Below are 455,162 nucleotides of genomic sequence, written 5' to 3' on the forward strand. Positions count from 1 at the left end.
GCTTCGCCGAGCACGCGGGCGGCGCCCGGATCTTCCTCAAGCGCGAGGACCTCAACCACACCGGCTCGCACAAGATCAACAACGTGCTGGGCCAGGCGCTGCTCACCAAGCGCATGGGCAAGACCCGCGTCATCGCCGAGACCGGCGCCGGCCAGCACGGCGTGGCCACCGCCACCGCCTGCGCCCTCTTCGGCCTAGACTGCACCATCTACATGGGCGAGATCGACACCCAGCGCCAGGCCCTGAACGTGGCCCGCATGCGCATGCTCGGCGCCGAGGTCATCGCCGTGAAGTCGGGCTCGCGCACCCTCAAGGACGCCATCAACGAGGCCTTCCGCGACTGGGTCGCCAACGTCGAGGAGACCCACTACCTCTTCGGCACCGTCGCCGGACCGCACCCCTTCCCGGCCATGGTCCGCGACTTCCACCGCGTCATCGGCGTCGAGGCCCGCCGCCAGATCCTGGAGCGCGCGGGCCGCCTGCCCGACGCCGTCGCGGCCTGCGTCGGCGGCGGCTCCAACGCCATCGGCCTCTTCCACGCCTTCATCCCGGACGCCGACGTCCGCCTGGTCGGCTTCGAGCCCGCCGGACACGGTGTGGAGACCGGCGAGCACGCGGCCACCCTGACCGCGGGCGAGCCCGGCATCCTGCACGGCTCCCGCTCCTACGTCCTCCAGGACGAGGAGGGCCAGATCACCGAGCCCTACTCGATCTCCGCAGGCCTGGACTACCCGGGCATCGGCCCCGAGCACTCCTACCTCAAGGACACCGGCCGCGGCGAGTACCGCGCGGTCACCGATGACGCCGCCATGCAGGCCCTGCGCCTGCTCTCGCGCACCGAGGGCATCATCCCGGCCATCGAGTCGGCGCACGCCCTCGCCGGAGCCCTCGACCTGGGCAAGGAGCTGGGCAAGGACGGCCTGATCGTGGTCAACCTGTCCGGCCGCGGCGACAAGGACATGGACACGGCGGCCCGCTACTTCGGCCTGTACGACGGCACGGACGAGAACGGGACCGAGGGGGAGAACAAGTGAGCAACCAGGGCAACATCGAACTGCTGAGCGCGACCCTCGCGAAGGCGAAGTCCGAGGACCGCGCGGCCCTCGTGGCCTACCTCCCGGCCGGGTTCCCGACCGTCGACGGCGCCATCGAGGCCGCCAAGGCGATCATCGCGGGCGGCGCGGACGTCGTGGAGATCGGCCTGCCGCACAGCGACCCCGTCCTGGACGGCGCGGTCATCCAGACGGCCGACGACATCGCCCTGCGCGGCGGCGTCAAGATCGCCGACGTGCTGCGGACCGTACGCGAGACCTTCGAGGCCACCGGCGTCCCGATCCTCGTCATGACCTACTGGAACCCCATCGACCGCTACGGCGTCGAGCGGTTCACCGCCGAGCTGGCGGCGGCGGGCGGCGCGGGCTGCATCCTGCCCGACCTGCCGGTCCAGGAGTCCGCGCTGTGGCGCGAGCACGCGGCGGAGCACGGTCTGGCGACCGTGTTCGTCGTGGCCCCCAGCAGCCGTGACGAGCGCCTGGCGACCATCACGGCCGCCGGTTCCGGCTTCGTCTACGCCGCCTCCCTCATGGGGGTCACCGGCACCCGCGAGTCCGTCGGCAACGAGGCCCAGGAGCTGGTGCGCCGCACCCGCACCACCACCGAGCTGCCGGTCTGCGTGGGGCTGGGCGTCTCCAACGCCGTCCAGGCCAAGCAGGTGGCGGGCTTCGCCGACGGCGTGATCGTCGGTTCGGCCTTCGTGAAGCTGCTGCTGGACGCGCCGGACGAGCAGGCCGGGCTGGCCGCCGTACGGGCCCTGGCGGGCGAGCTTGCGGAAGGCGTACGCAGGTCCTGACGCCGGGCGGGCCCCGACGGGGGTTCTGTAGCCCGATCGGGTGGAAACGGGAGCGGGGAGGCACGCGAGTGCCTCCCCGCTTCGTTTGGCCGAACGTGAGCGAGAAGAACGACGGTGCGAACCGCGATGCGACGACGAAACGATCGGCCCGGGAGCGACTCCAGCAGGAGCGCGAGCGGCAGAAGACCCGGGACAAGCGCCGGCGGACCCTCATCGTCTCCGCGGCGGTGGTCGGCGTGCTCGGCCTCGCGGCCGTGGTCGGCCTGATCGCCGCCAACGCCGGGTCCGGGGACAAGTCCGCCAAGGCCGGTCCGGTGGCCGCGCCGTCGGGGGCCACCGGCAAGGACGCGCTCGCCATCCAGACCGGTCCGGCCGGGGCCAAGTCCCGGCTGACCGTCTGGGAGGACTTCCGCTGCCCCGCCTGCAAGGCCTTCGAGACCAACTACCGGGACACCATCCACGACCTCGAATCCAGGGGGCTGCTCAACGTCGAGTACCACCTCGTCACCCTGATCGACGGGAACATGGGCGGCAGCGGCTCCCTCAAGGGCGCCAACGCCGCGGCCTGCGCCCAGGACGCCGGGAAGTTCGCCGCCTACCACGACCTCCTCTTCCAGAACCAGCCCGAGGAGACCGACGACGCCTACGGCAAGAACGCCAAGCTGCTGGAGCTGGCCGGGAAGGTGGACGGGCTGGACACCGCCGCGTTCCGCTCCTGTGTGGAGGACGGCACGCACAACAGCTGGGTCGGCAAGTCGCACGAGGCCTTCGCGGCCGGAAAGTTCCGGGGCACCCCCACCGTCCTGCTCGACGGCAAGGACATCTTCGCCGACCAGGCCGATCCGCTCACCCCGCAGAAGCTGAAGGCGAAGGTGGAGGCCGCCGCCGGGGTCCCGAAGGACAAGCCGTCCGGATCGGCGTCCCCGTCGGGTGCCGCGTCGCCCTCGGCGTCGGCCTCGGGCAAGGCGTCCGGGTCGGGCGGCTCGAAGTCCCTGTCCAAGGGGGCGCCCCAGGGGTGACCGCGCGGCCTTCGCCGTGTGTGGTTTTGGTTTCAGCTTGCCGGGCGGGTTGCGGTCGGTACCGCCCGGCAGGGTAGCGTCATGTCTGCCATGACCCTTGCCTATATCCCCAGTCCGTCGACCGGCGTGATCCATCTCGGACCGATCCCGCTCCGCGGCTACGCGTTCTGCATCATCATCGGCGTCTTCGTCGCCGTCTGGCTCGGCAACAAGCGGTGGATCGCGCGCGGCGGAAAGCCGGGCACGGTCGCGGACATCGCCGTGTGGGCGGTGCCGTTCGGCCTTGTCGGCGGCCGCCTCTACCACGTGATCACCGACTACCAGCTCTACTTCGGCGAGGGCCGCGACTGGGTCGACGCCTTCAAGATCTGGGAAGGCGGCCTGGGCATCTGGGGCGCGATCGCGCTCGGCGCGGTCGGAGCCTGGATCGGCTGCAGGCTGCGCGGCATCCCGCTGCCCGCCTGGGCCGACGCCCTGGCCCCCGGCATCGCCATCGCCCAGGCCTTCGGTCGCTGGGGCAACTGGTTCAACCAGGAGCTGTACGGGCGCGCCACCGACCTGCCGTGGGCGCTGAAGATCAGCGAAGGGCCCAACCGGGTCGCCGGCACCTACCACCCGACCTTCCTCTACGAATCGCTGTGGTGCCTCGGCGTCGCCGCGCTGGTGATCTGGGCCGACCGCCGGTTCAGGCTCGGTCACGGCCGGGCCTTCGCCCTGTACGTGGCCGCGTACTGCCTGGGCCGCGGCTGGATCGAGTACATGCGGGTCGACGAGGCGCACCACATCTTCGGGGTGCGGCTGAACGTCTGGACCGCGATCGTGGTCTTCATCGCCGCGGTGGTCTACTTCGTGCTCTCGGCGAAGCTGCGGCCGGGCCGCGAGGAGGTCGTCGAGCCCGACACCTCCGGTGGTCCGGGCGATGTGGCCGCTGCCGACAAGCCCGAGGCGGGCGAAGCCGACGCGAAGGCCGACGCGAAGCCCGACCTCACCAAGGCCGCCCCGGCGGACGGGAAGGGTGCCGAGGGCGCTGCGAAGGCGGATCTGACCAAGGCCGCGGAGGGCGCGGCCAACGGGGCCGACAAGAGCTGAACGGGTCGTACCGGAGGGGGCGCCGCGCAGGTCGCGGCGCCCCCTCCCGCGTACCCGGGGTCAGTGCGCGTCCGCCCGGCGGGAGAGGGTCAGGGTGCGGTGGGCGGCGGCCACCACGGCCGGGTCCACGAAGCGGCCGTCGGGCAGGGCCAGGGCTCCGGGGGCGGCCCGGGCGGCGGTGACGATCTCCTCGGCGGCGGTGACCTCCTCGGGCCGGGGCAGGTAGGCCCCCTCGATCACCGGGAGCTGGCGGGGGTGGATCGCCGCCCGGCCGAGGAAGCCCAGCGCCCGGCCCCGCGCGCAGGAGGCGGCCAGTGCCTCCAGGTCCCGGATGTCCGGGAACACCGACTGGGCCGGCGGCGCCAGCCCGGCCGCGCGGGCGGCGACCACCACCCGCGAGCGCGGCCAGTCCAGCCCGGCCTCCGCGGTGACGCCCAGGTCGGCCCTGAGGTCGGCCTCGCCGAGGGTCAGCCCGTGCAGGGACGGGTGGGCGCGGGCGATGTCGTAGGCCCGCTCCACGCCCAGCGCGGACTCCAGCAGCGCGTACAGGGCCACCCCGCCGGCCCGGTCGGCGACCCGGCCGATCTGCTCGGCGGAGTCGATCTTCGGCAGCCGCAGTCCGGCGAGCCCGTGCAGCCGGACCAGGGCGGTGAGGTCGGCGCCCGCCCAGGGGGAGCCGAGCGCGTTGACGCGGACGTGGACGGGGACCGGGGGCCGCTCGGTGAGCAGCTCGGCGGTGGCCGCGCGGGCGTATTCCTTGCGGGAGGCCGACACCGAGTCCTCCAGGTCGACGATGACGGCGTCGGCCCCGCACCGCAGGGCCTTGGCCACCACCTCGGGGCGGTCCCCGGGGGCGTAGAGCCAGGTCAGGATCACAGGGCACGCTCCGTTCGGAGGGCGGCGATCTCGGCCCCGGTCAGGCCGAGTTCGGTCAGGACGGCATCGGTGTCGGCGCCGTGCGGGCGGCCCGCCCAGCGGATCCCGCCGGGGGTTCCCGAAAGCCGGAAGAGGACGTTCTGCATGCGGACCGGGCCCAGTTCGGGGTCCTCGACCTCGGTGACCGTGTCCAGTGCGGCGAACTGCGGATCGGCCATCACGTCCCGGATGTCGTACACCGGGGCCACCGCCGCCTCGGCCTCCTCGAAGGCGGCGACCACCTCGTCGGCCTTGTGGCGGCCGATCCAGCCGCCGACCGCCTCGTCGAGGACGTGCGCGTGCGCGGCCCGGCCGGAGCCGGTGGCGAACCAGGGCTCGGCGATCAGCTCCGGCCGGCCGACCAGGCGCAGCACCCGCTCGGCGACGGACTGCGCCGAGGTGGACACCGCCAGCCAGCGGCCGTCCGCGCTGCGGTAGGTGTTGCGGGGCGCGTTGTTGGTGGAACGGTTGCCGGTGCGCGGCTGGACGTAGCCGAGCTGGTCGTACCAGAGCGGGTGGGGGCCCAGCACGGTGAGGATCGGCTCGATGATCGCCAGGTCCACGACCTGCCCGCATCCGGTGCGGTCCCGGCCGGCGAGCGCCGTCATCACGGCGTACGCGGTGGTGAGCGCGGCGATCGAGTCGGCGAGGCCGAAGGGCGGCAGGGTGGGCGGGCCGTCCGGCTCGCCGGTGATCGCGGCGAATCCGCTCATGGCCTCGGCGAGGGTGCCGAAGCCGGGCCGGTGGGCGTAGGGGCCCCGCTGGCCGAACGCCGTGACGCGGGCCAGCACCAGGCGCGGATTGGCGGCTGACAGTTCCGGCCAGCCCAGGCCCCACTTCTCCAGGGTGCCGGGGCGGAAGTTCTCGACGACCACGTCGGCGGTGGCGGCCAGCCGCAACAGGGTGTCCCGGCCGCCGGGGGTGGACAGGTCGAGGGTGATCGTCCGCTTGTTCCGCCCGAGCAGCTTCCACCACAGCCCGACGCCGTCCTTGGCGGGGCCGTGGCCGCGGGAGGGGTCGGGGCGGTCGGGGTGTTCGACCTTGACCACCTCGGCTCCGAAGTCCCCGAGCAGGGTGGCGGCGAGCGGCCCGGCGAAGAGGGTGGCGAGGTCGAGCACCCGCAGCCCCTCCAGCGGTCCCGGGGAGCGGGACCCCGGCCCGGGGTCCGTCACAGCACGCCCCCGGGGTCGACTTCGGCGCGGGTCGGCATCGAGTCCTGGGCGCCGGGGCGCTGGACCGAGACCGAAGCCGCGCGGGCCGCCCAGGCCAGGGCCTGCGGCATCGGACGGCCCTCCCCGAGGGCCACCGCGAGGGCCCCCACGAAGGTGTCCCCGGCGCCGGTGGTGTCCACCGCCCGTACCCGGGGCGCCGGCACGGTCACCGGCTCCCGCCCGCGCGCCGCGTACAGTGCGCCGGCCGCGCCCAGGGTCACCACCACCTCCGGCACCTCGTGGAGCAGCGCCTCCGCCGCTGCCAGGGGATCGGTGGAGCCGGTGAGGGCCGCCGCCTCGTGCTCGTTCGGCACCAGGAGGTCGATCAGCTCCAGCAGTTCCCGCGGCAGCGGGCGCGCGGGGGCCGGGGTGAGGACCGTACGGACCCCGTGCGCGCGGGCGGCCGCGGCGCCCGCGAGCACGGCCTCCAGGGGGAGTTCGAGCTGGAGCAGCAGGCAGTCGGCGGCTCCGATGCGGGAGGCGTCGCCCGCCTCCAGGCCGGTGACGGTGCCGTTCGCGCCGGGGATGACCACGATGCTGTTGGCGCCCTCGTCGTCGACGGTGATGTGCGCGGTGCCGCTGGCCCCCTCGACGGTGCGCAGCGCGGCCGTCTCGACCCCGGCCGCGGTGAGCGCGGAGCGCAGCCGTACGCCGAAGTCGTCCGCTCCGACCGCGCCGATCATCACCACCTCCCCGCCGAGGCGGGCGGCGGCCACCGCCTGGTTGGCGCCCTTGCCGCCGGGGACCGTGCGGAACTCCCGTCCGGTGACGGTCTCCCCGAGGCGGGGTGCCTTGGGCACGTAGGCGACGAGGTCCATGTTCGTACTGCCGAGCACGGCGATGGCCGTCATGATCGGGCTGCCTCCTGGGCGGTGAGGTGGGCGAGGGTGTCGAAGCCGATGCCGTCGAAGCCGGCGACGGTGGTGGCGAGGCGGTTCTTGAGGGGCGCCGTCCAGCGCTCCGGGATGCGGTCGGGGGACCCCGCCAGGATCCCGGCGACCGAGCCGGCCGTGGCGCCGTTGGAGTCGGTGTCCCAGCCGCCGGACACGGCCCGGCACACCGAGTGGGTGAAGTCCCCGTCGGCGTGGGTCAGGGCGGCGGCGATCAGGGCGGTGTTGGGGAGGGCGTGCACCCAGTGGTAGTGCCCGTAGCAGGCGTGCAGCCGGTCCACGACCCGGTCGAAGTCCGCCTCGTCCCGGGCGGTACGGATACCGAAGCGGACGGCGTCGGCGAGGCGCGAGCGGGGCGGTACGACGGCCAGCCCGGCCCGGAGCGCGCCGTGCACGTCGGCCCGGCCCCCGGCGGCCTCGGCGATGGTGGCGGCGGCGAAGAGGGCGGCGTAGACGCCGTTGGCGGTGTGGGTGAGGGTGGCGTCCCGGTAGGCCTGTTCGGCGGCGGCGGCCGGGTCGCCGGGGTTGGTCCAGCCGTGGACGTCGGCGCGGATCAGGGCCCCGATCCACTCGCGGAAGGGGTTGTGGTGGGTGGCGGTGCCGGGGGGCTCCAGGCCGAGGAGGAGGTTGCGGTAGGCGACGCGTTCGGCGGTGAAGACGCGGCCGGCCGGGAGCTCGTCGAGCCAGAGGCGGGCGAGGTCGGCGGTGGCGAAGGCCTTTCCGTGGCGCCGGAGCAGGAGGAGGCCGAGGAGGGGGTGGTCGAGGTCGTCGTCCTCGGGGGCGCCGTCGATGTTCTCGGCGAGGCAGGTGGCGGCGGAGCGGCGGTTCCAGGGGTGGGCGGCGAGGAGCTCCGCGGGGACGCCGCGGGCGGTGAACCAGTCGGCCAGCGGCCAGTTGCCGGTGGCGCGGGCGAGGGCGCGGATCCCGTCGAGGGGCAGCTTCTCGACGGGCTTCCCGAGCGCACACCCCACGGCCCGCCCCACCCATCCGGCCTCCAGCCTGCGGCGCAACGCGGGGTCGACCGGGGGTTCCGGCTGTTGAGGGCCGTCCGTCTGCGGTCGCGCGCCGTCCGGGCCCCGGGTCGGGGGCGGGGCGGGGGGTTCTGAGGGTCGGGTGCCGGGGTGTGGGGGCCAGGTGGCGTGGATGGAGGGCCAGGTGGTGGGTTCCGTAGCGGTCGTCGGGGCCGGGAGGGCGGCGAGTTCGTCCAGGAGGCGGGAGGCCAGGGCGCGGAGTTCCGGCGGGGCCGGGGCGGGGGAGGCGCCGGCCCGGGCGGGGGCCGGCCGGCCGCCCGCCGCCGTCCAGGCGCGCAGCACCGGCCCCGCGTCCCGGCCGTCCTCCGCGGCCTGCCGCAGCTCGTGCCCGATCAGGTCCTCGGGCTGCGCCCAGGTCAGCCGTACGGGGGCCGCCCCGGCCGGGTCCCCCGTCACCGCGGGGACGCGATGGCCGTGAAGGCCGTCTCGTGGGCGCGGCGGCGCTCCCGGTCGCGGGCGAAGACCTCCCGGGCCACCGCCGCCAGCTCCGCGGCCGGTGCGTGCAGGTCGAGGCGGCTGGCCTCGGCGACCTGCTTGGCCCACCCCTCGGGCACGACCCCCGCACCGCCCAGCGCACCCGCGATCGCGCCCGCCATGGTGGCGGTGGAGTCGCAGTCGCGGCCGTAGTTGACGGCGCCGAGCACGGCGTCCTCGTAGCCGCCGTCCGCGACGAGCAGCATGCCGAGGGCGACCGGGAGCTCCTCGATGGAGTGCAGGCGCGACGGCCGCCGGGCGCCGAGGGAGGGCGCGCGGTAGTCCGGCCCGACCGAGTCGTACGGAGCCACCGCCTCCCGCAGCGGCGCCAGCGCCGACTCGAAGTCCCGGTGCCGCGCGGCGACTTCGCGTACGGCGGCGATGGCGGCGCGGGTGCCGTCCTTGGCCAGGGCCAGGGCGGTGTCCACCACCGAGGCGGCGCTCGCCCCCGGTACGCAGGCCGCCGCCACCGCCGCGGCGAAGACGCCCGCCGCCTCCCGCCCGTACGAGGACTGGTGCGCACCGGCGACGTCCACGGCCTCGGCGTACGCGGCGGCCGGGTTGCCCGCGTTGACCAGTCCGACCGGCGCCATGTACATCGCCGCACCGCAGTTGACGATGTTGCCGGTACCGGCCTCGCGGGGGTCGGCGTGCGCGTAGTGCAGCCGGGTCACGATCCACTTCTCGGCGAGGAACACCCGCTGGAGGGGCAGGGCCTCCGCCTCCAGTTCGGGGATCCAGCGGGGGACCGTCATCAGGTCGGGGACCAGGTGGTCGGCGACCGCGTACGCGTCCAGGTGGTCCCGGACGGTCGCGTACACCCGGACCAGGGCGTGGGTCATCAGGGTGTCGTCGGTGACGTGGCCGTCGCCCTTGTAGTACGGCGCGATGGGGCGGGCGGTGCGCCAGTCCTCGTACCAGGGGCCGACGATGCCGTGCACGCGGCCGCCGTGCCGTTCCACGATCCGGTCGGGGGACCAGCCCTCCACGGGGCCGCCGAGCGCGTCGCCGACGGCGGCTCCGACGAGGGCTCCGGCGACCCGGTCCTCCAGTGTGAGCGTCATGTCCGAATCATCCCTTGGGTGAGGTGAGTTCCGTACGGGTGAGCAGGGCGGCCAGTTCGACGAGGTCGGTGCCGGCGAGGCGGGGCAGGGCGCAGCCGGAGAGGGTGCGGCAGGCCTCGCGCCAGGCGGCGGGGAGGGAGTCGCCGCCGCCGAGGGCTCCGGTGAGGGCGCCCGCGAGGGCCGGGGCGGAGTCCGCGACGCGGGAGAGGCAGGCGGCGGCCGGGACCGCCTCGGACACGCGGCCGCGGGCGGCGGTGGCGAGGGCGAGGGCGACGGGGACGGTCTCGGCGGCGGCGATGCCGTAGCTGTAGACGTGGTCCACGATCTGGTGTTCCAGGAGGGGGACGAGGGCGAACGCGCCGGCCCCGCCGTCGGCGCGGGCGAGTTTCACGGCGTGCCGGGCGTTGCGGCCGATCTCGGTGGCGGCGGGCAGCTGTGCGAGGGCGGCGTCGACGGCGGTGTCGGTGCCGGCGCCCGCGAGGGCGGTGGCGAGGGCGGCGGCCATGGCGCGGGCGCCGTGGACGCCGTCGCCGTCCTGGGTGTAGCGGGCGTCGAACTCGGCGAGGTCCGCGGCGGCGCGGGGGTCGCCGGGGTGGACGACGGCGAGCACGCAGGCGCGGACGCAGGCGGCGTCGTCGAAGTAGTGCGGGTTGTCGTGGCCGGTGGCGGGCGGGCGCAGGCCGGCGGCGAGGTTGCCGAGGCCGGCCCGGACGGAGATGCGGGCGCGCATCGGCAGCACGGCGGACTCGACCTCGGGGGCCCGTTCCGCCGCCGCGGCGACCTCGCTGGCCAGGGCGTTCCAGGCGAGGTCGATGGCGGCGCGCATGCGGCGGGACCGGGAGAGGTCGCTGAGCAGGGCGCCGGCGGCGGTGAGGACGGACTCGGCGGCGAAGGCGGCCCATTCGGCGTCGTCGGAGGGGCCGAGGCGGAGCGGTTCGGGGGGCTGGTTGAGGGCGATGGGGACGGGGAGGGTGGTGGTGGCGTTCTGCTCGGCGAAGGTGTCGAGCTCGCGGGTGAGGCGGCGGGTCCACTCGGGCATCCGGCTCGCCCGGTGCCGAGCGGCGGGCCACCCGGCGGCGTCCCCCGCGGCGAGCCCGAGCAACAGCCCCTCGATCCGCCGCGACGCGCCTGCCGACGGCTTCGGGTCCGGGGTACGGGGCTCCGGGCCCGGGAGGCCACCGGGCGCGCACGGGGTACGGGCCGGGCCGGAGACCCCCCGCACCCCACCGGCCCCCGGGGCGGGGGCGTCGCGGGGCGTGGCCGGGGTACGGGCCGGGGCGGTGGTTCCCCGGACTCCGTCGGTCGCCGGGGCGGGGGCTTCGTACGGGCGGACGCGGGCGGAATCCGGGTGTCCGGCCGGCGCGGGCGGCTGCGCCGTGCTCGGGCCGGCGGCTCCCCACGCCCGGACCCGTACGAACCCCGGGGCCGGCCCCCAGACCCCGCCCGGAACGGCCACCCCACCCCTTCCACCACTCCCCACTGCCGGATCCGGAACCGTGCCCGCACCCGGGGTCGGAGCCGAAGCCGGGGTCGTGCCCGCGCCTGGGCTCGTGCCCGCGCCCGGGGTCGGGCCCGAAGTCGGGGTCGGGCCCGGAGTCGGGGTCGCGCCCGCGCCCGGGCCCGGAGCCGGATCCGGGGCCGCGCCCGGAGCCACAGCCGTGGCTGGGCTCGGCTTCGGGGTCGCAGCGCCGCCCACGCCCAGGCCAGAAGCCGGGGCCGGGGCCGGAGCCGTGCCCGTGTCCGGGGTCGGAGCCGGGGTCGGAGCCGGGGTCGGAGCCGGAGCCGGGGGCGTGGCGGAGGTCGCGCCCGTGTTCGGGCGCAGGGGTGGGGTCATCGGGGGGGCTCGGTTTCCGGGGTGAGGAGGTCCGCGATGTCCAGGACGTGGTAGCCCCGCATCGAGGGGAGGCAGCTGCCCCGGACCGGGCCGATGGCCGAGGCCCAGGCGGCGGGGATCGCGGCGGCGCCGGACAGGGCCCCGGCCAGGGAGCCCGCCACGGCCGCGGTGGTGTCGGCGTCCCGGCCCATGTTGACGGCGGTCAGGACGGAGGCGGCGAAGTCGCCCCCGCACGCGGCGAACGCCCCGAACGCCAGGCCCACCGCCTCCGGCGCGAGGTCCGTCCACGGGTAGCCCCCGATGACCACCGCCGACCGCACCGCCCGCTCCCCCCGCGGCGCGGCGGTGACGGCGCGCCGCAGGGAGCGGGCGGTCCAGGAGTCGGACGGGATGACCGACAGGGCCGCCGAGACCACGGAGGCGGGGGAGCCGCCCGCCATCGCCGCCGCGACCCCGGCGGCCACGGCCTGGCCCCCGTAGATGCCCTCGCCGTCGTGGCTCACCGAGCCGTCGATGGCGACGAGCCGGGCGGCCTCCGCCGGCCGGCCCGCCGCGAACACCCCGAACGGGGCCGCCCGCATGGCGAGGCCGTCGCTCCAGGCGTGGCGGTGCTGCGCCGAGATGGGCGCGGCCAGGCCCCGCCGGAGGTTCTCCAGGGTGCCGCGCTCCGAGAAGCCGGCCCCGCGGAAGGGGCCCTCGTCCAGGTCCGCGATCCAGTGGTGCCAGGCCCGTTCGACGTGGGCGACGGTGAGCGCCGAGCCGTGCCGGGCCAGCAGCAGGCCCGAGAAGATGGCGTACTCCGTGTCGTCCGTGCCCGCCGGGTCGTCCGAGACGAAGCCCTCGATCCGGCCCCACTTCGCCCGGATCTCCGACGGCTTCATGTTCTCCGCGGGAGCGCCCAGCGCATCGCCCACCGCGAGGCCGAGAAGAGCGCCCCTGGCCCTTTCGAGGACGACCTGCGGATGGGCCTGCGGAAGGGATGCGATCAGCTCCATGGCGCGCCTCTCCACTTGATGGGACTCATGATGAGCCCTTGGGGGATTTGTGCCACGGCATGAGGTTTGTCGCTCGCCGCGAAACACCCCGGGAACCTCGCCGTCACCCGGTCGCCGACCCGCGAAACCCCAGGTAAGTACGGCCTTCCTTGCTGGCGGGCGGCAGAAATCGTGCGTAGTTTCGAGGTGTTCAGGGGGTGCCCGGATGGTGGGCACGGCTGCGCGTTGCCTTCGCGTACCCACTCGTACGAAAAGGGGAGATTCGTCGCATGTCCATCATCGACATCGAAGCACCGCTGCACACCGCCCACCGCGACAACCACACCCACCGGGACGTCAACGGCGGATGGCTGCGGCCCGCCGTGTTCGGCGCCATGGACGGCCTCGTCTCCAACCTCGCGCTGATGACCGGCGTGGCCGGCGGCGCCGTCGCCACGCAGACCATCGTGATCACCGGTCTGGCGGGCCTCGCGGCCGGCGCCTTCTCGATGGCGGCCGGGGAGTACACCTCCGTCGCCTCGCAGCGCGAGCTGGTCCTCGCCGAGCTGGACGTGGAACGCCAGCAGCTGCGCAAGCACCCCGTCGACGAGATGGAGGAGCTCGCCGAGCTCTACGTCTCGCGCGGCGTCGAGCCCGCCCTCGCCCGCGAGGTCGCCATGCAGCTCTCCCGCGACCCGGAGCAGGCGCTGGAGATCCACGCCCGCGAGGAGCTCGGGATAGACCCGGACGACCTGCCCTCGCCGCTCGTCGCCGCCGTCTCGTCCTTCGGGTCCTTCGCACTGGGCGCGCTGCTGCCCCTGCTGCCGTACCTGCTCGGGGCGACCGCCCTGTGGCCGGCCGTGCTGCTCGCGCTCGCCGGACTCTTCGCCTGCGGCGCGGTCGTCGCCCGGGTCACCGCCCGGTCCTGGTGGTACAGCGGCGCACGTCAGCTGCTCCTGGGTGGTGCGGCCGCCGGTGTGACGTACATCCTGGGAACCTGGATCGGTGGCGTCGTAGGCTAACCGCCGCGAGAGTGAGACACTATGCAGTACGCAACATAAGTAGTCCGTTACCCGGTGGTTTCGATTCTGTGACCGCGGGGCATCAGACCAGGGCGCCCGGGCAACGATGCCCGCATCGCGCCGGGACCTCCGCCCCGTGCTGCGGCCGCAGAAGTCCTTGTGGGAGCCCCCGCAGCCCAGCGAAGGTCCTTCTTTCCCGCCTCGTGCCGAGTCCGCATGCTGGAACGCCATATCCGCTTCTCGGGATTGCCGTCATCATGTAACCTGCACGAAATTTCGCAGAGGGCCAACGTCGTCCCTCGGCTATGCACATATGCCACGACGACGACGGGAGAGCCGATGCGTTCCGCATCCACGCACTCCGCGACCGGCCCCAGCACCACCGCCTGGTCGCCCATGGACGGTCGCCCCGCCCAGCAGGGCATGTACGACCCGCGCAACGAGAAGGACGCCTGTGGCGTCGGATTCGTGGCGAACCTCACCGGCGAGGCGACCCACACCCTCGTCGAGCAGGCGCTGACCGTACTGCGGAACCTGGAGCACCGGGGCGCCACCGGATCCGAACCGGACTCGGGCGACGGCGCCGGGATCCTGTCCCAGGTGCCGGACGCGTTCCTGCGCGAGGTCGCGGGCTTCGAGCTCCCCGAGGCCGGCGCGTACGCCGTCGGCATCGCCTTCCTCCCCGCCGACGGCACCGCACAGGCCGTCGCCGTGGAGCGGATCGAGGCCATCGCCGCCGAGGAGAACCTCACGGTCCTCGGCTGGCGCGAGGTCCCGGTCACCCCCGACCTGCTCGGCAACGGCGCCCGCGCCACCATGCCCGCCTTCTCGCAGCTCTTCGTCAGCAACGGCAGCACCGGCATCGAGCTGGACCGCAAGGCCTTCGTGCTGCGCAAGCGCGCCGAGCGCGAGGCCGGGGTCTACTTCCCGTCGCTCTCCGCCCGGACCATCGTCTACAAGGGCATGCTGACCACCGGCCAGCTGGAGCCCTTCTTCCCGGACCTCTCCGACCGCCGCTTCGCGTCGACGCTCGCCCTGGTCCACTCCCGGTTCTCGACGAACACCTTCCCGTCCTGGCCGCTCGCCCACCCGTACCGCTTCGTCGCGCACAACGGCGAGATCAACACGGTCAAGGGCAACCGGAACTGGATGAAGGCCCGCGAGTCCCAGCTGGCCTCCGGCGCCTTCGGCGACGGCGCCCTGGACCGCATCTTCCCCATCTGCACCCCGGACGCCTCCGACTCGGCCTCCTTCGACGAGGTCCTGGAGCTGCTCCACCTCGGCGGCCGGTCGCTGCCGCACAGCGTGCTGATGATGATCCCGGAGGCGTGGGAGAACCACACCTCCATGGACCCGGCCCGCCGCGCGTTCTACCAGTACCACTCCACGATGATGGAGCCCTGGGACGGCCCGGCCTGCGTCACCTTCACCGACGGCACCCAGGTCGGCGCGGTCCTCGACCGCAACGGTCTGCGCCCCGGCCGCTACTGGGTCACCGACGACGGCCTCGTCGTCCTCGGCTCCGAGGTCGGCGTCCTCGACATCGACCCGGCCAAGGTCGTCCGCAAGGGCCGCCTGCAGCCCGGCAAGATGTTCCTCGTCGACACCGCCCAGAAGCGGATCATCGAGGACGACGAGATCAAGAACGAGCTGGCCGCCGCCGCCCCGTACGCCGAATGGCTGGAGACCGGCGAGATCGAGCTGACGGACCTGCCCGAGCGCGAGCACATCGTCCACACCCACGCCTCGGTCACCCGCCGCCAGCAGACCTTCGGCTACACCGAGGAAGAGCTGCGCGTCATCCTCGCGCCCATGGCCCGCACGGGCGGCGAGCCGCTCGGCTCCATGGGCACGGACTCGCCGATCGCGGCCCTGTCCGAGCGCCCCCGGCTGCTCTTCGACTACTTCGCCCAGCTCTTCGCGCAGGTCACCAACCCGCCGCTGGACGCCATCCGCGAGGAGCTCGTCACCTCGCTGCTGTCCTCGCTGGGCCCCCAGGGCAACCTGCTGGAGCCGACCGCCGCGTCCTGTCGCAGCGTCACCCTGCCCTTCCCGGTGATCGACAACGACGAGCTGGCCAAGCTCATACACGTCAACGCCGACGGCGACATGCCGGGCATGAAGGCGGCCACCCTCTCGGGCCTGTACCGGGTCTCGGGCGGCGGCCAGGCGCTCGCCGCGCGGATCGAGGAGATCCGTGCCGAGGCCGACGCGGCCATCGAGGCCGGCGCCCGCCTGATCGTCCTGTCGGACCGCCACTCGGACGCCGAGCACGCGCCGATCCCGTCGCTGCTCCTCACCTCCGCGGTGCACCACCACCTCATCGCCACCAAGCAGCGCACCCAGGTGGGTCTGCTGGTCGAGGCCGGTGACGTCCGCGAGGTCCACCACGTCGCGCTGCTCATCGGCTACGGCGCGGCCGCGGTCAACCCGTACCTGGCGATGGAGTCCGTCGAGGACCTGCTGCGCGCGGGCACCTTCCTGTCCGGCCTGGAGCCGGAGCAGGCCATCAAGAACCTGATCTACGCCCTCGGCAAGGGCGTCCTGAAGGTCATGTCCAAGATGGGCATCTCCACGGTCGCCTCCTACCGCGGCGCCCAGGTGTTCGAGGCCGTCGGCCTCGACGAGGAGTTCGTCGGCACGTACTTCAGCGGCACCGCCACCAAGATCGGCGGCGCCGGCCTGGACGTCGTCGCCAAGGAGGTCGCCGCCCGGCACGCCAAGGCGTACCCGGTCTCCGGCATCGCCGCCACGCACCGCGCGCTGGAGATCGGCGGCGAGTACCAGTGGCGCCGCGAGGGCGAGCCGCACCTGTTCGACCCGGAGACGGTCTTCCGCCTCCAGCACGCCACCCGCAACCGCCGGTACGACATCTTCCGGCAGTACACCGACCGGGTGAACGAGCAGTCCGAGCGCCTGATGACGCTGCGCGGCCTGTTCGGCTTCGCCTCGGACCGCCCCTCGGTCCCCCTCGACGAGGTCGAGCCGGTCTCCGAGATCGTCAAGCGCTTCTCCACCGGCGCCATGTCGTACGGCTCCATCTCCAAGGAGGCGCACGAGACCCTCGCCATCGCCATGAACCAGCTGGGCGCCAAGTCCAACACCGGTGAGGGCGGCGAGGACCCGGACCGCCTGTACGACCCGGCCCGGCGTTCGTCGATCAAGCAGGTCGCCTCCGGCCGCTTCGGCGTCACCTCCGAGTACCTGGTCAACGCGGACGACATCCAGATCAAGATGGCGCAGGGCGCCAAGCCCGGCGAGGGCGGCCAGCTGCCCGGCCACAAGGTCTACCCGTGGGTCGCCAAGACGCGTCACTCGACGCCGGGCGTGGGACTCATCTCCCCGCCGCCGCACCACGACATCTACTCCATCGAGGACCTGGCCCAGCTGATCCACGACCTCAAGAACGCCAACCCGGCCGCGCGCATCCACGTGAAGCTCGTGTCCGAGGTCGGCGTCGGGACCGTGGCCGCCGGTGTCTCCAAGGCCCACGCGGACGTCGTCCTCATCTCCGGCCACGACGGCGGAACGGGCGCCTCCCCGCTCACCTCGCTCAAGCACGCGGGCGGCCCCTGGGAGCTCGGCCTCGCCGAGACCCAGCAGACCCTGCTGCTCAACGGGCTGCGCGACCGCATCGTGGTCCAGACGGACGGCCAGCTCAAGACCGGCCGCGACGTGGTCATCGCCGCGCTGCTCGGCGCCGAGGAGTTCGGTTTCGCGACCGCGCCGCTCGTCGTCTCCGGCTGCGTCATGATGCGCGTCTGCCACCTGGACACCTGCCCGGTCGGCATCGCCACCCAGAACCCGGTCCTGCGCGAGCGCTTCTCCGGCAAGCCCGAGTTCGTCGTCAACTTCTTCGAGTTCATCGCGGAGGAGGTGCGCGAGATCCTCGCCGAGCTGGGCTTCCGCACGATCGAGGAGGCCGTCGGCCACGCCGAGTTCCTCGACACCAGCAAGGCCGTCACGCACTGGAAGGCGCAGGGGCTCGACCTCGAACCCCTCTTCTACGTGCCGGAGCTGCCCGAGGGCGCGGTCCGCCACGCCCTGATCGAGCAGGACCACGGTCTGGAGAAGGCCCTCGACAACGAGCTGATCAAGCTCGCGGCCGACGCGCTGAACGCCGAGACCGCGGAGGCGGCCCAGCCGGTCCGCGCCCAGGTCGCGATCCGCAACATCAACCGGACCGTCGGCACCATGCTCGGCCACGAGGTCACGAAGAAGTTCGGCGGTGCGGGCCTGCCCGACAACACCATCGACCTCACCTTCACCGGCAGCGCCGGCCAGTCCTTCGGCGCCTTCCTGCCGAAGGGCATCACCCTCCGCCTGGAGGGCGACGCCAACGACTACGTCGGCAAGGGCCTCTCCGGCGGCCGGATCGTGGTCCGCCCGGACCGCGGCGCCGACCACCTCGCCGAGTACTCCACCATCGCCGGCAACACCATCGGCTACGGGGCCACCGGCGGCGAGATGTTCCTGCGCGGCCGCACCGGCGAACGCTTCTGCGTCCGCAACTCCGGCGCCCTGGTCGTCTCGGAGGGCGTGGGCGACCACGGCTGCGAGTACATGACCGGCGGCCGGGCCGTCGTCCTGGGCGAGACCGGCCGCAACTTCGCGGCGGGCATGTCGGGCGGCGTCGCGTACGTCATCGACCTCGACCGGAACAACGTCAACGTCGGCAACACGGAGGCGGTCGAGACCGACCTCTCCGAGGCCGACAAGCAGTGGCTGCACGATGTGGTGCGCCGCCACGAGGAGGAGACCGGCTCGACCGTGGCCGCGAAGCTCCTGGCTGACTGGGACGCCGCGGTGGACCGCTTCAGCAAGATCATCCCCACCACGTACAAGGCAGTGCTCGCCGCCAAGGACGCCGCCGAGCTGGCCGGACTCTCGGAGTCCGAGACCACGGAGAAGATGATGGAGGCGGCGACCCATGGCTGACCCGAAGGGCTTCCTCACCACCCCCCGCGAGACCGCCTGTTCCCGTCCCGTCGCCGACCGGCTGAAGGACTGGAACGAGGTCTACGTCCCGGGCTCGCTGCTCCCGATCATCAGCAAGCAGGCCGGACGCTGCATGGACTGCGGCATCCCGTTCTGCCACAACGGCTGCCCGCTCGGGAACCTGATCCCCGAGTGGAACGACTACGCGTACCGCGAGGACTGGGCGGCGGCGTCGGAGCGGCTGCACGCGACGAACAACTTCCCGGAGTTCACGGGCCGCCTGTGCCCGGCTCCCTGTGAGTCCGCGTGCGTGCTCGGCATCAACCAGCCGGCCGTCACCATCAAGAACGTCGAAGTCTCGATCATCGACAAGGCCTGGGACAACGGCGACGTCACCCCGCAGGCGCCCGAGCGCCTGTCCGGCAAGACGGCCGCCGTCATCGGCTCCGGCCCCGCCGGTCTGGCCGCCGCCCAGCAGCTGACCCGGGCCGGCCACACCGTGGTGGTGTACGAGCGCGCCGACCGCATCGGCGGGCTGCTGCGCTACGGCATCCCCGAGTTCAAGATGGAGAAGGTGCACATCAACCGCCGCATCGAGCAGATGCGCGCGGAGGGCACCAAGTTCCGCACGGGCATCGAGGTCGGCCGCGACATCACCGCCACCGACCTGCGCAAGCGGTTCGACGCGGTCGTGATCGCGGCGGGCGCCACCGTCTCCCGCGACCTGCCGGTCCCGGGCCGGGAACTGAACGGCATCCACCTCGCGATGGAGTACCTCCCCCTCGCGAACAAGGTCCAGGAGGGCGACTTCCTGGCCCCGCCGATCACCGCCGAGGGCAAGCACGTGGTCGTCATCGGCGGCGGCGACACCGGCGCGGACTGCGTCGGCACCGCCCACCGCCAGGGCGCGGCCTCGGTCACCCAGCTGGAGATCATGCCGAAGCCGGGCGAGGACCGTAACGCCAACCAGCCCTGGCCGACGTTCCCCATGCTGTACAAGGTCACCTCGGCGCACGAGGAGGGCGGCGAGCGGGTCTACTCCGTCTCCACCACCCACTTCGAGGGCGACGAGGACGGCAACGTCCAGTCCCTCCACCTGGTCGAGGTCGCCTTCGAGGACGGCAAGCTCGTCCAGAAGCCGGGCACCGAGCGCGTCCTCCCCGCGCAGCTGGTCACCCTGGCGATGGGCTTCACGGGCACCGACCAGGCGAACGGCCTGGTCGAGCAGTTCGGGCTGGAGCTGGACGCGCGCGGCAACATCGACCGCGACGCCGCCTACGCGACCAACGTCGACGGCGTCTTCGTCGCCGGTGACGCGGGCCGCGGCCAGTCGCTGATCGTCTGGGCCATCGCGGAGGGCCGCTCGGCCGCCCGCGGCGTGGACCGCTTCCTGACCGGCAGCAGCGCCCTCCCGTACCCGGTCAAGCCGACGGACCGCTCCCTGACGGTCTGACCCCCCGCCACACCCCCGCCCTTCCGGGACGGGACCCCTCATACGGTCCGTACAACGACGTGCGGAATTCTGACACCGCGCCCGCCATGTCCCCGACCAGGGATGGCGGGCGCGGTGGCGTTCGGGGGCGGCTACTCGGGGGTGAACTCGTACCGGAGCTCGTAGAGGTGTCCGGCCTTCACCATGACGGTGACCTCCACGGGGCGGCCTCCGTCCCCGTACACCGTGCGGAGGGTGCGCAGGACCGGAAGATCACCCGGCAGCCGCAGCGATGTGTACTGCTTCTGCGTCGCGACCGTGGCGGAGACCCGGTCGACGCTTCGGCGGGGAGGGAATCCCAGTCCGGCGAGAAGCGTCGGGGTGCCCCCTCTGATCCTGCGCGGTTCGGCCAGCGGTGTGCCGTCGGCGATGTCCGGCGGGTAGTAGGAGCTCACCAGCTCCGCAGGTTCATCGTTGATGCTGATCAGCTGTCGGCGGCATACCGCCCGACTGCCCTCCGGGCACCCCAGCGCTTCCGCGACATCGCCGGCGACCACCACGGTTTCGACCGCGAGCAGCGTGCTGCGTGCGGCCGCCCCTCGCTCTGCGACTTCGGCGAGCCAGGGGTACGCCCCTCCGTCCTCCGTCCCTGCGAGGGATCTCGCGGGCCGGACGGTTCGCTGCCGGTTCTCCCGTACGGTGACCGCGGCTCCGGCACGGCCGACTGCCAGGCCTTCGTCCTTCAGGAGTTGAACGGCTTTCTGGATCGTGGCGTTGGACGCGTCGAAGCGGGCCTTCAGTTGCGTGGTCGAGGGGAGCTTCGCCCCCGGTGCGAGACTGCCGCTCATGATCTCGTCGCGGAGGTCGGCGGCGATGCGGGCGTGGAGCGGTCGCGGATCGAGCCCCTCGGTCTCGGCGTTGGGCACGGTCATCCGATCCTGATCTCGTAGCGCAGCTGCTGGCGGTTGGCGGGCATGACCATCACGTCTGCCTGGATCGGCCGGTCCTCCGCGTCGTAGGTGGTGCGGGAGAGCTGGAGTACCGGTTCGCCAGGTCCGAGGCGCAGGTGATCGCGTTCCTCGTCGCCCGGCATCCTGGCCGTCACGTTCTCGACGACCCGTACGCCGGTGTGCCCGAGGGCAGCGAGCAGGGTCACGGCGCCGCCGCGGATCTTTCCCGTGGCGGACAGGGGGGTGCCCGACGCGATGGCCGCGGGGTAGTAGGTGTCCGTCAGTTCGGTCGGTTCGCCGTCGAGTTCGATGATTCGGCGGCGTACGACGACGGTGTCCCCGTATCCGATGCCGAGGAGAGCCGCGACGGCAGGTGGCGCCGGGACCTCCCCGGCGTGGACGATGCGCTGGCTTCCCCGCCGGCCTGCGGCCCGGGCCTCTTCGGTCCATGCATCGGTGGCGCCGGACGCGCGTGGGGTCAGGTACGGCATTGACACGCTGGTCCACTCACTGCCGCTCACGCTGCCTCCCGGACGTTCTGCGTGCTCCGTTGACCCCCACGGTATGAGACGCCAAGGAGTGAACCCATCCTGCCAAACCTTACTGCTATTCGCGAATAGCGATAACGTTCGGTGGGTCCAGGAAGCACAGAGTGAAGGCAGTGGGGCCGTGCCCTTGTCCCGGCAGCAGCCCTCGCGGACGAGTTCGAGATTCGCGGCGACCGGGTGGGCAAGTCCGCTTGTGTGGGATTCAAGTTGACGGGGGACTGAGTCGAGCCGCACCGGACCCAAGGGCCCCCTGGGGCGCCCGCCCGTTCCCGTGGGGAGGGGCGGGCGCCGGCCAGGGGGGTGGTCACTCGGGCTGGACCACCACGGCGCCCCAGCGTATGGACGGGGAGGAGGCCGTTACCGTGGCGCCGAAGCCGCCCGAGAGGCCGGGGCCGAGGGGGACGGTGATGGTGGCCGGGGTGCCCGTCGGGCAGGCCAGGGTGAAGGGGGACGGGTCGCGGTCCGGGTGGTTGTCGAGGCGGAACGACACCTCGACGGTGCCGCCGCCCTCGCAGGCGAAGGTGGTGAAGGTGTCCAGGCCGGAGTTGAGGCCGCCCGAGACGAAGCCGCTGGATCCGGTGATCTCGGGGATCCAGATCAGGCCGTCGGGGCCCGGGTGGGGGAGGAGTGCCTCCGTCGCGGACGCCTGGCCCGTGCCTGCCGTCAGGGCCACCGCCGCGGCGGCCGCGGCGAGCGCTACGGCCTTGCGGGTGGGTGTGTCCTTCATGGTTCCCCCCGGAGATGGTGATCGTGAGTCGCTGTGTTCACGGTAGGGGGCGGCACTGACAAACGGCCTTGGGTGGGGCTGGTGATACTGGCGGGATGGATCTTGTGGTGAGGGGTGTGCGGGGCGGGGACGTGGAGTGGGTCGCCGAGTTGAAGGCGGCCGTGATGCGGGGGGATCTGGAGCGGCTCGGGCGGTACGAGCACCACCGGGCGCGGCAGTTGGTGCGGGACTCCTTCGGTGGTGAGCACTCCCGGGTCATAGAGGCCGACGGGGAGGCGGTGGGGAGCTTCACGGCGCGGCCGGGGGAGGGCGGGCTGGTGCTGGAGCACTTCTACCTGGCCGCCGCGCACCAGGGGCGGGGGATCGGGACCCGGGTGCTGGAGGAGGTGCTGGCGCGGGCCGACGCCGAGCGGGTGGCGGTGCGGCTGACCGTGCTGCGGGGGAGCGCCGCACGGCGGCTGTACGAGCGCTACGGGTTCACCGTGGAGGCCGAGGACGAGGTCGACGTGCGTATGGTGCGGGCCGCCGTGCGGTAGCGGGCGTCACGGAGCCGGGGTCGCGCGGGCCGTGAGGGCGGCCAGGGCGGAGCGGGTGGTGACGCCGGTCTTGCGGTAGATGTGGGAGAGGTGGGTGTCCACCGTACGGGGGCTCAGGTGCAGGCGGGCCGCGATGGCCGCCGTCGTGAGGCCCTCGGCGACCAGGGCGGAGATCTCCCGCTCCCGGGGAGTGAGGCCGGGCAGCGGGGGTGGGGGCGGGGACGGGGCGGGTGCCGTCGGGCGGATCAGGTCCGCGAAGCCCGTCAGGAGGTGGGCGCCGCCCGACTCCGCCAGCCCGCGGCCCCGGTGCCACATCGCCTCCGCCGGCCCGTCCGCCGCCAGGGAGGCACCGAGCAGCAGGGACTGGGCCTCCCACAGGGTGGCCCCCGAGCGGGCCGCCTCCCCTGCCGCGCGCGCGTACGCCTCGGCCGCCTCGGCGGTCCGGCCCCGGGCCGCCAGGAGCTGCGCGGTGCTGCGCAGGGCCGAGGCCCGCTGCGTGGGCAGGCCGAGCCGCTGCGCGTCCGCGGTGGCCAGGGCGGCCCAGCCGTCGGCGGAGCCGAGGTCACCGCCCGCGACGGTGGCCGTGACCAGGGCCTCCAGGAACAGCGGGCGCATCGACGGCTGGAGTCCCGACAGGTCGGGGCGGGCCGCCCGGAGCATCGCCGTACGGGCCCGCTCGGGCTTCCCGGCGAACAGGGCCGCGAAGCCGAGTACGCACCAGGCCAGCGAGGCCCACCAGCTGGTGCGCGGGCCCGCTACGGCCGCCGCCTCCTCGGCGACGGCGAGCGACTCCGGGTTCCCCGGCGGCAGCGAGGCGAGCAGCACCTGGGCCTTGTTGGCGAGCGCGAGGGCCAGCAGGTCCGGGCTGCCGATCCCGCGCGCGATGGTCTCGGCCTCCTCGACGAGCTCCAGCGCCGGGTGCAGCCGGCAGGTGCTCATCAGCACGTTGGCCTTGCACTGGAGCAGGTGGGACAGGATGTGCGGGGGGCCCACCCGGCGGGCGAGCGCCAGTCCCCGGTCGGCGTGCCGCTCGGCCTCCCCGTAGCGCTCCAGGTAGAACGAGGCGGCGCTGAGCCGTGCCCGGGACTCGCCCCGCAGCGCCAGGTCGCGGTCGGAGAGGGTCTCCAGCAGGGCGTCGGCCCGGTCGGCGTACCGGGCGGCGGCGTCGAGCCCGCCCTCGTAGGCCTCGCCGAGCGCCATCAGGGCCAGCGCGTCCGCTTCGGCGGCCCCGTCGCCCAGCCGCCGGGCCAGCTCCCGGGTGCGCAGGACGTCGGCGCGGACCGTGGGGTACGGGGTGGAGTGCGGGGCGGAGGAACCGAGTTCGATGCCGAGGGCCAGCAGGTCGGAAGGCGGCGGGGCGGGGCTGCGCGACAGTTCCCGGCGCAGCAGCGCCTCGGCCCGCGCGTACCGGCCGAGGTGGCGCTCCAGCGAGGCGCACAGGGTGACCGCGGCCGGGCGCAGCCCGCTGTCGTCGTGCGGCGGCACCGTGTCGATGACTTCGGCCAGCAGGTCCCGCCCGGCCTGCAGTTCACCGCAGACGCTCAGGGCGCGGGCCCGGTCCAGCATCAGCGCGAGCCGCTGCCCGGCGTACCGGGGCCCCTCCGGCAGCACCCGCAGGACGGCCGCGAGCCAGTGCGCGGAGCTGGCGGGGGCCGTGGCCGAGGCGAGTGCGGCCGCCTCCAGCAGTACGGCGGCACCCGCCGGGTCCCAGCCGGTGAGCGCCTGCTCCACGTGGTGGGCCCGGACGGGCGCCGGGGCCCCGGAGCGGGCGAGCGCCTCGGCGGCGGTGCGGTGCATGAGGATGCGGCTGCGGTGGTCGGCGTTCTCGTGGACGACCGTGCGCAGCACCGGGTGGCGCAGGGTCCAGCTCCCGGCGGGGCCGGGCCGGGTCAGGTCGCGCAGGGCCAGCGCGCGCAGGGTGGCGTCGAGTTCCCCGGCGGGCCCGGGGGCGAGTTCCGCCAGCAGCTCGGGGGTGGCGTGGTCGCCGAGCACGGCCACGGCCTCGACGGTGCGGCGCTGCGCCGGGGTCAGCGGGGTCAGTTCGTCCAGCAGCAGCGAGCCGAGGCCGCCGAGCGGGGAGCGGGCTCCGGTGCCGTCCTGCTGGAGCAGGGTCAGGAAGTACAGCGGGTTGCCCCCGCTGGCCGCGTAGAGCCGGGCGGCCCGCGCCGGCCGCAGCCCGGGGGCGAGCCGTTCCACGCAGTCCCGCTCGGGCAGCGGGCCCAGGCCGAGGCGGAGCACCGCGCCGGTGTCCACCCCGCGGGTCAGGGCGGCGGCGAGCGAGGCCGAGGTCTGACGGTCGCGCCGGGCGACGGCGATGAGGACGGGGGCGTGCGGGGGGTGCCGGACCAGGTGGTCGAGGAGTTCCAGGGAGGCGGGATCCGCCCAGTGGAGGTCGTCCAGGGCGATGAGCAGCCCGGATCCGGTACGGCTGAGGGCGGCGAGCAGGCGGGCGGTGGCCCGGTGCACGGCGAACCGGTCGGTGTACGGGGCGGCGGCCTCACCGCCGGCCCGCCCGGCGCCGCCCTCCCGGGGCCCGGCCCCACCCCCGCCGAACCCGTCACGACGGCCCCCCTGGCCCTGCCCGTGCCCGGAGCCGTGCCCGGTGTCCCCGTCCCCGGCGGCCCCGCCCCCGAGGGCCCCCTCCCCGATGCCCCGGAGTACCGGGGAGGCCGCCGTGGCGAGGGTGGAGGCGGGGCCTGTGCCGGGGCGGAGGAGGTCCGGGTCGAGGTCGGCGAAGGCGTCCGTGAACAGGCCGTAGGGCGTGTGGCGTTCGTACTCGGTGGCCCGGCCGCGCAGGACGCCCATGCCGCGCGACCGGGCCCGTAAGCACAGCTCCGTCAGCAGCCGGCTCTTGCCGATGCCCGCCGCGCCGGTCAGGTCCACCACGCGGGGGCCGTCCGTGCCCCGCCCGGCGAGGACCTCGTCGAGGAGCCGCAGTTCGGCCTCCCGGCCCACCGGCCCGGTCCTGGTCACGATGAGCCCCCCTGTGGCCGCGAGGAGAAGAAGCGTAGCGAGTCGGCGCGCGGCGCGGATACGCACGTGCGTAGGTGGTCCTACGGATGTGCGCGCGGCCCCGCCCTGTCACGCTCGGGAGCGACCCGTTCTCACGCGTCCGGGGGGATGCCCCATGCACCGATCACGAGGGTTCGCCGTGCCTGCCCTGGCCGCCTGCCTGCTCACCGCCGCCGTCGGCTGCTCCGGCCGGTCGGCGGACGCGGCGCCCGGCCCGTCGGGGACCACGCGGACGGGGACGGCGAGCCCGTCCGCGACCCCGTCCCCGAGTCCCACGCCGACCCCGAGCCCCACGCCGACCCCGACCCCGACTCCCACGCCCACCTGCAAGGCGACCGCCGACATGGACGACGCCGCCCGGGCCACCTACCTCAGGGAACTGGAGGGCGATACCTACGGAATGAAGCACGGCCTGGTCGCCGACTCCTACGGCGTGCACTTCAGCCCGGACTACCTGCACCGGCCGTGCGAGGCGCAGAAGGTGTCCCTGGCCCGGTTCTGGGTGGTGATGACGAACGAGGTGAGCAAGGACCCGGTGACCGGCCGGTACTTCGGCCTCTCGTACCACTACGAGCCGATCGAGGAACGGGAGTTCACGGTCGGCCCGGACAACGGCGTCGTCGAGGGGAGCCGGCCCCCGGGCGTGGGCGCGTGCAAGGGGACGATCACCGTCCTGCACCTCGGGGAGCCGGTGGAGGAGAAGGCCCTGCCGGGGCAGCTGAACTTCGAGGACTCGGTCTACGGGTCCACGGGGACGGAGGTGAAGGTCTCGGGGGACCGGGTCGTGTACGCCGTGTTCATCCCGCCGACCTCGACCACCCACTGCCCGGCGGCCTGAGCCCGTCGGCGTGAACCCGCCGGCGTGAACCCGCCGGGGGGTGCCGCGCCCGGGGAGGCGGGAGCGGGGGACCACTCGTTGGGGTGGCCCCCGGCGCGAGGGGGAGCCCCCGGGAAGGGGGCCGCACCGGCTGCGTGGGGGTCAGTCGGTGCGGCCCGTCCGGGGGCGGCGGTGGCCGGGCGGCGGCCGGGCGCGGTAGGCCGGACGGAGCATCCGGCCCGCCCCGAGCCGCAGTTGAGGGGTCCGGGGTCTGGTAACTGTGGGCGCCATGCCCTCCCGAACGCTGCTGCGGTGCCTGCTCGGCGCCGCCCTGCTGCTGCCCGTCGCCCCCCTGTCGCCCGCCGTCGCCGCCGCGGGCGCCGACGGCGGGCGGACCGTCGACTACCAGGGGCTGCACCTCACCCTCCCCGCCGGCTGGCACGTCGTCGACCTCGACCGCCACCCCGACGCCTGCCTGCGCCTGGACCGCCCCGCGCTCTACCTCGGGCACGCCGGAACCCAGGCCGAATGCGCCTCCGGCCGGGCCGTCGCCCACCGCGCCGACACCCTGCACCTGGAGCCCCTCGACGGCGCCCCGCCCCGCGCCGACATCCCCACCTTCCCCGTCGACGCCGGGACCGCGCTGCCGCCCGCCGACGCGGACAGCCGCGAGCTGCGCTACGCCCTGCGCGGGAGCGGGGTGATGGCCACCCTGTCCTACGGGGAGGACCCGGCAGCCGTACGGGGCCTGCTGGCCCGGGCCGCCTCGGCCGGGGGCGCACCGGCTCCCGCCACCGCGCCGGTCATCACCGCCGCGGGCCCGGCGGCGCCGCCCCCCGCCACCCAGCAGGCCTTCACCGGCACCGGTTTCGACGCCTGCACCGCCCCGACCCAGCGGGCGATGGACGCCTGGCGGACCGACTCCCCCTTCGGCGCGGTCGGCATCTACATCGGCGGCCGGGCCCGCGCCTGCGCCCAGCCGCAGCTGACGGCGGGCTGGGTCCGCAAGCAGGCCGCGGCCGGCTGGCACCTGATGCCGATCTGGGTGGGCCCGCAGCCCTGGAACAGTTCCAGCACCGGCCTGTCCACCGACCCGTCCCGGGCCAACGACCAGGGCCGGGAGGCCGCGGACGGGGCCGCCGACGCGGCCCGCTCGCTGGGCCTGGACGCGGGCACGGTGCTCTACAACGACCTGGAGAACTACACCGACCGGGCCACCTGGGACGCCCCGGTCGTGGCCTACCTCACCGCCTGGACGGTGCGCCTGCACGAGCTGGGCTTCCGCGCGGCGGCGTACGTCTCCGCCAGCTCCGGGGCCAAGGCGCTGAGCGACCACTACCAGCAGGCCCCGCAGGCCATGCCGGACGTGCTGTGGGTGGCCCGCTGGAACCTTGCGGCCTCCGTCACCGACGCCGACATGGGCCTGCCCGAGCGCACCGCGCAGTGGGCGGGGCCGCGCCGGGCCCACCAGTTCCGCGGGGACCACGACGCCTCGTACGGCGGGGTGACGATCAACATCGACCGCAGCTGGGTGGACGTGGATCCGGCCGCCCTCGGCCCGGTCGGGGGAGGTCTGCCGGCGGGCGGTCCGGTCCGCGGCCCGCTCGGCGGCCCGCTCGCGGGGCTGCCGTTCAGCTGAGCGGGTCCTCCCGGGCGGGTTCGTCGTCGTTGCCCCGGCGCAGGGTGCGCAGCCCGTGCGCCGGGGTCCACGTCCGCACCACCAGTTCCTCGCCCTGCACCCCGGTCCGCACGACCTCCGTCAGGTCGGCGTGGAAGAGGTGGAAGGGGTGCGGGGACTCCGTCTCCTCGGCGTAGCGGTGCAGTTCCGGCGGGTCCACGATCTCCACCGCCCGCCCGGAGATCCGCACGTCCCCGTCGGGCATGTCCTCGCCCGCGCCCGGGTTGGTGTGCAGGGCGAACCGCGGATCGCGCTGGAGGTCGAGGGCCTTGAGCGAGCCCGGCATCATGCCGAGCCACAGTTCCCCGCCGCGGAAGTCGACGTTCAGCCCGCTCAGGCGGGGCGAGCCGTCCTTGCGCAGGGTGCCCAGGACGTGGTGCGGGTACTGCGCGAAGCGGGCCCGCACGGCCGCCGCGAACTCGGGTTCCGCCTTCTCGAACGCTGCCCAGTTGTTCGTCGTCATAGCCCCATCAAAGCGCGGCCCCCGGCGCCCGCCGCTCAGGCGCGCACGATCCCCGCCGCACGGGCCGCCCGCAGCCACGCCGGGAACTCCCCGAGGAGGCGGTCGTAGAGCACGGCGTCCGGTACGGTCCTCGGGTCGGGGCCCGCATGGAAGTAGCCGGCGTTGTCCACCGCCCGCGCGGCCGGGACGGGCAGTTCGTCCAGCCGGCGCAGGAAGTCGAACTGGCTGCTGCGGGTGTTCCCGAAGCCGACGAACTGCCAGAACAGCGGCAGCCGGGCCGCCTTGCACAGGTAGCGCTCCGCGGCGGGCTTGCTGAGGGGGCCGCCGTCGGTCTGGAAGACGACCAGTGCCGGTTCCCGCGTACCCGAGTCCAGGTAGTGGTCGATGACCGCGTCCATGGCCGCGTCGTACGAGGTCTTCCCCATGTGGCCGAGCCCGGAGGCGATGGCGGTGACCCGCCCCTCGTGGCCGCCGAGGCGGACCTCCTCCACCGCGTGCACCTCGGTGGAGAAGAACACGACCGGGATCCGGCCGTCGGCGTCGAGGTGCGCGGACAGGCCCAGCACCCGGTCGGCGAGGGCCTGCACGGTGCCGTCAGCGTAGTAGGGGCGCATCGACCCGGAGTAGTCCAGCACCAGGTAGACGGCGGCCCGGCCGCCGTCCAGTCCGTGCGCGCGCAGCGACACTCCGGCGCTCTTGTAGAGGCTCACGAGTGCCGGAGCGGCTGCTTCCACCGCGTGGAGGTCCATGGCGCTGCCCGTCATGGGCCCGAGGGTACGTCAGCGGGCCGGGACGTAACCCAGGTGTGCGGCCAGCCGCTCGCGGTGGGCGCCGGGCGGGCCGAAGAGCCGGGCCGAGCCGTGGGCTCGCTTGAAGAAGAGGTGCGCCTCGTGCTCCCAGGTGATGCCGATCCCGCCGTGCAGCTGGATCATCTCGCCCGCGACGTACGCGTACGCCTCGGAGCAAGCCGATTTGGCGGCGGCGGCCAGCTGCGGCGCGGCGTCGGAGGCGGCCGCGGCGCGGGCGAGCGCGCGGGCCGTCTCCACGGCGGTGTACAGGTCGGCGAGCCGGTGCTTGACGGCCTGGAAGGAGCCGATGGGGCGGCCGAACTGGGTACGGTCCTTGGCGTGGCGGACCGTCAGCTCCAGGGCCCGCCCGGCGGCCCCCGCCTGTTCGGCGGCGAGCGCGGTGCAGGCCAGGTCGCGGACCCGGGCGAGGACGGCCTCGCCGTCGGGGGAGAGCAGCCGGGCCGGGGTCCGGTCGAGGGTGAGGGCGGCGAGCGGGCGGGTCGGGTCCATGGTGGACCGTACGGTGAACCCGTCCGGCGGGCCGTCGAGTTCGAACAGGCCGAGGCGGCCGGTGTCCCCGGCCCGGGCGAAGGCCAGCAGCGGTCCGGGCCGCCCGGGGCCGGCCAGGACGTAGCGCTTGGTGCCGGTGAGCAGCCAGCCGGATCCGGCGGGCTCGGCCCGGGTGAGGAGGTGCTCCTCCTCCCAGCCGCCCCGCCCGCTCCCGGACCCGCTCCCGGACCCGCTCCCGGAGTCGTCCGGGCCCTCCGCCCAGGCCAGAGCCCCCACCGCCGATCCGTCCGCCAGCCCCGGCAGGTGCCGGGCGCAGGCCGCCCGGTCCCCGGACGCGAGCAGCGCCTGCACGGTCAGCACCGCCGAGCCCAGGTACGGTACGGGGCTCAGCGCGCGGCCCAGCTCCGCCATCACCACCCCGGTCTCGGCGGGCCCGCAGCCCAGCCCGCCGTACTCCGGCGGGACCGCCAGCGCGGCCACGCCCACCTGCTCCGTCAGCGGGCCCCAGGCCGCGTGGCCGGGGTGGCGGGCGAGGACCGCCCTGACGGCGTCGCGCAGTTCGTCCTGCTCCGGGGTGCCCACCGGGTCCGGGCCGCCGCTCATGCCGACTCCCCCCGGGCCGCGCGCCGCAGCCCTTCCTTCAGCAGCTTGCCGCCCGCGTTGCGCGGGAGTTCCCCGACCACCGTGAACCGCCGGGGCACCTTGAAGTTGGCCAGCCGCTCCCGGGTCCAGGCGGTCAGCTCCTCGGCGGTGACCGGGGCGCTGGTGACCAGGTAGGCGACGCCCACCTCGCCGAGGCGTTCGTCGGGGGCCCCGACCACGGCGGCGTCCGTCACCGCGGGGTGGGTCACCAGCACGTTCTCGACCTCCGCCGGGTAGGCGTTGAAGCCGCCGACCACGTACATGTCCTTGAGCCGGTCGGTGATGGAGAGGTAGCCGCGGCCGTCCAGCACGCCGACGTCGCCGGTGCGCAGCCAGCCGCCGGGCAGGACCGCCTCGGCGGTGGCCGCGGGGTCGTCCAGGTAGCCGGGGGTGACGTGGTAGCCGCGGACCTGCACCTCTCCGGGTTCCCCGGGGGGCAGTACGGCGCCGAGCGGGCCGGTGATCCGCACCTCGGTGCCGGGCAGGGGCGGGCCGACGGTGCGGGCGAGCGTGTCGGCGTCGGCGTCGGTGGGGCAGACGGAGACGACCCCGCCGCACTCGGTCAGCCCGTAGGCGGTGAACACGTCGGGCGCGCCCAGTCCGGCGCGGATCTCCTCGACGAGGGAGGCGGGCACGCGGGCGGCGCCGGTGCCGGCCAGCCGCAGCGCGGAGAGGTCGTGGGCGGCGCGGTCGGGGTGGCGCAGCAGGCCGTGGAAGACGGTCGGCGGGCCCATCAGGCAGGTGACGCGCTCCTCGGCCATGCGCCGCAGGATGCGGTCCGTGTCGTAGCGGGCCTCGGGGAGCATCGTGACCCCGCGCAGCAGGCAGGCCAGTACGCCGGCCTTGTAGCCGAAGGTGTGGAAGAACGGGTTGACCAGCAGGTACCGGTCGCCGGGGCGCAGGGTGACCAGCTCGGACCAGGAGGCGTAGAGCCGCAGGGTCTGGGCGTGGGTGCTGGTGACCCCCTTGGAGCGGCCGGTGGTGCCGGAGGTGTAGAGGACGTCGCAGACGTCGTCGGGGCGGACGCGGGCGGCCCGGTCGGCGCGCTCCGCCTCCGGTACGGACCGTCCGGCGGCGAGGTACGCCTGCCAGGACTCCGGTCCGCGTCCGCCGCGCAGGATCACGGTGGAGGCCAGGGCCCCGAGGTCCTCTCCGGAGGCGTGCAGGTCGCGGGCGTAGTCGGTGCCGAGGAAGCCGCGCTCGGTGAACAGCACGCGGGCTCCGCTGCGGCGGATGACGTCGGCGGCCTCGGCGGGCTTGTAGCGGGTGTTGACCGGGACCAGCACGGCGCCCGCGCCGACCGCGCCGAGGGCGGCCGTGATCCACCGGTGGCCGTTCGGGGCCCAGACGGCCACCCGGTCGCCGGGGCGGATGCCGTGGGCGATGGCGGCGCGGGCGGAGGCGGCGATGTCGGCGGCCAGTTCGGCGAAGGTCCGGCGGACCTCTCCGTCGGCGAGCGCCTCACGGTCGCCGTACGCGGCGGCGGCGTGCGCGGGGAGGAGGGCGAGGGTGGCGGGCGGCGCCGGCGGGGGAGCCGACGGCGACCGGGGCGGGGGCACTTGCGGGGTCTGGCGGGGGCTGGTCACGAACCCTCCCTACTTGACGAGCGAGCGTGGGCGGTATCCAATCACAGCTGTTTCGGTTAGGCATATACCTAGTAGGAATAACGTCCCCGGAGGTTCCCTGTGTCGACCCACACCCCTGCCGCCGCCGACATGAAGTCGGTCCTGTCGGGCTTCTGCACCGGCATCGCCGTCATCACGGCGTGCGGGAGCGACGGCCGTCCCGTCGGGATGGCCGTGCAGTCGTTCTCGTCCGTCTCCCTCGACCCGCCGCTGGTCTGCTTCTGCCCGGCCCGCACCTCCACCACCTGGCCGGGGATCCGGGCCGCGGGCGCCTTCGCCGTCAACGTCCTGGCGGCCGATCAGCTGGAGCTGTGCCGCCGGTTCGCCGTCGCCGGCGGGGACAAGTTCGCCGGGGTCGCCTGGCGGGCGGGCGCCGCCGGGGCGCCGCTGCTCGACGGGGCGCTGGCCACCGTCGAGTGCGTCCTGGAGGACGTGCTGGACGGCGGTGACCACGCCATCGCGCTCGGCCGCGTCACCGCAGCCGAGGTGCACCGCGACGGCGCGCCGCTGCTCTACTTCCGGCGCGCCTACGGGCGGGTGCCGGACTCCGGGGCCGGGGCGAGCGCCTCGATGTCCGCGAGCATGGCGGCGGCCAGGTCCCGCTCGGAGGCGTAGTACCGCTCCGCCCACTTGAGGGTGAGCGTGGGGTACGCCCATGCGGCCTCGTCCTGGGCGCCCTCCGCGTCCGCCTCGGCGCGCAGGCGCATCCGTTCCGAGAACTCCCGGTGCTGGACCAGTACTTCGCGCATCTGCTCCGGCTCCAGCAGGTGGCCCAGCCACAGCCGCAGCATCGGCCCGTGCTTGAGGACCGGGGGGTCCACCGGGGCCTCGCGCGCCCATTCCCGTACGGCGGCCATGCCCTCGTCGGTGATCCGGTACACGCGCTTGTCGCGGGTGCCGGTGTCCTGGGCGACCATCCGCGAGGAGGCGTAGCCGGCCTTCTCCAGCCGCTTGAGCTCGCTGTAGATCTGGCTGAAGGACGGGCTCCAGTAGAAGAAGCGCAGCGACCAGTCCGACCACTTCTTCAGGTCGTAGCCCGACAGCTCCTCACCGAAGGAGAGCAGGCCGAGCACCGCCCAGCTGGTCGCCGGGAGCGTGCGCGTGTTCGTCTCGTCTGCCACGCAGCGCAGTCTACGACCGGTCCCTGTGGTGCCCTTCCCCCCGCACGGCATGACTGCTAGAAGTATTCCTAATCGAAATACCTGCCCCACAGCTGGATGGAGGGACCGCACCGTGAAGTTCTCGATGATCTTCGAGGCGCAGCTCGTCGACCCCACCCCCGAACGCGAACGCCAGGTCATCCACGACTGCGTCGAACAGGCCGTGTTCGCCGAGGAGATGGGCTTCGACCGGATCTGGGCCGTGGAACACCACTCCCTGACCCAGTACGCCCACATGAGCGCCTCCGAGATCTTCCTGACCTGGGTCGCCGCCCGGACGTGGAAGATCCGTATCGGCCACGGCGTGGTCACCATGCCCTTCGCCTACCAGCACCCGGTGCGCGTCGCCGAGCGGGCCGCCATGCTCGACGTGCTCTCCGGCGGCCGCGTCGACATCGGCGCCGGGCGCGGGGCGACCCGCCAGGAGATGTCCATGTACGGGGTGAACCCCGAGGACACCTACCCGCAGATGGAGGAGGCGCTGCGGATCTTCTCCGCCGCCTGGCGGGAGCCGGAGTTCGAGTGGCACGGCTCGCTCGACATCGGACCCGGCGCGATCCTGCCCCGCCCGGTGCAGGACCCGCACCCGCCCCTGTTCATGGCCTGCTCCAAGCACGACACCCTCAAGCTCGCCGCCGAACTGGGCATCGGGGCCCTGGTGATGGGCTTCGCCGGCGCCGACGACGTCCGCGCCATGCGCAAGGTCTACGACGAGGCCATCGCCACCCGCACCGGCGAGCGCCTGGTCTCGGACCGGGTCAACGACCACCTCTCCGCCCTCTGCCCCACGATCGTCCTCGACGACGCCGAGCGCGCGCTGCGCCTGGGCACGCGCGGGCAGCGCTTCTTCGCCGAGTCCATCGCCCACTGGTACGGCAACGCGCCCGCCCCGACGGGCTACGCCGAGGACGAGGACCACGTGGGCGCCCTCGACCGGGGCCGCGAGGAGCTCGTCGCCCGGCTGCACGAGGCGAACATCCCCGCCCGGCCGGTCGACACCGGCACCTACAACGCCGACCACGCCTACGGCAGCGCCGGGACGGCCATCGCCTACGTCGAGCAGCTGCGCGAGATCGGCGTCGACGAGGTGATGTGCCTGATCCAGATGGGCACCGTCCCGCAGGAGGCCTGCATGGAGACCATCCGCCAGTGGGGCGAGAAGGTCATCCCGCACTTCCGCGCCCTGGAACAGGAGGGCTGAGCCGTGATCTCCCTCGACGGGAAGGTCGTCGTGATCACCGGCGCCGGACGCGGCCAGGGCGCCGAGGAGGCCCGACTGTGCGCGGAGGCCGGGGCGCGGGTCGTCGTCACCGACGTCCGCGAGGAGGAGGGCCGGGCCGTCGCCGCCGCGCTCGGGGACAGCGCGCGCTTCGTACGCCACGACGTGGCCGACGCGGACGGCTGGGCGGAGGTGGTGCGGGAGGCCGTGGCCGCCTTCGGGACCGTCTCGGCGCTCGTCAACAACGCCGCCCTGTGGCGCACCGCGCACGTGGAGGAGCAGAGCCGGGAGGGCTTCGAGGAGCTGCTGCGGGTCAACCTGTTGGGCCCCTTCCTCGGCATCCGGGCCGTCGCGCCCGTGCTGCGGGCGGCCGGCGGTGGCTCGGTCGTCAACATCTCCTCCACGGCGGGCCTGGTCGGCATACCCGGTCACGCGGCCTACGGGTCCACCAAGTTCGCCCTGCGCGGCCTGACCCGCTCCGCCGCCCTCGACCTGGCCGGGGACGGGATCCGGGTCAACTCCGTGCACCCGGGGGCCGTCGACACCCCGATGGTGGCCGACGCGGTCGCCGGACGGGACTGGTCGCACGTGCCGCTGGGCCGGATGGGACGGCCCCGGGAGGTCGGGGAACTGGTGCTGTTCCTCTGCTCGGACGCCTCCTCGTACGTGACGGGCGCCGAGTTCGCGGTCGACGGGGGGATGACGGCCGGATGAGCGGACGACTCTCCCCCGCCGCGCGGGGCCTGTGCGACGCGATGGCGGCGGTCTTCCCCGGACCCGGGGACGTGGCCGCCCTGCGGGCGGCGGCCGTGCCCGGCCCGCCCGGACCCGAGGTGGCCTCGGTGCGCGACGCCGACGCGGGCGGGGTCCCGGTACGGATCTACGACCCCGCGCCGGGAGCCGCCGGCCGCCCGCTCGCCGTGTACTTCCACGGCGGCGGCTGGGTGATGTGCGGGCTGGACACACACGACGCCCTGTGCCGGAAGCTGGCCGCCGCCTCCGGGGCGGTGGTCGTCTCCGCCGACTACCGGCTGGCCCCCGAACACCCCTGGCCTGTCGCCACCGACGACGCCCTCACCGTCCTGCTGTGGGCGCGGGCCGAGGCGGGGACCCTGGGCTGCGACCCGGGGCGGGTGGTGCTCGCGGGGGACTCCAGCGGCGGCAACCTGGCCGCCGTCGCCGCGCTGCGCGCACCCGGACTGGCCGCCGGGCAACTGCTGGCGTACCCGCCGCTGGACGCCTCGATGGGCTCCGGGTCGGTGACCACGTACGGCCGCGACCACTTCCACACCGCCGCGCACATGGCCTGGTACTGGGACCAGTACGGCGGCGACCCCGCCCACCCGCACGTCTCGCCGCTGCGGGCCGGCCGGGAGGCGCTGGCCGCACTGCCGCGCACGCTGCTCGTCCTCGCCGACTGCGACCTGCTGCGGGACGAGGGGATGGCGTACGCGCGCCGGCTGGGGGAGGCGGGGGTCGACTGCGAGGTCCGGCTCCACCCGGGGGTCTTCCACGGCTTCCTGGGCCTGCCGCTGCCGGCCGGCCGGGCGGCGCTCGCGGGGGCGGCGGCCTGGCTGGCGGCGACACCGTGAAGAGGTGACGGCGACACCGTGGAGAAGGGGGGCGGGGCGGCCGGATTCGAACCGGCGTCTTCCCCCTTGCAGGGGGGCGCAACGACCTCTGTACTACGACCCCGCCCTTGCGGTGGATCCTATGCGGGCCGGGGGCGGGTGCGCACACCTGATTCCCCGGCATGATGTGTCCATGCCTGGCTTCCTCCTGCGCGCCTGCCTGCTCCTCGCCGTGGAGGCGGGCGCCGCCTTCCTGCTGCGCGACCCCGGAGCACCCTGGATCCCGGTCCTGCTCGGGGTGTTCGTCCTCGGCTCCGCCGTCCCCCAGGGCACGTCGGCGGAGTTCGCGGGCCGCTTCCTCGTCGCCGCCGTCGCGGTGGGCGCGGCCCTCGCGGGCGCGGCGGCCTGGGCGGCGTACGACCGGCCGGAGGCCGGGCCCGACGGGTGGGCCGCCCAGTCCGCCACCGCCGTCCTCCTCCTCTTCCAGACCGCCACCCTCATGCGTCTGTCCCGCAGAACCCGGCGCTGAGGCGCCCGAAAACCGGTGGATCGGCGCCATCGTGCGCCGTTACCGTGCTGCCGAGCCACGTCGCCCAGGCAAGGACATGCCGTTGTACACCCTGTGAGACCCCCCGATTGCTGATCTGTCGCGCGTCGCGCCTGTGCGCCGCGCTGCTTTTTGCTGCGGACTTCTCACTGAAACCGGTGTACTCCTGTGCTCAACGACTGGGTGGTCATGCCCACCTGTCTGCCGACCGTTCTCCGCCGTTGCCCCGCGTGTGCGGGCGACCGTTTCCGGGCGAACGGCAAATTCCGCGTCAACGCGAACCACAAGCTCCTCGACGCCTGGCTCCTCGTGCTCTGCACCGCTTGCGGGGACACGGCGAAGCTCACGGTCCTGGAGCGGACGCACGTGCGCTCCATACGACCCGAACTGCTGGACCGGATGCACGACAACGACCCCGGCCTGGCGGCCGAGCTGCTCCGGGATCCGGCCCTGCGGCGCCGCAATCGCATCGCCCTCGACTGGGACGGCGCCTGGCGCCTCGACACGGGCGGATCGGGCCACCTGGACCGCGAGGTGATCGACGTCTCGGTCCGCTTCGCGGCGCGGATCCCCGTCCGGCCGGTGCGACTGATCGCCGAAGGGTGCGGTCTTTCGCGGGCCGAGGCCGAGAGACTGATCACGGAGGGCCGGCTCGCCTCGGCGGTCCGGCTGAGCGGAAAGCTCTCCGGCGACTTCACCTTCACGCTCAAGCGCTGAGCCCTCCCCGGGACCGGGGCCCGTCCGGCGGGATCCGCCGGACGGGCCCCGGCCCACCCCCGTCACACCGTGCGTCTCACCTCGGTGAGGACGGGCCGGTGGTCGCTGCCCAGGTCCGGCAGGACGCGGGTGCTGGTGGCCTCCAGGCCGCGCAGCAGTACGTGGTCGATCCGGACCACGGGGAAGGGGGCGGGCCAGGTGAACCCGAAGCCCCGGCCCGCGTGTTCCTGCGCGGGCTCCAGCTGCCGGGCGAGGGGGGCCAGCCCCCGGTCGTCCAGGCTGCCGTTGAGGTCGCCGAGCAGCATCATGCGGGGGGCCGGATCCCTCGCGACGCGGTCGGCCAGCCGGGCCGCCGCCGCGTCGCGGGGCCCGATGGCGAAGCCCTCGGTCGCCCGGACCCGTACGGAGGGCAGCCGCACCGCGTAGACGGCGGTGTCACCACCGGGGGTCCCGGCGACGGCCCGGATCGCGTGCGGCCAGGGGCCGCCCAGGTCCATCGCCTCGACCTCGCGCAGCGGATGGCGCGACCACAGGCCGAGGGTGTTGCGGGTGGTGTGGTGGGGGTACGCCGCGGCGAGTGCCTTCTCGTACGCGGGGACGGCCCCCACGGGGACCTTCTCCAGGGCGACGAGATCGGCGCCGGTGGCGATCACTTCCCGGGCGACGGCCTCGGGGGTGGTGCGGGCCCCGCCGACGTTGAAGGACAGCGCCTTGAAGTCACCGAGCCCCGCACGGGCCGGCGCCGCCAGGGCGGGCACGAACAGGGCGCACCAGGCCACGAGGGGCACCAGGGCCGCGGCCATCGCCGGCCGCGTGCCGCGTGCCGCCGCCCACAGGAGGAGCACCGCTATCGCGACGGCGGACCACGGGAGGGCGGTCTCGGCCAGACTGCCGAGGTTGCCCGGTCTGTTGGGCAGGAGCCGCGGGAAGAGCAGGGCCGCGGCGAGGAGGAGCGAGGGGACGGCGATGCGTGCGGTGCGGCGGGGGCGGCCCCCCGGACCGCCCCGCCGGGTGCTGCGGGTCATGGATCCTCGATTTCGCTAGATGCAGCCCCTGCGCCGCAGGTGCGCGAACATGGCGACCCCCGAACCGGCCACCAGGACGAGGAAGGCGGGCCAGGCCCAGACCAGCGCGGTCTCGGGCTGGTGGAAGTTCGCCGAGTAGATACCGCCCAGCAGCGTGGGGACCATGAACACCACGAGCCACGCGGTCACCCGCCGGGCGACCCGGCTCCCCTCGTAGAGCTCCACCGACTTCCGGTGGAGCAGCACCATTTCCCTCCGGTACCGGCGGACTCCCTGGAGGAATGCGCGCAGTTCGTCGTTCGAGTACGCGTCGAGGTCTTTCGGGGTGAGCCCGGCCGGGCCGGAGCGCATGGAATTGTCCGACATTCGATTGCCCTTCCTCTGGTCGGCGGCGGGCCGCCTACAGCCAGCCCTTGCGCTTGACCGCGAAGTAGGTGACCAACGCGGTGGACGCCAGGGCGGCGAGGAACACCGGCCAGCCGTACTTGAACTGCAGCTCGGGCATGTGCTCGAAATTGGAGCCGTAGAGCGACGCCAGGGCGCCGGGTACGACGGCTATCGCCGTCCAGGCGCTCACCTTCCGGGTTTCCACGGTGACCTTCAGCTGGTCCTCGGTGATTTCCCGGATGTCTTCCATTTCCTGGTTCAGCCCGCGGATCTCCCGGTTGATCTCACGGAGCAGCTCCACCTTCTGGGCGTGCTCCTCCACCGTTTCGGCCGGCATGAGGGTGTTGTCGTGCGTCGTCGGGGTCATGTTGGTCATGGCATTCCTTCCGCGGATCTCGGACATGATGCGGCGGTAGACGTGTGGCGAATGAATTCGCCGGGAAAGGGGAGGGTGCGCACCCCGGACACCGGCGGACATGCCGGGGCATGCCGATGCGGTGTCGGATCCTGATACGTCGCATCCGGGTAAGTCGGACCCGGATAAGTCGGATCCGGATAAGTCGGATGGAGATAAAGAGGCGCGACTAGCGGAGCGCGTCGAGCGGGATCGGTGGCGTATACGCCCTGGGACTACTGCCAATAGGCACGCTGATCACCTCCCGCGAATCCGGACGCGGTTCGTCCCGCGCCTCCGACACCGTAAACGACGGGCAATGTGATTACAAAGTCGGGAAAATCGCGCATCACCCGACGCATCGGGCAAAGACCGGGCCCGGCGGCGTGCGGGCGCAAGGAAAGGGCTGGTCAGGGTGCGGGCGATCGAAAACAATGGGCACATGACGACACGCGCCCGTTCCTTCGACGCGGCGGCCGCCCTCTACGCGGCCCACCGCCCCGGCTATCCCGAAGCGCTGTACGACGCCGTCGAGGAGCTGGCCGGCCGGCCGCTCGCCGGCGCCCGGGTGGCCGACGTGGGGGCCGGGACCGGCCTCGGGACCGGACCGCTGCGCCGGCGCGGGGCCGAGGTGGTCGCCGTCGAGCCCGGGGACGGGATGGCCGCCGAGTTCCGGCGGGCGCACCCGGACATCCCGGTCGTCCGAGGCGACGGGGACCGACTGCCGCTGGCCACCGGCGCCTTCGACCTCGTCACGTACGCCCAGGCCTGGCACTGGACCGACCCCGCCCGCTCCGTCCCGGAGGCCCGCCGGGTCCTGCGCCCCGGCGGCGCGCTCGCGATCTGGTGGAACGACATAGACGAGTCCGTCCCGTGGGTCGCCGAACAGGGCGCGCGGATCCGCGCGTTCTTCGAGGTGGGCGAGGGGACCGGGTTCCGCACCCTCCCGCAGGGCATCGACTCCGGCTTCGCCTCCCGCACCGTCGCCTGGTCGCGCCGGATCCCCCTCGACGCCCACCTGGCCAACCTCTCCAGCCACTCGGCCTTCCTGCTCCTCGGCGAGGAGGGCACCCGCGCGTTCATGGACGCCGAACGCGCCCGGCTGGAGGGGCTCTTCCCGGACGGGACGGTCGAGGAGCCCTACACCGTCGCCCTGCACGTCGCCCGGAACCCCTGATGGCGCCGGCCTCCGCCCCCCACCGCGCGTTCCGGCTGGCCAACGACCTCCTCGCGTTCCTCCTGGAGGTCGCCGCCCTCCTCGCGCTCGCCGTCTGGGGCTACGAGTGGGGCGGCCACCTCGTCGTCGGCGCGGTGCTCGGGGCGGTGGTGGCGGGCGCCGCGGCCGTCCTGTGGGGGGCCTTCGCCGCGCCGCGCGCCCGCTACCCGGTCCCGCTGCCGGCCGTACTCGCGGTGAAGGCCCTCGTGTTCGGGTCCGCGGCCCTGGCCCTCGCCGGGCTGGGGATGCGGACCCAGGCCCTGTGGTTCGCCGGCCTGGTCCTGGTGAACACCGTGCTGGTGACCTACTACCGCTCCCGGGACTGAAGCACCTGCGCCCGGCACTGCGCGGGCGTGCCCCACGCGTCCCGCAGCGGCCGGGCCTTGCGCAGCCACAGCGACAGGTCCAGCTCCTCGGTGTAGCCGACGGCCCCGTGCAGCTGCAGCGCGGTCAGCGCGGCCGCGTACGCCGCCCCGCCCGCGCCGAGCTTCGCCGCCGCGATCTCGCCCGGCTCCAGGGACAGTGCCGCCGCCCACAGCAGCGGCCGGGCGAACTCCAGGCCCAGCAGGGTGTCCGCCAGCCGGTGCTTGACCGCCTGGAAGCCGCCGATCGGCGTCCCGAACTGGGTGCGCTGCTTCACGTACTCGACGGTCCGCCCGAGCAGCGCCTCGCCGACCCCCAGGCACTGGGCCGCCGTCAGCAGCCGGGCCCACCACAGGGCCTCCTCCGCGGCGGCGGTGACGGCCGGGCCCGCGGCGAGGAGTTCCCCGCCGTCCGCCGGGGCGCCGAGCCTGCGGGCCGGGTCGAGGGAGGCCAGCGGGGCGACGGCGGTCCCGGCCGGGGCGAGGCGCAGTTCCCCCGCCGCCGAGACGGTGAAGTGCCAGGTGGCCGCGTCCGCGTCCAGGGCGTACGGGGAGCCGCCCGGCAGGGTCAGCGTGGCCGTGGCCGTACCCGCCGCCAGCCCCGGGAGGAAGCGTTTCGCCGGCGCCTCCTCGCCCAGCCGGGCCAGCAGCACCGCCGCCGCCGCGCTCTCCACGGCCGGCCCGGGGACGCCGGCCCGGCCCAGCTCCACGAAGCCGAGGGCCAGTTCCACCGGGAGCGGGCCCATCCCCTCGTACGCCTCCGGCACGGCCAGCGCGAACAGCCCCGTGTCCGCGAGCCGCGACCACACGGCGAGCCCCGGCCCGTGGTCCCCGGCGGCCCAGGCCCGTACGGCCGCGGGCACCTCGGCGGCGCCGAGCAGGGAGCGCAGCGTACGGGTGAAGTCGAGCTGTTCCTCGGTCGGCAGGAAGCGCATCAGCGGCGGCCCTTCGGGAGGCCGAGCAGCCGCTCGGCGATGATGTCGCGCTGGATCTCGTTGGTGCCGGCGTAGATCGGCCCGGCCAGGGAGAAGACCCACGGCTCGGCCCACTCGCCCGCCGCCAGCTCGGCGTCCGGGCCCAGCAGGTCCAGGGCCGTCTCGTGCAGGGCGATGTCGTACTCGGACCAGAACACCTTGTTCAGGCTGGACTCGGCGCCGACCGGGGTGCCCGCCGCGAGGCGGGAGGCGCCGGCCCGGGTGAACAGCTCGTAGGCGCGCGCCCCGACCAGCGCGTCCGCGACCCGGTCGCGCAGGGCGGTGTCCGCCGGGTCGCCCCGCTCCCGCCACAGGGCCAGGAGCCGGTCGGCGGCGGCCAGGAACCGGCCGGGGGAGCGCAGGGTCAGCCCGCGCTCGTTGCCCGTCGTCGCCATCGCGATCCGCCAGCCCTGGCCCGGCTCCCCGATCACGTCGTCGTCGGGCACGAAGACCCGGTCGAGGAAGAGTTCGGCGAAGGCGGGCTTGCCGTCGAGCCGGCCGATGGGCCGCACCGTCACCCCCGGCTCCCGCAGGCCGAACATCAGGTAGGTGAGCCCCCGGTGGGGCCGGTCCGCCCCGGGGTCCGTGCGGAAGATGCCGAAGGCCCGGTCCGCGAACGCGGCCCGCGAGGACCAGGTCTTCTGCCCCGACAGCAGCCAGCCCCCCTCCGTGCGCTCGGCCCGGGACTTCAGCGAGGCCAGGTCGGAACCCGACTCCGGCTCGGACCACGCCTGCGCCCAGATCACCTCCCCGCTCGCCATGGAGGGCAGCACCCGGGCCCGCTGGGCGGGGCTCGCGTGGTCGAAGAGGGTCGGGGCGAGGAGGTTGATGCCGTTCTGCGAGACCCGGCCGGGCGCGCCCGCCGCCCAGTACTCCTCCTCGAAGACCAGCCACCGTTCGAGGTCCACGCCCCGGCCGCCGTACTCCTCGGGCCAGGACACCACCGACCAGCGGTCGGCGGCCAGCAGCGCTTCCCACTCCCGGTGGGCCTCGAAGCCCTCCGCGGTCTCCAGCGAGGGCAGGGGCCGCCGCGGCACGTGCGCGGCCAGCCAGGCCCGCGCCTCGGCCCGGAAGGACGCCACCTGCGCGCTCTCGGTGAGCTCCATCAGCCGTTCGCCTCCTTCATGGCGGCCACGTCCATGCCGCCGAGCGAGTCCGCCGCCGTCTCGGCGTTGTGGGCGTGCGCCAGGTGGTGCAGTCCGAAGACCGAGTCCATGCCGCCGTGCATCCCCTGGAGGTCCTCGGCCTGGTTGACGGCCCGTTTGGTCAGGGCCAGCCCGAAGGAGGGCATCCCGGCGATCCGCAGGGCCAGCCGCTCGGTCTCGGCGGCCAGTTCCTCCGTGGCCACGACCCGGTTGACCATGCCGACCTCGTACGCCCGCCGGGCGGGCATCCGGTCGCCGGTGTAGAGGAACTCCTTCGCGATCCGCGGGGGCATCACCCACGGGTGCGCGAAGTACTCGACCCCGGGGATGCCCATCCGCACCACAGGGTCCGCGAAGAAGGCGTCCTCGCCCGCCACGATCAGGTCGCACACCCAGGCCAGCATCAGCCCGCCCGCCACGCAGGCCCCCCGGACGGAGGCGATCACCGGCTTGGGCAGTTCCCGCCAGCGCCGGCACATCCCCAGGTAGACCTCCGACTCCCGGGCGAAGCGGGACTCGGCGCCCGGCCGGGCGGAGTGGTCCCACCACAGTCCGGCCCGCCGTGCGAAGGGCAGGTGCGCGTCGCGCTGCGGGGTGCCGATGTCATGGCCCGCGGAGAAGTGCCCGCCGGCCCCGGCCAGCACGACCACCTTCACCTCCGGGTCGTCGGAGGCCCGGTAGAAGGCGTCGTCCAGGGCGTAGGTCATCGCGCTGTTCTGCGCGTTGCGGTAGCGGGGGCGGTTCATCGTCACGTACGCGACGGGGCCGCGCCGTTCGTACAGCACCGGTGGGGCGTCGGTGGGGTCGGGCATGCGGACATCCTTCCCTAACAAGTGTTTGGTAGGTTAACGTACGGCCATGAGCAGCGTCGAGGAGTTCCGCACCGAGGTCCGGAGCTGGCTACGGACCCACCTCACCGGTGAGTTCGCCGCCCTCAAGGGCCGCGGCGGACCGGGCCGGGAGCACGAGGAGTTCGAGGGACGCCTCGCCTGGGAACGCCACATGGCCGCCCACGGCTGGACCTGCATCGGCTGGCCCGAGCGCCACGGCGGCCGCGGCGCGAGCACCGCGGAGCAGATCGCCTTCCACGAGGAGTACGCCCTCGCCGACGCCCCCGCCCGCGTCGGCCACATCGGCGAGCAGCTCCTCGGCCCCACCCTCATCGACCACGGCACCGAGGAGCAGAAGGCCCGCTTCCTCCCGCCCATCCGGGCCGTGCGCGAGCTGTGGTGCCAGGGCTACAGCGAGCCCGACGCCGGCTCCGACCTCGCCGGCGTCCGCACCCGCGCCCGGCTGGACGAGGGGGAGTGGGTGGTGGACGGCCAGAAGATCTGGACCTCCCTCGCCCACGAATCCCAGTGGTGCTTCGTCCTCGCCCGCACCACCCCCGGATCCCGGCGCCACGCGGGCCTGTCCTACCTCCTGGTCCCCCTGGACCAGCCCGGGGTCGAGGTCCGGCCCATCGTCCAGCTCACCGGCACCTCCGAGTTCAACGAGGTCTTCTTCGACGGCGCCCGCACCGACGCCGCCCACGTCGTCGGCGCCCCCGGCGACGGCTGGGCCGTCGCCATGGCCACCCTCGGCTACGAGCGCGGCGTCTCCACCCTCGGCCAGCAGGTCGGCTTCCGCCGCGAACTGGAAGCCCTCGCCGCCCTGGCCGCCCGCAACGGCGCACTCGCCGACCCGCTGCTGCGCGACCGCCTCGTCCGGGCCTGGATCGGCCTGGAGACCATGCGCGCCACCGCCCTCGACCCGGCCACCGCACCCTCCCTCGCCAAGCTGTACTGGGCCCGCTGGCACCGCGACCTCGGCGAACTCGCCATGGACGTCCGCGGCGCCGCCTCCCTCCTCGCGGCCGGCGAGCACGGGGACCCGTACGACCTCGACGACTGGCAGAGGCTCTTCCTCTTCTCCCGCGCCGACACGATCTACGCGGGCTCCGACGAGATCCAGCGCACCATCGTCGCCGAGCGGATCCTCGGCCTTCCCAAGGAGGTGCGGGCATGACCGCGCCCGCGTACGTCCCCGCCCACGACCTGCTCGCGGGCCGGACCGCCGTCATCACCGCCGCCGCCGGGGCCGGCATCGGCGGCGCCACCGCCCGCCGCTTCCTGGAGGAGGGCGCCCGCATCCTCATCGGCGACGCCCACGCCCGCCGGCTGAAGGAGACCGAGCAGGCCCTCGCCGCCGAGTTCGGCGCGGACCGCGTCGCCTCCCTGCCCTGCGACGTCACCGACGAGGACCAGGTCCAGGCCCTCTTCGACCGCGCCGAGGAGCTCCACGGCGGCCTCGACGTCGTCGTCAACAACGCCGGGCTCGGCGGCACCGCCGACCTCGTCGACATGACCGACGCACAGTGGTCCCGGGTCCTCGACGTCACCCTGAACGGCACCTTCCGCTGCACCCGCGCCGCCCTGCGCTCCTTCGAGGCCGCCGGCCGCGGCGGGGTCGTCGTCAACAACGCCTCCGTCATCGGCTGGCGCGCCCAGAGGGGCCAGGCCCACTACGCCGCCGCCAAGGCCGGGGTGATGGCCCTGACCCGCTGCGCCGCGCTGGAGGCCGCGGACTTCGGCGTACGGGTCAACGCGGTCGCCCCCAGCCTGGCCATGCACCCGCACCTGGTGAAGGTCACCAGCGAGGAGCTGCTCACCGAACTCACCGCCCGCGAGGCCTTCGGCCGGTACGCCGAGCCCTGGGAGATCGCCAACGTCATCGTCTTCCTGGCCTGCGGATACTCGTCCTACATGACGGGCGAGACGGTCTCGGTCAGCAGCCAGCACGCGTAGCCGCAGAATGGGCCCGTGCCAACGAACAAGAAGAAGCCGCAGGTGACGGCCTCACCCGAGCGCCGACGCGAACTCCTCGACACCGCAGCCGAGGTCTTCGCGGCCCAGGGCTACAACGCCACCACCGTCCGCAAGATCGCCGACGCCGCCGGGATGCTCGCCGGCAGCCTCTACTACCACTTCGATTCCAAGGAATCGATGCTCGACGAGATCCTCTCGGCCTTCCTGAACGAGCTGTGGGCGGGCTACGACACCGTCCTGGCCGCCGGCCTCGGCCCCAGGGAGACCATCGAGGCCCTCGTCACCGAGTCCTTCCGCGAGATCGACCGGCACCGCGCCGCCGTCGCCATCTACCAGAAGGAAGCGCGGACCCTGTCCGCCCAGCCCCGCTTCCACTACCTCTCCGACTCGCAGGTCAAGTTCGAGAAGGCGTGGCTCGGCACGCTGGAGCGCGGGGTCGCCGCCCGGGTCTTCCGGGCCGACCTCGACATCCGCCTCACCTACCGCTTCGTCCGCGACACGGTGTGGGTCGCCGCCTCCTGGTACCGGCCCGGCGGACAGCACAGCCCCGAGGAGATCGCCCGCCAGTACCTGTCGATGGTGCTGGACGGGATCGCCGTACGCACGTAACCACCGACAGGAGTCCCGATGCCCGAGGCCTACATAGTCGACGCCGTACGCACCCCCGTGGGCCGGCGGGGCGGCGGCCTGTCCGCCGTGCACCCCGCCGACCTCGGCGCCCACGTACTGAAGGCACTGGTCGAGCGGACCGGGATCGACCCGGCCGCCGTCGAGGACGTGGTCTTCGGCTGCCTCGACACCGTCGGCCCGCAGGCCGGGGACATCGCGCGCACGGCCTGGCTGGCGGCCGGACTGCCCGAGGAGGTACCCGGAGTCACCGTCGACCGCCAGTGCGGCTCCTCCCAGCAGGCGGTCCACTTCGCGGCGCAGGGAGTCCTGTCCGGCACCCAGGACCTGGTGGTCGCGGGCGGCACCCAGAACATGTCGATGATCCCCATCGCCTTCGCCTCCCGGCAGGCCGCCGAGCCCCTGGGCCTCACCGAGGGCCCCTACGCGGGATCGGCGGGCTGGCGCGCCCGCTACGGGGACGCCCCGGTCAACCAGTTCCACGGCGCGCAGCTGATCGCCGAGAAGTGGGGGATCTCCCGGCGCGACATGGAGGAGTTCGCCCTGCGCTCCCACCGGCGGGCCCTGCGGGCCGTCGACGAGGGCCGTTTCGAGCGCGAGACCGTCGCCTACGGGGACGTGCGCGTGGACGAGGGGCCGCGCCGGGACACCAGCCTGGAGAAGATGGCCGGCCTCAAGCCGGTGGTGGAGGGCGGCACCATCACCGCGGCCGTCTCCTCCCAGGTCTCGGACGGGGCGGCGGCGATGCTGATCGCCTCCGGGCGGGCGGTCGCCGAACACGGCCTCACCCCCCGGGCCCGCGTCCACCACCTGTCCGTCCGCGGCGAGGACCCGATCCGGATGCTGTCGGCCCCGATCCCCGCGACCGCGCACGCCCTGAAGAAGACCGGCCTGACCCTCTCCGACATCGACCTGGTGGAGATCAACGAGGCCTTCGCCCCGGTGGTCCTGGCCTGGCTGAAGGAGACGGGCGCCGACCCCGACCGGGTGAACGTCAACGGCGGCGCCATCGCCCTGGGCCACCCGCTGGGCGCGACGGGCGTCAAGCTGATGACCACCCTCCTGCACGAACTGGAGCGCACGGGCGGCCGCTACGGCCTCCAGACCATGTGCGAGGGCGGCGGCCAGGCCAACGTCACCATCATCGAACGCCTCTGACCCCCTGGGGGGTCCGGGTCCGGGTCCGGGTCCGGGTCCGGGGTCGGGGTCGTGGCCGTACGGCCCCGGCCCGTCCGCCCTACGGCAGCAGCGCGAAGCCGAGCAGGACGGCCGCCTCGACCCGGACCGATCCCGGGGTCAGGGCCCCGTCGTGCTCCGGGTCCCCGCCCGAGCGCCGGCCGTGGCCGTGGCCGGTCATCGACTCCGGGTCCACGTCCTGGATGTGGATCACGGCCCCCAGCCGGACCCCGCAGGCCTCGGCGTAGACCCCGGCCTTGCGCCGGGCGGCCGCGACGGCCAGCCGCCGCGCCTCGTCGCGCATCGCGGGCTTGTCGTCCACCTCGAAGCGCACGTCGTCGACCCGGTTCACGCCCGCCGTGACCAGGTCGTCGACCAGCTCTTCGAGCCGGTCGAGCGCGGGCGTGCGCACCGTGTACCGCGCCTCGCAGCCGTACCCCTTGAAGGTCTTGTCCGCGCCGTAGCCCGCGTACTGCGACGCCAGGCTCAGCCGGGAACCGGAGACGTCGGCGTCCGGCACGCCGTGCTCGCGCAGGACGGCGCGCAGCCCCGTCACCACCCGGCCCGCCTCGGCGTAGGACTCCTTCGGCGTCGCCGCGAGGACGTCCACGGCCAGGTCGATCTCGGCGAAACGGGGCTCCGCGGCCACACTGCCCGCGCCCAGCACACTCAGCCCCCAGGGCTCTCTGATCGCTGTCATGCGCGCAGTGAACCAAGATCCGTCCGCCGTGGCCAGAGGGTTACGTACGGGCGGAGGCGCCCCCCGGGTGAGGTGTGCTAGCTTTGGAGCTGTTGCAGTTGTGGTACCCATGAACTTTATGTGCGCCTGACGGGAATGCTCCGCAGGCGCTTTTATTGTTTTTCCCGGAATCTCCGGATGGGGCCCTTGCCGCCTATTCAGGAGATTCAAAATGGCTAACGGTACCGTGAAGTGGTTCAACTCGGAAAAGGGCTTCGGCTTCATCGAGCAGGACGGTGGCGGCCCGGACGTCTTCGCCCACTACTCGAACATCGCCACCCAGGGCTTCCGTGAGCTGACCGAGGGTCAGCGCGTGACCTTCGACGTCACGCAGGGCCAGAAGGGCCCCCAGGCGGAGAACATCCTCCCCGCCTAATTTTCTCAGCATGCCGGGGTCCGCGCCGCGAGGTGCGGGCCCCGGCTTGTCTGCTGTCTCGACCCGCACTGCCGGTTTCAGGAGGGCTTTTTCCGCATGACCAGCTCCAGCTCCGCACGACCCAGCCGCCGCCCCACCCGGGGCCGAGGTGCGGCCCAGGGACGTCCGAAGGCTGGCGCGGGACGGCAGAAGTCCGCCCCCGTTGCCCGGCCGCAAGAATTCACCATGCCCGAACCGCTGACCCCGGCCCTCCCGCCGGTGGCCGCGTTCGAGGACATGGACATGCCCGAGGCGCTGCTGAAGACCCTCGCCGCCCAGGGCGTGACCGAGCCGTTCCCCATCCAGGCCGCCACGCTGCCGAACTCCCTCGTCGGCCGTGACCTGCTCGGCCGCGGCCGCACCGGCTCCGGCAAGACGCTGGCCTTCGGCCTGGCCCTGCTCGCCCGCACCTCCGGCCGCCGCGCGCAGCCGAAGGCGCCGCTCGCGCTGGTCCTCGTACCGACCCGTGAGCTGGCGCAGCAGGTCACCGACGCCCTGGCCCCCTACGCCACGGCCGTCAACCTGCGCATCGCCACCGTCGTCGGCGGCATGTCGATCAACCGGCAGTCCGGCGCCCTGCGCCGCGGCGCCGAGGTGCTCGTCGCCACCCCCGGCCGCCTGAAGGACCTCATCGACCGCGGTGACGCCGACCTCTCCCAGGTCGCCGTCACCGTCCTCGACGAGGCCGACCAGATGACCGACATGGGCTTCATGCCGCAGGTCACCGCCCTGCTCAAGCAGGTCCAGCCCGGCGGCCAGACCATGCTGTTCTCGGCGACCCTCGACAAGAACATCGACAAGCTCGTCAAGATGTTCCTCACCGACCCGGTCGCCTTCTCCGTCGACCCGTCCGCCGGTGCGGTCAGCACGATGGAGCACCACGTCCTGTACGTCATGGACGAGACCGACAAGAAGGCCGTGGCCACGCGCATAGCCGCTCGCGACGGCCGGGTGATCATGTTCGTCGACACCAAGCGCGGCGTGGACCGCATGGTCAAGAAGCTGCTGGCCGACGGCGTCCGCGCCTCCGGCCTGCACGGCGGGCGCTCGCAGCCGCAGCGCAACCGCACCCTCGACTGGTTCAAGACCGGCGAGGTCACCGCACTGGTCGCCACCAACGTGGCCGCGCGCGGCATCCACATCGACGACCTCGACCTCGTCGTCAACGTGGACCCGCCCACCGACCACAAGGACTACCTGCACCGCGGCGGCCGCACCGCCCGCGCCGGCGAGTCCGGCAGCGTGGTCACCCTGGTCCTGCCCGACCAGAAGCGCGACATGACCCGCCTGATGTCGGACGCCGGGATCACCCCGCGCACCGCGCAGATCAAGTCCTCCGACGAGGAGCTGTCCCGCCTGACCGGCGCCCGGGAGCCCTCGGGCATCCCGGTGGTGCTGGAGGTGCCGGTCGCGACCCCGCCGAAGCAGCGCTCCGGCTCCGGCTCGGGCTCCGCGCGCCGCCGCTCGGGCGGCCCGCGCACCGGCTCCGCCACGGGCGGCGCCCCGGCGTCCGGCGGCCGCGGCCGCCGCACCGGTTCCGGCGCGTCCGGACAGGCCTCCTCCGCCGCCGGTTCCGACCGGTCCCGCCGCGGCCAGGGCGGTCAGGGCTCCGGCTCGGCCGCCGGTTCCGCCGGCCAGGGCCGCCGTTCCTCCGGCGGCGCCTCCTCCGGCGGCGCTGCCGCGGCCTCCGCGCGCAGCCGCGTCGGCACCGGTGGCCAGGGCCGCCGCCGGGCGGTCTGACCCGAAGCGACACGAGAAGGAGCCGGGCGGTGCGTCGCGCACCGCCCGGCTCCTTCGCGTCGTCCGGGCCGGTCGTCCGGGCCGTACCGGTGACGGGCCGCTAGCGGACCATCTTGGCCTGGAGCTTCGCCAGCGTCCGCAGGTCCAGGCCCAGGCCGTCCGTCAGGTAGCCGTAGAAGTCGCCGTAGTCCGCCCGGAGCTGAGCGGTCGCCGCGTCCAGGTAGTCCTGGCGGACCTCCTGGAGCGGGATCAGCAGGTCCGGGTTCTGCATCCGGCCCGACTGCTTCAGGGCCGCCCGGACCTGGGCGTCGTAGGCTCCCCGGAAGGTGTTCGAGGCCAGGTAGTCACTGCCGGCCGTCGCCTCCGGCACGCCCAGCGCGCGCAGCAGCACGTAGCTCATCCAGCCCGTGCGGTCCTTGCCGGACGTGCAGTGGTACAGGATCGGCCCCTGGCCGGAGTCCGCGATCTCCCGGAGCGTCGCCGCGAACTGCGCCCGGTTCTCGGGGCTGCTCACGAAGGTGCGGTAGATGTCCCGCATGTAGGCCTCGGCCCGGCCGCCGCCCAGCATCTGTTCCTGCTTGACGGGATCGCCGCTGCCGATCGCGCCGACCAGGGTGGCGTACAGGCCCAGGTCGCTGACCGGGCGGGAGGTGGCGGAGAGCCCGGACGGCAGCCGATCGGCGCCGTCGTACTGGACCTCCATGGGGATGCGGAAGTCGACGGCCCTGGTGAGGCCCAGACCCGCGACGGCGGTGATGTCCGCCGGGGTCAGCTTGCTCAGCGCGTCGGAGCGGTAGACCAGCCCTTGGCGGACCTGGCCGCCGGTGTACGTGCGGTAGCCGCCGACGTCACGGACGTTGACGGCGCCCTGGAGGGGTATCCGGCGGATCGCCGTGGTCTCCTGCCGGAGGGGGTGGAGGGCAGCGGCCCCCGCTCCGGGTGCCGCGACGGCGGGCGCGGCGGCGGGAAGGGTGACGACGGCGGTGAGTGCGGCGGCGGCCGCCGTCGACGCCAGACGGATTCGGGCACGGCTCATGGGGACGACTCCTGTGGAGGAGAAGGGGGATCACCCTGCCGGTGGCAGGGCGCGGAGCGTGTGCAGTACCGCGTGTGCCTCGGCCATGACGCGGCCGACGAGCTCCGCACAGGACGGCAGATCCTCGATCACCCCCGCGACCTGGCCGGATGCCATGACACCGAGGTCCGTACGGCCCTCGACCATGGACGCCTTGAGGAGCATGGGGGTGTTGGCGGCGAGCAGGACCTGGCTCCAGGACAGGTCCTTGCCGTGCTTCATGGCCAGCCCGTCGCGCACCATCCGCGACCAAGACAGGCCCGACAGCTTCCGGAAGCCCGCCGCGTGCCGCACGGCCCGCGCCAGCGCCCTCGTGCGCCCGGCCCGTTCCAGCGCGTCGACCAGCTCGGTGCGCAGCATCCGGTGCGGGAGCCCGTCCACGGCGGTGGTGACGGTGACGTCCTTGACGGTCGCCTTCAGGTACTCCGCCTTGACGGCGTCCGGGACGGTCGAGTCGGAGGTCAGCAGGAACCGGGTGCCCATGGCGACGCCCGCCGCCCCGTACGCGAGGGCCGCCACCAGGCCGCGGCCGTCGTGGAAGCCGCCCGCCGCGACCACCGGGACGTCCACGGCGTCGACCACCTGCGGCAGCAGCACCGTCGTGGCCACGTCCCCGGTGTGCCCGCCGCCCTCCCCGCCCTGCACGATCACCGCGTCCGCGCCCCACGCCACGACCTTCTCGGCGTGCCGGCGCGCCCCGATGGAGGGGATCACCACCACGCCCGCGTCCTTGAGGCGGGCGATCAGCTCCTTCGACGGGGCCAGCGCGAAGGAGGCCACCCGCACGCCCTCGTCGATGATCAGCTGCGCGCGCTCGGCCGCGTCCCCGGCGTCCGCGCGCAGGTTGACCCCGAAGGGGGCGTCCGTACGGGACTTGACCTCGTGGACGGCCGCCCGCAGCTGCTCCAGGGTCATCGTCGCCGACGCCAGGATGCCGAGGGCCCCCGCGTTCGCCGCACCCGACACCAGCCGCGGGCCGGCCACCCAGCCCATGCCGGTCTGGACGAGCGGGTGGCGGACGCCGACCAGCTTGGTGAACGCCGTCTCCAGGGCGGGCACGTCGGCCCCGCCGGTGCCTTCGCCCATGTCAGACCCGCACTTCCCGGTCGCGCAGCCCCTTGGGGTCGATGACCTCGCGGATCAGCCGCAGCTCCCGCTCCGTCGGTTCCCGGGTGTACGGGACCTCGTCGGCCACCGCCAGCTCGAAGCCGGTCGCCTCCCTGACCCGGTCGAGGGTGACCCCCGGGTGGAGGGAGGCCAGGCGCATCGTGTGGCCGGGGCCGGAGAAGTCGAAGACGCCGAGGTCGCTGACCACCCGGGGCAGCCGGTGGAAACGAGTGACCCCGGCGGCCTCGGCACGGTCGTAGCCGACGCCGCTGACCATGTCGACGCGCTCGACGAAGACCCGCGGGGAGTGCCGGGGGACCCAGTAGCTCACCGGGTTGTTCAGGGTGTTCACCGGAGCCCCGCGCACCCCCAGCAGCTGGCGGGAGGGCCGCTCCCAGCCGCCGATGCAGGAGATGTTCTGGTTCCCGTACCGGTCGATCTGGCTGGCGCCCATCATCACGTGCCGCCGCCCGCCGGTGACCATCGTCAGGTGCCTGCGGTACGGGAGCCAGCCCTCGGGCGTGCCGTCCAGACCGACCAGCATCGCCTCGCCGTCGGTGAGCAGCAGGTCGGGGGAGAAGGTGCGCTTGGCGAGCCGGGCCCCGAAGGAGGGGACCAGGCCCATGGGGCTGGCGAGCACCTCCCCGTTGTCGCGCCAGGCCTCGGCGCAGGCGACCACGCAGTATTCCGAACGGCTGATCGGGCTGGTCACTGCTGCTCCTCGTGCCAGGTGCGGACGGCGGTCTGGTAGTCGTGCTCGCCCGCCCCGGACAGGAAGCGGGCGGCGAACTCGGGCCAGGGGGTGGTGGCGTAGAGCTTCTGGAAGGCCTCGTCGCGGTCGTAGTCGGGGACGCAGGAGGTGAAGTGCGCGCCGTTCGGGCTCTCCACGACCCCGGTGACGGAGTGCCGGCTGACCAGGAGGGACTGCGGGGGGCCGGACTTGGTGAGCTCGGCGCTCTCCACGATCTGTTCGCAGGACAGGTACGCGGTGTCGGCGGCCTCGCAGAACAGGTCGTCGAAGTAGGGGTCCGGGCCGAGGTACTGGCCGTTGCCCAGGCGGTCGGCGCGGTTGAGGTGGACCAGCGCCGCGTCCATCCGCAGGGCGGGGACGGCGACGAACTCCTCGCCGTCGGCGTAGGGGGAGGTGACGGTGCGCAGCTCCGGGTTGACCCGCATCACGTCGGAGCCCAGGCCGGCCCGGACGGGCAGGAAGGGGAGCCGGTTCGCGGCGGCGTGCAGGCCCCACATGAACATGGCCTCGTCGTACTCGGTGAGGGCGAACGCGCCGCTCTCGCGGGCGGCCCGGAAGTGCGGCTCCAGCGGGATCGAGTCCAGGGTGGCGAAGGGGGCGACGAGCCTGCGGATACGGCCCGCGGCGGCGAGGAGGCCGACGTCGGGGCCGCCGTACGAGATCACGGTCAGATCGGTGATCTCGGACCGGAGCAGCGCTCTGACCAGGGCCATCGGCTTGCGCCGCGAGCCCCAGCCGCCGATGCCCAGGGTCATGCCGCTGCGCAGCCGGCCGACCACCTCGTCGGGGGTCATGGTCTTGTCGGTCACGGGGTGCTCCCGTCCTTTCCGGAGGCGTCTTTCCCGAAGGTGTCGCGGACCCGGTCGGCGACCCCGCTGAGGTTGGCCTCGAAGGTGAAGCCCTGCTCGAAGCGGTAGCTGCGCCGGACGTCGACGGGGTCGATGCCGTTGATGGCGGCCTTGGCCAGCCGGATCAGGTAGCCGTCCTTCCGGGCGATCTCGGCGGCCAGTTCCAGGGCGGCGGCCCGCAGCTCCGCGGGCGGGACCACCTTCCAGACCGAGCCGTGCGCGTGCAGTTCGGCGGCGGTGGCGGTGCGCGAGGTGTAGTAGAGGGCGCGCATCAGGTGCTGCGGGACGAGCCGGGCGAGGTGGGTGGCCGCGCCGAGGGCGCCGCGGTCGAGCTCCGGCAGGCCGAAGACGGCGTCCTCGGAGGCGACGATCGCGTCGGCGTTGCCGACCAGGCCGATCCCGCCGCCCAGGCAGAACCCGTTCACGGCCGCGACGACCGGCACCTCGCACTCGTAGACGGCGGCAAAGGCCTCGTAGCAGCCGCGGTTGGCGCCGATGAGGGCGCCGTGCCCGGTGTCGCGCTGCACCTCCTTGATGTCGACGCCCGCGTTGAAGCCGCGGCCCTCGGCGGCCAGCACCACGCAGCGGACCTCGGGGTCGCGGCCGGCGGCGCGCAGCGCGTCGGCGAGGTCGTACCAGCCCTTCACGGGAAGGGCGTTGACGGGCGGGAAGTTGACCGTGACGAGCGATATGCCCTTGCCGGGGCCGGAGGTGGAGACACCCATGAGCGGATCAGCTACCTTTCCACCAAACATTTGTTAGGTGAGGAAGGTAGCAGCCGATGGAGCTCAAGGGGAGGGTCGTCGTCGTCACCGGCGGAACCAGGGGCGTCGGCGCGGGCATCGCGCGGGCATTCCTCGCGGCGGGCGCGCAGGTGGTGGTCTGCGCCCGCAGACCACCGGCGGAACCGGTCGCGGCGGGCGGGCGGGAGGCCGTCTTCACCGCCGTCGACCTGCGCGATCCCGGCGCCGTGGCGGAGTTCTTCGCCGGGGTCGCCGACCGCCACGGGCGGCTCGACTGCCTGGTGAACAACGCCGGCGGCACCCCGTACCGGCTCCTCGGCGAGGGCGGCGCCGAGCGGCACGCCCGCGTCCTGGAGCTGAACCTGATCGCCCCGATGACCGCCTCGCTCGCCGCCCACCCGTGGCTGCGGGCCTCGCGGGGCTCGGTCCTGATGATCGGCAGCGTCAGCGGCACCCGCCCCTCGCCCGGCACCGCCGCCTACGGGGCCGCCAAGGCGGGGCTGGAGAACCTGGCCCGCTCCATGGCCGTCGAGTGGGCGCCCGAGGTGCGGGTCAACTCCCTGGTCCTGGGCATGGTGCGGACCGAGCTCGCCCACCTGCACTACGGCGACGAGGCGGGCGTCGCGGCGGTCGGCGCGACCGTCCCCCTGGGGCGGCTCGCCGAGCCCTCGGACGTGGGGGAGGCCGCGGTGTTCCTCGCCTCCGACCGGGCGGGATACGTCAGCGGGGCGAGCCTGCTGGTGCACGGCGGCGGGGAGCGCCCGGCGTTCTTGGATGCGGCAACTGTCAACAAGGAGAACTGAGATGACGCGTACGACGGGCACGGCGGGGATGGCGGGCAGGGCGGATGCGGCGGGTCCCGCGGGCATGGCGGACGGACGGGTGGTCGTCGTGACGGGCGCGGGCCGCGGCCTGGGCCGGGCGCACGCCCTGGCCTTCGCGGCCGAGGGTGCCCGGGTCGTCGTCAACGACCTCGGCGTCGGGCTCGACGGGCAGCCCGGCCCCGACAGCCCGGCCGCCCTGGTGGCCGAGGAGATCAGGACGGCGGGCGGCGAGGCCGTGGCCCACGGCGGGGACATCGCCACCGGCGCGGGCGCGGCCTCCCTGGTGGAGTGCGCGGTCTCCGCCTTCGGCCGCCTGGACACCCTGGTCAACAACGCCGGGTTCCTGCGCGACCGGATGCTCGTCAACCTCGACGAGGACGACTGGGACGCCGTGATGCGGGTCCACCTCAAGGGCCACTTCCTGCCGCTGAAGCACGCCGCCGCCTGGTGGCGCGCCGAGGCGAAGGCGGGCCGCCGGGTCTCCGCCCGGGTGGTCAACACCTCCTCGGGCGCGGGCCTGCTCGGCTCGGTCGGCCAGGGCAACTACAGCGCCGCCAAGGCCGGGATCCTCGGCCTGACCCTGGTCGCCGCCGCCGAGATGGGCCGCTACGGGGTCCAGGTCAACGCCATCGCCCCGGCGGCCCGGACCCGGATGACGGAGCAGACCTTCGCCGGGACCATGGCGGCCCCGGCGGAAGGCGCCTTCGACGCGATGGCCCCGGAGAACGTCTCCCCGCTGGTGGTCTGGCTCGGCTCGGACGCCTCGGCCGGGGTCACGGGCCGCGTCTTCGAGGCGGAGGGCGGCCGCATCACGGTCATGGAGGGCTGGCGCCCCGGCCCCACCGCCGACCGGGCCGCCCGCCGGACCCCGGCCGAGGCGGGCGAGGCCGCCCTGAAGCTCCTCGCGGCGTCGGAACCCCCGGGGGCGGTGTACGGGGCGCGGTAGCCGACGGGACGGCCGGGCCGCGCCGCCGCGCGGCCCGGGTCGGCTCAGCGGGGCCCGGCGTCCGCCTCCGCCTCCGCCCGCCGCAGTGCGGCCTTGAGCGCCACGTCGAGGGCCTGCTCCGCCGGGACCTCGACGTCGGGAACCACCCCGACGCCCTCCCAGTTGGTGCCGGTGACGGTGCTGATCGCGCGGCTCGTCGGCACGGTCACGAGGACGTGCTCGGCCACCGGGTGCCGCTCCGTCGGATGGGCGCCGCCCCGCGTCGTCCCGCCGACGACGGTGGCCCGTCCGTGCGCCTGGAGGGTGTACGCCACGTCCTCGCCCCCGGAGAACGTGGCCGCGCTCGTCAGCACGTACACCGGGCGGCCCGCGTAGCGCGGCGCGGGCAGGTGCGCGGTCGTCCAGAACTGGCGGGTCGCATCGGTGCGCCGGTCGTAGATGTCGTTCAGGTGGACCTGATCGTCGGGGAAGAAGTAGCTGCACCACATCGCCGCCCCCTCGGCCGACCCGCCGCTGCACGCCCGCAGGTCCAGGACGAGCGCGGAGCTGTGCGCGACCAGCTGCATCGCCGCTCCGATCATGGCCGCGCCCTCGGCGGCGGTCGTGATGCGCCGGAGGTCGATGAGCCCGACGTTCCCCTCCAGGTGCTCGACGCGCGCGATCCCGTGGTTCTCCGTCCGGAGCAGCGCGAGGAAGGCGGCCTGCCCGCCGTCGTCGTCCGCCGGTTCCAGCGACTGCGGAACGTCCGTCCACAGCAGCCGCAGGTGCCTGTCCGGACAGGCCTCCTGGAGGTGCGCCGTCACCGTCTCGCACAGCTCCGGGCCGTCCAGCCCCTCGTACGCACCCGCCGCGAGCCGGCTGCGGATCGCGGTCGCGATGAGCGCGGCCTTCTCCGGGAAGACGTAGCCCGCGCTGATCCGGTCCAGAGCCAGCTCGATCATTCGTTCGTTGGTGGACATGGTGCGCCATGCTAGGGGCCGACCGGCCCTGGAGCAGCGGGATTTACGGCACGGGCCGACCGGGTCAGGTACGGAACCAGCGGCGTTTGGAGCCGGCCGGGTCCGGCCCGCGCCCGGTCTCAGAGAACGAGGTTGTGGTCTCGGGCAGGTTGCTGGGGTGGAACGCGCCGGACGAGGCGATCTCGTCCAGATCCGCCGTACGTTGTTTCAGGCCTGCGACCAGGTGCTGTCTGTGGTTGACTCGGCCGGTTTCCGCGAGGAGCCGCGTCAGGAGGATCAGTTCCCCGGCCGGAGCCCACCGGCCCGCCGCGTTGAGGACCTCAGGTGCCCAAGAGGTGAACACCATGACCGGTTCGACACCGGGGTCGACGGATACGGGAACCTTGGGCCTGGTGAGTTCGAGGAGGTCCTTGGCCCTGCGCTGCGTACTGATGGCGTGGCTCAACCGGTTCGGTTCGAGGGGGCGGCCGATCGTCGTGAACGCGTCGTACAGCTCCGGCAGGGCAGCGACCGGCAGGTCCCGCGCCGCGAGGCTGAGCAGGCCGTCCGCCTGTTCGTCCTCCCCCTCGTCGCGGAACGCGGCCACCGCGCGCGCGATCGCCTCGGGGCCGTCCGTCCAGGGGGTCGCGGTACCCCGCCACACATCGATCTCGGCCGAGGTCTCCCGCAGGGCCTGCCCGGCGCGCTCCGCGTCGGACCTCTGGAGCCGGAGCAGGGCCTCGTGCTGGCGCACCAGGTCCTCCAGCTCCTCGATCCGGAGCGTGACGCCCTCCAGTTCCTCCTCCAGGTCCCGCACCTGCTCGGGGGTTCCCGACGGCTGGTCGAAGACGTCGGCGAGGCCCCCTTCGAGCCGTTCCCGGTGCTCCCGCTCCCGGGCGATCTCCTCGCGGAGCCCGGCCAGCTCCTGCGCCGTCCGCACGCGCTCCTCCTCCAGCGCGATCCGCAGGGCCTGCTCCTTGTACTCCCGCGCGAACAGCGGCCCCTTGGTCTGGGCGGCCGCGTACAGACGGTTCCACCCCTCCCGGACCCGCTCGGGATCCGCGGCCCCGCGCTCGGCCAGCAGCCGGTGCAGGGCCGGCAGCAACGGCGGCTGCGGCAGGTTCGCACCGCTCAGGAAGCGGGAGAGCCGGGTCGCGTCCACGGCGGCTTCGGGCTCGTTCTTCTTGAGCCACGTCACGATCTCCGTGGAGGACATTCCCAGGTCCTCGCGCAGATCGCGCAGGTGCTGCGCGAACGCCGCCTCCTCGGGATTGAGCCCCTTCAGGGAACCCAACCTCTGCAACGACTGCGCCCCGTGCGGGCTCGAAGGCTGCTCTGACATGCACTTTCCCCTCTTGCGAGGCGCGCAACTTGCGCGCCGTCGCGCAATACGGGCTTGCGGCGTCGCCAACACGGCGCCAGGAACGTTCTCTTGTCCCAACGGCCCGCCAACGGGCCCGAGGACAAGGAGAACCACCTCATGTCGCGCACCCTAGCCACTGCGAACACCCGGCCGCGCCCGTTCCTGGAGATCCGGATCGGGGGACTCCACCTGACCGTCGACCGCGTCCCGTACCGCCTGCTCACCCTCGTCACCACCCTCGGCGGAGCCTTCGCCGGGGGCGTCTGGTACCCGCGCTAGACGATCAATTCCCAGGGGTGTCTCGTGGCGGAGCGTCACAGCTGTGTGCGCGGTCGCTGTCATGGTGTGCAGGGGGCCGGGTCATCCCGCTGCGATGAGCTCAGCCGACGGCAGGGAGCCGGCGGGCGAAGCGGCGGACGGCATCGGTGAAGGCATCCGGGTCGTCGAAGTTCGCGAGGTGCCGTGCCCGCGGGATCAATTCGACGCGAGCGTGCGGATGCGCGCGGGCGAAGTCCGCCTCCCCGGCGCGGAAGACGGGGTCCCTCTCGCCGTTCAGGATGAGGACCGGAACCTTCACATGACGCATCGCATCCGCGTCGAAGCGTCCGAGTACTTCGGCCCAGGCTGCCGGCAAGGTGTGGAAGGCGTAGCCGGAACGGATGGTCGCCTCCACCACCTCCTGTGGGTAGAGCCGCCGCAGGAACCGGTCGTTCCACCGGGCCAGGCGATCCGCCGGCAGACGAGGGACCAGCCTGGCGACCCACCGATAGGGCGTTGCCCACAACCCGCGGGTGGAAGCACTGGCGCCCGCGAGGACCATCCCGCGCAGTCGTTCCGGACAGCACCGCGCGAACTCCAGGGAGGCATATCCGCCGAGCGAGTGCCCGACGACCAGAGCCGGCCCGCGATCGAGCGAGTCCACCGCGGAAGCGATGATCTCCGTCGCGGCGCTCAGGCTCCAGGGCTGGGTCGAGCGCTTCCCATGGCCGGGCAGGTCAATGGCGACCACCGGGAACTCTTCCCGGAGCGCGGCGAGCTGCATGCTCCACTGTCCCGCGCTGAAGCGCGTCCCGTGAACGAAGACTATGGGCACTGCATCCGCTGCTGTCATCGGTCTCCCCAGGTGGCACCGTCCTCAAGGCGACTCTACCGGCGGGATTGTCGTCACGATCAAGTGCCAGGGGACGAAGTCGACTTGAAGCCGGCCGCTCTCGACGCCCCGCGCACCGGCGGGACGAGGTGAACAGGGGCAGTGGGTTAAGATCACGCATGGCGCGATGGAAGTCAGCGCCTGTGCAGCACCGCGCGGAGGATCCGGGTCTGCCGTGCCTTCGCCGCCGATCCGGCCGCGCGTGCGAGCACTGCTCCGCCGGGTGCGCCCGCTCTGAGGATCTCCAGAGCGCATTCTTCCGACAGCGCGCCACCGGCCGGTGCCGTTCCGCACTGCCCGTACGAGCCCCGCCGATCCGCCGTCGACCGGTGCGCAGGCTCCCTGCTGGAGACAATGTGAAAATCCTCCCCGAGATTTCTCGTACGCTGAGCGAATACCTCCTCATCCCGGGCCTGACCACGGAAGACTGCACACCGGACAACGTGGATCTCGGGGCGCCGCTGGTGCGCCACCGGGTCGGCGAGGAGCCGGGGATCCGGGTCGCCACCCCCATGGTGAGCGCCATCATGCAGGCAGTGTCGTCCCCGACGCTGGCGGTGGCGCTGGCGCAGGTCGGCGGGCTGTCGTTCATCCACCAGAACCAGCGGATCGAGGACCAGGCCGCGGACGTGCTGGCGGTGAAGCGGCACAAGGCCGGCTTCCGGACCAGCGAGATCACCGTGGCGCCGCAGACACCGCTCGGTGAGGTCGCCCGGCAGCTGTCCGAGGCCGAACAGGGCGTCGCGGTGGTCACGCGGCGCGGGGACGCGGACGGCGAGTTCCTGGGGATCATCAGCCTCGACGACTTCCATCTGGAGCGCCACGGGGACTCCGAGACCGCAGGCAACCGGATGCGGGACCGCGCCGGCCTGGTCACCGCGCCGGCCTCGGTCTCCCTGTCCGAGGCGAACGAGCTGATCTGGCAGCACCACCTCGACGTCCTGCCGGTGCTCGACGACGGCCGGGTCGTCTCCCTGGTCCTCAAGAAGGACTACCAGGCCCACAAGACGTACCACCGCGCGACGGTCGACGGCGGAAAGCGGCTGCGCGTGGGCGCCGGCATCAACTCCCGTGACTTCAAGGACCGCATCCCCGCCCTCACGGAGGCAGGCGCGGACGTGCTCTGTCTCGACTCCTCCGACGGCTACTCCGTCTACCAGGCGAGGACCCTCGAATTCGCCCGGGAGACCTACGGGGACGACGTCTTCGTCGGCGCGGGCAACGTCGTCGACGGCAGGGCCTTCCGCTACCTGGCCGATGCGGGCGCGGCGTTCGTGAAGGTCGGCATCGGCGGCGGCGCCATCTGCACCACCCGGGCGCAGAAGGGCATCGGCCGCGGACAGGCCTCCGCGCTGCTCGACGTGGTCCAGGCGCGCGACGCCTACGCCCAGGAGACCGGCGTGTACGTGCCGCTGTGCTGCGACGGCGGCCTGCTCAACGACTCGCACATGGCGATGGCGCTGGCGATGGGGGCGGACTTCATCATGCTCGGCCGCTACTTCGCCCGGCTCGACGAGAGCCCGACGCGGAAGCTGCAGATCGGCAGCCAGTGGTACAAGGAGTACTGGGGCGAGGGCTCGCGGCGCGCGCAGAACGCGGCCCGGTACGGCCAGCGCGGCACCATGGTCTTCGAAGAAGGCGTCGACGGCTACGTCCCCTACGCCGGCAGCCTGTACGACAACGTCGAGCGGACCCGGACGAAGCTCATCTCGACGATGATCAGCTGCGGGTCGACCAGCCTGCCGGACTTCCACCGCGACGCGGTGCTCGTGCCGGTGTCCGCGGAATCGTTCAAGCAGACGGGCGCCGAGGTGCAGCTGCGCCAGCCCGCCATCGATTCCGGAGAGTGATCCGGCCGGCCCGGTCGCGGGTTCTGGACATCTGAGCCGCCCGTCGCCCCGTCCCCGCACCGCGGGGGCGGGGCGACCGCGCTGATGGCCGCCGTCCACGCGCGTTGCGGACTCGCGGCTTCCGGCCAGGGGGCCGCGGCCGGGCCCGGCCCCCGGCCGCTTGTCCGGTACGCGCCCCTACCGAACCCCTCCCGCTGTGATGGCATGTCCACGCTCAATCCCGCTCCTACGGACGGAGAAGCAGACATGCGCCTTCGCAGACTCACCTTCGGGGCCGCCGCCATCGCCCTGGCGGCCGTCGCCGCACCCGCCCCCGCCCAGGCCGACACCCCTGCGGTGCCGCCCGGACACGTCACCGTGGAGGTCGTCGGGGCCAACGGCTCCGGCTGCCCCGCCGGAACCGCCAGCGTCGCCGCCGCCCCCGACAACACCGCCTTCACCGTCACCTACAGCGACTACCTCGCCCAGACCGGAGCCGGCTCCGGCGGCACCGACTTCCGCAAGAACTGCCAGCTCGCCCTGCGGGTCCACGTACCCCAGGGCTACACGTACGCCATCGCCCGCGCCGACTACCGCGGCTTCGCCAGCCTCCAGCGCGGGGCCTTCGGCCAGGAGCGCGCAGGCTACTACTTCCAGGGCGCCTCGCAGACCGCCCGCACCACCCACCAGTTCAACGGCCCCTACGGGGACAACTGGCAGGCCAGCGACCAGACCGGCTACACCGACCTGGTCTGGGCCCCCTGCGGCGAGACCCGCAACCTCAACGTCAACACCGAACTGCGCGTGTACGCGGGCTCGTCCAGCCCCCAGGCCCTGAACTTCATGAGCATGGACTCCACGGACGGGAGCGTGAACACCGTCTACCACTTCGAGTGGAAGGAATGTCCCGCCGCCTGACAGCGCGCTGCGCGTAAGCAGAAGGAGTGACAACGATGTCGCATTCCCTGTCCCGCACCCTGTTCGTCGGCGGCGCGGCCGCCGCCCTGATCGCCACCGGTGCCCCGGCCCAGGCCCAGGCCTCCATCACCGTCCCGCCCGACAAGATCGTGATCGAACTCGCCACCGTCAACGGCTCCGGCTGCCGCGAGGGCACCGCCCAGGTCGCCGTCGCCCCCGACAACACGGCCTTCACCGTCACCTACAGCGAGTACACGGCCCAGATCGGGCCCGGCGCCCCGCCGACCGCCTTCCGCAAGAACTGTCAGCTCAACCTGCGCGTCCACGTGCCGAACGGCTTCACCTACGCCATCGTCCAGGCCGACTACCGCGGCTTCGGCTACCTCCAGCCCGGCGCGACCGGCGTGGAACGGGCCAACTACTACTTCCAGGGCATGCCGCAGACGGCCCAGCGCACCCACACGTTCAGCGGCCCGTTCAACGACAACTGGCAGTCCACCGACAAGACGGAGTACGCGGACCTCGTCTGGGCCCCGTGCGGAGAGAAGCGGAACTTCAACATCAACACCGAGCTCCGGGTCAACCCGGGCACCTCCAGCCCCAACGCCACCAGCTTCATGGCGATGGACTCCACCGACGCCAGCGTGAACACCCTGTACCACCTCGCCTGGGCGACCTGCCCGACGCCGAAGGCGTAGCCCCCGCGGCGGAGGGGACGGGACCGACGTGCGACGGGTCCCGCTCCCTCCGCCGTGCGGATTGCCCGATTCCGGGTACCGGTGCGCGGTCGCTTGGTTACGCTCGGCTACAGACCGACCGAACTTGGGGGTGACCGCCTCGTGGTCAACATCCGCGACCTCGACCCCAGCGCCTCGCCGCTGGACTACTACGGCTCCGAACTGAGGCGCCTGCGCGAGGAGGCGAAGCTGAAGCAGGAGGACCTGGGCGGCATCGTCTTCTGTACGGGGTCCCTGATCGGGCAGATCGAGACGGCGAGGAAGGTCCCGACCAGGGACTTTTCGGAGCGGATTGATGCTGCGCTGGGGACCGGTGGGATGTTCAGCCGGCTGGTGGGGCTGGTCCTGAGAAGTCAGTTGCCCTCGTGGTTCCAGGCGTACGCGGACATGGAAGCCAAGGCGGCGTATCTCTCCACGTACCAGGCCCAGGTGGTCTATGGGTTGCTGCAGACGGAGGCGTACGCACGTGCTGTGCTGGCTGCCGACCGCCCAGCCAACCTGGACGAACTGGTTGCGGCTCGGCTGGAGCGCCAGCGCATTCTGGCGCGGAGCAGCCCTCCGGCTCTCTGGGTCGTTCTGGACGAGGCTGTGTTGCTGCGGCAGGTGGGTGGCCCGGACGTCATGCGGGATCAGCTCCTGCATCTATTGAGCTTCCGCGACCGGCAGTGGGTGGAGGTCCAAGTACTCCCCTTCCTGGCCGGTGAACACAGCGCCACGCGGGGTTCGTTCAATCTCCTGCGCTTCGACAGCGATCCGGATCTTTTCTACGCCGAGAGCTACGACATCGGGCACATGACCGCCAACCCGCAAGTGATCAAGGAGCGTTCGGTCGGCTACGCTCGCTTGCAGGCCGACGCGCTCTCGGTTGAGGACTCGGCGGCACTGATTGCCCGCGTAGTGGAGGAGCGCTATGGATATCAACCAGGCCCTGACGGATGCGCAGTGGCGTAAGGCTTCGTATAGCGGCTCCGGCGGTGGTGACTGCGTCGAGTGCGCCCCCCTCGGCAGCGCCACCTGGGTCAAGGCCAGCCGCAGCGGAGGCACCGGCGGCGACTGCGTCGAAGTCTCCCCCCAGCCCTGCCTCGTCGCCGTGCGGGACTCAAAGAACCCCGGGGGTCCCGTCTTCACCGTCGGCCGGGACGCCTTCGCCGCCTTCGTCGGGGCCCTGTAGTACGTGGGGTGGGCGGGGGCGCCCCGCCCACCCCACGGTTGCTCAACTGCAGTGGCCGGGGCCCCGCGTGACGCTCTCGGTGCCGATCGTGCCGCCGAAGGCGATGCAGGTGTTGCGGCCGTCGATGTACACCGGGCCCGCGTACGAGGTGTAGGAGCCGTTGTCGACGTCGCCGCCCCCGGTGGCCAGGCGGGTCACCCACGCCTCCATCCACACGGCCGGGCCGGCGCTGTTGCGGACCGTCACCACGCAGTTCTTGCCGGTCGAGGCGTTCCACGTGAGGTGGACCGTGCCCACCGAGCCGATGTTGGCGGACTCGACGAGCACGTACCCCGTGCCGCACTTGCCGTTGTACCCGGCCGCGTGGGCCGTTCCCGTGGCGGCGAGGGTCGCGGCGGCGGTCAGTGCGAGCGCGCCCGCCGCCGAGGCGATCCGGCGCCGTCGGACCGCGCTCACCGTACGCCCGCGCTCAGGTTGCCGCAGTGGCCCCAGCCCGAGTTCGCGGACACCGAGCGGACCTGCCCGTTGAACTGTACGCAGGTGCCACGGGCGTCCAGGTAGACGGGTCCGGCGTGGTACTTGTAGTCGCCGACGTCGGAGACGACCGTGTTGTCGCTCGCGCGGGTCAGGCCGACGAACATCAGCTGGGCGGTTCCGCTGCCGCTCTTGGGGACGGTGTAGGCGCAGTTCCGGCCCGTCGCCGCGCTGTAGTAGAGGTAGGTGTAGCCGGTCGCGTAGTCCAGGGTGTCGACCTTGGTCCCCTCACAGACCGGGGCGGCCGCCTGGGCGGGGGCGGCGACGGCCGTACCGGCCAGGGCGAGTCCGGCGGCGGCCAGGGCCACCGCACCTCGCCGCATCACTGCGTGCCGTAACACGCCCATCCGAGAAACCATGTTCGTGCTCCTTGTCCGGGAGTCGATGGAATCGCGGTGATTTCCTCACGTCCGGGCGACGACCGCAAGGCGGGTTCGCCGCCCGCCGGGGGAAATGACCGAGACGGTGCGGCGGCGGGGCGGATTCCGGTGCGTACCCCGGCCCCGCCCCCCACCGCTTTCCCGCTCAGCGGGACAACGGCCTCCCGCCCCCGCCCGGCCCCCGCCTACCGTCTGCGGCACCACACACCACCGCAGCCGGGAGGCCCCCATGCTCGACGACCGGCTCCGGCGCGAGGCCGCCGCACTGCTGCGCGCGGCGGAGCGCGAGCGGGTCCCCGTAAGGCCGCTGACCGAGCTGTTCGCGGGGATCGACGCCGAGGACGCGTACGGGATCCAGCTGATCAACATCGAACGGTCCCTGGCCGACGGCGCCCGCGTCACCGGCCACAAGGTCGGACTGTCGTCCCCGGTCATGCAGGCCATGATGGGCGTCGACGAGCCCGACTACGGGCACCTCCTCGACACCATGGAGCTGTGCCCGGACACCCCCGTCCCGGCCGCCGCCTACTGCGCGCCCCGCATCGAGGTCGAGGTCGGCTTCGTGCTCGGCGCCGACCTGCCGGGGGAGGGCTGTACCGGGGCCGACGTGCTCGCCGCCACCGAACGCGTCGTCCCCGCCCTCGAACTGATCGACAGCCGGATCGCGGACTGGCGGATCACCATCGCGGACACCGTCGCCGACAACGCCTCCTCGGCCGGCTACGTCATCGGCGAGGGCCGCGACCCCCGCGAGCTCGACCTGAGGGCCGTCGAGGCCCGCCTCACCACCGGTTCCGAGGTCCTCGCCACCGGCCGCTCCGACGCCGTCCTGGGCGATCCCGTCCGGGCCGTCGCCTGGCTGGCCCGTACCGTCGCCCGCTTCGGCGTACCGCTGCGCAAGGGGCACCTGATCCTGCCCGGGTCCTGCACCCGCGCCGTGGACGTGACCGCCGGGCGGACCTACACCGCCGACTTCACCGGGCTCGGCCCGGTCTCCCTCTCCTTCTCCTGAGGTGAACCCGCACGTGAAGAAAGCAACCGCGGCCATCGTCGGCTCCGGCAACATCGGCACCGACCTGCTCCACAAGCTGCTGCGCTCCCCGCACATCGAACCCCGCTGGATGGTCGGCGTCGACCCGGACAGCGAGGGCCTCGCCCGGGCCCGCCGGGCCGGACTCGACGTCACCCACGAGGGCGTCGACCGGCTCCTGGAGCGGGCGGAACTCCCCGACCTGGTCTTCGAGGCCACCTCGGCGTACGTGCACCGGGCCAACGCCCCGCGCTACGCCGCACTCGGCATCAAGGCCGTCGACCTGACCCCCGCCGCCGTCGGCCCGGCCGTCGTCCCGCCCGCGAACCTGACGGCCCACCTCGACGCGGACAACGTCAACATGATCACCTGCGGCGGCCAGGCCACCATCCCCGTCGTCCACGCCGTCTCCCGCGTGGTCCCCGTGGCCTACGCGGAGATCGTCGCCTCGGTGGCCTCCGCGTCGGCCGGCCCCGGCACCCGCGCCAACATCGACGAGTTCACCCGTACCACCTCCCGGGGCATCGAGGAGATCGGCGGCGCCGCCCGCGGCAAGGCGATCATCATCCTCAACCCGGCCGAACCGCCCGTCATCATGCGCGACACCGTCTTCTGCGCCATCCCCGAGGACGCCGACCGCGAGGCCGTCAGCGCGTCCGTCAAGCAGGTCGCCGAGGACGTCGCCGCGTACGTGCCCGGCTACCGGCTGCGCGCCGAGCCGCAGTTCGACGACCCCTCGCCCGCGACCGGCGGACACGCGCGGGTGGCGGTCTTCCTGGAGGTGGAGGGCGCGGGCGACTACCTGCCGCCCTACGCCGGGAACCTCGACATCATGACCGCCGCCGCCACCAAGGTCGGCGAGGAGTTCGCGAAGGGCCTCCACCTGTGAAGACGTACTCCGACACCCTGGACATCCGGATCACCGACTCCTCCCTGCGCGACGGCTCGCACGCCAAGGGCCACCGCTTCACCGCCGAGGACGTACGGTCGGTCGTCGCCGCCCTCGACGCCGCGGGAGTCCCCGTCATCGAGGTCACCCACGGCGACGGACTCGGCGGCTCCTCCTTCAACTACGGCTTCTCCGCCACCCCGGAGCAGGAACTCATCAAGGCCGCCGCCGACACGGCCCGCCACGCGAAGATCGCCTTCCTGATGCTGCCGGGCCTGGGCGTCAAGGACGACATCCGCGCCGCCCACGGAAACGGCGGGACGATCTGCCGGATCGCCACGCACTGCACCGAGGCCGACATCTCCGTCCAGCACTTCGGCCTGGCCCGCGAGATGGGCCTGGAGACCGTCGGCTTCCTGATGATGGCCCACTCCACCAGCCCCGAGACCCTCGCCCGCCAGGCCCGGATCATGGCCGACGCCGGCTGCCAGTGCGTCTACGTCGTCGACTCCGCCGGGGCCATGGTGATGGACCAGGTCACCGACCGGGTCGCGGCCCTCGTCGCCGAGCTGGGCGACGACGCGCAGGTCGGCTTCCACGGCCACGAGAACCTCGGCCTCGGCGTCGGCAACTCGGTCGCCGCCGTACGCGCCGGAGCCCTCCAGATCGACGGCTCCACCCGACGGCTCGGCGCCGGAGCGGGCAACACGCCCGTCGAGGCGTTCGCCGCCGTCTGCCAGAAGATGGGCATCCGCACCGGCATCGACGTCCTCGCCGTCATCGACGCCGCCGAGGACGCGGTCCGGCCCGTCATGGACGAGGAGTGCCGCCTGGACCGCATGGCCCTGCTCATGGGCCACGCCGGCGTCTACTCCAGCTTCCTCAGGCACGCCTACCGCCAGGCCGATCGCTACGGGGTCTCCGGAGCCCGGATCCTGCTGCGCGCGGGCGAACGCCGGCTGGTCGGCGGCCAGGAGGACCAGCTCATCGACATCGCGCTCGAACTCGCCGCCGAACACCGCACCGCGTAGGCCCCGTACGCGCTTCCCCGCACCCCGCACCACCCCCAGAGAAGAGGAGGGCCACCCATGACCCCAACGACCTCGGCGCAGGACGGCCCCCGCGTCATCGAGGCGGCCGCCGTCCCGGCCCGCTTCGCCCGCGGCTGGCACTGCCTCGGGCTCGCCCGCGCCTTCAGGGACGGCAAGCCCCACGAGGTGGAGGCCTTCGGCACCCGGCTGGTCGTCTTCCATGGCGCCGACGACCCCGCCCTGCGCGTCCTGAACGCCTACTGCCCCCACATGGGCGGCAACCTCGCCCACGGCACCGTCAAGGGCGACACCGTCGCCTGCCCCTTCCACGACTGGCGCTGGTCCGGCGACGGCCGCTGCGCCTCCGTCCCCTACGCCCGCCGCGTCCCCCTGCGCGCCCGCACCCGCGCCTGGACCACCCTGGAACGCAACGGCCAGCTCTACGTCTGGCACGACCCCGAGGGCAACCCGCCGCCCCCCGGCGTCACCATCCCCGAGATCGAGGGCTCCGGCAGCGCCGAGTGGAGCGACTGGAGCTGGAACGCGCTGCGCGTGGAGAACTCCCACTGCCGCGAGATCGTCGACAACGTCGTGGACATGGCGCACTTCTACTACGTGCACTACGCCTTCCCGCGCTACTTCAAGAACGTCTTCGACGGACACGTCGCCACCCAGTACATGGAGTCCACCCCGCGCCCCGACGTGGACCTCGGCACCCTCTCCACCGGCGGCGGCCTGCGCTCCGACGCCTCCTACTTCGGCCCCTCGTACATGATCGACCGGCTGTGGAGCGATGTCGGCGGCGGCCTGGAGATGGAGTCCGTCCTGATCAACTGCCACTACCCCGTCGACGAGAACTCCTTCGTCCTCATGTACGGGGCGATCGTCAAGAAGCTCCCCGGCATGAGCGACGACCAGGCCGCCGACGCCGCCCGGCTGACCGCCGAGGGCCTCGCCGTCGGCTTCGAGCAGGACGTCGAGATCTGGAAGAACAAGACCCGCATCGACAACCCCCTCCTCACCGAGGAGGACGGCCCCGTCTACCAGCTCCGCCGCTGGTACGAACAGTTCTACGTGGACGCCGCCGACGTCCGCGAGGAGATGGTGCGCCGCTTCGAGTTCGAGATAGACACCACCCGCGCCACCGCCGCCTGGGAGGCCGAGGTCGCCGGGAACCTGGCCCGCCGGGCCGCCGGGGCCGGCGGATGACGCCCGTTGAGTGCGGGGAGTGCGGCAACCGGGTGCTGTGCGAGAAGTTCAGCCCCGCCCACACCCAGGTGCAGTGGACGGCCGAGGCCGCCGCCGTCTGCCCGCGGATCGCCGCCGCCACGGCCGGCGGACGGCCCAGCGCCCGCGTCCGCTCCTGCCCGGCGCTGCGTGCGGGCATCGAGGCGGCCGTCCGCGAGGGCCGCCTGGAGGTGCCCGCCGATGCCTGAACACCGGTCCGCCACGACGCCCCGCCCGGCGGCGCCCGGGGCGGCGGCCCCGGCTGCGGGCCGGGGCGGAGCCCCCGGCAGGCTGCTGGTCCGCGTCCGGGAACGGATCCAGGAGACCGCCGAGGCCGTCTCCCTCGTCCTGGACGCGGAACTTCCCTACGCCCCGGGGCAGTTCCTCACGGTCCGGATCCCCGGCGGCGGGGCCCGCTGCTACTCCCTGGCCAGCTCCCCGCACACCGGCGAGCCGATGCGCATCACCGTCAAGCGGGTCCCCGGCGGGCTCGGCTCCGGCTGGGTCTGCGACGCGGTGGCCCCGGGGGACGTCCTGGAGGTGCTGCCGCCCGCCGGGGCCTTCACGCCCGGCCCCGGCGGGCTCGACCGGGACCTGCTGCTGGTGGCGGGCGGCAGCGGGATCACCCCCGTGCTCTCCCTCGCGAAGTCGGCGCTGGCGGCCGGGCGGGGGCGGGTCGCGCTGTTGTACGCCAACCGCGACCCCGACTCGGTGATCTTCCGGGAGGAACTGCGGGAGCTGGCCGGAGAGCACCCCGGGCGGTTCACCGTCCTGCACTGGCTGGAGTCCCTCCAGGGACTGCCGACCGCCGCCGGACTCGGGGCCCCGCTCGCCCCGTACGCCGGGCGGGAGGCCTGGCTGTGCGGGCCCGGCCCGCTGATGGACGCCGCCGGGACGGCCCTGCGCGCGGCGGGGGCCGAGGCCGGCCGGATCCACCGCGAGCGCTACTTCTCGCTCGGCGCCGACGTCTTCGCGCAGCCGGCCGCCCCGGAGCCGCCGGCGGAGGCCGGGGTGGAGGCCGGGGCGGAGCCGGCGGCCGAGGCCGAGGTGGAGCTGGACGGGCGGACGTACCGGCTGCCCTGGCGGCGGGGGACCCCGCTGCTCGACGTGCTCCTCGCGGCGGGCGCCCCGGCCCCGTACTCCTGCCGCGAGGGCGCCTGCAGCGCCTGCTGCTGCCGGGTGCTGGAGGGCGGGGTCACGATGGCGCGCAACGAGGTCCTGGACGACGCCGACCTGGCCGACGGCTACGTCCTGGCTTGCCAGGCGCTGCCGCTCACCGACCGGGTGCGCATCGGCTACGCGTAGGCCCGCAAGTGAGCGAGGCTCCGGGTCCGGCCCCCTGGCGGGGAGGTCGGGTCCGGAGCCCCTCTCGTGCGCTGGGATATGACTACCCGCTACATCCACTCGCTGAACCGCAGCCAGCCCAACATGTTGTCCATCGCCCGCGCCGGCACCGCCGGTCCGGGGTCCCGCGGGGGCGCGGAGGGCCTGCGGGCGGCCCGTCCGGCCCCGTAGAGCTCCCGCCACACGGCCCGCGCGCAGGCCGCCACCGCGGGGGCCAGCCGGGCCAGTTCCCGTTCGCCGCCCCGGCAGGTGGACACCGAGACGGCGGCGATCGCCCGCCCCGAGCCGCGCAGCGGGGCCGCCGCGCAGGAGACCCCGCGGAAGCTCTCCTCCCGGTCGAAGGCGATCCCGCGCTCGCGGGTGGCGGCCAGCTCCGCGCGCAGGGCGTACGGCCGCACCAGGGTCCGGGCCGTGCGCGGGCGCAGGCCCTGCGCGAGGACGTGCTCGACGCCGTCCGGGCTGCCGAAGGCGAGGATCGCCTTCCCCGCGGCCGTGGAGTACGCGGGCATCCGGCCGCCGACCCGGGAGGGCACGGTGGTGGCCTCCGAGCCGCCGATCCGCTCCAGGCACACCACCTCCGCCCCGTCCAGCACCGACAGGTGCACCAGCTGTCCGGTCTGCTCGTGCAGGGCGTGCAGCAGCGGCAGGGCCGCCCGGCGCAGCCGGTTGTGGTGCGAGGCGAGCGCGCCCAGCTCCAGCATCCGCATGCCCATCCGGTAGTCCCGCCCCTCCCGGTCCAGCCAGCGCAACCGCACCAGCTGGTCCAGGATCCGGTGGGCGGAGGAGCGCGGGATCCCGGAGCGGCGCACCACCTCGGTCAGCGAGAGCCGCGGCTCCGGGCCCTCGAAGGCGCCCAGCACGTGCGCGGCCTTCTCCAGCAGCGACAGCGGTGCGGGCTCGGTGTCCATGACCTGGTCCGACACGGGAAAACCCCCTGCGTGAGGCGTTGGGGCGACCCTGCCACGCGGCTCCGGGCCCAGGGAAGGACCCGGACACATGTATTTCATTCAGTAATACTTCTGATCGTCCTGTGGAGTGTTCCGTGCGGGCTTCCGTGCGGGCTTCCCATTCAGTGGGAACGACGCGTTCCGCCCCCGCACCCCCCGGCGTACGTTCACCGCACCCCGAAGCCGTAGACCCGAGAAGGGACACCATGAGCGACGAAGACGTCCTCGACGCAGTCCGCGCCCTCGCCCCGGCCCTGCGCGCCCGCGCCGCCGAGGCGGAGGCCCAGCGCAAGGTCCCCGACGCCAGCGTCAAGGAACTGGCGGACACCGGCTTCTTCCGCCTCCTCCAGCCCCGCGCCCACGGCGGCCGCGCCGCGCACCCCGGCGTCTTCTACGCCGCCGTCAAGGAGATCGCCAAGGCCTGCGGCTCCACCGGCTGGGTCTCCTCCGTCGTCGGGGTCCACCCCTGGCACGTGGCCCTTTACGACCCCCGCGCCCAGAAGGAGGTCTGGGGCCCCGACCGGGACGCCCGCATCTGCTCCTCCTACGCCCCCACCGGCAAGGTCACCCCCGTCGCGGGCGGCTTCACCCTCAGCGGGCGCTGGCACTTCTCCTCCGGCTGCGACCACGCCGACTGGGCCCTGCTCGGAGGCCTGGTCACCGACGACGACGGCCGGCCCGTCGACATGCGGACCTTCCTGGTCCCCCGTACCCAGTACCGGATCGACGACGTCTGGGACACCGTCGGCCTGCGCGGCTCCGGCTCCAACGACATCACCGTCGAGGAGGTCTTCGTACCCGAGCACCGCGCCCTCGGCTTCGGCCCCGTCACCGCCCTGAGCGTGCCCGGCCACGAGGCCAACCCGGAGCCCGTCTACCGGCTCCCGTACGCGGCCGTCTTCACCACCACCATCTCCACCCCGATCGTCGGCATCGCCGAGGGCGCCTACGAGGACCACGTCGCCCAGACCCGCGAACGCTTCCGCGTCTCCTACGGCCAGCAGGTCGCCGAGGACCCCTTCGCCCAGGTCCGCATCGCCCGCGCCGCGAGCGACATCGACGCCTCCTGGATCCAGCTCCAGCGCAACATCGCCGACCTGTACGCCCTCGCCGAACGCGGCGAGACCCTGCCCACCGCCCTGCGCACCCGGGCCCGCCGCGACCAGGTCCTCGCCACCGAACGCTGCGTCCGCGCCGTCGACCTCCTCATGGAGAACGCCGGCGGCAGCGCCCTGCGCACCGGCCCCAACCCCGTCCAGCGGGCCTGGCGCGACATCCACACCGGCCGCGGCCACGCCGCCAACGACCCCGAACGCGCCCTCGTCCTCTTCGGCCAAGGCGCCCTCGGCCTCGACATCCAGGACACGATGCTGTGAGCCCCGCCCAGGAGAACCCCGCCCAGGAGAACCCCGCCCAGGAGAACCCCGCCCAGGAGAACCCCGCCCAGGAGAACCCCGCCCACGCGAACCTCACCTACGAGAGCACCTCCCGCACCGTCGAGGCCGCCGGGATCGCGCTGCACTTCCACGAGGCCGGGCCCGCCGACGGATCCGTCGTGATCATGCTGCACGGCGGCGGCCCCGGCGCCTCCGGCTGGTCCAACTTCGGCCGGAACCTGCCCCACTTCGCCGCCCGCTTCCGCACCCTCCTCGTCGACCAGCCCTGCTACGGCCGCTCCGACAAGCCCGAACCCGACCGCGACTACTTCAGCTTCAGCGCCCTCGCCGTCGTCGCCCTCATGGACGCACTCGGCATCGAACGCGCCCATTTCATCGGCAACTCGCTCGGCGGCGGCACCGCGACCCGGCTCGCCCTCGACCACCCCGGCCGGGTCGCGAAACTCCTCCTGATGGGCCCCGGCGGGATCTCCCTGAACCTCTTCTCCGCCGACCCCACCGAAGGCATCAAGCGGCTCTTCGAGTTCAGCACCGACCCGGAGCCCACCCGCGAGCGGATGCGCACCTTCCTCACCACCCTCGTCCACGACCCGGCGCTCGTCACCGACGCCCTCGTCGAGGAGCGCTACACCCAGGCCACCGACCCCGCGGCCCGGCTCGGCAACGCCCGCATGGCCGCCTCCTTCGCCCGTCGGCCCGAGGACACCATGCTCTGGCGCGAAGCCCACCGCATCACCTGCCCCGTCCTGCTCACCTGGGGCCGCGAGGACCGCGTCAACCCCGTGGACGGCGCCTTCCTCGCCCTCAAGGCCATCCCCGACGCCCGCCTCCACGTCTTCCCCCACTGCGGCCACTGGGCCCAGACCGAGGCCGCCGACGAGTTCAACCGCCTCGCCACCGACTTCTTCTCCCACTGAAGGGGCCCACCATGGACATTCGCGCACTCGGCTACCTGCGCATCGAGACCACCGACCTGCCCGCCTGGCGCACCTACGTCCTCGACCTCCTCGGCATGACCGAGGCCCCCGGCAGCACCCCCGGGAGCCTCCACGTCCGCATCGACGACCGCGTCCACCGCTTCCAGTTCGTCGCCGGAGAGCAGGACCGCCTCCTCGCCGCCGGGTTCGAGGTCGCCAACGCCCGCGCCCTGGAGGAGGCCGCCGCCGAACTGGAGGGCGCGGGCTTCCCCGTCAAGCAGGCCGACGCCGCCACCCTCGCCGACCGCCGCGTCCAGGGCCTGATCCACTGCGAGGACCCCAGCGGCAACCCCCTGGAGCTCTACTGGGGCCAGGCCCAGGACCACACCCCGCTCGCCTCCCCGTACGGCAACCGCTTCGTCACCGGCGAACTCGGCCTGGGCCACGTCGTCCTCCCCGCCCCCGAGACCGAGACCACCCTCGCCTTCTACGAGGACCTCCTCGGCTTCCAGCTGCGCGACTCCATGCGGCTGCCGCCCGTGGCCGTCCCCACCGGCGCGCCCGGCCGCGACTTCCACTGGATGCACTTCCTCAGCCCGGGCCGCCGCCACCACAGCCTCGGCCTCTACCCCGGCGCCCTGCCGCCCGGCATCGTCCACTTCATGGTCGAGCTGGAGAAGCTCGACGACGTCGGCTTCTGCCTGGACCGGATGAACCGCGCGGGCGTCCCCATCGCCTCCACCCTCGGCCGCCACTCCAACGACCACATGGTCTCCTTCTACGCCCAGGCCCCCGGCGGCTTCCAGGTCGAGTACGGCTGGGACGGCCTCCTCGTCGACCCCGCCACCTGGACCGCGAAGGAGATCACCGCCGACAGCTTCTGGGGCCACCAGTGGAACGGCTGACGGACGCCGCCCCCGCCACCGACCCCGCCCTGCTGCGCCGGGTCCTGGGCACCTTCGCCTCCGGCATCACCGTCGTCGCGGCCCTCGGGGACGACGGCCGCCCGGCCGGGCTGGCCTGCCAGTCCTTCGCCTCCCTCTCCCTGGACCCGCCGCTGGTGCTGCTCTGCGTCGGCAAGGGCTCCTCCAGCTGGCCCGCCGTCCGGGCGGCCGGCCGGTTCGGGGTGAGCATCCTCGCCGAGGAGCAGCGCGCCGTCTGCGAGGCCCTCGGGCGCCGGGGCGGCGACAAGTTCGCCGGAGTGGCCTGGGAGGAGTCCGCGCACGGAGCCGTCCGCGTCACCGGCGCCCTGGCCACCGTCGACTGCGCCCTCGACACCGTGCACGAGGCCGGCGACCACTACCTGGTCACCGCCCGGATCCTCGAACTCACCGCCCGCGAGGGCGGATCGCCCCTGCTGTACTTCCGCAGCGACTACGCCACCGGAGCCTTCGGATGACCGAGCCGACCGACCCGTTCGAGTACGAGTACGACGTGGTGGTGGTCGGCTCCGGCGCGGCCGGACTGGCCGCCGCGATCACCGCCCGGCTGCGCGGCCTGACCGTCCTCGTGGTCGAGAAGACCGACAGGTACGGCGGCTCCACCGCCCTGTCCGGCGGAGCCGTCTGGGTCCCCGGCAACTTCCACCTCGACCGGGCCGGCACCGCCGACACCCGCGAGAAGGCGCGCGCCTACCTCGACGCCACCGTCGGCGACCGGGTCCCGCGCTCCCGCACGGACGCCTACCTCACCCACGGGCCGCGCATGCTGCGGGAGTTCCACGACCGGACCGAGGTCCGCTTCATGTACACCCCGGGCTACCCGGACTACTTCCCCGAGGCGCAGGGCGGCATGGCGCAGGGGCGTTCCGTGGAGCCGTGCATCGTCGACTTCCGGCGGCTGGGCGAGCTGGGCCGCGACATGCGCCGGGCGGGCCTGCCCACGTACGGGCTGACCATGACCTCGTACGACTTCCGCTTCCTGAACATGGCCGGCCGCACCTGGGCGGGCCGCCGCACCTCCGTGAAGGTCGGCCTGCGGGCCCTGGGGGCGCTGGCCACCGGGCGCAGGCTGCTCTCCCTCGGCGAGGCCCTCGTCGCCCGGCTGCGGCTCTCCCTGGACCGGCTCGGCGGGGACCTGTGGCTGTCGGCGCCGCTGACCGGCCTGGTCACGGACGCCTCCGGCCGGGTGGGCGGCGTACGCGTGACCCGGGCGGGCCGCGAGGTCGCGGTGGCGGCCCGGGGCGGTGTGGTGCTGGCCTCGGGCGGCTTCTCGCACGACCGGGAACTGCGCGAGAAGCACCTGCCCGCGCCGACCTCCACCGCCTGGACCCACGCCTCCGAGGGGCAGACCGGCGACGCGCTGCGCCTGGCCGGGGAACTGGGAGCCGCCACCGACCTGATGGACCGGGTGTGGGGCGCGCCCTCGCTGTGCCCGCCGGGCGGCAGGCCCTTCTTCCTCGTCGCCGACCGGGGCATTCCCGGCATGCTCATCGTGAACGGGGCGGGGGAGCGCTACGCCAACGAGGCGCTGCCGTACCACGCGTTCGTCGACCGCATGTACGCCGCCGACCGGCCCGGGGCGCGGACCGTGCCGTCCTGGCTGGTCCTCGACGCCCGCTCCAAGGCCCGCTACCTCTTCGCGGGCCTGCTGCCCGGGCAGCCCTTCCCGAAGGCCTGGCGCGAGAGCGGCTTCCTGAAGCAGGCCGCGACCGTGGAGGAGCTGGCCCGGGAGATCTCCGCGCCGGGCCTGCCCGCCGCGGTCCGCCGCTTCAACGGCTTCGCCGAGCGGGGCACGGACGAGGACTTCGGCCGGGGGGACAGCGTCTACGACCGCTACTACGGCGACCCGACGCTCCCCAACCCCAACCTGGCGCCGCTCGACAAGGGCCCCTTCCACGCGGTCCCCGTGCACCCCGGCGACATCGGCACCAAGGGCGGCCTGGTCACCGACGGGGACGGCCGGGTGCTGCGCGAGGACTCCACCCCGATCGAGGGCCTGTACGCCTCCGGCAACTGCGCGGCGGCGGCGATGGGGGAGACCTACCCCGGCCCGGGCGCCACCATCGGCCCCGCGATGGCCTTCTCCTGGGCGGCGGTCAACGCCATCGCCGCGGACCGCGGTTGACGGAGGTGGGTGTTCCGTTGCCGTGCCGCGGGCACAACCCGTGACCTGACGCGAGGGAAGGGGCGGTGCGGGATGGCGAAGACGCAGTGGTGGGCCGTGTGCGGCACGGCGCTGTGGGCCGGGGTGTGGGGGGCGCTGGCCTGGATCACGCTGGACCCGGGCCTCCAGGGCACCGAGGACCTCCTCGGCGGGTGGATGTTCCCCATCGCCGTCGCGCCCGTCCTGCTCCTCGGCCTGGGCGAGACGCTCTCCGAGCGCGGCGGGTCCGGCGACGGCGGCGCCGCCTTCGCCTCCGGCACCGACTGCGACCGGGCCGGCCCGGGGGCCGGCTGCGGCGGCGCGTGCGGGGGCTGCGGAGGGTGCGGGGGCTGAGGCGGCGGCCCGGGTCAGGACAGCTTGCCGCCGTAGTCGGGCAGCTTGACGGTGCGTTCGGCGTGGCCGCCGACGAGGTCGCTCTCGTTGTTGCCGATGTTGGCGATGATCGTGTAGCCGCGGGCCTCGATCTCGGCGCGCTTGGCCGTCTTGTACGCGCTGACCTGCTCGAACAGGGCCGGCAGGTCCCGTACGTACAGCCCGTCGACCGGGTAGCCGACCGCCTTCAGGTTGCGCTCGGTCAGGGAGTACACGATGCCGGGGCGGGCGGTGACGAAGAAGATCGCCACACCGCGGTCGCTCGCGTACCGGGTGAGCGCGCGGACCTTCTCGATCGCGGGGGTCGGGAACGTCCAGAACCAGTGGAAGTCCGTCTCCAGCGAGGAGTTGTCGATGTCGAGGACGATGGCCGGCTTCTCCCCGGCGGGGGAGGCGGCGATCCGCTGCTCGATGGCCGGGCGGGCGGCGTCGACGACGGCGGCCACGTCGCGCTGCCAGGTCGCGTAGTCGATGCCCAGGATGGCCGCGTTGCCGCCGGGGGCGGACGCGGCGGGCGCGGCGGCCGGGGCGGCGGCCGGGGCGGCCTCGGCGGCGGTGGCCGGCAGCAGGGTCAGGGCGGTGGCGGCGACGACGGCCGCGGCGGCGGCGCGGGCGCGGTGGGCTGCGAGCATGTGGGGGCGCTCCTCGGTCATGCGTTGACATGTACGCGATCAGATTCGGCCAGCGCCGCACCCATGTCTACTGGTCGGTAGGAAACTTTTCGTGGCCACCCGGTGAAACCTCCCCACCGGGACCCGCCCCGGGGCTCCGGTCCGGCCCCGGTCCGGTCGCGCCTACGGGGCGCACTCCAGCACCGTGAGGCACAATCCGCAGCGCGCCCGCAGCGGCCCGCCGCCCGTCGGTACCCGCAGCCACTGCCCGCACACCGGGCACGGGAAGCTCACCCGCATCCGCCCGTCCTCGCCCCGCCCGAACCGGTACGCCGCCCCGCGCGCCGGGGCCGCCCCCGCCCGGCGGGCGCGGGCGTAGCGCAGCCGTTCCGCCCGGCCCGCGCCGGCCAGGGGGGCCCGGCGCCACTCCCGGTCGGCGAGCGCGCGCCCGCGTACGTAGGCCTCGTAGGCCCGGGGACTGGTGAACCAGGGGGAGGGGTCCTCCCCGAAGAGGCGGGCGCGGCGGGCCAGGACGTAGCCGAACTCCTCCGGGGTGAGGTAGCCGAGCTTCTGGTGGGTCAGGGCGTCCTCGCGGTACGCGTCCAGCAGCAGCCAGCCGACACCGAGGAAGGCGGCGGCCGTGTCGGTGAGGACCTCGTCGTCGGCGGTGACGGGGAAGCGCAGGCGGAGGCGGTGCAGCAGCACGTGCGCGGCCTCGTGGGCCAGGGCGGCCGCCAGGTCGCGGCGGTGGACGCGGAACCGGTCGCTGACCTCCACGAAGTACTCGGGGCCCGCCGCGAGCTCCACGGTGGCCGCGTCCCGCATCGGCCGGAAGGCGACCACCATCCGCGCGTCGGGCAGCCGCAGCGCCCCCACCACGGCGGACGCCACCCGGTGCGCCCCCAGGTGCAGGTCCTCGTCGGGGCCGAAGGCCGCCCCGGCGGGATCCAGGCTCGTCGCGTAGGCCCGGACCCCCTCGGCGGTCAGCGCGCGGAAGAGCGCGCCGATCGCCGCGCGGACGGTCTCCACGTGCGGAAATCCGTGCTCTACCGGGCCGGTCCGGCGGCCGTCGTCCGTCATGCGGGCCCCCGGGCCGGAAGTTGTCCGAAAAGGCCTTCTTGAAGCCCGCGGGACCGCAGGAGTGTCATGGACGTGTCATGAACCCGATGGCGCGCACAGCCCAACCCCCCACGAAAGGCAGTGTGTTGACCGTGGCCACTCTCGCAAGAGTCCTCAAGCGCACCCTCGCCGCCAGTGCCGTGGCCCTCGCGGCCGTCAGCCTCCAGCCCACCGGCGCCAGCGCCGCCCCCGCCCCCGTCGTCGGCGGAACCCGCGCCGCCCAGGGCGAGTTCCCCTTCATGGTCCGCCTCTCCATGGGCTGCGGCGGCGCCCTCTACACCCAGCAGATCGTGCTGACCGCCGCCCACTGCGTCGACGGCTCCGGCAACAACACCTCCATCACCGCCACCGGCGGTGTCGTCGACCTCAACAGCTCCAGCGCCGTCAAGGTCAAGTCCACCAAGGTCCTCCAGGCCCCCGGCTACAACGGCAAGGGCCGCGACTGGGCCCTGATCAAGCTCGCCAAGCCCATCAACCAGCCCACCCTCAAGATCGCCGAGACCAAGGCCTACGACAACGGCACCTTCACCGTCGCCGGCTGGGGCGCCGCCCGCGAAGGCGGCGGCCAGCAGCGCTACCTGCTCAAGGCCCAGGTCCCCTTCGTCTCGGACGCCTCCTGCCAGAGCTCCTACGGCTCCGAGCTCACCCCCGGCGAGGAGATCTGCGCCGGCTTCGCCCAGGGCGGCGTCGACACCTGCCAGGGCGACTCCGGCGGCCCGATGTTCCGCCGCGACGACACGAACGCCTGGATCCAGGTCGGCATCGTCAGCTGGGGCGAGGGCTGCGCCCGCGCCGGCTACCCCGGCGTCTACACCGAGGTCTCCACCTTCGCCGCCGACATCAAGGCCGCCGCGGCCGGCCTGTAGCCCCGCTGCCCGCCCGCGCGCCCGCGCCGCCTCGTCCTTCCGGCCACCCCCTGAGGGGCCGGAAGGACGAAGCGCGCTGGCCCGAACGTGCGTAATGTCGCCGGAGCCGTCGCGAGCCCGGCGCACCGCCGCCCCCGCCCCGTGACACGGTGGCGGGCCGACGCCCGCCCCGGTCCGATGGGAAGGACCCACCGGCGACAGCGGGCGACAGCGGGGAAGGCGGCGCATGGCGATCAGCGTGGTCATCGCGGACGACCAGGAGATGGTCAGGACCGGCTTCCGGATGATCCTCGAAAGCCAGCCCGACATCGAGGTCCTCGCCGACGTCGTCGACGGGGAGGCGGCCCTCGCCGCCGTCGCCGAGCACCGGCCCGACGTCCTCCTCCTCGACATCCGCATGCCCCGGCTCGACGGACTCGAAGTCACCCGCCGCCTCTCCGGCCGCGACGGCCCGCGCATCGTCATCGTCACCACCTTCGACCTCGACGAGTACGTCCACGCCGCGCTCCACGGCGGCGCGTCCGGCTTCCTCCTGAAGGACGCGAGCCCGGCCATGCTGGTTGAAGCCGTCCGCGCGGCCGCCGTCGGCGACGCCCTGGTTTCCCCGGCGATCACCGTGCGGCTGCTGCGCGAGATGGCCCCGCGCACCGCCGCCGCCCGGGCCGCCCGCCGCCCCGCCGAACCCCTCACCGAACGCGAGCGCGAGGTCGTACGCTGCCTCGCGCGCGGGCTGACCAACGCCGAGATCGCCGCCGAGCTGTACGTGTCCCTGTCCACCGTCAAGACCCACCTCGCCAACGTCCAGGCCAAGCTCGACGCCCGCAACCGCGTCGAGATCGCCGCCTGGGCCTGGGAAAGCGGCCTGGCCTCCGGTCCCCCATGACCCCACCCCACCCCGCGCCCCCACCCCGGTCACCCCGCCCCCACCCGAGCCGGCACCGCCCGCCCGGCCCCCTCCCGAGCCGGCACCGCCCGCCCGGCCCCCGCCCGGGCCCGCGGCGCTCGCCCGGCGCCCCGCCCCCGGCCCGACCCCCGGTGCCGGCTCCCGCCGCAGGCGGTACCTGCGCGTGCGCGCACCCGGCGCGCCGCCCCTCCCCGGCCCGCGCCGCCCTCCCGGCTACCGCCCGGGCCCGCGCCGGGCGCCCGGTACCCGGCCCCCGGCCTGCCCGCCGGCGCCCGCTCCCGCCGCAGGCGGTATCGGCGCGCACCCGGCGGTCCGTGCCCTCCCCGGTCCGGGTCGGGTGACCGGTACCCGGCCCCCGGCCTGCCCGTCGGCGCCCGCTCCCGCCGCAGGCGGTATCGGCGCGCACCCGGCGGTCCGTGCCCTTCCCGGTCCGGGTCGGGTGACCGGTCCCCGCCCGGGCCCGCGGCCGGCGACCCGTACCGGACCGCGGCGCCCGGACGGAGCGGTCCGGTGAGTCCGCTCGCGGCGTGGTCGCGGCGGCATCCGCGGGCCGCCGATCGGATCCGGGTCCTGTTGCCGCTGCTCCTGCTCGCCCTCGTCACCTTCGAGGGCGTCGTCCTCGCCCGGCAGCCCAGCTTCCCGCACGCCGCCGTCTGGACCTCCGGCGTCCTCGTCTGCCTCAGCGCCGCCCCCTGGCCCGGCGTCCCCCTCCTCGCCCGCGCCTGGTTCGCCGCCGCCACCACCTGGACCGTCACCTTCCTCCTGATCTTCGGCAACCCGCCCACCGTGGTCTGGGGCGCCGGCGAGGCCGTCGCCCTGCTCGTCCTGCTGTCCCAGGTCCTGCTCCGCGCCCCCGCCCGCACCGCCGCCGTCCTCGGCCCCCTCCTCGGCCTCGGCTGCATGGCCGTACCCGTCCGCGATACCGACCCCGGCCGCTTCACCCTGCTCTTCTCCGTCCTGGCCGTCGTCGTCGGCGCCTACTCCCTGCTCCTGCGCCTCCAGTCCGTCCAGCGCGTGCGCGAGCTGCGCGCCGTACGCACCGCCGAACGCCTGGAGCTCGCCCGCGAGCTCCACGACCTCGTCGCCCACCACGTCACCGGCATCGTCGTCGAGGCCCGCGCCGCCCGCTTCACCCAGGTCACCGCCGAACGCGCCGCCGAGATCTTCGGCCGCATCGAAACCGCCGGCGACGAGGCACTCGGCTCCATGCGCCGCCTCGTCACGATCCTGCGCCAGGAAGGCGACGCCGTCCCCGCCGGCACCACCCCCGTCGCCGGCCTCGCCGACCTGCGCCGGCTCGCCGAACGGTTCTCCGCGACCGGCCCGCCCGTCGTCCTCTCCATCGAGGAAGGCCTCGACGGCCGCCTCCCCGACCACGTCGCCGCCACCGCCCACCGCATCGTCCTCGAAGCCCTCACCAACGTCTCCAAGCACGCCGCCACCGCCACCGCCGTCCGCATCGGCCTGCGCACCGTGCCCACCGGCCTCGAAGTACGCGTCGCCGACGACGGGGGCCGCCCCGCCCGGCTCTCCGACAAGGCCCGCGGCGGCGGCTACGGCCTCGCCGGGATGACCGAACGCGCCGAAGCCCTCGGCGGCTCCCTCACCGCCGGACCCGCCCCCGAGGGCGGCTGGCTCGTCACCGCCGTCCTGCCCCTGTGAGTCCCCCGTCTCACGGACCGACTGGACGGCGTACCGGCCGCCCCCGCCACGTATTCTCGGGAACCATGAACAACAGCGACATCGACGAGGTCGACGAGAACGTCACCGCCGAACTGTCCCGCCTGCGCGACAGCATCGACAACATCGACGCGGCCGTGGTCCACATGCTCGCCGAGCGCTTCAAGTGCACCCAGCAGGTCGGCCACCTCAAGGCCAAGCACCAGCTGCCCCCGGCCGACCCGGGCCGCGAGGCCAGCCAGATCGCCCGCCTGCGCCAGCTCGCCGAGAACGCCAAGCTCGACCCGGCCTTCGCCGAGAAGCTCCTCAACTTCATCATCGCCGAGGTCATCCGCCACCACGAGACGATCGCCGCCGGCGAGGACCAGTAGGACGAAGACCAGTAAGACGAGGACCAGCAGGACGAGGACCGGTAAGCGGAGCCCCCGCCCCCGGCGCCCCGGGCGCCAGGGGCACCGCCCGCCCCCTGGGCCGCGCCACGACCGTCAGGCAGCATGGGCCCCATGTCCGCACTGACGCGCAACGAAGCGCAGCTCCGAGCCCAGCTCCTCGACGTCCACCACTACGCCGTCGCCCTCGACCTCACCACCGGCGACGAGACCTTCGACTCCACCACCCTCATCAGGTTCACCGCCCGCACCGCGGGCGACACCTTCGTGGAACTGAAGCCGGACGAACTGCGCTCCGCCACGCTCGACGGCCACCCCCTCGACCCGGCCGCCCTCGACGACGACCGCCTCCCGCTCACCGGCCTCTCCGAAGGCCCCCACGAGCTCCGCGTCGACGCCCGGATGCGCTACTCCCGCACCGGCGAGGGCCTGCACCGCTTCACCGACCCCGCCGACGGCGAGACCTACGTCTACTCCCAGATGTTCATGGACGACGTCCAGCGCGTCTTCGCCGCCTTCGACCAGCCCGACCTCAAGGCCGTCTTCGAGTTCACCGTCACCGCCCCCGCGCACTGGAGCGTCCTCGCCAACGGCATCACCACCCGCACCGGCGACCGCCCCGCCGCCGGTGACCGCCCCGCCGCCGGCACCTGGACCTCCGCCCCCACCCCCGTCATCTCCACCTACCTCGCCGCCGTCGCCGGCGGCCCCTGGCACACCATCACCACCGAACACGCCGGCCTCCCCTTCGCCCTCCACTGCCGGCGCTCCCTCGCGCCCTTCCTCGACGCCGACGCCGAAGAGATCCTCTCCGTCACCACCGCCTGCTTCGACCGCTACCACGAGAAGTTCACCGAGCCCTACCCGTTCGACTCCTACGACCAGGCCTTCGTCCCCGAGTTCAACGCGGGCGCCATGGAGAACCCCGGCCTCGTCACCTTCCGCGACGAATTCGTCTTCCGCTCCGCCGTCACCGACACCGAACGCCAGACCCGCGCCATGGTCATCGCCCACGAGATGGCCCACATGTGGTTCGGCGACCTCGTCACCCTCGCCTGGTTCGACGACATCTGGCTCAACGAGTCCTTCGCCGAATACATGGGCTACCAGACCCTCACCGAAGCCACCCGCTTCACCGACACCTGGACCGAGTTCGGCGTCACCCGCAAGGCCTGGGGCTACGACGCCGACCAGCGCCCCTCCACCCACCCCGTCGCCCCCGGCCCCGACGACGTCCCCGACACCGCCTCCGCCCTCCTCAACTTCGACGGCATCTCCTACGCCAAGGGCGCCTCCGCCCTGCGCCAGCTCGTCGCCTGGCTCGGCGAGAAGGACTTCCTCGCCGGCATCAACACCCACTTCGCCCGCCACAAGTTCGCCAACGCCTCCCTCGCCGACTTCGTGGACTCCCTCGCCGCCCACACCGACCGCGACGTCCACGCCTGGGCCGAGATCTGGCTGCGCACCACCGGCGTCGACACCCTCACCCCCCACATCGAGGACGTCACCACCGGCGAGGGCCCCGGCGGCTGGACTCTCACCGTCGACCGCGACGGCAGCCGCCCCCACCGCATCACCGCCGGCACCTACACCCTCGCCCCCGACGGCCTCCTGGAACGCGCCGAGCTCCTCGACCTCGACGTCCCCTCCGACGAGGTCCTCTCCGTCAGCGGCCCCCGCCCCGCACTGCTCGTCCTCAACGACGGCGACCTCACCTTCGCCAAGCTCCGCCTCGACGACACCTCCCTCGAAACCGCCCTGCGCGGCCTCTCCCGCATCCCCGACCCCCTCACCCGCGCCGTCGTCTGGGGCGCCCTGCGCGACATGGTCCGCGACGGCGAACTCGAACCCGAGGCCTACCTCGCCACCGCCGAGGCCCACCTCCCCGGGGAAACCGACCTCGCCCTCGTCCAGGGCGTCCTCACCTTCGCCCGCACCCACGTCGCCGACCAGTACACCGACCCCGACCGGCGCGCCGCCGCCCTCGCCACCCTCGGCTCCATCGCCCGCGACCTCCTGCGCCGCACCGAGGACGGCAGCGACCCCGGCCTGCGCCTCGCCGCCGTACGCGCCCTCATCTCCTGCTCCACCCAGCCCGACACCATCGCCGCCTGGCTCGCCGACGGCTCCATCGCCGGCGGCCCCGCCCTCGACCCCGAACTGCGCTGGAGCATCCTCGCCCGCCTCGCCGTCCTCGGAGCCGTCGACGAAGCCGCCGTCGACGCCGCCCTCGCCGCCGACCCCAGCGCCACCGGACAGGAAGGCGCCGCCCGCTGCCGCGCCGCCCTGCCCACCCCCGAGGCCAAGGCCGCCGCCTGGCAGCGCCTCTTCCACGACGACACCCTGTCCAACTACCTCTTCACCGCCACCGCCCAGGGCTTCTGGCAGCCCGAACAGGCCGACCTCGTACGGGAGTACGTCCCCCGCTACTACCCCGACGCCGTCGCCCTCGCCGCCCGCCGCGGACCCGCCATCGGCCAGGCCGCCGGCCGCTGGGCCTTCCCCGCCCACGCCGTCGACGAGGCCAACCTCCAGGCCGGCCGCACCTGCCTGGAAGACCCCGCCATCCTGCCCCTGCTGCGCCGCCAGCTCGTCGACCGGCTCGACGACCTCGCCCGCGCCCTGCGCGTACGCGGAGCCTGATCAGCGCAGACAGCCCACCACCCGCACCGACACCCGGGCCGTGGCCGTCAGACCACTGTCCGGATCGGTGGCGGTGAACGTCAGCGGATACGTCCCGTCGGGCAGCAACGGCACCACGAAGCCGCCCGACGGGCCCGCCCCCAGCACCACCGGCCCGTCGGGCCCCGCCAGCCGCCAGTCCGTGTACTGCGGATCGGTCAGCGGCCGGTCCCCCGGCCGCGTCCGCGCCGTCCCCGCGAACACCTCCTCACAGCCGCGCCGCAACTGCCCGCCCGCACCCGGCCGCTGGATCGACACCACCGGCGGCTGCGGCTGCGCCGGGGGAGCGGAGGAGGTACGGCCCGGCGTCCCCGGGACGCCCGTCCCGTTCGGCGCGCCGGACGTACGGGAGTACGGCACGGGGGAGCGGCCCGGGACCGACGGGGTACCCGCACCACTCGCGGACGCCCCAGGAGACGCGCCGGGGGAGGCCCCGGAGGAGTCACCGCGAGACGCGCCGGGGGACACCCCCGGGGCCCGGGGACGCGCCCGGCGAGACCGTGACCGCCGCCGACACGGCCACCGCCCCGGCGGCCACCACCCCCACCGTCTTGGCGCCCACCGCGCCGCCCACCTTCGCGAACACCCCGCAACCCGCCATCGACCGGCTCCAGGCGCGCACTTGTGGGCCGTGGGCAATGCAATCCCGCCACGCGCCGCATCCCAGAGCCGCGCATCCCAAGACTTCCCCCACCCCCGGCCGCCCCCTCGCCCGGGCCCGGCCACCTTCCGCCCGCCCCGCCCGGGCCCCGCCGCGCACGCGGCCCGCCCCCTGCCCCGCCCCCGACCCCGAAGGACCCACGGCGGCCGGAAATCGACCCCCGGCACACCCCGGCGGTTACCCCATTCGGGTCTGATCGTTGTACCGACCGGGTGTCCCGCCCAGCCTCGGCCACGCAGCGCCACGCCCCGCCCAGCCCCCGGAGGCCCCATGACCGTGCCCACGCCCGCGCCGACGCCTCCGCTCGCGGGCGGCCGCCACGGCGCCGACGCGCTGCGACCCCTCCTCGACACCGCCCTCACCGCCCTCGCCACCGGCGCCAAGGAACGCGGCGGCCCCCTCCCCGCCGGCGGCCCCGACGCCACCGCCGCCCGCGTCGCCGCCGCGCTGGGCGACGTACTCCCCGCCCACGGCACCGGCGACGACGAAGCGCTCCGCACCCTCGTGCACACCCTCACCGCCGGCGCCGCCGACCCCGCCGACCCCCTGTGCGCCGCCCACCTGCACTGCCCCCCGCTCGCCGTGGCCGCCGTAGCCGACCTCGCCGCGAGCGTCCTCAACCCCTCCCTCGACTCCTGGGACCAGGCCCCCGCCGCCTCCGCCATCGAAGCCCACCTCACCCGCACCCTCGCCGCCGAGCTCTACGCCACCCCCCGCGCCGACGCCCTCCTCACCACCGGCGGCACCGAAGCCAACCAACTCGCCCTCCTCCTCGCCCGCGAACGCCACGGCCCCCACCTGACCGTCCTGCACGGAGCCAACGCCCACCACTCCGTCCCCCGCGCCGCCTGGCTCCTCGGACTGCCCCCCGCCCGCGCCCTCCCCACCCCCAACGGCACCCTCGACCCCGCCACCCTCGCCGAAGCCCTCGCCCACACCCCCGGCCCCGTCCTCGTCACCGCCACCGCCGGCACCACCGACGCCGGACTCATCGACCCCCTCACCCCCCTCGCCGACCTCTGCGACCGGCACGGCGCCGACCTCCACATCGACGCCGCCTACGGCGGCACCCTCGCCCTCAGCCCCCGCCACCGCCACCTGCTCGACGGGCTCACCCGCGCCCGCTCCCTCACCCTCGACCTGCACAAACTCGGCTGGCAACCCGTCGCCGCCGGCCTCCTCGCCGTCCGCGACACCGCCGACCTGGCCCCCCTCGCCCACCAGGCCGACTACCTCAACGCCACCGACGACACCGACGCCGGCCTCCCCGACCTCCTCGGCCGCTCCCTGCGCACCACCCGCCGCCCCGACGCCTTCAAGATCGCCGTCACCCTGCGCTCACTCGGCCGCGACGGCCTCGCCCGCCTCATCGACCTCACCTGCGCAGCAGCCCACCGGCTCGCCGACCTCCTCGACGCCCACCCCGGCTTCGAACTCCACGCACGCCCCACCCTCACCACGGTCCTCTTCCGACCCACCCCCACGGACGACGACCGGCTCGCCACCCTGCGCCGCACCCTCCTCCAGGACGGCACCGCCGTCCTCGGCCGCGCCACCGCCGACGGCCGCCTCTGGCTCAAGGCCACCCTCCTCAACCCCCACACCACGGCCAGGGACCTGGACACCCTCGTCGCCCTCCTGGAAGGCAGAACCCACCGATGACCGCCCAGCTCGATACACCCCATGACCTCGTCGGAATCGGCATCGGCCCCTTCAACCTCTCCCTCGCCGCCCTCGCCCACGGCCTCCCCCAACAAGGCATCGGCACCCTCGCCACCGCCTTCTACGACCAGCGCCGCGACTTCCGCTGGCACCCCGGCCTCCTCATCGACGGAGCCACCCTCCAAGTCCCCTTCCTCGCCGACCTCGTCACCCTCGCCGACCCCACCAGCCCCTGGACCTTCCTCAACTACCTCAAGCACAAGGAACGGCTCTTCCCCTTCTACTTCGCCGAGCAGTTCCACATCCAGCGCGCCGAATACGACGCCTACTGCCGCTGGGTCGCCGGCCGCCTCCCCGGACTCCACTTCGGCCACCAGGTGGACGCCGTCCGCTGGAACCCCGAACACGACCTCTTCGAAGTCGACTACACCCAGCTCGACACCGACGGAGAGGCCGAAGCCCTCGGCCGCACCCACACCCGCAACCTCGTCCTCGGCATCGGCACCGCCCCCTACGTCCCCGAACCCCTGCGCCCCCTCGCCGACGCCCCCACCGTCCCCGTCATCCACTCCGCCGACTACCTCGACAACCGCCAGCGCATCCTCGCCGCCGACCACGTCACCGTCATCGGCTCGGGCCAGTCCGGCGCCGAAGTCTTCCTCGACCTCCTGCGCGCCCGCCCCCACGGCCGCGAACGCCTCACCTGGCTCGCCCGCACCCCCTCCTTCGCCCCCATGGAGTACTCGAAGCTCGGCCTCGAACACTTCACCCCCGACTACACCCGCTACTTCCACGCCCTCCCCGAACCCGTCCGCGACCGCCTCGTCCCCGCCCAATGGCAACTCCACAAGGGCATCGACGCCGCCACCATCGCCGCCATCCACGAAGAGCTCTACCGCCGCACCCTCCACGGCGGCTGGCCCGACGCCGTCCTCACCCCCGGAGTCAGCGTCCGCACCGCCGGCCGCGTCGCCACCACCAAGGTCGAACTCCACATCGAACACACCCAGCAGGGCACCCGCTCCCGCCTCACCACCGACGCCGTCGTCCTCGCCACCGGCTACCGCGAACGCCCCCTCACCAGCCTCCTCGCCGGACTCGACCCCTACCTCCGCACGGACGCCTCCGGCCGCCCCCGCATCGACGACCGCTACCGGATGGTCCTCGACCCCTCCGTCACCGGCAGCGTCTTCGTCCAGAACGGCGAACGCCACACCCACGGCGTCGGCGCCCCCGACCTCGGCCTCGCCGCCTGGCGCAGCGCCGCCATCCTCAACACCCTCACCGACAAGGAGGCCTACCCCCAGCCCCACCGCACCGCCTTCACCACCTTCGGCCTCGAACAACGCGAACACACCCGCCCCCACCCCGCGGGCGAACTCCTCCCGCTCGTCGAACACCCGTAAAAACGGCCGGGGGCCGGAGTCCGCCACCCCGGACCCCGACCCCCGTCACACACACCGCCTCCCGGAAGCCGGACCCCTAGAAGACCGGCACACCGGCCCGCGTCAGCCGCCAGTCCACCGACGCGAACGCCGACGGATCCACCGTCCCCTTGGCCTTCACCCACTGGATGATCGTGTTACGGATCTCCTCCGAGTTCGCCCACAGCTGCTGGGCCTTCGGCACGTGCGGGAAGTTCCCGCCCCCCGAAGCCCGGTAGTTGTTCACCGCGAACACGAACCGCGCCGCCGGATCCACCGGCTTCCCCTGGAACGACAGCCCCACGATCCGCGACCCCACCGGCTGCGCGATGTCGATGTCGTACGTCAGCCCGTACACCGCGTCGTAGTTGTAGTCCGGAACGCTCTCCGAGTTCGTGATCTTCGCCGGATCCACCACACCACCCGGAGCGGTCTGCACGTAGTACCGCGCCGAATACTCCAGATAGTCCTTCAGCTGCGCACCCGTCAGCAGCCGCGCCTCCAGCGTGTTCTCGAACGGGTACAGCCCCGCCGCATCCTTGATCGTCACCTGCCCGGCCGGAACCGCCGCCGTCCGCGAGAAGCACGACGCCTGCGACAGCACGGGCAACGCCGCCCACTCCGTACCGGCCAGCGCCCCCTTCACCGTCTCCGCCTGCACGTGATTGATCAGATCGATGATCGGCACGTCCTTCACCGGACCCTCGGCCGAGGACATCGCCTGCGTCGACGTACCGATCACCTGGTTCACGTACGCCACGACCTTGCGGTGCTCGTCCGACAGCAGCCGCACGATCTTCGGGTCCTCGGCCACCGTGTTCGAGTTCAGCACCTTCGCCGACACCTTCGCCACCGACCAGCGGCCCTTCTCCCACACCAGCTCGAAGTCGAACAGCGTCAGCCGCTGTCCCCACTTCAACGGCTCCGACAGCACCACGTCCTTGCCGGTCGCCTTGTTCTTCACCCGGTACTCCGGGATCTCCGTGTGCGCGTGACCCACCAGGATCGCGTCGATCCCCGGCACCTGCTCCGCCACCAGACCGGCGGCGTTCTCGATGTACGGCAGCTGGTCCCCGTACGAGGACGTACCGCTCGAACCCGAGTGCGCCGACACGATCACCACGTCCGCACCCATCGAACGCAGCTTCGGCACGTACTTCGCCGCCTGCTCCTCCAGCCCCGGGAACGTCATCTTCCCCGCCACGTTCGCCTTGTCCCAGATCGCGATCCCCGGATTCGTCAGACCCAGCACCGCCACCTTCACGTCCCGCCCGTGCGGCGTCCGCAACCGGTGCATGCTGTACGGCGCGAACGCCGGCCGCAGCGTCTTCGCGTCCAGCGCGTTCGCCCCCAGCAGCGGGAAATCACACTGCTCCTCGAACTTCCGCAGCACCGGGATCCCGTAATTGAACTCGTGGTTCCCCAGCGCCGCCGCGTCGTACCCGATCGCGTTCATCGCCTGCGCCATCGGATGCACCGGGCCACGACGCGCGGTGATCGGATCCACCTTCGCGTAGTAGTACGACAGCTGCGTCCCCTGGATCGTGTCACCCGCGTCGATCATCAGCGTGTTGCACCGGCCCTTCTCGGACCGCACCTGGTTCACCAACGTCGAGATCTTGGCCAGACCGACGTCGTTGTGCGCCTTGTCGTCGAACTCCTTGTCCGTGAAGTAGTCCCAGTTGAAGACGTTCCCGTGCAGGTCCGTCGTCCCCATCACCGTGAACGCGTACGTCCGCGGCCCCTTCGACGCCTGCTGCGCCTCCTGCGCCTCCTGCGCGGAGGCCGGGGAGCTCGTGGCCCCCGCCAACGCGACGGCCGCACCGGTCGCGGCCGATGCCCCCATGAACTTCCTACGGTCGAACGCCATGCCATCTCCCCTTGTGAGGCGTGAACAACGCGCGTAGATCATGACCCACCGGTAACAACCTGCAACACCCCCGCCAGGTTTCGATCCGATGACCACACCCCCACGAATGACAGTGCGACAGTGAATCCATGACCCAGGACGCCACGCACCAGCCCTACGGAACCCCCGACACCCCGCGCGTCGCCGTCCGCGGCGAAGCCAGGCTCGAAGTCGACCCCGAAATCGCCCGCATCGGCATCACCGTCAGCGCCCGAGGCACCGACCGCCGCACCGCCCTCGACGACCTCACCCGCCGCAACAACACCGTCCTCGAACTCCTCAAGAGCTACGGCGAACCCGTCGAGAAGATCGAGACCGGCGCCTTCTCCATCACCCCCGAACTCACCCGCCACGGCCGCGGCGAACGCATCCGCGCCTACCACGGCCGCGTCCACATCACCGCCGAACTCAACGACTTCACCACCCTCGGCGAACTCACCACCCGCCTCGCCGACCAGGAACTCACCCAGGTCGACGGCCCCTGGTGGGCCCTGCGCCCCACCTCACCCGCCCACGGCGAAGCCCGCCGGCAGGCCGTCCTCGAAGCCGTCCAGCGCGCCCGCGAATACGCCCAAGCCCTCGGCGCCGACCTCGCCGCCCTCGTCGAACTCGCCGACCTCGGAGCCGAGAACGCCGCCCCCGTCGCCATGGCCGCCCCCGGCGGCATGATGCGCGCCATGTCCTTCGGCGGCACCGAAGACGGAGGGGCCCCGCCCCTCGACCTCGAACCCCAGCGGCAGACCGTCTACGCCCAGGTGAACGCCCGCTTCACGATGACCCCGCCACAGCTCTGAGACCCGCCCCGGACCCGCCTCCGGACCCGCCCCGAAACCCGTACAAAACGCCGAACCGGTGCCCCGTCGGGGGTGCTCATCGGAGCACCCCCGCGCACATTCAACATTTGTCAACAACCTTTTGCCCAAAGGTTGTTGAGTAGACACCCGGAACCAATTTCCTACTGTCTGGTAGGGGCATACGCTCGACCCATGCGCCGAGCGAAAATCGTATGTACCCTGGGCCCCGCCACCGACTCATACGACCAGATCAAAGCCCTGGTCGAAGCCGGAATGGACATCGCCCGCCTCAACCTCAGCCACGGCACCTACGCCGAACACGAGGAGCGCTACCAGCGCGTACGCAAGGCCTCCGACGAGACCGGCCGCAGCGTCGGCATCCTCGCCGACCTTCAAGGCCCGAAGATCCGACTCGGCCGCTTCCGCGAAGGCCCCGTACTCCTTGAACGCGGTGACGAATTCACCATCACCGTCGAACACCACGAAGGCGACCGCCACACCTGCAGCACCACCTACCCCGGCCTCGCCGGCGACGTCACCCCCGGCGAACGCATCCTCGTCGACGACGGCCGCGTCACCCTCGAAGTCACCGGCGTCGACGGCCCCCGCGTCCACACCCGCGTCATCGAAGGCGGCATGGTCTCCGACCACAAGGGACTCAACCTCCCCGGCGTCGCCGTCTCCGTCCCCGCCCTCTCCGACAAGGACATCGAAGACCTCCGCTGGGCCCTGCGCACCGGCGCCGACGTCATCGCCCTCTCCTTCGTCCGCAGCGGCCACGACATCGAGGACGTCCACCGCATCATGGACGAGGAGGACCGCCGCCTCCCCGTCATCGCGAAGATCGAAAAGCCCCAGGCCGTCGACAACATCGACGACATCGTCGCCGCCTTCGACGGCATCATGGTCGCCCGCGGCGACCTCGGCGTCGAAATGCCGCTCGAACAGGTCCCCATCGTCCAGAAGCGCGCCGTCAAGCTCGCCAAGCGGAACGCCAAGCCGGTCATCGTCGCCACCCAGATGCTCGACTCGATGATCGACAACTCCCGCCCCACCCGCGCCGAGGCCTCCGACGTCGCCAACGCCGTCATCGACGGCACCGACGCCGTGATGCTCTCCGGCGAGACCAGCGTCGGCAAGTACCCCGTCGAAACGGTCCGCACCATGGCCCGCATCGTCGAGGCAGCCGAAGAGGACATCCTCGCCAAGGGCCTCCCGCCCCTCACCGACACCAACAAGCCCCGCACCCAGGGCGGAGCCGTCGCCCGGGCCGCGGCCGAAATGGGCGACTTCCTCGGCGCGAAGTTCCTCGTCGCCTTCACCCAGAGCGGAGACACCGTCCGCCGGCTCTCCCGCTACCGCTCGCCCATCCCCCTCCTCGCCTTCACCCCCGACGCCGCCACCCGCTCCCAGCTCAACCTCACCTGGGGCGTCGAGACCTTCCTCGGCCCCCACGTCGACTCCACCGACGCGATGGTCGCCCAGGTCGAGGAAGAACTCCTGCGCATCGGACGCTGCATCCCCGGCGACGTCGTCGTGATCACCGCCGGCTCCCCGCCCGGCGTCAGCGGCAAGACCAACCTCGTCCGCATCCACCACATCGGCGACGCCGTCCGCTAGCCCGCCGGACCGAGGCGGGATCACCGACGGCCGATCCCGCCACCGCCCCGGGAACCGACCGGCCCTGCTGGGCGCGGCACCCCTCCTCGGAGGCTGCGCCACCCACAGCCGGCAGCAGGTGCTGGACGCCGTGCACCTGGAGATGCCCGACTGCCACGCCGAAATGCACAGTTACGCGGTGGACGAGGCCTGGTGGCCGCCGGGCTGGGTGGAGATGAGCTACACCGTGCCGAAGAACTGCATGGACGCCTACCTGATGTCCCGCGGGGTCGACCTGGCCGCCAAGCCCGTCAACACCTGGCCCAGGAGCGGGACCAGCCTCGTGGGTGGCGAGCCGATCAAGCCGACCGATCCACCCTTGTAGCCGCGCCCGGCGGGTGTCACCAGCCGAACCGCCGGTCCACCACCGCCGCGAACTCCTCGAAGGTCAGCACCGAGTCCCCGTTCGCGTCCGCCGCGTCGAACAACGCCGACGACGCCTCCGCGTCCCCCACCGCCCAGAACGGCAACTCCCCCCGTGCCGCCAACGTCGGCCCCTTGCTCCGCAACGCCGAGATCACCTCCGCGCGGGTCAGCACGCCGTTGTGGTCCAGATCCAGCGCGTCGAACAGTGTCCGGGCCTTCTCGCTCATCACGGGTCCCCTCGTAGTCGTTGCCTCCAGCCTAGGCGGCACCTGGTCAATACTTCGGGCCGATGTGCGCGTCCATGAGCGCGACGGATTCCTTCCGGGCGATGGAGACGTTGAAAGGATCGCTGCCTCTCGCGAGCACCGTCCACTGCACCCCGACCTTGGTGAGGGTGTCGGTGCACAGCCTCCGGATGTCGTCCGACTTGTTGGTGAAGAAGTAGCGTGGATATTCGTAGCGCTTGCCGTTACGGACGGTCCAGTTCGTGATCCGGCATCCGTCGGAGTGGATCAGTCCCCGGATGAATGCCCAGGGATGGGCGTCGACGACCTCCTGTTGCCAGCCCTCCAGGACGATTGGCCGCTCGTGCTTCTTACCTGGCCCGTGCTGCGGGAACATGCACGTCCAGTGGTGTGTGTACGACTTGACCTCGACGCACCCTGCCCTGGTCCGGCGGCTGATACGAGGCATCGGCATGACCAGCCGCATCGTCTCTTCGGCGGCATCGACCAGCCCGGTCCATGATGCGTCGCAGAAGATGGACAGGTGGTGCTGCTTGTGCTTCGAGATGATGTGGCCGTCGCCGAGGTACAGGCCCAGGAGGTAGGCGTACGCGCTCCGGTCGAAGTGCCGGCCCGTGCAGACCGGGCAATCCGTCGGAGGTACGTAGTTCTCGCCCCGGTGTTTTCGGTCCTCGTGCCGCCACCAGCCCACGGTTCCGCGTGGAATGCCCAGATGTTCGGCTACGGCGCGATTGGGCATGCCCCGGCGCAGGAGAATGACCGCTTCTTCGCGAATCGAAGGATTGTGCTCCATGTTCGAGAGCTTCGTCAGCGTTCGTCCGGTTGGGCGCAAATCGCGGTTCCGCTCACCAGGACGAGTGAAGATCGCATAATTGATCTGCGACCTTGGAATTGAAGGAGAAGTGCCCCGGGTCGGATTCGAACCGACGCTGAATGGGTTTTGAATCCATGGCCTCTACCGCTGGGCTACCGGGGCCCCTTCGAAACGAAGGATACCTAAGACCCTCCGTGTCACAAACATACAGGAGCTAGGTAGGCTCGGGGGAGCTGAATCGCCTTGCACAAGGAGCCCCCGTGACCGCCGAGCACGAGTCGACGCCCACGCCCGACGCCGACCAGTCGCACGTTCCGCCGCTGACGACCCGGGTCGTCATCGCCGAGGACGAGGCGCTCATCCGTCTCGATCTGAAAGAGATGCTCGAAGAGGAGGGGTACTCCGTCGTCGGTGAGGCCGGGGACGGTCAGACGGCCGTCGAGCTCGCGCGCGAGCACCGCCCCGACCTGGTGATCCTCGACGTGAAGATGCCCGTCCTCGACGGGATCTCCGCGGCCGAGAAGATCGCGGAGGAGTCCATCGCGCCCGTCCTGATGCTGACCGCGTTCTCGCAGCGCGACCTCGTCGAGCGGGCCCGGGACGCCGGTGCCATGGCGTACCTCGTGAAGCCGTTCAGCAAGAGCGACGTGGTCCCGGCCATCGAGATGGCCGTCTCCCGCTTCGCGGAGCTGAAGGCGCTGGAGAAGGAGGTCGCCGACCTCTCCGCCCGCCTGGAGACCCGCAAGCTCGTCGACCGGGCGAAGAGCATCCTGCAGACCCAGTACGGGCTGACCGAGCCGGCCGCTTTCCGGTGGATCCAGAAGACCTCCATGGACCGCCGCATGTCGATGCAGCAGGTCGCCGAAGCGGTCATCGAGGACGCCGAGGAGAAGAAGCAGAACGCCGCGAAGTAGCGGCGGGTACGCACGCGTGAGGCCCGTCTCCCCTCGGGGGAGACGGGCCTCACGCGTGAGCGGGGTGGCGGGGACTAGTCCTCGCCGAGGTAGGCCTTGCGGACGTCCTCGTTGACGAGGAGCTCGCGGCCGGGGCCCGACAGGACGATCTTGCCGATCTCCATGACGTGGCCCTGGTCGGCCAGGGACAGCGCGGCCTGGGCGTTCTGCTCGACGAGCAGGATCGTGGTGCCGGCCGCCTTGAGTTCGGCGATCGTGGCCATGATCTTCTGCATCATGAGCGGCGAGAGGCCCATGGAGGGCTCGTCGAGCATGAGCAGCTTCGGGCGGCACATGAGCGCGCGGCCCATGGCGAGCATCTGCTGCTCGCCGCCCGAGAGGGTGCCGGCGGCCTGCTTGCGGCGCTCGCCCAGGATCGGGAAGAGCTCGTAGGCCCGGTCGATGTCCTGCTGGATGCCGACCTTGTCGTTCTTCAGGTACGCGCCGAGGAGGAGGTTGTCCTCGATCGTCATGCGCGGGAAGATGTGCCGCCCCTCGGGGGAGTGGGCGAGCCCGAGGGCGACGATGTCGTGCGCCTGGACCTTCTTGAGGGACTTGCCCTCGAACTTGATCTGGCCGCCGCGCGGTTTGATCAGGCCGGAGAGGGTGCGCAGGGTGGTGGTCTTGCCGGCGCCGTTCGTCCCGATGAGGGTGACGATCTCGCCTTGCTGGACGGTGAAGGAGATGCCCTTGACGGCCTCGATCTTGCCGTAGGCGACGCGGAGGTCTTCGACCTCAAGGAGGGCGGTCACTTGGCTTCTCCGTCCGTGCTGGTGGTGCGGTTGTGCTGCGCGGCTTCGGTCGCGGGGGCCGGGGTCTCGGCCTCCGTGGCGTCCGCTTCCGCGGCCTCGGGCTCGGTGGCCTCGGCGGTGGTGGCGTCGGCCTCAGCGGCCTCGGCCTCCGGCTCGGCGGCCTCGGCCTCCGGCTCGGCGGCCTCGGCCTCGGCCACGGCCTCCGCCGCCTCCGCCTCCGCAGCGTCGGCCACGGGCTCCGCAGCGTCGGCCACGGGCTCCGCGGCCTCGGCCTCCGGCTCCTCGGCCGCCGCGGCCACCGGCTCCGCCGCCTCCGCGGCGCCGGCCTCCGCCGCCGCGACCTCCGCGGCCTCCTCGGCGCCGGGGGCGCCTTCGAAGGGCTCGCCGAGGTAGGCGGCGATGACGCGCTCGTCGCTCTGGACCTCGGTGGCGGTGCCCTCGATGAGCTTCTGGCCCTGGACGAGGCAGGCGACGCGGTCGCAGAGGTTGAAGATGAAGCGCATGTCGTGCTCGATGACGAGGACGGCGATGCCCTTGTCCCGGATGGCGAAGATGAGCTCTTCGGCCGCGCGGGTCTCCTGCGGGTTCATGCCGGCGGTGGGCTCGTCCAGGAGGATGAGGCCCGGGTCGCTGGCGAGGGCGCGGGCGATCTCCAGCTTGCGCTGCTCGCCGTAGGGGAGGTTGCGGGCGAGGTGGTCGGCCTTGTGGGCGAGACCGATGAACTCCAGGAGTTCCATGGCCCGCTCGCGGCTGGCCTCTTCGGCGCGGCCGAAGCTGGGCAGGCGCAGGAGGGCGGACCAGAGGCCTTCCTTGGTGCGGGTGTGGCGTCCGACGAGGACGTTTTCCAGGACCGTCATGTTGTTGAAGAGACGGATGTTCTGGAAGGTGCGGGCGATGCCGGCGGCGGTGACCTTGTAGGACTTGGGGGGCAGGACCGTGCCCTTGTACCGGACTTCACCCTCGGTGGGGATGTAGAGGCCGGTGAGGCAGTTGAAGAAGGTGGTCTTGCCGGCGCCGTTGGGGCCGATGAGGCCGACGATCTCGCCGCTGCGGACGGTCAGGTCGACGTTCTTGACGGCGGTGAGGCCGCCGAAGCGCATCGTGACGCCGCGGGCGTCGAGGACCGTCTCGGTCGTCGTCTCGGTCGTGGTGGTGGTCATGGATCAGGCCCCTGTCTTGCCGAGGACTGTGGGCGCTTCGAGGTCCTTGTGGAGTTCGAGCTGGTTGCGCCGGTTGGGGATGAGGCCTTCGGGGCGCAGACGCATCAGGATGACGAGTGCGATGCCGAAGACGAGGAGCTGGTACTCGCCCAGGAACTGGAGCTTGTTGGGGATCATGAAGAGGAGGGCGCCGCCGACGAGGGGGCCGGAGATGGTGCCCATGCCGCCGAGGACGACCGCCGCGAGGAGGAAGGCGGAGTTCGGGGGGACGGCGTTGGCGAAGACGTACTGGTCCGGGGTGACGGTGTAGTTCACGTGGGCCTGTACGGCTCCGGCGAGGCCGGCGAGGGTGGCGCCGAGGGCGAAGGCGATGAGCTTGACGCGGAAGCCGTTGATGCCCATGGCTTCGGCGGCGGTCTCGTCTTCGCGGATGGCGACCCAGGCGCGGCCGATGCGGGATTCGGCGCTGCGGCGGAAGACCATGATCACGATGAGGGTGACCAGGAGCATCAGCAGGAAGTAGTTGGCGAAGCGGCCGACGGTGAATCCGGCGATGCTGTGGCTGGCGCCGAAGTCGAAGCCGAAGAGGTCGACGTTGGGGATGCCGGCGATGCCGTTGGGGCCGTTGGTGAGGTCGGGGCCGGAGACGCCGTCGAGGTTGTTCATCGAGATCCGGAAGATCTCTCCGAAGCCCAGGGTGACGATGGCGAGGTAGTCGCCGCGCAGGCGCAGGGTCGGGGCGCCGATGAGGACGCCGAAGACCATGGAGGCGACCGCACCGAGGAGGATCGCGGCCCAGAAGGGGAAGTGCACTCCGAAGGGGGAGTTGGGGGAGCCGGAGACCAGGGCCGCGGTGTAGGCGCCGACGCCGAGGAAGGCGACGTAGCCGAGGTCGAGGAGGCCGGTGAGGCCGACGACGATGTTCAGGCCGAGGGCGACGGTGGCGAAGATGAGGATGTTGACGCCGAGGGTCGCGTACTGGTCGTCGGTCTGGGTGAGGGGGAAGGCGGCGGCCGCGACGAAGGCGCCGACGAGGGCGACGTTGCGGTGCTTGGTGGTGAGTGCGGTGAAGCGGGCCACCAGGCCGGCCTTGTTGAGGGCGGTGAAGCCGAAGCCGGCGGCGATCAGGAAGCCGATGAAGAGTTCCTGGTACGGGGTGGTGACGCCGTAGGTGAAGACGCCGAGGCCGACGGCGAGGACGGCGGTGATGATGAGGATCTCGGCGTAGGCCGGGAGGGGGCGGGCCGGCTTGGCGGTGCCGCCGGCGTGGGCGGCCTTGGTGACGGCCCACTTGTTGCCGAGGTTGTGCTTGGTCTGCTCCCACCAGGAGTCTTCGGGGTCCGCCGGGTCGGTGGCGGGGCGCTCGAAGGGGAGGGAGCGGGCGCCGAGGTAGGCGGCGAGCGCGGTGAGGAGGGCGACGAAGGCGCCGGGCTCCAGGTTGACGAGGCCGCCGAGGGTGTTGCTGATCGCCCAGGCGGTGTAGGCCATGGTGAGCAGGGTGCCGAGGGCGGAGAGCTTGATCGCGGCGTCGGCTCCGGCGGGGGTGAGCCAGCGCAGGCCCTTGACGCCGTAGGAGGAGAGGCCGAAGAGGGTGGTGAGGGCGCCGCCGACGAGGACGAGCCACTGGAGGCCGCCGGGGTATCCGTAGACGGTGAGGTCACCGGGGAAGGCGGAGGTCCAGGTCCAGGCGAGGAAGCAGGAGATGACGGTGAGGGCGCCGCCGGCGGTGGCGAGGGCGCGGGCCGTCTTCTCGGGGAGGGCGATGCCCGTCCGGCGTGCTTCCGCCGTCTGCTGCGTGGTGTCCGTGGTGGTGGTTGTCATGGTTCTCACGCCCTGTCGGCCACGCGCTCGCCCAGCAGACCCTGGGGTCGGAAGAGCAGCACGAGGATGAGGAGTACGAACGCCCAGGTGTTGCCCCAGGACTGGCCGCCGAGCTGGCTCATGCCGGGGACGTCGGCGATGTAGGCGGTGGTGAGCGTCTCGGCGAGGCCGAGGACGATGCCGCCGATCATGGCGCCGTAGATGTTCCCGATGCCGCCGAGGACGGCGGCGGTGAAGGCCTTGAGGCCGAGGATGAAGCCCATGCGGTAGTTGACTTCGCCGTACTTGAGGCCGTAGGCGACGGCTCCGACGGCGGCGAAGGTGGCGCCGAGGGCGAACGCGACCGTGATGATGCGGTCGGTGTTGATGCCCATGAGCTTCGCGGTGTCGGGGTCCTGGGCGGTTGCCTGCATGCCGCGGCCGGTGCGGGTCTTCTTGACGAAGAAGCCGAGGAAGGCCATGGAGACGGGGGCGGCGAGGAGGAGGAAGACGTCACCGGTCTGGATGGTGATGCTGCCGATGTGGAAGGGGCCGCCGGGGATTTCGGGGAAGACGACGGAGGACTTCGCGTCGGGGTACCAGGCCCACACCGCCTGCTGGAGGACGATGGAGAGGCCGATGGCGGTGATGAGCGGCGCGAGGCGGGGTGCGCTGCGGAGGGGGCGGTAGGCGAAGCGTTCCGCGCCGACGGCTATGAGGGTGGCGACGATGATGGCGCCTATGAGCATGAGGGGCAGGGCCACCCACATGGTGGTGCCGCCGGGGAGCATCAGCCAGACCGTGAGGGCTCCGAACCCACCGGTCATGAAGATCTCGCCGTGGGCGAAGTTGATGAGCTGGACAATGCCATAGACCATCGTGTAGCCGATGGCGACGAGCCCGTACATGGATCCCAGTAGCAGGCCGTTGACCAGCTGTTGCGGCAGTTCGTGCACCGCAGGTCCTCCGAGTCTTTCGACGGATGTGACACCGCGCGGGGCGCAATGGTGCGCGCCCCGCGCGGCAAATGAGGGGTGAGGGGCTAGCGAGCTAGCGGGCTAGCCGTTGGACGTCAGCCGCCGTAGGTACCGGACTCGACGGACTTCCACTCGCCGCCGTCGACCTTGTAGACGGTGAGCTGCTTGTTGGTGGCGTCGCCGAACTCGTCGAAGGAGACCTTGCCGGTCACACCGTCGAAGGAGACGCCCTGGACGGCTTCGAGGACCTTGGCGCGGGCGTCGGAGGGGAGCTTGCCGTTGTTGGCGTCGACGACCTTCTTGACGGCCTCGATGACGGCCCAGGCGGAGTCGTAGGAGTAGCCGCCGTAGGCCGCGAACGGGTCCTTGTAGCCGGCCTTGGTGTAGTTGGCCACGAACTCCTTGGCGGAGGGCAGGCTCTCGACCGGGGCGCCGACGGAGGTGGAGAAGTCGCCGGTGGCGGCGTCGCCCGCGAGCTCGACGAACTTCTTGTCGTAGATGCCGTCACCGCCGACGAGCGGGATGTTGGCGCCGGAGGCCTTGATCTGCTTGCTGAGCGGGCCGGCCGCGGGGTACTCGCCGCCGTAGTAGACGACGTCGGCGCCGGAGCTCTTGACCTGGGTCACGATCGCGGAGAAGTCCTTGGACTCCGGGTCGATGTGGCCCTCGCCGGCGACGGCGCCGCCGAGCTTGGTGAACTCGCCCTTGAAGGTTCCGGCGAGGCCGGCGCCGTAGGTCTTCTTGTCATCGATGATGAAGACCTTCTTCTTGCCCGCCTTGTTGAAGAGGTACTGCGCCGCGAACGGGCCCTGGATGGCGTCCGTGGTGGCGGTGCGGAAGTAGCTCTTGTAGGTGCGGACCTTCTGGCCCTCGGCCCACTTGGGGCCCTGGGTCAGGGACGGGCTGGTGTTGGCCGGGGAGATCTGGGCCAGCTTGGCGTCGTCGAAGACCTTCTGCATGGACTCGGAGACCGAGGAGTTCAGCGGGCCGACGACGCCGAGGACGTCCTTGTCGGCGGTGAGCTTGGTGGCGTTCTGCTGGCCGGAGGAGGCCTGCGCCTGGTCGTCGAGGGCCTGGATCTTGAAGGTGACGCCCTTGACGTACTTCTTCTCGTTGGCCTGCTTGGCGGCGAGGTCGGCGGAGTTCTTGATGCCGAGGCCGAGCGCGGAGAGGTCGCCCGTCAGGGGGGCGTCGACGCCGATGACGACCGTGGTGTTGCCACCGTCGCCGGCGGAGTTGCCGCCGTCGCGGGAGCCGCAGGCGGTGAGGGTGAGGGCGCCCGCGGCGAGGGCGGCGGTTACGGCGATGAGCTGACGATGACGCACGATCAGTCCTTTCCTGGCGCCGCGTCCCCCGTGGGACGCGTCGAGTCGAACGCGGGGAACCGAACTGAATCGAATCCGGCGGTCGCGGTAACTGGCGGTGACTCTAAGCGGCTCATCGGGGGATATGGAGGGCTGAGGCCAATGATGTGACTCTCTTGTTATGCCACGGCGTAATACATAGCGGATCTGTGCGGGTGGAACGGGGGAATTCAGGCCGGTTCGTCGCGTCCGCATGGTGAGATGGGTGAGGAGCGTGGGGCAGTTTCAGTCCTGTCACGCCAGGACTCTGGGGGGTTTTGGTCATGACGGACCGGGCGTGCCGTTGTCTCGATCTTCGGGACAGGCCCTGGTCAGCGCGACGGAAAGATCTCGCGCATATCGGTCACCGGGGATGTAACTGTGATCCTCTTTCTGGAATCCATTACTCAGGGTTACTTCCAGGAATGGCATGCCAGAATTCCGTGCTACATGCACGCAGTCTTTCGCCTGAATCGTCAGGACCAGCTCGCGGACTTCTCCCGCCGCGACCGTGACCGGCAGCGGTGGCCGGATCGTCACGCTCAGCGCCCCGGACGGCTGGCCGATCCGCTCCACCGTGACGGCCGGCCCGGACGAGGTCCGCACACGCACAGTGAACGTGAACGCGGTTCCGGCCGCGGCCGGAACCAGCGGTTCCCCGTAGGTCAGGGACAGCGTCTGGGAGGGGGGAGGCGGCGCCGCGGGCGGGATTGTCTCCGGCCGGGTCGCGTACCAGCGGGCGGCGCCCGCGGCCAGTACGGCGGCGGCCCCCAGGGCCGCCAGGACCCGCCCGTGCCGCGCCGCGGCCGCACGGGTCCGCCCGAGCCACCGGCCCGCGGGCGTACGGGGGCCGGGGCGCGGCCCCTCGCGGCCGCTCGTGCCCTCCCCGGGCTCCACCGGCCCGATGCCGCCGCTCACCGCCGGGGCCGGCCCGTGCGGCCGGGGAGGGGGGCGGCCAGGAGGGCCGTCAGTGTGCGCGTGTGTGCGGTCGTGGCGCGCAGCGGCGCCGGTCCCGATCCCATGCGGGAACGCTAGACCGGCGCCGGTGGCCGCACAACTGCCCGTATCGGCCCTGTTGTTAAGAGTCCGTGTCGCGCAGCAGGCAGGTGAGGCGGGCGGTGCAGACGCGGCGGTCCTGTTCGTCGGAGATGACGATCTCGTAGGTGGCGGTGGAGCGGCCCCGGTGGACGGGGGTGGCCACGCCGGTGACCAGGCCGGAGCGGACGCCGCGGTGGTGGGTGCAGTTCAGGTCCACGCCGACGGCGACCTTCTTGATGCCCCCGTGCATCATCGCGCCGACGGAGCCGAGGGTCTCGGCCAGGACGGCGGAGGCGCCGCCGTGCAGGAGTCCGTAGGGCTGGGTGTTGCCCTCGACGGGCATGGTGGCGACGACCCGGTCGGCGGAGGCCTCCAGGATGCGGATGTCCATCCGGATCCCGAGGGCGCCCGCCGAGAACAGTGCGGGCAGGTCTATGCCCAGGGCGGCGTACTCGTCGAGGACTTCCTGCGGGAACTTCACGGTGTGCTGCTCGCCCATGGGTCTGCTCCGTTCGTCAACGATCGTTAACCGATGTGTGCGGTGCCGTTCTATCAGGCCGGTTCGAAGCGCACGACGACGGACTTGCTGGCGGGTGTGTTGCTGGTGTCGGCGGTGGAGTCGAGGGGGACCAGGACGTTGGTCTCGGGGTAGTAGGCGGCGGCGCAGCCGCGGGCGGTGGGGTAGTGCACGACGCGGAAGCCGGGGGCGCGGCGCTCGACGCCGTCGTTCCATTCGCCGACGAGGTCGGTGTAGGAGCCGTCGGGCAGGTTCAGCTCGGCGGCGTCGTCGGGGTGGACCATGACGACGCGGCGGCCGCCGGTGATGCCGCGGTAGCGGTCGTCGAGGCCGTAGATGGTGGTGTTGTACTGGTCGTGGCTGCGCAGGGTCTGAAGGAGCAGGCGGCCCGCGGGGACGCGCGGGTACTCGACGGGGGCGGCGGTGAAGTTGGCCTTGCCGGTCTTGGTGGGGAAGCGGCGCTCGTCGCGGGGGGCGTGGGGCAGCCGGAAGCCGCCGGGGTGGGCGACGCGGGCGTTGAAGTCCTCGAAGCCGGGGACGACGCGGGCGATGCGGTCGCGGATGGCGGCGTAGTCGCGTTCGAACTCCTCCCAGGGGGTCTTCGAGGCGCTGCCGAGGACGGCGCGGGCCATGCGGGCCACGATGGCGGGCTCGGAGAGCAGGTGGGGGGAGGCGGGGGCGAGGTTGCCGCGGGAGGCGTGGACCATGCCCATGGAGTCCTCGACGGTGACGAACTGCTTGCCGCTCGCCTGGACGTCCTTGTCGGTGCGGCCGAGGGTGGGCAGGATCAGGGCGCGCCGGCCGGTGACCGCGTGGGAGCGGTTGAGCTTGGTGGAGACGTGCACGGTGAGGGAGGCGCGGCGGACCGCGGCCTCGGTGACGTCGGTGTCGGGGGTGGCGCCGACGAAGTTGCCGCCCATGGCGAAGAAGACCTTGGCCTCGCCGTCGCGCAGGGCCTGGATGGAGCGGACGACGTCGAAGCCGTGGGCGCGCGGCGAGGTGATGGCGAATTCGCGGTCGAGGGCGTCGAGGAAGGCGGGCGCGGGGCGCTCGAAGATCCCCATGGTGCGGTCGCCCTGGACGTTGGAGTGGCCGCGGACGGGGCAGACGCCGGCGCCGGGGCGGCCGATGTCGCCGCGGAGCAGGAGGAGGTTGACGACCTCGCGGATGGTGGCGACGGCGTGCTTGTGCTGGGTGAGGCCCATGGCCCAGCAGACGATGGTGCGCCTGGAGGCCAGGATCATGTCCAGGGCGCGTTCGATCTCGGGGCGGGTGAGGCCGGTGGCGGTGAGGGTCTCGTCCCAGTCGGCCTTCCGGGCGACGGTGGCGAGCTCCTCGTAGCCGTGGGTGTGCTCGGCGATGAAGGCCTCGTCGGTGGCGCCCTCGGTCTCGATGACGAGTTTGTTGAGGAGCCGGAAGAGGGCCTGGTCGCCGCCGATGCGGATCTGCAGGAAGAGGTCGGTCAGGGCGGTGCCCTTGAGCATGCCGACGGGGTTCTGGGGGTTCTTGAAGCGTTCCGTGCCGGCCTCGGGCAGCGGGTTCACCGAGATGATCTTCGCGCCGGCGGTCTTGGCCTTCTCCAGGGCGGAGAGCATGCGCGGGTGGTTGGTGCCCGGATTCTGTCCGGCGACGATGATCAGTTCGGCCTGGTGGAGGTCTTCCAGGGAGACGCTGCCCTTGCCGATGCCGATGGTCTCGTTCAGGGCGGAGCCGGAGGACTCGTGGCACATGTTCGAGCAGTCCGGCAGGTTGTTGGTGCCGAACTCGCGGGCGAAGAGCTGGAAGAGGAACGCGGCCTCGTTGCTGGTGCGGCCCGAGGTGTAGAAGACGGCCTCGTCGGGGGAGGACAGGGCGCGCAGTTCCTCGGCGATGACCTCGAAGGCGCGTTCCCAGCTGACGGGCTCGTAGCGGTCGCCGCCCTCGGGGAGGTACATCGGTTCGGTGATGCGGCCCTGCTGGCCCAGCCAGTAGCCGGAGCGCGTCGCGAGGTCGGCGAGGGGGTGCTCGGCGAAGAACGCGGGGGTGACCCGGCGCAGGGTGGCCTCCTCGGCCACGGCCTTGGCGCCGTTCTCGCAGAACTCGGCGGTGTGCCGCTTGTCACCCTCGGGCCAGGCGCAGCCGGGACAGTCGAAGCCGTCCTTCTGGTTGACCTTGAGGAGGGTGCGGGCGGTACGGGCCAGGCCCATCTGCGCGTGCGCGATCTTGAGGGTGTGGCCGATCGCCGGGAGGCCGGCGGCCGCGTGCTGGGGCGGGGTGACCTGTGGTGCGTCCTGAACGGGGTCACCTGTGGGCGGCTTGGTCGCCATCGCGCTCTCCTTCGAGCGTACGTACGGGTGCAGCACGTACTGCCGCATCGCCCGATCCTTGCACGGCCGCGGGGAGAGGGGGAGGGCGGTCCGGCGCTCTCCGTCGACGTGGCGGGTGCGCCGGGGGCGCCCGGTGGGGCGGATGCGCCGGTGGAGACGGCACGGGCGGGAGGAGGGGGGCGACCGGTCGCCCGCGCCGGAATTGTCGGTGGGGAGCCCTAGGATCGGGGGCGTGGCAGATTCAGCATCGAAGAAGACCGACCAGACGACCGCAGCGGACCGCCCCCGCCTGATGCTCATGGACGGGCACTCCCTGGCGTACCGGGCGTTCTTCGCGCTGCCCGCGGAGAACTTCACGACCGCGACGGGCCAGCCGACCAACGCCATCTACGGCTTCGCGTCGATGCTGGCGAACACCCTGCGCGACGAGGCCCCCACGCACTTCGCGGTGGCGTTCGACGTGTCCCGCAAGACGTGGCGCTCGACGGAGTTCCCCGAGTACAAGGCGAACCGTTCCAAGACCCCCGACGAGTTCAAGGGGCAGGTCGAGCTGATCGGCGAGCTGCTCGACGCGATGAAGGTGCCGCGGTTCGCGGTCGACGGCTTCGAGGCCGACGACGTGATCGCGACGCTCGCGACCCAGGCCGAGGCCGCGGGCTTCGACGTGCTGATCGTCACCGGCGACCGGGACTCCTTCCAGCTGGTGTCCGAGCGCACCACCGTGCTCTACCCGACCAAGGGCGTCTCCGAGCTGACCCGCTTCACCCCGGAGAAGGTCGAGGAGAAGTACGGCCTCACCCCGCAGCAGTACCCGGACTTCGCGGCGCTGCGCGGCGACCCGTCCGACAACCTGCCCGGCATCCCGGGCGTCGGCGAGAAGACCGCCGCGAAGTGGATCACCCAGTTCGGGTCGTTCGCGGAGCTGGTGGAGCGCGCCGACGAGGTCAAGGGCAAGGCCGGGCAGAACTTCCGGGACCACCTGGAGGCCGTCAAGCTCAACCGGGTCCTGACCGAGATGGTCAAGGACGTGGAGCTGCCCAAGACCCCCGCCGACCTGGAGCGCGCCCCCTACGACCGGTCCGCGGTCACCGGGGTGCTGGACGTGCTGGAGATCCGCAACGCCTCGCTGCGCGAGCGGCTGCTGGCCGTGGACCCGGGCGCCGCCGAGGAGGAGGCCCCCGCTCCCGCGGCCGGCGTCGAGCTGGACGCGTCCGTGCTGGGCGCCGGCGAGCTCGCGCCGTGGCTCGCGGCCCACGCCGAGGGCCCCCTCGGCGTCTCCACCGTCGACAGCTGGGGCCTGGGCCAGGGCAACGTCTCCGAGGTCGCGCTGGCCGCGGCCGGCGGGGCGGCCGCCTGGTTCGACCCGTCCGCCCTGGACGAGGCCGACGAGAAGGCCTTCGCCGCCTGGGCCGCCGACGCGGACCGCCCCAAGGTCGTGCACAACGCCAAGGGCCTCATGCGGGTCTTCCCCGAGCACGGCTGGACCCTGGCCGGGGTCACCATGGACACCGCGCTCGCCGCGTACCTGGCCAAGCCCGGCCGGCGCTCCTTCGCCCTGGACGTGCTGTCCGTCGAGTACCTGGGCCGCGAGCTCCAGCCCCCGGCCGCCGACGGCCAGCTGGCCTTCGGCGCCGACGAGACCGCCGAGGCCGACGCCCTGATGGCACAGGCCCGCGCCGTCCTCGACCTCGGTGACGCCTTCACCGCGAAGCTGCCCGAGGTCGGCGCCGTCGAGCTGCTCCACGAGATGGAGCTGCCCACCTCGGAGCTGCTGGCCCGGCTGGAGCGGGCGGGCATCGCCGCCGACCGCGACCACCTGGAGGGCATGGAGCAGCAGTTCGCCGCGGCCGTGCAGCAGGCGGTGAAGGAGGCGCACGCGACGGTGGGCCACGAGTTCAACCTCGGCTCGCCCAAGCAGCTCCAGGAGGTGTTCTTCGGCGAGCTGGACCTGCCGAAGACGAAGAAGACGAAGACCGGCTACACGACGGACGCGGACGCGCTCGCCTGGCTGGCCACGCAGACCGACCACGAACTCCCGGTGATCATGCTCCGGCACCGGGAGCAGGCCAAGCTGCGCGTCACCGTGGAGGGCCTGGTCAAGGCGATCGCCGCCGACGGCCGGGTGCACACCAGCTTCAGCCAGACCGTCGCCGCGACCGGACGGCTCTCCTCCACCGACCCCAACCTGCAGAACGTGCCCGTGCGCACCGACGAGGGCCGCGCCATCCGCCGCGGCTTCGTCGTCGGCGAGGGCTACGAGTCCCTGATGACGGCCGACTACAGCCAGATCGAGCTGCGCGTCATGGCCCACCTCTCCGAGGACGAGGGCCTCATCGAGGCGTTCCTGTCCGGCGAGGACCTGCACACCACCGTCGCCTCCCAGGTGTTCGGGGTGGAGCGCTCCGCCGTCGACGCCGAGATGCGCCGCAAGATCAAGGCCATGTCCTACGGTCTGGCGTACGGGCTGTCCGCCTTCGGTCTCGCCCAGCAGCTGAACATCGAGCCCGCCGAGGCGCGCGGTCTGATGGACACCTTCTTCGAGCGGTTCGGCGGGGTGCGCGACTACCTCCAGCGCGTGGTGGACGAGGCACGGGCGACCGGGTACACGGCGACCGTGTTCGGGCGCCGCCGCTACCTGCCCGACCTCAACAGCGACAACCGCCAGCGCCGCGAGGCCGCCGAGCGGATGGCGCTCAACGCCCCCATCCAGGGCACCGCCGCCGACATCGTCAAGGTCGCGATGCTGCGCGTGGACAAGGCCCTCGCCGAGGCCGGACTGACCTCGCGGATGCTGCTCCAGGTCCACGACGAAATCGTGCTGGAGATCGCCCCCGGCGAGCGCGAGCGGGTCGAGGAGCTGGTGCGCCGGGAGATGGCCGCCGCCGTCGAACTGCGCGCCCCGCTCGACGTGTCCGTGGGCGTCGGCACGGACTGGGAGTCCGCCGCGCACTGACCCCGCACCGGTCGCGCCGACGCCCGTCCCCGCCTAGGCGGTGGGGACGGGCGTCCGCGCGTCCCGGCCCGTGCGGCCGCCCCCGCGCCGGTCGCGGTGACGCTCGCGCCGCTGGAGGAGGCGGACGAGGAGCCCGTAGAGCAGCAGACCGACGGCGAGGCCGCCGCCCGCGCCGAAGCAGACGGTCGGGATGATGTCGAGCGGGGTGCGGATCCGGTCGAAGAACGTGAAGAAACGCACCACCCGCAGCGTGATCCCCGCCGCCACGCACGCGGCCACCAGCGCGGCCCCCCACAGCGTCACCGCGCGGCCGAGCACCGGCACCGACGCGGGCACGGGCGCGGCCGGCAGCCGGCGCAGCGCGGTCGCCGTGAACCACAGCAGGACGACGGCGGCGACCGCCGAACTGCCGTACTGGACGAAGGAGTAGAGCGGCAGGCCGAAGGCGAGGGGTTCGCCCAGCCGCGGCAGCGCGTTCGTCCCCCAGCGGTCCGCGTGCGTGAAGCTGTCCCACACCACGTGGGTGAGCGAGCCGGTCACCGCCGACAGGTAGAACCACAGCGCCAGCGCGGGCGCCCGGCGCTCCCGCCAGGACGCGCCGCGTACGAACGCGTACGTCCTGCCCCGCCAGGCCCGCGGCAGCAGGGCGATCAGCGGCTCGCGCAACAGGAGCCAGTACCCGGCGAGGAGGGCCGTCAGGACGGCGTCCACGGTGAGCACGCCCGGCAGCGAGTGCGCGAACGCGCCGTAGCCCATGACCCCCTGGACGACGGCGTCCGCGAAGTAGAAGGTGTCCGGCGCGAAGGACCCCAGCACCAGGGCGGAGGCGACGAGCGGCCCCCGGGCCCGGCCGGTCCGGCGGACGGCCGGAAGTACCGCGGCCGCATGGCTGAGTGTGAAGGGCATGACGCTGCTCCTGGTCCTTGGCGTCGGGACAGTATGCGTGACCTGCGCAGGGACGTGGGGATCCGGTGAATTCCGGGCCGCAGTGCGTGCCGTGTGCAGGGAGTTGACGTAGGGTCACGCGGACGTCTAGGGGAGGGGTCCCGCTCATGTCGGCACGAATAGTCGGACGCGGCCTGCGCAGGGGCGCGGCCGCGGCTCTGGTCTCGGCTCTGGTCGCCGCCGCGATGACGGCCTCGCAGGGCCCGGCCGCCGGACTCGCTGACCGGACGGCCGTGGCCGGAGAGGCCACCGGTCCGCAGGCCGCCGCGGTGGCGGGCGGCCCGGGCGCCTCCGGGGGCGACTCCTCCTACTTCACCGAACTCCCGCCGCTGGTCAGCCCGCAGCCCCCGGCCGTGCTGCTGCCGGAGGACGGGCAGGCGGCCGTCCGGCCGACGCCCGCTCCGACGCCCGACGCCGCGGCCGGGCAGGCGCCCGGGCAGAACGTGGTGCAGGTGGCGTGGGAGGGCGCGCAGGGGATCCCCGCGAGCGTGCTCGCCGCGTACCGGGAGGCCGAGCGGAAGGTGGGGGAGGGCGACCCCGGCTGCGGGCTGCGCTGGCAACTGCTCGCCGCGATCGGCAAGGTCGAGTCGGGCCAGGCGCGCGGCGGGCAGGTCGACGCCGCCGGGACCACGCTGCGGCCCATCCTGGGGCCCGTGCTCGACGGCAACGGCTTCGCGAACATCTCCGACACCGACGGCGGGGCCTACGACGGCGACGCCCGCCACGACCGGGCCGTCGGGCCGATGCAGTTCATCCCCTCCACCTGGGCGGCGTGGGGGGCGGACGCGAACGGCGACGGACGGCGCGACCCGAACAACGTCCACGACGCGGCCCTGGCGGCCGGCCGCTACCTGTGCGCGGGGAGCCGGGACCTGCGGACCGGGGCGGGCCTGGACCGGGCGGTGCTCTCGTACAACCAGTCCGCGGAGTACCTGAGGACGGTGCGGTCCTGGTACGCGTACTACCTCCAGGGCACGCACGAGGTCCCGGACGCGGGCGGTTCCGGCGGCGGTGGCGGTACGGGGGCCGGTGCCGGCACCGGTGCGGGTACGGGTACGGGTACGGGGCAGCCGACGGGCCCGAAGCCGACGCCCACCCCCACCCCGAAGCCGAAGCCGAAGCCGACTCCCGCGCCGACGCCGAGCCCGACTCCCACGCCGACTCCCACGCCGACGCCGAGCCCGACTCCCACGCCGACGCCGAGCCCGACTCCCACGCCGACGCCGAGCCCGACCCCGACTCCCACGCCGACGCCCACTCCCACGCCGACCTCGACCCCCACCCCGACGCCGACCCCCAAGCCCACCCCCTCCGCGTCGGCCTCCCCCTCGGCGACGCCCTCCGCCCCGGCTTCGCCCAAGGCGAGCCCCACCCCGGGCGCGCTCCCCCCGCGAACCCCGTAGGGCCCGGCTCCCCCCACGAACCCCGTAGCGCCCGCCGCCCGCCGTGGGCCGTGGGCCACAGGCCCGTCCCGCCCGCCGCCCGGGCGGGACGGGCCTTCTTCGTGCAGGTCCAGACGGGTTCTCATCTCGCCCCCGCGTTGCTACGGTACGCCTCCCTGACGCCCCATCAGATATCGGAGGCCCCGGCATGCGCGCACTCGTCGCCGCCGCCATCGGGCTGGCCGCCGCGCTGGCCCTCGTCCTCGCCGTCACGGCGTTCGGGGCGCCGGAGGGCAAGACCTCCCCCAAGCCCCTGCTCACCACCGCGCCCGCCGCGCCCGGAAAGTAGAGGAGGCCGGCCGTGCGACGCAGAGCGAGTCTCGTCCTGCTTGCCCTCGCCGTGTTCTGCGCAGCCCTCGCACCGCTGCTGCGCTGGTACGCGTACCCCAGGCTCGCCAAGATCCCGCCGGGCCAGTACCAGGAGATGGTCCTGGAGGCCAAGGACGCGACCCTCCTCGACTACGCGGGCGGCATGCAGCCGAAGAAGGTCGACAAGGTCACCATCGTCCAGACCCTCAAGGGCAACGTCGAGGCGTCCCGGGAGGTCGAGGCCGACGCCGGCAAGGACGTCGTCGTCTGGGACACCCTGACCTACATCATCGGGCCCGACGGCAAGATGGTCTCCCGGATCCCCGAGCGCTACCTCTTCGACGCCCACACCCAGGACCCGGTGCACGCCACCGGCGAGATGGTCGACGGAGACCCGGTCAAGCGCGAGGGCATCGAGTTCAAGTGGCCGTTCTTCACCGAACCCCGCGACTACCTCTACTTCGACGCGCAGACCCGCACCTCCTCCCCGATCCACTACGTCGGACCGCGCACCTACCGGGGCATGGAGGTCTACTGCTTCGAGCAGACCGTCCCCTGGACCAAGGTGCCCATGCCGAAGAAGATGCCCATCGAGGGCATCGACCCGGCCACGATCGAGCAGACCACCGGCACCACCCTCTGGTACACGGTCAAGGCCCGCTTCTGGGTCGACCCCGTCACCGGCGCCCCCGTCAACGCCGAGCAGGACATCCAGCAGGAGATGCGCGGCGGCATCGCGGCGGGCGCCCCCGACGGCAGGCTCACCGCCTTCGCCGGGCACGTCACGATCCGGCCCGACTACGCGAAGTACACCTTCGACCTGGTCGCCTCGAACCGTACGAAGGTCCTCGCGCTCCACACGTACGCCCCGGCCGGCCTCGCCGCGGCCGGCCTGGCGCTGCTGGCGGCCGCCCTCTGGCTGGAGGCCCGCGGCCGCCGGAGGGAGGACGGGGTCAGCGCCTGAGCCGGGCGTTGGTGTGCCGGGTCGGCTCCGCGGTCGCCGGGTCCTCGGGCCACGGGTGCTTGGGGTAGCGGCCGCGCAGCTCGGCGCGGACCGCGCGGTAGCCGCCCTGCCAGAAGGAGGCCAGGTCGGCCGTGACGGCGGCCGGGCGCCCGGCCGGCGACAGCAGGTGGACCAAGACCGGCACCCCGGCCACGCGCGGGGTCTCGGCCAGCCCGAACAGCTCCTGGAGCTTGACCGCGAGGACGGGCTGCTCGGCCGCGTAGTCCACGCGGATCCGCGAACCGCTGGGCACCTCGATCCGTTCCGGGGCCAACTCGTCCAGCCGGGCGGCCTCGCCGCCGGCCCAGGGCAGCAGCCGGTTCAGGGCCTGGCCCGCGTCGATCCGGGCCAGGTCGGCGCGGCGGCGGGCCCGTGACAGCTCCGGCTCCAGCCACTCGTCGGCCCGCTCCAGCAGCGCCGCGTCGTCCGCCACGTCGGGCCAGGCGCCGCCCAGGGTCCGGTGCAGGAAACCGAGGCGGGCCCGCAGCCCCTGCGCGTCCGCGGACCAGCGCAGCAGGCCCAGGCCCTCCGTGCGCAGCCCGTCGAGCAGGGCCGCCCGGACCAGTGCCGGGTCGGGGTCGCGCAGCGGGCGCGAGGCCAGCTCGACCGCGCCGAGCCGGGTGACGCGCCGGGCCACGAGGTCCCCGTCCTCCCAGTGCACCTCCTCGCCCCCGGACCGCAGGTGGGCGGCGGCGGCCAGGGCGGTGTCCTCGTCGATGACGGCGGCCAGGCGGACACGGGCGGAAGCGGAGTGCGGGGCCCGGTCGGCGACCGCGACGGCCAGCCAGGGCGCGCTGCGCAGCCCCGACCCCTCGCCGGTCTCGGCCCCGGTCCCGGAGGCCATGAGGAACCCGCCGCCCCCCTTGGCCCTCGCCACCCGCTCGGGGAACGCGAGCGCGGCCACGAGCCCGGCGGCGGAGTCGTCGGTCGCGGCCCCGCCGCCCGGGCCCCGGCCCGGACCCCGCTCCTCGGACGCCGCGGGAGCCGGATTCCGGCCGCCGCCACCCGTCGCCCCGCCGGAGGACACGGCCCGCTCCAGCCGGCGCACCTCCGCGCGCCAGCGTCCCGCGTAGGCGTCGCCGCCGTGCCGGGCCGCCCGCCAGGCGCCCGCGAGGTCGTCCCCGTACTCCCGCGGCGGTTCCTCGCTCAGCAGCGCCACCAGCTCCGCGGCCCGCCGCGCGCCCAGCGCCTCCGTACCGTCCAGCAGCGCCCGCGCCAGCCGCGGGTGCAGCCCCAGCCGGGCCATCCGCAGCCCGCGCGGGACCGGCCGGCCCGCGGGGCCGACCGCACCGACGACCGACAGCACCTCCCGCGCGGCGGCCATGGCCCCGGCCGGCGGCGGGTCCAGCAGGGCCAGCCCGGTGGCGTCCGGGTCGCCCCAGCAGGCGGCCTGGAGCGCGAACGCCGCCAGGTCCGCGGTCCGGATCTCGGGGGAGGGGAAGGAGGCCAGCCGCGCGTCCTCCGCCTCCGCCCAGCAGCGGTACACCGTTCCCGGCGCCTCCCGCCCGGCCCGCCCGGCCCGCTGACGGCCCGCCGCGCGCGACGCCCGTACGGTGGCCAGCGCGCCCAGGCCCCGCGCGTGGTCCACGCGGGGTTCGCGGGCGAGTCCCGAGTCCACGACCACCCGTACGCCGGGCACGGTCAGGCTCGACTCCGCGACGGCGGTCGCCAGGATCACCCGGCGGTGCGCCGCCGGGGTCAGCGCCGCGTCCTGGACGGCGGCGGGCGCCCGGCCGTGCACCTGGAGCACCTCCGCGTCCACCCCGCCCAGCTGCCCGGCGACCCGGGCCAGCTCGCCCACGCCGGGCAGGAAGCACAGCACGTCGCCGGAACGTTCCGCCAAGGCCCGGCGGACCACCGACGCCACGTGCGCCAGCTGCGCCGGGTCCACCAGCATCCCGTGCGGGGGCCGCACCGGCCGGGCCGGCGGTGCCCACACCGTCTCCACCGGGTACGAGACGCCCGCGGCCTCGACCACCGGCGCCGGGACCCCGTCCGCGCCGCCGAGCAGCCGGGCCCAGCCCGCCGCGTCCGTGGTCGCCGAGGCCGCCACCAGCCGCAGCTCCGGGCGCAGGGCCGCGCGCACGTCGAGGAGGAAGGCGGCGGCGGTGTCGGCGTCCAGGTGCCGCTCGTGGCACTCGTCCAGCACCACCACGTCCACCCCGGCCTGCTCCTGGTCCCGCTGGAGCCGCTGGAGCAGGACACCGGTGGTGACCACCTCCACGCGGGTCGAGGGCCCCACGACCCGCTCCCCGCGCACGGTGAAGCCCACCGAGGCGCCCGGCTGCTCGCCCAGCAGCCACGCCATCCGCCGCGCGGCGGCCCGGGCGGCGATCCGCCGGGGCTCGGCCACCAGCACCCGGCGCTCCGGGCCGCCCCCCACCAGCCCCGCGAGCACCAGGGGCACCAGCGTGGTCTTGCCGGTGCCGGGCGGGGCGCACAGCACCGCCGCGCCCCGGTCCTCCAGGGCCGAGACGAGCGCGGGCAGGCACTCCCGTACGGGCAGGGCGTCGAGGGCGGCGCTGCGGATCATGTCAGTCGCGCTCGCAGACGAAGATCGCGGTTCCCGGGATCAGGTTGCCGCGCAGCGGGGACCAGCCGCCCCACTCCTGGGTGTTCCACGCGGGCCACTCGGGCTCCACCAGGTCCAGCAGCCGGAATCCGCCCGCGACCACGTCCCGGACCCGGTCGCCGAGGGTGCGGTGGTGCTCGACGTAGACGGCGCGCCCCTGCTCGTCCTGCTCGACGTACGGGGTCCGGTCGAAGTAGGAGGCGGCGACGGAGAGGCCCTCCGGGCCCGGCTCGTCGGGGAACGCCCAGCGCAGGGGGTGGGTGACGGAGAAGACCCAGCGGCCGCCGGGGCGCAGGACGCGGTGCACCTCGCGCATCACGTTCACCGGGTCGGCGACGAAGGGGACGGCCCCGTAGGCCGAGCAGGCCAGGTCGAAGGATCCGTCGCGGAAGGGCAGCCGGCCGGCGTCGGCCTCGACGAGCGGGACCTCACCGCCGATGCGCAGGGCGTGCTGGAGCTGGCGGTGGGAGAGGTCCAGGGCCACCGGCCGGGCGCCCCGGGCGGCGAGCCAGCGCGAGCACTGGGCGGCCCCGGCGCCGATCTCCAGGACGTCCTTGTCCTTGAGGGAGGCGGCCGGTCCCAGCAGGGCGGCCTGCTCCTCGTCGAGGCCCTCCGGACCCCAGACGAAGCGGTCGTCGCCGAGGAAGGCGCCGTGTTCGCTCTGGTAGTCGTCGGCGTTGCGGTCCCACCAGCCGCGGCTCGCCCGGCTGCTCTCCGCTTCCCCGGCGTCACGCCGGGTGGCCTCGGCGTCGTCCCCGGTGGCGCTTTCGGCGTCGTACGCGTCTTCGGGGGCGTAGTCCTCTTGGTTCATGGGGCCCGTCGTCGTAGTCTGCGGATGGGTTCTGGATTGCTCATCGGGGCGTCCCCGCCCACGAATTGTGCCGGTTGTGCGGTGATCTGCCCGCGGTGTGCGCCTTCGCGCATTGACCCTGTCCGGCTGCCCCCGTATGCTACAAGTTGCGCTGCGAGCCTGTGCTCCTCAGACCTAGCAGGCTGCGCTTGCATCTGTTGATGTCCCCTCGGTTTTCGAGGCCCTTCCCCTGCGGGGAATCTGGGCTTCTTTGGCTGTCCGGCTTCTTCGGCAGATGCCGATAAGGGCTCCCGGCGTAGCAGTACCTACGACTTTCTGTCCGTAACCGGAGCCCTTTCCCACATGACGAGCAGCACCGAGACCACCGCCACCACCCCTCCGCAGGTAGCGGTCAACGACATCGGTAACGCGGAAGCCTTCCTGGCCGCGATCGACGAGACGATCAAGTACTTCAACGACGGCGACATCGTCGACGGCGTCATCGTGAAGGTCGACCGGGACGAGGTCCTGCTCGACATCGGTTACAAGACCGAAGGCGTGATCCCGAGCCGCGAGCTCTCGATCAAGCACGACGTCGACCCGAACGAGGTCGTCAAGGTCGGCGACGAGATCGAGGCCCTGGTTCTCCAGAAGGAGGACAAGGAAGGCCGCCTGATCCTGTCCAAGAAGCGCGCTCAGTACGAGCGTGCCTGGGGCACGATCGAGAAGATCAAGGAAGAAGACGGCATCGTCACCGGTACCGTCATCGAGGTCGTCAAGGGTGGTCTCATCCTCGACATCGGCCTCCGCGGCTTCCTGCCGGCCTCCCTCGTCGAGATGCGTCGCGTCCGCGACCTCCAGCCCTACGTGGGCAAGGAGCTCGAGGCGAAGATCATCGAGCTGGACAAGAACCGCAACAACGTGGTCCTGTCCCGCCGCGCCTGGCTTGAGCAGACCCAGTCCGAGGTTCGCCAGACGTTCCTCACCACCCTGCAGAAGGGTCAGGTCCGCTCCGGCGTCGTCTCCTCGATCGTCAACTTCGGTGCCTTCGTGGACCTGGGCGGCGTCGACGGTCTCGTGCACGTCTCCGAGCTGTCCTGGAAGCACATCGACCACCCGTCCGAGGTTGTCGAGGTCGGCCAGGAGGTCACCGTCGAGGTTCTCGACGTGGACATGGACCGCGAGCGCGTCTCCCTGTCGCTGAAGGCGACGCAGGAGGACCCGTGGCAGCAGTTCGCCCGGACCCACCAGATCGGTCAGGTCGTCCCGGGTAAGGTCACCAAGCTGGTTCCGTTCGGTGCGTTCGTCCGCGTGGACGAGGGCATCGAGGGTCTGGTCCACATCTCCGAGCTGGCCGAGCGCCACGTGGAGATCCCGGAGCAGGTCGTCCAGGTCAACGACGAGATCTTCGTCAAGGTCATCGACATCGACCTTGAGCGTCGCCGGATCTCGCTGTCGCTGAAGCAGGCCAACGAGTCCTTCGGTGCCGACCCGGCGTCGGTCGAGTTCGACCCGACCCTGTACGGCATGGCCGCGTCCTACGACGACCAGGGCAACTACATCTACCCCGAGGGCTTCGACCCCGAGACCAACGACTGGCTTGAGGGCTACGAGACCCAGCGCGAGACGTGGGAGCGCCAGTACGCCGAGGCGCAGGTCCGCTTCGAGCAGCACCAGGCGCAGGTCATCAAGAGCCGCGAGGCCGATGAGGCCGCTGCCGCCGAGGGCGCTGCCGCCCCGGCCGCCGGTGGCAACGCCGGTGGCGGCGCCAGCCTCTCCGGTGGTTCGTACTCCTCCGAGGGTGCGGACGAGACCTCCGGCGCCCTGGCGTCGGACGAGGCCCTGGCCGCGCTCCGCGAGAAGCTGGCCGGCGGCCAGAGCTGATCGCAGCGCAGCACAGGCATCGCGCCACGGCGTGAGCTGAGCTGAAAGACGAGGCCCGTCCCCTCCGGGGGGCGGGCCTCGTCGCGTCGTTCTTCCTGTGAAAGCCGCCAACTGGGGAATGGCCGGGCCGCCTTGGACGTTGGCACGGGAGAACACGGCGCGAGGGAGGAGTGGTGAGGGTGCTTGATCCACAGGGTCTGTACGAATGGGACGCCAAGGGCCTGGCGGTGGCCGACCTGGCGCTCGCCCAGGACTCGGCCGGGCTGGTCATGCTCTACCACTTCGAGGGGTACATCGACGCGGGCGAGGCCGGCGAGCAGATCGTCGAGCGACTCCTGGAGACCCTGCCGCACCAGGTGGTGGCCCGGTTCGACGCCGACCGGCTGGTGGACTACCGGGCCCGGCGCCCGCTGCTGACCTTCAAGCGCGACCACTGGACGGACTTCGAGGAGCCCCGGCTGGAGGTCCGCCTCGTCCAGGACGCCACCGGCGCGCCCTTCCTGCTGCTCTCCGGCCCCGAGCCGGACGTGGAGTGGGAGCGTTTCGCCGTCGCCGTCCGCCAGATCGTCGAGCGGCTCGGAGTCCGGCTCTCGGTCAACTTCCACGGCATCCCCATGGGCGTCCCGCACACCCGTCCCGTCGGCATCACCCCGCACGGCAACCGGACCGACCTGATGCCCGGCCACCGCAGCCCCTTCGACGAGGCGCAGGTGCCCGGCAGCGCCGAGTCGCTGGTGGAGTTCCGCCTCGGCCAGTGGGGACACGACGTGCTGGGCGTCGCCGCCCACGTTCCGCACTACGTCGCCCGCTCCGCGTACCCGGACGCCGCCCTCACCGCGCTGGAGGCGATCACCGCCGCGACGGGGCTGGTCCTGCCGGCCGTCGCGCACGCCCTGCGCACCGAGGCGCACCGCACGCAGACCGAGATCGACCGGCAGATCCGCGAGGGCGACGAGGAGCTCGTCAGCCTGGTCCAGGGTCTGGAGCACCAGTACGACGCCGCGGCGGGGGCCGAAACCCGGGGGAACATGATCGCCGAGCCCGCCGAGATCCCGTCGGCGGACGAGATCGGCCGCGAGTTCGAGCGCTTCCTCGCCGAGCGCGAGGGCGAGGCGTAGGCGGGAGGGCCGCGTGGCCTGTGGGGGCCTGGCCTTCGCGGGGCGGCGGGGCCTAGGGTTCACAGCATGTTGAAAGTGGGCCTGACAGGCGGAATCGGTGCCGGCAAGAGCGAGGTCTCGCGGCTGCTGGCGGGGTACGGGGCGGTCGTCGTGGACGCCGACCGGATCGCACGGGAGGTCGTGGAGCCGGGCACCCCCGGGCTCGCGGCCGTGGTGCGGGCCTTCGGGGACTCCGTGCTCACCGCCGACGGGTCGCTCGACCGGCCCGCGCTGGGCGCCGTCGTCTTCGCCGACCAGGAGCGGCTGCGGACGCTGAACGCGATCGTCCACCCCCTGGTCGGGGCCCGGTCCGCCGAGCTGGAACGGGCGGCGGGGCCCGACGCGATCGTGGTGCACGACGTACCGCTGCTCGCGGAGAACGGCCTCGCGCCCCTGTACGACCTGGTCGTGGTCGTGGACGCCGCCCCGGCGACCCAGCTGGCCCGGCTCACCGCGTTGCGCGGCATGACCGAGGACGAGGCGCGGGCCAGGATGGCGGCGCAGGCCACGCGGGAGCAGCGGTTGGCGGTGGCCACGCTGGTCATCGACAACGACGGGCCGCTGGAGGCGCTGGAGCCGCAGGTGCGCGCGGTGTGGAAGGAACTCGTGGCGCGGGCGGCGGAACCCGTGGCCCCGCAGGAGACGGTCGGCGACTGAGCCGGCGCGGTCGGTGGAGAGTCCGCCCGGTCGGTGGAACGGGCGCAGCGGCCGGGGGGCGTTGAACGCGCCCCCGGAGGGAAGGAAAGTCTTCGTGTCCGATACCCCGCCCCCGCCGCCCCAGCAGCCGCCCGCCCCGGGCCCGGGCCCGCGGGAGACCAGTCCCGAGACCCACGTCATCGACTACCGGGCCGCCGAGCGGCTGCTCGCCGCCCGCGACCCGCGCGGCGCGCTGCGGCTCCTCGACTCCGTCATAGCCGCCCACCCCGAGAACACGGCGGCCCGGCTGCTGCGCGCACGGGCCTTCTTCGCGTCGGCCCAGCTGCGTGCGGCGGAGCGGGAGTTCGCGCTGGTGCTGGAGCGCGAGCCGGACAACGCCTTCGCCCACTTCGCGCTCGCCCGGACCCACGAGCGGTCCGGGCGGCACGAGCAGGCGCGGCGCCACTTCCGGCTCGCCGCCGCCCTCGACCCGCAGCCCGAGTACCTGGCCGCGGCCCGCTTCGAGAAGTGACTCAGGGACGGCGGCGCGGCGGCTCGTACGGGGGCACGTCAGGGCCCGGCTGGTAGTGCGGGCCCTGGTGGATGTGCCGGACGACGACGGCCATGTCCACCGCCGCCACCGCCACGAGCACCGCGCACGCGGCCGCCCACCCGGGAAGGCCCGCCAGCGAGAACACGGCCGCGCCGGCGGCTCCCCACAGCAGCCCCCACAGACTCAGCCAGAGCCGCAGGCGCAGCGGGCTGCGTGCGGTCACCGGCTCGTTTCCGGTACGCATGGACATCGCCTCACGTCCATGGTCCCACCGGCCGGGGCAAGGCGGCCACGGTCAGGGGTCGAGCCGGTTCACGGCCGTGGTGGTCGTCTTCCTGAAGGCGGGTACCGGGGCGTCGGTCAGGTGGCCCATCCGCCCCCACATCACCGCGGTCACCGTGGAACCGTCCCGTCCGATGCCGTACGGGTGCACGCCCGGCTCGGACTCGGGGACGGAGGTGTCGACCCCGTAGGCGTGCGCGCCCTCCTCGACGGCCAGCTTTCCGTAGTCCTGCAAGGGGCCGTGCCGCCGCTGACGGCCGTCGTACGGTCGCACGTGTGGGCCTCGGGATGCGACCACGCCTACCTCTCCGAGCGGGCCCCGGCCGACGTGCCCGCGCTGCCCGTGGAGGCGGACGCCCCTGCCTGGGCGCGCCCCGGCCGCCGGCCCGGCCCGTCGGGGGCAACGGCGCCGGGGAGCCGGTCCCGGCGCCGGCCTTCCCCTGCGGGTCTCGGCGGCCGATCCCGCGGTGCTGAGGGTGGAGGCCGCCGCCACGGGATGCGACTGCGAGTGGCACCTCGACCTGCGCTGGAGCGGCCCCGGCGGATCCTCGGGCACCCTGCGGCTGGACGACTCCGGTCGGCCGTGGCGGACCAGCGCCACGGCGGGGCGGTCCGTGTACGGGTTCGCGAGCGAGCAGGGCCGCCGGACCCGCTGACCGGTTGCCGTCCGCCCGTCGCCGGAGGGCGTCCGCGCAGGTCAGCGGCGGTTGTCAGCGGGCCCGCCTAGACTCGGCGGCAGTGGATCCGCCATGACCGGGCGGGGCCGGACACCTGGGAGGGGGCGCCGTGGGCACGCCGCAGACCATGCCGCAGCAGTACCGGCAGGGGCCTGCCCCCGCGCCCCCGTCGCCCCTGCTCCGGCGGGCGGCCGTGTTCCTCCCCGCCGCCGTCCCGCGCGAGGGGCGGGTGGCCTTCTGGTGCCCCGAAGGGGATCCGCTGCCCGAGACCGGTACCCCCGGCCCGCTCCAGGTGGTCCGCCCGCACGGCGCGGGGGTGCGGACCCGTACCGTGCCCGCCGTGACCCTGTCCGTGGCCGAGGCCCTGCCCGTGCTCGTCGGGGCGCCCCACAGCCCCGCCGCGCATCCCGCCACCCGCGCCTGGGGCACTGCCGCCCGGCTCGCGCTGTCCCTCACCGCGCGCGGCCGCCTGCTGCCGGGGCTCACCCCCGACGGGGTCGACGCCTGGCGGGCCGGGCCCCTCGACGCCGAGGACGTCGCGTACCTGCGCGCCCTCGCGGCCGCCCTCCCGTACGAGGCGTACGCCACCCCGCTCGAAGGCCGCCGCCCGCTGACGCTGCCCGAACCGGAGGCCCTGGTACGGGCGTTCCTGGACGCCGTGGCCGACACCCTGCCCCGTACCCCGGCCGCGCCGTTCGCCGCCGGGCGGCCGTTCGCCGCGCGGGAGCCCCAGCGGGTGCCGGGGATACGGGAGTGGGCCACGCAGGTCGCGGCCGGCGCCGATGCGGGGGTGGGAGTCTCGCTGCGGCTCGACCTGTCCTCCTTCCGTCTGTTCGACGAGGCCGAGCCGGAGGACGTGCGCCGCGCCGGAGCCGCTGTGGTCCAGGTGCACAGCCTCGCCGATCCGACCCTGGTGACCGATGCCGGGCTGCTGTGGGCCGGGGCGGCGGCCGCCGGGTTCGGCCCCCGTGCCCGGATCGACGCCGTGCTCGCGCTGCGCCGGGCCGCCCGGGTCTGGCCGCCGCTGCTGCGCCTGCTCGACCAGCCCGTGCCCGATGCCCTGGCCCTGTCGGACCCGGAGCTCGAAGACCTGCTGGGCACCGCCGCGCCCCGCCTCGCGGCGGCCGGAGTACAGGTCCACTGGCCGCGCGAGCTGGCCCGTACGCTCTCGGCGACCGCCGTCGTCCGGTCCACCGCGCCCGGTTCCGCCACCGACGGCACCGCGTTCTTCGACGCGGCCGGGCTGTTCGCCTTCTCCTGGGAGCTGGCCCTGGGCGGGGACCGGCTCACCCCGGGGGAGATGGACGCCCTCGCGCAGGCGCACCGGCCGGTGGTCCGGCTGCGCGACCGGTGGGTCCGCGTCGATCCGGAGCTGGTGCGCAAGGCCCGCAAGCGGGAGCTGGGGCTGCTGGACCCGGTGGAGGCGCTGGCCGCCGTGCTGAGCGGGTCCGCCGAGGTCGACGGGGAGAGCGTGCCGGCCGTCCCGGTCGGGGCGCTGGCCGCGCTGCGCGAGCGGCTGACCGGGGAGCCGGCGGAAGTGGTGGCGCCGGTGGGGTTGCGGGCGACGTTGCGGGACTACCAGCTGCGGGGTCTGGCGTGGCTGGACCTGATGACCTCGCTCGGGCTGGGCGGTTGCCTGGCCGATGACATGGGGTTGGGCAAGACGGTCACGCTGATCGCCCTGCACCTGCACCGGGCCCGGCCCGAGCCGACGCTGGTGGTCTGCCCGGCGTCCCTGCTGGGGAACTGGCAGCGGGAGATCGAGAAGTTCGCGCCCGGGACACCGGTGCGCCGCTTCCACGGCGCGGGCCGCAGCCTGGACGGCCCGGCCGGCGGCTTCGTGCTCACCACGTACGCCACCATGCGGGCGGCGGCCGCCCAACTGGCCGAGCAGCGTTGGGGCATGGTCGTCGCCGACGAGGCCCAGCACGTCAAGAACCCGCACTCGGCGACGGCGAAGGCGCTGCGGACCATCCCGGCCCCGGCCCGCGTGGCCCTGACAGGCACCCCGGTCGAGAACAACCTCTCGGAGCTGTGGGCCCTGCTCGACTGGACCACCCCGGGTCTGCTGGGCCCGCTCACCACCTTCCGGGCCCGCCACGCCCGCCCGGTGGAGCACCAGCAGGAGGAGGACGGGGGCAACGAGGCGGCCGTCGCCCGGCTGGCGGCGCTGGTGCGGCCGTTCCTGCTGCGCCGCAAGAAGTCCGATCCGGGGATCGCCCCCGAACTGCCGCCGAAGACCGAGACGGACCACCCGGTGTCCCTGACCCGGGAGCAGGCCTCGCTCTACCAGGCGGCGGTGGAGGAGGCGATGGCGGTGATCGAGTCGAGCGAGGGCATGGAACGGCGCGGCATGATCATGAAGTTGCTGGCCTCGCTCAAGCAGATCTGCAACCACCCCGCCCAGTACCTGAAGGAGGATCCGCCCCGGATTCCGCACCGTTCGGGGAAACTCGCCCTGCTCGACGAGCTCCTGGACACGATCCTGGCCGAGGACGGTTCGGTGCTGGTCTTCACCCAGTACGTGACCATGGCCCGGATCCTGGAGAGGCACCTCGCCGACCGCGGCATCCCCTGCCGGCTCCTGCACGGCGGCACCCCCGTCCCGCGCCGCGAGGAACTCGTCGACCTGTTCCAGTCCGGCGAGGTCCCCGTCTTCCTGCTCTCCCTCAAGGCCGCCGGCACCGGCCTCAACCTCACCCGCGCCGGGCACGTCGTCCACTACGACCGCTGGTGGAACCCCGCCGTCGAGGAACAGGCCACCGACCGCGCCTACCGCATCGGCCAGACCCAGCCCGTCCAGGTCCACCGGATCATCGCCGAAGGCACCGTCGAGGACCGCATCGCCGAGATGCTGGAGGCCAAGCGCGCCCTGGCCGACGCGGTGCTGGGCTCCGGCGAGTCGGCGCTGACCGAGCTGACCGACCGGGAGCTGGCCGATCTCGTCTCCCTGCGGAGGCCGGCGTGATCACCGCGCGGGACGACCGCCGCCGCACCTTCGAGACCGTGCCCGCGGGCGTGGAGGCGGCGACCTGGTGGGGGCGCTCCTGGGTGGCCGCCCTGGAGGAGCGCGCGCACGACGGCGCCCGGCTGGCGCGGGGCCGTTCGTACGCGGCCGAGGGCCACGTCGACGCGGTCACGGTCACCCCGGGCCGGATCGTGGCGTACGTGCGGGGCAGCCGGGCCCGCCCGTACCGGACCGAGCTGTCGCTGGCCGCCTTCACCGACACCGAGTGGGCCGAGGTCCTGGAGGAGGTGGCGGCGGACCCCGCGGCCCTGGGGGCCCTGCTGGAACGGGAGGTCCCGCAGTCGCTCGCGCGGACGGTCCTGCCCGGCGCGGGCGAGCTCGTCGTGCGCTGCTCCTGCCCGGACGTGGGGCGGCCGCCCTGCAAGCACGCCGCGGCACTCTGCTACCGGGCGGCCCGGCTGCTGGACGCCGACCCCTTCGTCCTGCTGCTCGTGCGCGGCCGCGGGGAGCGCGAGCTCCTGGAGGAGCTGGCCCGGCGCAACGCGGCCCACGCCGCGCGCGAACAGCCCGACGCCGCACCGGACTTCCCCGGAGTTCCCGCCCGCGCGGCGGTGGCCCGTACCGTCCTGCCGCCGCTGCCCCTCCCGCTGGCCGCGCCCGCCGCCGTCGGTCTGCCGCCCGCCTACCCGGCGGACCCGGCCGCCCCGGACCCGCTGGCCCTGGACCAGCTCGCCACCGACGCCGCCGCCCGCGCCTTGGTCCTGCTCGGCACCGGAGCCGATCCGACCGGCGGGCTCACGCCGTGGCAGGACGCCGTCCGGCTGGCCTCCGCGCATCCCACGGCCGGCCTCACCGGCGCCGCCCGGACCCTGTACCGGGACCTGGCCCGGGCCACCGGCCGCACCAGCACCGACCTGGCCCGCGCCGCCGCGGCCTGGCGCCAGGGCGGTCTGTCCGCCCTGACCGTCCTCGACGAGCCCTGGGACCCCCCGGCCGGCCCCTTCGACCGGGCCCGGCCCGCCCTCCTCGCGGCGGGCCAGGGCTCCTTCCGGCCCGAGCGCAACCGGCTCACCTCCGGCACCCGCCAGCTCCGCCTGAGCCGCGAGGGCCTCTGGTACGGCTACGAGTCCCGCCCCGGTGGCGACGACTGGTGGCCCACTTCGGCCCCCGCCTCCACGGACCCGCTCACCGCCCTGCCCCGGTGACGGCGGCGGCCCACGCCGACAGGGCCGTGAAGTCGCGCTCGCGCAGGCCGTGGCGGGGGTGGACGCGCAACAGCAGGGCCGGGGAGGGATGATGGGCGGCCACCCACGCCCGGTCCTCCTCAGTGATCATGTCGTCGACCCAGGCGAAGGGGCGGCCGGCCGCCCAGTCCAGGAGGGGCCGGGTCTTCCAGAAGAGCCCGTCGGGGTCGCGGGCGAAGAGCTCCGGCCACTCGATGACCGGAAGGTCGTCGGGAAGGCCTATGCGCGGGGCGACCAAGGTGTTGGCCTGGTGCGTCCAGGCCGTGGCCCAGGCGAGGTCGAAGGGCAGGGCCAGCAGCCGGGCCCCGTGGCCGGGGTGGAGCCGCACCCGCAGGCCGCGCCGGGCCCGGCGGGACTCCGGGTCGCGGTAGGAGAGCCAGACGTCGGGGCGCATGCGGTGGCTCGCGTACCCGCGCAGGGCGGCGAAGGGGTCGCGGAAGGGGTTGAGGGGGCCGTCCACGTCCAGGAGCAGCAGCGGTCGTTCCGTCATGAAGTAGGCACTACCCAGTACACGATGGAGTGAAATGCTTACCGCCTCTATAACCCGAATGGGTTCACGGCGTTGTTCCGGGTGTGGGCGAGATGCCCCGAACCCCTCCGGAAAGCAGGAAAACTGATGCGTCACAGTCGTCGGAATGGCTTGATCGCGGCGATGGTCGCGGGCGGTGGACTGGCGGTCGCGGGGGTGGGTGCCTTCGCCCACGCCGACGCGGACGCGGGCGGGCGTGCGGAACGCTCGCCGGGCCTCCTCTCGGGCAACCTCGTGCAGTTGCCCGTGCACGTCCCGGTGAACGTGTGCGGGAACACGGTGAGCGTCGTCGGGGTGCTCAATTCCGCGAGCGGCAACCGCTGTGCCAACGGGTCCGCGGGCGAGGCGAACCCGAAGCCGCGGCCCGCCGGTCCGGGCTCGTCCACGCGGGGGGCGGCAGCGGCGTCCTCGACGTCCGGCAACGCCGGGGATGCGGTCGCCGACGGACGCGGAAAGGATTCCCCGGGACTGCTCTCCGGCAACGGCCTCCAGCTCCCCGTCGACCTGCCGCTCAACATCAGCGGCAACTCGGTGAGCGTGGTCGGGGTCGGGAACGCCTCCCAGGGGAACACCTCCGTCAACGGGCAGCAGCCCCCGACCGTCGGAAAGCCGGCCCAGCCGCCCGTCGCCGTGCGCCCGGTCACCCCGCCCGCCCCGCCGGTGGCGCCCGCCCCGGCCGTGGCGCGGCCCGGCGCCTCGGCCCTGGCCCACACCGGCTCGGAGGGCCTCGGCTACCTGCTGCCCGGCAGCGGCGTCCTGCTCCTCGGCGGGGCCGTGCTCTACCGGCGGTTCCGCCTCAACCGGGTCGCCCCGTAGCGGCCTTGGGGGTCAGGCGTCCACGGGCCGCCAGGCCGGGCCGTCCCCGTCCCGGTGGACACGCCCGAACACCACGTCGGCGAAGTGGACGCCGAAGCCGATCGTGTCGGGCCGCGCCAGCTCGGCCACGAGGCGGTGGCGGTGGTCCGCGGTCAGGGCGGGCTCGTGGTCGAAGGCCGAGGACCACTCGGGGTGGTCGATCTGGATCGGCGAGTGCACCGCGTCGCCGAAGGCGATCAGGCGGCGCCCGCCCCCGGTGATGACGTACTCGGCGTGCCCGACGGTGTGACCGGGGGTGATCCGGACCCGGACGCCGGGGAAGATCTCCTGCCCGTCCGTGATCGTGCGGACCTGCGGTGCCATGGCCGCGACCTGCTCGCTCGCGCCCTGGGCCTCCAGCAGGTCGCGTCGCTCCCATTCAGGCCCGGAGACCAGCAGGTCGGCGTGGGCGAACAGGAGCCGGTCCTCGCCGGGGGCGGGGAGGGACGCCCAGCCGAGGTGGTCGACGTGCAGGTGAGTGAAGGCCACCGCCTCGATGTCCTGCGGGCGGCGCCCGAGTTCGGCCAGGCCCTGCGGGAGCGCGCCCCCGTGGATCGTGGCGAGGGGGCCTTCCGGGGCCCCGTACGTCCGCGGGCCGAAGCCCGCGTCGATCAGGAGCGCGCGGTCGCCGTGCTCCACGAGCAGGCTGCCGATGCTCCCCACGAGGTGGCCGTCGGCGTCCAGGTACTCCGGGTGCGCGGCCCACACCTCGTCGGTGGTGTCCTGGAGCAGGGGCAGCGGCCGGAGCCGGACATCGCCGTCCGGGACGTACGACACCTTCGTGTCGCCGAGGAGTATCGAGCGGATTCCCGACGGCCGGCTCCGTCGTTCGTCCTGGGCGTCCCGGCTCACCTGGTCAACCGTCACATCGGCCACGGCGCATCTCCTTTGAATGGACGTCAGGTCGCCGCGGACGGTCCCGCGGCGACGGCGCCCACCATAAGCATCAAGCTCGAATGATTCAAGCTGTAAATATTCAGGCTTGACGTGTTTGATAGGGTGGCGGCATGACGACGTCACCCGATCCACAGCCCATCGCCGAGCGACAGCTGTGCGGTCTGGTGAACGGACTGGCCCAGCGGATCACCGAACACGTACGCGTGCGCGCCGCCACCCTGGGCCTCACCGCCGCCCAGGCGACCGCGCTGCGCGAGATGACCGGGCCGATGACCATGCGGGAGCTCGCCGAACGCATGACCTGCGAGCCCTCCAACACCACCTTCGTCATCGACAAGCTGGAGAAGCAGGGCCTCGTCGAGCGCCATCCGCACCCCACCGACCGCCGCGCCAAACACCTCGTCCTCACGGCCGAGGGCGCCGCGCTGCGGACGCGGCTGCTCGAACTCCTCGTCGTGGACTCACCGCTGTCCGGGCTCACCGACCAGGAGAAGCGGGTCCTGCACCAACTGCTGGAGCAGGCCGTCACCTTGCGGTGAACCCGGGTCAGGCGGCCGTGCGCCAGCCGTCCAGCACCGCGTCGATCAGGGGCGCCAGGCGGGCGCGGGCGGTGAACCGGGGCACGCCGGACATCAGCAGCGCGTCGTACTCGGTGTCGGTGTGCCGCACGGCGGCCCGTACCGCCACCGACACCGCCTGCTCGTCCAGGGCCCGGCCCGCCGCGGTGCGGCCGACCCGGCCGCTGCCGCGCACGGAGGCGTGCGCGGCGATCGCCTGCGCCCGCTCCGGAGGGCAGCCGGGGAACAGCCGCAGGATCTCGGCGGCGAACGCGGCGGTGAACCGGACGTCCTCGGCCGCGCGGCGCGCCCGGTCACGCTCCCGGCGGCGGGCCCGGGCCTCGGCGTCCGCGAGACAGGCCCGTTCGGCGTGGGCCAGGGCGGCGTCCTCGACCAGCAGGCCCTGGCGTTCGTAGCGGCGCCGGCGCCGGTGCCGGCGCACGACGACGGCGGAGAGCGAACTGGCCTCCCGGGCACGGCGGGTGAGTGCCGCGTCGCCCCGCGGCAGGTACACCAGGTGCCCCAGATCGGCACAGTCCAGACAGCGGGGCACACCGGCCTCGCGCACCAGACGGCGCAGCGGGCCCCCTCGGCACTCGGCGCAGTGGATCTGCTTCAGCGACTCGAAAACGACGAGACTCATGACGTGGTGATACCGCCGCGCGGTGCGTATATCACCTTGTCCGCAAAGGCAATCGGCCCTTCGCGGCCCCGGCCCGGACCGCGTGGGGTCCTGCCGGCGCGCACACCCGGGGAGCCGTGCCGTGGTGACCCCCGTCCGCCACGGCACGGCCCCCCGGGCGCGCCCCCGCCGTGGTCCTCAGACCAGACGGCGTATCTCGCCGCGCACCCGGTAGAAGCCCCCGGACGCGGGGTGCAGACCGTCCACCACGTACCGGGCACCGGGCTCCCGGATCCCGCGCGGGAACTGGACGTTCCAGGAGGGCTCGAAGCCCTCGGACACCACCTGCACGCGCATCCGGCCGCCCTGCTGCACGCACTCGACGACCACCGTGCCCGTCGGCACGGCCGCCACCGAGACTGTGGCCACCGCCGCGGCCGAAGCCGCCGGGGTGAACACCGGCAGCGCCGCGGCCGACTTGACGTCCACCGGCGCAGGCACGGAGCCCTGCTGGGCCGCCGCGATCGCCGCCTCGCTCGCGTCCACGCACACCAGGGAGCCGTCCGTGGTGACCAGGTAGAGCCGCCCGTCCAGATACTGCATGGACAGGGCCGAACCGCTGCCCGTACCCAGCTTCCAGAGCCTGTTCCCCTCGGCGTCGAAGCAGTACACCGACGACGCGAGGTCACCCGCGAACACGTGCCGCCCGTCCGGGGAGGTCGCGCAGGAGTACACGGCCGCGTCGCACCGGTACGAGGCCTCCACCGCGCCCGTCGCCTTCGACAGCCGCTGCACGGTGTTGCGCCCGGTCCCCGCGTACACGGCGTCCCGCTCCTGCCAGCCGAAGAGCACCGAGCCGTTCGTCGCCGTGTGCCACAGCTCGCCGCCGCCGTCCGGGGCGTACGCCGTCACGCCCTGGCTGTGCCCGTGGTAGACGGCGCGGTCGTCCGCCCGGACCATCCAGGCGTTGGACCCCGAGGACCTGCGCGACCACTGGAACTCGTCCTCGTGGTCGATGACCGTCAGGCCGCCGTTGGCGTCCGCGACGTTCAGCACGCCCTCGCGGATGTCGAGCCAGAAGATGTCCACGTCCGCCGCGATGTCGTACGCCCCGAACGGCACCTTGGACGACAGGTCGTACACCGTGCCGTCGTCGCAGCCCGCGTATATCCAGAACTCGTCCGCGACCAGGCACTTCACCCCGTCCGGCAGCGAGTAGCGGGCCAGCACCTCACCGCCGTGGCTCACCGTGTAGACGTCGCCCGCCTGGTTGCCGACCCAGCAGCGGTCCTCGTCCACGTGGATGCCGAACGCCGCGGAACCGGTGCGGAAGCGCCACAGGACCGGCGCCACGGCGCGCGCCGTCGACGGAGCCGAGGTCACCTGACGGCGGGTCACCGCGCGGGCCGCGCGGGCGCCCCGGACCGCCGGGGCGTACCCCTTGCGGACCTTCTCGCCGATCTTCTTGGCGGCCGCGGCGCGGGCCTTGTCCGGCGTCGGGAACGAGGAGCTCTGCAGCTGGCCGCTCGCGCCGATGCGGCCGTAGCGCACCGAGACCTCGGTGCCGTCGACGGTCACCTCGTAGAACTTGTGCGCCGCGCCGTCCTCCTGGGACAGCTCCAGGTACGTCGTTTCCCGAGCCATGACAGACCCCTCCCCACGAGCCGGGTCAGCGGCTCCTTCTCACCGGTGATCCCTCGTGAAAAAAGCTAAGGGCCACCACTGACAATGGGTCGGTGAAGCTGGAAGCGATCACCTGGCAGCGGATGGCCGAGCGGCTCGCCGGCCATCTCGACGGCTCTTTCGACGGCGGGCCCGGGTCCTGGCAGCGCGTCGGCATCGACGGCGCGCCCGCCGCCGGCACCGGGCTGCTCGCGGGCCGGCTCGCCGACGCGCTGCGGCTGCGCGGCCGTTCGGTGCTCGTGGTCGCGGCCGGGGGGTTCCTGCGGCCGGCCTCGCTCCGCTTCGAGTTCGGCCGCGAGGACGTGGACGCGTACCTCGGCGGCTGGTACGACACGGGGGCGCTGTGGCGGGAGGTCTTCGGCCCGACCGACCCCGGCGGCAGCGGGCGGGTGCTGCCGGACCTCTGGGACCCGGTGACCGACCGCGCCACCCGCAGCCCCTACGTCGAACTGCCCGCCGGCGGGGTGCTGATCGTGCACGGGCCGCTTCTGCTGGGGCACTGGTTCCCCTTCGACCTCAGCGTGCACATCAGCCTGTCGGCGGGGGCGTTGGAGCGGCGTACGGAGGAGGGGGAGCGGTGGACCCTGCCGGCGTTCGCGCGGTACGCCCGCGAGACCGAGCCGGTCGCTGTCGCGGACGTGCTGGTGCGGGCGGACGATGTGCGGCATCCGGCGTGGAGCGGGTGCCCTCGCCGGGCGGGGGCGGGGTGACCGGTGCTCCGGTGGGCCCTTGCCGCGGCGCGGCGGGGCGGGGCGCGGCGGTGCGCGGCGGGGCGGTGCGCGGCGGGGCGGGTTCGGCCGGGCCGGGTGGGGGCCGGGGCCGGGGCGGGGTGTCGTTCGTGCGTGACCCCGGCCGTCCGTGAGCGCAGCTGCCGTTCTGTCCGGGGGCCGTGGGGTCAGGGGCGGCCGCCGATTCGGGTTACGGCTTCGGCTGCTGCTCGGCAGCCTGCGCGGGCTGCTTCCGGTGGGGTGGCGCCCGTCAGGCGGGCCGCCAGGAAGGCGCCGGTGAAGGCGTCGCCCGCGCCCGTGGTGTCCACCGCCTCGGTCGGCTCCGCCGGGACCTCGGCGGTGATCCGGCCCGCCTCGGCGACGAGCGCCCCGCCCGTGCCCCGGGTCACCACCACGAGCGGCACCCGTCGGCTCAGTTCCTCCGCCGCCCGTGCCACCCCGGCCGGCTCCGGCAGCCCCGCCAGCAGCCGGGCCTCGTCCTCGTTCGGCAGGAGCGCGCCGACCCCCGCCACGGCGGCCAGGAACCGCTCGGGGCCGAGTGCGGCCAGGAACCCCGCCGACGCGGGGTCCACGCTGACCGGCACGCCCCGGGTGCGGGCCGCCCGCAGCGCGACCAGTGCCAGTTCCCGGCTGCTGTCCGCGAAGAAGAGGTAGCCCGACAGGTGCAGGTGCGCGGCGCCGTCCAGCAGTGCGGGCGCCCAGTCGGCGGGGGACAGCCGAAGCGAGGCCCCGCTGTCGGTCAGGAAGGTCCGCTCCGCGTCCTTGCCGACCAGGGCCACCACCGTTCCGGTCGGTTCCGCCGGGTCCACCACCAGCCGCGGCCGCACCCCCGCGTCGACCAGGGCCCGCTCGTGCCAGCGGGCCGATTCGGCGCCGACCCGCGCCAGGAGGCGTACCTCGGCGGTGCCCGCGCGGGCCGCCCAGCAGGCCGCGTTGGCGCCCGCGCCGCCCGGCAGGGTCCGGATCCTGGCGGCGGTGTCGGTGGCCGGAGCCAAAGGCTCCGGATGTATCGCCACCACGTCCGTGACCACGTCGCCGACGACCACCAGCGCCCCCGGTGCCGCCGTCATGCGCGGGCCGCCCAGGCCCCGGCGATCCGTGCCCCGAGTCGCACGTTGCCCCGTACGGCGGCCAGGTTGGCCTCCAGGGAGGCCCCGCCGGTGGCCCGGACCAGGAAGTCCAGCAGGAACGGGGTCACCGCCTGTCCCGTGATCCCGCGTTCGCGGCACTCGGCGAGGGCCTCCGCCAGGACCCCGTCGTGGAGCCCCGGATCCAACTGCTCCGCCTCCGCCACCGGGTTGGCCACCAGCAGCGCCGAATCCGGGCCGCCGACGGAGTCCTGGGCGGCCATCACCGCCGCCACCTCCCGCGGCTCCTCCACCGTCCAGTCGACCGGCTCGCCGGAGTCCGCCAGGTAGAACCCGGGGAAGCGGCGCGTGCGGTAGCCGAGGATCCCCACGCCCAGGGTCTCCAGCCGCTGGAGGGTGGCCGGCACGTCCAGGATCGACTTCACCCCCGCGCACACCACCGTGATCCGGGTCCGCGCGAGCAGCGCGAGATCGGCCGACTCGTCCTGGGAGCGGGTCCACTCGCGGTGTACGCCGCCCAGCCCGCCGGTGGCGAACACCCGCAGCCCCGCCCGCGCGGCCAGCAGGGCCGTCGCGGACACCGTCGTCGCTCCGGTCGCCCCCGTCGCGAGGGCCGGGGCGAGATCCCGGTGGCCGAGCTTGCGTACGCCCTCACCGGCGGCGATCCGCTCCAGCCGGGCCTTGTCCAGGCCCGCGTGGGCCACCCCGTCCACGACCGCGACCGTTGCCGGAACCGCGCCCTCCGCCCGGACCAGGGCCTCCAGTTCCAGCCCCACCTCCAGATTGCGGGGGCGCGGCAGCCCGTGCGCGATGATCGTCGATTCCAGGGCGACGACGGGCCTGCCCGCGGCGAGCGCCTCGCGCACCTCTTCCGACAGGACCGGGACCTCGGATGCTCTGTGCAGTGGCATGTCCCCATCCATGGCACGGGATTCGCGCCCCCAAACGCGCCCTCCGGGCTCCGGCGCGAACCCGTCCGCAGGGCGCCCCCGCGGTCGGCGGCGCGGTGGCCGCCCCCGCAACGCCCCCGCGCGCCCGCCGGCCGTGGGAACGCCCGCGCCGCTCTGGCCGAAAAGGGGCGGGTGGCGCCTGCGCTCGACGGAGTGACGCGTCCGCCGCGTCCACGCTGGACGCTCTGGTCACCCCCCGGCCCTGGAGGGCCGGATTAGGCTGACGCGCCATGAGCACCAGTGATCACACCGCCCCCGCCTCCTTCGCCGTGTCCGTCGCGGACGTCCCCGACTCCGAACTGGAGGCCGAGGAGCTCGACCCGGCACAGATCGTCTCCGGCACCCCCGTGGTGACGGGCAAGGTCCTGTGGGAGGCCGAGGACGGCTCGCAGATCCGGGGGATCTGGCAGATCACCCCGGGCGTGGTCACCGACACCGAGGCCAACGAGCTGTTCGTCGTGGTCGGCGGCCGGGCCACGATCGAGGTGGAGGGCGGAGCGACCCTGGAGGTCGGTCCGGGCTCCGCGTGCGTCCTCCGGGAGGGCGACAGGACCACCTGGACCGTCCACGAGACGCTCCGCAAGGCCTACCACATCAGCTACTGACGCCCTTCGCGGGCGCCGGACGCACGGGGTGGCGCCGGGCGGTGAACAGGGCGAGCGCCGCCATCGGCAGCAGCAGGGCGGCGCCGATCGCGTTGAGCCAGCCGTAGCCCGCCTGGGACATGACCAGCCCGGCCGCCGCTCCGCCGACCCCGGCGGACGTGTTCATGGTCAGGTCGCTCAGCCCCTGTACGGCGGCCCGCGCGGGCTGCGGCACCGAGTCGGTCAGCAGCGCCGATCCGGAGACCATCCCGGCGGACCAGCCGAGGCCGAGCAGGAAGAGACCGGCCGCGCTCTGGGCGTGGTCGCCCCCGGCGGTGCCGGCGAGCAGCGCGGCCAGCGAGAGCAGTCCGGCGGCGAGTCCGATCACGGAGAGCCGGCCGAGCCGGTCGGCGAGCCACCCCATGACCGGGGAGAAGGCGAACATGCCGGCGATGTGCCCGCTGATGACCAGACCGACCAGCTTGAGGCCGGCGCCGTGGTGGCCGAGGTCGACCGGGGTCATCACCATGATCGAGACCATGGTGGTGTGGGACACGGCGACGGTGAGCAGCGCCAGCCGGGCGCGCGGGGAGGCGCGGACGGCGCTGAACCCGGCGCGCAGCGAGCGGCCCTGACGGGACTGCTCGTCGGGACCGGCCAGGGCCCGCGCCGTCAGCAGCGGGTCCGGCCGCAGGAACACGGCGATCAGCGTGCCGGTGAGGACGAACACGGCCCCGGCCCAGACGAAGGGACCCGCCGTCTGGGGTATGGAGGTCCCGGCGAAACTGTCGCTGGCGGGGGCGGAGAGGTTGGGGCCCAGCACCGCGCCCACGGTGGAGGCCCAGACGACCACGGAGATCGAGCGGGCCCGCCGGTCGGCCGGTGCGAGGTCGGCGGCGGCGAAGCGGGCCTGGAGGTTGGCGGAGGACGCGGCGCCGAAGGCGGCCATACCGAGCATGAGCAGCGGGAAGCTCTTGACGGAGGCGGCCAGGACGACCAGGGCCGCGCCGAGGGTGCCGATGGCGTAGGCCACCACCAGCCCGGGGCGGCGTCCGCGCGCGGTCATCAGGGCGGCCAGCGGGAGCGAGACCAGGGCGGTGCCGATCACCGCGGCGGTGGAGGCGAGGCCGGACAGGGCCTCGGTGCCGCTGATCTCGGTGGCCAGCACGGGGGCCAGGGCGATGCTGATGGGCACGCCCAGGCCGCCCAGCATCTGGCTGGCGATCAGTACCCCGGAGATCCGGCGCTGCAGCCGGGGCAGGTCGGCGGCGTCGACCGGGCCGCCGTGGCCCGGCCCGGTGGCGCGGGTGGCGGGGGAGGCGCCGGGTGTCGCGGGCGAGGTGTCCGGCGTGCCGGGTCCGGGGGTCGTCCCGGGGGAGGAGGTCACGCCCGACACCCCCGTATCGGGTGCGCGGCGGGCGGCACCGGGGCGGGCACGGACGCGGAGGGGCCGGTTGCGGCGGCAGGAGGGGTCACCGCCGCAGTGTCCCACCCGCCCCCGTCCGGGGGAACCGGATACGCGGGCGCGGGGGCCGCGGAACGCGCAGGTCAGAACGGGCGCGGGCGGGAGGGCCGGAACGGGCGCGGGCGGGAGGGCCGGAACGGGCGCGGGCGCAGGGTCAGAACAGGGGCCGGGGGAGGACCCCCTCCAGGGCGAGCAGGATCCGCTTGGTCTCCACCCCGCCGCCGAAACCCCCGATGCCCCCGTCGTTCTCCACGACCCGGTGGCAGGGCACGACCACCGGCAGCGGGTTCGACCCCATGGCGTTGCCCACGGCCTGGGCCGCCCCCGGCTGCCCGACCCGGGCGGCCAGCTCCCCGTAGCCGACCACCGATCCGTAGGGCACGGAGCGGTCGAGTTCCCGCAGCACCTGGCGGTTGAAGCCGGAGCTGAGCCGCCAGTCCAGCGGCAGCTCGAAGCGCCGCAGGGTCCCGGCGAAGTAGGCGGCGAGCTGGCGCACGGGCTCGGCCAGCAGCTCCTCCTCGCCCGGCGCCGGCCGGCGCGCGTCGGCGCCCAGCCGGGAGACGAGCGGGCCGATCATCCGGTCCACCCGCTCCGGCGAGGCGTGGAACTCGACCCGGACCAGACCCTCGGGGGTCGCGGCCAGGAGGAGGGGACCGATGTCGCTGGGGACGACGGTCCATTCGAGGTGCGGTCCGCGGGGCCGCTCGGTGGTGTCCACGCCCCCACGGTACGGCGCCCCGCCGACGGTCCCGCCGCCTCCCGGTCAGAATCCGCCGACCGCCTCCCGTACGACGTCGGGCGCGTTGGTGATGACCCCGTCCACCCCCATCTCGCGCACCTTGCGGGCGGTGGCCGCGTCGTCGACGATCCAGGTGTCCACCTCCATGGCCTTGCCGTGGGCGCCCAGCAGCCCGTGCACGGCCTTCACCCAGTCGGCCGAGATCGTGGTGTGCCAGGGGTTGATCCGGTCGGTGAACTCGGCGTACTTCGGCAGGTCGGCCACGCTCGGGGTGCCGAGGAAGGCCGTGACCAGGTCGGGCCGCAGCCGGTGCACGATCCGTACGGAGTCGGCGCTGAAGCTCTGCACCACCAGGCGCTTGGCGACGTGCTGCTCGTCGAGCCAGCCCAGCTCGTCGAGCAGCTCCAGCGTCTGCTCCTCGATCCCCGGGTACAGCTCCGGCTTCTTGATCTCCAGGAGCAGCCGCTGCCGGTTGTCCTGGACCCGGTCCATGTACTCCCGCAGGGTCGGCACCCGCTCGCCCGCGTACTGCGGGCCGAACCAGCTGCCCGCGTCCAGCCGGGCGATCTCCGCCGCCGTGAAGTCCTTGACCGCCCACGGCTTGCGGTCGGGGAACACCTGCTCGACATTGGTCGTACGGGCCAGCGTGTCGTCGTGGATCACGACGAGCTCGCCGTCCCGGGTCCGCTGGACGTCGTTCTCGACCCAGGAGAAGCCCATCCACATGGCGCGGTCGATCGAGGCGATGGTGTTCTCCGGGGCGTAGGCCGAAGCCCCCCGGTGGGCGTACACGACGGGCCCCAGGAACCGCTTCTGCGCGGTGGAGGGAGCGGCGGGCGTGCCGGGGGCGCCGGAGGCGGCGGACGCCGCCGTCCCGCCCAGCAGGCTGAGGGCGAGGCCCAGGAAGGCGGCGGCTGCCGCGGCGGGTCGGACGACGTGCATGTGCGATCTCCTCGGGTCGTGAGGCCTGCTCTGCCTCCAACGGGCGCGGCGCCCATGACGTTGCGGCGCGGCGCCCGCCGTGCAGTGCCGGAGAGCCGTTCCACGGCGATCATGGGGTTGATGATCACGGGCGCGCCAACGGACTACGACAAACGGACCAGACCGCGTCGACTGTCGGTGGGGGGCCGTACGGTTGACCCATGCGGCCCGTATCGAAGATCGAACGCACGGTGGCGCCTTTCGAGGTCGTCAGCCCCTACCAGCCCAGCGGCGACCAGCCGGCGGCCATCGCCGAGCTGGAGAAGCGCATCCGTGCAGGTGAGAAGGATGTCGTCCTGCTGGGTGCGACCGGCACGGGCAAGTCGGCCACCACGGCCTGGATGATCGAGAAGCTCCAGCGCCCCACCCTGGTGATGGCCCCGAACAAGACCCTGGCCGCCCAGCTGGCGAACGAGTTCCGCGAGCTCCTGCCGAACAACGCCGTCGAGTACTTCGTCTCGTACTACGACTACTACCAGCCCGAGGCGTACGTACCGCAGTCGGACACCTACATCGAGAAGGACTCCTCGATCAACGAGGAGGTGGAGCGGCTGCGCCACTCCGCGACCAACTCGCTCCTCACCCGGCGCGACGTGATCGTCGTCGCCTCCGTGTCCTGCATCTACGGCCTCGGCACCCCGCAGGAGTACGTCGACCGGATGGTCCCCCTCAAGGTCGGCGAGGAGATGGACCGGGACCAGCTGCTGCGCCGCTTCGTCGACATCCAGTACACGCGCAACGACGTGGCCTTCACCCGCGGCACCTTCCGGGTACGCGGCGACACCATCGAGATCTTCCCGGTCTACGAGGAACTCGCGGTCCGCATCGAGATGTTCGGCGACGAGATCGAGGCCCTGTCCACCCTGCACCCGCTGACCGGCGAGGTCATCAGCGAGGACCGCGAGCTCTACGTCTTCCCCGCCAGCCACTACGTCGCCGGCCCCGAGCGCATGGAGAAGGCGATCGCCGGCATCGAGGCGGAGCTCACCGAGCGCCTCGCCGAGCTGGAGAAGCAGGGCAAGATGCTGGAGGCCCAGCGGCTGCGCATGCGGACCACCTACGACCTGGAGATGATGCGCCAGATCGGGTCCTGCTCCGGCATCGAGAACTACTCGCTGCACATGGACGACCGCGAGCGCGGCTCCGCGCCGAACACCCTCATCGACTACTTCCCCGAGGACTTCCTCCTCGTCATCGACGAGTCGCACGTGACGGTGCCCCAGATCGGCGCCATGTACGAGGGCGACGCCTCGCGCAAGCGGACCCTGGTCGACCACGGCTTCCGGTTGCCGTCCGCCCTGGACAACCGGCCGCTGAAGTGGGAGGAGTTCCAGGAGCGGATCGGCCAGACGGTCTACCTGTCGGCGACCCCCGGCAAGTACGAGCTCTCCCGCGGCGACGGCTTCGTCGAGCAGATCATCCGCCCCACCGGCCTCGTCGACCCGGAGGTCGTGGTCAAGCCCACCGAGGGGCAGATCGACGACCTGGTCCACGAGATCCGGCAGCGGGTGGAGAAGGACGAGCGCGTCCTGGTCACCACGCTCACCAAGAAGATGGCCGAGGACCTCACGGACTACTTCCTGGAGCTGGGCATCCAGGTCCGCTACCTGCACAGCGACGTCGACACGCTGCGCCGGATCGAGCTGCTGCGCGAGCTGCGGGCCGGCGAGTACGACGTCCTGGTCGGCATCAACCTGCTGCGCGAGGGCCTCGACCTGCCCGAGGTGTCGCTGGTGGCGATCCTCGACGCCGACAAGGAGGGCTTCCTGCGCTCGGGGACCTCCCTGATCCAGACCATCGGCCGCGCGGCGCGCAACGTCTCGGGCCAGGTCCACATGTACGCGGACAAGATGACCCCGGCGATGGAGAAGGCCATCGAGGAGACCAACCGGCGCCGGGAGAAGCAGATCGCGTACAACACGGCGAACGGGATCGACCCGCAGCCGCTGCGCAAGAAGATCAACGACATCGTCGCCACCATCGCCCGCGAGGAGCTGGACACCGAGGAACTGCTCGGCAGCGGCTACCGGCAGGCCAAGGACGGCAAGGGCGCCAAGGCGCCGGTGCCGGCGCTCGGCGGCAGGGGCGCCGCGGCCGCCGCCGGGTCCAAGGCGGGCAAGGGCGCCAAGGGCGCCAAGGGGGCGAAGGGCGCCCAGGCGGCCGAGGTGCTCACGGACCGGCCCGCCGCCGAACTGGCCGCGCTGATCGAGCAGATGACCGAGCGGATGCGGGGTGCCGCGGCCGAGCTCCAGTTCGAGGTCGCGGCCCGGATCCGGGACGAGGTGGGCGAGCTGAAGAAGGAGCTCCGGCAGATGAAGGAAGCGGGTCTCGCCTGACCCCGGGGCGGTCAGTAGGGTTGGCACACAGCCGCAGTTACACGCTGCGCGCCCGTCGGTCGGGCGGGCTATGGAGAGGGGACAGCGCGTGACGGTCAACATGACCAAGGGGCAGGCCATCAGTCTGCAGAAGTCGGACGGCGGCACGCTGACCGCGGTCCGGATGGGCCTCGGGTGGCAGGCGGCCAAGCGCCGGGGCCTGTTCGGCTCGCGGACCCGGGAGATCGACCTGGACGCCTCGGCGGTGCTCTTCGCCGACAAGCAGCCGGTGGACGTGGTGTTCTTCCGGCACCTGCAGAGCGACGACGGCTCGGTCCGCCACACCGGCGACAACCTCGTCGGCGGCGTCGGCCAGGGCGGGGACGACGAGGCCATCCTCGTCGACCTCCAGCGCGTGCCCGTGCACATCGACCAGATCGTCTTCACGGTGAACTCCTTCACCGGCCAGACCTTCCAGGAAGTGCAGAACGCCTTCTGCCGCATCGTCGACGAGACCAACGGCCAGGAGCTGGCCCGTTACACCCTCGACGGCGGCGGCCAGTACACCGCGCAGATCATGGCGAAGGTGTCCCGCGCGGGCTCCGGCTGGAAGATGACGGCCCTCGGCAACCCGGCCAACGGCCGGACCTTCCAGGACCTGATGCCGGCGATCCTGCCGCACCTGTAGCGGTACCGGGCAAGAGCACCACGGAACAAGAGAAGAAGGCACGGGGGAGGGCTGCACGATGACGGCCGAACTGGTCCGGGGGCAGAACCACCCCCTGTCCCGCAATCGGGTGGAGATCCGGGTCTCGGCCGGGGCGGCCGTGCTGGCCCTGGCCGTCACCGGCGACGAGACGGGCCGGCCGGCCGGCCCCGGCGCCCTGGCGCACCCCGGGGCCCGGGCCCTGCCGGGCCTGGAGGTGCCGGACCGGGTCGGCGACCGCCACCGGTTCACCGTCGACCTCGACGCCGTCGGGGCGGCCGTCCACCGGGTCCGGGTGCTGCTGGTGCTGCCGCCCGGCGGGCCGGCGCGCTTCGGTGCGGTCGCCGCACCGCACGTCGCCGTGGCCGAGCCGGAGGGCGCCGCGCTCGCCGCGTACACCGTCACCGGCCTCGACTCCGAGAGCGCCCTCGTGGCCCTGGAGCTGTACCGGCGCCAGGGCGCCTGGAAGGTCCGGGCCGTGGGCCAGGGCTACGCCGGGGGCCTCGGTGCGCTCCTGGCCGACGCCGGCCTGGCCGGTCCGGCCGCCGAGGGGCTGACGGCCGCCGCCCTGGGTCTGACGGCCTCCGGGGACATCACCCTGGCCGCCCTGCCGGGCGGGGCCGCGCCGACCCTCCCGCACGGGCCGCGCTCCCCGTACGACGCCGTTCCGGGCGCCCCCGAGGGCCCCGCCGCACCGGCCCCCCAGCCGCCGGACCCGCTCCCGGCCCCCGCCGCCCCCCACGCGGGCACGCCCGGACCGGGCACATCCGGCGGGCCGTCCTCCGCGGACACCCTCGGCGGCCCCGCCGGGGCGACCGCCGGAGCCGCGGCCGCGGGTGCGGCCGGTGCCGCCGGGGGCCCGCCCACCATCGACTACGCCCACCCGCGCCGTCGCCGCACCAGCGCCGAGGCCCCCGAGCCGGCGCCCCGCACCGAACCCGCCGCCGACCCGGGACAGCCCCCGCGCCCCGTCGCCGGGGACGCCAGCGGCTGGTCCATGGACGAGCGCCTCTACAACCAGGTCTGGGGCATGTTCGAGGACCTGGCCCGCACCGTGGCCGCCTACCGCGGAGCCGTCGACTTCGCCGACTCCCGCCTCGACCGGGAGCTCGACGCGGCCCTGTCCGACCCCGCCGCCCGGCTCGGCGGCTCCGCGAACGCCGCCCGCGACACCGCCCGGGCCCGCCGCGACGACCTCGTGGCCCAGGCCCGCGCCGTCCTCGACCGGGACCTGGCGCAGCTCACCGCCGAGGCCGAGGTGGTGGAACCCGCGCTGCCGCCCGCCTACGCCCGCTGGTCCGCTCCCGTCTGGCACGGCCGGAGCACGCCCGCCGAGGCCCCGCTGGCTCTGCGCCTGGGCGACCTGAGCCTGCCCGAGCGGCCCGAGCTGCGGATCCCCATGCTGATGCGCGTCCCGCTGGAACGCGGCCTGTGGATCGACAACGGCCGCACCGGCTCCGAGGCGGCCATGACCATGGACACCGACCGGCTGCGCCGCGCCGCGATGGACATGGCCGTCGCGCACGCGGTGCGGCTGCTCGCGGTCCATCCCGCCGACGCCCTGTCCGTCCACGTCATCGACGCGGCCGGGGCGGGCGCCGCCTCCCTGGCGCCGCTGGTGCGCGCCGGGGTGCTGGCCGCGCCGCCGGCCGCGGGGGCCGAGGGGGTCACCCGGACCCTGGAGGGGCTGACCCGCCGGGTGGACCTCGTACAGATGGCGCTGCGCGCGGGGGCCCCGGAGGACCTGCCGCCGGACGTGGACCCGGCCGAGCAGCTGCTGGTCGTGCACGACTTCCCGCACGGTTTCGACGACCGCTCCGTCACCCGGCTGCGCTACCTGGCCGACGAGGGGCCGGCGGTCGGCGTGCACCTGCTGATGGTCGCGGACCGCGACGAGGGCTCCGCGTACGGGCCGCTGCTGGATCCGCTGTGGCGCTCGCTGATGCGGCTCTCGCCGGTGCCGGACCACCACCTCGCCGACCCCTGGGTGCAGCACGCCTGGACCTTCGAGCCGGACCTGCCCCCGCGGGACAGCCGGGTCCTGGAGCAGGCGCTGGAGCGGATCGCGCAGGACCGGAGGTCCGCCCGGCGGTGAGCCGTCATGACCGGGGGCTGACCGCCTCTTGGTCTTCCCTTTACCTTTGGCCCCTTCCGCGGGTATCCTGGCATCTGCGGAGGGGAGTATTCCTGCTATTTCCTGCGCGGCGTACCCGTCAATACGGACCACTGCGGTCGTGTCTGAACGCAGTCGGTCCCGGGGCGTCGGCCCGCGGCCACACCGGGCCGTTTCGGGTGGAAGAGACCTCCGGCAGCGATGACGCTGACCCTGTGCTGAGCCATCCGCCGGAGGCGTGAATACCGTGGACGTTTCGTTGACCCTATGGGTGCTGACCATCGTCGGTCTGGGCATCCTGATCGGCGCCGATTTCTTCATCGGCCGCAAACCGCACGACGTTTCCGTCAAGGAGGCGGGCATCTGGACGGTCGTCTGGATCGTCCTCGCCGCCCTCTTCGGCCTGGGGCTGCTCTTCTTCGGCAAGGGCCAGGCCTCCCAGGAGTTCTTCGCCGGCTTCATCACCGAGAAGTCCCTGAGCGTGGACAACCTCTTCGTCTTCGTCCTGATCATGGCGAAGTTCTCGGTGCCCTCGCACCTCCAGCAGCGCGTCCTGCTCGTCGGCGTGCTGATCGCCCTGGTCCTGCGCGCGGTGTTCATCGCCGCCGGCGCCGCGATCATCACCAGCTTCTCGTGGGTCTTCTACATCTTCGGCGCGTTCCTGATCTACACCGCCTGGAAGCTGATCCAGGAGGCCCGCAAGGACGAGGAGGAAGAGGAGTTCGAGGAGAACCGTCTCCTCAAGTCGATCGAGCACAAGTTCGGCGTCGCCGACCGCTACCACGGCACCAAGCTGTTCATCCGTGAGAACGGCAAGCGGATCCTGACCCCGCTGATGGTGGTCATGCTCGCCATCGGCACCACCGACGTCCTCTTCGCCCTGGACTCGATCCCCGCGATCTTCGGCCTCACCCAGGACCCGTACATCGTCTTCACCGCCAACGCCTTCGCCCTGATGGGTCTGCGCCAGCTGTACTTCCTGATCGGCGGCCTGCTCAAGAAGCTGGTCCACCTCAGCTACGGCCTGTCCGTCATCCTCGGCTTCATCGGCGTCAAGCTGGTGCTGCACGCCCTGCACGAGTCCGGGGTGCACGTCCCGCAGATCTCCATCCCGGTCTCCCTCGGCGTCATCTGCGGTGTCCTGGTGATCACCACCATCACCAGCCTGATGGCCTCGAAGAAGCAGGCGGCGGCCGAAGCCGCCGCCGAGGAGTCGAAGAGCATCGACGCCTGATGCCCTGAGGGGCTACACGGGGGCGGCCGCTTCGGCCGCCCCCGTTCCCGTTTCCGCCGGGGCCCGGACCAGCGCCGGGTTCGTCTCCGGGAGCAGCGCGAAGCAGACCAGGCTCGCCAGGCAGACCAGCGTCAGGTACACCGCCACGCCCCAGGGCGGACCGGAGCCCTCCGCCAGGGCCGTCGCCACGACGGGCGTCAGCGCCCCGCCCAGCACCCCGCCCAGGTTGTAGCCGACGGCCGCGCCGGTGCAGCGGATCCGCGGGGCGTACAGCTCCGGCAGGTACGCGCCCACCAGCGCGAAGGCCAAGGCCATCCCGAAAAGCGCCACCACGCAGCCCAGCGTGATCAGCAGCGGCTCCCCGGACTGGAGCAGGGCCGTGAACGGGAACATCCACACCGCGCAGACCGCGCTGCCGGCCAGGCACAGCGGCCGCCGCCCCCAGCGGTCGCCCAGCACCGCCAGCAGCGGGGTGGCCAGGCCCTGGACCAGGACGGCGGCCATCACGCAGGCCAGCATCACGGTGCGGTCCACGCGCAGGTGCCCGGTCGCGTACGAGAGGGACCAGGTGGTGACCGCGTAGAAGACGGCGTACCCGAAGGCCAGTGCCCCTCCGGTCAGCAGCAGCAGCCGCCAGTGGCCGCGCACGACCTCGGTCAGCGGGGCCTCGGCCCGTCGGCCGGTCTCGGTGAGCGCGCGGAACTCCGGGGTCTCCTCGACGGACCGCCGCAGCCACAGCCCCGCCAGGGCCAGCAGCCCCGCGCCCCAGAACGGCACCCGCCAGCCCCAGGCGTTGAACTGCGCGTCGGTCAGGGTGACCGACAGTGCCAGCGTCAGGCCGTTGGCCAGCAGGAAGCCGACCGGCGGGCCCATCTGCGGGAAGCTCGACCACAGCCCGCGGCGCCGCTCCGGTGCGTGTTCGGCCGTCAGCAGCACCGCACCGCCCCACTCGCCGCCGAGCCCGAGCCCCTGGAGGAAGCGCAGCAGGAGCAGCAGCACGGGCGCGGCGATGCCGATCGAGGCGTACGTGGGCACGCAGCCGACGGCCACCGTGGCGATGCCGGTGAGCAGCAGCGAGCCGAGCAGCACCGGCCGGCGCCCGTAGCGGTCGCCGACGTGGCCGAAGACGACGGAGCCGAGGGGGCGGGCGAGGAAACCGATGCCGAAGGTGCCGAAGGCGGCCAGGGTGGCGGCCAGCGGGGAGAAGGCGGGGAAGAACAGCGGGCCGAGGACCAGGGCGGCGGCCGTGCCGTAGGCGAAGAAGTCGTAGAACTCGATGGCGGTGCCGGCGAGCGAGGCCGAGGCGATCCGCAGCATCGAGGGGGAGGAGCCGGGGGAGGGGACGGGGTGGTGTTGTTGCATGGTGCAGCAACTACCCCGCCCGGCTCCCCCCGGACAAGCGTTCGGTGATCATCGACCGGAAGGAGTGCACGTCCGCCCGGTGTTGACCGCGGCGGCGAACCGGATCACCAGCCGCGTTCGCGCCACTCGGCCAGGTGCGGGCGCTCGGCGCCGAGCATGGTGTCGTTGCCGTGGCCCGGGTAGACCCAGGTCTCGTCCGGCAGCTCGCCGAAGAGCTTCGTCTCGACGTCGTCGAGCAGGCTGGTGAAGGCCTTCGCGTCGCCGTGGGTGTTGCCGACGCCGCCCGGGAAGAGGCAGTCGCCGGTGAACACGTGCGGGTGGCCGTGCGGGTCGTCGTAGACCAGCGCGATCGAGCCGGGGGTGTGGCCGACCAGGTGGCGCGCGGTCAGCTCGACCCGGCCGACCGTGATCGTGTCCCCGTCCCGGACCGGGACGTCCGTGGCGACGGGGATGCCCTCCGCGTCGAGGGCTCCCGCGTACGTGCGGGCCCCGGTGCTCTCCACGACCTCGGCGAGGGCGCCCCAGTGGTCGCCGTGCCGGTGGGTGGTGACGACGGACTCGATGCCGTCGTCACCGATCAGGCCGATCAGCGTGTCCGCCTCGGCGGCCGCGTCGATCAGCAGCTGTGCGCCGGTGGCCCGGCAGCGCAGCAGGTACGCGTTGTTGTTCATGGGGCCCACGGCGACCTTGGAGATCATCAGGTCCGCGAGTTCGTGGACGTCGGCAGGGCCGCCGACCTTCACCGCTCCGGTGTACGTCATGTCGTTGATCCTAAGGGGGTGCGGTCCTAGAGCGGGGGGAGCTCGGGCAGGCCGTCGCCCGCCTCGACGGCGAGGTGGGCGCCTTGCAGGCCGCGGCCGGCGAGCCAGCCGAGCAGCTCGGCCGTGGGGCCGGAGAGGGTCACCGGGGTGCCCTCCGTGCCGCCGGTGTGCCAGACCTGGCCGGGTCCGCCCTCCAGGGTGACCGGGGGGACGTCCGGGCGGCCGGACCAGCGGTCCGCGAGGAAGGCGATCTCCCGGTCGGTGAACTCCTCGGAGAGGTCGGTGAGCTCGTAGCCGACGTTCAGGTCGACGTGGTGCAGCTCGACCTCCACGAGGCGGCGGAACGGCACGTTGGAGGCGAGGTCGGTGACTCCGTTGCGCAGCTCGACCGTGCGCGACCAGTCCTGGGCGGGCTCGGTCGTGGCCAGGAAGCGGGCGCCGGAATCACGGAGGTCCGTGAGGTGTTCTTCCAGGGACCGGCCGGCGTCGCGCTCGATGTCCGCGTCGCGGGCGGCGCCGCTCTCGTACATGGGGCGGCCCTCGAAGACGTTCACGAGGGCGTCGGCGTTGCGCGCGAGGTGGGCCAGGATGTGGCCACGGGTCCAGCCGGGGAGGTGTGACTCCTCGGCAAGGGCGGCGTTGTCCAGTTTCGCGACCGCGTTCAGCAGCCGGTCCGTGGCTTCACGTACAGATCGCAGGTCGTGCACATGATCAGTCATGGAACCGAGCCTAGTGGCCCGGGGGCCCGTGCCACACGATCGGGTGAAGCCGTCTCGGGAGTGCCGTAAATCGAATGTGCGTGCTATACGCTCGGGAGTCCAGACCCACTCCGTCGCAGAGGCGCCCCCCATACCCTGGATAGCCGGGGCCCGTGCCCCCGCTTCTCTCAAGAAAGGTGCGGACCGGCGTGACCGACCGTCTCATCGTTCGTGGCGCTCGCGAGCACAACCTGAAGAACGTCTCGCTCGACCTGCCCCGCGATTCCCTCATCGTCTTCACCGGACTCTCCGGCTCGGGCAAGTCCTCCCTGGCCTTCGACACGATCTTCGCCGAGGGCCAGCGCCGCTACGTCGAGTCGCTCTCCTCCTACGCCCGCCAGTTCCTCGGGCAGATGGACAAGCCCGACGTCGACTTCATCGAGGGCCTCTCCCCGGCCGTCTCGATCGACCAGAAGTCGACCTCGCGCAACCCCCGCTCCACAGTCGGCACCATCACCGAGGTCTACGACTACCTCCGCCTGCTCTTCGCGCGCATCGGCAAGCCGCACTGCCCCGAGTGCCGCCGTCCGATCTCCCGGCAGTCGCCGCAGGCGATCGTCGACAAGGTCCTCGCCCTCCCCGAGGGCAGCCGTTTCCAGGTGCTGTCGCCGCTGGTGCGCGAGCGCAAGGGCGAGTTCGTCGACCTCTTCGCCGACCTCCAGACCAAGGGCTACAGCCGGGCGCGGGTGGACGGGGAGACGATCCAGCTCTCCGAGCCGCCGACGCTGAAGAAGCAGGAGAAGCACACCATCGAGGTGGTCATCGACCGCCTCACCGTCAAGGACAGCGCCAAGCGCCGGCTCACCGACTCCGTCGAGACCGCGCTGGGCCTCTCCGGCGGCATGGTCATCCTGGACTTCGTCGACCTCGCCGAGGACGACCCCGAGCGCGAGCGGATGTACTCCGAACACCTCTACTGCCCCTACGACGACCTCTCCTTCGAGGAGCTGGAGCCCCGCTCCTTCTCCTTCAACTCCCCCTTCGGCGCCTGCCCCGAGTGCACCGGCATCGGCACGCGCATGGAGGTGGACCCGGAGCTGATCGTCCCGGACGAGGACAAGTCCCTGGACGAGGGTGCCGTCTCGCCCTGGTCGCTCGGCCACACCAAGGACTACTTCCAGCGGCTCATCGGCGCGCTCGCGCAGGAGCTGGGCTTCCGTACGGACATCGCGTGGGCCGGGCTGCCGCTGCGCGCCAGGAAGGCCCTGCTGTACGGGCACAAGACGCAGATCGAGGTCCGCTACCGCAACCGGTACGGGCGCGAGCGCGCGTACACCACCGCCTTCGAGGGGGCCGTCCCCTTCGTCAAGCGTCGGCACGCGGAGTCCGAGAGCGACGCCAGCCGGGAGCGCTTCGAGGGCTACATGCGCGAGGTGCCCTGCCCGACCTGTGAGGGCACCCGGCTCAAGCCGATCGTCCTCGCGGTGACGGTGATGGAGCGGTCCATCGCCGAGGTCGCCGCCATGTCGATCAGCGAATGCGCGGACTTCCTGGGGCGGCTGACCCTCGACGCCCGCGACCGGAAGATCGCCGAGCGGGTCCTCAAGGAGGTCAACGAGCGGCTCCGCTTCCTCGTCGACGTCGGCCTGGACTACCTGTCGCTGAACCGCGCCGCCGGCACCCTCTCGGGCGGTGAGGCCCAGCGCATCCGCCTCGCGACGCAGATCGGATCCGGCCTCGTCGGCGTGCTCTACGTACTCGACGAGCCGTCCATCGGCCTGCACCAGCGCGACAACCACCGGCTGATCGAGACGCTGGTGCGGCTGCGGGACATGGGCAACACCCTGATCGTCGTCGAGCACGACGAGGACACCATCAAGGTGGCCGACTGGGTCGTCGACATCGGTCCCGGCGCCGGAGAACACGGCGGCAAGGTGGTCCACAGCGGTTCCCTCAAGGACCTGCTGAAGAACTCCGAGTCGATGACGGGGCAGTACCTGTCGGGCAAGCGCTCCATCCCGGTGCCGGACGTCCGCCGTCCGGTGAACGGCGAGCGCAGGCTCACCGTGCACGGCGCCAAGGAGAACAACCTCCAGGACATCGACGTGTCCTTCCCGCTGGGCGTGCTCACCGCGGTGACGGGCGTATCGGGCTCCGGCAAGTCGACGCTGGTCAACGACATCCTGTACACGCACCTGGCGCGTGAGCTCAACGGCGCCCGGTCGGTCCCGGGCCGCCACACGCGGGTGGACGGCGACGACCTCGTCGACAAGGTCGTGCACGTGGACCAGTCGCCGATCGGCCGCACCCCGCGGTCCAACCCGGCGACGTACACGGGCGTCTTCGACCACGTGCGCAAGCTCTTCGCGGAGACCATGGAGGCGAAGGTGCGCGGCTACCTGCCGGGCCGCTTCTCCTTCAACGTCAAGGGCGGCCGGTGCGAGAACTGCTCCGGCGACGGCACGATCAAGATCGAGATGAACTTCCTGCCGGACGTCTACGTCCCCTGCGAGGTCTGCCACGGCGACCGCTACAACCGGGAGACGCTGGAGGTCCACTACAAGGGCAAGTCCATCGCCGAGGTCCTGAACATGCCGATCGAGGAGGCGCTGGACTTCTTCGAGGCCGTGCCGACGATCGCCCGGCACCTGCGCACGCTGAACGAGGTCGGTCTGGGCTACGTCCGCCTCGGCCAGTCCGCGCCGACCCTGTCGGGTGGCGAGGCGCAGCGCGTGAAGCTGGCGTCGGAGCTGCAGAAGCGGTCGACGGGCCGGACGGTGTACGTCCTGGACGAGCCGACGACCGGTCTGCACTTCGAGGACATCAGCAAGCTCATCAAGGTGCTGTCGGGGCTGGTGGACAAGGGCAACTCGGTGATCGTCATCGAGCACAACCTGGACGTCATCAAGACCGCCGACTGGGTCGTCGACATGGGCCCGGAGGGCGGCTACGGCGGCGGCCTCGTCGTGGCCGAGGGCACCCCGGAGCAGGTGGCGTCCGTGGGCGCGAGCCACACCGGCAAGTTCCTGCGGGACATCCTGGGAGCGGACCGGGTCTCGGACGCGGCCGTGCCGCCGGTGCGGACGGCGAAGAAGACGGCAGCCACCGCGAAGAAGACGGCGGCCCCGGCGAAGAAGACGGCGGCCGCCGGTACGAAGACGGCGGCCGCGAAGAAGGCGGTCTCCGCGAAGAAGGCGGCCCCGGCGAAGAAGGCGACGCGCGCCCGCAAGGCGTAGTCCCGCCGGGGGGGGCGACCCCGGAGCGCAGCGGCCGGGGCCGGGCCCCCTCCACCGAGGGGGCCCGGCCCCGGCGGCACTTCCGGGGAGCGGGCCGGGCCTGCCTCGGGGTGGTGCCGGGGTGGCCCGCCGGGGTCAGGCGGCGACGCCCAGGGCGTGGTGCTCCGTCGAGGGGTCGGTCAGGGTGCTCAGCAGGGCGTCCGCCACGTCCGCGCGGGCGATGACCTTGCCGCCCGGCACATTGGCGTCGAGGGCGCGGCGGTAGCGGCCCGTGTGCGGCCGGTCCAGCAGGCGCGGCGGCCGGACCACGGTCCACCGCAGGCCGCTCGCGCGCAGGGTGTCCTCCATGACCGCGAGGTCCGCGTACAGGTCGCGCAGGGCCCGCCGCAGCAGCGGGTAGAGCACCGCGCGCAGGAGCAGGCCGTCCCCCGGGGAGTCGGGCCCGAGCGGCGCGGCGCTGACCGCCGACACCCGGGTCACGCCCGCCCGCTCCATCGCCGGGACGAGCGCCCGCAGGGCCGGCCCGGTGACCGGGTGGTCCCGCGCCTGCCGGTTGCCCGCGGCGCCCAGCGCGCAGACCAACGCGTCCCGCCCGGTCACGACCGGGACCAGCGCGTCCTGGTCCGTCAGATCGGCGACCACCGCCACCCGGAGCCGCTCGTGCGGCGGCACGTCCAGCCGGGCCGGGTCGCGGACGACCGCCGTCACCCCGTGGCCCGCCGCGAGGGCCTGGCGGACGACCTCGCGGCCGACGCCGCCCGTGGCTCCGAGCACCGTGAGTTCCATCGTGACCCCCTGGCCGAACCATGGTGGGTGAGCGTTTACTCACCCCCGTCTCCATTAGGGTGAGTGAATGCTCACCCCGAAGTCAAGCCGACCCACCCCCGAGCGGCTCCTGGACGCCGCCGAAACCCTCATGCGCACCATCGGCCTCGCCAACACCACCACCAAGGCGATCGCCCGCGAGGCGGGCTGCTCGGAGGCCGCGCTCTACAAGCACTACGCCAACAAGGAAGAGCTGTTCGTCCGCGTCCTGATGGAGCGCACCCCCAACGCCGGCCCGCTGATGGCCGCGCTCACCGCGGAGCCGGGGGAGCGGCCGGTGGAGGAGTCGCTCACCGACATCGCCCGCCGCGCCGCGCTCTTCTACGCCGACGCCATGCCCCTGGCGGCCTCGCTCTTCGCCGAACCCGTCCTGCTCGGCCGCCACCGCGAGGGCGTCCGGGAGATCGGCGCGGGCCCCCACGTGGTGCTGGACGCCCTGGAGGGGCGGCTGGTCCGGGAACGGGACGCGGGCCGGCTCCGCGACGGCGCCGACCCGCGCGCCGCCGCGTCCCTGCTGCTCGGCGCCTGCTTCCAGCGGGCCTTCTTCCTGCACTTCTCCGGCGCCGAAGTGGTCCAGCCGGTCGAGGAGTTCGCCCCCGCGATCGCCCGCACCCTGTGGGCCGCCATCAGCTGAGGCCCAGCTCCGCCGCGTACGGGGGCTCGGCGCCCGCCCGGGTGCAGGTCAGCGCGGCGGCCCGGGCCGCGAACTCCAGGACGGCCGGCCAGTCCACCGGGCCGGCGGCGCCCGCGAGCCGGTGCAGCAGGGCCGCGTTGACCGTGTCCCCGGCTCCGATGGTGTCGGCGACGGTGACCGGGCGGGCCGCGGCGCCGTACTCCTCGCCCTCCGCCGTCCACACCGTCAGCCCCGCCGCGCCCCGGGTCAGCACCACCGCCGAGGGCCCGGCCGCCAGCCAGTCGCCGACCCGGCCGCCCAGCCAGGCGGCATCCTCCTCCGACAGCTTGAGCACCGAGACGTACGGCAGCCAGCGCAGGAACCGCTCCCGGTAGGCCGCAGGGTCGGCGATCAGCGCCGGGCGGACGTTGGGGTCGAGCAGGGTCAGCAGCCCGCGCCGCGACTCCCGCCGCAGCAGGGTCTCGTACGCGCTCGCGCCCGGCTCCAGCACCAGCGAGCAGGTCCCGAGCGCGAGGGCCCGTACGCCCGGCGGCAGCGACGGCGGCAGGGCGAAGAGCCGGTCGGCGGTCCCCTCGGTGTAGAAGCGGTACGCGGCCGAGCCGTCCGGGGCCAGCGAGGGCACGGCCAGCGTGGTCGGCTCGGGCCCGCGCTGCACGAGCGAGAGGTCCACCCCGGCGGCCCGCAGCCCGGCGAGGATGCCCTCGCCGAAGCCGTCCGCCGACACCCGGGAACAGAAGGCCGCCTCGGCGCCGAGCCGGCCCAGGGCCAGCGCGGTGTTGTACGGCCCGCCGCCGGGCCGGGGCAGCAGCGCACCCGGCGGCTCCGCGACGGGCACCAGGTCGATCAGGGCTTCTCCACCGACGACGATCACGCGGGGGAAGGTATCCCATCGGGCGCCGGTATCGTCGGGTGGGCCCGGCCCCGGGCACCGAACCTCGCGCCAGGAGAACCGCATGTCCGCGTCGCAGTCCGCCGCCCGCCGTACCGTCCTCAAGGGCGCCGCAGCGCTCGCCGGGGCCGTGGGTGCCGGGGCGACGCTCTCGGCCTGCTCCACCGCGACCGACAGCGGGGCGGGCGGCCCGGCCGTGCCCAAGGAGCCGGTCGAGCTGGGTCCCGTGGCCGACGTCCCCGTGGGTGGCTCGAAGCTGTTCCGGGAGCGCAAGGTCGTCGTCAGCTGCCCGGCGGAGGGCCAGTACAAGGCGTTCAGCGCCCAGTGCACGCACGCCGGCTGCGTCCTGGACAAGATCGTCGAGGGCGAGGGCAACTGCCCCTGCCACGGCAGCCGTTTCGACGTGACCACCGGCAAGGTGCTGCGCGGCCCGGCGAGCGACCCGCTCCCCGCCGTCCCGGTCAAGGCGGAGAACGGCAAGCTCATCGCCGGCTGACCCGCCCCCGCCGGGAGCTGCGGGGCGGCTCCGTGTCACCGGGGTGCGCCCGCCGCGCCTAGGCGGAGTTCAGCCGGGAGGCCCACCACGGGGTGCCGGGCGGGGCGGACGGGTCGGGCAGGGTGCGGGCGAGGAAGCGGGCGTCCAGTGGGGCGAGTACGGCGCGCAGCTCGCGGGCGGCGCGGGGCCGGAGCGCCCGGCAGGCGGCCTCCAGGACGGCCCGTACCGGCGCCCCCGGGAAGGGATCGCAGCACGGGCAGATCTCGTCCACGGCGTACATGACCCACGGCCCGGGACCGTGGGCGAGGGCGTGCCAGCGGCGCCAGGCCTCGAAGACGGGGCCGGGCCAGGAGGGCCGGCGTTCGAGCCGGGCGATCTCGGCGGCGGTCCGGCCGGACAGGCCGGGCACCGCCCGCCGCCGGTCCGCCGGACGGGTGTGCGCGGGCGCGTTCCCCGTGACCCGCGCCGGGTTCCTACGCGGCATGTGCCTTTCGGGTGTCGTTCATGCCGCCATGGTGCCCCGGAACCGGCCCCGGGGGCCTCCCGTTTTTCCGGAGACGGCCCGGACGGCCCGGACGGGCTAGTCCCAGTCCCAGGCGATGCCCAGGATCCCGCGCCGGACGGTCTGTTCCACCAGGTGCACGGACCGGTGCCGCCCGCTCGGGGTGAGGTCCGCCAGGCCCGTGCGCGGGGCCTGCGGGCCGGTGCGGGCGAAGCGGCGGCAGCGCACCGGCAGGGCCGCCTCGTCGAAGCGGACCTGGAGCATGTACTGGCCGCCCGCGTAGCTGAAGCCCCGCACGTACTCGGTGCTGCGCGCGCCCGTGCCGTCCTCGATCCCGTAGCCGAAGACGTACGTGTCCCCGCACCGCAGCCGGGTGTCGAACAGCAGCTCGGCGACCACCACCCCGGCTTCCGGGTGGTGGCGCACCCGGCCCGTGCGGCAGTTCTCGTACGCCGTCACCCTCATCCGGGCCGAGTCGCAGCCGGGGTCCCCGTGGTGGACGGCCAGGTAGCGGTCGACGCCGTCGCGGTGGGCCCGGACGATCTGCTGCGACTCCCGGTCGCACAGCTCGCCGGCCGGGCCGATGCGGACCCGCTCGTGGTGGCCGACCGAGTGCAGCCCGCCGTCGGCCGGGAGCTCCATCGCGTCCAGCAGCTGCTCCACCGCCGCGCCGACGCTCACCAGGGCCCGGTACGAGCGGGCCGCCGGGCGCCCGCCGGCCCCGCCGGCGCGGCCGGTACCGGTGAGCAGGCGCAGGAGGGCGCCGTCGGGCAGTTCCAGGATCTGCTCCAGGGCGGCGACGGCCCGCAGCGACTCGGGGTGGCGCGGGCGGCGGGCGCCCTGCTGCCAGTAACTGAGGCTGGTGACACCGACCTTGATGCCGCGCGCCGCGAGCCGGTGCTGCACCCGGTGCAGGGGCAGGCCGCGGACGGCGAGGGCGGTGCGCAGGGCGAGGTGGAAGGGGCCCTCGCGCAGCAGGCGGCGGAGTTCGGCCATGACGGCCGTGTCCGCCGCGCCGGTACCGCCGGCCGTGCCGCCGCCCGTACCGCCCGTACCGCCCGTCGTCCATCTCCGGTCGCCGGTCGGTCGCATGGCGACTCCTTCGTGAACGTTCACACGCGCCGGCGTGGGGACCGGGCGGGGCCGGGCCGGTGGTTCCGGGGGAGCTGGTGGAACGACAGCAACCGTTCACACCACAGCCCCACCGTTCACACTGCGATGTCACCGCGTATTGAAGCCTGTTGACCTGATCGCGACAACTCCCCGATGCTCCTCAGCAGCGTCCGGACGCGCTCCTCCATCCCCCCCACTTCCCACCTCGGGTCCCCACCTCGGGAGGAACGCGATGCGCACCGACAGTACCGGGCGGCTCACCCCGGCCGCCCTGCTCGCCGCCCTGCTCCTCGTCCTGTTGCCCCTCGGCGCCGGTACCGCCACCGCCGCCGGCGCGCGCAGTGCCCCGGCGGCCGCCACCGCCACCGCCACCGCCACCGCCCCGGACACCCCCGGCGCGGCCCTCGCGTACAAGCGCCTGGACATCACGATGCAGGCCCAGCAGAAGACCAACTGGTGCTGGGCCGCGAGCGGCAACACCGTCGCCACCTGGTTCGGCCGCAGCTACAGCCAGAACCAGTTCTGCAACGCCGCCTTCAACCGCCAGCAGGGCACCGAGTGCCCCAACAACCAGGCCACCCTCGGCAACGTCCAGACCGCCCTGCGCTGGGCCGGCATCAACTCCGGCAGCTACGTGACCGGCTGGCTCCAGTACTCCACCGTCCAGACCGAGATCAACAACGACCGCCCGGTCGAGACCCGCATCCAGTGGTCGAACGGCGGCGGCCACATGCACGTCATCTACGGCTACGACACCGCCGGCAGCTGGGTCTACTGGGGCGACCCCTGGCCCTCCAGCGACCGCTACAACTGGGCCTCGCACGCCTGGTACGTGGACAACGGCACCTTCTCCTGGACCCACTCCCTCTACCGGATCGGGGCGTGACCGCCATGACCGTGCGCCCCGCCGCCGCGGCCGCCCTCGCGGCCGCCGCCACCGCCGCCCTCCTCGCCCTGGCCGGGCCGGCGGCGGCGGCCCCCGTACCGCAGCCGCAGACCGCCACCGCCGAGACCCTGGCGGCCGCCCACGAGGCTGCCGTCGCCCCCGACACCCTGGCCACCCTCTCCCGGTTCTTCGCCCGCGAGGGCAGGGTGTCGGTGGCCGCCGCGAAGCCCCGCATCGAGGGCGGGGCGATCCCGGTCAGCTACCTCAACCCGGACTTCGTCGCGGGCCGGGCCGGTGCGCCGGTCGCCCGGCTGGAGTTCCTCGCCAGCCGGGCCGTCTCCTCCGACGGACAGCCGGCCGCCCTGTGGACGGCCAAGACCGGGACGGGCTGGCAGGTGGTGAACATCGCCACCGGCGACGACGAATTCCGCTACGCCCGGCTCGGCGCCGGGAAACTCCCCGGCGGCGCCGTGTTCCGCGAGCCGCAGACCGACGCCTGGTACGTGGCCGGGGGCGAGCGGGTGCTCCCGCTCGACGAGGACGCCGTACGGGCCGTGGGCGAGCGGGGCACGACGCTCGCCGCCTACCGGGCCCGGGTGACGAAGGCGTACGGGGACAAGCTGCCCGGCTCCGCGTACGCGCGGCAGGGCATGGCGGGCGGCTTCGAGGAGGCCGCACCGGACACCGGCGCCACCCCGCCGGCGCTGCTGGCCGGGGCCGCCGGGGTGCTGGCGCCGGTCGCGGCCGCGACGGCCCTCCTGCTGCGCCGACGCCGCCGCACCGCCGGGGCCTGACCCCGCCCCCCGCGGGGCCCGGCCACCGCCAGGGGCCGGGCCCCGCGGGCCCTCCCCGCCCCTCCCCGGGGCGGGGACGGGCAGGGGCGCCGTACGGTTCGTTGTCGGCCCGCGCCAGTAGGGTGGGCGGCATGGCCGACCCTTCCAGCTACCGTCCCGAGCCCGGGCAGATCCCCGACTCCCCGGGGGTCTACAGATTCCGCGACGAGCACCGCCGGGTGATCTACGTCGGGAAGGCCAAGAGCCTGCGCCAGCGCCTGGCCAGCTACTTCCAGGACATCGCGAACCTGCACCCCCGTACCGCCACCATGGTCACCACGGCCGCCTCCGTCGAGTGGACGGTGGTCTCCACCGAGGTCGAGGCGCTCCAGCTCGAATACTCCTGGATCAAGGAGTTCGACCCGCGGTTCAACGTCAAGTACCGGGACGACAAGAGCTACCCCTCCCTCGCCGTCACCATGAACGAGCAGTACCCCCGCGTACAGGTCATGCGCGGCCCCAAGAAGAAGGGCGTGCGCTACTTCGGCCCGTACGGGCACGCCTGGGCGATCCGCGAGACCGTCGACCTGATGCTCCGCGTCTTCCCGGTCCGCACCTGCTCCGCAGGCGTCTTCAAGCGCTCCGCCCAGATCGGCCGGCCCTGCCTGCTGGGCTACATCGGCAAGTGCTCCGCCCCCTGCGTCGGCCGGGTCACCCCCGAGGAACACCGGGAACTGGCCGAGGACTTCTGCGACTTCATGGCCGGCCGCACCGGCACCTACCTCACCCGCCTCGAACAGCAGATGCACGAGGCCGCCGAGGAGATGGAGTACGAGAAGGCCGCCCGGCTGCGCGACGACATCGGGGCCCTGCGCCGGGCCATGGAGAAGAACGCCGTCGTCCTCGCCGACGCCACCGACGCCGACCTGATCGCGGTCGCCGAGGACGAGCTCGAAGCCGCCGTGCAGATCTTCCACGTCCGCGGCGGCCGGGTCCGCGGCCAGCGCGGCTGGGTCACCGACAAGGTCGAGGCCGTGGACACCGCGGGGCTCGTCGAGCACGCCCTGCAGCAGCTGTACGGGGAGGAGAAGGGCGAGGCCGTCCCCAAGGAGGTGCTGGTCCCGGTGCTCCCGGAGGACACCGGGGCCCTCGGCCAGTGGCTGGCCGGGCGGCGCGGCTCGAACGTCAGCCTGCGCGTCCCGCAGCGCGGGGACAAGAAGGCCCTCATGGAGACCGTCCACCGCAACGCGCAGCAGTCCCTCGCCCTGCACAAGACCAAGCGCGCCAGCGACCTCACCACCCGCTCCCGCGCCCTGGAGGAGATCGCCGAGGCCCTGGAGCTGGACGGCGCCCCGCTGCGCATCGAGTGCTTCGACATCTCCCACCTCCAGGGCGACGACGTGGTGGCCTCGATGGTCGTGTTCGAGGACGGTCTCGCCCGCAAGAGCGAGTACCGGCGCTTCCAGATCAAGTCCTTCGAAGGACAGGACGACGTCCGCTCCATGCACGAGGTGGTCTCCCGGCGCTTCCGCCGCTACCTCCAGGAGAAGCTGAAGACGGGGGAGTGGTCCCCCGAGGACGGCGAGGACCCGGTCACCGAGGACGACGGGCGGCCCCGCCGCTTCGCGTACCCGCCCCAGCTGGTCGTCGTCGACGGCGGGCAGCCCCAGGTGGCGGCCGCCAAGCGGGCCCTGGAGGAGCTCGGCATCGACGACGTGGCGGTGTGCGGCCTGGCCAAGCGGCTGGAGGAGGTCTGGCTGCCCGGCGAGGACGACCCCGTCGTGCTGCCCCGCACCAGCGAGGGCCTCTACCTGCTCCAGCGGGTCCGTGACGAAGCCCACCGCTTCGCCATCCAGTACCAGCGCAACAAGCGCGGCAAGCGCCTGAAATCGGGCCCCCTGGACGAGGTGCCGGGCCTCGGCGAGAGCCGCAAGCAGGCCCTGGTCAAGCACTTCGGTTCGGTGAAGAAGCTGAGACAGGCGACAATCGACCAGATCTGCGAGGTCCCGGGCATAGGCCGCAAGACGGCCGAGACCGTGGCCGCGGCCCTCGCCCAGGCTCCCCCGGCCGGTCCTGCCGTCAACACGGCGACAGGAGAGATCATGGAGGACGAGACACCCGCACCCGCGGGAGCAGCGTCCGAACGGGGGACCGAGCTATGACCGAGCACGAGACCACGCACGACCGAGACGGAGCACAGGTGAGTACGGGCACGACAGTGGAGCCCGGCGACAACGCCGAGGCGGCCATCCCCGAACTGGTGATCATCTCCGGGATGTCCGGGGCCGGCCGCAGCACCGCGGCCAAGTGTCTGGAGGACCTCGGCTGGTTCGTCGTCGACAACCTTCCGCCCGCGCTGATCCCCACCATGGTGGAGCTCGGCGCCCGCTCCCAGGGCAACGTGGCGCGGATCGCCGTCGTCGTCGACGTCCGCGGCCGCCAGTTCTTCGACGCCCTGCGCGAGTCCCTCTCCGACCTGGAGGCCCGCGGGGTCACCCGGCGCATCGTCTTCCTGGAGTCCTCCGACGACGCGCTGGTGCGCCGCTTCGAGTCGGTCCGCCGGCCGCACCCCCTCCAGGGCGACGGCCGCATCGTCGACGGCATCGCCGCCGAGCGCGACCTGCTGCGCGAGCTGCGCGGGGACGCCGACCTGGTCATCGACACCTCCAGCCTGAACGTGCACGAGCTGCGCGCGAAGATGGACGCCCAGTTCGCGGGCGACGAGGAGCCCGAGCTGCGGGCCACCGTCATGTCCTTCGGCTACAAGTACGGCCTCCCCGTCGACGCCGACCTCGTCGTCGACTGCCGCTTCATCCCCAACCCGCACTGGGTCCCGGAGCTGCGCCCCTTCACCGGGCTCAACGAGGAGGTCTCGGGCTACGTCTTCAGCCAGCCCGGGGCCAAGGAGTTCCTCGACCGCTACACCGAGCTGCTCCAGCTCATCGCCACCGGCTACCGCCGCGAGGGCAAGCGGTACGTGACCATCGCGGTCGGCTGCACCGGCGGCAAGCACCGCAGCGTGGCCATGTCCGAGAAGCTCGCCGCCCGCCTCGCCTCCGAGGGAGTCGAGACCGTCGTAGTCCACCGGGACATGGGGCGCGAGTGACCGGACGGACCCTGCGCCTGCGCCGCCTGCGCCGCCTCGCCCCGGGACGGGGCGAGGACGGCGCGGCGGCGCGCCCCGGCCGCCGCGGCGCGGCCGCGGCCAAGGTCGCCGCGCCCAAGGTCGTCGCCCTCGGCGGCGGCATGGGCCTGTCGGCCTCCCTCGCGGCCCTGCGCCGGATCACCGGTGACGGCGAGCTCACGGCCGTGGTCACCGTCGCCGACGACGGCGGCTCCAGCGGCCGGCTCCGGGAGGAGCTGGGCGTGCTGCCCCCGGGCGACCTGCGCAAGGCGCTGGCCGCGCTGTGCGGGGACGACGACTGGGGCCAGACCTGGGCGCGCGTGATCCAGCACCGGTTCCAGTCGGCCGGCGACCTGCACGAGCACGCGGTCGGCAACCTGCTGATCGTCGCCCTGTGGGAGCAGCTCGGCGACCCGGTCCAGGCGCTCGACCTGGTCGGGAAGCTGCTGGGCGCGCAGGGCCGGGTGCTGCCGATGTCGGCGGTGCCGCTGGAACTCCAGGCGCTGGTCAAGGGTCACGACCCGGCCCGCCCGGACGACGTGGACACCGTACGGGGACAGGCCACCGTGGCCCTCACCCCCGGCGAGGTGCTGTCCGTCCAGGTGGTGCCCCGCGACCCGCCGGCCGTGCCGGAGGCCGTCGCCGCCGTGCTCGACGCCGACTGGGTGGTGCTCGGGCCGGGGTCCTGGTTCTCCTCGGTCATCCCGCACCTGCTGGTGCCGGAACTGCTCGACGCGCTGATGGCGACGAAGGCCCGGCGGGTCCTCTCGCTGAACCTCGCGCCGCAGCCCGGCGAAACAGAGGGCTTCTCTCCGCAGCGTCATTTGGAGGTTTTGGCCCGACACGCCCCTAAACTCGCCCTGGACGTGGTGCTGGCCGACGAGGCCGCCGTGCCCGACCGCGAGTCCCTCGCCGATGCCGCGAAACGGTTCGGTGCCGCGGTCGAGCTGGCCCCCGTGGCCAGGCAGGACGGCTCTCCGAAGCACGATCCGGAGCTGCTGGCCGCCGCGTACGACCGTATTTTTCGGATGCATGGAAGGATCGGCCCATGGCGATGACGCCCGCGGTGAAGGATGAGATCTCCCGCCTCCCCGTCACCCGGACCTGCTGCAGGAAGGCGGAGGTCTCGGCGATCCTTCGGTTCGCCGGCGGGCTGCACCTGGTGAGCGGCCGCATCGTCATCGAGGCCGAGCTGGACACGGGCATCGCCGCCCGCAGGCTCCGCAAGGACATCCTGGAGATCTTCGGCCACTCCTCCGACCTGGTGGTGATGGCCCCGGGCGGACTGCGCCGGGGCAGCCGCTTCGTCGTCAGGGTCGTCGCGGGCGGGGACCAGCTGGCGCGCCAGACGGGCCTCGTGGACGGCCGCGGCCGCCCGATCCGGGGTCTTCCCCCGCAGGTGGTCTCCGGGGCCACCTGCGACGCGGAGGCGGCCTGGCGCGGTGCCTTCCTGGCCCACGGCTCCCTCACCGAGCCGGGCCGGTCCTCCTCCCTGGAGGTCACCTGCCCCGGCCCCGAGGCAGCCCTGGCCCTGGTGGGTGCCGCCCGCAGGCTCTCCATCGCCGCCAAGGCGCGCGAGGTGCGCGGGGTGGACCGGGTCGTCGTCCGCGACGGCGACGCGATCGGCGCCCTGCTGACCCGGCTCGGCGCCCACGAGTCGGTGCTCGCCTGGGAGGAGCGGCGGATGCGGCGCGAGGTGCGCGCCACCGCCAACCGCCTCGCCAACTTCGACGACGCCAACCTGCGCCGCTCGGCGCGGGCCGCGGTGGCCGCCGGAGCCCGGGTGCAGCGCGCGCTGGAGATCCTCGGCGAGGAGGTCCCCGAGCACCTCGCCGCGGCCGGCCGGCTGCGCATGGAGCACAAGCAGGCCTCCCTGGAGGAGCTGGGCGCGCTCGCCGACCCGCCGCTGACCAAGGACGCCGTCGCCGGCCGGATCCGCCGCCTGCTCGCCATGGCCGACAAGCGGGCGCAGGACCTGGGCATCCCGGGCACCGAGTCCAACCTGGACCTCAGCGAGGAGCTGGCCGACAACATGGCCGGCTGACCCGTACGTCCGCACGTGGTCCGCAGGGGTCCGCACGATCACTCGTGCGGGCCCCTTCTCGGTACGCCCCATTGACATGAGCACGGGCCGGTCGTGAGCCTGGCGTCCGCACGCTTTCGTGGCAGACGACGCCCAGGGGGGCACATGAGGCAACGCGCGAGATCGATCCTCGCCGCAAGCGCACTCGTCTTCGGAACCACACTCGCCGCGCTACCCGTGGCGGCCCAGGCCCAGCCCGCGTCCGCCGCCGCATCCGGCGCCGACGAGGTGCGGGTCTACGACGCCGACATCAGCAAGGAACAGGTCCCGCTCGTCCTGGCCGCGGGCCAGGACGCCCACGAGCTCGCCGAACGCGCCCCGCAGACCGGGACCGCCAAGGTCGAGCTCTTCCTCACGGGGGACCAGGCCAAGGGCCTCGCCGCCCAGGGCGTCAAGCTCGCCGAGCGCAAGGTCTCCGCCCAGGGGCTGGCCCGCACCAAGGCCGCCGGGGACGGCGTCTTCCGTCCGTACAGCGGCAAGGGCGGCCTCCAGGAGGAGATCCTGCGGACCGCGCAGCAGAACCCCGGGCTCACCAAGGTCGTCTCCATCGGCAAGACCGTCCAGGGCAAGGACATCCTCGCGCTCAAGGTCAGCAAGGACGCGAAGAAGGGCAAGGACGGGGACAAGCCGTCCGTGCTCTACATGTCCAACCAGCACGCCCGTGAGTGGATCACCCCCGAGATGACCCGGCGTCTGATGCACCACACCCTGGACAACTACGGCAAGGACCCGCGGATCACCAAGCTCGTGGACTCCACCGAGCTGTGGTTCCTGCTCTCCGCCAACCCCGACGGCTACGACTACACCTTCACCGCCGACAGCGCCCGGCTGTGGCGCAAGAACCTCCACGACAACAACGGCGACGGCAAGATCACCGCCGTGGACGGCGTCGACCTCAACCGGAACTTCGCCTACAAGTGGGGCTACGACAACGAGGGTTCCTCCCCGAGCCTCTCCAGCGAGACCTACCGCGGCCCGAGCGCCTCCTCCGAGCCCGAGACCAGGGCCCTGGACGCCTTCGAGAAGCGCATCGGCTTCCGGTACGCGATCAACTACCACTCGGCCTCCGAGCTGCTGCTCTACGGAGTGGGCTGGCAGGTCGCCACCCCGACCCCCGACGACGTCGCCTACAAGGCGCTCGCCGGCACCCCCGAGAAGCCCGCCGTCCCCGGCTACTACCCGCAGCTCTCCTCCGAGCTGTACACGACCAACGGCGAGGCGGACGGCCACGCGGCCAACGCCAACGGCGTCATGATGTTCACGCCGGAGATGACCACCTGCCAGACGGCCTCGGCGATCGACCCGAACGACCGGTGGAAGCCCGAGGACTGCGCCTCCGGCTTCAACTTCCCGGACGACGAGAAGCTCATCCAGCAGGAGTTCGCCAAGAACGTCCCCTTCGCGCTGTCCGTGGGCGAGAGCGCCGCGCACCCGGACCAGCCCTCCTCCTCCGTGGGCCTGAGCGCCGCCGACTTCACCCCGGACGCCTTCACCACCTCCTACGTGGCGCGCGGCGAGGACCAGACGGTCGCGGTCACCGCCCGCAAGGCACTGAAGGACAAGCAGCTCAAGTTCCGGATCAACGGCGGCCGCACGCACGACGACGGACTCAAGGCCTGGAAGGGCGGTGACGTCTACGGCGGCGAGGACAACAACTGGTTCGACGAGTACCGGGCCAAGGTGGACGGTGCCAAGCCCGGCGACAAGGTCGAGGTGTGGTTCACCGGCCGCGACCGCGCCGACAAGCAGGTCTCCAGCGAGCACTTCACGTACACCGTGGCCGAGCGGCCCCGCGCGGACGTCCTGGTGATCGCGGAGGAGGGCGCCAAGGCCACGCAGGCCCAGACCTACGTGGACGCGCTGCGCGCCAACGGGAAGTCGGCCGCCGTCTGGGACGTGGCCACCCAGGGCGTCCCCCATCACCTCGGGGTGCTCTCGCACTTCTCCACCGCCGTCCACTACACCGGCGCCAAGGCGCCCGGCGGCGAGACGCAGCTGGCCGTGCGCGACTTCCTCAACGAGGGCGGCAAGCTGATCGAGGCCGGTGAACTGGCGGGCGGCCGCGCCCAGGTCGGCCGCGCCCTGACGGACGACTTCAGCCAGTACTACCTCGGCGCCTACGGGCGGGCGGGCGTCAGCGGCCCCACCGGCTTCACCGGCGCGGGCTCCCTCGCCGGAGCCAAGGGTTCCCTCGCCGGCGCGGCGGGCAACCCGCTCGACGCCCCCGGCGCCTACACCGTCACCTCCGACAGCCTCCCGGCGGCGCAGTTCCCGCAGTTCAAGAGCGCGCAGGCGGGCCAGTACGCCGGGGTCGTGAACCCGTACGCCCCCTACGCGGGCACCGGGATGGCCGCGGCCACCCACGAGGACGACGACTGGAAGCGCCTCACGCGGACCGTCGACCTCACCAAGGTCACCGCCGCCGACCGGCCGCAGCTGAAGATGGCCCTCAACTGGAACACCGAGGAGGGCTACGACCACGCCGTCCTGGAGGCCCGTACCGCCGGGGGCGAGGACTGGACCACACTCCCGGACTCGGGCGGGCTGAGCTCCACCACAGTCCCGGCGGAGTGCGAGGCCGGATTCTTCGTCAACGACCACCCCTTCCTGCGCCACTACCTCACGCTGGACGCCGGCGGTTGCTCACCGAGCGGCACCAGCGGGGCGTGGAACAGCTTCACCGGATCCTCGGGCGGCTGGAAGCAGGTCTCCTTCGACCTGAGCGCCTACGCGGGCAAGACCGTGGAGGTCTCGCTCTCCTACGTCACCGACCCCGGTTCGGGCGGCCGCGGCGTCTTCGCGGACGAGGCCCGCGTCTCCGTGGGCGGGGCCGACCAGGCCGTCGAGGGCTTCGAGAGCTCGCTCGGCGCGTGGACCGCACAGGGCGCACCTGCCGGAAGTCCCGATGTTCCGGGCGATTGGTCCAGGTCGGGCGAACTGTTCAAGTCCTACGCAGCGGTCACTACGCGTAACACGATGCTCCTCGGCTTCGGCCTGGAACACCTGCCGGCCGCGGCGGACCGTGCCGTACTCCTGGGCAAGGCACTTCGCTCGCTGAACCACTGACCTGCGGTCCCACCCCCGATCACCCTGCGTGACGGGGTCCGAGGTCCCCGAGGTCCCGTGCCAGGGCGTCTGGTACAGGGCCTCGGGGCGTGTCCGGCTCCCGTCGATGTCACTCCCAAGCTCACGGAGAGGTAGGGTCGTAAGCGGTCGGGGACATCCCATACAGCTCGCCGGCGGACAGGCCGGCGTACCAACGAGGAGATCGGTTCGTGACGATCCGCGTAGGCATCAATGGTTTTGGCCGCATTGGCCGCAACTACTTCCGGGCGCTCCTGGAGCAGGGAGCGGACATCGAGATCGTCGGTGTCAACGACCTGACTGACAACGCCACCCTGGTGCACCTGCTCAAGTACGACACCATCCTGGGCCGCCTCAAGGCCGAGGTCTCCCACACCGCCGACACCATCACGGTGGGCGGCAACACCTTCAAGACCTTCGCCGAGCGCGACCCCGCGAACCTGCCCTGGGGCGAGCTGGGTGCCGACATCGTCATCGAGTCGACCGGCATCTTCACGAAGAAGGCCGACGCCTCCAAGCACCTCGCCGCCGGCGCGAAGAAGGTCCTCATCTCGGCTCCGGCCAAGGACGAGGACATCACCATCGTGATGGGCGTCAACCAGGACAAGTACGACGCGGCCAACCACCACGTCATCTCCAACGCCTCCTGCACCACCAACTGCGTGGCGCCGATGGCCAAGGTCCTCCTGGAGAACTTCGGCATCGTCAAGGGCATGATGACCACGGTCCACGCCTACACGAACGACCAGCGCATCCTGGACTTCCCGCACTCGGACCTGCGCCGCGCCCGTGCCGCCGCCGAGAACATCATCCCGACCACCACCGGTGCCGCCAAGGCCACCGCCCTGGTCATCCCGGAGCTGGCGGGCAAGCTCGACGGCATCGCGATGCGCGTCCCGGTCCCCACCGGTTCCGTGACCGACCTGGTCATCGAGCTGGAGCGCGAGGTGACCAAGGACGAGGTCAACACCGCCTTCCAGAAGGCCGCCGAGGGCCAGCTGAAGGGCATCCTGGACTACACCGAGGACGCGATCGTCTCCTCCGACATCGTGAACTGGCCGGCCTCCTGCACCTTCGACTCCTCCCTGACCATGGTCCAGGGCAAGAGCGTCAAGGTCATCGGCTGGTACGACAACGAGTGGGGCTACTCCAACCGACTCGTCGACCTCACCGTCTTCGTCGGCGGTCAGCTCTAAAACGTAGGGCAAGGCACCACCATGTCAGCACAGGGTCCGCTCGGCGCGATGAAGCGCCGTTCGGGCCCTGTGGCTTGCCTGGCCCTCCCGTCCTCGCCCTCCGGGTGAAGGTCTCCTAAGGAGTAGGAAACACATGAAGACGATCGACGAACTGCTCGCCGAGGGCGTGACCGGCAAGCGGGTCTTCGTCCGCGCCGACCTCAACGTGCCGCTGGCGAACGGTGAGATCACGGACGACGGCCGCATCCGGGCCGTCCAGCCGACGATCGCGAAGCTCGCCGAGGCCGGCGCCCGCGTGATCGTGGCCTCGCACCTGGGCCGCCCCAAGGGCGCCCCGGACCCGGCCTTCTCGCTGGCCCCGGCCGCCAAGCGGCTCGGTGAACTGCTGGGCACGGACGTCGCGTTCGCCACGGACACGGTCGGCGCCTCCGCCAAGGAGACCGTCGCCGCCCTCGCCGACGGCAAGGTCGCGGTCATCGAGAACCTGCGCTTCAACGCCGGCGAGACCGCCAAGGACGACGCCGAGCGCGGCGCCTTCGCGGACCGGCTCGCCGAGCTCGCCGACGTCTACGTCGGCGACGGCTTCGGCGCCGTCCACCGCAAGCACGCCTCGGTCTTCGACCTGCCCGCGCGCCTGCCGCACGCCGCCGGCTACCTGATCGCCACCGAGGTCGGCGTGCTGAAGAAGCTCACCGACGAGGTCAAGCGCCCCTACGTGGTCGTCCTCGGCGGCGCCAAGGTCTCCGACAAGCTGGCCGTCATCGACCAGCTGCTCGGCAAGGCCGACCGCATCCTCATCGGCGGCGGCATGGCGTACACCTTCCTCTACGCCAAGGGCCACGAGGTCGGCATCTCCCTGCTCCAGAAGGACCAGGTGGACGTCGTCAAGGAGTACATGGAGCGCGCCGCGAAGAGCGGTGTCGAGCTGGTCCTGCCGGTCGACGTCCTCGTCTCCGCGGACTTCCCCGACCTGAAGACCAAGGCCCCGGCCGACTTCGAGACCGTCGACGCGGACAAGATCCCCGCCGACAAGGAGGGCCTCGACATCGGCCCCAAGACGCGTGAGCTCTACGCGTCGAAGATCGCCGACGCCGAGACCGTGTTCTGGAACGGTCCCGTGGGCGTCTTCGAGCACCCCGACTACGCCGGAGGCACCCGCGCCGTCGCGCAGGCCCTCGTCGACAGCGACGCGTTCACCGTGGTCGGCGGTGGCGACTCCGCCGCGGCCGTGCGCACGCTCGGCTTCGACGAGAACGCTTTCGGTCACATTTCCACCGGTGGTGGCGCCAGCCTCGAATACCTCGAAGGCAAGACGCTCCCCGGCCTCGCCGCCCTGGAGGGCTGAACCCCTATGACTGCTGCTGCCAACGGCCGCACCCCGCTGATGGCGGGCAACTGGAAGATGAACCTCAACCACCTTGAGGCCATCGCCCACACCCAGAAGATCGCCTTCTCCCTGGCGGACAAGGACTACGACGCCGTCGACGTGGCGGTGCTCCCGCCCTTCGTCGACCTGCGCTCGGTCCAGACGCTGGTCGACGCCGACAAGCTGAAGATCAAGTACGGCGCCCAGGACATCTCGGCGCACGACTCCGGCGCCTACACCGGCGAGATCTCCGGCCCGATGCTCTCCAAGCTCGGCTGCACCTTCGTGGCCGTCGGCCACAGCGAGCGCCGCCAGTACCACGGCGAGAGCGACGAGGTCTGCAACGCCAAGGTCAAGGCCGCCTACAGGCACGGGATCACCCCGATCCTGTGCGTCGGCGAGGGCCTGGACGTCCGCAAGGCCGGCGGCCAGGTCGCGCACACGCTGGCCCAGGTCGACGGCGGCCTCAAGGACGTCCCGGCCGAGCAGGCCGAGTCCATCGTGATCGCGTACGAGCCCGTCTGGGCCATCGGGACCGGCGAGGTCGCCACCCCCGAGGACGCCCAGGAGGTCTGCGGTGCGATCCGCGGCCGCCTCGCCGAGCTGTACTCCCAGGAGCTGGCCGACAAGGTCCGCATCCAGTACGGCGGCTCCGTGAAGTCCGGCAACATCGCCGCGATCATGGCGCAGCCCGACGTCGACGGCGCCCTGATCGGCGGCGCGGCGCTGGACGTGGACGAGTTCGTCAAGATCGTCCGCTTCCGCGACCAGTGAAGCGACCGGTGAGTATGCGGTAGGGCGGATCCGTCGTACCCTTGCGGGGGCCAGGGGGCTGCGATCGGCAGCCGCTGGCCCCCGCGGGCGTCGCAGGCCCGGTAAAACCTGAAAGCCCAGAATGCCCAGAAAGTAGGAATCAGCCGTGATTATGGGGTTCTCGATCGCCCTGGTCGTCTTCAGCGCCCTGCTGATGCTGCTCGTGCTGATGCACAAGGGCAAGGGCGGCGGTCTGTCCGACATGTTCGGCGGCGGCATGCAGTCCTCGGTCGGCGGTTCCTCCGTGGCAGAGCGCAACCTCGACCGCATCACCGTCGTGATCGGGCTCCTGTGGTTCGCCTGCATCGTGGCGCTCGGCCTGCTCACGAAGTCGAGCAGCTGACCGTTCTGGTCATTGTGCCGGTCCCGTCGGCTCCGCCCCGCCTATCATGAGGTCCTGCGTCCACGGCTGGAGCGAGTAACTCCGGTTGCTGGACGCGCGTTGGGCCTTCCGTAGACTGGGGCGCCCGCAGCGGACATCCCCTCTCGCTCCGCGGCACCATCACGCAGGGAGTTACGACCGTGGCAAGTGGCAACGCGATTCGTGGAAGTCGGGTCGGAGCCGGGCCGATGGGCGAGGCCGAGCGCGGTGAATCCGCGCCCCGCCTGCGCATCTCCTTCTGGTGCTCGAACGGGCACGAGACGCAGCCGAGCTTCGCCAGCGACGCGACCGTGCCGGACACCTGGGACTGCCCGCGCTGCGGGTTCCCGGCCGGCCAGGACCGGGACAACCCGCCCGCGCCGCCGCGCACCGAGCCGTACAAGACGCACCTCGCGTACGTACGGGAACGCCGCACCGACGCCGACGGCGAGGCCATCCTCGCCGAGGCCCTCGCCAAGCTCCGCGGCGAGATCTGAGGACCGGCGACACCGGCACCACCCTTGAGAGTGACTCGGGGCCCGGCCCGTGGGAGAGCGAATCCCGCGGGCCGGGCCCCTTTTTGTCCGTTGTCCCCCCTCGGATCCCTTAGGTTTGGAGGCGGCGGGGCACAACAGGACGGAAGAAGTGGGTTGATGTCCGAGATGAACGCAGACAGCCGTACGAGGCTCGACCGGACGCCGCAGTGGAACGCGCTCGGCAAGCACCGTGAAGAGCTGGGGCAGACGCATCTGCGGGAGCTGTTCGAGGCGGACCCGGAGCGCGGCACCAAGTACACCCTGGCGGCCGGGGACCTGCACATCGACTACGCGAAGCACCTCGTCACCGACGAGACCCTCGCGCTGCTGCACGAACTGGCCGCGGCGACCGGCGTCGCCGCACTGCGTGACGCCATGTTCCGCGGCGAGAAGATCAACATCACCGAGGACCGGGCGGTCCTGCACACCGCGCTGCGCGCCCCGGAGAACGTCGTCGTGAAGGTCGACGGCGAGGACGTCGTCCCGGAGGTGCACGCGGTCCTGCGCAAGATGGCCGCCTTCTCCGACCGGGTCCGGTCGGGGGAGTGGACGGGCCACACCGGAAAGCGCATCAGGAACGTCGTCAACATCGGCATCGGCGGCTCCGACCTCGGCCCGGCGATGGCGTACGAGGCCCTGCGGGCCTTCAGCGACCGCGGCCTGACGGTCCGTTTCGTCTCCAACGTCGACGGTGCGGACCTGCACGAGGCCGTGCGCGACCTGGACGCGGCCGAGACGCTCTTCATCATCGCCTCGAAGACCTTCACCACCATCGAGACCATCACCAACGCCACCTCGGCGCGGAACTGGCTGCTCACCCAGCTGGGGGCCGGTGAAGAGGCCGTCGCCCGGCACTTCGTGGCGCTGTCGACCAACGAGGAGAAGGTCGCCGGGTTCGGCATCGACACGGCCAACATGTTCGGCTTCTGGGACTGGGTCGGCGGCCGTTACTCCTTCGACTCGGCCATCGGGCTCTCCCTGATGATCGCCATCGGCCCGGACCGCTTCCGGCAGCTGCTGGACGGCTTCCACCTGATGGACGAGCACTTCCGCACGGCCCCGCCGGAGGAGAACGCGCCCCTGCTGATGGGGCTGTTGGGGATCTGGTACGGCAACTTCCACGATGCGCAGTCCCACGCGGTCCTGCCGTACAGCCACTACCTGTCCCGGTTCACGGCCTACCTCCAGCAGCTCGACATGGAGTCCAACGGCAAGTCGGTCGACCGCAACGGCGATCCGGTCGACTGGCAGACCGGCCCGGTCGTGTGGGGCACCCCCGGCACCAACGGGCAGCACGCGTACTACCAGTTGATCCACCAGGGCACGAAGCTGATCCCGGCCGACTTCATCGGCTTCGCCCGCCCGGTGGACGACCTCCTCCCCGGCCTCGTGGCCCAGCACGACCTGCTGATGGCCAACTTCTTCGCCCAGACGCAGGCCCTGGCCTTCGGCAAGACGCCGCAGGAGGTGCGCGCGGAGGGCGTCGCCGAGGAGCTCGTCCCGCACAAGACCTTCCGGGGCAACCACCCGACGACCACGATCCTCGCCCCTGAGCTGACCCCGTCGGTGCTGGGGCAGCTCATCGCCCTCTACGAGCACAAGGTGTTCGTCCAGGGGGCCGTGTGGAACATCGACTCCTTCGACCAGTGGGGCGTCGAGCTCGGCAAGGTCCTCGCCAAGCGGCTGGAGCCCGCCCTGGTGGAGGGGGCCGACGTGGCGGGTCTCGACCCCTCGACGCGGGCGCTCGTGGCCCGTTACCGGGAACTGCGCGGCCGCTGAGCCCTCCCGGCGTGAACGTGGAAGCGCCCCGCACCGACCGGTGCGGGGCGCTTCCACGTGCTCAGGACGTCGGGGAGTACAGCCCGCTCGGCAGCTTGGCCGCCGCCGCCCGGTCCAGCAGCCACAGGGTGCGGCTGCGGCCGTACGCCTCCGCGGCGGGGGCCTGGACCCCACCCGCACCACCGAGGGCGACCGCCACCGCGCCGGCCTTGTCCTCGCCGGCCGCCAGCAGCCACACCTCGCGGGCCGCGCGGATCGCCGGGAGGGTCAGGGAGACCCGGGTGGGCGGGGGCTTCGGGGCGCCGTGCACACCGACGACGGTGCGCTCGGTCTCACGGGCCGCCGGGTGCTCCGGGAACAGCGAGGCCACGTGCGTGTCCGGGCCGACGCCCAGCATCAGCACGTCGAAGGTGGGGACCGGACCGTGGTCCTCCGGCCCGGAGGCCCGCTCCAGCTCCGCCGCGTAGGCGGCCGCGGCGGCGTCCACGTCCGCCCCGTACGGGCCGTCGGAGGCGGGCATCACGTGCACCCGCGCGGGGTCCACCGGGACGGAGTCCAGGAGGGCCTCACGGGCCTGTACGTGGTTGCGCTCGGGGTCGTCGGCGGGGACGTAGCGCTCGTCGCCCCACCAGAGGTCGATGCGGGACCAGTCGACCGCGTCCCGGGCGGGCGCTACGGCGAGGGCCGCGAGCAGGCCGTTGCCGTTGCGGCCGCCGGTCAGGACCACGGAGGCGCTGCCACGGGCGGCCTGCGCGTCCACGATCTTCGTGATGAGCCGGGCCGCCGTGGCCTGGGCCATCAGCTCCTTGTCCCGGTGGACGACGACCTGGGGAGTCGTCATACCCATGTGCTGCCGCCTTCTTGGTAGTTCGGGTCGTGCGGTGGTCCCCGGTCCGGGGCGGAGCGCCGGGAAAGGACGAAGGGCGGGGCGGGGGACCGCTCCGCCCTTCGTCCGTCCGCTACTTGGCCGGGGTCTTCTTCGCCGCCGGCTTGGCGGCGGGCTTGGCCGGAGCCTTGGCCTCGGCCGTAGCCTCGGGCTCTGCCTCCGCCTTGGCCGGAGACGCGGCGGACGCCTCCAGGCGGGCCACGCCGAACTTCAGCGAGGCCTCGTAGGTGTTGTCCGGGTCCAGCCGGCGCAGCTCCTCCGCCAGCAGTTCGGCCGTGTCCCGGCGCTTGAGCGCCACCGCACGGTCGGGCTGCCCCGGCATGCACAGCGTCGCCAGCCCGCCGTCCGCCCGGTTCAGGACGATCGAGCCGTCCTTGGTCTCCAGCCGTACGGCGGTCAGCCCCGGCCCGCCGGACAGGGCGCGGTGGACCGGCACCCCGAGACGGTCCGCCAGCCACATGGCCAGCAGCTCGCAGCTCGGGTTCTCGTCCTCGCCCTCGACGGTCGCCGAGGTGACCGACAGGCTCTGCTGGTCCAGCGCGGCGGCCAGCATGGAACGCCAGGGGGTGATGCGGGTCCAGGACAGGTCGGTGTCACCCGGCGCGTACGCCGCCGCCCGCTCGCCGAGCGTGGCGACGGGCTTCTCGGAGGAGTACGTGTCCGTGATCCGGCGCTGTCCCAGCGCGCCCAGCGGGTCGCCCGCCAGGTCCGCGGGAGCGCCCTCCGGCCACCAGACGACCACAGGGGCGTCGGGCAGCAGGAGCGGGAGCACCACCGACTGGGCGTGGTCGACCAGTTCGCCGTGCAGGCGGAGCACGACCGTCTCCCCGCTGCCCGCGTCCGCCCCGACGCGGAGCTCCGCGTCGAGGCGGGCGTCACGGCGGCTGCGCGGGGAACGGCTGACCCGCTTGACCACGACGACGATCCGCGAGGGGTGTTCGTGTGACGCGTCGTTCGCCGACTTGAGAGCGTCGTACGCGTTCTCCTCGTCGGTCACGATCACCAGCGTGAGGACCATGCCGATGGCCGGCGTGCCGATGTCCCGGCGCGCCTGCACCAACGCGGCGTTGATCTTGCTGGAGGTGGTCTCCGTGAGGTCGATCTTCATGGCCGGCGCCAGCTCCGTCCGTCTCGTGCGAGCATCTCGTCCGCCTCGACCGGCCCCCAGGTGCCCGCCGGGTACTGCGCGGGCTTGCCGTGCTTGTCCCAGTACTCCTCGATCGGGTCGAGGATGTTCCAGGACAGCTCGACTTCCTGGTGACGCGGGAAGAGGTTCGCGTCGCCGAGGAGGACGTCGAGGATGAGCCGCTCGTACGCCTCGGGGCTGGACTCGGTGAAGGACTCGCCGTAGGCGAAGTCCATCGTGACGTCCCGGACCTCCATGGAGGTGCCCGGCACCTTGGAGCCGAAGCGGACGGTCACGCCCTCGTCCGGCTGGACCCGGATGACCAGGGCGTTCTGCCCCAGCTCCTCGGTCGCGCCCGACTCGAACGGCAGGTACGGCGCCCGCTTGAAGACCACCGCGATCTCGGTCACCCGGCGGCCCAGGCGCTTGCCCGTCCGCAGGTAGAACGGGACGCCCGCCCAGCGGCGGTTGTTGATCTCCAGGCGGATGGCCGCGTAGGTGTCGGTCTTCGACTTGGGGTCGATACCGTCCTCTTCGAGGTACCCGACGACCTTCTCGCCACCCTGCCAGGCCGCCGAGTACTGACCGCGCACGGTGTGCTTGCCCAGGTCCTCGGGCAGCTCCACGGCGGTCAGCACCTTGAGCTTCTCGGCCACCAGCGCCTTGGGGTGGAAGGAGCCCGGCTCCTCCATCGCGGTCAGCGCCAGCAGCTGGAGCAGGTGGTTCTGGATGACGTCGCGCGCGGCGCCGATGCCGTCGTAGTAGCCGGCCCGGCCGCCGATGCCGATGTCCTCCGCCATGGTGATCTGCACGTGGTCGACGTACGACCGGTTCCAGATCGGCTCGAACATGGTGTTGGCGAAGCGGAGCGCCAGGATGTTCTGGACGGTCTCCTTGCCGAGGTAGTGGTCGATCCGGAAGACCTCGTCACGGGGGAAGACCTCGTGGACGACCTTGTTGAGCTCTTCCGCGCTCTTGAGGTCGTGGCCGAAGGGCTTCTCGATGACGGCGCGCCGCCAGGAGCCTTCCTTCTGCGCCAGACCGTGGTCCTTGAGCTGCTGGACCACCTTGGGGAAGAACTTCGGGGGCACGGAGAGGTAGAAGGCGAAGTTGCCGCCCGTCCCCTGCGCCTTGTCGAGTTCCTCGATGGTGGCCTTCAGGGTCTCGAAGGCCGCGTCGTCGTCGAAATCGCCCTGGACGAACCGGCAGCCCTGCACCAGCTGCTGCCAGACCTCTTCGCGGAAGGGGGTGCGGGAGTGCTGCTGGACAGCGTCGTGCACCTCCTTGGCGAAGTCCTCGTCCTGCCACTCGCGGCGGGCGAAGCCGATCAGGGAGAAGCCCGGCGGCAGCAGGCCGCGGTTCGCCAGGTCGTAGACGGCGGGCATGAGCTTCTTGCGCGACAGGTCACCCGTAACGCCGAAAATGACCAGGCCGGACGGCCCCGCGATGCGCGGGAGCCGCCGGTCCTGTGCGTCACGAAGCGGGTTCGCTCCGTTCACCGACAAAATACTCAGTCCTCCGCGGGGGCGAGGCGCTTGAGTTCCGCCTCGGTCGACTTCAGCAGGTCGTTCCAGGACGCCTCGAACTTCTCGACGCCTTCGTCTTCGAGCAGCTGCACCACATCGTCGTACGAGATGCCCAGCTTCGCGACCGCGTCGAGCTCGGCGCGCGCCTGCTCGTACGTGCCGCGGATGGTGTCGCCGGAGACCTCGCCGTGGTCGGCGGTGGCCTCCAGGGTGGCCTCGGGCATGGTGTTGACGGTGCCGGGGGCGACCAGGTCCACCACATACAGGGTGTCCTTGTACGCCGGGTCCTTGACGCCGGTCGAGGCCCACAGCGGGCGCTGCTTGTTGGCGTGCGCCCGGTCCAGGGCCGCCCAGCGCTCGGAGGAGAAGACCTCTTCGTAGGCCTCGTAGGCCAGACGGGCGTTGGCGAGGGCCGCCTTGCCCTTCAGGGCCTTCGCCTCGTCGGTCCCGATGCCGTCGAGGCGCTTGTCGATCTCGCTGTCCACGCGGGACACGAAGAAGGAGGCGACCGAGTGGATCTCGGAGAGGTCCAGGCCGGCGGCCTTCGCCTTCTCCAGGCCCGCCAGGTACGCGTCCATGACCTCGCGGTAGCGCTCCAGCGAGAAGATCAGCGTGACGTTGACGCTGATCCCCTTGCCGATGACCTCGGTGATCGCCGGCAGGCCGGCCTTCGTCGCCGGGATCTTGATCAGAGTGTTGGGACGGTCCACCAGCCAGGCGAGCTGCTTGGCCTCGGCGATGGTCGCCGTGGTCTCGTGCGCCAGGCGCGGGTCGACCTCGATCGACACGCGGCCGTCCTGGCCCTCGGTCGCGTCGAACACCGGGCGCAGGATGTCGGCGGCGTCGCGGACGTCCGCCGTGGTGATCATCCGGATCGCCTCGTCGACGGTGACCTTGCGGGCGGCGAGGTCGGTGAGCTGCTGCTCGTAACCGTCACCGCTGCTGATCGCCTTCTGGAAGATCGACGGGTTGGTGGTGACACCGACCACGTGGCTCTGGTCGATGAGCTCGGCGAGGTTGCCGGACGTGATGCGCTTGCGGGACAGGTCGTCCAGCCAGATCGCCACGCCCTCGTCGGAGAGGCGCTTGAGTGCGTCTGTCATGGGAATTGCATCTCCTACTTGGTTCTGGTGCCGGTCTCAGCGCGCGGCGGCGGTGATGGAGGCCTTGGCGGCTGCGGTCACGGCTTCGGCGGTGAGGCCGAACTCGCGGAACAGGACGGCGCCGTCGGCGGAGGCACCGAAGTGCTCCAGCGAGACGATCCGGCCCGCGTCCCCGACGTAACGGTGCCAGGTCAGGCCGATGCCGGCCTCGACCGCGACTCGCGCCTTGACGGAGGGCGGCAGAACGCTGTCCTTGTACTCCTGGTCCTGCTCCTCGAACCACTCGACCGACGGCATCGAGACCACGCGCGCCGGAACGCCCTCGGCCTGCAGCGCCTCGCGCGCGGCGACGGCGAGCTGGACCTCGGAACCGGTGCCGATGAGCACGACCTGCGCGGGGCCGCCCTCGGCCTCGAACAGCACGTACCCGCCCTTGGCGGCGTCCTCGTTGCGCTCGTAGGTCGGCACGCCCTGGCGGGTCAGCGCCAGACCGTGCGGGGCGCCCTTGCCGAACACCTTGGTGTGGCGGCGCAGGATCTCGCGCCAGGCGATGGCGGTCTCGTTCGCGTCGGCCGGACGGACGACGTTCAGACCAGGGATGGCGCGCAGCGCGGCGACGTGCTCGACCGGCTGGTGGGTCGGGCCGTCCTCGCCGAGGCCGATGGAGTCGTGCGTCCACACGTACGTCACCGGCAGGTGCATCAGCGCGGACAGGCGGACGGCGTTGCGCATGTAGTCGGAGAACACCAGGAAGGTGCCGCCGTAGATGCGGGTGTGGCCGTGCAGGGCGATGCCGTTCATGGCCGCGGCCATGGCGTGCTCGCGGATGCCGAAGTGGATGGTGCGGCCGTACGGGTCGGCCTCCGGCAGCGGGTTGCCCTTCGGCAGGAACGAGGAGTTCTTGTCGATGGTGGTGTTGTTGGAGCCGGCCAGGTCGGCCGAGCCGCCCCACAGCTCCGGGATGATCGCGCCGAGCGCTTCGAGGACCTTGCCGGAAGCGGCGCGGGTGGCGACGCCCTTGCCGGTCTCGAAGACGGGGAGCTTGTCCTCCCACCCCGCGGGCAGCTCGTTGGCGTTGATGCGGTCGAAGGAGGCCGCGCGCTCCGGGTTGGCGGTGCGCCAGGCGGAGAAGTCCTTCTCCCAGGCTGCCTTGGCCTCGCGGCCGCGGTCCCCGAGGGCGCGGGTGTGGGCGATGACCTCGTCGGAGACCTCGAAGGTCTGCTCCGGGTCGAAGCCGAGCACGCGCTTGGTCGCGGCGACCTCGTCGTTGCCGAGGGCCGAGCCGTGGGAGGCCTCGGTGCCCTGGGCGTGCGGCGCCGGCCAGGCGATGATCGAGCGGGCCGCGATGAAGGACGGGCGCTCCGTCTCGGCCTTGGCGGCCTGGAAGGCCTCGAACAGCGCCTTCGGGTCGAGGTCGCCGTTGGCCTGCGGGGCCACGCGCTGGACGTGCCAGCCGTACGCCTCGTAACGCTTGAGGGTGTCCTCGGAGACGGCGGTCTCGGTGTCGCCCTCGATGGAGATGTGGTTGTCGTCCCACAGCAGCACGAGGTTGCCGAGCTTCTGGTGGCCGGCCAGCGCGGACGCCTCGTGGGAGATGCCCTCCTGGAGGCAGCCGTCGCCCGCGATCGCGTAGACCATGTGGTCGAACGGGGAGGTGCCGGTGGCCGCCTCCGGGTCGAACAGGCCGCGCTCGTAGCGGGCGGCCATGGCCATGCCCACCGCGTTGGCGACGCCCTGGCCCAGCGGGCCGGTGGTGGTCTCGACGGCGGCCGTGTGGCCGTACTCCGGGTGCCCGGGGGTCTTGGAGCCCCAGGTGCGGAACGCCTTGAGGTCGTCCAGCTCCAGGCCGAAGCCACCCAGGTAGAGCTGGGTGTAGAGGGTCAGGGACGAGTGCCCCGCGGAGAGCACGAAACGGTCACGGCCGACCCACTCGGGGTCCGCCGGGTCGTGCCGCATGACCTTCTGGAAGAGGGTGTACGCGGCGGGGGCCAGGCTCATCGCCGTACCGGGGTGGCCGTTTCCGACCTTCTGGACCGCGTCGGCGGCCAGGATGCGGGCGGTGTCGACGGCCCGCTGGTCCAGTTCGGTCCATTCGAGCTCTGTGGTGGTCGGCTTGGTGCTCACCGTTGGTCAGGGCTCCTCTCCACATGTTGTATTCCCGGTGACGAACGACGCACCGGCGCGATTCCGAGCCTACCCCCGCGAGGGCGTGCGGCTATTCGAGTGCAGGCAGTGCGTCGCCGGGTCGGTGCCCCTTGTTCATCCGGCGTCCGCACGCGTGAACCGTCCGTCCGGTCCGATCGGACCAACACGAGACGACCCCGGCGCGGGACGACACAAGTGCAACGTCTAGAGTGGCGTGGTACGCGCAAGCCTTTACCGGGCCTTCATGTCCTGAAGGGTCCGAGTCGGAGCTTGCTGGATTCTCTCTCAGGGGTGTGCGTGACGGCCGTCGAATCCCGTCCAGCGGGGGTGCTCGGGACGAGCCCCGGTCACCGGCCGTTCGGGGCCCGGGTCATGGCTTTCGTGGCATTGACCAAGCCGCGGATCATCGAACTTCTGCTGATCACCACAGTGCCGGTGATGTTCCTCGCCCAGCAGGGCGTGCCACCGATGTGGCTGGTGCTCGCCACCTGCTTCGGCGGCTACCTCTCCGCGGGCGGCGCCAACGCGCTGAACATGTACATCGACCGCGACATCGACGCGCTGATGGACCGTACGGCGCAGCGTCCGCTGGTGACCGGCATGGTGAGCCCGCGCGAGTGCCTGGTCTTCGGCATCTCGCTCGGCGTGATCTCCACCCTGTTCTTCGGGCTGCTGATCAACTGGCTGTCGGCGGCGCTCTCGCTCGGCGCGCTCCTCTTCTACGTCGTGGTCTACACGATGCTGCTCAAGCGGCGCACGGCGCAGAACATCGTCTGGGGCGGGATCGCCGGCTGCCTGCCGGTGCTCATCGGCTGGTCGGCCGTCAAGAACGAGGTCTCCGGGGCCGCGGTCATCCTCTTCCTCGTCATCTTCTTCTGGACGCCGCCGCACTACTGGCCGCTGTCGATGAAGGTGAAGGACGACTACGCGCGCGTCGGCGTGCCGATGCTGCCGGTGGTGGCGGGCAACAAGGCCGTGGCCAAGCAGATCGTCCTCTACAGCTGGGTGATGGTGGCGGTCTCGCTGCTGCTGACCCCGCTGGGGTACACGGGCTGGTTCTACACCTCGGTCGCGCTGGTGGCCGGCGGCTGGTGGCTGTGGGAGGCGCACGCGCTGAACGCCCGCGCCAAGGCCGGGGTGACGGGAGCGAAGCTCAAGGAGATGCGGCTGTTCCACTGGTCCATCACCTATGTGTCGCTCCTCTTCGTCGCCGTGGCCGTGGATCCCTTCCTCCGTTGATTACTCGCCGGTAGCATGCCGTCCATGGCAGAGACCGCGGAGACCGCAGACACCGCAGCAGACAAGAAGCAGACCCGCACGGCGGCGAAGCTGGCCCGGCAGATCGGCGCGTTCGCCAAGCAGCACGGCGGCGTCGAGGGCCACCTCGCGCACATCGGCCAGGCGGGCACCCGGATCGTGCTCGTCGGCACCGACGGGGGCTGGGGCGACCTGGTCGCCCCGACCCACACCGTGGCCCGGCTCGCCGCCGAGCAGGCCGGGCTGACCCTCCACGACGAGTTCGACGGAGAGTTCGCCGCCCGCGTCCGGACCGGCCCGTACGAGTGGACCCGCATGGCCGGCATCCAGGTCGGAGGCCCGGCCAACCCGGCCTAGCCCGCGGTGACCGCGCCCCCGGCCCGCAGCCCCCACGGGGCTCCAGGGCCGCAGGGGCGCGCCGTGCGTCCGGGAGGCGAAGGGGCGCCCCAAGAGTCGGTCAAGAGCCCGAGCACAACCAACTGCCCCGCTCACCCGTTAGGACCGTGGAACCCGCTTCCTCACGTCCGCAACGGGATGCCCGGATGATCGAAACGCCGCCCCTGGTGGACCAGCACTGCCACGGAGTGCTCCGCACCGAGCTGGGACTCGCCACGTTCGAGGCCCGGCTGACCGGCGCGGCCGGCCCGCCCGCCGCCGGCACCACCTTCTTCGACACCCAGGCCGGCTTCGCCGTGCGCCGCTGGTGCCCGCCGCTGCTCGGGCTGGAGCCCCACTGCGCGCCCGCCCGCTACCTGGCCCGGCGGCGCGAACTCGGGCCCGCCGAGACCGGGCGGCTGCTGCTGCGCGGTTCCGGGGTGGGCGCCTACCTGGTCGACACGGGGGCGCCCGGGGATCTCACCGGCGCGAAGGAGCTGGCGCGCGCCGGGGAGGCGCAGGCCTTCGAGGTGGTCCGGCTGGAGTCGCTCGCCGAGCGGGCCGCCGACGGCTCCGGGACCGTCGCGGCCTTCCTGGCCGGCCTGGGCGGCGCCGTCCACCACGCCGCGGCCTCGGCCGTGGCCTTCGGCTGCGGGGCCGGCACCGGATACGCCCGCGCGCTCGCGGACGACCCGAGCCCGCCGGGCCCCGGCGAGGTGCGCGGGGCCGCCGGCCGGTGGCTGGCCGGGCGGGCGGGGGGAGGACCCGTACGGGACCCCGTACTCCTGCGGCACCTGCTGTGGAGCGCCGTGAGCTCCGGGCTGCCGGTCCAACTGCACACCGGTGCGCGGGAGCCCGGGGAGCTGACCGGGTTCGTACGGGCCACCGAGGGCCTGGGCACGCAGCTGGTGCTGCTCGGCGGATACCCCCACCACCGGCACGCGGCCGGACTGGCCGCCGCGTACCCGCACGTCCACGCCGATCTGGGACCCGCCCTCGCGGCTACGGGTGCCCGCGCCGCCGCCGTCCTGGCCGAACTGCTGGAACTCGCCCCCTTCGGGAAGCTGCTCTTCTCCAGCGGGGGCCGGCAGCTGCCGGAGCTGCACGCCGTCGGCGCGCTGGTGTTCCGCGAGGCGCTGGGCCGGGTCCTGGGCGGCTGGGTCGCCGACGGGGCCTGGTCCTGGCGGGACGCGGACCGGGTGGCGGCGATGGTCGCGGCCGGCAACGCCCGGCGGGTCTACCGGCTGGACGAGCGGGGCTGAGGCGGGTCAGACCGCGGAGAGCTGCGCGTCGTCCCGAGCCGGGACCTGCGCCGGGTCGGCGGAGCGCTCGCGCAGGCTCAGCACCACGCGGAGCACGGAGATCCAGACCAGGCAGGAGCCGAGCATGTGCACGGCGACCAGCACCTCGGGCACGTCCGTGAAGAACTGGACGTAGCCGATGGCCCCCTGGGCGAGCAGCACGACCAGCAGGTCACGGGCGCGCGCCCGGGTGTCGTCGGGGGCGTCCACCACGCGCAGCACCAGCCACATGGCGACGGCGAGCGCGCAGACCAGCCAGGCGGAGATCGCGTGCACGTGCGCGGTGGTGGCCCAGTCGAACGGCATGCGCTTGATCTCGCTGCTGTCCCCGGCGTGCGGGCCGGAGCCGGTGACGACCGTACCGGCCGCGATCAGCACCAGTGTGGTCGCGACCAGCGCCCACGAGAGCTTGCGCACCGGACCGGGCACGCGCGGGCGGGGGGCGGCGTCGCCCTCGCCGGTGCGCTGCCAGGTGACGGTGGTGACGGCGATCAGGCTGGTGGCGAGGAGGAAGTGGCCGGCCACGCTGTAGGGGTTGAGCCCGGTCAGGACGGTGATGCCGCCCAGGACCGCGTTGCCCATCACGAGCGCGAACTGGAGCCAGCCGAGCTTCGTCAGCGAGTGCCGCCAGGGTTCGGCGGAGCGGGCCGCGAGGATGATCCCGCCGACGGCCGCGCACAGCACGTAGGTCAGCATGCGGTTGCCGAACTCGATGGCCCCGTGGAAGCCCTGCGCCTGCGTCACGACCAGGCTGTCGTCGGTGCACTTGGGCCAGGTGTCGCAGCCGAGACCGGATCCGGTCAGCCGCACGGCGCCACCGGTGACGACGATGAGCACGCTCATGACGAGCGCGGCGAGCGCGGCGCGCCGGACGGTCCGGGGTGACGGGGTCCAGCGGCTGGCGATGTACGCGAAGGGGTTCAACACGGCCACTATCGTAAAGGCCGCCTTGTGCAAACTTTCACGAGGGGGTGGCGGCGGGTGAGTCGGGCCCGATGACCAGGCGGAACCTGGCTCCGGCCGGGTCTCCCTCCACGTGCCACCAGACGCGGACGCGCCACAGCGCGCCGTCGCCCGGGTAGGCCGCCGACTCCATGAAGCCCCGTATCAGCCCGGCCGCCACCTCCTCCGCCGTACGGTTCCTCACCTCCGCCGCGTCGCGCCACGGCGCGGGCTGCGGGGCCCACAGTCCGTCCGGCCCGCGCACCTCGATCCGCCACACCGCGCGCCAGGGCGTGACCTCCAGCATCGTCACCACCTGCTCGGTGTCCAGCCCCAGCCGGGCGGCGATCTCCGCCTCCGCCACGCCCTGGATCCGGGCCGCCACCACCGCCTGCGGGAGCAGCCGTTCCGGCAGCAGCCCCTCGGTCCGCAGGCCGGCCAGCGATTCGAAGGTCAGGAAGCGCAGCCGCAGCTCCAGCTGGCGGCCGATGTGGTCCAGGGCCTCCTCGGCCTCCTGCGCCTCCTCGGGCCCGGGGGCCGCGAGCAGCATCCGGCGGAAACCGGCCTCGGCGTCCACCGCCCAGGCGACCGCGTCGGAGGCGAAACCCAGCTCGGCGAGGCGGTCCCCGAGGAATACCTTGGCCTGCGCGAGCCCCCGCCGGTTGACGGGGTCGTGCTGGTCGAGGGAGGCCCACACCTCCACGGCGGCCCGGGTCAGATCGCGGGCCCGCTCGCCCGCCGCCCGTTCCATGGTGCTCGGGCCGCTCTCGCCCCCCGCCCCCAGCGGGTGGCGGGGCAGCCGGTCCGCGTCGCTCAGCGGCCAGGCCAGCCAGACCCCCTGGTTGATCAGGCCCCGGGCGTACCAGCGGGCGTACTCCGGCGCGTGCCCGGCGGCCTGCCGCGCGTGCCGCAGGCCCTCCTCGATGGCGGCCAGCGCCCCGGCCCGGTCCCCGGCCCCGAACCGGCGGGCCGCGAGGTCGCCCAGGCGCAGCCCGAGCCGGGCCGCGCAGTCGGCGTCGGTCCGGGCGGGCTCGCGCAGCGCCCCGATCAGCTCGGCCAGCAGCCGGTCGCTCTCCGCGGGATCCGCGTGCGCGGCCCCCGAGCGGATCCGCGCCCATTGTTCGTCCAGCCGTAGAACGGCCTCCCGCTGTGCCATGCCAGCCCCCCGGCGTCCCGGTCGTCGTGCGTCAGTGATGAGCGGAGGTGGTCAGCCCCCTGCCCGCCCAACGCACGGCGGCCGGGATTCACTCCCAGCGGAAGAACTTCGCGGCGGCGCCCAGCCCCAGCACCGCCCAGACGGCCAGGACCGCCGCGTCGCCCCAGGGCAGCGCGGTCCCGTGCCGGAGCACCTCGCGCAGACCGTCGGAGAGCGCCGAGATCGGCAGCAGCCCCAGGACGGACTGCACGGCGCCGGGGAACTTCTCCAGCGGCACGATCACCCCGCCGCCGACCAGCAGCAGCAGGAACACCAGGTTGGCGGCGGCCAGGGTGGCCTCGGCCCTGAGGGTGCCCGCCATCAGCAGCCCGAGCCCGGAGAACGCGGCCGTGCCGAGCAGCAGCAGGGCGGCGACGGACAGCGGGTTCCCCTGCGGGGACCAGCCCAGCGCGAGGGCGATCACCGTCAGCAGGGCGACCTGGAGGACCTCGGTGACCAGCACCGACAGGGTCTTGGCGGTCATCAGGGCCCAGCGCGGCAGCGGGGAGGCCCCGAGCCGCTTGAGCACCCCGTAGCGGCGGTCGAAGCCGGTGGCGATGGCCTGCCCGGTGAAGGCGGTGGACATCACGGCGAGCGCGAGGACGCCGGGCGCGAGGAAGTCGACGGACTTCCCGGCGCCCGTGTCCACGATGTCCACGGCGGAGAACAGGGTCAGCAGCAGCGCCGGGATGATGACGGTGAGCAGCAGCTGCTCCCCGTTGCGCAGCAGCATCCGGGTCTCCAGTGCCGTCTGCGTGACGATCATGCGGGACACGGGCGCGGCCCCCGGGCGGGGGGTGAACGTGCCGGCGCTCATGCGCGCAGCTCCTTACCGGTCAGTTCGAGGAAGACGTCTTCGAGGGTGTGCCGCTCCACCGAGAGGCTGCTGGGCAGCACCCCGTGCTGGGCGCACCAGGAGGCGACGGTGGCCAGCAGCTGCGGGTCCACCTCGCCGGTGACCCGGTAGGCGCCCGGGGTGAGCTCGGCGGCCTGGGTGCCGTCGGGCAGGGCCTTGAGCAGGGAGGCCAGGTCGAGGGAGGGGCGGCCGGTGAAGCGCAGGGTGTTCTCGGCGCCGCCGCGGCACAGCTCCTCGGGGCTGCCGTGGGCGATGACCCGGCCGGCGTCCATGATGGCGACCTCGTCGCTGAGCTGCTCGGCCTCGTCCATGTGGTGGGTGGTGAGGACGACGGTGACCCCGTCGGAGCGCAGTTCCCGTACGAGGTCCCAGGTCGCGCGGCGGGCCTGCGGGTCGAGGCCCGCGGTGGGCTCGTCCAGGAAGACCAGCTCCGGGCGGCCGACGACGGCCAGGGCCAGGGCGAGCCGCTGCTGCTGACCGCCGGAGAGCCGGCGGTAGGGGGTGCGGCCGCAGCCGCCGAGGCCGAGGCGTTCCACGAGGGTGTCCACGTCCAGGGGGTGCGCGTGGAGCCTGGCCACGTGGCGGAGCATCTCCACGGCGCGGGCGCCGGAGTAGACCCCGCCGGACTGGAGCATGACGCCTATCCGCGGGCGCAGGGCCTCGGCGTCGGCGGCCGCGTCGAGGCCGAGGACGCGGACGGTGCCGGCGTCGGGGCGGACGTAGCCCTCGCAGGTCTCCACGGTGGTGGTCTTGCCCGCGCCGTTGGGGCCGAGGACCGCGGTGACGCGGGCGCGGGGGACGGTGAGGTCGAGGCCGTCCACGGCGGTCTTGGTGCCGTACCGCTTCACCAGTCCGCGGATCTCCACGGCGGGGTCGTTGCTCATGGGGGGTGAGTCTACGGAGCCCGCCGGGGGGTCCCCGGCCCTGGGGTGGCGGGGCCGCGGGCACGGTGGAGGGCGTCGCGCGGAGCGTCGGGACGAGGCCGGGATCTTCGTCCGCGGGCCGCCGAGGGGGGTTTTCGGGGCCGTCGGATTCGAACACCGCGTCGCGAACACGGCTCTTTTCGGGCCGGCGGTCCTGGATGGCCCAGTCGGTTTCCGTGATCTTTTCCGGAATCCCGTCTTCACCGCGCCCGGCTCGATCCCGGGTGGAGCCTTGCTGGTGGGAGCCGTTTAACGGTTCACCGGAAGGGGCCGGGGTGAATGCGGATCGATGCCCTCCGATTAACTCTCCGTCGATAAATTAGGTAACCCTTAGTGATGGATGACACCAGGAGTGGCCTCCGTCACGGCTTGTCGGGGCTCGCTTAATTACGCAACAATGGCGTTGTGAAATACGGCGAACGGATGAGCGAGGCCCCTCAGGGGGAGCTCGCGACCGGGGAGCGGTCAACCCGCAACCGGGTCGCGCGGTCCATCCTGGACCACGGCCCCTCCACCGTCGCCGACCTCGCGCAGCGTCTCGGCCTCACCCAGGCCGCCGTCCGCCGCCACCTCGACACGCTCGTCGCCGACGACGTGGTCGCACCCCGTGAGCAGCGTGTGTACGGCGCACGCACCCGGGGCCGGCCCGCCAAGGTCTTCGCGCTCACCGACTGCGGCCGCGACGCCTTCGACCAGTCCTACGACAAGCTCGCCGCGGACGCCCTGCGCTGGATCGCGCAGTCCGTCGGCGGGGGCGAGCAGGGGGAGGCGGCCGTCGCCGCCTTCGCCAGGGCGCGCATGGAGGCGCAGGCGCAGACCTACCGGGAGTCCGTCGAGGCGGCCGCACCCGCGGACCGCACCGAGGCCCTGGCCAAGGCGTTGACCGTGGACGGGTACGCTGCTACGGCGAAGAGCGCTCCCGGTCCGCACAGCGGTGAACAGCTCTGTCAGCACCACTGCCCGGTCGCACACGTCGCCGAGCAGTTCCCGCAGCTCTGCGAGGCGGAGACCGAGGTCTTCTCCCGCCTGCTCGGGACGCATGTGCAGCGCCTCGCCACGATCGCCCACGGCGACGGGGTGTGCACCACGTTCATTCCGCGAAGCGCCACACAGACCGACACATCAGTATCTGCAAGTACGGCCGGGAGGAACCCCGCATGACCACGGAGACTGCTCACCCTGAGCTCGATGGCCTGGGCACCTACGAATACGGCTGGGCCGACTCCGACGCGGCCGGCGCGGCTGCCAAGCGGGGTCTGTCCGAGGAGGTCGTCCGCGACATCTCGGCGAAGAAGTCCGAGCCGGAGTGGATGCTGAACCTCCGCCTCAAGGGCCTCAAGCTGTTCGGCAAGAAGCCCATGCCCAACTGGGGTTCCGACCTCTCGGGCATCGACTTCGACAACATCAAGTACTTCGTGCGCTCCACCGAGAAGCAGGCCGCTTCCTGGGAGGACCTGCCCGAGGACATCAAGAACACGTACGACAAGCTCGGCATCCCGGAGGCGGAGAAGCAGCGCCTCGTCGCCGGTGTCGCGGCCCAGTACGAGTCCGAGGTCGTCTACCACCAGATCCGCGAGGACCTGGAGGAGCAGGGCGTCATCTTCCTCGACACGGACACCGCGCTCAAGGAGCACCCGGAGCTCTTCCAGGAGTACTTCGGCACGGTCATCCCGGTCGGCGACAACAAGTTCGCGTCGCTGAACACCGCGGTGTGGTCCGGCGGCTCGTTCATCTACGTCCCCAAGGGTGTCCACGTGGACATCCCGCTCCAGGCCTACTTCCGCATCAACACGGAGAACATGGGCCAGTTCGAGCGGACGCTGATCATCGTCGACGAGGACGCCTACGTCCACTACGTCGAGGGCTGCACCGCCCCGATCTACTCCTCGGACTCGCTGCACAGCGCCGTGGTCGAGATCATCGTCAAGAAGGGCGGCCGCTGCCGCTACACGACCATCCAGAACTGGTCGAACAACGTCTACAACCTGGTCACCAAGCGCGCCGTGGCGTACGAGGGCGCGACCATGGAGTGGATCGACGGCAACATCGGTTCCAAGGTCACCATGAAGTACCCGGCCGTCTACCTGATGGGCGAGCACGCCAAGGGCGAGACCCTCTCCATCGCCTTCGCGGGCGAGGGCCAGCACCAGGACGCCGGCTCCAAGATGGTCCACATGGCGCCGAACACCTCCTCCAACATCGTCTCCAAGTCGGTGGCGCGAGGCGGCGGCCGCACCTCCTACCGCGGCCTGGTCGAGATCGGCGAGGGCGCCGCGGGCTCCAAGTCCAACGTGCTGTGCGACGCGCTCCTGGTCGACACCATCTCCCGCTCGGACACCTACCCCTACGTCGACGTCCGCGAGGACGACGTGACGATGGGCCACGAGGCCACCGTCTCCAAGGTCTCCGACGACCAGCTCTTCTACCTGATGAGCCGCGGCCTGACCGAGTTCGAGGCCATGGCCATGATCGTGCGCGGCTTCGTCGAGCCGATCGCGAAGGAGCTCCCGATGGAGTACGCGCTGGAGCTCAACCGGCTGATCGAGCTGCAGATGGAGGGCTCGGTCGGCTAGTCCCGGCCGCCGCCCGGCATCCAGCACATTCTTTGACGTAGGCGTTTTTTAAGAGAGCGAGCAACACGACAGCCATGGCTGAGGCTCAGAACATCCCGGCGGGCTCCACCACCGCCGGCGCGATCGCGGTGGCCGCCGAGTCCACCGTCGCCACCCGGATGAGCGCGCCCCCGTCCTTCGACGTGGCCGACTTCCCGGTTCCGAACGGCCGTGAGGAGGAGTGGCGGTTCACCCCGCTGGCCCGCCTCAAGGGCCTGCACGACGGCACCGCGGTCGCCGACGGCACCATGAAGGCCCAGATCGACGCGCCCGAGGGCGTCACGATCGAGTCGGTCGAGCGCGGCGACGAGCGGATCGGCAAGGCCGGCACCCCCGTCGACCGCGTCTCCGCGCAGGCCTTCTCCTCGTTCGCCAAGGCCACGGTCGTCACCGTGCCCAAGGAGACCGTGCTCGCCGAGCCGATCCGGGTCGCCCTGCACGGCGAGGGCGGCACGACCTTCGGTCACACCGTCTTCGACATCAAGCCCTTCGCCGAGGCGATCATCGTGATCGACCACACCGGTGACGGCGTCCGCGCCGCCAACGTCGACATCCTCGTCGGCGACGGTGCCAAGGTGACCTTCGTGTCCGTGCAGGACTGGGACGACACCGCCGTCCACACCTCCCAGCACAACGCGCTGGTCGGCCGCGACGCGAGCTTCAAGTCCGTGGTCGTGACCTTCGGCGGCGACCTCGTCCGCCTCCACCCCCGGATCGCCTACGCGGGCCCCGGCGGCGAGGCCGAGATGCTCGGTCTGTACTTCACGGACGCCGGCCAGCACCAGGAGCACCGCCTCCTGGTCACGCACGACGCCCCGCACTGCAAGTCGAACGTGGTCTACAAGGGCGCGCTCCAGGGCCAGGACGCCCACGCCGTCTGGATCGGTGACGTCCTCATCGAGAAGAGCGCCGAGGGCACCGACACCTACGAGATGAACCGCAACCTCGTCCTGACGGACGGCGCGCGGGTCGACTCGGTGCCGAACCTGGAGATCGAGACCGGCGAGATCGTCGGCGCCGGCCACGCCTCCGCCACCGGCCGCTTCGACGACGAGCAGCTCTTCTACCTCCAGGCGCGCGGCATCCCGGCCGACGAGGCCCGCCGTCTGGTCGTGCGCGGCTTCTTCGCCGAGCTCGTCCAGCAGATCGGTGTCGACGACATCGAGGAGCGCCTGCTCGCCAGGATCGAGACCGAGCTGGCGGCGTCCGTCTGATGAGCTACCTCAAGGCCTGTGCGCTGAGCGAGCTGGAGGAGAACACCCCCAAGCGGGTGGAACTCGACGGCACGCCGGTGTCCATCGTGCGCGCCGAGGGCGAGGTGTTCGCGATCAACGACATCTGCTCGCACGCGAACGTCTCGCTCTCGGAGGGCGAGGTCGAGGACTGCATGATCGAGTGCTGGCTGCACGGGTCGGCCTTCGACCTGCGCACCGGGAAGCCTTCCGGTCTGCCCGCGACCCGCCCCGTACCCGTTTACCCCGTAAAGATCGAAGGGGACGACGTGCTCGTCTCCCTCACCCAGGAGTCCTGAGGTATCCATGGCAACGCTTGAAATCCACGACCTGCACGTCTCCGTCGAGGCCGAGAACGGCGCCCGCGAGATCCTCAAGGGCGTCGACCTCACCGTCAAGCAGGGTGAGACGCACGCCATCATGGGTCCGAACGGCTCCGGCAAGTCCACGCTGGCGTACTCGCTGGCCGGTCACCCGAAGTACACCATCACCGGTGGCACCGTGACCCTCGACGGCGAAGACGTCCTGGAGATGTCCGTCGACGAGCGCGCCCGCGCCGGCGTCTTCCTCGCCATGCAGTACCCGGTCGAGGTCCCCGGCGTCTCGGTCTCCAACTTCCTGCGGACCTCGGCCACGGCCATCCGCGGCGAGGCCCCCAAGCTGCGCACCTGGGTGAAGGAGGTCAAGTCCGCGATGGAGCAGCTCCAGATGGACCCGGCCTTCGCCGAGCGCAACGTGAACGAGGGCTTCTCCGGCGGTGAGAAGAAGCGCCACGAGATCCTCCAGCTGGAGCTCCTGAAGCCGAAGATCGCGATCCTCGACGAGACCGACTCCGGCCTGGACGTCGACGCGCTGCGCATCGTCTCCGAGGGCGTCAACCGCGTCCGCGAGACCGGTGAGGTCGGCACCCTGCTGATCACCCACTACACGCGCATCCTGCGCTACATCAAGCCCGACTTCGTGCACGTCTTCGCCAACGGCCGCATCGCCGAGTCCGGCGGCGCCGAGCTGGCCGACGTGCTGGAGGCCGAGGGCTACGACAAGTACGTGAAGGGTGGCGCGACCGCGTGACACAGCTGCCTGGCCTCCTCGACACCGAGGCGATCCGCAAGGACTTCCCCCTGCTGGATCGTGTGGTCCACGACGGGAAGAAGATCGTTTACCTGGACAACGCGGCGACCTCGCAGAAGCCGCGCCAGGTGCTCGACGCGCTGAACGAGTACTACGAGCGGCACAACGCCAACGTCCACCGCGGCGTGCACGTGCTCGCCGAGGAGGCCACGGCGCTGTACGAGGGTGCCCGCGACAAGGTCGCCGCCTTCATCAACGCACCGAGCCGCGACGAGGTGATCTTCACCAAGAACGCCTCCGAGTCGCTCAACCTGGTGGCGAACATGCTCGGCTGGGCGGAGGAGCCCTACCGGGTCGACCGCGAGACCGAGATCGCCATCACGGAGATGGAGCACCACTCCAACATCGTGCCGTGGCAGCTGCTCTCGCAGCGCACCGGCGCGAAGCTGAAGTGGTTCGGCCTCACCGACGACGGCCGGCTCGACCTGTCCAACATCGAAGAGGTCATCACGGAGAAGACGAAGATCGTCTCCTTCACGCTGGTCTCCAACATCATGGGCACGGTCAACCCGGTCGAGGCGATCGTCCGGCGCGCGCAGGAGGTCGGCGCGCTGGTGCTGATCGACGCCTCGCAGGCCGCTCCGCACATGCCGCTGGACGTCCAGGCCCTCGGCGCCGACTTCGTGGCCTTCACCGGCCACAAGATGTGCGGCCCGACCGGCATCGGCGTCCTGTGGGGACGCCAGGAGCTGCTGGAGGACCTGCCCCCGTTCCTCGGCGGCGGCGAGATGATCGAGACCGTCTCGATGCACTCGTCGACGTACGCCCCCGCGCCCCACAAGTTCGAGGCCGGCACGCCCCCGATCGCCCAGGCCGTCGGCCTCGGCGCGGCCGTGGACTACCTGACCTCGATCGGCATGGACAAGATCGCCGCTCACGAGCACGCGATCACCGAGTACGCGGTCAAGCGCCTCCTGGAGGTGCCGGACCTGCGGATCATCGGCCCGACCACGGCCGAGGACCGCGGCGCCGCGATCTCCTTCACGCTCGGGGACATCCACCCGCACGACGTCGGCCAGGTGCTCGACGAACAGGGCATCGCGGTCCGCGTGGGACACCACTGCGCGCGCCCCGTCTGCCTGCGGTACGGAATTCCCGCGACGACGCGAGCGTCGTTCTACCTGTACTCCTCTCCTGCCGAGGTCGACGCGCTGATCGACGGGCTGGAGCACGTACGGAACTTCTTCGGATGATGAAGAGTCGGACGACACGAGGCTGACGAGGACGCAGTGAAGCTGGATTCGATGTACCAGGACCTGATCCTGGACCACTACAAGCACCCGCACGGCCGCGGCCTGCGCGACGGTGACGCCGAGGTGCACCACGTCAACCCGACGTGCGGCGACGAGATCACGCTGCGCGTGAAGTACGACGGGGAGACGCTCACCGACGTCTCCTACGAGGGCCAGGGCTGCTCCATCAGCCAGGCCAGCGCGTCCGTACTGAACGAGCTGCTCGTCGGCAAGCAGCTGGCCGAGGCGCAGAAGATCCAGGCCACGTTCCTGGAGCTGATGCAGTCCAAGGGCAAGCTGGAGCCCGACGAGGCCATGGAGGAGGTGCTGGAGGACGCGGTCGCCTTCTCCGGCGTCTCCAAGTATCCGGCGCGCGTGAAGTGTGCTCTCCTGAGCTGGATGGCGTGGAAGGACGCGACCGCCCAGGTGCTGGGCGACGCGGAGAGGAAGACGGCATGACCGAGAACGCGACGCCCGAGGCGTCGATCAAGCCGGCCACCGAGGAAGAGGTCCGCGAGGCCCTCTACGACGTGGTCGACCCCGAGCTGGGCATCGACGTCGTCAACCTGGGCCTGATCTACGGCATCCACATCGACGACGCGAACATCGCCACCCTCGACATGACCCTCACCTCGGCGGCCTGCCCGCTGACGGACGTCATCGAGGACCAGGCGAAGTCGGCGACGGACGGCATCGTCAGCGAACTTCGCATCAACTGGGTCTGGATGCCCCCGTGGGGCCCGGACAAGATCACGGACGACGGCCGTGAGCAGCTGCGCGCGCTCGGTTTCAACGTCTGACCGACGCGCATGTGAGAGGGCCCCCGGCACGGTCGTGCCGGGGGCCCTCCCTGTTCTCCGGCCCGACAAGTGAAGTGCACCAGGAGTTGGCCACGGTGGCCGAATCTTCTCGATGGCCGTCCTGACGGGACGGAGCACACGAGAGGAACCCCTGTGACCGTTCGCCCTTCAGCGGCCCGCCGCTGCGGCGCCGTGGCCGCCGCCGGGGCCGCCGCCCTGCTCCTGGCCGGGCTGACCGTGCTCGCCCGCGCGGACACGGGATACGCCGCCCCGACGATCACCCTGTCCGCCGACCACCTCAGCGGCGCCGTCGAGGGCTCCGGCGACCCCACCGTCACGGCCGACGTGGAGCAGGCCGGCGTCCCGGCCGGGTTCCTGCGCCTCCAGGTGGTCTCCTCCAGCAACCCGGCCGTCGCCGCGGTGGACGACGTACGGCAGGAACGCACGCCGGAAGGCGACCGCAGGCTGACGGTCCGGGCCCGCGCCCAGGGGTACACCGACCTCACCCTGCGCGTCACCGGCCGCGGCGGCCGGACCGCCACCGCCGTCCTCTCCTACGCCGCCTCGGCGCGGACCGCCGCCGCCCCCGCGACCCGCTACCTCACCGGCTCCTCCGACGCCTCGGCCGCCGTGGACGTCGGCGGCGGCTACGCCCTGGTCGCCGACGACGAGTCCAACGTGCTGCGCCTGTACGACCGTTCCCGCTCCGGCGCACCCGTCAGGACCTGGGACCTCGGCCCCGCGCTCGGCGCGAAGAAGGAGGCGGACATCGAGGCCGCCGCCCGGGTCGGCGACACCGTCTACTGGACCGGCTCGCTCGGCAACAACAAGGACGGCAAGTACAAGTCCGAACGGAACACCGTCTTCACCACCCGGATCACCGGCTCGGGCGCCACCACCGAGGTCACCTTCACCGCCGCCTACAAGGGCCTGCGCGAGGACCTCGTGGCCTGGGACGGCGCGAACGGCAACCGGTACGGCTTCGCGGCGGGGACGGCCGCGGGTGAGGTCCCGAAGCAGATCGACGGCTTCAACGTGGAGGGTCTGGAGTTCGCCCCGGGCTCGACGACCACCGCCTACCTGGGCTTCCGTGCCCCGCTGGCCCCGGCCGTGCCCGGCGGCAAGGCGCTGCTGGTGCCCGTCACGAACTTCGACAAGGTGCTCTCCAGCGGTGCCAAGGCCGTCTTCGGGTCCGGGATCGAGCTGGACCTGGGCGGGCTCGCGGTGCGTGACATCCGCAAGAACGCCGCCGACCAGTACCTGATCCTGGCCGGCTCCTGGGCCGCCGACGACAACTCCGACCCCTACGCCCTCTACCAGTGGGACGGGATCCCCGGCCACGCCCCGGTCAAGCGCGCCGACCTGCCGACCGGCGACCCCGGTGGCTGGGAGGCCATCGTGAGCGTGCCCGACCTGCGGGTGCCCGGCGCCCGCGTACAGCTCATCACCGACAACGGTGCCGCCGACCTCTACGGCGACGGCACCGAAGCCAAGGACCTGACGCACCCGGAGTGGAAGAAGTCCCGCTCCGCCTGGTTCGCGCTCGGCCCGATTCGTGGGGGACACCGATGAACAACAAGCACCTGGGTACGGCCGCGCTCGCGGCGATCCTCCTGGCCGGGCTCAACGCCCCTGCCCAGGCCGTCAGTTACGGCACGCCGACCATCTCGTTCTCGTCCTCGTACCTGTCCGGGGCCGTCGGCGGGGTCGGCGACCAGACCGTGGACGTCACCGTGGGGCAGAGCGGGGCCGACGTCTCCGCGCTCACCGTCAGCGCCACCGCCTCCAGCAAGACCTCCGTCGCCGGAACGGGCGACGTCACCGTGACCGGCGCCGGCGCCGTGCGACAGCTCGCCGTCACCGCGCGCGGCCGCGGCTACGCCAACCTCACCATCAAGGTCAGCGGGCTCGGCGGCAAGAGCGCCACCAAGACCCTGTCCTACGCGGCCTCCACCGCCGTCCAGAACCCGGCCGACGCCCGCTACCTCAGCGGCGCCTCCGACTCCTCGGCGGCCGTGGACGTCGGCGGCGGCTACACGGTGGTCGCCGACGACGAGTCCAACGTGCTGCGCCTGTACGACCGTTCCCGCTCCGCCGCACCCGTCAGGACCTGGGACTTCAGCTCCCAGCTCGGCGTCACCAAGGAGGTGGACATCGAGGGCGCGACCCGGATCGGCGACACCGTCTACTGGACCGGCTCGCTCGGCAACAACAAGGACGGCGAGTACAAGGCCCCCCGCAACACCGTCTTCACCACCACGGTGAGCGGCTCCGGCTCCGCGACCCAGCTCGCGTACGGGCGCTCGAACAAGAAGCTCCGCGACGACCTCGTGGCCTGGGACGGCGCGAACGGCAACCGGTACGGCTTCGCGGCGGGGACGGCCGCCGGTGAGGTCCCGAAGCAGATCGACGGCTTCAACATGGAGGGTCTGGAGTTCGCCCCGGGTTCCACGACCACCGCCTACCTGGGCTTCCGTGCCCCGCTGGCCCCGGCCGTGCCCGGCGGCAAGGCGCTGCTGGTGCCCGTCACGAACTTCGACAAGGTGCTCTCCAGCGGTGCCAAGGCCGTCTTCGGGTCCGGGATCGAGCTGGACCTGGGCGGGCTCGCGGTGCGTGACATCCGCAAGAACGCCGCCGACCAGTACCTGATCCTGGCCGGCTCCTGGGCCGCCGACGACAACTCCGACCCCTACGCCCTCTACCAGTGGGACGGGATCCCCGGCCACGCCCCGGTCAAGCGCGCCGACCTGCCGACCACCGACCCGGGCGGCTGGGAGGCCATCGTGGACGTGCCGGACCTGACCGTCCCCGGGGCCCGGGTCCAGCTGATCACCGACAGCGGCTCGGCCGACCTCTACGGCGACGGCACCGAGGCCAAGGACCTGACGCACCCGGAGTGGAAGAAGTCCCGCTCCGCGTGGTTCACGCTGTCCTAGGGGGCTGTTTCGGCGGTCAGGGTCTCCGCCAGGTGTTCGTGGCGGATCCGCCGGTCCACGTAGAGGAGACCGGCGGGCAGCTGTGGGAAGGCCGGCAGCAGGACCAGGGCCGCCAGTGCGCCCGGGAGGCCGGCCTGCGCCAGCAGCGCGTACCCGGCACCCGCGGTGAAGGCGACGGCCGGTGCGGTCCAGCAGAAGGTGCGCCACCAGGCACCCTGCACCAGCCGGGCCGAGCGGCGCAGTGCCGCCACCGGGCCGAGCCCCTCGTACCCGGCGGCGGTGGGCGCCAGCGAGAACAGCACGCCCAGCCACAGGGCGACCGGAGCCAGGGGCGGCAGCACCAGCGGCGGCAGCCCCGCCGCCAGGGCCGCCACGCCCGGGCCCGCCGCCGTCAGCAGGGCCGTCAGCTGGGCGCCGAGCACCCTTGGGGTACGGGGCAGCGCGGCTCCGAGCAGTCCCGGCACGGTCACGGCACGGCCCAGGACCGCCGGCCGCAGCAGGGCCGCGATCAGGGCGGTGGCCAGCGCGCAGGTGAAGACCAGGAACAGGGCCGCCGCCGGGAGGAGCACCCAGACGAAGGCCCGTTCACCGGCCCGGGGGCTGAGCGAGGCCAGGGCCGCCGCCCCCGCCGCCGCGACGACCAGCACCCCCGCCGCGAGCTGGCCGAGGAGCAGGGCACCGCACAGCCGGCCGCCGTAGCGGGACAGGGCGGTGAAGGCGCCCCCGAGGATGTCGCCGGGCCCCAGCGGGCGCAGGGGCACCACGCCCGGCCGGGGCCGTTGTGGAGGCAGCCAGCCGCCGCCCCTGTGGGTCCAGTGCTGTGCCATGCGCGGTCCCCCTGTCGTGTGCGGGGGGACACCGTAGTACCGGAGCCTGTGAGTGTCCTGAGGCTTGCGTGTGTACATGTGTACGCATCGATGTGTACTGTTGTACGCATGCCGTACGTACTGCTTGCGGCGGCCATAGCCGCCGAGGTCGCCGGGACCACCGCGATGAAGTACAGCGAGGGGTTCACCAGGCTCTGGCCCTCGCTGGGGACGCTGCTGGGCTACGTGGTCGCCTTCAGCCTGCTCGCGCAGACGCTGAAATCGATGTCGGTCGGCACCGCGTACGCGATCTGGGCCGGAGTCGGCACCGCCGCCATCGCGGCCATCGGCATGGTCTTCATGGGGGAGGCCGCCACCGCCGCGAAGCTGGCCGGGATCGCCCTGATCATCGCCGGGGTGGTCCTCCTGAACCTCGGCGGAGCGGCCCACTGATGGCCGCCGGGACGCGCCGGTACGACCCGGAGCGGCGGCAGCGGATCATCGATGCCGCGATCCGGGTGGTGGGGGCCAAGGGGATCGCGGGGCTCAGCCACCGCAGCGCCGCGGCCGAGGCGGACGTACCGCTGGGCTCGACGACCTACCACTTCAAGAACCTGGACGACCTGCTGGTGGCGGCCCTGCGGCAGGCGAATGAGGCCTACGCGCCCGAGCTCGCGCCCCGCGGGGACGAGGACCTGGCCGACGCCTTGGCCCGGCTGCTAAGGGAGGTCCTGGCGGCGGACCGGGGCCGGGCGGAGCTGGAGTACGAGCTCTACCTGGCCGCCCTGCGCCGGCCCGCGCTGCGGCCGGTCGCGGCCGAGTGGCTGGAGTCGGTGGCCGGCGCGCTGGCGGAGCACACCGATCCCGTGACGGCGCGGGCGCTGGTGGCCGTGATGGACGGCATCTGCCTCCAGGTCCTGCTGACGGACCGCCCGTACGAGGAGCCGTACGCCCGCGAGGTCCTGGCCCGGGTCCTCGGCCTGCCGCCGCGGCAGTGAGCGGTGGGCGGCCGGCGGTGAGCGGCCGGCGGTGAGCGGCCGGGAGGTGGCGTGGCTGGGCGGGCCCGGGTGGCGGGCCAGGGCCGGGACGGCCACGGTCCCCCCGCGCCCGGCGGGCGGCCGAGGGCGTAGGCGGACCGGAACGTCCCCACCGCGCGCAGACCGGGCCGGCGGCCCGCTCCGCTCCTGATCACGGCGCGGCGCGCACCGCCGCCAGGGCCGCCGCGACGCTCGCCTCGATGTCCCGGATCGGGTAGAACACCTCGCGCACCGTGCGCTCCCGGTCCACGACCAGCGTCAGCCGCTTCAGCCGGCTCACCCCGCCCGCGCGGAAGGTCGGCAGCCGCAGGGCCGTCACCAGGTCCAGCTCCGCGTCCGAGAGGAGCGGGAAGCGCAGCCGCTCGTGCTCCGCGAACTCCCGCTGCTCGTCCGGGCGCTGGGTCGAGACCCCGTGGACGGTGGCGCCGGCCGCGGTGAACTCCGCGAGCTGGTCGCGGAAGGTGCACGACTCCAGGGTGCACCCCTTCGCGCCGGGGATCCCCGCCCAGCCGGGCGGGTAGGCCTCGGCCCGGGCGTAGGCGCCGGGGAAGCAGTACAGGACGGTGAACGGCGTGTCCGCCACCGGGTCGCGGAGCTCGCCGAAACGGTCCGGCAGCAGCAGCTCCGGCAGCCGGGTGCCGCGCAGCGCGTGCACCCGTGCGGCCTCCTTCGAGGACTCCTCGGTCGTCGCCGTCATCTCTCCCTCTCCCAGGATCCAGGCGTCGCCCCAGTCCTGGAGGGCGACCAGGACCGGGAGCAGGCCCCGCCCGCGCGGGGTCAGCCGGTACTCGTGCCGCACCGGGCGCTCCTGGTACGGCGTGCGCGTCAACACCCCGGCCTCGACCAGCAGCTTCAGCCGCTCGGCGAGCACCTTGCGCGACATGCCCAGCTCGCCCTGGAGCTCGTCGAAGCGGTGCAGACCGCGCGCCGTGTCGCGCACGATCAGCAGCGTCCACCAGTCGCCCACGACGTCGAGGGCCTGGGCGATGGAACAGTCCGCGTCGCCGAGGTGTGTGCGCTGGGCCATGGCACTCCTTTGTCCGTTGACCCCAGGCTGCCATGCTGACATAGTCAGTTCCTAAAGGGAACTTACTAGGTCGCGACGCGGGGGACACGGGTGTGCTGCAGGGGTTCAAGGACGTACCGCGGGTCGTGTGGCTGCTGGCTGCGGGGATATTCGTCAACGCCGTCGTCAGCTTCACCTTCGTCTTCGTCTTCCTCTACCTGACCGGCCCGCGCGGCCTCGGCGCCGCCGGGGCCGGCCTGGTCACCGGCATCGGCGGCCTCGGCCTCGTCGCCGGCAACTTCACCGGCGGCTGGTACGGCGACCGCTTCGGCCACCGCCGGGTGCTGCTCGCCGCCTCCGTCCTCGGCGGGATCACCCTCACGGCCTTCCCGCTGCTGCCGACCGCGCTGCTGTACGCGGCCCTGCCCCTGGCCCAGTACGCCTCCGGGGTGGTGCGCGCGGCGAACTCCGCGCTGGTGGCCGTCACCGTGCCCGAGGGGGCCCGGCGGCAGGCCTTCGCCGTCATGCGGTGCGTGTCCAACGGCGGCTTCACCCTCGGCCCGCCGCTGGGCGCGCTGGTGGCGGCCGGGCTCTCGTCCGAATGGCTCTTCGTCGGCGACGGCCTCGGCACCCTCTTCTTCGCCCTCTGGACCGCCCGCGTCGTCCCGGCGCGCGGCGCCTCCCGCAGTCCCGCCGCGGCCCCGGACGGGGGTCGGGGCCGCGGTGTCCTCGCCGAACTGCGGGCACGGCCCGCCGTCGTGGTGCTGCTCGGCGCGATCCTCGTCGCGGACGTGGTCTACCGCCAGCAGTACTTCGTCTTCCCCGTGTTCCTCGCCGACCACGGCCTCGACGTCCGCGCCTTCGGGTTCGTCATCGCCCTCAACGGCGCGGTCGTCCTGCTGCTGGAGCTGCCCGCCGCGATCGCGCTGCGCGACCGGCCGCCGCTCGCCGTCGTGGGGACCGGGCTGGTCCTGGTCGGGGCCGGGTACGGGGCGCTGACCCTCGGCGCGGGCGTCGCGACCGCCGTCGCCATGATGGTGCTGCTGAGCCTCGGGGAGATCCTCTACAAGACCACCGCCACCGCCTACGTCGCCGACCAGGCCCCCGACCACGCCGTCGGCCGCTTCCAGAGCCTGTACGCCGGGGTCTCCGTCACCGGCACCGTCCTCGGGCCGCCCGCCGGAGGGGCCCTGTACGCCGCCGCCCCCGGGCTGCTGTGGCCGGTGTGCGCCGTGCTGGCCGCCGCGGCGGGGGCGGCCTTGATCCGGCTCTCGGCGCGGCGGGCGCGGGCGGCCCGGCGACACGCGGTGCGCCCGGCACATGAGACCGGTTCGCGACGGCGGGCCGTCGCCGGTTAGGTTTCGGGCATGACTGCTACGCGTACCACCGGCGCCGTCGCCGCCGGACTTGCCACCATCGCCTCCGACGGCACCGTCCTCGACACCTGGTTCCCCGCCCCCGAGCTGGTCGACGCGCCCGGCCCGGCCGGCACCGAGCGCCTCACCGCCGAGCAGGCCGTGGAGCTCCTCGGCGCGGCCGCGGCCAAGGCGATCCGCTCGGACGCGGTCCGCGGCGTCGAGGTCGTAGCCGTCCGCACCGCCATCGCCTCCCTGGAGGACAAGCCGCTGGACGCGCACGACGCGTACCTGCGCCTGCACCTGCTCAGCCACCGCCTGGTCAAGCCGCACGGTCAGAACCTCGACGGCGTCTTCGGCCTGCTGGCCAACGTCGCATGGACCTCGCTGGGCCCGGTCCCGGTCGACCAGGTGGAGACCGTCCGCCTGAACGCCCGCGCCGAGGGCCTGCACCTCCAGGTCACCTCGATCGACAAGTTCCCCCGCATGACCGACTACGTCGCCCCCAAGGGCGTGCGCATCGCCGACGCCGACCGCGTCCGCCTCGGCGCGCACCTCGCCGAGGGCACCACCGTCATGCACGAGGGCTTCGTCAACTTCAACGCCGGCACCCTCGGCACCTCCATGGTCGAAGGCCGGATCTCGGCGGGCGTCGTGGTCGGCGACGGCTCCGACATCGGCGGCGGCGCGTCCACCATGGGCACCCTCTCGGGCGGCGGCAAGCAGATCATCTCGATCGGCGAGCGCACCCTGATCGGCGCCGAGGCGGGCGTCGGCATCGCCCTGGGCGACGAGTGCGTCGTCGAGGCCGGCCTCTACGTGACCGCGGGCACCCGCGTGACCCTGCCGGACGGCGAGATCGTCAAGGCCCTGGAGCTCTCCGGCGCCGACAACATCCTCTTCCGCCGCAACTCGGTCACCGGCGCCGTCGAGGCCCGCCCGTACAAGGCGGCCTGGGGCGGCCTGAACGAGGTCCTGCACAGCCACAACTGACCCCGCGCCGGCGCGGTTCGCCGTCGAGCCCCCTTCCGGTCCCCGCGCGGACCGGGAGGGGGCCCGTGCGTGTCCGGGTACCCGTGCCGAGGGCGGGCGGCGGTCCGTGGTCTCTGCGAAACCGTGAACGGGTTCTGGAGCGCGGCCCGCCGGTTCCACGAAGCCGTGTGTTCGGGTGACCCGGCCCGTGCCGAGGAGCGCCGGGAGCTGATGAACGGGTGCCGTGTCGAGGCCCGGCGCAGCCGCTATGCCTTCGTGGAGGCGGTGCAGCGGGCCATGGCGTCCTGAGGGGGCCGCGTCAGCGCAGGGGGAGCGTGCGGATCAGGCCCGCGAAGGCCTGCTCCTCCGCCTCCGTCAGCTCCACCGATTCCATCGGGTGCGCGTCGGCGCCGCGCTGGGCCGGGATGGCCGGCAGGCCGTCGTGGGCGCCCGGCTCGGGGTGGTGGAAGCGGCTGCCCCACAGCATGTGGCCGAGGCCGAGGACCCAGACCAGCGCCGCCACGAGCAGCACGGCCAGGCCGATTTCCTGGGCGGGGGAGATGGAGGGGAACACGCGGTCCTCCGATGAGTGCGTACGGTGCGAGCCGGTACGGAGCCGGGGCGGACGATCGGGCGTGCAGACACTCAACACCACAACCGGCTGAAATCGGGAGGTGTGTGGCGAGCGTCACGCCAGGGTCGAAAGTCCCCTCCCGCGCGGGCCGGGTGGCCGTCGCGGCTCCGGTCGGTGGTCGCCGGGTGACCGGAGGTCACGGCTCCGGTACGCCGCTACGGCTCCGGCCGGTACGCCGCTACGGCTCCAGGCGGAGCTTGAACCCCTCGTGGCTGCGCGCGAATCCGAGGCGCTCGTAGAACCGGTGCGCGGCCGTCCGCCGCTTGTCGCTGGTCAGCTGGACCAGGCCGCAGCCGCGCCCGCGGGCCCGCTCCACCGCCAGGGCCATCAGCTCGGCGCCGAGGCCCCCGCCGCGCCGGTCGGCGCGGATCCGTACCGCCTCGACCAGCGCCCGCTCCCGCCCGCCCTGGCCCAGGCCCGGGATGTAGGTGAGCTGCAGGCAGCCGACCAGCGCGTCCCCGTCCTGGAGGACCAGCAGTTCGTTGCGCGGGTCGGCCTCGATCGCGGCGAAGGCCCGCTCGTGGGCCCCGCCGGCCTCGACCGGGACCGGAGCGCCGACCCGGTCCCCGGCCCCGCCGGTCCCGCCGGCTCCGGCGCCCCCGTCGGCCAGCAGGGCGAGTACGGCGGGCAGGTCCTGGCGGGTGGCGACTCGGAAGATCATGCCCCGAGCATGGCAAGGGGCCCGGCCGGGACGGCGGCCGGGCCCCCTGCGGTCAGGGGAGGGACTACGGGCGGAAGCGCAGCACCTGCGGGTCGTGGTCGCTGTTCTGGGCGGAGAACTCGGCGTTGATGTGCACGCTGTCGTACGCGTAGTGCTTGACCCCCGGGCTGACCAGGATCTGGTCCAGCACCTGGGCGTTGCCCTGGTAGACGTAGGAGTAACGTTCCGCCTTCGGCAGCGACTTGATCGCCGAGTACAGCGCCCCGCCGTCCTCCAGCGCCTGCGCGGTGCCGGAGAACTCGAAGTCGTTGATGTCGCCGACGGCGAGCACGGAGGCGTTCTTGTCGGCCGCCAGCAGCTGCTTCACGAACCCGTTCACGGCCTGCGCCTGCAGCAGCCGCTTGGCCTCCGAGGAGCGCACCGGGGGCTGGTGGACCGAGGTCAGGCCCTCGTCGCCGCCCTTGGAGGAGAAGTGGTTGGCGATGACGAAGACCGTCTTGCCCTTGAAGACGAACTCGCCGGCCAGCGGCTTGCGGCTGTCGGCCCACGCCGCGTTCGCCGGGTCGATCCGGCCGGGGGAGTGGGTCAGGGCGGCCTTGCCGTTCTCCGTCGTGACCCCGGTCGCCGTCACGGCGTCGCCGGGCGCGCGCTCGGTGAAGGAGACCCGCGCCGGGTTGAAGAGGAACACCTGGCGGATGTTGCCGCCGGGCTCCCCGCCGTCCTTGTTGTTCTCCGGGGTGACCGAACGCCACTGGTAGGCGGGGCCGCCCGCGGCGGCGATGGCGGCCGTGAACTTCGTCAGCGTCTGCTCGGCCGACACGGTGCCGTCGTTCTTGGCGCCGTTGTCGTCCTGGATCTCCTCCAGGGCCAGGATATCGGGCGAGGCGAGGTTCTCCACGACCGCCTTGGCGAGGTTGTCGAACTTCGTCTGCGGGTCGGTCGGGTCGAGGTTCTCGACGTTGTACGTGGCCACCGCGAGCTCGTTCGCCGCCTGCGGCTTGGTCTTCTCGGGCGCGAGGGTCCCCGCCTTGACGGTGCCCAGGGTGCGGGCGACCAGGGTGTAGCCGCCGAACTGGTTGAAGTCGAGGGGGCCCTCGGTGGTCCCGGTCAGCTTGTCGCCGACGTTGGCCACCGGGAACGGCTGCTGCGCCACCGGCGCGAGCTGCTGGATCTGGAGGCGGCCGGTGTTCTGGGACTCGTACGAGCCGTAGAGGGTGCCGCCGCGCTTGGCGGTGTTCTCCCAGCCCTTCACCGTGACCCACATCTCGCTGTACGGGTCGGTGGCGCCGACCACGCGCGAGGTGCCGATCTTGACGTTCATGCCCTCCAGGGACTCGTAGTAGTCCAGGGCGTAGCGCGAGGGCTCCAGGGTCAGGCCGTTGATGCTGTTGGCGGCGGCCGGGTCGCCCGTCGGGGCGTAGGCGGCCGGGACCGAGTACTCGTTGACGGCGACGGCCGCGGGCAGCGCGTTGCCGGAGGAGACCACCGTGACGGTGGGCTTGGCTATCTGGGTGACCGACTGGTTGCCGGAGTTGACGCCGCCGGGAACGTACTCGCCGACCGTGCCCGAGACCTTGACCGCGTCGCCGACGGCGACGGTCGGGACGGAGCCGGTGAAGACGAAGATGCCCTCGCTGGTGGCGGGGTCGTCGTCGGCGTCGGGGTCCTGGATCCAGAATCCGCGCGAGCCGTAGGTGCGCACGCCCGTGACGATGCCCTGGACGTCGGCGACCGGCTTGCCGTTGAGCGGGGATGTCCGGGTGGTGCCCTGGATGTCGTGGATGCGTATCGGATCGGCGGACACGGCGCCTTCGGCCGCGTCGGCGGTGCCCGCGAGCAGGCCGGTGGCCAGCGCGGTGGCGACGAGGGCCGCGACGGCGGCGGAACGGGGATGCGAGGAGCGCATGGGCGGGAACTCCGGAGGTGTGGAGGAGAGGGGCCTCGTGGGCCCCGGTACATCTACGCGCGTCAATTTCCTGTGTGACCAGGGAAGTTGTCAAGGGCTCCAGGGAAGACAGGAGTTGACTGTGGGATGAACCAAAGACGTTGGCCCGCCGGGGCTGCCCGAAATGCGTCTACCCTGGTACGCCGTACCAGGCATGACGGCCCGTCCGGCGTGCCACCCGGCGCCGCCCCGCACGCACCGCCCGCCCGACCCCCGCACCGCCGCCCTGCGTCACCCGCCGGACCGCACCACCGCCCGACCGTCCCGCCGTAGTGCGCGTCCCGTCCGAACCGCCCTACGCATCCCGTCCGAGGAGAACCACCGCATGTCCGCAGAGCCGCACCCCTCGCTGCCGCCGGTACGGCTGCACTCCGATGCGGAGCTGGCCCGCGACGCCCTCGTCGCCCCGCTGTTCGCCCGCGCCGTACGCCTCGCCCGCTGGGCCGGCCCCGACACCCGTGTCGACGTCGGCGGCGAACTCGTCCCCCAGCAGCTGGCCGAGGCCGTCGCCCTGCTCGGTCTCGACGCCGCCGACGAGGACAGCCCCGGCCACGCGGCCCAGGCCTGGCGGGTCGCCGTGGACACCGGCCTGGTCGACGTGACGGAGCCGGAGGAGGACGTCGAGGGCGGCGGCGACGGCGCCGAGCCCGAGTACGGCACCGCCGTCCCCGGGGAGGACCTCGCCCTCGTGTCCGGCGGGGCGCCCGGTGACGTGCTCGACCTGTGGCTCGCGGCCCTGGACGCCGTCCTCGCCGACGCCGCCGTGCCCGACCTGGACGACCTCGTCGACGCCATGGACGCGGGCGGCGAGATCGACTTCGACCGGCTCGACTGGAACCCGCAGCGCGAGGCCGACTTCCTCGACGGGATCCTCGCCAACCTCTACCTGCTCACCGTCACCGAGGGCGGCGCGGGCGACGGCCCGGTGCCGCTCCCGGTCCTCGCCGCCTCGATGATCGTGCCCGACGACATGGGCGACCCCACCGACGCGGTCCTGGAGCAGGTCTCCGACGCGATGATGCGCCTGGACGACCAGTTCCGGCAGCTGGAGCCCATCGGACTGGTGGAGTTCCACCCCGTCGACGAGGAGCTGATGACGGAGGCCGACGACCTCCCCGACACCGTCATCGAGGACGACGAGGACGTGTCCCGCTACGGGATGGTCCGGCTGACCCCGCTCGGCCTGTACGGCGTCCGCGCCCGGATGCTGGAGGCCGGGGTCGAGGCCCCGGCCCTCGGCGAACTCGCCGACAAGGGCGCCGACGCGCTGCTCGACGCGGTGTCCTTCTACTCCGAGGCCGCGGCGCAGGCCGAGATCGAGCAGTGGCTGGCCGGCCGCGAACTGCCCGTCGCGGTCGCCGAGCTGCTCGCGGCGGCCCGCGGCGCCGACGAGGCCGCCCCGCTGCGCCGGCTGCGCTGCCAGCAGGCCCTGACCCCGGCCGGGCGGGAGGCCGAGCCGGCCGTCCGGGCCGTGCTGGACGACCCGGAGCTGGGCGGGCTCGCCCGGGTCTGGCTCGCCGAGCACGGGGTGGGCGACGTACCGGCGCCGGACCCGGAGATGGTGCTGTGGCTGACGGTCGACACGATCGCCGCGCAGCTCGCCGCGGAGGGGGAGACCGAGGAGCTGCCGCTGCTGATGCGGACGCTGACCGAGCACCACAACGAGTTCTTCGAGCAGGTGTGGCGGGTCGAGCACCCCGCCACGGCGTACGTGCTGGAGGCCATGGGGCGGCTCCACCCCGACAAGAAGTCCTCGAAGGAGGCGCGCAAGGCCGCGTTCAAGGCCCGCTCCCGCAGGCCCTGACCGGCGGCGGGGGTGCGGTCGGCCAGGGGTCCCGGCGGGCCGGTTCCGGGGGTCCCGGCGTTCCGGTTTCCCGGCCGGTTGCGGGGGCCCCGGCCGCCGGTGCACAACCAGCCGTTCGAGTGGCCGGAGTACGCCATTCCGGCCACCGGCAAGGGGTCGGCCGCGCTTTCGGGGTAGTTCAGCCGCCGTTCACGTACGGGCGGGAGCGTGTGCGCCGACGACCGTACGTCAGGCGCACCACCTCCCCACCCTGGAGACCCGATGCCCCTCAGCCGCAGAGACTTCACCGCCCGTACCGTCATCGCGGGGGCGGGTGTCGCCCTGACCGGAACGGTCGGCGCCCTGGCCACCGCCCCCGGGGCGCTGGCCGCCGACGACGGCCCCGGAGCGTACGGGCACGACGAGCACGGCCGCCCCCACGGACCCGGCTACGGCCCGCTCCTCCCGGACCCCGCCGGACTCCTCGCGCTCCCGGCCGGGTTCACCTACCGCGTGATCACCCACAGCGGTGTCACCACCCTCGACTCCGGCGAGAGCACCCCGTCCAACCACGACGGGACGGCCACGTTCGAGGGACACCGCGGGGTCACCCTCCTGGTCAACAACCACGAGCTGAAGGGGCCGCGCGCGAACTGGGCGCGTCCCGTCCCGCTCACCGACGGCCTGGTCTACGACCCGGCCGCGGCCGGGGGCTGCACCGTCGTCGAGGTCCGGCGCGGCGGCGAGGTCGCCGAATGGGTGGGCATCGCCGGTACGTCGACCAACTGCGCCGGCGGGGCCACTCCCTGGGACACCTGGCTGACCTGCGAGGAGACCGAGGACCTGGCCGGCAAGAACGGCATGACCAAGGACCACGGCTACGTCTTCGAGGTCGACCCCCACGACCGCCGGGCCAACCGCGACCCGAAGCCGGTCAAGGCCTTCGGACGGTACGCCCACGAGGCCGTGGTCATCGACCCGCGCCAGGGCCACGCCTACCTGACCGAGGACGCCTCCGGCCCCAACGGGCTGCTCTACCGCTGGACCCCGCCGCAGGGCTTCCGGCACGGGCGCGGCAGGCTCCGTACGCTCGCGGCCGACGCCGGGGTGCTCGCGGCCGCCAAGTGCTTCGACTCCTCGGGCCGGTTCGTGGACGACCTCTCGCGCGCCACGAAGACCGGCACGGTGTACGGGGTCGACTGGGTGGCGGTCGCCGACCGCGACGCGCGGACCGTCCCGGTGCGCAAGCAGTTCGCCCCGGGCGCCGTGACCCGGGCGCGCAAGCTGGAGGGGATGTGGTGGGCCGACGGGGGCGCGTACTTCGTGTCCTCCTACGCGCGGGAGGAGAGCCCCGGCGCCGCCCACGACGGCCAGGTGTGGTTCTACGACCCGAAGCGGCGCACCATCCGCCTCGTCGTCCTGATCGGGGTGAACGCCGACCCGGGGGCGGAGGGCGGCTACGACGGCCCCGACAACATCACGGTGTCCCCGTACGGCGGCCTGGTCATCGCCGAGGACGGCAGCGGTCTGCAGCACCTGCTCGGGGCGACCGAGTCGGGCCGGGTCTACCCGCTGGCGCGCAACGAGCTGAACATCGGCACCGCCGAGGCCCCCGAGTACTCGGAGTTCACCGGGGTCTGCTTCTCCCCGGACGGGCGCACCCTGTACGCCAACATCCAGGAACCCGGCATCATGCTGGCCGTCACCGGCCCGTGGAGGCGCGACCGCTGAGGCAGGGCGCGACCGCCGGTGCCGCAGGGCGGCACCGCGGACGCCGTGGGGTTCCGCCCGTCAGGGCGGGGCCTCACCGGTCCGCGCAGACCTCCGCACGCGAGGCCGCGGCCCACTCCTCCAGCAGGAACTCGTACGCCTGCGAGGGCCACTCCCCGTCCACCCGGGTCTCGACAAGCAGCCGTATCGCCTCGTTCGCCTCGGCGGCGGACGGGCGCGCGGGGCCCGCGGGCCGGAGTGTGTTCTGCATGGGTTCAAGGCTACGGGCGGGCACTGACAGCCACCTCCGGATTACGCGTGGCATCCATCACCCGGCGACGTCTCCCCGGCTCCCCGGCCGCGTCATGTGCCCGCCCACCTGCTCAGAGTGCCTGCGAGGCGGGCTTGACCATGCCGCGCACTGTGCGGGACTTCACAAAGTCGCCCATGGCCGTCATCTCCCATTCCCCGGAGAACTGCTTGATCAACTTGGCCATCATGACCCCGGTCTGCGGCTCGGCGCCCGTGAGGTCGAAGCGCACCAGCTCCTCGCCGCTCGCCGCGTCGATGAGCCGGCAGTAGGCCTTGGCGACCTCGGTGAACTTCTGGCCGGAGAAGGAGTTCACCGTGAAGACCAGGCCGGTGGCCTCGGCGGGCAGCCGGCCGAGGTCCACGACGATCACCTCGTCGTCCCCGGCGCCCTCGCCGGTGAGGTTGTCGCCCGAGTGCTTGATCGCGCCGCCCAGGATCGACAGCTTGCCGAAGTAGCAGCTGTCGATGTGGTTGCGCTGCGGGCCGTAGGCGATGACCGAGGCGTCGAGGTCGATGTCGGCGCCACGGAACGCGGGCTCCCAGCCGAGGCCCATCTTGACCTGGGACAGCAGTGGGCGGCCGCCCTTGACCAGGGACACCGTCTGGTTCTTCTGGAGGCTGACCCGGCCCTTGTCGAGGTTGATCTTCCCGGCGCCGGGAAGGGCGGCGGCGGGCGCGGGCGGGGCGGCGGGCGCCGCGGCCGCGGGAGCCGGACCGCCGAGCCAGGGGGAGACCGGGTGGGCGGCGGCGGGGGCGGGAGGCGCCGGGGGCATCGGCGGGGCGACGGGCGCCGCGGCCGCGGGGGCGGCGGCCGGTTCCTCGTCCACGGAGACCCCGAAGTCGGTCGCGATGCCGGCGAGGCCGTTGGCGTACCCCTGGCCGACCGCGCGGACCTTCCACACACCGCCGCGCAGGTAGACCTCGACGACCACCAGGGCGGTCTCGGCGCCCAGCTGCGGCGGGGTGAAGGTGGCGATCACCGCACCGGAGGCCGCGTCCCGCACGGTGGCGGTGGGCTCGATGCCCTGGAAGGTCTGGCCGGCGGCATCGGGACTGGCCGTGACCACGATCCGCTCGATGCCGGCGGGCAGCGCGCCGGTGTCCACGGTGATGGAGTCCGGAGCCGCCCCGCCGCCGGACCGGTAGCCGACACCGGGCCCGGACGGCTGGTTGTAGAAGATGAAATCGGCGTCGGAACGCACCTTGCCGTCCGCCGCGAGGAGGAGGCCCGACACGTCGAGCCGCACCGGGGCGGCCACCTCCACCGTCACGCCGACGGTGTTGAGCGGCAGGTTGGAACCAGGGGTCATAGCGGTCATGCCCGGAGAACGACCGGAGCCGCTTTGCCGTTCCCTTACCCTCGCGGAAGATTCCCCGGAGATCCCCGGGAGATCCCCGGGGAGGGCTCAGCGCCGGTTGCGGGGGTGGTTGCGGGCTGTGCGCTCGTTGCCGAACTTGTACGCGCCGGTCCAGCGGGCCATCACCAGCTGGGCGTCACCGGACTCCACCTCGGCCAGGAACTTCTCGGCCCGGCCGCCGCGCAGGGTGCCCGCGGCGCGGCCCTGGTGCGTGATGACGACGGTGCGGTCGTGGCGTACCTCGTACGTGAACCCGTGCGGCTTCGGCATGCGCGCAGCCTGCCCCGCCGACGGCGAGGCGGGCAACGGATTTAGCGGCGCGGGGCGTGCCCGGCCCCGGGCTCAGCGCTCCCCGCCGGTCACCCGGCGGGGCAGTCCCAGGGGGTTGGCCTCGCGCAGCTCCGGCGGCAGAAGCGCGTCCGGGACGGACTGGTACGCCACCGGGCGCAGCCAGCGCTCGATGGCGGTGGCGCCAACGGAGGAGGAGTGCGAGGTGGCCGCCGGGTACGGGCCGCCGTGGTGCTGGGCCGGGGCCACCGCGACCCCGGTCGGCCAGCCGTTCACCACGACCCGTCCGGCCAGCTCCGTGACCTGCCCGATCAGCTCGGCGGCCGACGGGGAGCCGGCCGGGGCCGGGGCGCCCCCGGTCTCGGCGGCGGACAGGCGGAGGGTGGCGGTCAGGTTGCCGCCGAGCCGGGCCAGCACCGCGGTCGCCTCGCGCGGGCCGGCGTAGCGGACGACGACCGTCACCGGGCCGAAGCACTCCTCCAGGAGCACCTCGTGGGGGCCGCCGTCCTCCAGGAGGGTCGCGGCCCGCACGCTCAGGTAGCCCGCGGCGACGGAGTGCTCCCCGCCGGGGCCCGGCAGGACGGGGGCGCTGACACCGGGCAGGGCGGCCCGCTCGCGGACTCCGGCGAGGAAGTTCTCCCGCATCCGGTGGTCCAGCAGCACCCCCGGTCCGGTCTCCCCGAGGGCCTTCGCGAGCGCGCCGGCGAGCCGGTCGCCGTCGGGGCCCTCGGGGACCAGCACCAGGCCCGGCTTGACGCAGAACTGGCCCACGCCGAGGGTGACCGAGCCCGCGAGGCCGCTGCCGATGCCCTCGGCGTCCTCGGCGGCCGCCGCCGGGGTGACCACGACGGGGTTGAGGGAGCCGAGTTCGCCGTGGAAGGGGATGGGGACCGGCCGGGCCGCGGCCGCGTCGAACAGGGCCCGGCCGCCCCGGAGGGAGCCGGTGAAGCCGGCGGCGGTGACGAGGGGGTGGCGGACCAGCTCCAGCCCGGCGTCGAAGCCGTGCACGACGTGGACCACCTCGGGCGGCAGCCCGCTCGCCCCCGCCGCCCGGCGCAGCAGCGCGGCGCACAGCTCGGAGGTGGCCGGGTGGTCGGGGTGGGCCTTGACGACCACGGGGCAGCCGGCGGCGAGGGCGCTGGCGGTGTCCCCGCCGGGGACGGAGAAGGCGAGCGGGAAGTTGGAGGCGGCGTAGACGGCGACCACGCCCAGCGGCACCTTGTACCGGCGCAGTTCGGGGCGCGGCGGGGTGAGGCCGGCGTCGGCGCGGTCGATGCGGACGTCGAGGTGGGAGCCCTCCTCGACGGCGTCCGCGAAGGCTCGCAGCTGGCCGGTGGTGCGGGCGAGTTCGCCGGTCAGGCGGGCCGGGCCGAGCGCGGTCTCGGCGTCGGCGGTCTCGACGACCAGGGGACCGGCCTCGTCGAGCAGGTCGGCGGCGGTGCGCAGGAAGGCGACGCGGGTGGTGAGGTCGGCCAGGGCGGCGCGGGCGGAGTGGGCCGCGCGGACGGCCAGGTCCACGTCACGGGGTGTCGCTTCGGCGGTGACCTCTTCGCGCTGCTTCCCGGTGCGGGGGTCCACACTCCAGACTGGTGTCGCTGCCATGGCCCGCTGCCTCCTGGATCGTTCAGTATTCTGAACGCCGTTCCGGTGGATGAATGATCACTTCTGCTGCGGACTCTATTTCCGCGTCCATCGCGTGACAAGAGGCGATCAGAGCCGACCAGAGGGGAAGCAGGCCCATGACGACAGCCGAGACGGGTGAGAAGGGCAGTGCGGGCGGCGCGGAGGAGGGCGCCGGACCGGAGGGCGCGGGGGCACCGCCGGCGCCGGTGAAGTCGGCGGTGCGCACGGTGGTGCTGCTGGAGCACTTCGCCGCCCGGCCGGGACTGCACAGCCTCGCCGACATCCAGCACGACCTCTCCCTGCCCAAGTCCAGCCTCTACATGCTGCTGCGCACCCTGGTGAACCTGGGCTGGGTGGAGACGGACGCCACCGGCACCCGCTACGGCATAGGCGTACGGGCCCTGCTCGTCGGCAGCTCGTACATCGACGGGGACGAGGTGGTGGCGGCGGCCCGCCCCACCCTGGACCGGCTCTCCGACGACACCACCGAGACCATCCACCTGGCCCGGATGGACGGGACCAGCGTGGTGTACCTCGCGACCCGGCAGTCCCAGCACTACCTGCGGCCCTTCACCCGGGTCGGGCGCCGGTTGCCGGTGCACTCGACCGCGCTCGGCAAGGCGCTGCTGGCCACGCACACCGACGAGGAGGTGCGCAGGCTGCTGCCCCGGCGGCTGGAGGCGGTCACGCAGCACACCGTCACCGACCGGGAGCAACTGGTCGAGGAGCTGGCGCTGGTGCGGGAGCAGGGGTACGCGGTGGACCGCGAGGAGAACACGCTCGGGCTGCGCTGCTTCGGGGTGGCCGTGCCGTACCGGACGCCGGCGCGGGACGCGGTGAGCTGCTCGGTGCCGGTGGCGCGGCTGACGCCGGGGCACGAACAGGTGATCAAGGCCGCCCTGTTCGAGGCGCGGGACCGGCTGTCGGTGGTGACGCGGCGGATGTGACGCGGCGGATGTGACGCGACGGGTGTGAAGCGGCGGGTGTGAAGCGGCGGGTGTGAAGCGGGCCCCCGGGGCGGACGGTCGCCCCGGGTGGGGGCGTGCGGGTGGCGGCGGCGCGCTGCGGACGTGGGGGTTCCTCCCCCGGGTGGGGGAGGCGGATCACCTTCGTGGGGGAGGTGGAGGGGCGCCGCGCACGGGACCGTTGGGACATGACCACACGAGCGGCGCAGACGACGACCCCGGCCCGGACACCGACTCCGACCCCGGCACGGCCGACGGCCCCCCACCCGGGGGCCGGGCGGCGGATCCTGGCGGGCGCGGCCCTGGCCGCCACCCTGCCGTACCTCACCCTCAAGACGGCCTGGGTGGCCGGGAGTCATCTCGGCATACCGGAGGGCAGCATCCTGCTGAGACCCGGGCTGTTCTTCACGGTCGCCAATGCCGTGACGCTGGCGATGGACGCCTGCGTGATCCTGCTCGTACTGGTTCTCACCCGTCCCTGGGGCATGCGGATCCCGTCCTGGCTGCTGACCCTGCCGGTCTTCGTCGCCACCGGGCTGCTCACCCCGATCGTCCTCGGCTACCCCTCCCAACTCCTCGTCAGGGCCCTGGGCATGGGCGCGGACGAGCAGGTCCGGGCCGCTTCGAAGCCCTTCCTCGAACCCTGGGTGTTCGCCGTCGTCTACGGCGGCTTCATCATCCAGGCGGTCGCCCTGACCGGACTGTTCGTCCCCTACGCGCGGGGACGCTGGGGCGGCCTCTGGCAGGGCGCGGCCGGCCGGCGGCTCCCGTCTCCCACGGGGGTGGTGGCGGGAGCCGCGGCGGTCTGCGCGGGGGCCGTGGGCGCGGCGCACCTGTACTGGGCCTTCGGGGGAAGCGCCGGGCTGTCCGCCCAGCAGGCCGCCGTGTACTCGGCGGAGACGGGTGTGGTGTCCGCGGCCCACGCGGTCTGCGCGTTCGCGGCCGCCGCGGGAGCGCTGCTGCTGGCCCGCGGCGGGACGGGCCGGGCGGACCTGCGGCTGGCCCTCGCCTGGATCGGCTCGGGCGCGACGTTCAGCTGGGGGACGTGGATGCTGAGCGCGGCCGTGGGACCGCAGCTCGACTCGGGCGACGGGACCACCGTGGCGCTCACCCTGACCTACGCTGGCCAGATGATCACCGGATTGCTCTCGGCCGGTGTCCTCATACGGTTCCTGAGGTCCCGCCGGACCGCCTGAGGCGGGGAGCGGAGTACCGGGGGACGGGGCGGAGCGGGTCCGTGCGGGGCGGGCGCGAGGCGATCGGGGGAGCGGGGGAGCGGTGAGCGGGGTCGGCGGGGAGGCACCGGGCGCGGGGCGGCCGGGGGAGGCGCGCGGGTGGGCCCGGCGGGTGCGGGAGTGGCCGGGGCGGGCGCTCGGGGCACGGGTGCGGCTGCGGTGGGTGCACCAGATACTCGGCGGGGCGCTGCTGATGCCGTACCTCCTGCTCGCCCAGGTCGGGGTGGGCGTGGCGGCCGGCGGGGCCAATGCCATGGCCTCCTTCCGGCTGACCCTGATCGCCTACGTCGCCGCCCTTCCGCTGGCCGCCGTCACCGGGCTGGTCGGGCTGGTCCGGCCGCTGTCGGTGGCCGCGGTGCGGGCCATGTGCGGGGTGCCGGGGGACACCCTGGCCGAGGGGCAGGCCAGGTCCTGGGCCGCCCGGTGGCGGGCCTCCGCCTGGTGGACCCTGCACCTGGGGGTCGGCGCCGTGGTCAGCGGGGTGAGTCTCGCGGCGCCGCCCATGGCGGTCGTGCTGATCGTGCTGCCGCTCTCGGACACCCTGCGCGGATCCCGCCTCGGAATGGGATGGCTCAGTACGACGGCCGAGGTGTTCGTGGCCCCCGTGCTCGGGGTAGGGCTGCTGGCCGGGGTGGTCCTCTGCGCCGCCGGGGCGGGTGCGCTGCTGGCCCGGCTCGCGCCCGTGCTGCTGGGCCCGACCGCGGCGGACCGGCTGGCCGCCGCGGAGGAACGGGCGGCCGACCTCGCGGTGCGCAACCGGCTGGCCCGCGAGCTGCACGACGCGGTGGGACACGCCCTCAGCGCCGTCACCCTCCAGGCGGGTGCGGCCCGGCGGGTGCTCGACAGCGACCCCGGCTTCGTCCGGGAGGCGCTCGCCGCGATCGAGGACACGACCCGGCGCACCGTGGGCGAGCTGGACGCCGTGCTCGGCCTGCTGCGCGACGGCGACCCGGCGCGGGCCGACGCGGCGCCGGCCCCGACCCTGGCCGCCGACCTCGACGGGCTGCTGGCCCGCACCCGGGCCGGCGGCACCACTCTCACCGCCGAGCAGCACCCCGGCCCGGCCGGGGACTGGGCGCAGCTCCCGGCGATCGCCTCGCGCGAGGCGTACCGGATCGTCCAGGAGGGCCTCAGCAACGCCCTGCGCCACGGGGCGGGGCCGATCGCCCTGCGGATCCGGGTCCACATGTCCGACGGCCACCGTGAAGACGGCCACCGTGAACTGGAGATCACCATGACCAACCCACCGGCTCCGTCCCCGGCCCCGCGCGCGGGGGAGGAGCGGCGTACCACCGGGGGGCGCGGACTGCGGGGCGCCGCCGAGCGGGCCGCGCTCCTCGGCGGCCGCGTGGAGGCCGGCCCGTACGAGGACGGCTGGCGTCTGAGAGCGTCCCTGCCCCTCGGCGACGCCCCCGCCGAGCAGCCCGCGCGGGGGGCCGGGCGATGAGCCGGGTGCCGCTGCGCGTGCTGATCGCCGATGACGAGCGGATGGTCCGTACCGCCCTGCGCGTCATCCTCGACGCCGAACCCGATATGGAGGTCGTCGGGGAGGCCGCCTCCGGGGCCGAGGCCGTCGGGCTGGTCCGCTCACTGGCACCCGACGTGGTGCTGATGGACGTCCGGATGCCGGAGATCGACGGCATCCGGGCCACCGAGCAGATCCTCGCGACCATGGCCGAACCGCCCCGGATCGTGGTCGTCACCACCTTCGAGAACGACGCCTACGTCTACGACGCGCTGCGCGCGGGGGCCTCCGGGTTCCTGCTCAAGCGGGCCGACGCGGACGAGCTGACCGGCGCGGTCCGGCTCGTCGCCCGGGGCGACTCGCTGCTCTTCCCGGCCGCCGTCCGCGCGCTGGCGGCCGCGCACACGGCCGCGGCCGCGGTCCCGGTCTGGGCCTCCCGGCTCACGGAGCGCGAGGCCGACGTCCTGCGCCTGATGGCCTCCGGCCTGTCGAACCACGAGATCAGCGAGCACCTGGGGGTGGGCACGCAGACGGTCAAGACGCACGTGGCCGGCGTCCTGGCGAAGACCGGCTCCCGGGACCGCACCCAGGCGGTCATCGCCGCCTACGAAGGGGGATTCATCATGAGGAAAGGGTGAGAACCCCGCCACAATCAGGGCAGAGCGGAACGCCAGGGACCGTCCGCGCGTCCTTCTGGGGGATGAACAAGACGATCAGGCGTGCGTCGGTCTTCTGTCTGCTTCTGGTGCTGGCCCTTTTGGTGCGGGTCACCTGGGTGCAGGCGTACCAAGGCCAGGCCCTCGCAGACGACAAGAACAACCGGCGCAACCTCATCGGGCAGTACGAGAACCCGCTGGGGAACATCATCGTGGGCGGGCAGGCCATCACCGGCTCCACGAAGACGAGCGGCAAGGACTTCGGGTACAAGAGGACGTACGTCGACGGCCCGCTCTACGCGCCGATCACCGGCTACAGCTCCCAGGCCTACGGCACCACCATGCTGGAGGGCGTCTACAAGAACATCCTGAACGGCTCCGACACCCGGCTCAAGACGGTCATGGACACGCTCACCAACAAGCGGGCCGATCCGGGCAACGTCCTGACGACCATCGACAGGGACGTCCAGAAGGCCACCTACGACGCCCTCCAGGGCAAGCAGGGTGCGGCCGTGGCCATCGACCCGGCGACGGGAGAGATCCTCGCCGTCGTGAACAACCCCTCCTACGACCCGGGCCGGATCACGGGAGCCAACGACGAGGCGGCCTGGAAGGAGCTGTCGGCCGACCAGGGCAAGGCCATGGAGAACGTGGCGCTGCGCAAGCCGCAGGCCCCCGGCTCCACCTTCAAGCTGGTCACCCTCGCGGCGGCGATCGAGAACGGGCTGGTCACCAGCATCGACGCGCCGACCGGCATCCCGGCCCCGTACACGATCCCGGGTACCCGCACGAACCTGCCCAGCGAGGCGGGCGACGCGGCCTGCAACAACGTCTCGGCCCGTACCGCCCTCAAGCTGTCCTGCAACAACGTCTTCGCGGAGCTGGCCTCCAAGCTGGGCCAGGACAAGATGCGGGCGACTGCCGAGAAGCTCGGGTTCAACGTCCAGATCGACACCCCGGTCCGCACCAACCCGCCGAGCAAGTACCCGGCGAAGAAGATGTCCATCGACCAGGTCGCGCAGACGGGTATCGGCCAGTTCGACGTCCAGGCCACCCCGCTCCAGATCGCCATGGTGACCGCCGCCATCGAGAACGGCGGCAAGCTCGTCGCCCCGCACATGGTCTCCGAGGTCACCGACTCCGACGGCAACACCCTGGAGAGCTTCAAGAACCCGAAGTCGCAGGAGGTCATGAGCGCGAAGACCGCCTCGATGCTCCAGGACGCCATGCGCACGGTGGCCACCGAGGGCGGCGGCAAGCCGGCCCAGGTCGCGGGCGCCGAGGTGGGCGGCAAGACGGGTACCGCCCAGCGCGGCGTGAACAACAACATCCCGCCGCTCGCCTGGTTCACCTCGTACGGCAAGTCGGGCGGCAAGCAGATCGCCGTCGCCGTGATGATCGAGAACTCGGACACCGACCGTTCCGAGATCGGCGGCGGCAAGCTGGCCGCGCCGATCGCCCAGAAGATGATGGCGGCCTGGCTGAAGAAGTAGCGGCCGCACGGGAGGAGGGGACGCGCCGGGAACCGACGGGGTTACCGGCGCGTTCTCCCTGCCATGATCAGGACCGCACTCCCGACCGACGTCGCAGCCATCGCCGCCCTGCACACCCGGGCGCGCGCCACCTACTACCGGGGCCGCGTCCCGGAGGAGGAGTACGACGGCGCCGCGGAACTGGCCCGGTCCCGCGAGGGCTGGGCCCGCGCGGTGGGCCGGGCCCCGTCGCAGGGGCGGGTGTTCTGCGCCGAACGGGACGGCGAGGTCACCGGGGTGGCCGCCTTCCTCACCGCCGACGGCGAGACCACCCTCACCCAGCTCCACGTCGACCCCGCGCACTGGCGCCGCGGCACCGGGGCCGCCCTGCACGCCGCGTGCCTCGACGCCTGGCGCCGGGCCGGGATCGAGCGGGTCCGCCTGGAGGTCTACGGGCACAACCTGCGCGCCCAGGCCTTCTACGCCTCCCACGGCTGGCGCCCCGACCCGGCGGACACCTCCTCCGGCACCCACCGCACCCTGTGGCTCCGGGTGCCCCGCGCGTCCGGGGAATGAGACGGGCCGATGGTTGGTTGAACCGCAAACCGTTTCATTCCCCATCAGAACCCGGAGAGAAGAAGGATCATGCGCGTCGAGATCTGGAGCGACATCGCCTGCCCCTGGTGCTACATCGGCAAGGCCCGTTTCACCAAGGGCCTGGCCGCGTTCGCGCACCGCGACGAGGTGGAGGTCGTCTTCCGGTCCTTCGAGCTCGACCCGGGCAGTGCCAAGGGCGTCACCGCCCCCGTGCTGGAGATGCTGGCCCGCAAGTACGGCCGCACCCTCGACGAGGCGCGCGGCATGGAGGAGCACGTCGCCGCGAGCGCCCGCGCCGAGGGGCTGACGTACCGGACCGAGGGCCGCGACCACGGCAACACCTTCGACATCCACCGCCTGCTGCACCTGGCCGCCGCCCGAGGCCGCCAGGAGGAGCTGCTCGACCTCGCCTACCGGGCCAACTTCGCCGAGGAGCGGTCGGTCTTCGACCCCGAGGTGCTGGTCGCGCTCGCCGTGGAGGCGGGGCTGGACGAGACGGAGGTCCGGGAGGTCCTCGCCGACGGGTCCGCGTACGCCGACGAGGTCCGGGCGGACGAGCGCGAGGCGTCCGAACTCGGTGCCAACGCGGTGCCGTTCTTCGTGTTCGACCGCCGCTACGGCATCTCCGGCGGCCAGCCGGCCGAGGTGTTCACCCAGGCCCTGGAGCAGGCCTGGGCCGGGCGTGAGCCGGGCGGAACGGACGCCGCCGAGGCCTGCGAGCCGGACGGGGCCTGCGCCGTTCCCCAGGCCTGACCCCGGCGGAAGGGGTGGGGCCCGGCGTCCGGCGCCGGGATCCCACCCCGGTCCCCACCCGGCCCCCTCGATCCCGCTCCGACCCCGCCTCATAAGGCAGCCTTGGAGTTGGCTTGAGTAAATTGATGATGGACTTTGAGATGTCCCTGGCGCAGAGTTGACGCCATGGACACCATCGACGTTTCCCTCGCCGACCTGTGCCGCGCCGAGTTCGCGCACTCCACCACCTACCTCAACACGGCCACCAGCGGGATCCTCCCGCGCCCCGCCGTCGCCGAGGTGCGCGCGCTCGCCGAGGCCGCCGGGGCCGGACTGCCCGCCGGATTCGGCGACTTCGAACGCGTGGAGCGGGTCCGGGCGTCCTTCGCCCGCCTGGTCGGGGTCGACGCCGGACGGGTGGCCATCGGCTCCTCCGTCGCCGCGCACGTCGGAGTGGTCTCGGCCTCCCTGCCGTCCGGCGCCGAAGTCCTGGTCCCCGAGGGGGACTTCGCCTCCGTCATGAACCCCTTCGTGGTGCGTGGCGACCTCAAGGTCCGCTTCGCCCCGCTGGAGTCCCTCGCCGAGGCCGTGGACGCGGACACCGCGCTGGTCGCGCTGAGCGCCGTCCAGTCCTCCGACGGGCGCACCGCCGACCTCGCCGCCATCCGCGCGGCGGCCGCCGCGCACGGCGCCCGGATGCTCGTCGACGCGACCCACGCCGCGGGCTGGCTGCCCTTCGACGCCTCGCCCTACGCGTACACGGTCACCGCCGGGTACAAGTGGCTGCTGGGCGGCCGCGGGGCCTCGTACCTCACGGTCTCCGAGGAGGCCCAGCCCGGCCTGGTCCCGCTGCACGCGGGCTGGGTGGCCGCCGAGTCGATGTGGGACGCCACCTACGGCCCGATGCGCCGACTGGCCCCGGACGCGCGCCGGTTCGACGAGTCCCCCGCCTTCCTCGCCTACCACGCCGCCGAGCCCTCGCTCGCGCTGCTGGAGCGGGTCGGCATCGACGCCGTGCACGCCCACGACACCGCACTGGCCGCCCGCTACCGGGCCGGACTCGCCCGCCTCGGCCACGAACCCGTGCCGGGCGAGACCCCGATCGTCTCCGTTCCGGGCCTCGCCGGCCTCCAGGAGCGGCTCCTCGGGGCCGGGGTGTCCACCGCGGCCCGGGCCGGGGCGCTGCGGGCCTCGTTCCACCTGTACAACACGGAGGCGGACGTCGACCGGCTGCTGGACGTGCTCGCCGGCTGACCCCGCCGCCCCCGGACCCCGCCGTCCCCGGACCCCGCCGCGAGGCCCCGGAGGCCCCTACCGCCAGGCCGCCGTCGCCGCCGCCAGCGCCGGGGCCGGGTCCGCGGACAGGGCCGAGGCCAGGGCGCCGAGCGCGGCCGCGACCGCTTCGGGCGAGGCCGCGGGGCCGTAGTGGTTGACCCGGACCATCTCCTGGGCCAGGGCCCCGCCGCCCGCCGCGAGCGGGGCCGCCGGGTCCGCCGACAGGGCCTTCGCCACCACCAGGGAGGCCTCCGGGACCCGCAGCGTGGTCGCCACCGGCGCCGCCTGCGCCGGGTCCGCGACCCACGGGGCGATGCCGAGGGCCGCCGCGCCCGCCCGGGTGGCGCGGGCGGCGGCCCCGTGGCGGGCCGGCACCCCGTCCGGGCCCTCGGCCGAGATCCGGTCCAGGCAGGCTTCCAGCGCCAGCATCTCCAGCTGCGCGGGCGCGTGCAGCAGGGCCTTGCGCCCGCCGTCGATCCAGCGCTCCTTCCAGTCCAGGAGGGAGAGGTACGAGCGGCGCGGAGCCGCCGGGTTCTGTGCGAACCGGTCCCACGCGCGCTGCGACACCGACACCGCCGAGACCCCCGCCGGACCGCCCATCGCCTTCTGGGCGCCGATCACGCACAGGTCCACGCCCCACGCGTCCGGCAGCAGCGGCTCGGCGCCCACCGACGCCACCGCGTCCAGCATGAACAGCGCCCCGTGGGCCCGTACCGCCTCGCCGATCTCCGCGACCGGGTTGGTGTTGCCGGTGGCGGCCTCGGCGTGCACCAGCGAGACGAAGTCGATCTCCGGGTGCGCGGCCAGGGCGCGCGCCACCTGCTCGCCGGTGACCGCCGTGTCGAACGGCACCGCCAGGTCCACCACTTCGGCCCCGGCGTCGCGCAGCCAGTTGCCGAAGGTGGTCCCGTAGGGCCCGGTGACGATGTTCAGCGCCGTCGAACCGGGCCGCGCGCCCGAGCGGATGCAGCCCTCCAGCGGCAGCAGCGCCTCGCCCTGGGTGATCACCACGTCCTGCCGGGTGCCGAGCAGTGCGGCCACTCCCCGCTCGATCGTCGCGAAGCGCTCGGGGGTGAGCGGCGGAAGGTCCAGGAGGGGGTGCGTCACGGCGGTGCTCTCTTCGTCCGGGGTTACCGGGTGAGCGTACCCAGCACGCGCGTAGGGTGCCGACATGAGTGATCAGAGCGGTGTGCTCCATGTGAAGGGACGGGTCCTCGTCGGGCCCCACGAGGTGCGCGACGAGCTGTGGATCGTCGGCGGCCGGATCTCCTGGGAGCGGCCGCGCGCCGCCCGCGAGGTCACCACGGTCACCGGCTGGGCCCTGCCCGGTCTGGTCGACGCGCACTGCCACGTGGGCCTGGACGCCCACGGTCCGGTCGACGCGGCGACCGCCGAGGAACAGGCCCTGACCGACCGGGACGCGGGCACCCTGCTGATCCGCGACGCGGGTTCCCCCTCCGACACGCGCTGGATCGACGACCGCGCCGACCTGCCGAAGATCATCCGCGCGGGCCGGCACATCGCCCGGACCCGCCGCTACATCCGCAACTACGCCCACGAGATCGAGCCCGCCGACCTGGTCGAGTACGTCGGCCGCGAGGCGCTGCGCGGCGACGGCTGGGTGAAGCTGGTCGGCGACTGGATCGACCGCGACGCCGGCGACCTGACGGCCTGCTGGCCGCGCGCCGAGGTCGAGGCGGCCATCGCCGAGGCGCACCGGCTCGGAGCCCGGGTCACGGCGCACTGCTTCGCCGAGGACTCGCTGCGCGACCTCGTCGAGGCGGGCATCGACTGCGTGGAGCACGCCACGGGCCTCACCGAGGACACCATCCCGCTGTTCGCGGAGCGCGGCGTGGCGATCGTGCCGACCCTGGTCAACATCGCGACGTTCCCGAAGCTGGCGGCGGGCGGCGAGACGAAGTTCCCCCGCTGGTCGGCGCACATGCGCAGGCTGCACGAGCGGCGCTACGACACGGTGCGGGCGGCCTGGGACGCGGGCGTGCCCGTGTACGTCGGCACCGACGCGGGGGGTTCCCTGCCGCACGGCCTGGTCGCCGCCGAGGTCGCGGAGCTCGTGAAGGCCGGGATCCCGGCACTGGACGCCCTCTCGGCGACGGCCTGGGCGGCCCGCGAGTGGCTCGGCCGGCCGGGCCTGACCGAAGGGGCGCCGGCCGACCTCGTGGTGTACGCCTCCGACCCGCGGGCCGACGTACGGGCCCTGGCGCAGCCGGACCGGGTGATCGTGAACGGCGAGGTCCGCGCCTGACCCCGCGCCCGGACCCGGGCGGACGCTCGTTGACGGGGCGTGACATCCGCGCCCCGTCGCTCGTTTACTATGCCCGGCCGGGGGTCCGGACGCCTTGGCGGTGAGGCGGGAGGGAACGCGCGTGCCGGATGGGGCGCCACAAATCGAATACGTGCATGGAAACCACCCGTTGGGGTGAACTCACGCCAGGTGCCTGCCTGTTCACTCACAGTGCGTAAAGATTTCGAGCGTCGAAGCCGTCGGCGCGCGCAATGTCCCCCATTGGCGCCGCCGCGACGGCTCCCATCTCCCTGGGGGTTCCACCACCTTGAACAGCAACACCTTCCGCCTGCCCGCGGCCGTTCTGCTCGCCACGGGAGCGGTGGCCCTGCTCGCCGCGCCGCCCGCCCTCGCCACGGGCGGCCCCGGCGGCGACGCGGGCACGGGCACCTCCGGCGCCGTCGTCCTGCGGGCCGGACTCGACGTCGGCCTGCTCAACAAGTCCGTGCACGTACCGCTGAAGGCCACCCTCAACGAGGTCAGCGCCCCCGCCACCGCCGAGAAGACCGCCCTGACCGTCACCCTCGACGGAGCCGAACAGGGGCAGCCGGTCAGCGTCCTGAAGGCGGAGGCCGCCACCGCCAAGGCCACCGCAGACCAGAGCCGCGCCCAGGCCGAGGCGAACCTCGCGCACGCCAAGGTGCACGTCCCCGGACTTCCGGCGCTCTCCCTCATCGAGGTGGAGAAGGTCACCTCCAAGGCCGTCTGCGAGGCGGGCAGGAAGCCGGTCGCGAGCTCGAACGTCCTCGGGTCCGTCACCGCGCTCGGCAAGAAGATCACCCTGACGGCGGGCGGCCCCAGCAAGGTCGAGGTCCCCGGCGTCGGCCTCGTCAGCCTGGAGCTCTCCGGAACGCAGACCACCTCCACCACCGCCGCCGCGTCCGCGCTCCGGCTCAAGGTGTCCGTGAACCCGCTGAACCTGAACGTCGCCGAGGTCGACGGCGAGGTCGTGCTCGCCGAGGCGCACTGCACCACCCCCGAGGGCCCCGCCCCCTCGACGGGCCCGTCGGCGAAGCCCGACGTCAAGGCGCAGACCGCCACCGGGACGGGAACCGCCGTCACCCACGCCGACCTCGCCGAGACCGGAGCCGCCTCCGTGACCCCGTACGTCGCGGGCGGTGCGCTGCTCCTCCTCGGCATCGGCGCGGGCGCGCTCGTCGTGACCCGGCGCGGCAGGGCCTCGTAGCATCCGCGGCCGCGCCGCCCGGCGGGCGGCGCGCTCCCCGGGCCCGACCGGCCCCGCCCCGCCCCGGTCCTACCGGGCGGCCAGCGTCAGGGCGTGGTCCAGGGCCTGGAGGAGGCGGCCCGTCGTCGCGCGGTCCCGGACCGCCAGGCGCAGCCAGGAGGAGTCCAGGCCCGGGAAGGTGTCACCGCGCCGGACCGCGAAGCCCAGGGCCCGCAGCCGGGTGCGGACCTCCGCCGCCCCCGCCACCCGGATCAGCACGAAGGGCCCCTCCGCGACCCCGGCCACCGAGATCTCCTCGAACTCCGCGAGCCCGGCCAGCAGGTGCGCCCGGTCCACCGCGATCCGGCGGGCCGCCTCCTCCGCCTCGGCCAGCGCCGCCGGAGCCACACAGGCCTCGGCCGCCACCAGCGCCGGCGTCGACACCGGCCACAGCGGCTGCGCGGCCGCGAGCTTCCCGATCACCTCCGGCTCCGCCAGCACGTAACCGATCCGCAGCCCGGCCAGCCCCCAGGTCTTGGTGAGGCTCCGGAGCACCACCAGCCCCGGTACGTCCATCCGCCCGGCCAGGGCCTCCCGCTCGCCCGGGACGGCGTCCATGAACGCCTCGTCCACCACCAGGAGCCGTCCCGGCCGGGCCAGCGCCGCCAGCAGCCCCGCCGGGTGCAGCACGGAAGTGGGGTTGGTCGGGTTCCCGACGACCACCAGATCGGCGTCCTCCGGCACCGCGGCCGGGTCCAGCCGGAACCCGTCCGCCGCGCGCAGCACCACCCGTTCCACCCGGTGCCCTGCGTCCCGCAGGGCCGCCTCCGGCTCGGTGAACTGCGGGTGCACCACCACCGGCCGTACGGCACCCAGGGCCCGCGCGATCAGGACGAACGCCTCCGCCGCACCTGCCGTCAGCAGCACCCGTTCCACCGGCAGCCCGTGCCGGGCCGCCACCGCCGCCCGCGCGGCCCGCCCGTCCGGGTACGCGGCCAGCGAGCCGAGGCTGTCCGCGATCCGGCGCCGCAGCCACGGGGGCGGCGTGTCCGACCGTACGTTGACCGCCAGGTCCACCAGCGCGCCGCCCGCGTCCACCACCTCCGCGTCCCCGTGGTGGCGCAGGTCGTGCTCCTGCGCGGTGGCCACCGCACAGGTCGCCGCCACCGACCGGCGCTTGGGCACCAGCAGTTCCCCGCCGCCCGCCAGCGCCGCCGCCTCCGCCACCGACGCCGTCCCGGTGGCCTCGCGCACGGCCCCGGAGGGATGCGGCACGGAGATCTGCGCGAGCTCCTCGGCGGGATAGCCGATCAGCGGCACACCGAAACGTTCCGCCGCGCCGGCGATCCCCGCCTCCAGGGTCTTGGACTCCACCGTGGCCAGCGCCGCCACCGCCCCCGTGGACAGCCCGGCGCCCCGCAGCGTCTCCTCCACGAGCGCGCAGACCTCCGCGACGGAGACCCCCGCCCGTCCGCCGACCCCGACCACCAGCTTGGTCACGTACTCGCCCACCGGGGTCCTCCCCTCCGTAGTCACTTGCGTCTGTCTGTCGTCAACACGGTGTCGCCCGCCACCCGCGCGCGGAAGTGCGCACCCGGCCGCCAGTCGGTATTCAGGGGCACATGGCGGTGATCGTGGCGTTGGGCGCGTTCCTGATGACGCTGGCGGGCGGATGGACGGCGCAACGCGTCACCGACCGCCGCCACCTCGTGCTGGGCCTGGCCGGCGGGCTGATGCTCGGCGTGGTGGGCCTCGACCTGCTCCCCGAGGCGCTGCACGCCGCCGGGAACGAGCTCTTCGGGGTTCCGCTCGCCCTGCTGCTCTTCGTGGGCGGGTTCCTCGTCGCCCACGTGGTGGAGCGGGTACTGGCCGTGCGCCAGGCGGCGCACGGCGCCGAGGACGGCGGCCGGGTCCCCCAGGTCGGGCTCACGGCCGCCGCCGCCATGGTCGGCCACAGCCTCGCCGACGGGGTGGCGCTGGGCGCCGCCTTCCAGGTCGGCGGGGGCATGGGCCTCGCCGTGGCACTGGCCGTCCTCACGCACGACTTCGCCGACGGTTTCAACACCTACACCCTCACCACCCTGTACGGGAACGACCGCGCGAAGGCCCTGAAGATGCTCTTCGCGGACGCGGTGGCACCGGTCGTGGGCGCCGCGTCCACTCTGCTGTTCACCCTTCCGGAGGAACCCCTCGGGGCCTACCTCGGATTCTTCGGAGGGGTCCTGCTGTACCTGGCCGCGGCCGAGATCCTGCCCGAGGCGCACCACGAACATCCCGCCCTCTCCACCCTGATGTGCACGCTGGGCGGAGTGGCCGGGATCTGGCTCGTGGTCGGCGTCGCGGACTGACCTCACCCGGGGGTCACCCGCCGTCCCGGTCGCCCCCGACGGCCCCGGACCCCGCCGCGGCCCGCGCCGCCGCCGTGAAGCGGGCGGCCACGGAGGGCTGCGCCGCCCAGTGGGTGTGCAGGTAGCTGGCGTGCACCCCGCCCCGTACGAAGCCCTCGACCCGCCGCTCGGGATGCGTGAACCCCCAGGCCGGCGTGGTGCCCGCGCCCGGCTCGATCACCGTCCGGTGGAACTCGTGGCCGCGCAGCCGGGTCCCGTTGGCGGCGAGGGAGCTGTCCGCCACCGCCACCGCCTCCCGGTACCCGAGCGTGAGCCGCTCCGACATCCGCGCGTCGGCGTCGAGCACCCCGCACATCGGCTTCCCGTCCAGCGAACCGGCCAGGTAGAGCAGCCCGGCGCACTCCGCCGCCACCGGTCCGCCGGCCTCCGCGAAGGCGGCCACGGCCGCCCGCAGCGGCTCGTTCGCGGACAGCTCGGGCGCGTACACCTCGGGGAACCCGCCTCCGATCACCAGACCGGACGTCCCCTCCGGCAGCGCCTCGTCCCGCAGCGGGTCGAAGGCGACCACCTCCGCCCCGGCGGCCGTGAGCAGCTCCGCGTGCTCGGCGTAGGAGAAGGTGAAGGCGGGGCCGCCGGCGACGGCCACCACCGGCCGCGGCCCGGCCGGCCCGGGAGACACGGGGGAAACAGGGGACCCGGCGGGCACCCCGCCCGCCGCCTCCGCCAGCGCCTCCCGCGGCGACCACACCGCGCAGTCCAGCGGGGGAGCCGTACGGGCCAGCGCCAGCAGGGCCTCCAGGTCGCAGCCCGCCCGCACCTGCCCGGCGAGCGCCGCCACGGAGGCCAGCGCGTCGGCCCGCCGCTCCGCGACCGGGACCAGCCCCAGGTGCCGCGACGGGGTCGCCACCTGCGGGGCCCGCCGCAGCACGCCGAGGACCGGCGTCCCGGCCTCCTCCAGCGCCTCGCGCAGCATGACCTCGTGCCGGTCGGAGCCCACCTTGTTGAGGATCACCCCGCCCAGGCGCACCTGCGGGTCGAAGGAGGCGAAGCCGTGCACCAGCGCCGCCACCGACCGCGACTGCGAGGAGGCGTCCACCACGAGCACCACCGGCGCCCGCAGCAGCTTCGCGACCTGCGCCGTCGACGCCAGCTCGCCCCGCCCCGCGGCCCCGTCGTAGAGCCCCATCACGCCCTCGACCACGGCGAGGTCGCACCCGGCGGAGCCGTGCGCGAACAGCGGCGCGACCAGCTCCGGCCCGCACATGAAGGCGTCCAGGTTGCGCCCCGGCCGGCCCGTGGCGAGCGCGTGGTAGCCCGGGTCGATGTAGTCGGGCCCGGCCTTGTGCGGGGACACGGCGAGGCCGCGCTCCGCGAAGGCCGCCATCAGGCCCGTCGCCACGGTGGTCTTGCCGCTGCCGGAGGACGGCGCGGCGATCACCAGCCGGGGCACGTTCACGGACGTCACCACTCGATGCCCTTCTGGCCCTTCTGGCCCGCGTCCATCGGGTGCTTGACCTTGGTCATCTCCGTGACCAGGTCCGCGAACTCCAGCAGCTCCTGCGGTGCGTTGCGGCCCGTGATGACCACGTGCTGGGTGCCGGGACGGTCGCGCAGCACCTCGATGACCTCGTTCACGTCGATCCAGCCCCAGTGCATCGGGTACGCGAACTCGTCCAGCACGTAGAGGCGGTGCGTCTCGGCGGCCAGGTCGCGCTTGACCTGCTCCCAGCCCTCCTTCGCCGCCTGCTCGTTGTCGAGCTGCGCGTCGCGCTGGACCCAGGACCAGCCCTCGCCCATCTTGTGCCAGACGACCGGACCGCCCTCACCGGAAGCGCCCAGCACCTTCAGCGCGTTCTCCTCGCCGACCTTCCACTTCGCCGACTTGACGAACTGGAACACCCCGATCGACCAGCCCTGGTTCCAGGCGCGCAGCGCCAGCCCGAAGGCGGCCGTCGACTTGCCCTTGCCCGGGCCGGTGTGGACGAAGACGAGTGGACGGTTGCGGCGCTGACGCGTCGTGAGTCCGTCGTCCGGAACGACGGACGGCTGTCCCTGCGGCATTACGCGGCCCTCCTGGAGACGCTGTTGAGTGACGCAGTGTGGGTCACTGCGGTACGTACGTTCTTCACGAGCCCGGCCAGCGAGTCGGCCCGCAGCCCGTCGAGGGTCACGGCCGGCGCCCCCAGATCGGCGGCGAGCACCCCGGCCAGTCCCAGCCGGACCGGCCCGGACTCGCAGTCCACGACCACCGAGGCGATCCCCTCGGAGGCCAGCAGCCGGGCGCTGCGGCCCGACAGCTCACGCGGCGTGCCGCCCGGCCGGCCGCCCGGGACCCCGGCCGAGGTGGCCCGCCCGTCGGTCACGACCACGAGCAGCGGACGCCTCGAAGGGTCCCGCAGCCGCTCCACGCGCAGCACCTCGTGGGCCTTGAGCAGCCCGGCGGCGAGCGGGGTGCGCCCGCCCGTCGGCAGCCGCTCCAGACGGGCGGCCGCCGCGTCCACCGACGAGGTCGGCGGCAGCGCCAGCTCGGCACCGGACCCGCGGAAGGTGATCAGGCCGACCTTGTCGCGGCGCTGGTAGGCGTCGAGCAGCAGCGACATGACGGCGCCCTTGACGGCGCTCATCCGCTGCCGGGCGGCCATCGACCCGGAGGCGTCGACCACGAACAGCACGAGGTTGCCCTCGCGGCCCTCGCGGGTGGCCTGGCGCAGGTCGTCCTTGCGGATGACCAGCCCGCGCCCCGCGCGCCCGCGTGCCTTCTGGTGCGGGGCGGCGGCGTGGACGGTGGCCGCCAGGTGCAGCTTCGTCAGGTGGCCGCGGGGGCGCTGGGAACCGGTGGTGCGGCCGTGGGCGGTACGGGCGCGCGAACGCCGTCCCGCCGCGCCCTCGCCGAGGCCGGGCACGCTGAGCACCTTGGTGCGGAACGGCTCGGCGGCCGCCACGGGGGCCTGCTCGGCGGCGCCGGAGCCCTGGGCGGAGGGCTGCGGGGCGTCCTCGCGGGTGGTGTCGGGGGCGTCCGGGGCGGCCTCGGGGGAGTCCGCCTCCTGGGCGGGGGGCCCGTCGTGCTGCGGGGGGACCCCGCCGCCGTCCCCGTCCGGGCCGCCGCCGTCCCCGTCCCCGTCGCCGCCGTCGTCCGGGCCCTGGGGCTCCGGGTCGGGCTCCGGCTCCGGCTCCTCGTCCGGGAACCCGTCGAGGATCCGGTCCAGCATCTCCTCGTCCAGCCCCGGGGCGTCGAACGGGTTGCGGCGGCGGCGGTGGGGGAGCGCCAGCAGGGCCGCCTGCCGCACGTCCTCCTTGCGCACCGAGGTCCGCCCCGCCCAGGCCGCCAGGGCCGTCGCCGTCCGGGCCATCACGATGTCGGCGCGCATCCCGTCGACCTCGAAACCGGCGCAGGCGGCCGCGATCTGCAGCAGCGCGGTGTCCCCGAGCAACACCTGCGGCAGCAGCGCGCGGGCGGCCACGACCCGGGCGCGCACCTCGTGCTCCTCGTCTGCCCAGCGGATCGCGAAGGCCGCGGGGTCGTCCTCGTAGGCCAGCCGGCGGCGGACCACCTCGACGCGCTGGGCGGGCTCGCGGGAGGCCGCCACCTCCACGGTCAGCCCGAACCGGTCCAGGAGCTGCGGGCGCAGCTCCCCCTCCTCGGGGTTCATGGTGCCGACGAGCAGGAAACGGGCGGCGTGGCGTACGGAGACGCCCTCGCGCTCCACGTAGGAGGCGCCCATCGCGGCCGCGTCGAGCAGGAGGTCGATCAGGTGGTCGTGGAGCAGGTTGACCTCGTCGACGTAGAGGATCCCGCGGTGAGCGTCGGCGAGGAGACCCGGCTCGAAGGCCTTCACGCCCTCGGACAGCGCCCGCTCGATGTCGAGGGCGCCGACGAGGCGGTCCTCGGAGGCGCCGACGGGCAGCTCCACCATGCGGGCCGGACGGGCGGCGCCCGCTCCCGGCTCGTGCGGGCCGTCCGGGCAGGCCGGGTCCGGCGCGCCGGGCGCGCACGAGAACCGGCAGCCCGGCACGACGTCCACCTGCGGCAGCAGCGCGGACAGCGCGCGCACGGCGGTGGACTTCGCGGTCCCCTTCTCGCCGCGCACGAGCACACCGCCGACCGCCGGGCTCACGGCGTTGAGGAGGAGGGCGAGCCGCAGGTCGGTCTGGCCGACCACTGCGGTGAAGGGGTAAGGGACGCTGCTCACGAGAGGGTCACTCCTTCGAGTGGCTTGAGTCGACGCACACGCCACCGTGCTCCGATCGTGCAAGGGTTTCGGGGTGCTCCCTGCCCGTGCAGGGGTGGCCCGGGGTAGGGCGTGCTCATGCGGTGCTCACTCCTGATGCTCCCCGCCTGTGCGGGGATGGAGGCGCTCACGGGGCGCCCGGCGGGAGGAACGGGAGGCCCGACGGGGCGCCGTCCTCGATCAGCCGCAGCAGCGCGTCCGTGTCGGCGTGCTCCGCGATCAGGTCGCCCAGCAGGTCCAGCTGCTCCTCGCGCAGCGCGCCGAAGGAGGTGTCCGGCGCCGGGACGAAGCGCCGGCCGGCGGCCGCGGCGACCTCGCGCAGGAACGCCCGGCGGAAGCCGTCCGACTCCAGCGAGCCGTGCCAGTGGGTGCCCCACACGGCCCCGACCCGGCAGCCGTCGAGGAAGGGGGTCCCGCCGAGGACCTCGGCCACGCCGTGGTGGATCTCGTAGCCCTCCACCGGCTCGCCGAGCGCCGTGCCCACCGGCCGGGCCAGGGTCTTCTCCCGTTCGAAGCGGACGCGCACCGGCAGCAGCCCGAGGCCCGCCACCGCGCCGGCCTTCGACTCGACCTCGTCCTCGATGTGTTCGCCGAGCAGCTGGAAGCCGCCGCAGATGCCCAGCACCGGGCGGCCCTCGGCGGCCCGCCGGGCCAGGGCGTCCGCGAGCCCCCGTTCGCGCAGCCACTCCAGCGCCTTCACGGTGCCGCGCGTACCCGGTACGACGACCAGGTCCGCGTCGGCCAGTTCCTCGGCCCGGTCCACGAACCGCACCACCACGCCCGGCTCGGCCGCGAGCGCGTCCACGTCGGTGAAGTTCGACATCAGCGGCACCGCGCACACCGCGACCCGCAGCACGTCCTCGCCGACCGGCGGGGCCACCACGGATTCGCGCACCGCGCCGCGCAGCGAGACCCGCAGGCCGTCCTCCTCGTCGATGCCCAGCCCGTGCCGGAACGGCAGCACCCCGTACGTCGCCCGTCCCGTCAGCCCGCGCAGCATCTCCATGCCGGGCTCCAGGAGGGTGACGTCGCCCCGGAACTTGTTGACCAGGTAGCCCGAGATCAGGGACTGGTCCTCGGGGGAGAGCAGCGCCGTCGTCCCGAAGAAGGAGGCGAAGACCCCGCCCCGGTCGATGTCGCCGACCACGACCACCGGGAAGCGCGCGGCCCGCGCGATGCCCATGTTCACGATGTCGGTCCGGCGCAGGTTGATCTCGGCCGGACTGCCCGCCCCCTCGCAGATCACGGCGTCATACGTGCCCCGCAGCTGCTCCAGGCAGTCCGTGACGATGCCGAGCAGCTGCTCCTGCCGTCCCCCGTGGTAGCCGCGCGCGCTCATCTCGCCCACCGGCTTGCCCAGCAGCACCACCTGGCTGCTGCGGTCGCTGCCGGGCTTGAGCAGGACGGGGTTCATCAGGGCCGTCGGCTCCACCCGGGCGGCCTGCGCCTGCATGGCCTGGGCGCGGCCGATCTCGGCCCCCTCCCGGGTCACGAAGGAGTTGAGGGACATGTTCTGGGCCTTGAACGGGGCCACCTTCACGCCCTGCCGGGCGAGCCAGCGGCAGATGCCGGCCGTGACCACGCTCTTGCCCGCGTCCGAGGTGGTTCCGGCGACCAGCAGTCCGCCGCCGCGCCGCGCGCCGTTCATGCGCGTCCCTTCGTTGTCGAGGTGGTACGGGTGCCGCGCAGTGCGCGCGAGGCCAGGGCCCGGCCCGCCACGCAGGCCCCCAGCGCCAGCCAGGTCACCCGCCGGGAGAGCCGTACCGCGCGGTCGATGTCGGCGACCGCCACCGGCCGCCCGGCGGCTCCGTTGAGCACCGCCCGGTGCTCGACCCGGCCGCCGTAGGACAAGGTCCCGCCGAGGCGGACGCCGAGGGCGCCGGCGAAGGAGGCCTCCACCGGTCCGGCGTTGGGGCTGGGATGGGCGGCGGCGTCGGCGCGCCAGGCCCGTACGGCTCCGCGCCGGTCGGGTCCGGCCGCGACGGCGGCGAGGGCGGTCAGCCGGGCCCCGGGCCAGCCGGCCAGGTCGTCGAGCCGGGCGGAGGCCCAGCCGTAGCGCAGGTAGCGGGGCGACCTGTGCCCCACCATGGCGTCGAGGGTGTTGACGGCGCGGAAGGCCAGCAGTCCGGGGACCCCGGCGACGGCGCCCCACACCAGGGCCCCGACGACCGCGTCGGAGGTGTTCTCGGCGACGGACTCCACGACGGCGCGGGCCATCTGCTGCTCGTCCAGCGCGTGCGGGTCGCGCCCGCACAGGTGGGGGAGCCGCTCCCGGGCGACGTCGGCGTCCCCGGCGGCGAGCGCCCCGCCGATGGCGCGGGCCTCGCGGCCCAGGGAGGTGCCGCCGACCACGGCCCAGGTGGCCGCGGCGGTCAGGGCGATACGGACGGCCGCGGGCCGGGAGCGCACGGCGCGGGCGCCCAGCGCGCCGACGGCGGCCGCGCCACCGGCGCAGACGAGGGTGTGCAGGGCGCCCCGGGCGCGGTCGTCGCGCCACAGGGCGCCTTCGACGGCGGCGGCGGTTCGTCCGAAGGCGGCCACGGGGTGCCCACGGCGCGGATCCCCGAGGATCCGGTCGCCGATCAGGCCCGCCGTGACGCCGTACGCGAAGACGCGGTCGGCACGCATGGTGGCAGGTATGTCCTCACTCAGGGTCCGCGCCCTGGTTCGACGTGTCCGGCGGCGAGAGTTCCTGGCTCCCGGGGCCCCGCACGCGCCGCGTGCGGCCCCCCGGTGACAGTGGCGGGACCGCGCCGGATTCGCACCGGACTTCCTCTCCATGCCGCCGTGATGGCTCGGGCAGTCCACCACGCGCTGCGAACGCCCGTCAACTTGCTGTTGACCTGCGGTGGGACGGGGGGCGAAGGGGAGGCGGGGGGCATGCGAAAGCTCCCCCCGGGAGATGTCCGGGGGGAGCCTTCGAGAACCTTCGGGGCCGTCAGGCGACGATCAGGTAGATCCCGTAGCTGACGGCCGCGGCGCAGAGCGCGAAGCAGGCGTAGGCGCCGCTGCGGGCCAGGGTGGCGGCCCCGCCCTGCTCGGTGGCGGCCTCGTGCTTGGAGAGGCCCACCAGGCCCAGGGTGAACAGGGCCACGAGGGCGACGGTGGCGGAGAGGCTGACCCCGAAGACGGAGCCGAGTGCTGCCCAGTCGATCTTCATACTGCCGTTTCCTCTGTCGTTCTCGGGGTCAGACCGCGGCGGCCGGAGCCGCGGGGGTCGCCGGGTTCGCGGTCGCGGCCGGGATGGTGGCCTTGAGGTCCTCGTCCGTCACGGCGGCGGTCGTACCCGCGGTCGGCGGGACGGCGACGGCCGCGATGGCGGTGGTGACCACTCCGGGCTGCTCGTCGGCGGAGGCGGTGCCGGCCTCGTTGACGTTGGTGTGGTCGACGACCTGGCGGCGGGAGATGACCCAGATGGCGACGCAGGAGGCGACCAGGAAGACCGCGACGGCGGCGACGCCGATGTCACCGGTCCGCATGACCAGCTCGGCGCCGGAGGCCACCAGGGCCGCGGCCGGCAGGGTCAGGCCCCACGCGATGAACATGCGGGTGGCGGTGGACCAGCGGACCACGCCGCCCTTGCGGCCCAGGCCCGCACCCATGACCGCGCCGGAGCAGGCGTGGGTGGTGGAGAGGGAGAAGCCGAGGTGCGAGGAGGCCAGGATGACGCTGGCGGCCGAGGTCTGGGCGGCGAAGCCCTGCTGCGGCTGGAGGTCGGTCAGGCCGCTGCCCATGGTGCGGATGATGCGCCAGCCGCCCAGGTAGGTGCCCATGGCGATCGCCATGCCGGCGGAGACGATGACCCAGACCGGCGGGTTCGAGCCGGGCGCGAGCGCGCCGCCGGCCACGAGCGCCAGGGTGATGATGCCCATGGTCTTCTGCGCGTCGTTGGTGCCGTGCGCGAGGGAGACCAGACCGGCCGAGGCGATCTGACCGGCCTTGTAGCCCTTGGCCGAGGTCTTCTTGCCGATGTTGCCACCGACCTTGTACGTGATCTTCGCGGCCAGCATCGAGGCCACACCGGCCACGATCGGCGCGGCGATCGCGGGGATCAGCACCTTGGTGACGACGACGCTGCCGTTGACCGCGCCCATGCCGGCGGAGGCGACCGCGGCACCGATCAGGCCGCCCATCAGGGCGTGCGAGGAGCTGGAGGGCAGGCCGACCAGCCAGGTGACGAGGTTCCAGAGGATCGCGCCGACCAGGGCGGCGAAGATCACCTCTGGCTGGATGCCCTCTTCGTTGACGAGGCCCTTGGAGATCGTCTTGGCGACCTCCACGGACATGAACGCGCCGACCAGGTTGAGCACGGCGGACATGGCCACCGCCGTCTTGGGCTTGAGGGCGCCGGTCGAGATGGTGGTGGCCATCGCGTTGGCCGTGTCGTGGAAACCGTTCGTGAAGTCGAACACGAGAGCGGTGATGATCACGATCCCGAGGAGAAGCGTTATGTGCTCCATTTACCCAGGCTTCTGTTTGACGTCAGTGGCTCGGCGACCGTAGGCAACCTGGGTGAACGGAAGATGAACTGACTCGGGACGGCTGGTGTCCCGCACCGACCCGCGATCGGGCCCTTGGTCCCGATTCTGTCGTAGATATATCGATTGATGCATGTCAGAGCCGGGTGAACGACCTCCTCCGGACGGGCCTTCCGGCCGGTACGGGCCCCCTGGTCGGGCCGGGAAAGAGAGGTAGATCACTCCGGTTCCATCACGGCGCGGCCCGCGCCGCCGCGAGCCCCTCCGGTGGCCCGCCCGCCCCCGCGCGCCGACACTGGAGCCGTGCGTACCGCCACAGCGACGGCAGCGGCCGTCACCACCACCCTGATCGGTGCCGGAGCGGCGGCCGTCGCGGCCGGCCGGTACGCCGCCGACGCCGCCCTGCGCAACGAACCCGGCCGCCCCCTGCCTGGCGGCCCCCGGCTCAGCGTGCACTCCGCCGCCGACGGCCGCGTGGTGCTCACCCGCTCCCTCGCCTCCCTGCGCCCGGGGGTCTACGGACTGGCCGCGCCCGGGGTGCACGCCGTGGTCGGCCCCGTCCTCGACGAGGGCCCGTCCGCCCCCGACACCGTCGTGCGCCGCCTGATCGCCGTCACCCACGGCAGCCTCGACCCCGGCACCCGCGTCACCCTCACCCCCCAGGTCCACCTGGGCAACCCGCGCACCGCCCTCGGGTTCGACCACGCCGACGTGGACGTCCCCGGGGAGCTGGGCCCCCTCCCCGCCTGGTTCGTGCCCGAGGCCCGGGACACCTGGGTGATCACCGTGCACGGGCTGGGGGCCGGGCGGGAGCACCCGATGGTGGTCATGCCCTTCCTGCGGCGCCAGCGCCTGCCGGTGCTCGACCTCGCCTACCGGGGCGACCTCGGTGCCCCCGCGTCCCCGGACGGCCTCGGCCACCTCGGGGAGTCGGAGTGGCGGGACCTGGACGCCGCCATCCGCTACGCCGTGCGCTACGGCGCCCGCCGCGTGGTCCTGCACGGCTGGTCCACCGGAGCCGCCATGGCCCTGCACGCCGCCGAGCGCTCCGCCCTGGCCGGCCGGATCTCCGGAGTCGTGCTCGACTCGCCCGTCCTGGACTGGCACGCCACCCTGCGCGCGCTCGCAGCCGCCCGCCGCACCCCGGCCCCGCTGATCCCGCTCGCGGTCCGGGCCGCCGAGAGCCGCGCGGGACTGCGCGCCGACCGGCGGCCCCCCGGCTCCGACCCGGGCGCCCTGCGCGTCCCCGTCCTGGTCTTCCACGGGCCCGACGACACCCTCGCCCCCTGGGAACCCTCCCGCCGGCTCGCCGCCGCCCGGCCCGACCTCGTCACCCTGCACACCGTCAGGAACGCGGCGCACGGGGCGATGTGGAACGCCGATCCGGCCCGGTACGAGGAGGCGCTGCGCCGCTTCCTCGTCCCCCTCATGTGACCCCATATGTGAAGGGGCTGTGGCGGAGGAGGCGGGGAGGGTGGATTGCCCCGGTTCGTCCGCCCCCTGACCTGTGGAAACGACCGGTTCCGTTTGGGCTTTCGGCCAGTGACGGGCGAGACTGCTTCCGTGACGTCCCGAAAGCCTGATGAGCAGTTGGCTCGCGACTCCAGACTCCGACTCGTCTCCCCGCGCTCCGTCGCCACGGCGCGCAAGGCGGTGACCGACCGGCGAACCCGGACGGCCCCCCGGCCGCCGGCGGGCACCCCCGCAACGGCGGACCTGGCGAACCGGGCCCGCGCCTCCCTCGCCGACGCGGTACGGCTGGCCCGCTGGGCCGAGCTGAACCTCGGAGCGGGCGACGGTGGCCGGCCCGCCCCGACGGGCGCGCTGCCCGCCGCCGACGTCGAACGGGCCGCCGCGGAGCTGCACCTGACGCACGGCCAGATCAGGGTCGGCTGGGACCGCGCCCGCCTCTCGGGCCTCGTCGAGGTGCACGGGGGCCACGCCCGCCCCGGCTGGCGGCTGCGCGCCTGGGACCGCGACGACAGCGCCGTGCTGCGCGGCTGGGTCGCCCTCTTCGACGCCTGGTCGCTCGTCCACCCGGCCCCCGCCGACATCGCCGCCTCCGCCGTCGCCGAGGTGGTCGAGGCGATGCCCCAGCTGCTGTCGCTGCTCCAGCTCTCGGCCGGCCCCGTGACCGTCCCCGACCTGCTGGACCTCCTCGGGCAGCGGGTCACCGAACTGCGCGACGAGCGCTGCGAGGTCCCCTGCGGGCCCGGGCCCGCCCCCGACTGCGACACCGCCCCGCAGACCCGGCCGCTCCCGCTCGCCCGGCTGCTGCGCTGGGCGCTCGGCGGTCTCGCCGCCGTGGACGCGGTCACCCTCGGCCCCGCCCGTGCCACGCTCACCCCGCTGGGGAGCTGGGCCGTCTGGGTCAAGCTGGAGCAGATCTGCGTCGCCGCGCAGAGCCCGGCCGGGAACATCGAGCAGTCCGCCGCCGCCATGCTGCACGGCTGCGCCCGGCTCACCCCCGGACCGGCCCGCGCCGAGTACCAGGCCTGGCTCGCCGCCCGGCCCGTGGGCCACGCCGTCAGCGAGCTGCTGCACGCCGCCCGCGGCGAGGACGCCCTGCTGCGCGGCCTGGCCTTCGAGGCCCTGCGCGTGGTCGGCGCCCCCGCCGAGCCCGAGGTCCGCGCGGCCGTACGGGAACCGGCGCTGCGCCCCTACGCCCTGCTCTGGCTCGCCGAGCACGACGGGGTCGACCCCGACGAGGCCCAGGACGTCCTGACCCCCGAGGAGTCGACCTGGCTCTGGGTGGACACGGCCGCCGCCATCGCCGACCACGGCGAGGCCGACCTGCTCGCCCGCCACCTCGACTCGGCCGTGCGCACCACCGTGCCCCGGCTCCTGGACGAGGTCCGCGCGGTCGGCCACCCCCGCACGGTGCAGGTGCTGGTCGCCCTCGCGGCCGCACACCCCGACCCGGCCCTCGCCAAGGCCGTCCGCCGGGCCGCCTTCCAGGTCCACACCGGCGGCGCGTAGCGCGCGCGTACGCGCCGCGGGCTCAGACCTGCGGCGCGTACGTCCCGAAGCTCCAGACGTTGCCCTCGGTGTCCCGGGCCATGTAGTCCCGCGAGCCGTAGTCCTGGTCGGTCGGTTCCATCAGGATCTCCACCCCGTGCTCCACGGCCCGGCGGTGATGGGCGTCCACGTCGTCGACCACCAGGTAGACCCCCGCCGGGCCGGCGCCCTCCATGGCCTTGTCGAACGCCCCGCCGCGCCCCTTGCTGCCGAGCATCACCGCGCCGTTCCCGTACGCCAGCTCCGCGTGCATCACGGTGCCGTCGTCACCCTCGTACACCGCCACCTGGGTGAATCCGAACGCTTCGGTCAGCTGCCGGATCGCCGCCTTGGCGTCGCGGTAGAGCAGGGTCGGAAAGACGGTCGGAACGCCTGCCATGACGATCACTCCCTCTCAGGAACGTGCGCGTGTGACTCGCACCACAGCATGGCAGGAGCCACCGACAGTCAGCGGAAGGTGTTGCACTGGGCCATGTCGCCCGTGCGGTAGCCCTGGTAGAACCACTGCTGGCGCTGTTCGGCCGAGCCGTGGGTCCAGGACTCCGGGGTGACGCGGCCCTGGAACTTCTCCTGGATCCGGTCGTCGCCCACGGCGGCCGCCGCGTCCAGGCCGTCCCGGATGTCCTGGTCGGTGAGGCTGGTGATCAGCGGCCGTCCCGTCGACTTGTCCGGGGTCCTCGTCGCGTTGCGCGCCCACACCCCGGCGTAGCAGTCGGCCTGGAGCTCGACCTTGACCGCGTTGCTGTTCGCGCCCTGCCGGCCGTCCTGGGCCCGCTGGAGCGTTCCGGTCAGGTTCTGGATGTGGTGGCCGTACTCGTGGGCGACGACGTAGGCCTGGGCGAAGGGGCCGCCGCTCGCGCCGAACTTCGTCCGCAGCTCGTCGAAGAAGCCCAGGTCCAGATAGACCTGCCGGTCGGCGGGGCAGTAGAAGGGGCCGACCGCCGAGGTGGCCGCGCCGCACGCGGTGTTCACCCGGCCCGTGAAGAAGACCGTGGACGCCGGGCCGTACTGCCCGCCGCGCCTGGTGAACTCCTGCTTCCAGAAGTCCTGGGTGCTGTTCACCACGGCGACCAGACGGCAGTCCTCCCGGGCGTTCGCGTCGTGCCCGGTCCGGCACGCCTGCTGGACCTGGGCCGCCGAGGACGAGGTCGCCACCGGCTGCGGGCTGCCGTCCGACAGCCCCAGCTGGTCCGGACCCACCCCGAAGAGCAGCCCCAGCACCAGGGCGATCAACCCGACGATCCCACCGCCGACCGTGGCCTTCCCGCCCGGGATGCGGCTCCCGCGCACGTCCTTGACCTCGGAAGTGTCCAGATTGGCGTCGTCGTCGAACTGCATACCGCACCGCCCTCGCGTGCCGTGGCCGCCCCTGCGGCGAGAATCAACCCCTTCATCCTGATACGCGCCCGGGCGCCCCCGCGGCGTCCCGGGGCCGAACGGGCGACGGGAGGCCCCGAAAAGTGGTTGCGCACCCCCGGTAGAATGAACCCATGGCAAATCTCCTCGCGGATTAGCGGCGTCGAAGCAACGCGCGTCCTGCCCCCCTTCCGCCGTCCCCACCGCCCTGGAGTATTTCCGTGATCACCGCCACCGGCGTCGAGCTGCGCGCCGGCGCCCGCGTCCTCATCGAGTCCGCCTCCTTCCGCGTCGCCAAGGGCGACCGCATCGGCCTGGTCGGCCGCAACGGAGCGGGCAAGACCACGCTCACCAAGTGCCTCGCCGGCGAGGGCCAGCCCGCCGCGGGCTCCATCACCCGCTCCGGCGAGGTCGGCTACCTGCCGCAGGACCCGCGCACCGGCGACCTGGACGTGCTCGCCCGCGACCGGATCCTCTCCGCCCGCGGCCTCGACGTGCTGATCAAGAAGATGCGCGCGAACGAGGAGCGCATCGCCACCGGCACCGGCGGCACCCGCGACAAGGCGATGAAGCAGTACGAGCGCCAGGAGACGGAGTTCCTGACCAAGGGCGGTTACGCCGCCGAGGCGGAGGCCGCGACCATCTCGGCCGCCCTCGGCCTGCCCGACCGCGTCCTGGGCCAGCCGCTGCACACCCTCTCCGGCGGTCAGCGCCGCCGCGTCGAGCTCGCCCGGATCCTCTTCTCGGACGCCGACACCCTGCTCCTCGACGAGCCGACGAACCACCTGGACGCCGACTCGATCGTCTGGCTGCGCGACTACCTCAAGAACTACCGCGGCGGCTTCATCGTGATCTCCCACGACGTCGACCTCGTGGAGACCGTGGTCAACAAGGTGTTCTACCTGGACGCCAACCGCGCCCAGATCGACGTCTACAACATGGGCTGGAAGCTCTACCAGCAGCAGCGCGAGGCCGACGAGAAGCGCCGCAAGCGCGAGCGCCAGAACGCCGAGAAGAAGGCCGCGGCCCTGAACTCGCAGGCCGACAAGATGCGCGCCAAGGCCACCAAGACGGTCGCCGCGCAGAACATGGCCAAGCGCGCCGAGCGACTGCTCTCCGGCCTGGAGGCCGTCCGCGTCTCCGACAAGGTCGCCAAACTCCGCTTCCCGGACCCGGCGCCCTGCGGCAAGACCCCGCTGACCGCCGAGGGCCTGTCGAAGTCGTACGGCTCGCTGGAGATCTTCACCGACGTCGACCTGGCCATCGACAAGGGCTCCCGCGTGGTCATCCTCGGCCTCAACGGCGCCGGCAAGACCACGCTGCTGCGCCTGCTCTCGGGCACCGAGAAGCCGGACACCGGCACGGTCGTCCCCGGTCACGGCCTCAAGCTCGGCTACTACGCCCAGGAGCACGAGACCCTGGACCCGGAGCGCACGGTCCTGGAGAACATGCGCTCCTCCGCGCCCGACCTGGACCTGGTCGACGTCCGCAAGACCCTCGGTTCCTTCCTGTTCTCCGGGGACGACGTGGACAAGCCCGCGGGCGTGCTCTCCGGTGGCGAGAAGACCCGGCTGGCCCTGGCCACCCTGGTCGTCTCCTCGGCCAACGTGCTGCTGCTCGACGAGCCCACCAACAACCTCGACCCGGCCAGCCGCGAGGAGATCCTCGGGGCGCTGCGCACCTACAAGGGCGCGGTCATCCTCGTCACCCACGACGAGGGCGCGGTCGAGGCCCTGGAGCCGGAGCGGATCATCCTGCTGCCGGACGGGGTCGAGGACCTGTGGGGCCCGGACTACCGGGACCTGGTCGCCCTCGCCTGACGGGCCCCCGGGCCGCTGATCCAGTTCCTTATGGATCATTCGGCTCAGACGTGATCCATCATCTGAGTGAGACGGTCTCGTACCGTCGCGCCCTGTACGACGGCCCCGGCCGCGGCCTCCCCGAGGCGCGACCGGGGCCGCTCCTTTTTCCGCGTCCGGCCCCTGACCTGGTGATTCCCCCCGGCGGTGGAGGAGTGTGACGGAGGTCATGCGGCGGAAGAGGAGATTCCGTTCTGCTCGGGTGTCCACCCCTCGGGAAATGCCGTCGTACCGACCTTGCTGAATGGGTGGCCAGGAAGCCGGGGAGGGGTGATCATGAGAAGTCCAGAGCGCACTTCCCACGAGGAGGCACGGGTGGCCGAGACTCTGAAGAAGGGCAGCCGGGTTACCGGCGCCGCGCGCGACAAGCTCGCGGCAGACCTGAAGAAGAAGTACGACTCCGGTGCGAGTATCCGGGCGCTGGCCGAGGAAACCGGCCGGTCCTACGGATTCGTCCACCGGATGCTCAGTGAGTCCGGAGTCATTCTGCGTGGTCGCGGTGGCGCGACGCGCGGCAAGAAGGCGGCTTCGGTCTGACCTCGGCCGTCAGGCCGGGGCCGGCGCCGGAGGCGCGCGACAGCTTCGTACGGCTCCACGCACGGTTCTTCGGTGACCCCCGGTCGGCCCCACGGCCGACTGGGTGGTTACTGTGCAGTCACTTAGGCCGAGCACGCGGCCACGACTGCACACCGGAGGCACCAGATGGCTCTGCTCGACAAGGACGGCGTACGGCTCACCATCGACGACACGGTCGCCACGGTGACCCTGACCAATCCGGCCAAGCGAAACGCCCAGTCCCCCGCGCTCTGGCGGGCGTTGGCGGAGGCCGGACGGTCGTTGCCGGGCACCGTCCGGGTCGTCGTGCTGCGCGGCGAGGGCAAGTCCTTCTCCGCAGGGCTCGACCGGCAGGCGTTCACCCCCGAAGGCTTCGAGGGTGAGCCGTCCTTCCTCGATCTGGCACGTGGTTCCGACGAAGACCTCGATTCCACCATCGCCGAGTACCAGGAGGCGTTCACCTGGTGGCGGCGCAATGACATCGTCTCCATCGCCGCTGTGCAGGGGCACGCGATCGGCGCCGGCTTCCAGCTCGCGCTCGCGTGCGACCTGCGCGTGGTCGCGGACGACGTGCAGTTCGCCATGCGCGAGACCAGCCTGGGCCTGGTCCCCGACCTCGCGGGCACCCAGCCGCTGACCGCACTGGTCGGCTACGCTCGCGCGCTCGAAATCTGCGCGACCGGCCGCTTCGTGCACGCGGAGGAGGCCGAGCGGCTCGGCCTCGCCAACCTGGTGGTACCGGCCGACGAGCTCGACGCCGCCGTCCGCGACCTCAGCGCCGCGCTGCTCGCACCGCCGCGCGACGCGGTGATCGAGACCAAGGCCCTGCTCCGCGCGGCCACCTCCCGCCCCTACGACGACCAGCGCACCGCCGAGCGGGCCGCGCAGGCCCGCCGACTGCGCGACCTGGCGGGCCTCTCCGACTGACCGGAGGAACCCGCACGAACCCGCACCGGCGGGGCGGCCCTCCCGCCGCCCCGCCCCACCGCACGTCACCACGCGCCGGGACCGCCCGGTCGGACGGAACCGGACGAATGGGTTCCCCCCCGTCCGGCGCAGCCCCGGCGCGTTCCTGCGTCCGGGCGCTTACGGTGGACAGGAGTCCGCAGTCCGTACGGCGCGAAAGGACCAGCGATGACCGAATCCGCATCAGGGGGTTCCGGCAGGGCCCCCGCAGACCGCGGCCGCACCACCATCGCCGACGGAGTGGTCGAGAAGATCGCCGGGCTCGCCGCCCGCGAGGTGGTCGGCGTCCACGCCCTCGGCAGCGGCAGCGGCCTCTCCCGTACGTTCGGGGCCGTTCGCGACCGGGTGCCCGGCGGGGCCAAGTCCGCCGTCAGCCGCGGGGTGAAGGCCGAGGTCGGAGAGGTCCAGACGGCCCTCGACCTGGAGATCGTCGTCGACTACGGCGTGTCGATCCGTGACGTCGCCCGGGCGGTCCGTGAGAACGTCATCTCGGCGGTCGAGCGGATGACCGGCCTGGAGGTCGTCGAGGTCAACATCGCGGTCGGCGACGTCAAACTGCCCGACGAGGAAGACGAGGAACCGGAGTCCCGGCTCCACTAGACGGGAGGGGCGACGCACATGAGCATGGCGGTCGCCGGCCTGCTGGCCGGCATGGCACTCGGCTTCGCCGGCTACTTCGGTGGCTTCGGGGCCTTCCTGTTGGTGGCGGCGCTCGGCGCCGTCGGCTTCGTCGTCGGCCGGTTCCTCGACGGGGACCTGGAAGCCGGAGACCTGTTCCGCCCGCGCGGCCGCGACGAGCGGCGCGGACCCCGATGAGCACCGAGCCGGACACCCGGTCCGGGACCGGTGAGGGCAACCCGCCGGACACCCCCGCGCCCCGGGCCGTGCCATCCCGGGTGCCACCCGCCGAGCGCGGGGCCACCCGCATCGCCGACCGGGTCGTCGCCAAGATCGCGGCCCAGGCCGCCGGGGAGGTCCTCGACGTCCTGCCGGGGAAGGTCCCGCACGCGGCCGTCACCGTCCACCACGACATCGCCCGGGTACGGGTCAGCCTGGAGCTGGCCTACCCCTCCGACCTCGCCGCCCAGTGCGCGGACGTCCGCCGGCGGGTCGCCCTGCGGATCGAGGAGTGCGCGGGCATGACCGTCCCCGAGGTCGACATCGACATCGAACACCTGCACCCCGCGCAGCTCCGGCCGACCGCCGCCGGACGGGACCGGCGGCTGCGGTGACGGCCCCGCGCCGCTTCCGCTCCGCCCGGCGGATCCCCGCCGCGCTCACCGCGCTGGCGGTGCTGGCGCTGGCCGGGCTGTTCCTCTACGACCTGGCCGCCGTACGGGCCGGACGGCCCGCGATGCGCTGGCGCCGCGAACTCGCAGGCCAGCTGGAACGGCAGACCCCGTCCGACACCGCGGTCCTGGTGGCCGGAGCGCTCCTCGCGCTGGCCGGGGCCGTCCTGCTGCTGCTGGCCCTCGCCCCCGGGGTGCGCGGGCTGCTGCCGATGCGGGCCGAGCCGGGCGTACGGGCGGGGATCCGGCGCAAGGCCGCGGCCCTGGTGCTGCGCGACCGGGCCATGGAGGTCTCCGGGGTCCGGTCGGTCCGGGTGCGCATGGGACGGGGCCGCGTCGGGATCAGGGCCACCTCGCACTTCCGCGAACTGGACGACGTACGCGCCGACCTCGACGCGGTGCTCGCCACCGGCATCGAGGAACTGGGCCTCGCGCACCCGCCGAGGCCCCGGGTCAGGGTCAGGAGGTGAGCGGATGCTCGGAGCGGTGAACCGGATCCTGCTGGGGCTGGCCGGGCTGGTCCTGCTGGCGGCCGGGGCCTGTCTGCTGACCGGCTCCCGGCCGCTCGGCGGACGGCACGCGCCCCTGCTCACGGCCGAGGCCCGCCGCCGGTACGGGCACCCCGAGGGCTGGTGGTGGTGGGTGCTCCTGGCCGCCCTGGCGGTGTGCGTCCTGCTCGCGCTGTGGTGGCTGCTGGCGCAGCTGCGGCGCTCCCGCCTCCCCGCCCTGCCCGTGGACACCGGCGACGGGGCGTTCGCCCTGCTGCGGGGCCGCACCCTGGAGGCGGCGGTGGCCGCCGAGGCGGGAGCGCTCGACGGGGTCGCCGGGTGCAAGGTCGCCCTCCGGGGGCGGCGGGACTCCCCGGCCCTGCGCATCGCCCTGGAGCTGGAACCCCACGCCGTGCCCGCCGACGCCCTCTCCGGGCTCGCGGACTCCGTCCTCACGCACGTCCGGACCTCGGCGGGCCTCGCGGAACTGCCCGCGGAGGCCCGACTGGAGATCTCCTCCCACCACGCGCGGCGCGTGACCTGACGGGGTGCCCGCCGGAGCGGGCTTCAGAAGCCGTGGCGCGAGCCGCCGTCCACCGGGAGCATCACCCCGGTGAGGTAGGACGCCGCCGGGGACAGCAGGAAGGCCGCCGTACGGCCGAACTCCTCGGGCGTCCCGTACCGCCGCAGCGGGATCCGGGACTCGTTCCCCGCGCGGGCGGCGTCCGCGTCCCCCGACAGCGCGTCCAGCTCGCGGACCCGGTCGGTGTCGATCCGGGCCGGCAGCAGCCCGACCACGCGGATCCCGCGCGGACCCAGTTCCACCGACAGGGACTTCGCGAAGCCCGCCAGCCCGGGGCGCAGCCCGTTCGAGATGGTCAGGCCGGGGATCGGCTCGTGGACGGAGCCCGACAGCACGAAACCGACGACCCCGCCCTCGCCCAGGGCGTCCGCCGCCGCGCGGGCCAGGCGGACCGCGCCGAGGAAGACCGACTCGAAGGCCGCCGTCCACTGCGCGTCGGTGTTGTCGGCAGCGCTGCCGGCCGGCGGTCCGCCGACGCTGATGAGGATGCCGTCGAAGCGGCCGAAGCGTTCCCGGGCGGTGGCCACCAGCCGGGCCGCCGCCCGCGGGTCGGAGTTGTCCGCCGCCAGGCCCAGCGCGTTCGGGCCGAGTTCGGCGGCCGCTTCCGCCGCCCGCTTCTCGTCCCGGCCGGTCAGTACGACCTTCGCCCCGTCGGCGGTCAGTTCCCGCGCGGAGGCGAAGCCGAGCCCACGGGTGGCTCCGGTGACGACGTAGACACGGTCCTTCAGTCCAAGATCCATGCGGGTCACGCTACGCCGAAGCGGGCTCCAGTGGCACGGCCTTCGCCGCGGCCTCCTCGCGGTCGCGCTTCTCCCGGCGCACCAGGACCACCCAGCCCACCGGTACCGCCGCGGCGAACAGCCACCACTGGACCGCGTACGCCATGTGCGGGCCGATCGAGTCGTGGTCGGGCTCGGCCACCGCCTCCGGGCTGCCGCCCGGCGGGAGCGGGGCGGTCAGTTCCAGGTAGCCGCCGAGGACGGGCCGGCCCTGGGCGGCCGCCTGCTGCTCGCTGTCGATCAGCATCACCTGGCGGTCGGGCAGGCCCTTGCGGTCCTTGATCCCGCTGTCGCCGCTGGTCTCGTCGGCCTTCAGCCGTCCGGTGACCGTGACCTCGCCCGCGGGCGCGGCCGGCACCGGCGGGTAGGCGCGCGGGTCGTCGCCGCCCGCGACCCAGCCGCGGTTGACGAGCACGGCCCGGCCGTCGTCCAGTACCAGCGGGGTGACGACCTGGAAGCCGACCTTGTCGTTGTTGGAGGTGCGCATCCGCACGACCACCTCGTGCGCCGGGTCGTAGGTGCCGGTGGCGGTGACGGCGCGCCAGTAGTCGTCCCTCGGGACGGTGTGGCCGGGCGAGGTGAGCCCGGTCACGGGCACCGGCTTCGCGTACAGGTTCTTCGCGATCAGCTCGTTCTGCGCGACGCGGTGCTCGTGGCGGTGGAACTGCCAGAACCCCAGCTTGATCATCGCGGGGATGAGGACGAGGGCGATGAGGGTGAGGCACACCCACTGCCGGGTCAGGACGAAGCGGTACACGCCCACGACGGTACCCGCAGCGACGGGGACCCCGGCGGCCGGGTGGCCGTCCGGGGTCGTGACGACGGGGGGAAGCGGGGGTCAGACGCGGTCGGTGATGCCCACCTTCCCCTCCGCGCGGGCGCAGTGCGCGCCGCAGAACCACTGTCCCTGGACCTCGACGCCCTGCCCGATGATCTGGACCCGGCAGTGCTCGCAGATGGGCGCCATGCGGTGGATGGCGCAGGAGAAGCAGTCGAAGACGTGCACCGCGCCCTGCGCGTGCACCTCGAAGGACATCCCGTAATCGTTTCCGCAGACCTCACAACGTGCCATGCGCCGCATGCTGCGCACGACGGACGGCCGGAACAAGATCCACCGGGGTGAGTCGCGACCCCTGCACCCGGCCGGAGCAACGCCCCTCTACGACTCCTGCGCGGGCGCCACGTCCCGCAGCAGCTGGGTGAAGGCCGCCTCGTCCACCACCGGGGTGCCGAAGGCCTTCGCCTTGACCGTCTTCGAGGTCGACGAGTCGGGGTCGTTGGTCACCAGCAGGCTGGTGAGCCGCGACACGCTCGTCGCGACGTGCAGGCCCGCCTCCACCGCCCGGTCCTCCAGCAGCTCCCGGTCCACCGAGGTGTCACCCGAGAAGGCGACCCGCATGCCCTGCTTGAGCCCGGTGCCGTCCTCGAAGCGCCCCGGGTTGGGGTACGGGCACGGCGGCCGCTTGCGCGAGGCCCGCCAGGTGCCGGAGCCGCCGTACGAGGCCTGGTAGCCGATCCGGGGCGTGGCGGGGGAGTCCGACCACTCCGTCAGCGCCCGGCACTCCAGCAGGGGCAGCCGTACGCCGCCCCGCGCGGCCGTGTGCAGCGACGGACGGAAGGCCTCCGCCAGCACCCGGGCGTCGTCCAGCGCGTGGTGGGCGCGCTGCTGGACCACGCCGTAGTGCGCGGCGAGCGACTCCAGCTTGTGGTTGGGCAGCGGCAGGTCCAGTTCCTTCGACAGGGCGATGGTGCACAGCCGCTGGCGCACCGGCGCGGTCCGGGAGGCCCGCGCGTACTCCCGGGCGATCATCTGCCAGTCGAAGATGGCGTTGTGCGCGACGAGCACCCGGTCCGCGAGCCGCTCCGCGAACTCCTCGGCGATGTCCTCGAAGAGGGGCGCGTCGGCGAGCATCTCGCTGGTGAGCCCGTGGATCCAGACCGGCCCCGGGTCCCGGCGCGGGTTGACCAGGGTGTACCAGTGGTCCTCCACCTCGCCCCGGGCGTCGAGCCGGTAGACGGCCGCGGACACGATCCGGTCGTCACGAGCGAGCCCGGTGGTCTCCACGTCGACGACCGCGTACCCCTCGGGGTACGCGGTCGGCCACGTCGTGTCTGCGGTCGTACGGTCGTCGAGCATGGTCACAGAGGATATCGGCCCCGACCGACAGCCGTGGCCCGATGGCCCTTCATCCCAGCTCCGCCACGAGGTCCCCGGCGCTCACCGGGGTGAGGGATCCGGCCACTTCGCCAGGCCCCGGGAAGAGCCGGTACGCCGTCCCCGAAGCCTCCCGCGGCGTCGGCACCGCGTGCACGGTGGCGAGGAAGACCCGCTTCCCGGCCGCCAGTTCGGCTGCGGCCGCGTCGGCGTCGGCGGGAGTCAGCCGTTCCCGGGGCTCCTCCAGCGCGGCGACCCGGGCGGCGAAACCGGCCACCGGTTCCCGCTCCCCGGCCCGGTACACCCACAGTTCGTCGGGCAGCCCCGGACGTGCCGCCCGGCGTACGACGGCCACCTCGCGGGAGCGGGCCGCCGCCCGCCACACCGCAAGGTCCCACAGGGTCGTACGGGTGCCCGAGCCGAAGTGCTCCCACACGTCGCGGGCCACGGACGCCAGCCGGTCCCCGTGCGAGCGGACGCTCTGGAAGCCCTCCGACGGCGGCAGGTGGACGTCCGCCCACAGGGCCCGGCGGGCCGCCAGGTCCACGACCATCGGCATCGAGACGCGGGAGGCGCCCGTCAGGTCGAAGCGCTGGCGGACGGCGCGCGGATCGTAGGAGGCGTCGCGCGGGGCGTCCGCCGCCAGTCCCATGAACCCGGCGAAGGCGTCCGGCAGGTCCTCGAAGGGCACGTTGTTGTAGCTGAACACCACCGGGACGGCGAAGGCGTCCCCGTGGCGGGCGAGGGCGGCCGGGTCCAGGTCCACGTACTCGGTGGCGCCGTCCGGCGCGGGCGCCGAGGTCAGGTCGCCCGAGTGGACGGCGCCGTCGTCCGGCCCGTGCCGCAGGGCGGTGTAGTCGCACAGGCCGGTGAACTTCCAGTCGGCGTCGAAGAACGCGACGGACAGGTCCAGGTCGGTGCGGTTGCCCTCGGGTTCGGTCCAGTGCAGGAACAGTCGCAGCACCTCGCCCTCCGGAAGCCGCTGCACGCTGCCGCGCGGGACGGCGACCAGGGCCTTGGCGGCGGTGCGCTCACCGAAGGGCACGGTCAGCTCCCCGAGCCCGGAGTCGAGCACGGCCAGCTCGTACGGATCCCCCTCGGCGCCGCCGAACCGGCGCAGCACCTCCGCCTCCAGCAGGGCCGTGACCTCCTCGACGAGGGGCGCGGGCAGCGGGGGCCGCTCCTCCCACACCACCTGGGCGCGGGCGACCCGGCCGCGCGGGAAGAACACCCTGCGCTCCCCGGCCCGGTCCTCGGCCCGGGTCCGCAGCGCGCCGAGCGCCGACAGCAGGGGGCCCGGCCCGACGGAGGGCAGCGCGTGCGACAGCGCCCGCCGCAGCTCGGGCAGCGGCTCCGCGCCCGGGTGCAGCCGCAGCAGATGGTCGAGGCGGCGTACGAGCTCGCCCGGGCGCTGCCCGGCGAGTACGACGGCGCCCGCGGCGTCCCCCGAGGCGAGGGCCCGCTCCAGCCGGCCGGCCCAGGTGGCGGGCAGGATCCGGTCCCCGGCGACCCGCACGGCCTCGGGGTGCGCGGCGGCCGACTCCAGCAGGGCGGAGCCGAAGGCGGTCGCCGGGGACACGGTGGTGCCCCGCAGCACGGCGAAGCCGAGCGCGGCGCGCGGGTGCCGGGCGTGCCGCTCGAAGGGGTGCAGGCTCTCGGCGGCACGCTTCCAGGCCACCGGATGCCGCAGCAGGTCCTCGACCAGGTACTGGGGGTTCAACGCGTCGAGCACCGAGAGGAGTTCCCGGCGCAGCGGCCGGGGGAGCGCGGTGAACCGGGGCAGCGGCAGCAGCCCGGCCTCCCCGCCCGACAGCACGGCCAGCAGGCGCAGCACGTCGGTGGCGGTGGTCAGGTGCCGCAGCAGCGGGGCCCGGTCGGCGGCTGCGGGCAGCAGGGCGGCGAGCACCAGCGCCTTGGTCTCCCGTACGGGGATCTCCTCGGGAAGCCACGCGGGGTCCGCCGGGGCGGCGGCCAGCAGGACGGTCAGGTCCTCGCGGTCCTGCGGGGAGAGCGGGGTCCGCCGGGCGACCAGGGCCCGGGCCTCGCCGAAGGCGTCCGCCCCGGAGTCGGTGCCCAGGCGCAGCAGCCGCAGCGGGCCGATCGGCGCGGCCTTGAGCGGGGTGCCGGGGGCGGTGCGCAGGAAGGGGTCGGCGGGGTCGACCCGGCGGTGGCAGACCGGGCAGCCCGCGTAGTCGGAGCCGTCCCAGCACCGCCGGCACACCAGGTGGGCGCAGGGGGAGACGGGGTGGACGGTGCCGCTCTCGCCGCACAGCACGCACGGCTGGGCGGGCTGCTGTGCGAGGAAGCTGAAGACCCTGGCCACGTAGAGCCGGTCGGTGTCGCCGGGGACCGAGACCGGGAAGCGGCGGAAGAGCGGGACGTGGGTGCGGTCGGCGCCGAGCAGCCCGTCGGCGAGGGCGTTCAGCCGGGCACCGGCGGCGGCGAGCTCGGCTGGGCCGAGCGCGTTCAGGGCCGCGTACAGCTGCGGCGTCGGGGCGTGGCCCCGGTCGAGGAGGTCGGTCTCCACCCGCCGGACGCCCGGTGCCGGTGCCGGTGCCGGCGCCCCGGCCCGGTCCGGGCCGGGCGCGTGGTCGACGTAGACGGTCTGCAGCCGGCGCAGCAGCACGGACTCGATGGTGGACACGCGTGATTTCCCCTCCGCGAACGACACAGCGGGGGCGGAGAGTGGGCGCGCGGATTCGTTGGAGGAAGGAGAGAAGGATGCACGCCGCGGAGCCGCCCCCGCGTCAGGGATCCCATCACGGCATGTGCCGCGGGGCAAACCCTTAATCCCCGGGCCGCGCGAGCAGGGCTTCCGTCAGAGCGCGCACCGACAGCAGGAACAGCCGTTCCGGGTCGGCCGGGCGGGACAGGGCGCGGGCGAGGGCCGGGTCGTCGGGGGCCGTGGCGGGGTCCCAGAGGTCGCCCTCGGCGGGGGACTGGGCGGGGGAGCGTTCGCGGTTGCGCTCGACGAGCAGGAAGCCGACGATCTGGAACTGGATCGCGCGCACGGCGTCGGCGGCCCGCGCGCCGCGCAGCCCGGCGGCGTGCACCTCGTGGACCAGGGCCTGCTGGGCGGGCAGGAACATCCGCTCGGTGAGGCCGCGTTCGTGGACCATGGCGATCAGGTGCGGGCGTCCGCGCAGTTCGCGGCGCAGGATCCGGGCCACCGACAGGATCCGGGCGGCCGGGGTGCGGCCGACGGGGCGGACGGCGCCCATCTCCTGGACGGTGCGCTCCACGAGGGCGTCGAGCAGGGACTCGCGGTTGCCGACGTGCCAGTAGATGGAGGTCACCGCCGTGCCCAGGTCGGCGGCGAGCCCGCGCATGGTCAGGGCCGCCGGACCGTGCCGTCTGACCAGCGAGGCGGCCGCCTCCAGTACCTCCTCACGGGTCAGCGGGTTCCTCGCCATGGGCTCGTCCGCCAATCTGTCGATCCGTCAGTTCTGGTGCGTGCGTGGGTCTTTACCCTTCATCGGCGGCGGTGTAACTGTGTTACAGACCGACCGAAGGAGGGTGCGATACATGGCACGCGTACGGTACGGAGCGCGCACCGAGGCCGAGATCGCGGCGTCGCGCGAGAAGAGTTCGAAGCTCCCCGACATCTGGTCCACCGGGGTCGTGGCCGTCTGGGAGAGCGACCCGGACGTCGTGGCGGCGGTGCTGCCGCCCCCGCTGAAGCCCGCCGAGCGGCCCCTGGTACGGGCCAACATCAGCAAGGTCGACCTCCCCGGCTACCCGCTCGGCGCCGGCTCGGTGGCCGTCGCCGCCCGGCACGGCGGCGTCGAGGGCTGGTACCCGCTGGTCATGCCGATGACGCACGAGCGCGCCCTGACCGGTGGCCGCGAGGTGTTCGGCGAGCCCAAGAAGCTGGGCGAGGTAACCGTCGAACGCGAGGGCCTGGTCGTCCGGGCCGCCCTCGCCCGGCACGGGATCGCCTTCGTCGAGGTGCGCGGGGCGGTGGACCGCCCGCTGCCGCTGCCCGAGCCCGTCCTGAAGACCGACTTCTACTTCAAGTTCCTCCCCGCGGTCGACGGTTCGGGCTTCGAGTCCGACCCGGTGCTCGTGCACTGCACGCGCAACGAGAAGGTCCGCAAGCTGGAGCACATCACCGGTGACGTGGTGCTCCGCGAGTCGATGTACGACCCGGTGGCCGATCTCCCCGTACGCCGCGTCGTGGAGATCACCATCGGCGAGAAGACCACCGACCAGAAGGGCCGGGCCGTCGAGCGCGTCAGCGCCCAGGCCCTGCTCCCGTACGTCCACCAGCGCTACGACGACCCGATGCAGATCCTCGACGGACCGCCCGAGGGGAGCGTCTGATGCGCCTGGAACCCGGACAGGTGGCCGTCGTCACCGGCGCCGCGAGCGGCATCGGCCTCGCCATGGCCCGCCGCTTCGCCGCCGAGGGACTGAAGGTGGTCCTCGCCGACGTGGAGGAGGGCGCCCTGCACGGGGCCGCGGACGAACTGGCCGCCGAGGGGGCCGAGGTCCTGGCCCGCGTCGTCGACGTCAGCGAGCGCGACTCCGTGCTCGCCCTGGCCGACGCCGCCTACGAGGCCTTCGGCGCCGTCCACGTGCTGTGCAACAACGCGGGCGTCGGCTCGGGCGCCGAGGGCCGGATGTGGGAACACGAGCCCAACGACTGGAAGTGGGCGTTCTCCGTCAACGTCTGGGGCGTCTTCCACGGCATCCAGGCCTTCGTCCCCCGCATGATCGCCGCCGGCGGCCCCGGGCACGTCGTCAACACTTCCTCCGGCGACGGCGGCATCGCCCCCCTGCCCACCGCCTCCGTCTACGCGGTCACCAAGGCGGCCGTGGTCACCATGACCGAGTCCCTGTACGCCCACCTCAGGGCGGAGGGCGCGGCCGTCGGCGCCTCCGTCCTCTTCCCCGGACCGCACATGCTGCGCACCGGCCTGTGGGAGTCCCACCGCAACCGGCCCGAGCGCTACGCGAAGCAGCGGCCGCGCAGGACCCCGTACCGCAGCCTCGACCAGTACGAGGCCGCGATGAAGCAGGCAGGCCACGAGGTGGCCTTCACCCCCGTCGAGGAGGTCGCCGAGCACGTCGTCGACGGCATCCGCGCCGACCGGTTCTGGATGCTCCCGGCGAGCGAGCACAGCGACCGGCAGATCCGCGCCCGGTCGCGGTCGATGCTCGACCGCGCCAACCCCGCCTACCTGGAGAGCTTCATCCTCGACTGAGGAGTGTTCGTCGTGACCGACACACCGTACGAAGACCCGTACCTGATCGTCTCCTCCGACTGCCACGCGGGACTGCCCACCGAGCGGTACCGCCCCTACCTCGACTCCCGCTTCCACCCGCAGTTCGACGAGTTCCTCGGCCAGCGCGACGCCCGCCGCGCGGAGGCCACCCGGCTCGGGGTGCGCAACGAGGCCTTCGCCGAGAAGTGGTTCCACGACCACGAGGAGGGCCTCAGGGGCGGCTGGGACGCCGCGCAGCGGCTGAAGGAACTCGACGGCGACGGAGTGGCCGCCGAGGTGGTCTTCCCCGACGCGGACGCCGTCGACAGCCAGACCGCCGCCCCCTTCGGGGTGGGCCTCGGGCTCTCCGGCGACCAGGACCCCGAGCTCGGCATGGCCGGCGCCCGGGCCCACAACCGCTGGCTCGCGGAGTTCGTGTCGCAGAACCCCGAACGCCACTGCGGGGTCGCCCTGCTGCCCATCACCGCGGAGCCCGCCGAGGTGGTGGCCGAGATCCACCGGGCCAAGGAGTCCGGACTCGGCGCCCTGATGATCCCCTCCATGTGGGTGGACCGGGCCCCGTACCACGACCGCCGCTACGACCCGGTGTGGGCGGCGGCGGCCGAGACCGCGATGCCGGTCGTCACCCACTCGGGGGCCGCGCCCCGCCACGAGTACGGGGACCACCTGGGCATCTACGTCTCCGAGGTCACCTGGTGGCCGGCCCGCCCGCTGTGGTTCCTGCTGTGGTCCGGGGTCTTCGAGCGGCACCCGGGCCTGAGGTTCGGCATCGCCGAGTCGGGCTGCTGGTGGCTGCCGAACCAGCTCTGGTTCATGGACCGGCTCTACCTCGGGGCGCACGGGGGCAAGAAACTCTCCCCGTTCGCGGAGCTCAAGCGCCCGCCGAGCGAGTACCTGGACCGCCAGGTGTTCATCTGCGCCACGAACACCAAGCGGCGCGAACTCGCCCAGCGCTACGAGATCGGCGTGGACAACATCCTGTGGGGCTCGGACTTCCCGCACCCCGAGGGCACCTGGCCCGACACCCGCAACTGGCTGCGCCGGACCTTCCACGACATCCCGGTGACCGAGACCCGCCGGATGCTGGGCCTGGCCGCGGCCGAGGTCTTCGGCTTCGACACCGCGAAGCTGGCCCCGCTGGCCCGCCGGATCGGCCCCACCCCGGCCGACCTCGGCCAGTCCCCGGACCAGGCGGCGGTGGAGGCCTCCTGGGCCCGCTCCCGCGAGACGGGCCGGCACTGGCTGACCGGCGGCGACTTCCCGGTCCTGGGGGTCTCCTGATGACCGGGGACCGCTACACGGTCATCTCGGCCGACTGCCACGCGGGCGCCGACCTGCTCGACTACCGGCCGTACCTGGCCAAACGGCACCACGAGGCCTTCGACGCCTGGGCCGCCGGCTACGTCAACCCGTACGAGGACCTCCTCGCCGACACCGCCGACCGCAACTGGAACTCGGCCCGCAGGCTGGCCGAACTCGAAGCGGACGGCATCGTCGCGGAGGTCCTCTTCCCGAACACGATCCCGCCGTTCTTCCCCGCGGCCTCCCTGATGACCCAGCCGCCCACGGCCGCGGAGTACGAGCTGCGCTGGGCGGGCCTGCAGGCGCACAACCGCTGGCTGGCCGACTTCTGCGCGGACGCGCCGGGGCGGCGGGCCGGGGTGGCGCAGATCCTCCTCAACGACGTGGACGAGGCGGTCCGGGAGATCCGCCGCACCCGGGAGGCGGGCCTGACGGGCGGCGTCCTCCTCCCCGGAGTCCCTCCGGGCTCACCCGTCCCGGAGCTCTACTCCGCCGCCTACGACCCGATCTGGGCCGTCTGCGCGGAACTCGACGTCCCCGTCAACCACCACGGCGGCTCGGCCTCGCCCCCGCTCGGTGAGGAACCGGCGGCCCGCGCCGTCTTCATGGTGGAGACCACCTGGTTCTCGCACCGCGCCCTGTGGCACCTGGTCTTCGGCGGGGCCTTCCGCCGCCACCCCGGCCTGAAACTGGTCCTGACGGAGCAGGGTTCGGGCTGGATCCCGGGCGTCCTGGAGATGCTGGACTACTACCACGGCCGCCTGGTCGCGGCGTCGGCCACGGCCGAGTCCAAGTTCGGGGCGGGCCTCGCGGAGTCGATGGGCCGCGCCCCGAGCGAGGTCTGGCGGGACAACTGCTTCGTGGGGGCGAGCTTCATGCGCCCCCACGAGGTCCCGCTGCGTGACCGGATCGGCCTCGACAAGATCATGTGGGGCAGCGACTACCCCCACGACGAGGGCACCACCCCCTTCTCCCGCGAGGGCCTGCGCATCGCCTACGCGGGCCTGCCGCGCGAGGAGGTCGCCGCGATGGTCGGCGGCAACGCGGCCCGCGTCTACGGCTTCGACCTCCCCCTCCTGGACTCCGTGGCCGCCAAACACGGCCCCCTGGTCGCGGAGGTCTCCGAACCCCTGACCCGAATCCCCCCGGAAGCCACCAGCCCGGCCTTCGCCCGCGGCGCCTCGGTCCGCGTCTGGTGACCACTCCCGGGCACCCGCCGGAGCGGCTCACGGCAGCCGCGTCAGCCGCCCCGGCGGGGCTGCGCCCGAAGCCCGGACCGTCCTGCGGGTACCGTCGGTAACATCGATGGATACCGATCGGTAACAACCTCTAGCGGAGCCCCGTGGGGCGCCTCTATGGTGCGGGCATGCCGAACCTGCCCGATGTCGTGCTGTGGTCCATACCCGCCTTCGTCCTGCTCACCGTCATCGAGGTGGTGAGCTACCGGCTGCATCCCGACGAGGACGCCGCCGGGTACGACGCCAAGGACGCGGTCACGAGCGTCACCATGGGCATCGGCAGCATCGGGTTCGACCTGCTCTGGAAGATCCCGGTCGTCGCCGTCTTCACGGCCGTCTACGAACTGACCCCGCTGCGCGTGCCGTTCCTGTGGTGGACCGCCCTGCTGATGCTGCTCGTCCAGGACTTCCTCTACTACTGGCAGCACCGGCTGCACCACGTCATCCGCATCCTGTGGGCCTGCCACGTGGTCCACCACAGCAGCCGCAGGTTCAACCTCACCACCGCCCTGCGCCAGCCCTGGACCAGCGCCACCACCTGGTGGTTCTACCTGCCCATGGTCGCCCTCGGCGTGCACCCGGCCGCGATCCCCTTCTGCTACGGGATCAACCTGCTCTACCAGTTCTGGGTGCACACCGAGCGCATCGGGAAGCTGCCGCGGGCCTACGAGTACGTCTTCAACACCCCCTCGCACCACCGCGTCCACCACGCCTCCCAGGGCGGCTACCTCGACCGGAACTTCGGCGGCATCCTGATCGTCTGGGACCGGATGTTCGGGTCCTGGGTCGGGGAGACGGAGCGGCCCGTCTACGGGCTGACCAAGAACATCGGCACCCACAACCCGCTGCGCGTGGCCACCCACGAGTACGCCGCCATCGCCCGCGACGTACGGGCCGCCGACAGCTGGCGCGAGCGCGCCGGGCGGGTCTTCCGGGGGCCGGGCTGGCAGCCCGCCGACAAGCGGGTCCGTACCGAGGGTGCGCCCGCCGTCGCGCCGGAGCCGGAGCGTGCCGCGTGAGCTTCGCCGGCTCCCGTACGCCGTCCTGGGCGGCCCGCCGGGCGGGCGCCGGGCCGCGGCCCGGGGCCGGCCGCGCCGGGCGGGCGCTGCTCGTGGCCTTCGGCGTGGCCGCCGCCGTCGACCTCGGCGCGCTGCTGGCCGGCTGGCACCTCGGGCACGTGATCGCCAAGCCGCTGCTGATGCCGCTGCTGGTGGCCCACGTCGTCACCCGCGGCGCGCCCCGCCTGCTGATCGCCGCCCTGCTGTTCGGCTGGGGCGGGGACCTCGCCCTGCTCTTCGACGCCGAGCCCGCCTTCCTCGTCGGCATGGGCTCCTTCGCCGCCGGGCACGTCTGCTACCTCGTGCTCTTCGGCCGCGGCCGCACGGGCCCCGCGCTCGGGGGCGCGTACGCCCTCGCGCTCCTCGGGACCGTCGCGCTGCTCTGGGGGGACCTGCCGGCCGGCCTGCGCGTCCCCGTCGCCGGGTACAGCCTGCTGCTCACCGCCATGGCCTACCGGTCCAGCGCCCTCGGCCGTACCGCGGGCATCGGCGGCGCGCTGTTCCTGCTCTCCGACACCCTCATCGCGACCGGGGTCGCGGAGTGGCCCCAGCTGCCCCGCCCCGATTTCTGGATCATGGCCACCTATCTGGCGGCCCAGTACCTGCTGGCCGCGGGGGCGATCGCACCGGCGCAGGCGTACGGTAGGGAAGTCATACAAGACTGAACCAACTGATCCGGAGGGCTGCACCACCATGCGCGCCACCGTCATCCACGCCCCGCACGACATCCGCGTGGAGGAGGTGCCCGACGCTGCGATCCAGCGCCCCGAGGACGCCGTCGTCCGCGTCCTGCGCGCCTGCATCTGCGGCAGCGACCTGTGGGCCTACCGCGGCGAGGCCGAGCGCCAGCCCGGCCAGCGGATCGGGCACGAGTTCCTCGGCATCGTCGAGGAGACCGGCTCCGCCGTCTCCGGCCTGCGTGCCGGGGACCTGGTCGTGGCCCCCTTCATGTGGTCCGACGGCACCTGCGACTACTGCTCCGAGGGCCTGTACACCTCCTGCGTGCACGGCGGCTTCTGGGGTTCCGTCGGCCACGACGGCGGCCAGGGCGAGGCCGTCCGCGTCCCGCACGCCGAGGGCACCCTGGTGAAGCTGCCGGCCGGGGCCGTCTCCGACGACCACCTGCTGACCGGCCTGCTGGCGCTCTCCGACGTCATGGGCACCGGCCACCACGCCGCCCTGGGCGCGGGGGTCCGCAAGGGCTCGACGGTCGCCGTGGTCGGCGACGGCGCGGTCGGGCTGTGCGGCGTCCTGGCCGCCAAGCGGCTCGGTGCCGAGCGGATCATCGCCCTCGGCCGGCACACCGTCCGCACCGACATCGCCAGGCTCTTCGGCGCCACCGACGTGGTCGCCGAACGCGGCGAGGCCGCCGAGGCGGCCGTCCGCGAGCTCACCGGCGGGCAGGGCGCGCACGCCGTCATCGAGGCGGTGGGCACCGAGCAGTCCATGCGGACCGCCGTGAACATCACCCGCGACGGCGGGGCCATCGGCTACGTCGGCGTCCCGCACGGCAGCGGCACCGGCCTGGACCTCGGCGTGATGTTCGACCGCAACATCACCCTGCGCGGCGGTGTCGCGCCGGTCCGCGCGTACATCCCGGAGCTGCTGGAGGACGTGCTGAGCGGGGCCATCGACCCGGCGCCGGTCTTCGACCGTGCCGTGTCCCTGGACGAGGTCCCGGACGGCTACCGCGCGATGGACGACCGCAGCGCCCTCAAGGTCCTGATCAAGCCCTGATCAGCCCTGATCGAGGCCCGCATCGCCCCTGACGCGCGGGTGCGGGCGGGCCGGACGGGGGAGCACCCCGCCCGGCCCGCCCGCGGGCGCCGTTACTTGACGGCCTTGAGCGCGTCGACCACGCCCGCGCCGTAGTAGCCGGTCTGGCCCCACTTGGCCTTGCAGGTGGCGGCGTCGATCAGGTTGCCGGTGCCGTCGTAGATCTTGTCCGGGCAGGCCGTCTTCGTGGCCTGGCCCTTGAGCATCGCCTGCACCTGCGCGGGCGTGGCCCACGGGTGCGCGCTCTTGATCAGGGCCGCGACGCCCGCGACGTGCGGGGTGGCCATCGAGGTGCCCTGCTTGTAGCCGTAGCCGCCGCCCGGCAGGGTGGACAGCACTCGGCCGTTGGCGTCGGGGGTGGCCGGGACCTGCCACTTGTCGCCGCCGGGGGCGGCGACGTCGACGACGCCGAGGCCGTAGCTGGAGTAGTACGAGCGCAGGCCCTTGTCGCCGGTCGCGCTGACCGTGACCACGCCGGGCAGCTGCGCGGGCAGGTCCAGGCAGACCTTCGGGTCGATGGTCCGCGGCCCCGGGGTGGCGTCGTCCGGGCTGGTGTCGTCGAGGATCGAGTCGGCGGCCAGGTCGAAGTTCTCGTTGCCCGCCGCGGCCACGTTGAGGACGCCCTTGCGCTCCGCGTACCTGGTGGCCCGGGTGAGGGACTCCACCAGCGCCTTCTGGTCGTCGTCCGTCTTGCAGTTGAACATCCACGGGTCGACGTAGTAGCTGTTGTTCGTCACCTCGATCCCCTTCTCGGCGGCGAACATGAAGCCGCACACGACCGCCTCGGTGAAGAACAGGCTGGTCCCGGGCTCGCTCACCTTGATGCCGGCGACCTTCACGCCCGGCGCGACGCCGCTGACGCCGATGCCGTTGCGCGGGGCGGCGATGGTGCCCGCCACGTGCGTGCCGTGGTCGCTGCCGTCTGGGTAGGGGCGCCAGGCGCCGTCCGTGGTGTCCGCGACGCCGCCCACGCAGTTGGCGGACTGGCTCTTGGAGAAGTTGGCGGCCAGATCGGGGTGGGTGTCGTCCACACCCGTGTCGATGACGCCCACGGTGACGTCCGGGCTGCCATCGTTGATCTTGTGAGCCTGGTCCGCCTTGATCGCGCGCAGGTCCCACTGGTTGGACTCCAGGGGCTCCTGTCCCGGCTCGGCCTGCGCGGCGGCCTTGGCGGCGTCCGCGGCGCTCAGCTTCTGGGTCGTGCCCTCCTCGGTGGTCTGCACCGTCTGGAGGGGGGCCGTCCGGGTGGCGCCCACCGACACGAAGAGGCTGCGCTGGGCGCGCAGCTGCTTGGCGAAGTCGGGGTTCTGGGAGTGTGCGACGACGACGCCGATCTGTTCATAAGACGTCACCACCGTTCCACCGGCCTGCTCGACGGCCTTCTTGGCCTGCTTGACCGTCCCGTACGCGGTCAGGTTCGCCACGTACGAGAGCTTCGGGCCGGTGGTGGAGGCGGGCTTCGCGGCCGCGGCCGGGCCCGCCGTGTCGCTCAGCGGTGCGGCCGAGGCCGCGACCGAGGGCAGGAAGGCGAGCGAGGCGGTGAGCGCCAGGCCGACCGGAACGGCGAGGGCTCGCCGGCGGCCGTGTCCCAGATGAGCCATGGGATCTCCACATCATCCGTGAAAAAGCCGTCCGCACGCGGTCGCGCCGGACGGGTACATGACACGCGAACCTAGCGTCGACGTTCCCTTCTGCGCCATCCGTTCGAGGAATCAGTTTTCAGAGAATCCGCCGGTGTTGAACCGTCGCGACACGCCGTCCGTGCCGTTGACAGGGGGGATCAGCGCCACCGTCCCCCCACACGGAGGTTGTTTTGTCCGTCGTCCCCACCGCACCCGCGTCACAAGGAGAACCCCCCGTGACCACCGAAGCAGCGCCGCCGCACGGCGGCGCGGGACCGGCCCCGGCCCACCCGTCGGCAGAAGAGTTCACACGCGTCCAGCAGAGCCCCGAGTTCGCCGAACTGCGCAGCTCCTACCGGTCCTTCGCCTTCCCGCTGACCGTGGCCTTCATCGCCTGGTACCTGCTCTACGTGCTGCTGTCCAACTACGCGGGCGGCTTCATGGGGACCAAGCTCTTCGGCAACATCAACGTCGCCCTGGTCCTCGGCCTCGCCCAGTTCGCGACGACCTTCCTGATCGCCTGGCTGTACTCGCGGCACGCCGCCGCGAAGCTCGACCCCAAGGCCCGCGCCATCAAGCAGGAGATGGAGGCCGGGGCATGAGCGCCTTCCCCCACCCGGCTCCGCACCTGACCCTCGCCGCGGGCGCGAGCGAGCACCGCCCGCTGATCATCACCCTGTTCGGGCTGTTCGTCGTCGCGACCCTCGTCATCACCGTCTGGGCCGGCCGCCAGACCAAGGACGCCGCCGACTTCTACGCGGGCGGCCGCCAGTTCACCGGCTTCCAGAACGGCCTGGCCATCTCCGGCGACTACATGTCCGCCGCGTCCTTCCTGGGCATCGCCGGAGCCATCGCCCTCTTCGGCTACGACGGCTTCCTCTACTCCATCGGCTTCCTCGTCGCCTGGCTGGTGGCCCTGCTCCTCGTCGCCGAGCCGCTGCGCAACTCCGGCCGCTACACGATGGGCGACGTCCTCGCGTACCGGATGCGCCAGCGACCCGTCCGCACCGCCGCCGGCACCTCCACCATCGTGGTCTCGATCTTCTACCTGCTCGCCCAGATGGCCGGCGCGGGCGTCCTCGTCTCGCTGCTCCTGGGCATCACCAGCGACGGCGGCAAGGTCGCCGTGGTCGCCCTGGTCGGCCTGCTGATGATCGTCTACGTGACCGTCGGCGGCATGAAGGGCACCACCTGGGTCCAGATGGTCAAGGCGGTCCTGCTCATCGCCGGCGCCCTGCTGATCACCTTCCTGGTGCTGCTGAAGTTCGACTTCAACATCTCCGCCCTGCTCGGCCAGGCCGCCGAGAACAGCGGCCAGGGGTCGAAGTTCCTGGAGCCCGGCCTCAAGTACGGCAAGGACGGGCTCACCAAGCTCGACTTCATCTCGCTCGGCCTGGCACTGGTCCTCGGCACCGCCGGCCTGCCGCACATCCTGATCCGCTTCTACACCGTCCCCACGGCCAAGGCCGCGCGCAAGTCCGTGAACTGGGCCATCGGCATCATCGGCGCCTTCTACCTGATGACCATCGCCCTCGGCTTCGGCGCCGCCGCCCTCCTCAAGCGGGCCGACATCCTGGCCTCCAACAAGGCGGGCAACACCGCGGCCCCGCTGCTCGCCCAGGAGATCGGCGGCGGCGCGGGCTCCACCGGCGGCGCGGTCCTGCTCGCGGTCATCTCCGCCGTCGCCTTCGCCACCATCCTCGCGGTGGTCGCCGGCCTCACCCTGGCCTCGTCCTCGTCCTTCGCGCACGACATCTACGTCAACGTCATCCGCAAGGGCCGGGCCACCGAGAAGGAGGAGATGCGCGCCGCCCGCTGGTCCACCGTGGTCATCGGGGCCGTCGCCATCGCCCTCGGGGCGCTCGCCCGCGACATGAACGTCGCCGGCCTGGTCGCCCTCGCCTTCGCGGTCGCCGCCTCCGCCAACCTCCCGACCATCCTCTACAGCCTCTTCTGGAAGCGCTTCACCACCCAGGGCGCGCTGTGGTCCATCTACGGCGGCCTGATCTCGGCCGTCGGCCTGGTGCTGTTCTCGCCGGTCGTCTCCGGCAAGCCCACCTCGATGTTCAAGGACGCCGACTTCTACTGGTTCCCCCTGGAGAACCCCGGGATCATCTCCATCCCGCTCGGCTTCCTCCTCGGCTGGCTGGGAACCGTACTGTCCAAGGAGGAGGCCGACCCCCAGAAGTTCGCCGAGCTGGAGGTCCGCTCCCTCACCGGAACAGGGGCGCACTGAGATCCACCGAACACCCAGCGTGGCCGCGTCGTAGTTCCGTACGACGCGGCCAGGCCACGTCTCGTTCCTTTGGGCCTCCCCCGCGGTAACAACCGTCGCGTAGGCTCGAAAGCAGCGCTTCCGCGTACCCGCGACTGCGCCAAGCTCTACGGATCCGGACAGGGGAGGGGGCCACCAGTGCTTCTCGACACCTACGGCCGCGTGGCCACTGACCTGCGCGTCTCACTCACCGACCGGTGCAATCTGCGCTGCACGTACTGCATGCCCGAGGAGGGCCTGCAGTGGCTCGGCAAGTCCGATCTGCTGAGCGACGAGGAGATCGTCCGGCTGGTCCGCATCGCCGTCACCCACCTCGGGATCACCGAGGTCCGCTTCACCGGCGGCGAGCCCCTGCTGCGCCCCGGCCTGGTCGGGATCGTCGAGCAGTGCGCCGCCCTGGAGCCCCGCCCCCGGATGTCCCTGACCACCAACGGCATCGGCCTCAAGCGCACCGCGCAGGCGCTCAAGGCCGCCGGACTGGACAGGGTGAACGTTTCCCTGGACACCCTGCGCCCCGAGGTCTTCAAGACCCTCACCCGGCGTGACCGCCACCACGACGTCATCGACGGCATGGCGGCGGCCCGCGAGGCAGGCCTCACGCCGGTCAAGGTCAACGCCGTCCTGATGCCGGGGCTCAACGACGACGAGGCCCCCGACCTGCTCGCCTGGGCCGTGGAGAACGAGTACGAGCTCCGCTTCATCGAGCAGATGCCCCTGGACGCCCAGCACGGCTGGAAGCGCGACGGCATGATCACCGCCGGGGACATACTGGAGTCCCTGCGCACCCGCTTCACGCTCACCGAGGAAGGCGCCGGCGAACGGGGCTCCGCCCCCGCCGAGCGCTGGGTGGTCGACGGCGGCCCGGCCACCGTCGGGGTCATCGCCTCCGTCACCCGCCCCTTCTGCGGGGCCTGCGACCGCACCCGGCTCACGGCCGACGGCCAGGTCCGCACGTGCCTGTTCGCCACCGAGGAGTCGGACCTGCGCGGCGCCCTGCGCTCGGGCGCCCCGGACGAGGAGATCGCCCGCCTGTGGCAGGTGGCGATGTGGGGCAAGAAGGCCGGCTCCGGCCTCGACGACCCGTCCTTCCTCCAGCCCGACCGCCCCATGTCGGCGATCGGCGGCTGAGCCCGCCGCCGGGGCCGCGCCCGGGCTGCCGCGAGGCGGCCCGAGCCCGCCCCGAGCCCGCCGTGAGGCGGCCCCGAGCGGGCCCCGGCGGGTCCTCAGGGGCGTTCCGAGCCCTCGGGCTGCTCCCACTCGTCGAACTTCACGACGTCCTTGAGGAAACCGCGCACCCCCAGGAACTGCGAGAGGTGTTCGCGGTGCTCCTCGCACGCCAGCCACGTCTTGCGCCGTTCCGGCGCGTGCAGCTTCGGGTTGTTCCACGCCAGGACCCAGACCGCCGCGTCACGGCAGCCCTTGGCGGAGCAGGTGGGGATGTCGGCTTCGGAGCCGGAGAAGAAGTCAGGGGAGTTCACGGCCTCAACCCTACAAACGGAAGGGCGACGCCGGGCAGCCACGGGGGGAGCTGCCCGGCGTCGGTCCGTCGCTCCGACGGGGGATGCGGAGCGCGTAGGCAGTATGTCACGCAGGACCGGGTGGGGTGCACCGGAACTTCATGATTGATCTGAGGTTTTATTGAGGTTTCCCGCCTCCAGTGCGGGGCGCACCGGGGCCGGCACGAAGTGCGAGGGCAGCGAGGGGGTCGACTCGCGGCCCGCGTTGGCGATGACCACGGCGATGTAGGGCAGCAGCAGACCCGCCGCGAGCGTCACGATCGCCACATGGCGTTCCACGTTCCACAGGAGGACCGTGGCGACCACCGACAGGGTCCGGATCGTCATCGAGATCACGTACCGGCGCTGCCGTCCCCGCACGTCCTCTTCGAGGCCCATCCGGGCCCCGGTGATCCGGAAGACCTCGGCCCCGTTCCGCTTCGTCCGCTGCACGTTCCACCACCCGATCCACCCGCCGGACACTCCCCGGCACGCAACCCTTCCACCGTACGCCGCCCCCGTCGAGCCGGGGAGAGGGGGTGTCCCCCCGATGGAGCCGTCCGGCGTGCGTGCCGGGCCGGGCGGGTCGAGACTGGGCCCACATGCGCACAACGCGCCGCGAGGAGGCTCGACATGCAATGGTTGTGGGCGATCATCGTCGGTTTCGTGCTGGGCCTCATAGCCCGGGCCATCCTGCCGGGCAAGCAGCACCAGCCCCTGTGGCTGACCACCCTCTTCGGCATCCTCGGCGCGCTCCTCGGCAACGCCGTCGCGGGGTGGATCGGCGTCGAGGACACACGGGGCATCGACTGGACCCGGCACCTGCTCCAGCTGGCCGGAGCCGTCCTGATCGTCGGGCTCGGCGACATGGCCTACGTGGCACTGCGGGGCGGCAGACGCGGGACCGCCTGACACCGCCGATGACGAAGGGGCCGGTGCGGACGATTCCCGTCCGCACCGGCCCCTCATCGCGTCCGCCCGCCGGCCGGCCTCAGGCGCCGGCGGCCTCGACGCCCGTGACCTCGACGCCCGTGACCTCGACCGCCGCCAGGTTCTTCTTGCCGCGCCGCAGCACCAGCCAGCGGCCGTGCAGCAGCTCCTCCGGGGCGGGGACCGCGTCCTCGGCGGTGACCTTCACGTTGTTCACGTAGGCGCCGCCCTCCTTCACGGTCCGGCGGCCCGCGGACTTGCTGGCGACCAGCCCGGTCTCCGCGAGCAGGTCCACGACCTGCCCGAGCTCGGTGACCTTCGCGTGCGGCAGCTCGGAGAGGGCCGCGGCCAGCGTGGCCTCGTCCAGCTCCGCCAGCTCGCCCTGGCCGAACAGCGCCTTCGACGCGGCGATCACGGCGGCGCACTGGTCCGCGCCGTGCACCAGCGTGGTCAGCTCCTCGGCCAGCGCCCGCTGCGCGGCGCGCGCCTGCGGCCGCTCGGCGGTCTGGGCCTCCAGCTCCTCCAGTTCCTCGCGGGACTTGAAGGACAGGATCCGCATGTAGGTGGAGATGTCCCGGTCGTCCACGTTCAGCCAGAACTGGTAGAACGCGTACGGGGTGGTCATCTCCGGGTCCAGCCAGACGGCCCCGCTCTCGGACTTGCCGAACTTGGTGCCGTCCGCCTTGACCATCAGCGGGGTCGCCATCGCGTGGACGTGCGCCTGCGGCTCCACCCGGTGGATCAGGTCGAGCCCGGCCGTCAGGTTGCCCCACTGGTCCGAGCCGCCCTGCTGGAGGGTGCAGCCGTAGCGGCGGTACAGCTCCAGGAAGTCCATGCCCTGGAGCAGCTGGTAGCTGAACTCGGTGTAGCTGATGCCCTGGTCGGACTCCAGCCGCTTGGCGACCGAGTCCTTCGTCAGCATCTTGTTGACGCGGAAGTGCTTGCCGATGTCCCGCAGGAACTCGATGGCGGACATGCCCGCCGTCCAGTCCAGGTTGTTCACCATCAGCGCCGCGTTCTCGCCCTCGAAGGACAGGAACGGCTCGATCTGCGAGCGCAGCCGGTTCACCCAGTTCGCGATGGTCTCCGGGTCGTTCAGCGTCCGCTCGGCGGTCGGGCGGGGGTCGCCGATCTGACCGGTGGCCCCGCCGACCAGCGCCAGCGGCCGGTGGCCGGCCTGCTGGAGCCGGCGCACGGTGAGCACCTGGACCAGGTGCCCCACGTGCAGCGAGGCCGCCGTCGGGTCGAAGCCGCAATAGAAGGTGACGGGACCGTCCGCGAACGCCTTGCGCAGCGCTTCTTCGTCGGTGGACTGGGCGAAGAGCCCACGCCACTTCAGTTCGTCGACGATGTCCGTCACGGTCTCTCGACTCCTTCGATGTCTGAAAATGCCGTGCTCAGTCTAGGTGGGTCAGACGCCCTTGCTGACCGAGCTCATGTTGAAGTCCGGGATGCGCAGGGCGGGCATCGCGGCCCGGGTGAACCAGTCGCCCCACTCGCGCGGCAGGGTCTTCTCGGTCCGTCCGGCCTCCGAGGCGCGCGACAGCAGGTCCACCGGCGACTCGTTGAACCGGAAGTTGTTGACCTCGCCCGTGACCTGCCCGTTCTCCACCAGATAGACGCCGTCCCGGGTCAGGCCGGTGAGCAGCAGGGTGGCCGGGTCGACCTCGCGGATGTACCAGAGGCAGGTCAGCAGCAGGCCCCGCTCGGTGCCCGCCACCATCTCCTCCAGCGACTTGTCCCCGCCCCCGTCCAGGATGAGGTTCCCGAAGGCCGGGGAGAGCGGCAGGCCGGTCAGGGCGGAGCTGTGCCGGGTCGTGGTCAGCCGCGCCAGCTCGCCGCCGCTGATCCACTCGGTCGCCGGGACCGGCAGGCCGTTGTCGAACACCGAGGCGTCGTCGCCGGAGCTGTGCGCGATCACGAACGGCGCCGACTCCAGGCCGGGGGAGTGCGGGTCGCTGCGCAGGGTCAGCGGCAGCCGCGAGAGCTGCTCGCCGATCCGGGTGCCGCCGCCGGGCTTGGAGAAGACCGTACGGCCCTCCACCGCGTCGCGGGCCGCCGCCGACCACATCTGGTAGATCAGCAGGTCCGCGACGGCCGTGGGCGGCAGCAGGGTCTCGTACCGCCCGGCGGGCAGCTCGACCTTGCGCTCCGCCCAGCCCAGGCGGACGGCGAGCTCCGCGTCGAGCACGGTCGGGTCCACGTCCTTGAAGTCCCGGGTGGCCCGGCCGGCCCAGGCCGAGCGGGAACGGTCCGGGGACTTCGCGTTGAGCTCCAGGGTCCCGTTGGGCTGGTCGTGGCGCAGCCGCAGCCCCGTGGAGGTGCCGACGTACGTGGTGACCAGCTCGTGGTTCGCGAACCCGTACAGCTCCCGCCCGCCCGCGCGGGCCCGCGCGAAGGCCTCGCCGAGGGCCGGGGCGAAGTCCGCGAACACTGCCGAGGAGGTCTCGGCGGGGCCGTCGGTGAAGTCGGGCGAGGCCGGGGTCCCGGTGACCAGCGGCTGGGCGTCCTCGGCGGGGCCGGCCCCGCGGGCGGCCGCCTCGGCGGCGCGTACGAGCGGCTCCAGGTCGGCGGCGGTGACGGCGGAGCGCGAGACGACCCCCGAGGCCGTGCCCTCCTTGCCGTCGACGGTGGCGATGACCGTCAGGGTGCGGCCGCGGGTGACGCCGTTCGTGGTGAGCGCGTTGCCCGCCCAGCGCAGGTTGGCGCTGGACTCCTCGTCGGCGATGACGACGCAGCCGTCGGCTGTGGACAGCTCCAGGGCGCGCTCGACGATCTCGTGCGGCTTCGTTCGGCTCATCGACCGGCCTCCTGCGTGGTGTTCAGGATGTTCACGTCGCGGAACAGGGCGGACGGGCAGCCGTGGGAGACCGCCGCGACCTGGCCCGGCTGGGCCTTTCCGCAGTTGAAGGCGCCGCCCAGCACGTAGGTCTGCGGGCCGCCGACCTTCTCCATCGAGCCCCAGAACTCGGTGGTCGTGGCCTGGTACGCGACGTCGCGCAGCTGACCGGCGAGCCGGCCGTTCTCGATGCGGAAGAACCGCTGGCCGGTGAACTGGAAGTTGTAGCGCTGCATGTCGATCGACCAGGAGCGGTCGCCGACCACGTAGATCCCGCGCTCCACCCCGCCGATCAGGTCCTCGGTGGACAGCCCGCCCGGATCCGGCCGCAGCGAGACGTTCGCCATCCGCTGGACCGGGACGTGCCCGGGGGAGTCGGCGTAGGCGCAGCCGTTGGAGCGGCCGAGGCCCGTGAGCTTCGCGATCCGCCGGTCCGTCTGGTAGCCGGCCAGGGTGCCGTCCTTGACCAGGTCCCAGCTCTGCGCCTCGACGCCCTCGTCGTCGTAGCCGATGGTGGCCAGGCCGTGTTCGGCCGTGCGGTCGCCGGTCACGTTCATCACCGAGGAGCCGTACTTGAGGGTGCCGAGCTGGTCGAAGGTGGCGAAGGAGGTCCCCGCGTACGCCGCCTCGTAGCCCAGCGCCCGGTCGAGCTCGGTGGCGTGGCCGATGGACTCGTGGATGGTCAGCCACAGGTTCGACGGGTGCACGACCAGGTCGTAGCGCCCGGCCTCGACGCTCGGGGCCCGCATCTTCTCGGCGAGCAGGCCGGGGATCTCCTCCAGCTCGGCGTTCCAGTCCCAGCCGGTGCCCGTCAGGTATTCCCAGCCGCGCCCGGCGGGCGGGGCGATGGTGCGCATGGAGTCGAACTCGCCGGTGGTGGCGTTCACGGCGACGGCGGTGAGCTGCGGGTGGATCCGCACGCGCTGCTGCGTGGTGGAGGTGCCCGCGGTGTCGGCGTAGAACTTGTTCTCGTGGACGGCGAGGAGCGAGGCGTCCACGTGCGCGACGCCGTCGGCGGCCAGCAGCCGGGTGCTCCAGTCGGCGAGCAGGGCCGCCTTCTCGGCGTCCGGCACCGAGAAGGGGTCCACGTCGTAGGCGGAGATCCAGGTCTTGTCGGCGTGCACCGGCTCGTCGGCGAGCTCGACGCGCTCGTCGGAGCCGGCGGCCTTGATCACCTGGGCGGACAGCTTCGCCATGGCGACGGCCTGGGAGGCCACCTTGGCCGCGGCGTCCATGGTCAGGTCCACGCCGGAGGCGAAGCCCCAGCTGCCTCCGTGCACCACCCGGACCGCGTACCCGAGGTCCGTGGTGTCGGAGCCGCCGGAGGGTTTGGCGTCGCGCAGGCGCCAGGAGGCGCTGCGGATCCGCTCCAGCCGGAAGTCGGCATGGTCGGCGCCGAGCGCGCGGGCCCGGGCGAGCGCCGCGTCGGCGAGCGCCCGCAGGGGCAGCGCGGTGAAGGCCGCGTCGATGGAATGGGCCACGGAAATCCTCCCGGGGTCGGGGCAGGTCGCCCCGATCATGTCGCGCCCGGGGCTCTGGTGCCTACATCTTTCTGTAGGGACTCGACATACCCCGTCGCAAGGCCCTGTCGGAGCCCGATTCTCCGGATGCCGGAGCGGGCCTATAGGTTTTTGCTATTCAGACAGCTAGCGAAAGGGTGATCCGTTGAGCCGCTCGGTTCTCGTCACCGGAGGTAACCGGGGCATCGGCCTCGCCATCGCCCGAGCCTTCGCCCAGGCCGGCGACAAGGTCGCGATCACGTACCGCTCGGGAGAGCCGCCGCAGGAGCTCACCGACCTCGGCGTACTGTCGGTGCGCTGCGACATCACCGACTCCGAGCAGGTGGAGCAGGCCTACAAGGAGATCGAGGCCAAGCACGGCAACGTGGAGGTGCTGGTGGCCAACGCCGGCATCACCAAGGACACGCTGCTGATGCGGATGTCCGAGGAGGACTTCGCCTCCGTCGTCGACACCAACCTCACGGGCACCTTCCGGGTGGTCAAGCGCGCCAACCGCGGCATGCTCCGGGCGAAGAAGGGCCGTGTGGTCCTGATCTCCTCGGTGGTGGGCCTGCTGGGTTCCGCGGGTCAGGCCAACTACGCCGCCTCCAAGGCCGCGCTGGTCGGCTTCGCCCGCTCCCTCGCCCGCGAGCTGGGCAGCCGCAACATCACCTTCAACGTCGTGGCCCCGGGTTTCGTGGACACCGACATGACGAAGGTGCTCACCGACGAGCAGCGTGCGGGCATCGTGTCGCAGGTGCCGCTGGCCCGCTACGCGCAGCCCGAGGAGATCGCGGCCGCCGTGAGCTTCCTGGCGTCCGATGACGCCGCGTACATCACCGGAGCCGTCATTCCCGTTGACGGCGGATTGGGCATGGGTCACTGATCACCATGAGCGGAATTCTCGACGGCAAGCGCATCCTCATCACCGGGGTGCTGATGGAATCGTCCATCGCCTTCCACACCGCCCGACTGGCCCAGGAGCAGGGCGCCGAGGTCATCCTCACCGCGTGGCCGCGCCCTTCGCTGACCGAGCGGATCGCCAAGAAGCTGCCGAAGCCGGTCAAGGTCATCGAGCTCGACGTCACCAACGACGAGCACCTGGCCCGCCTCGAAGGCCTGGTCCGCGAGGAGCTCGGCGGCCTCGACGGGGTCGTGCACTCCATCGGCTTCGCGCCGCAGGACGCGCTCGGCGGCAACTTCCTGAACACCCCGTTCGAGTCGGTGGCCACCGCCATGCACGTCTCGGCGTTCTCGCTGAAGTCGCTGGCCATGGCCTGCAAGCCGCTGTTCCCGGCGGAGGGCGCGGCCATCGTCGGCCTCACCTTCGACGCGCAGTTCGCCTGGCCGCAGTACGACTGGATGGGCCCGGCCAAGGCCGCGCTGGAGGCCACCAGCCGCTACCTCGCCCGCGACCTGGGCAAGGAGAACATCCGCTGCAACCTGGTCTCGGCCGGTCCGATCGGCTCGATGGCCGCGAAGTCCATCCCGGGCTTCGGCGAGCTGGCGGACACCTGGAACCAGCGGTCCATGCTGGCGTGGGACATGAGCGACCCGGAGCCGACGGGCCGGGGCGTCGTCGCCCTGCTGTCGGACTGGTTCCCGAAGACCACGGGCGAGATCGTCCACGTCGACGGCGGCCTGCACGCGATGGGCGCCTGACCGGCACCCGCATCCGTACGGCGGTGGCCGCGCCTCCCTCTCCGGGAGGCGCGGCCACCGCCGTTTTCGCGGTCCGGGAGCGGGGGAGCAGGGGTTCGTTCGATCAGATTTTCGCCGTCCGGCCGGATCTTCCCGAGTCGAAAACCAGGACAGATGCCTGCAAACTGACCTCGTCGGGATCTTCCCGGCTGCTTCGGGGAGGAGGTACCGGCGTGCGCGCGAGGCCGAGCCGAGCGGTATCGCTGCTGGTCACCTCCGTGGTCCTGACCGGACTCCTGATCCCCGGGGCCACCGCGCAGCCCGGTGGTCCGGAGCCGGGAGCGGGGCCGGGATCCGGGCCGGGAGCCGGGCCGGAAGCGGCCGCCCCGGCCGCCGTGGACCTCGCCGACATCCCGGGCGAACCCCCCGTCCGGCCCGCGCCGGCCGCGACCCCCGAGCTCTTCGGCTCCGACTGCGACACCGAGATCGACGGCTCGCAGGTCACCGCGTACTGCCACAACGGCTACCCCGAGACCGACCTGCTCCGCCTCCACGTGGAGTGCGAGCGCTGGTGGGACCTGGACGGGGACGGCGCCGCCGTGTCCCTGGACCCGGCGGGCCGGGTCCGGCTCACCGGCCGCTGCTGGAAGGAGGTCCGCACGGCCTGGGTGAGCCACCAGCGGCCGTGAGGGCCGCCCGGGCGCCCCGGGCCCGGCCCGTTCCGTTCCGTTCCGTTCCGCTCAGCGTCCGCCCTTGCCGAGGCAGACGAAGGGGTAGCCGGCCGCCTCCGAGGCCGCCGTGTCCCCGTCCCCGCGCCGGACCGCCTCGATCAGCCGGGCATGGTCCAGGTGGGCGGCCGGATCCAGCACTGCGCCGACGTCCGCCCGCAGCCAGTCCGCCACCAGATCGCCCAGGTCCGCGTACAGCTCGATCAGGACGTCGTTGTGCGAGGCCGTCACCACCGCCATGTGCAGGGCGACGTCCGCCGCCACGAACAGCTCCGCCTCCCCGCTCGCCCACGCCTCCTCGCGCCGTGCCAGCAGCGCGTCCAGCTGGACCAGGTCCCGCTCGGTCCGCCGTTCCGCCGCCAGCCGGGCCGCCGAGGACTCCAGCGTCGAGCGCAGCTCCGCGATGTGCCGCGGGTCGGCCCCGGCGAAGCGGCGGTGCATCACCCCGGCCAGCTCGCTGGTGGCGATCACGTAGGTGCCCGAACCCTGGCGGATGTCCAGCAGCCCGTTGTGCGCGAGCGCGCGCACGGCCTCCCGCACGGTGTTGCGGGCGACGCCCAGCAGCTCCACCAGCTCGGGCTCGGTCGGGATCCGGGCCCCGACCGGCCATTCGCCGGAGGTGATCTGGTTCCGGAGCTGGGCGATCACCTGATCGACGAGCGCGGATCGCCGGGGCGAGGTCAGCGGCATGTGGGCGAGGTCCTCTCTGGGACGACTGGACAACCAATCATCCCATGATTCTATGATGGTTCAATGTCCGACGAAGAAATCCAGACCATGACCCGCCCGGAGGCCGTGCGCACCGCCGCCCACGAGCCCCTGCCCGCCTCCCCCCACGTCGCCCCCACGTGGCTCGGCCCGGTGCTCATCGTCGGAATCGTGCTGGCCGCCCTCAACCTGAGGCCCGCCATCACCAGCCTCGGCGCCCTCTTCGAGGAGACCAGGACCGGCCTCCACATGAGCGGCACCGTGGCCGGACTGATCACCTCCGTGCCCGCCCTCTGCTTCGCGGTCTTCGGCGTCACGGCACCCCGCCTCTCCCGCTGCTTCGGCCCCGCCGCCGTGGTCTGCGCCGGCATGGCCGCCGTCGCCGCGGGCCTGCTGATCCGCCCCTTCGCGGACAGCGCCGCCGCCTTCCTCGCCGCGAGCGCCCTCTCCCTGGCCGGCATAGCCCTGACCAACGTGCTGCTCCCGGTCATCGTCAAGCGCTGGTTCCCCGACCGCGTCGGCACCATGACCGGGCTCTACTCCATGGCCCTGGCCGCCGGCACCTCCCTCGCCGCCGCCGCGACCGTCCCGCTGACCTCCGCCCTCGGCGGCAGCTGGCGCACGGGCCTGCTCGTCTGGGCCGTCCTCGCCGCCGCCGCCGTCCTGCCCTGGCTGCCCATCGCCGCCGCGAGCCGCCGGGAGAGGGCCGCCGCCCCCGCCGCGGCCGTCCGCGAGGACAAGGGGCCCTCCGTCGTCCGCAGCCGCACCGCCTGGGCGCTCGCCTGCTACTTCGGCCTCCAGGCCACCGGCGCCTACGTCACCATGGGCTGGCTCCCGCAGATCTTCCGCGACGCCGGGGTCTCCGCCTCCACCGCCGGCGTGCTGCTCGCCGTCACCATGGTCATGGGCGTCCCGCTGGCCTTCGTCATCCCCCGCCTCGCCGGGCGCATGCGCCACCAGGGCCCCATCGCCGTCACCCTCAGCCTCTTCGGTTTCGCCGGCTACCTCGGCCTCTACCTCGCCCCCGCCGCCGGAGCCTGGGCCTGGGCCCTCCTGCTCGGCATCTCCAACTGCGCCTTCCCGCTCGTCATCACCATGATCGGACTGCGCGCCAAGTCCCCCGCCGGGGTCGTCAAGCTCTCGGCCTTCGCCCAGAGCACCGGCTACCTGATCTCCATCCCCGGCCCGCTGGTCATCGGCGCCCTCTACCAGCACAGCGGCGGCTGGGACCTGCCCCTGGCCCTGATGGCCGCGCTGCTCGTCCCCCAGCTCGTCCTCGGCGTCCTCGCGGGACGGGACCGCACGATCGAGGACGAATGCGGCATGCGAGACTGACCGGCATGTCGCCCGTACTCGAACCGAACCCCCAGAACGGTCACAAGAAGCTCGGCCTCGTGCTCGGCGCGATGCTGCTGGTGACCGTGATCATCGCCGTCATCGCCAGCCTCGCCTCCCCCTGAGCCCCCGCTCGGACCCGGCCCCCGACCCCGATGGTGGGGATAACCCCACCATCCCCTAGGGGGCCGGGTTCAGGGTCGGATGGGGTGTGACCCCGATGGGAACCGCCGCCGAGGATCCGTAGATTCGAAGCAGCGAGCCCGTCCCAGCGCACACTCCGGAGGCGGCCATGTCGGCCCCCGCACAGATCCCGTCCCTCCCCGCCGCCTCCCGTCGTCGTACCGCGGCCCACGCCGGAGCGGGGACCCGGCTGCACTGGTGGGCCCTCGCCCTGCCCGCGCTCGCCTTCGGACTCCTGCTGCTCCTCCTCGCCGGCTCGGGCGAGGCCCACGCCGCCGCCCCGGACGCCTCCGGACTGCTCCAGGTCAGCCGGCAACTGCTGCGCGCCGTCGGCTGACCCCCGCGCGCCGAGGCGTGCTCCCCGCCCTCGCGGAGGCCTCCCAACAGCCTGCGCCGCGTGGCGCGTTTCGTGCGAAGCTGGGAGCCATGAGCGCCGACACACCCCGCAGGATCGTCCTCCTCCGGCACGCCAAGGCCGACTGGCCCCAGGTGTCCGACCACGACCGCCCGCTCGCGGAACGCGGCCGAAAGGACGCACCGGCCGTCGGACTGAAGCTGGCCGAGACCGGCATCACCTTCGACCTGGCCCTCTGCTCCACCGCCGCCCGTACCCGGGAGACCTGGAAGCTCGCCGTCCAGGAACTGCCGCACCGGCCGAAGACCCACTACGAGGAGCGGCTCTACGACGCCTCGCTGGGTGAGCTCATCGCCCTGCTGAACGAGACCCCGGAGGAGGTGGCCGACCTCCTCGTGATCGGCCACAACCCCGGCATGCACGCCCTCGCCGACGCCCTCTCCGGGCGCGCGGAGGGCGACACCCTCGCGCGGATGACCCGTACGGGCTTCCCGACCGCGGCGCTGGCCGTCGTCTCCTTCACCGGAACCTGGAAGTCCGTCGAGCACGGAGTGGGCACGCTGCTGGACTACTGGACGCCCAAGGAGCACTGAGGACGAGCAGCGGGAGGGACCGGGGCCGCCGCGCCCCGGGCCCTCCCGTTCCGGCCCCTCCCGTTCCGGCCCCTCGCGCCCCGGCCCCTCCCGATCCGGCCCGGAACGTCACCGGCCCGGAACGTCACGGGGCGGGCACGTCACCGGGCGGGCGCCGGCGGGATGCCCGCGTCCCGCGCCTCCCACAGCTCCGGGTAGAACCGCCGGTGGACCGCCGCCCGCAGATGCGCCACACCGCTGCTGCCCCCGGTCCCGGGCCGCCCGCCGATCTGCCGCTCCACGAGCAGCGCGTGGCAGGCCCGCCACTCGGTCCAGATCTCGTCGTGGTCCACCAGGGCCTCCACCAGCTCCGACAGCTCCGCGAACTCCACCGGGTCACCGTCCCGGGGGGCCGCCGCGAGCCGGCCGAACGCCTCCCTGCGCTCCTGCGCCGTCCCCACCGCGAAACCGGCCTTGGCCAGCAGCGACACGAACGCCTCCCACACCGTCGGCTCCGCGAGCCGCCCGCGCGCCCGCTCCCGCTCCAGCGGGCTCAGCCCGGCGACGGCCCGCGCCCCGTGCTCCCCGCGCACCCAGTCCGCGCCGCACAGCGCCGCTATCTCCAGGTACTGGGCCGACTGCGCCCCGCTGCTGCCGCCGAGCGCCCCCCGGAAGGCGTGGAACTCCCGCGGCGGCATCCCGCGCAGCGGATGGATCCCCGCGATCAGCGCCCGGGTGATCACCGTGCTCCGCACCAGACCGGCCCGCGCGGCCCGCGGATCACCCTCCAGCATCCGGTCGCGGACCCCGGACAGATCGCGCAGCAGCTGCCCGAACCACAGCTCCTGCACCTGGTGGACGGCGATGAACAGGAGCTCGTCGTCCACCCCGTCGGCCAGCGGCACCTGGAGCGCCAGCAGCTCCGGCAGCCGCAGGTAGTCCGCGTACGTCACGTCCTCAGACATCGCTCTCCTCCGGTGCGCGCAGTCCGAACTCGGCGAACGCGTCCGTGACGCCCGGCAGGTCGAAGGCGCCGACCTGGGCGCACAGCCGCAGGGTGGAACGGGAGATCGTCTGGATGCGGTCCAGGCCCGCGCCGCCGCCGTAGCTGTCCGCGAGCACCGCCTCGGTGCGCTCCTCGTCCAGACCGGCCAGGCGCAGCGACACCCGGACCGGCTCCAGGTCCCAGTCGAGCGCCGCGCGGATCATCGCCGGCAGGGCACGGGCCGCCAGGACGCGCCGCCGCCCGTCGAGCCGGGCCCACAGCTCCAGGAAGAACGCCGAGAAGAAACGGTGGTGACGCCCCTCGTCCTTGGCGTGGTCGCGCATCAGCTCGCGCACCGTGCTCACCACGGTCGGGTCCTGCGGCACCTCGTTGAGCACGGCGGTGATCAGGGTCTCGAACACCACCGCCTGCAACTGCCCGGCCAGCACCGGGTCCTGCGGCAGCAGCCGCCGTCCGCTGTCCTGGAGGGCCGTGACGAACCCGCCGTAGTCCACGTCCGGCACGGCGATCCCGGTGACGGCCGCCACCTGGTCGGCGAGGTCCAGGCTGTAGAGGGCGTGGTAGCCCTCGTCGCAGTAGACCTTGAAGGCGTCCATCCGCAGCGAGGTCGGGAAGTGCAGCCCGGAGTTGCCGTTGGCGACCGGCTCGGCGGCCCCGTTGACCACCCGGGTCTCCAGGTGCGTCGTCGAGTGCAGGAACTGGTACAGGTGCCGTACGGAGATCTCGCGGACCCGCTCCGGGGCCAGCGCCTTGACCTCGGGGTGGGCCAGGTGCGGGACCAGGGCGTCCGGGAAGAAGACCCGGCCCTGCTCCGCCTCGGCGTGGAACACGCGGCGTACGCCGCCCCGCACGCCGGCGGTCTCGTACCAGCGGTCGAGCGGACCGGGGGCCGTGCTCATGGGCGTCTTCCGTTCGGATCGGAGGGGGAGGGGAGGGAAGGGGCGAGGAGGGCGTCCGCGGGGGTCCCGCCCAGGTGGCCGGCGATCCGCCGGACCGCCTCCGCGACCAGGGGCGCCTCGACGGTGTGGCACAGCCGGAACCAGCCCGGCTCGGGCGAACGGAACGCCCCGCCCGGCAGGATGCTGACCCGCGCCGTCTCGAACAGCTCCCGCCACAGCCGCTGTTCGGCCTCGAACCCGGCCCCGGGCAGCCAGCGGCGCAGGTCCAGCCAGACGGAGAACCCGGCCTCGGCCGGCACGTACGGGATCCGGTACGCGTCCAGGTGCGCGACGAGGTGCGCGTACGAGGACCCCAGCCGGCGGCGGCCCGCCGCGAGGAAGGAGGCCACCCATGCCGGGTCGGCCAGCAGGCCGGCGAGGGTGTGCTGGGTGGCGGTGGAGACGGGGGCGAAGTAGGCCATCGCCCGCGCCGCGTCCCGCACCCGGGGATCGCGCGTGTGCAGGACACCCGTCTTCAGGCCGGGCAGCCCGAAGTCCTTCGCGAAGCCCCAGACCAGGTGGGTGCGATCGGCCCAGTGCGGATTGACCGCGGGGTCGGCGGCGCTGGTGAAGGCGTGCGGGCCGAAGACGGCGTGGGCGTAGATCTCGTCGGAGACCAGGTCCACGTCGTGCTCGGCGGCCACCCGCAGCAGCTCGGCCAGCACCTGGGGCCGGTGCACCTCGCCGAGGGGGTTGGAGGGGGAGGAGAGTGCGACCGCGCGTACGGTCGTCCCCTCCGCGGCCGCCTGCTTCAGGGCCCGGTCGACCGCGTCCGCCGTCAGCCGGAACCCGTCGCCCGGCTCCAGCGGGGCGGGCAGGATCCGGGCGCCGGAACGGCCGCCGAGATCGGTGTCGAAGGCCCCGTAGTAGGGGGCGGGCACCACGATCGCCTCACCCGGGTCGCACAGCACCGACGCGATCGCGTCGAGCGCCCCGGTGGCGCCGCTGATCACCACCAGGTCCTCGGCGTCGAGCGGCGTACGGCAGGTCGCGGAGAGCAGCGCCGCGATGCGCTCGCGCAGCACGCCGGTGCCGTGCAGGGGCGCGTAGCGGGCGGTGGACTCGGTCATCGGCTCCAGCGCGGCCAGCCGGCCGTCGAGGAGGTCCCACAGGAGACGGTTCTCCGCGGTGCCCAGGTTGAGGTAGCCGCCCGGGCGGACGTCCGGGTCGTACGGCTCGGCCTCGGCCAGGAAGTGCGCCTCGGCGATGGCGGGGGTGTCGGCGAGCAGCCGCGCGGCCTGGCGGGAGACCATCAGACCCTCCCGCTGTCCACGTCGGCACCGGTGAGCAGGCCCGGATGGACCCCGAGGCCCATCGAGGCGTCGATGACGGCGCCGTGCAGCGCCCCCGCGTGCTCGCCCGCCAGCCACCACACCTGCTCGGCGATCTCCCGCGCCTCGATCATGCGGCCGCGCGGCAGCCGGGCGGTGAGCGCGGAGCGTTCCCCGGACGAGAGCCGGTCCAGGGTGCTGGCCCGGAACATGGTGGTCTCCACGGCACCGGGGCAGAGGGCGAAGACCTCGACCGGGGTGTGCACCAAATCGGCCGCGAGGTGGCGGGTCAGATAGGTGAGGGCGGCCTTGCTCATGCCGTCGGCGGGGTGGAAGCCGGGGAACTGGAAGATCCCGCCGCCCACGCTGGAGATGTTGATGATCTTCCCGAAGCCGCGCTCCAGCATGCCGGGCAGGAGCTGCTCGGTGAGCCAGAGCGGGCCCACCGCGTTGATCTGGAAGAAGGCCGACGCCTTGTCCTGCGGCGGCCCGTCGCTGTACCGGTCGATGGTCTTGGAGCCGACGGCCGCGTTGTTCACCAGCACGTCCACCGGGCCCGGCAGCCGCTCGACCAGCTGCTCGTGGTCCTCCCAGTCGCCCTGGCTGAAGGGGAACGCCTCCACCTTGGCGCGACCGGTGAGCGCCAGCTCCTGCACCAGCTCCTCGGCCCGCTCCCGGCCGTTGCGGTAGGTGAACCAGACCGTCCAGTCCTCTTCCGCCGCGAACCTCTCCACACAGGCCCGGCCGATTCCCCCCGAGCCTCCGGTGATGAGCACACTTCGAGCCATCGCTGCTTCCCCTTGACGATCAGGAATGACCGAGATCCGCCGCCGCGTCCGCAGCAGCGCAGTCGGAGCATTTGTCGCACAGGGGGGTGCCGAACTCCCCCGATCCGGCTGGAAGTCGGCTGGAGGGAGGGTCGAGGTTCCACGGCATCGCAGGTCGGAAGGGGTGCCCCGGCTCCCGGTGGGAGGGCGGTGGCCCGATTCCTTCCAGCGATCCTGAGAGCGTCCGCGAGCGGCCGCGCCGTGGAAGTGAGAAGCCCGGCCGGGAGGACCCGGCCGGGCGGCGTGACGGAACCGGTGGGGATCAGGCCAGGTCGGCCGCTTCCACTTCCTCCCGGGTGATGCCCAGCAGGTACAGCACCGCGTCCAGGAACGGTACGTTCACCGCGGTGTGGGCGGCCTCGCGGACCACCGGCTTGGCGTTGAAGGCCACGCCCAGCCCGGCGGCGTTCAGCATGTCCAGGTCGTTGGCCCCGTCACCGATGGCCACCGTCTGGGCCAGCGGCACACCCGCCTCGGCGGCGAAGCGGCGCAGCAGCCGGGCCTTGCCCGCCCGGTCCACGATCTCGCCGGTGACCTTGCCGGTCAGCTTCCCGTCGACGATCTCCAGGGTGTTCGCCGAGGCGAAGTCCAGCCCCAGCCGCTCGCGCAGGTCGTCCGTGACCTGCGTGAAGCCGCCCGAGACCACGCCCACCTGGTAACCCAGCATCTTCAGGGTCCGGATCAGGGTGCGGGCCCCGGGGGTCAGCCGGACCTCGGAGCGGACCTTGTCCACCACCGACGCGTCCAGCCCCGCGAGCAGCGCCACCCGGGCGTGCAGGGACTGCTCGAAGTCCAGCTCCCCGCGCATGGCCCGCTCGGTCACCTCGGCGACCTCGGCCTCACAGCCCGCGTGGGCGGCGAAGAGCTCGATGACCTCGTCCTGGATCAGGGTCGAGTCGACGTCCATCACCACCAGCCGCTGGGCCCGGCGGTGCAGGCCCGCGGACACCACGGCCACGTCGACGCCGATCTGCGCGGCGGTGGTGGCGAGGGCGGTGCGCAGGGGTTCGGTCTCGGCGCCGGAGACGGCGAACTCGACCGCCGTCACGGGATACTTCGCGAGCCGGAAGATGCGGTCGATGTTGCCACCGGTCGCGGTGATCCGGGAGGCGATGATGGCCGTGGACTCCGCGGTGAGCGGGTGCCCGAGGACGGTGACGTGGGAACGTCCGCTGCCGCGCGGCCGGTTGTCACCGGTGCCGGAGAGGATCTCCGCCTGGAGCTTGAGCGACTCGGCCCAGCTGTGGACGGTGGCCCGCAGCTCGCCCTCGGAGCCGCCGGCGGGCTTGGTGACGAGAACGCACAGGACGATGCGGCCGCGGGTGACGACCTGCTCGATGTCGACGACATCGACGGAGTAGGCGGCGAGGGTGTCGAACAGCCCGGCGGTGATCCCGGGACGGTCCTTGCCGAAGATCTTGACGAGGAGGGTGGGGACGTCGGAGGTCTGCGAAGCGCTCATGGTGCCCTCACCGTATCTTCCCCACCCGGCGCACCGGACCCCCGTCCCACTTCCTGAACGCGCCGCGCCCCACCGCGCCGCGCCGCACCCCACCGGCCGGCCCCGAGGCCCCCCGGACCCCCGCCCCGAACGCGGGCGGCGCACCCGGTGATCCCTGATCACTACCGAGCGGTAATCGGCGGACGCTCGTCCGGAAGCCGGGACGAGAAGTCCCCTATTTCACTCTCCGGGTGGCTTTCGACCCCGTCGACGGGCATACGCGGGCGCCCTCGGAAGGCCCCGATTCCACATGTGGCCGAAGGCCTGAAATAGTTCCCCCGGATGTTCGCCATCCCTAGACTCCCTGGCATCAGGGGGATTCTCGGGGGACCTAAGTGGGGCTGGAGTGCCGGAACTCGTACTGGAATTGAATGGAAGGACCTGGACGCTCGATCCGTCCAGGTCGTACTCGCTGGGGCGCGATCCCCAGGGGGACGTGGTGATCGATGACGCCCGGGTGTCGTGGCGGCACGCCACCATCACCTGGAACGGCCGGGGTTGGGTCATCGAGGACCACGGCAGCACCAACGGCACCTACGTGCACGGCGCGCGGGTCCAGCAGACCGAACTCGTGCCCGGTACGCCGGTCCACCTCGGCAACGCGACCGACGGGCCGCGGCTGAATCCGACCGCTGCCGCCGCACAGCAGCAGCAGGTGCAGCAGCCCGCCTACCAGGCCCCTGTCGCTCAGCAGCAGGCCCCGGCCTACCAGGCCCCGGTCCAGCAGCAGGCCTGGGACCAGCAGCACCAGCAGTACCAGCAGGCTCAGCAGCACCAACCGCACCAGCAGCCGCAGCAGGCGTACGTACCGCAGCAGCAGGGCGGTCCGGCGCAGTCCGCCGCCCCGGCCGCCCACGGCGGGGACCGCAGCCCGACGACGTTCCACCAGATCGCCGTCGGCCACGTCATGCGCATCGGCCGTGCCCTGGAGAACGAGCTCGTAGTCTCGGACCTCCAGGTCTCCCGCCACCACGCGGAGTTCCGCTCCACCAGCGGACGCTTCGAGATCCACGATCTCGGCAGCCACAACGGCACCTACGTCAACGGCCAGCCGCTGCCCAAGTCCGGCAGCACCCTGCTCGGCCCGAACGACATCGTCGGCGTCGGCCACTCCACCTTCCGGATCGTCGGCGACCGTCTCGAAGAGTTCGTCGACACCGGTGACGTCTCCTTCTCGGCCCGCCACCTCACGGTCACGGTCGACGGCGGCAAGCAGATCCTCAAGGACGTCACCTTCGGCGTCCCGGAGAAGTCGCTCATCGGCGTCATCGGCCCCTCCGGCTCCGGAAAGTCGACGCTCCTCAAGGCGCTGACCGGCTACCGGCCCGCCAACGAGGGCGACGTCCTCTACGACAACCGCAACCTGTACAAGCAGTTCGCGGAGCTCCGCCAGCGCATCGGCCTGGTCCCGCAGGACGACATCCTGCACAAGGAGCTGAAGGTCAGCACGGCCCTCAAGTACGCGGCCAAGCTCCGCTTCCCCGGCGACACCGCCGAGTCCGAGCGCGCCGCCCGCATCGACGAGGTGCTGCGCGAGCTCAAGCTCGACATCCACAAGGACAAGAAGATCACCTCGCTCTCGGGTGGTCAGCGCAAGCGCGTGTCAGTGGCCCTGGAGCTGCTCACCAAGCCGTCGCTGATCTTCCTGGACGAGCCGACCTCCGGCCTCGACCCGGGCATGGACCGCGACGTCATGCAGCTGCTGCGCGGCCTCGCCGACGACGGCCGCACCGTCCTCGTCGTCACCCACTCCGTGGCCGAGCTGTCGCTCTGCGACAAGCTGCTGGTCATGGCGCCGGGCGGATCCGTCGCCTACTTCGGCCCGCCGGACGAGGCGCTGAACTTCTTCGGCTACACCACCTGGGCCGACGTGTTCTCCGCCTTCGAGAACTACCGCGACTACGACTGGGCCGGCCGCTGGAAGGGCTCGCAGCACTACCAGCTCTACGCCGCCGACCTCGACGCGGTCGCCCCGCAGCAGGTCGCGATGCCGCCGCAGCAGATGATCCCGCCGAAGCCGCAGGGCTGGGGCTCGCAGCTGTGGACGCTGATGCGCCGCTACGTCTCGGTGATCGCCTCCGACAAGGGCTTCCTCGCCCTGATGCTGCTGCTGCCCGCCGTCCTCGGCGTGGTCTCCATCGTGATCCCCGCGAAGTTCGGCCTGGCCCCGCCGACCCCGCCGAGCCGCTTCAACGGCGACGCCGGCACGATCATGCTGATCCTCGCGGTCGGCATGTGCTTCTCGGGCGCGGCCAACTCGGTCCGTGAGCTGATCAAGGAACGCGTCATCTACGAACGGGAGCGCGCGACCGGCCTGTCCCGGTCGGCGTACCTCATGTCGAAGGTGATCGTCCTCGGCCTGATCACGGCCATCCAGGGCGTGATCATCTGCGCCATCGCCTTCACCCCGCGCAAGCTGCCGGCCGAGGGCCTGTTCATGAACCCGGCCGTCGAGCTCTGCGTCTCGGTCACCGCGCTCGGCTTCACCGCGATGATGTTCGGCCTGGTGATCTCCTCGCTGGTGAAGACCGCCGAGAAGACCATGCCGCTGCTCGTCATGTTCGCGATCGTCCAGGTCGTCTTCACCGGCATCCTGTTCCAGCTGTACGACAAGATCGGCCTGGAGCAGTTCGCCTACCTGATGCCGTCGCGCTGGGCCATCGGCGCCGCCGGCACCACCCTGAACCTGGGCAAGCTCATGGCGCCGTGGGACCCGCAGAACCCCACCAACACCGACCCGCTGTGGGACCACACCACCGGCCAGTGGTTCGTGGACGTCTTCGTCCTGCTGCTGCTCGGCGTGATCTGCGGCTTCGCGGTGGCGCGCCTGCTGCGCCGCCACGAGCCCGAGGTCATGCGCAAGTAACGCGGCCGGAGTAACGCGGCCGGCGGGGGCCCGCCCCCGTACGCGAACGCCTCAGGGCGGCACCCGGAACTCCGGGGGCCGCCCTGAGGCGCATGGGGGGTGCGGGGGCGCCTAGTAGGCGCTGTTCACGTTGTCCATCGAGCCGTAGCGGTCGGCGGCGTAGTTGCACGCGGCGACGATGTTCGCGACCGGGTCGTACAGGTCGAACTTGGTGCCCTTGACGTGGTACGCGGCGAAGGTCGGCTGGATGACCTGGAGCAGGCCCTTCGACGGGATGCCGTTCTGGGCGTTGATGTCCCAGTTGTTGATCGCGCGGGGGTTGCCGCTCGACTCGCGCATGATGTTGCGGTGGATGCCGGAGTAGGTACCCGGGATGCCCTCCTTCTTCATGATGAAGAGGGCTTCCTTGATCCAGCCGTCCAGGTTGTTCGCGAAGACCGGGGTGCGGACCGCGGAACGGCTAGCCGCCGCCTTCTGGTCGCGGTCCTTCTTCGCCTGCGCCTCGGCCTTCGCCTTCGCGGCGTCCTTGGCCTTCTGGTCCGCGACGACCTGCTGCGCGTTGAGGTTCTGCTTCACCGACTGGCTCCAGGCCACGGGGGCCACGGACACGACCGCCTCCGGCCGCGCCTGGGCGGCACCGTCGGCGGCACCGGCCGGGACGAGGGAGAAGGCGAGGGCGGCGGCACCGAGCGTGGCGACACCGGCGAGGGAGAGCTTGTGTGCCTTCGTCAGACGACTGTGACCGGGAGTGCTGGAAGCAGACATGGCGGGGCAACCTCTTCGACGGGGGCACCCCATGGGGAATCAGGGGGCGGTGCCAGGACAGCGCCGCGAGGATCCGGGATCCGGCGGCGCTGGGCGACGTCGACATTCTTAGCGGCGGCAAAATCGCCTGGCAAAGGTGTGACGTACGATCCCGCTTAGTGGATCAGCCCCGGCGGCCGGAGCCCCGATGAGCCCCCCGGCGCAAGGTGCACCCGCACTGACAGCGCCTTTATCCGTCCACTAGGCGGCTTCGTAAGTGATGTGCGTCCTATGCCCGGGCTCACATCGGCCACGTAACGGTCTCACCCAGAGTTGCAGCCGCAACGCACCGCGTGACCGGAGTCCGCCTTCAGGACGGGCCGGACCCCCGCCGCCTCCTCCTCAGGGTGGAGGAGCGGCACCGCAGCCCCCGCCCCCCGTAGGACCGGGTCCGGCCGCGGTCCTACGCCCGAAGCCCGATCCCGCAGGTCAGGGCCGCCGGTACGGTGACCCCATGCACAACGGACCCCGCTCGGGACTGGCGGCCGTCAGCAGCGCGCTGCTCGCCATGAGCCGCCGCCTGGAGGTCCACGACGTCCTGCGGACGATCGTCGCCTCCGCCCGCGAACTGCTGGACGCCGAGTACGCGGCCCTGGGCGTCCCGGACGACCACGGCGGCTTCGCCCAGTTCGTCGTGGACGGCATCAGCGAGGAACAGTGGCGCCGCATCGGCCCCCTGCCCCGCCAGCACGGCATCCTCGCCGCGATGCTCCACCAAGAGGAGCCCGAGCGGCTCGCCGACGTGCGGGAGGACCCGCGCTTCGGGGGCTGGCCCGCCGCCCACCCCGACATGTCCGACTTCCTCGGCCTGCCCATCCGGGACGGGGAGGAGACCCTCGGCGCCCTCTTCCTCGCGAACAAGCGCGGCGGGAGCGGCCCCGGCGGCGGCCCCGGCGGCTTCACCGACGAGGACGAGGAACTCCTCTCCCTCCTCGCCCAGCACGCCGCCATAGCCCTCACCAACGCCCGCCTCTACGAGCGCAGCCGCGAGCTGACCATCGCCGAGGAGCGCTCGCGCCTCGCCCACGAGCTGCACGACGCCGTCAGCCAGAAGCTGTTCTCCCTGCGCCTGACCGCCCAGGCCGCCGCCGCCCTCGTGGACCGCGACCCCGCCCGGGCCAAGGGGGAGCTCCACGAGGTCGCCGCACTGGCCGCCGAGGCCGCCGACGAGCTGCGCGCCGCCGTCACCGAGCTGCGGCCCGCCGCGCTGGACGAGGACGGCCTCGTCGCCACCCTGCGCAACCACGTCCGCGTCCTGGACCGAGCCCACACCGCGGCCGTCACCTTCACCTGTGACGGCGTACGGGCACTGCCCGCGTCTCAGGAGGAAGCCGTCCTGCGCGTCGCCCAGGAAGCCCTCCACAACGCCCTGCGCCACTCCGGCGCCGACCGCGTCGAGGTCACCCTCGCCCGCACCACCGGCGGCGGCGCCCTGCTGCGCGTGCGCGACTGGGGCCGGGGCTTCTCCCCGCCCACCGTCCGCAGGGCGGGCCGCCACCTCGGACTGGTCTCCATGCGGGACCGCGCGAGCGGGGCCGGAGGCCGCCTCGACGTCCGTTCGGAGCCCGGTCGGGGCACCACGATCGAGATGGAGGTACCCGGTGGCTGAGGTTCCCGGCCCCCGCCGCATCCGCGTCCTGCTGGTCGACGACCACCAGGTGGTCCGGCGCGGCCTGCGCACCTTCCTGGAGGTCCAGGAGGACATCGAAGTGGTCGGCGAGGCCGCCGGCGGGGAGGAGGGCATCGCCCGCGCCGAGGAGCTGCGGCCCGACGTGATCCTGATGGACGTCAAGATGCCCGGCACCGACGGCATCGAGGCCCTGCGCAGACTGCGCGGGCTCGCCAACCCGGCACGGGTCCTGATCGTCACCAGCTTCACGGAACAGCGGACCGTGGTGCCCGCCCTGCGGGCCGGCGCCGCCGGATACGTCTACAAGGACATCGACCCCGACGCGCTCGCCGGAGCCATCCGCTCCGTCCACGCGGGCCACGTCCTGCTCCAGCCGGAGGTGGCCGAGGCCCTGCTCGCCGCCCAGGACGACCAGCCCGCCGGGGCGGGCCGCCCCGGCGCGCTGACCGACCGCGAGCGGGAGGTCCTCGGCCTGATCGCGGACGGCCGCTCCAACCGCGAGATCGCCAGGGCGCTCGTCCTCTCCGAGAAGACGGTCAAGACGCACGTGTCGAACATCCTGATGAAACTGGACCTCTCCGACCGGACGCAGGCCGCGCTGTGGGCGGTCAGACACGGCCTCGCGGACTGACCGGAACGACAATCCCTTCAAGAGAGATTCATACGGTCGGGTGTATGTAGCCCACATGGCGTATCCCCACGGGCGGGGGCGCCGTTCTCCAGCACGTGCCGCGACGGCTGGTCGCGGCAGACGCACTGGAGGACGAGAACGTGAAGAACTTCAAGAAGGCCGCAGCCGCCACCATGATCGCGGGCGGCCTCGTCGCCGCCGGCGCCGGTGTCTCCTCGGCGCACGGCGGTGCGTCGGCGGAGGGCGAGGCCCTGAACTCGCCCGGCGTGGCCTCCGGGAACCTGCTCCAGGTCCCCGTGCACGTCCCCGTGAACGTGGTCGGCAACACCGTCAACGTGATCGGCCTGCTCAACCCCGCCTTCGGCAACACCGGCGTCAACGCCTGACGCACCCGGCCGGCTCCCGCACCCCCCGGGTGCCGGCGGCCGCACCCCGCAGGCACGGCCCCGCTTCCCCCCTTCTCCCCGGGAAGCGGGGCCGTGCCGCACCCGGCCCGCCGCCGCGGCTAATGCCGTTCGACCGCCGCGTTGTACGCCGCGACCAGCGCCCGCCGGGCCACCCGCTCCACCGGCCGCAGGGCCTCGGCCCGCGCCGCCATCTCCGAGGCGGCCACCGCGCCGCCGTGCCCGTTCTCGTACGCCAGCGACACCATCAGGTCCACCCGCTGCGCCAGCGCCAGCACCCGTACCGCCCGCGGCGGGTACCCCGGCGCCAGCACCTCACGGCCCGCCTCCGCCCGCGCCCGGTACGCCGACAGCGCCGCGTCCGCCACCGGACCCGAAGCCGCCACGTCCAGCCGGGTCAGCACCACCGTCGCCTCGCGCAGCGCCTCCGCCAGCTCCCGCTCCGCCTCACCCAGCGAGGGCACGTCCGCCGGCGGGGCCTCCCGCACCGGCAGGCACTGCCACAGCACCGAGACGTGCACGTCACCGGCCGGACCCGCCTCCGTCACCTCCGGCACCAGACCCAGCGCCGCACCCGCGCACACCACGGCCTCCTCGGCCTCCAGCGCCCGCGCGTTGAACTCCGGCGGCCCGCTCAGCCCCAGCGGATGCCCCGGCGCCGGCAGCGCCACCCGCAGCCCGCTCACCCCCAGCCCACGCAGCCGCCCGAGCGCCAGCGTGAGCCCGACCGGCCCCGCTTCCCCCGGCAGCCCGGCCACCCGGTGCACGGCGTCCTCGCCCACGATCGACAGCGCGGCCTCGTCGGGCGAGACCAGACCGGCCAGCAGAGCGTTCCCCCAGGCGGCCAACCGCCCTGAACGTGGTTCGAAAAGCATCCCCCCACTCTACGGATCCGGCGCCGGACCCGGCCTGGCGCCCGTAGCCCTCCGCGAGTGGCGTAGGTTTTCCCCTGGGGCCGCGCCTACAGGCGCGCACAGAGAACCGTGACTGCAAGGGGTGACAACACGCTCATGAGCGATGTTCTGGAGCTGGTGGACGTATCCGTGGTCCGCGAGGGCCGGGCTCTGGTGGACCAGGTCTCCTGGTCGGTGAAGGAGGGGGAGCGCTGGGTCATCCTCGGCCCCAACGGCGCCGGCAAGACCACGCTGCTGAACCTCGCCTCCAGCTACCTCTTCCCCACCAAGGGCTCCGCCACCATCCTCGGCAGCACCCTCGGCAAGCCCGGCGCCGACGTCTTCGAGCTGCGCCCGCGCATCGGCGTCGCCGGCATCGCGCTGGCCGACAAGCTCCCGAAGCGGCAGACCGTCCTGCAGACCGTGCTCACCGCCGCCTACGGCATGACCGCGACCTGGCAGGAGGAGTACGAGGACGTCGACGAGCAGCGCGCCCGCGCCTTCCTCGACCGCCTCGGCATGAGCGACTACCTCGACCGCAAGTTCGGGACGCTCTCCGAGGGCGAGCGCAAGCGCACCCTGATCGCCCGCGCCCTGATGACCGACCCCGAGCTCCTCCTCCTCGACGAGCCCGCCGCGGGCCTGGACCTCGGCGGCCGCGAGGACCTCGTACGCCGCCTCGGCCGCCTCGCCCGCGACCCGATGGCCCCGTCGATGGTCATGGTCACGCACCACGTCGAGGAGATCGCCCCCGGCTTCACGCACGTCCTGATGATCCGCCAGGGCAAGGTCGTCACCGCCGGTCCCATCGACCTGGAACTGACCTCGCGCAACCTCTCCCTCTGCTTCGGCCTCCCGCTGGTCGTCGAGCGCAACGACCACGACCGCTGGACCGCCCAGGGCCTGCCCCTGCGCTAGCGCCGCGGCCCCGGCCCCGGTCCGCCGCCGGGCCGGGGCGCGTGCCGGTGCTCGCGCCCTGTCCGGACCGCACCCACCCGACCTACCATGACGATGTGAACATCGACGCGTGGGTGTGGTGGCTCATCGGCGCGGCCGGACTGGGCATCCCGCTCGTCCTGACCGCACTGCCGGAGTTCGGCATGTTCGCCGTCGGCGCGCTCGCCGCCGCCGGTGCGGCGGCCCTCGGCGGGGGAGTGGTGGCCCAGGTCCTGGTCTTCGTCGTCGTGTCGGTCGCGCTGATCGCCGTCGTCCGGCCGATCGCCAACCGCCACCGCGACCAGCGCCCCCAACACCGCAGCGGCATCGAGGCGTTGAAGGGAAGATCCGCCGTCGTCCTCGAACGCGTCGACGGCAGCGGCGGCCGGATCAAGCTCGCGGGCGAGGTCTGGTCCGCCCGCACCCTCGACGTCGACAGCAGTTTCGAACCGGGTCAGTCCGTCGACGTCGTCGACATCGACGGGGCGACCGCGGTCGTCATGTGAGCAAGCAGCCCACCCGCGGCCCCGGTGTCTGCGAGACTCCGCTGAACGGGGCAGCACAGACAGCCGGAAGGGCACGGGGAACCGCATGCAACCGATCATCATCGTCCTGATCATCCTGGTGGTTCTGGTCTTCATCGCCCTGGTCAAGACGATCCAGGTGATCCCGCAGGCCAGCGCAGCCATCGTCGAGCGGTTCGGCCGCTACACCCGCACCCTCAACGCGGGCCTCAACATCGTCGTCCCGTTCATCGACTCGATCCGCAACCGGATCGACCTCCGCGAGCAGGTCGTCCCCTTCCCGCCGCAGCCGGTCATCACCCAGGACAACCTGGTCGTCAACATCGACACCGTCATCTACTACCAGGTGACCGACGCCCGCGCCGCGACGTACGAGGTGGCCAGCTACATCCAGGCCATCGAGCAGCTCACCGTCACCACCCTGCGCAACATCATCGGCGGCATGGACCTGGAGCGGACGTTGACCTCCCGCGAGGAGATCAACGCCGCCCTGCGCGGAGTCCTCGACGAGGCCACCGGCAAGTGGGGCATCCGCGTCAACCGCGTCGAGCTCAAGGCGATCGAGCCGCCGACCTCCATCCAGGACTCGATGGAGAAGCAGATGCGCGCCGACCGCGACAAGCGCGCCGCGATCCTCCAGGCCGAGGGTGTCCGCCAGTCCGAGATCCTGCGCGCCGAGGGCGAGAAGCAGTCCTCCATCCTCCGCGCCGAAGGTGAGGCCAAGGCCGCCGCGCTCAAGGCCGAGGGCGAGGCCCAGGCCATCCGTACGGTCTTCGAGTCCATCCACGCCGGCGACGCCGACCAGAAGCTCCTCGCCTACCAGTACCTCCAGATGCTTCCGAAGATCGCCGAGGGCGACGCCAACAAGCTCTGGATCGTGCCCAGCGAGATCGGGGACGCCCTCAAGGGCCTCTCCGGCGCCATGGGCAACTTCGGCCCCATGGGCGGCGGTTCGGGCGGCTTCAACCCCCAGGCCCCCGGCAAGAGCGTTCCCGAGGCCGACAGCGCCAAGGAGCGCCGGGAACAGCCCCCCATCGACTGACGCCGCCCTCCCCTCATGCATGATCAGTGAGGCCCCTCGACCTTCATGGCGGGGAGGCGACTCACTCACGCAAAGGGGATGGCTCCGTCCATGTCCATGTCCATCTGGGAATCCCTCGCAGTCCTGGCCGCCGGAATCGGCGCCGGCACCATCAACACCATCGTCGGTTCCGGCACCCTGATCACCTTCCCCGTGCTGCTCGCCACCGGACTGCCCCCGGTCACCGCGAACGTGTCCAACACCCTCGGCCTGGTGCCCGGTTCCCTCAGCGGGGCCTTCGGCTACCGCAAGGAGCTCCGGGGCCAGCGCGCCCGCGTCCTGCGCTTCGGAGCGGTCTCGCTCGTCGGCGGCCTCGCGGGCGCGATCCTGCTCCTGCTCCTGCCGTCGGACTCCTTCGACACGATCGTGCCCGTCCTCATCGGCCTGGCCCTGGTCCTCGTCATCCTTCAGCCCCGCCTCGCCGCGGCCGTGCGCCGCCGCCAGGAAGCCGCCGGCGGCGACACCGCGCACCCGGACGGCGGCCCTGCCCTCATGACCGGCATGCTGCTCGCCAGCGCCTACGGGGGCTACTTCGGCGCCGCGCAGGGCGTCCTCTACCTCGGGCTGATGGGCCTCTTCCTCCACGACGACCTGCAGCGCATCAACGCCGTCAAGAACGTCGTCGCCGCCCTCGTCAACGGCATCGCGGCCGTCTTCTTCCTCTTCGTCGCCGAGTTCGACTGGACGGCCGTGGTCCTGATCGCCATCGGCTCCACCATCGGCGGCCAGATCGGCGCCAAGGTCGGCCGGCGCCTCCCGCCGACCGTCCTGCGCGGAGTCATCGTGACGGTCGGGATCCTCGCGATCGTCCAGCTCCTCCTCCGCTGAACGGCGTACGAGGAGTACGCCGCCCAGCGGACGAGTTGCTCAGGCGCTACGCCCGAGCCACTCGGGCAGCCCGTCCTGCCCGCCCACACCGAGGGCGAGCAGCATCGCGTCGGCCGGAGACGGGACGAAGGGCTTGCGCAGCAAGGGCATCCCCGCCTCCTCCGGAGTCCGCGCCGCCTTGCGGTGGTTGTCCTCGGCGCAGGAGGCCACCGTGTTCAGCCACGTGTCCCCACCGCCCTGCGCCCTCGGCAGTACGTGGTCCACGGTCGTCGCGCGCTTCCCGCAGTACGCGCACCGGTGTTGGTCCCGGACCAACACCCCCCTCCGTGACCAGGGAGCATGTCTTCGGAAGGGCACCCGCACGTACCTGCACAACCTGATCACCCGCGGCATCGGCAACTCCATGGTGGCCGCACGCACACGCAGCTCGGGATGCGACTGTTCGACCACGGCCTTGTCCTGGAGCACCAGGACCACGGCCCGGTTCAGCGTCACCGTCGACAACGGCTCGAAGCTCGCGTTGAGTACCAGCGTGTCCCGCATCTCGCCCACCTCCCGTGTGCAGGCCCGCGACCACCCCGGCGGCAGGGCCCGCAACCACTCTGGCCGCGCGCGCCACGCGGGACAACGCAATAAAAATGCCCGGTCCTGGCCGTCTTTAGACCAGGACCGGGCGAACACGCGGAGAACGATCAGCGCAACGGAGCCTCGTACTCACCGATCAGCTGGGCCCGGCCGAGCGCGTGGAAGCGCAGATGGAAACCGACGACCGCCGGGGAGGAGTCCTCGTCCGGCCCGAGCTGCTCCCGGTCCACCGCGTACACGGTGAACACGTACCGGTGCCGCTCCCCGCGCGGCGGAGCCGCGCCGCCGAAGTCACGCGTGCCGTAGTCGTTGCGCGCGTGCACGGCACCCTCGGGCAGCCCGGCGAAGTCCCCGCTCCCCGCACCGGCCGGCAGCTCGGTCACCGAGACCGGCAGGTCGAAGAGCACCCAGTGCCAGAACCCGCTGCCCGTCGGGGCGTCCGGGTCGAAGCAGGTCACCGCGAAGCTCTTCGTCCCCTCGGGGAAGCCCTCCCACCGCAGCTGCGGCGAGACGTTCTTGCCCGTCAGGACCTGGGCCGCGTGCAGATCGGCCCCCGGTGCGACGTCGTCGCTCGTCACCGTGAAGGAAGGAACCTCCGGGTGGAAGGCGTGCGGAAGGGGGGCCCTGTTCTGTTCGGCCACTGCTGTACCTCCTGAGGGGAAACGCATACGGGCGTACGGGCCCGAGCCTAGAACCAGTTGCGCTGCGAACCGACCGACGCGATCCACTGGTTCAGGTACGCGGCCCAGTCCGTTCCCTCGTACGACTGCAGACCCACCTGGAAGCAGCGGTAGGTGTCGCTGCCCTCGCTGAACAGGCCCGGCTTCTTGTCCATCTCCAGCACGACGTCCATCTCACGGCCGTCCGAGACGAAGGTCAGCTCCACCTGGTTCAGACCGCGGTACTGCGACGGCGGCAGGAACTCGATCTCCTGGTAGAACGGCAGCGTCTGCCGGGTGCCGCGGATGTGCCCGCGCTCCATGTCCGCACTGCGGAACGAGAAGCCCAGCTGCCGGAAGGCATCGAGGATCGCCTGCTGCGCCGGCACCGGGTGCACGTTGATCGGGTCGAGGTCACCCGCGTCCACCGCGCGCGCGATCTCCAGCTCGGTGCTGACCCCGATGTTCATCCCGTGCAGGTGCTGGCCCCCGAAGTGGGTGATCGGCGTCTCCGCCGGGATCTCCAGCCCGAACGGCACCACGTGCAGTGCGCCGGCCTGCACCTGGAAGGCACCGCCGAGGCGCTGCTTGGTGAAGACGACGTCCTGCTTGTACTCGTGGTCGCCGCCCTCCACCTCCACGCGCGCCTGGAGGCCGACGGACAGGCCCTCGATCTGCTGCTCCACGGACCCGCCCTGGATCCGGACCTCGCCCTGGACGATCCCACCCGGCACGACGTTCGGCTCGGTGATGATCGTGTCCACCGAAGCACCACCGGCACCCAGGCTCGCGAACAGCTTCCTGAACCCCATGCTCTATCTCCCCTGATACGGATCTAAGGATCTGGCGACTACGTCGCGCCTACCCCTTACCAACGCGGAACCTTAGGCCCCGGTTGCACGGGCGCCCGTTCCACTACGCTCGACCGGATGAGCGCGCGCCCCGACCGTACGCCCCTGTCCCGCTCCTTCTTCGACCGGCCGGTCCTCACCGTGGCCCCCGACCTGCTGGGCCGCGTCCTCGTCCGCCGTACGCCGGACGGCCCCGTGGAACTGCGCATCACGGAGGTCGAGGCCTACGAGGGCGCGGCCGACCCGGGCTCCCACGCCTACCGAGGCCGCACCGACCGCAACGCGTCGATGTTCGGCCCGCCCGGACACGCGTACGTCTACTTCATCTACGGCATGTGGTTCAGCCTCAACCTGGTGTGCGGTCCGCCCGGACACGCGAGCGGTGTCCTGCTGCGCGCCGGGGAGATCACGGTGGGCGCGGACCTCGCAGCCAAACGTCGGCTTTCCGCCAGAAACCCCAGAGAACTGGCCAAGGGCCCGGCTCGCCTGGCCACGGCCCTCGACATCGACCGTTCCCTGGACGGCACGGACCTCTGCGCCGGCCCCGATTCCCCGCTGACCCTCCTCACGGGTACCGCAACCCCGTCCGACCTGGTCGGCAACGGGCCCCGGACCGGAGTCGGCGGCGCGGGGGCCGCCCATCCCTACCGCTACTGGATCACCGGCGACCCGACGGTGAGCCCCTACCGCCCCCACGCGCCACGCCGCCGCTCGACTTGACTCGGCCGTGACGGACCCCTAACGTAGCCCGAGCCGCTTGAACGGGGTACTGCCTTCGCAGACCCCCAGAGCGGCCAAACCACTACCTACGACTTACCCCTGGCGGGGTCCTATTCGGCATGCCCGAATTCCCTGCCCGTCGGCTCGATTATGAGTCGCAAGGGGAAAGCGCTAACGTAGCGGAGCGCCGAAAGGCACAGACCCTCCAACGGTCACCGAATTCAAATCCAGAACCGGAAACGGCGTGGAAATGATCTGGTAAGGTTGGAATCGCCGGAAAGGGAAAACGCGAAAGCGAAGGACCTGGAAAGCGAAGCGCGAAAGACTCTGGTAGAGTCGGAAACGCAAGAACACAGAACGAAAGCCCGGAGGAAAGCCCGACAGGGTGAGTACAAAGGAAGCGTCCGTTCCTTGAGAACTCAACAGCGTGCCAAAAATCAACGCCAGAAGTTGATACCCCGTCCACTTCGGTGGATGAGGTTCCTTTGAAAAAGACCTGTGAGGTCGCCTTCGGGTGATGCTTGCAGGCAACCAAACACAGCGAGGACGTTGTGGCGCGTCGGTCATATTCCGACATGACGTGCCCGCTCAACGTGTGTGTGCACCCGATTACGGGTAAACATTCATGGAGAGTTTGATCCTGGCTCAGGACGAACGCTGGCGGCGTGCTTAACACATGCAAGTCGAACGATGAAGCCCTTCGGGGTGGATTAGTGGCGAACGGGTGAGTAACACGTGGGCAATCTGCCCTTCACTCTGGGACAAGCCCTGGAAACGGGGTCTAATACCGGATACCACTCCTGCCCGCATGGGCGGGGGTTGAAAGCTCCGGCGGTGAAGGATGAGCCCGCGGCCTATCAGCTTGTTGGTGGGGTAATGGCCCACCAAGGCGACGACGGGTAGCCGGCCTGAGAGGGCGACCGGCCACACTGGGACTGAGACACGGCCCAGACTCCTACGGGAGGCAGCAGTGGGGAATATTGCACAATGGGCGAAAGCCTGATGCAGCGACGCCGCGTGAGGGATGACGGCCTTCGGGTTGTAAACCTCTTTCAGCAGGGAAGAAGCGAAAGTGACGGTACCTGCAGAAGAAGCGCCGGCTAACTACGTGCCAGCAGCCGCGGTAATACGTAGGGCGCAAGCGTTGTCCGGAATTATTGGGCGTAAAGAGCTCGTAGGCGGCTTGTCACGTCGGATGTGAAAGCCCGAGGCTTAACCTCGGGTCTGCATTCGATACGGGCTAGCTAGAGTGTGGTAGGGGAGATCGGAATTCCTGGTGTAGCGGTGAAATGCGCAGATATCAGGAGGAACACCGGTGGCGAAGGCGGATCTCTGGGCCATTACTGACGCTGAGGAGCGAAAGCGTGGGGAGCGAACAGGATTAGATACCCTGGTAGTCCACGCCGTAAACGTTGGGAACTAGGTGTTGGCGACATTCCACGTCGTCGGTGCCGCAGCTAACGCATTAAGTTCCCCGCCTGGGGAGTACGGCCGCAAGGCTAAAACTCAAAGGAATTGACGGGGGCCCGCACAAGCGGCGGAGCATGTGGCTTAATTCGACGCAACGCGAAGAACCTTACCAAGGCTTGACATATACCGGAAAGCATTAGAGATAGTGCCCCCCTTGTGGTCGGTATACAGGTGGTGCATGGCTGTCGTCAGCTCGTGTCGTGAGATGTTGGGTTAAGTCCCGCAACGAGCGCAACCCTTGTCCTGTGTTGCCAGCATGCCCTTCGGGGTGATGGGGACTCACAGGAGACCGCCGGGGTCAACTCGGAGGAAGGTGGGGACGACGTCAAGTCATCATGCCCCTTATGTCTTGGGCTGCACACGTGCTACAATGGCCGGTACAATGAGCTGCGATACCGTGAGGTGGAGCGAATCTCAAAAAGCCGGTCTCAGTTCGGATTGGGGTCTGCAACTCGACCCCATGAAGTCGGAGTCGCTAGTAATCGCAGATCAGCATTGCTGCGGTGAATACGTTCCCGGGCCTTGTACACACCGCCCGTCACGTCACGAAAGTCGGTAACACCCGAAGCCGGTGGCCCAACCCGTAAGGGAGGGAGCTGTCGAAGGTGGGACTGGCGATTGGGACGAAGTCGTAACAAGGTAGCCGTACCGGAAGGTGCGGCTGGATCACCTCCTTTCTAAGGAGCATATAGCCGACTGCGATCGAATGAATCGCACGGTTGCTCATGGGTGGAACGTTGATTATTTGGCACGGTTTCCGGATGGAATCACGAGTACTGCTTCGGCGTGGAAAGTGAGTCACTGACGGGGATCGTGCCTGGCACGTTGTTGGGTATCTGAGGGTACGGCCGTAAGGTCTTATCTTCGCGATGCCGGCCCCAGTGAACCTGGTCCTTTGGGATGAGGGTGATGGGTGGCTGGTCGTTGCTTGAGAACTACACAGTGGACGCGAGCATCTGTGGCCAAGTTTTTAAGGGCGCACGGTGGATGCCTTGGCACCAGGAACCGATGAAGGACGTGAGAGGCCGCGATAGGCCCCGGGGAGCTGCCAACTGAGCTTTGATCCGGGGGTGTCCGAATGGGGAAACCCGGCAGTCGTCATGGGCTGTCACCCATGCCTGAACACATAGGGCATGTGGAGGGAACGAGGGGAAGTGAAACATCTCAGTACCCTCAGGAAGAGAAAACAACCGTGATTCCGGGAGTAGTGGCGAGCGAAACCGGATGAGGCCAAACCGTATGCGTGTGATACCCGGCAGGGGTTGCGCATGCGGGGTTGTGGGAATGAGCTTGATCGGTCTGCCGGCCGGTCGGCGAGTCAGAAACCGTTGATGTAGTCGAAGGACATGCGAAAGGTCCGGCGTAGAGGGTAAGACCCCCGTAGACGAAACATCAGCGGCTTGCTTGCTCATCTCCCAAGTAGCACGGGGCCCGAGAAATCCCGTGTGAATCTGGCGGGACCACCCGCTAAGCCTAAATATTCCCTGGTGACCGATAGCGGATAGTACCGTGAGGGAATGGTGAAAAGTACCGCGGGAGCGGAGTGAAATAGTACCTGAAACCGTGTGCCTACAAGCCGTGGGAGCGTCGCTGTATGTGCTTGCACATACAGTCGTGACTGCGTGCCTTTTGAAGAATGAGCCTGCGAGTTAGCGGTGTGTAGCGAGGTTAACCCGTGTGGGGAAGCCGTAGCGAAAGCGAGTCCGAATAGGGCGATTGAGTTGCACGCTCTAGACCCGAAGCGGAGTGATCTAGCCATGGGCAGGTTGAAGCGGAGGTAAGACTTCGTGGAGGACCGAACCCACCAGGGTTGAAAACCTGGGGGATGACCTGTGGTTAGGGGTGAAAGGCCAATCAAACTCCGTGATAGCTGGTTCTCCCCGAAATGCATTTAGGTGCAGCGTCGTGTGTTTCTTGCCGGAGGTAGAGCACTGGATAGGCGATGGGCCCTACCGGGTTACTGACCTTAGCCAAACTCCGAATGCCGGTAAGTGAGAGCACGGCAGTGAGACTGTGGGGGATAAGCTCCATGGTCGAGAGGGAAACAGCCCAGAGCATCGACTAAGGCCCCTAAGCGTACGCTAAGTGGGAAAGGATGTGGAGTCGCAGAGACAACCAGGAGGTTGGCTTAGAAGCAGCCACCCTTGAAAGAGTGCGTAATAGCTCACTGGTCAAGTGATTCCGCGCCGACAATGTAGCGGGGCTCAAGCGTACCGCCGAAGTCGTGTCATTGCAGCAATAGGGCCAACGCCCGCTGTGATGGGTAGGGGAGCGTCGTGTGCCGGGTGAAGCAGCAGCGGAAGCTAGTTGTGGACGGTTCACGAGTGAGAATGCAGGCATGAGTAGCGATACACACGTGAGAAACGTGTGCGCCGATTGACTAAGGGTTCCTGGGTCAAGCTGATCTGCCCAGGGTAAGTCGGGACCTAAGGCGAGGCCGACAGGCGTAGTCGATGGACAACCGGTTGATATTCCGGTACCCGCTTTGAAACGCCCAATATCGAATCAGGCGATGCTAAGTCCGTGAAGCCGTTCCGGACCCTTCGGGGAAAGGAAAGTGGTGGAGCCGACGAACCAGACTTGTAGTAGGTAAGCGATGGGGTGACGCAGGAAGGTAGTCCAGCCCGGGCGGTGGTTGTCCCGGGGTAAGGGTGTAGGCCGAGGGGTAGGCAAATCCGTCCCTCATTAAGGCTGAGACCTGATGCCGAGCCGATTGTGGTGAAGTGGATGATCCTATGCTGTCGAGAAAAGCCTCTAGCGAGTTTCATGGCGGCCCGTACCCTAAACCGACTCAGGTGGTCAGGTAGAGAATACCGAGGCGTTCGGGTGAACTATGGTTAAGGAACTCGGCAAAATGCCCCCGTAACTTCGGGAGAAGGGGGGCCATCACTGGTGATCGGACTTGCTCCGTGAGCTGGGGGTGGCCGCAGAGACCAGCGAGAAGCGACTGTTTACTAAAAACACAGGTCCGTGCGAAGCCGTAAGGCGATGTATACGGACTGACGCCTGCCCGGTGCTGGAACGTTAAGGGGACCGGTTAGTGACCTTTCGGGGTTGCGAAGCTGAGAACTTAAGCGCCAGTAAACGGCGGTGGTAACTATAACCATCCTAAGGTAGCGAAATTCCTTGTCGGGTAAGTTCCGACCTGCACGAATGGCGTAACGACTTCTCGACTGTCTCAACCATAGGCCCGGTGAAATTGCACTACGAGTAAAGATGCTCGTTTCGCGCAGCAGGACGGAAAGACCCCGGGACCTTTACTACAGTTTGATATTGGTGTTCGGTTCGGCTTGTGTAGGATAGGTGGGAGACTTTGAAGCCGTGACGCCAGTCATGGTGGAGTCGCCGTTGAAATACCACTCTGGTCGTGCTGGATGTCTAACCTCGGTCCGTGATCCGGATCAGGGACAGTGTCTGATGGGTAGTTTAACTGGGGCGGTTGCCTCCCAAAGGGTAACGGAGGCGCCCAAAGGTTCCCTCAGCCTGGTTGGCAATCAGGTGTTGAGTGTAAGTGCACAAGGGAGCTTGACTGTGAGACCGACGGGTCGAGCAGGGACGAAAGTCGGGACTAGTGATCCGGCGGTGGCTTGTGGAAGCGCCGTCGCTCAACGGATAAAAGGTACCCCGGGGATAACAGGCTGATCTTCCCCAAGAGTCCATATCGACGGGATGGTTTGGCACCTCGATGTCGGCTCGTCGCATCCTGGGGCTGGAGTCGGTCCCAAGGGTTGGGCTGTTCGCCCATTAAAGCGGTACGCGAGCTGGGTTTAGAACGTCGTGAGACAGTTCGGTCCCTATCCGCTGTGCGCGTAGGAATATTGAGAAGGGCTGTCCCTAGTACGAGAGGACCGGGACGGACGAACCTCTGGTGTGCCAGTTGTCCTGCCAAGGGCATGGCTGGTTGGCTACGTTCGGGAGGGATAACCGCTGAAAGCATCTAAGCGGGAAGCCTGCTTCAAGATGAGTATTCCCACCTCCTTGAGAGGGTAAGGCTCCCAGTAGACGACTGGGTTGATAGGCCAGATGTGGAAGCCCGGTAACGGGTGGAGCTGACTGGTACTAATAGGCCGAGGGCTTGTCCTCAGTTGCTCGCGTCCACTGTGTTAGTTCTGAAGCAACGAACGGTTGCTGGTTTCTAGAGCTAGAACACAACTACAGAGTGTGCTTGTTCGCTCGAAACCGATAGGGTTTCGGTGGTCATAGCGTTAGGGAAACGCCCGGTTACATTCCGAACCCGGAAGCTAAGCCTTTCAGCGCCGATGGTACTGCAGGGGGGACCCTGTGGGAGAGTAGGACGCCGCCGAACAATCTTTCAAAGGACCCTTGGTCCAGCGTTCAACGCTGGACCAAGGGTCCTTTTGTTTTTTCACCTCTTTACGCCGAAGCGCGGCCATGGGTTGGTTGCGCGAGAATGACTAGCGGTACCCCGAAGACAGGAGTCACACCCATGTCCAACTCTCCCGACGATCGTCCGGAGCGCGAGCCTCGTCGCAACGACGGCGGTGACAGGGGCGGCTACCGCGGGGGCCGTGACGACCGTGGCGGTGACCGCGGTGGCTTCCGCCGCGACGACCGCGGTGGCCGTCCGACCGGTGGTGGCGGCGGTTTCCGCCGTGACGACCGTGGCGGGCGCCCCGCCGGCGACCGTCCCAGCGGCGGCGGCTTCCGTGGCCGCGACGACCGCGGTGGCGACCGTCCCTCGTACCCCCGCCGTGACGACGACCGTGGCGGCCGTCCCACCGGTGGCGGCGGCGGCGGTTTCCGCCGTGACGACCGTGGTGGCGACCGTCCGTCGTACCCGCGTCGCGACGACCGTCCCAGCTACCCGCGCCGTGACGACGACCGTGGCGGCCGTCCCGTGAGCGGTGGTTTCCGCGGTGGTCGTGACGACCGCGGTGGCGACCGTCCCTCGTTCCCCCGCCGTGACGATGACCGTGGTGGGCGTCCGTCCTACCCGCGTCGTGACGACGAGCGCGGTGGTTTCCGTGGCGGTCGTGACGACCGTGGTGGCGACCGCCCCTCGTACCCGCGTCGTGACGACCGTGGTGGCGACCGTCCGTCCTACCCGCGCCGTGACGACGACCGTGGTGGTTTCCGCGGTGGTCGTGACGACCGTGGTGGCGACCGTCCGTCCTACCCGCGTCGCGATGACGACCGTGGTGGTTTCCGTGGCGGTCGTGATGACCGTGGTGGCGACCGTCCCTCGTACCCGCGTCGTGACGACCGTGGTGGGGACCGTCCCTCGTTCCCCCGCCGTGACGATGACCGTGGTGGGCGTCCGTCCTACCCGCGTCGTGACGACGAGCGCGGTGGTTTCCGTGGCGGTCGTGACGACCGTGGTGGCGACCGCCCCTCGTACCCGCGTCGTGACGACCGTGGTGGCGACCGTCCGTCCTACCCGCGCCGTGACGACGAGCGTGGTGGTTTCCGCGGTGGCCGTGATGACCGTGGTGGCGACCGCCCGTCGTACCCGCGTCGTGACGACCGTGGTGGGGACCGTCCCTCGTACCCCCGCCGTGATGACGAGCGTGGTGGGCGTCCGTCCTACCCGCGTCGCGATGACGACCGCGGTGGTTTCCGTGGCGGTCGTGACGACCGTGGTGGCGACCGTCCGTCGTACCCGCGTCGTGACGACCGTGGTGGGGACCGTCCCTCGTACCCCCGCCGTGATGACGAGCGTGGTGGGCGTCCGTCCTACCCGCGTCGTGACGACGAGCGCGGTGGTTTCCGCGGTGGCCGTGACGACCGTGGTGGCGACCGCCCCTCGTACCCCCGCCGCGACGACCGCGGTGGCGACCGTGGTGGGTTCCGTGGTGGCCGCGATGACCGTGGTGGCTACCGTGGCCGCGACGACCGTGGCGGCGACCGTGACTTCCGCTCCGACCGCGACCCGGTCAAGCGGCTCCCGATCGACGACGACGTCACCGGGCACGAGATCGACGCCGACGTGCGTCAGGAGCTCCTGAGCCTGCCCAAGGGCCTGGCCGAGGAGGTCTCGCGCAACCTGGTCATGGTGGCCCGGCTCATCGACGAGGACCCCGAGCAGGCGTACGCGTACGCCCGGATCGCCCTGCGTCTGGCCTCCCGCGTCGCCGCCGTCCGTGAGGCCGCCGGCTTCGCCGCGTACGCCACGCAGAAGTACAGCGAGGCCCTCGCCGAGTTCCGTGCCTCCAAGCGGATGACCGGCTCCGTCGAGCTGTGGCCCGTCATGGCCGACTGCGAGCGCGGCCTCGGCCGTCCGGAGCGGGCCCTGGCCATGGCCGGCGAACCCGAGGTGCAGAAGCTGGACAAGGCCGGCCAGGTCGAGATGCGTCTGGTCGCCGCCGGTGCCCGCCGGGACATGGGCGAGCTCGACGCCGCCATCGTGACCCTGCAGAGCCCGGAGCTGGCCTCCAACTCCGTCCAGCCCTGGACCGCGCGCCTGCGCTACGCCTACGCCGACGCCCTGCTGGCCGCAGGCCGTGAGGACGAGGCCCGCGAGTGGTTCGCGAAGACCCTTGAGGCCGACAAGGACGGGGCGACCGACGCCTCGGACCGCCTGGCCGAGATCGACGGGGTCGAGTTCGTCGACGCCGCCGCCGTCGAGGAGGAGGAGGCGGCGGACCTCGCCGACGACCTCGACGACGCGGACGACGAGGACGAGGACGAGGCCGAGGTGGCCGCCGCCGAGCGGGCCGCCGACCAGGCCGAGTACTACGACGAGGACGACGAGGAGTACGAGCCCCTCGACGAGGCCGACGTCGACGTGACCGACGAGATCGTGGTCGTCGAGGACGACGAGCGCGACAAGGCGTAAGCCGGACGAAAGGGCGGCACCCCCTCGGGGGTGCCGCCCTTTCGCATGTCCGGAGTGGTGCGCCCCCGGTCAGTCCACGCTGCGCAGGACCAGGCCGGTGGCCGGCTTCGGGCCGAAGGAGGTCGACTTCCGGGGCATCGTGACGCCCTGGCGGGCCAGGTCCCGGACCACCGCCTCCCGTACGGGGTGCAGCAGGACGGCCGTGCCGCCGTGGCGTTCGGCCATGGCCACGGTGGCGGGGGCGTCGTGGATGTACGTGATCTGGTCGGGGGCGTCCGGGACCTGCCACAGGGCGTCGAGCAGGGTCGCGTGCAGCACCGTCGCGTCCAGCCGGCGCCAGGCCTCGGGCCGGTCGTGGCGGACGGTGCGCTCGATGAGGGCCGGATCCGGGTCGGTGACCAGGTGGAAGGTGCCGTCGCCGGTGAGCAGGAAGGCGTTGCCGCGTTCCGAGGCGTCGGCGAGGGCCTCCAGGGCCAGGGGGAGCGGGCCGTCGACCGGGCGGACCCGGAAGGAGCCGTCGAGGGCGGCCAGCGCGCGCGACAGCGGCAGGCGGCGCAGCATCCGGTGGATGGCGCGGACCTGGAGCGGATAGCGGGCGGTGTCCACGAGCAGGACGAGGCCGAAGTCCCACGGGGTGGGCGAGCCGTGCTCCTGCTGGAGGCGCAGGTAGGTGGCCCAGCGGTGGTGGCCGTCGGCGATCAGGGCCTGGCGGTGGCCGAGGTCGTCGGTGACGGCGGCCAGCTCGGCGGGGTCGGTGATGGCCCACAGGCTGTGGCAGAAGCCGTCCTCCGTGACGGTCGACAGCAGCGGGGGCCGGCGGGCGGCGGTGGCCTCGACGACCGCGGCCGCTCCCGTGCCGGGGCCGTCGCCCAGGTACGTCAGGAGGAGGGGTTCGAGGTTGGCCGACGTGGCGCGCATCAGGCCCGCCCGGTCGGTGACCACGTCCGGCATGACGTCCTCGTGCGGCAGGACGATGCCGTCCCCGGCTTCGGACAGGGCGAGGGCGCCGATGATGCCGCGCTGGAGGACCCCGGCCCTGCGCTGTTCGTAGACGTAGAGGGCGGGCTGCGGGTCGGCGCTGAGGATGCCCTCGGCGAGCCAGTCCCGGAGGGTGCGGGCGGCCTGCTCGTTGCGCGCGGCGGGGGTTTCGGCCTGCGGCAGGATCAGCCGCACGATGTTGTGCGGATCGGCGGATTCGAGGTAGTCGACTCCGTCGGGGCGCACGACCACGTCGTACGGCGGGGAGGTCACGGCGGCGAGGCTGCCGACGCGCTGCGGGACGTAGCGCAGTCCGTGGAAGGGGATCAGGCGCAGCCCGTGCTCCGCGTTGCCAGGTGTGGTCATTGGTGCATGGTAAGACCCGTCTCGCGATGCGGGATGATCGGGTGACCGACCTCGATCGGTGCAAAATCGGACAAGATCGATCCAAAGAAGCCCTGGAAATCAGCGGGGCGCGGAATCAGCGAATGAGGAGCGGCCAGATGACCCGGCAGAGCAGGACCACCCCCGCTGGCAGTCGGCGCGGTCTCCACCAGGCCTACGACACGGCTCTGCTGGACCTCGACGGGGTGGTGTACGCGGGCGGTCTGGCCATCGCGCACGCGGCGGAGTCCCTCGCCGCGGCCCGGGCCGCGGGGATGCACCTCGCGTACGTCACCAACAACGCGCTGCGCACCCCGGAAGCCGTCGCCGCTCACCTGGGCGAGCTCGGCATCCCCACGGATCCGGCCGAGGTGATCACCTCCGCGCAGGCGGTGGCCCGGCTGATCGCGGAGCAGGTGGAGCCGGGGTCGAAGGTGCTGGTGATCGGCGGGGAGGGGCTGCGGGTCGCGCTGCGCGAGCGGGGGCTGGTGCCGGTGGACTCGGCCGACGAGGAGGGGCTGGCGGCCGTCGTACAGGGGTACGGGGGGCCGGACCTGGCGTGGGGGCGGTTCGCGGAGGCCGCGTACGCCGTCAACCGCGGGGTGCCGTGGTTCGCGTCGAACACCGACCTGACGATCCCGGGGGCGCGGGGGATCGCGCCGGGCAACGGGGCCGCCGTGGAGGTCGTACGGATCGCGACGGGGGCGGAGCCGCAGGTGGCGGGGAAGCCGCTGCCCCCGATGCACCGGGAGACGGTGCTGCGGACCGGGGCGGAGCGTCCGCTGGTGGTCGGGGACCGGCTGGACACCGACATCGAGGGCGCCTTCAACGGGGAGGTGGACTCGCTGCTGGTGCTGACCGGGGTGACGGACGCGGCGCAGCTGCTGCGGGCGGAGCCCAGGCACCGGCCGACGTACGTGGACCGGGACCTGCGCGGGCTGCTGACCGGGCAGCCGGAGGTGGAGCCGGACGGGGAGGGCTTCCGCTGCGGCGGGTGGACGGCGGTCGCGCTGGACGAGGTGCTGGACCTGCGGGGCGAGGGGGAGCCCCTGGACGGGCTGCGGGCGCTGTGCGCGGCGGCGTGGACGCGGGCGGGGGAGGGCTCCTGCGTGCTGGACGCCGGGAAGGCCCTGGCCCTGCTGGGGCTCCAGGGGTTCCAGGGGGCGTAGGGGGTGTTCGGCCGATCGAGGGAATCATCTCGGCCGCAGGGTAGGCTAACCTAACTTCCGTGTTGGTTGAGAGTCCCCCCGAACAGAGCTCGGCGCCGGCCGCCGCCCGTGCGCGCCACGGCGCCCGAGCGGCCGGTCTGCTGGCCGCCCTCGTCGTGCTGGCCCTGGTGGTGGTGGCGAGCATCGCCGTCGGCGCCAGGGCGATGCCCCTGGAACAGGTCTGGCACGGCCTGTTCCACTTCACGGGGACCACCGAGGACGTGGTCGTACGGGACCTGAGGATCCCGCGCACCCTCCTGGGCGTGATGGTCGGACTGGCCCTCGGCCTGTCCGGGGCGGTGATGCAGGCGCTGACCCGCAATCCGCTGGCCGAGCCCGGCATCCTCGGCGTCAACGCGGGCGCCGCGGCGGCCGTCGTCTCGGCGATCAGCTTCCTCGGGGCGGACTCCCTCGACGAGTTCGTGTGGTGGGCCTTCCTCGGAGCCGCCCTCGTCTCGGTCCTCGTCTACGTGCTCGGCGGCAGCCGCAGCGCGACGCCGGTGCGGCTCGCGCTCGCGGGTACGGCGGCCAGCGCGGCGCTCGTCGGCTACATCAACGCGGTCCAGCTGATGGACAGCAAGGCCCTGGACAAGCTGCGCTTCTGGACGGTGGGTTCGCTCGCCTCCGCCACCACGGACACCGTCACGCAGGTGGCGCCCTTCCTGCTCGCCGGGGCCGCCCTCGCGCTCGCTCTCGGCCGGCCGCTCAACGCGATGGCCCTGGGCGACGACACCGCGCGGGCACTCGGTGCGCACCTGACCCGGACCCGCGTCGCGGCCATGGTCGCCATCACCCTGCTGTGCGGGGCCGCGACCGCCGCGTGCGGGCCGATCGTCTTCGTCGGGCTGATGATCCCGCACCTGGTGCGCCTGGTCACCGGACCCGACATGCGCTGGGTGCTCGCGTACTCGGCGGTCCTGTCGCCCGTGCTGCTGCTGGGCGCCGACGTGGTCGGACGGGTCGTCACCCGGCCCGGCGAACTCCAGGTCGGCATCGTCACCGCGCTCATCGGCGGCCCCGTCTTCATCTACCTGGTTCGGCGCAAGAGGATGGCCCAGCTGTGACCGCGACCCCCCTCGCCCCGGCGGACACGACCGCGCGGACGCCGGTCGAGGGCGCCCGGCTGCGCGCCCTGCGCGGACCCGGCGGCGTCTCGCTGCGCGTCGAGGGCCGCGCCCTGGTGACCGGGGCGGTGCTCGCCGCCGTGGGGCTGGCCCTGGCGGTCGTGCTCATCGGCACCGGCGACTTCGAGATCGCCCCGGCGGACGTCGTACGGACCCTGCTGGGCAACGGCAGCCCCGCCGACGACTTCATCGTCAACGACCTGCGGCTGCCGCGGGTGCTGGTCGCGGTGCTGGTCGGCGCGGCCCTCGGGATGGCCGGGGCGGTCTTCCAGTCCGTCTCGCGCAATCCGCTCGGCTCCCCCGACCTGCTCGGCTTCGGGTACGGCTCGGCCGTCGGCGCGCTCGTCGTCATCGTCCTGTTCAAGGGCGGTGCGACCGAGGTCGCGGCGGGCGCGGTGGCGGGCGGGGTGCTCGCGGGCGCCGCCGTCTACCTGCTCGCGTACAAGCAGGGGGTCCACGGCTACCGGCTGGTGCTCGTCGGCATCGGCTCCTCCGCGGTCCTCGTCGCCGTCATCCAGTACCTGATCGCCAAGGCGCAGCTCGTCGAGGCCACCCGGGCGATGGTCTGGCTGACCGGTTCGCTGGCCGGCCGCGACTGGTCCCAGGTCTGGCCGCTGCTGGCCACCTGTGCGCTGCTGTTCCCGCTGGTCCTCGGGCAGAACCGGGCCCTGCGGATGATCGAGATGGGCGACGACTCCGCGTACGCGCTCGGCGTGCCGGTGGAGCGGACCCGGATGCTGCTGATGCTCGCCGCGGTCCTGCTGACCACCGCGGCGGCCGCCGCGGCCGGGCCGATCAGCTTCGTCGCCCTCGCCGCGCCCCAGCTGGCCCGGCGGCTGACCCGCTCGCCCGGCCCGAACCTGCTCACCGGCGCGCTGATGGGCGCCGTCCTGCTGCTGGCCTCCGACCTGGCCTCGCAGCGGGCCTTCGGCGCCGACCAGCTGCCGGTGGGCGTGGTGACCGGTCTGGTCGGCGGCGTCTACCTGCTCTGGCTGCTCGTCACCGAGCGCAGGGCGGGACGCATATGAGCGCGCGGGGCGCCAGGCCCCCCGCGCCCGGCAACGAGCCCGGCAAGGCGCCGGGCCCTACGAGGAGTACCCACGTGCAGCGGCTGACCGCGGAGAACGTCACCCTCGGCTACGACCAGCGGGTCATCGCCGAGAACCTGTCGGTGGAGATCCCCGACAACTCCTTCACCGTGATCGTCGGCCCCAACGCCTGCGGCAAGTCCACGCTGCTGCGCGCCCTGTCGCGGATGCTGAAGCCGTCCGCCGGGCGGGTGCTGCTGGACGGTCAGGCCATCTCCTCGCTGCCGGCGAAGAAGGTGGCCAGGACGCTGGGGCTGCTCCCGCAGTCCTCGATCGCGCCCGACGGGATCACCGTCGCCGACCTGGTCTCGCGCGGCCGCTACCCGCACCAGGGGCTGCTGCGCCAGTGGTCGGAGCAGGACGAGCGGATCGTCGCCGAGTCGATGGCCTCGACCGGGGTCGCCGAACTGGCCGACCGGGCCGTGGACGAACTGTCGGGCGGGCAGCGCCAGCGGGTGTGGATCGCGATGGCGCTGGCCCAGCAGACCCCGCTGCTGCTCCTGGACGAGCCGACGACCTACCTGGACATCCAGCACCAGCTCGACGTGCTCGACCTGTGCGCGGAGCTCCACGAGAACCAGGGCCGGACCCTGGTGGCGGTGCTGCACGACCTCAACCACGCGGCCCGCTACGCCACCCACCTGATCGCCCTGCGCGGCGGTGTCGTCGTCGCCGAGGGCCCGCCCGCCGAGGTGGTCACCGCGGAACTGGTGGAGGAGGTCTTCGGGGTGCGCTGCCAGATCATCGACGACCCGGAGACCGGGACCCCGCTGGTGGTCCCCGCCGCCCGGCAGGCCCGCGCCAGGACGGCCGCCTGAGGCCGCGGCCGGGCCGGCCGGCCCGGCCGGCGGCTCAGAGCATGCTCTTGAGCCGCAGCAGGTCCCGGAAGCCGGCCTCCAGGCGGACCCGGCCCGAGGCCCAGGCCTTGGCGAACTTCAGCTCGCCCGCGACCAGCGCAAGCAGGTCGTCGCCGGCCATCGCGAGCCGGATCTCGGCCTTGGCGCGCGGCGGGCCCGGGGCGACCGCGTCCACCCGGATCCGGCCGCCGTCGAGACGTCCGGAAAAGGTCTGGTCGAGGTCGGTGACGTGACAGCTCAGGGACCGGTCGAAGGCGGCCGCGCCGCGCACGCCGTCATCGGCCCGCGCCAGGTTGTCGGAGAGTCGGTCGAGTGCGTCGCGGCACTCCTGGATCGTAGCCATGGTGATCACGACCGTACCGCAGAGCCCTGCGCGGCCGGACCCGCGCTTCGGGGTAGCGTCGGGGCATGACCGACGACGTGTCCGGGAGCGTTCCGGACGTCCCCGAGGAGCCCGTGGCGGAGCCCGCCCGGGAGCCTGCGGGCCCCGCTCCGCTGGGCCTCGTACGCACCCCCACCGGCCACGCCGGCGTCGACGCGCACCTGGAGCGGCTGGCCGACGCCGACCACCTGCCTGCGGACGAGCACGCCGCGGTGTACGAGGATGTCCACGGGGGACTGCGCGAGGCGCTGACCGCGCTGGACGCACCGCCCGTCCCCGGACCTTACGAAAACAGGAGCTGAACCGAACGTGGCAGGAGTGGCACGCCGCCGCCTGGACGCCGAACTGGTACGCCGCAGCATGGCCCGCTCGCGTGAGCACGCGGCCCAGCTGATCGCCGCGGGGCGGGTCACCGTCGGCGGCGCCACCGCGACCAAACCGGCCACGCAGGTCGAGACCAGCGCGGCCCTCGTCGTCCTCAAGGACGACAGCGACCCCGACTACGTCTCCCGGGGCGGCCACAAGCTGGCCGGCGCCCTCGCCGCGTTCCGCCCCCAGGGGCTGGAGGTCGAGGGCCGGCGGGCGCTGGACGCGGGGGCCTCGACCGGCGGCTTCACCGACGTGCTGCTGCGCGCGGGCGTGGCCCACGTCGTCGCCGTGGACGTCGGCTACGGGCAGCTCGCCTGGTCGCTGCAGAGCGACGAGCGGGTCACCGTCAAGGACCGTACGAACGTCCGCGAACTGACGGTCGAGCTGATCGACGGGGTCCCCGTCGACCTGGTCGTCGGCGACCTGTCGTTCATCTCCATCGGGCTGGTGCTTCCGGCGCTGGTGCGCTGCACGGCGCCCGGTGCGGACCTGGTGCTGATGGTCAAGCCGCAGTTCGAGGTCGGCAAGGAGCGCCTGGGCAGCGGGGGCGTGGTGCGCAGCCCCGAGCTGCGGGCGGAGGCCGTGCGGGAGGTCGCGGCGCAGGCCTGGAAGCTGGGGCTGGGCGTGCTCGGGGTGACGGCGAGCCCGCTGCCGGGGCCGTCGGGGAACGTCGAGTACTTTCTGTGGCTCCGGGCGGGGGCACCCGCGCTCGACCCGGGGGATGTCGATCGTGCAGTGGCGGAGGGGCCGCAGTGACAGACGCGTCAGCAGTTTCGGCAGTTTCGGCAGTTTCGGGGGGCCCGGGGGACCGGGAGGGGGAGGTGCGGACGGTCTTCCTGCTCGCGCACACCGGGCGGCCGGCGGCCATCCGCAGCGCGGAGCTGGTTGTGCTCGGTCTGCTGCGCTCGGGCCTGCGGGTCAGGGTGCTGGAGCAGGAGGCGCGGGACCTGCCGCTGCCGCCCGAGGTGGAGCTCGTCGCCGAGTGCACGCCGAAGGTGTTCGACGGGTGCGAGCTGCTGATCGTGCTGGGCGGGGACGGGACCCTGCTGCGCGGGGCGGAGTTCGCGCGCGGTTCGGGGGTGCCGATGCTGGGCGTCAACCTGGGCCGGGTGGGCTTCCTCGCCGAGGCAGAGCGGGACGACCTGGACAAGGTCGTGGACCGGGTGGTGTCGCGGTCGTACGAGGTCGAGGAGCGGATGACCCTCGACGTGCTCGTGCGGACCAACGGTGACGTGGTGCACCGGGACTGGGCGCTGAACGAGGCCGCCGTCCAGAAGGTGTCGGCGGAGCGGATGCTGGAGGTGGTCCTGGAGATCGACGGGCGCCCGGTGACCGGCTTCGGCTGCGACGGGATCGTCTGCGCGACGCCGACCGGCTCGACGGCGTACGCCTTCTCGGCGGGCGGGCCGGTGGTCTGGCCGGAGGTGGAGGCGCTGCTGATGGTGCCGATCAGCGCGCACGCGCTGTTCGCGAAGCCGCTGGTGACCTCGCCCACCTCGGTGCTGGCGGTGGAGGTGCAGCACGGAACCCCGCACGGGGCGCTGTGGTGCGACGGGCGCCGGACGCTGGAGCTGCCGTCGGGGGCGCGCGTCGAGGTGCGCCGGGGCACGGTGCCGGTGCGGCTCGCCCGCCTGCACCACGCGTCGTTCACGGACCGGCTGGTCGCCAAGTTCGCGCTGCCGGTGTCGGGCTGGCGGGGCGCCCCGCACGAGACCAACTGAACACGTAATAGCACATGCGTTCGTAGAACTCCGGGCGGGTGACGTCACATGGCACCCGGGAAACCTCGGTATCGTCGTCCCGTGCTTGAGGAGATGCGGATACGGTCGCTCGGGGTCATCGACGACGCGGTGGTCGAGCTGTCGCCCGGTTTCACCGCGGTGACCGGCGAGACCGGCGCGGGCAAGACGATGGTCGTCACCAGCCTCGGGCTGCTGCTCGGCGGCCGCGCCGACCCGGCCCTGGTGCGGATCGGGGCCAAGGCGGCGGTGGTGGAGGGGCGCATCGTGCTGCGCCCCGACGCGCCCGCCGCGCTGCGCGCGCTGGAGGCCGGCGCCGAGCTCGACGAGGGCGCCCTGCTGATCAGCCGGACGGTGTCCGCCGAGGGGCGTTCGCGCGCCCACGTCGGCGGCCGCTCCGTCCCCGTCGGGCTGCTCGGCGAGCTCGCCGACGACCTGGTCGCCGTCCACGGACAGACCGACCAGCAGGGGCTGCTGCGGCCCGCCCGGCAGCGGCAGGCCCTCGACCGGTACGCCGGGGACGCGGTCGCCGCCCCCCTGGAGAAGTACGCGGGCGCCTACCGGCGGCTGCGGGCCGTCGCCGTCGAGCTGGACGAGATCACCACCCGGGCCCGGGAACGGGCCCAGGAGGCGGACCTGCTGCGCTTCGGCCTCGACGAGATCGCCGCCCTGGAACCCCTGCCCGGCGAGGACGCCGAGCTGGCCGCGGAGGCCGAGCGGCTCGGGCACGCCGAATCGCTGGCCTCCGCCGCGCAGGCGGCGCACGGGGCCCTCGCCGGGGACGTGGAGGACCCGGAGGGCGTCGACGCCAACACGCTCGTCGCCGGTGCCCACCGGGCCCTGGAATCCGTACGCTCCCACGACCCGGTACTCGGCGGGCTCGCGGACCGGATCGGGGAGCTCGGGATCCTGCTCGCCGACGTGGCCGGGGAACTCGCCGGGTACGCCGACGACCTCGACGCCGACCCGCTGCGGCTCGCCGCGGTGGAGGAGCGGCGGGCGGCGCTGACCCAGCTGGTGCGCAAGTACGGGGACGCCGAGGGCGGGCTGGGAGCCGTACTGGAGTGGGCCGAGCGGGGATCGAAGCGGCTGCTGGAACTGGACGGCGACGACGAGCGGATCGGCGAGCTCACCGCCGAACGCGACGCGCTGCGCGGCGAACTGTCCGCCCTGGCCCAGGCCTTGACGGACGCCCGGACCGAGGCCGCCGCGCGGTTCGCCGCCGACGTGACCGCCGAGCTCGCCTCCCTCGCCATGCCGCACGCGCGGGTGACCTTCGACATCCGCCAGACGGAGGACGCCGAGGGCGTCGAGGTCGGCGGGCGGCCGGTCGCGTACGGGCCCTCGGGCGCGGACGAGGTCGAGCTGCTGCTGGCGCCGCACCCCGGCGCCCAGCCGCGGCCGATCGCCAAGGGCGCTTCCGGCGGTGAGCTGTCGCGGGTCATGCTCGCGGTGGAAGTCGTCTTCGCCGGCTCCGACCCGGTGCCCACGTACCTCTTCGACGAGGTCGACGCGGGCGTCGGCGGCAAGGCCGCCGTCGAGGTCGGGCGACGGCTGGCGAAGCTGGCCAGGTCTGCCCAGGTCGTCGTCGTCACCCACCTCCCGCAGGTGGCGGCCTTCGCGGACCGGCAGCTGCTCGTGGAGAAGACCGTCGACGGATCGGTGACCCGCTCCGGCGTGACCGTCCTGGAGGGCGAGGACCGCATCCGCGAGCTGTCGCGGATGCTGGCCGGCCAGGAGGACTCGCAGACGGCCCGGGCCCACGCGGAGGAACTCCTGGAGGCGGCGCGCGCGGACGCCTGAGCGAACGCGCGCCCGCACGCGGGCGGATACCGACGGGGGCCCGGAACGCACGTCGTTCCGGGCCCCCGTCGGCGTCCGAAGGGCGTCGGGGTGACATGAAACTAGCCCGTGTGGGTGAGGCTGGGGGGCGTACGGCGGTATCTCGCACGGGATCCGCACCCGTATGGTCCCGGAACGCGCGTGCGGACTGGCATCCTGGGCGACGTCTCTGACCCCTCACCCTGGAGCTTCGGCCCGTGAGCAGCTCCCCGGTCTCCCTCCCGGTTCCCGCACAGCCGTACGGGCGGCCCCCGCTGCGTACCGTCCAGGTCCTCGGCGGCGCGGGTGCGGGCAGCTGCGCGCACGTGCGGTCCCTGGCGACCGGGCTCGCCGCCCGGGGCGTGCGGGTGACCGTGTGCGCCCCCGTCGCGGCGGAGGGCGAGTACGACTTCACCGGCGCGGGCGCGCAGTTCACCCCGGACGCGGTGAGCGCCCTGCGGGCCGCCTGCGCGGGCGCCGACGTGGTGCACGCCCACGGCCTGCGGGCCGGGATGCGGGCCGCGCTGGCCCTGCGCGGCGGCGGGCGGCGGGTACCGCTCGTGGTGACCTGGCACGGGGGCGCCCCCGAGCCCGCGGGCGCGCTCGGGCGGCTGAGCCGGCTGCTGGAACGGCGCGTGGCACGGGCCGCCGCCGTGGTGCTGGGCGCCTCCTCCGACCAGGTCGACCTGGCACGGCGGCGCGGGGCCCGCGACGCCCGCCTCGCCGCCCCGGCCGTACCCGTCGCGACGGCCGGCGAACCGGCCGCCGAAGCCGGCAAGACCCGGGCGGAACTGGGCGCCGTGGAACGGCCCCTGGTGATCGCCGTGGGCAGTCTCGTGGCCCGCCGCGGCTACGCCCTGCTGCTCGACGCGGCCCGCGCCTGGCGGGTGCTGGACCCGCTCCCGCTGCTGGTGATCGCGGGGGAGGGGCCGCTGCGGTCCGAACTCGCCCGGCGGATCGAGGCGGAGGGCCTCCCCGTACGTCTGCTGGGCCGCCGCCGGGACGCGGACCGCCTGCTGGCCGCGGCCGACGTGGCGGTGCTCCCGAGCCGCTGGGAGGGCCGCTCCCTGCTGGCCCAGGAGGCGCTGCGGGCCGGGGTGGCCCTGGTGGCCACGGAGGTCGGCGGGGTCCCGGAGCTGGTGGGCGACGCGGCGGTCCTCGTCCCGTACGGGGACCCGGGCGCCCTCGCCGGCGCGGTGGCCGGCCTGCTCCACGACCCGGACCGCCGTGCGGCCCTCGCCCTCGCCGGCCGCGCCCAGGCCGCGACCTGGCCCTCGGAGGACGAGACGGTGGCCCAGGTCCTCTCGGTCTACGACGAACTGATGGAACGCCACCGCCCCTGACCTCGCCGAGGGGTCCCTGCGGCCGACGCCGGCCCGGAGGCCGCGCCCGCCCCCCGCCCCCTCAGGAAGGCGTCGCGTGCCTCCGGGCCCGGAGGGCCAGGCTCAGGGAGAGGACCGTTTCCGGGTCGTCCAGGTCGGTGCCCAGCAGTTCCGAGATGCGGGCCAGGCGGTTGTACAGGGTCTGGCGGTTCAGGTGGAGCTCCCGGGCCGTCTCCGCCTTGCGGCCCGCGTGGGCCAGGTACGTCTCCAGGGTGGGCAGCAGCGGCGGCCGCGAGTTCGCGTCGTGGACCCGCAGCGCGCCGATCGCGCGGTCCACGAACGCCGCCAGGTCGGGGTGCTCGCGCAGCCGCCACAGCAGCAGGTCGATGTCCAGGCGCCGGGCGTCGTACCAGGGGCGGGCCGGGAGCCCGTGCGCCGCCGTGGCCGTCTCGGCGGCGTGCCGCAGCCCGGCCGAGGCCGCCGCCCAGCTGCCCGGGACGCCGACGACCACCGCCGGCGGGGCCCCGGCCCGGTCGAGCCCGGCCCGTTCCACCCCGGCGCGCAGCGCGGCCGCGACCCGGTCGGCGACCGCCGCGCGTTCCGACTCGGCGCGCAGCGAGACCAGCAGCGGGACCCGCCCCTCCACCGGGCGGACGCCCAGCAGCACCGGCACCCCGACGGACGAGAGCTCCTCCAGGACGGCGCGGGCCAGTACGGCCCAGTTCCCCGAGGCCCCGAGGTCCGAGGACAGCCGCATCACGATCGGCAGCAGCGGGCCCGTCCCGGGCCGGAAGCCCAGGACCCGGGCCTGCGCCGGGGCGTCCTCGGCCGAGATGCGGCCCTCCGCCAGGTCCGTCAGGAAGTCGCCCCGGCCGCGCGCGGCCAGTTCCTCCTCCTGCCGGGCCTGCATGAGCACGACCGCGAGGACCCCGGCCGTGCGTTCCGCCGCCATCCGGTGGACCGGCAGCAGCGGCGCCGACACCCCGGCCAGGACGACCCGGGCCCGGACCGACCCCGTGCCGTGGCCGCCGCCGGGCACGTCGACCACGACCGCGGTCGCCGAGGGCTCGGCGGCGCGCTGGCCGCGCAGGCCCTCCCACACCTGGAGCGGGTCGGCGGCGGCGTCCCCGGCCCCCGGCCCGGCCGCGTACAGCAGCTGGCCGTCGGCGGTCTCCAGGAAGACGGGGTTCGCGGTGAAGTCGGCCAGGACGCGCAGCACCTGCGGGATCCCGCCGCCGCCCAGCAGGGCCTCGGTACAGCGCCGGTGGACCTCCTCGGCCCGCTGGAGCAGCGCGTAGTGCCCGTTGACGATCTCGGTGTGGACCTCTTCGGTGACGGCCACGAAGGGGACCTCGCGGTGCAGCTGCACCAGCGGCAGTCCGGCGGCCTTCGCGGTCTCCACGATGGTGGCCGGCAGCCGCGTGAACCGCGGGCCGAGTTCCACCACCAGCGCGGCGATGCCCCGGTCCGCGAGACGGCGTACGAAGGCCCGCTGCTCGGCGGGCCGGGTGCCCAGCCCGAGACCGGTGGTCAGCAGCAGCTCCCCGCCCTTGAGCAGCGAGGCGATGTTGGGGACCTCCCCGGCGTGCACCCAGCGGACGGTCCGGCCCAGCCGGTCGGCGCAGGCCACCACCTCCGGAAGACCGCCGCGCAGTCCCGGCAGCTCCAGTGCCCGCTGAACCGTGATCCCGCCCTGGTTGTCCATATCGCGGACGCTACCAAAGGGTCACGCGGGCCTGATGTTGTGGTTGAAGCGGAAGACGTTGTCGGGGTCGTAGTGCCGCTTCACCGCCCCGAGGCGCCGCATGTTCTCCGTGCCGAGCCCCGCGGCCACCCGCTCCTCGCCCTCGTCGCCGGTGAAGTTCAGGTACACCGCCCCGCTGCTCCAGGGCGCCACGCCGGCCCGTACGTCCTTCACCCACTGCCGGCACCGCTCGTCGTCGGCCGGGTCCTCCCAGATGGCGAACGGGTGCACCGCCCACGGCGAGCCCCGGTACGGGACGGGGAACCCGTCCGGCCCCTCGGCGATGGCACCGCCCAGCGGGAACAGGATGTGCTGGGTGCCGGTCGGGACCGGCATGGAACCGGCCCGGGAGCAGAAGGCGTCGACCGCCTCGTCCGGCAGGCCCGTCAGGTACTCGGCGGACCAGTAGTTCCGCAGGCCCGGCGGGTCGTCGAGCATGCACTGGAGGTCGGCGTACGGGAGGGCCGTGACCACCTCGGCCACGTGCGGCACCGCCAGCAGCGGGGCGGCGAGCCGGCGCATGGCCTCCTCCGGGCCGGCGTAGGTCAGCAGCACCGCGCACAGCAGGCTGCCCACCAGGTGGGGCGGGACGAACGGTTCGGGAGGGGCGGTCAGGAAGATCACGGCGCCGCTCGCCTCGCGCGGCCCCGACGCGATGAGCTCCCGGTACACGCCGGTGACCTCGGCGCCCCGTTCGGGCGCGTACAGCAGCATCGCGATCGACATCGCGGGCAGCTCGTGCAGGCGCAGGGTCAGGGAGGTGACGACCCCGAAGTTGCCGCCGCCGCCGTGCAGCGCCCAGAACAGCTCCGGGTGGTCCTCGGCGGTCGCCGTCACGCACGTGCCGTCGGCGGTGACCACGTCCGCCCCGATGAGGTTGTCCACCGCCAGCCCGAACGCCCGGTCCAGCCAGCCCGAGCCCCCGCCGAGCACGAACCCGCCGACGCCGGTGGTCGAGGCCCGGCCGCCGGTGGTGGCGAGGTCGTACGGCTGACAGGCCCGGTCCAGATGGCTCATGGTGGCGCCGCCGCCGACCCGGACCGCCTTCGCCGCCGGATGCACCGTCACCTCGTGCATCCGGCGCAGGTCCACGACCAGCGCCCCGTCTCCCAGGGCCGTGCCGGCCACGCTGTGGCCGCCGCCGCGGACCGCGACCGGCAGGTCCAGTTCGCGGGCGAAGCGGACCGCCGTGACCACGTCCGCCTCGTCCTCGCACTGGGCGATGACGGCCGGCCGCCGGTCGATCATGCCGTTGAACACCCTGCGGACCTCGTCGTACCCGCCGTCGTCCGGGGTGAAGACGGCGCCGGACAGATCCTCGCGGAGCGCGGCAAGGGCCGTGCCCGCCTTCGAGAGGGGTGCCATGGCCACCCCCCCTTCCCGAGAGGGGCGTAGGACCCCTCCAGCCTAGGCGGGCACGTGCGGGGTCGCGCGTCAGCCTCCGTAGGCCCCGCTCGCCGTCAGCCGCAGGGCCGTGTCGATCAGCGGGACGTGGCTGAAGGCCTGCGGGAAGTTCCCGACCTGGCGCTGGAGCTTGGGGTCCCACTCCTCGGCGAGCAGTCCCAGATCGTTGCGCAGGGCCAGCAGCTTCTCGAACAGCCGGCGGGCCTCGTCGACCCGGCCGATCATCGCCAGGTCGTCCGCCATCCAGAACGAGCAGGCGAGGAAGGCGCCCTCGTCCCCCTCCAGGCCGTCGACGCCGGCCTCCTCACCGGCGGTCGGGTAGCGCAGGATGAAACCGTCCGGCGTCGAGAGCTCGCGCTGGATCGCCTCGATCGTGCCGATGACCCGCTTGTCGTCGGGGGGCAGGAAGCCCATCTGCGGGATCAGCAGCAGCGAGGCGTCCAGTTCCCGCGAGCCGTAGGACTGGGTGAAGGTGTTGCGTTCCGGGTCGTAGCCCTTCTCGCACACGTCCGCGTGGATCTCGTCGCGCAGCTCGCGCCAGCGCTCCAGCGGTCCGTCCGCGTCCCCGCTCTCGATCAGCTTGATCGTGCGGTCCACCGCCACCCACGCCATCACCTTCGAGTGCACGAAGTGGCGGCGCGGGCCGCGCACCTCCCAGATGCCCTCGTCCGGCTCGTTCCAGTGGGCCTCCAGGTAGCGGATCAGCTTCAGCTGGAGGACCGAGGCGTAGTCGTTGCGGGCCAGGCCGGTCATGTGGCCCAGGTGCAGGGCCTCGGTGACCTCGCCGTACACGTCCAGCTGGAGCTGGTGCGCGGCGCCGTTGCCGACGCGTACGGGGGCCGAGTTCTCGTACCCGGGCAGCCAGTCCAGCTCGGTCTCGCCCAGCTCCCGCTCGCCCGCGATCCCGTACATGATCTGCAGGTTCTCCGGGTCGCCGGCCACCGCGCGCAGCAGCCAGTCCCGCCAGGCCGATGCCTCCTCGCGGTAGCCGGTGCGCAGCAGCGAGGACAGGGTGATCGCCGCGTCGCGCAGCCAGGTGTAGCGGTAGTCCCAGTTGCGGCTGCCGCCGATCTCCTCCGGGAGGGAGGTGGTCGGCGCGGCGACGATCCCGCCCGTGGGGGCGTACGTCAGCGCCTTGAGGGTGATCAGGGAGCGGATCACGGCCTCCCGGTAGGGGCCGTGGTACGTGCAGTGGTAGACCCACTCCCGCCAGAAGTCGCTGGTGGCCTCCAGGGCCGCCTCGGCGTCGGGGGTCTCCGGGGCCCCCTTGTGGGAGGGCTGCCAGCTGATGGCGAAGGCGACCCGGTCGCCGGGGCCGACGGTGAAGTCGGAGTAGGTCGTCAGGTCCTTGCCGTAGGTCTCCGGTCCGGAGTCCAGCCAGACCGAGTCGGGTCCGGCGACGGCCACGGTGCGCCCGTCGACCTTGTGGACCCAGGGGACGACCCGGCCGTAGCTGAAGCGCATCCGCAGGGCCGAACGCATCGGGACGCGTCCGCTGACCCCCTCCACGATGCGGATCAGCTGCGGCGCGTGGTCCTCGCGGGGCGGCATGAAGTCGATGACGCGGACGGTCCCCCGGGGGGTGTCCCACTCCGACTCCAGCACCAGGGAATCGCCCCGGTAGCGGCGGCGGGCGGCCCGCGGGGGCTCGGTGCCCGGCGCGAAGGCCGGACCGATGCGCCAGAACCCGTGTTCCTCGGTGCCCAGAATGCTCGCGAAGACGGCATGGGAGTCGAAGCGTGGCAGGCACAGCCAGTCCACCGCCCCGTCCCGGCAGACCAGCGCCGCGGTCTGCATGTCCCCGATCAGTGCGTAATCCTCGATGCGCCCGGACACGTTGCTCTCCAGTCGAACGGCCACGTCCGCCCCGTAGGGCGCTTGCAATGCGCTGTTGCGCGGTCTCCTGTGCGCAGGGATCCCCGCGTTGAGCCCTAGATTGCCGGAAGTGGCGCGGTTACGCCGTTTGCCGGGCTGCTCGGCGGCGATGTGCAGCGGTATCCGAGCAGGGTATGACGGCACCCTAGTGATCTCCTGAAGTCTTGGGACAATGTGACTCGGCTGAACGGGTGAGCTGGAGTAATGCCCAGGTCAGGGCGGTCTTGAGGCGGTAATGGGAGCGCCGTGGGCGGTGCTCGCGCCGCGCGCCCGGAGGCAGACCGGCCGAGGCGCTGATAGGCTGGTACCCCGTGGACCGGTGGTCTGCCTGTGCGAATCAGGAGCCCCGAAACCGCAGCTTCGGCGCCCCCTGAGACCCTCCCGGGATCTCCGCGGAACGGCGCCGGACGCACCTCACCTCGCGACCACGGGAGCCCCCTCTTGGCGATGCCGCCCAAATCCATGACGACCAAGCACATCTTCGTCACCGGGGGTGTCGCTTCGTCCCTCGGCAAGGGGCTGACGGCCTCCAGCCTGGGTGCGCTGCTGAAGGCGCGCGGCCTGCGGGTCACGATGCAGAAGCTCGACCCGTACCTGAACGTCGACCCCGGCACGATGAACCCGTTCCAGCACGGCGAGGTGTTCGTCACCAACGACGGCGCCGAGACCGACCTGGACATCGGCCACTACGAGCGCTTCCTCGACGTCGACCTCGACGGCTCGGCCAACGTCACCACCGGCCAGGTCTACTCGCAGGTCATCGCCAAGGAGCGGCGCGGCGAGTACCTCGGTGACACCGTGCAGGTCATCCCGCACATCACCAACGAGATCAAGCACCGCATCCGCCGCATGGCGACCGCGGACGTCGACGTCGTCATCACCGAGGTCGGCGGCACGGTCGGCGACATCGAGTCCCTGCCGTTCCTGGAGACCGTCCGCCAGGTCCGCCACGAGGTCGGCCGCGACAACGTCTTCGTCGTGCACATCTCGCTGCTGCCCTACATCGGCCCCTCCGGCGAGCTGAAGACCAAGCCGACCCAGCACTCGGTCGCGGCGCTGCGCAACATCGGCATCCAGCCCGACGCCATCGTGCTGCGCGCCGACCGCGACGTCCCCACCTCCATCAAGCGCAAGATCTCGCTGATGTGCGACGTCGACGAGGCGGCCGTGGTCGCGGCGATCGACGCCAAGTCGATCTACGACATCCCGAAGGTGCTGCACACCGAGGGCCTCGACGCCTACGTCGTGCGCAAGCTCGACCTGCCGTTCCGCGACGTCAACTGGACGGTGTGGGAGGACCTGCTGGACCGGGTCCACAACCCCGACCACGAGGTCAAGGTCGCGCTCGTCGGCAAGTACATCGACCTGCCCGACGCCTACCTGTCGGTGACCGAGGCGCTGCGCGCCGGCGGTTTCGCCAACCGGGCCCGCGTCCAGATCAAGTGGGTCACCTCCGACGACTGCAAGACCCCGGCCGGCGCGGCGGCGGTCCTCGGCGACGTGGACGCGATCTGCGTCCCCGGCGGCTTCGGCGACCGCGGTGTCAACGGCAAGGTCGGCGCGATCACCTACGCCCGCGAGAACAAGATCCCGCTGCTCGGCCTCTGCCTGGGCCTGCAGTGCGTGGTCATCGAGGCCGCGCGCAACCTGGCGGGCATCGAGGAGGCGAACTCCACCGAGTTCGACGCCTCCACCCCGCACCCGGTCATCTCGACCATGGAGGAGCAGCTGGCCTTCGTCGAGGGCGCGGGCGACCTGGGCGGCACCATGCGTCTGGGCATGTACACGGCCAAGCTGGCCGAGGGCTCCATCGTCCGCGAGGTCTACGGCGACGCGTACGTCGACGAGCGCCACCGCCACCGCTACGAGGTCAACAACGCCTACCGCGGCGAGCTGGAGAAGAAGGCCGGCCTGGTCTTCTCCGGCACCTCCCCGGACAACAAGCTCGTCGAGTACGTCGAGTACCCGCGCGAGGTCCACCCCTACCTGGTCGCCACCCAGGCCCACCCGGAGCTCCGCTCCCGCCCGACCCGGCCGCACCCGCTCTTCGCGGGCCTGGTCAAGGCCGCGGTGGAGCGCCAGCAGAAGGCCTGACGCTCGGTAACGTAGGCAGCCGGGGTACGGAGATCCGTATCCCGGCTGTCGTGCGTTGTGGAGGGCATTCGGCATGGGCAACGTCATCAAGGACACGTCCGAGACCTGGGAGACGCTGGCGACCCGGCGGCCGTTCGAGGGGGCGAAGACGGCGGTCGCCTCGGACCAGGTGCGGATGCCGGACGGCTCGGTGGTGCGCCGCGACTACCAGGTGCACCCCGGCTCGGTGTGCGTGCTGGCGCTGGACGAGGAGGGGCGGGCGCTGGTCATCCGCCAGTACCGCCACCCGGTGCGGCACCGGCTGTGGGAACTGCCGGCGGGCCTGCTGGACGTCCCCGGCGAGAACCCGCTGCACGCGGCGCAGCGCGAGCTGTACGAGGAGGCGCACGTCAAGGCGGAGGACTGGCGGGTGCTGGCCGACTTCTTCGCCTCGCCCGGCGGCTCCGACGAGGCGATCCGGATCTTCGTGGCACGCGGGGTCGCGGAGGCGGAGGGGGAGCGGTACCAGGAGTCCTCCTCGGAGGAGGCCGACATGGAGGTCGCCTGGGTGCCGCTCGCGGACCTGGTCCGGGGGATCCTGGCGGGCGAGCTCGGCAACCCGGGACTGGTGACGGGGGTCCTCGCGGCCTCCGCCGCCCTCGTCTCCGAGGGCGGCCTGGACTCCCTGCGCCCGGCCCTGTCCCCGTGGCCCGCCCGCCCGTACACGGCGTAGCCCCCCGCCGCGCCCGGCCGGGGCGGCCCCCCCGCAAAGGGGCAGGTCGGAAAATAGGCCCATCCGCTGATCCGATCGGGCGATCTGTCCGCCGCGCTCCCCACGGGTCGTCGCTCTGCGTGAACTACGCTCGCAACCCGAAGGCAGGGAGAGGAGCGGATCCGTGGCGGATTTCGTCGGGCGGCGGCGTGAGCTCAAGGAGCTGCGCGAGGACATCGCACGGACCGGGCTCGACACCCTCTCGGGCCGCAAGGCCAAGGCGCCCCGCGCACGGGTGCTGCTCGTCGCCGGCCGGCCCGGCTCCGGGCGGACGGCCCTCGCCGAGGCGTTCGTGCGCGAGGTCGCCCCCCAGTACCCCGACGGCCTGCTCCGGGTACGGCTCACCACCCCCGGCGGGGAGAGCGTCGCCACCGAGCGGGCGGTGCGCACCCTGCTGGAGGGGCTCGGCCGCGCCACCCCGCCCGGGGCCTGCGAGGACGATCTGAGCGCGGCCCTGCGGGAGGCGCTCGCCGGGCGGCGGGCGATCCTGCTCGTCGACGACGCCGCCGACCCGCAGCAGGTCGACGCCCTGCTCCCGGACACCCCCGAGTGCCTGGTCGTGGTCACCGCCGAAGGGCCGCTCACCGGGATCCCGGACGTCCGTCCCTGCACCCTGGGCGGCCTGGAGACCCCCTCCGCCGTCGAGCTGCTGACCCGGCTCATCGGGGACACCCGCGTCACCGTCGACCCGCGCGCCGCCGAAGGCCTCGCCGAGGAGTGCGGGGGACAGCCCGCCGCGCTGGCCCTCGCCGGGGGCTGGCTCGCCGCCCACCCCAAGGCGGGCGTCGCCGACGTGGCCAAGCAGCTCCACGACATGCCCGCCGGCACCGCGGGCCCGCTGGCCCGCACCTTCCGGCTGGTCTACGAGTCCCTGCCGCAGCCCGCCCAGCGCACCCTGCGGCTGCTGCCGCTCGCGCCCGCCGGGATCCTCGACTCGCACACCGCCTCGGCCCTCGCCGGCTGCTCGGTGGCCGCGGCGCAGTCGACCCTGGAGGACTTCGCCGGGCTGGGCCTCGTACGCCACGCCGCCGACGGCATGTTCCTGCTGCCGGGCTGCCTCGCCCCCCTCATCCAGGCCCTGCTGGAGGCCAAGGAGCGGCCCGCCGAGGTGCAGCTGGCCCGGGCCCGGATGCTGGAGCGGACCGTACGGCTGCTGACCTCCTGCCGGGCCATGGCCGAGGAGGACGAGGACCTGCTGCGGGAGCGGCTCGACGGGCTGCCGCGCGCCCTGCGCTTCCCCGACCGGCGCTCCGCCGCCACCTGGCTGGACACCCGGCTGCCCGCGCTGACCGCCGCCGCCCAGCTGGCGGTGGCCGACGGCGGGCTGGACACGCTGGCCCGCAGGCTGGTCGCCGCGCTGGTGCGGGCGCTGGCCGCGCACCGCGGCACGGGGGCCGCCGCCCCCGAGCTCTACGGCCTGCACCGGCTGGTCCTGGACGTGGCCGAGCGGCGCGGCCTGCACCGCGAGCGGGCCGCCGCGCTGCTGAACCTGGCCGATCTGGACGCGGAGACCGGGCGGACCGAGGAGGCCCTGGAGCGGTACCGGTCCGCCCTGGACGCGGGAAAGGCCGCGGCCGACCCGTACGCGACGGGCCGCGCGATGGAATCCGTAGGCGGTGCGTACCAGGAGCTGGCGGACTGGCCGCGGGCCTCCGACTGGTTCGGCCGCGCCCTGTCCCACGCTCTCGCGCGCGGGGAGCGGGCGGACGAGGCCAGGCTGTACGGGCGGCTCGGCAACGTGCACACCTACGCCGGCCGGTACGGGGAGGCGCTGCGCAGCTGGCGGGCGGCCGCCGCGGGGTACCGCAGGCTCGCCGATGTCCCGGGCCAGGCAAAGGCGTTGAGCGAGATGGCGCGGGTCCAGGAGTACGCCGGACGGCCCTCGGAGTCGCTGCACACCTGCCGCGACGCGATCGAGCTCGCGCGCCGGGCCGGGGACCTGCGCCTCCAGGCCGCGCTCCAGGTCCGGCTGGCCGACACGCTGGACCGGCTGGGCGACCCGGCGGCCGCCAGGCTGCACAGGTCGGCGGCCGACAGATTGCTGGGAGATGACCCCGCAGCCTGCGAAATCCGTAGTGCTTCCGACTGAGATTATTGGTTTGCAAGGCTAGACAGCGACTCATCCTTCATTAGACTGGGTTCACCGCGGCTTCCCGTGGTGCATCCCGTTGCGCGTTCTTGTGGGCGGGTATGTATGGAAGTGCCCCGTAATATCCCCTGAGCCAAGGACCGTGATCGACGATGAAGGTCGGCATCCCCCGCGAGGTCAAGAACAACGAGTTCCGGGTCGCCATCACGCCCGCCGGCGTGCATGAGCTGGTCCGCAACGGCCACCAGGTCTTCATCGAGCAGAACGCCGGTGTGGGCTCCTCGATCACGGACGCCGAGTACGTCTCGGCCGGTGCCGAGATCCTCGGCACCGCCGACGAGGTCTGGGCGACCGCGGACCTGCTGCTGAAGGTCAAGGAGCCCATCGCGGAGGAGTACCACCGCCTCCGCAAGGACCAGACGCTCTTCACCTACCTGCACCTCGCGGCCTCCCGCGAGTGCACGGACGCCCTGCTGGAGTCCGGCACCACCGCCATCGCGTACGAGACGGTCGAGCTCGCCAACCGCGCGCTGCCGCTGCTCGCCCCGATGTCCGAGGTCGCGGGCCGCCTGGCCCCGCAGGTCGGCGCCTACCACCTGATGCGCTCGGCCGGCGGCCGTGGCGTCCTCCCCGGCGGTGTCCCCGGCACCCACGCCGGCGAGTGCGTGGTCATCGGCGGCGGCGTCTCCGGCTGGAACGCCGCGCAGATCGCCATCGGCATGGGCTTCCACGTGACCCTGCTGGACCGCGACATCAACAAGCTCCGCGAGGCCGACAAGATCTTCGGCACGAAGATCAAGACGATCGTCTCCAACGCCTACGAGCTGGAGAAGGCCGTCGTCGAGGCCGACCTCGTCATCGGCGCGGTGCTGATCCCGGGTGCGAAGGCCCCGAAGCTGGTCACCAACGAGCTCGTCGCCAAGATGAAGCCCGGAAGTGTCCTTGTCGACATTGCGATCGACCAGGGCGGCTGCTTCGAGGACTCCCGTCCGACCACCCACGCCGAGCCGACCTTCCAGGTCCACAACTCGGTCTTCTACTGCGTCGCCAACATGCCGGGCGCGGTGCCGAACACCTCCACCTACGCGCTGACGAACGCGACCCTGCCCTACATCGTGCAGCTCGCGAACCTCGGCTGGGTCGAGGCGCTGCGTCGTGACCCGGCGCTCGCGCTGGGCCTCAACACCCATGACGGCCAGGTCGTTTACGGTCCGGTCGCCGAGGCCCACGGCCTGCAGACCCTTGAGCTGAGCACGCTGCTCGGCTGAGTCGTCAACGACTGACGTCAATCTCACGTATCCGGCCGGACCTTGCTCGCAAGGTCCGGCCGGAGGCGTTTGCGGAGCCGCCGACGACCCGGCTCAACTCGCCTCGAACGTAACCCTTTAACCCTTTCGCGCACCCGCGAAACTTCACAGCGACAGCTCGCACGCCCTTGACAGAGTGGTGTTCGGTTGCCGACACATCGTGCCGGGTCCGGCGGATTGTGTTGCCGCTGGGCGGTGACACGCCATAGAGTCGCCAACCGTCGGCATGGTGCAACGCTGACCTATCGATAAGTGTCCTGGTCACGTCCGAGGAGGTAAGACGACTTGTGAATGAGTCGACATTTGCTCCTGGGGGTGGTCGAGCAACCGTGCCCGAGCGGGGCCAGGGTCCTGCCGGGCTCGAAGCTGTCGGCTCCGTCGCAGTCCGCACCTTCGCAAACCACCAGCACATGACGACGCCCCAAAAGAGCATGGACGGCCTAGACGTGAACTCCAGGGCCGGCGACCTGAGCGGCGAAAAGCCCGTGGGTTTCGCCGACTACGACAACGTGCCCGAAGGGCACTTCTACGACCCCGACGCGGAGTACGAACCGGACCCCGAGTACGCGGCCACCCTCGCCCCCGACGCTGCCCGTCAGCGCCGTGAGCGGATCGGCCCGACCGGACGCCCGCTGCCGTACTTCCCGATCCCGGGTCCGCTGACCGACCACGGTCCGGCGACGATCATCGCGATGTGCAACCAGAAGGGTGGCGTGGGCAAGACCACGTCGACCATCAACCTGGGTGCCGCGCTCGCCGAGTACGGGCGCCGCGTGCTGCTCGTCGACTTCGACCCGCAGGGCGCGCTGTCCGTGGGCCTCGGCGTGAACCCGATGGAACTCGACCTGACGGTCTACAACCTGCTCATGGAGCGGGGCATGTCGGCCGACGAGGTGCTGCTGAAGACCGCGGTCCCCAACATGGACCTGCTGCCGAGCAACATCGACCTGTCCGCCGCCGAGGTGCAGTTGGTCAGCGAGGTCGCGCGCGAGTCGACGCTGCAGCGGGCGCTGAAGCCGCTGATGGCCGACTACGACTACATCGTGATCGACTGTCAGCCCTCGCTCGGCCTGCTGACCGTGAACGCCCTGACGGCGGCTCACAAGGTCATCGTGCCGCTGGAATGCGAGTTCTTCGCCCTCCGCGGTGTCGCGCTGCTGACCGAGACGATCGAGAAGGTGCAGGAGCGGCTCAACCCGGAGCTGGAGCTCGACGGCATCCTCGCCACGATGTACGACTCCCGTACGGTGCACAGCCGCGAGGTGCTCGCGCGCGTCGTCGAGGCCTTCGACGACCACGTCTACCACACGGTCATCGGCCGCACGGTGCGCTTCCCGGAGACCACGGTCGCCGGCGAGCCGATCACCACGTACGCCTCCAACTCCGTCGGCGCCGCCGCCTACCGCCAGCTGGCCAGGGAGGTGCTCGCCCGGTGTCCCGCCGAGTGAGTCTGCCCGGAGCCGACGAACTGTTCCGTACGACCGGGGGGATGGCCCTCCAGTCGTCCTCGCCGCGGCGGGGCGCCGAGGAGGCGTCCGCGGCCGGAGGGACGGAGCACGCGGCACCGGCGGACGGCACGACGAGGACGACGGGCGACGCGCGTGGCGGCCGGGAGGCCGATCCCGCGGTGGGCGCCCAGCGCAGGCCGCAGGAAGGTTCTGCCACCGCCGCCGGGGCGTCCTCGCCCCGGCCCGGCAAGGGGCAGGGCCGGGGCGCGAACCGGCGGCCCAGCGGGCGGGAACGGCACGACGAGAAGATCACGGTCTACGTCTCCGCCGAGGAGCTCATGGACCTGGAGCACGCCCGGCTGGTGCTCCGCGGGGAGCACGGGCTCGCCGTCGACCGCGGGCGCATCGTGCGCGAGGCGGTGGCGGTGGTCCTCGCGGACCTGGAGTCCCGCGGCGACGCGAGCATCCTGGTCCGCCGCCTCCGCGGCCGCTGACCCCCGCTACCGCCCGGCCCTCCCGGGTGGCCCGGGGCCGCCCGCCCCGACGGCCGCCCCCCGCACCTCCGCTGCCCGGACCGGGCGCGTCCCGTACGGCCGGGATCCGTCCGGCGGGCCTGGACCGTGGATCCGGCGTCCGGCCCGACCCGGCCTAGCCGTGGATCCGCCCGGACAGGGCCTAGGCTGCTCGTGGCCGTCCGGCCGCACTCCGTACCACCCTGGACCGCGATGCCCCACCACCACCCCGCCGCCCGCCCCGCCCGCCGGAGCCTGGGGCGCGGCCCAGGAGCCGCCGAGACGCCCGCTGAGGGCCCCGGGGGGACCGGGGGTGACCAGGGGGCCGGACGGGCCCCGGGGGACGCTGACGGGCCCGCCACGCTCCCGGAGGGGCCCGCGCCGGCCGGTGACGGACGGTTCACCCTGCGGCTCGCGAACTTCGAGGGGCCTTTCGACCTGCTGCTCCAGCTGATCTCCCGGCACAAGCTGGACGTGACCGAGGTCGCGCTGTCCAAGGTCACCGACGAGTTCATGGCGCACATCCGCGCCATGGGCCCCGAGGGCGACCTCGACCAGACCACCGAGTTCCTCGTGGTCGCCGCCACCCTGCTCGACCTCAAGGCCGCCCGGCTGCTGCCCGCCGCCGAGGTGGAGGACGAGGCCGACCTCGCCCTGCTGGAGGCGCGGGACCTGCTCTTCGCCCGGCTGCTCCAGTACCGGGCGTACAAGCAGATCGCCGCGATCTTCGAGACCCGTGCCGAGGACGAGGGCCGGCGCTACCCCCGCACCGTGGGGCTGGAGCCGCACCACGCCGAGCTGCTGCCCGACGTGGTCATCGCCATCGGCGCCGACGGCTTCGCCCGCCTCGCGGTGCGCGCCATGCAGCCGAAGGCGAAGCCGGAGGTCTACGTCGACCACATCCACGCCCCCCTCGTCAGCGTGCGGGAGCAGGCGGGGCACGTCGTGCGCCTGCTCAAGGCGCGCGGCGAGGCCACCTTCCAGGAGCTGACCGAGGACGCCCCCGACACCCTCACGGTCGTCGCCCGCTTCCTGGCCCTCCTGGAGCTCTACCGGGAGAAGGCCGTCGTCCTCGATCAGGAGGACGCCCTGCTCACGCTCACGGTGCGCTGGAGCGGCGGGGACGGCGACGGGATGCCGACGGTGACCGACGAGTTCGACCAGGTAGTGGAGGTACGCGAATGACGGCGCAGGAGCTGGACCTGAGGGGGGCCCTGGAGGCCGTCCTGATGGTGGTCGACGAGCCCGCGACGGTGGAGCACCTGGCCAAGGTGCTGGAGCGCGCCCCGCGCGAGGTCGCCTCGGCCCTCGCCGCCCTGGCCGACGAGTACACGGCGCAGCGGCGCGGGTTCGAATTGCGGGAGGTCGCCGGGGGCTGGCGCTTCTACACCCGGCCCGCCTACGCCGCCGCCGTCGAGGCCTTCGTCCTGGACGGCCAGCAGGCCCGTCTCACCCAGGCGGCCCTGGAGACCCTGGCGGTCGTCGCGTACCGCCAGCCGGTCAGCCGATCGCGGGTCTCGGCGGTCCGCGGGGTCAACTGCGACGGGGTCATGCGGACCCTCCTGCAGCGGGGTCTGGTGGCCGAGGCGGGCACGGAACCCGAAACAGGTGCGATCCTGTACAGGACGACGAACTACTTTCTGGAGCGGATGGGCCTGCGCGGCCTGGACGAGCTCCCGGAGCTCGCGCCCTTCCTCCCCGAGGCGGACGCGATCGAAGCAGAGACGCAAGAGGGTGTTCCGTCGTTCGATCCGGACGCACCGGATACCGATGAAGACGACAAGACGACGGAACTTTGATGCGAAGCAGCGGCAACGGCAACGGCGGCGGCAACAGGAACAGCGGCGGCGGTGGTGGCGGACGCGGTAACTCCCGCGGCGGCTCCTCCTCCGGCGGTGGCTACCGCGGCTCCTCCTCCCCTTCCCCCTCCGGCGGCGGCGGTAACTCCCGCGGTGGCTCCTCCTCCGGCGGGGGTGGCTACCGCGGCGGCTCGTCCTCCGGCGGTGGCGGCTACCGCGGTGGCTCCTCCTCCGGCGGCTCCCAGGGTGGCGGCTACGACCGCGACCGCGACCAGGCGCCCCAGCGCCCCCGCAACCCCCGCCCCGAGGAGCGCCGCTACGACGTCGGCCCCGAGGGCGAGCGCAGCGGCCGCAGCGGCCCCCGCGCGGGTGGCGGCGGCGCCCGTGGCGCGGCGGCCCGCGGCGGTGCCAAGGGCGGCCCCAAGACCTCCAAGACCCCGGGCATCGGCGGGGCCGGCGGCCCGCGCCGCGGCCCCGGCAGCCGCAGCGGCCAGTCCCGCCCCCGCGAGCTGGACGCGCGGATCGAGGAGCGCGTGCGCGACCGGTACGCCGACAAGCCCGTGATCAAGACCCCGAAGACCTTCCCGGGCGCCGAGCAGGAGGGCGAGCGCCTGCAGAAGGTGCTCGCCCGTGCCGGCATGGGCTCGCGCCGCGCCTGCGAGGAGCTCATCGAGCAGGCCCGCGTCGAGGTCAACGGCGAGATCGTGCTGGAGCAGGGCAAGCGCGTCCAGCCGAAGGACGAGATCAAGGTGGACGGCCTGACCGTCGCCACCCAGTCCTTCCTGTTCTTCGCGCTGAACAAGCCGGCCGGCGTCGTCTCCACCATGGAGGACCCGGACGGCCGCCAGTGCCTCGGCGACTACGTCACCAACCGGGAGACCCGCCTCTTCCACGTCGGCCGCCTCGACACCGAGACCGAGGGCATCATCCTGCTCACCAACCACGGTGAGCTGGCCCACCGCCTCACGCACCCGAAGTACGGCGTGAAGAAGACCTACGTCGCCGCGATCACGGGCCCGCTGCCGCGCGACATCGGCAAGAAGCTCAAGGACGGCATCGAGCTGGAGGACGGGTACGCCCGCGCCGACCACTTCCGCGTCGTCGACCAGGTCGGCAAGAACTACCTGGTCGAGGTGACCCTCCACGAGGGCCGCAAGCACATCGTCCGCCGCATGCTGGCCGAGGCCGGCTTCCCGGTGGAGAAGCTCGTGCGCACCTCGTTCGGCCCGATCGAGCTGGGCGACCAGAAGTCGGGCTGGCTGCGCCGCCTGACCAACACCGAGGTCGGCATGCTGATGCGCGAGGTCGGTCTGTAGGACCCCCGCAGCACACCGGCACCCCCGCAGCACACCGGAAGCCCGCGACGCCCCAAGGCGCCGCGGGCTTCCGTCTTGTCCGGGACCCCCGAACCTGTTTATAGTCAGAGTGACTATTAAAGGAAGTGGGGCTACAGCCATGGGGTGGAGTACCAGCTGGACCGAGGTGCTCGGCTTCGTCACCGGAGCCGTGTGCGTCGTTCTGGTGGCCCGTCAGCACATCGCCAACTGGCCGGTCGGCATCGCCAACAACGTCTTCTTCATCGTGCTCTTCGTGCAGTCCGGGCTCTACGCCGACGCCGGACTGCAGGTCGTCTTCATCGCCCTCGCCGCGTACGGCTGGTGGTCCTGGACCCACGGGGGTGGACCAGGAACCGCCGACGCCCTGCCGGTGCGCCGCACCACGGCCACCGAATGGGCCTGGCTGCTCGCGGCGGGGGCGGTGTCGGTCGCCGCGCTGACCCTGCTGCTCGGCGGGGTCAGCGACTCCACCGTCCCCTTCCCGGACGCCCTCACCACCGGGCTCTCGCTCATGGCCACCTACGGCCAGTGCCGCAAGCTCCTGGAGTCCTGGTGGCTGTGGATCGCCGCCGACCTCGTCTACATCCCGCTCTACGCCTACAAGGGCCTGTACCTGACCTCGGTCCTGTACGTCGGCTTCCTCGCCCTGTGCGTGGCCGGACTGCTCGGCTGGCGGCGCAGCCTCCCGGCGGCCGGCGCCCGTACGGCAGTGGGAGCGGCGGCATGAGCGGCGGCAAGCGCTACGGGCACGGGCTGGTCCTGGGCAAGTTCTACCCGCCGCACGCGGGCCACCACCACCTGGTGCGCACCGCCCAGGACCAGTGCGAGCGGCTCACCGTGCTGGTGTGCGCCGCCTCGGTGGAGTCGGTGCCGCTCGCCGACCGGGTGGCCTGGATGCGTGAGGCGCACCCCGGCGCCGAGGTGGTCGGCGCGGTGGACGACGTCCCCGTGGACCTGCACGACCCGGCGGTCTGGGAGGCGCACATGGCGATCTTCCGCGGCGCGGTGGGCCGGCGCGTGGACGCCGTCTTCACCTCCGAGGCCTACGGGACCGAGCTCGCGCGCCGGTTCGGCGCCGAGGAGGTCTGCGTGGACCCGGCGCGCACCCTGTTCCCGGTGTCGGGCACGGCGGTGCGCGCGGACCCGGCCGGAACCTGGGAGTTCCTGGGCCCGGCCGTACGGGCCGCCCTGACCCGGCGGGTCGTGGTCCTCGGCGCCGAGTCCACCGGGACCACCACCCTCTCCCGGGAGCTGGCCGCGCACTACCGGCGGCGCGGCGGGGTGTGGGCGAAGACCGGCTGGGTCGCCGAGTACGGGCGCGAGTACAGCGAGGAGAAGCTCGCCGCCGCCCGCGCGGCGGACCCGGCCGCCTCCTGGACGGACGTGGCCTTCACCTCGGAGGAGTTCCCGGTGATCGCCCGCCGCCAGGACGCGGCGGAGGAGCGGGCGGCCCGGCTGGGCTCGCCCGTGCTCTTCTGCGACACCGACTCCTTCGCGACCGGCATCTGGCACGAGCGGTACATGGGCGGGCGCAACCGGGAGGTCGAGAAGATCGCCGAGCTGACCCGCCGTGACCTGTACCTGCTGACGGACGACACCGGGGTGCCCTTCGAGGACGACGGGCTGCGCGACGGGCCGCAGCTGAGACCGTGGATGACCGCCCGCTTCCGGCGGGAACTCGCGCGCACCGGAAGGCGTTTCCTGGTCGTGAGCGGGGACCGGCGCCACCGGCTGGAGACGGCCGTCGCGGCGGTCGACGCCCTGCTGGAGGAGGGCTGGCAGTTCGCGGCCCCCCTCCCGGAGCGACGGTGAGCGCGGCCGCGGCGGGCCGCGGGGACGGCGGCGGTGATCCGGACGCCGCGCGCGCGGGCGGGACCGGGACCGGGCCCGCGCCCTACGACCCGTACGCCTTCGAGCCGTTCGCGGTGACCGTCGACCTCGCGGTCCTCACCGTGCGCGGCGGCGTCCTGCACGTCCTGCTGATCCGGCGCGGGCAGGAACCGTACGCGGGCGCCTGGGCCCTGCCCGGCGGCTTCGTCCTGCCGCGCGAGTCCGCCGAGACGGCGGCCCGCCGCGAACTCGCCGAGGAGACGGGCCTGGCCCCCTCCCTGGTCGACTCCCTCCACCTGGAACAGCTGCGCACCTACAGCGAACCCGACCGGGACCCCCGGATGCGGGTGGTCTCGGTGGCCTTCACCGCGCTCGTCCCCGACATGCCCGAACCGGCCGCGGAGGGCGGCGGGGACGCCGACCGGGCGCGCTGGGTCCCCGTCGGGGAGGTGACGCAGCCGGCCTTCGACCACGCGCGGATCCTGGCGGACGCGCGGGAGCGGGTGGGCTCCAAGCTGGAGTACACCTGCCTGGCCACCGCCTTCTGCCCGCCCGAGTTCACCCTCGGGGAGCTCCGGGCCGTGTACGAGACCGTCTGGGGCACCGCCCTGGACCGCCCCAACTTCCGCCGCAAGGTCCTCGCCACACCCGGCTTCGTCGAGGCCGTCCCCGGCGCCGCCCGGCTGACCGGCGGCCGCGGCAAACCCGCCGCGCTCTACCGGGCGGGACCGGCCACCGCCCTCCACCCGCCCCTGCTCCGCCCCACGGAAGGCCCCGCCCGATGACCACCCCGATGCCGGCGCGCCCGATAGCGGGCAAGCGCCCCGCCACCGGCGCCCTGATCGGCCTCGCCCTGGGCGACGCCCTCGGCTTCCCGACCGAGTTCAACGACGTGCCGTCCATCCTGGCCAAGACCGGGCCGTGGCGGCAGATGGCCCTGCCCCGCCCCGCCCTCGTCACCGACGACACCCAGATGACCCTGGCCCTGGCGCGCGGCATGCGCACCGCCGCCGAACGCGGCCCGGTCGGTCCGCTGCGGCTCGCCCGGCCGGTCCGCGAGGAGTTCGTCGACTGGTACCACTCCCCGGAGAACAACCGGGCCCCCGGCCGCACCTGCATGGTCGCCTGCCGCCTCCTCGACCACCCCGGGCGGGACTGGCGCGACGCCAGCCAGACCGGCTCCAAGGGCTGCGGCGCGAACATGCGCGTGGTGCCGGTGGGCCTGGTCCCCGGCTGGACGGAGGAGGAACGCGCGGGCGCCGCCCAGCTCCAGTCGGCCCTCACCCACGGCCACCCCACCGCCCTGGCCGCCTCCGACCTGACGGCCCGCGCGGTCCACCTGCTGGCCCGGGGCACCGAGGTGACGGGCCTGGTCGGACGGCTGCGCTCGTACGCCCTGGAGAACCGCACCCGCTACCACGAGCGCTGGCTCGGCGACCTCTGGCAGCGCACCGCCTCCGACGCTTCGCCGGAGTCGTTCATCGCCCGGGGCTGGGACGAGTGCCTGGCCGCCTTGGACCGCCTCGCGGCGGCGCTGCGCACCCCGTCCCCGGAGACCGACCCCTGCCTGGCCACCGGCGAGGGCTGGATCGCCGAGGAGGCCCTGGCCACCGCCCTGCACTGCTTCCTCCTCTTCCCGGACGAACCCCTCCTCGCCCTGCGCCGCGCCGCCTGCACGGCGGGCGACTCCGACTCGATCGCCTGCCTGGCCGGCGCCTTCGCGGGCGCCCACCTCGGCGCGGACGTCTGGCCCCGCGACTGGGAGGGCCGCATCGAGTACCGCGACGAGCTCCTCTCGTTCGGCACCCTCTGGGACGCGTGAGCCGTGCTCGACGCGATGACCCTCGACCTGACGCCCGTCGTGAGCCGTCAGCCCGACCCGCTGCTCTTCGCCACGGTCTCGGGCGCCCACCTCTACGGCTTCCCCTCCCGCGACTCGGACGTCGACCTGCGCGGCGCGCACCTGCTGCCGGCGGCCGCGCTGCTCGGCCTGCGCGAGCCGGAGGAGACCCGGACCCGGATGTGGGACCACGACGGGGTGGAGATGGACCTCGTCACGCACGACCTGCGCAAGTTCGTCCGCCTGATGCTCAAGCGCAACGGCTACGTACTGGAGCAGCTGCTCTCGCCGCTCGTGGTCCACACGACGCCCGAGCACGAGGAGCTGGTGGCGCTGGCGCCCGGCGTGCTCACCTCCCACCACGCCCACCACTACCGCGGGTTCGCCACCACCCAGTGGCGGCTCTTCGAGCGCGGCGGCGAACTGAAGCCGCTCCTCTACGCCTTCCGCGCCCTGCTCACCGGCATCCACCTGATGCGCTCGGGCGAGGTGCAGGCGCACCTGCCCACGCTGCTCGGGGAGGTGCCCGAGGCCCCCGCGTGGCTGGCCGGGCTGATCGAGGCCAAGGTGACCGCCGAGCACGGCGGGTACGACGGTCCCGCCGTGACGGCGCCCTACGAGGCGCTGCACGCGGTGCTCGACGCGGCGCAGGCGGCGACGGGACTGCCGGGGGAGGCGGGGGCGTACGGGGCGCTCGACGCGTTCGTGGTGCGGTGCCGGGAGCCGTTGGCGCGGTGACCGGCTAGCCCCTCGGAGCCGGGTCCAGGGCGGCCGAGGCGCGGCGGGTGCGCCGGAGGTAGTCCGCCACGCGCGGGAGGTCCGGTTCCGCGGGGAGCGGGGTCGTGGTGAGGGCGGCGTCGGTCTCCTCGGTGAGGCGGGCCATCCAGGCGTCGACCTCCTCCCAGGTCCGCTCGCCGCGCCTGACCGCGAGCAGGCCCTCGCGGTCCGGGCCCGCGTCGATCGTCAGGCGGCCCGTGCGCAGCAGGTCGCGGCAGGAGATCAGCAGCCGCAGCAGGTGCATGGCGTGCTTCCAGCGCGGGGCGCCGTGCAGGCGGACGTCCGCGAGGAGCTTGCCGTGCTGGGAGACGGCGTAGCGGCTGAAGCTGGTGTGGGCCCGGCGGGAGAGGAACGCCCCGCGCAGGGAGAGGAGTTCCTCGCCGGCCGGGGTGAGCCGTTCGACCAGGGGAGAGTGCAGGCACTCCAGGATGTTCGGGTTGGCGCGCAGGGCCAGTTCGCAGAAGCGTTCCAGCTCCCAGGAGAACTCCTCCTCCCGGGGCCCCTCCACGTGCGTCGGCGGCTTCTCGAACCGCCAGAACAGCGGGGTGGGGGCGAGGAAGACACCGCGCCGGTCGGTGTCGCTCGCCCGCGTCGCCAGCCCGAAGGCACGGGAGCCCATCACGCAGGCGTAGATCGTGTGGTCCCGTACCAGGGTGAGGTCGTCCATCCGGGGAGGTTAGGCGCCCCGGAGCCCGCTAGGCGAGCGAGATTGTCCCGTCGGGCGCCACCGCGATCTTCTTCTCGGGGAGCGGCCGGGTGGCCGGACCCTTGACGACCGCGCCGTCCGAGGCCTGGAACTCGCTGCCGTGGCACGGGCAGTGCATCACGCCGTTCTCGGGCTTGCTCACCAGGCAGCCCTCGTGCGTGCAGACCGCGGAGAAGCAGCGGAAGGATCCGGCCGTGGGCTGGGTCACCACCAGCTTCTGGTCCTTGAGGACGACGCCGCCGCCGACCGGGACCTCCGACGAGGACTTCATCAGGGTCTTGCCCGTGGCGGAGCCGGAGGCCTCGCCGGGGGACGCGGCCGCGCTCGGCGCGCTGCCGGAATCCTGGGCGGGCTTCTCCGTACCGCCTCCGCCACCGCCGCACGCGGCGAGCGTGCCGCCGGCCAGGGCGGCCGCGCCGGCCGCCAGTACCGTGCGGCGGGCGGTGGACGCGGTGTCGCTCATCGGATTCGGGTCGGTCATGGGGACTCCTCGATGGGGGGCCGGGATGGCGAGCAGCATCCTGACGCGTGCCGGGCTCCGGGAGAAGCCCGCCACACCCTCCGGTTCCGCTTCACCCCGCCGACTGCCGGGGGCGGAGGTCCGCAGGGCCGTCGGGGACGCGTACCACCTCCCACACGCGCACCACGGCGTCCCGGTTCAGCGGCCCGTACACGTGGGGGTAGCGGCCGTCGGAACCGGGCTCCCGGCGGACCTCGGCGGTCAGGGCCGCCTCGTCCAGCTCCACCGCGAGCAGGGTGCCGGGGGCGTTCCGGTAGTGGGCCTCGACGATGGCGAGGACGGTCGGGCGGTCCGCCGAGCAGTGCACGAAACCCTCCGCGGCCAGGGAGGCAGGGGCGTACGGGAGCTCGGGCGCGGCGCTCCAGTCGGCGAGCGGGACGATGTGGAAGATCATGCCGGTGGTTCTACCGCAGCGGGCGCCGAAGCGGTGTGTCAGGTGGCGACATGTAACGATCCGGGCGACATTGTCCGTGTCCCGAAGCCGGGTACGACGCCGGCGTGCTGCCCGGCCCTTCTGCGAAAGGCGTGACCATGGCGGGTAATGACCTGGGCTCCCTGCTCGGCGGACTCCTCGGTGGCGGCGGGCAGGGCGGCCAGGGCGGAGGGGCCGGCAACATCCTCGGCGCCCTGCTCGGGGCCCTCGGCGGCGGGGGCGGCGGCGCCCAGGCCGGCGGCGCCCAGGCCGGCGGCGGCGGGAACAACCCGCTCGGCGGCCTCATGGACATGCTGACCAAGTCCGGCCTCGCCGACCAGGCGCAGTCCTGGCTCGGTACCGGGGAGAACCGGCCGGTCAGCGGCTCGCAGATCGCCGAGGCCCTGCCGGACGACGCCCTGCGGAAGGCCGCCGAACAGGCCGGCGTCAGTCCCGAACAGGCCGCCGACGAGATCGCGCGGTCCCTGCCGCAGGCCGTCGACAAGCTGAGCCCCGGCGGGGAGATCCCGTCCGGTTCGCTGGAGGACATCATCAGGGCGCAGAACCTGTAGCGGCCCCGCCGGAGCCCGGCCGCCGTCCCACGGGGCGGCCGCCGGGCCCCCGTCGCGCACCGGGTGGCTACCCTGAGTCAGGACCCGCCGTCACGCGATCACCCTGGAGCGCCCCGTGAGAACCGCCGTCGTCATCGGAACCGGACTGATCGGCACCTCCGCGGCGCTCGCCCTGACCGCCCGCGGGATCGCCGTCCACCTGGTCGACCACGACCCGGCACAGGCCCGTACCGCCGCCGCCCTCGGCGCCGGCACCGACGACGCCCCCGAGGGGCAGGTCGACCTCGCGATCGTCGCCGTCCCCCCGGCCCACGTCGCCGCCGCCCTGGCCGACGCGATCGGACGCGGGACCGCCCGCGCCTACGTGGACGTCGCCAGCGTCAAGGGCGGACCCCGCCGGGAGCTGGCCGCCCTCGGCGCCGACACCTCCGCGTACATCGGCACCCACCCCATGGCCGGCAAGGAACGCTCCGGGCCGCTGGCCGCCACCGCCGACCTCTTCGAGGGACGCCCCTGGGTGCTCACGCCCACCCGCGACACCGACCACGAGGTGCTGAACCTGGCGCTGGAACTGGTCGCGCTGTGCCGGGCCGTCCCCGTGGTGATGGACGCCGACGCGCACGACCGGGCGGTCGCCCTCGTCTCCCACACCCCGCAGCTGGTGTCCAGCATGGTCGCGGCGCGCCTGGAGGAGGCGGACGAGACGGCCGTGCGGCTGTGCGGGCAGGGCATCCGCGACGTGACCCGGATCGCGGCCTCCGACCCCCGCATGTGGGTGGAGATCCTCTCGGCGAACCCTGGTCCGGTGGCCGACGTCCTGTCCGGGATCGCCGCCGACCTGGAGGAGACCGTCGAGGCCCTGCGCGGACTCCAGTCGGCCGACGAGGCCAAGCGCCGCGGCGGGGCCGAGGGCATCGAGGACGTCCTGCGGCGCGGCAACGCGGGCCGGGTCCGGGTCCCCGGCAAGCACGGCGCCGCCCCCACGGCCTACGAGACGGTCGGGGTGTTCATCAGCGACCAGCCCGGCGAGCTGGCGCGGATCTTCGCCGACGCGGGCCGGGCCGGGGTCAACATCGAGGACGTGCGGATCGAGCACGCCACCGGCCAGCAGGCCGGTCTGGTGCAGCTCATGGTCGAGCCCCGCGCCGTCGCGGGCCTGACCGCCGAGCTGCGCGAGCGGGGCTGGGCCCTGCGCCAGCAGTAGCCCGACCGCCCCCGGGATCCACCGTGGCCCCCGCCCCCGTACGGGGCGGGGACGCGGCGGAGTCAGGCGGCGCCGGGGGCCGGTAACCTGGGGGAGGGGCGCTCTTGGCGCGCCCGGACACGTACGCGCAACCAGGAAGGTGCCCGCACCGTGGAAACCGCCGCTCCGTCCGCCGTGATCGTCGCCATCGACGGTCCCTCCGGCACGGGCAAGTCCAGCACCTCCAAGGCCGTGGCCGCCAAGCTCGGGCTCCGCTACCTGGACACCGGTGCCCAGTACCGGGCCATCACCTGGTGGATGATCACCAACGGCGTCGACACCGACGACCCGCAGGCCATCGCCGTCGCCGCGGGCAAGCCCGCCCTCGTGTCCGGTACGGATCCGGCCGCGCCCACCATCACCGTCGACGGCCTGGACGCCTCCGGCCCGATCCGCACCCAGGAGGTCACCTCCAAGGTCAGCGCCGTCAGCGCCGTCCCCGAGGTGCGCACCCTGATCACCGAGCTCCAGCGCTCCATCGCCGCCGAGGCGGCCCGGGAGGCCGAGGGCATCGTGGTCGAGGGCCGGGACATCGGCACCACCGTCCTGCCCGACGCCGACCTCAAGATCTTCCTGACCGCCTCCGCCGAGGCCCGCGCGGCCCGCCGCAGCGGCGAGCTGCGCGGCAAGGAGGCCACGGACCTCGCGGCCACCAAGGAAGCCCTGATCAAGCGTGACGCGGCCGACTCCGGCCGCAAGACCTCCCCGCTGGCCAAGGCCGGCGACGCCGTGGAGGTGGACACCACCGAGCTCACCCTCGACCAGGTCATCGAGTGCGTCGTGACCCTGGTCGAAGAGCGGCGCGCCAGGTGAGCGGTACGCCCTCCCCCAAGGGTGCGGCGGTCGGCAGGCGCATCGGCATCGGGCTCATGTACGGGCTGTGGAAGCCGCGCGTGCTGGGCGCCTGGAAGGTGCCCGCCTCCGGCCCCGTCATCCTGGCCGTGAACCACGCCCACAACATAGACGGCCCCATGGTCATGGGCACCGCGCCCCGGCCCCTGCACTTCCTGATCAAGAAGGAGGCCTACGTCGGCCCCCTCGGCCCCTTCCTGGAGGGGATCGGTCAGGTGAAGGTGGACCGGACCGGTACGGACCGCACCGCCATCACCCGCGCGCTCGGGGTGCTGGAGCGGGGCGGCGCCCTGGGGATCTTCCCCGAGGGCACCCGCGGCGAGGGCGACTTCGCCTCCCTGCGCGCCGGGCTCGCGTACTTCGCGGTCCGCAGCGGCGCCCCGATCGTGCCCGTCGCGGTCCTCGGCAGCACCGAGGCCCGGGGGCGGCTGGTCAAGGGCCTGCCGCCGCTGAAGAGCCGGGTGGACGTCGTCTTCGGCTCCGCCTTCGACGCCGGGGACGGCACCGGGCGGCGCACGCGCACCGCGCTGGACCAGGCCACCGAACGCATCCAGGGCCGGCTGACCGCCCACCTGGCCGACGCCAAGCGCCTCACCGGCCGCTGAGCGAGACTTGACCTAGTAGTGGACCCGCGCTGCGCGGATGCCACCGATCACCACGAACGACGAGGAACGGACTTCATGAACGACCAGCACGACCACGGAGCACTTGGCGACGCCGAGTACGCGGAGTTCATGGAGCTCGCCGCGGAGGAAGGCTTCGACATCGAGGATGTCGAAGGCGCGATCGAGGAGGCCGGCCACGGCCCGCTGCCCGTCCTCGCCGTCGTGGGCCGCCCGAACGTGGGCAAGTCGACCCTGGTGAACCGCATCATCGGCCGCCGCGAGGCCGTCGTGGAGGACAAGCCGGGCGTCACCCGCGACCGCGTGACCTACGAGGCCGAGTGGGCCGGGCGCCGCTTCAAGGTCGTCGACACCGGCGGCTGGGAGCAGGACGTCCTCGGCATCGACGCCTCCGTCGCCGCCCAGGCCGAGTACGCCATCGAGGCCGCCGACGCGGTGGTCTTCGTCGTCGACGCCAAGGTCGGCGCCACCGACACCGACGAGGCCGTCGTCAAGCTGCTGCGCCGGTCCGGCAAGCCCGTCGTGCTCTGCGCCAACAAGGTCGACGGCCAGAGCGGCGAGGCCGACGCGACCGCCCTGTGGTCGCTGGGCCTCGGCCAGCCGCACCCGGTCTCCTCCCTCCACGGCCGCGGTACGGGCGACATGCTCGACGCCGTCCTGGAGGCCCTGCCGGAGGCCCCCGAGCAGACCTTCGGCGGCGCCGCCCTCGGCGGCCCCCGCCGCATCGCCCTGATCGGCCGCCCGAACGTCGGCAAGTCCTCCCTCCTGAACAAGGTCGCCCGCGAGGACCGCGTCGTCGTCAACGAGCTGGCCGGCACCACCCGCGACCCGGTCGACGAGCTGATCGAACTCGGCGGCGTCACCTGGAAGTTCGTGGACACCGCGGGCATCCGCAAGAAGGTCCACCTGCAGCAGGGCGCCGACTACTACGCCTCCCTGCGCACGGCCGCCGCCGTCGAGAAGGCGGAGGTCGCGGTCATCCTGATCGACACCACCGAGACGATCAGCGTCCAGGACCAGCGCATCATCACCATGGCCGTCGAGGCGGGCCGCGCGATCGTGATCGCGTACAACAAGTGGGACGAGCTCGACGAGGAGCGCCGCTACTACCTCGAACGCGAGATCGAGACCGAGATGCAGCAGGTCTCCTGGGCGCCCCGGGTCAACGTCTCCGCACTGACCGGCCGCCACATGGAGAAGCTGGTCCCGGCGATCGAGACCGCACTCGCGGGCTGGGAGACGCGCGTCCCCACCGGCCGGCTGAACGCCTTCCTCGGCGAGGTCGTCGCGGCGCACCCGCACCCGATCCGCGGCGGAAAGCAGCCCCGCATCCTGTTCGGTACCCAGGCGGGCAGCAAGCCGCCGCGGTTCGTCCTCTTCGCCTCCGGCTTCCTGGAGCACGGCTACCGGCGCTTCATCGAGCGCCGTCTGCGCGAGGAGTTCGGCTTCGAGGGCACCCCGATCCACATCTCGGTCCGGGTCCGCGAGAAGCGCGGCGCGCAGTACAAGAAGAAGAAGTAGCGGGGCGCCGCCGGGGTCAGTAGCCCCGGCGCGGAGCGGGCGGCAGGGCCGCCGGGATGTGCTGCATCCCGGACTGGTGCTGCCGCCCGCCGGCGTATCCGGACCCGGGGGCGGCGGCGTGGGCGTAGGAGGGCTGCGGGGCCGGTACGGGCGCGTACGAGGGCTGCCAGGGCTCGCTCTGCTGCCATGCGGAACCGTTCCAGCCGCTGCCGTACGAGCTGCCGGTGTAGGAGCCTCCGTACGAGGCCGCGGGGTACGAGGAGCCGTACGAGAACGCGGTGAAGCCGAGGTTCTCCTCACCGCTCCGGTCGCCCGGCAGCGCCCGGAAGGCGCGCAGGTACTCCGAGTAGAGCGTGTCGTAGATCGGGGTGTGCGAAGCGGCCGGGGGGACGTCCCGGTCCCGTGCGGGGCGCATCGGGGGGACGCTGCTCGGATAGGACGGGGCGCGGGAGGGGTCGTATGAATGCACGTATCAGCCAACGAACCCGGGGCCCTGCGGATGCGGGGTGACGGGACGGAAAACGCAGATCGCCGGGGGTGCGCGGGACGGACCGCGCACCCCCGGCGCATACCGCCCGGCCCCGGCTGGCGGGGCGGGCGGTCGTTTCGGGGTGGGGAGGGAAGGGCGGTTCAGGCGCCCGGGGTCCCGGCGAGCGGCATGGCGGCGGCGACCAGCTTGCCGTTGCTCGCGGCCTTGTCCAGGGCGTCGCGGAGCAGGTCCTCGCGGGGCTGCTGGCCGATGGAGCCGACCGGGGCGGCGTAGACGAGCACGCGCTGGGTCTTGTTGACGGCGGCCCGCCAGCCGTCGGTGACGCTCAGGGCCTGGTGCGCCTGCCACCACGCCACCTGCGGGCCGCCCTCGGCGCCGGGCTGGAGCACGGCGTGCAGCTGGCCGCCGGCCAGGAGCACGGACCAGCCGGGGAGCGCGGAGGGGACCTCGTTGGTGTCCGTGACGGGGATGAAGCCCTGCTCGATGAGGAGCGGCAGGAAGTCGTCGCCGGGGCCGGTGGTGCCGGGGCGGGCGATCGGCGCGGTCGGCTCGACGACCAGGGCCGGGTGCAGCTCGCCGCGGATCAGGACCAGGCCGCTGGTGATCCCGAGGACGGCCTGGCCGCCGGGGACCGCCTGCGGGGCGTCGTCGCCGGAGCCGGCGGCCTCCGGGGCCGGGCTGTCGCCGGTGATGCTGCGGACGGCGCCCTGGAGCTGCTCCTCGGAGACCGTGACCACCTGGGAGGGGATGCAGCCGGCGTGGGCGAAGGCCAGCACCGCGGTCTCCTCGCCGACGAACAGCACCGTGCTCGTGGGGTCGGTCTCGGGGTCGCCGGGGGTGCGGCAGGAGGTGCAGTCGTAACTGCGCGGGGCGTCGTCGCCGGTGAGCAGCCTGTCGGCTTCTTCGTCACCGATCTCGGCACGTACCTCAAGACTGACGTCGAGCATGCGCGGCACGGGGTGGCTCCTCATTCGTGCGGAGGCCGGGGGGTTCCCGGCTCGCCGGGCTCAACGGAGGAGCGGTCGCCGGGGTCACGCCGTTTGAGGGAACGGAATCGAACCGGCCACCCGAAGGAGTGAACTCGGCGAACGGCGCTTCCATTTGGTGGCAACTGTTGCTTTTTTGTGCGCAGTTGATGGCCGCTGCTGGTCGTTTCCGGGAGGGGCCGGAGGTCGGCCGTCCGGGTGGGGCGCGGGGGAGCGCCGCGTGGCGGGCCGGGCGCGGGGAGGGGGCCGCGTAGCGTGACGCGATGCCCGAACTCCGCCTCCGGCGTGCCGTGTCGGCTGCCGCCGCCGTGGCCGTGCTGGTGCTCGTACCCGTGCCGGCCGGTGCCGTGGGCGCCGCCGGTGCCGGTGGTGCCGTCGTGCCGCCGCCCCCGGCGCCCGGCCCGCCGGGCGCCGCCGCCGGGCACGGGCCGGGGGACTGCGGGCCGGGCGGGCGGTGGCCGTGGGACTGCGTCGCGGACTGCGAGAGCGGCGGGCGGTGGGCGGTGAACTCCGGGAACGGCTTCTACGGGGGGCTGCAGTTCTGGCAGCCGACGTGGGAGGAGTACGGGGGTCTCGCCTACGCGGCGCGGGCGGACCTGGCGAGCCGGGACCAGCAGATCCTGGTGGCGGAGGAACTGCTCGGCGCCCAGGGGTGGGGGGCGTGGCCGGTGTGCTCGAAGCGGTACGGGCTGGCGGGGCGGGCGCACGTGGTGCGGGGCGGGGAGACGCTGGAGGGGATCGCGCGCAAGAGGCGGGTGCGGGGCGGGTGGCGGGCCCTCTACGAGGCGAACCGGGGGGAGATCGGGGACCGCCCGGAGCGCCTGCGGGTGGGCCTCTTCCTGACCCTCCCGACCGACCCCCCGCCCCCGGCACCGACCGACCCCCCGCCCCCGGCACCGACCGACCCCCCGCCCCCGGCACCGACCGCCCCGCCGCCCCCACCGCCGCCCCGGTCGACGGGCCCCGCGCCGAGGGGCTGAGCCGGGCGGTGCCGCGTCACGGGCGGGGGCCGGGACGGGGGAGACTGCGGGCATGCTCGATACCTCCGCACGGCTGCTGCGCCTGCTGTCCCTGCTGCAGGCCCACCGCGAATGGACCGGCGCCGATCTCGCCGAACGCCTCGGGGTCACGCCGCGCACCGTGCGGCGGGACGTCGACCGGCTGCGGGGGCTCGGCTACCCCGTGAACGCCAGTCCGGGCACCGGCGGCGGGTACCAGCTCGGGGCGGGGGCCGAGCTGCCGCCGCTGCTGCTGGACGACGACGAGGCCGTCGCGGTGGCCGTCGGGCTGCGGACGGCCGCCGGGAACGGCGTCGAGGGGATCGGGGAGGCCTCCGTACGGGCCCTGGCCAAGCTGGAGCAGGTGCTGCCCTCCCGGCTGCGCGGAAGGGTGGCGGCGCTGAACGAGTTCACCGTGCCCATGCTGCGCGGCCCCGCGCGGGACACCGTCGACCCGGCGGTGCTGACGGAACTGGCGGCGGTGTGCCGGGACTCCGAGCGGCTGCGCTTCGGGTACCGCGACCACGAGGGCACCGTCAGCCGCCGCACCGTGGAGCCGCACCGGCTGGTCTGCAGCGAGCGGCGCTGGTACCTCGTCGCCTGGGACCGCGACCGCGAGGACTGGCGCACCTTCCGCGCGGACCGGATCGAGCCCCGCCCCCCGCACGGCCCCCGTTTCGTCCCGCGCCCGGCACCCGCCGAGGACCTCGCCGCGTACGTCTCGCGGGGCGTGGCGCAAGGCGCCTACGCGGCCCGCGCCGTGGTGCGGCTGCGGATGCCGGCCGAGGAGGCGGCGCGGATCATCGGACCCTCCGACGGGGCGCTGGAGCCGCTCGACGGGCAGGGCTGCCTGCTGCGCACCGGGGCGGTGAGTCTGGACGTTCTGGTCATTCACCTCATGTTGCTCGGGTGCGAGTTCGAGGTGGTGGAGCCGCCCGAGCTGACCGAACGGATCCGCAGTGCGCGCGACCTTCTCGGCCGTGCTCTGGAGCCCGCGGCGGAGTGAGAGCGGAGCGCGGGAACGTGAATCCCCTTACGGAATTCGCCGGCTCTCGGACGGAATGCGAATGCGTTCCGGGAGCTGCTCCGGACGGGGGACGCGGAGAATGCCGGGCGGGGCTCCCGCTGTCGACAACCCGTGACACAAGTGTGACCCGGTACGGAGGAACCTCTGGGCGTGCGGCTGACGCGCCGTGCATATGAACGGCGACGGCGGGCCGGTTCGGTGAACCGGCCCGCCGTCGTGGTGGTGCGGGGTGGGGGTGTGCGTACCGTCCCCGCGGGAGTGCGGATCAGCCGGCCGGGCGGGCCGAGGCCCCCCGGGCGGCGGCCCGTTCGGTGTGCGCCGGGCGGCGGCTGCCGGCGGGGGTGACAGGGGTCCGCTCGGAGCGGATGACGTGCTGGCGGGCGACCGGGTGACCGGCGGGGCGCAGCGCCGGGGAGTGCCCGGCGGCGCCTGCGCCGGACGCGGTGACCGGGACGGCCGCCGCGTCGTCGGAGTGCCCGGGCTGCCACTTCCCGCCCGCGGAGAGCAGCGGGGTGAGCGCGGCGGCGACCGGCGCGGAGAGCCTGCCCTCCTCCAGGCGGCGGCGCCACAGCTCGCGCAGCTCGAAGACGTAGGCCTCGGTGCGGGCGATGAGCGGCTCGAACCAGGGCAGCGCCAGCATGATCAGCAGACCCGCGAGCCAGCCCAGCAGGACGTCGCTCACCCAGTGGGTGCCGAGGTAGACGGTGGTGGCCCCGACGCTCAGCGAGACGACGGCGGAGAACAGGGACAGCACCCGCCGGGTGACCGTGGTGGAGGCCAGATAGGCCAGGATCCCCCAGGTCACGACGGCGTTGGCGGTGTGGCCGGAAGGAAATATATCGCCGCCCGCGAAGAGTTCGGCGGAGCCGATCTGGGTGGCGTAGTGCGGACCGAGCCGGCCGAGGCCGAGCTTCACGGAGCCGACGGTGATGTTCAGCAGCAGCAGCGCGACGCCGAGGGTGATCAGCGGGCGCAGGGTGTGCTGGCGCCAGGAGCGCCACCCGAGCCAGGCCGCGACCATGACGGCGGTGGGTCCGCGCTGGCCGAGCACGACGAGGTAGTCGAGGAAGGCGTGCAGCTGCGGCCACTGCTCGTAGGGCCGGAAGAACATGATCTGCCAGTCCAGCCGGACGAGCCAGGACGTCGTCAGCACGGCCACGACGATCGCGAGGTAGCACGCGAGCAGGGCGGCGAGGAGCACGACGCGGTGCCGGCTCATCCGCGGCGTTTGCAGATGAGCCGGTCGCTCTGGTTCCCGGTCCAGCCGGGCGAACACCGGCTCCAGACGGGTCAGCATTTGGTCGGTACGCACTCAATCGACGTTACCGCGCGACGAAGGGCGGCCCGGTCGAATCGCGGGCTTTGTGATGACCATGTGATGTGGAGTGCGTCTCACGCAGAACTTAATTGCCGCTATTCCGACGCTTGTTGAAACTCCGCCGATTCAACTCCGGGACTGCTGCCCCCGCAATTATCCGCATACTCGGCCCGAGTTTATTGCCTTTGTTCAATTCCTTTGCGCAATCATGGATTGGAATGATCCATTCCGTGATCACGGAGGACCCGAACCGTTCAGCCAGAACGCCCCGTACACCGCCGACGCCAGGGCCACCGCCCCCAGCACCGCCGCCCGGCCGGTCCGCCACCGGGCCAGCGCCACCGCCGCGGGCAGCAGCAACGGGAACGCCGGCAGCAGCAGCCGAGGCTTGGACCCGAAGTACCCGGAGGCGCACAGGGCGAGGGCCACCACGACCCCGGCGTACACGAGCAGCGCGGCGGGCTGCCGCTGCCGCACGCACAGCCGGTACAGCCACAGCACCAGCAGCACCCCGGCGACCAGACCGAGCCCGGCCGCGAAGGCGGAGGAGGCCAGCCGCGCCCCGACGAAGCGGGCGAAGGCCCAGCCCCCGTCGAAGCCGTTGCCCCAGCCCGCCTGGACGTCCAGGTACCCCAGCAGCCCGCCGCCGCTCCGCCGGCCCACCCACAGCACGTACGCGGCCGCGCCCAGCGGGGCCAGCAGCACCCCGGCCGCCGTCCGCCACGAACGCTCCCCGCGCCGCCACGCCAGGGCCGCGGCCACCCACACCGCCGCGACCACCGCCGCGCCGACCGGCCGGGTCAGCCCCGCGCCGGCCGCGAGCAGGCCCGCCGCGATCCAGCGCCCGCGCAGGACCGCGTACAGGGCCCAGGCCGCCAGGGCCGTGAACAGCGACTCGCTGTACGCCATGGACTGCACGATCCCGACCGGCAGCGCCGCCCACAGCGCCGCCGCCAGCACCCCGGCCCGGCGCCCGTACAGCAGGTCCGCGACGGCGAAGATGCCCCACGCGGCGGCGAGCCCCGCCACCGCCGAGACCGCCAGGCCCGCGGAACCGTACGAGAGCCCGGTGGCCGCCGCCAGCAGCCTCTCCAGCCACGGCAGCAACGGGAAGAAGGCGAGGCTGGAGTGGACGGCCCCGTTCGGCAGCACCACCTCGTACCCGTACCCGCCACCGGCGACGCGGGCGTACCAGAGCGAGTCCCAGCGGGCCGACAGCAGCGTGTGCGGGCTGCTGCCCGCCACCGCGCCCCACACGCCGAGGACGCCCAGGCCGAGCAGCCGGACCGCCGCGAAGGCGGCGAGCGCGGGCGCGGCCCGGCGGGGTCCGGGTTCCTTCAGGGGCACCTCGTGGGTGGGGTCGGTTCTCACGCAGACGAGTATCGACGCCCCGGCGACGGGCCCCCGACGAGAACCACGGGGTGTGGCCGGGCGTGTACCGAGGGGTGAGGACACAGCGGGGCGAGTGGCGCACACCACACCGGGGCCGCCGCCGCGATGAGAGCTTGACCACGTGTCGGACACGCGAACTCGCGTACGCTGACCCTTCACTCGCGAGTCGATGCCGGACCCCGTTGGACGCCGCCCAGCGCACCACCCGCGGCGCCACAACGACGCTGGTCCGCCGAGTGCGAGGGATCACCTGGGAGGTACACGCATGTCGGGGACGCACACGACCGGCGACGGGAACCCTTCCCTCCGGCAGCGGATCAGCGCCGCCTCCGGCGGTGCCAACCGGTGGGTCGTCCTGGCCGTCCTGTGCGTCAGTCTCGTGCTCGTCGCGCTCGACGCGACGATCCTGCACGTGGCCGTGCCCTCCGTCACCGAGGACCTGCGCCCCGGCGCCGTGGAACTCCTGTGGATCGTCGACGCCTACCCGCTGGTCTGCGCCTCGCTCCTGATCCTTTTCGGCACCCTCGGAGACCGGGTCGGCCGCCGCCGGATCCTGCTCCTCGGCTACGCCCTCTTCGGCGTGGCCTCCGCCATCGCCGCCCTCGCCGACGACGCCCAGGTCCTGATCGCCGCGCGCGCCCTGCTCGGCATCGGCGGGGCGATGATCATGCCCGCCACCCTGTCGATCCTGCGCCAGGTCTTCCCCGACCGGCGCGAACGGGCACTCGCCATCGGCATCTGGACCGCCGTCGCCGCGATCGGCGCGGCCAGCGGCCCCGTCCTCGGCGGCTTCCTCGTCCAGCACTACTGGTGGGGTTCCGTCTTCCTCATCAACATCCCGCTGATGGCCCTGACCCTGCCGCTCGGCCGCTGGCTGCTGCCCGAATCCCGGGGCGGGGCGGACGGACCCTGGGACGTGCTCGGCGCGCTCACGGCCGCGGGCGGGGTCCTCGGCGTGGTCCTCGGGGTCAAGCACCTCGGCGCCGAACGCCACCTCCTGGACCCCGAGGCGCTGGTGCCCCTGGCGCTCGGCGCGGCGCTGCTGATCCTCTTCGTGCGCCGCCAGAAGCGCCGCGAGCACCCGCTGATCGACATGCGGATGTTCTCCCGCGCCGCGTTCTCCACCTCCGTCGGCTGCATCGTGCTCGCCATGCTGGCGCTGGTCGGCCTGGAGCTGATCGCCGTCCAGTACCTCCAGCTGGTGCTGCGCCTGAGCCCGCTGGAGACCGGCCTGCGGCTGCTGCCGCTCACCTTCGCCGCCATGGCCGCCGGCGCCACCGGTTCGTACACCCTCCAGCGGGTCGGCCCGCGCACGATGGTCTCGCTCGGCTTCGTCCTGACCGCCGCCGCCGTCCTGCTGCTGACGCTGATGGGCCAGCAGGACCGGCCCGTGCTGCTCACCGTCGGGTTCGTCCTGCTCGGCTTCGGCCTGCAGACGACCCTGTTCGCGGCCTACGAGTCCATGCTCAGCGAGGCCCCGGCGGACACCGCCGGCGGCGCGGCCTCCATAGGCGAGACCTCGTACCAGCTCGGCGCGGGCATGGGCATCGCCCTGCTCGGCAGCGTGATGAACGCCGCCTACGCGCCCGGCCTGAGCGACGTCCCCGGCGTCCCGGCCGACGCGGCGCGCGACGCCGCGCACTCGCTCGGCGAGGCCTACCAGGTCGCCGCCCACCTCGGCGGCGCGGCCGGGGACTCCCTGCACGCCGCCGCCCGGCACGCCTTCGTGCACGGGTTGCACGTCACGCTCGTGGTCAGCGCTGGCCTGCTGCTCGCGGGCGCGGTCATGGCGCTGAAACTGCCCCGCACCATGGACGGCGCCGAGCCGGCCGGCTGCGCGGACCCGGCCGCCGACGGCCTGACCGCGGGCGCCGTACGCCTCCCCGCGCAGGCCGACGCCGCCGCGCGGAACCCCGCGCCGGGCGGACCGGAGCACGACACGGCCGTCGGCGGACGGCCCGGCCGCAGCGCCTGACCCCGCGCCGGCCCGGACCGGCCGCGGCGCGCGGCGGAAATCCGGGGGTGGACCAGCGGCGGGACCGACGACAAACTTGCACCGCTAGGTTTCGCCCCACGTGCCTGCCGGGAGGCCCCTCTTGTCCGCGTCGAAGACCCCGTCGAAGACTCCCTTCGTCCCCACCGACCCGCTCGGGCTGGACGAGCTGCTCAGCCCCGAGGACCTCGCCGTCCGCGACACGGTCCGCACCTGGGCCGCCGACCGGGTCCTGCCGCACATCGCCCAGTGGTACGAGGACGGGGAGCTCCCCGGCATCCGCGAGCTGGCCCGCGAACTCGGCTCCATCGGCGCCCTCGGCATGTCCCTGACCGGCTACGGCTGTGCGGGCGCGAGCGCCGTCCAGTACGGCCTGGCCTGCCTGGAGCTGGAGGCCGCCGACTCCGGGATCCGCTCGCTGGTCTCCGTACAGGGCTCGCTGGCCATGTACGCGATCTGGAAGTACGGCTCCGAGGAGCAGAAGGAGCGCTGGCTGCCGGGCATGGCGGCCGGCGAGCTGATCGGCTGCTTCGGCCTGACCGAGCCCGACGTGGGCTCCGACCCGGCCGCGATGCGCACGTACGCGAAGCGCGACGGCGGCGACTGGGTGCTCAACGGGCGCAAGATGTGGATCACCAACGGCTCGGTGGCCGCCGTCGCGGTGGTCTGGGCGCAGACGGACGAGGGGATCCGCGGCTTCGCCGTCCCCACCGACGCGGCGGGCTTCTCGGCGCCGGAGATCAAGCACAAGTGGTCGCTGCGCGCCTCGGTGACGAGCGAGCTGGTGATGGACGACGTACGGCTGCCGGCGGACGCGGTGCTGCCGGGCGTCACCGGGCTCAAGGGACCACTGGGCTGCCTCAGCCACGCGCGGTACGGGATCGTCTGGGGTTCCATGGGCGCGGCGCGCTCCGCCTTCGAGACGGCGCTCGACTACGCGAGGACGCGGGAGCAGTTCGGCAAGCCCATCGGCGGCTTCCAGCTCACCCAGGCCAAACTCGCCGACATGGCGCTCGAACTCCACAAGGGCATCCTGCTCGCCCACCACCTGGGCCGGCGGATGGACGCGGGCACCCTGCGGCCGGAGCAGATCAGCTTCGGCAAGCTCAACAACGTCCGCGAGGCCATCGACATCTGCCGTACCGCGCGGACGATCCTCGGGGCCAACGGGATCTCCCTGGAGTATCCCGTCATGCGACACGCCACCAACCTCGAATCGGTCCTCACCTACGAGGGCACCGTCGAGATGCACCAGCTCGTCCTGGGCAAGGCGCTCACCGGGCTCGACGCCTTCCGGTGAGTGCCCCGCTCAGCTCTGGTTGAAGAAGTCGCGGGTCCGGCCGCCCGCCTCACCGCTGACGATCTGGGTGTCGGCCGGGGTCAGGAGGAAGACCCTGGTCGCCACCCGCTCGATCGAGCCGCGCAGGCCGAAGGTCAGGCCGGCCGCGAAGTCGACCACGCGCTTGGCGTCGCCCGGGTCCATCGAGGAGAGGTTCACGATCACCGGGACGCCCTCGCGGAACAGCTCGCCGATGCCGCGCGCGTCACGGAAGCCGTCGGGGGTCACGGTCGCGATCCGCCGGCCCTGCTCGACCGCGGAGTCCGAGGCCACCTGCACGCGCGGGTCGGTGACCCACTGGTCGCCGGGTCCCGAAACGGAACCCTGCTGGCGCTCCACCGCCTCCGCGTAGTCGTCGTCGTAGTACCGCTCGTCGTCGCTGTCCTCCACGAGACCCAACCAGGCACTCGCCTTGCGTACCGAACCCATGGACGCCTCCTTTCACCGTGGCCAGTCTGTCTTCTTCCCCGCTGCCCCTATGGTCGTCCATGATGCTGACAACGCGCCAAGTGGATAGCCGCCGCGCAGGGGTTTCGTGACGCGACTGGTGCAGAACATCCGTTGCACGGTCAAGGTTCCCGGTGGCTACCGCTGCTGACTGAGTGAAAATACGACCACTGCCGCCGACCGGGTGAGCCGCTGGGACGGACGGGTGAACGACCAGGCTCGATACGATGCCCCCGAAACACGCGTATGACACACGGGGGAACCGAATTTGTTCGGCATTGTCAGACCTTGCTCACACCGGCTCGGTGAGCGGTTCAAAACGGAGTGGATGGCTCATCTGTGCGGTCTCTGCCTGGCACTTCGCGGTGACCACGGGCAGTTCGCCAGGATCGTCACGAACTACGACGGCCTGCTGGTCTCCGTTCTGACGGAGGCTCAGTCCGGGCCGCTGCCCGGCGCCCGGCGCACCGCCGGCCCCTGCCCGCTGCGCGGCATGCGCACCGCCCCGGTGGCCAACGGCGAGGGCGCGCGGCTTGCCGCCGCCGTCTCGCTCGTGCTGGCCTCCGCGAAGGTGCGCGACCACGTGGCCGACCGGGACGGGCTGTTGGCGCGGGCGCCGATAGCCGCCGCGGCGCGCACGGTGGCCCGAGGCTGGGACCGGGCCGGCGCCCGCACCGGGGCCTCGCTCGGCTTCGACACCGCCGTGCTCGTCGACGCCGTGGACCGGCAGGGCGGCATCGAGACCCTGGCCGGGCCGGGCACCTCCGTCCTCGTGGTCACCGAGCCCACGGAGACCGCCACCGCCGCCGCCTTCGCCCATACCGCGGTCCTCGCGGGGCGGCCAGGCAACGCCGCGCCCCTGGCCGAGGCGGGCCGCTACTTCGGCAGGCTCGCGCACCTGCTGGACGCCGTCGAGGACCAGGCCGCCGACGCCGCCTCGGGCGCCTGGAACCCGCTCACCGCCACCGGGACCCCCCTCACCGAGGCCCGCCGCCTGTGCGACGACGCCCTGCACGGTATCCGGCTGGCGCTGCGCGAGACGGAGTTCGCCGACGCGGGGCTGGCCCACCGGCTGCTGGTGCACGAGCTGCGCACCTCGGTGGACCGGGCCTTCGGCACCGGCAGCTGCGCCCACGCCGCCACCAATGCCGTCGGGCAGGGCCACGGCGCCCCGCCGCAGGGCTACGAGCCGGGCGCCGGACAGGTCCACGGGGCCCCGTACGGCGGCCCGTACGGGAACGGCAACGCGAACCCCTACGCCCCGAGCGGCCCCGGAGCCCCGCCGATGGGCCCCGGCGGCCCCGGCTGGGGAGGCGGCGGCGGTGGTGGCTTCGGCGGTCCGCCGCCGCCCCCGCAGAAGCCGCGCCGCGGACTGCTGGCCGGCTGCGCCGTGTCCATCGGGCTCTTCTGCACCTGCCAGCTGTGCTGCACGGAGCACGACGGCCCCTGGTCCCGGCGCAAGCGGGACGCCTGGTGCGACGCGTGCCCGGACTGCAGCGGGTGCGACGGTTGCAGCGGCTGCTGTGACTGCTGCAGCTGCTGCGAGGACGGCGGCTGCTGTGACGGCTGCGGCTGCGACGGGTGCGACTGCGGCTGTAGCTGAACCACCGTCAGGGGCCGTGCACGGCAAGGCCCGCAGGACCGGACGGGGTACCGGGGGATTCCCGCGCGGGCCCGCGTGGAAGGGTAGTCCGGCATGGATGACGAACGGGACACCAACGCCTGGCGGGAGTGGCACGAGCATCGTGTGGCCACCGTCTCCGCCCCTTACGGACCCCTCGCGCTGACCGGTACCCACTGGCTCGGCGACTACCCGGAAGGTCGAATTCCGGCCGTTCCGGGGCAGTGGCGCGCCACCGCCTCCGGGGTCGCGCTGAGCGCCGCCCCCGAGGACGGCCTCGAACTCGACGGCCGCCCCTTCGCCGGGGAGGCCGACCTCGACGCCGACGAGGGTCCGCCCGCGCGGTCCCGGCTCGCCTCCGGGCGGCGCCGGTTCGCGGTGATCCTGCGCGAGGGGGAGTGGGCGGTCCGCGTCTTCGACCCCGACTCCCCGGCCCGCAGTGCCTTCCGGGGCATCGAGGCCACCGCGTACGACCCGGCGTACGTGCTGCCGGGCCGCTTCCGCCCGTACCCCGAGCGGCGCACCGTCCAGCTGGAGAACGCCGACGGGCGCTCCCGCGGGCTCGGCCTCGGGGGCGAGCTGCTCTTCTCCCGGGAGGGCGGGGAGTACGCCCTCCAGGTCGCCGTCGACGAGGGGGACGGCAGTCTCTGGGCCGTCTTCTCCGATGCCACGGCGGGCCGCTCCAGCTACCGTTTCCGCTTCCTGCGGCCCGGGATCCCGGGCCCGGACGGCGCCGTCGCCGTCGACCTCAACCGGGCCCTGCTCCCGCCCTGCGCCTTCGCCGACCACTTCGTCTGCCCCTTCCCGCCGCCCGGGAACACGCTGCCCTTCGAGGTCGCCGCGGGGGAGCGGCGGCTGAAAGACGCCCTTGCCGCCGGTGACTGACGACAGGACACTCCCGTCAGCGTCATCCGGCGGACTTGTCAGGGGCACGGCAAATGCATGCGGGGTCACCCGTACGCCCGCCCCCCACCGCCGCTCACGGGCTCCGGCGCCCCCCCACCTCTGCCGGGCCCCCGACCCCCTTCCGGGAGGACGTGAAGTGAGGAACAAGAAGATGAGCCGCATCCGCCTGCTCGCCGTCGCCGCCGGCCTGGCCGCCGTCGCCGGACTGGCCACGCCCGCCGCCGCCGGCGCGCACCCCGCCGACGAGGGCTTCAGCGCCGCCCGCCTCGCCGCCGCCGGGGCCTCGGTCCTGCGCGCCGACGTCGCGGGCACCGCCTGGCACACCGACCCCGCCACCGGAACCCTCGTGGTCACCGCCGATTCCACGGTCACCGAAGCCGACCTGGCCAGAATCCGCCACGAGGCCGGACCCGACGCCGGCGCCCTGCGCATCGAACGCACCCCCGGCAAGCTGCGCAAGCTGCTCTCCGGCGGCGACGCCATCTACACCGACAGCTGGCGCTGTTCGCTCGGCTTCAACGTGCGCAGCGGCAGCACCTACTACGTCCTCACCGCCGGACACTGCACCGACGGCGCCGGCACCTGGTGGACCAGTTCCTCCCACACCACCACCGTCGGCTCCACCGTCGGCTCCAGCTTCCCCACCAATGACTACGGCCTCATCAAGTACGCAAGCAACTCCCCGGTCCCGCCGGGCACCGTCGGCAGCCAGGACATCACCAGCGCCGTCGACGCCACCAACGGCATGTCCGTCACCCGCCGCGGCTCCACCACCGGCATCCACGGCGGCACCGTGACCGGCCTCAACGCCACCGTCAACTACGGCGGCGGCGACATCGTCTACGGAATGATCAGGACCAACGTCTGCGCCGAACCCGGTGACAGCGGCGGCCCGCTCTACTCCGGCAGCCGCGCGGTCGGCCTCACCTCCGGCGGCAGCGGCAACTGCACCTCGGGCGGGACCACCTTCTTCCAGCCCGTCGTCGAAGCGCTGAACGCCTACGGCGTCAGCGTCTACTGACCCCGCGGGATTCCCCCCCCGGTCCACGCGGTCCGGCCGACCCACGCGCCCCCGGTCGGCCCCCTGGACGTCCTCCCGCCTTCTGGGAGGATGTCCAGGGCATCCGGTCCACGGGGGAGGCAGGTCTCCGCATGCAGGTTCCCACATGAAGCGCATCGGAGTGACCGGACACCGGTCCATCCCCGACGAACTCCTGGGCCACGTCCGCGAAGGCCTGCGGGCCGTGCTCCGCGGCCACCAGGGCCCGCTGGAGGCCCTCTCCAGCCTCGCCGACGGCGCCGACCAGCTCTTCGCCGACATCGCCCTGGAATGCGGCGCCGACCTCACCGTCGTGATCCCCAGCGGGGACTACGAGGACACCTTCGAGGACCCGGACGCCCTCGCCGGCTACCGCAGGCTCAAGCACCGCGCCACCCAGGAGGTCCGCATGGCCTTCGCCCGCTCCACCGACGAGGCCTACTACGCGGCGGGCGCCTACATCGCCGACTCCTGCGACCGCCTCGTCGCCGTCTGGGACGGCCTCCCCGCACGCGGGCACGGCGGCACCGCCGAGATCGTCTCCTACGCCCGCGCCCTCGGGAAACCCGTCACCGTCATCTGGCGCGCGGGCGTGACCCGGGACTGAGCCACGCCCCGCCCGCCCCCTCAACTGCTGTGCCGGGCCAGCCAGTCCGTGTGCTGGGGAGAGACGTACCGCTCCGTCTCGTACACCGACGACGGCCACTGCGACTCCGTGATCGTCGTCTGCATCACGACCATCATCGCCGCCAGGTCCTGCTCGATCAGCGTGTGCGCCTCGATCAGCGGATGGTGGCGCCGCACCTCGTTCCAGGCGATCGCCGCCGCCGCGGCCGCGCTCAGCAGCCCCGCCGGCAGCGGACCCGAGCCCGAACCGAACGCCCCGACCAGCGCGAACAGCAGGGCCAGACAGGTCAGCAGCACGATCGTCCACGACCACAGCGCCGTCGCCCGCCGCGACCCCTCCGTCTTGCGCCTGTACCAGTTGCGCTGCTCGATCAGCCGGTCCCGCACATAAGTCTCCCGGCGCACCGCGTACTCCATCCCGCGCAGCCGGTCCATCGCCCCGGTGACCTCCCCGCCCTCCGGAACCAGGCCCGCCGTCCGCGGATCCTCCCAGCCCATCTTGCGGAGCTCGTCCAGCCCCTTCTCCAGCCGCGCCCGGTACACCCCCGCCGCCCCGGCCACCTCGCTGCCGAAGGGCGCCCCGTGCACGGCGTAGCGCCACGCCAGGGACTTGATGAACTCCGCCGCGCTGCGGTTGAGCTGCCACTGCGGACGGGCCCGGCGCCGGGTCGCCCGTACGCCCACGGCCAGCACCCCCGCGTACGCCAGCGCGCTGAGCGCCGCGAACACGTGCAGCGAGCCCACGGCGGGCCCGGCCGGCAGCGCGGCGGCCCCGGCGGCCGCGACCAGCAGCAGCAGCTGCGCGCGCGTCGCCTGGGTGGACTCCCGCTGCCGGGAGACCGCCGCCTGGTCGGTGTGGTGGAAGAGGGCCGGCAGGTCCTCGTTGCGAAAGGTCATGCTGTCGGTCACAGCGCCCCCCTGATGTCGGGTGGCGGACGGCGGGGCCCCACGGTCGCGGGGCCCGCCGCCCTCCGTCGGATCACACCGCGAGCGGCTCCAGGTCCCGGTGGACCCGCCGCTCGTCCCGGGCGTACCGGGTCAGACCGTGGTCCTCCCCGAGGAGGCGCGTCAGCTCCGCCACCGCCTCCGCCCGCACCCGGGCCGCCTCCTCCTTGCGGCCCATCATGTCCAGACTGACCGCCATGTTCGACGCGCTCGCCAGGGTCTCCGGGTGATGCGCCCCCAGGGCCTCGCGCAGCCGCATCACCGCGATCCGCTCCAGCTCCAGCGCACCTTCCGGATCACCCAGGTCGGCCCGCGCGTTCGCCAGGTTCAGGTGCGCGAACACCGTGTGCGGGTGGTTGTCGCCCAGCACCTCGCGCATGCTGCGGATCGTCTGGCGGAGCATCGGCTCCGCCGTCTCCGACGCGCCCGTGCCCCAGTGGAACACCGCCAGGTTGTTCAGCGCCGCCAGGGTGTACGGGTGCTTCTCGCCCGGTACCTTCATGTACTCGTCCACCACCTCCTGCGCCAGGTCCCGCGCCGCGCCCGGGTCGCCCGTCGCGAACAGGTCCGAGGCCAGGTTCAGTTCGCAGGCCAGCAGGTCCGGATTGACGGAGGTGTACTTGGCCCGGTAGCGGTTGCGCGTCGCCGTCGTCAGCCGCAGCGCGTCCTCCAGCTCGCCCGCCCGGCGCAGCGACACCGCCAGGTTCTTCGCCGCCGACAGGGTGCCGGGGAAGGCCCGCCCCAGCGTCCGCTTGTAGATGTCGTACGTCCGGGCCAGCAACTGCACCGAATCGTCGTAGCGGCCCACCTCGCGCAGGTCCCGCGCCAGGTTCTGCGCCGAGGACAGGGTGTACGGGTGGTCCGGGCCCAGCACCTCGGTGCGCCGGTCGAAGACCTCCTGGTCGATCTCCCTGGCCCGCGCGTACTGCCCCACCATCCGCAGGTTCAGCGCCAGGTTGTTCGCGGCGGCCAGGGTGCGCGGGTGCGCCTCGTGGAAGATCTGCCCGAAGCCCTCGTGCGCCGCCGTCGCCAGCTCCATCGCCTCCCCGTACCGGCCCAGCGCGCCCAGGTCCATCGCCAGGCCGCTCGTGGTCATGTACGTGTGCGGGTGGGAGGGACCCAGCGCCGACCGCTGGCGCTCCAGCGTGACCTCGTCCAGCTCCTTCGCCTCCACGAACCGGCCCTGCGAACGCAGGATGTTGGACAGGTGGAAACGCAGGTACAGGTACTGCAGGTCGTCGCTGCCGAGCATCTCCCGCCACGACTCGCGCAGCTCCTCGCCCAGCGCGTACGCCGCCTTGAAGTCACCGCGCTTCCACAGGTAGCGCACCCGGTCGATCAGCAGCCGCCGGGTCTCCGGCTCCTTGCAGAACCGCGCCTCGGACGGGCTCAGGTGCGGCCAGATCGTGTTGAACCGCGGCCAGGTCGCCGGGTTGTCTATCGGCTCGTCGTCATCGGGCCGCGCACCCGCCAGGATCCGGTGCACCGCGTGCCGGGCCTCGCGCTGCTCCTCCTCCGACAGCTGCGCCCGGATCACCGCCTGCACCAGCCGGTGCACCTGGATGCTGTTGCTGACCTGGTCGACCTTGGCCATCGCGAACCGGCCGATCTCCCGGATCACCCGCCCCAGCACCAGCTTCTCCTGGAGCGAGGAGTCGTACGGCTTGAGCGCGTCGATCATCTCCTTGCTGTAGAGGAGGTTCGCCGAGATCGGCTCCGGCGCGAAGAAGGCGCACAGCTGGAGCAGCCGCACGGCGGCGGGCGAGCGGGACTGCAGCCGCTCGATCGACACGTTCCAGGTGGCCGCCACCGGCTCCGGGTACCCGGGCGGCTGGTTCAGGCCCAGCACCCGCGCGGCCTGCTGGGCCAGCTGCTCCAGGTACGCGGACACCGGCGTCGCCGTCTCCGCGATCCACGCGCCCGCCTGCTCGACGGCCAGGGGCAGGTCGCCCACCGCGACGGCCACCTGCTCGGCGTCCTCCTTGGTCAGCCCCGGCGCCCGGCGCTGGAGGTGCTCGATGGACTCCTCGCGCAGGAACACGTCCACCGGCAGCGCGTCCCCGTACTGCGACCAGGACTGGTTGCGCGAGGTGACCAGCACGTGCCCGGGGCCGCCCGGCGGGAAGAACCGCTTGAGGGTCTCGGGATCGTCGGCGTTGTCGAAGACCAGCAGCCACCGCGAGGACGGCACCCCGCGCCGCAGCAGGTCGATCGCCTCCTGGGAAGCGGCCGACATGTCCTCGCCGGTCTGCGCGCCCAGCCGTACGGCCAGCTCCGCAAGGGCCGCCACCACGTCGTCGGTCTGCTCGGAGGAGATCCACCAGACCAGGTCGTAGTCGGCCATGAACCGGTGCACGTACTCCAGCGCCACCTGCGTCTTGCCGACGCCGCCGAGCCCGTACAGGGTCTGCGGCTGCGGCAGCACCACCGCCATGCCGCCGCCCAGCTGGTCGCGCATCCGCTCCAGGACGATGCTGCGCCCGGTGAAGCCGGGGTTGCGGGGCGGCGCGTTCCAGATCTTCGGGACCGTCCCCGGGAAGCGGGGGCCCGGCTGGGAGGCGCTCGCGACGCTGTCCGGCAGGGCCATCGGGCGCTCCACGGCCCGCAGCAGGGCGGTGGTCGCGTGCACCTCGTCGAGGCGGAAGAGGTCCACCGGGTTGCGGTCGATGTAGGGCGTGGCCAGGCGTACGTCGCCCACCCGCAGCGGCACCAGCTGGCGCCGGCCCCCGGTCGGGTCCTCGGCGGCGGCCCGGTTCCACACCTCCACGGCCCGGGCCGACTTCAGGTAGGCGCTGGAGAGCAGCACCACGGTCCGGGCCGCGGTGTCGATGCTCACGCCCGCGCCCAGGGTGTCGCCGGCCGCGCCCGCGCCGGCCGCGTCGGGCACCCGCTCGGCGGAGACGTCCCGGGGGACGACCCGGAAACCGGCCCGGGTCAGGACCGACTCGATCCAGTCGGCCCACATCCGGTTCTCGGCGACGTAGGAGAGGAACAGGTCGGCGGGCAGGGCCGGGCGGCGGCGGGTGAAGGCGTCCCGGATCCGCAGCCGGACCTCATCGCCGATGGCCGGCATGGTGGTCACCTCGCCCTCGGTGACCACCGTGGTCAGCCGTTCGAAGGCGGAGAGCAGGGAGTTGGTGAGCCCGGCCTCGTCGCCGAAGGTGGCCAGGGTCTCCTCGTAGGCGTAGTAGGGGCGGTAGGGGATCTCCACCGCGCCCCAGTAGGAGGTGAGCTCGTCCCCGACCAGGCCGTTCGGGAAGCGGTCGAACTTGATCCGGGCCAGGGCGCGGCCCGCGTCGGCCTTCTCCTTCTCGCCCTCGTCGATCCGCATCGGGACCGGGTAGATCTTGATGCCGCGGTCGTTGAACCGCTCGTCGATCTGCCGGGCGACGGAGGCGGCGCCGTCGATGGACTGGTCGGAGAGGGTGAAGCAGTCGACCAGGACGTCGGGCAGGTGGACGGTGCAGATGTCGGCGATGTCGGACAGCCCCGTGCGGCTGTCGATCAGGACGTAGTCGTAGTTCTTCTTCATGTCGGCCCGCAGGGCGTCGAAGAAGAGGCCGCCGCCGAGCCGGTCGTAGAAGTTGTCCCAGTCGAAGGTGGACACGGTCGCCGAGTACTCGCGGTTCTGCCGGCCTGCCGAGACGAAGTCCAGCGTGCCGCCGTCGGGGAACTCCCAGCCCAGGTTCTCGGGAGTGAGGGAGACGGCGTGCGGCTGGATCCGGGCGTAGTCCTTGTGCCAGTCGTCGGCGCGCTGCACGGGGCTGGTGGCCGCCCAGGCGTACTCGCTGATCAGGTCGATGACCCCGGTGGTGGCGCCGAGGGTGGAGGGGTCGAGGAAGGGGTGGAAGAAGCGGTGCAGGCCCGGAGCCTCCAGGTCCCAGTCCACGGCCAGGACCCGCTTGCCGTTGGCCGCGAGGATCCAGGCGGTGTTGGCCAGCGCCATCGTGCGGCCCGTTCCGCCCTTGTAGGAATAGAAGGTGACGATGCGTCCGCCTCGGCTGTCACGACTGGCTGTCATCCGCGTCCCCCCGGTCGGTGTCGGTGCTGTCGGTGTCTGTGTCGGACCCGTCGGTCCCGCCGGAGCCGGTGTGGCCGTCGGGCCCGCGGTGCGCGGTGGGCGGGAAGGGCGCCGGAGGCGGTACGGGCGGTTCGCCCATCCCCATCGGCCCCAGCAGCCTCGGGCGTTCGGTGTGGGTGTTCCCGGCCGGCAGGTACACCTGGGCGTGTCTGAGGAACTGCTGGGCGGCGGCCTCGACCACCTGCGGCAGGATCTGCCCGAGGGTCTCCATGTTGGCCACACCGTTGGCGGCGGCCCGGCAGGCGGCCCGGCCCTGGCCCATCTTGACGGGCAGGGTCTCCTCCAGCCGCCGCGCCAGCTCGGCCTCCTTCGCCCGGCTCTGGTGGTCGTACCGGTTCCACGGCACGACCACGTTGATCCACGGACGGTGCTCCTGGTCGAAGGCGGCCAGCCGCTGGCGCCGGTGCTCGTCCTCCACCGCCCAGCGGTCCACGATCAGGATCTCCGGCCGGGTGGGCGGCTGCTTGCTGTCGAAGTGCCCGGCCTCGTCGTCGAAGGAGGACATCGTGGTCCGGTAGTTGAGGTTCTTGACGAGGTCCTCGGCCACGTACGCGATGGGCATCTGCGACACCGGGTGGTACGGGTTCCACTCCAGGGCGCTCTCCCCGTAGTACTCGGGGCTGCGCCCCGCGGGCAGGTCGTGCCGGGAGGCGGCGGCGACGGTCACGTGCAGGGTGCGGGCGGGCCCGCCGCCCGGACCGGCGGCGCCCCGCCCCCCGGCGGGGCCGAAGGCGCTGGGCACCAGCCGGTAGTCGAGCGGGCGGACGGGGTCGAGCCGGACGGTCTCGGCGACCCGCACGATCCGCCGGGCCAGCTCGTAGACGGCCTGCTCGTACTGCTCGGCGTACCTGCGGAGTTTGATCAGCCCGTACAGCCCGTCGGTGACGTAGCGCTCGCCGAAGGTGTTGTGGTTGAACTGCAACCGCTCGGCCGGGCCGGGGAGTTGCGAGGGGGGCACGGGGACCCACAGGGCGGGGACGATGGCCTCGGCCCGCTGGTTGCTGAGCGCGCCGTGCTGGATGGCGCGCTGCGCGAAGGCGAACCACTCCTTCCCGCACATCTCGCTGGCGAAGTACCGCGGCGAGAACAGGGGGACGAAGACCCGGCAGGTGGCGAGTGCCGCCCCGAGCCGCTCCGACCAGCCCTCGCCGCTGCGTATCTCCCGGTCCATGAAGCCGGCCTCGGATCCCGCGGGCAGGTCCGTCAGCGCCATGATGTGGTTGCAGAGATCACGGAACAGGCGCTCCACCCACATGTCGGGATCGGGTCCTCCCGGCCCGAACCTCGGTGTATGCGCATAACTGAGAAAAAAGTACGGCTGCACTGATGCGGGCACACGACCCCCGTCCCGAAGATGCGAGCGAAGAAACATCATTCCGGAGCTGCTTCGCCACATCCCCTCATCGTTCAGTCAATCAGCGTCTGTTTTCGGTCATCCAGTCCAGGGCGTGATCGACGGCGTCCGGAATCGAGAAGAGCGCGGCGGATGCCCCTCCCACCCGACCGCGGCGCAGCCGGGAATCGGGGAATGCCCCCCCGATCTCCGCGAAATCGCCGTCGTCCAGTCTGACGTCCTCGTACGAGGTCCACGCCCCCTCTTGTCCTCCCCCGCGCGGACCCCCCGGCAGGTTCACCTTCACCACACAGTCGTACATGCGCAAGGGGGGCTTCGGAATTCGGTACTCCGCGAGATGGAAAGCGGTGCACGCCGAAAATCCCACATTGATCATGAGCACCTGTCCCCCCTCCCAGCACAGCTTTCCCAGGGGGGAGTCCTCGCCCAGATGGCATTCCAGCCGGTGTTCCGCACAGAGCCGGTGCGCGTCCGCGCCGAGCGCCGCGAAAGAGGTCTGCGGGTGGGCGCTGCGGGCGGCCCCCGGGGTGGTGCGGACCGTTTCGGCCAGGACGCCCATGCCCTCGCCGGGCGTGAGCCGCGGATCGAAGGCGGGCATGCGGGAGCGGAACTCCTTCACCTCCTGCTCGCCCAGACCCGCGATCCGGGCCAGGTGGGAGCTGGAGGTGAGGGAGTTCGAGGCGGTGAAGGCGGGCACCACCAGGGTGCCGCCGGGGCCGAGCACCCCCAGCAGGGCGTCGCGCAGGACCTCGGCGCGCAGGCCGGTCCCGCGCAGGGCGGCGTGCACCAGCAGCCGCTGGCGGGGGCGCACGCCGAGGAGGCGGAGCTGCACGGCCAGCGCGAGGGCCCCGCCGGGCGGCGCCGCCGGTAACGACCGCTCGCGCGGGGGCGGTCCGGGTGCGCCGGGGCCGGGGGGCGTCATGCGTCTGCTGCCTTCAGTTCCCAGCGGAGCTCCTCCACGAGCCGCTTGCCGGTCACCGTCAGCTCGGCCGCCCCCGACAGCCGGTCGAGGGCCCGGTGGATGCGGTCCGCCCCGTCGGGCTCGTGCGTGGTGGTGGCCCGCCGGTACGCCTCCACCGCCACCCGCTCGTGCACGTCGGCCAGCAGCCGCGACACGGGGACCGGCCGGGTCCGCCACGGCGACGGGTGCTGCCAGGCCCCGTCCAGCGCGTACAGGTCGGCCACCTCCGTCAGCGCCCGCAGCCGGGCCCGGCGCCGCCCGGTCAGCAGGGCCAGCGCGGTCTCCCGTACCCCGGCGCCGTACGGCACCCCGAGCGCGCCCGGCCCGTGCCGCCCGGCCTCGCCCCAGCCCCCGGCCCGCGGGCCGCCCGCCAGCGGGGTCAGGGTGCTCAGCCCCACGGCCGCCGCCCGGGCGAACACGGGGACGGTGCGGTGCAGCAGCGCCCAGGCCGCGTCGAGCCGGCCGCCCCACTCCCGCGCCTCACCGGCGCCGAGCCGCAGCCGGGGCGGGCGGGCGAAACAGTTGCGGTACGGGTCCAGGTCCTCCAGGGCCACCGGGGCCGCCCCCGGCCGCGGCGACCAGGTCCGTACGGGCAGCCAGCGCGCGTCCCCCGCCTCCGGGCCGAAGCGGTGCTCGGTGCGCCCGTCCCGCACGGCGTACCCCTCGCCGGTGTGGTGCAGCCAGGCCCGCCCGTCCGTGCCGGGTTCCCCGAGCCGCAGCAGGCCCAGCGTCGGCAGGTACACCTCGCCGTCCCGGTAGGCCACTTCCGCCGGCAGCTCCAGCCCGCCCCGCAGCACCGCCGCGGCGGCCAGCGCGGCCAGCCGGCGGGCCGCGCCGGGCCCGTCGGCCCGCCCCGCGCGGACGGCCTCCAGGGCCTCCAGCACCCAGGTCCGGGTGAACGGGTGGTCCAGTACGGCGTCCAGCGCGTCCGTGCCCGCCCGCCCGGCCGCCTCCACCCCGGCCAGCAGCTCCCAGGCCCGCGCCCATGCGGGGTCCCCGGCGAGGTCGGCGTTCAGCCGGGCCAGCAGGACCCGGGTCAGCTCCTCCTGCGACCGGGCGAGCGCGCCCGCGTCGGTCAGCTCCGGGGCGGTCTCGCGGGCGGCGGTGCGGCCCTCCACCCCGTCCACCAGCTCGCGCAGGTCGGAGCAGTACACGGAGGGGTTGTCGAAGCCGCCCGGCTCCGCGTAGCGGTGGGTGTAGAGCCCGCCGCCGCACGAACGTACGACGGGGCAGCGCCGGCACGTACCGCTGACGCCCGCCAGGCCCAGTTGGCGGGCCCGTACCCCGGGATGGGCCGCGACCAGGTCGAGGGGGTGGTCGAAGACGTTGAACCCGGTGGCGGCGGCTCCCTCGAACGCGCTCTTGAGGGAGTCGACCTGCTCCAGGGTCCCGTCGGTCTCGACGACCACGAGGTCGGTCGGGGCCAGCCCCAGGGACTCCGTCAGGCTGGGCCCGCCGCGCAGGGTGGACAGCAGGGACTCGAAGAGCCGTACGGGCACCGGCCGCTCCAGCCGGTCCCAGCGGTCGAAGACCCGCAGCAGCCAGCGCGCGTACGCGTCGGGCGCGCCGTCGGGCCGGACCGGCGGGGTCTGCCAGGTCGCGTGCGGGAGCAGGAAGTCGATCCGGGGCGGCTCCAGTTCGACCAGGGCGTCCAGGACGGCCGCGGGGTCGTTGGCCACGTCCACCGTGCACAGGAGGCCCTGGTAGAGGTGGCGGTAGGGCGCGGAGCGGAGCAGGTCGACGGCGGCCAGCACCAGGGGGTGGCTCGTACGGCCGTCCGCGAAGCGGCGGTGGCGGTCGTTGGCCGCGCGGTCCCCGTCGAGGGAGATGCCCACCCGGACGCCGTACTCGGCGAAGAGGTCCAGGTACCGGGGGCTCAGCTGGAGGCCGTTGGTGTGGATCCGCAGGTCGAGGTCGGACGTACCGGCGAGCGCGCGGGTGAACTCCTCGCACACGAGCCGTAGTCGGTCCGGACCCGCCAACAGGGGTTCCCCTCCGTGGAGGATCACCGTGACGGAGGGGAGTGCATGGTCACGGGCATGTTCGGCGAGCCGCGACGCGGTCTGGGAAACGACCCCGGGGGAGATCACTTTCGGCCGGGCTCGCCAGCTCTGATCTGCGTGTTCGTAGACATAGCAATGATCACAAGCAAGATCGCATCTGCTGTGAACCTTCAGGACGATCTCGCGGAATGCGATCAGGCCGGTCATTCCACCAGTCTAGAGCGCGTACTTCTCCGTCAGAGCGCAGAGTTGAAGATCGGTGTCTGAACGTGACGGCCGGATTCCGAGGGAAGGACCCGGCCGATCACCGCGGCGGCGGAAGCGCTGCGCGCGTCGATCCGCGTGAGCGGGACCCGGCGGTCCTTGTCCGGGCTGGTCGGGGGGGTTGCGGAAGTGTTCACGACACCGTCCTCGGGGAGGCCATCTGAAATGGGGGGAAATGACACCAGTGCGTCACTGCTGTCAAGCGTGGACTTTACTCGCCCACACCCCATTGGCAACCGAGACATGACGCCTGGTCAAGCGTTCTATAGAAAGCGTGGCGCAATTCTCAAGAGGGCGCGTTCGGCCGTTCGCCGGAATGCAAGATCCAATTTCCGGGGCCGGGGCGCCCGGGCGCCCGCCGGGGACTCCCCGGGCGTACGTCACCGCAGGTCGGTAGGTTGGACGGATGCCCACACCCCCCGTGATCCTGCTGCTGTCCGGAAGCCTGCGCGCCGGGTCCTCCAACGACCGCGTGCTGCGCACCGCCCGCGCCGTGGCCGAGCAGGCCCCCGAGCCGCTGGAGGCGGTCCTCTACGAAGGCCTCGCCGGGCTCCCGCACTTCAACCCCGACGACGACCACGACCCGCTGCCCGCCCCGGTGGCCGCGCTGCGCGCCGCGATCGACGGGGCGGCGGCGGTGCTGATCTGCGCCCCGGAGTACGCGGGCACCCTGCCCGGCTCCTTCAAGAACCTGCTGGACTGGACGGTCGGCGGCACCGAGATCTGCGACAAGCCCGTCGCCTGGGTGAACGCGGCCGCCCCGGGCCGCGGTGAGGGGGCGGCCGCCACGCTCCGGACGGTGCTCGGCTACACCGGTGCGGCCGTCGTGGAGGAGGCCTGCGTCCGCGTCCCCGCCGGAGGCGGGGAGCCCGCCGCCGACGGCCTCCTGACGGACCCGGCCGCCCGCGAGGGCCTCGCCCGGGTGCTCGCCCTGCTGGCCGCGGCCGCACGGGAAACCGGGGACGCCTGAGGGGAGTCCGGGGGCGGGGCCGCGTGCGTCCCCGCCCCGGTACGGTCCTCCTGCGGCGCCCCGCAAAAACGTTTGACCTCCGGATGCACCGGCGGTCGGATGGGGGCCATGAGCACAGGACGGACGGGCCCCGGCCCGGCGCACCACGACGAGGACCTCGTACGCCGCCTGATCGCGGGGCAGTTCCCCCACTGGGCGGAGCTGGAGGTCACCCGCTTCCCCTCCGGCGGCACCGTCAACGCCGTGTACCGGCTCGGCGGTTCCCTGACCGTACGGCTCCCCCTGACGCGGGGCGGGGCCGAGGACGTGCCGCTGGAGCGGGAGTGGCTGCCCCGCCTCGCCCCCCGGCTGCCCGCGTCCGTCCCCGAGGTGCTCGGGGCCGGGGAACCCGCCGAGGGGTACCCGTGGCCCTGGTCGGTGTATCGGTGGCTGCCGGGCGAGAACCCCCGCGAGGGGGCGCTGACCGCGCCCGGACCCCTGGCCGAGGACCTCGCCGCCTTCGTGGGGGCGATGCGCGGGCTCACCCTGCCGGGCGGACCGCAGGCGTACCGGGGCGGCCCGGTCGCCTCGCTCGACGCCGGGACGCGGGCGGCGATAGAGGCGCTGCGGGGGATCCCGGAGGAGGGCGTCGACTGCGACGCCGCGACCGCCGTGTGGGAGGAGGCCCTGCGGGCCCCCGCATGGGAGGGGGCGCCGGTGTGGCTGCACGCCGACCTGATGCCGGGGAACCTGCTGGTCCGGGACGGCCGGCTGACCTCGGTGATCGATTTCGGGTGCACCGGCGTCGGCGATCCGGCCTGCGATCTGTTCCCCGCGTGGAACCTGCTGCCCGCCGGCGCCCGGGAGGTCTTCCGCGAGGCGCTCGGCGTGGACGACGCCAGCTGGATCCGGGGCCGGGGCCGGGCCCTCTCGCAGGCCCTGATCTCCCTGCCGCACCACCGCCGCACGAACCCGGCGATGGCCCGCAACGCCCGCCACGTGATCCGCGCGGTCCTCACCGGGGCCTGACCCCCGCCGCCGTTGCCCCGGCGCGCCCCGGCTAGGCCGCACCGGCGCCCGTACCCGTACCCGTAGCGGTGCCAGTGCCAGTGCCAGTGCCAGTGCCGGCGTCCGCGTCCGCGGCGGACCGGGCCCGCCTGACCTCCCGCAGGTACGCCAAGGCCTGCCGCCGGGACACCTCGCCCAGGAGCCGGTGTTCGTGGAGCCCCCGGCGGGCCTCGTTGCGGGCGTTGACGAGAGCCTCGGCCCGCAGGACCAGCAGGCCCCCGAACGCCAGGGTCGCGGCCACCCACCAGGGGGCATCGGCCAGTGCCACCGGGCCGGCCGCCAACAGGCCGCCGAGGGGGGCGAGAAGGCGTGGAACGGTCATGTGTGCGCTCCTCGAAAGGACGGATGACGGATGGTGGCGGGCGCGGGCCGCGGGTCCGGCGGATCCGTCAAGAAATCTTCCGGACCTGACGGTTGGCCGTACAAACGAGGCTCCGATGGCCAATATGAGTGCTCCGGGGCTGACTTGGCGCCCCGGAACAGGCCGCGCGGGCCCCTGGCCGACGCGTCCCACCGACCACCGTTCTATGCCCGTCGTACCCACGCTGACCAGGGACGTCCGGCATCTGTGAACGAGTGAACGCCAATGAACGGCTCGTGAACGAGGAGAGCTGATGGCAGCATCTTCCGGCCTTCGGCCACGGGGGCCCCAGCGCCCCGATCCGGCGGCGGCCCCACCGGAGATACGCCCCTGGGTGACGCTCATGCGCCGGGTCCACGACGAGCTCTACGAAGGGCTGGACCCGGCCGAACGCCCCACCGTCACCGCACTGGCCGAGGCCGCCCACTGCAGCCGGTCCTACGTCTCGGAGTCCTTCTCGGGCAAGAGACCCCCCTCGCTGTCCCTGTTCCTGTCCATGGTGACGGCGCTGCGCGGGGACCCCGCCGAGTGGGAGCCGCGGTGGCACCGGGCCGCCGCCGAGCGGGAGTCGGCCGCGGCGTCGGCCGCAGGATCGGCAGCCGGGTCGGCCGTCGGGTCGGCCGTCGGGGAGCAGGAGCCCCTCCCGCCGCTGCCCGGGGTCGCGCACACCGGCGCCGACGAGGCCCCGGAGCCCGCCGCGGACACCCCGCCGTCCGCCCCCGGCCCCGCCCCGGACCTCCGCCGCTACCCCGTCCGCCGGTTCCTGCGGACGGCCGTCGCGTGGGTGGTCCTCGCGTTCACCTGGCCGGCCCGCGCCCGCCGGGACCGGCAGGCGGGACGCCTGCGCCGCAAGCTCGTCAAGCAGGTCAGGGACAGGACCGCCGACGAACTCGCGCGGGCCGAGGCCCACCACTACCTCCAGCCGCGGTTCGCCGTCCTCACCGCCCGCCGGGAGGAGCACGCCGGGCGCGGCCGACGCGACAGGAGGGCCCGCCGGAGCGAACCCGTAGCGGTACCGACCCACGTGACGAGCATCCGCGCCCTCTACGAGGACACCGACGACCTCGTCGTGCTCGGCAAGCCGGGCATGGGCAAGACCACCCAACTCGCCCGGCTCGCACACCGCCTGGCCGTCGAGGAACTGGACGGCACCGCCGACGGGGAGCCCCGGCTGCTCCCGGTCTACCTGCGCCTGGACACCTACCGGGGCGAGCCGCTGGAGGAGTGGCTGGCCGAGGCGATCGTCCGTCAGTACGGCGACGTCTCCCGCGTGCTGGTGCGGACCTGGCTGAGCGAACACCGGCTGCTCCCGGTGCTGGACGGCCTGGACGAGGTGCCGGAGGCGGACCGGTCCAAGTGCGTCGCGGAACTGCGGCGCCTGCGCCGCGCCTGCCCGGGGATGGCCGTCGGCTGCCGGACGGACGAGGCGGACCTGCGCCGTCTCGCCTTCGGCCTCCGCTCCCGGCGCTACGTCGAGATCCAGCCCCCGGGCCGGCAGGACGTCCAGGACTTCCTCGCCGCGGACCGGGAGGCCCTCGCGGACGTGCACGTCGCGCTGGAGGAGAACGAGGACCTCTGGCCGCTGTTCCAGTCGCCGATGATGCTCGGCTTCATCCGCGTCACCTACCGCAACCGGCCCGCGACCGACCTGCGCGAGCCCGGCAGCCTCGCCGAACGCCGCGGCCGGATCTTCGACGCCTACGTACGGGAGTGCCTGCGGCGCGAGCGCCCGTGGCCGGACGAGGCCCCCGAGCGGACCCTGACCTGGCTGACCTGGCTCGCCCGGACCCTGACCCGGCGCGGGGAGCACGTGCTCTACCTGGACCGGCTCGACCTCGGCTGGCTGTCGCGCACGGAGCAGATGCTCCCGCGGATCGTCCCGAACCTGGCCATGTCGGTCTGCGCGCTCGGGCTGCCCGTCCTGTGGGTGGCGGCGGCGGTGCGCGCCGGGGTGGTGCACACCAGCGTCTTCGGCGCGGCGGCCCTCGCCGCCACCATGGCGGTCACCTGCGCCGTGACGGCGTACAAGTCGGAGAAGCGGTTCGCGGAGGCCGAGGGGGACGGCGGCGACCGGAAGCGGGGGGCCATCGCGGGCCCCGTCGCGGCCACCGGGCCCCTGATGGTCGTCATGGTGTACTGGCTGGTCTACGTGGCGCACGTCGACCTGATGGCACCGGGAGCCGTGGTGGTGGGCCTCGCCTACATGTGGGTCGCCGCGACCCAGATGGAGGCCTCCTTCACCGATGTGTTCGATCCGGTGGAGCAGATGCGGTGGACCTGGCGGCGGGGCGACCGGATGATCTATTCGAAGACCAAGTTCCACATCGTGCGCGGTGCGCTGTCGCTGTTCATGTGGCTCGCCATCGAGTTCCTCCTCGGCTACGTCGTCCACCTGCTGTGCCCGGAGCCCTCGTGGATCGGCCCGGCCGCGGCCGCGCTGCTGGGCCTCGTCTACATCGTCGGCAACCAGTTCGAGCCCTCGCTCCAGGACCGCCGGCCGCGCCCCAACGAGGGGGTGCGCCGCACGGTGCGCTTCTCCCTGGTCCACGGGTTCGCCGGGCTGGCCGTGGGGGCGGTTGGCCTGATCGCGCTGATCGGCCTGGCGGTGCCCGGCCACGACCTGCGGCGGGCCGGTTTCGTGGCCGCCCTGCTGGGCCTGCTGTTCGCCGTGGTGCGGGGCTTCCGGTTCGGGGGCCTGGCGGTCCTGCGGCACTGGACGATCCGGGCGATCCTGGCGTACCGGGGGCACACCCCCTACCGGTACCGGCGGTTCCTGCACACCGCGGAGGAGCGGGTACTGCTCTTCCGTACGGACAGCGGGTTCTTCTTCCCGCACCGCCTGCTGCAACTCCACCTGGACACGCCGGTGGAGCGGCTGCTGCCCCGCGTCACGCCCGGCCCGGCGGTTCCCGCCGCACGGGACCGGACGTAACGGGTCACGGCACTAGGCGCCGGCCGGACGGAGCGGCTCGCGCCACATGCCCCACAGCACGGGCCCGCCGCCCGGCAGCGGCACCTCCGCGCGCACCCGGAAGCCGAAGTGCTCGTAGAGGGGGAGGTTGGACGGCTTGGAGGACTCCAGGTAGGCGGGCAGGCCCGTGGCGTCGGCCTTGGCCAGACCCGAACGCAGCAGGGCCGCGCCGTGGCCCTGGCCCTGGGCGGCGGGGTCGGCGCCGATGAGCGCGAGGTACCAGTGCGGTTCCTGCGGCGTGTGCGCGGCGGCCGCACCGACGGCCTCCCCGAACAGGCCGGCCCGGTCACCGAGGATGGCGCGCAGCTCCTCGATGGTCCCGGCGTCGGGAACGGCCTTGGCCCCCGCCTCCGGGGCCACCCAGAAGGAGGCGGCCGACGCGGTGCGCTCGCACACGCCGTGGTGGACGTACTGCCGGGTGAAGAGGGTGGTGAAGTACCGGCCAAGCGACTCCTCGCGGGAGGCGTCGTCGGGGAAGAACCAGCGCATCATCGGGTCGTCGTCGAAGGCTCGGGTCAGAATGCGGCTGACGAGGGGAGCGTCTTCGATCGTGGCCGTTTCGGGCGTGTTCGTTATCGACATACGGGTCATTCTGCACCCGATGATCTTGAGCCCGAGGCCGGGGTCCCGCTTCCCGCGCACCGCTCCCCGCGCACCGGGCCGGGGGCGGCCCTAGGCGGGCTGCTCCTCGCCCAGGACCGGGGCCGGGAGTTCGCGCAGCAGCCAGTTGAGGACGTCGGGCAGGGCGTGGAAGGCCGCGAAGTGGGCGGCGTCCGGGTCGATGGTGGTGGTGGCGCCGGGGATGCGGCGGCCCAGCCAGCGGGAGTGGCCGACCGGGGAGAACACGTCCAGCTCGCCGTGCCAGAGCAGGACGGGGGAGCGGATGTCGGCGGGGTCGAAGCCCCAGGGGCGGCTGAAGGCCAGGATGTCGTCGATCCAGCCCCAGGCGGAAGTCCGGACCCCCTCGCGGTAGTTGCGCAGCAGCATCGACCGCAGGCCCGAATCGGAGACGATCATGCGGTCGTTGAGGGTCAGCTCCCGGCGCAGCTCCTCCAGGAGCCTTCCCGGGTCCCGGCGGATCCCGGCGGCGCGGGGGATCAGCCGGGCGGCGAGCTCCTCGGGGTCGTCGGTGGCGGTGGTGTACTCCCGCACGTTCGAGGCGGCCATCCCGGCGAACCAGTCCAGGTCCTCCGCGTCCCGGGGGGCGAGGGGGACCAGGGCGGCGGTCCGGGTCACCCGGTCGGGCAGCAGGGCGGCGCAGGCCAGGGCGCCCGGGCCGCCGCCGGACCGGCCGGCGACGGCGAAGGTGTCCAGGCCGAAGGAGTCGGCGACGGCGGCCGCGTCATGGGCCACGTCGGCGACGGTGCGGCCCGGGTGGCGGTCGGAGGCGCCGTAGCCGGGCCGGTCGTAGGCGATGAGCTGCACCCGCCGCTGGTAGAGCACCATGCCCCGGGGTGCCGGACCCAGGCGGCTGCCGGGCATGCCGTGGAGCAGGAGGACGGGCTTGCCGTCCGGATCGCCCCAGCGCTCGGCCACCAGCGTGCGTCCGTCCGCGGTGCGCACTTCTTTGCGCACGCGTTCCCTCCCTCACGTTCGACGCGAGCAGTCAGGGTGATTGTGCTCTTCGGCCGGGGAGTGCGGTAGGCCGCATCCTCGGGAAATTCTCGTGAAGGTCTTCACAAGCGCGCGGGGGCCTTTGGTCCCCTGGCATATGCGCAGGTCAACCTGGTGATCAAAAGGATGTGAACGGCTGTGAACGGCTGCGAACGGACCTTCGCCCAGTCGTTGAAGGGCTTTTTCGGCGCGGCTGCTTCCGTTTTCGGGCATCGAATTGACCCATCGGGAAAACAGTTCGAAAAGAAGGGTTCCCGCCGTGGACGCCGACGAGATGGTGGACGGGCTGGTCCAGGGCGCGCTCCGGGCGCTCGGCCGTCGAGGAACTGCGTGCCGGGTGCGGCGTCCCGGCCGTCCGCGAACGACGGGGGCGCGAAGGGTCCGTTCGGGGTGACGGAACCCGGGCGGGCCCTGCGCATCCCCGCCGTGCCCGTGCCCGTGCGCGCCTACGCCTGCGGGACCCGCGGCAGGGGCGGGATCAGCAGGGCCGCCGCCGACCGGGCCCGCTCCAGCGCCCGGCCGCGGTCCGCGCCGCGCTGGCCGAGGACGACCCGGGTGCTCAGCCCGTCCAGCAGGGCCAGCAGCTCCGAGGCCCGGTCGGGCACATCCACGGGCGCGAACCGGCCCTGGTCCACCCCCTTGGCGAGGAGCGCCTCCAGGTCCCGCTGCCAGCCCTCGTCGATCTCCTCCTGGGCGGCCTTCAGCGGTTCGTTGGAGGCGGTGCGGGCCCACAGCTCGATCCAGAGCGTCCAGCGCGGGTCGCGCGGACCCTCGGGGAGGTACAGCTCCAGGAAGAGGTCCAGCTTGCGGGGGGCGGTCAGGCGCCGGCCCAGCAGCGCCCGGCGCTCCGCGGCGAGCTGCTCCTCGCTCCAGCGCAGGGCCTCCAGCAGGAGCCGGTCCTTGCTGCCGAAGTAGTACAGGATGTGGCCGCCGCTGGTGCCGAGCCGCTCCGCCAGCGCGGACATCGTGAGCGTCGCGAGGCCGTCCTCGGCGATCGCCGCCATGGCCTCTTCGAGCATCCGCTCCTGGGCGATCCGCCCGTCGCGCCGTCGCGCCGCTCCCGCCACCGGTCCCCGCCTTCCCGATCTTCCCTGGCCAGACCTTATCCCGGACAGGGTCTTGACGTGGCCGTATCCCGCACCGCATCTTGAATGCCATTCAAGAACCTAGAACGTCATTCAAGGTTCGTGGCCGGCGTCAGCCAGAGTCAGGGGTCCGTCATGGGGCAGCAGGACACACGGGAGAGAGCCGACGTCGACGAGGTGTTCCGGGTCGAGACCCACGGCATCGACCCGATCCCCGACGCCGAACGCCACGGCGGCGCCATGGACCTCTTCTGGCTCTGGTTCGGCTCCAACCTCACCTTCACCTACGTGATCAACGGCGCCCTCGCCGTCGCCTTCGGGCTCACCTTCTGGCAGGCCACCGCCGTGGTCGTGCTCAGTGCCCTGTCCTTCTTCGCGATCAGCGCCGCCGGACTCAGCGGCATCCGCACCGGCACCGCCACCCTCGTCATCTCCCGCGCCGCCTTCGGCGTCCGCGGCAACTTCCCCGCCGGGGTCCTGAACTGGGTGGTGAGCATCGGCTACACCATCGTCAACACCGTCGTCGGCACCCTGGCGCTGGAGCTGCTCCTCGCCCGGACCGGCCTCGCCGACGGGAAGGCGGCCCGCGCCCTCGCGCTCGCCGTCACCCTCGTGCTCACCTTCGCCGTCACCCTGTGGGGCCACGCCACCGTGCAGTTCGCCGAGCGCTGGGCGGCGTACGTGCTGGCCGCCGGTTTCGGCGCGCTGCTCGTCTTCGTGCTGCCCGGCGCCGACACCTCCGCCGCCCCGGCCGCCGCGCCCGGACTCTCCGGCTGGAGCCTGGCCTTCGTGGTGATGCTCGCCGGGCCGTTCTCGTACCTGCCGATGCCCGCCGACTACACCCGCTACCTGCCCCGCACCACCTCCCTGAAGTCGATCACCTGGACCGGGGCCCTCGGCGGCATCGTCTCCTCCGTGGCCCTCGGCGGCGCCGGGGTGGCCGCCGCGACCCAGACCGACATGACCGACGCCGTCGCCGGGGCCGAGGGCCTGCTGCCCGGCTGGTTCCGGCCGCTGTTCCTCTTCCTGGTCCTCGGCGGCTCCGTCACCAACTCGATCATCACCCTCTACTCCTCCGGCCTGAACCTCCAGGTCCTCGGCATCCCGTGGAGCCGCGCCCGCGCCCTCGGCGTCAGCGGCGCCGTCACCGCCGCCGGCTCGCTCGCCGCGCTCTTCCTCACCGACTTCACCACCTCGCTGCTCTCCTTCCTGTCCCTCCTGATCATCGTGTTCGCCCCCTGGGGCGGGGTCTTCCTCGCCGACATGCTGATGCGCCGCTGCCACTACGACGCCGAAGCCCTGCACGCCGGGCGGGACGGCGCCTACTGGTACCGCTCCGGCTACCACCCCGCCGGGATGACCGCCCTCCTCGCCGGTCTGGTCTTCGCCGCCCTGACCTGCGACTCCGAGCTGTGGACCGGACCGCTCGTGGCCCCGCTCGGCGGCGCCGACCTGACCCTGTCCGGCTCGGTGGTCTCCGGGCTCGTCTACTGGGCCCTCGCCCGCCGCCGCCTCCCCGCGTACGCCCCCGCGGCCTGACCTCCCACCCCTACGTCCACGCACCCTGGAGCACCCATGTCCCGTCCCCTCCCCGCCGACCTGCTGCTGACCGGGGCCCGGATCCACACCGTGGACCCGGACCTGCCCGAGGCCGAGGCCCTCGCCGTCCGCGACGGGGTGATCGTCTGGGTCGGCCCCGACGCCGGGGCGGCCGCCTGGGCCGGGCCCGACACCGAGCGGATCGACGCGGGCGGCAGGCTGGTCCTGCCCGGGTTCGTCGACGCCCACAACCACGTCCGGCTCGGCTCCGACGCGGACTGCGTCCAGCTCGCCGGGGTGCGCACCCTGGAGGGCATCCGGGAGCGGATCCGGGCCTGGCGGGCCGAGCACCCCGACGCCGAGTGGATCGAGGCCGAGGCCTTCGACTACTCCGCGATCCCGGGCGGACGGATGCCCACCGCCGCCGACCTGGACCCGGTCACCGGGGACGTCCCGGCGATCGTGCTCTCGTACGACGTCCACACGGCCTGGCTGAACACCGCCGCCCTGCACCGGCTGGGCGTCTCCCGGGACCGTACGGACCTGCCGTTCGGCACGGCCGCCGTGGACCCGGTGACCGGCGAGCCCACCGGCTTCGTCAAGGACTTCGCCGTCAAGGGCCTGTCCCGGGACGGCCACCGGGCGCTGCGCGAGCTCGGCGTGCCGTGGGCCTCGCCCGACCGGCAGTACGGACGCCTCGCCAGGAGCCTCGACGACGCCATCGGCTTCGGCATCACCACCGTCGTCGAACCGCAGAACTCCCTCGACGACCTCGAACTGTACGAACGGGCCCGCGCCGAGGGCCGGCTGCGCTCGCGGATCGTCGCCGCCCTGTTCCACCCGCGCGGCACCGGCGACGCCGACCTGGACGCGTTCGCCGAGGCCGCCCGGCGGTTCGCCGGGGACCGGCTGCGGGTGGGCCCGCTCAAGCTGTACATCGACGACGTGGTGGAACCCCGTACGGCCGCGCTGCTGGAACCGTACGCGGGCTGCGGCCACCACCGGGGCGAGACCTTCTACCCGGCCGAGGAGTTCGCGGAGCTGCTGGCGAAGCTGGACGCGCGGGGCTTCCAGTGCTTCGTCCACGCCACCGGCGACCGGGGCATCCGCACCGTCCTGGACGCCGTCGCGCACGCCCGCGCCGTCAACGGCCCGCGCGACGCCCGCCACCAGGTGGTGCACGTGGAGTGCCTGGACCCCGAGGACGTGCCGCGCTTCGCCGAACTGGGCGTGGTCGCCTGCATGCAGCCGCGGCACTGCGCGCCCGAGATCGCGGGGCCGGGCCAGGACTGGGCCGAGAACGTGGGGGAGGAGCGCTGGCACAAGGCCTGGCCGATGCGGAGCCTGCACGAGGCCGGGGCGGTGCTGGCCTTCTCCAGCGACTGGAACGTCGCCGAGATGGACCCGATGGTCGGCATCTACACGGCGGTCACCCGCCGCCCGCTGTCCGGCGGCGGCCCCGCGTGGCAGCCGGCGGAGACGGTGGACGTGGAGACGGCGGTGTACGGCTACACGATGGGCTCCGCGCACGCCAACTTCCTGGAGGCGGAACGCGGTTCCCTCACCGTCGGCAAGGCGGCGGACTTCGTGGTCCTCTCCCGCGACATCCTGCGCGTCCCGGCGGACCGGATCCCGGGCACGGTGGCCGAAACGGTGGTGGTGGCGGGCGAAATCGTCCACCGGGCGGGCTGAGTTCCGGCGGCCGGCGGGCCCGGGGTGACCCGGCCGGGGGCGGGGGTGTTCAGCGGCCGGGGGCGGGTCCGGGTTCGCCGGTGGGGCCGGGAGTGGGGCCGGGGCCGGGGGCGGGGGCAGGGTCGTCGGGGAGGCCGCTGCCCACCGCCGCACCCGGTCTGCCGCGGCGGGTGACCGCGCAGGCCAGGGTGACGGCGGCGCCGGCCACGGCCCAGGCGGCCAGCACGAGCATCGGCCCGCGGGCGCCGTTGCCGTGGAAGTAGGTGACGGAGCGGGCGGCGTACGTGCCGGCGCCCGGCGGCAGGGCCGGGCCGATCGTGCTCCAGAACGGCGGCAGCAGCGGGTACGGGTAGGCGCCCCCCGCGCTCGGGTTGCCGAGCACCACGACCAGCAGGATGGCCAGGCCGATGCCGATCACGCCCGCCAGCCCCTGGAAGGCCAGGGTGATCGCGCCGACCGCGAAGACGACCAGGGTGCCCAGGCCCCACAGCCCCATGAGCGAGCCGGGCAGCGCGTCCAGCACCGGGCCGGCGATGACCGCGCCGAGCAGTCCCGCGACGAGGGAGTACAGCAGGAGCGCGCCGAGCCGGATGACGGCGCGGTGGATGTTGGCGGGACGGGCCCCGGCGCTGATCGCGAGGATCGCGGCGCACAGGTAGCCGCCCACGCACCAGCCGATGACCAGGTAGAAGGAACTGAGCCCGCGGGCGTCGCCCCGGTAGGCGGGGGCCACGTCGACGACCCGGACGCTGCGCCCCTGGGCCTTCTCGACCGCTCCGACGACCTGCTCCAGGGCCTGGGAGAGCGAGGCCCCGGCGCCGCTCGCGACGATCAGCCGGTCGGTGGTGCCCGCCGGGTCGATGACCAGCGCGCCGTCGACCTCCCGGTTCTCGACCTGGGTGACGGCGGCGGCCTCGTTCCCGACCGCGCGCGGGTCGAGGGGCTTGCCGGGGAGGGCGGCGAGCCGCTGCGCCGACTGCCGGGCGACCCGCTCGGCGGAGGCGGCCACCGCGATCGGGATCTCGTGGGGCTCGGGGTGGTGGAAGGCCCCGATGTACGAGGCGACGAAGGCCAGCTGGAGGGCCAGTACGCCCAGGACCAGCAGGGCGGCCCGGACGGTGACCGCGTCCTTGACCTCGGCGAGGAAGCCGCCGGGCGGCTCGGCGGCGGGGCTCTCGGTGGGCTGGGTCATGTCCCTCACGCTCGACGCGGCGGGGGCGGGGCGCAGCAGGGGAGGACCGAATGGATGATCGAACAACTGTTTCGCACGGATATTCGAATTGCTCTATGGTGGAGCCGGGGGAGGTGTTGATTCGAGCGAAGCAGGAGGCCGCGGGTGCCTGGTTTTACGCATCTGCACACCGTTTCGGGGTTCTCCATGCGGTACGGGGCTTCGCACCCGGAGCGGCTGGCGGAGCGCGCCGTCGAGCGGGGCATGGACGCCCTCGCCCTGACCGACCGCGACACCCTCGCGGGTGCGGTCCGGTTCGCGAAGGCGGCCGCGAAGGCCGGGATCCGGCCCCTGTTCGGGGTGGACCTGGCCGTGTCCCCCGCGGGGCCGCCCGCCGGGTCCCGGGCCGGGGCCCCCGCGGGCGGGGCCGGGGAGGCCTCGTACCGCAGGCGGGTCCCCGTCAAGGGCGGGGCCTTCGTCGACGAGTCCGCCCCGCGGGCGCTCTTCCTGGCCCGTGACGGCGCCGCCGGATGGGCGCAGCTGTGCCGGATGGTCACCGCCGCCCACGCCGCGGACCCGGCCGTGCGTCCCGCGGAGCCCGGCCCGGACGGCACGGGCTTCGCACCCGACGGCACGGGCCCCGACGGCACGGGCTTCGGCCCCGGCGGCGCCGGTTCCGGCTCCGGTGGTGCCGGCCTCGGTCCCGGCCTCGGTCCCGGCCTCGGTCCCGGCTTCGGTCCCGGCGGCGCCGGCTTCGGCTCCGGCGGCCCCGGCCTCGCGCCCGGTGGTCCCGGCCGGCAGCCGGTGGTGCCCTGGGAGGCGCTGTCCGGCGACGGGGTGTTCGTGCTCCTCGGCCCCGGCTCCGAGGTGGGCCGGGCGCTCGCCGCCGGGCGCCCCGACCGGGCGGCCCGGCTGCTCGCGCCCTGGCGGGAGGTCTACGGGGACGCCCTGCGCCTGGAGGCCGTCCACCACGGCCGCACCGGCACCGGCCCCGGCTCGCTGCGGCTGGCCGCCCGTACCGTCGGCTTCGCCGCCGAACAGGGCGTCCCCGCCGTGCTCACCAACGCCGTCCGCTACGCCGACCCGGGCCAGGGCCCCGTCGCCGACGTCCTCGACGCCGCCCGCCGCCTGGTCCCCGTCGACCCCCGCGGCCCCCTCGACGGCGGCGAACGCTGGCTCAAGGACCCCCGCCGCATGGCCGAGGCCGCCGACCGGATCGCCGAGGCCGCCGGCCTGCGCCCCGCCGACGCCCGCCGGCTGCTCGCGCGGACCCGGGAGACCGCCGAGGCCTGCTCCGTCGACCCCGAGGACGACCTCGGCATCGGCTCCGTGCACTTCCCCGAGGCCCGCCTCGTCGGCGCCGCCCGCCGCACCGCCCAGCGGGTGCTCACCTCCCGCGCGTCTGCGGGCCTGGTGCTGCGCGGCCACGCCGGCGACCCCGCCTACTGGCAGCGGATGCACGAGGAACTCGACGTCATCGCCCACCACGGCTACGCCTCGTACTTCCTGACGGTCGCCCAGGTCGTCGACGACGTACGGGAGATGGGCATCCGGGTGGCCGCCCGCGGCTCCGGCGCGGGCTCCCTCGTCAACCACCTCCTCGGCATCGCGCACGCCGACCCCGTCGCGCACGGACTGCTGATGGAACGCTTCCTGTCCAAGCGCCGCCGCGTCCTGCCCGACATCGACATCGACGTGGAGTCCGCCCGTCGGCTGGAGGTGTACCGCCGGATCATCGCCCGCTTCGGCGCCGAACGCGTCGCCACCGTCGCCATGCCCGAGACCTACCGGGTCCGCCACGCCGTCCGCGACGTCGGCGCCGCCCTGTCCATGGACCCGGCCACCGTCGACCGCCTCGCCAAGGCCTTCCCGCACATCCGCGCCCGCGACGCCCGCGCCGCCCTGGCGGAGCTGCCCGAACTGCGCGACGTACGGGACGCGACGAGCGGCGGGCCGTACGAGCGGCTGTGGGACCTCGTCGAGGCCCTCGACGCGCTGCCGCGCGGCACCGCCATGCACCCGTGCGGGGTCCTGCTCTCCGACGCCACCCTGCTCGCCCGCACCCCGGTGGTCCCCACCAGCGGGGAGGGCTTCCCCATGTCCCAGTTCGACAAGGAGGACGTGGAGGACCTCGGACTGCTCAAACTCGACGTCCTGGGCGTACGGATGCAGTCCGCGATGGCCCACGCCGTCGCGGAGCTGCGGCGGGCCACGGGACGGGAACTCGACCTGGACGACCCGGCGCAGGTGCCGCCGGGCGACGGGCCCACGTACGAACTGATCCGCTCCGCCGAGACGCTGGGCTGCTTCCAGATCGAGTCCCCGGGCCAGCGCGACCTGGTGGGCCGGCTCCAGCCGGCCGCCTTCCACGACCTGGTCGTCGACATCTCCCTCTTCCGCCCCGGCCCGGTCGCCGCCGACATGGTGCGCCCCTTCATCGAGGCACGGCACGGGCGGGCCCCGGTCCGCTTCCCGCACCCCGATCTCGCCGACGCGCTGCGCGAGACCTACGGGGTCGTCGTCTTCCACGAGCAGATCATCGAGATCGTGCACGTCATGACCGGCTGCGGCCGCGACGAGGCCGACCGGGTCCGGCGCGGGCTCTCCGACCCGGACTCCCAGGGCCGGATCAAGGCCTGGTTCGCGGCGGCCGCGGCCGCCCGGGGCTACGCGGCGGAGGTGATCGCCCGGACCTGGGAGATCGTCGAGGCCTTCGGCAGCTACGGCTTCTGCAAGGCGCACGCCGTGGCCTTCGCCGTGCCCACGTACCAGTCGGCCTGGCTCAAGACCCACCACCCGGCGGCCTTCTACGCCGGACTCCTCACCCACGACCCCGGGATGTACCCCAAGCGGCTGCTGCTGGCCGACGCCCGGCGCCGGGGCGTACCGGTGCTGCCGCTGGACGTGAACCGCTCGGCGACCACCCACCGGATCGAACTGGTGTCCGACGAGCCGGAGCGGTGGGGACTGCGGCTCGCCCTCTCCGACGTCCACGGCATCAGCGGGGCCGAAGCCCTGCGCATCGAGACCGGCCAGCCCTACGCCTCCCTGCGCGACTTCTGGGACCGGGCGCACCCCGGCCGCCCCGTCGCCGAACGCCTCGCCCAGGTCGGCGCGCTGGACGCCTTCGGCGCCAACCGCCGCGACCTGCTGCTGCACCTGACGGAACTCCACGGCGCCCAGCGCGCCGCCGGGGCCCGCGGCTCCGCCCAACTGCCGCTGGGCGGCGGCCGGTCCACCGCCCCCGTCGGACTGCCCGACCTCACCGAAGCCGAACGGCTCAGCGCCGAACTCGGCGTCCTCGGCATGGACGCCTCCCGCCACCTCATGGGAGACCACCACGCCTTCCTCGCCGAACTGGGCGTCGTCCCGGCCCGCCGCCTGCGGGACACCGCGCACGGCCGGACCGTCCTGGTCGCCGGCGCCAAGGCCGCCACCCAGACCCCGCCGATCCGCTCCGGGAAGCGGGTCGTCTTCACCACCCTCGACGACGGCACCGGCCTCGTCGACCTCGCCTTCTTCGACGACAGCCAGGAAGCCTGCGCCCACACCGTCTTCCACTCCTTCCTGCTGCTGGTCCGGGGCGTCGTCCAGCGGCGCGGACCGCAGAGCCTGAGCGTCGTCGGAGCGGCCGCCTGGGACCTCGCCGAACTGGCCGAACTGCGCGCCCGCGAAGGCATCGGAGCCGTCACGGCCCGCCTGGCCGCCCCCCTGCCCACGGCCACCCCCGACAACGGCCGCCGCATCCACCTCCCGACCGGCTACGAGATGAACCCGTGGGCCGACCTCCAGCCGCCCGGGGACCGCGCCGCCACCGGCCGCAAGCTGTGGCACTCCAGCCCCGGGAGCGCGGGATGAACCGCCCCCGCTCCGCGGCGGGCGTCCTGCACGTGCGCTGCGCCCCCACCCTGACCCCCGAGGGCTACCGCGAGGTCCTCGACCTGCTGCGCGAGTTCTCCCCGGTCGTCCAGGCCCTGCCGCCCCGGGCCGCCCTCGTCCAGGTGCGGGGCGCCCAGCGGTACTTCGGCGCCGACCCCGCCCGCATCGCCGAGGTCGTCCGGCTGCGCGCCGTGGCCCGGCTCGGCACGGACGTCCGGATCGGCGTCGCGGGCACCTGGGCCGTGGCGGCCATGGCCTCCGCCCGGATCCAGGGCCCGGGCGGCACCCTGACCGTCCCCGACGACCCGGCGGCGGTGGCGGGCTTCCTCGCCCCGCTCCCCGTGGACGCGCTGCACGGACTCGGCTCCCGACAGGCCGAAGCCCTGCGCGGCTACGGGCTGCACACCGTCGGAGCACTCACCCGGGTCACGCCCGGAGTCCTGGAACGGATCCTCGGCAAACGGTCCGGACGGCTCGTCGCCGACCGCGCGCGCGGCATCGACCCGCGCCCGGTCACCCCGCGCGACCTGCCCCCCTCGGCCGCCGTCCGCACCGGCTTCACCCGCCAGGAACTGGACGGCCCGCACGCCCGCGCCGCCCTCCTCGCCCTCGTCGTCCGCCTCGGCGCCGCCCTGCGCGGACGCCGCCAGGCCGCCCGCTCCCTGTCCCTGACCCTCCAGTTCGCGGGCGGCACCCGCTGGGAGAAGTCCCGGCGGCTGCCCGAACCCTCCGCCCACGACGAGGACCTGCGCACCCTCGCGTACCGGCTGATGGACGCGGCCGGTCTGCAACGGGCCCGGCTCACCGGCATGGTGCTCCGCGCCGAGGACCTCACCGCGGCCGCGGCCACCACCCGCCAGCTCTCCCTGGACCCCACCCGCGAATCCCGCCTCACGGCCGAAGCCGCCATCGACCAGGCCAACGCCCGCTTCGGCCCGGGCACGGTCCGCCCCGCCGCCACGTTTCTTTTGGGGGCGGCTTCGCCTCCGGGGCGCTGAGGCCCGGCTCACGAGGTCGTCCGTGCTCGAAAACCCTCGTTCCTCGGGTTTCCTGCGCGCGCACGACCTCGTTCCCCAGGCGCGCCCCTTCGGCTCAGCCGCCCCGTGCGGGCTGCGGCGACGGTGCGGCGGAATCCAGCCCCGCCGGCGTTCGAGGCGCGGGGTCCGGGGCGGAGTCCCGGGAGTGGGCGGCCGGTCGCTCCGGCGCAGCCACCGGCGGCGGGCGCCGGGAGGGTCAGTCCTCCAGGTCGGGGAGGAGGCGGTGGGTCGTTTCCGTGCGGAGGGGGGTGGTCTGGGCCTGGATCAGGTGGAACTGGGCCTCGCGGGAGAGCCGTCCCGCGGTGTGGCCGAACTGGACCGCCCGGCCGCCGGTCACGGCCACGCACGCCGCGGCCGCCCGTACGGCCAGGTCCAGGGAGGCGGCCCGCAGGGCGAGCCGCTCGCCCGTCCCTTCCCCCGGCGGCAGCCCGTCCCGCAGGGCGTAGGCCTCCGTGCGCAGCCGGGCCGTCCTGCGGGCGAGCCGCAGGCCGAGTTCCTCGAACGGGGGAGACCCGAGCAGGAAGTCGGCGGTCGCGCGCAGCTGGCCGAAGACGGCCGGCTGGGCGTCGGCGTTCTCCAGGTCGTAGGCCCGGATCCAGTCGGCCCGCGGCATCAGCCCGACCACCCGCGCGTCGGGCACGTGCACCCCGCGCAGCTCGACCGAGGCCGTGTGCGTACCGCCCATCGCCCACAGCGGGGCCGCCCCGCCGACGGCGCCGAGCCCGCCGTCCGGGCCGGCGCAGTCCACCAGCGCGAACAGCGCCTCGTCGGACGGGGTGACCGCGCCCACGTAGACCACGTCGGCCAGGCCCCAGCCCGTCATCCACGGCACCCGCCCGGCGAGCCGCCAGCCGCCCGGCACCCGCTCCGCCGTGACCGGCGGGCGCGGATGGCGAAGGAAGGCGTAGCCGGCCGTGGCCCGCCGCTCGCCGCCCTGCAGCGCGGGCAGCCACCGCGAGCGCAGGGCGTCCCCGTCCGGGCCGTCCGCCGCCAGCAGCGCCTTCACCGCCGGCACGTGCTGCGTCCACACGAACCACGTCGACGGATCGACGGCCGCCAGCACCTCGTGGACCTCCCGGACCACCTGGCGGGCCGTCAGCCCGCCCGCCGGGTCCGGTTCGTATCCGATCAGCCCGTACGCACCGCACGCGGCGAGCGCGTCCAGGTGCGTGCGCGGGACCCCGGCCCCGGCGGTGTGCTCCGCTTCGGGGCGCAGGACCCGTACGGCGGTCTCCGTGACGGCCGCGACCAGCGGATCGGCCGCCAGTGCGGGCGGCGCGGCCAGGGCGGTACCGGCGCCGGGAGCGCTCTGCATGACCGCGATCACCTCAAGTCCTGCTCCGGGGACGTCCATTGTTCCGGAGCGGCGCTGGAGAGGACCTCGACACACGAGTTTTTACCGACGCGTAACTTCCCTGTCTTGCTACTCGCCCGTAATTTAGCTGGCAGCAGCCCCCTTGTGATCCGGATCACGGGACGAACCCCCACGCATTTCCCTTGACCCGCAAGGAGATCACCCGATGCTGCCCTGGAGACGCCTGCTCCGCCCGCTCGCCGTCCTCACCCTCGCCGCCGCGGCCCTCGTCGCCCCCACCGGCGGGGCCCAGGCCGCGTCCGGCCCCAGCAGCGGCTGGAACGACTGGTCCTGCAAGCCGTCCGCCGCGCACCCGCGCCCCGTCGTCCTCGTCCACGGCACCTTCGGGAACTCCGTGGACAACTGGCTCGGCTTCGCGCCGTACCTGGTCCACCGCGGGTACTGCGTCTACTCCCTCGACTACGGACAGCTCCCCGGCGTGCCCTTCTTCAACGGGCTCGGCCCCATCGACAAGTCCGCCGCCCAGCTCGACACCTTCGTCGACCGGGTGCTGGTCTCCACCGGCGCCGCCAAGGCCGACCTCGTCGGCCACTCCCAGGGCGGCATGATGCCCCGCTACTACCTGAAGTTCCTGGGCGGCGGCGCCAAGGTCAACGCCCTCGTCGGGCTGGCCCCCGACAACCACGGCACCACCCTGTCCGGACTCACCAAGCTGCTCCCGTACTTCCCCGGCGCCGAGGACCTGATCAGCACCGCCACCCCCGGGCTGGCCGACCAGATCGCCGGGTCCGCCTTCCAGAACAAGCTGAACGCCGGCGGCGACACCGTCCCCGGCGTGAAGTACACGGTGATCGCCACCCGCTACGACGAGGTGGTCACCCCCTACCGGACCCAGTTCCTCGACGGGCCGGACGTACGCAACGTCCTGCTCCAGGACCTGTGCCCGCTGGACATCTCCGAGCACGTGACCATCGGCCTCACCGACCGCATCGCCTGGCACGAGGCGCTCAACGCCCTCGACCCCGCACACGCCGAACGGACCACCTGCGCGTCGGTCTTCGACTGACGCACAGGCGGTCCGGGCGGTCCGTCAGCGGCCGTGACGGCCCGCCGCCGACCGGCGACGGGCCACCGCGAACATCACGGCCGCACCGACGGCCAGGGCGCCGGCCCCGGCGACGGCGATCGCCGGGGTGGCGCTGCTGCCGCCCGTCTGCGCGAGGTCACCGCCCGTGGAACCGTCCGCGGACGGCGAGGAGAGCGGGACGGAGACCGGCACGGCGCCCGCGCCGTTCGTCTTCGGGTCGTTGTCGCCGTGGCCGTTGTGCTCCACGGAGGACTTGCCCGCGCCGTCGGAGATCTGCTGGTCCGTCGGCGCCTTGGCGGGCGGGACGGCTTCCCCGTCGGCGGCGGGCGCGGCGGCAGTACCGGAGGGCGTACCGGAAGGCTTGGCGGCGGAGCCCGTGGAGGGCCGCGTGCTCGGCTTGCCGCCGGGGGTGGTCCCCGTACCGGCGCCACCCGCCCCGGTGTCCTTGCCGAAGACCACGTCCGAGCAGGTGTAGAAGGCCTCGGGGCTGTCCGAGCGCTGCCAGATGCTGTAGATGAGGTGACGGCCCGTCTTCTTCGGGACCGTCCCGCTGAAGACGTAGTCGCCGTTCTGCATGCCGGGGTCCGTGGCCTTGGCGAACGGGGCGGGCTCCAGGTCGGACCACTTCAGCGGCTTCGTCGGGTCGTAGCCGTCCTTCGTCACGTACAGCTCGAAGGAGCCCTTGTGCGGGGCGGTGCCCTTGTAGCGGAAGGTGTGCGCCCCGGCCGTCATCGGGCTGGCGGGCCAGTCCGCGCGGGGCAGGTCCAGCCCCTTGTACTTGGCGTTGCCCGCGGAGCACAGCTGCCCGTCGGGGATCAGCTTCTTGCTCTGGCCGGCCGCGTTGGCGATGTTCACCGCGTTCCAGTCGTAGAACGCCTGCGTCCCGCTCGCCGCCACGGCGGCCTTGCACGCGGCCGACTTCGGGGACTCCGGCCCCTCCGCGTAGCAGGCCGCCACCCGGCTCACCGGGTCCGTCATCGAGCCGTGGGCGGCGGCGGGCCCGGCGGCGTACGCGGCCACCGCGAGCGGGGCGAGACCGGTGGCGGCGATACGGAGGGCGGCGGTACGGCGACGGGACGCGGACATGGGTGGATCTCCTTCGGGCGCAAGGCAGGGGCGCGCCAGCGGAACCGGGCCGTGCGGCGCCGTCCCGAAACCGGGCTCCCGCCGCCACCGACCCTCCCTGGCCCCGCCAAGCTAGCCCGCGCCCACCGCCCCGGGCCCCGGATCCGGGCCCCCGCGGTGATCCTTAGGGTCCGCTTAAGGAAGGCCTAAGCGGGCCCACAGGAAGGGCACCCGGACCCGCGCGATGCCGTCGCACCCCGCGTTGTACGCCCCGTCGGACGATCCGTCAGACGAGCAGGGCGGCCAGTCCCGGGGCCGAGCGAGCCTGGTCGTCGAGGGCGTCGAGGGCGCGGACGGCCTGCGCCGCGGCCTCCGGGTCGCTCGCGGCGAGACCGCTGGCCGCGAACTCGTCCTCGTCCAGCCGCAGGACGGACGCGCGGTCCGCCGACACCCACAGGTCCAGGTCCAGGTCGTCGACGACGATCTCGCCCCCGCGGACCACCGCAGGGCGGGTCACGTCGCAGTACCAGCCCTTGAGGACGCCCGCGCCGCTCCACACCTCCTTGACCGCGTACCAGCGCGTGCGCCAGAAGTGCTCCACGAACACGTCGCCCGGCTCGAAGCGCACGAAGCCGAAGTCCTTCACCCCCTCCGCCGCCCAGGGCGCGCGCACGGAGATCCGGTCGCCGTCGTCGGACACCTGCGCCGCCGGGTAGCTGATCTTGGTGCGGCCGGCCTTGGTGAGGGTGACGGTCCATCGTGTGGTCATCGTGTCGCTCCCAGCTTCCTCGTGCAGCGCGTCTCGGTCGTGCAGATCTCGTACCCGAACCACTCGTTGGGATTCCGTCTCGGCGAGCTCGGCCGGCCCGTGGTCGAGGGTCGGGTCGTGCCGGACGCCGGCCGGCTCGTGGGCCACACCGGCGGGGGTGGTCACCACGAACGGCAGGGCGGCCGGCGCCGCACGAGGTTACGGGCCCGGCCGGGGCCCGCGCCTGCGAATTATCCGGGGGATGGGGGACAATCGGCCGCGTGACCTCGACCAACCTCAGGATCAGGATCGACGGCGCGGCCGGCGCGGCCGCCCCGTACGAACAGCTGCGCGCGCAGATCGCGGACCGGGCCCGGTCGGGGAAGCTCCCGGCGGGGTACAAGCTGCCGACGGTTCGCGGCCTGGCGGAGGAACTGGGGCTGGCCGCCAACACGGTGGCCAAGGCGTACCGGGCGCTGGAGGCCGACGGGGTGATCGAGACGCGGGGCCGCAACGGGACGTTCGTCGCCGCCGCCGAGGGCTCCTCCCGGGAGGCGGCCGCGGCCGCGCAGGCGTACGCGGAGCGGGCACACCGCCTCGGCCTGACGGAGACCGAAGCCACCGAAGCCGCCACAACCGCCCTCCGCGCCCGCTACACCACCCGCTAGACCCCGACTCCTACCGGCCCGACCCACCCGGTCTCGGCCCACCGGCCCACGCGGCCAGCGGCCTTGGCCACTGGTCTGCCGGGCCATCGGCCTACGGGCCCACGCCGTCATCGGCCTTGGCCGGTGTCCTGCCGGGTCGCCGGGTCGCCGGGCCCGGTCTGCCTCCGTCCGGCCTGCCGGCCCCGGCTCACGGGTGCGTCGGTCTTGGTCCAGCGGGGCACCCGGGCCGGCCCGGTCCGTCCGGCCCCGGCCCCCGTCGTCGGGCCGGGCCCGTGTTCGCGGAGTCCGCCGGGCACCGGTACGGCGCCGGCGGCGGTGTCGTTGCCCGGTCACCGCCGGCGGCTACAGGTACAGGCCCGCCTCCGACGTCTGCGGCTGCGCCGGGACCACCGCCGCCGGTCCCGTGCCGCGCCGCAGGGCGAAGAGTTCGGCAAGGGTCGCGCCCTCGCGGGAGACGCCCTCCTCCGTGCCGAGCCAGTCCACCGCCTCCCCCCGCGTCAGCCGCCCGACCTCGATGCGGGCCAGGCAGCGCCCCGGGCGGACGACCGCGGGATGCAGCCGCTCCAGGTCCTCGTTGGTGGTGACGCCGACCAGCACGTTGCGGCCCTGCCCGAGCAGACCGTCGGTCAGGTTCAGCAGCCGTGACAGCGCCTGACCCGCCGTGTGCCGGGCCTCCCCGCGGATCAGCTCGTCGCAGTCCTCCAGGAGCAGCAGCCGCCACCGCCCCTTCGCGGAGCCCTCGTCCTCGCCGATCGCGATGTCCATCAGGTAGCCCACGTCGTTGAACAGCCGCTCCGGGTCCAGGACGCAGTCCACCTGGCACCAGTCCCGCCACGACCGGGCCAGCGTCCGCAGCGCCGAGGTCTTCCCGGTGCCCGGCGGCCCGTGCAGGAGCAGCAGCCGGCCCGCGATGTCGTCCGGGGTGATCTTCATCAGCCGGTCCATCGCCGTCGCCACCGGGGCGGTGTAGTTGGGCCGGACCTCGTCCCAGGTGCCCGCGGAGATCTGCCGGGTCGTGCGGTACGGGCCGCGGCGCGGGGAGACGTACCAGAACCCCATCGTGACGTTGTCCGGCTGCGGTTCGGGCTCGTCCTGCGCCCCCTCGGTGGCCTGCCCGAGCACCCCGGCGGCGAGTTCGTCGCTGACCGCGGTCACCGTCACGTCGGCGCCCCTGCTCCAGCGGGAGACGAGCAGGGTCCACCCCTCGCCCTCGGCGAGCACCGCGCTGCGGTCGGTGTCGCGCGCCGAGCGGAGCACGGTGGCGCGTGGCGGCAGCAGCGTCGCCTCCGGCTTCACCCGGTCGATCGTCACGCTCTGCGCGTACGGCTGCTCGCCGGTGGCGAACCGCCCGAGGAACAGGGCGTCGACGACATCCGACGGCGAGTCACTGTCGTCCACGTTCAGGCGAATCGGCAGCGCGTCCTGCGGGTCTGCTGGCATGGCGCCCATGATCCGGCACGATGTGGCCGCACGCACCCGTGTTTCGCCGGATCGGGTGCCCGGGTTACCTCTTCAAACGCAACGGGCGTGAAGATTCCGGCGCCAAGCCGACCCGAAACATTCTTGGCATGGACACTTCCACAGCGTCACGGCTGCTTGTACCACGGACTCAGGAGTAACCCCCCCCACGGAGTACCCCCCCACAAGGAGCCGTCCCCATGCGCATCAGACTGTCGCGCCTCGCCGCCGTCACCTCCTCCCTGCTCCTCGCCGCCGGCGCCACCCTGCTCGGAGCCGGCCAGGCGGCCGCCGCCCAGGCCGACTTCGGCTACGTGGCCCTCGGCGACTCGTACTCCTCCGGCGTCGGCGCCGGCAACTACGACAGCTCCAGCGGCAACTGCAAGCGCACCAGCCGCGCCTACCCGGCCCTGTGGGCCGCCGCCCACTCCCCCCAGACCTTCTCCTTCGCCGCCTGCTCCGGCGCCCGGACGGACGACGTCCTCTCCGGCCAGCTCGGTCCCCTCAACTCCGGCACCGACCTGGTCAGCATCACCATCGGCGGCAACGACGCCGGATTCTCCGACGTCATGACGACCTGTGTGCTCCAGTCCGAGTCCACCTGCGTCAGCCGCGTCAACGACGCCAAGGCGTACGTGGACTCCACCCTTCCGGGCAAGCTCGACCAGGTCTACGACGCCATCCACGGCCGGGCCCCGGGCGCCAGGGTGGTCGTCCTCGGCTACCCCCGCTTCTACAAGCTGAACGGGAACTGCGTCACCGGCCTCACCGAAGGCGAACGCACCGCCATCAACGGCGCGTCCGACTACCTCAACGCCGCCATCGCCAAGCGCGCCGCCGACCACGGCTTCACCTTCGCCTCGGTCGCCGGCTCCTTCACGGGCCACGAGATCTGCTCCGGCGACGCGTGGCTGCACAGCGTCAACTGGCTCAACATCGGGGAGTCGTACCACCCCACCGCCGCCGGACAGTCCGGCGGCTACCTGCCCGTCTTCACCGGCAAGGCCTGACCGGTCACGGCACTAGGCACCGGCCTGCCCGCTCGGAGTCGGACTCGGCGTAGGCGTCGGGGACGGCTCCGGCGGGGGCGTGCCGCCCGGCGAACCGGAGGCGGCGGGGGAGGAGGCCCCGCCCGTCGGGGTCTGCTTCGTGCACGTCACGGAGAACTCCAGCCACGCGGAGGCCGCCAGGGCGGGCTGCCGCACCTCCAGCCGGACCGCGTCGGCGAGGGTGGCGCCCGGCCGGTGGCCGGACTCGGTGTGGTCCAGCTGGCGGGTCCGGGGCCCGTCGGCCTCGTACACGATGCTCTGCCAGTCCGGTGCGGGGGCCGAGCCGCCGCGCGTGATCCAGCGGTACTCCACCACGGCGGGGGTGCGCGCCACTTCCACCGTCCCGGTGAAGGCGGGTGCGAGCGTGCCGGGTGGCGGGCAGGCCCCGTCGTAGGCGGGGCGCACGGTGTGGACGTAGAGCGTGACGCTCTGCGGGGGCTCGGTGCCCGACGACGCGGAGGCGGAGGCCGAGGCCGACGCCGACGCCTGGCCGGAGGCGGCCGCGGGAGCGGACGCGGAGGCCGGCGCGGAGCCCGGGGGCGCGGCCCCGCCGGCCCCGTCGGTCCCGGAGCCGGTGTTCCGCAGCAGGAGCCACACCAGCAGGGCCAGCACCAGCACCAGTACCGCGATCCCGAAGACCAGCACCGCCCCGGCCGACCCCTGCCGCGACGGCCCGGGCGCGGGCGGTACGGGCGGGGGCGGTACGGGCGGGGGCGGTACGGGTACGGGCGCCGTCGCCATCGGCGGGGTCGGCCCGTACGCCCCGTCCCCGGGGTGCGCGAAGGCCGTCGGGGCGTCCGGCCCCGACACCGGCCCGCCGGGGGCCCGTACGGTCCCGCCCGCACCGATGATCCGCAGCATCCGGGCGGCCTCCGCGGCGGCGAGCCGCTCCCGGGGATCCTTGCGCAGCAGCCCCTCCAGTACGGGCTCCAGCGGCCCGGCCCGGCGCGGCGGCGGAAGTTCGCGGTCCACCACGGCGTGGAGGGTCGACAGCGGGGTGTCCCGGCGGAACGGCGAGACGCCCTCCACGGCCGCGTACAGCATCACCCCGAGCGACCACAGGTCCGACTCCGGACCCGGATCCCGTCCCAACGCCCGCTCCGGAGCGAGGAATTCGGGGGAGCCGACCACCTCGCCGGTCATCGTGATCGCCGAGGAGCCCTCCAGGCTCGCGATCCCGAAGTCGCTCAGCACCACCCGCCCGTCGTTGGCGATCAGCACGTTGGCGGGCTTCACGTCCCGGTGCAGCACCCCCGCCTCGTGCGCGGAGCGCAGCGCGGCCAGCACCTGCTCGCCGAGGTGCGCCGCCCGCTGCGGGGTCATCGGACCCTCGCCCTCCAGCACCTCCGCCAGCGAGAGCCCGCGCACCAGCTCCATCACGATCCAGGGGCGGCCGTCCTCGCTCGCCACGTCGTAGACGGTGACGACCCCGCGGTGGGAGATGCGGGCCGCCGCCCACGCCTCCCGCTCCAGGCGCCGGTACATGCGCGCCACCTCGCCGGCGTCCAGCCCGGCCGGCGCCCGTACCTCCTTGACGGCGACCTCGCGGCCCAGCACCTCGTCCCGGGCCCGCCAGACGATGCCCATGCCGCCGCGGCCCAGGGGGCCGAGCAGCCGGTAGCGTCCGGCGACGACACGCGCGGCGTCCCCGCCCTCGTTCCCACTCACGCGAACCCCCAAGCGTCACCGGGTGATCACTCCAAGTTAGCGCAGAGCGCGCCGGGTGGCCCCTGTCGTGACGACACTCTCCGATCGGCCCTCCGGAGGGCTCCCCAAGTCGGCCCGATACTGCGGAGAGTGACGGTCGACTCCGGTGAGTAATCGTCAACTACCCGTAACTACAGGGGTAATTCACACCACCGGGATACCCGAGTGTGACGCCGGGGCGATAGGGTTACCCTGCCCGGGCCGGGTGCCCTCGTACGGGTGGGGAGAGACATGGAACAGATAGCAATGCGCAGCAGGCCGCCCCGCGTGCCTGCCATCACCTGCGGTAGCAGCGCGGTCAGCTCGCGCCTCGACCGCCATCTCGCCGTGCTGGGCGGTCCCGCCGTCCCGCACCACGAGGTGGCCGAGGCGACCCTCCTGATGCGCGAGCTCACCTCCCGCGACCACACGCACGTCCAGCGGAGCCGGAGCGCGCGCGTCGCGCTGTTCGCCCCGCTGCGCAGGCTGCGTCGCACGCTCTTCGGCAGCCGCCGCTCGTAACAGACCCCGCAGGGCGGCCGGTCCGGCCCGGCCGTACCCCGGCACCGGCTCCTCCTCGGCGCCCCCCGGGATCCTCCCGGCGTACCCCCGGCCTCAGGCGATCACACCGTCCCGGCGCAGTGCCGTGATCTGCGCGCCCGTCATCCCCAGGGCGCGCAGCAGGGCATCGGTGTGTTCGCCGAGCGCGGGCACCGCTCCCATCCGCGGTTCCGCGCCACCCGGCAGCCCGATCGGCGGCAGCAGCGCGCGCAGCGGGCCGGCCGGAGAATCCACCTGCCGCCAGCGGTCGCGCGCCGCGAGCTGCGGGTGCGCGGCCAGCTGCGCCACCGAGTTGAGCCGCGCGCAGGCGATCCCGGCCGCCTCCAGCAACCCCACCGCCTCGTCCGCGCCGAGTCGGCCGAGTGCCTCGGCCACCACCGCGTCCGTCTTCTCCCGGCCCCGGGTGCGGGCCGCGTTCGTCGCGTACGCCGGGTCCTCCGCCAGGTCGGGCCGCCCCAGCACCTGCCGCGCCAGGCGCGCCCACTCCCGGTCGTTCTGCACCGACAGCAGCACGCGGTCCCCGTCGGCCGTCGGGTAGGCGTCGTAGGGCGCGATCACGGCGTGCGCCAGCCCCGTCCGCACCGGCTGCTCCCCGCCGTGCATCGTGTGGTGCAGCGGGTGTCCCATCCATTCGGCGAGCGCGTCCAGCATCGACACCTCGACGGGGCCGCCGCGGCCGGTCGTCCCGCGGCGCAGGAGGGCGGCGAGCACCCCGGAGAAGGCGTACATGGCGGCGGCGATGTCGGCCGCCGGGATCCCCGCCTTCACCGGCAGTCCGGGCGTGCCGGTCACCGAGACCAGACCGGCCTCGCACTGCACGAGCATGTCGTAGGCGCGCTTGTGGGCGTACGGGCCCTCGGGGCCGTAGCCGGAGACGTCCACGGCGACCAGTCGGGGGTAGCGGGCGCACAGGGTCGCGGCGTCGAGCCCCAGGCGGGCTGCGGCGCCCTGCGCGAGGTTCTGGACGAAGACGTCGGCGCCGGACAGCAGTTCGTGCAGCACGCCCAGTCCGCGCGGGTCCTTGAGGTCGAGGGCGAGGGACTCCTTGCCGCGGTTGGCCCAGACGAAGTGCGAGGCGAGGCCGTGGGCGGCGGTGTCGTACGCCCGCGCGAAGTCGCCGCCGTCGGGGCGTTCCACCTTGATGACCCGGGCGCCGAGGTCGGCGAGCTGACGGGTGGCGAAGGGGGCGGAGACGGCCTGTTCGACGGCGACGACCGTGAGGCCGGCGAGGGGGAGGGGCTCGGGGGCGGAGCCGAGGGGGGCGGTGGGGGCGGCGGCGGGGTCCGTGTCGGTGTCCATGACACCGATGCCTATCCCGGGAGGCCGGGGTCTGTCACCCCGTGCGGCCCCGGCGGTCCGGCGGCCGCCGTTCGCCGCCCGCCCCGCAGCCCCGCAGCCCTGCCGTTCGGCCTGCCGTTCGGTCCCGGCCGTTCAGTCCCGGCCGTTCAGTCCCGGCCGCGCGCGAACCGGCGCGTGGCCAGCGGCACGAAGAGCGCCAGCAGGAGCAGCGACCACAGCACCGCCCCGGCCACCGGGTGCGCGGCAGGCCAGGACGCGCCCGGGGCCGCTTCGCCGCCCGTGTTGCCGCACAGGGCCCGTACGGCGGTGGCCACGGCGCTGATCGGGTTCCACTCCGCGACCGTCCGCAGCCAGCCGGTCAGCCCGGCCGTCGGCAGGTAGGCGCTCGACAGCATCGGCAGGACGAAGGTGGCGCTGCCGAGCTGCCCCGCCGCCTCCTCGCTGCGGCTCAGCAGCCCGAGGTACGTGCCCACCCACGCGGTGGCGAAGCGGAACAGCAGCAGGACGCCGAACGCCCCGAGCGCGCCGGGCAGCCCGTTCTCGGTCCGCCAGCCCATCGCCAGTCCCACCAGCATCACCGGCACCAGTGATACGGCCGTGGTCAGCAGGTCGGCGACCGTCTGCCCCAGGGGGACGGCGGTCCGGCTCATCGGCAGGGTGCGGAAGCGGTCCATCACCCCGCGGTGCGCGTCCTGCGCGGCCGTGAACATGCCGGTCATCAGGCCGTTGGCGGCGGTCGCGGCGAGCAGCCCGGGCACCAGGAACTCGCGGTACTCGGCGCCCGGCATGGCGAGGGCGCTGCCGAAGACGTAGCCGAAGAACAGCAGCATCATCAGCGGCATCGTCTGGGTCAGCACCAGCAGCGCCGGGGCGTGCCGGGCCTTCTGGAGCTGGCGGATCAGGACGGCGCCGCCGTCCGACAGCAGGGTGGTCATGCCGCGTTCTCCTTCGTCGGGGTGGGGGCGTGGGCGGGGGCCGGGACCCGGGTGAGGCGCAGGAACACCTCGTCGAGGGTGGGCGGGCGCAGGCTCGCGTCCGTGACCGGGACCCCGGCGCCGTCGAGCGCGCGGATCACCCGCGGCAGGGTGACGGCGGGGTCCAGCACGGTCGCCCCGACGGTGAGCCGCTCCTCGTCCAGGGCGGGCCGCCCGCCGGTGAGGCGGTCGAGGACCCCGGCCGCGGCCGTGAGGGCGTCCGCCCGCGCGACGGTGACCTCGGCGTAGGAGCCGATGCGGGCCTTGAGGGCGGCGGGGGTGCCGGTGGCGACGGCCCGGCCCCGGTCGACGACCAGGATGTCGTCGGCGAGCCGGTCGGCCTCCTCCAGGTACTGGGTGGTGAGCAGGACGGTGGTGCCCTCGTCGGCGAGTGCGCGCACCGCCTCCCAGATGTGCTCGCGGGCCGCCGGATCCAGACCGGTGGTGGGCTCGTCCAGGAACAGCACCCGGGGGCGGGTGATCAGTCCGGCGGCGAGGTCCAGGCGCCGCCGCATGCCGCCCGACCAGGTCGAGGCCACCCGGTCGGCGGCCTCGGCCAGCCCGAACCGGTCCAGCAGCCCGTCGGCGCGCTCCCGTCCGGCCCGGCCGCGCAGACCGGCGAGGCGGGCGAACAGCCGCAGGTTCTCGCGGCCGGTGAGGTCCCCGTCGACGGAGGCGTACTGCCCGGTGACCCCGATGGCGCGCCGGACGGCGGCGGGGTCGCGGGTGACGTCGTGGCCGGCGACCAGGGCGCGGCCCGAGGTGGGCGCGGTGAGGGTGGTGAGGATCCGGACGGCGGTGGTCTTGCCCGCGCCGTTGGGGCCCAGCAGCCCGCAGACGGTGCCTTCCGGCACGGCCAGATCCAGCCCGCGCAGCGCGCGCACCTCACCGAAGTGCTTCTCCAGACCCTCACTAAGTACAGCGTACGTAGTCGTCATGCGGGGCACCCTACCGCACTACGTACGCTGTACGTAACTAAGATGATGGCGAGACGACGAGGTGATGTGACCGATGACAGCCGGCGGGCGCCCCGCTGAACCCGAAGTGATCTGGACCCGCCCGGTGCGGGCGGGCCGCGGACCGCGCCCCGCGCACAGCCGCGACTCCATCGCCGCCGAGGCGGTGCGGATCGCCGACGCGGAGGGGATCGAGGCCGTTTCCATGCGGCGCGTGGCGGCGGGGATCGGTGCCGGGACGATGTCCCTGTACAACTACGTCCCCCGTAAGGAGGACCTCCACGAGCTGATGGTCGACGCCGTCAGCGGGGAGTACGAACTGGCCCCGCCGAGCGGGGACTGGCGCGCCGACCTGCTCGCGCTGGCCCGCCAGGCCAGGGCCCTGATGCACCGCCACCCGTGGCTGCCGCGACTGCTGAGCCCGGTGTACGGCTTCGGCCCGAACGCCCTGCGGTACCTGGAGCACAGCCTGGCCTGCCTGGCGCCGCTGGAGATCCCGGGCGGCGAGAAGCTGGAACTGATCGCCGCGGTGAACGGCGCGGTGGCGACGTTCGTGGGGAGCGAACTGGCCTTGGCCGAACGGGCCCGCTCACTGCCCTGGAGCGAGGCCGCCGAGCAGGGCGTACGGACGGCCTGGCTCGGCTCCCGGCTGGCGTCGGGGGAGTACCCGCGGCTCGCCGAGGCCCTCGTGGCGGGTGGCCCGGTATCCCCGTCGGCGCTCGACATGGCGGCGGTCTTCGACCGCTCGGTGTCCCGCCTGCTGGGCGCCTGGGCCCCGGCTCCCTGACGGGTCGGGGCGGCAGGGGGCGGCGAGGGCCTACAGCAGGGCGAACTGGCCCCCCGGCCCCTCCTCCCGGTGGTCCAGCACCGAGGCGGGCCGCCGGGACCAGCGCGGCGGCGGCAGCACCCCGGCCGCCGCCAGTTCCCCGGCGGCCAGCAGCGGCCCGGGCGTGAACTCCGCCCGCAGCGGGGCCAGATCGGCCAGCAGCGCCAGGGTCGTCACCAGGGCCAGGAGCTCCGAGGTCCAGGACTGCGGCCACTCCGCGGGACCCAGCGCCTCCAGGCCCCGCGCCTGCGGATCCCGGTGCGCACCGCGCGCGGCGAACCAGGACTCCAGCACCCGCACGCCCTGCGCCTCGTACTCCCACGCCCCCGCCGGAACCGGGGACACCGCCCCGTCCCCGAGGGCCAGCGTCTCGCTCTCCGGGTCGTACGCGAGCCCCTGCGGCCAGGCCGTCACCGCCGAGCGGACGTACGGCCGCCGCCCGCCCGGCAGCCGGGGCGGCTCCCCGCCCCGCGCCCCGCGCAGCTGTACGGTGAGCAGCCGCCGGCCCAGCTCCAGCCCGGCCCGCCACCGCTCCGGGTCCGCCGCGAGCGGGACCTCGTACCCGCGCGGCCCGGGGCGGCCCGCGGCGAGGATCCAGCACAGCACGTCCTCCGGGGTGACCCAGCCGCCGTGGCGCGCCCCCAGCAGCGGCAGCAGGCCCGGCGCGAGGTTCGCCTCGGCCCCGCCGGGGCGCCGGTGCAGCGGCCGGATCCGGCCGAGCCGGCCCGCCGGGAGGTGGGCGGTGACCAGCGGCTCCGGCGCCTCCACCACGAACAGCTGCTGCGCGTCGAGGACCCGCCACAGCTCGGGGCGCGCCGCGTCGATGAGCCGCTGGTCGGGCAGCAGCCACTGCTCGTCGAAGGGCGCGCGGAGCACCCGTACGGGCTCGGGGAACGGGCCCGGAGCCTCGGAGAACCGGGCCGTCGCCGAGCGCTGCCCGGGCAGCGCGGCCGCTCCGGCCGCGGGCCCGCGGGTCCGGCTCGGGCGGAACAGCAGCTCCCGCTCCGGCCCTTCGGCGCGCGTCAGGGTCGTCCAGCGGGTGCGCAGCACGGCCGGATCGGGCGCGGCCACCCAGTCCCGCCCCAGGCGCAGGCCGCCCACGGACCAGGGCATCAGATCGTCCAGCAGCGGTACGTCTTCGCTCACCCGGCAGATGGTAGCGACGGGCCGCCGGGGCCGGGCCGCGTCCAGGCTGAAGCGTTACGCTCCTTATGTACGCATACGTACGCATGCGTGCATCCGTTACCGACCCAGGAGTCGGCCATGAGTCAGTACGACGAGTATTCGACGCCCTCCCAGGCCGAGGGCGAGCGGCTCGACGAGGACATGGACGAGCAGCAGCGCAAGCAGCGGCAGCACCCCCAGACGATGCGCACCACCCCCTCCCAGGCCGAGGGGGAGCGCCTCGGGGAGGAGAAGGGCGAGGAGCGGTAGCACCTGACCTGCCGCGGCGGGTCCGCCGTCAGGGCGCGTCGACCGTCACCGTGAAGGAGAACCGGTCGCCCCGGTAGCGGATCCGCGCCACGTCGGCCACCCGCCCGTCCTCGTCGTACGTCACGCCCGTGTAGTGCAGGATCGGGCTCAGCAGCGGGACCTGGAGCAGCTCGGCCGTGACCGGGTCCGCGAGGCGCGCCTCGACGGTGTCGGTGATCCGGCTGATCCGCACCCCGACCACGTCGCGCAGCACCTTCGTCATCGGCCACCGCACCAGGTCGTCCAGGTCCACGGCGTCCGCGAACTCCGGGCGGACCGCGTTCTCCGCCCAGTTGGTGGGCTCGCCGCTCTCCCCGTCGTGGCGGAGCCTGCGGTACGTGACCACCTCGGCGGTGTCGGGGAAGTGCTCCAGCAGCTCACCGGCCACCGGCGTCCGCTCCCGGCCCAGGATCGTCGTCCGCTCGCCCGACTGCTGCGCCACGATCGCGTCGACCGACCCCAGCAGCCGCACCGGGGCGCTGCGTCGCGCGCCCGGCTCGATGAAGGTGCCGCGCCGCCGGTGTCGGCTGATCAGGCCCTCGCCCTCCAGTTCCTTGAGCGCCTGGCGCATCGTCAGGACGCTCACGCCGTAGTGCTCGGCGAGCTGCTCCTCGGTCGGCAGGCGCAGGGAGGCGTCCGGGGTGCGGCCCAGTATCGAGGCGCGCAGGGACTGGGACACCTGGTACCAGAGGGGCAGTTTCCGGTTCAGGACGAGCGAGTCGGGGGCGAAGGCGGTCACGGGTGGTTCTCCGAACGGCGGCAGGCTGAAGTGCAGGCGGCGGGCGTGCGCGCACGGGGCCGTGCGCGCACGCATGCGCATGTTAGGCGCGGAAGTGGCGCTGGAGACCCTCCCAGACGTCGTCGTATCCGCGCTGGAGGTGCTCCGCCCCGGCCGCCTGGGGGGTGGCGGTGATCGGCCAGCGGGTCTCGAACATGAAGGCCAGGCCGTCGTCGATCTTCTGCGGCTTCAGCTCGGCGGCGCTGGCCCGGTCGAAGGTCTCGCGGTCGGGACCGTGCGCCGACATCATGTTGTGCAGGGAGCCGCCGCCGGGCACGAAGCCCTCGGCCTTGGCGTCGTAGGCGCCCTCGATCAGGCCCATGTACTCGCTCATCACGTTGCGGTGGAAGTACGGCGGGCGGAAGGTGTCCTCGCCGACCAGCCAGCGCGGGGCGAAGACCACGAAGTCCACGCCCGCCAGGCCCGGGGTGTCGGAGGGCGAGGTCAGCACGGTGAAGATCGACGGGTCGGGGTGGTCGTGGCTGATCGACCCGATGACGTTGAAGCGGCGCAGGTCGTACACGTACGGGACGTGCGTGCCGTGCCAGGCCACGACGTCGAGAGGGGAGTGGTCGTAGGTCGCGGTCCAGAGGTTCCCGCAGAACTTGTTGACCACCTCGGTGGGGCGCTCGACGTCCTCGTACGCGGCGACCGGCGCCCGGAAGTCGCGGGCGGAGGCGAGGCCGTTGGCGCCGATCGGGCCCAGGTCGGGGAGGTCGAAGGGCTGACCGTAGTTCTCGCAGACGTAGCCGCGGGCGGGCGCGCCGCCCTCCCCGTCGAGGAGCTCGACGCGGAACCGGACGCCGCGCGGGATCAGCGCCACCTCGCCCGGGCCGGCCGAGAGCAGGCCGAGCTCGGTGCGCAGCAGCAGGCCGCCGCGCTCCGGGACGATCAGCAGCTCGCCGTCGGAGTCGCTGAACACGCGGTCCGTCATGTCGGCGTTGGCGGCGTAGAGGTGGATGGCCATGCCGGTGCGCTGGGTGGCGTCGCCGTTGCCGCCCAGGGTCCACAGGCCGGCCAGGAAGTCGGTGCCCGGGGCCGGGTCGGGCAGCGGGTTCCAGCGCAGCCGGTTGGGGTCCGGGACGGCCTCGGTGAAGGGCGCCGTGCGCAGCGCCCCGTTGCCGGCCCGGGTGAAGGCGGGGTGCGCGGCCGACGGGCGGATCCGGTAGAGCCAGGAGCGGCGGTTGTGGCGGCGCGGCTCGGTGAAGGCGCTGCCGCTGAGCTGCTCGGCGTAGAGGCCGAGCGGCGCGCGCTGGGGCGAGTTGCGGCCGTGGGGGAGTGCGCCCGGCACGGCCTCCGAGCTGTGCTCGTTTCCGAAGCCGGTGAGGTACTCCAGCGCCTCCGCCGTCTTCCTGGCCTGCTCACTCATGGGCTGCTCCCGCTCCGTCGAAGGAATCCTATGCCAGACAGTAGGATTCCGCGCGCCGCGCGTCAACGCCGTCCCGGACCGCATGGCCGATTCCCTCCCGTCCCAGTGGCCGTGCCCGTGCCCGTCCCCGTCCCCGTCCCCGTCCCCGTCCCCGTCCCCGTGCCCGGCTCCGGGCGGCGGTCCCGGAGGATCCGTGCGGGAGGGGATCCGAAAAGATGAACATTGCTCTACTCTCTCGCGCATGTCGTGGACCCGCAGGTTCCCTGCCGTGCCGGCGGCACTCCTCGCCGCCCTGCTCGCGCTCCTGTCCCTCCTCGCCGCCGCGCCGCCCGCCGGTGCGCACGAAGAGCGCCCCGTCGCCCTGCCCGACGGCACCGGATCCGTCCCCGCGTACCGCGCGACCGAGCCCGACCTGATCGTCTGCAAGACCGACCGGCCCGCCTTCGAACGCCGCATCGCCGGATTCCCCGACGCCCTGCGCCGCCGCAACCTCGACCTCTACGAACGCTGCGAGAAGTCCGGCTACCGCCACCTCCAGGCGGCCGTCGACGCCGTCGACCGCCCCGGCATGAACATCGCGGTACTGCCCGGCCTCTACGAGGAGGAGCCCTCGCTCCCCGCACCGACGGGCGGGTGCGCCGCCCTCAAGGCACCCGACTCCGCCCTGGGCTACCAGATCCTGTCCTACGCACAGCAGACGGCCTGCCCGCACAACCAGAACCTCGTCGCGATCCTCGGCAAGAAGGACCTCCAGATCGAGGGCACCGGCGCCGCACGCACGGACGTCGTCATCGACGCCAAGTACCGGAAGCTGAACGCCATCCGCGCCGACGGGTCCGACGGCGTCTACTTCCGCAACTTCACCGCCCAGCGCACCACCTTCAACTCGCTGTACGTACTCGCCGCCGACGGCTTCGTCATCGACGACGTACTGACCCGCTGGAACGACGAGTACGGCTTCCTGACCTTCGCCAGCGACCACGGCCTGTACAGGAACTGCGAGTCCTACGGCAACGGCGACTCCGGCATCTACCCCGGCAGTGCCTCCGACATCAACGACGGGCGCGGCTACGACGTGCCCCGGTACGCGATCGAGATCACCGGCTGCCGCAGCCACCACAACATGGTCGGCTACTCCGGCACCGCAGGTGACTCGGTGTGGGTCCACGACAACGAGTTCGACCGGAACATGGGCGGCGCCTCGATGGACAGCGCCTTCCCCGGACACCCCGGCCTCCCGCAGAACCACGCCCGCTTCGAACGCAACCTCATCCACGACAACAACGCCGACTACTACCCCTACGTCGCCGACGGCACCTGCGCGAAGCCGCCCGCCGAGCGCGGCTACGAGCAGGGGGTGGTCTGCCCCCAGATCTCCATGCCGCCGGGCACCGGCATCATCACGGCCGGAGGCAACTGGAACCTCTACGAGAACAACTGGGTGTACGGCCACCGGCGGGCCGGCTTCTTCCTCAGCGCCGTACCGGCCTTCATCCGCGGCGAGGGCACGTGGTCGAAGCAGACCGACACCTCCCACCACAACCGGTACGCCGGCAACATCCTCGGCAAGGACCGGTCAGGGGCCTCTCGGCCCAACGGCACCGACGTGTGGTGGGACGGCCAGGGCCGCGGCAACTGCTGGCAGGACGGCCCCGACGGCTCCACCCCCGGCACCCTGCCGCGGTGCGGGAAGGAGCGCGGCGAGGTCAGCGGCGCCTCCGCCCGGCTGGTGGGCGAACCGGTGAAGCTCACCCAGCTGCTGGTCTGCGCGGACTACAACGTCCAGGCCCGCAGACTCCCGGCCGGCTGCGACTGGTACGGGGCCCGCGGCCCGGAACGGGTGGAGACGCAGATCGCGCTGGCGGTGGCGGCCGTCCTGCTGCTGGTCGGCGGGGTGCTGTGGTGGCGCCGCCTGCGCCGCTCCCGGCTGGGCACGGCGGCCGCCCTGCTGGGGGCCGCCGGGCTGGCCCTGGACGTGGCCGGCTCCACGACGCCCCTCCAGGACACCGCCGTCCCGGCCCTCGCCCTCCTGCTGCTCGGCCTCTGGTGGACCGGCACCGGACTGGCCCTGCGCCCCGGGCGCCCCTGGCCGGCCCGCCTGACCCTCCTCCTGGGAGCGCTGACCCTGCTGGACGCCTTCGACAAGGCCGTCCTGATGATCCCCTGGACCCCCGTGAGCCCCGCCTGGATACGGGCACTGGTGGCACTGGTCTGGGTCCTCTGGGCAGCCGCCGCCGCATCCCGCCCCACCCCACCCACCCCCTCACCCGACCCCCGTCCCGGCCCTGGCCCCCTGACCCGCTCCGACCCCGGCCCCTGACCCGCCCCGGCGCTGACCCCCTGACCCGCCCCCACCCCACCAACCGGCCCCCTCCCGCACCCCCCACGCCGCCCCCGCCCCTGATCCCCGCCCCGCCCCCGCCCCCGCTCTTCGCCCCGAAGTCCCGTCGGCGCGCCCGCCCGCTGCCGACGCCCTGCCGGCCCGCTACCGGCGCCCGGCCCGGTGCCGGGGCATGGCGGGGCAGGCCCGGGTCCGGGGGCTGCGGGGGCGGTGGTCGGTCGGCCCGAACTTCCATCGGAGGCCCGAAGTGCCCGAAGTGACCCTCCCCGCACAGGACCGCATCCGGTGCGACGCCTGCCGACCTCCCGCCCGTACGGGCCGGCCGCCCCGGCACCTCGCCCGCACGGCCGCGCTCGTCGCCCTCCTCCTGCTCCTCGCGGGCGGCGCGGCCACCGGCTGCGGGGGCAGGGCCACCACCCACCACAAACCCGGCACCACCCACGAGCAGGCCTCCGGCAGCACGGGCACCCTGCTGGATGCCCAGGACGGCGACGGCCACCGCCTGCGCGAGGTCCCGGCCCAGGGCGCGCCGGAGGTCGGGCTCACCGTCCGCCCCGACTCCGAGGACGGCTGGAACCTCCGACTGGCCCTCACCGCCTTCCGCTTCACCCCCGACAGCACCGGCGGCGCCGCCCTCCCGGGCGCCGGTCACGCCCACCTCGAACTCGACGGCCACAAGCTGGCCCGGGTGTACGGCCCCTGGTTCCACCTGCCCGCGGCGCAGGTGCCCGAGGGCGCGCACACCCTGACCGTCCGCCTCTACGCCGACGACCACACGGCCTGGGCCGTCGCCGGCAAACCGGTCGAGGCGTCCGTGCCACTGACCGCGGGCCCCCCGGGCCAGGCGCCCCACAGTCACTCCGCACCCGCTCCGACCGGCCCGGCAACCCCCTCCGGGGCTCCACGGGCCGACCGGACCGTCACCCTCGCCGTCCGGGACGGCAAGGTGGTCCCCACCACCGGCCGCACCGAGGTCAAGCGCGGCGAACGCGTCGCCCTGCGGGTCACCAGCGACCGTGCCGACACCCTCCACGTCCACGGCTACGACAAGGAACTCGCCCTGCCCGCGGGCCAGGAGGCGACCCTGATCCTGACGGCCGACCGCACGGGCCTCTTCGAGGTGGAGACCCACACGTCCGGGCTGGTCCTCACGCAGCTCCTGGTCCGGTGACCCCGGGCCTCGGGGCGGCGGCCCCGCTGCGGTCGTCCGTGCCCGGGGCGTGGCCCGGCGCCGGGACCGGACCGGCGGCCGGGCCGGGAGCCGTGGCGGAGTTCGGGCCCGGGCCCGGCCGGGGCGTGGTCCTTCACCCGGCCGACCCGCAGGTCCTGCTCGCGCACGGGATCGGCTCCCAGCACGACCTGCCCATCTCCCCCTTCTACGCCTTCGCCGGAGCCTTCACCGCGCTCTTCGTCTCCTTCCTCGCACTCGGCCTCCTCTGGCCGGTCTCCCGCTTCCGCGGCGACCGCTCCGGTCTGGCCCTGCCCGCCGGGTTCCAGCGGGTGGCCGACGCGCCGGTCACCCGCACCACCCTGCGCGGGCTCGGCCTCGCCGCAGCCCTCGCCGTACTCCTCCACCTCCTCCTCGGTCCCGACGACCCCGCCCGCAACCCCGCTCCCGGCGCCGTCTACGTCCTGCTCTGGGTCGGCCTCGTCCCCGCCTCCCTCCTCCTCGGCCCCGCCTGGCGCCTGCTCAACCCGCTGCGCACCCTGCACCGGCTCCTCTGCCGGATCCGCCGCCGACCGCCCGGCGCGGGCCGTCCCCTGCCCGCCCGGCTCGGCCAATGGCCCGCCGCCGCAGGGCTGTTCGGCTTCACCTGGCTGGAGCTCGTCGCTCCCGATCCCGCATCCACCACCACCCTTCTCCATGCCTTCGCCGGCTACGCCGCCCTCCACCTGCTGCTCGCCGCCCGCTTCGGTGAGCGGTGGTTCGCCGACGCCGACGCCTTCGAGGCCTACTCCGACCTCCTGGCCCGGCTCTCACCGCTCGGCCGCCGCGGCGACGGCCGCCTGGCCCTGCGCAACCCCTTCCACGGACTCGACGCGACGCCCGAGCGGCCCGGACTCGTCGCCACCGTCTGCGTCCTGCTCGGATCCACCGCCTACGACGGCTACTCCGACAACCCCGCCTGGATCAACGCCGTTCAGACCTCCCCCCTCGGCCGCACCCCCGCGGCCACCCTCGGACTGCTCGCTTCCGTCGCCCTCGTCGCCACCCTCCACTGCCTGTGCGCCGGGGCCACCCGCCTCGTCAGCGGCCCGCACCCCCGCCCGCTGACCGCCTTCGCGCACTCACTCGTACCGATCGCCCTCGGCTATCTCATCGCCCACTACTTCTCCCTTCTCGTCACCGAAGGACCACGCACGGTAATCATGGCAGTCGGCACTGACAATGGCCCCGATCCCAGTCCCCCCTTGGGTCCCGGCGGTCTCGCGGCCCTCCAGGTGATCGCCGTCGTGGCCGGTCACGTACTCGGCGTGATCGCCGCCCACGACCGCTCCGTACGGCTCTTCCCGCCCGCCAGGGCCGTGGCCGGCCAACTCCCGCTGCTCGCGCTGATGGTCACGTACACCCTCGGCGGGCTCACCCTCCTGCTGAACTGAGGGCCGGCCTCCGCGTTCACCCGAACCACACGCCAGGAGCGGCATGATGGACCCCGTGCCTCCCGCCCACCCCCTGCGCAGGACCCCGGTCCAGCAGCGCAGCGCCGACCGTCTCGCCCGGATCCTCGACGCATGCGCCGAGTTGCTCGACGAGACCGGCTACGAGAACCTCAGCACCCGTGCCGTCGCACTGCGCGCTGGCGTGCCGATCGGCTCCGTCTACCGGTTCTTCGGAAACAAGCGGGCCATGGCTGTCGCCCTGGCCCACCGCAACCTGGACCGGTACGCCGACGGCATCCAAAAGCGCCTCGCCGTCCTGCCGGACGCCCACTGGCGTCCCGTCGTGGACGCCGTCCTCGACGAGTACCTGACCATGAAGCGCAGCGTCCCGGGCTTCGCCCTCGTCGACTTCGGCGTGCCCGCGCCGCCCGCGGAGGGGCCCGCCGCCGACCCGAACGACCTGGTCGCCGCGCGTCTGACCCAGCTGCTGTGCGGGCATCTGCGGCTCGTCCCCGACGCCGAACTGGAGCGTGCGGTTCTGGTCGCCGTAGAGGCGACCGACGCGCTCGTCCATCTGGCCTTCCGGGCCGACCCGGCGGGGGACCCGGCGATCGTCGGCGAGACGCGGGCGATGATGCACGCCTACCTGGCCCGAGTCCTGGACTGAACGGCCCGGAGCCGACCGGTCGCCGCAGCCCCCTCCCCTGCGTGCCTACCGGTCGGTATGCTCGGGGCGCCCGCGTGCCCGCGCCGCCGGGCCGGGCCGCCGACGGTGCGTGCCCGCGCCACGGCCCGCCGCCCCCCTGGAGGGCCCATGCCCCGCACCGCCCCGCGCATCTGCCCCCTCTGCGAAGCCACCTGCGGCCTCACCCTCACCATCGAGGGGACCACCGTCACCGGTGCCCGGGGCGATCGCGACGACGTCTTCAGCCGCGGCTTCATCTGCCCCAAGGGCGCCGCCTTCGGAGCGCTCGACGCCGACCCGGACCGACTGCGCACCCCTCTCGTCCGCCGCGGCGGCCGACTGCGACCGGCGACCTGGGAGGAGGCCTACGACGCCATCGCCGCCGCCGTCCCCGCCCTGGTCCGCGAACACGGCGCGCAGTCCGTGGGCGTCGTCCTCGGCAACCCGAACGTCCACACCATGGCCGGCGCCCTCTACCCGCCGCTGCTCGTGGGCGCGCTGGGCACCCGCAACCTCTTCACCGCCAGCACCCTCGACCAGATGCCCAAGCACGTCTCCAGCGGACTGCTGTTCGGCGACCCCTTCGCCATCCCCGTCCCCGACCTCGACCGCACCGACTTCCTGCTCCTGCTCGGCGCCAACCCGGTCGAGTCCAACGGCTCCCTGTGCACCGCCCCCGACTTCCCCGGCCGGCTCAAGGCGCTGAGGGCGCGCGGCGGCACCCTCGTGGTCGTCGACCCGCGCAGGACGCGGACCGCCCGGCTCGCCGACCGGCACCTCGCACCCCGCCCCGGCAGCGACGCCCTGCTGCTCGCCGCCCTCGCGCACACCCTGCTCGCCGAACGGCCGTCGGGTACGGGGACGCCGACGGGACACACCGAGGGGCTCAGGGAACTCGCCGACGCCCTCGCGAGTTTCACTCCTGAGGCCGTTGCCCCCGCCTGCGACCTCACGGCCGCCGAGATCCGCACCCTGGCCCGTGACCTCGCGGCCGCGCCGACCGCCGCCGTCTACGGGCGGATCGGCAGCTGCACCGTCGAGCACGGGACGCTCGCCAGCTGGCTGGTCGACGTACTGAACATCCTCACCGGCAACCTCGACCGGCCGGGCGGGGCCCTCTTCCCGCTCCCGGCGACCGGCCCGCGCCCCCGGGCCGCCGCACCCGGCCGGGGGTTCGCGCTCGGCCGCTGGCACAGCCGGGTCTCCGGCCACCCCGAGGCCAAGAGCGAACTGCCCATCGCCGCCCTCGCCGAGGAGATCGAAACCCCGGGGCCGGGGCGGATCCGTGCCCTGATCGCCATCGCCGCCAACCCGGTGCTGTCCGCCCCCGACGGCCGCCGGCTCGACGCGGCCCTGGCCGGGCTGGACTTCATGGTCAGCGTCGACCCGTACCTCAACGAGACCTCCCGCCACGCCCACGTCGTGCTGCCCCCGCCGCCGCCCTCCCAGAGCGCGCACCACGACTTCGCCTTCAACGGCTTCGCCATCCGCAACCAGGTCCGCTACACCCGGGCCGCCGTCCCCCTCGAAGCCGGGCGGCTCGACGAGTGCGAGATCCACGCGCGCCTCGTCCTGGCCGTCTCCGGCACGTACGGCGCCGCCGAGCCGTCCGTCGTCGACGAGACGGCGATCCAGGGCGCCCTCGCCCGGGAGACCGCGGACCGGAGCTCCCCCCTCCACGGAGCGGACCCCGTCCGGCTCGCGGGGCTCCTCACGGGCGAGAGCGGACCCGAGCGGCGGCTCGACCTGATGCTCCGACTCGGCCCGTACGGAGACCTGTTCGGCGCGACGGTACGGCCGGACGGGCAGCCGGACCGGGCGGACCACCGGGCGGACCACGGGGCGGAGGCCGGGCCGGAGGTTGGCCCGGAGGGCGGGCTGAACCTGGAGCGGTTGCTCGCGCACCCGCACGGCATCGACCTCGGCCCGCTGCGGCCCCGGCTCCCGGGCCTGCTCAGGACCCGCAGCGGGAGGATCGAGCTGCTCCCGGCCCCGATCGCGGCCGAGCTCCCCCGACTGCGCGCGGCGCTCACCGGCCGCCCCGCCGCCCTGGTGCTCGTGGGCCGCCGCCACCTACGGTCCAACAACAGCTGGCTGCACAACGTCCCGGCCCTCACCGGAGGTTCCAACCGCTGCACCCTCCAGGTCCATCCGCAGGACGCGGAGCGGATCGGACTGACCGACGGGGGACGGGCCCGCGTCACCGCCGACGGCGGCAGCCTGGAGGTCCCCGTGGAGGTGACCGACGCCGTTCGCGCCGGTGTGGTCAGCCTGCCGCACGGCTGGGGCCACGACCGGGACGGCACCCGCCTGGCGGTGGCGGCCGCCGAGCCGGGAGTGAACGTCAACCAGCTCCTCGACGGCACCCGGCTCGACCCGCTCTCCGGTACGGCGGTGCTCAACGGCTTCCCCGTCGAACTCGCACCCCTGCCCTGAGCTGGGGTTTTGCTCGTATTGCTCACGCGTCGACGTCTTGTTGGCACAAGGAGGTGGCACCTAGGTTCCCCTGCATGCTGACCTTCCTCGGCTTCGCCATGATCGCGACCTTCCTGGTCCTGATCATGCTGAAGAAAATGTCGCCCATCGCGGCGCTCGTCCTCATCCCCGCGCTCTTCTGCGTGTTCGCCGGAAAGGGCGCGCACCTGGGGGACTACGTCATCGACGGCGTCGGCAAGCTCGCCCCGACCGCCGCCATGCTGATGTTCGCCATCGTCTATTTCGGCGTGATGATCGACGTCGGTCTCTTCGACCCGATCGTCCGGGGCATCCTGCGCTTCTGCAAGGCCGACCCGATGCGGGTCGTGGTCGGCACGGCCGTGCTGGCCGCGATCGTCTCCCTCGACGGGGACGGCTCGACCACCTTCATGATCACCGTCTCGGCCATGTACCCGCTCTACAAGCGGCTCGGTCTGAGCCTGGTGGTCATGACGGGTGTCGCCGCGACCGCCAACGGCGTGATGAACACCCTTCCCTGGGGCGGCCCCACCGCTCGTGCCGCCACCGCCCTCAAGCTGGACGCCGCCGACATCTTCGTCCCGATGATCCCCGCCCTCGCGGTCGGGCTGCTGTGCGTCTTCGTCCTGGCCTACGTCCTGGGCCTGCGCGAGCGCCGCCGCGTCGGCTCCCTGGTCATGCCCGCGGAGGCGGAGGCGGAGGCGGAGGCGGAGGCGAAGGCGGAGGCGAAGGCGGAGACGGAGACGGAGACGGAGGCCGAGGAGGAGTCCCTGGTCACGGTCGGCTCGGGTGGCTCGGCCGACAGGACGGACACGGGCGCGCAGGCGGACACGAAGGCGCCCGGGAGCGCCAGCTCCGGTTCCGCCCCGGACCCCGCCCCGGCTTCCGGCGCCGCCCCTGGTGCGGGTCCCGACTCCGACGCCGTGCCCGAGGGCGACGGCTTCCAGGGGCTCGACCCCGACCGTCCGACGCTGCGCCCCCGTCTCTACTGGTTCAACGCGGCCCTCACCGTCGCCCTGCTCACCGCGATGATCATGGAGTTGCTGCCGATCCCGGTGCTGTTCCTGCTCGGCGCCGCCCTCGCGCTCACCGTGAACTTCCCCCACATGCCGGACCAGAAGGCCCGCATCGCCGCCCACGCCGACAACGTCCTCAACGTCGCCGGCATGGTCTTCGCCGCAGCCGTCTTCACCGGCGTCCTCAGCGGGACGGGCATGGTCAAGCACATGGCCGACTGGCTCGTCGGCGCCGTCCCCGAGGGCATGGGCCCGCACATGGCCCTGGTCACCGGCCTGCTCAGCCTGCCGCTGACCTACTTCATGTCCAACGACGGCTTCTACTTCGGCGTCCTGCCGGTCCTGGCCGAGGCCGGCGCCGCCCACGGGGTCTCCTCGCTGGAGATCGCCCGCGCCTCCCTGGTCGGCCAGGCCCTGCACATGTCGAGCCCGTTGGTTCCGGCCGTCTACGTCCTCGTCGGCATGGCCAGGGTCGAGTTCGGCGACCACACCCGCTTCACCGTGAAATGGGCGGCCCTCACCTCCCTCGTGGTGCTGGCGGCAGGGATGCTTTTCGGCATCATCTGAGCCGGGCGGCCCCTGGCGCCCCGAAAACTACCGGCGCTAGTTTGTAGGGTGTCGACGACGTCAGGTCTACGCGCTCGTGCGTGCTCGGGAGGAATGTCATGAAGGCCCACGACGGGATGTACATCGGCGGGGAGTGGCGGCCCGCCGCCGGAACCGACCGGATCGAGGTCGTCAACCCGGCCGACGAGCAGGTCATCGCCACCGTCCCGGCCGGCAGCGCCGAAGACGTGGACGCGGCCGTACACGCGGCCCGCGCGGCCCTCCCCGGCTGGGCGGCCACGGCCCCGGCCGAGCGCGCCGCCCTGATCGGTGCGCTGCGCGACGTCCTGGTGGCCCGCAAGGGCGAGATCGCCGAGACCATCACCGCCGAACTCGGCGCCACCTCCGGCTTCTCGGAGAACGTCCACGTGGGCGCCCCGATCGCGGTGGCCTCGTCCTACGCCGAGCTCGGGGCCGAGTACGCCTTCGAGGAGCGGATCGGGAACTCCACCGTGCTGCTGGAGCCGGTCGGCGTGGTCGGGGCCATCACGCCCTGGAACTATCCCCTGCACCAGGTCGTTGCCAAGGTGGCACCCGCTCTCGCCGCCGGCTGCACCCTCGTCCTCAAGCCGGCCGAGGACACCCCGCTGACCGCACAGCTCTTCGCCGAGGCCGTGCACGAGGCGGGCGTCCCGGCCGGAGTCTTCAACCTGGTGACCGGTACCGGCCCGGTCGCCGGGCAGGCGCTGGCCGAGCACGAAGGAGTCGACCTCGTCTCCTTCACCGGCTCGACCGCCGTCGGCAGGAAGATCGGCGCCATCGCCGGCGCCGCCGTCAAGCGCGTCGCCCTCGAACTCGGCGGCAAGTCGGCGAACGTCATCCTGCCCGGCGCGGACCTGCCCAAGGCCGTCGCCTCGGGCGTCGCCGACGTCATGAGCAACTCTGGTCAGAGCTGCAACGCCCTCACCCGCATGCTCGTCCAGCGGGACCAGTACGAGGAAGCCGTGTCCCTCGCGGCGGCCGCCGTCGCCAAGTACCCCACCGGCGACCCCCGCGACCCGGGCACCCGCCTCGGCCCGGTGATCAACGCCAAGCAGCGCGCCCGCGTGCGCGCGTACATCGACAAGGGCGTCGAGGAGGGCGCCCGCCTCGTCGCGGGCGGTTCCGAAGCGCCGCACGAGCACGGGTACTTCGTCACCCCGACCGTGTTCGCGGACGTCACCCCCGAGATGACCATCGCCCAGGAGGAGATCTTCGGCCCCGTCCTGGCGATCCTGCCCTACGAGGACGAGGAGGACGCCCTGCGCATCGCCAACGGCACCGTCTACGGCCTGGGCGGCGCCGTCTGGGCGGCGGACGCCGAGACGGCCGTGGCCTTCGCCCGCCGCATGGACACCGGCCAGGTGGACATCAACGGCGGCCGCTTCAACGTGCGCGCGCCCTTCGGCGGCTACAAGCAGTCGGGCGTGGGCCGCGAGCTCGGCCCGCACGGACTGGGGGAGTACCTCCAGACCAAGTCCCTGCAGTTCTGACCGCGCAGCCCACCGAGACACGGAGACGAAGACCATGGTCCGCGCCGCCATCCTGCCCGCCGTCGGAGCCCCGCTGGAGATAAGGGACATCGTGCTGCCCGAACCCGGCCCCGGGCAGGTCCGGGTGCGGCTCGCCGCAGCCGGGGTCTGTCACTCCGATCTCTCCCTCACCAACGGCACCATGCGGGTGCCCGTCCCCGCCGTCCTCGGGCACGAGGGCGCCGGGACGGTCGTCTCGGTGGGCGAGGGCGTCACCCACGTCGCACCCGGTGACGGCGTGGTGCTCAACTGGGCCCCGTCCTGCGGGGAGTGCCACCACTGCCGGATCGGCGAGGTCTGGCTCTGCGCCAAGGCGCTGACCGGGGTGGGCGCGGTATACGCCCACGACGGCGAAGGCACCGAGCTGCACCCCGGGCTCAACGTCGCCGCCTTCGCCGAGGAGACCGTCGTCGCGGCGAACTGCGTGCTGCCCGCGCCCGCCGGGATCCCGCTGCCCGAGGCCGCCCTGCTCGGCTGCGCCGTCCTCACCGGTTACGGGGCCGTCCACCACAGCGCCCAGGTCCGTCCCGGAGAGTCGGTGGCCGTGTTCGGTGCCGGTGGGGTGGGCCTGGCCGCCCTCCAGGCGGCCCGGATCGCCGGGGCAGGGGTGATCGTGGCGGTGGACGTCTCCCCGGCGAAGGAGGAACTGGCCCGTGCCGCCGGGGCCACCGACTTCGTGCTCGCCTCCGAGACCACCGCCAAGCAGATCCGCGCGCTCACCGAGGGTCAGGGCGCGGACGTGGCCGTGGAGTGCGTGGGCCGCGCGGAGACCATCCGCGGAGCCTGGGACTCCACCCGCCGGGGCGGGCGCACCACGGTCGTCGGCATCGGCGGCAAGGAGCAGCAGGTCACCTTCCACGCACTGGAGATCTTCCACTACGCCCGCACCCTCAGCGGCTGTGTCTACGGAAACTGCGACCCCGCCCGCGACCTCCCGGTGATCGCAGAGCACGTGCGGGCGGGCCGCCTCGACCTGGGCGCGCTGGTCACCGACCGGATCACCCTCGGCGGCATCCCCGCCGCCTTCGACGCGATGCTCGCGGGCAAGGGCGGCCGTTCCCTGATCGTCTTCTGATCCGGCCCCCGGTCCGAGGCCCGGCGTCCGGCCCCGGCTCCCGCCCGGCCGACCGCACCCCGCTCCTGCGGTCGGCCGGGTCAGGCCCGCGGTTCCCGCAGGGCCTCGTACTGGAGGGACAGGCCGTCCAGCAGGGCCTTCAGGCCCGTCTCGAACGCGCCCTTGTCCACCTCGCGCCTGCGCTCCGCCAGCAGATGGGCCTGCCCGAGGTGCGGGTAGTCCACCGGGTCGTACGCCGCCTCGTCGTCCACGAATCCCCGGGCGAAGGAGGCCACCGCGGAGCCCAGGATGAAGTAGCGCATCAGGGCGCCGATCCGGGTCGCGTGGGCCGGGGGCCATCCCGCCTCCGTCATCGCCCCGAACACCGCGTCCGCCAGCCGCAGTCCGGCCGGGCGCCGGCCCGGTCCCCGTGCCAGCACCGGCACGATGTTCGGATGGTCCGCGAGGGCGTCCCGGTACGAGTGCGCCCAGGCGTGCAGGGCCTCCCGCCAGTCCCGGCGCGCCCCGCCTCCGCGGTCGCCGCGGGGGGCTTCGTCCCCGTCGCCGTCCGCGACGCCGACCGCGTCGAACATCGACAGGTCGACCCGGGCGCTCACCGCGTCCGCCACCGCCTCCAGGATCGCGTCCTTGGTCCGGAAGTGGTTGTACAGCGAGGGCCCGCTGACCCCGAGCGCCGCGGCCAGCCGCCGCGTCGACACCGCCTCCAGCCCCTCCGCGTCCACCAGCGCACCGGCCGCCTCGACGATGCGGTCTCTGCTCAGGAGGGGCTTGCGCGGTCTGGCCATGCGCCACATAGTAGGCCCTGCCCGCCATAAACTACCGGTGCTAGTTAACGGCCCCGGCACCCGCGACCGCGCCCCACCCGGAGGCACCCGTGAACCTGGAGCTCAGCGAGGAGCAGGAGGCCGTGCGCCGGCTCGCCCGCGCGTTCACCGACCGCGAGATCGCCCCGTACGCCGCCGAGTGGGACCGCGCCGAGAGCGTGGACCGGGCCATCGTGAAGAGCCTCGGCGACCTCGGCTTCCTCGGCCTCACCGTCCCCGAGGAGTACGGCGGCTCCGGCGGAGACCACCTCTCCTACGCGCTGGTCACCGAGGAACTGGGCCGGGGCGACTCCGCCGTGCGCGGCATCGTCTCGGTCTCCCTCGGCCTGGTGGCCAAGACCGTCGCCGCCTGGGGCACCGAGGAGCAGAAGCGCGAGTGGCTGCCCCGCCTGTGTTCCGGCGAGGCCCTCGGCTGCTTCGGCCTGACCGAACCCGGCACCGGCTCCGACGCCGCCTCCCTCACCACGCGGGCCGTGCGCGAGGGGGACGCGTACGTGATCAGCGGCAGCAAGATGTTCATCACCAACGGCACCTGGGCCGATGTCGTCCTGCTCTTCGCCCGTACCGGCGGCGCCCCCGGACACCGCGGGATCTCCGCCTTCCTCGTCCCCGCCGACGCCCCGGGCCTCACCCGCCGGGAGGTCCACGGCAAGCTGGGCCTGCGCGGCCAGGCCACCGCCGAGCTCGCCCTCGACGGCGTCCGCGTGCCCGCGTCCGCGATGCTCGGCCCCGAGGGCAAGGGCTTCTCCGTCGCCATGTCGGCCCTGGCCAAGGGCCGGATGTCGGTGGCCGCGGGCTGCGTCGGCATCGCGCAGGCCGCACTGGACGCGGCCGTCTCGTACGCCGCCCGGCGCGAGCAGTTCGGCAAGCCGATCGCCCACCACCAGCTGGTCCAGGAGCTGATCGCCGACATCTCCGTCGACGTGGACGCCGCCCGGCTGCTGACCTGGCGCGTCGCCGACCTCATCGACCGCGGGCAGCCCTTCGCCACCGAGGCCTCCACCGCCAAGCTCTTCGCCTCCGAAGCAGCCGTGCGCGCCGCGGGCAACGCCCTCCAGGTCCACGGCGGCTACGGCTACATCGACGAGTACCCGGCCGGAAAGCTGCTGCGCGACGCCCGTGTGATGACCCTCTACGAGGGCACCAGCCAGATCCAGAAGCTGCTGATCGGCCGTGCCCGCACGGGGGTCTCCGCCTTCTGAGCCGGAGGGGGACCCGTCGGGAGTGGCACCTAAGCGCTTGCTCACCCTCCGGTAGGGTGTGCCTTCCACACGGCGAAGAGGGTGAGCGAGCGATGGACAGCGCGGCGGACGGCAGTGGCTACCAGGCGTGGTCGGAGGTCACCCCCGACGCCGCGCGGCGGCTGCTGGTCGCGGCCGTCGAGGCCTTCGCCGAGCGCGGCTACCACGCGACCACCACGCGCGACATCGCGGGCCGGGCCGGGATGAGCCCGGCGGCGCTCTACATCCACTACAAGACGAAGGAAGAGCTGCTCCACCGCATCAGCCGGATCGGTCACGACAAGGCGCTGGAGATCCTGGAGACCGCCGCCGCCGGGCCCGGAACGGCCGCCGAGCGGCTCGACGCGGCCGTCCGCTCCTTCGTGGGCTGGCACGCCGCCCACCACACCACCGCGCGCGTGGTCCAGTACGAGCTCGACGCGCTCGCGCCCGAGCACCGCGGCGAGATCGTCGCGCTGCGCCGCGAGAGCGACGCCGCCGTGCGCCGCATCATCGCCGAGGGGGTCGGGGCGGGGGAGTTCGACGTCCCCGACGTCCCCGGGACCACCCTCGCCGTGCTGTCCCTGTGCATCGACGTGGCCCGCTGGTTCAGCACCGCCGGTCACCGCACACCCGACGAGGTCGGCGCGCTCTACGCCGACCTCGTGCTCCGCATGGTGGGCGCCCGCCCGGCCGCCGTGCCCGTGGTTCAGAAGTAGTAGCGGGACACCGACTCCGCGACGCAGACCGGCTTCTCGCCGCCCTCGCGCTCCACGGTGACCGTCGCCGCGACCTGCACGCCCTCGCCCGCCTCGGTGACCGCCGTGATCACGGCCGTGGCGCGCAGCCGCGAGCCGACCGGCACCGGCGCCGGAAAACGGACCTTGTCCGTCCCGTAGTTGATGCCCATCCGCATGCCCTCGACGCGCATGACCTGCGGCACCAGGCTGGGCAGCAGCGACAGCGTCAGATAGCCGTGCGCGATCGTGGAACCGAAGGGGCCCGAGGCGGCCCGCTCCGGGTCCACGTGGATCCACTGGTGGTCGCCGGTCGCGTCCGCGAAGAGGTCGATCCGCTTCTGGTCCACCTCCAGCCACCCGCTCGGGCCGAGCACGGCGCCGATCCCGGCGCGCAGTTCCTCGGCGGAGGTGAAGATCCTCGGTTCGGCCATGCCCTGCCCCTGTCGTCCGCTGCCGTGCAACTAATAAGCGTTTGCTCAGCATGCTGGGGCCCGCATGCGTCTGTCAACGGATCTCCGACTAGGCTCGGTCGCGTGCCGCAGATTCCCGAGAACGTCCACGAACTCACGGTCGGCCAGCTCTCCGCGCGCAGCGGGGCAGCCGTCTCCGCACTGCACTTCTACGAGACCAAAGGACTGATCAGCAGCCGCCGGACCTCCGGCAACCAGCGCCGCTACACGCGCGAGGCGCTGCGCCGGGTGGCCTTCGTGCGCGCCGCGCAGCGCGTGGGCATACCGTTGGCCGACATCCGCGAGGCACTGGTCGAACTGCCCGAGGGGCGCACCCCCACCCCCGAGGACTGGGCACGGCTGTCCGAGAACTGGCGCGCCGAGCTCGACGAGCGGATCCGGCAACTCAGCGATCTGCGCGACCGGTTGTCGGACTGCATCGGCTGCGGCTGCCTCTCGCTGAAGAAGTGCGCCCTGTCCAACCCGGACGACGCCTTCGGCGCCCGCCTCACCGGATCCCGGCTGTCGCAGTAGCGGCCTCCCGCAGGTCCCGGGCGGCGGCCACCAGTTCGGCATTGGAGCGCGCCGCCCGCCCGTCGGGCAGGTGCAGGACGTCCCCCACGCCGGTCCGCGCTCCGGTACCGCACCGCGCGGCCATCCGCAGCACCGGCCAGGCGGCCGCCTCCCGCCCGTACAGCACGACCGGCACCGGCGGCAGCCAGCGCAGCGCCGCCACCAGCGCCGGGTCGGCCTCGGCCAGCTCCACCACCAGCCGGACCGGGCCGTGGTCCGGCTGGGCCCACTCCAGGAACCGGGCCAGCGGCTCCGGCCCGGCCCCGCCGCCCAGGGGGACCAGCGCGTCCACCGCCACCCCGCGCGCCAGCAGGACCCGGCCCAGCGGACCGGCGCCCGGCTCCGCGAACCGCACCTGGGCCCGGTCGGGCAGCACCGTCCAGGACCGCACGCGCTCCAGCCGCCCGGCGGGATCCGGCTCGGCGTCGACGGCGGCCGGAACCGAGAGGGGTACGCGGACCCCCGCGCCGCGCATCTCCTCCAGCAGCGGACCGACCACCCGGGGCGAGAGGCTCTCCCGCCCGCACGGGGTCCTCGGGTGCACCAGGACCTCCCCGGCCCCGGCGGCGACGGCCGCCACCGCCGACTCCGTCAGATCCCGCGGGGTCATCGGCACCGCAGCTCCGTCGCCGGCGCCGCGCGATCCGTTGACCGCCACCTGGAGCACCGCCCCCGGACCGCTCATGCCGCGCCCGCCGGGGCCGGGAGCACCGCCGCCGGGTGCGCCAGGACCGTGTCCGCCAGCGCCGGTCTCGGCACCACGATCCCGCAGCCCCCGCACACCGGCCCGTCCCACGCCCACGCCCCGGCCCACGCCCCGTGGACCCTCAGGGCCGGCGGCCACCGCAACTCCCGCTCCCCGCACACCGGGCAGGCCGTGCCGGGCTCCGACTCCAGCGCCTTCACCAGCCGGCGCAGCACCTCGCCCAGCGTCCCCTCCGGCCGCACCCCCGGATCGACGCACCGCACCACGGCGTCCCCGCTGCCGCCCCAGGCCCACTCCGGCCGGCGCACCCCGTCGTGCTTCTCACGTCTACGGCGCGCCGCGAACTGCCGCTCGTACTCCAGCCAGACCGCCCGGGCGTCCTCCAGTTCCTCCAGCGCCGCTACCAGGCGCAGCGGATCCGCGCCCCGGTCCTCGGGGGCGATCCCGTGCCGGTCGCACAGGTGCCACCACGTCGCCCGGTGCCCGTAGGGCGCGAACCGCTCCAGGCAGCGGCGCAGCGAATGGCGCCGCAGGGCCCGGTCGTTGCGCGCGTCGCGCACCTGGTAGGCCAGACTCCGAAATCCCGCCATCGCACCTTCACCTCCGCCGCCGTGCCCCCGCCCACACCTGTGTTCGCGCTACCCCGTCGAACGAAGCAGCGCGCCCTGACGTGCCCAACATGCCCTGCCGGACGTGGGCGCATGCGGGGGCGGTCGAGGCGTGCGGGTGGCACATGGCCGGAACTCAGCGCCCCATGCGCCCCGCCCCGACCACGATCCGGGCCAGCTCCTCGTGGCAGATGTCGCTGTGCGCCCCCGACGGCGGACCGCCCCGCCGTACCACGGAGCCCGCGTCCACGCTGACGCAACCGGCCGTCGGCAGCCCGTCGCGCAGGGCCGCCTCCAGGGTGAGCCGCGGCGCGTCCGGCAGCGCCTGCACCCCGTCGTGCCCGACCGCGCCCCACCGTTCGTCGAACCCGAGCAGACCGGCCGAATCTCCCACCATCCGGGACGCCAGGGGATAGAACAGCCCCAGGGCGCTGTCGTGGGAGGAGTGACAGGCCACCACGGGGCCGTCGACCCTGCGCTGGAGTCCCCGCAGGGCGCCGCCGCGGTGTGGGTCGTGGGGGAGGCGGTCGCTGAAGGCGTAGTGGGAGAAGGCTCCCTGGAGCAGGGTCAGCGACTTCAGCTGCCGGGCGCCGTCCGGTACCGCGCGCAGGGAGAAGGACACCACCCGCGCCCCGAAGCTGTGGCCGATCAGGTGGACGCGCAGGGCGGGACGTCTGCCCGCCAGGTCGGCGAGCACCGGCCCGAGCCCGTGCTCGCCGACGACCCCGGCCCGGTTCTTCATCTCGTAGTACGTGGCCTGGCGGAGCAGTTCCTTGGCCCCGCCCCACAGGGCCCGCAGCCCGTCGCCGGGGGCCAGGCCCGGCGCGTCCCCGGCGTCCGCCCCGGAGGCGGCCAGGGCCTCGGCCAGTTCCCGGCAGACCTCCCGCACGTCCCGCGCGAACAGGGCCGGTACTCCGCGGGCGCCGCCCGGGTCCGCCGCCGCCGAGGGCCGGCCCGCGGGGGCGACCCGGTCGACATTGGCGAGTTCCCGTACCAGGGCCCCGAACTCGGCGAGGGCGGCCTCCGACTCCGGCCGGGCGTCGAGCAGTTCGGCGACCCGGTCGAGCTCCGCCTCCCGGCCCGGCCAGAACACCCCGAGCGCCCGCCGCGTGCCCACGTCCAGGCCGGTGGCGGTATCGGTATCGGTGGCGGCGGCCGCGGCCCGCGGGTCGAAGTCCGGGATCGGCTCGTCGGAGAAGCGGATCGAGGGCCAGACCACCCCCACGTAGCCGAGCCGCACCCCCGTTCCCACCAGCCCCGGGAACGGGGCGAAGAACCGGTCGAAGAGCCGGGTCGCGGTGGTCCGGTCGCTGTTCCAGCCGTGGGCGAAGACCAGCAGGTCCGTGGCCTCGATCCGGGCCACCGCCGCCCGCGTCGCCGGATCCACGTCCCCCTGGGCGTCGAAGGTCAGCTCCCGGTAGTGCCCGACGCCCACCCCGGTCGTGGTCGTGTTCGCGGTCGTGGCCCCGGCCCGGGCTCCGGTTCCGAATGCGGCTCCGCTGTCCGTCATGACGTCCCCCTCCGTGCCGTGCCTGCGGTGCACGCAGCATCCCGCCGCGGGCGCCCGTCGGCCAGCCCCGCGGCAGCACGGGATCCGCCCGGCCGGCGGGCGCGGTCAGGAGTAGAGGAGGTACTCCTCCCGGACCGCCGCGAACCGGGCCAGCCCCGCCGCCCAGTCGCCCGCGATCTCCTCCACCCCCGCCCCGGCCTCCACCAGCGTCCGCACCCGGTCGGAGCCGGTCAGCCGGTCGATCCAGTGGTCCGCGCGCCAGCCGAAGCCGCTCCACACCCGCCGCGCGGTGACCAGCAGGCCGATCCCCGCCCGCACCGGGTCGAAGGCCTCGCGGTCGTGGACGATCAGCCGGACCCCGCCGCAGAGCTTCCCGGCGTGCTTGGAGAAGGAGGGGGTGAACCAGGTCTCCCGGAACCAGACGCCGGGCAGCCCCAGCCCGTTCGCCGCCTCCGCCCACCGCCGGTCCACGCCCTCCGCGCCGACCACCTCGAAGGGGGTGGTCGTGCCCCGGCCCTCGGAGAGGGTGGTCCCCTCGAACAGGCAGGTCCCCGCGTAGGCGAGGGCGGTGTCCGGGGTGGGCATGTTCGGGCTCGGCGGCACCCACGGCAGCCCGGTGGAACCGTAGAAGGACGCGCGGCGCCAGCCCGTCATGGGCACCGTCCGCAGCCGGACCGGACGGGAGCCGAGGAACTCGCCGTTGAAGAGCAGGGCCAGCTCGGCCGCCGTCATCCCGTGCGCGAGCGCGATCGGCTCGCGGCCCACGAAGCTGGCGTACGGCCGCTCCAGCACCGGTCCGGCCGCCCGGCGTCCGCCCACCGGGTTGGGCCGGTCCAGCACCACCACGGCCTTGCCGGCCAGGGCGGCCGCGCGCATGCAGTCGTAGAGGGTCCAGACGTAGGTGTAGAAGCGGGCGCCGACGTCCTGGATGTCGAAGACGACGGTGTCGATCCCGGCCGCCGTGAAGAGGTCCGCCAGGCGCTGCCCACCGGTGTCGTACGTGTCGTACACGGGCAGGCCCGTCGCCGGATCCCGGCCGGTCCCCTCCGAGCCGCCCGCCTGGGCCGATCCGCGGAAACCGTGTTCCGGCCCGAACACCGCGACCAGGTCCACCCGGGGGTCGGCGTGCAGGACGTCGACCAGGTGGCGTGCGTCGGCGGTGATCCCGGTGGGGTTGGTGACGACGCCGACGCGCTGCCCGGCGAGTTCCGCGTACCCGTCGGCGGCGAGCCGTTCGCACCCGGTGAGCACCCGCTCCGGCGCGGGGGCGGCAGCCGTGCCCGCCGTGCCCGGCGCCGTGCCCGGCGCGGCGGCACGGGCCGCCGGAGCGGCTCCGGCGACGGCCCCGGCGGCCCCCACGGCCCCCGCCAGTCCCAGCACCCCGCGTCGTGACAGCGTCATCCGGACACGCTAGGGCCCTGACCCCTTCCGCCCCGACATACCGACTGGTTAGTCTGCCCGGGATCCGTCGGGCAGTGGCGAAAGGTGATCCCCGTGAACGCGTACCAGGACCAGCGAGTCGTCGTCACCGGCGCGGGCGGCGGCATCGGCGCGGCCCTCGCCCGCCGCTTCGCCGCCGAGGGCGCCACCGTCGCCGTCAACGACCTCGACCCCGCGAAGGCCGAAGCGATCGCGCGGGAGATCGGCCCCCGGGCCGTCGCGGTCCCCGGAGACGCCTCGACGGTCGCCGGTGCGGCCCGCGAGGCCCTCGGCGGCACGGTCGACGTCTACTGCGCCAACGCCGGACTCGCCTCGGGCGGGGACGTCTTCGCGGACGAGGCCGTGTGGGAGGCGGCCTGGGACACCAACGTCATGGCGCACGTACGGGCCGCCCGGACCCTGCTGCCGCAGTGGCTGGAGCGCGGCAGCGGCCGCTTCGTGTCCACCGTCTCCGCCGCCGGGCTGCTGACCATGATCGGGGCGGCGCCGTACAGTGTCAGCAAGCACGGTGCCCTCGCCTTCGCGGAATGGCTCTCGCTGACCTACCGCCACCGGGGCGTCCGGGTCCACGCCATCTGCCCGCAGGGCGTGCGCACCGACATGCTGACCGCCGCGGGCTCGGCGGGCGAACTCGTCCTGGCGCCGACCGCCATCGAGCCGGACGCGGTCGCTGACGCACTGTTCGACGGCATGGAGAAGGGCCGCTTCTTGATCCTCCCGCACCCCGAGGTGGCGGACTACCACGCCGCCCGCGCGAACGACCCGGACCGGTGGCTGGGGGCCATGAACCACCTCCAGCAGAAGTGGGAGTCCTCGTGACGCCCGCCGGCGCGCCCGGGGCCGGCGGGGCGGACCCGGCCGGCTCCCCGTACGCCGCGCGGCCGTGGCTGGGCCGGCTCAGCGCGGCGCAGCTGGCGCCGGTCAGCCCGCCGGCCACCGTGCTGCACGCCTTCCGGGCGGCCGTGGCCCGCGCCCCCGGGCGCACGGCCCTCGCGTACTTCGACGGGCGCGTCGGCTACGCCGAGGCCGACGCCCTCTCCGACTCCCTCGCCGGGTACCTCGTCGCGCGGGGGGTCCGGCGGGGCGACCGGGTCGCCGTCATGCTCCAGAACTCCCCGCACTTCGTGCTCTGCGTGCTGGCCGCCTGGAAGGCCGGGGCGGTGGTCGTCCCGCTGAACCCGATGTACAAGTCCGCCGAGGCCGGGCACGTGCTGCGCGACTCGGGTGCCGTCGCGCTGGTCTGCGAGGCCGGCGCCTGGGCGCGGTACCTGCGCGGGACGGCGGACGGGGCCGGGGTCCGGATCGTCCTCACCACCGACGAGCGCGACTTCCAGACCCGCGACGACGCCCGCCTCTTCCCCGCCCCGGACCCGGCCCCCGCCCCGGACCCGGCACCGGCCCCGGCCCCGGCCCCGGCCCCGGAACCGCTCCCGGGCGGGCCCGAGGACCTGGTGGCCGTGGCGCGCCACGGCCACCCCGCGCCGGAAGGGCCGGATCCGGAGTCCGGCGACCTCGCACTCCTCGGCTACACCTCCGGCACCTCCGGCACCCCCAAGGGCGCCATGAACCCGCACGGGGCGCTGACCTACAACGCCACCCGCCAGGTCACCGGCCACCCCCTGCCCGAAGGCGCCGGGTACTTCGCCCTCGCGCCGCTCTTCCACATCACCGGCCTCGTCTGCGAGCTCGCCGCCTGCTTCGTCAACGCCGGCACCCTCGTCCTCGCCCGCCGCTTCGACGCGGGCGCCGTCCTCGACGCCTTCCTCGAACACCGCCCCGCCTACACCATCGGACCGGCCACCGCCTTCATGGCCCTGGCAGCCCACTCCGCCGCCACCGCGGAGCACTTCGCCTCGTTCCAGGTGGTCTCCTCGGGCGGGGCCCCGCTCCCGCCCGCCCTCGTCGAGCGCCTCCGCGCCTCCTTCGGCTTCTACCTCCGCAACGGCTACGGCCTCACCGAGTGCACTGCCCCCTGCGCCTCGGTGCCCGCCCACCGCGAGGCGCCCGTAGACCCCCGCTCGGGCACCCTCTCGGTCGGTCTGCCCGGCGCGCAGACCCTCGTACGGATCCTCGACGAGCAGGGCGCGGAGGTCCCCCTCGGCGAGACCGGCGAGATCGCCGTCCGCGGCCCCCAGGTCGTGCCCGGCTACTGGGGGCTCCCCGACGAGACCGCCGCGGCCTTCCCGGACGGGGAACTGCGCACCGGTGACGTCGGCTTCATGGACCGAGACGGCTGGCTCTACGTCGTCGACCGCAAGAAGGACATGATCAACGCCTCCGGGTTCAAAGTCTGGCCGAGGGAGGTGGAGGACGTCCTCCACACCCACCCCGCCGTCCGCGAGGCGGCCGTCGTCGGCGTCCCCGACGCCTACCGCGGCGAGAGCGTGAAGGCGTACGTGAGCCTGCGGCCCGGGGCCGGCGCCGACCCCGCGGAACTGTCCGCGTACTGCGCCGAGCGGCTCGCCGCGTACAAGTACCCGCGCGAGGTCGAGATCCTGCCTGTTCTTCCCCAGACCACCAGTGGCAAGATCCTGCGACGGGAACTGCGCGAGCGCGGCTGAAAACCGTCGGACGGTCGTACGGCGCAGGACACCCGGCACACGCAGGACAGGCGACGGATCAGGAGAGGAAGGCGAGCACCATGGCCGCCAGCACCACCGCGGGACCCGAGGACATCAACCGGGAGACCCCGGTGCCGCAGCGGCTGCTCGCCGTCGCGACCAGGCTTTTCGCCGAGCGCGGCTACGACCGCACCTCCGTGCAGGAGATCGTCGAGGCGGCCGGCGTCACCAAGGGCGCGCTCTACCACTACTTCGGCTCCAAGGACGACCTGCTGCACGAGGTCTACGCGCGCATGCTGCGCCTCCAGCAGCAGCGGCTCGACGCGGTGGCCGGATCCGACGCTCCCGTCGAGGAGCGGCTGCGGGCCGCCGCCGCCGACGTGGTGGTGACCACCATCGAGAACCTCGACGACGCGATGATCTTCTTCCGGTCGATGCACCAGCTCAGCCCGGAGAAGTACAAGCAGGTGCGGGCGGAGCGCAGGCGCTACCACGAGCGGTTCCGGGCCCTGGTCGAGGAGGGCCAGCGCACGGGGGTGTTCGCCACGGCCACCCCCGCCGACCTGGTGGTGGACTTCTACTTCGGGTCCGTCCACCACCTGTCGACCTGGTACCGCACCGACGGCCCGCTCACCCCGCACCAGGTCGCCGACCACCTCGCCGACCTGCTGTTGCGCTCCCTGCGCCCGTAGCCCCGCCCCGGCACCGGCCGACACGGGACTACGGGACTACAGGCCTACGGGACTACGGGTACCGCGGAGGCTGCGCCGCTACGGAGCCACCTTCAGCAGCTTGTTCGCCGTCCCCGCCGAGGGGTTGGTCACCGCGCCGCTCGTGGCCGCGGCCGTCAGCGCCGCGGCCGTCTGCGCCGGGGTCGCGGACGGGTGCCCGGCTAGGTAGACCGCCGCTGCGCCCACCACGTGCGGGGTGGCCATGGAGGTGCCCGAGATGGTCTTCGTACCGGTGTCGCTGTCGTTCCAGTCGGACGTGATGTCCGAACCCGGCGCGTACAGGTCCACCACGGAGCCGAAGTTGGAGAACGAGGACTGCTCGTCGTCGATGGTGCTCGACGCCACGGTGATCGCCTCCGGGACCCGTGCGGGTGAGCCCTGACCGGCGTCGGCCGACTCGTTGCCCGCCGCCACCGCGAAGGTGACGCCCGAGGCGATGGCCCGGTGCACCGCCTCGTCGAGCGCCTCGTCCGCGCCGCCGCCCAGGCTCATGTTGGCCACCGAAGGCCCCGAGTGGTGCTGGGTGACCCAGTCGATCCCGGCGACCACCTGCTCGGTCGAACCGGAGCCGTTGTCGTCCAGCACCCGCACCGCGACCAGCTTCGCCTTCTTGGCGACGCCGTGCGCGGCTCCCGCGATGGTGCCCGCGACGTGCGTGCCGTGGCCGTTGCCGTCGTCCGCCTTGTCGTCGTTGTCCACCGCGTCGAAGCCGGACGTCGCGCGACCGCCGAAGTCCTTGTGCGTCGTACGTATGCCGGTGTCGATGACGTACGCCGTCACGCCCTCGCCGGCGCTGTCGGGGTAGGTGTACTTCTTGTCGCCCGCCTTGGCCGTCTGGTCGATCCGGTCCAGACCCCATGACGGCGGGTCGTCCTGCGTGGTCTTGATCGTGAACTTCTTGTTCTGCACCACCTTGCCGACGGCCGGGTCCGCGGCGAGTCGCTTGGCCTCGGTCTCGCTCAGGCCCGCGGCCGAGAAGCCGTTGACCCCGGAGTCGTAGGTGCGCTTCAGCTCGCCGCCGTACTTCTTGGCGAGCTGCTCCTTGTTCGCGGATGCGTCGAGTATGACGACGTAGCTCCCGCTGATCGCACCGGGTGCGCCCAGGCCGTACACCGTGCCCTCGGCCGGTGTGGCCGCTCCCGCTAACGGGCTGACGATCAGGGCAACGGCCGCCGCGGCGGCGGCTCCCGTGCCGACCGCCGCGTACCGGAGGGTGCGGCTGCGCTTGTGAGTTGCCATCTGGAACGTTCTCCTCATGGTGACGTGTGGGGCGTCGAACCTTCTGGAGAACCCTGTTCCGATTGACAGGCGCAAATCAAGAACGTACCGGCGGTTCGGAGTTGTTCAACAAGGTTTCTCAAAAGGCCCCCCGCACCGCCTTCACCTCGCACATGGGTTCGCACGAACTCCCACACGATTCCCACACGTTCAGGAGCGCCCCGCGTACCTCTTCAGTTCCCGGTGGGCCAGCGAGCGCTGGTGGACCTCGTCCGGGCCGTCCGCCAGCCGCAGGGTCCGGGCCGCCGCCCACAGCTCGGCCAGCGGGAAGTCCTGGCTGACCCCGCCCGCGCCGTGCAGCTGCACGGCCTGGTCCAGGATCCCCACGACCGCGCGCGGGGTCGCGATCTTGATGGCCTGGATCTCGGTGTGCGCCCCGCGGTTGCCCACGGTGTCCATCAGCCACGCGGTCTTCAGCACCAGCAGCCGCAGCTGCTCGATGGTGACCCGGGCGTCCGCGATCCAGCCCTGCACCACTCCCTGCGCGGCCAGTTCCCTGCCGAAGGCCGTACGTCCCAGCGCGCGGCGGCACATCAGCTCGACGGCCCGCTCGGCCATGCCGATGAGCCGCATGCAGTGGTGGATCCGCCCCGGACCCAGCCGCGCCTGGGCGATGGCGAAACCGGTGCCCTCCTCGCCGATGAGGTTGGCCGCCGGAACCCGGGCCCCGTCGAAGACCACCTCGGCGTGCCCGCCGTGGTCGTGGTCTGCGTACCCGTACACCGTCATCGCCCGCCGGACCTCGACGCCCGGAGTGTCGCGCGGGACCAGGACCATCGACTGCTGGCGGCGCGGGTCGGCGCCCTGCGGATCGGTCTTGCCCATCACGATGAAGACCTTGCAGTCGGGGTTCATCGCCCCCGAGATGTACCACTTGCGGCCCGTGACCACGTACTCGTCGCCGACGCGCTCGATCCGCGTCTCGATGTTCGTCGCGTCCGAGGAGGCCACCTCGGGCTCGGTCATCGCGAAGGCGGAGCGGATCTCGCCGGCCAGCAGCGGCTCCAGCCACTGCTTCTTCTGCTGCTCGTTCCCGAACTGCGCGAGCAGCTCCATGTTCCCGGTGTCCGGGGCGGCGCAGTTGGTCGCCATCGGCGCCAGGTGCGGACTGCGGCCGGTGATCTCGGCGAGCGGGGCGTACTGGAGGTTGGTCAGCCCGGCGCCGTACCCGGAATCGGGCAGGAACAGGTTCCACAGGCCCTGGCGGCGCGCTTCGGCCTTCAGTTCACCGAAGACGGCCGGGGTGTCCCAGGGCGAGGCCAGCCGCGCGCGCTGCTCGACGGCGAGGGCCTCCGCCGGGTACACGTGACTCTCCATGAACGCGAGCAGCCGCTCGCGGAGTTCCTCGGTCCGGGCGTCGAATGCGAAGTCCATGGGTGTGGCTCAGCCTTCCTGGAGGGTGGTCAGACCGTGTTCGATGAAGACCGGGACCAGCTCGCCGATCCGGTCGAAGCCCGCGCCGACCGTCTGACCGAGCGTGAAGCGGTAGTGGATGCCTTCGAGGATCACCGCGAGCTTGAACCAGGCGAAGGCCGTGTACCAGGCGATCGCGCCGGTGTCGCGCCCGGAGCGGGCGGCGTAGCGCTCGACCAGCTCGGCGGGGTCCGGGTGCCCCGGCGCGCGGCTGGTCGTGCTGACCGGGGAGTCCGTCAGGCCCAGGTCGGAGCTGTACATCACCAGGAGCCCGAGGTCGGTGAGCGGGTCGCCCAGCGTGGACATCTCCCAGTCCAGGACCGCCCGGATCGTGTCGTCCGGCCCGCCGATCAGTACGTTGTCCAGCCGGAAGTCCCCGTGCACGACGGTCGGCGCGGGGGAGGCGGGCAGGGTCCTGCCGAGCGCGGCGTGCAGCTCGTCGATGCCGGCCAGCTCCCGCCCGCGGGAGGCCGCGAGCTGCTTGCCCCAGCGGCGCAGCTGCCGGTCCAGGAAGCCCTCGGGCCGGCCGAAGTCGCCCAGCCCCACCGCCGCGGGGTCCACCGCGTGCAGGTCGACGAGGGTGTCCACCAGGGCGAGCACCGCCCGCCGGGTCCGCTCGGGGCCGATCCCCTCCAGCTGGCCGGCGGTCCGGTACGGGACCCCGTCCACGTACTCCATCACGTAGAACGGTGCGCCCAGCACCTCCTCGTCCTCGCACAGGAGCAGCGGTCCGGGCACCGGAACGGCCGTCCCGTGCAGGGCGGCGATCACCCGGTGCTCGCGCCGCATGTCGTGCGCGGTGGCCAGGACGTGCCCGAGCGGCGGGCGGCGCACCACCCAGCGGGCGGAGCCGTCGGTGACCGCGTACGTCAGGTTCGACCGGCCCCCCTCGATCAGCCGGCCGCTCAGCGGCCCGCCCACGAGCCCGGGGCGCACGGCGTCGAGATGGCCGCGCAGCCGCTCCAGGTCCAGGCCGCGCGGGCCCGTGGAGCCTGCCGGTACTGCGGTCATGGTGCGCACCTCCGTACGGGGTTGACGGTCGGGGTTGCTCGGAGGCCATCATGCCGACCAGTCGGTATGGAGTCCAGAGGGCGGGCCGGAGGAACCTCCGGACACCGCCGCCCGCCGGCGTCAGGCGTGGCAGAGGATCGGCGTGCCCCCGTTCATCACCGTCATGTCCCGCAGCACGGCCATGATGTCCAGCGCCGCCCCCTCCGGCGCCCCGGCCAGCTCCGCGTACGCCCGGTGCACGTTCGCCACCAGCCGCTCGCTCTCCCGCCAGGCCGCGAACTCCCCGAGATCGGCCCCCTGCGCCACCTCCAGCGGGGTCAGCCCCTTCTCCCGCCCCTCCCGCGCCAGTTCGGCGACGAACCGCAGGTACCGCTCGGTGGCCTCGTACGCCGACGCGTCGGTCAGCGGTCCGTGCCCCGGTACGACGGTCTCCGCGCCCAGGGACCGCAGCAGCTCCAGCGCCCGCAGCGACCCGGACAGCGAACCCATCGCCAGGAACGGCGTGCCCCCGGCGAAGACCAGGTCGCCGGTGAAGACCACCCGCTGCCGGGGCAGCCACACGACCGCGTCCCCGGTGGTGTGCGCCACGCCCGGGTGGATGACCTGCACCTCGATCCCGCCGACGTGCAGGGTCAGGCGCTCGCTGAAGGTCAGGTCCGGCGGGACGATCTCTATCGCCCCGAAGTCGGTCGCGGGCCAGATCAGCTCCAGCTGGTGCCCGGCCGCGAGCTGCTCGGCGCGCGCGTTGTCGTGCCCGACGATCACGGCCTCGGGCGCGAACACCCCGTTGCCGTAGGTGTGGTCGCCGTGGTGGTGGGTGTTGACCACGGTCCGGGGGAGCGGCACCCCGGCCGCCGTGACGGCCTCGCGCAGGGCCAGCGCCCGCCGCTCGGTGGCGGCCGTGTCGACGAGCAGGGTCCGCACGCCGTCGCTGACGAAGCCGGCGTTGTTCAGGCACCAGCCCCCGTCCGGCTGGACGTAGGCGTACACCCCGGCCGCGGGCTGGACTACGTACGGTGCGTCGACGGTCATGGGCGCTCTCCCCCGGGTCGCTGCGACAGGTCCTCGGCATCCTGTCAGCCGGGGTCCGGCCGGGGGAGAGCGGGGGTGGGCGGGGGTGAGCGGCCGTCAGCGGGCGACGGCGGCGGCCGTCAGTGGTCGTCGTAGTGGCCGTCGTGCTCCGCGTGCCGGTGCCCGTCGTGCAGGTAGTCGACGTGGTCCCCGTGCGGGACCGAGTCGTGCCCGCAGCCGGCCCCGTGGGCGTGCGCGTGCCCGTCGTGGGTGGTGTGCTCCGCGCTCTCGCACTCGTCCCAGTGCCCGGAGTGCTCCCGGTGCAGGTGGCCGTCGTGCGCGTAGTCCACGTGGTCGCCGTGCGAGACCGCCCGGTGCCCGCACGAGGGGCCGTGGGTGTGTTTGTGCGTGGGGTGCTCGTGGTGCAGGGTCGTCATGGCGCAGAGGCTAGTGGGGAACGTCCCGTAATGCCCGTTCTGTCTGGTGTCGTGTCGCGCGGCCCGGCAGGGCTCAGAAGATCACCGTCATCGCGAACAGCGCCAGCGCCACCGTGCACAGCACCGCTCCCAGCGCCACCCGCGGCGCGAGCGCCGGCGGCCGCGCCGTCGCCAGCTGCCGCATCCGTACGTGCGCCACCCCCAGGAACGCCAGCCAGATCAGCGCGATCACCGCCGTCCCGGCCACCCGCAGGGGGGAGCCGGAGCCGTGCAGGGCCTGCCGCACCGCCAGCACCGCCGCCACCGAACAGGCCAGCGTCGTGCGCCGCCAGGCCAGCCGGGTCCGTTCCGGCTGGAGCCCGGCATCGCGGGAGGCCGCCCCCGGCCCGCTCACCGGCCCGTCGTCCAGCCCAGCAGCACGACCACCACCATCGCCACCGCGACCAGCCCGACGCCCAGGCTGAGCACCACCGGGAACCGCGACAGCGGCAGGTCCTCGCCCCGCCGCATCGCCCGCTCGCACCGCACCCAGTGGTTCACCGCGCGCAGCGCGCAGGCCGCACCGACGGCCAGCAGCGCGAGGGCCATCCCGACGCGCACCCCCCACCGCAGGTCCGGCAGGAACTGGTCCACCGCGAACCCGCCGCCCACCAGCGCCAGCGCGGTCCGGATCCAGGCGAGGAAGGTCCGCTCGTTGGCCAGGGAGAACCGGTAGTCCGGGGTGTCGCCCTCGTCCCTCAGCCGCTGCGGCGCGAACCAGAGGCGCACGTCCTTGACGAAGTCGATCATCCGGCCAATCTACGGGCAGCCCCCCGGCCACCCCGGGAGCGCCCCGGCCTTCGCCCCGGGAGCGCCCCCGCCCTCACCCCGCGCGGTACGCCGTCAGCCGCCGGTACGCCTCCAGCCCGTCCGGCACCCACGGCCAGCTCCCGTCGGCGACCCGCCGGTCCAGCTCCTCCTGCGGGAGCCAGGTGTGCCAGTCCACCTCCGAGGCCTGCGGGGTCACCGGCAGCTCGCAGCGCACCTCGTGCACGTAGGACCACCAGGCCCCGCCCGGTCCCTCGTAGAGGAACTTGAACAGCGGCGCGGGCTGCTCCAGCCCGCTCACCCCCAGCTCCTCCTCGGCCTCCCGCAGCGCGGCCCCCGCGTAGTCCTCCCCGGCGCCCAGCACCCCGCCCACGAACATGTCGTAGTACGCGGGGAACACCAGCTTCGACGCGGTCCGGCGGTGCACGAACACCCGCCCCCGCGCGTCCCTGGCCTGCACGAACACACACCGGTGGAGCAGCCCCCGGGCGTAGACCTCGCCCCGCGGGGCCTGCCCGGTGACCCGGTCGTCCCGGTCCACCACGTCCAGTACTTCGTCAGCGGCACTCACGGAACCCATCCAACCACCGCCATTGACGGGTTACCGCTCCGTAGCAAAGGATCTGCCCCACCACCGACCGGAGGACGGCTGCCCATGACGACGTACGACGCCGACGTGATCGTGATCGGAGCGGGCCTCGCCGGGCTCGTCGCCACCGCCGAGCTCGTCGACGCGGGCCGCAAGGTGATCCTCCTCGACCAGGAGCCCGAGCAGTCGATCGGGGGCCAGGCCCACTGGTCCTTCGGCGGCCTGTTCTTCGTGGACTCGCCCGAGCAGCGGCGGATGCGCATCAGGGACAGCCGCGAGCTCGCCCTCCAGGACTGGTCCGGGACCGCGGGGTTCGACCGTCCCGAGGACGCCTGGCCGCGCCGCTGGGCCGAGGCGTACGTGGACTTCGCGGCCGGGGAGAAGCGGCCCTGGCTGCACTCCCTGGGCGTGCGCTTCTTCCCCGTCGTCGGCTGGGCGGAGCGCGGCGGCTACGACGCCAACGGCCACGGCAACTCCGTCCCGCGCTTCCACATCACGTGGGGAACGGGCCCCGGCCTGGTCGCCCCCTTCGAACGCCGGGTCCGGGCCGGGGCGGCCCGCGGGCTGGTCGAGTTCCGCTTCCGCCACCGGGTCACCGGTCTCGGCACCACCGGCGGCGCGGTGGACACCGTCACCGGGGAGGTCCTGGCCCCCTCCGACGCCGTACGGGGGGCCGCGAGCAGCCGCGAGGCCACCGGGGCCTTCTCCCTCCGGGCCCAGGCGGTGATCGTCACGAGCGGCGGCATCGGCGGCAACCACGACCTCGTGCGCGCGCAGTGGCCGGCCCGCCTCGGCACCCCGCCCGAGCGGATGCTGTCCGGGGTCCCGGCCCACGTGGACGGCCTGATGCTCGGCATCACGGAGCGGGCCGGCGCCAGCCACATCAACAAGGACCGGATGTGGCACTACACCGAGGGCATCGAGAACTGGGACCCCATCTGGGCCCGGCACGGCATCCGCATCCTGCCCGGCCCGTCCTCGCTCTGGCTCGACGCCACCGGCAAGCGGCTGCCCGTGCCGCTCTTCCCCGGCTTCGACACCCTCGGCACCCTCGACCACATCATGCGGACCGGCCACGACCACACCTGGTTCGTGCTCAACCAGCGCATCATCGGCAAGGAGTTCGGCCTCTCCGGCTCCGAGCAGAACCCCGACCTGACCGGGAAGTCGGTCCGCGACGTCATCGACCGCGCCCGGCAGGCCGTGCCCGGCCCGGTGAAGGCCTTCATGGACCGGGGCGCCGACTTCGTCGTCGAGCGGGACCTGGCCGCCCTGGTGCGGGGCATGAACGCGGTCACCAAGGAGAACCTCCTCGACGAGGCCACCGTCCGCCGCGAGGTCATGGCCCGCGACCGGGAGATCGCCCATCCCTTCACCAAGGACCTCCAGGTGACGGCTATCCACGGCGCCCGCAAGTACCTCGGCGACAAGCTGATCCGCACCGCCGCCCCGCACCGGATCCTCGACCCGAAGGCGGGCCCGCTGATCGCCGTCCGGCTCTCGATCCTGACCCGCAAGTCCCTCGGCGGCCTGGAGACCGACCTGTCCTCCCGCGTCCTGACCCCGGCGGGCGAACCGCTCCCGGGCGTCTACGCGGCCGGCGAGGCGGCCGGCTTCGGCGGGGGAGGGGTCCACGGCTACCGTGCGCTGGAGGGCACCTTCCTGGGCGGCTGCATCTTCTCGGGCCGCGCCGCGGGCCGCGCGGCGGCGCGCGCCGTCTCCTAGGCCCCGGCCGCCCCGGCCCGTCTCCTAGGCCCCGGCCGCCCCGGCCCGTCTCCTAGGCCCCGGCCCCGTCGCCGTCCCGGAGGACCCTGAAACGTTCGGTGACGACCAGGGTGTCGTCGCCGACCGTGAAGTGCGGGTCGCCCATGGCCGCGCGCAGTTCCGCGCTGTGCCAGAACCCCTCGTGGGAGGCGCGCCATTCGGCCACCGACGCGTACCCCTCGCCCTCGTCCACCGCGTGCCGCAGATCGACCTCGGCCAGCCGCAGCACCCGCACCTCCGTCCGTTCCAGGACAGCCAGCGGCCGTTCGGCGGAGTCCACCAGCACCGCGCGCGTCCCCGGTTCGGGCAGCGGCTCGCCCTCCCGCTCGTACTGCTCCAGCAGTCCCGTCGTCGTGGTCTTCGCCCCGCTCAGCACCGCCGCCACCAGTCGGTCCCGCAGTTCCCCGGGGAAGCCCAGGAGGCACGGGGGCAGGTCGTCGTAGATCGCCATGGCGACAGCCTACGGGCCCCGTCCGGCGGGTGACACGCGTGAGCGAACCACCGCAACCGTGCCAACTCGGCCAGCGGAAACACCAGTTGAAACCCGCCACGCGGCGGACCGGACCTTGACGCGGAGCTGTGCGTACCGGTTTGCTGTGCGTGATCATCCGGAACACTCACGGGCACGATCCAGCCGCACCACCGGCGCCACCGCACCACCGAAACTGCCGCACCACCGGAACCGCCCGCACCACTGGCACCACCGCCCGCAGTCGTCACCCCGTGCGTGCTCCCGCGTACGTCGTCCACCCGCGCCCGCGTCCTGGAGGGAACCCGCGGATGTCCCCGCCTCCGCCGCCCCTCGGCCGCGCCCGCAAGCGGGAAGCCCAGCTCTTCGACCCCGCGCTGTGCGACACCGAACTGGTCTCCGTGCGCTCCCAGTTCACCCAGGGCCGGTGGGCCAAGGCCCGTGCCCTCCTTGTCGGCACCGGTGACGACTGGGACCGCCGCGGCCACCGCGTCGTCGTCCTCGCCGAGACCCCGGCCGCCACCGCGTGGGCCCGCGAATGGCTGCTCGCCGAGCCCGGCAGCGCCGACGCCACGACCCTCCTGGCCTGCGCCGCCGTGTTCAGCGCCCTGCGCCGCAAGGCCACCCCCGAGGCGGCCGAGGAGGCCTGCCGGCGGGCCGCCGCACTGCTGCCCGCCGACCCCACGCCCTGGCTGGGCCTGCTCATGCTCTCCCGCGCCTTCGGCACCGAGGAGGAGTTCAGCCGGCACTTCGACCAGGTCCGGGCCCGCCACCGGGAGCACCACCACGCCCACCACCTGATGGTCGCCAAGCTGGCCGAACGCGCCCCCGCCCAGGGGCACGACCCGCTCCACGAGGTCTACGACTTCGCCTCCTGGGCCGCCGAGGAGTCCCCGGCCGACTCCCCGCTCGCCGTGCTGCCCGTCATCGCCCACGCCGAGCGCTACCGGGTCCTCGCCGCCGCCCAGGGCGGTTCCGCCCCCGGGTCCGCGGGCCCGCACTGGTCCGGCCGCCGCGCCCGCCAGGTGCTGCGCTCCGCCTTCGACTGGTGGCTGGAGTGGGAACGCGAGGACCACCCCCGCAACCGGGTGGACCTCAACTTCCTCGCCCACGCCAAGCTCTGCGAGGGCCGCCCCGCCGAGGCCGCGGCCCTCTTCCACCGCATCGGCAGCCATGCCACCCCCGCGCCCTGGTCCTATCCGGACCGGGACCCGCACAAGGCCTTCCTCGCCGCGCGCAGCGCCGCGCTCGGCACCGCCTGACCCCGACCAGCCAGTCCCCCCGAAAGGACCCCGCCATGCCGACGGGCAGATCCACCACGCTCCCAGCCGAGGCCGAGATCCGCACGTACAAGGGCCAGGACCGCGCCCTGCGCGCCGACCGCCTCGGCACCGCCGGACTGCTGCTCTCCGTACTCGCCGCCAGCGCGCCCCTGATGGTCGTCGCGGGTGTCATGCCCACGATCTTCGGGGTCATGGGCATCGTCGGCCAGCCGCTCCTCTTCGTGATCCTCGGCGTCGTCCTCGCCCTCTTCGGCGTCGGGTACGCCGAGATGAGCCGCCACGTCCACAACGCCGGCGCCTTCTACGCGTACATCGCGCGCGGCCTCGGGCCCACCGCCGGGGCCTCCGCCTCCCTCGTCGCCCTCGTCGCCTACAGCGCCATGCAGGTCGGTGTCTACGGCATCCTGGGCTTCGAGATCTCCGGCCTCCTCGCGACCTACCTCGACGTCGGCGTCGCCTGGTGGATCCCGGCCCTGATCGCCGTCGCCGCCACCGGGGCGCTCGGCTGGCTGAAGATCGACCTCAACGCCAAGGTGCTCGGGGTCCTGCTGCTGATCGAGTGCGCCCTGGTCGTCGTCTTCGACGCCGCCGCCCTCGGCAAGCCCGGCCCCGAAGGGCTCTCCCTGACCGCCTTCGACCCCGGCACCCTCTCCGGAGCCGGCCTCGGCACGGCCCTGTGCTTCTGCATCGCCGCCTTCGTCGGCTTCGAGCAGTCGCCGGTCTACGCCGAGGAGACCAGCAAGCCGCACATCGTGGTCTCGCGCGTGATGTTCCTCGCGATCGGCTTCGTCGCCGTCTTCTTCGCCCTCAGCGCCTGGGCCCTGTCGGTGGCCACCGGCCCCGCCCGGATCACGGCCGCCTCCGCGAAGGCCGGTCCGGCACTGCTCTTCGAGCTGACCGAGTCCCGGCTGGGCGCCGCCTTCACCGACGGCCTGCACGTGCTCTTCGTCACCGGCATGTTCGCGGCCATGCTCAGCTTCCACAACGTCGTCGCCCGCTACGCCTTCGCCATGGGCCGTGAGGGCCTGCTCCCGGCCCGCTTCGGCCGCACCAACCCCGGCACGGGCGCCCCCGCCACCGGCTCCCTGTTGCAGACCGTCGTGGCGGCCGTCGTCGTCATCGTCTTCGCGCTCACCGACAGCCTGCCGGCCGGCGACCCCACCGCGCCCGTGCTGCACCTGTTCACCTGGATGGGCAGCGTCGGCGCCCTCGGCGTGACCGTGCTGATGGCCGCCTCCTCCTTCGCCGTCATCGCCTTCTTCGTCCGCCGCGGTACCGCGGGCGCCCAGGTGTGGCGCCTGACCGCCGCGGCCCTGGCGGGCCTCGCCCTGGTCGCCATCGCCGTCTACACCGTGCGCGACTTCGGCGTGCTCGTCGGCGCCGCGGAGGGCTCCGCGCTGAGCTGGGCGCTGCCCGCGATCATCTTCGTGGCCGCCCTGGGCGGGCTGGTCCACGGGCTGCTGCTCAAGAGCCGCCGCCCCGAGGCGCACGCCCGGATCGGCCTGGGCAACGAGGCCTTCCGCCTCGACCAGGCCGCGGAGGCCGACCCGGCCGGCTGAGCCCCGTAGCCTCGCATTCGTGCCTGCCGCAGGCCCCCGCCGACCGTTTCCATGGTCGCCGGGGGCCTGCGTGCGCATGGGGCCGATTTTGGCGGGTAGCGGAGCCTCATGGTCTATTGGGGCGACAAAATCACCGGACCGCGGCACGGGGGACACCACCCAGCTCCCCCGCACGCGCCCCGGACCTGCCTGTCCGAACCACGAAGGCGAAGTCCCGAATGAGTGACCGCACCTTGACCGAGGCCCCCGCCGAGGCGTCGTCCCGCCATGTCGACGCCGGTGACGAGGGTTACAGCAAGGACCTCAAGTCCCGCCACATCAACATGATCGCCATCGGCGGAGCGATAGGCACCGGCCTGTTCCTCGGCGCGGGCGGCCGGCTCGCCGGCGCCGGCCCCTCCCTCGCCATCGCCTACGCGGTGTGCGGAGTCTTCGCCTTCTTCGTGGTCCGGGCCCTGGGCGAGCTCGTCCTGTACCGCCCGTCCTCCGGGGCCTTCGTCTCCTACGCGCGCGAGTTCATGGGGGAGAAGGGCGCCTACACCGCCGGCTGGCTCTACTTCCTCAACTGGTCCACGACCACCGTGGCCGACATCACGGCCGCCGCGACCTACGCGCACTTCTGGTCGATGTTCACCGACGTCCCCCAGTGGGTGCTGGCCTTCATCGCCCTGGCCGTCGTGCTGACCGCGAACCTGATCTCGGTGAAGTACTTCGGCGAGATGGAGTTCTGGTTCTCCCTGGTCAAGGTCGCCGCCCTGGCGGTCTTCCTGATCGTCGGCATCTACCTCGTCGCCACCAGCCACGACATCGGCGGCCACACCCCGGGCCTGGCCAACATCACCGACAACGGCGGCATCTTCCCGTCCGGTGTGCTCCCGATGCTCCTGGTCATCCAGGGCGTCGTCTTCGCGTACGCCTCCGTCGAGCTGTGCGGCGTCGCCGCGGGCGAGACCGAGAACCCCGAGAAGATCATGCCCAAGGCGATCAACTCGATCATGTGGCGCGTGGGCCTCTTCTACGTCGGCTCCGTGGTCCTGCTGGCCCTGCTGCTCCCGTACACCGAGTACTCCGGCGACCAGAGCCCCTTCGTCACGGTCTTCGACAAGCTCGGCGTCCCCGGCGCCGCCGGCATCATGAACCTGGTCGTCCTGACCGCGGCCCTCTCCAGCCTGAACTCCGGCCTCTACTCCACCGGCCGCATCCTGCGCTCGATGGCCATCTCCGGCTCCGCCCCCAAGTTCACCGGCGTCATGAACAAGGGCAAGGTCCCCTACGGCGGCGTCCTGTTCACCGCGGCCTTCGGCGTCGCGGGCGTCGGCCTGAACTACTTCATGCCCAAGGACGCCTTCGAGATCGTCCTGAACTTCGCCTCGCTCGGCATCCTGGGCACCTGGGCGATGGTCATGCTGTGCTCGCTCCACTTCTGGCGGCGCGCGCAGCAGGGCCGCCTGGAGCGCCCCTCCTACCGCCTGCCCTGGGCCCCGTACACCCAGATCGTGACGCTGGTCTTCCTGGTCGCCGTCCTGGTCCTGATGTGGTGCGACGGCGGCGTCGGCCGCACCACGATCCTCTTCGTCCCGGTCATCGGCGCGGCTCTGGTCGGCGGCTGGTTCCTGGTCCGGGGCCGGGTGGCGCAGATCGCCGCCGCCCGCTCCGGCGACTGACGGGCCGGACCACCGGCCCGCCCGGCCCGTACGAACCGTCGAAAGGAAGGCCCCCGCACACCGGTGCGGGGGCCTTCCCGTCGTCCCGGCCGTTTCCTACCCGCAGGTAGCCGGGACGTTCACGGCAATTCCTCCGGAGAATTTCGCCAAGAATTTACCGAGCACCGTCCCGGCATTCGCATGTGACGAGCGCCACAACATATTCCCTGGACGTGCCACCGCAGCACGTCTCTAATAGGTCTTCGTGCCCGGCCAACGATCTTGGACGGACGCACCGGGGGAAATTCCCGAATCTTGTCGTTGGCAATGGCGCTGAACGAGGGGTACGGAACGGTGTCAGTGATCCTGACAGTAGAGAAATGGTCCGGGCAATTCTGTCCGAGGCCCTTAAGGTTCTCCGGTCGCCGCGACGGCGGCCGGGTGCGGCAATGCTGAGCCGGCTGCTCCCGGCACGGGGAACCGCACGCACCCTCACCGGCATCACGCTGGTGCACACGCTCGGACAGGGCCTGTGGATGGCGCTCAACGCCATCTACGCCACGTCCGTCCTGGGGCTCTCGCCCGGTCAGTTCGGCATCGGCGTCGGCGTCGCCGCGGGCGTCGCCCTGGCCCTCAGCACCCCGACCGGGCACCTGGCCGACCGGATCGGCCCGCGGGCCGTCCAGATCTGGTCCTTCCTCGCCCTCGGTCCGCTGACCGCCGCGCTCCTGCTCGTCGACGGATTCCGGCAGTACCTGCTGGTGCTGTCCGTGCAGGCGGTCGCCTACAGCGCCAGCCGCAGCGCCCGGATGGCCATGATCGCCGGGCTGATCGCCCCCGAGGAGCGGGTCTCCGTCCGCGCCTACCTGCGGGCCACCAGCAACGTCAGCGTCTCGGTCGGCGCTGGCCTCGCCGGGCTGGTGCTGGTCGCCGACAGCCCCTCCGTCTACCGGGCGGCCGTCGTCTTCAACGCCTCCACCTACCTGGTCACCGGACTGCTCACGCTGCTGCTCCCGGCCGTGCCCGCGCAGCCCGCCCGGCCCGGCCCGGCGCTGGTGGTGCTGCGGGACCGGCCCTTCCTCGCCTTCGTCGTCCTGGACGGCCTGTTGTCCATGCACAACCTGCTGCTGGACGTGGTGCTGCCGCTCTGGGTGCTGCACCACACCGGCGCACCCCGCTGGATGATCGCGGCCATCCTGATCACCAACACCGTCGCCGTGGTCCTGCTCCAGGTCAGAGCCGCGCGCGGAACCGACGAACCGTCCGCCGCCGCGCGGGCGGCCCGGAGCGGGTCGCTCTGCCTCGGCGTGGCCTGCGTGGTCTTCGCCCTCACCGAGGGGGCCTCGGCGGCCGTCGCCTGCGTCCTGCTCGTCGTCGGCGCGCTCGCACACGTCCTGGGGGAGATCCGGCAGTCCGCCGGGAGCTGGGGGATGTCCTTCGGCCTGGCCCCGGAGCACGCCCAGGGGCAGTACCAGGGCACCGCCGCGATGGGCGCCGACCTGGGCAAGATGATCGCGCCGGCGCTGCTGACCTGGCTGGCGATCGAGCACGGCGCGGTCGGCTGGCTGGTGATGGGCGTCGGATTCGCCTCGATCGGGGCCCTCATGCCCCTGGTCGCCTCCCGCGCCGAGCGCAGACGGGCGGAGCGGGACCCGGCCGGGGCGCCCGCCCGCGTCCCGTAGCGCCTCCCCGGCCGCTCCCGCCGGCCCGCACCACCCGCTCGCATTCCGCACACATTCCACACACGGGTCACACCCGTATTCCACATGCCGCCCACCCCGGGCCCCCGGGGAGCAGTGGCGTGCGCGAATTCAGCAGGGCATCGGAATTCCGTGAGGCTTTTTCCGGCAGACCGCACCGCGCCGGGGGATGAATTCCGTCGTGCCCGCAGACCGAAACAATGCAGTCGAACGAGGGGAATCACGTCGGTGGCCGAATTGCATACCGCCGCATCCGCCGGTCCCGAAGAGGGGCGGACGGTGGCTCCGGCACTCCAGCTGCCCACCCGGGACCCCGGCGGCGAGGCCACGGAATTGCCGGGGACGCACACCTGGACGGGTGACGATTTCCAGCCACTCGCGGAGTTCGTCGGGGAGCGCGGGCTCGAAGCCGCCGAGCTGTTCAACGCGGCGTTCACCCTCCTGATCCACCGCTACAGCGGCCAGGACGACCTCGTCACCGCCCGCGCCGGCGGACCGGCCGGAGCCCACCCCGTGGCCGTCCGCTCCCGGATCGGGGAGGACGTCACCTTCGCCGCCCTGACCGCCGCCCTCGCCGCCCGCTACCGCGCCGCCACCGAGCGCCCGGACGCCGACACCCCCGATGCCGCCGACACCCCCGATGCCACCGCCGCCGACCCCCTCGCGGCCCTCGGCACCGGCCTGCGCGTGGGCTTCAGAGACCACCAGGCCCCCGGGACGGGAGCCGCGGCGGCCACCCGCCCGGACGGCCTGCACCTCCTGCTGGAGGCCGAGCACACCCCCGACTCCGTCCGCTTCGCGCTGCTCTACGACGCCACCCTGTTCACCGCCGACTTCATCGCCCGGATGGCCGCCAACTACCGGACTCTGCTCCTCGACTCCTGCCGCCGCCCCGCCGACCCCGTCACGGACCTGGCCCTGCTCTCGGAGCCGGAGACCCGCCACCTGCTGGCGGACCTCAACGCCACCGCCCGGCCCTACCCCCGCGACACCGCGCTGCACACCCACGTCGAGGCCCAGGCGGCCCGCACCCCACAGGCCCCGGCCGTGGAGTGGCGGGGCACCGTCCTGACCTACCGCGAGCTCGACGAACAGGCCAACCGGATCGCCCGCGCCCTGCTGGCCCGGGGCATCACCCCCGGCTCGCGCATCGGCGTCTCCGTCGCCCGCACCCACCGGACCGTCTGCCTGCTGCTCGCCGTCCACAAGGCCGGCTGCGCCTACGTCCCCCTCGACCCGGCCTACCCCGCCGACCGGCTGAGCGGCATCGCCGCCACCGCGGACATGGCCGGGGTCGTCCACGACGACACGAGCGGCACGGGCCCCGCGCCCTGGCTGACCGCCGTGGACACGACCGCGCTGGCGTGGGACGAGCTCTGGGAGAAGGCCGCCGCCGAACGCCCCGACCCGCCGGCCCTCGCCGTGGACCCGGCCGCCACCACCCACCTGATCTACACCTCCGGCTCGACCGGCCTGCCCAAGGGCGTGGTCATCAGCCACCGCAACGTGGTGGCCCTGCTCGCCTGGGCCCGCGACACCTACGGGCCCGAGGACCTGGCCCGCGTGCTCTTCGCGACCTCGCTCAACTTCGACCTCTCGGTGTTCGAACTGTGGGCCCCGCTGACCACCGGCGGCTGCGTCGTCGTCGTGGACAACGTGCTGGCCCTCACCGAGGACGACACCCTGCGCCCGTCCCTGGTCAACACCGTGCCCAGCGCGCTGAACGTGCTCCTGCAGCGGTCGGCCGTCCCCGCCTGCACCACCGTGCTGAACGTCGCGGGCGAACCCCTCGCCAAGGAACTCGTCAACGCGGCCTTCGCCGACACGTCCGTCGAACGCCTCTACAACCTGTACGGACCCTCCGAGGACACCACGTACTCCACGTGGAAGTGCTTCACCGGCCCCGTCACCCACAGCCCCACCATCGGCGTCCCGGTCCACAACACCGCCGCCTACCTCCTCGACGCCCACGGCCGGCTCGTGCCCCGCGGAGCCGTCGGCGAACTCCACCTCGGCGGTGACGGCGTGGCCGGCGGGTACATCAACGACCCCGAGCGCACCGCCGCCGCCTTCGTCCCCGCCCCCGCGCACCTGCCGCCCGGCACCCTGTACCGCACCGGCGACCTGGCGCGCTGGACCGAGGACGGCGAACTGCGCTTCATGGGCCGCCGGGACAACCAGGTCAAGGTCCGCGGCTTCCGCATCGAACTCGGCGAGATCGAGTCCGTCCTGCGCGAGGTCGTGGGACTGCGCGACGTCGCCGCCCTCGCGGTCCGCAAGGACGACGACACCCGCCTCGTCTGCTACGTCGGCCTGGAGGGCGGGGGCCCCGCCGTCGAGGAGATGGGCGACCACCTGCGCCGCAAGCTCCCGCACTACATGCAGCCGTCGAAGATCATCGTCGAGGAGCGGCTGCCCCAGCTGCCCAACGGCAAGGTCGACCGCAAGGCGCTCGCCGCCCGGGAGGTCGACTGGACCGCGACCGACGGCGGCGACGGCGGCTTCACCACCGACGACCCCGACGAGGCCCTCGTCGCGGGCGTGTGGAGCGACCTCCTCGGCGTCGCCCACCTCGCCGCCGACCGCGACTTCTTCTCCATCGGCGGCCACTCCCTGCTCGCCAACCTGCTGGCCGCCCGCCTCGGCGACGCCGCCGGCCGCACCGTGCGCGTCGCCGAGATCTACGAACACCGCACCCTGGAGTCCCAGGCCCGGCTGCTGCGCCACAAGCGCGCCCAGGCCCCCGCCGCCACGGCCGCCACCGGATCCGCCGGGCTCCAGGACGCCGTCGCCGAGACCCTGCACGAGTCCGGCCGGGGCCACGGAGTCCCCGGAGCCGGCGCCGCCGTCTACACGGACGGCACCCTCCGCTTCACCTACCACGGCGTCGACGACATCGAGACCGGCCGGCCCCGCGACGAGACCTCCCGCCAGCGCGTCACCTGCATCACCAAGCCGATGCTGGCGTTCACCGCGCTCCGGCTCGTCGACCGCGGCCTGCTCCCCCTCGACGAACCCCTCACCGGCCTGCTCCCGCAGGCGTTCCGGCGCAGCGACGGCCGCACCGTCGAGGTGACGCTGCGCCAGCTGCTGTCCCACACCAGCGGCATCGACGACTCCTACGAGGTCTGGCACGACACCGACCTCCCGGACCTCGACCGCTACCTCGACACCTTCGCCGGCTACGGACAGCTCTTCGAGCCCGGCGAGGTCTTCGCCTACTCCGCCTGCGGAACCTCCATCGTCGCCGCCCTCATCGAGAGGGTCCTCGGCGTCCCCTGGCGCCGCGCCGTCAACGAGCTGATGCTCACCCCCCTCGGCATCGAGGCGATCCCCGAGACCCTCGCCGAGGACGGCCACTACGGCGCCACCGTCTCGGCCGGCTACCTGTGGAGCGAGACGGAGCAGCGCTACGTACGCCACGACCCGCCCCGCCAGACCGTCGCCGACGACGCCGCCGGCTCGTTCTCCGTGTGCCTCACCCTCCCCGAGCTCGCGAACATCGCCCTGCTGGCCCTCCGCGACGGCGTGGCCCCGAGCGGGGAGCGGCTGCTGTCCGCCGAGCTCGCCCAGCAGATGCGCACCCCGCAGATCGACGTACCCGGCCACCACTTCATGCACGCCTGGGGCCTGGGCTGGCTGATGTTCGGCCCGACCGCCTTCGGCTTCAACTCCAACGGCAGCGGCCACCACAACTTCATCCAGATCTTCCCGGAGAAGGGCGGCTTCCTGCTCCTCCTGGCCAATGCCTACCCCGCCTTCGGCCTCTACGAGGACCTCCTGCGCACCCTGACGGGCGAGGGCCTGATCCGCACCGGCCGCCCCTTCGACATGGACCTCGCCGACTGCGCGGGCCTGTACGCCTCCGACGGGTACCGGCTCAACGTCCTGCGCGGCGGCGAGCACCTCGGCTACGAGTACTCCGAACGCCAGCGCGACGGCAGCTGGCTGCGGCTCGACGAGGGCGACCTCGTGCTCTCCGGCGCCGGCGGCTTCAGCTCCATGTCGAAGAAGAACATCCTGGCCGGCTCCATCTCCTTCATCCCCACGCCCGGAACCCGCGTACCCGGTTTCGTCCGGATCGGACAGCGCTTCGCGAGGAAGACGACCCGATGACAGACCACCCCACACCGCACGACACCCGCAGACACGTCCTGTTCGTCACGTGGAAGACCGGCAACGCCCCCGCCTTCGAGGCGGCCAGGCGGCTCGGCCACGAGGTGACCCTCATCCGCTCCCTGCGGATGGAGAAGTCCCAGAACATCGACTTCGACGCCTCGCCCTACGGCGCGTTCGTCGACACCGTGCACGTCCTCGAAGACCACACCGACCACGAGGCCCTGCGCGACCTCGTCCTCGCCGTCCACCGGGACCGCCCCGTCGACGGGTTCGTCGCCACCGTCGACGCCCTCGTCGTCCCGGTCGCCCGGATCGCCGAGGAGATCGGCGTCCCCTTCACCGGCGCCCGGGGCGCCCGGGACGCCAAACTCAAGCACCGCTGCCGCGAGGTTCTCGCCGCCGCCGGGGTCGACGCCACCCGGCACGCCGTCGTCGCCGACCACGCCGGGGCGGCCGCGTTCGCCCGGGCCACCGGATACCCCGTCGTCGTCAAACCGGCCCGCGGCTCCGCCAGCGAGGGCGCGCACGTCGTCGCCGACGAGGCACACCTGCGGGAGGTCATGGCCCGCGCCGAGGCCGACCCCACCACCTACGAGGCGGGCATCCTCGTCGAGGAGTACCTGACCGGCCGCTTCCTCTCCGCCGAGATCGGCCTCTCCCACGGCCGCTTCCTGCGCCTGGCCGTCAGCGAACGCTCCACCTGGCACCGGCACGAGGCTCTGGAGACCGGCACCACCATCCCCGCCGCCATCGGCCCGGACGACCACGCCCGCGTCATGGAGTTCGCCGAAGCCGTCGTCACCGCCCTCGACCTGCGCCTGGGCGTCTTCCACGTGGAGATCATGCTCGGCGCGGACGGCCGCCCCCGGCTCATCGAACTGAACCCGCGCATCATGGGCTCCTGCCTGCCGAACCTCTTCCGGCTCGCCGGCGGCGGCGACATCTTCGAACTGCTCGTACGCGTCCACCTCGACGAGGAGGTGGAGCCGGTCGCCCCGGCCTTCGACCGGTACGCGACCGTCCGCTGGTTCGGCGCCGCCGAACCCGTCCCCCGCCCGGACCGGGTACCCGACCTGGAGTGGGCCGCCACCGAGTACGGGGACGCCCTGCACGCGCTCACGGTCCGCTTCCCGGACGGCGACGTGCTGCCCGCCTGCCGCGGCAACCTCGGGAACTTCGGCGAGGTACAAGTCGTCCACGCCGACCACGCGACATCGATCGGGATCGCCGAGCAGATCGTCGGACGGACGGCGGACCTGCTCGGCATCGAGGTGACGAGATGACGACCACGACGACCGCGACCACGACCGCGACCACGCCGCCCACCACGCCCTTCTTCGACGAGACCCGGGCCCAGCTCGCCCGCCTCGGACTGCCGGGCGCCGACCCCTCCGCCGGCGAGGGTTCCGGCAAGACCTTCGACGACGGCTGCCACTTCAGGATCGAGGTGCCCACCGTCAACTCCGTACAGGCCGCCCAGACGCTCCTGTCGGAGAGCAGCCGCCGCGGCTTCTCGATCAACCGCATCACCGAGACCCGCGGCATGTACCGCCACACGGCACGCGAGATCGCCGACTACGTCGCCCTCGGCCGGGAGTACGGGGCCGAGATCCTGATGTCGGTCGGCCCCCGCGCCAGCTACGACACCGGCGGCAGCGTCCAGACCCCCGAAGGCGTCCGCATCGGCTACCGCCTCCGCGGCCAGGAACAGATCGTCCGGGCCGTCGAGGACGTCAAACGCGGTCTCGAACTCGGCGTACGCGGCTTCGTCGTCTACGACGAGGGCCTGCTGTGGGTCCTGAACCGGCTGCGCACCGCCGGTGACCTGCCCGAGGACATCCACCTCAAGGTCTCCGCCCACTGCGGCCACGGCAACGCGGCCTCCGCGCAGATGCTGGAGATGCTCGGCGCGGACAGCTTCAACCCCGTCCGCGACCTCACCCTCCCGATGATCGCGGCGCTGCGCCAGGCGGTGTCCATCCCGCTCGACTGCCACGTCGACAACCCCCGCATGTCCGGCGGCTTCGTACGCACCTACGAGGCACCCGAGTTCGTCCGCGTGGCCGCCCCTATCTACCTCAAGACCGGCAACAGCGCCCTCGAAGGACACGGCGTCAGCCCCAGCCTCAGCCAGCTCGACGACATCCTGCGCCAGGTCGAGATCGTCACCGAGTTCCTCGGCCGCCACCACCCCGAGGCCCGCCAGAGCCCCGTCGGCGCCCGGCTGACGCCCGTCGGCCCGTAAGCCCGCCCCGCGAGTCCACAGACAGAGGTCACACAGCATGTGCCGCATCTACGGCCACTTCGGCGGCGATCCCGTCGACCGCGACGCACTGCACGCCGTCGCCCGCGCGATGCACCCGGGCGGCCCCGACGAACAGACCCTCCACACGGAGGGGACCTGGGCGCTCGGCAACAACCGGCTCGCCGTCCAGGGCATCGGCCACGGCCGCCAGCCCTTCGTCCTCGGCGACATGACCTGCGTGTTCAACGGCGAGATCTACAACCACCGCGAACTGCGGGCCGAACTCGCCGCCCAGGGCCACGCCTTCGAGGGCGACTGCGACGGCGACGTCCTGCTGCCGCTGTACGAGCGGTACGGCGACGCCTTCGTCTCCCGGCTGGAGGGCATGTTCGCGATCGCCCTCGTCGACCGGCGCGGCGAACCCTGCCTGAAGCTCTTCAACGACCACGCCGGCATGAAGTCCCTCTACTACCACCTCTCCGCCGACGGCCGCCGGCTCTGCTTCGCCTCCGAACTCCAGGGCCTGTCCCGCTTCCCGGACTTCCCCGACGCCGTCGACCCCCTCGCCATCGACCGCTACCTCGGCGGCAAGGCCGTCTGGGGACCGCGCACCATCCACACCGGCGTCCGCACCCTGGAGCCCGGCACCGCACTGCGCTTCGCCGACGGCCGCGTCACCCTCACCCGCACCCCGCTCCCGCCCGCCCCGATCGAGTGGCCGGACGGCGGGCCCACCCTCACCGCGGCCGCGGGCCTCCTCGACGGCATCCTGCGCCGTGAACTCACCCGGATGCTGGACGCGGACGTACCCGTCTGCGTCATCACCAGCGGCGGCCTCGACTCCAGCTACACCACCGCCATCGCCGCGGGCCTCGTCCCCGACCTGGCCTCCTTCAACGTCGCCTACAAGGGCACCTGGCCCAGCGACGAACGGCACTTCGCCGAGGAGGTGGCCCGCCACTGCGGCACCCGCCACCACCAGGTCCTGCTCGACCCCGCGGACTTCCCCGCCCTCGTCGACCGCTTCGTCCGCCACCTGGACCAGCCGAACAACGCCCCGCACAGCCTGAGCACCTTCGCCCTCTTCGAAGCCGTCCACGACGCCGGATTCAAGGTCGCCCTCACCGGCGACGGCGCCGACGAACTCTTCGGCGGCTACGCCCGCTTCGTCAAGGCCGCCCGGGACGGCGACGCCGCCTGGCACCGCGGCTACCAGGACACCATGGCCGCCGTCGGCACCGGCACCCTGCGGGGGCTCTACACCCCCGAGTACCGCGCCCTCGTCGAGGCCGACGGCGGACTCTTCGCCGACCGCGCCGGCGACGAACTGGACCGCCGCGTCCGCTCCGCGACCCACGACAAACTGGAGACGCTGCTCCGCTACGACCAGGCGGAACGGTTCCCCTACTACATCCTGCGCCGCGTCGACCACCTGAGCATGGCGCACTCGGTCGAGGCCCGGATCCCCTTCCTCCAGCCCGCCGTGATGCGGTTCGCGCACGCCCTGCCCACGGAACTGAAGGTCGTCTGCGACACCGTCAAGGCACCCGTCTCCGAGGCCGCGCGCCGCTGGATCCCGCGCAGCGTCGTCGAACGGCCCAAGCAGCCCTTCACCCTCCCCGTCGCCGCGATGATCAAGCCCGGCGAGGCGCTCCACGAGCTGATCGGCGACACCCTCCTGGGCCCCGGCGCCCGCTGCCGCGACCACTTCCGCCAGGACGTCGTCCGCGACCTGTTCCGCATGCAGTCCGAGAACCCCGGCGCCCACACCGCCGAGATCCTCTGGTCCCTGCTGATGCTGGAGACCTGGCTGTCCGTCAGGAACCTGACCCCCTGACCCCGCCCGACCCGCCACCCCACCCGAGGAGAAGAGACATGACGCAGTCCGTCCCGCCCATCCGCTCCCTGCTGGCCGGAGTCACCAAGGACGACATCCGCCGCGACCCGTTCCCGCACGTCGTGATCCGTGACGCGCTTCCCCGGGACCTGTACGATGCGCTGTCCGCGTCCATGCCGACCGCCGAATACATCGGCACCCGCATCGGCAAGGAGATCACCTCGAACGAGCGCTACAACTACATGTCCGAGCACATCCTGCAGGACGAGGCGATGGCCCGGGTGTGGAAGGACTTCGTCACCTACCACGCGTCGCCCGAGTTCTACGCCGAGTTCCTCGACCTCTTCCAGGAAGACCTGCTCGCGAACCTCCCCGACGCCGAGAAGCAGTGCGGCCCGCTGCGCGAGCTCCGCGTCGGCCGCCGCAACCGGGACGGCTTCGAGACCCACGACATCCTGATGGACTGCACCGCCGTCATCAACTCGGCCGTCACCGGCCGCCCCTCCGCCTACCGCGGCCCCCACGTGGACAAGCCCCACAAGCTCTTCGGCGGGCTCTTCTACATGCGCCAGACGCAGGACGACGCCGACGGCGGCGACCTCGTGCTGTACAAGTACCGGGAGGGCGCCCACAAGTTCACCACCAGCGCCTCCGAGTACGGCGACAACCGCTTCGACATAGACCCGAAGTACGTCGAGGAGGTCACCACCGTCCCCTACCGCAGCAACACCCTGGTCATGTACCCGATCAACCCGCTCGCCCTGCACGGCGTGTCCGTGCGCAGCCTCACCCCGCACCAGCGGCGCTTCGTCGCCCTCGTCGGCGACCTCCAGAACCCGCTCTTCGACCTTGCACTCTGAGGTGTCCCCCTTGCTTCCCTTCGACCAGCGAACCGGTCAGATCTGGCTCGACGGCGGCCTCGTGGAGTGGGCCGACGCCAAGCTGCACGTGCTCACCCACGGCCTCCACTACGCCAGCAGCGTCTTCGAGGGCGTACGCGTCTACGCCGGCGCCCCCTTCATGCTGCGCGAGCACATCGCACGGCTGCGCACCTCGGCCCGCATCCTCGACTTCGACCTCGAACACGACGACGAGACGCTCCACCGGGCGACCCTCGACGTCGTCGCCGCGGCCGGCATCACCGAGGGCTACATCCGCATGAACGCCTGGCGCGGCTCCGAGGTCATCCAGACCGCCGCGCTGAAGACCTCCGTACACACTTCCGTGGCCGCCTGGGAGATCCCGGCCGGCTACTACGCCGCGGCCGACGCCCTGCGGACGGGCATCTCCCTGGTCACCGCCGACTACCGGCGCCCGTCCCCGGAGTACGCCCCGGTCAAGAGCAAGGCCGCCGGCAACTACATGATCGGCACCGTCAGCAAGAACCACGCCCTGCGGGCCGGCTTCGACGACGCGATGCTCCTCGACGACCGCGGCCACATCGTGGAGGCCACCGGCGCCCACATCTTCTTCACCAGGGGCGGCACCCTCCACACCCCCACCACCCGGTGCACCATCGACGGCATCACCCGGGCCTGCGTCCTGGCGATCGCCGGGCACGAGGGCATCCCGTACGAGATCGGCGACCTGGGCCCGGAATTCGTCGCCGAGGCGGACGGCGCGTTCATCTGCGGCACCGCCTGCGAGATCCTCCCCGTCGCCCGCATCGACGACCACCACTACGACCTGCGCGGCAACGAGGTGATCGGGCGGCTCGTCACCGGCTACCACGACCTGATCGCGGGCCGCAGCCCGGTGGAAGTGCCGCACGCATGGGGGCGCTGACAGCCCTGGAGAAGCTGCTGCCGGTGGTCCTGGCCTTCGGCTGCGGCGTTCTCCTCGCGCGGCGAAAGGTGGTGCCGGCCGACAGCTCCAAGGTCTTCGCCGACTACGCCTTCCTCTTCGCGGTCCCCTGCTACCTGTTCGGCAACATCTACGCGAGCGACCTGGCCGCCCTCTTCGACTGGAGGGCGATCGGCGGCTACGCGGCCGCGGCCGCCTGCGCGGTCGTCGCCGTCGGGATCGCGGCCCGGCTGACGGGGGTCCTGGACCCCCGCGGCGTCGCGCTGCGGATCATGGCCGGCGTGCAGGTGAACACCGCCTACTTCGCCGTACCGGTGTTCATCATGCTCTTCGGGAACGCCGCGCCGATCTTCCCCGTGCTGCTGTTCCAGGTCTGCGTGCTGTCCCTCGTGGTCATCTCGATCATGGAACTGGGCCGCCCCGCCGCGGGCGGCCCGGGCGTACGGCTGGCCCGGGCCGTCGGGGCCTCGCTCGTGACCCCGGTCGTCCTGGCCTGCAACGCGGGCATCCTGCTCAACCTGCTGTCGGTGCACCTGCCGAAGGCGGTCCTGGACAGCTTCGCGTTCGTCGGCGACAGCGCCTCCCCGGTGGCGCTGTTCGCCCTCGGCCTGCACCTGGGCGGCGCCGGCCTCACGATCCGGGGCACCACCCTGGAGGAGCTGTGGCTCATCGCCTTCAAGTGCGCAGCCTTCCCCTTCATCGCCTGGGCCGTGTGCCGGTACCTCTTCGGCGTCGAGGGGGAGTGGCTCAGCTACCTCGTCCTGATCGCCGCCATGCCCGCCCCGCAGAACCTCTTCATCTTCGCGCAGCGCTACGACGTCGACGTCGCCATGTCGGCCGAGCTCGTGGTCAAGAGCTCCCTGGCGTCGCTGCTCCTGCTGCCCCTGTGGGTGCAGTGGACCGTCCACTTCGGCTGAGGCCGGAGCGGGTGGTCCCGCGCCCACCCCACCCCACCTTCCCCACCCTTCATCCGAGAGGCGGATCCCCACCGTGATCCAGACAGAGCGAACCAGCAGGATCTCCGTCCGCCAGGTCGCCGGGCACATAGGCGCCGAGGTGTCCGGAGTGGACCTGCGCGAGGACCTCGACGACGCCACCGTCGCCGAGATCCGGCAGGCCGTGCTCACCCACCGCGTCCTCTTCTTCCGCGGCCAGGAGCTCGACCACGCCCGGCACGTGGCCTTCGGCCGCCGCTTCGGCGACCTCACCCGCCGCCCCGGCGCCAAGCACGGCGTCTCGCCCGAGGGCTTCCCCGAGATCCTCACCGTCGACGCCAAGGCCGACGTCGAGCGCTACGGCAAGAACTTCGAGGAGCACTACCGCCGCAAGTGGGTCTCGCCCATCGCCGGCTGGCACAGCGACCTCACCCAGGCCGTCAACCCGCCCGACCTGTCCATCCTGCGCGCCGAGACCACCCCGGCCTTCGGCGGCGACACCCAGTGGACCAACACCGTGGCCGCCTACGAGGGCCTCTCCCCGCAGCTGCGGGGCCTGCTGGACACGCTCCAGGCCGAGCACGCCTTCTTCACCGCCGTCCACCTGCGCCACTCCGACGAGCGCGACCGGCAGATCCTCAAGATCTACACCGAGGACCCCCAGGTCGCCGTCCACCCCGTGGTCCGCGTACACCCCGAGACGGGGGAGAAGGCGCTGTTCGTCAGCCCCGGCTCCACCACCCGGATCGTCGGCTTCAGCGAGATCGAGAGCCGTCACCTGCTGGACCTGCTCTTCCAGCACATGACCAGCGCCGAGTACACCGTACGCTTCCGCTGGGAGCCGGGCAGCATCGCCTTCTGGGACAACCGGAGCACCTGCCACTTCGCCCCGACCGACTTCGGCCACCTCGACGTCGACCGCGTCATGCACCGCGTCACCGTCCTCGGCGCGCCCGCCACCGGCCCCGACGGATTCGTCTCGGAGCTCGTCGAGGGCGACCGGCTGGCAGCCTGGTAACGCCCGGAGAACGAAGAAGGACCCCGCCGGAGCGGGGTCCTTCTCTCTTGTGTCCGAGGGGGGACTTGAACCCCCACGCCCGATAAAGGGCACTAGCACCTCAAGCTAGCGCGTCTGCCATTCCGCCACCCGGACAAGGTGTCTGTCTCGCGTCCCTCGCGGGCCGTTCCGACGTGGAAAACATTACCAAACATTCGGGGGCCCCGATCACACCCCCCGGTGACCGGGGATCGCCCTTGGGCGGAGCGGCCCGGGGCGGGAGGATGGGGACGTAGCCGGTACTGATCAGTGGGAGGAAGCAGCGTGAGCGAATCGGGCGCGGGCAAGAACGTCTCCGGCGAGGACGAGGTCGTCGACCTCTGCCGGGACCTCATCCGGATCGACACCAGCAACTACGGGGACCACTCGGGACCGGGCGAGCGCAAGGCGGCCGAGTGGGTCGCCGAGAAGCTGGCCGAGGTCGGGCTGGAGCCGCAGATCTTCGAGTCGCACAAGGGGCGCGCCTCGACCGTGGCCCGCATCGAGGGCGAGGACCCCTCGCGGCCCGCGCTGCTGATCCACGGGCACACCGACGTGGTCCCGGCCAACGCCGCCGACTGGACCTACGACCCCTTCGCGGGCGAGATCGCGGACGGCTGCGTGTGGGGCCGCGGCGCGGTCGACATGAAGGACATGGACGCGATGACGCTGGCCGTCGTGCGCGAGCGCATGCGCAGCGGCCGCAAGCCCCCCAGGGACATCGTCCTCGCCTTCCTCGCCGACGAGGAAGCGGGCGGCACCTACGGCGCCCGCCACCTCGTCGACAAGCACCCCGGGCTCTTCGAGGGCGTCACCGAGGCCATCGGCGAGGTCGGCGGGTTCTCCTTCACGGTGAACGAGAACCTGCGCCTCTACCTCGTGGAGACCGCCCAGAAGGGCATGCACTGGATGCGGCTCACGGTGGAGGGCACCGCGGGCCACGGCTCCATGACCAACAGCGACAACGCCATCACCGAGCTCTGCGAGGCCGTCGGCCGCCTCGGCCGCCATCAGTGGCCGGTGCGCGTGACCAAGACCGTCCGGCACTTCCTGGACGAGCTCTCGGACGCCCTCGGGACCCCGCTCGACCCCGACGACATGGACGCCACCCTCGCCAAGCTCGGCGGCATCGCCAAGATGGTGGGCGCCACCCTGCGCAACTCGGCCGCCCCGACCATGCTCGGCGCCGGCTACAAGGTGAACGTCATCCCCGGCCAGGCCACGGCTCACGTCGACGGCCGCTTCCTGCCGGGCTACGAGGACGAGTTCTTCGCCGACCTCGACCGGATCCTCGGCCCGCGCGTCAAGCGGGAGGACGTGCACGGGGACAAGGCCCTGGAGACGGACTTCGACGGGCGGCTCGTGGACGCCATGCAGAGCGCCCTGAAGGCCGAGGACCCGATCGCGCGCGCCGTCCCGTACATGCTCTCGGGCGGTACGGACGCGAAGTCCTTCGACGACCTCGGCATCCGCTGCTTCGGCTTCGCGCCGCTGCAGCTGCCGCCGGAGCTTGACTTCGCCGGGATGTTCCACGGCGTGGACGAGCGGGTGCCGGTCGACGGGCTCAAGTTCGGCGTGCGGGTCCTCGACCGGTTCATCGACAACGCCTGACGGCCCGTAATCGCGCGGATGTGCGCATTCCACTGAGAAGAGTGAATGCACTCATACGCTCGTAGCCCTGGTGATCCCTCCTCGTTACAGGTGGTGCGGTCCGCGGCTGGGACCGCACTTGCCTACTAGGAGGAACAATGCTCAAGAAGGTTGTCGCCGCTGCGGCTGCCACCGGTGGTCTGGTTCTCGCGGGTGCCGGCCTCGCCGCCGCCGACGCGGGCGCTCAGGGTGCGGCCATCGGCTCCCCCGGTGTCCTGTCCGGCAACGTCGTCCAGGTTCCGGTCCACGTGCCCGTGAACGTCTGCGGCAACACGATCTCCGTGATCGGCCTGCTCAACCCGGCCTTCGGCAACACCTGCGTCAACGCCTGACGCGTCTGAAGTAGTGGCCCCGGAGCGCATCCCAGCGCTCCGGGGCCGCCGGGCTTTCCGGCCCGGAGCACACCTCTTCGGCGCGGCAGGCGGGGGAGCCTGTACGGCCTGTGCGCCGACCGACACGTACACACCAGGGGACGAGTACAGATGCGACGACCGGTACAGGTCACGAGGAAGACGCTGATCACGATGGCGGCGGCGGGGGGCGTCCTCGCGATGGGCGGCGGCTACGCCCAAGCCGACTCCGGGGCGTCCGGACACGCCGCGAACTCACCGGGCCTGCTGTCCGGTAACAGCGTGCAGGCGCCGGTGGACGCACCGGTGAACGCCTGCGGCAACACGGTCTCCGTGATCGGCCTGCTCAACCCGGCCTTCGGCAACCGCTGCGCCAACACGTCGGCCACGCCGCAGCACCCGGGCCACCCGGGCGGCGGGGACGACGAGCACTGCGACGAGCCGGGCCACCCCGGCAACCCGGGCACCCCGGGCCACCCCGGCACTCCCGGTGGTCATACCCCCGGCAACCCGGGGACTCCGGGCGGTCACACCCCGGGCAACCCGGGTACTCCGGGCGGTCACACCCCCGGTAACCCCGGCACCCCGGGCGGTCACACGCCGGGCAACCCGGGTACTCCTGGCGGTCACACGCCGGGCAACCCGGGCAACCCGGGCACCCCGGGCAACCCCGGTACTCCCGGTGGTCACACCCCCGGCAACCCCGGCACGCCGGGCAATCCGGGCGGCCAGACTCCGGGCAACCCCGGCACTCCGGGTGGTCAGACCCCGGGCAACCCCGGCACCCCCGGTGGTCAGACCCCGGGCAACCCCGGCACCCCGGGCGGCCGGACCCCCGGGCTCGCCGCCACCGGCGCGGGTGACGTCATGACCGCCGGAATCCCGATCGCGGGCGGCCTGCTGCTGGCCGGAGCCGTGCTCTACCGGCGCGCCCGCAACGCCGCCTGACGGACACCGTGACGCGGGCCCCGCGGTCCGGGGCCCGCGTCACCAGGTCGCGCGGACCTGGCGGATGATCCGGCGGCGCAACCGCACGCGGCGGCTGCCGTCCCGGTACAGGGCCATCCGGTCCAGCTCCCAGTGGCCGTACTCGGCGTGGTCGGTCAACAGGCGGGTCGCCTCCTGGCGGGAGGTCCCGCGAGGCACGTACACGTGGACAAATTCGTATTCCGGCATCGCATCTATTGTGCGGGCACCGGCCTGCTACGGATAGCGTCTGCACTATGTCTGATGCCGCTCTGCCCACTGTTGCCGAGGTACGCGCCGCCGCCGAGGCGGTCAAGGCCGCTCTCGACCGTCACCTCGCCGCGGTCGAGAGCAGGGTCGGGGACGAGGACCCGGCCGTCTACGCCGCCTTCAACGAACTCGCCGCCGCCGCCGAGGAGTACGACGAACTCCTCTACGACCGCTACGACGAGGTCACCCCCTTCGAGATCCCCACGCCCGAGGACGGCGTCGCCTACGCCGGCCCCGCCGAACCCGCCGCCTTCAGCGTGCTCATCCGCCGCGACTACGCCGTCGTCGAACCGGCCCGCCTGATCGCCCAGGCCGAGCGCGTCGCCGCGCACGACCGGGACGCCGAACTCGTCGACGACCCGGGCACCGCGGGGGCGCTCGGCGTGCTCTTCGGGGAGTACGAGCCCGACGAGATCGCTTCCCGCTACAAGGAGTTCGGCCTGGAGGAAGGCGACTCCACCCTCTGGATCGCGGCGCTGGAGGAGGTCGCCGAACCGGGGGACTGGCTGAACTCGCCCTTCGGGCAGACCGATCCGCAGGACGTGGTGCACCGCTTCGACGTCAGTTCCGTCTTCGACGAGGACGCCGAGGACGAGGACTTCGACGAGGACGAGGAGGCCGCGGCCCCGGCACCGGCCTGAGCCCGGCGGCCTGAGCCCACCGGCCGCCGGCCGCGCACGCCGCATCCCCCGCCCCGCCGTCCTCGGCGCGGCGGGGGATCCGGCCCCTCCCGCTACTCCTGCGGCTGCTGGGCCGCCGTCAGGGCCCGCAGCAGACCCGTCAGACGGGTCGTACGGGGCTTCGGCAGCCCCTCGGCCACCGCGCGCGGCAGCGCCTGGTCCACCCCGTGCACCACCGACAGGTGCCGCTCGGCCCGCCCGAACGCCGTGTACACCCAGTCCCGGGACAGGGCCTGCGCCGCGTCCCCCGGCAGGACGACGACCACCGCGGGCCAGCGCGCTCCGACGGCCTGGTGCGCCGTCACCGCCCAGCCGAGCCGCACCTGCGACTCCACCCGCTCCTTCGGTACGACGGCCCGTGCGCCCGCCACCTCCAGGTGCAGCCCCTGCGCGTCGGCCGACACCACCCGGCCCGGCACGGCCCGTCCCGGCGCGGGGACGTGGACGACCCGGTCACCGGGATCGAAGCCGCCGAACCGCCCCGGGCCGGGGTTCAGCCGCTCCTTGAGGGCCGCGTTGAGCGCCCGGGTGCCCGCCGCGCCGCCGTGGCCCGGGGTGATCACCTGCACGGCGTCCGCGGGGATGCCGAAGGCGCGCGGCACCGATTCGGAGACCAGCTGCACGGTGCGGTGCACGGCCTCCCCGGCGTCGCGCACCGGGACGATGACGATCTCCTTGCCCGGGGCCTCGACCTGGTTCAGCTCCCCGACGCCGATCCCCGACACCAGCTCGCCGAGCGGGCCCGGGTCCGGAGTCCGGGACACCACCTGGGGGCAGGCGCGGGCGGCCAGCACATCGGCGAACACCCGCCCCGGCCCGGCGGACCCGAGCACCCCGGGGTCACCGGAGAGCACCAGACGGGCCCCGTCCGGCACCGACTCCACCAGGGCGGCGGCCGTCTCCACGTCCAGCTGCGGCGCGTCCAGCACGATGAGCAGGTCGAGGTCGAAGCGGCCGTCGGCGTCCCGGCCGGGGCCCTGGGCCCCCGAGAGCAGGCCCGCCACGCCCACGGCGTCGCCGGTGGGGGCGTGCGCGGCCAGGACGGCCCGCAGACCCAGCTTCCGGGCGGCCGCCAGCAGCGCCAGCGGCTCGGCGCGGGCCGCCTCGCCGCCGGTGTGGGTGACCAGGCCGTGTGCGGCGACGGCCCGGACCAGCTCGGCGCCGGGTCCGGAGGCCACCTCGGACCAGTCGGCCGGACCGCCGAAGGTGCCGGTCAGCCGGGCCAGGCCGTCGGCGAGGCTCTCCTCGGCCAGAGCGTGTTCCTCCAGGCCCACGAGGATCCGTACCGGCCGCGGCTCGTCCTCCTCGTCGCCGCCGGTGCCCCCGGCGTCCGCCGCCTGCGGGCCGGGCTCGCCCAGCGGTTCGTGGAACACCAGCACCGCGCCCTCCCCGACGGCCGCCTCCAGGGCCTCGGCGGGGGCCGGAACCCCGTACTGGGCCAGGGCCTTCTCCAGGACCGGGGCCTCCAGCGCGGTGTGCCCCTTGAGGGCGGCCTGGTCCAGGAGCCAGCCCAGCAGGGCCGCGCTCCGGCGCTCGTCGGCGGGACCGGCGCCGGGGCCCAGCAGGGCCTGCGCGAAGCCGTCGGCCTGCGCCGGGCGCACCCCGGGGACCGCGAGCAGCCGCCAGGGGTCCTCGGCGAGCAGGTCCGCGGCCCCCTCGCCGAGGGCCTCGGCAGCGGCTCCGGCGAGGGCTTCCGGGGCCCCGCCGCGGGCCAGTACGGAGCGCACCGCACCGATGTCCTCGGCGGTGGGGGCGGGCGCCGCGGCGGGGGCCGCGGCGGGGCGGGGCTGCGGGGGAGCGGGGGCCGGCCGGCGGGGGGTGGCGGGGGCCTCGTCGAAGAACACGGCGGAGGGCTTGGCGCCGCTCTCCACGGCCCGGACGGCGGCCAGCAGGTCGGCGGCCTTGCCGCTGAGCTTGGCGCCGGCGTCCACGGGGCCCTCGCGTTCCGCCTTGCGGCGGGCGATGCGTTCCCGTTCGATCTTCTGCGCGGCCAGTTCGGCCTGGGCCTCGCTGAGCCCGGGCGCTGCCGCTTCCGCGCTCTCCGCGCCCTCGCCCGCCTTCCCGGCCTCCGCGCCCTCGCCCGCCTTCCCGGCCTCCGCGGTCCCGTCGGCCGCGCCGGGCTCCTCCCCGTCCTCGGCCCCTGCCTCGGCACCACCGGAGGGGCTCGGGTCCGGCTCGGCGTCGTCGGCCGGGGCTTCGTCCCCCTCGCCGTCGGCGTCGGCCCGGGTCGTGTCCTGTTCCTCCGCCGCGTCGGGCGCGGCAGGCGCGTCGGGCTCCGGGGCCAGTGTGGCGGCCGCGCCCGTTTCCTCCGCGGCGGCGGGGTCGGCGGGGCCGGTGGCCTCGGGGTCCGTACTCACAGCGTGCTCCAGTCCTGATCGGGATAGCGGTGCACGGGCGCCGACACGTCGTCCAGAGCCCGGCAGATCTCCTCCGGAAGACTAAGGGCCTCCACCGACAGCGCCGCCCCGAGCTGCGCCGACGTCCGCGCGCCGACGATCGGGGCGACCACCCCCGGCCGGTCCCGGACCCAGGCCAGCGCCACCTGGAGCGGGGTGACGGCCAGGCCCTGCGCGGCCGTCACCACCGCGTCCACGATCCGCCCGGCGGCCTCGTCCAGGTACGGGCCCACGAAGGCGGCCAGCGACTGCGAGGCGCCCCGGGAGTCCGCCGGGGTCCCCTCCCGGTACTTGCCCGTCAGCACCCCCCGGCCCAGCGGGGAGGAGGGCAGCAGGCCCACCCCGAGGTCCAGCGCGGCCGGGAGCACCTCCCGCTCCACGCCCCGCTGCAGGAGCGAGTACTCCATCTGCGTCGACGCGAGCCGGGTCCGCGTCCCGGGCGCGGCCAGCTGCCAGGTCGCCGCCTTCGCCAGTTGCCAGCCGCTGAAGTTGGAGATCCCGGCGTAGCGGGCCCGGCCGCTGCCGACGGCCAGGTCCAGCGCCTGGAGGGTCTCCTCCAGCGGGGTCGCCGGGTCGAAGGCGTGCACCTGCCACAGGTCCACGTAGTCGGTGCCGAGGCGGTCCAGGGAGTCGTCCAGGGCGGCCAGCAGGTGCCCGCGCGAGCCGTCGAACCGCCGGTCCGGGTCCGGCACACTGCCCGCCTTGGTCGCGATGACCAGGTCCCGGCGCGGCACGAGGGAGCCCACCAGCTGCCCGAGGAGGTACTCCGCCTCCCCGCCGCCGTACACGTCGGCCGTGTCGACGAGCGTGCCGCCCGCCTCCCAGAACGTCTTCAACTGCTCGGCGGCGGCTTCCTCGCCGGTGTCACGGCCCCAGGTCAGGGTGCCGAGGCCGATCCGGGAGACGCGCAGTCCGGTGCGGCCGAGATGCCTCTGCTCCATGAGCGCTGAGACTACTGGGGCACTGCCGCGCGGCGGCCGGGCGCGCTACAGTCCCCCGCAGACCCACGTTACTGATCGGTAAAGCGGCACATCGTAAGGGGACGACACATGCGGCTCGGCATCAACCTCGGCTACTGGGGTGCGGGCATGGACGCCGACAACCTCGCCGTCGCACAGGAGGCGGACCGCCTCGGCTACGACGTCTGCTGGGCGGCCGAGGCCTACGGTTCCGACGCGGCCACCGTGCTCGCCTGGGTGGCCGCCCAGACGGAGCGGATCGACGTCGGCTCGGCCATCTTCCAGATCCCGGCCCGCCAGCCCGCCATGACGGCGATGACGGCCGCCACCCTGGACTCGCTGACCAAGGGCCGCTTCCGGCTCGGCCTCGGCGTCTCCGGCCCGCAGGTCTCCGAGGGCTGGTACGGGGTGAAGTTCGACAAGCCCCTCGCCCGGACCCGGGAGTACGTGGAGATCGTCCGCAAGGCGATGAGCCGCGAGCGCCTCTCCTACGACGGCGCGCACTGGACCCTCCCGCTGCCCGGCGGCCCCGGCAAGCCGCTCAAGCTCACCGTGCACCCCGAGCGCGAGCACATCCCGCTCTACATCGCCGCCATCGGGCCCAAGAACCTGGAGCAGACCGGCGAGATCGCCGACGGAGCCCTGCTGATCTTCCCGGCCGCCGAGCACCTGGAGGAGACGGCCCTGCGCCACATCCGCGCCGGGCGCGAGAAGGCCGGGCTGACCATGGACGGCTTCGACGTCTGCCCGACCGTGCCGCTGGCCCTCGGCGAGGACGTGAACGCCCTCGCGGACGTGTTCCGCCCCTACACCGCCCTG

The 455,162-nt window shown here is 73.1% G+C and carries 415 protein-coding genes, 3 tRNA genes, 3 rRNA genes, 2 pseudogenes and 1 riboswitch (2 of these 424 only partly in view); of the genes and pseudogenes, 244 read left to right on the forward strand and 179 right to left on the reverse strand.

The features are described from left to right. From trpB to lgt, 4 genes are all read left to right on the forward strand, one after another. Window positions 1–1,034: the 3' portion of a tryptophan synthase subunit beta gene (gene trpB, locus SLAV_RS27020; protein ID WP_030228149.1), read on the forward strand. It extends 229 nt beyond the left edge of the window; 1,034 of the gene's 1,263 nt are visible here — the last part of the coding sequence; the start codon falls outside the window, past its left edge; its stop codon occupies window positions 1,032–1,034. Then, window positions 1,031–1,849: a tryptophan synthase subunit alpha gene (gene trpA / locus SLAV_RS27025; RefSeq protein WP_030228151.1), complete on the forward strand. Its 819-nt coding sequence runs from the start codon at window positions 1,031–1,033 to the stop codon at window positions 1,847–1,849. The genes trpB and trpA overlap by 4 nt, the downstream gene beginning before the upstream one ends. A 95-nt stretch (window positions 1,850–1,944) precedes the next feature. After that, complete coding sequence (locus SLAV_RS27030) at window positions 1,945–2,868, forward strand: DsbA family protein (protein ID WP_051840610.1); 924 nt, start codon at window positions 1,945–1,947, stop codon at window positions 2,866–2,868. 90 nt (window positions 2,869–2,958) lie between these two features. Then, window positions 2,959–3,957 (forward strand): prolipoprotein diacylglyceryl transferase, encoded by a 999-nt coding sequence (gene lgt / locus SLAV_RS27035; protein ID WP_030228155.1) that lies wholly within the window; start codon window positions 2,959–2,961, stop codon window positions 3,955–3,957. 60 nt (window positions 3,958–4,017) lie between these two features. Here lgt and SLAV_RS27040 read toward each other — a convergent pair whose 3' ends face one another. From SLAV_RS27040 to SLAV_RS27070, 7 genes are all read right to left on the reverse strand, one after another. After that, window positions 4,018–4,833 carry an HpcH/HpaI aldolase/citrate lyase family protein gene (locus SLAV_RS27040; protein ID WP_030228157.1) on the reverse strand — a complete coding sequence of 272 codons (816 nt, stop codon included), beginning with the start codon at window positions 4,831–4,833 and terminating at the stop codon, window positions 4,018–4,020. Then, a complete protein-coding gene (locus SLAV_RS27045) occupies window positions 4,830–6,044 on the reverse strand; it encodes a CaiB/BaiF CoA transferase family protein (RefSeq protein WP_078950221.1) in 1,215 nt (404 codons plus the stop codon). The genes SLAV_RS27040 and SLAV_RS27045 overlap by 4 nt, the downstream gene beginning before the upstream one ends. Continuing rightward, window positions 6,041–6,934, reverse strand: a complete 894-nt coding sequence (rbsK, locus tag SLAV_RS27050) for a ribokinase (protein ID WP_030228161.1) — start codon at window positions 6,932–6,934, stop codon at window positions 6,041–6,043. The genes SLAV_RS27045 and rbsK overlap by 4 nt, the downstream gene beginning before the upstream one ends. Beyond that, a complete protein-coding gene (locus SLAV_RS27055) occupies window positions 6,931–8,400 on the reverse strand; it encodes an ADP-ribosylglycohydrolase family protein (protein WP_030228164.1) in 1,470 nt (489 codons plus the stop codon). The genes rbsK and SLAV_RS27055 overlap by 4 nt, the downstream gene beginning before the upstream one ends. Beyond that, the gene (locus SLAV_RS27060) at window positions 8,397–9,542 is read right to left on the reverse strand and encodes an ADP-ribosylglycohydrolase family protein (RefSeq protein ID WP_030228171.1); all 1,146 of its coding nucleotides are present in this window, start codon (window positions 9,540–9,542) and stop codon (window positions 8,397–8,399) included. Before SLAV_RS27060 ends, SLAV_RS27055 begins: the two co-directional genes overlap by 4 nt. 7 nt (window positions 9,543–9,549) lie before the next feature. Continuing rightward, complete coding sequence (locus SLAV_RS27065) at window positions 9,550–10,656, reverse strand: ADP-ribosylglycohydrolase family protein (RefSeq protein ID WP_037686811.1); 1,107 nt, start codon at window positions 10,654–10,656, stop codon at window positions 9,550–9,552. Window positions 10,657–11,372: 716 nt separating this feature from the next. After that, window positions 11,373–12,371, reverse strand: coding sequence for an ADP-ribosylglycohydrolase family protein (locus SLAV_RS27070; RefSeq protein WP_037686774.1), 999 nt, complete (start codon window positions 12,369–12,371; stop codon window positions 11,373–11,375). 269 nt (window positions 12,372–12,640) lie between these two features. On the opposite strand from SLAV_RS27070, the gene SLAV_RS27075 reads away from it, so the two are divergent. The 3 genes from SLAV_RS27075 (at window position 12,641) to SLAV_RS27085 (ending at window position 19,763) form a co-directional block, all read left to right on the forward strand. Beyond that, window positions 12,641–13,372 carry a VIT1/CCC1 transporter family protein gene (locus SLAV_RS27075; RefSeq protein ID WP_030228179.1) on the forward strand — a complete coding sequence of 244 codons (732 nt, stop codon included), beginning with the start codon at window positions 12,641–12,643 and terminating at the stop codon, window positions 13,370–13,372. A 396-nt stretch (window positions 13,373–13,768) separates the two neighbouring features. After that, the gene (gene gltB, locus SLAV_RS27080) at window positions 13,769–18,310 is read left to right on the forward strand and encodes a glutamate synthase large subunit (protein WP_030228181.1); all 4,542 of its coding nucleotides are present in this window, start codon (window positions 13,769–13,771) and stop codon (window positions 18,308–18,310) included. Beyond that, window positions 18,303–19,763 (forward strand): glutamate synthase subunit beta, encoded by a 1,461-nt coding sequence (locus SLAV_RS27085; protein ID WP_030228184.1) that lies wholly within the window; start codon window positions 18,303–18,305, stop codon window positions 19,761–19,763. The genes gltB and SLAV_RS27085 overlap by 8 nt, the downstream gene beginning before the upstream one ends. Before the next feature lie 131 nt (window positions 19,764–19,894). On the opposite strand, the gene SLAV_RS27090 is transcribed toward SLAV_RS27085, so the two are convergent. The 3 genes from SLAV_RS27090 to SLAV_RS27100 all read right to left on the reverse strand — a co-directional run bounded on the left by SLAV_RS27090 (window position 19,895) and on the right by SLAV_RS27100 (window position 21,967). Continuing rightward, the gene (locus SLAV_RS27090) at window positions 19,895–20,674 is read right to left on the reverse strand and encodes a GntR family transcriptional regulator (RefSeq protein ID WP_030228187.1); all 780 of its coding nucleotides are present in this window, start codon (window positions 20,672–20,674) and stop codon (window positions 19,895–19,897) included. Further along, on the reverse strand, window positions 20,671–21,213 hold the full coding sequence (locus tag SLAV_RS27095) for a GntR family transcriptional regulator (RefSeq protein WP_030228189.1): 543 nt from the start codon (window positions 21,211–21,213) through the stop codon (window positions 20,671–20,673). Before SLAV_RS27095 ends, SLAV_RS27090 begins: the two co-directional genes overlap by 4 nt. A gap of 331 nt (window positions 21,214–21,544) precedes the next feature. Beyond that, complete coding sequence (locus tag SLAV_RS27100) at window positions 21,545–21,967, reverse strand: hypothetical protein (protein ID WP_051840597.1); 423 nt, start codon at window positions 21,965–21,967, stop codon at window positions 21,545–21,547. A gap of 95 nt (window positions 21,968–22,062) precedes the next feature. On the opposite strand from SLAV_RS27100, the gene SLAV_RS27105 reads away from it, so the two are divergent. Then, complete coding sequence (locus SLAV_RS27105; protein ID WP_030228193.1) at window positions 22,063–22,503, forward strand: GNAT family N-acetyltransferase; 441 nt, start codon at window positions 22,063–22,065, stop codon at window positions 22,501–22,503. 6 nt (window positions 22,504–22,509) lie between these two features. Here the strand turns inward: SLAV_RS27105 and SLAV_RS43225 are convergent, their stop codons facing one another. Beyond that, window positions 22,510–25,440: an AAA family ATPase gene (locus SLAV_RS43225; protein WP_394298613.1), complete on the reverse strand. Its 2,931-nt coding sequence runs from the start codon at window positions 25,438–25,440 to the stop codon at window positions 22,510–22,512. Window positions 25,441–25,630: 190 nt separating this feature from the next. Here SLAV_RS43225 and SLAV_RS41840 point away from each other — a divergent pair, with 190 nt between their 5' ends. Beyond that, window positions 25,631–26,353: a hypothetical protein gene (locus SLAV_RS41840; RefSeq protein ID WP_158740599.1), complete on the forward strand. Its 723-nt coding sequence runs from the start codon at window positions 25,631–25,633 to the stop codon at window positions 26,351–26,353. Between the two features lie 268 nt (window positions 26,354–26,621). Beyond that, window positions 26,622–27,971: a DUF1906 domain-containing protein gene (locus tag SLAV_RS27125; protein WP_051840599.1), complete on the forward strand. Its 1,350-nt coding sequence runs from the start codon at window positions 26,622–26,624 to the stop codon at window positions 27,969–27,971. On the opposite strand, the gene SLAV_RS27130 is transcribed toward SLAV_RS27125, so the two are convergent. The 4 genes from SLAV_RS27130 to SLAV_RS27145 are packed head-to-tail and all read right to left on the reverse strand — an operon-like array spanning window position 27,964 to window position 31,999. Beyond that, complete coding sequence (locus tag SLAV_RS27130) at window positions 27,964–28,473, reverse strand: pyridoxamine 5'-phosphate oxidase family protein (RefSeq protein ID WP_030228203.1); 510 nt, start codon at window positions 28,471–28,473, stop codon at window positions 27,964–27,966. The two genes, SLAV_RS27125 and SLAV_RS27130, sit on opposite strands and share 8 nt — an antisense overlap. A 35-nt stretch (window positions 28,474–28,508) precedes the next feature. Beyond that, window positions 28,509–29,237, reverse strand: a complete 729-nt coding sequence (locus tag SLAV_RS27135) for a VWA domain-containing protein (protein WP_030228206.1) — start codon at window positions 29,235–29,237, stop codon at window positions 28,509–28,511. A gap of 15 nt (window positions 29,238–29,252) precedes the next feature. Next, window positions 29,253–30,374 carry an acyl-CoA dehydrogenase family protein gene (locus SLAV_RS27140; RefSeq protein WP_030228208.1) on the reverse strand — a complete coding sequence of 374 codons (1,122 nt, stop codon included), beginning with the start codon at window positions 30,372–30,374 and terminating at the stop codon, window positions 29,253–29,255. After that, entirely contained in the window at window positions 30,371–31,999 is a 1,629-nt protein-coding gene (locus SLAV_RS27145; protein ID WP_234333510.1) for a FadD3 family acyl-CoA ligase, read from the reverse strand. The genes SLAV_RS27140 and SLAV_RS27145 overlap by 4 nt, the downstream gene beginning before the upstream one ends. 99 nt (window positions 32,000–32,098) lie before the next feature. Here SLAV_RS27145 and SLAV_RS27150 point away from each other — a divergent pair, with 99 nt between their 5' ends. Next, on the forward strand, window positions 32,099–32,653 hold the full coding sequence (locus SLAV_RS27150; protein WP_037686779.1) for a flavin reductase family protein: 555 nt from the start codon (window positions 32,099–32,101) through the stop codon (window positions 32,651–32,653). Here the strand turns inward: SLAV_RS27150 and SLAV_RS27155 are convergent. Next, a complete protein-coding gene (locus SLAV_RS27155; RefSeq protein WP_388094933.1) occupies window positions 32,566–33,210 on the reverse strand; it encodes a helix-turn-helix transcriptional regulator in 645 nt (214 codons plus the stop codon). The genes SLAV_RS27150 and SLAV_RS27155 overlap by 88 nt on opposite strands. Before the next feature lie 61 nt (window positions 33,211–33,271). On the opposite strand from SLAV_RS27155, the gene SLAV_RS27160 reads away from it, so the two are divergent. From SLAV_RS27160 to SLAV_RS27170, 3 genes are read left to right on the forward strand one after another with little or no spacing between them, the layout of a single operon-like run. Then, on the forward strand, window positions 33,272–34,399 hold the full coding sequence (locus SLAV_RS27160) for an LLM class flavin-dependent oxidoreductase (protein WP_030228215.1): 1,128 nt from the start codon (window positions 33,272–33,274) through the stop codon (window positions 34,397–34,399). A 3-nt stretch (window positions 34,400–34,402) separates the two neighbouring features. Further along, entirely contained in the window at window positions 34,403–35,131 is a 729-nt protein-coding gene (locus SLAV_RS27165) for an SDR family NAD(P)-dependent oxidoreductase (protein WP_030228218.1), read from the forward strand. After that, window positions 35,128–36,009: an alpha/beta hydrolase gene (locus SLAV_RS27170; protein WP_030228220.1), complete on the forward strand. Its 882-nt coding sequence runs from the start codon at window positions 35,128–35,130 to the stop codon at window positions 36,007–36,009. The genes SLAV_RS27165 and SLAV_RS27170 overlap by 4 nt, the downstream gene beginning before the upstream one ends. Window positions 36,010–36,039: 30 nt before the next feature. Here the strand turns inward: SLAV_RS27170 and SLAV_RS27175 are convergent. Next, window positions 36,040–36,114, reverse strand: a tRNA-Cys gene (locus SLAV_RS27175). A 67-nt stretch (window positions 36,115–36,181) separates the two neighbouring features. On the opposite strand from SLAV_RS27175, the gene SLAV_RS27180 reads away from it, so the two are divergent. After that, window positions 36,182–36,517, forward strand: a complete 336-nt coding sequence (locus SLAV_RS27180) for a hypothetical protein (RefSeq protein ID WP_030228222.1) — start codon at window positions 36,182–36,184, stop codon at window positions 36,515–36,517. A gap of 186 nt (window positions 36,518–36,703) precedes the next feature. Further along, complete coding sequence (locus SLAV_RS27185; RefSeq protein WP_030228224.1) at window positions 36,704–37,252, forward strand: DUF1062 domain-containing protein; 549 nt, start codon at window positions 36,704–36,706, stop codon at window positions 37,250–37,252. 62 nt (window positions 37,253–37,314) lie between these two features. Here the strand turns inward: SLAV_RS27185 and SLAV_RS27190 are convergent, their stop codons facing one another. The 4 genes and pseudogenes from SLAV_RS27190 to SLAV_RS43690 form a co-directional block, all read right to left on the reverse strand. Beyond that, a complete protein-coding gene (locus SLAV_RS27190; protein ID WP_030228226.1) occupies window positions 37,315–38,277 on the reverse strand; it encodes an endonuclease/exonuclease/phosphatase family protein in 963 nt (320 codons plus the stop codon). Between the two features lie 15 nt (window positions 38,278–38,292). Beyond that, the gene (locus SLAV_RS27195; protein ID WP_030228227.1) at window positions 38,293–38,643 is read right to left on the reverse strand and encodes a CorA family divalent cation transporter; all 351 of its coding nucleotides are present in this window, start codon (window positions 38,641–38,643) and stop codon (window positions 38,293–38,295) included. A 34-nt stretch (window positions 38,644–38,677) separates the two neighbouring features. After that, on the reverse strand, window positions 38,678–39,040 hold the full coding sequence (locus SLAV_RS42610; protein ID WP_051840601.1) for a CorA family divalent cation transporter: 363 nt from the start codon (window positions 39,038–39,040) through the stop codon (window positions 38,678–38,680). Window positions 39,041–39,178: 138 nt separating this feature from the next. Next, window positions 39,179–39,304: pseudogene (locus SLAV_RS43690) on the reverse strand (hypothetical protein); the annotation flags it as partial. A gap of 196 nt (window positions 39,305–39,500) precedes the next feature. Here SLAV_RS43690 and SLAV_RS27205 point away from each other — a divergent pair. Then, on the forward strand, window positions 39,501–40,235 hold the full coding sequence (locus SLAV_RS27205) for a class I SAM-dependent methyltransferase (protein WP_030228236.1): 735 nt from the start codon (window positions 39,501–39,503) through the stop codon (window positions 40,233–40,235). Next, complete coding sequence (locus SLAV_RS27210) at window positions 40,235–40,600, forward strand: YrdB family protein (RefSeq protein ID WP_030228237.1); 366 nt, start codon at window positions 40,235–40,237, stop codon at window positions 40,598–40,600. Before SLAV_RS27205 ends, SLAV_RS27210 begins: the two co-directional genes overlap by 1 nt. On the opposite strand, the gene SLAV_RS27215 is transcribed toward SLAV_RS27210, so the two are convergent. From SLAV_RS27215 to SLAV_RS27225, 3 genes are read right to left on the reverse strand one after another with little or no spacing between them, the layout of a single operon-like run. After that, window positions 40,582–41,571, reverse strand: coding sequence for an acyl-CoA dehydrogenase family protein (locus SLAV_RS27215; RefSeq protein WP_030228240.1), 990 nt, complete (start codon window positions 41,569–41,571; stop codon window positions 40,582–40,584). The genes SLAV_RS27210 and SLAV_RS27215 overlap by 19 nt on opposite strands. Further along, on the reverse strand, window positions 41,571–42,716 hold the full coding sequence (locus SLAV_RS27220; protein WP_030228242.1) for an acyl-CoA dehydrogenase family protein: 1,146 nt from the start codon (window positions 42,714–42,716) through the stop codon (window positions 41,571–41,573). Before SLAV_RS27220 ends, SLAV_RS27215 begins: the two co-directional genes overlap by 1 nt. Beyond that, window positions 42,716–43,567: an enoyl-CoA hydratase gene (locus SLAV_RS27225; protein ID WP_030228245.1), complete on the reverse strand. Its 852-nt coding sequence runs from the start codon at window positions 43,565–43,567 to the stop codon at window positions 42,716–42,718. The genes SLAV_RS27220 and SLAV_RS27225 overlap by 1 nt, the downstream gene beginning before the upstream one ends. Window positions 43,568–43,613: 46 nt before the next feature. Here SLAV_RS27225 and SLAV_RS27230 point away from each other — a divergent pair, with 46 nt between their 5' ends. The 4 genes from SLAV_RS27230 to SLAV_RS27245 are packed head-to-tail and all read left to right on the forward strand — an operon-like array spanning window position 43,614 to window position 47,347. Next, a complete protein-coding gene (locus SLAV_RS27230; RefSeq protein ID WP_030228246.1) occupies window positions 43,614–44,762 on the forward strand; it encodes an acyl-CoA dehydrogenase family protein in 1,149 nt (382 codons plus the stop codon). Beyond that, a complete protein-coding gene (locus tag SLAV_RS27235; RefSeq protein WP_030228249.1) occupies window positions 44,759–45,541 on the forward strand; it encodes an SDR family oxidoreductase in 783 nt (260 codons plus the stop codon). The genes SLAV_RS27230 and SLAV_RS27235 overlap by 4 nt, the downstream gene beginning before the upstream one ends. 15 nt (window positions 45,542–45,556) lie before the next feature. Beyond that, window positions 45,557–46,171: a TetR/AcrR family transcriptional regulator gene (locus SLAV_RS27240; RefSeq protein ID WP_030228252.1), complete on the forward strand. Its 615-nt coding sequence runs from the start codon at window positions 45,557–45,559 to the stop codon at window positions 46,169–46,171. An 18-nt stretch (window positions 46,172–46,189) separates the two neighbouring features. After that, window positions 46,190–47,347, forward strand: a complete 1,158-nt coding sequence (locus SLAV_RS27245; RefSeq protein WP_030228255.1) for an acetyl-CoA C-acetyltransferase — start codon at window positions 46,190–46,192, stop codon at window positions 47,345–47,347. Between the two features lie 79 nt (window positions 47,348–47,426). Here the strand turns inward: SLAV_RS27245 and SLAV_RS27250 are convergent, their stop codons facing one another. Then, window positions 47,427–48,065, reverse strand: a complete 639-nt coding sequence (locus tag SLAV_RS27250) for an SIMPL domain-containing protein (protein ID WP_030228257.1) — start codon at window positions 48,063–48,065, stop codon at window positions 47,427–47,429. A gap of 211 nt (window positions 48,066–48,276) precedes the next feature. Between SLAV_RS27250 and SLAV_RS27255 the strand changes: the two genes are divergently transcribed. Beyond that, window positions 48,277–48,480 carry a cold-shock protein gene (locus SLAV_RS27255; RefSeq protein WP_007263537.1) on the forward strand — a complete coding sequence of 68 codons (204 nt, stop codon included), beginning with the start codon at window positions 48,277–48,279 and terminating at the stop codon, window positions 48,478–48,480. Between the two features lie 96 nt (window positions 48,481–48,576). Continuing rightward, window positions 48,577–50,259, forward strand: a complete 1,683-nt coding sequence (locus SLAV_RS27260; RefSeq protein WP_030228259.1) for a DEAD/DEAH box helicase — start codon at window positions 48,577–48,579, stop codon at window positions 50,257–50,259. 100 nt (window positions 50,260–50,359) lie between these two features. On the opposite strand, the gene SLAV_RS27265 is transcribed toward SLAV_RS27260, so the two are convergent. Genes SLAV_RS27265 through SLAV_RS27285 form a run of 5 tightly spaced genes read right to left on the reverse strand, consistent with a single transcriptional unit; the run spans window position 50,360 to window position 54,765 of the window. Further along, the gene (locus SLAV_RS27265; protein ID WP_030228262.1) at window positions 50,360–51,295 is read right to left on the reverse strand and encodes a tyrosine-protein phosphatase; all 936 of its coding nucleotides are present in this window, start codon (window positions 51,293–51,295) and stop codon (window positions 50,360–50,362) included. Between the two features lie 30 nt (window positions 51,296–51,325). Then, window positions 51,326–52,384 (reverse strand): NAD(P)H-dependent flavin oxidoreductase, encoded by a 1,059-nt coding sequence (locus tag SLAV_RS27270; RefSeq protein WP_030228264.1) that lies wholly within the window; start codon window positions 52,382–52,384, stop codon window positions 51,326–51,328. A gap of 37 nt (window positions 52,385–52,421) precedes the next feature. After that, window positions 52,422–53,153 carry a CoA-transferase subunit beta gene (locus SLAV_RS27275; RefSeq protein ID WP_030228267.1) on the reverse strand — a complete coding sequence of 244 codons (732 nt, stop codon included), beginning with the start codon at window positions 53,151–53,153 and terminating at the stop codon, window positions 52,422–52,424. Next, the gene (locus SLAV_RS27280) at window positions 53,150–54,001 is read right to left on the reverse strand and encodes a CoA transferase subunit A (RefSeq protein ID WP_030228269.1); all 852 of its coding nucleotides are present in this window, start codon (window positions 53,999–54,001) and stop codon (window positions 53,150–53,152) included. The genes SLAV_RS27275 and SLAV_RS27280 overlap by 4 nt, the downstream gene beginning before the upstream one ends. Beyond that, complete coding sequence (locus SLAV_RS27285; protein WP_030228271.1) at window positions 53,998–54,765, reverse strand: enoyl-CoA hydratase family protein; 768 nt, start codon at window positions 54,763–54,765, stop codon at window positions 53,998–54,000. Before SLAV_RS27285 ends, SLAV_RS27280 begins: the two co-directional genes overlap by 4 nt. A gap of 56 nt (window positions 54,766–54,821) precedes the next feature. On the opposite strand from SLAV_RS27285, the gene SLAV_RS27290 reads away from it, so the two are divergent. Both SLAV_RS27290 and SLAV_RS27295 read left to right on the forward strand, forming a co-directional pair. Continuing rightward, window positions 54,822–55,586, forward strand: coding sequence for an SDR family oxidoreductase (locus SLAV_RS27290; RefSeq protein WP_030228273.1), 765 nt, complete (start codon window positions 54,822–54,824; stop codon window positions 55,584–55,586). A gap of 28 nt (window positions 55,587–55,614) precedes the next feature. After that, complete coding sequence (locus SLAV_RS27295) at window positions 55,615–56,553, forward strand: SDR family oxidoreductase (protein WP_037686815.1); 939 nt, start codon at window positions 55,615–55,617, stop codon at window positions 56,551–56,553. Between the two features lie 44 nt (window positions 56,554–56,597). On the opposite strand, the gene SLAV_RS27300 is transcribed toward SLAV_RS27295, so the two are convergent. After that, window positions 56,598–57,512 (reverse strand): S41 family peptidase, encoded by a 915-nt coding sequence (locus SLAV_RS27300; RefSeq protein ID WP_030228278.1) that lies wholly within the window; start codon window positions 57,510–57,512, stop codon window positions 56,598–56,600. A gap of 64 nt (window positions 57,513–57,576) precedes the next feature. After that, window positions 57,577–58,833, reverse strand: a complete 1,257-nt coding sequence (locus SLAV_RS27305; protein ID WP_158740601.1) for a hypothetical protein — start codon at window positions 58,831–58,833, stop codon at window positions 57,577–57,579. A 138-nt stretch (window positions 58,834–58,971) separates the two neighbouring features. Here SLAV_RS27305 and SLAV_RS27310 point away from each other — a divergent pair, with 138 nt between their 5' ends. Next, complete coding sequence (locus tag SLAV_RS27310) at window positions 58,972–59,133, forward strand: hypothetical protein (protein WP_158740603.1); 162 nt, start codon at window positions 58,972–58,974, stop codon at window positions 59,131–59,133. Between the two features lie 100 nt (window positions 59,134–59,233). Here SLAV_RS27310 and SLAV_RS27315 read toward each other — a convergent pair whose 3' ends face one another. Then, window positions 59,234–59,965: an alpha/beta fold hydrolase gene (locus SLAV_RS27315; protein WP_030228287.1), complete on the reverse strand. Its 732-nt coding sequence runs from the start codon at window positions 59,963–59,965 to the stop codon at window positions 59,234–59,236. Window positions 59,966–60,360: 395 nt separating this feature from the next. Here SLAV_RS27315 and SLAV_RS27320 point away from each other — a divergent pair, with 395 nt between their 5' ends. From SLAV_RS27320 to SLAV_RS27340, 5 genes are all read left to right on the forward strand, one after another. Further along, the gene (locus SLAV_RS27320) at window positions 60,361–61,854 is read left to right on the forward strand and encodes an IMP dehydrogenase (RefSeq protein ID WP_030228294.1); all 1,494 of its coding nucleotides are present in this window, start codon (window positions 60,361–60,363) and stop codon (window positions 61,852–61,854) included. A gap of 246 nt (window positions 61,855–62,100) precedes the next feature. Continuing rightward, complete coding sequence (locus SLAV_RS27325) at window positions 62,101–62,751, forward strand: DUF4360 domain-containing protein (protein WP_030228296.1); 651 nt, start codon at window positions 62,101–62,103, stop codon at window positions 62,749–62,751. A gap of 35 nt (window positions 62,752–62,786) precedes the next feature. Continuing rightward, window positions 62,787–63,449, forward strand: coding sequence for a DUF4360 domain-containing protein (locus SLAV_RS27330; RefSeq protein WP_391230277.1), 663 nt, complete (start codon window positions 62,787–62,789; stop codon window positions 63,447–63,449). Between the two features lie 141 nt (window positions 63,450–63,590). Then, complete coding sequence (locus SLAV_RS27335; protein WP_030228300.1) at window positions 63,591–64,439, forward strand: helix-turn-helix domain-containing protein; 849 nt, start codon at window positions 63,591–63,593, stop codon at window positions 64,437–64,439. Then, window positions 64,399–64,659 (forward strand): DUF397 domain-containing protein, encoded by a 261-nt coding sequence (locus tag SLAV_RS27340; protein ID WP_030228303.1) that lies wholly within the window; start codon window positions 64,399–64,401, stop codon window positions 64,657–64,659. The genes SLAV_RS27335 and SLAV_RS27340 overlap by 41 nt, the downstream gene beginning before the upstream one ends. 42 nt (window positions 64,660–64,701) lie before the next feature. On the opposite strand, the gene SLAV_RS27345 is transcribed toward SLAV_RS27340, so the two are convergent. Then, window positions 64,702–65,115 carry a spore-associated protein A gene (locus SLAV_RS27345; protein WP_100660976.1) on the reverse strand — a complete coding sequence of 138 codons (414 nt, stop codon included), beginning with the start codon at window positions 65,113–65,115 and terminating at the stop codon, window positions 64,702–64,704. Then, window positions 65,112–65,552: a hypothetical protein gene (locus SLAV_RS27350; protein WP_158740605.1), complete on the reverse strand. Its 441-nt coding sequence runs from the start codon at window positions 65,550–65,552 to the stop codon at window positions 65,112–65,114. Before SLAV_RS27350 ends, SLAV_RS27345 begins: the two co-directional genes overlap by 4 nt. Window positions 65,553–65,802: 250 nt before the next feature. Here SLAV_RS27350 and SLAV_RS27355 point away from each other — a divergent pair, with 250 nt between their 5' ends. The 6 genes from SLAV_RS27355 to SLAV_RS27380 are packed head-to-tail and all read left to right on the forward strand — an operon-like array spanning window position 65,803 to window position 71,055. Further along, a complete protein-coding gene (locus SLAV_RS27355) occupies window positions 65,803–66,585 on the forward strand; it encodes a 2-keto-4-pentenoate hydratase (RefSeq protein ID WP_030228317.1) in 783 nt (260 codons plus the stop codon). Window positions 66,586–66,598: 13 nt separating this feature from the next. After that, window positions 66,599–67,492 (forward strand): acetaldehyde dehydrogenase (acetylating), encoded by an 894-nt coding sequence (locus SLAV_RS27360; RefSeq protein WP_030228320.1) that lies wholly within the window; start codon window positions 66,599–66,601, stop codon window positions 67,490–67,492. Then, window positions 67,489–68,523, forward strand: a complete 1,035-nt coding sequence (gene dmpG / locus SLAV_RS27365) for a 4-hydroxy-2-oxovalerate aldolase (RefSeq protein ID WP_030228323.1) — start codon at window positions 67,489–67,491, stop codon at window positions 68,521–68,523. The genes SLAV_RS27360 and dmpG overlap by 4 nt, the downstream gene beginning before the upstream one ends. 57 nt (window positions 68,524–68,580) lie before the next feature. Further along, entirely contained in the window at window positions 68,581–69,732 is a 1,152-nt protein-coding gene (locus tag SLAV_RS27370) for a 3-ketosteroid-9-alpha-monooxygenase, oxygenase component (protein WP_030228325.1), read from the forward strand. Beyond that, the gene (locus SLAV_RS27375) at window positions 69,729–69,959 is read left to right on the forward strand and encodes a hypothetical protein (RefSeq protein ID WP_030228328.1); all 231 of its coding nucleotides are present in this window, start codon (window positions 69,729–69,731) and stop codon (window positions 69,957–69,959) included. The genes SLAV_RS27370 and SLAV_RS27375 overlap by 4 nt, the downstream gene beginning before the upstream one ends. Then, window positions 69,952–71,055: a ferredoxin--NADP reductase gene (locus tag SLAV_RS27380; RefSeq protein ID WP_078950226.1), complete on the forward strand. Its 1,104-nt coding sequence runs from the start codon at window positions 69,952–69,954 to the stop codon at window positions 71,053–71,055. Before SLAV_RS27375 ends, SLAV_RS27380 begins: the two co-directional genes overlap by 8 nt. An 89-nt stretch (window positions 71,056–71,144) precedes the next feature. Here the strand turns inward: SLAV_RS27380 and SLAV_RS27385 are convergent, their stop codons facing one another. Then, window positions 71,145–72,017 (reverse strand): IclR family transcriptional regulator, encoded by an 873-nt coding sequence (locus SLAV_RS27385; protein WP_030228333.1) that lies wholly within the window; start codon window positions 72,015–72,017, stop codon window positions 71,145–71,147. A 230-nt stretch (window positions 72,018–72,247) separates the two neighbouring features. Between SLAV_RS27385 and hsaA the strand changes: the two genes are divergently transcribed. The 6 genes from hsaA to SLAV_RS27415 all read left to right on the forward strand — a co-directional run bounded on the left by hsaA (window position 72,248) and on the right by SLAV_RS27415 (window position 77,793). Next, window positions 72,248–73,417 (forward strand): 3-hydroxy-9,10-secoandrosta-1,3,5(10)-triene-9,17-dione monooxygenase oxygenase subunit, encoded by a 1,170-nt coding sequence (hsaA, locus tag SLAV_RS27390; protein WP_030228335.1) that lies wholly within the window; start codon window positions 72,248–72,250, stop codon window positions 73,415–73,417. Next, a complete protein-coding gene (gene hsaD / locus SLAV_RS27395; protein ID WP_100660977.1) occupies window positions 73,414–74,355 on the forward strand; it encodes a 4,5:9,10-diseco-3-hydroxy-5,9,17-trioxoandrosta-1(10),2-diene-4-oate hydrolase in 942 nt (313 codons plus the stop codon). Before hsaA ends, hsaD begins: the two co-directional genes overlap by 4 nt. An 11-nt stretch (window positions 74,356–74,366) precedes the next feature. Then, window positions 74,367–75,260 (forward strand): VOC family protein, encoded by an 894-nt coding sequence (locus SLAV_RS27400; RefSeq protein ID WP_030228339.1) that lies wholly within the window; start codon window positions 74,367–74,369, stop codon window positions 75,258–75,260. After that, window positions 75,248–75,754 (forward strand): flavin reductase family protein, encoded by a 507-nt coding sequence (locus tag SLAV_RS27405; protein WP_234333513.1) that lies wholly within the window; start codon window positions 75,248–75,250, stop codon window positions 75,752–75,754. Before SLAV_RS27400 ends, SLAV_RS27405 begins: the two co-directional genes overlap by 13 nt. Continuing rightward, window positions 75,751–77,421 (forward strand): FAD-dependent oxidoreductase, encoded by a 1,671-nt coding sequence (locus SLAV_RS27410; protein WP_030228342.1) that lies wholly within the window; start codon window positions 75,751–75,753, stop codon window positions 77,419–77,421. Before SLAV_RS27405 ends, SLAV_RS27410 begins: the two co-directional genes overlap by 4 nt. Window positions 77,422–77,493: 72 nt before the next feature. Beyond that, entirely contained in the window at window positions 77,494–77,793 is a 300-nt protein-coding gene (locus tag SLAV_RS27415) for a hypothetical protein (protein WP_030228344.1), read from the forward strand. 14 nt (window positions 77,794–77,807) lie between these two features. Here SLAV_RS27415 and SLAV_RS27420 read toward each other — a convergent pair whose 3' ends face one another. Further along, window positions 77,808–78,464, reverse strand: coding sequence for an HAD family acid phosphatase (locus SLAV_RS27420; RefSeq protein ID WP_030228347.1), 657 nt, complete (start codon window positions 78,462–78,464; stop codon window positions 77,808–77,810). Window positions 78,465–78,626: 162 nt separating this feature from the next. Then, window positions 78,627–79,523: a hypothetical protein gene (locus tag SLAV_RS27425; RefSeq protein WP_030228349.1), complete on the reverse strand. Its 897-nt coding sequence runs from the start codon at window positions 79,521–79,523 to the stop codon at window positions 78,627–78,629. Window positions 79,524–79,609: 86 nt separating this feature from the next. Between SLAV_RS27425 and SLAV_RS27430 the strand changes: the two genes are divergently transcribed. The 5 genes from SLAV_RS27430 (at window position 79,610) to pepN (ending at window position 86,044) form a co-directional block, all read left to right on the forward strand. Continuing rightward, window positions 79,610–80,428: a serine protease gene (locus SLAV_RS27430; protein WP_051840616.1), complete on the forward strand. Its 819-nt coding sequence runs from the start codon at window positions 79,610–79,612 to the stop codon at window positions 80,426–80,428. 226 nt (window positions 80,429–80,654) lie between these two features. Next, a complete protein-coding gene (locus SLAV_RS27435) occupies window positions 80,655–81,311 on the forward strand; it encodes a response regulator (RefSeq protein WP_030228354.1) in 657 nt (218 codons plus the stop codon). Between the two features lie 531 nt (window positions 81,312–81,842). Next, window positions 81,843–82,994: a sensor histidine kinase gene (locus SLAV_RS27440; RefSeq protein WP_030242163.1), complete on the forward strand. Its 1,152-nt coding sequence runs from the start codon at window positions 81,843–81,845 to the stop codon at window positions 82,992–82,994. Between the two features lie 65 nt (window positions 82,995–83,059). Then, window positions 83,060–83,383, forward strand: a complete 324-nt coding sequence (locus tag SLAV_RS27445) for a chorismate mutase (RefSeq protein ID WP_030242160.1) — start codon at window positions 83,060–83,062, stop codon at window positions 83,381–83,383. A gap of 132 nt (window positions 83,384–83,515) precedes the next feature. Continuing rightward, window positions 83,516–86,044, forward strand: a complete 2,529-nt coding sequence (gene pepN / locus SLAV_RS27450; RefSeq protein WP_030242158.1) for an aminopeptidase N — start codon at window positions 83,516–83,518, stop codon at window positions 86,042–86,044. On the opposite strand, the gene SLAV_RS41130 is transcribed toward pepN, so the two are convergent. Continuing rightward, a complete protein-coding gene (locus SLAV_RS41130; RefSeq protein WP_159038063.1) occupies window positions 86,045–86,443 on the reverse strand; it encodes a hypothetical protein in 399 nt (132 codons plus the stop codon). Between the two features lie 82 nt (window positions 86,444–86,525). Beyond that, window positions 86,526–86,669 carry a hypothetical protein gene (locus SLAV_RS41135; RefSeq protein WP_158741073.1) on the reverse strand — a complete coding sequence of 48 codons (144 nt, stop codon included), beginning with the start codon at window positions 86,667–86,669 and terminating at the stop codon, window positions 86,526–86,528. A 345-nt stretch (window positions 86,670–87,014) separates the two neighbouring features. Between SLAV_RS41135 and SLAV_RS27460 the strand changes: the two genes are divergently transcribed. Together SLAV_RS27460 and SLAV_RS27465 are read left to right on the forward strand one after the other, a co-directional pair. Continuing rightward, the gene (locus tag SLAV_RS27460; protein WP_100660978.1) at window positions 87,015–88,406 is read left to right on the forward strand and encodes a pyridoxal phosphate-dependent decarboxylase family protein; all 1,392 of its coding nucleotides are present in this window, start codon (window positions 87,015–87,017) and stop codon (window positions 88,404–88,406) included. Further along, the gene (locus SLAV_RS27465; protein WP_030237351.1) at window positions 88,403–89,812 is read left to right on the forward strand and encodes a lysine N(6)-hydroxylase/L-ornithine N(5)-oxygenase family protein; all 1,410 of its coding nucleotides are present in this window, start codon (window positions 88,403–88,405) and stop codon (window positions 89,810–89,812) included. The genes SLAV_RS27460 and SLAV_RS27465 overlap by 4 nt, the downstream gene beginning before the upstream one ends. A 76-nt stretch (window positions 89,813–89,888) precedes the next feature. Here SLAV_RS27465 and SLAV_RS27470 read toward each other — a convergent pair whose 3' ends face one another. Then, window positions 89,889–91,700: a bifunctional metallophosphatase/5'-nucleotidase gene (locus SLAV_RS27470; protein WP_030237349.1), complete on the reverse strand. Its 1,812-nt coding sequence runs from the start codon at window positions 91,698–91,700 to the stop codon at window positions 89,889–89,891. Window positions 91,701–91,828: 128 nt separating this feature from the next. On the opposite strand from SLAV_RS27470, the gene SLAV_RS27475 reads away from it, so the two are divergent. The 3 genes from SLAV_RS27475 to SLAV_RS27485 all read left to right on the forward strand — a co-directional run bounded on the left by SLAV_RS27475 (window position 91,829) and on the right by SLAV_RS27485 (window position 94,517). After that, entirely contained in the window at window positions 91,829–92,533 is a 705-nt protein-coding gene (locus tag SLAV_RS27475; protein ID WP_030237346.1) for an SIMPL domain-containing protein, read from the forward strand. 192 nt (window positions 92,534–92,725) lie between these two features. Further along, window positions 92,726–94,153, forward strand: coding sequence for a pyruvate kinase (pyk, locus tag SLAV_RS27480; protein WP_030237343.1), 1,428 nt, complete (start codon window positions 92,726–92,728; stop codon window positions 94,151–94,153). Window positions 94,154–94,271: 118 nt separating this feature from the next. After that, entirely contained in the window at window positions 94,272–94,517 is a 246-nt protein-coding gene (locus SLAV_RS27485) for a hypothetical protein (RefSeq protein ID WP_030237340.1), read from the forward strand. 16 nt (window positions 94,518–94,533) lie between these two features. Here SLAV_RS27485 and SLAV_RS27490 read toward each other — a convergent pair whose 3' ends face one another. The 3 genes from SLAV_RS27490 to SLAV_RS27500 all read right to left on the reverse strand — a co-directional run bounded on the left by SLAV_RS27490 (window position 94,534) and on the right by SLAV_RS27500 (window position 95,779). Beyond that, a complete protein-coding gene (locus tag SLAV_RS27490) occupies window positions 94,534–94,785 on the reverse strand; it encodes an EF-hand domain-containing protein (protein WP_030237337.1) in 252 nt (83 codons plus the stop codon). A 46-nt stretch (window positions 94,786–94,831) separates the two neighbouring features. Next, window positions 94,832–95,596 carry a helix-turn-helix domain-containing protein gene (locus SLAV_RS27495; RefSeq protein ID WP_030237334.1) on the reverse strand — a complete coding sequence of 255 codons (765 nt, stop codon included), beginning with the start codon at window positions 95,594–95,596 and terminating at the stop codon, window positions 94,832–94,834. Window positions 95,597–95,706: 110 nt separating this feature from the next. Continuing rightward, window positions 95,707–95,779, reverse strand: a tRNA-Leu gene (locus tag SLAV_RS27500). A gap of 98 nt (window positions 95,780–95,877) precedes the next feature. Between SLAV_RS27500 and SLAV_RS27505 the strand changes: the two genes are divergently transcribed. Next, complete coding sequence (locus SLAV_RS27505) at window positions 95,878–96,531, forward strand: ANTAR domain-containing response regulator (protein ID WP_030237332.1); 654 nt, start codon at window positions 95,878–95,880, stop codon at window positions 96,529–96,531. Window positions 96,532–96,605: 74 nt separating this feature from the next. Here the strand turns inward: SLAV_RS27505 and SLAV_RS27510 are convergent, their stop codons facing one another. The 8 genes from SLAV_RS27510 to SLAV_RS27540 all read right to left on the reverse strand — a co-directional run bounded on the left by SLAV_RS27510 (window position 96,606) and on the right by SLAV_RS27540 (window position 106,463). Further along, window positions 96,606–97,322, reverse strand: coding sequence for an ABC transporter ATP-binding protein (locus SLAV_RS27510; RefSeq protein ID WP_030237330.1), 717 nt, complete (start codon window positions 97,320–97,322; stop codon window positions 96,606–96,608). Then, the gene (locus SLAV_RS43230; RefSeq protein WP_030237327.1) at window positions 97,319–98,482 is read right to left on the reverse strand and encodes an ABC transporter ATP-binding protein; all 1,164 of its coding nucleotides are present in this window, start codon (window positions 98,480–98,482) and stop codon (window positions 97,319–97,321) included. Before SLAV_RS43230 ends, SLAV_RS27510 begins: the two co-directional genes overlap by 4 nt. 3 nt (window positions 98,483–98,485) lie before the next feature. Then, window positions 98,486–100,303: a branched-chain amino acid ABC transporter permease gene (locus SLAV_RS27520; RefSeq protein ID WP_037688175.1), complete on the reverse strand. Its 1,818-nt coding sequence runs from the start codon at window positions 100,301–100,303 to the stop codon at window positions 98,486–98,488. A gap of 5 nt (window positions 100,304–100,308) precedes the next feature. Then, on the reverse strand, window positions 100,309–101,238 hold the full coding sequence (locus SLAV_RS27525; RefSeq protein WP_030237322.1) for a branched-chain amino acid ABC transporter permease: 930 nt from the start codon (window positions 101,236–101,238) through the stop codon (window positions 100,309–100,311). 116 nt (window positions 101,239–101,354) lie between these two features. Beyond that, window positions 101,355–102,584, reverse strand: coding sequence for a branched-chain amino acid ABC transporter substrate-binding protein (locus tag SLAV_RS27530; RefSeq protein ID WP_030237319.1), 1,230 nt, complete (start codon window positions 102,582–102,584; stop codon window positions 101,355–101,357). A gap of 300 nt (window positions 102,585–102,884) precedes the next feature. Continuing rightward, window positions 102,885–103,208, reverse strand: coding sequence for a hypothetical protein (locus SLAV_RS41140; RefSeq protein ID WP_158740816.1), 324 nt, complete (start codon window positions 103,206–103,208; stop codon window positions 102,885–102,887). Window positions 103,209–103,680: 472 nt separating this feature from the next. Continuing rightward, a complete protein-coding gene (locus tag SLAV_RS27535; RefSeq protein WP_030237318.1) occupies window positions 103,681–104,139 on the reverse strand; it encodes a PaaI family thioesterase in 459 nt (152 codons plus the stop codon). 53 nt (window positions 104,140–104,192) lie between these two features. Then, window positions 104,193–106,463: an FdhF/YdeP family oxidoreductase gene (locus SLAV_RS27540; protein ID WP_030237316.1), complete on the reverse strand. Its 2,271-nt coding sequence runs from the start codon at window positions 106,461–106,463 to the stop codon at window positions 104,193–104,195. A 232-nt stretch (window positions 106,464–106,695) separates the two neighbouring features. Here SLAV_RS27540 and polA point away from each other — a divergent pair, with 232 nt between their 5' ends. Further along, window positions 106,696–109,416, forward strand: coding sequence for a DNA polymerase I (polA, locus tag SLAV_RS27545; protein WP_030237314.1), 2,721 nt, complete (start codon window positions 106,696–106,698; stop codon window positions 109,414–109,416). Window positions 109,417–109,449: 33 nt separating this feature from the next. Here polA and SLAV_RS27550 read toward each other — a convergent pair whose 3' ends face one another. Beyond that, window positions 109,450–110,322 carry a DUF4184 family protein gene (locus SLAV_RS27550; protein ID WP_078950562.1) on the reverse strand — a complete coding sequence of 291 codons (873 nt, stop codon included), beginning with the start codon at window positions 110,320–110,322 and terminating at the stop codon, window positions 109,450–109,452. 146 nt (window positions 110,323–110,468) lie between these two features. On the opposite strand from SLAV_RS27550, the gene SLAV_RS27555 reads away from it, so the two are divergent. The 3 genes from SLAV_RS27555 to pgfA all read left to right on the forward strand — a co-directional run bounded on the left by SLAV_RS27555 (window position 110,469) and on the right by pgfA (window position 113,076). Then, window positions 110,469–111,764 carry a lytic transglycosylase domain-containing protein gene (locus SLAV_RS27555; protein WP_037688172.1) on the forward strand — a complete coding sequence of 432 codons (1,296 nt, stop codon included), beginning with the start codon at window positions 110,469–110,471 and terminating at the stop codon, window positions 111,762–111,764. A 187-nt stretch (window positions 111,765–111,951) separates the two neighbouring features. After that, window positions 111,952–112,092, forward strand: a complete 141-nt coding sequence (locus SLAV_RS40640; RefSeq protein WP_106979781.1) for an SPW_0924 family protein — start codon at window positions 111,952–111,954, stop codon at window positions 112,090–112,092. 12 nt (window positions 112,093–112,104) lie between these two features. Continuing rightward, on the forward strand, window positions 112,105–113,076 hold the full coding sequence (gene pgfA / locus SLAV_RS27560) for a cell envelope lipid trafficking protein PgfA (RefSeq protein WP_030237309.1): 972 nt from the start codon (window positions 112,105–112,107) through the stop codon (window positions 113,074–113,076). Here the strand turns inward: pgfA and hrpB are convergent. Beyond that, window positions 113,066–115,648 carry an ATP-dependent helicase HrpB gene (gene hrpB / locus SLAV_RS27565; RefSeq protein ID WP_030237307.1) on the reverse strand — a complete coding sequence of 861 codons (2,583 nt, stop codon included), beginning with the start codon at window positions 115,646–115,648 and terminating at the stop codon, window positions 113,066–113,068. The two genes, pgfA and hrpB, sit on opposite strands and share 11 nt — an antisense overlap. A gap of 1 nt (window position 115,649) precedes the next feature. Next, the gene (locus tag SLAV_RS27570) at window positions 115,650–116,498 is read right to left on the reverse strand and encodes a class I SAM-dependent methyltransferase (protein WP_030237305.1); all 849 of its coding nucleotides are present in this window, start codon (window positions 116,496–116,498) and stop codon (window positions 115,650–115,652) included. Between the two features lie 342 nt (window positions 116,499–116,840). On the opposite strand from SLAV_RS27570, the gene rpsA reads away from it, so the two are divergent. From rpsA to SLAV_RS27590, 4 genes are all read left to right on the forward strand, one after another. Continuing rightward, on the forward strand, window positions 116,841–118,361 hold the full coding sequence (rpsA, locus tag SLAV_RS27575; protein ID WP_030237302.1) for a 30S ribosomal protein S1: 1,521 nt from the start codon (window positions 116,841–116,843) through the stop codon (window positions 118,359–118,361). A 179-nt stretch (window positions 118,362–118,540) separates the two neighbouring features. Beyond that, window positions 118,541–119,479: a PAC2 family protein gene (locus tag SLAV_RS27580; RefSeq protein WP_030237301.1), complete on the forward strand. Its 939-nt coding sequence runs from the start codon at window positions 118,541–118,543 to the stop codon at window positions 119,477–119,479. Between the two features lie 66 nt (window positions 119,480–119,545). Next, window positions 119,546–120,175, forward strand: a complete 630-nt coding sequence (gene coaE, locus SLAV_RS27585) for a dephospho-CoA kinase (protein WP_030237299.1) — start codon at window positions 119,546–119,548, stop codon at window positions 120,173–120,175. 178 nt (window positions 120,176–120,353) lie between these two features. Continuing rightward, window positions 120,354–120,686, forward strand: coding sequence for a tetratricopeptide repeat protein (locus SLAV_RS27590; protein ID WP_037688198.1), 333 nt, complete (start codon window positions 120,354–120,356; stop codon window positions 120,684–120,686). A 1-nt stretch (window position 120,687) separates the two neighbouring features. Here the strand turns inward: SLAV_RS27590 and SLAV_RS41145 are convergent, their stop codons facing one another. Both SLAV_RS41145 and SLAV_RS27595 read right to left on the reverse strand, forming a co-directional pair. Further along, window positions 120,688–120,951 (reverse strand): DUF6343 family protein, encoded by a 264-nt coding sequence (locus tag SLAV_RS41145; protein WP_030237295.1) that lies wholly within the window; start codon window positions 120,949–120,951, stop codon window positions 120,688–120,690. A gap of 51 nt (window positions 120,952–121,002) precedes the next feature. Then, window positions 121,003–121,263 (reverse strand): hypothetical protein, encoded by a 261-nt coding sequence (locus SLAV_RS27595; protein WP_030237293.1) that lies wholly within the window; start codon window positions 121,261–121,263, stop codon window positions 121,003–121,005. A gap of 193 nt (window positions 121,264–121,456) precedes the next feature. On the opposite strand from SLAV_RS27595, the gene SLAV_RS27600 reads away from it, so the two are divergent. From SLAV_RS27600 to SLAV_RS27610, 3 genes are all read left to right on the forward strand, one after another. Beyond that, on the forward strand, window positions 121,457–121,645 hold the full coding sequence (locus tag SLAV_RS27600) for a hypothetical protein (RefSeq protein ID WP_100660979.1): 189 nt from the start codon (window positions 121,457–121,459) through the stop codon (window positions 121,643–121,645). 148 nt (window positions 121,646–121,793) lie between these two features. Further along, window positions 121,794–124,634, forward strand: a complete 2,841-nt coding sequence (locus tag SLAV_RS27605; protein ID WP_100661314.1) for an SCO1167/SCO6262 family helicase — start codon at window positions 121,794–121,796, stop codon at window positions 124,632–124,634. Then, the gene (locus SLAV_RS27610) at window positions 124,631–125,839 is read left to right on the forward strand and encodes an SWIM zinc finger family protein (protein ID WP_030237288.1); all 1,209 of its coding nucleotides are present in this window, start codon (window positions 124,631–124,633) and stop codon (window positions 125,837–125,839) included. Before SLAV_RS27605 ends, SLAV_RS27610 begins: the two co-directional genes overlap by 4 nt. Here the strand turns inward: SLAV_RS27610 and SLAV_RS27615 are convergent. Continuing rightward, window positions 125,820–126,368 carry a hypothetical protein gene (locus SLAV_RS27615; protein WP_030237286.1) on the reverse strand — a complete coding sequence of 183 codons (549 nt, stop codon included), beginning with the start codon at window positions 126,366–126,368 and terminating at the stop codon, window positions 125,820–125,822. The two genes, SLAV_RS27610 and SLAV_RS27615, sit on opposite strands and share 20 nt — an antisense overlap. 126 nt (window positions 126,369–126,494) lie before the next feature. Between SLAV_RS27615 and SLAV_RS27620 the strand changes: the two genes are divergently transcribed. Next, the gene (locus SLAV_RS27620; protein ID WP_030237283.1) at window positions 126,495–127,223 is read left to right on the forward strand and encodes a chaplin; all 729 of its coding nucleotides are present in this window, start codon (window positions 126,495–126,497) and stop codon (window positions 127,221–127,223) included. Between the two features lie 12 nt (window positions 127,224–127,235). Here the strand turns inward: SLAV_RS27620 and SLAV_RS27625 are convergent, their stop codons facing one another. After that, window positions 127,236–128,138 (reverse strand): MBL fold metallo-hydrolase, encoded by a 903-nt coding sequence (locus tag SLAV_RS27625; RefSeq protein ID WP_234333806.1) that lies wholly within the window; start codon window positions 128,136–128,138, stop codon window positions 127,236–127,238. A gap of 131 nt (window positions 128,139–128,269) precedes the next feature. On the opposite strand from SLAV_RS27625, the gene SLAV_RS27630 reads away from it, so the two are divergent. Beyond that, on the forward strand, window positions 128,270–128,698 hold the full coding sequence (locus tag SLAV_RS27630) for a MarR family winged helix-turn-helix transcriptional regulator (RefSeq protein WP_030237277.1): 429 nt from the start codon (window positions 128,270–128,272) through the stop codon (window positions 128,696–128,698). Window positions 128,699–128,705: 7 nt separating this feature from the next. On the opposite strand, the gene SLAV_RS27635 is transcribed toward SLAV_RS27630, so the two are convergent. After that, entirely contained in the window at window positions 128,706–129,359 is a 654-nt protein-coding gene (locus tag SLAV_RS27635) for a DUF2293 domain-containing protein (RefSeq protein ID WP_030237275.1), read from the reverse strand. A 177-nt stretch (window positions 129,360–129,536) separates the two neighbouring features. Beyond that, the gene (locus tag SLAV_RS27640) at window positions 129,537–130,982 is read right to left on the reverse strand and encodes a WGR domain-containing protein (RefSeq protein WP_030237272.1); all 1,446 of its coding nucleotides are present in this window, start codon (window positions 130,980–130,982) and stop codon (window positions 129,537–129,539) included. Between the two features lie 92 nt (window positions 130,983–131,074). On the opposite strand from SLAV_RS27640, the gene SLAV_RS27645 reads away from it, so the two are divergent. Then, window positions 131,075–131,731 carry a nucleoside/nucleotide kinase family protein gene (locus tag SLAV_RS27645; RefSeq protein ID WP_030237270.1) on the forward strand — a complete coding sequence of 219 codons (657 nt, stop codon included), beginning with the start codon at window positions 131,075–131,077 and terminating at the stop codon, window positions 131,729–131,731. 185 nt (window positions 131,732–131,916) lie between these two features. Here SLAV_RS27645 and SLAV_RS27650 read toward each other — a convergent pair whose 3' ends face one another. Further along, on the reverse strand, window positions 131,917–132,819 hold the full coding sequence (locus SLAV_RS27650) for a carbohydrate kinase family protein (RefSeq protein ID WP_030237267.1): 903 nt from the start codon (window positions 132,817–132,819) through the stop codon (window positions 131,917–131,919). Beyond that, the gene (locus SLAV_RS27655) at window positions 132,816–133,748 is read right to left on the reverse strand and encodes a pseudouridine-5'-phosphate glycosidase (RefSeq protein ID WP_030237263.1); all 933 of its coding nucleotides are present in this window, start codon (window positions 133,746–133,748) and stop codon (window positions 132,816–132,818) included. Before SLAV_RS27655 ends, SLAV_RS27650 begins: the two co-directional genes overlap by 4 nt. A 269-nt stretch (window positions 133,749–134,017) precedes the next feature. Between SLAV_RS27655 and SLAV_RS27660 the strand changes: the two genes are divergently transcribed. Further along, window positions 134,018–134,392 (forward strand): cupin domain-containing protein, encoded by a 375-nt coding sequence (locus tag SLAV_RS27660; protein ID WP_030237260.1) that lies wholly within the window; start codon window positions 134,018–134,020, stop codon window positions 134,390–134,392. Here SLAV_RS27660 and SLAV_RS27665 read toward each other — a convergent pair. From SLAV_RS27665 to SLAV_RS27675, 3 genes are all read right to left on the reverse strand, one after another. After that, window positions 134,382–135,758, reverse strand: a complete 1,377-nt coding sequence (locus tag SLAV_RS27665; protein ID WP_394298630.1) for an MFS transporter — start codon at window positions 135,756–135,758, stop codon at window positions 134,382–134,384. The two genes, SLAV_RS27660 and SLAV_RS27665, sit on opposite strands and share 11 nt — an antisense overlap. A gap of 232 nt (window positions 135,759–135,990) precedes the next feature. After that, window positions 135,991–136,554: a methylated-DNA--[protein]-cysteine S-methyltransferase gene (locus tag SLAV_RS27670; protein ID WP_030237256.1), complete on the reverse strand. Its 564-nt coding sequence runs from the start codon at window positions 136,552–136,554 to the stop codon at window positions 135,991–135,993. Window positions 136,555–136,599: 45 nt separating this feature from the next. Next, entirely contained in the window at window positions 136,600–137,517 is a 918-nt protein-coding gene (locus tag SLAV_RS27675; protein WP_030237254.1) for a glycerophosphodiester phosphodiesterase, read from the reverse strand. A gap of 200 nt (window positions 137,518–137,717) precedes the next feature. Between SLAV_RS27675 and uvrB the strand changes: the two genes are divergently transcribed. The 4 genes from uvrB (at window position 137,718) to SLAV_RS27695 (ending at window position 143,924) form a co-directional block, all read left to right on the forward strand. Beyond that, on the forward strand, window positions 137,718–139,892 hold the full coding sequence (gene uvrB / locus SLAV_RS27680) for an excinuclease ABC subunit UvrB (protein ID WP_030237251.1): 2,175 nt from the start codon (window positions 137,718–137,720) through the stop codon (window positions 139,890–139,892). Between the two features lie 88 nt (window positions 139,893–139,980). Continuing rightward, window positions 139,981–140,559, forward strand: a complete 579-nt coding sequence (locus SLAV_RS27685) for a TerD family protein (protein ID WP_030237248.1) — start codon at window positions 139,981–139,983, stop codon at window positions 140,557–140,559. Window positions 140,560–140,617: 58 nt separating this feature from the next. Then, window positions 140,618–142,672 (forward strand): TerD family protein, encoded by a 2,055-nt coding sequence (locus SLAV_RS27690; protein WP_030237245.1) that lies wholly within the window; start codon window positions 140,618–140,620, stop codon window positions 142,670–142,672. A 265-nt stretch (window positions 142,673–142,937) separates the two neighbouring features. Next, entirely contained in the window at window positions 142,938–143,924 is a 987-nt protein-coding gene (locus tag SLAV_RS27695; protein WP_030237243.1) for a TerC family protein, read from the forward strand. A gap of 12 nt (window positions 143,925–143,936) precedes the next feature. On the opposite strand, the gene SLAV_RS27700 is transcribed toward SLAV_RS27695, so the two are convergent. The 3 genes from SLAV_RS27700 to SLAV_RS27710 all read right to left on the reverse strand — a co-directional run bounded on the left by SLAV_RS27700 (window position 143,937) and on the right by SLAV_RS27710 (window position 146,766). Continuing rightward, complete coding sequence (locus SLAV_RS27700) at window positions 143,937–145,286, reverse strand: MFS transporter (RefSeq protein ID WP_391387136.1); 1,350 nt, start codon at window positions 145,284–145,286, stop codon at window positions 143,937–143,939. 104 nt (window positions 145,287–145,390) lie between these two features. Further along, entirely contained in the window at window positions 145,391–146,047 is a 657-nt protein-coding gene (locus tag SLAV_RS27705) for an MBL fold metallo-hydrolase (protein ID WP_030237236.1), read from the reverse strand. A gap of 26 nt (window positions 146,048–146,073) precedes the next feature. Beyond that, window positions 146,074–146,766: a maleylpyruvate isomerase family mycothiol-dependent enzyme gene (locus SLAV_RS27710; protein ID WP_030237233.1), complete on the reverse strand. Its 693-nt coding sequence runs from the start codon at window positions 146,764–146,766 to the stop codon at window positions 146,074–146,076. A 188-nt stretch (window positions 146,767–146,954) separates the two neighbouring features. Between SLAV_RS27710 and uvrA the strand changes: the two genes are divergently transcribed. Then, a complete protein-coding gene (gene uvrA / locus SLAV_RS27715) occupies window positions 146,955–149,981 on the forward strand; it encodes an excinuclease ABC subunit UvrA (protein WP_030237230.1) in 3,027 nt (1,008 codons plus the stop codon). 135 nt (window positions 149,982–150,116) lie between these two features. Here the strand turns inward: uvrA and SLAV_RS27720 are convergent, their stop codons facing one another. Next, window positions 150,117–150,767 carry an NAD(P)-dependent oxidoreductase gene (locus tag SLAV_RS27720; protein ID WP_030237228.1) on the reverse strand — a complete coding sequence of 217 codons (651 nt, stop codon included), beginning with the start codon at window positions 150,765–150,767 and terminating at the stop codon, window positions 150,117–150,119. A 67-nt stretch (window positions 150,768–150,834) separates the two neighbouring features. Between SLAV_RS27720 and SLAV_RS27725 the strand changes: the two genes are divergently transcribed. Then, entirely contained in the window at window positions 150,835–151,440 is a 606-nt protein-coding gene (locus tag SLAV_RS27725; protein ID WP_030237225.1) for a TetR/AcrR family transcriptional regulator, read from the forward strand. Here the strand turns inward: SLAV_RS27725 and SLAV_RS27730 are convergent. Then, on the reverse strand, window positions 151,433–152,311 hold the full coding sequence (locus SLAV_RS27730; RefSeq protein WP_030237222.1) for a carbohydrate kinase family protein: 879 nt from the start codon (window positions 152,309–152,311) through the stop codon (window positions 151,433–151,435). The two genes, SLAV_RS27725 and SLAV_RS27730, sit on opposite strands and share 8 nt — an antisense overlap. 82 nt (window positions 152,312–152,393) lie before the next feature. Between SLAV_RS27730 and SLAV_RS27735 the strand changes: the two genes are divergently transcribed. Next, window positions 152,394–152,825, forward strand: coding sequence for a Rieske (2Fe-2S) protein (locus tag SLAV_RS27735; RefSeq protein WP_030237220.1), 432 nt, complete (start codon window positions 152,394–152,396; stop codon window positions 152,823–152,825). Window positions 152,826–152,883: 58 nt separating this feature from the next. On the opposite strand, the gene SLAV_RS27740 is transcribed toward SLAV_RS27735, so the two are convergent. Together SLAV_RS27740 and SLAV_RS27745 are read right to left on the reverse strand one after the other, a co-directional pair. After that, a complete protein-coding gene (locus SLAV_RS27740) occupies window positions 152,884–153,309 on the reverse strand; it encodes a hypothetical protein (protein WP_051841291.1) in 426 nt (141 codons plus the stop codon). Window positions 153,310–153,405: 96 nt separating this feature from the next. After that, window positions 153,406–154,323 (reverse strand): hypothetical protein, encoded by a 918-nt coding sequence (locus tag SLAV_RS27745; protein ID WP_030237215.1) that lies wholly within the window; start codon window positions 154,321–154,323, stop codon window positions 153,406–153,408. Between the two features lie 349 nt (window positions 154,324–154,672). Between SLAV_RS27745 and SLAV_RS27750 the strand changes: the two genes are divergently transcribed. From SLAV_RS27750 to pgi, 13 genes are all read left to right on the forward strand, one after another. Then, window positions 154,673–155,326, forward strand: a complete 654-nt coding sequence (locus tag SLAV_RS27750; RefSeq protein ID WP_030237213.1) for a papain-like cysteine protease family protein — start codon at window positions 154,673–154,675, stop codon at window positions 155,324–155,326. A 5-nt stretch (window positions 155,327–155,331) separates the two neighbouring features. Next, window positions 155,332–156,120 (forward strand): hypothetical protein, encoded by a 789-nt coding sequence (locus SLAV_RS27755; protein WP_030237210.1) that lies wholly within the window; start codon window positions 155,332–155,334, stop codon window positions 156,118–156,120. 131 nt (window positions 156,121–156,251) lie between these two features. Beyond that, the gene (uvrC, locus tag SLAV_RS27760) at window positions 156,252–158,261 is read left to right on the forward strand and encodes an excinuclease ABC subunit UvrC (protein ID WP_030237207.1); all 2,010 of its coding nucleotides are present in this window, start codon (window positions 156,252–156,254) and stop codon (window positions 158,259–158,261) included. After that, window positions 158,258–159,205: an RNase adapter RapZ gene (gene rapZ / locus SLAV_RS27765; RefSeq protein ID WP_030237204.1), complete on the forward strand. Its 948-nt coding sequence runs from the start codon at window positions 158,258–158,260 to the stop codon at window positions 159,203–159,205. Before uvrC ends, rapZ begins: the two co-directional genes overlap by 4 nt. Further along, window positions 159,202–160,281 carry a gluconeogenesis factor YvcK family protein gene (locus SLAV_RS27770; protein WP_030237201.1) on the forward strand — a complete coding sequence of 360 codons (1,080 nt, stop codon included), beginning with the start codon at window positions 159,202–159,204 and terminating at the stop codon, window positions 160,279–160,281. The genes rapZ and SLAV_RS27770 overlap by 4 nt, the downstream gene beginning before the upstream one ends. Further along, window positions 160,272–161,267 (forward strand): DNA-binding protein WhiA, encoded by a 996-nt coding sequence (gene whiA, locus SLAV_RS27775; RefSeq protein ID WP_030237199.1) that lies wholly within the window; start codon window positions 160,272–160,274, stop codon window positions 161,265–161,267. Before SLAV_RS27770 ends, whiA begins: the two co-directional genes overlap by 10 nt. Window positions 161,268–161,411: 144 nt before the next feature. Continuing rightward, on the forward strand, window positions 161,412–164,372 hold the full coding sequence (locus SLAV_RS27780; RefSeq protein ID WP_030237194.1) for a M14 family metallopeptidase: 2,961 nt from the start codon (window positions 161,412–161,414) through the stop codon (window positions 164,370–164,372). Window positions 164,373–164,581: 209 nt separating this feature from the next. Next, entirely contained in the window at window positions 164,582–165,586 is a 1,005-nt protein-coding gene (gene gap, locus SLAV_RS27785; protein WP_030237192.1) for a type I glyceraldehyde-3-phosphate dehydrogenase, read from the forward strand. Between the two features lie 133 nt (window positions 165,587–165,719). Next, complete coding sequence (locus SLAV_RS27790) at window positions 165,720–166,931, forward strand: phosphoglycerate kinase (protein WP_030237189.1); 1,212 nt, start codon at window positions 165,720–165,722, stop codon at window positions 166,929–166,931. A 6-nt stretch (window positions 166,932–166,937) separates the two neighbouring features. Beyond that, window positions 166,938–167,726 carry a triose-phosphate isomerase gene (tpiA, locus tag SLAV_RS27795; protein ID WP_030237186.1) on the forward strand — a complete coding sequence of 263 codons (789 nt, stop codon included), beginning with the start codon at window positions 166,938–166,940 and terminating at the stop codon, window positions 167,724–167,726. A gap of 151 nt (window positions 167,727–167,877) precedes the next feature. Beyond that, entirely contained in the window at window positions 167,878–168,108 is a 231-nt protein-coding gene (secG, locus tag SLAV_RS27800) for a preprotein translocase subunit SecG (protein ID WP_030237183.1), read from the forward strand. Between the two features lie 179 nt (window positions 168,109–168,287). Further along, the gene (locus SLAV_RS27805) at window positions 168,288–168,623 is read left to right on the forward strand and encodes an RNA polymerase-binding protein RbpA (RefSeq protein WP_078950560.1); all 336 of its coding nucleotides are present in this window, start codon (window positions 168,288–168,290) and stop codon (window positions 168,621–168,623) included. Window positions 168,624–168,788: 165 nt separating this feature from the next. Continuing rightward, the gene (pgi, locus tag SLAV_RS27810; protein WP_030237178.1) at window positions 168,789–170,441 is read left to right on the forward strand and encodes a glucose-6-phosphate isomerase; all 1,653 of its coding nucleotides are present in this window, start codon (window positions 168,789–168,791) and stop codon (window positions 170,439–170,441) included. 61 nt (window positions 170,442–170,502) lie between these two features. Here the strand turns inward: pgi and pgl are convergent, their stop codons facing one another. The 5 genes from pgl to tkt form a co-directional block, all read right to left on the reverse strand. Continuing rightward, window positions 170,503–171,282, reverse strand: coding sequence for a 6-phosphogluconolactonase (pgl, locus tag SLAV_RS27815; RefSeq protein WP_030237175.1), 780 nt, complete (start codon window positions 171,280–171,282; stop codon window positions 170,503–170,505). A 118-nt stretch (window positions 171,283–171,400) separates the two neighbouring features. After that, window positions 171,401–172,435 (reverse strand): glucose-6-phosphate dehydrogenase assembly protein OpcA, encoded by a 1,035-nt coding sequence (gene opcA / locus SLAV_RS27820; protein ID WP_030237173.1) that lies wholly within the window; start codon window positions 172,433–172,435, stop codon window positions 171,401–171,403. Further along, window positions 172,432–173,961, reverse strand: coding sequence for a glucose-6-phosphate dehydrogenase (zwf, locus tag SLAV_RS27825; protein ID WP_030237170.1), 1,530 nt, complete (start codon window positions 173,959–173,961; stop codon window positions 172,432–172,434). Before zwf ends, opcA begins: the two co-directional genes overlap by 4 nt. A 2-nt stretch (window positions 173,962–173,963) precedes the next feature. Next, window positions 173,964–175,082: a transaldolase gene (tal, locus tag SLAV_RS27830; RefSeq protein ID WP_030237166.1), complete on the reverse strand. Its 1,119-nt coding sequence runs from the start codon at window positions 175,080–175,082 to the stop codon at window positions 173,964–173,966. Between the two features lie 36 nt (window positions 175,083–175,118). Beyond that, a complete protein-coding gene (gene tkt / locus SLAV_RS27835; protein WP_030237159.1) occupies window positions 175,119–177,206 on the reverse strand; it encodes a transketolase in 2,088 nt (695 codons plus the stop codon). Window positions 177,207–177,518: 312 nt separating this feature from the next. Between tkt and SLAV_RS27840 the strand changes: the two genes are divergently transcribed. The 3 genes from SLAV_RS27840 to SLAV_RS27850 all read left to right on the forward strand — a co-directional run bounded on the left by SLAV_RS27840 (window position 177,519) and on the right by SLAV_RS27850 (window position 180,121). Then, window positions 177,519–178,466: a heme o synthase gene (locus tag SLAV_RS27840; protein ID WP_078950559.1), complete on the forward strand. Its 948-nt coding sequence runs from the start codon at window positions 177,519–177,521 to the stop codon at window positions 178,464–178,466. 15 nt (window positions 178,467–178,481) lie between these two features. Beyond that, window positions 178,482–178,841, forward strand: coding sequence for a hypothetical protein (locus tag SLAV_RS27845; protein ID WP_030237154.1), 360 nt, complete (start codon window positions 178,482–178,484; stop codon window positions 178,839–178,841). A gap of 185 nt (window positions 178,842–179,026) precedes the next feature. Continuing rightward, on the forward strand, window positions 179,027–180,121 hold the full coding sequence (locus SLAV_RS27850) for an amidohydrolase family protein (RefSeq protein WP_030237152.1): 1,095 nt from the start codon (window positions 179,027–179,029) through the stop codon (window positions 180,119–180,121). Between the two features lie 6 nt (window positions 180,122–180,127). Here the strand turns inward: SLAV_RS27850 and SLAV_RS27855 are convergent, their stop codons facing one another. From SLAV_RS27855 to SLAV_RS27870, 4 genes are all read right to left on the reverse strand, one after another. Then, the gene (locus SLAV_RS27855; RefSeq protein WP_030237149.1) at window positions 180,128–181,117 is read right to left on the reverse strand and encodes a COX15/CtaA family protein; all 990 of its coding nucleotides are present in this window, start codon (window positions 181,115–181,117) and stop codon (window positions 180,128–180,130) included. Window positions 181,118–181,121: 4 nt separating this feature from the next. Then, entirely contained in the window at window positions 181,122–182,258 is a 1,137-nt protein-coding gene (locus SLAV_RS27860; RefSeq protein WP_051841290.1) for a hypothetical protein, read from the reverse strand. 88 nt (window positions 182,259–182,346) lie between these two features. Next, window positions 182,347–183,114 carry an ABC transporter permease gene (locus SLAV_RS27865; protein ID WP_030237143.1) on the reverse strand — a complete coding sequence of 256 codons (768 nt, stop codon included), beginning with the start codon at window positions 183,112–183,114 and terminating at the stop codon, window positions 182,347–182,349. After that, window positions 183,111–184,037, reverse strand: a complete 927-nt coding sequence (locus SLAV_RS27870; RefSeq protein WP_030237141.1) for an ABC transporter ATP-binding protein — start codon at window positions 184,035–184,037, stop codon at window positions 183,111–183,113. Before SLAV_RS27870 ends, SLAV_RS27865 begins: the two co-directional genes overlap by 4 nt. A gap of 462 nt (window positions 184,038–184,499) precedes the next feature. Between SLAV_RS27870 and SLAV_RS27875 the strand changes: the two genes are divergently transcribed. The 10 genes from SLAV_RS27875 to SLAV_RS27920 all read left to right on the forward strand — a co-directional run bounded on the left by SLAV_RS27875 (window position 184,500) and on the right by SLAV_RS27920 (window position 194,019). Continuing rightward, a complete protein-coding gene (locus tag SLAV_RS27875; RefSeq protein ID WP_037688150.1) occupies window positions 184,500–185,237 on the forward strand; it encodes a helix-turn-helix transcriptional regulator in 738 nt (245 codons plus the stop codon). Next, a complete protein-coding gene (sufB, locus tag SLAV_RS27880; protein ID WP_030237135.1) occupies window positions 185,234–186,649 on the forward strand; it encodes a Fe-S cluster assembly protein SufB in 1,416 nt (471 codons plus the stop codon). The genes SLAV_RS27875 and sufB overlap by 4 nt, the downstream gene beginning before the upstream one ends. Before the next feature lie 74 nt (window positions 186,650–186,723). Then, window positions 186,724–187,902 (forward strand): Fe-S cluster assembly protein SufD, encoded by a 1,179-nt coding sequence (gene sufD, locus SLAV_RS27885; RefSeq protein ID WP_030237132.1) that lies wholly within the window; start codon window positions 186,724–186,726, stop codon window positions 187,900–187,902. Beyond that, a complete protein-coding gene (locus SLAV_RS27890) occupies window positions 187,902–188,219 on the forward strand; it encodes a bifunctional 3-phenylpropionate/cinnamic acid dioxygenase ferredoxin subunit (RefSeq protein WP_030237129.1) in 318 nt (105 codons plus the stop codon). The genes sufD and SLAV_RS27890 overlap by 1 nt, the downstream gene beginning before the upstream one ends. A 7-nt stretch (window positions 188,220–188,226) precedes the next feature. After that, window positions 188,227–188,991 carry a Fe-S cluster assembly ATPase SufC gene (gene sufC, locus SLAV_RS27895; protein WP_030237127.1) on the forward strand — a complete coding sequence of 255 codons (765 nt, stop codon included), beginning with the start codon at window positions 188,227–188,229 and terminating at the stop codon, window positions 188,989–188,991. Continuing rightward, entirely contained in the window at window positions 188,988–190,244 is a 1,257-nt protein-coding gene (locus SLAV_RS27900; protein ID WP_030237124.1) for a cysteine desulfurase, read from the forward strand. Before sufC ends, SLAV_RS27900 begins: the two co-directional genes overlap by 4 nt. Before the next feature lie 36 nt (window positions 190,245–190,280). After that, the gene (sufU, locus tag SLAV_RS27905; protein WP_030237123.1) at window positions 190,281–190,742 is read left to right on the forward strand and encodes a Fe-S cluster assembly sulfur transfer protein SufU; all 462 of its coding nucleotides are present in this window, start codon (window positions 190,281–190,283) and stop codon (window positions 190,740–190,742) included. Continuing rightward, window positions 190,739–191,083, forward strand: a complete 345-nt coding sequence (locus SLAV_RS27910) for a metal-sulfur cluster assembly factor (protein ID WP_030009139.1) — start codon at window positions 190,739–190,741, stop codon at window positions 191,081–191,083. The genes sufU and SLAV_RS27910 overlap by 4 nt, the downstream gene beginning before the upstream one ends. A gap of 153 nt (window positions 191,084–191,236) precedes the next feature. Further along, complete coding sequence (locus SLAV_RS27915; RefSeq protein WP_425276225.1) at window positions 191,237–192,655, forward strand: hypothetical protein; 1,419 nt, start codon at window positions 191,237–191,239, stop codon at window positions 192,653–192,655. Further along, the gene (locus SLAV_RS27920; RefSeq protein WP_100660980.1) at window positions 192,652–194,019 is read left to right on the forward strand and encodes a hypothetical protein; all 1,368 of its coding nucleotides are present in this window, start codon (window positions 192,652–192,654) and stop codon (window positions 194,017–194,019) included. Before SLAV_RS27915 ends, SLAV_RS27920 begins: the two co-directional genes overlap by 4 nt. Here SLAV_RS27920 and SLAV_RS27925 read toward each other — a convergent pair. After that, on the reverse strand, window positions 194,016–194,846 hold the full coding sequence (locus tag SLAV_RS27925) for a hypothetical protein (protein ID WP_158740731.1): 831 nt from the start codon (window positions 194,844–194,846) through the stop codon (window positions 194,016–194,018). The two genes, SLAV_RS27920 and SLAV_RS27925, sit on opposite strands and share 4 nt — an antisense overlap. 108 nt (window positions 194,847–194,954) lie before the next feature. On the opposite strand from SLAV_RS27925, the gene SLAV_RS27930 reads away from it, so the two are divergent. Beyond that, window positions 194,955–195,278 (forward strand): DMT family transporter, encoded by a 324-nt coding sequence (locus SLAV_RS27930; protein ID WP_030233340.1) that lies wholly within the window; start codon window positions 194,955–194,957, stop codon window positions 195,276–195,278. Next, window positions 195,278–195,823, forward strand: coding sequence for a TetR/AcrR family transcriptional regulator (locus tag SLAV_RS27935; RefSeq protein WP_030233342.1), 546 nt, complete (start codon window positions 195,278–195,280; stop codon window positions 195,821–195,823). The genes SLAV_RS27930 and SLAV_RS27935 overlap by 1 nt, the downstream gene beginning before the upstream one ends. Before the next feature lie 190 nt (window positions 195,824–196,013). On the opposite strand, the gene SLAV_RS27940 is transcribed toward SLAV_RS27935, so the two are convergent. Then, the gene (locus SLAV_RS27940; RefSeq protein ID WP_030233345.1) at window positions 196,014–196,889 is read right to left on the reverse strand and encodes a winged helix-turn-helix transcriptional regulator; all 876 of its coding nucleotides are present in this window, start codon (window positions 196,887–196,889) and stop codon (window positions 196,014–196,016) included. 95 nt (window positions 196,890–196,984) lie between these two features. Between SLAV_RS27940 and SLAV_RS27945 the strand changes: the two genes are divergently transcribed. The 3 genes from SLAV_RS27945 to SLAV_RS41150 all read left to right on the forward strand — a co-directional run bounded on the left by SLAV_RS27945 (window position 196,985) and on the right by SLAV_RS41150 (window position 199,504). Beyond that, window positions 196,985–198,226 (forward strand): MFS transporter, encoded by a 1,242-nt coding sequence (locus tag SLAV_RS27945; RefSeq protein WP_030233348.1) that lies wholly within the window; start codon window positions 196,985–196,987, stop codon window positions 198,224–198,226. A gap of 9 nt (window positions 198,227–198,235) precedes the next feature. After that, window positions 198,236–199,216, forward strand: coding sequence for a 2,3,4,5-tetrahydropyridine-2,6-dicarboxylate N-succinyltransferase (gene dapD, locus SLAV_RS27950; RefSeq protein ID WP_030233350.1), 981 nt, complete (start codon window positions 198,236–198,238; stop codon window positions 199,214–199,216). A 123-nt stretch (window positions 199,217–199,339) separates the two neighbouring features. After that, window positions 199,340–199,504, forward strand: a complete 165-nt coding sequence (locus SLAV_RS41150) for a hypothetical protein (RefSeq protein WP_158740733.1) — start codon at window positions 199,340–199,342, stop codon at window positions 199,502–199,504. A 10-nt stretch (window positions 199,505–199,514) separates the two neighbouring features. Here the strand turns inward: SLAV_RS41150 and SLAV_RS27955 are convergent, their stop codons facing one another. The 3 genes from SLAV_RS27955 to SLAV_RS27965 all read right to left on the reverse strand — a co-directional run bounded on the left by SLAV_RS27955 (window position 199,515) and on the right by SLAV_RS27965 (window position 202,396). Beyond that, on the reverse strand, window positions 199,515–199,769 hold the full coding sequence (locus SLAV_RS27955; protein WP_030233353.1) for a hypothetical protein: 255 nt from the start codon (window positions 199,767–199,769) through the stop codon (window positions 199,515–199,517). 238 nt (window positions 199,770–200,007) lie between these two features. After that, entirely contained in the window at window positions 200,008–200,490 is a 483-nt protein-coding gene (locus SLAV_RS27960; protein WP_030233356.1) for a GNAT family N-acetyltransferase, read from the reverse strand. Window positions 200,491–200,554: 64 nt separating this feature from the next. Beyond that, entirely contained in the window at window positions 200,555–202,396 is a 1,842-nt protein-coding gene (locus tag SLAV_RS27965; protein ID WP_030233358.1) for a DUF8508 domain-containing protein, read from the reverse strand. Between the two features lie 364 nt (window positions 202,397–202,760). Here SLAV_RS27965 and SLAV_RS27970 point away from each other — a divergent pair, with 364 nt between their 5' ends. Both SLAV_RS27970 and SLAV_RS27975 read left to right on the forward strand, forming a co-directional pair. Further along, window positions 202,761–204,239: a hypothetical protein gene (locus SLAV_RS27970; RefSeq protein ID WP_030233361.1), complete on the forward strand. Its 1,479-nt coding sequence runs from the start codon at window positions 202,761–202,763 to the stop codon at window positions 204,237–204,239. Window positions 204,240–204,500: 261 nt separating this feature from the next. Further along, window positions 204,501–205,949, forward strand: a complete 1,449-nt coding sequence (locus tag SLAV_RS27975) for an alkaline phosphatase PhoX (RefSeq protein ID WP_030233363.1) — start codon at window positions 204,501–204,503, stop codon at window positions 205,947–205,949. Window positions 205,950–206,022: 73 nt separating this feature from the next. Here SLAV_RS27975 and SLAV_RS41605 read toward each other — a convergent pair whose 3' ends face one another. From SLAV_RS41605 to SLAV_RS27990, 4 genes are all read right to left on the reverse strand, one after another. After that, entirely contained in the window at window positions 206,023–206,199 is a 177-nt protein-coding gene (locus tag SLAV_RS41605) for a hypothetical protein (RefSeq protein WP_167456803.1), read from the reverse strand. Window positions 206,200–206,311: 112 nt separating this feature from the next. Beyond that, window positions 206,312–207,550, reverse strand: a complete 1,239-nt coding sequence (locus SLAV_RS27980; protein ID WP_030233366.1) for a TerD family protein — start codon at window positions 207,548–207,550, stop codon at window positions 206,312–206,314. Between the two features lie 96 nt (window positions 207,551–207,646). Continuing rightward, a complete protein-coding gene (locus SLAV_RS27985; protein WP_030233367.1) occupies window positions 207,647–207,868 on the reverse strand; it encodes a hypothetical protein in 222 nt (73 codons plus the stop codon). Between the two features lie 72 nt (window positions 207,869–207,940). Next, complete coding sequence (locus SLAV_RS27990; protein WP_030233370.1) at window positions 207,941–209,488, reverse strand: aldehyde dehydrogenase (NADP(+)); 1,548 nt, start codon at window positions 209,486–209,488, stop codon at window positions 207,941–207,943. 137 nt (window positions 209,489–209,625) lie between these two features. On the opposite strand from SLAV_RS27990, the gene SLAV_RS27995 reads away from it, so the two are divergent. From SLAV_RS27995 to SLAV_RS28030, 8 genes are all read left to right on the forward strand, one after another. Next, on the forward strand, window positions 209,626–210,456 hold the full coding sequence (locus SLAV_RS27995; RefSeq protein WP_234333708.1) for an IclR family transcriptional regulator: 831 nt from the start codon (window positions 209,626–209,628) through the stop codon (window positions 210,454–210,456). Window positions 210,457–210,662: 206 nt separating this feature from the next. Continuing rightward, on the forward strand, window positions 210,663–211,670 hold the full coding sequence (locus SLAV_RS28000) for a hypothetical protein (protein ID WP_030233375.1): 1,008 nt from the start codon (window positions 210,663–210,665) through the stop codon (window positions 211,668–211,670). Window positions 211,671–211,821: 151 nt separating this feature from the next. Next, window positions 211,822–213,156, forward strand: a complete 1,335-nt coding sequence (locus tag SLAV_RS28005) for a sensor histidine kinase (protein ID WP_037687737.1) — start codon at window positions 211,822–211,824, stop codon at window positions 213,154–213,156. Next, window positions 213,153–213,812, forward strand: coding sequence for a response regulator transcription factor (locus SLAV_RS28010; protein ID WP_030233380.1), 660 nt, complete (start codon window positions 213,153–213,155; stop codon window positions 213,810–213,812). Before SLAV_RS28005 ends, SLAV_RS28010 begins: the two co-directional genes overlap by 4 nt. A gap of 62 nt (window positions 213,813–213,874) precedes the next feature. Then, window positions 213,875–215,323, forward strand: coding sequence for a penicillin-binding transpeptidase domain-containing protein (locus tag SLAV_RS28015; protein ID WP_030233383.1), 1,449 nt, complete (start codon window positions 213,875–213,877; stop codon window positions 215,321–215,323). Window positions 215,324–215,386: 63 nt separating this feature from the next. Next, complete coding sequence (locus tag SLAV_RS28020; RefSeq protein ID WP_030233385.1) at window positions 215,387–215,878, forward strand: GNAT family N-acetyltransferase; 492 nt, start codon at window positions 215,387–215,389, stop codon at window positions 215,876–215,878. A 69-nt stretch (window positions 215,879–215,947) separates the two neighbouring features. Continuing rightward, entirely contained in the window at window positions 215,948–216,652 is a 705-nt protein-coding gene (locus SLAV_RS28025) for a DsbA family oxidoreductase (protein ID WP_030233388.1), read from the forward strand. A gap of 165 nt (window positions 216,653–216,817) precedes the next feature. Beyond that, window positions 216,818–217,885, forward strand: a complete 1,068-nt coding sequence (locus SLAV_RS28030; protein WP_030233396.1) for an aminotransferase class V-fold PLP-dependent enzyme — start codon at window positions 216,818–216,820, stop codon at window positions 217,883–217,885. 57 nt (window positions 217,886–217,942) lie between these two features. Here SLAV_RS28030 and SLAV_RS28035 read toward each other — a convergent pair whose 3' ends face one another. Then, complete coding sequence (locus tag SLAV_RS28035; protein WP_030233397.1) at window positions 217,943–219,013, reverse strand: pyridoxal-phosphate-dependent aminotransferase family protein; 1,071 nt, start codon at window positions 219,011–219,013, stop codon at window positions 217,943–217,945. Window positions 219,014–219,077: 64 nt separating this feature from the next. On the opposite strand from SLAV_RS28035, the gene SLAV_RS28040 reads away from it, so the two are divergent. Both SLAV_RS28040 and SLAV_RS28045 read left to right on the forward strand, forming a co-directional pair. Further along, window positions 219,078–220,172: an amidohydrolase family protein gene (locus SLAV_RS28040; RefSeq protein ID WP_030233400.1), complete on the forward strand. Its 1,095-nt coding sequence runs from the start codon at window positions 219,078–219,080 to the stop codon at window positions 220,170–220,172. Between the two features lie 307 nt (window positions 220,173–220,479). After that, complete coding sequence (locus tag SLAV_RS28045; protein WP_030233402.1) at window positions 220,480–221,397, forward strand: SCO1860 family LAETG-anchored protein; 918 nt, start codon at window positions 220,480–220,482, stop codon at window positions 221,395–221,397. 69 nt (window positions 221,398–221,466) lie between these two features. Here SLAV_RS28045 and cobC read toward each other — a convergent pair whose 3' ends face one another. Beyond that, on the reverse strand, window positions 221,467–222,888 hold the full coding sequence (gene cobC, locus SLAV_RS28050; RefSeq protein WP_391230128.1) for an Rv2231c family histidinol phosphate aminotransferase CobC: 1,422 nt from the start codon (window positions 222,886–222,888) through the stop codon (window positions 221,467–221,469). Window positions 222,889–222,998: 110 nt separating this feature from the next. On the opposite strand from cobC, the gene SLAV_RS28055 reads away from it, so the two are divergent. Further along, window positions 222,999–223,724: a ZIP family metal transporter gene (locus SLAV_RS28055; protein ID WP_030233405.1), complete on the forward strand. Its 726-nt coding sequence runs from the start codon at window positions 222,999–223,001 to the stop codon at window positions 223,722–223,724. Between the two features lie 13 nt (window positions 223,725–223,737). Here the strand turns inward: SLAV_RS28055 and SLAV_RS28060 are convergent, their stop codons facing one another. The 7 genes from SLAV_RS28060 to SLAV_RS28090 all read right to left on the reverse strand — a co-directional run bounded on the left by SLAV_RS28060 (window position 223,738) and on the right by SLAV_RS28090 (window position 232,413). Beyond that, complete coding sequence (locus tag SLAV_RS28060) at window positions 223,738–225,192, reverse strand: cobyrinic acid a,c-diamide synthase CobB (protein WP_199922188.1); 1,455 nt, start codon at window positions 225,190–225,192, stop codon at window positions 223,738–223,740. Continuing rightward, window positions 225,186–225,785, reverse strand: a complete 600-nt coding sequence (gene cobO / locus SLAV_RS28065; RefSeq protein WP_030233409.1) for a cob(I)yrinic acid a,c-diamide adenosyltransferase — start codon at window positions 225,783–225,785, stop codon at window positions 225,186–225,188. The genes SLAV_RS28060 and cobO overlap by 7 nt, the downstream gene beginning before the upstream one ends. Next, complete coding sequence (locus SLAV_RS28070; RefSeq protein WP_030233410.1) at window positions 225,785–227,914, reverse strand: putative cobaltochelatase; 2,130 nt, start codon at window positions 227,912–227,914, stop codon at window positions 225,785–225,787. Before SLAV_RS28070 ends, cobO begins: the two co-directional genes overlap by 1 nt. A gap of 166 nt (window positions 227,915–228,080) precedes the next feature. Beyond that, window positions 228,081–229,601: a cobyric acid synthase gene (locus SLAV_RS28075; protein ID WP_030233412.1), complete on the reverse strand. Its 1,521-nt coding sequence runs from the start codon at window positions 229,599–229,601 to the stop codon at window positions 228,081–228,083. Beyond that, window positions 229,598–230,581 carry a cobalamin biosynthesis protein gene (locus SLAV_RS28080; RefSeq protein WP_037687728.1) on the reverse strand — a complete coding sequence of 328 codons (984 nt, stop codon included), beginning with the start codon at window positions 230,579–230,581 and terminating at the stop codon, window positions 229,598–229,600. The genes SLAV_RS28075 and SLAV_RS28080 overlap by 4 nt, the downstream gene beginning before the upstream one ends. 59 nt (window positions 230,582–230,640) lie before the next feature. Continuing rightward, window positions 230,641–230,728: riboswitch (cobalamin riboswitch) on the reverse strand. 163 nt (window positions 230,729–230,891) lie between these two features. Next, window positions 230,892–231,113, reverse strand: a complete 222-nt coding sequence (locus SLAV_RS28085) for a hypothetical protein (protein WP_030233415.1) — start codon at window positions 231,111–231,113, stop codon at window positions 230,892–230,894. Window positions 231,114–231,141: 28 nt separating this feature from the next. After that, a complete protein-coding gene (locus tag SLAV_RS28090) occupies window positions 231,142–232,413 on the reverse strand; it encodes an inorganic phosphate transporter (protein ID WP_030233417.1) in 1,272 nt (423 codons plus the stop codon). 321 nt (window positions 232,414–232,734) lie between these two features. Here SLAV_RS28090 and SLAV_RS28095 point away from each other — a divergent pair, with 321 nt between their 5' ends. Beyond that, window positions 232,735–233,865, forward strand: a complete 1,131-nt coding sequence (locus tag SLAV_RS28095; protein ID WP_030233418.1) for an alpha/beta hydrolase family protein — start codon at window positions 232,735–232,737, stop codon at window positions 233,863–233,865. 129 nt (window positions 233,866–233,994) lie between these two features. Then, entirely contained in the window at window positions 233,995–235,410 is a 1,416-nt protein-coding gene (locus SLAV_RS28100; protein WP_078950447.1) for a hypothetical protein, read from the forward strand. Between the two features lie 22 nt (window positions 235,411–235,432). On the opposite strand, the gene SLAV_RS28105 is transcribed toward SLAV_RS28100, so the two are convergent. Both SLAV_RS28105 and ypfJ read right to left on the reverse strand, forming a co-directional pair. Further along, window positions 235,433–235,828 carry a VOC family protein gene (locus tag SLAV_RS28105; RefSeq protein WP_030233422.1) on the reverse strand — a complete coding sequence of 132 codons (396 nt, stop codon included), beginning with the start codon at window positions 235,826–235,828 and terminating at the stop codon, window positions 235,433–235,435. A gap of 68 nt (window positions 235,829–235,896) precedes the next feature. Next, complete coding sequence (gene ypfJ / locus SLAV_RS28110) at window positions 235,897–236,787, reverse strand: KPN_02809 family neutral zinc metallopeptidase (protein ID WP_030233423.1); 891 nt, start codon at window positions 236,785–236,787, stop codon at window positions 235,897–235,899. Between the two features lie 239 nt (window positions 236,788–237,026). Between ypfJ and SLAV_RS28115 the strand changes: the two genes are divergently transcribed. The 8 genes from SLAV_RS28115 to amaP all read left to right on the forward strand — a co-directional run bounded on the left by SLAV_RS28115 (window position 237,027) and on the right by amaP (window position 242,506). After that, window positions 237,027–238,625, forward strand: a complete 1,599-nt coding sequence (locus SLAV_RS28115) for an ABC-F family ATP-binding cassette domain-containing protein (protein ID WP_030233425.1) — start codon at window positions 237,027–237,029, stop codon at window positions 238,623–238,625. 354 nt (window positions 238,626–238,979) lie between these two features. After that, window positions 238,980–239,201, forward strand: a complete 222-nt coding sequence (locus SLAV_RS28120; protein ID WP_030233427.1) for a helix-turn-helix domain-containing protein — start codon at window positions 238,980–238,982, stop codon at window positions 239,199–239,201. A 165-nt stretch (window positions 239,202–239,366) separates the two neighbouring features. Then, a complete protein-coding gene (locus SLAV_RS28125; protein WP_030233429.1) occupies window positions 239,367–240,146 on the forward strand; it encodes an enoyl-CoA hydratase/isomerase family protein in 780 nt (259 codons plus the stop codon). Between the two features lie 207 nt (window positions 240,147–240,353). Next, window positions 240,354–240,785, forward strand: coding sequence for an Asp23/Gls24 family envelope stress response protein (locus SLAV_RS28130; protein WP_030233431.1), 432 nt, complete (start codon window positions 240,354–240,356; stop codon window positions 240,783–240,785). An 18-nt stretch (window positions 240,786–240,803) separates the two neighbouring features. Continuing rightward, window positions 240,804–241,001, forward strand: a complete 198-nt coding sequence (locus SLAV_RS28135; RefSeq protein ID WP_030233432.1) for a hypothetical protein — start codon at window positions 240,804–240,806, stop codon at window positions 240,999–241,001. Then, complete coding sequence (locus SLAV_RS28140) at window positions 240,998–241,417, forward strand: Asp23/Gls24 family envelope stress response protein (protein ID WP_030233434.1); 420 nt, start codon at window positions 240,998–241,000, stop codon at window positions 241,415–241,417. Before SLAV_RS28135 ends, SLAV_RS28140 begins: the two co-directional genes overlap by 4 nt. Further along, window positions 241,315–241,944 (forward strand): DUF6286 domain-containing protein, encoded by a 630-nt coding sequence (locus SLAV_RS28145; RefSeq protein ID WP_051841133.1) that lies wholly within the window; start codon window positions 241,315–241,317, stop codon window positions 241,942–241,944. The genes SLAV_RS28140 and SLAV_RS28145 overlap by 103 nt, the downstream gene beginning before the upstream one ends. Window positions 241,945–241,948: 4 nt before the next feature. Beyond that, the gene (gene amaP, locus SLAV_RS28150) at window positions 241,949–242,506 is read left to right on the forward strand and encodes an alkaline shock response membrane anchor protein AmaP (protein WP_030233436.1); all 558 of its coding nucleotides are present in this window, start codon (window positions 241,949–241,951) and stop codon (window positions 242,504–242,506) included. 23 nt (window positions 242,507–242,529) lie between these two features. On the opposite strand, the gene SLAV_RS28155 is transcribed toward amaP, so the two are convergent. From SLAV_RS28155 to SLAV_RS28180, 6 genes are all read right to left on the reverse strand, one after another. Then, window positions 242,530–243,285 (reverse strand): SDR family oxidoreductase, encoded by a 756-nt coding sequence (locus SLAV_RS28155; protein ID WP_030233439.1) that lies wholly within the window; start codon window positions 243,283–243,285, stop codon window positions 242,530–242,532. Window positions 243,286–243,295: 10 nt separating this feature from the next. Continuing rightward, entirely contained in the window at window positions 243,296–244,081 is a 786-nt protein-coding gene (locus SLAV_RS28160; RefSeq protein ID WP_030233442.1) for an SURF1 family cytochrome oxidase biogenesis protein, read from the reverse strand. Between the two features lie 81 nt (window positions 244,082–244,162). Continuing rightward, window positions 244,163–244,396 (reverse strand): metallothionein, encoded by a 234-nt coding sequence (locus tag SLAV_RS28165; RefSeq protein WP_078950449.1) that lies wholly within the window; start codon window positions 244,394–244,396, stop codon window positions 244,163–244,165. An 87-nt stretch (window positions 244,397–244,483) separates the two neighbouring features. Beyond that, complete coding sequence (locus SLAV_RS28170; protein WP_030233448.1) at window positions 244,484–245,461, reverse strand: DEDDh family exonuclease; 978 nt, start codon at window positions 245,459–245,461, stop codon at window positions 244,484–244,486. 49 nt (window positions 245,462–245,510) lie between these two features. Further along, window positions 245,511–248,123, reverse strand: coding sequence for an MXAN_6230/SCO0854 family RING domain-containing protein (locus SLAV_RS28175; RefSeq protein ID WP_030233451.1), 2,613 nt, complete (start codon window positions 248,121–248,123; stop codon window positions 245,511–245,513). A 142-nt stretch (window positions 248,124–248,265) separates the two neighbouring features. Next, window positions 248,266–248,892, reverse strand: coding sequence for a TetR/AcrR family transcriptional regulator (locus SLAV_RS28180; RefSeq protein ID WP_030233454.1), 627 nt, complete (start codon window positions 248,890–248,892; stop codon window positions 248,266–248,268). 112 nt (window positions 248,893–249,004) lie between these two features. On the opposite strand from SLAV_RS28180, the gene SLAV_RS28185 reads away from it, so the two are divergent. The 7 genes from SLAV_RS28185 (at window position 249,005) to SLAV_RS28215 (ending at window position 256,042) form a co-directional block, all read left to right on the forward strand. After that, on the forward strand, window positions 249,005–249,802 hold the full coding sequence (locus SLAV_RS28185) for an acetoacetate decarboxylase family protein (protein ID WP_030233462.1): 798 nt from the start codon (window positions 249,005–249,007) through the stop codon (window positions 249,800–249,802). Further along, entirely contained in the window at window positions 249,802–250,686 is an 885-nt protein-coding gene (locus SLAV_RS28190; RefSeq protein ID WP_030233464.1) for an SDR family NAD(P)-dependent oxidoreductase, read from the forward strand. Before SLAV_RS28185 ends, SLAV_RS28190 begins: the two co-directional genes overlap by 1 nt. Window positions 250,687–250,698: 12 nt before the next feature. Next, window positions 250,699–251,988 carry an amidohydrolase family protein gene (locus tag SLAV_RS28195; RefSeq protein WP_030233467.1) on the forward strand — a complete coding sequence of 430 codons (1,290 nt, stop codon included), beginning with the start codon at window positions 250,699–250,701 and terminating at the stop codon, window positions 251,986–251,988. Continuing rightward, entirely contained in the window at window positions 251,988–253,208 is a 1,221-nt protein-coding gene (locus tag SLAV_RS28200; protein ID WP_030233469.1) for an amidohydrolase family protein, read from the forward strand. The genes SLAV_RS28195 and SLAV_RS28200 overlap by 1 nt, the downstream gene beginning before the upstream one ends. Window positions 253,209–253,375: 167 nt before the next feature. Next, window positions 253,376–254,266 (forward strand): sterol desaturase family protein, encoded by an 891-nt coding sequence (locus SLAV_RS28205; protein WP_037687731.1) that lies wholly within the window; start codon window positions 253,376–253,378, stop codon window positions 254,264–254,266. After that, window positions 254,263–254,970, forward strand: a complete 708-nt coding sequence (locus SLAV_RS28210) for a lysoplasmalogenase (RefSeq protein WP_030233474.1) — start codon at window positions 254,263–254,265, stop codon at window positions 254,968–254,970. The genes SLAV_RS28205 and SLAV_RS28210 overlap by 4 nt, the downstream gene beginning before the upstream one ends. Before the next feature lie 28 nt (window positions 254,971–254,998). Beyond that, window positions 254,999–256,042 (forward strand): zinc-dependent alcohol dehydrogenase family protein, encoded by a 1,044-nt coding sequence (locus SLAV_RS28215; RefSeq protein WP_030233477.1) that lies wholly within the window; start codon window positions 254,999–255,001, stop codon window positions 256,040–256,042. A gap of 92 nt (window positions 256,043–256,134) precedes the next feature. Here SLAV_RS28215 and SLAV_RS28220 read toward each other — a convergent pair whose 3' ends face one another. After that, on the reverse strand, window positions 256,135–257,682 hold the full coding sequence (locus SLAV_RS28220; protein WP_030233479.1) for a S8 family peptidase: 1,548 nt from the start codon (window positions 257,680–257,682) through the stop codon (window positions 256,135–256,137). Window positions 257,683–257,939: 257 nt separating this feature from the next. Here SLAV_RS28220 and SLAV_RS28225 point away from each other — a divergent pair, with 257 nt between their 5' ends. The 3 genes from SLAV_RS28225 to moaA all read left to right on the forward strand — a co-directional run bounded on the left by SLAV_RS28225 (window position 257,940) and on the right by moaA (window position 261,106). Continuing rightward, window positions 257,940–258,305 (forward strand): DUF485 domain-containing protein, encoded by a 366-nt coding sequence (locus SLAV_RS28225; RefSeq protein ID WP_030233482.1) that lies wholly within the window; start codon window positions 257,940–257,942, stop codon window positions 258,303–258,305. After that, entirely contained in the window at window positions 258,302–259,939 is a 1,638-nt protein-coding gene (locus SLAV_RS28230) for a monocarboxylic acid transporter (protein ID WP_030233483.1), read from the forward strand. The genes SLAV_RS28225 and SLAV_RS28230 overlap by 4 nt, the downstream gene beginning before the upstream one ends. A gap of 177 nt (window positions 259,940–260,116) precedes the next feature. Next, complete coding sequence (gene moaA, locus SLAV_RS28235; RefSeq protein ID WP_030233486.1) at window positions 260,117–261,106, forward strand: GTP 3',8-cyclase MoaA; 990 nt, start codon at window positions 260,117–260,119, stop codon at window positions 261,104–261,106. A gap of 95 nt (window positions 261,107–261,201) precedes the next feature. On the opposite strand, the gene SLAV_RS28240 is transcribed toward moaA, so the two are convergent. Together SLAV_RS28240 and SLAV_RS28245 are read right to left on the reverse strand one after the other, a co-directional pair. Beyond that, a complete protein-coding gene (locus SLAV_RS28240) occupies window positions 261,202–261,456 on the reverse strand; it encodes a hypothetical protein (protein WP_037687732.1) in 255 nt (84 codons plus the stop codon). Window positions 261,457–261,594: 138 nt separating this feature from the next. Then, window positions 261,595–261,927 carry a DUF3099 domain-containing protein gene (locus SLAV_RS28245; protein WP_030233491.1) on the reverse strand — a complete coding sequence of 111 codons (333 nt, stop codon included), beginning with the start codon at window positions 261,925–261,927 and terminating at the stop codon, window positions 261,595–261,597. A 180-nt stretch (window positions 261,928–262,107) separates the two neighbouring features. Here SLAV_RS28245 and SLAV_RS28250 point away from each other — a divergent pair, with 180 nt between their 5' ends. Continuing rightward, window positions 262,108–262,386 carry a GlsB/YeaQ/YmgE family stress response membrane protein gene (locus tag SLAV_RS28250; protein ID WP_030233494.1) on the forward strand — a complete coding sequence of 93 codons (279 nt, stop codon included), beginning with the start codon at window positions 262,108–262,110 and terminating at the stop codon, window positions 262,384–262,386. Window positions 262,387–262,465: 79 nt separating this feature from the next. On the opposite strand, the gene tyrS is transcribed toward SLAV_RS28250, so the two are convergent. From tyrS to SLAV_RS28265, 3 genes are read right to left on the reverse strand one after another with little or no spacing between them, the layout of a single operon-like run. Continuing rightward, the gene (gene tyrS, locus SLAV_RS28255; protein WP_030233497.1) at window positions 262,466–263,764 is read right to left on the reverse strand and encodes a tyrosine--tRNA ligase; all 1,299 of its coding nucleotides are present in this window, start codon (window positions 263,762–263,764) and stop codon (window positions 262,466–262,468) included. 51 nt (window positions 263,765–263,815) lie between these two features. Beyond that, window positions 263,816–265,204 (reverse strand): metallopeptidase TldD-related protein, encoded by a 1,389-nt coding sequence (locus SLAV_RS28260; RefSeq protein WP_030233499.1) that lies wholly within the window; start codon window positions 265,202–265,204, stop codon window positions 263,816–263,818. After that, window positions 265,201–266,724 (reverse strand): TldD/PmbA family protein, encoded by a 1,524-nt coding sequence (locus SLAV_RS28265; protein ID WP_030233502.1) that lies wholly within the window; start codon window positions 266,722–266,724, stop codon window positions 265,201–265,203. The genes SLAV_RS28260 and SLAV_RS28265 overlap by 4 nt, the downstream gene beginning before the upstream one ends. Window positions 266,725–266,908: 184 nt before the next feature. Here SLAV_RS28265 and fabG point away from each other — a divergent pair, with 184 nt between their 5' ends. From fabG to SLAV_RS43695, 3 genes are all read left to right on the forward strand, one after another. Further along, window positions 266,909–267,628, forward strand: a complete 720-nt coding sequence (fabG, locus tag SLAV_RS28270; RefSeq protein WP_030233503.1) for a 3-oxoacyl-[acyl-carrier-protein] reductase — start codon at window positions 266,909–266,911, stop codon at window positions 267,626–267,628. 5 nt (window positions 267,629–267,633) lie between these two features. Continuing rightward, window positions 267,634–268,404: an enoyl-ACP reductase FabI gene (gene fabI, locus SLAV_RS28275; RefSeq protein ID WP_030233506.1), complete on the forward strand. Its 771-nt coding sequence runs from the start codon at window positions 267,634–267,636 to the stop codon at window positions 268,402–268,404. A 374-nt stretch (window positions 268,405–268,778) separates the two neighbouring features. Continuing rightward, on the forward strand, window positions 268,779–269,072 hold the full coding sequence (locus tag SLAV_RS43695; protein ID WP_388096418.1) for a hypothetical protein: 294 nt from the start codon (window positions 268,779–268,781) through the stop codon (window positions 269,070–269,072). Between the two features lie 51 nt (window positions 269,073–269,123). Here the strand turns inward: SLAV_RS43695 and SLAV_RS28285 are convergent, their stop codons facing one another. Further along, window positions 269,124–269,801 carry a FadR/GntR family transcriptional regulator gene (locus SLAV_RS28285; protein WP_030233511.1) on the reverse strand — a complete coding sequence of 226 codons (678 nt, stop codon included), beginning with the start codon at window positions 269,799–269,801 and terminating at the stop codon, window positions 269,124–269,126. Window positions 269,802–269,864: 63 nt separating this feature from the next. Between SLAV_RS28285 and SLAV_RS28290 the strand changes: the two genes are divergently transcribed. The 4 genes from SLAV_RS28290 (at window position 269,865) to SLAV_RS28300 (ending at window position 272,285) form a co-directional block, all read left to right on the forward strand. Next, window positions 269,865–271,154: a CynX/NimT family MFS transporter gene (locus tag SLAV_RS28290; protein WP_030233514.1), complete on the forward strand. Its 1,290-nt coding sequence runs from the start codon at window positions 269,865–269,867 to the stop codon at window positions 271,152–271,154. Window positions 271,155–271,159: 5 nt separating this feature from the next. Next, complete coding sequence (locus SLAV_RS43235) at window positions 271,160–271,279, forward strand: SGM_5486 family transporter-associated protein (RefSeq protein WP_254719129.1); 120 nt, start codon at window positions 271,160–271,162, stop codon at window positions 271,277–271,279. Window positions 271,280–271,446: 167 nt separating this feature from the next. After that, window positions 271,447–271,674: a hypothetical protein gene (locus SLAV_RS28295; protein ID WP_030233515.1), complete on the forward strand. Its 228-nt coding sequence runs from the start codon at window positions 271,447–271,449 to the stop codon at window positions 271,672–271,674. An 89-nt stretch (window positions 271,675–271,763) separates the two neighbouring features. Then, on the forward strand, window positions 271,764–272,285 hold the full coding sequence (locus tag SLAV_RS28300) for a SixA phosphatase family protein (protein ID WP_030233518.1): 522 nt from the start codon (window positions 271,764–271,766) through the stop codon (window positions 272,283–272,285). A 140-nt stretch (window positions 272,286–272,425) separates the two neighbouring features. On the opposite strand, the gene SLAV_RS28305 is transcribed toward SLAV_RS28300, so the two are convergent. The 5 genes from SLAV_RS28305 to serB all read right to left on the reverse strand — a co-directional run bounded on the left by SLAV_RS28305 (window position 272,426) and on the right by serB (window position 277,768). Next, on the reverse strand, window positions 272,426–273,229 hold the full coding sequence (locus SLAV_RS28305; protein ID WP_030233521.1) for a tryptophan 2,3-dioxygenase family protein: 804 nt from the start codon (window positions 273,227–273,229) through the stop codon (window positions 272,426–272,428). Continuing rightward, window positions 273,222–274,169, reverse strand: a complete 948-nt coding sequence (locus SLAV_RS28310; RefSeq protein ID WP_030233523.1) for a diiron oxygenase — start codon at window positions 274,167–274,169, stop codon at window positions 273,222–273,224. Before SLAV_RS28310 ends, SLAV_RS28305 begins: the two co-directional genes overlap by 8 nt. Further along, window positions 274,166–275,461 carry an aminotransferase class I/II-fold pyridoxal phosphate-dependent enzyme gene (locus SLAV_RS28315; RefSeq protein WP_063760325.1) on the reverse strand — a complete coding sequence of 432 codons (1,296 nt, stop codon included), beginning with the start codon at window positions 275,459–275,461 and terminating at the stop codon, window positions 274,166–274,168. Before SLAV_RS28315 ends, SLAV_RS28310 begins: the two co-directional genes overlap by 4 nt. Next, window positions 275,461–276,267, reverse strand: a complete 807-nt coding sequence (locus tag SLAV_RS28320; RefSeq protein WP_030233527.1) for an SDR family NAD(P)-dependent oxidoreductase — start codon at window positions 276,265–276,267, stop codon at window positions 275,461–275,463. Before SLAV_RS28320 ends, SLAV_RS28315 begins: the two co-directional genes overlap by 1 nt. Before the next feature lie 301 nt (window positions 276,268–276,568). Next, complete coding sequence (gene serB, locus SLAV_RS28325) at window positions 276,569–277,768, reverse strand: phosphoserine phosphatase SerB (protein ID WP_030233530.1); 1,200 nt, start codon at window positions 277,766–277,768, stop codon at window positions 276,569–276,571. Between the two features lie 385 nt (window positions 277,769–278,153). On the opposite strand from serB, the gene SLAV_RS28330 reads away from it, so the two are divergent. Next, entirely contained in the window at window positions 278,154–280,673 is a 2,520-nt protein-coding gene (locus tag SLAV_RS28330) for an ABC transporter ATP-binding protein/permease (RefSeq protein WP_030233533.1), read from the forward strand. Window positions 280,674–280,784: 111 nt separating this feature from the next. Here the strand turns inward: SLAV_RS28330 and SLAV_RS28335 are convergent, their stop codons facing one another. Further along, window positions 280,785–281,438 (reverse strand): transglycosylase SLT domain-containing protein, encoded by a 654-nt coding sequence (locus SLAV_RS28335; protein ID WP_030233535.1) that lies wholly within the window; start codon window positions 281,436–281,438, stop codon window positions 280,785–280,787. A 493-nt stretch (window positions 281,439–281,931) separates the two neighbouring features. Here SLAV_RS28335 and SLAV_RS28340 point away from each other — a divergent pair, with 493 nt between their 5' ends. The 3 genes from SLAV_RS28340 to SLAV_RS28350 all read left to right on the forward strand — a co-directional run bounded on the left by SLAV_RS28340 (window position 281,932) and on the right by SLAV_RS28350 (window position 284,124). Continuing rightward, the gene (locus SLAV_RS28340; RefSeq protein ID WP_030233538.1) at window positions 281,932–283,086 is read left to right on the forward strand and encodes a GAF domain-containing sensor histidine kinase; all 1,155 of its coding nucleotides are present in this window, start codon (window positions 281,932–281,934) and stop codon (window positions 283,084–283,086) included. Continuing rightward, window positions 283,079–283,738: a response regulator gene (locus SLAV_RS28345; RefSeq protein ID WP_030233539.1), complete on the forward strand. Its 660-nt coding sequence runs from the start codon at window positions 283,079–283,081 to the stop codon at window positions 283,736–283,738. The genes SLAV_RS28340 and SLAV_RS28345 overlap by 8 nt, the downstream gene beginning before the upstream one ends. Before the next feature lie 140 nt (window positions 283,739–283,878). Then, complete coding sequence (locus SLAV_RS28350) at window positions 283,879–284,124, forward strand: chaplin (RefSeq protein ID WP_030233543.1); 246 nt, start codon at window positions 283,879–283,881, stop codon at window positions 284,122–284,124. A gap of 119 nt (window positions 284,125–284,243) precedes the next feature. Here the strand turns inward: SLAV_RS28350 and SLAV_RS28355 are convergent, their stop codons facing one another. Continuing rightward, window positions 284,244–285,017, reverse strand: coding sequence for an Rv1486c family protein (locus tag SLAV_RS28355; protein ID WP_030233546.1), 774 nt, complete (start codon window positions 285,015–285,017; stop codon window positions 284,244–284,246). Between the two features lie 135 nt (window positions 285,018–285,152). On the opposite strand from SLAV_RS28355, the gene SLAV_RS28360 reads away from it, so the two are divergent. The 4 genes from SLAV_RS28360 (at window position 285,153) to SLAV_RS28375 (ending at window position 288,404) form a co-directional block, all read left to right on the forward strand. After that, the gene (locus SLAV_RS28360; RefSeq protein ID WP_030233549.1) at window positions 285,153–285,953 is read left to right on the forward strand and encodes an ABC transporter ATP-binding protein; all 801 of its coding nucleotides are present in this window, start codon (window positions 285,153–285,155) and stop codon (window positions 285,951–285,953) included. A 95-nt stretch (window positions 285,954–286,048) separates the two neighbouring features. Then, window positions 286,049–286,477 carry an NfeD family protein gene (locus SLAV_RS28365; RefSeq protein ID WP_030233552.1) on the forward strand — a complete coding sequence of 143 codons (429 nt, stop codon included), beginning with the start codon at window positions 286,049–286,051 and terminating at the stop codon, window positions 286,475–286,477. An 85-nt stretch (window positions 286,478–286,562) separates the two neighbouring features. Continuing rightward, window positions 286,563–287,537, forward strand: a complete 975-nt coding sequence (locus tag SLAV_RS28370; protein WP_030233554.1) for an SPFH domain-containing protein — start codon at window positions 286,563–286,565, stop codon at window positions 287,535–287,537. Between the two features lie 90 nt (window positions 287,538–287,627). Further along, window positions 287,628–288,404 (forward strand): sulfite exporter TauE/SafE family protein, encoded by a 777-nt coding sequence (locus SLAV_RS28375; protein ID WP_030233556.1) that lies wholly within the window; start codon window positions 287,628–287,630, stop codon window positions 288,402–288,404. A gap of 39 nt (window positions 288,405–288,443) precedes the next feature. Here the strand turns inward: SLAV_RS28375 and SLAV_RS28380 are convergent, their stop codons facing one another. The 3 genes from SLAV_RS28380 to SLAV_RS28390 form a co-directional block, all read right to left on the reverse strand. Next, window positions 288,444–288,947 carry an HNH endonuclease gene (locus SLAV_RS28380; protein WP_030233558.1) on the reverse strand — a complete coding sequence of 168 codons (504 nt, stop codon included), beginning with the start codon at window positions 288,945–288,947 and terminating at the stop codon, window positions 288,444–288,446. Window positions 288,948–289,096: 149 nt separating this feature from the next. Beyond that, entirely contained in the window at window positions 289,097–289,630 is a 534-nt protein-coding gene (locus SLAV_RS28385; RefSeq protein ID WP_030233561.1) for a YbhB/YbcL family Raf kinase inhibitor-like protein, read from the reverse strand. Between the two features lie 47 nt (window positions 289,631–289,677). Continuing rightward, complete coding sequence (locus tag SLAV_RS28390; protein WP_030233564.1) at window positions 289,678–290,460, reverse strand: sporulation protein; 783 nt, start codon at window positions 290,458–290,460, stop codon at window positions 289,678–289,680. Between the two features lie 117 nt (window positions 290,461–290,577). Here SLAV_RS28390 and SLAV_RS28395 point away from each other — a divergent pair, with 117 nt between their 5' ends. From SLAV_RS28395 to SLAV_RS28425, 6 genes and pseudogenes are all read left to right on the forward strand, one after another. Beyond that, entirely contained in the window at window positions 290,578–291,219 is a 642-nt protein-coding gene (locus tag SLAV_RS28395) for a DNA-3-methyladenine glycosylase (protein WP_030233565.1), read from the forward strand. Between the two features lie 622 nt (window positions 291,220–291,841). Beyond that, window positions 291,842–293,366, forward strand: a 16S ribosomal RNA gene (locus tag SLAV_RS28405). Between the two features lie 283 nt (window positions 293,367–293,649). Continuing rightward, a 23S ribosomal RNA gene (locus tag SLAV_RS28410) occupies window positions 293,650–296,772 on the forward strand. A gap of 106 nt (window positions 296,773–296,878) precedes the next feature. Then, window positions 296,879–296,995, forward strand: a 5S ribosomal RNA gene (gene rrf, locus SLAV_RS28415). The 16S, 23S and 5S rRNA genes sit together here, the layout of an rRNA operon. Window positions 296,996–297,178: 183 nt before the next feature. Beyond that, window positions 297,179–298,644 (forward strand): annotated as a pseudogene (locus tag SLAV_RS42625) (hypothetical protein); the annotation flags it as partial. Then, window positions 298,637–299,485 carry a tetratricopeptide repeat protein gene (locus SLAV_RS28425; RefSeq protein WP_030240306.1) on the forward strand — a complete coding sequence of 283 codons (849 nt, stop codon included), beginning with the start codon at window positions 298,637–298,639 and terminating at the stop codon, window positions 299,483–299,485. The pseudogene SLAV_RS42625 and the gene SLAV_RS28425, both read left to right, overlap by 8 nt. A 69-nt stretch (window positions 299,486–299,554) precedes the next feature. Here the strand turns inward: SLAV_RS28425 and SLAV_RS28430 are convergent, their stop codons facing one another. Beyond that, window positions 299,555–300,829, reverse strand: a complete 1,275-nt coding sequence (locus tag SLAV_RS28430) for a DUF1015 family protein (RefSeq protein ID WP_030240304.1) — start codon at window positions 300,827–300,829, stop codon at window positions 299,555–299,557. Window positions 300,830–300,966: 137 nt separating this feature from the next. Between SLAV_RS28430 and SLAV_RS28435 the strand changes: the two genes are divergently transcribed. The 4 genes from SLAV_RS28435 (at window position 300,967) to SLAV_RS28450 (ending at window position 305,085) form a co-directional block, all read left to right on the forward strand. Further along, a complete protein-coding gene (locus SLAV_RS28435; RefSeq protein ID WP_030240301.1) occupies window positions 300,967–302,016 on the forward strand; it encodes an HAD-IIA family hydrolase in 1,050 nt (349 codons plus the stop codon). A gap of 59 nt (window positions 302,017–302,075) precedes the next feature. Then, complete coding sequence (locus SLAV_RS28440) at window positions 302,076–303,119, forward strand: FecCD family ABC transporter permease (protein WP_030240299.1); 1,044 nt, start codon at window positions 302,076–302,078, stop codon at window positions 303,117–303,119. Continuing rightward, window positions 303,116–304,207 (forward strand): FecCD family ABC transporter permease, encoded by a 1,092-nt coding sequence (locus SLAV_RS28445; protein WP_030240296.1) that lies wholly within the window; start codon window positions 303,116–303,118, stop codon window positions 304,205–304,207. Before SLAV_RS28440 ends, SLAV_RS28445 begins: the two co-directional genes overlap by 4 nt. 74 nt (window positions 304,208–304,281) lie before the next feature. Further along, complete coding sequence (locus SLAV_RS28450) at window positions 304,282–305,085, forward strand: ABC transporter ATP-binding protein (protein WP_030240295.1); 804 nt, start codon at window positions 304,282–304,284, stop codon at window positions 305,083–305,085. A gap of 34 nt (window positions 305,086–305,119) precedes the next feature. Here SLAV_RS28450 and SLAV_RS28455 read toward each other — a convergent pair whose 3' ends face one another. Beyond that, entirely contained in the window at window positions 305,120–305,467 is a 348-nt protein-coding gene (locus SLAV_RS28455) for an SCP2 sterol-binding domain-containing protein (protein ID WP_030240292.1), read from the reverse strand. A gap of 65 nt (window positions 305,468–305,532) precedes the next feature. Between SLAV_RS28455 and SLAV_RS28460 the strand changes: the two genes are divergently transcribed. The 5 genes from SLAV_RS28460 to SLAV_RS28480 all read left to right on the forward strand — a co-directional run bounded on the left by SLAV_RS28460 (window position 305,533) and on the right by SLAV_RS28480 (window position 310,778). Next, window positions 305,533–305,808, forward strand: coding sequence for a hypothetical protein (locus SLAV_RS28460; protein ID WP_030240290.1), 276 nt, complete (start codon window positions 305,533–305,535; stop codon window positions 305,806–305,808). A gap of 7 nt (window positions 305,809–305,815) precedes the next feature. Further along, window positions 305,816–306,631: a TlyA family RNA methyltransferase gene (locus tag SLAV_RS28465; protein ID WP_030240278.1), complete on the forward strand. Its 816-nt coding sequence runs from the start codon at window positions 305,816–305,818 to the stop codon at window positions 306,629–306,631. 65 nt (window positions 306,632–306,696) lie between these two features. Further along, a complete protein-coding gene (locus SLAV_RS28470; RefSeq protein ID WP_030240275.1) occupies window positions 306,697–307,596 on the forward strand; it encodes an NAD kinase in 900 nt (299 codons plus the stop codon). A gap of 93 nt (window positions 307,597–307,689) precedes the next feature. Then, on the forward strand, window positions 307,690–309,417 hold the full coding sequence (gene recN / locus SLAV_RS28475; protein ID WP_030240272.1) for a DNA repair protein RecN: 1,728 nt from the start codon (window positions 307,690–307,692) through the stop codon (window positions 309,415–309,417). A 236-nt stretch (window positions 309,418–309,653) separates the two neighbouring features. Next, window positions 309,654–310,778, forward strand: coding sequence for a glycosyltransferase family 4 protein (locus SLAV_RS28480; RefSeq protein ID WP_030240270.1), 1,125 nt, complete (start codon window positions 309,654–309,656; stop codon window positions 310,776–310,778). A gap of 61 nt (window positions 310,779–310,839) precedes the next feature. Here the strand turns inward: SLAV_RS28480 and SLAV_RS28485 are convergent, their stop codons facing one another. From SLAV_RS28485 to SLAV_RS28495, 3 genes are all read right to left on the reverse strand, one after another. Beyond that, a complete protein-coding gene (locus SLAV_RS28485; protein WP_030240267.1) occupies window positions 310,840–312,462 on the reverse strand; it encodes a PucR family transcriptional regulator in 1,623 nt (540 codons plus the stop codon). Window positions 312,463–312,483: 21 nt separating this feature from the next. Next, on the reverse strand, window positions 312,484–313,866 hold the full coding sequence (locus tag SLAV_RS28490) for an FAD-binding oxidoreductase (RefSeq protein WP_030240265.1): 1,383 nt from the start codon (window positions 313,864–313,866) through the stop codon (window positions 312,484–312,486). A 69-nt stretch (window positions 313,867–313,935) separates the two neighbouring features. After that, complete coding sequence (locus SLAV_RS28495) at window positions 313,936–315,765, reverse strand: glycoside hydrolase family 15 protein (protein WP_199922236.1); 1,830 nt, start codon at window positions 315,763–315,765, stop codon at window positions 313,936–313,938. Window positions 315,766–316,227: 462 nt separating this feature from the next. Between SLAV_RS28495 and SLAV_RS28500 the strand changes: the two genes are divergently transcribed. The 14 genes from SLAV_RS28500 to SLAV_RS28565 all read left to right on the forward strand — a co-directional run bounded on the left by SLAV_RS28500 (window position 316,228) and on the right by SLAV_RS28565 (window position 331,525). Further along, on the forward strand, window positions 316,228–317,874 hold the full coding sequence (locus SLAV_RS28500; protein WP_030240261.1) for a CTP synthase: 1,647 nt from the start codon (window positions 316,228–316,230) through the stop codon (window positions 317,872–317,874). Window positions 317,875–317,947: 73 nt separating this feature from the next. Then, window positions 317,948–318,586, forward strand: a complete 639-nt coding sequence (locus tag SLAV_RS28505) for an NUDIX domain-containing protein (RefSeq protein ID WP_030240259.1) — start codon at window positions 317,948–317,950, stop codon at window positions 318,584–318,586. 163 nt (window positions 318,587–318,749) lie between these two features. Then, complete coding sequence (locus tag SLAV_RS28510; protein ID WP_234333913.1) at window positions 318,750–320,714, forward strand: tetratricopeptide repeat protein; 1,965 nt, start codon at window positions 318,750–318,752, stop codon at window positions 320,712–320,714. A gap of 152 nt (window positions 320,715–320,866) precedes the next feature. After that, a complete protein-coding gene (ald, locus tag SLAV_RS28515) occupies window positions 320,867–321,982 on the forward strand; it encodes an alanine dehydrogenase (RefSeq protein ID WP_030240255.1) in 1,116 nt (371 codons plus the stop codon). Between the two features lie 368 nt (window positions 321,983–322,350). Next, window positions 322,351–323,469, forward strand: coding sequence for a ParA family protein (locus SLAV_RS28520; protein WP_078950693.1), 1,119 nt, complete (start codon window positions 322,351–322,353; stop codon window positions 323,467–323,469). Further along, window positions 323,454–323,963 (forward strand): hypothetical protein, encoded by a 510-nt coding sequence (locus SLAV_RS28525; RefSeq protein ID WP_078950692.1) that lies wholly within the window; start codon window positions 323,454–323,456, stop codon window positions 323,961–323,963. Before SLAV_RS28520 ends, SLAV_RS28525 begins: the two co-directional genes overlap by 16 nt. A 231-nt stretch (window positions 323,964–324,194) precedes the next feature. Then, a complete protein-coding gene (locus tag SLAV_RS28530; RefSeq protein ID WP_030240248.1) occupies window positions 324,195–325,166 on the forward strand; it encodes a segregation and condensation protein A in 972 nt (323 codons plus the stop codon). Continuing rightward, window positions 325,163–325,780 (forward strand): SMC-Scp complex subunit ScpB, encoded by a 618-nt coding sequence (gene scpB, locus SLAV_RS28535; protein ID WP_030240245.1) that lies wholly within the window; start codon window positions 325,163–325,165, stop codon window positions 325,778–325,780. The genes SLAV_RS28530 and scpB overlap by 4 nt, the downstream gene beginning before the upstream one ends. Further along, window positions 325,780–327,096 (forward strand): pseudouridine synthase, encoded by a 1,317-nt coding sequence (locus SLAV_RS28540; protein WP_030240244.1) that lies wholly within the window; start codon window positions 325,780–325,782, stop codon window positions 327,094–327,096. Before scpB ends, SLAV_RS28540 begins: the two co-directional genes overlap by 1 nt. 139 nt (window positions 327,097–327,235) lie before the next feature. Beyond that, window positions 327,236–327,844, forward strand: coding sequence for a nicotinamide riboside transporter PnuC (gene pnuC, locus SLAV_RS28545; RefSeq protein WP_051841465.1), 609 nt, complete (start codon window positions 327,236–327,238; stop codon window positions 327,842–327,844). Then, entirely contained in the window at window positions 327,841–328,929 is a 1,089-nt protein-coding gene (locus SLAV_RS28550) for an AAA family ATPase (RefSeq protein WP_030240238.1), read from the forward strand. The genes pnuC and SLAV_RS28550 overlap by 4 nt, the downstream gene beginning before the upstream one ends. Window positions 328,930–329,042: 113 nt before the next feature. Further along, window positions 329,043–329,732, forward strand: coding sequence for an NUDIX hydrolase (locus SLAV_RS28555; RefSeq protein ID WP_051841467.1), 690 nt, complete (start codon window positions 329,043–329,045; stop codon window positions 329,730–329,732). Beyond that, window positions 329,729–330,769, forward strand: a complete 1,041-nt coding sequence (locus SLAV_RS28560) for an ADP-ribosylglycohydrolase family protein (protein ID WP_037688951.1) — start codon at window positions 329,729–329,731, stop codon at window positions 330,767–330,769. The genes SLAV_RS28555 and SLAV_RS28560 overlap by 4 nt, the downstream gene beginning before the upstream one ends. A 3-nt stretch (window positions 330,770–330,772) precedes the next feature. After that, window positions 330,773–331,525 carry a nucleotidyltransferase domain-containing protein gene (locus tag SLAV_RS28565; RefSeq protein ID WP_030240230.1) on the forward strand — a complete coding sequence of 251 codons (753 nt, stop codon included), beginning with the start codon at window positions 330,773–330,775 and terminating at the stop codon, window positions 331,523–331,525. Between the two features lie 4 nt (window positions 331,526–331,529). Here the strand turns inward: SLAV_RS28565 and SLAV_RS28570 are convergent, their stop codons facing one another. The 3 genes from SLAV_RS28570 to SLAV_RS28580 form a co-directional block, all read right to left on the reverse strand. Beyond that, window positions 331,530–332,231: a nucleotidyltransferase domain-containing protein gene (locus SLAV_RS28570; RefSeq protein ID WP_030240229.1), complete on the reverse strand. Its 702-nt coding sequence runs from the start codon at window positions 332,229–332,231 to the stop codon at window positions 331,530–331,532. A 28-nt stretch (window positions 332,232–332,259) separates the two neighbouring features. Then, complete coding sequence (locus tag SLAV_RS28575; protein WP_234333912.1) at window positions 332,260–332,751, reverse strand: Rieske (2Fe-2S) protein; 492 nt, start codon at window positions 332,749–332,751, stop codon at window positions 332,260–332,262. 91 nt (window positions 332,752–332,842) lie between these two features. Further along, window positions 332,843–333,184 carry a DUF952 domain-containing protein gene (locus tag SLAV_RS28580; RefSeq protein ID WP_030240223.1) on the reverse strand — a complete coding sequence of 114 codons (342 nt, stop codon included), beginning with the start codon at window positions 333,182–333,184 and terminating at the stop codon, window positions 332,843–332,845. 137 nt (window positions 333,185–333,321) lie between these two features. On the opposite strand from SLAV_RS28580, the gene SLAV_RS28585 reads away from it, so the two are divergent. The 5 genes from SLAV_RS28585 (at window position 333,322) to der (ending at window position 338,013) form a co-directional block, all read left to right on the forward strand. Beyond that, on the forward strand, window positions 333,322–333,774 hold the full coding sequence (locus tag SLAV_RS28585; protein ID WP_030240221.1) for a YidB family protein: 453 nt from the start codon (window positions 333,322–333,324) through the stop codon (window positions 333,772–333,774). A gap of 115 nt (window positions 333,775–333,889) precedes the next feature. Further along, window positions 333,890–334,978: a prephenate dehydrogenase gene (locus SLAV_RS28590; protein WP_030240218.1), complete on the forward strand. Its 1,089-nt coding sequence runs from the start codon at window positions 333,890–333,892 to the stop codon at window positions 334,976–334,978. Between the two features lie 150 nt (window positions 334,979–335,128). Beyond that, a complete protein-coding gene (gene cmk, locus SLAV_RS28595) occupies window positions 335,129–335,830 on the forward strand; it encodes a (d)CMP kinase (protein WP_030240215.1) in 702 nt (233 codons plus the stop codon). 56 nt (window positions 335,831–335,886) lie between these two features. Then, on the forward strand, window positions 335,887–336,474 hold the full coding sequence (locus SLAV_RS28600) for a lysophospholipid acyltransferase family protein (RefSeq protein ID WP_234333914.1): 588 nt from the start codon (window positions 335,887–335,889) through the stop codon (window positions 336,472–336,474). A gap of 75 nt (window positions 336,475–336,549) precedes the next feature. Then, window positions 336,550–338,013: a ribosome biogenesis GTPase Der gene (gene der, locus SLAV_RS28605; protein ID WP_030240212.1), complete on the forward strand. Its 1,464-nt coding sequence runs from the start codon at window positions 336,550–336,552 to the stop codon at window positions 338,011–338,013. Window positions 338,014–338,029: 16 nt separating this feature from the next. On the opposite strand, the gene SLAV_RS28610 is transcribed toward der, so the two are convergent. Both SLAV_RS28610 and SLAV_RS28615 read right to left on the reverse strand, forming a co-directional pair. Continuing rightward, window positions 338,030–338,428 carry a hypothetical protein gene (locus SLAV_RS28610; RefSeq protein WP_234333911.1) on the reverse strand — a complete coding sequence of 133 codons (399 nt, stop codon included), beginning with the start codon at window positions 338,426–338,428 and terminating at the stop codon, window positions 338,030–338,032. Between the two features lie 215 nt (window positions 338,429–338,643). Continuing rightward, window positions 338,644–339,459 (reverse strand): DUF8842 C-terminal domain-containing protein, encoded by an 816-nt coding sequence (locus tag SLAV_RS28615; protein WP_030240209.1) that lies wholly within the window; start codon window positions 339,457–339,459, stop codon window positions 338,644–338,646. Between the two features lie 293 nt (window positions 339,460–339,752). Here SLAV_RS28615 and SLAV_RS28620 point away from each other — a divergent pair, with 293 nt between their 5' ends. Together SLAV_RS28620 and SLAV_RS28630 are read left to right on the forward strand one after the other, a co-directional pair. After that, window positions 339,753–340,469, forward strand: coding sequence for a LysM peptidoglycan-binding domain-containing protein (locus SLAV_RS28620; RefSeq protein WP_100660982.1), 717 nt, complete (start codon window positions 339,753–339,755; stop codon window positions 340,467–340,469). Window positions 340,470–340,521: 52 nt separating this feature from the next. Next, window positions 340,522–341,493, forward strand: a complete 972-nt coding sequence (locus SLAV_RS28630; protein WP_030238474.1) for a helix-turn-helix transcriptional regulator — start codon at window positions 340,522–340,524, stop codon at window positions 341,491–341,493. Between the two features lie 286 nt (window positions 341,494–341,779). Here the strand turns inward: SLAV_RS28630 and SLAV_RS28635 are convergent, their stop codons facing one another. Further along, a complete protein-coding gene (locus tag SLAV_RS28635; protein WP_078950598.1) occupies window positions 341,780–342,826 on the reverse strand; it encodes a phosphatase PAP2 family protein in 1,047 nt (348 codons plus the stop codon). A 240-nt stretch (window positions 342,827–343,066) separates the two neighbouring features. Further along, window positions 343,067–344,203, reverse strand: coding sequence for a glycosyltransferase family 39 protein (locus tag SLAV_RS28640; RefSeq protein WP_234333839.1), 1,137 nt, complete (start codon window positions 344,201–344,203; stop codon window positions 343,067–343,069). A gap of 286 nt (window positions 344,204–344,489) precedes the next feature. Here SLAV_RS28640 and SLAV_RS28645 point away from each other — a divergent pair, with 286 nt between their 5' ends. Together SLAV_RS28645 and SLAV_RS28650 are read left to right on the forward strand one after the other, a co-directional pair. Next, complete coding sequence (locus SLAV_RS28645) at window positions 344,490–346,199, forward strand: MFS transporter (protein ID WP_030238466.1); 1,710 nt, start codon at window positions 344,490–344,492, stop codon at window positions 346,197–346,199. A 121-nt stretch (window positions 346,200–346,320) separates the two neighbouring features. Further along, a complete protein-coding gene (locus SLAV_RS28650) occupies window positions 346,321–347,517 on the forward strand; it encodes an acyl-CoA dehydrogenase family protein (protein ID WP_030238464.1) in 1,197 nt (398 codons plus the stop codon). Window positions 347,518–347,526: 9 nt separating this feature from the next. Here the strand turns inward: SLAV_RS28650 and SLAV_RS28655 are convergent, their stop codons facing one another. Next, on the reverse strand, window positions 347,527–347,985 hold the full coding sequence (locus SLAV_RS28655) for a cell division protein SepF (protein ID WP_030238461.1): 459 nt from the start codon (window positions 347,983–347,985) through the stop codon (window positions 347,527–347,529). A 286-nt stretch (window positions 347,986–348,271) separates the two neighbouring features. Here SLAV_RS28655 and SLAV_RS28660 point away from each other — a divergent pair, with 286 nt between their 5' ends. The 4 genes from SLAV_RS28660 to SLAV_RS28675 all read left to right on the forward strand — a co-directional run bounded on the left by SLAV_RS28660 (window position 348,272) and on the right by SLAV_RS28675 (window position 352,176). Next, window positions 348,272–349,606: a DUF5685 family protein gene (locus tag SLAV_RS28660; protein ID WP_030238458.1), complete on the forward strand. Its 1,335-nt coding sequence runs from the start codon at window positions 348,272–348,274 to the stop codon at window positions 349,604–349,606. Between the two features lie 93 nt (window positions 349,607–349,699). Next, window positions 349,700–350,509 (forward strand): DUF1684 domain-containing protein, encoded by an 810-nt coding sequence (locus SLAV_RS28665; RefSeq protein ID WP_030238455.1) that lies wholly within the window; start codon window positions 349,700–349,702, stop codon window positions 350,507–350,509. A 172-nt stretch (window positions 350,510–350,681) separates the two neighbouring features. Further along, a complete protein-coding gene (locus tag SLAV_RS28670; protein ID WP_051841350.1) occupies window positions 350,682–351,551 on the forward strand; it encodes a S1 family peptidase in 870 nt (289 codons plus the stop codon). A gap of 145 nt (window positions 351,552–351,696) precedes the next feature. Continuing rightward, the gene (locus SLAV_RS28675) at window positions 351,697–352,176 is read left to right on the forward strand and encodes a hypothetical protein (protein ID WP_030238450.1); all 480 of its coding nucleotides are present in this window, start codon (window positions 351,697–351,699) and stop codon (window positions 352,174–352,176) included. Window positions 352,177–352,196: 20 nt separating this feature from the next. On the opposite strand, the gene SLAV_RS28680 is transcribed toward SLAV_RS28675, so the two are convergent. From SLAV_RS28680 to fxsA, 6 genes are all read right to left on the reverse strand, one after another. Next, window positions 352,197–353,093 carry a DUF4231 domain-containing protein gene (locus SLAV_RS28680; RefSeq protein WP_030238447.1) on the reverse strand — a complete coding sequence of 299 codons (897 nt, stop codon included), beginning with the start codon at window positions 353,091–353,093 and terminating at the stop codon, window positions 352,197–352,199. 82 nt (window positions 353,094–353,175) lie between these two features. Further along, window positions 353,176–357,162 (reverse strand): FxSxx-COOH system tetratricopeptide repeat protein, encoded by a 3,987-nt coding sequence (gene fxsT / locus SLAV_RS28685; protein WP_030238445.1) that lies wholly within the window; start codon window positions 357,160–357,162, stop codon window positions 353,176–353,178. Further along, entirely contained in the window at window positions 357,146–358,594 is a 1,449-nt protein-coding gene (locus tag SLAV_RS28690) for a TIR-like protein FxsC (protein ID WP_158740853.1), read from the reverse strand. Before SLAV_RS28690 ends, fxsT begins: the two co-directional genes overlap by 17 nt. A 43-nt stretch (window positions 358,595–358,637) precedes the next feature. Next, window positions 358,638–359,498: an AAC(3) family N-acetyltransferase gene (locus SLAV_RS28695; protein ID WP_078950597.1), complete on the reverse strand. Its 861-nt coding sequence runs from the start codon at window positions 359,496–359,498 to the stop codon at window positions 358,638–358,640. Continuing rightward, window positions 359,495–361,747, reverse strand: a complete 2,253-nt coding sequence (gene fxsBH / locus SLAV_RS28700) for a radical SAM/SPASM protein FxsBH, inactivated beta-hydroxylase extension form (protein WP_030238437.1) — start codon at window positions 361,745–361,747, stop codon at window positions 359,495–359,497. Before fxsBH ends, SLAV_RS28695 begins: the two co-directional genes overlap by 4 nt. 29 nt (window positions 361,748–361,776) lie before the next feature. Beyond that, window positions 361,777–362,049 carry an FxSxx-COOH cyclophane-containing RiPP peptide gene (gene fxsA, locus SLAV_RS28705; protein WP_078950596.1) on the reverse strand — a complete coding sequence of 91 codons (273 nt, stop codon included), beginning with the start codon at window positions 362,047–362,049 and terminating at the stop codon, window positions 361,777–361,779. A 161-nt stretch (window positions 362,050–362,210) separates the two neighbouring features. On the opposite strand from fxsA, the gene SLAV_RS28710 reads away from it, so the two are divergent. Both SLAV_RS28710 and SLAV_RS28715 read left to right on the forward strand, forming a co-directional pair. After that, window positions 362,211–362,774, forward strand: a complete 564-nt coding sequence (locus SLAV_RS28710) for an NADPH-dependent FMN reductase (protein WP_030238435.1) — start codon at window positions 362,211–362,213, stop codon at window positions 362,772–362,774. Between the two features lie 108 nt (window positions 362,775–362,882). After that, a complete protein-coding gene (locus SLAV_RS28715) occupies window positions 362,883–363,782 on the forward strand; it encodes an aminoglycoside phosphotransferase family protein (protein ID WP_030238433.1) in 900 nt (299 codons plus the stop codon). A gap of 31 nt (window positions 363,783–363,813) precedes the next feature. Here the strand turns inward: SLAV_RS28715 and SLAV_RS28720 are convergent, their stop codons facing one another. Beyond that, window positions 363,814–364,143 (reverse strand): hypothetical protein, encoded by a 330-nt coding sequence (locus SLAV_RS28720; RefSeq protein ID WP_030238431.1) that lies wholly within the window; start codon window positions 364,141–364,143, stop codon window positions 363,814–363,816. Between the two features lie 292 nt (window positions 364,144–364,435). Between SLAV_RS28720 and SLAV_RS28725 the strand changes: the two genes are divergently transcribed. After that, the gene (locus tag SLAV_RS28725) at window positions 364,436–367,114 is read left to right on the forward strand and encodes a helix-turn-helix domain-containing protein (protein WP_158740849.1); all 2,679 of its coding nucleotides are present in this window, start codon (window positions 364,436–364,438) and stop codon (window positions 367,112–367,114) included. A gap of 12 nt (window positions 367,115–367,126) precedes the next feature. Here SLAV_RS28725 and SLAV_RS28730 read toward each other — a convergent pair whose 3' ends face one another. From SLAV_RS28730 to SLAV_RS28740, 3 genes are all read right to left on the reverse strand, one after another. Next, window positions 367,127–367,744: a GNAT family N-acetyltransferase gene (locus tag SLAV_RS28730; RefSeq protein ID WP_078950599.1), complete on the reverse strand. Its 618-nt coding sequence runs from the start codon at window positions 367,742–367,744 to the stop codon at window positions 367,127–367,129. 81 nt (window positions 367,745–367,825) lie between these two features. Beyond that, window positions 367,826–368,728 (reverse strand): alpha/beta fold hydrolase, encoded by a 903-nt coding sequence (locus SLAV_RS28735; protein ID WP_037688457.1) that lies wholly within the window; start codon window positions 368,726–368,728, stop codon window positions 367,826–367,828. A 485-nt stretch (window positions 368,729–369,213) separates the two neighbouring features. Then, complete coding sequence (locus SLAV_RS28740) at window positions 369,214–369,834, reverse strand: TetR/AcrR family transcriptional regulator (RefSeq protein WP_030238423.1); 621 nt, start codon at window positions 369,832–369,834, stop codon at window positions 369,214–369,216. Between the two features lie 153 nt (window positions 369,835–369,987). On the opposite strand from SLAV_RS28740, the gene SLAV_RS28745 reads away from it, so the two are divergent. Together SLAV_RS28745 and SLAV_RS28750 are read left to right on the forward strand one after the other, a co-directional pair. Then, the gene (locus SLAV_RS28745; protein ID WP_037688454.1) at window positions 369,988–371,391 is read left to right on the forward strand and encodes a purine-cytosine permease family protein; all 1,404 of its coding nucleotides are present in this window, start codon (window positions 369,988–369,990) and stop codon (window positions 371,389–371,391) included. Window positions 371,392–371,427: 36 nt separating this feature from the next. Then, entirely contained in the window at window positions 371,428–373,083 is a 1,656-nt protein-coding gene (locus tag SLAV_RS28750) for an amidohydrolase (protein ID WP_030238419.1), read from the forward strand. Between the two features lie 49 nt (window positions 373,084–373,132). Here SLAV_RS28750 and SLAV_RS28755 read toward each other — a convergent pair whose 3' ends face one another. Beyond that, window positions 373,133–374,275 carry an ABC transporter permease gene (locus SLAV_RS28755; RefSeq protein ID WP_078950595.1) on the reverse strand — a complete coding sequence of 381 codons (1,143 nt, stop codon included), beginning with the start codon at window positions 374,273–374,275 and terminating at the stop codon, window positions 373,133–373,135. Between the two features lie 186 nt (window positions 374,276–374,461). Between SLAV_RS28755 and SLAV_RS28760 the strand changes: the two genes are divergently transcribed. Further along, window positions 374,462–378,112 carry a DNA polymerase III subunit alpha gene (locus SLAV_RS28760; RefSeq protein WP_234333841.1) on the forward strand — a complete coding sequence of 1,217 codons (3,651 nt, stop codon included), beginning with the start codon at window positions 374,462–374,464 and terminating at the stop codon, window positions 378,110–378,112. Next, window positions 378,109–379,131, forward strand: a complete 1,023-nt coding sequence (locus SLAV_RS28765; RefSeq protein WP_037688449.1) for a DNA polymerase Y family protein — start codon at window positions 378,109–378,111, stop codon at window positions 379,129–379,131. Before SLAV_RS28760 ends, SLAV_RS28765 begins: the two co-directional genes overlap by 4 nt. Before the next feature lie 235 nt (window positions 379,132–379,366). Here the strand turns inward: SLAV_RS28765 and SLAV_RS28770 are convergent, their stop codons facing one another. Beyond that, window positions 379,367–380,485, reverse strand: a complete 1,119-nt coding sequence (locus tag SLAV_RS28770) for an acyl-CoA dehydrogenase family protein (protein WP_158740847.1) — start codon at window positions 380,483–380,485, stop codon at window positions 379,367–379,369. Window positions 380,486–380,690: 205 nt separating this feature from the next. On the opposite strand from SLAV_RS28770, the gene SLAV_RS28775 reads away from it, so the two are divergent. Next, complete coding sequence (locus tag SLAV_RS28775; RefSeq protein ID WP_030238409.1) at window positions 380,691–381,551, forward strand: esterase/lipase family protein; 861 nt, start codon at window positions 380,691–380,693, stop codon at window positions 381,549–381,551. Between the two features lie 24 nt (window positions 381,552–381,575). Here the strand turns inward: SLAV_RS28775 and SLAV_RS28780 are convergent, their stop codons facing one another. Both SLAV_RS28780 and SLAV_RS28785 read right to left on the reverse strand, forming a co-directional pair. Then, a complete protein-coding gene (locus SLAV_RS28780; RefSeq protein ID WP_030238405.1) occupies window positions 381,576–382,658 on the reverse strand; it encodes a lytic polysaccharide monooxygenase auxiliary activity family 9 protein in 1,083 nt (360 codons plus the stop codon). A 265-nt stretch (window positions 382,659–382,923) separates the two neighbouring features. Beyond that, the gene (locus tag SLAV_RS28785) at window positions 382,924–383,406 is read right to left on the reverse strand and encodes a ribonuclease FAU-1 family protein (protein WP_030238402.1); all 483 of its coding nucleotides are present in this window, start codon (window positions 383,404–383,406) and stop codon (window positions 382,924–382,926) included. 260 nt (window positions 383,407–383,666) lie between these two features. Between SLAV_RS28785 and SLAV_RS28790 the strand changes: the two genes are divergently transcribed. Next, on the forward strand, window positions 383,667–384,053 hold the full coding sequence (locus SLAV_RS28790; protein ID WP_030238400.1) for a GntR family transcriptional regulator: 387 nt from the start codon (window positions 383,667–383,669) through the stop codon (window positions 384,051–384,053). Between the two features lie 342 nt (window positions 384,054–384,395). On the opposite strand, the gene SLAV_RS28795 is transcribed toward SLAV_RS28790, so the two are convergent. After that, complete coding sequence (locus SLAV_RS28795) at window positions 384,396–385,493, reverse strand: DUF5925 domain-containing protein (RefSeq protein WP_030238397.1); 1,098 nt, start codon at window positions 385,491–385,493, stop codon at window positions 384,396–384,398. Window positions 385,494–385,717: 224 nt separating this feature from the next. Here SLAV_RS28795 and SLAV_RS28800 point away from each other — a divergent pair, with 224 nt between their 5' ends. Then, window positions 385,718–386,521, forward strand: a complete 804-nt coding sequence (locus tag SLAV_RS28800; protein WP_030238394.1) for an SGNH/GDSL hydrolase family protein — start codon at window positions 385,718–385,720, stop codon at window positions 386,519–386,521. 12 nt (window positions 386,522–386,533) lie between these two features. Here the strand turns inward: SLAV_RS28800 and SLAV_RS28805 are convergent, their stop codons facing one another. Then, complete coding sequence (locus tag SLAV_RS28805) at window positions 386,534–388,228, reverse strand: serine/threonine-protein kinase (RefSeq protein WP_063760360.1); 1,695 nt, start codon at window positions 388,226–388,228, stop codon at window positions 386,534–386,536. Between the two features lie 270 nt (window positions 388,229–388,498). On the opposite strand from SLAV_RS28805, the gene SLAV_RS28810 reads away from it, so the two are divergent. Continuing rightward, window positions 388,499–388,768 (forward strand): hypothetical protein, encoded by a 270-nt coding sequence (locus SLAV_RS28810; RefSeq protein ID WP_078950594.1) that lies wholly within the window; start codon window positions 388,499–388,501, stop codon window positions 388,766–388,768. A gap of 93 nt (window positions 388,769–388,861) precedes the next feature. Here the strand turns inward: SLAV_RS28810 and SLAV_RS28815 are convergent, their stop codons facing one another. From SLAV_RS28815 to SLAV_RS28825, 3 genes are all read right to left on the reverse strand, one after another. Beyond that, on the reverse strand, window positions 388,862–390,106 hold the full coding sequence (locus SLAV_RS28815; protein ID WP_030238386.1) for a CaiB/BaiF CoA transferase family protein: 1,245 nt from the start codon (window positions 390,104–390,106) through the stop codon (window positions 388,862–388,864). Between the two features lie 146 nt (window positions 390,107–390,252). Then, window positions 390,253–391,041 (reverse strand): ABC transporter permease, encoded by a 789-nt coding sequence (locus SLAV_RS28820; RefSeq protein ID WP_030238384.1) that lies wholly within the window; start codon window positions 391,039–391,041, stop codon window positions 390,253–390,255. Further along, window positions 391,038–392,018: a daunorubicin resistance protein DrrA family ABC transporter ATP-binding protein gene (locus tag SLAV_RS28825; RefSeq protein WP_037688446.1), complete on the reverse strand. Its 981-nt coding sequence runs from the start codon at window positions 392,016–392,018 to the stop codon at window positions 391,038–391,040. The genes SLAV_RS28820 and SLAV_RS28825 overlap by 4 nt, the downstream gene beginning before the upstream one ends. A gap of 73 nt (window positions 392,019–392,091) precedes the next feature. Between SLAV_RS28825 and SLAV_RS28830 the strand changes: the two genes are divergently transcribed. Beyond that, window positions 392,092–392,823, forward strand: coding sequence for a TetR/AcrR family transcriptional regulator (locus tag SLAV_RS28830; protein ID WP_030238379.1), 732 nt, complete (start codon window positions 392,092–392,094; stop codon window positions 392,821–392,823). A gap of 30 nt (window positions 392,824–392,853) precedes the next feature. Here SLAV_RS28830 and SLAV_RS28835 read toward each other — a convergent pair whose 3' ends face one another. After that, the gene (locus SLAV_RS28835) at window positions 392,854–393,975 is read right to left on the reverse strand and encodes a type ISP restriction/modification enzyme (protein ID WP_158740851.1); all 1,122 of its coding nucleotides are present in this window, start codon (window positions 393,973–393,975) and stop codon (window positions 392,854–392,856) included. A gap of 150 nt (window positions 393,976–394,125) precedes the next feature. On the opposite strand from SLAV_RS28835, the gene SLAV_RS41610 reads away from it, so the two are divergent. Continuing rightward, a complete protein-coding gene (locus SLAV_RS41610; RefSeq protein ID WP_167456804.1) occupies window positions 394,126–394,296 on the forward strand; it encodes a hypothetical protein in 171 nt (56 codons plus the stop codon). A 28-nt stretch (window positions 394,297–394,324) separates the two neighbouring features. Here SLAV_RS41610 and SLAV_RS28840 read toward each other — a convergent pair whose 3' ends face one another. Both SLAV_RS28840 and hmgA read right to left on the reverse strand, forming a co-directional pair. After that, window positions 394,325–395,074, reverse strand: a complete 750-nt coding sequence (locus tag SLAV_RS28840) for a GntR family transcriptional regulator (protein ID WP_030238373.1) — start codon at window positions 395,072–395,074, stop codon at window positions 394,325–394,327. Between the two features lie 82 nt (window positions 395,075–395,156). After that, the gene (gene hmgA / locus SLAV_RS28845; protein WP_030238372.1) at window positions 395,157–396,482 is read right to left on the reverse strand and encodes a homogentisate 1,2-dioxygenase; all 1,326 of its coding nucleotides are present in this window, start codon (window positions 396,480–396,482) and stop codon (window positions 395,157–395,159) included. Between the two features lie 241 nt (window positions 396,483–396,723). Here hmgA and SLAV_RS28850 point away from each other — a divergent pair, with 241 nt between their 5' ends. The 8 genes from SLAV_RS28850 (at window position 396,724) to SLAV_RS28885 (ending at window position 408,771) form a co-directional block, all read left to right on the forward strand. Then, on the forward strand, window positions 396,724–398,802 hold the full coding sequence (locus tag SLAV_RS28850; protein ID WP_030238370.1) for a right-handed parallel beta-helix repeat-containing protein: 2,079 nt from the start codon (window positions 396,724–396,726) through the stop codon (window positions 398,800–398,802). Window positions 398,803–399,190: 388 nt separating this feature from the next. After that, a complete protein-coding gene (locus tag SLAV_RS28855) occupies window positions 399,191–399,994 on the forward strand; it encodes a hypothetical protein (RefSeq protein ID WP_030238873.1) in 804 nt (267 codons plus the stop codon). Between the two features lie 125 nt (window positions 399,995–400,119). Next, on the forward strand, window positions 400,120–401,424 hold the full coding sequence (locus SLAV_RS28860; protein ID WP_030238874.1) for a hypothetical protein: 1,305 nt from the start codon (window positions 400,120–400,122) through the stop codon (window positions 401,422–401,424). 46 nt (window positions 401,425–401,470) lie between these two features. Further along, window positions 401,471–402,091: a TetR/AcrR family transcriptional regulator gene (locus SLAV_RS28865; RefSeq protein WP_030238877.1), complete on the forward strand. Its 621-nt coding sequence runs from the start codon at window positions 401,471–401,473 to the stop codon at window positions 402,089–402,091. A gap of 147 nt (window positions 402,092–402,238) precedes the next feature. Further along, window positions 402,239–404,545: a molybdopterin-dependent oxidoreductase gene (locus tag SLAV_RS28870; protein WP_030238880.1), complete on the forward strand. Its 2,307-nt coding sequence runs from the start codon at window positions 402,239–402,241 to the stop codon at window positions 404,543–404,545. Between the two features lie 74 nt (window positions 404,546–404,619). Next, window positions 404,620–406,146 (forward strand): CitMHS family transporter, encoded by a 1,527-nt coding sequence (locus tag SLAV_RS28875; RefSeq protein WP_030238882.1) that lies wholly within the window; start codon window positions 404,620–404,622, stop codon window positions 406,144–406,146. Between the two features lie 98 nt (window positions 406,147–406,244). Beyond that, window positions 406,245–407,657, forward strand: a complete 1,413-nt coding sequence (locus tag SLAV_RS28880) for an aldehyde dehydrogenase family protein (protein ID WP_030238885.1) — start codon at window positions 406,245–406,247, stop codon at window positions 407,655–407,657. Between the two features lie 34 nt (window positions 407,658–407,691). Further along, window positions 407,692–408,771, forward strand: coding sequence for a Zn-dependent alcohol dehydrogenase (locus SLAV_RS28885; protein WP_030238888.1), 1,080 nt, complete (start codon window positions 407,692–407,694; stop codon window positions 408,769–408,771). A gap of 80 nt (window positions 408,772–408,851) precedes the next feature. Here the strand turns inward: SLAV_RS28885 and SLAV_RS28890 are convergent, their stop codons facing one another. Next, a complete protein-coding gene (locus tag SLAV_RS28890; RefSeq protein WP_030238891.1) occupies window positions 408,852–409,556 on the reverse strand; it encodes a TetR/AcrR family transcriptional regulator in 705 nt (234 codons plus the stop codon). Window positions 409,557–409,645: 89 nt separating this feature from the next. Between SLAV_RS28890 and SLAV_RS28895 the strand changes: the two genes are divergently transcribed. After that, complete coding sequence (locus tag SLAV_RS28895) at window positions 409,646–410,797, forward strand: acyl-CoA dehydrogenase family protein (protein ID WP_030238893.1); 1,152 nt, start codon at window positions 409,646–409,648, stop codon at window positions 410,795–410,797. Window positions 410,798–410,889: 92 nt separating this feature from the next. Beyond that, window positions 410,890–411,534, forward strand: coding sequence for a TetR/AcrR family transcriptional regulator (locus SLAV_RS28900; protein WP_030238895.1), 645 nt, complete (start codon window positions 410,890–410,892; stop codon window positions 411,532–411,534). Here the strand turns inward: SLAV_RS28900 and SLAV_RS28905 are convergent. After that, window positions 411,525–411,986: a MaoC family dehydratase gene (locus SLAV_RS28905; RefSeq protein WP_030238899.1), complete on the reverse strand. Its 462-nt coding sequence runs from the start codon at window positions 411,984–411,986 to the stop codon at window positions 411,525–411,527. The genes SLAV_RS28900 and SLAV_RS28905 overlap by 10 nt on opposite strands. Window positions 411,987–412,088: 102 nt before the next feature. Between SLAV_RS28905 and soxR the strand changes: the two genes are divergently transcribed. Further along, complete coding sequence (gene soxR / locus SLAV_RS28910; protein ID WP_030238902.1) at window positions 412,089–412,538, forward strand: redox-sensitive transcriptional activator SoxR; 450 nt, start codon at window positions 412,089–412,091, stop codon at window positions 412,536–412,538. Here soxR and SLAV_RS28915 read toward each other — a convergent pair. The 4 genes from SLAV_RS28915 to SLAV_RS28930 all read right to left on the reverse strand — a co-directional run bounded on the left by SLAV_RS28915 (window position 412,513) and on the right by SLAV_RS28930 (window position 416,802). Further along, the gene (locus SLAV_RS28915; protein ID WP_234333855.1) at window positions 412,513–413,262 is read right to left on the reverse strand and encodes a 3-keto-5-aminohexanoate cleavage protein; all 750 of its coding nucleotides are present in this window, start codon (window positions 413,260–413,262) and stop codon (window positions 412,513–412,515) included. The two genes, soxR and SLAV_RS28915, sit on opposite strands and share 26 nt — an antisense overlap. Continuing rightward, window positions 413,259–413,873: a hypothetical protein gene (locus SLAV_RS28920; RefSeq protein ID WP_030238908.1), complete on the reverse strand. Its 615-nt coding sequence runs from the start codon at window positions 413,871–413,873 to the stop codon at window positions 413,259–413,261. The genes SLAV_RS28915 and SLAV_RS28920 overlap by 4 nt, the downstream gene beginning before the upstream one ends. Window positions 413,874–414,027: 154 nt before the next feature. Beyond that, entirely contained in the window at window positions 414,028–415,401 is a 1,374-nt protein-coding gene (locus tag SLAV_RS28925; protein WP_158740871.1) for a serine-threonine protein kinase, read from the reverse strand. 105 nt (window positions 415,402–415,506) lie between these two features. Further along, window positions 415,507–416,802: an exo-beta-N-acetylmuramidase NamZ family protein gene (locus tag SLAV_RS28930; RefSeq protein ID WP_030238912.1), complete on the reverse strand. Its 1,296-nt coding sequence runs from the start codon at window positions 416,800–416,802 to the stop codon at window positions 415,507–415,509. Between the two features lie 84 nt (window positions 416,803–416,886). Between SLAV_RS28930 and SLAV_RS28935 the strand changes: the two genes are divergently transcribed. The 3 genes from SLAV_RS28935 to SLAV_RS28945 all read left to right on the forward strand — a co-directional run bounded on the left by SLAV_RS28935 (window position 416,887) and on the right by SLAV_RS28945 (window position 420,094). Beyond that, window positions 416,887–417,660: an SDR family oxidoreductase gene (locus tag SLAV_RS28935; protein WP_199922228.1), complete on the forward strand. Its 774-nt coding sequence runs from the start codon at window positions 416,887–416,889 to the stop codon at window positions 417,658–417,660. Continuing rightward, the gene (locus SLAV_RS28940) at window positions 417,657–419,402 is read left to right on the forward strand and encodes a class I adenylate-forming enzyme family protein (protein WP_051841374.1); all 1,746 of its coding nucleotides are present in this window, start codon (window positions 417,657–417,659) and stop codon (window positions 419,400–419,402) included. Before SLAV_RS28935 ends, SLAV_RS28940 begins: the two co-directional genes overlap by 4 nt. Before the next feature lie 80 nt (window positions 419,403–419,482). Further along, complete coding sequence (locus SLAV_RS28945) at window positions 419,483–420,094, forward strand: TetR/AcrR family transcriptional regulator (protein ID WP_037688592.1); 612 nt, start codon at window positions 419,483–419,485, stop codon at window positions 420,092–420,094. Window positions 420,095–420,172: 78 nt separating this feature from the next. On the opposite strand, the gene SLAV_RS28950 is transcribed toward SLAV_RS28945, so the two are convergent. The 8 genes from SLAV_RS28950 to SLAV_RS28985 all read right to left on the reverse strand — a co-directional run bounded on the left by SLAV_RS28950 (window position 420,173) and on the right by SLAV_RS28985 (window position 426,670). After that, complete coding sequence (locus tag SLAV_RS28950) at window positions 420,173–421,372, reverse strand: S8 family peptidase (protein ID WP_030238920.1); 1,200 nt, start codon at window positions 421,370–421,372, stop codon at window positions 420,173–420,175. 189 nt (window positions 421,373–421,561) lie between these two features. Next, the gene (locus SLAV_RS28955; protein ID WP_030238923.1) at window positions 421,562–422,785 is read right to left on the reverse strand and encodes an acyl-CoA dehydrogenase family protein; all 1,224 of its coding nucleotides are present in this window, start codon (window positions 422,783–422,785) and stop codon (window positions 421,562–421,564) included. 9 nt (window positions 422,786–422,794) lie between these two features. Further along, complete coding sequence (locus tag SLAV_RS28960) at window positions 422,795–423,835, reverse strand: phosphotransferase family protein (protein ID WP_030238926.1); 1,041 nt, start codon at window positions 423,833–423,835, stop codon at window positions 422,795–422,797. Window positions 423,836–423,955: 120 nt separating this feature from the next. Then, the gene (locus SLAV_RS28965) at window positions 423,956–424,867 is read right to left on the reverse strand and encodes an MBL fold metallo-hydrolase (protein WP_030238929.1); all 912 of its coding nucleotides are present in this window, start codon (window positions 424,865–424,867) and stop codon (window positions 423,956–423,958) included. 119 nt (window positions 424,868–424,986) lie between these two features. Beyond that, complete coding sequence (locus tag SLAV_RS28970; RefSeq protein WP_030238931.1) at window positions 424,987–425,283, reverse strand: hypothetical protein; 297 nt, start codon at window positions 425,281–425,283, stop codon at window positions 424,987–424,989. Between the two features lie 73 nt (window positions 425,284–425,356). Beyond that, entirely contained in the window at window positions 425,357–425,677 is a 321-nt protein-coding gene (locus SLAV_RS28975) for a DUF202 domain-containing protein (RefSeq protein ID WP_030238934.1), read from the reverse strand. Beyond that, the gene (locus SLAV_RS28980) at window positions 425,674–426,072 is read right to left on the reverse strand and encodes a YidH family protein (protein WP_030238937.1); all 399 of its coding nucleotides are present in this window, start codon (window positions 426,070–426,072) and stop codon (window positions 425,674–425,676) included. The genes SLAV_RS28975 and SLAV_RS28980 overlap by 4 nt, the downstream gene beginning before the upstream one ends. 73 nt (window positions 426,073–426,145) lie before the next feature. After that, the gene (locus SLAV_RS28985; protein ID WP_388096453.1) at window positions 426,146–426,670 is read right to left on the reverse strand and encodes an NUDIX hydrolase; all 525 of its coding nucleotides are present in this window, start codon (window positions 426,668–426,670) and stop codon (window positions 426,146–426,148) included. A gap of 75 nt (window positions 426,671–426,745) precedes the next feature. Between SLAV_RS28985 and SLAV_RS28990 the strand changes: the two genes are divergently transcribed. Then, window positions 426,746–428,404, forward strand: coding sequence for an FAD-binding dehydrogenase (locus tag SLAV_RS28990; protein WP_030238941.1), 1,659 nt, complete (start codon window positions 426,746–426,748; stop codon window positions 428,402–428,404). A gap of 52 nt (window positions 428,405–428,456) precedes the next feature. On the opposite strand, the gene SLAV_RS28995 is transcribed toward SLAV_RS28990, so the two are convergent. Then, window positions 428,457–428,894, reverse strand: a complete 438-nt coding sequence (locus SLAV_RS28995) for an ASCH domain-containing protein (protein WP_030238944.1) — start codon at window positions 428,892–428,894, stop codon at window positions 428,457–428,459. A gap of 329 nt (window positions 428,895–429,223) precedes the next feature. On the opposite strand from SLAV_RS28995, the gene SLAV_RS29000 reads away from it, so the two are divergent. The 12 genes from SLAV_RS29000 (at window position 429,224) to SLAV_RS29055 (ending at window position 447,054) form a co-directional block, all read left to right on the forward strand. Further along, on the forward strand, window positions 429,224–430,174 hold the full coding sequence (locus tag SLAV_RS29000; RefSeq protein ID WP_030238947.1) for a hypothetical protein: 951 nt from the start codon (window positions 429,224–429,226) through the stop codon (window positions 430,172–430,174). Window positions 430,175–430,209: 35 nt separating this feature from the next. Further along, window positions 430,210–431,754 (forward strand): APC family permease, encoded by a 1,545-nt coding sequence (locus SLAV_RS29005; protein WP_030238949.1) that lies wholly within the window; start codon window positions 430,210–430,212, stop codon window positions 431,752–431,754. Window positions 431,755–431,972: 218 nt separating this feature from the next. Next, window positions 431,973–433,418, forward strand: a complete 1,446-nt coding sequence (locus SLAV_RS29010) for an amino acid permease (RefSeq protein WP_030238952.1) — start codon at window positions 431,973–431,975, stop codon at window positions 433,416–433,418. A 428-nt stretch (window positions 433,419–433,846) separates the two neighbouring features. Then, on the forward strand, window positions 433,847–435,079 hold the full coding sequence (locus tag SLAV_RS29015) for an MFS transporter (protein ID WP_030238953.1): 1,233 nt from the start codon (window positions 433,847–433,849) through the stop codon (window positions 435,077–435,079). A 297-nt stretch (window positions 435,080–435,376) separates the two neighbouring features. Further along, window positions 435,377–439,213, forward strand: coding sequence for a non-ribosomal peptide synthetase (locus tag SLAV_RS29020; protein ID WP_263459223.1), 3,837 nt, complete (start codon window positions 435,377–435,379; stop codon window positions 439,211–439,213). After that, on the forward strand, window positions 439,210–440,499 hold the full coding sequence (locus tag SLAV_RS29025) for an ATP-grasp domain-containing protein (protein WP_030238958.1): 1,290 nt from the start codon (window positions 439,210–439,212) through the stop codon (window positions 440,497–440,499). The genes SLAV_RS29020 and SLAV_RS29025 overlap by 4 nt, the downstream gene beginning before the upstream one ends. Next, window positions 440,496–441,461: a U32 family peptidase gene (locus SLAV_RS29030; protein ID WP_234333856.1), complete on the forward strand. Its 966-nt coding sequence runs from the start codon at window positions 440,496–440,498 to the stop codon at window positions 441,459–441,461. The genes SLAV_RS29025 and SLAV_RS29030 overlap by 4 nt, the downstream gene beginning before the upstream one ends. A gap of 37 nt (window positions 441,462–441,498) precedes the next feature. Then, entirely contained in the window at window positions 441,499–443,298 is a 1,800-nt protein-coding gene (gene asnB, locus SLAV_RS29035) for an asparagine synthase (glutamine-hydrolyzing) (protein ID WP_030238964.1), read from the forward strand. Window positions 443,299–443,336: 38 nt separating this feature from the next. Then, window positions 443,337–444,158 (forward strand): hypothetical protein, encoded by an 822-nt coding sequence (locus SLAV_RS29040; RefSeq protein WP_030238967.1) that lies wholly within the window; start codon window positions 443,337–443,339, stop codon window positions 444,156–444,158. A gap of 1 nt (window position 444,159) precedes the next feature. Next, on the forward strand, window positions 444,160–445,083 hold the full coding sequence (locus SLAV_RS29045) for an aminotransferase class IV (RefSeq protein WP_037688596.1): 924 nt from the start codon (window positions 444,160–444,162) through the stop codon (window positions 445,081–445,083). Continuing rightward, the gene (locus tag SLAV_RS29050) at window positions 445,071–446,018 is read left to right on the forward strand and encodes an AEC family transporter (protein ID WP_030238971.1); all 948 of its coding nucleotides are present in this window, start codon (window positions 445,071–445,073) and stop codon (window positions 446,016–446,018) included. Before SLAV_RS29045 ends, SLAV_RS29050 begins: the two co-directional genes overlap by 13 nt. Before the next feature lie 73 nt (window positions 446,019–446,091). Continuing rightward, window positions 446,092–447,054, forward strand: coding sequence for a TauD/TfdA dioxygenase family protein (locus tag SLAV_RS29055; RefSeq protein ID WP_030238974.1), 963 nt, complete (start codon window positions 446,092–446,094; stop codon window positions 447,052–447,054). A gap of 50 nt (window positions 447,055–447,104) precedes the next feature. Here SLAV_RS29055 and SLAV_RS29060 read toward each other — a convergent pair. Further along, a tRNA-Leu gene (locus SLAV_RS29060) sits at window positions 447,105–447,189 on the reverse strand. A 168-nt stretch (window positions 447,190–447,357) separates the two neighbouring features. Here SLAV_RS29060 and SLAV_RS29065 point away from each other — a divergent pair. The 3 genes from SLAV_RS29065 to SLAV_RS29075 all read left to right on the forward strand — a co-directional run bounded on the left by SLAV_RS29065 (window position 447,358) and on the right by SLAV_RS29075 (window position 450,020). After that, on the forward strand, window positions 447,358–448,683 hold the full coding sequence (locus SLAV_RS29065; RefSeq protein WP_030238977.1) for a M20/M25/M40 family metallo-hydrolase: 1,326 nt from the start codon (window positions 447,358–447,360) through the stop codon (window positions 448,681–448,683). A 137-nt stretch (window positions 448,684–448,820) separates the two neighbouring features. Beyond that, on the forward strand, window positions 448,821–449,054 hold the full coding sequence (gene chpH / locus SLAV_RS29070) for a chaplin ChpH (protein ID WP_030238980.1): 234 nt from the start codon (window positions 448,821–448,823) through the stop codon (window positions 449,052–449,054). 150 nt (window positions 449,055–449,204) lie between these two features. Further along, window positions 449,205–450,020: a chaplin gene (locus SLAV_RS29075; RefSeq protein WP_030238983.1), complete on the forward strand. Its 816-nt coding sequence runs from the start codon at window positions 449,205–449,207 to the stop codon at window positions 450,018–450,020. A 39-nt stretch (window positions 450,021–450,059) separates the two neighbouring features. On the opposite strand, the gene SLAV_RS29080 is transcribed toward SLAV_RS29075, so the two are convergent. Next, window positions 450,060–450,248, reverse strand: coding sequence for a DUF5703 family protein (locus tag SLAV_RS29080; RefSeq protein WP_030238985.1), 189 nt, complete (start codon window positions 450,246–450,248; stop codon window positions 450,060–450,062). Between the two features lie 47 nt (window positions 450,249–450,295). On the opposite strand from SLAV_RS29080, the gene SLAV_RS29085 reads away from it, so the two are divergent. Further along, on the forward strand, window positions 450,296–450,949 hold the full coding sequence (locus tag SLAV_RS29085) for a hypothetical protein (RefSeq protein WP_030238987.1): 654 nt from the start codon (window positions 450,296–450,298) through the stop codon (window positions 450,947–450,949). 92 nt (window positions 450,950–451,041) lie between these two features. Here SLAV_RS29085 and SLAV_RS29090 read toward each other — a convergent pair whose 3' ends face one another. Continuing rightward, a complete protein-coding gene (locus SLAV_RS29090; protein WP_100660986.1) occupies window positions 451,042–453,345 on the reverse strand; it encodes a helix-hairpin-helix domain-containing protein in 2,304 nt (767 codons plus the stop codon). Beyond that, on the reverse strand, window positions 453,342–454,325 hold the full coding sequence (locus SLAV_RS29095) for an aldo/keto reductase (protein ID WP_030238991.1): 984 nt from the start codon (window positions 454,323–454,325) through the stop codon (window positions 453,342–453,344). Before SLAV_RS29095 ends, SLAV_RS29090 begins: the two co-directional genes overlap by 4 nt. A gap of 108 nt (window positions 454,326–454,433) precedes the next feature. On the opposite strand from SLAV_RS29095, the gene SLAV_RS29100 reads away from it, so the two are divergent. Then, window positions 454,434–455,162: the 5' portion of an LLM class F420-dependent oxidoreductase gene (locus SLAV_RS29100; RefSeq protein ID WP_030238993.1), read on the forward strand. Its footprint extends 321 nt past the window's final position; 729 of the gene's 1,050 nt are visible here — the first part of the coding sequence; it begins with the start codon at window positions 454,434–454,436; the stop codon falls past the right edge of the window.

Source organism: Streptomyces lavendulae subsp. lavendulae (assembly GCF_002803845.1).
Taxonomy (GTDB): Bacteria; Actinomycetota; Actinomycetes; order Streptomycetales; family Streptomycetaceae; genus Streptomyces; species Streptomyces lavendulae.

Coding starts and splice junctions, on each gene's coding strand:
- SLAV_RS27850 (WP_030237152.1), top strand. CDS start 179,027: ATGATCGAAACGCCGCCCCTGGTGGACCAGCACTGCCACGGAGTGCTC.
- scpB (WP_030240245.1), top strand. CDS start 325,163: ATGACGGCGCAGGAGCTGGACCTGAGGGGGGCCCTGGAGGCCGTCCTG.
- SLAV_RS28960 (WP_030238926.1), bottom strand. CDS start 423,835: ATGACCGCAGTACCGGCAGGCTCCACGGGCCCGCGCGGCCTGGACCTG.
- SLAV_RS28305 (WP_030233521.1), bottom strand. CDS start 273,229: ATGTCTGAGGACGTGACGTACGCGGACTACCTGCGGCTGCCGGAGCTG.
- SLAV_RS28630 (WP_030238474.1), top strand. CDS start 340,522: ATGCTCGATACCTCCGCACGGCTGCTGCGCCTGCTGTCCCTGCTGCAG.
- gltB (WP_030228181.1), top strand. CDS start 13,769: ATGGACGGTCGCCCCGCCCAGCAGGGCATGTACGACCCGCGCAACGAG.
- SLAV_RS27960 (WP_030233356.1), bottom strand. CDS start 200,490: ATGATCTTCCGAGTCGCCACCCGCCAGGACCTGCCCGCCGTACTCGCC.
- SLAV_RS28075 (WP_030233412.1), bottom strand. CDS start 229,601: ATGAACGGCGCGCGGCGCGGCGGCGGACTGCTGGTCGCCGGAACCACC.
- SLAV_RS27135 (WP_030228206.1), bottom strand. CDS start 29,237: ATGACGGGCAGCGCCATGGACCTCCACGCGGTGGAAGCAGCCGCTCCG.
- SLAV_RS27620 (WP_030237283.1), top strand. CDS start 126,495: ATGCGTCACAGTCGTCGGAATGGCTTGATCGCGGCGATGGTCGCGGGC.
- opcA (WP_030237173.1), bottom strand. CDS start 172,435: ATGAAGATCGACCTCACGGAGACCACCTCCAGCAAGATCAACGCCGCG.
- SLAV_RS43235 (WP_254719129.1), top strand. CDS start 271,160: ATGTCGCCCGTACTCGAACCGAACCCCCAGAACGGTCACAAGAAGCTC.
- SLAV_RS27755 (WP_030237210.1), top strand. CDS start 155,332: ATGACCGTGCGCCCCGCCGCCGCGGCCGCCCTCGCGGCCGCCGCCACC.
- SLAV_RS28380 (WP_030233558.1), bottom strand. CDS start 288,947: ATGCGGGACACGCTGGTACTCAACGCGAGCTTCGAGCCGTTGTCGACG.
- SLAV_RS28135 (WP_030233432.1), top strand. CDS start 240,804: ATGAGCATGGCGGTCGCCGGCCTGCTGGCCGGCATGGCACTCGGCTTC.
- SLAV_RS27350 (WP_158740605.1), bottom strand. CDS start 65,552: ATGGTTTCTCGGATGGGCGTGTTACGGCACGCAGTGATGCGGCGAGGT.
- SLAV_RS27640 (WP_030237272.1), bottom strand. CDS start 130,982: ATGGCTCGGGAAACGACGTACCTGGAGCTGTCCCAGGAGGACGGCGCG.
- SLAV_RS27925 (WP_158740731.1), bottom strand. CDS start 194,846: ATGGCACAGCACTGGACCCACAGGGGCGGCGGCTGGCTGCCTCCACAA.
- SLAV_RS27970 (WP_030233361.1), top strand. CDS start 202,761: ATGTCCGCAGAGCCGCACCCCTCGCTGCCGCCGGTACGGCTGCACTCC.
- SLAV_RS28875 (WP_030238882.1), top strand. CDS start 404,620: ATGCTGACCTTCCTCGGCTTCGCCATGATCGCGACCTTCCTGGTCCTG.
- SLAV_RS28730 (WP_078950599.1), bottom strand. CDS start 367,744: ATGACCCGTATGTCGATAACGAACACGCCCGAAACGGCCACGATCGAA.
- SLAV_RS28025 (WP_030233388.1), top strand. CDS start 215,948: ATGCGCGTCGAGATCTGGAGCGACATCGCCTGCCCCTGGTGCTACATC.
- SLAV_RS27245 (WP_030228255.1), top strand. CDS start 46,190: ATGCCCGAGGCCTACATAGTCGACGCCGTACGCACCCCCGTGGGCCGG.
- SLAV_RS27535 (WP_030237318.1), bottom strand. CDS start 104,139: ATGGGCGAGCAGCACACCGTGAAGTTCCCGCAGGAAGTCCTCGACGAG.
- pgi (WP_030237178.1), top strand. CDS start 168,789: ATGAACGCAGACAGCCGTACGAGGCTCGACCGGACGCCGCAGTGGAAC.
- SLAV_RS28395 (WP_030233565.1), top strand. CDS start 290,578: ATGAGCGCGCGCCCCGACCGTACGCCCCTGTCCCGCTCCTTCTTCGAC.
- SLAV_RS28575 (WP_234333912.1), bottom strand. CDS start 332,751: ATGACCGACCCGAATCCGATGAGCGACACCGCGTCCACCGCCCGCCGC.
- SLAV_RS28230 (WP_030233483.1), top strand. CDS start 258,302: ATGAGCGCCTTCCCCCACCCGGCTCCGCACCTGACCCTCGCCGCGGGC.
- SLAV_RS28490 (WP_030240265.1), bottom strand. CDS start 313,866: ATGGCACCCCTCTCGAAGGCGGGCACGGCCCTTGCCGCGCTCCGCGAG.
- SLAV_RS27400 (WP_030228339.1), top strand. CDS start 74,367: ATGGACATTCGCGCACTCGGCTACCTGCGCATCGAGACCACCGACCTG.
- SLAV_RS27295 (WP_037686815.1), top strand. CDS start 55,615: ATGGCGGGCAGGGCGGATGCGGCGGGTCCCGCGGGCATGGCGGACGGA.
- SLAV_RS27650 (WP_030237267.1), bottom strand. CDS start 132,819: ATGACGGCGGCACCGGGGGCGCTGGTGGTCGTCGGCGACGTGGTCACG.
- chpH (WP_030238980.1), top strand. CDS start 448,821: ATGCTCAAGAAGGTTGTCGCCGCTGCGGCTGCCACCGGTGGTCTGGTT.
- SLAV_RS27380 (WP_078950226.1), top strand. CDS start 69,952: ATGCCTGAACACCGGTCCGCCACGACGCCCCGCCCGGCGGCGCCCGGG.
- SLAV_RS27475 (WP_030237346.1), top strand. CDS start 91,829: ATGACCCAGGACGCCACGCACCAGCCCTACGGAACCCCCGACACCCCG.
- SLAV_RS27870 (WP_030237141.1), bottom strand. CDS start 184,037: ATGAGCAACGACCCCGCCGTGGAGATCCGCGGACTGGTGAAGCGGTAC.
- SLAV_RS27745 (WP_030237215.1), bottom strand. CDS start 154,323: ATGGCCGAACTCCGCCGCCTGCTGCGCGAGGGCCCCTTCCACCTCGCC.
- SLAV_RS42610 (WP_051840601.1), bottom strand. CDS start 39,040: ATGACCAACATGACCCCGACGACGCACGACAACACCCTCATGCCGGCC.
- SLAV_RS27070 (WP_037686774.1), bottom strand. CDS start 12,371: ATGGAGCTGATCGCATCCCTTCCGCAGGCCCATCCGCAGGTCGTCCTC.
- SLAV_RS28900 (WP_030238895.1), top strand. CDS start 410,890: ATGGACAGCGCGGCGGACGGCAGTGGCTACCAGGCGTGGTCGGAGGTC.
- asnB (WP_030238964.1), top strand. CDS start 441,499: ATGTGCCGCATCTACGGCCACTTCGGCGGCGATCCCGTCGACCGCGAC.
- SLAV_RS28750 (WP_030238419.1), top strand. CDS start 371,428: ATGTCCCGTCCCCTCCCCGCCGACCTGCTGCTGACCGGGGCCCGGATC.
- SLAV_RS28000 (WP_030233375.1), top strand. CDS start 210,663: ATGACCACACGAGCGGCGCAGACGACGACCCCGGCCCGGACACCGACT.
- SLAV_RS28745 (WP_037688454.1), top strand. CDS start 369,988: ATGGGGCAGCAGGACACACGGGAGAGAGCCGACGTCGACGAGGTGTTC.
- SLAV_RS28250 (WP_030233494.1), top strand. CDS start 262,108: ATGCAATGGTTGTGGGCGATCATCGTCGGTTTCGTGCTGGGCCTCATA.
- SLAV_RS27930 (WP_030233340.1), top strand. CDS start 194,955: ATGCCGTACGTACTGCTTGCGGCGGCCATAGCCGCCGAGGTCGCCGGG.
- hrpB (WP_030237307.1), bottom strand. CDS start 115,648: ATGATCCGCAGCGCCGCCCTCGACGCCCTGCCCGTACGGGAGTGCCTG.
- SLAV_RS27355 (WP_030228317.1), top strand. CDS start 65,803: ATGCTCGACGACCGGCTCCGGCGCGAGGCCGCCGCACTGCTGCGCGCG.
- SLAV_RS27865 (WP_030237143.1), bottom strand. CDS start 183,114: ATGAGCGCCGGCACGTTCACCCCCCGCCCGGGGGCCGCGCCCGTGTCC.
- SLAV_RS27190 (WP_030228226.1), bottom strand. CDS start 38,277: ATGACCCGCAGCACCCGGCGGGGCGGTCCGGGGGGCCGCCCCCGCCGC.
- amaP (WP_030233436.1), top strand. CDS start 241,949: ATGCTCGGAGCGGTGAACCGGATCCTGCTGGGGCTGGCCGGGCTGGTC.
- SLAV_RS27940 (WP_030233345.1), bottom strand. CDS start 196,889: ATGGCCCAGCGCACACACCTCGGCGACGCGGACTGTTCCATCGCCCAG.
- secG (WP_030237183.1), top strand. CDS start 167,878: ATGGGGTTCTCGATCGCCCTGGTCGTCTTCAGCGCCCTGCTGATGCTG.
- SLAV_RS28340 (WP_030233538.1), top strand. CDS start 281,932: ATGCACAACGGACCCCGCTCGGGACTGGCGGCCGTCAGCAGCGCGCTG.
- SLAV_RS27210 (WP_030228237.1), top strand. CDS start 40,235: ATGGCGCCGGCCTCCGCCCCCCACCGCGCGTTCCGGCTGGCCAACGAC.
- SLAV_RS28315 (WP_063760325.1), bottom strand. CDS start 275,461: ATGGTCTCCCGCCAGGCCGCGCGGCTGCTCGCCGACACCCCCGCCATC.
- SLAV_RS27690 (WP_030237245.1), top strand. CDS start 140,618: ATGACGGCCGAACTGGTCCGGGGGCAGAACCACCCCCTGTCCCGCAAT.
- SLAV_RS28815 (WP_030238386.1), bottom strand. CDS start 390,106: ATGGACACCGACACGGACCCCGCCGCCGCCCCCACCGCCCCCCTCGGC.
- SLAV_RS28665 (WP_030238455.1), top strand. CDS start 349,700: ATGGATGACGAACGGGACACCAACGCCTGGCGGGAGTGGCACGAGCAT.
- SLAV_RS29085 (WP_030238987.1), top strand. CDS start 450,296: ATGTCTGATGCCGCTCTGCCCACTGTTGCCGAGGTACGCGCCGCCGCC.
- SLAV_RS27740 (WP_051841291.1), bottom strand. CDS start 153,309: ATGCCGCGTAGGAACCCGGCGCGGGTCACGGGGAACGCGCCCGCGCAC.
- SLAV_RS28880 (WP_030238885.1), top strand. CDS start 406,245: ATGAAGGCCCACGACGGGATGTACATCGGCGGGGAGTGGCGGCCCGCC.
- SLAV_RS27490 (WP_030237337.1), bottom strand. CDS start 94,785: ATGAGCGAGAAGGCCCGGACACTGTTCGACGCGCTGGATCTGGACCAC.
- SLAV_RS27720 (WP_030237228.1), bottom strand. CDS start 150,767: ATGGAACTCACGGTGCTCGGAGCCACGGGCGGCGTCGGCCGCGAGGTC.
- SLAV_RS27215 (WP_030228240.1), bottom strand. CDS start 41,571: ATGCGCTTCCTGCCGACCGAGGAACAGCTCGACTTCACCCGTACGCTG.
- SLAV_RS27980 (WP_030233366.1), bottom strand. CDS start 207,550: ATGACCCCTGGTTCCAACCTGCCGCTCAACACCGTCGGCGTGACGGTG.
- SLAV_RS27340 (WP_030228303.1), top strand. CDS start 64,399: ATGGATATCAACCAGGCCCTGACGGATGCGCAGTGGCGTAAGGCTTCG.
- SLAV_RS27660 (WP_030237260.1), top strand. CDS start 134,018: ATGAGCACCAGTGATCACACCGCCCCCGCCTCCTTCGCCGTGTCCGTC.
- SLAV_RS28505 (WP_030240259.1), top strand. CDS start 317,948: ATGGGCAACGTCATCAAGGACACGTCCGAGACCTGGGAGACGCTGGCG.
- SLAV_RS29075 (WP_030238983.1), top strand. CDS start 449,205: ATGCGACGACCGGTACAGGTCACGAGGAAGACGCTGATCACGATGGCG.
- SLAV_RS27410 (WP_030228342.1), top strand. CDS start 75,751: ATGACCGAGCCGACCGACCCGTTCGAGTACGAGTACGACGTGGTGGTG.
- SLAV_RS27140 (WP_030228208.1), bottom strand. CDS start 30,374: ATGAGCGGCGGCCCGGACCCGGTGGGCACCCCGGAGCAGGACGAACTG.
- SLAV_RS28885 (WP_030238888.1), top strand. CDS start 407,692: ATGGTCCGCGCCGCCATCCTGCCCGCCGTCGGAGCCCCGCTGGAGATA.
- SLAV_RS28905 (WP_030238899.1), bottom strand. CDS start 411,986: ATGGCCGAACCGAGGATCTTCACCTCCGCCGAGGAACTGCGCGCCGGG.
- SLAV_RS27235 (WP_030228249.1), top strand. CDS start 44,759: ATGACCGCGCCCGCGTACGTCCCCGCCCACGACCTGCTCGCGGGCCGG.
- SLAV_RS41840 (WP_158740599.1), top strand. CDS start 25,631: ATGCACCGATCACGAGGGTTCGCCGTGCCTGCCCTGGCCGCCTGCCTG.
- SLAV_RS28610 (WP_234333911.1), bottom strand. CDS start 338,428: ATGCGCCCCGCACGGGACCGGGACGTCCCCCCGGCCGCTTCGCACACC.
- SLAV_RS28820 (WP_030238384.1), bottom strand. CDS start 391,041: ATGACCACCCTGCTGTCGGACGGCGGCGCCGTCCTGATCCGCCAGCTC.
- SLAV_RS28835 (WP_158740851.1), bottom strand. CDS start 393,975: ATGCCCTGGTCCGTGGGCGGCCTGCGCCTGGGGCGGGACTGGGTGGCC.
- SLAV_RS27155 (WP_388094933.1), bottom strand. CDS start 33,210: ATGCCGTGCGGGGGGAAGGGCACCACAGGGACCGGTCGTAGACTGCGC.
- SLAV_RS28850 (WP_030238370.1), top strand. CDS start 396,724: ATGTCGTGGACCCGCAGGTTCCCTGCCGTGCCGGCGGCACTCCTCGCC.
- SLAV_RS27790 (WP_030237189.1), top strand. CDS start 165,720: ATGAAGACGATCGACGAACTGCTCGCCGAGGGCGTGACCGGCAAGCGG.
- der (WP_030240212.1), top strand. CDS start 336,550: ATGAACGACCAGCACGACCACGGAGCACTTGGCGACGCCGAGTACGCG.
- tpiA (WP_030237186.1), top strand. CDS start 166,938: ATGACTGCTGCTGCCAACGGCCGCACCCCGCTGATGGCGGGCAACTGG.
- SLAV_RS27305 (WP_158740601.1), bottom strand. CDS start 58,833: ATGTCAGAGCAGCCTTCGAGCCCGCACGGGGCGCAGTCGTTGCAGAGG.
- whiA (WP_030237199.1), top strand. CDS start 160,272: ATGGCGATGACGCCCGCGGTGAAGGATGAGATCTCCCGCCTCCCCGTC.
- SLAV_RS27520 (WP_037688175.1), bottom strand. CDS start 100,303: ATGACAACCACCACCACGGACACCACGCAGCAGACGGCGGAAGCACGC.
- SLAV_RS28600 (WP_234333914.1), top strand. CDS start 335,887: ATGTACGGGCTGTGGAAGCCGCGCGTGCTGGGCGCCTGGAAGGTGCCC.
- SLAV_RS29050 (WP_030238971.1), top strand. CDS start 445,071: ATGGGGGCGCTGACAGCCCTGGAGAAGCTGCTGCCGGTGGTCCTGGCC.
- SLAV_RS28105 (WP_030233422.1), bottom strand. CDS start 235,828: ATGGCAGGCGTTCCGACCGTCTTTCCGACCCTGCTCTACCGCGACGCC.
- SLAV_RS28580 (WP_030240223.1), bottom strand. CDS start 333,184: ATGATCTTCCACATCGTCCCGCTCGCCGACTGGAGCGCCGCGCCCGAG.
- fxsA (WP_078950596.1), bottom strand. CDS start 362,049: ATGTCTCGGTTGCCAATGGGGTGTGGGCGAGTAAAGTCCACGCTTGAC.
- SLAV_RS28335 (WP_030233535.1), bottom strand. CDS start 281,438: ATGTCTGCTTCCAGCACTCCCGGTCACAGTCGTCTGACGAAGGCACAC.
- SLAV_RS27540 (WP_030237316.1), bottom strand. CDS start 106,463: ATGGCGACCAAGCCGCCCACAGGTGACCCCGTTCAGGACGCACCACAG.
- SLAV_RS27990 (WP_030233370.1), bottom strand. CDS start 209,488: ATGGCAGCGACACCAGTCTGGAGTGTGGACCCCCGCACCGGGAAGCAG.
- SLAV_RS28670 (WP_051841350.1), top strand. CDS start 350,682: ATGAGCCGCATCCGCCTGCTCGCCGTCGCCGCCGGCCTGGCCGCCGTC.
- SLAV_RS28570 (WP_030240229.1), bottom strand. CDS start 332,231: ATGGACGACCTCACCCTGGTACGGGACCACACGATCTACGCCTGCGTG.
- SLAV_RS28775 (WP_030238409.1), top strand. CDS start 380,691: ATGCTGCCCTGGAGACGCCTGCTCCGCCCGCTCGCCGTCCTCACCCTC.
- tal (WP_030237166.1), bottom strand. CDS start 175,082: ATGACAGACGCACTCAAGCGCCTCTCCGACGAGGGCGTGGCGATCTGG.
- SLAV_RS28720 (WP_030238431.1), bottom strand. CDS start 364,143: ATGACCGTTCCACGCCTTCTCGCCCCCCTCGGCGGCCTGTTGGCGGCC.
- SLAV_RS27310 (WP_158740603.1), top strand. CDS start 58,972: ATGTCGCGCACCCTAGCCACTGCGAACACCCGGCCGCGCCCGTTCCTG.
- SLAV_RS27255 (WP_007263537.1), top strand. CDS start 48,277: ATGGCTAACGGTACCGTGAAGTGGTTCAACTCGGAAAAGGGCTTCGGC.
- SLAV_RS27060 (WP_030228171.1), bottom strand. CDS start 9,542: ATGACGCTCACACTGGAGGACCGGGTCGCCGGAGCCCTCGTCGGAGCC.
- SLAV_RS28690 (WP_158740853.1), bottom strand. CDS start 358,594: ATGTTTCTTCGCTCGCATCTTCGGGACGGGGGTCGTGTGCCCGCATCA.
- SLAV_RS40640 (WP_106979781.1), top strand. CDS start 111,952: ATGCGCGCACTCGTCGCCGCCGCCATCGGGCTGGCCGCCGCGCTGGCC.
- SLAV_RS28295 (WP_030233515.1), top strand. CDS start 271,447: ATGTCGGCCCCCGCACAGATCCCGTCCCTCCCCGCCGCCTCCCGTCGT.
- SLAV_RS43230 (WP_030237327.1), bottom strand. CDS start 98,482: ATGACCACCACCACGACCGAGACGACGACCGAGACGGTCCTCGACGCC.
- SLAV_RS29000 (WP_030238947.1), top strand. CDS start 429,224: ATGTCCCCGCCTCCGCCGCCCCTCGGCCGCGCCCGCAAGCGGGAAGCC.
- sufB (WP_030237135.1), top strand. CDS start 185,234: ATGACCACGGAGACTGCTCACCCTGAGCTCGATGGCCTGGGCACCTAC.
- SLAV_RS28920 (WP_030238908.1), bottom strand. CDS start 413,873: ATGGCGGGATTTCGGAGTCTGGCCTACCAGGTGCGCGACGCGCGCAAC.
- SLAV_RS28890 (WP_030238891.1), bottom strand. CDS start 409,556: ATGGCCAGACCGCGCAAGCCCCTCCTGAGCAGAGACCGCATCGTCGAG.
- SLAV_RS28205 (WP_037687731.1), top strand. CDS start 253,376: ATGCCGAACCTGCCCGATGTCGTGCTGTGGTCCATACCCGCCTTCGTC.
- SLAV_RS28015 (WP_030233383.1), top strand. CDS start 213,875: ATGAACAAGACGATCAGGCGTGCGTCGGTCTTCTGTCTGCTTCTGGTG.
- SLAV_RS27935 (WP_030233342.1), top strand. CDS start 195,278: ATGGCCGCCGGGACGCGCCGGTACGACCCGGAGCGGCGGCAGCGGATC.
- SLAV_RS28355 (WP_030233546.1), bottom strand. CDS start 285,017: ATGCTTTTCGAACCACGTTCAGGGCGGTTGGCCGCCTGGGGGAACGCT.
- SLAV_RS27975 (WP_030233363.1), top strand. CDS start 204,501: ATGCCCCTCAGCCGCAGAGACTTCACCGCCCGTACCGTCATCGCGGGG.
- SLAV_RS27920 (WP_100660980.1), top strand. CDS start 192,652: ATGAACAACAAGCACCTGGGTACGGCCGCGCTCGCGGCGATCCTCCTG.
- SLAV_RS27105 (WP_030228193.1), top strand. CDS start 22,063: ATGGATCTTGTGGTGAGGGGTGTGCGGGGCGGGGACGTGGAGTGGGTC.
- pgl (WP_030237175.1), bottom strand. CDS start 171,282: ATGACGACTCCCCAGGTCGTCGTCCACCGGGACAAGGAGCTGATGGCC.
- SLAV_RS28915 (WP_234333855.1), bottom strand. CDS start 413,262: ATGAGCGGTCCGGGGGCGGTGCTCCAGGTGGCGGTCAACGGATCGCGC.
- SLAV_RS27325 (WP_030228296.1), top strand. CDS start 62,101: ATGCGCCTTCGCAGACTCACCTTCGGGGCCGCCGCCATCGCCCTGGCG.
- SLAV_RS28290 (WP_030233514.1), top strand. CDS start 269,865: ATGTCCGACGAAGAAATCCAGACCATGACCCGCCCGGAGGCCGTGCGC.
- SLAV_RS41145 (WP_030237295.1), bottom strand. CDS start 120,951: ATGCGTACCGGAAACGAGCCGGTGACCGCACGCAGCCCGCTGCGCCTG.
- SLAV_RS28130 (WP_030233431.1), top strand. CDS start 240,354: ATGACCGAATCCGCATCAGGGGGTTCCGGCAGGGCCCCCGCAGACCGC.
- ald (WP_030240255.1), top strand. CDS start 320,867: ATGAAGGTCGGCATCCCCCGCGAGGTCAAGAACAACGAGTTCCGGGTC.
- SLAV_RS27845 (WP_030237154.1), top strand. CDS start 178,482: ATGCCGTCCATGGCAGAGACCGCGGAGACCGCAGACACCGCAGCAGAC.
- SLAV_RS27495 (WP_030237334.1), bottom strand. CDS start 95,596: ATGGAGCACAATCCTTCGATTCGCGAAGAAGCGGTCATTCTCCTGCGC.
- SLAV_RS28080 (WP_037687728.1), bottom strand. CDS start 230,581: ATGCGTGCCGACCGCGTCTTCGCGTACGGCGTCACGGCGGGCCTGATC.
- SLAV_RS27220 (WP_030228242.1), bottom strand. CDS start 42,716: ATGGAGCTCACCGAGAGCGCGCAGGTGGCGTCCTTCCGGGCCGAGGCG.
- SLAV_RS27330 (WP_391230277.1), top strand. CDS start 62,787: ATGTCGCATTCCCTGTCCCGCACCCTGTTCGTCGGCGGCGCGGCCGCC.
- rpsA (WP_030237302.1), top strand. CDS start 116,841: ATGACGAGCAGCACCGAGACCACCGCCACCACCCCTCCGCAGGTAGCG.
- SLAV_RS28170 (WP_030233448.1), bottom strand. CDS start 245,461: ATGCTCGACGACCGTACGACCGCAGACACGACGTGGCCGACCGCGTAC.
- SLAV_RS27430 (WP_051840616.1), top strand. CDS start 79,610: ATGGCGCGCACAGCCCAACCCCCCACGAAAGGCAGTGTGTTGACCGTG.
- SLAV_RS27890 (WP_030237129.1), top strand. CDS start 187,902: ATGAGCTACCTCAAGGCCTGTGCGCTGAGCGAGCTGGAGGAGAACACC.
- SLAV_RS27470 (WP_030237349.1), bottom strand. CDS start 91,700: ATGGCGTTCGACCGTAGGAAGTTCATGGGGGCATCGGCCGCGACCGGT.
- SLAV_RS27375 (WP_030228328.1), top strand. CDS start 69,729: ATGACGCCCGTTGAGTGCGGGGAGTGCGGCAACCGGGTGCTGTGCGAG.
- uvrB (WP_030237251.1), top strand. CDS start 137,718: ATGCGGCCCGTATCGAAGATCGAACGCACGGTGGCGCCTTTCGAGGTC.
- SLAV_RS27445 (WP_030242160.1), top strand. CDS start 83,060: ATGAACAACAGCGACATCGACGAGGTCGACGAGAACGTCACCGCCGAA.
- SLAV_RS28485 (WP_030240267.1), bottom strand. CDS start 312,462: ATGGACAACCAGGGCGGGATCACGGTTCAGCGGGCACTGGAGCTGCCG.
- SLAV_RS28320 (WP_030233527.1), bottom strand. CDS start 276,267: ATGGCTCGAAGTGTGCTCATCACCGGAGGCTCGGGGGGAATCGGCCGG.
- SLAV_RS28770 (WP_158740847.1), bottom strand. CDS start 380,485: ATGCAGAGCGCTCCCGGCGCCGGTACCGCCCTGGCCGCGCCGCCCGCA.
- SLAV_RS27285 (WP_030228271.1), bottom strand. CDS start 54,765: ATGGGTGTCTCCACCTCCGGCCCCGGCAAGGGCATATCGCTCGTCACG.
- SLAV_RS29030 (WP_234333856.1), top strand. CDS start 440,496: ATGACGACCACGACGACCGCGACCACGACCGCGACCACGCCGCCCACC.
- SLAV_RS29010 (WP_030238952.1), top strand. CDS start 431,973: ATGAGTGACCGCACCTTGACCGAGGCCCCCGCCGAGGCGTCGTCCCGC.
- SLAV_RS27195 (WP_030228227.1), bottom strand. CDS start 38,643: ATGTCGGACAATTCCATGCGCTCCGGCCCGGCCGGGCTCACCCCGAAA.
- SLAV_RS27125 (WP_051840599.1), top strand. CDS start 26,622: ATGCCCTCCCGAACGCTGCTGCGGTGCCTGCTCGGCGCCGCCCTGCTG.
- SLAV_RS28785 (WP_030238402.1), bottom strand. CDS start 383,406: ATGACCACACGATGGACCGTCACCCTCACCAAGGCCGGCCGCACCAAG.
- SLAV_RS28930 (WP_030238912.1), bottom strand. CDS start 416,802: ATGACGCTGTCACGACGCGGGGTGCTGGGACTGGCGGGGGCCGTGGGG.
- SLAV_RS27700 (WP_391387136.1), bottom strand. CDS start 145,286: ATGCAACAACACCACCCCGTCCCCTCCCCCGGCTCCTCCCCCTCGATG.
- SLAV_RS28155 (WP_030233439.1), bottom strand. CDS start 243,285: ATGGATCTTGGACTGAAGGACCGTGTCTACGTCGTCACCGGAGCCACC.
- ypfJ (WP_030233423.1), bottom strand. CDS start 236,787: ATGCAGTTCGACGACGACGCCAATCTGGACACTTCCGAGGTCAAGGAC.
- SLAV_RS28030 (WP_030233396.1), top strand. CDS start 216,818: ATGGACACCATCGACGTTTCCCTCGCCGACCTGTGCCGCGCCGAGTTC.
- SLAV_RS27630 (WP_030237277.1), top strand. CDS start 128,270: ATGACGACGTCACCCGATCCACAGCCCATCGCCGAGCGACAGCTGTGC.
- recN (WP_030240272.1), top strand. CDS start 307,690: ATGCGGATACGGTCGCTCGGGGTCATCGACGACGCGGTGGTCGAGCTG.
- SLAV_RS41605 (WP_167456803.1), bottom strand. CDS start 206,199: ATGCAGAACACACTCCGGCCCGCGGGCCCCGCGCGCCCGTCCGCCGCC.
- SLAV_RS28765 (WP_037688449.1), top strand. CDS start 378,109: ATGAACCGCCCCCGCTCCGCGGCGGGCGTCCTGCACGTGCGCTGCGCC.
- SLAV_RS27260 (WP_030228259.1), top strand. CDS start 48,577: ATGACCAGCTCCAGCTCCGCACGACCCAGCCGCCGCCCCACCCGGGGC.
- SLAV_RS28925 (WP_158740871.1), bottom strand. CDS start 415,401: ATGACGGACAGCGGAGCCGCATTCGGAACCGGAGCCCGGGCCGGGGCC.
- SLAV_RS29025 (WP_030238958.1), top strand. CDS start 439,210: ATGACAGACCACCCCACACCGCACGACACCCGCAGACACGTCCTGTTC.
- cobO (WP_030233409.1), bottom strand. CDS start 225,785: ATGCCGCAGGGACAGCCGTCCGTCGTTCCGGACGACGGACTCACGACG.
- SLAV_RS29015 (WP_030238953.1), top strand. CDS start 433,847: ATGCTGAGCCGGCTGCTCCCGGCACGGGGAACCGCACGCACCCTCACC.
- SLAV_RS27995 (WP_234333708.1), top strand. CDS start 209,626: ATGACGACAGCCGAGACGGGTGAGAAGGGCAGTGCGGGCGGCGCGGAG.
- SLAV_RS27250 (WP_030228257.1), bottom strand. CDS start 48,065: ATGACAGCGATCAGAGAGCCCTGGGGGCTGAGTGTGCTGGGCGCGGGC.
- SLAV_RS27725 (WP_030237225.1), top strand. CDS start 150,835: ATGCTCACCCCGAAGTCAAGCCGACCCACCCCCGAGCGGCTCCTGGAC.
- SLAV_RS28360 (WP_030233549.1), top strand. CDS start 285,153: ATGAGCGATGTTCTGGAGCTGGTGGACGTATCCGTGGTCCGCGAGGGC.
- SLAV_RS28180 (WP_030233454.1), bottom strand. CDS start 248,892: ATGGCGAGGAACCCGCTGACCCGTGAGGAGGTACTGGAGGCGGCCGCC.
- SLAV_RS27130 (WP_030228203.1), bottom strand. CDS start 28,473: ATGACGACGAACAACTGGGCAGCGTTCGAGAAGGCGGAACCCGAGTTC.
- SLAV_RS28620 (WP_100660982.1), top strand. CDS start 339,753: ATGCCCGAACTCCGCCTCCGGCGTGCCGTGTCGGCTGCCGCCGCCGTG.
- SLAV_RS28965 (WP_030238929.1), bottom strand. CDS start 424,867: ATGACCGTCGACGCACCGTACGTAGTCCAGCCCGCGGCCGGGGTGTAC.
- SLAV_RS28125 (WP_030233429.1), top strand. CDS start 239,367: ATGGCTCTGCTCGACAAGGACGGCGTACGGCTCACCATCGACGACACG.
- SLAV_RS27460 (WP_100660978.1), top strand. CDS start 87,015: ATGACCGTGCCCACGCCCGCGCCGACGCCTCCGCTCGCGGGCGGCCGC.
- SLAV_RS28760 (WP_234333841.1), top strand. CDS start 374,462: ATGCGGTACGGGGCTTCGCACCCGGAGCGGCTGGCGGAGCGCGCCGTC.
- SLAV_RS27465 (WP_030237351.1), top strand. CDS start 88,403: ATGACCGCCCAGCTCGATACACCCCATGACCTCGTCGGAATCGGCATC.
- SLAV_RS28725 (WP_158740849.1), top strand. CDS start 364,436: ATGGCAGCATCTTCCGGCCTTCGGCCACGGGGGCCCCAGCGCCCCGAT.
- SLAV_RS27170 (WP_030228220.1), top strand. CDS start 35,128: ATGAGCGGACGACTCTCCCCCGCCGCGCGGGGCCTGTGCGACGCGATG.
- SLAV_RS28185 (WP_030233462.1), top strand. CDS start 249,005: ATGGCACGCGTACGGTACGGAGCGCGCACCGAGGCCGAGATCGCGGCG.
- SLAV_RS28055 (WP_030233405.1), top strand. CDS start 222,999: ATGGCGGTGATCGTGGCGTTGGGCGCGTTCCTGATGACGCTGGCGGGC.
- SLAV_RS28980 (WP_030238937.1), bottom strand. CDS start 426,072: ATGATCGACTTCGTCAAGGACGTGCGCCTCTGGTTCGCGCCGCAGCGG.
- SLAV_RS28710 (WP_030238435.1), top strand. CDS start 362,211: ATGCCCACACCCCCCGTGATCCTGCTGCTGTCCGGAAGCCTGCGCGCC.
- fabI (WP_030233506.1), top strand. CDS start 267,634: ATGAGCGGAATTCTCGACGGCAAGCGCATCCTCATCACCGGGGTGCTG.
- SLAV_RS27290 (WP_030228273.1), top strand. CDS start 54,822: ATGGAGCTCAAGGGGAGGGTCGTCGTCGTCACCGGCGGAACCAGGGGC.
- SLAV_RS28945 (WP_037688592.1), top strand. CDS start 419,483: ATGGCCGCCAGCACCACCGCGGGACCCGAGGACATCAACCGGGAGACC.
- SLAV_RS28950 (WP_030238920.1), bottom strand. CDS start 421,372: ATGGCAACTCACAAGCGCAGCCGCACCCTCCGGTACGCGGCGGTCGGC.
- SLAV_RS29095 (WP_030238991.1), bottom strand. CDS start 454,325: ATGGAGCAGAGGCATCTCGGCCGCACCGGACTGCGCGTCTCCCGGATC.
- SLAV_RS27555 (WP_037688172.1), top strand. CDS start 110,469: ATGTCGGCACGAATAGTCGGACGCGGCCTGCGCAGGGGCGCGGCCGCG.
- SLAV_RS27415 (WP_030228344.1), top strand. CDS start 77,494: ATGGCGAAGACGCAGTGGTGGGCCGTGTGCGGCACGGCGCTGTGGGCC.
- SLAV_RS27230 (WP_030228246.1), top strand. CDS start 43,614: ATGAGCAGCGTCGAGGAGTTCCGCACCGAGGTCCGGAGCTGGCTACGG.
- pepN (WP_030242158.1), top strand. CDS start 83,516: ATGTCCGCACTGACGCGCAACGAAGCGCAGCTCCGAGCCCAGCTCCTC.
- SLAV_RS28085 (WP_030233415.1), bottom strand. CDS start 231,113: ATGAAGATCGACTGGGCAGCACTCGGCTCCGTCTTCGGGGTCAGCCTC.
- SLAV_RS28755 (WP_078950595.1), bottom strand. CDS start 374,275: ATGACCCAGCCCACCGAGAGCCCCGCCGCCGAGCCGCCCGGCGGCTTC.
- SLAV_RS27435 (WP_030228354.1), top strand. CDS start 80,655: ATGGCGATCAGCGTGGTCATCGCGGACGACCAGGAGATGGTCAGGACC.
- rapZ (WP_030237204.1), top strand. CDS start 158,258: ATGACCGAGCACGAGACCACGCACGACCGAGACGGAGCACAGGTGAGT.
- sufC (WP_030237127.1), top strand. CDS start 188,227: ATGGCAACGCTTGAAATCCACGACCTGCACGTCTCCGTCGAGGCCGAG.
- SLAV_RS27750 (WP_030237213.1), top strand. CDS start 154,673: ATGCGCACCGACAGTACCGGGCGGCTCACCCCGGCCGCCCTGCTCGCC.
- lgt (WP_030228155.1), top strand. CDS start 2,959: ATGACCCTTGCCTATATCCCCAGTCCGTCGACCGGCGTGATCCATCTC.
- SLAV_RS29080 (WP_030238985.1), bottom strand. CDS start 450,248: ATGCCGGAATACGAATTTGTCCACGTGTACGTGCCTCGCGGGACCTCC.
- SLAV_RS28715 (WP_030238433.1), top strand. CDS start 362,883: ATGAGCACAGGACGGACGGGCCCCGGCCCGGCGCACCACGACGAGGAC.
- SLAV_RS28655 (WP_030238461.1), bottom strand. CDS start 347,985: ATGGGTTCGGTACGCAAGGCGAGTGCCTGGTTGGGTCTCGTGGAGGAC.
- pnuC (WP_051841465.1), top strand. CDS start 327,236: ATGGGGTGGAGTACCAGCTGGACCGAGGTGCTCGGCTTCGTCACCGGA.
- SLAV_RS28530 (WP_030240248.1), top strand. CDS start 324,195: ATGCCCCACCACCACCCCGCCGCCCGCCCCGCCCGCCGGAGCCTGGGG.
- SLAV_RS27180 (WP_030228222.1), top strand. CDS start 36,182: ATGCCTGGCTTCCTCCTGCGCGCCTGCCTGCTCCTCGCCGTGGAGGCG.
- SLAV_RS28500 (WP_030240261.1), top strand. CDS start 316,228: ATGCCGCCCAAATCCATGACGACCAAGCACATCTTCGTCACCGGGGGT.
- hmgA (WP_030238372.1), bottom strand. CDS start 396,482: ATGAGTGAGCAGGCCAGGAAGACGGCGGAGGCGCTGGAGTACCTCACC.
- SLAV_RS27420 (WP_030228347.1), bottom strand. CDS start 78,464: ATGCTCGCAGCCCACCGCGCCCGCGCCGCCGCCGCGGCCGTCGTCGCC.
- SLAV_RS28540 (WP_030240244.1), top strand. CDS start 325,780: ATGCGAAGCAGCGGCAACGGCAACGGCGGCGGCAACAGGAACAGCGGC.
- SLAV_RS27735 (WP_030237220.1), top strand. CDS start 152,394: ATGTCCGCGTCGCAGTCCGCCGCCCGCCGTACCGTCCTCAAGGGCGCC.
- rbsK (WP_030228161.1), bottom strand. CDS start 6,934: ATGACGGCCATCGCCGTGCTCGGCAGTACGAACATGGACCTCGTCGCC.
- SLAV_RS28140 (WP_030233434.1), top strand. CDS start 240,998: ATGAGCACCGAGCCGGACACCCGGTCCGGGACCGGTGAGGGCAACCCG.
- SLAV_RS28020 (WP_030233385.1), top strand. CDS start 215,387: ATGATCAGGACCGCACTCCCGACCGACGTCGCAGCCATCGCCGCCCTG.
- SLAV_RS28165 (WP_078950449.1), bottom strand. CDS start 244,396: ATGGCACGTTGTGAGGTCTGCGGAAACGATTACGGGATGTCCTTCGAG.
- fxsBH (WP_030238437.1), bottom strand. CDS start 361,747: ATGACCGGCCTGATCGCATTCCGCGAGATCGTCCTGAAGGTTCACAGC.
- SLAV_RS28435 (WP_030240301.1), top strand. CDS start 300,967: ATGACCCGGCAGAGCAGGACCACCCCCGCTGGCAGTCGGCGCGGTCTC.
- SLAV_RS28645 (WP_030238466.1), top strand. CDS start 344,490: ATGTCGGGGACGCACACGACCGGCGACGGGAACCCTTCCCTCCGGCAG.
- SLAV_RS28680 (WP_030238447.1), bottom strand. CDS start 353,093: ATGACCTTTCGCAACGAGGACCTGCCGGCCCTCTTCCACCACACCGAC.
- SLAV_RS28375 (WP_030233556.1), top strand. CDS start 287,628: ATGTCCATGTCCATCTGGGAATCCCTCGCAGTCCTGGCCGCCGGAATC.
- SLAV_RS28455 (WP_030240292.1), bottom strand. CDS start 305,467: ATGGCTACGATCCAGGAGTGCCGCGACGCACTCGACCGACTCTCCGAC.
- SLAV_RS27225 (WP_030228245.1), bottom strand. CDS start 43,567: ATGCCCGACCCCACCGACGCCCCACCGGTGCTGTACGAACGGCGCGGC.
- SLAV_RS28780 (WP_030238405.1), bottom strand. CDS start 382,658: ATGTCCGCGTCCCGTCGCCGTACCGCCGCCCTCCGTATCGCCGCCACC.
- SLAV_RS28215 (WP_030233477.1), top strand. CDS start 254,999: ATGCGCGCCACCGTCATCCACGCCCCGCACGACATCCGCGTGGAGGAG.
- SLAV_RS28810 (WP_078950594.1), top strand. CDS start 388,499: ATGGAACAGATAGCAATGCGCAGCAGGCCGCCCCGCGTGCCTGCCATC.
- SLAV_RS27425 (WP_030228349.1), bottom strand. CDS start 79,523: ATGACGGACGACGGCCGCCGGACCGGCCCGGTAGAGCACGGATTTCCG.
- SLAV_RS28260 (WP_030233499.1), bottom strand. CDS start 265,204: ATGAGCCGAACGAAGCCGCACGAGATCGTCGAGCGCGCCCTGGAGCTG.
- SLAV_RS27100 (WP_051840597.1), bottom strand. CDS start 21,967: ATGAAGGACACACCCACCCGCAAGGCCGTAGCGCTCGCCGCGGCCGCC.
- SLAV_RS27965 (WP_030233358.1), bottom strand. CDS start 202,396: ATGCGCTCCTCGCATCCCCGTTCCGCCGCCGTCGCGGCCCTCGTCGCC.
- SLAV_RS28985 (WP_388096453.1), bottom strand. CDS start 426,670: ATGGGTTCCGTGAGTGCCGCTGACGAAGTACTGGACGTGGTGGACCGG.
- serB (WP_030233530.1), bottom strand. CDS start 277,768: ATGAGCGCTTCGCAGACCTCCGACGTCCCCACCCTCCTCGTCAAGATC.
- SLAV_RS27910 (WP_030009139.1), top strand. CDS start 190,739: ATGACCGAGAACGCGACGCCCGAGGCGTCGATCAAGCCGGCCACCGAG.
- uvrC (WP_030237207.1), top strand. CDS start 156,252: ATGGCCGACCCTTCCAGCTACCGTCCCGAGCCCGGGCAGATCCCCGAC.
- SLAV_RS28300 (WP_030233518.1), top strand. CDS start 271,764: ATGAGCGCCGACACACCCCGCAGGATCGTCCTCCTCCGGCACGCCAAG.
- SLAV_RS27550 (WP_078950562.1), bottom strand. CDS start 110,322: ATGCCCTTCACACTCAGCCATGCGGCCGCGGTACTTCCGGCCGTCCGC.
- SLAV_RS27655 (WP_030237263.1), bottom strand. CDS start 133,748: ATGCCACTGCACAGAGCATCCGAGGTCCCGGTCCTGTCGGAAGAGGTG.
- SLAV_RS27615 (WP_030237286.1), bottom strand. CDS start 126,368: ATGACGGAACGACCGCTGCTGCTCCTGGACGTGGACGGCCCCCTCAAC.
- SLAV_RS27300 (WP_030228278.1), bottom strand. CDS start 57,512: ATGTCCACCAACGAACGAATGATCGAGCTGGCTCTGGACCGGATCAGC.
- SLAV_RS27570 (WP_030237305.1), bottom strand. CDS start 116,498: ATGAACCAAGAGGACTACGCCCCCGAAGACGCGTACGACGCCGAAAGC.
- SLAV_RS28865 (WP_030238877.1), top strand. CDS start 401,471: ATGGACCCCGTGCCTCCCGCCCACCCCCTGCGCAGGACCCCGGTCCAG.
- SLAV_RS28220 (WP_030233479.1), bottom strand. CDS start 257,682: ATGGCTCATCTGGGACACGGCCGCCGGCGAGCCCTCGCCGTTCCGGTC.
- SLAV_RS28695 (WP_078950597.1), bottom strand. CDS start 359,498: ATGACGCCCCCCGGCCCCGGCGCACCCGGACCGCCCCCGCGCGAGCGG.
- fxsT (WP_030238445.1), bottom strand. CDS start 357,162: ATGACAGCCAGTCGTGACAGCCGAGGCGGACGCATCGTCACCTTCTAT.
- SLAV_RS28550 (WP_030240238.1), top strand. CDS start 327,841: ATGAGCGGCGGCAAGCGCTACGGGCACGGGCTGGTCCTGGGCAAGTTC.
- SLAV_RS27675 (WP_030237254.1), bottom strand. CDS start 137,517: ATGCACGTCGTCCGACCCGCCGCGGCAGCCGCCGCCTTCCTGGGCCTC.
- coaE (WP_030237299.1), top strand. CDS start 119,546: ATGTTGAAAGTGGGCCTGACAGGCGGAATCGGTGCCGGCAAGAGCGAG.
- dapD (WP_030233350.1), top strand. CDS start 198,236: ATGACTGCTACGCGTACCACCGGCGCCGTCGCCGCCGGACTTGCCACC.
- SLAV_RS27265 (WP_030228262.1), bottom strand. CDS start 51,295: ATGAGCCGTGCCCGAATCCGTCTGGCGTCGACGGCGGCCGCCGCCGCA.
- SLAV_RS27635 (WP_030237275.1), bottom strand. CDS start 129,359: ATGAGTCTCGTCGTTTTCGAGTCGCTGAAGCAGATCCACTGCGCCGAG.
- SLAV_RS28460 (WP_030240290.1), top strand. CDS start 305,533: ATGACCGACGACGTGTCCGGGAGCGTTCCGGACGTCCCCGAGGAGCCC.
- SLAV_RS28955 (WP_030238923.1), bottom strand. CDS start 422,785: ATGGACTTCGCATTCGACGCCCGGACCGAGGAACTCCGCGAGCGGCTG.
- SLAV_RS28010 (WP_030233380.1), top strand. CDS start 213,153: ATGAGCCGGGTGCCGCTGCGCGTGCTGATCGCCGATGACGAGCGGATG.
- SLAV_RS29005 (WP_030238949.1), top strand. CDS start 430,210: ATGCCGACGGGCAGATCCACCACGCTCCCAGCCGAGGCCGAGATCCGC.
- SLAV_RS28390 (WP_030233564.1), bottom strand. CDS start 290,460: ATGGGGTTCAGGAAGCTGTTCGCGAGCCTGGGTGCCGGTGGTGCTTCG.
- hsaA (WP_030228335.1), top strand. CDS start 72,248: ATGAGCGACGAAGACGTCCTCGACGCAGTCCGCGCCCTCGCCCCGGCC.
- SLAV_RS28585 (WP_030240221.1), top strand. CDS start 333,322: ATGGCGGGTAATGACCTGGGCTCCCTGCTCGGCGGACTCCTCGGTGGC.
- SLAV_RS28795 (WP_030238397.1), bottom strand. CDS start 385,493: ATGCCAGCAGACCCGCAGGACGCGCTGCCGATTCGCCTGAACGTGGAC.
- SLAV_RS28430 (WP_030240304.1), bottom strand. CDS start 300,829: ATGACCACACCTGGCAACGCGGAGCACGGGCTGCGCCTGATCCCCTTC.
- SLAV_RS27205 (WP_030228236.1), top strand. CDS start 39,501: ATGACGACACGCGCCCGTTCCTTCGACGCGGCGGCCGCCCTCTACGCG.
- SLAV_RS27315 (WP_030228287.1), bottom strand. CDS start 59,965: ATGACAGCAGCGGATGCAGTGCCCATAGTCTTCGTTCACGGGACGCGC.
- SLAV_RS27780 (WP_030237194.1), top strand. CDS start 161,412: ATGAGGCAACGCGCGAGATCGATCCTCGCCGCAAGCGCACTCGTCTTC.
- SLAV_RS28970 (WP_030238931.1), bottom strand. CDS start 425,283: ATGACGACCCTGCACCACGAGCACCCCACGCACAAACACACCCACGGC.
- SLAV_RS28090 (WP_030233417.1), bottom strand. CDS start 232,413: ATGGAGCACATAACGCTTCTCCTCGGGATCGTGATCATCACCGCTCTC.
- SLAV_RS27860 (WP_051841290.1), bottom strand. CDS start 182,258: ATGGCACAGCGGGAGGCCGTTCTACGGCTGGACGAACAATGGGCGCGG.
- SLAV_RS27370 (WP_030228325.1), top strand. CDS start 68,581: ATGACCCCAACGACCTCGGCGCAGGACGGCCCCCGCGTCATCGAGGCG.
- SLAV_RS27875 (WP_037688150.1), top strand. CDS start 184,500: ATGAGCGAGGCCCCTCAGGGGGAGCTCGCGACCGGGGAGCGGTCAACC.
- pyk (WP_030237343.1), top strand. CDS start 92,726: ATGCGCCGAGCGAAAATCGTATGTACCCTGGGCCCCGCCACCGACTCA.
- SLAV_RS27705 (WP_030237236.1), bottom strand. CDS start 146,047: ATGACGTACACCGGAGCGGTGAAGGTCGGCGGCCCTGCCGACGTCCAC.
- SLAV_RS41610 (WP_167456804.1), top strand. CDS start 394,126: ATGAGTCAGTACGACGAGTATTCGACGCCCTCCCAGGCCGAGGGCGAG.
- SLAV_RS28370 (WP_030233554.1), top strand. CDS start 286,563: ATGCAACCGATCATCATCGTCCTGATCATCCTGGTGGTTCTGGTCTTC.
- sufD (WP_030237132.1), top strand. CDS start 186,724: ATGGCTGAGGCTCAGAACATCCCGGCGGGCTCCACCACCGCCGGCGCG.
- SLAV_RS28560 (WP_037688951.1), top strand. CDS start 329,729: ATGACCACCCCGATGCCGGCGCGCCCGATAGCGGGCAAGCGCCCCGCC.
- SLAV_RS28825 (WP_037688446.1), bottom strand. CDS start 392,018: ATGACGACTACGTACGCTGTACTTAGTGAGGGTCTGGAGAAGCACTTC.
- SLAV_RS28190 (WP_030233464.1), top strand. CDS start 249,802: ATGCGCCTGGAACCCGGACAGGTGGCCGTCGTCACCGGCGCCGCGAGC.
- SLAV_RS27085 (WP_030228184.1), top strand. CDS start 18,303: ATGGCTGACCCGAAGGGCTTCCTCACCACCCCCCGCGAGACCGCCTGT.
- SLAV_RS28870 (WP_030238880.1), top strand. CDS start 402,239: ATGCCCCGCACCGCCCCGCGCATCTGCCCCCTCTGCGAAGCCACCTGC.
- SLAV_RS28285 (WP_030233511.1), bottom strand. CDS start 269,801: ATGCCGCTGACCTCGCCCCGGCGATCCGCGCTCGTCGATCAGGTGATC.
- SLAV_RS28675 (WP_030238450.1), top strand. CDS start 351,697: ATGAAGCGCATCGGAGTGACCGGACACCGGTCCATCCCCGACGAACTC.
- SLAV_RS27605 (WP_100661314.1), top strand. CDS start 121,794: ATGCCGCAGCAGTACCGGCAGGGGCCTGCCCCCGCGCCCCCGTCGCCC.
- SLAV_RS27710 (WP_030237233.1), bottom strand. CDS start 146,766: ATGACTGATCATGTGCACGACCTGCGATCTGTACGTGAAGCCACGGAC.
- SLAV_RS28995 (WP_030238944.1), bottom strand. CDS start 428,894: ATGGCGATCTACGACGACCTGCCCCCGTGCCTCCTGGGCTTCCCCGGG.
- SLAV_RS27090 (WP_030228187.1), bottom strand. CDS start 20,674: ATGACCGTGCCCAACGCCGAGACCGAGGGGCTCGATCCGCGACCGCTC.
- SLAV_RS28990 (WP_030238941.1), top strand. CDS start 426,746: ATGACGACGTACGACGCCGACGTGATCGTGATCGGAGCGGGCCTCGCC.
- SLAV_RS28310 (WP_030233523.1), bottom strand. CDS start 274,169: ATGAGCACGGCCCCCGGTCCGCTCGACCGCTGGTACGAGACCGCCGGC.
- SLAV_RS27075 (WP_030228179.1), top strand. CDS start 12,641: ATGTCCATCATCGACATCGAAGCACCGCTGCACACCGCCCACCGCGAC.
- SLAV_RS28040 (WP_030233400.1), top strand. CDS start 219,078: ATGAGTGATCAGAGCGGTGTGCTCCATGTGAAGGGACGGGTCCTCGTC.
- SLAV_RS27985 (WP_030233367.1), bottom strand. CDS start 207,868: ATGCCGAAGCCGCACGGGTTCACGTACGAGGTACGCCACGACCGCACC.
- SLAV_RS28200 (WP_030233469.1), top strand. CDS start 251,988: ATGACCGGGGACCGCTACACGGTCATCTCGGCCGACTGCCACGCGGGC.
- SLAV_RS28830 (WP_030238379.1), top strand. CDS start 392,092: ATGACAGCCGGCGGGCGCCCCGCTGAACCCGAAGTGATCTGGACCCGC.
- SLAV_RS29040 (WP_030238967.1), top strand. CDS start 443,337: ATGACGCAGTCCGTCCCGCCCATCCGCTCCCTGCTGGCCGGAGTCACC.